The sequence below is a fragment of the Leptolyngbya sp. O-77 genome, assembly GCF_001548395.1.
Taxonomy (GTDB): Bacteria; Cyanobacteriota; Cyanobacteriia; order Elainellales; family Elainellaceae; genus Thermoleptolyngbya.
The window spans coordinates 285,001-745,093 of the sequence record NZ_AP017367.1; the positions used below are offsets into that span (position 1 = coordinate 285,001).

Annotated in this window: 395 protein-coding genes, 5 tRNA genes and 5 pseudogenes (1 of these 405 cut by a window edge); 202 read left to right on the forward strand and 203 right to left on the reverse strand. The window is 56.3% G+C overall.

Features of this window, described 5'->3' with window-relative positions; genetic code table 11:
• A protein-coding gene (gene gloB, locus O77CONTIG1_RS01265) for a hydroxyacylglutathione hydrolase (RefSeq protein WP_068507406.1) crosses the window boundary here: on the reverse strand, positions 1–594 show its 5' portion. The gene continues 180 nt to the left of window position 1, outside the view; the window shows 594 of its 774 coding nt (coding positions 1–594); it begins with the start codon at positions 592–594; its stop codon lies beyond the left edge, outside the window.
• A 301-nt stretch (positions 595–895) separates the two neighbouring features.
• Between gloB and O77CONTIG1_RS01270 the strand changes: the two genes are divergently transcribed.
• The 7 genes from O77CONTIG1_RS01270 to O77CONTIG1_RS01300 all read left to right on the forward strand — a co-directional run bounded on the left by O77CONTIG1_RS01270 (position 896) and on the right by O77CONTIG1_RS01300 (position 9,342).
• The gene (locus O77CONTIG1_RS01270; protein ID WP_068507407.1) at positions 896–2,134 is read left to right on the forward strand and encodes an FtsX-like permease family protein; all 1,239 of its coding nucleotides are present in this window, start codon (positions 896–898) and stop codon (positions 2,132–2,134) included.
• 634 nt (positions 2,135–2,768) lie between these two features.
• Complete coding sequence (locus O77CONTIG1_RS01275; RefSeq protein ID WP_068507410.1) at positions 2,769–3,527, forward strand: ABC transporter ATP-binding protein; 759 nt, start codon at positions 2,769–2,771, stop codon at positions 3,525–3,527.
• Positions 3,528–4,236: 709 nt separating this feature from the next.
• Positions 4,237–5,661 carry a PP2C family protein-serine/threonine phosphatase gene (locus tag O77CONTIG1_RS01280; RefSeq protein ID WP_068507411.1) on the forward strand — a complete coding sequence of 475 codons (1,425 nt, stop codon included), beginning with the start codon at positions 4,237–4,239 and terminating at the stop codon, positions 5,659–5,661.
• A gap of 197 nt (positions 5,662–5,858) precedes the next feature.
• Positions 5,859–6,452, forward strand: a complete 594-nt coding sequence (locus O77CONTIG1_RS25310) for a pentapeptide repeat-containing protein (RefSeq protein WP_197673290.1) — start codon at positions 5,859–5,861, stop codon at positions 6,450–6,452.
• Positions 6,453–6,653: 201 nt separating this feature from the next.
• Positions 6,654–6,923: a hypothetical protein gene (locus O77CONTIG1_RS01290; RefSeq protein ID WP_197673291.1), complete on the forward strand. Its 270-nt coding sequence runs from the start codon at positions 6,654–6,656 to the stop codon at positions 6,921–6,923.
• A 167-nt stretch (positions 6,924–7,090) separates the two neighbouring features.
• Positions 7,091–8,488: an argininosuccinate lyase gene (gene argH / locus O77CONTIG1_RS01295; RefSeq protein WP_068507413.1), complete on the forward strand. Its 1,398-nt coding sequence runs from the start codon at positions 7,091–7,093 to the stop codon at positions 8,486–8,488.
• Positions 8,489–8,508: 20 nt separating this feature from the next.
• A complete protein-coding gene (locus O77CONTIG1_RS01300) occupies positions 8,509–9,342 on the forward strand; it encodes an ABC transporter permease (RefSeq protein WP_068507415.1) in 834 nt (277 codons plus the stop codon).
• Between the two features lie 438 nt (positions 9,343–9,780).
• On the opposite strand, the gene O77CONTIG1_RS01305 is transcribed toward O77CONTIG1_RS01300, so the two are convergent.
• The 6 genes and pseudogenes from O77CONTIG1_RS01305 to cbiT form a co-directional block, all read right to left on the reverse strand.
• A complete protein-coding gene (locus tag O77CONTIG1_RS01305) occupies positions 9,781–10,428 on the reverse strand; it encodes a class I SAM-dependent methyltransferase (RefSeq protein WP_068507417.1) in 648 nt (215 codons plus the stop codon).
• Between the two features lie 182 nt (positions 10,429–10,610).
• Positions 10,611–11,321: pseudogene (locus O77CONTIG1_RS01310) on the reverse strand (2-phosphosulfolactate phosphatase family protein).
• A 246-nt stretch (positions 11,322–11,567) separates the two neighbouring features.
• On the reverse strand, positions 11,568–12,518 hold the full coding sequence (locus O77CONTIG1_RS01315) for a putative 2-dehydropantoate 2-reductase (protein ID WP_068507419.1): 951 nt from the start codon (positions 12,516–12,518) through the stop codon (positions 11,568–11,570).
• Positions 12,519–12,656: 138 nt separating this feature from the next.
• Complete coding sequence (locus O77CONTIG1_RS01320) at positions 12,657–13,460, reverse strand: phosphatidate cytidylyltransferase (protein ID WP_317134179.1); 804 nt, start codon at positions 13,458–13,460, stop codon at positions 12,657–12,659.
• Positions 13,461–13,788: 328 nt separating this feature from the next.
• Positions 13,789–14,046, reverse strand: a complete 258-nt coding sequence (locus O77CONTIG1_RS27635) for a hypothetical protein (RefSeq protein WP_317134180.1) — start codon at positions 14,044–14,046, stop codon at positions 13,789–13,791.
• A gap of 26 nt (positions 14,047–14,072) precedes the next feature.
• Entirely contained in the window at positions 14,073–14,393 is a 321-nt protein-coding gene (gene cbiT / locus O77CONTIG1_RS27640) for a precorrin-6Y C5,15-methyltransferase (decarboxylating) subunit CbiT (RefSeq protein ID WP_317134181.1), read from the reverse strand.
• 505 nt (positions 14,394–14,898) lie between these two features.
• On the opposite strand from cbiT, the gene glmM reads away from it, so the two are divergent.
• The 3 genes from glmM (at position 14,899) to O77CONTIG1_RS01340 (ending at position 18,723) form a co-directional block, all read left to right on the forward strand.
• Positions 14,899–16,356: a phosphoglucosamine mutase gene (gene glmM, locus O77CONTIG1_RS01330; protein WP_068507421.1), complete on the forward strand. Its 1,458-nt coding sequence runs from the start codon at positions 14,899–14,901 to the stop codon at positions 16,354–16,356.
• Between the two features lie 182 nt (positions 16,357–16,538).
• On the forward strand, positions 16,539–17,771 hold the full coding sequence (locus O77CONTIG1_RS01335) for a DUF445 domain-containing protein (protein WP_068507423.1): 1,233 nt from the start codon (positions 16,539–16,541) through the stop codon (positions 17,769–17,771).
• Between the two features lie 379 nt (positions 17,772–18,150).
• Positions 18,151–18,723, forward strand: a complete 573-nt coding sequence (locus O77CONTIG1_RS01340; RefSeq protein ID WP_068507425.1) for a hypothetical protein — start codon at positions 18,151–18,153, stop codon at positions 18,721–18,723.
• Between the two features lie 857 nt (positions 18,724–19,580).
• Here O77CONTIG1_RS01340 and O77CONTIG1_RS01345 read toward each other — a convergent pair.
• Positions 19,581–19,973: a hypothetical protein gene (locus tag O77CONTIG1_RS01345; protein ID WP_068507427.1), complete on the reverse strand. Its 393-nt coding sequence runs from the start codon at positions 19,971–19,973 to the stop codon at positions 19,581–19,583.
• Positions 19,974–20,231: 258 nt separating this feature from the next.
• On the opposite strand from O77CONTIG1_RS01345, the gene O77CONTIG1_RS01350 reads away from it, so the two are divergent.
• Complete coding sequence (locus O77CONTIG1_RS01350; RefSeq protein ID WP_172799620.1) at positions 20,232–21,674, forward strand: D-alanyl-D-alanine carboxypeptidase; 1,443 nt, start codon at positions 20,232–20,234, stop codon at positions 21,672–21,674.
• A gap of 87 nt (positions 21,675–21,761) precedes the next feature.
• Here O77CONTIG1_RS01350 and lptC read toward each other — a convergent pair whose 3' ends face one another.
• The 3 genes from lptC to metG all read right to left on the reverse strand — a co-directional run bounded on the left by lptC (position 21,762) and on the right by metG (position 25,643).
• Positions 21,762–22,898, reverse strand: coding sequence for an LPS export ABC transporter periplasmic protein LptC (lptC, locus tag O77CONTIG1_RS01355; RefSeq protein ID WP_068507429.1), 1,137 nt, complete (start codon positions 22,896–22,898; stop codon positions 21,762–21,764).
• Positions 22,899–23,110: 212 nt separating this feature from the next.
• The gene (locus O77CONTIG1_RS01360; protein ID WP_068507431.1) at positions 23,111–23,719 is read right to left on the reverse strand and encodes an NYN domain-containing protein; all 609 of its coding nucleotides are present in this window, start codon (positions 23,717–23,719) and stop codon (positions 23,111–23,113) included.
• Positions 23,720–24,041: 322 nt separating this feature from the next.
• Positions 24,042–25,643: a methionine--tRNA ligase gene (gene metG, locus O77CONTIG1_RS01365; protein ID WP_068507432.1), complete on the reverse strand. Its 1,602-nt coding sequence runs from the start codon at positions 25,641–25,643 to the stop codon at positions 24,042–24,044.
• Between the two features lie 405 nt (positions 25,644–26,048).
• Between metG and O77CONTIG1_RS01370 the strand changes: the two genes are divergently transcribed.
• A complete protein-coding gene (locus O77CONTIG1_RS01370) occupies positions 26,049–26,489 on the forward strand; it encodes a VOC family protein (RefSeq protein WP_068507434.1) in 441 nt (146 codons plus the stop codon).
• A 30-nt stretch (positions 26,490–26,519) separates the two neighbouring features.
• On the opposite strand, the gene O77CONTIG1_RS01375 is transcribed toward O77CONTIG1_RS01370, so the two are convergent.
• Positions 26,520–27,077 (reverse strand): glutathione S-transferase family protein, encoded by a 558-nt coding sequence (locus tag O77CONTIG1_RS01375; protein ID WP_068507435.1) that lies wholly within the window; start codon positions 27,075–27,077, stop codon positions 26,520–26,522.
• 59 nt (positions 27,078–27,136) lie between these two features.
• Positions 27,137–27,499 (reverse strand): cupin domain-containing protein, encoded by a 363-nt coding sequence (locus O77CONTIG1_RS01380; protein WP_068507437.1) that lies wholly within the window; start codon positions 27,497–27,499, stop codon positions 27,137–27,139.
• Positions 27,500–27,713: 214 nt separating this feature from the next.
• Between O77CONTIG1_RS01380 and hemL the strand changes: the two genes are divergently transcribed.
• Together hemL and O77CONTIG1_RS24080 are read left to right on the forward strand one after the other, a co-directional pair.
• Entirely contained in the window at positions 27,714–28,949 is a 1,236-nt protein-coding gene (gene hemL, locus O77CONTIG1_RS01385) for a glutamate-1-semialdehyde 2,1-aminomutase (protein ID WP_286132671.1), read from the forward strand.
• Between the two features lie 340 nt (positions 28,950–29,289).
• The gene (locus tag O77CONTIG1_RS24080; protein ID WP_156434813.1) at positions 29,290–29,682 is read left to right on the forward strand and encodes an SH3 domain-containing protein; all 393 of its coding nucleotides are present in this window, start codon (positions 29,290–29,292) and stop codon (positions 29,680–29,682) included.
• Between the two features lie 142 nt (positions 29,683–29,824).
• Here the strand turns inward: O77CONTIG1_RS24080 and O77CONTIG1_RS01390 are convergent, their stop codons facing one another.
• Together O77CONTIG1_RS01390 and O77CONTIG1_RS01395 are read right to left on the reverse strand one after the other, a co-directional pair.
• Positions 29,825–30,679, reverse strand: coding sequence for a TIGR02281 family clan AA aspartic protease (locus tag O77CONTIG1_RS01390; protein WP_068507440.1), 855 nt, complete (start codon positions 30,677–30,679; stop codon positions 29,825–29,827).
• A gap of 312 nt (positions 30,680–30,991) precedes the next feature.
• On the reverse strand, positions 30,992–32,116 hold the full coding sequence (locus O77CONTIG1_RS01395) for a site-2 protease family protein (protein WP_068507442.1): 1,125 nt from the start codon (positions 32,114–32,116) through the stop codon (positions 30,992–30,994).
• Between the two features lie 380 nt (positions 32,117–32,496).
• Here O77CONTIG1_RS01395 and O77CONTIG1_RS01400 point away from each other — a divergent pair, with 380 nt between their 5' ends.
• From O77CONTIG1_RS01400 to O77CONTIG1_RS01420, 5 genes are all read left to right on the forward strand, one after another.
• The gene (locus O77CONTIG1_RS01400) at positions 32,497–33,147 is read left to right on the forward strand and encodes an HAD-IA family hydrolase (RefSeq protein ID WP_068507444.1); all 651 of its coding nucleotides are present in this window, start codon (positions 32,497–32,499) and stop codon (positions 33,145–33,147) included.
• Between the two features lie 29 nt (positions 33,148–33,176).
• Positions 33,177–34,802: an ATP-dependent DNA ligase gene (locus tag O77CONTIG1_RS01405; RefSeq protein WP_068507445.1), complete on the forward strand. Its 1,626-nt coding sequence runs from the start codon at positions 33,177–33,179 to the stop codon at positions 34,800–34,802.
• Between the two features lie 323 nt (positions 34,803–35,125).
• Positions 35,126–37,066 (forward strand): ATP-binding protein, encoded by a 1,941-nt coding sequence (locus O77CONTIG1_RS01410; RefSeq protein ID WP_068507448.1) that lies wholly within the window; start codon positions 35,126–35,128, stop codon positions 37,064–37,066.
• Positions 37,067–37,152: 86 nt separating this feature from the next.
• A complete protein-coding gene (locus O77CONTIG1_RS01415; RefSeq protein ID WP_068507452.1) occupies positions 37,153–37,857 on the forward strand; it encodes a gamma-glutamyl-gamma-aminobutyrate hydrolase family protein in 705 nt (234 codons plus the stop codon).
• A 56-nt stretch (positions 37,858–37,913) separates the two neighbouring features.
• A complete protein-coding gene (locus tag O77CONTIG1_RS01420) occupies positions 37,914–38,687 on the forward strand; it encodes a glucose 1-dehydrogenase (protein WP_068507453.1) in 774 nt (257 codons plus the stop codon).
• A gap of 198 nt (positions 38,688–38,885) precedes the next feature.
• On the opposite strand, the gene rpsJ is transcribed toward O77CONTIG1_RS01420, so the two are convergent.
• From rpsJ to O77CONTIG1_RS01460, 8 genes are all read right to left on the reverse strand, one after another.
• Positions 38,886–39,203, reverse strand: a complete 318-nt coding sequence (gene rpsJ, locus O77CONTIG1_RS01425) for a 30S ribosomal protein S10 (RefSeq protein ID WP_068507455.1) — start codon at positions 39,201–39,203, stop codon at positions 38,886–38,888.
• 125 nt (positions 39,204–39,328) lie between these two features.
• Positions 39,329–40,558, reverse strand: coding sequence for an elongation factor Tu (gene tuf, locus O77CONTIG1_RS01430; protein ID WP_068507458.1), 1,230 nt, complete (start codon positions 40,556–40,558; stop codon positions 39,329–39,331).
• A 26-nt stretch (positions 40,559–40,584) separates the two neighbouring features.
• A complete protein-coding gene (gene fusA / locus O77CONTIG1_RS01435; RefSeq protein ID WP_068507460.1) occupies positions 40,585–42,705 on the reverse strand; it encodes an elongation factor G in 2,121 nt (706 codons plus the stop codon).
• Positions 42,706–42,890: 185 nt separating this feature from the next.
• The gene (gene rpsG, locus O77CONTIG1_RS01440) at positions 42,891–43,361 is read right to left on the reverse strand and encodes a 30S ribosomal protein S7 (protein ID WP_068507462.1); all 471 of its coding nucleotides are present in this window, start codon (positions 43,359–43,361) and stop codon (positions 42,891–42,893) included.
• Positions 43,362–43,710: 349 nt separating this feature from the next.
• The gene (gene rpsL / locus O77CONTIG1_RS01445) at positions 43,711–44,097 is read right to left on the reverse strand and encodes a 30S ribosomal protein S12 (RefSeq protein ID WP_068507464.1); all 387 of its coding nucleotides are present in this window, start codon (positions 44,095–44,097) and stop codon (positions 43,711–43,713) included.
• Between the two features lie 128 nt (positions 44,098–44,225).
• Positions 44,226–44,558, reverse strand: a complete 333-nt coding sequence (locus O77CONTIG1_RS01450) for a HesB/IscA family protein (RefSeq protein ID WP_068507466.1) — start codon at positions 44,556–44,558, stop codon at positions 44,226–44,228.
• A 263-nt stretch (positions 44,559–44,821) separates the two neighbouring features.
• Complete coding sequence (locus O77CONTIG1_RS01455) at positions 44,822–45,238, reverse strand: phosphomannose isomerase type II C-terminal cupin domain (protein ID WP_068515845.1); 417 nt, start codon at positions 45,236–45,238, stop codon at positions 44,822–44,824.
• 475 nt (positions 45,239–45,713) lie between these two features.
• Positions 45,714–47,711 (reverse strand): phosphodiester glycosidase family protein, encoded by a 1,998-nt coding sequence (locus tag O77CONTIG1_RS01460; protein WP_068507468.1) that lies wholly within the window; start codon positions 47,709–47,711, stop codon positions 45,714–45,716.
• Between the two features lie 415 nt (positions 47,712–48,126).
• On the opposite strand from O77CONTIG1_RS01460, the gene O77CONTIG1_RS25095 reads away from it, so the two are divergent.
• Positions 48,127–48,300 carry a hypothetical protein gene (locus tag O77CONTIG1_RS25095; RefSeq protein ID WP_172799621.1) on the forward strand — a complete coding sequence of 58 codons (174 nt, stop codon included), beginning with the start codon at positions 48,127–48,129 and terminating at the stop codon, positions 48,298–48,300.
• 182 nt (positions 48,301–48,482) lie between these two features.
• On the opposite strand, the gene O77CONTIG1_RS24085 is transcribed toward O77CONTIG1_RS25095, so the two are convergent.
• Positions 48,483–48,644, reverse strand: a complete 162-nt coding sequence (locus O77CONTIG1_RS24085; RefSeq protein ID WP_156434815.1) for a hypothetical protein — start codon at positions 48,642–48,644, stop codon at positions 48,483–48,485.
• Positions 48,645–48,980: 336 nt separating this feature from the next.
• On the opposite strand from O77CONTIG1_RS24085, the gene O77CONTIG1_RS01465 reads away from it, so the two are divergent.
• The 8 genes from O77CONTIG1_RS01465 to O77CONTIG1_RS01500 all read left to right on the forward strand — a co-directional run bounded on the left by O77CONTIG1_RS01465 (position 48,981) and on the right by O77CONTIG1_RS01500 (position 60,218).
• Positions 48,981–49,409, forward strand: coding sequence for a hypothetical protein (locus tag O77CONTIG1_RS01465; RefSeq protein ID WP_068507470.1), 429 nt, complete (start codon positions 48,981–48,983; stop codon positions 49,407–49,409).
• 197 nt (positions 49,410–49,606) lie between these two features.
• Positions 49,607–51,037: a hypothetical protein gene (locus O77CONTIG1_RS01470; protein WP_068507472.1), complete on the forward strand. Its 1,431-nt coding sequence runs from the start codon at positions 49,607–49,609 to the stop codon at positions 51,035–51,037.
• A 120-nt stretch (positions 51,038–51,157) separates the two neighbouring features.
• A complete protein-coding gene (locus O77CONTIG1_RS01475) occupies positions 51,158–52,849 on the forward strand; it encodes a tetratricopeptide repeat protein (protein WP_197673293.1) in 1,692 nt (563 codons plus the stop codon).
• A 37-nt stretch (positions 52,850–52,886) separates the two neighbouring features.
• Entirely contained in the window at positions 52,887–54,287 is a 1,401-nt protein-coding gene (rlmD, locus tag O77CONTIG1_RS01480; protein WP_068507476.1) for a 23S rRNA (uracil(1939)-C(5))-methyltransferase RlmD, read from the forward strand.
• Between the two features lie 143 nt (positions 54,288–54,430).
• Positions 54,431–54,640 carry a hypothetical protein gene (locus O77CONTIG1_RS01485; protein WP_068507478.1) on the forward strand — a complete coding sequence of 70 codons (210 nt, stop codon included), beginning with the start codon at positions 54,431–54,433 and terminating at the stop codon, positions 54,638–54,640.
• Between the two features lie 366 nt (positions 54,641–55,006).
• Positions 55,007–58,279: a glycoside hydrolase family 15 protein gene (locus O77CONTIG1_RS01490; RefSeq protein ID WP_068507480.1), complete on the forward strand. Its 3,273-nt coding sequence runs from the start codon at positions 55,007–55,009 to the stop codon at positions 58,277–58,279.
• A 132-nt stretch (positions 58,280–58,411) separates the two neighbouring features.
• Complete coding sequence (locus tag O77CONTIG1_RS01495) at positions 58,412–59,482, forward strand: ParA family protein (protein WP_068507482.1); 1,071 nt, start codon at positions 58,412–58,414, stop codon at positions 59,480–59,482.
• The gene (locus tag O77CONTIG1_RS01500; protein WP_068507483.1) at positions 59,466–60,218 is read left to right on the forward strand and encodes a HEPN domain-containing protein; all 753 of its coding nucleotides are present in this window, start codon (positions 59,466–59,468) and stop codon (positions 60,216–60,218) included. The genes O77CONTIG1_RS01495 and O77CONTIG1_RS01500 overlap by 17 nt, the downstream gene beginning before the upstream one ends.
• A 76-nt stretch (positions 60,219–60,294) precedes the next feature.
• On the opposite strand, the gene O77CONTIG1_RS01505 is transcribed toward O77CONTIG1_RS01500, so the two are convergent.
• Complete coding sequence (locus O77CONTIG1_RS01505; RefSeq protein ID WP_068507484.1) at positions 60,295–60,909, reverse strand: Uma2 family endonuclease; 615 nt, start codon at positions 60,907–60,909, stop codon at positions 60,295–60,297.
• Between the two features lie 249 nt (positions 60,910–61,158).
• On the opposite strand from O77CONTIG1_RS01505, the gene chlG reads away from it, so the two are divergent.
• Both chlG and trmB read left to right on the forward strand, forming a co-directional pair.
• A complete protein-coding gene (gene chlG / locus O77CONTIG1_RS01510; RefSeq protein WP_084781992.1) occupies positions 61,159–62,217 on the forward strand; it encodes a chlorophyll synthase ChlG in 1,059 nt (352 codons plus the stop codon).
• A gap of 86 nt (positions 62,218–62,303) precedes the next feature.
• Complete coding sequence (trmB, locus tag O77CONTIG1_RS01515; RefSeq protein WP_068507488.1) at positions 62,304–62,978, forward strand: tRNA (guanosine(46)-N7)-methyltransferase TrmB; 675 nt, start codon at positions 62,304–62,306, stop codon at positions 62,976–62,978.
• Positions 62,979–62,980: 2 nt separating this feature from the next.
• Here trmB and O77CONTIG1_RS01520 read toward each other — a convergent pair whose 3' ends face one another.
• A complete protein-coding gene (locus O77CONTIG1_RS01520) occupies positions 62,981–64,501 on the reverse strand; it encodes a phospholipid carrier-dependent glycosyltransferase (RefSeq protein ID WP_068507489.1) in 1,521 nt (506 codons plus the stop codon).
• 314 nt (positions 64,502–64,815) lie between these two features.
• Between O77CONTIG1_RS01520 and O77CONTIG1_RS01525 the strand changes: the two genes are divergently transcribed.
• Entirely contained in the window at positions 64,816–66,342 is a 1,527-nt protein-coding gene (locus O77CONTIG1_RS01525; RefSeq protein ID WP_068507491.1) for a YifB family Mg chelatase-like AAA ATPase, read from the forward strand.
• Between the two features lie 37 nt (positions 66,343–66,379).
• Here the strand turns inward: O77CONTIG1_RS01525 and O77CONTIG1_RS01530 are convergent, their stop codons facing one another.
• Together O77CONTIG1_RS01530 and O77CONTIG1_RS01535 are read right to left on the reverse strand one after the other, a co-directional pair.
• Complete coding sequence (locus O77CONTIG1_RS01530; protein WP_068507493.1) at positions 66,380–67,093, reverse strand: hypothetical protein; 714 nt, start codon at positions 67,091–67,093, stop codon at positions 66,380–66,382.
• A gap of 359 nt (positions 67,094–67,452) precedes the next feature.
• Positions 67,453–67,947 carry a hypothetical protein gene (locus O77CONTIG1_RS01535; protein ID WP_068507495.1) on the reverse strand — a complete coding sequence of 165 codons (495 nt, stop codon included), beginning with the start codon at positions 67,945–67,947 and terminating at the stop codon, positions 67,453–67,455.
• 149 nt (positions 67,948–68,096) lie between these two features.
• On the opposite strand from O77CONTIG1_RS01535, the gene O77CONTIG1_RS24090 reads away from it, so the two are divergent.
• Positions 68,097–68,306 carry a hypothetical protein gene (locus tag O77CONTIG1_RS24090; RefSeq protein WP_156434817.1) on the forward strand — a complete coding sequence of 70 codons (210 nt, stop codon included), beginning with the start codon at positions 68,097–68,099 and terminating at the stop codon, positions 68,304–68,306.
• Between the two features lie 78 nt (positions 68,307–68,384).
• Here the strand turns inward: O77CONTIG1_RS24090 and O77CONTIG1_RS01545 are convergent, their stop codons facing one another.
• The 3 genes from O77CONTIG1_RS01545 to puuE all read right to left on the reverse strand — a co-directional run bounded on the left by O77CONTIG1_RS01545 (position 68,385) and on the right by puuE (position 70,899).
• Complete coding sequence (locus O77CONTIG1_RS01545; RefSeq protein ID WP_068507498.1) at positions 68,385–68,867, reverse strand: Dps family protein; 483 nt, start codon at positions 68,865–68,867, stop codon at positions 68,385–68,387.
• Between the two features lie 590 nt (positions 68,868–69,457).
• Positions 69,458–69,757: a ferredoxin gene (locus O77CONTIG1_RS01550; RefSeq protein WP_068507500.1), complete on the reverse strand. Its 300-nt coding sequence runs from the start codon at positions 69,755–69,757 to the stop codon at positions 69,458–69,460.
• 227 nt (positions 69,758–69,984) lie between these two features.
• Complete coding sequence (gene puuE / locus O77CONTIG1_RS01555) at positions 69,985–70,899, reverse strand: allantoinase PuuE (protein WP_068507502.1); 915 nt, start codon at positions 70,897–70,899, stop codon at positions 69,985–69,987.
• A gap of 304 nt (positions 70,900–71,203) precedes the next feature.
• On the opposite strand from puuE, the gene hrcA reads away from it, so the two are divergent.
• Both hrcA and O77CONTIG1_RS01565 read left to right on the forward strand, forming a co-directional pair.
• Complete coding sequence (gene hrcA / locus O77CONTIG1_RS01560; protein ID WP_068507503.1) at positions 71,204–72,298, forward strand: heat-inducible transcriptional repressor HrcA; 1,095 nt, start codon at positions 71,204–71,206, stop codon at positions 72,296–72,298.
• A 27-nt stretch (positions 72,299–72,325) separates the two neighbouring features.
• Entirely contained in the window at positions 72,326–73,060 is a 735-nt protein-coding gene (locus tag O77CONTIG1_RS01565; protein ID WP_068507505.1) for a proteasome-type protease, read from the forward strand.
• A gap of 501 nt (positions 73,061–73,561) precedes the next feature.
• On the opposite strand, the gene O77CONTIG1_RS26525 is transcribed toward O77CONTIG1_RS01565, so the two are convergent.
• Positions 73,562–73,696 carry a hypothetical protein gene (locus O77CONTIG1_RS26525; protein ID WP_286132487.1) on the reverse strand — a complete coding sequence of 45 codons (135 nt, stop codon included), beginning with the start codon at positions 73,694–73,696 and terminating at the stop codon, positions 73,562–73,564.
• A gap of 285 nt (positions 73,697–73,981) precedes the next feature.
• Between O77CONTIG1_RS26525 and O77CONTIG1_RS25315 the strand changes: the two genes are divergently transcribed.
• Together O77CONTIG1_RS25315 and O77CONTIG1_RS24095 are read left to right on the forward strand one after the other, a co-directional pair.
• A complete protein-coding gene (locus O77CONTIG1_RS25315) occupies positions 73,982–74,599 on the forward strand; it encodes a serine/threonine protein kinase (RefSeq protein WP_197673294.1) in 618 nt (205 codons plus the stop codon).
• A gap of 638 nt (positions 74,600–75,237) precedes the next feature.
• Entirely contained in the window at positions 75,238–75,483 is a 246-nt protein-coding gene (locus O77CONTIG1_RS24095; protein WP_156434818.1) for a hypothetical protein, read from the forward strand.
• A gap of 23 nt (positions 75,484–75,506) precedes the next feature.
• Here the strand turns inward: O77CONTIG1_RS24095 and ispD are convergent, their stop codons facing one another.
• From ispD to O77CONTIG1_RS23180, 3 genes are read right to left on the reverse strand one after another with little or no spacing between them, the layout of a single operon-like run.
• Entirely contained in the window at positions 75,507–76,247 is a 741-nt protein-coding gene (gene ispD, locus O77CONTIG1_RS01580) for a 2-C-methyl-D-erythritol 4-phosphate cytidylyltransferase (protein WP_317134182.1), read from the reverse strand.
• Complete coding sequence (locus tag O77CONTIG1_RS01585; RefSeq protein WP_316786570.1) at positions 76,219–77,181, reverse strand: isoaspartyl peptidase/L-asparaginase; 963 nt, start codon at positions 77,179–77,181, stop codon at positions 76,219–76,221. Before O77CONTIG1_RS01585 ends, ispD begins: the two co-directional genes overlap by 29 nt.
• Positions 77,182–77,234: 53 nt before the next feature.
• Entirely contained in the window at positions 77,235–77,414 is a 180-nt protein-coding gene (locus O77CONTIG1_RS23180; protein ID WP_084781995.1) for a DUF2256 domain-containing protein, read from the reverse strand.
• Positions 77,415–77,484: 70 nt separating this feature from the next.
• Here O77CONTIG1_RS23180 and O77CONTIG1_RS23185 point away from each other — a divergent pair, with 70 nt between their 5' ends.
• Positions 77,485–77,730 carry a type II toxin-antitoxin system Phd/YefM family antitoxin gene (locus O77CONTIG1_RS23185; RefSeq protein WP_084781997.1) on the forward strand — a complete coding sequence of 82 codons (246 nt, stop codon included), beginning with the start codon at positions 77,485–77,487 and terminating at the stop codon, positions 77,728–77,730.
• 65 nt (positions 77,731–77,795) lie between these two features.
• Positions 77,796–78,131 carry a type II toxin-antitoxin system VapC family toxin gene (locus O77CONTIG1_RS01595; RefSeq protein WP_286132488.1) on the forward strand — a complete coding sequence of 112 codons (336 nt, stop codon included), beginning with the start codon at positions 77,796–77,798 and terminating at the stop codon, positions 78,129–78,131.
• Here the strand turns inward: O77CONTIG1_RS01595 and O77CONTIG1_RS01600 are convergent.
• The 3 genes from O77CONTIG1_RS01600 to O77CONTIG1_RS01610 form a co-directional block, all read right to left on the reverse strand.
• Entirely contained in the window at positions 78,128–78,739 is a 612-nt protein-coding gene (locus tag O77CONTIG1_RS01600) for an adenylate/guanylate cyclase domain-containing protein (RefSeq protein WP_068507517.1), read from the reverse strand. The genes O77CONTIG1_RS01595 and O77CONTIG1_RS01600 overlap by 4 nt on opposite strands.
• 61 nt (positions 78,740–78,800) lie before the next feature.
• Positions 78,801–79,460: a Uma2 family endonuclease gene (locus O77CONTIG1_RS01605; protein ID WP_068507519.1), complete on the reverse strand. Its 660-nt coding sequence runs from the start codon at positions 79,458–79,460 to the stop codon at positions 78,801–78,803.
• 296 nt (positions 79,461–79,756) lie between these two features.
• On the reverse strand, positions 79,757–80,380 hold the full coding sequence (locus O77CONTIG1_RS01610; protein ID WP_225894662.1) for a ComF family protein: 624 nt from the start codon (positions 80,378–80,380) through the stop codon (positions 79,757–79,759).
• Positions 80,381–80,789: 409 nt separating this feature from the next.
• On the opposite strand from O77CONTIG1_RS01610, the gene infC reads away from it, so the two are divergent.
• A complete protein-coding gene (gene infC, locus O77CONTIG1_RS01615) occupies positions 80,790–81,317 on the forward strand; it encodes a translation initiation factor IF-3 (protein ID WP_197673295.1) in 528 nt (175 codons plus the stop codon).
• Positions 81,318–81,518: 201 nt separating this feature from the next.
• Here the strand turns inward: infC and O77CONTIG1_RS01620 are convergent, their stop codons facing one another.
• The 4 genes from O77CONTIG1_RS01620 to O77CONTIG1_RS01630 form a co-directional block, all read right to left on the reverse strand.
• The gene (locus tag O77CONTIG1_RS01620) at positions 81,519–82,004 is read right to left on the reverse strand and encodes a type IV pilin-like G/H family protein (RefSeq protein WP_068507524.1); all 486 of its coding nucleotides are present in this window, start codon (positions 82,002–82,004) and stop codon (positions 81,519–81,521) included.
• Between the two features lie 287 nt (positions 82,005–82,291).
• Positions 82,292–82,459: a metallothionein gene (locus O77CONTIG1_RS23190; protein ID WP_084781999.1), complete on the reverse strand. Its 168-nt coding sequence runs from the start codon at positions 82,457–82,459 to the stop codon at positions 82,292–82,294.
• 141 nt (positions 82,460–82,600) lie between these two features.
• Positions 82,601–84,517 (reverse strand): precorrin-3B C(17)-methyltransferase, encoded by a 1,917-nt coding sequence (cobJ, locus tag O77CONTIG1_RS01625; protein WP_068507526.1) that lies wholly within the window; start codon positions 84,515–84,517, stop codon positions 82,601–82,603.
• A 140-nt stretch (positions 84,518–84,657) separates the two neighbouring features.
• Positions 84,658–84,741 (reverse strand) — tRNA-Leu (locus O77CONTIG1_RS01630).
• Between the two features lie 236 nt (positions 84,742–84,977).
• On the opposite strand from O77CONTIG1_RS01630, the gene O77CONTIG1_RS01635 reads away from it, so the two are divergent.
• From O77CONTIG1_RS01635 to O77CONTIG1_RS01645, 3 genes are all read left to right on the forward strand, one after another.
• Positions 84,978–86,216 (forward strand): acetate kinase, encoded by a 1,239-nt coding sequence (locus O77CONTIG1_RS01635; RefSeq protein ID WP_068507527.1) that lies wholly within the window; start codon positions 84,978–84,980, stop codon positions 86,214–86,216.
• A 212-nt stretch (positions 86,217–86,428) separates the two neighbouring features.
• A complete protein-coding gene (gene apcD, locus O77CONTIG1_RS01640) occupies positions 86,429–86,914 on the forward strand; it encodes an allophycocyanin subunit alpha-B (RefSeq protein WP_068507529.1) in 486 nt (161 codons plus the stop codon).
• A gap of 405 nt (positions 86,915–87,319) precedes the next feature.
• Positions 87,320–87,925 (forward strand): hypothetical protein, encoded by a 606-nt coding sequence (locus O77CONTIG1_RS01645; RefSeq protein WP_068507531.1) that lies wholly within the window; start codon positions 87,320–87,322, stop codon positions 87,923–87,925.
• Between the two features lie 466 nt (positions 87,926–88,391).
• Here O77CONTIG1_RS01645 and O77CONTIG1_RS01650 read toward each other — a convergent pair whose 3' ends face one another.
• Positions 88,392–89,153 carry a peptidoglycan-binding domain-containing protein gene (locus O77CONTIG1_RS01650; protein ID WP_068507533.1) on the reverse strand — a complete coding sequence of 254 codons (762 nt, stop codon included), beginning with the start codon at positions 89,151–89,153 and terminating at the stop codon, positions 88,392–88,394.
• Positions 89,154–89,620: 467 nt separating this feature from the next.
• Between O77CONTIG1_RS01650 and O77CONTIG1_RS01655 the strand changes: the two genes are divergently transcribed.
• The gene (locus tag O77CONTIG1_RS01655; RefSeq protein WP_084782008.1) at positions 89,621–91,651 is read left to right on the forward strand and encodes an FAD-dependent oxidoreductase; all 2,031 of its coding nucleotides are present in this window, start codon (positions 89,621–89,623) and stop codon (positions 91,649–91,651) included.
• Between the two features lie 43 nt (positions 91,652–91,694).
• On the opposite strand, the gene O77CONTIG1_RS01660 is transcribed toward O77CONTIG1_RS01655, so the two are convergent.
• The 4 genes from O77CONTIG1_RS01660 to O77CONTIG1_RS01680 form a co-directional block, all read right to left on the reverse strand.
• Positions 91,695–92,282, reverse strand: coding sequence for an Npun_F5749 family FMN-dependent PPOX-type flavoprotein (locus O77CONTIG1_RS01660; RefSeq protein WP_225894663.1), 588 nt, complete (start codon positions 92,280–92,282; stop codon positions 91,695–91,697).
• A gap of 93 nt (positions 92,283–92,375) precedes the next feature.
• Entirely contained in the window at positions 92,376–92,894 is a 519-nt protein-coding gene (locus tag O77CONTIG1_RS01665; RefSeq protein ID WP_068507536.1) for a hypothetical protein, read from the reverse strand.
• A 96-nt stretch (positions 92,895–92,990) separates the two neighbouring features.
• Positions 92,991–94,622, reverse strand: coding sequence for an ATP-binding protein (locus O77CONTIG1_RS01670; RefSeq protein ID WP_068507538.1), 1,632 nt, complete (start codon positions 94,620–94,622; stop codon positions 92,991–92,993).
• Positions 94,623–94,904: 282 nt separating this feature from the next.
• Positions 94,905–96,407, reverse strand: a complete 1,503-nt coding sequence (locus tag O77CONTIG1_RS01680) for a UDP-N-acetylmuramoyl-L-alanyl-D-glutamate--2,6-diaminopimelate ligase (protein WP_068507542.1) — start codon at positions 96,405–96,407, stop codon at positions 94,905–94,907.
• 446 nt (positions 96,408–96,853) lie between these two features.
• On the opposite strand from O77CONTIG1_RS01680, the gene O77CONTIG1_RS01685 reads away from it, so the two are divergent.
• Positions 96,854–98,443: a hypothetical protein gene (locus tag O77CONTIG1_RS01685; protein WP_068507544.1), complete on the forward strand. Its 1,590-nt coding sequence runs from the start codon at positions 96,854–96,856 to the stop codon at positions 98,441–98,443.
• A 181-nt stretch (positions 98,444–98,624) separates the two neighbouring features.
• Here O77CONTIG1_RS01685 and O77CONTIG1_RS01690 read toward each other — a convergent pair whose 3' ends face one another.
• Positions 98,625–99,176, reverse strand: coding sequence for a YbaY family lipoprotein (locus O77CONTIG1_RS01690; protein ID WP_156434820.1), 552 nt, complete (start codon positions 99,174–99,176; stop codon positions 98,625–98,627).
• Positions 99,177–99,339: 163 nt separating this feature from the next.
• Positions 99,340–99,588: a hypothetical protein gene (locus O77CONTIG1_RS01695; RefSeq protein WP_068507547.1), complete on the reverse strand. Its 249-nt coding sequence runs from the start codon at positions 99,586–99,588 to the stop codon at positions 99,340–99,342.
• A 606-nt stretch (positions 99,589–100,194) separates the two neighbouring features.
• On the opposite strand from O77CONTIG1_RS01695, the gene O77CONTIG1_RS01700 reads away from it, so the two are divergent.
• From O77CONTIG1_RS01700 to O77CONTIG1_RS01715, 4 genes are all read left to right on the forward strand, one after another.
• Positions 100,195–102,699 (forward strand): ATP-dependent Clp protease ATP-binding subunit, encoded by a 2,505-nt coding sequence (locus O77CONTIG1_RS01700; protein WP_068507548.1) that lies wholly within the window; start codon positions 100,195–100,197, stop codon positions 102,697–102,699.
• A 270-nt stretch (positions 102,700–102,969) separates the two neighbouring features.
• On the forward strand, positions 102,970–103,395 hold the full coding sequence (locus O77CONTIG1_RS01705) for a helix-turn-helix domain-containing protein (protein WP_084782010.1): 426 nt from the start codon (positions 102,970–102,972) through the stop codon (positions 103,393–103,395).
• Positions 103,392–103,937, forward strand: coding sequence for an IS630 family transposase (locus O77CONTIG1_RS01710; protein WP_068507552.1), 546 nt, complete (start codon positions 103,392–103,394; stop codon positions 103,935–103,937). Before O77CONTIG1_RS01705 ends, O77CONTIG1_RS01710 begins: the two co-directional genes overlap by 4 nt.
• Before the next feature lie 191 nt (positions 103,938–104,128).
• Positions 104,129–104,752, forward strand: coding sequence for a hypothetical protein (locus O77CONTIG1_RS01715; RefSeq protein WP_068507555.1), 624 nt, complete (start codon positions 104,129–104,131; stop codon positions 104,750–104,752).
• A gap of 125 nt (positions 104,753–104,877) precedes the next feature.
• Here the strand turns inward: O77CONTIG1_RS01715 and O77CONTIG1_RS01720 are convergent, their stop codons facing one another.
• Together O77CONTIG1_RS01720 and O77CONTIG1_RS01725 are read right to left on the reverse strand one after the other, a co-directional pair.
• Positions 104,878–105,114: a hypothetical protein gene (locus tag O77CONTIG1_RS01720; protein ID WP_068507557.1), complete on the reverse strand. Its 237-nt coding sequence runs from the start codon at positions 105,112–105,114 to the stop codon at positions 104,878–104,880.
• A 383-nt stretch (positions 105,115–105,497) separates the two neighbouring features.
• Positions 105,498–107,966: an aerolysin family beta-barrel pore-forming toxin gene (locus tag O77CONTIG1_RS01725; RefSeq protein WP_156434830.1), complete on the reverse strand. Its 2,469-nt coding sequence runs from the start codon at positions 107,964–107,966 to the stop codon at positions 105,498–105,500.
• A 1,531-nt stretch (positions 107,967–109,497) separates the two neighbouring features.
• Between O77CONTIG1_RS01725 and O77CONTIG1_RS28280 the strand changes: the two genes are divergently transcribed.
• Positions 109,498–109,857, forward strand: a complete 360-nt coding sequence (locus tag O77CONTIG1_RS28280) for a transposase (RefSeq protein ID WP_225894750.1) — start codon at positions 109,498–109,500, stop codon at positions 109,855–109,857.
• On the opposite strand, the gene O77CONTIG1_RS01735 is transcribed toward O77CONTIG1_RS28280, so the two are convergent.
• From O77CONTIG1_RS01735 to O77CONTIG1_RS01755, 3 genes are all read right to left on the reverse strand, one after another.
• A protein-coding gene (locus O77CONTIG1_RS01735) for an ISKra4 family transposase (RefSeq protein WP_156434832.1) occupies positions 109,830–110,890 on the reverse strand; the annotation gives its coding sequence in 2 pieces (ribosomal slippage) (positions 109,830–110,734 and positions 110,734–110,890; 1,062 coding nt in all). The genes O77CONTIG1_RS28280 and O77CONTIG1_RS01735 overlap by 28 nt on opposite strands.
• A gap of 517 nt (positions 110,891–111,407) precedes the next feature.
• Positions 111,408–113,996: a bifunctional aconitate hydratase 2/2-methylisocitrate dehydratase gene (acnB, locus tag O77CONTIG1_RS01750; protein ID WP_068507567.1), complete on the reverse strand. Its 2,589-nt coding sequence runs from the start codon at positions 113,994–113,996 to the stop codon at positions 111,408–111,410.
• 215 nt (positions 113,997–114,211) lie between these two features.
• Positions 114,212–114,436: an RNA-binding S4 domain-containing protein gene (locus O77CONTIG1_RS01755; RefSeq protein ID WP_068507568.1), complete on the reverse strand. Its 225-nt coding sequence runs from the start codon at positions 114,434–114,436 to the stop codon at positions 114,212–114,214.
• Between the two features lie 167 nt (positions 114,437–114,603).
• Between O77CONTIG1_RS01755 and O77CONTIG1_RS01760 the strand changes: the two genes are divergently transcribed.
• Entirely contained in the window at positions 114,604–115,026 is a 423-nt protein-coding gene (locus tag O77CONTIG1_RS01760) for a DUF2721 domain-containing protein (RefSeq protein WP_068507570.1), read from the forward strand.
• A 135-nt stretch (positions 115,027–115,161) separates the two neighbouring features.
• Here the strand turns inward: O77CONTIG1_RS01760 and O77CONTIG1_RS27645 are convergent, their stop codons facing one another.
• The 3 genes from O77CONTIG1_RS27645 to O77CONTIG1_RS01770 form a co-directional block, all read right to left on the reverse strand.
• Complete coding sequence (locus tag O77CONTIG1_RS27645; protein WP_317134183.1) at positions 115,162–115,980, reverse strand: hypothetical protein; 819 nt, start codon at positions 115,978–115,980, stop codon at positions 115,162–115,164.
• Positions 115,981–116,045: 65 nt separating this feature from the next.
• The gene (locus tag O77CONTIG1_RS01765; RefSeq protein WP_317134184.1) at positions 116,046–119,801 is read right to left on the reverse strand and encodes a glutamate synthase-related protein; all 3,756 of its coding nucleotides are present in this window, start codon (positions 119,799–119,801) and stop codon (positions 116,046–116,048) included.
• Between the two features lie 686 nt (positions 119,802–120,487).
• On the reverse strand, positions 120,488–121,099 hold the full coding sequence (locus tag O77CONTIG1_RS01770; RefSeq protein WP_286132489.1) for a hypothetical protein: 612 nt from the start codon (positions 121,097–121,099) through the stop codon (positions 120,488–120,490).
• A 646-nt stretch (positions 121,100–121,745) separates the two neighbouring features.
• Here O77CONTIG1_RS01770 and O77CONTIG1_RS01775 point away from each other — a divergent pair.
• From O77CONTIG1_RS01775 to O77CONTIG1_RS01820, 9 genes are all read left to right on the forward strand, one after another.
• Entirely contained in the window at positions 121,746–122,378 is a 633-nt protein-coding gene (locus O77CONTIG1_RS01775; RefSeq protein WP_156434834.1) for a hypothetical protein, read from the forward strand.
• A gap of 212 nt (positions 122,379–122,590) precedes the next feature.
• Positions 122,591–123,475, forward strand: a complete 885-nt coding sequence (locus O77CONTIG1_RS01780; RefSeq protein WP_156434836.1) for a hypothetical protein — start codon at positions 122,591–122,593, stop codon at positions 123,473–123,475.
• A gap of 157 nt (positions 123,476–123,632) precedes the next feature.
• Positions 123,633–124,244, forward strand: a complete 612-nt coding sequence (locus O77CONTIG1_RS01785) for a DUF6391 domain-containing protein (protein ID WP_068515855.1) — start codon at positions 123,633–123,635, stop codon at positions 124,242–124,244.
• A 65-nt stretch (positions 124,245–124,309) separates the two neighbouring features.
• Positions 124,310–125,614 carry a cysteine desulfurase-like protein gene (locus O77CONTIG1_RS01790; RefSeq protein WP_286132490.1) on the forward strand — a complete coding sequence of 435 codons (1,305 nt, stop codon included), beginning with the start codon at positions 124,310–124,312 and terminating at the stop codon, positions 125,612–125,614.
• 69 nt (positions 125,615–125,683) lie between these two features.
• Complete coding sequence (locus O77CONTIG1_RS01795) at positions 125,684–125,977, forward strand: hypothetical protein (protein WP_068507579.1); 294 nt, start codon at positions 125,684–125,686, stop codon at positions 125,975–125,977.
• Between the two features lie 440 nt (positions 125,978–126,417).
• Entirely contained in the window at positions 126,418–127,569 is a 1,152-nt protein-coding gene (locus tag O77CONTIG1_RS01805) for a DUF3747 domain-containing protein (protein WP_068507583.1), read from the forward strand.
• Positions 127,570–127,745: 176 nt separating this feature from the next.
• Positions 127,746–127,931, forward strand: a complete 186-nt coding sequence (locus tag O77CONTIG1_RS01810) for a hypothetical protein (RefSeq protein ID WP_068507584.1) — start codon at positions 127,746–127,748, stop codon at positions 127,929–127,931.
• A gap of 76 nt (positions 127,932–128,007) precedes the next feature.
• Complete coding sequence (locus O77CONTIG1_RS01815) at positions 128,008–128,199, forward strand: hypothetical protein (protein ID WP_068507586.1); 192 nt, start codon at positions 128,008–128,010, stop codon at positions 128,197–128,199.
• A gap of 109 nt (positions 128,200–128,308) precedes the next feature.
• Positions 128,309–129,106 (forward strand): hypothetical protein, encoded by a 798-nt coding sequence (locus O77CONTIG1_RS01820; protein ID WP_068507587.1) that lies wholly within the window; start codon positions 128,309–128,311, stop codon positions 129,104–129,106.
• Between the two features lie 481 nt (positions 129,107–129,587).
• Here O77CONTIG1_RS01820 and O77CONTIG1_RS01825 read toward each other — a convergent pair whose 3' ends face one another.
• The 8 genes from O77CONTIG1_RS01825 to O77CONTIG1_RS01860 all read right to left on the reverse strand — a co-directional run bounded on the left by O77CONTIG1_RS01825 (position 129,588) and on the right by O77CONTIG1_RS01860 (position 138,564).
• Positions 129,588–130,769, reverse strand: a complete 1,182-nt coding sequence (locus O77CONTIG1_RS01825) for a citrate synthase (RefSeq protein ID WP_172799624.1) — start codon at positions 130,767–130,769, stop codon at positions 129,588–129,590.
• Positions 130,770–130,946: 177 nt separating this feature from the next.
• Positions 130,947–131,741, reverse strand: a complete 795-nt coding sequence (locus O77CONTIG1_RS01830) for a DUF928 domain-containing protein (protein ID WP_068507591.1) — start codon at positions 131,739–131,741, stop codon at positions 130,947–130,949.
• Between the two features lie 593 nt (positions 131,742–132,334).
• Positions 132,335–132,970: a hypothetical protein gene (locus O77CONTIG1_RS25320; protein ID WP_197673296.1), complete on the reverse strand. Its 636-nt coding sequence runs from the start codon at positions 132,968–132,970 to the stop codon at positions 132,335–132,337.
• 203 nt (positions 132,971–133,173) lie between these two features.
• Entirely contained in the window at positions 133,174–134,382 is a 1,209-nt protein-coding gene (locus O77CONTIG1_RS01840; RefSeq protein WP_068507592.1) for a 4-hydroxy-3-methylbut-2-enyl diphosphate reductase, read from the reverse strand.
• A 158-nt stretch (positions 134,383–134,540) separates the two neighbouring features.
• Positions 134,541–134,996, reverse strand: a complete 456-nt coding sequence (locus tag O77CONTIG1_RS01845) for a hypothetical protein (protein WP_317134185.1) — start codon at positions 134,994–134,996, stop codon at positions 134,541–134,543.
• A 102-nt stretch (positions 134,997–135,098) separates the two neighbouring features.
• The gene (locus tag O77CONTIG1_RS01850) at positions 135,099–136,355 is read right to left on the reverse strand and encodes an anhydro-N-acetylmuramic acid kinase (protein ID WP_068507594.1); all 1,257 of its coding nucleotides are present in this window, start codon (positions 136,353–136,355) and stop codon (positions 135,099–135,101) included.
• A 79-nt stretch (positions 136,356–136,434) separates the two neighbouring features.
• Positions 136,435–137,130, reverse strand: coding sequence for a potassium channel family protein (locus O77CONTIG1_RS01855; protein ID WP_068507596.1), 696 nt, complete (start codon positions 137,128–137,130; stop codon positions 136,435–136,437).
• A gap of 90 nt (positions 137,131–137,220) precedes the next feature.
• Positions 137,221–138,564 carry a TrkH family potassium uptake protein gene (locus O77CONTIG1_RS01860; protein ID WP_317134186.1) on the reverse strand — a complete coding sequence of 448 codons (1,344 nt, stop codon included), beginning with the start codon at positions 138,562–138,564 and terminating at the stop codon, positions 137,221–137,223.
• Between the two features lie 134 nt (positions 138,565–138,698).
• Between O77CONTIG1_RS01860 and O77CONTIG1_RS01865 the strand changes: the two genes are divergently transcribed.
• Positions 138,699–139,544, forward strand: coding sequence for a methyltransferase domain-containing protein (locus tag O77CONTIG1_RS01865; RefSeq protein ID WP_068507600.1), 846 nt, complete (start codon positions 138,699–138,701; stop codon positions 139,542–139,544).
• A 93-nt stretch (positions 139,545–139,637) separates the two neighbouring features.
• Here O77CONTIG1_RS01865 and O77CONTIG1_RS01870 read toward each other — a convergent pair whose 3' ends face one another.
• The gene (locus O77CONTIG1_RS01870; protein WP_068507601.1) at positions 139,638–141,725 is read right to left on the reverse strand and encodes a S9 family peptidase; all 2,088 of its coding nucleotides are present in this window, start codon (positions 141,723–141,725) and stop codon (positions 139,638–139,640) included.
• 266 nt (positions 141,726–141,991) lie between these two features.
• On the opposite strand from O77CONTIG1_RS01870, the gene O77CONTIG1_RS01875 reads away from it, so the two are divergent.
• The 4 genes from O77CONTIG1_RS01875 (at position 141,992) to O77CONTIG1_RS01890 (ending at position 147,566) form a co-directional block, all read left to right on the forward strand.
• A complete protein-coding gene (locus tag O77CONTIG1_RS01875; protein WP_068507603.1) occupies positions 141,992–142,984 on the forward strand; it encodes an ATP-grasp domain-containing protein in 993 nt (330 codons plus the stop codon).
• Between the two features lie 291 nt (positions 142,985–143,275).
• Positions 143,276–146,011 carry a CHAT domain-containing protein gene (locus O77CONTIG1_RS01880; RefSeq protein ID WP_068507604.1) on the forward strand — a complete coding sequence of 912 codons (2,736 nt, stop codon included), beginning with the start codon at positions 143,276–143,278 and terminating at the stop codon, positions 146,009–146,011.
• A 352-nt stretch (positions 146,012–146,363) separates the two neighbouring features.
• A complete protein-coding gene (gene nagB, locus O77CONTIG1_RS01885; RefSeq protein ID WP_084782023.1) occupies positions 146,364–147,143 on the forward strand; it encodes a glucosamine-6-phosphate deaminase in 780 nt (259 codons plus the stop codon).
• A 78-nt stretch (positions 147,144–147,221) separates the two neighbouring features.
• Positions 147,222–147,566 carry a hypothetical protein gene (locus O77CONTIG1_RS01890; RefSeq protein ID WP_068507606.1) on the forward strand — a complete coding sequence of 115 codons (345 nt, stop codon included), beginning with the start codon at positions 147,222–147,224 and terminating at the stop codon, positions 147,564–147,566.
• Positions 147,567–147,570: 4 nt separating this feature from the next.
• Here O77CONTIG1_RS01890 and O77CONTIG1_RS01895 read toward each other — a convergent pair whose 3' ends face one another.
• The gene (locus O77CONTIG1_RS01895) at positions 147,571–148,395 is read right to left on the reverse strand and encodes a Tab2/Atab2 family RNA-binding protein (RefSeq protein ID WP_068507608.1); all 825 of its coding nucleotides are present in this window, start codon (positions 148,393–148,395) and stop codon (positions 147,571–147,573) included.
• Between the two features lie 118 nt (positions 148,396–148,513).
• Positions 148,514–149,392, reverse strand: a complete 879-nt coding sequence (locus O77CONTIG1_RS01900) for a DUF3598 family protein (RefSeq protein ID WP_068507609.1) — start codon at positions 149,390–149,392, stop codon at positions 148,514–148,516.
• A 428-nt stretch (positions 149,393–149,820) separates the two neighbouring features.
• On the opposite strand from O77CONTIG1_RS01900, the gene O77CONTIG1_RS24100 reads away from it, so the two are divergent.
• Genes O77CONTIG1_RS24100 through O77CONTIG1_RS01910 form a run of 3 tightly spaced genes read left to right on the forward strand, consistent with a single transcriptional unit; the run spans position 149,821 to position 152,555 of the window.
• Positions 149,821–150,303, forward strand: a complete 483-nt coding sequence (locus tag O77CONTIG1_RS24100; RefSeq protein ID WP_156434838.1) for a hypothetical protein — start codon at positions 149,821–149,823, stop codon at positions 150,301–150,303.
• Entirely contained in the window at positions 150,231–151,031 is an 801-nt protein-coding gene (locus O77CONTIG1_RS01905) for a septal ring lytic transglycosylase RlpA family protein (protein ID WP_068507611.1), read from the forward strand. The genes O77CONTIG1_RS24100 and O77CONTIG1_RS01905 overlap by 73 nt, the downstream gene beginning before the upstream one ends.
• 3 nt (positions 151,032–151,034) lie before the next feature.
• Positions 151,035–152,555 (forward strand): aminotransferase class I/II-fold pyridoxal phosphate-dependent enzyme, encoded by a 1,521-nt coding sequence (locus O77CONTIG1_RS01910; RefSeq protein ID WP_068507612.1) that lies wholly within the window; start codon positions 151,035–151,037, stop codon positions 152,553–152,555.
• Here O77CONTIG1_RS01910 and O77CONTIG1_RS01915 read toward each other — a convergent pair.
• Together O77CONTIG1_RS01915 and O77CONTIG1_RS01920 are read right to left on the reverse strand one after the other, a co-directional pair.
• Positions 152,511–155,603 (reverse strand): GAF domain-containing protein, encoded by a 3,093-nt coding sequence (locus tag O77CONTIG1_RS01915; RefSeq protein ID WP_068507614.1) that lies wholly within the window; start codon positions 155,601–155,603, stop codon positions 152,511–152,513. The genes O77CONTIG1_RS01910 and O77CONTIG1_RS01915 overlap by 45 nt on opposite strands.
• A 240-nt stretch (positions 155,604–155,843) precedes the next feature.
• The gene (locus tag O77CONTIG1_RS01920; RefSeq protein WP_068507617.1) at positions 155,844–157,091 is read right to left on the reverse strand and encodes a class I SAM-dependent methyltransferase; all 1,248 of its coding nucleotides are present in this window, start codon (positions 157,089–157,091) and stop codon (positions 155,844–155,846) included.
• A gap of 262 nt (positions 157,092–157,353) precedes the next feature.
• On the opposite strand from O77CONTIG1_RS01920, the gene O77CONTIG1_RS01925 reads away from it, so the two are divergent.
• Together O77CONTIG1_RS01925 and O77CONTIG1_RS01930 are read left to right on the forward strand one after the other, a co-directional pair.
• Positions 157,354–157,497, forward strand: a complete 144-nt coding sequence (locus tag O77CONTIG1_RS01925) for a chlorophyll a/b-binding protein (protein ID WP_068507618.1) — start codon at positions 157,354–157,356, stop codon at positions 157,495–157,497.
• A 215-nt stretch (positions 157,498–157,712) separates the two neighbouring features.
• Positions 157,713–158,489 (forward strand): pantothenate kinase, encoded by a 777-nt coding sequence (locus O77CONTIG1_RS01930; RefSeq protein WP_068507620.1) that lies wholly within the window; start codon positions 157,713–157,715, stop codon positions 158,487–158,489.
• A 112-nt stretch (positions 158,490–158,601) separates the two neighbouring features.
• Here O77CONTIG1_RS01930 and crtH read toward each other — a convergent pair whose 3' ends face one another.
• Complete coding sequence (gene crtH, locus O77CONTIG1_RS01935; RefSeq protein WP_068507622.1) at positions 158,602–160,149, reverse strand: carotenoid isomerase; 1,548 nt, start codon at positions 160,147–160,149, stop codon at positions 158,602–158,604.
• A gap of 352 nt (positions 160,150–160,501) precedes the next feature.
• Here crtH and O77CONTIG1_RS01940 point away from each other — a divergent pair.
• Positions 160,502–160,583: transfer RNA gene (locus tag O77CONTIG1_RS01940), tRNA-Leu, on the forward strand.
• A 58-nt stretch (positions 160,584–160,641) separates the two neighbouring features.
• Here O77CONTIG1_RS01940 and O77CONTIG1_RS01945 read toward each other — a convergent pair.
• Positions 160,642–163,266: an EAL domain-containing protein gene (locus tag O77CONTIG1_RS01945; RefSeq protein ID WP_068507624.1), complete on the reverse strand. Its 2,625-nt coding sequence runs from the start codon at positions 163,264–163,266 to the stop codon at positions 160,642–160,644.
• A gap of 826 nt (positions 163,267–164,092) precedes the next feature.
• Between O77CONTIG1_RS01945 and O77CONTIG1_RS01955 the strand changes: the two genes are divergently transcribed.
• From O77CONTIG1_RS01955 to O77CONTIG1_RS01965, 3 genes are all read left to right on the forward strand, one after another.
• Positions 164,093–165,052 (forward strand): hypothetical protein, encoded by a 960-nt coding sequence (locus O77CONTIG1_RS01955; RefSeq protein WP_068507626.1) that lies wholly within the window; start codon positions 164,093–164,095, stop codon positions 165,050–165,052.
• A 110-nt stretch (positions 165,053–165,162) separates the two neighbouring features.
• Positions 165,163–166,134, forward strand: a complete 972-nt coding sequence (locus O77CONTIG1_RS01960) for a DUF1822 family protein (protein WP_068507628.1) — start codon at positions 165,163–165,165, stop codon at positions 166,132–166,134.
• 183 nt (positions 166,135–166,317) lie between these two features.
• Positions 166,318–169,131: an ABC transporter substrate-binding protein gene (locus O77CONTIG1_RS01965; RefSeq protein WP_068507630.1), complete on the forward strand. Its 2,814-nt coding sequence runs from the start codon at positions 166,318–166,320 to the stop codon at positions 169,129–169,131.
• A 135-nt stretch (positions 169,132–169,266) separates the two neighbouring features.
• Here the strand turns inward: O77CONTIG1_RS01965 and O77CONTIG1_RS01970 are convergent, their stop codons facing one another.
• From O77CONTIG1_RS01970 to O77CONTIG1_RS01980, 3 genes are all read right to left on the reverse strand, one after another.
• Positions 169,267–169,926 carry a response regulator transcription factor gene (locus tag O77CONTIG1_RS01970; protein ID WP_068507632.1) on the reverse strand — a complete coding sequence of 220 codons (660 nt, stop codon included), beginning with the start codon at positions 169,924–169,926 and terminating at the stop codon, positions 169,267–169,269.
• 59 nt (positions 169,927–169,985) lie between these two features.
• Complete coding sequence (locus O77CONTIG1_RS01975; protein WP_172799625.1) at positions 169,986–172,079, reverse strand: CHASE2 domain-containing protein; 2,094 nt, start codon at positions 172,077–172,079, stop codon at positions 169,986–169,988.
• A gap of 97 nt (positions 172,080–172,176) precedes the next feature.
• Positions 172,177–172,503 (reverse strand): hypothetical protein, encoded by a 327-nt coding sequence (locus O77CONTIG1_RS01980; protein ID WP_156434842.1) that lies wholly within the window; start codon positions 172,501–172,503, stop codon positions 172,177–172,179.
• Between the two features lie 577 nt (positions 172,504–173,080).
• Here O77CONTIG1_RS01980 and O77CONTIG1_RS01985 point away from each other — a divergent pair.
• From O77CONTIG1_RS01985 to O77CONTIG1_RS02000, 4 genes are all read left to right on the forward strand, one after another.
• Positions 173,081–173,476 carry a hypothetical protein gene (locus O77CONTIG1_RS01985; RefSeq protein WP_068507637.1) on the forward strand — a complete coding sequence of 132 codons (396 nt, stop codon included), beginning with the start codon at positions 173,081–173,083 and terminating at the stop codon, positions 173,474–173,476.
• A gap of 323 nt (positions 173,477–173,799) precedes the next feature.
• A complete protein-coding gene (locus O77CONTIG1_RS01990; RefSeq protein ID WP_068507639.1) occupies positions 173,800–174,291 on the forward strand; it encodes a hypothetical protein in 492 nt (163 codons plus the stop codon).
• A gap of 147 nt (positions 174,292–174,438) precedes the next feature.
• On the forward strand, positions 174,439–175,896 hold the full coding sequence (locus O77CONTIG1_RS01995; RefSeq protein WP_156434847.1) for a hypothetical protein: 1,458 nt from the start codon (positions 174,439–174,441) through the stop codon (positions 175,894–175,896).
• 16 nt (positions 175,897–175,912) lie between these two features.
• Positions 175,913–176,791 (forward strand): calcium-binding protein, encoded by an 879-nt coding sequence (locus tag O77CONTIG1_RS02000; protein WP_068507644.1) that lies wholly within the window; start codon positions 175,913–175,915, stop codon positions 176,789–176,791.
• Between the two features lie 21 nt (positions 176,792–176,812).
• On the opposite strand, the gene O77CONTIG1_RS02005 is transcribed toward O77CONTIG1_RS02000, so the two are convergent.
• Together O77CONTIG1_RS02005 and O77CONTIG1_RS02010 are read right to left on the reverse strand one after the other, a co-directional pair.
• A complete protein-coding gene (locus O77CONTIG1_RS02005; protein WP_068507646.1) occupies positions 176,813–178,477 on the reverse strand; it encodes an FAD-binding domain-containing protein in 1,665 nt (554 codons plus the stop codon).
• Between the two features lie 288 nt (positions 178,478–178,765).
• Positions 178,766–179,470: a GntR family transcriptional regulator gene (locus O77CONTIG1_RS02010; protein WP_068507649.1), complete on the reverse strand. Its 705-nt coding sequence runs from the start codon at positions 179,468–179,470 to the stop codon at positions 178,766–178,768.
• Between the two features lie 290 nt (positions 179,471–179,760).
• On the opposite strand from O77CONTIG1_RS02010, the gene O77CONTIG1_RS02015 reads away from it, so the two are divergent.
• The 4 genes from O77CONTIG1_RS02015 (at position 179,761) to O77CONTIG1_RS02030 (ending at position 184,755) form a co-directional block, all read left to right on the forward strand.
• Positions 179,761–180,828 (forward strand): aromatic ring-hydroxylating oxygenase subunit alpha, encoded by a 1,068-nt coding sequence (locus O77CONTIG1_RS02015; RefSeq protein ID WP_068507651.1) that lies wholly within the window; start codon positions 179,761–179,763, stop codon positions 180,826–180,828.
• A 35-nt stretch (positions 180,829–180,863) separates the two neighbouring features.
• Positions 180,864–181,904, forward strand: coding sequence for an aromatic ring-hydroxylating oxygenase subunit alpha (locus O77CONTIG1_RS02020; RefSeq protein ID WP_068507654.1), 1,041 nt, complete (start codon positions 180,864–180,866; stop codon positions 181,902–181,904).
• A 281-nt stretch (positions 181,905–182,185) separates the two neighbouring features.
• Positions 182,186–183,034: a CAP domain-containing protein gene (locus O77CONTIG1_RS02025; protein WP_172799626.1), complete on the forward strand. Its 849-nt coding sequence runs from the start codon at positions 182,186–182,188 to the stop codon at positions 183,032–183,034.
• Between the two features lie 302 nt (positions 183,035–183,336).
• Positions 183,337–184,755, forward strand: coding sequence for an amidohydrolase (locus O77CONTIG1_RS02030; protein WP_068507657.1), 1,419 nt, complete (start codon positions 183,337–183,339; stop codon positions 184,753–184,755).
• Between the two features lie 127 nt (positions 184,756–184,882).
• Here the strand turns inward: O77CONTIG1_RS02030 and O77CONTIG1_RS02035 are convergent, their stop codons facing one another.
• The 5 genes from O77CONTIG1_RS02035 to O77CONTIG1_RS02055 all read right to left on the reverse strand — a co-directional run bounded on the left by O77CONTIG1_RS02035 (position 184,883) and on the right by O77CONTIG1_RS02055 (position 188,945).
• Positions 184,883–185,674, reverse strand: coding sequence for an energy-coupling factor ABC transporter ATP-binding protein (locus O77CONTIG1_RS02035; RefSeq protein ID WP_068507659.1), 792 nt, complete (start codon positions 185,672–185,674; stop codon positions 184,883–184,885).
• Between the two features lie 37 nt (positions 185,675–185,711).
• Positions 185,712–186,584 (reverse strand): cobalt ECF transporter T component CbiQ, encoded by an 873-nt coding sequence (gene cbiQ, locus O77CONTIG1_RS02040; RefSeq protein ID WP_068507662.1) that lies wholly within the window; start codon positions 186,582–186,584, stop codon positions 185,712–185,714.
• Positions 186,581–187,300, reverse strand: coding sequence for a cobalt transporter CbiM (cbiM, locus tag O77CONTIG1_RS02045; RefSeq protein WP_084782031.1), 720 nt, complete (start codon positions 187,298–187,300; stop codon positions 186,581–186,583). The genes cbiQ and cbiM overlap by 4 nt, the downstream gene beginning before the upstream one ends.
• On the reverse strand, positions 187,287–187,820 hold the full coding sequence (locus O77CONTIG1_RS02050; RefSeq protein WP_225894664.1) for a carboxypeptidase-like regulatory domain-containing protein: 534 nt from the start codon (positions 187,818–187,820) through the stop codon (positions 187,287–187,289). The genes cbiM and O77CONTIG1_RS02050 overlap by 14 nt, the downstream gene beginning before the upstream one ends.
• 246 nt (positions 187,821–188,066) lie before the next feature.
• Entirely contained in the window at positions 188,067–188,945 is an 879-nt protein-coding gene (locus O77CONTIG1_RS02055) for a DUF4382 domain-containing protein (RefSeq protein ID WP_172799627.1), read from the reverse strand.
• Positions 188,946–189,563: 618 nt separating this feature from the next.
• Between O77CONTIG1_RS02055 and O77CONTIG1_RS02060 the strand changes: the two genes are divergently transcribed.
• The 4 genes from O77CONTIG1_RS02060 to O77CONTIG1_RS02075 all read left to right on the forward strand — a co-directional run bounded on the left by O77CONTIG1_RS02060 (position 189,564) and on the right by O77CONTIG1_RS02075 (position 193,016).
• The gene (locus O77CONTIG1_RS02060) at positions 189,564–189,959 is read left to right on the forward strand and encodes a DUF309 domain-containing protein (RefSeq protein ID WP_068515867.1); all 396 of its coding nucleotides are present in this window, start codon (positions 189,564–189,566) and stop codon (positions 189,957–189,959) included.
• A gap of 384 nt (positions 189,960–190,343) precedes the next feature.
• Positions 190,344–190,808 carry an LptA/OstA family protein gene (locus O77CONTIG1_RS02065; protein ID WP_084782034.1) on the forward strand — a complete coding sequence of 155 codons (465 nt, stop codon included), beginning with the start codon at positions 190,344–190,346 and terminating at the stop codon, positions 190,806–190,808.
• Between the two features lie 139 nt (positions 190,809–190,947).
• The gene (lptB, locus tag O77CONTIG1_RS02070; protein ID WP_068507664.1) at positions 190,948–191,676 is read left to right on the forward strand and encodes an LPS export ABC transporter ATP-binding protein; all 729 of its coding nucleotides are present in this window, start codon (positions 190,948–190,950) and stop codon (positions 191,674–191,676) included.
• A 158-nt stretch (positions 191,677–191,834) separates the two neighbouring features.
• Positions 191,835–193,016, forward strand: coding sequence for an LptF/LptG family permease (locus tag O77CONTIG1_RS02075; protein ID WP_286132493.1), 1,182 nt, complete (start codon positions 191,835–191,837; stop codon positions 193,014–193,016).
• Here O77CONTIG1_RS02075 and O77CONTIG1_RS02080 read toward each other — a convergent pair.
• Positions 193,013–193,789, reverse strand: coding sequence for a glycerophosphodiester phosphodiesterase (locus O77CONTIG1_RS02080; RefSeq protein WP_156434849.1), 777 nt, complete (start codon positions 193,787–193,789; stop codon positions 193,013–193,015). The two genes, O77CONTIG1_RS02075 and O77CONTIG1_RS02080, sit on opposite strands and share 4 nt — an antisense overlap.
• 194 nt (positions 193,790–193,983) lie before the next feature.
• Between O77CONTIG1_RS02080 and rpsD the strand changes: the two genes are divergently transcribed.
• Positions 193,984–194,592, forward strand: a complete 609-nt coding sequence (gene rpsD / locus O77CONTIG1_RS02085) for a 30S ribosomal protein S4 (RefSeq protein ID WP_068507667.1) — start codon at positions 193,984–193,986, stop codon at positions 194,590–194,592.
• A 391-nt stretch (positions 194,593–194,983) separates the two neighbouring features.
• Here rpsD and O77CONTIG1_RS02090 read toward each other — a convergent pair whose 3' ends face one another.
• From O77CONTIG1_RS02090 to O77CONTIG1_RS23200, 5 genes are all read right to left on the reverse strand, one after another.
• Positions 194,984–197,482, reverse strand: a complete 2,499-nt coding sequence (locus O77CONTIG1_RS02090) for a glycogen/starch/alpha-glucan phosphorylase (RefSeq protein WP_410503497.1) — start codon at positions 197,480–197,482, stop codon at positions 194,984–194,986.
• A gap of 439 nt (positions 197,483–197,921) precedes the next feature.
• Entirely contained in the window at positions 197,922–198,782 is an 861-nt protein-coding gene (locus tag O77CONTIG1_RS02095) for an alpha/beta fold hydrolase (protein WP_068507671.1), read from the reverse strand.
• Positions 198,783–198,834: 52 nt separating this feature from the next.
• Positions 198,835–199,290, reverse strand: coding sequence for an NUDIX domain-containing protein (locus tag O77CONTIG1_RS02100; protein ID WP_068507673.1), 456 nt, complete (start codon positions 199,288–199,290; stop codon positions 198,835–198,837).
• Between the two features lie 43 nt (positions 199,291–199,333).
• Entirely contained in the window at positions 199,334–199,804 is a 471-nt protein-coding gene (bcp, locus tag O77CONTIG1_RS02105; protein ID WP_068507675.1) for a thioredoxin-dependent thiol peroxidase, read from the reverse strand.
• A 628-nt stretch (positions 199,805–200,432) separates the two neighbouring features.
• Positions 200,433–201,196, reverse strand: a protein-coding gene (locus O77CONTIG1_RS23200; protein ID WP_410503483.1) for an IS5 family transposase whose coding sequence is annotated in 2 segments (ribosomal slippage) — positions 200,433–200,866 and positions 200,866–201,196 — 765 coding nt in all. Because the reading frame shifts where the segments join, the coding sequence is not laid out codon by codon here.
• A 107-nt stretch (positions 201,197–201,303) separates the two neighbouring features.
• Here O77CONTIG1_RS23200 and O77CONTIG1_RS02120 point away from each other — a divergent pair.
• Positions 201,304–204,798, forward strand: a complete 3,495-nt coding sequence (locus tag O77CONTIG1_RS02120) for a PAS domain-containing protein (RefSeq protein WP_068507682.1) — start codon at positions 201,304–201,306, stop codon at positions 204,796–204,798.
• 14 nt (positions 204,799–204,812) lie between these two features.
• The gene (locus tag O77CONTIG1_RS02125) at positions 204,813–205,907 is read left to right on the forward strand and encodes an ATP-binding protein (RefSeq protein WP_068507684.1); all 1,095 of its coding nucleotides are present in this window, start codon (positions 204,813–204,815) and stop codon (positions 205,905–205,907) included.
• A 34-nt stretch (positions 205,908–205,941) separates the two neighbouring features.
• On the opposite strand, the gene O77CONTIG1_RS02130 is transcribed toward O77CONTIG1_RS02125, so the two are convergent.
• On the reverse strand, positions 205,942–208,449 hold the full coding sequence (locus O77CONTIG1_RS02130) for a right-handed parallel beta-helix repeat-containing protein (RefSeq protein ID WP_068507685.1): 2,508 nt from the start codon (positions 208,447–208,449) through the stop codon (positions 205,942–205,944).
• A 104-nt stretch (positions 208,450–208,553) separates the two neighbouring features.
• Positions 208,554–213,545 (reverse strand): cadherin-like domain-containing protein, encoded by a 4,992-nt coding sequence (locus tag O77CONTIG1_RS02135; RefSeq protein WP_172799628.1) that lies wholly within the window; start codon positions 213,543–213,545, stop codon positions 208,554–208,556.
• Between the two features lie 111 nt (positions 213,546–213,656).
• On the opposite strand from O77CONTIG1_RS02135, the gene O77CONTIG1_RS02140 reads away from it, so the two are divergent.
• Complete coding sequence (locus tag O77CONTIG1_RS02140) at positions 213,657–214,673, forward strand: IS4 family transposase (RefSeq protein WP_068507690.1); 1,017 nt, start codon at positions 213,657–213,659, stop codon at positions 214,671–214,673.
• Between the two features lie 906 nt (positions 214,674–215,579).
• Here the strand turns inward: O77CONTIG1_RS02140 and O77CONTIG1_RS02145 are convergent.
• Positions 215,580–215,978 (reverse strand): VOC family protein, encoded by a 399-nt coding sequence (locus tag O77CONTIG1_RS02145; protein WP_068507692.1) that lies wholly within the window; start codon positions 215,976–215,978, stop codon positions 215,580–215,582.
• A gap of 249 nt (positions 215,979–216,227) precedes the next feature.
• Between O77CONTIG1_RS02145 and ureC the strand changes: the two genes are divergently transcribed.
• From ureC to O77CONTIG1_RS02170, 4 genes are all read left to right on the forward strand, one after another.
• Positions 216,228–217,937 carry an urease subunit alpha gene (gene ureC, locus O77CONTIG1_RS02150; protein ID WP_068507694.1) on the forward strand — a complete coding sequence of 570 codons (1,710 nt, stop codon included), beginning with the start codon at positions 216,228–216,230 and terminating at the stop codon, positions 217,935–217,937.
• 370 nt (positions 217,938–218,307) lie between these two features.
• Positions 218,308–218,751: a hypothetical protein gene (locus O77CONTIG1_RS02155; RefSeq protein WP_068507696.1), complete on the forward strand. Its 444-nt coding sequence runs from the start codon at positions 218,308–218,310 to the stop codon at positions 218,749–218,751.
• Between the two features lie 439 nt (positions 218,752–219,190).
• The gene (locus tag O77CONTIG1_RS02165) at positions 219,191–220,360 is read left to right on the forward strand and encodes an LL-diaminopimelate aminotransferase (RefSeq protein WP_068507700.1); all 1,170 of its coding nucleotides are present in this window, start codon (positions 219,191–219,193) and stop codon (positions 220,358–220,360) included.
• 144 nt (positions 220,361–220,504) lie between these two features.
• Positions 220,505–220,837, forward strand: a complete 333-nt coding sequence (locus O77CONTIG1_RS02170) for a hypothetical protein (RefSeq protein ID WP_068507701.1) — start codon at positions 220,505–220,507, stop codon at positions 220,835–220,837.
• A gap of 28 nt (positions 220,838–220,865) precedes the next feature.
• Here O77CONTIG1_RS02170 and O77CONTIG1_RS02175 read toward each other — a convergent pair whose 3' ends face one another.
• From O77CONTIG1_RS02175 to O77CONTIG1_RS02190, 4 genes are all read right to left on the reverse strand, one after another.
• A complete protein-coding gene (locus O77CONTIG1_RS02175) occupies positions 220,866–221,261 on the reverse strand; it encodes a hypothetical protein (RefSeq protein WP_068507702.1) in 396 nt (131 codons plus the stop codon).
• A 335-nt stretch (positions 221,262–221,596) separates the two neighbouring features.
• Positions 221,597–221,905, reverse strand: coding sequence for a hypothetical protein (locus tag O77CONTIG1_RS02180; protein WP_225894666.1), 309 nt, complete (start codon positions 221,903–221,905; stop codon positions 221,597–221,599).
• Positions 221,906–222,387: 482 nt separating this feature from the next.
• Positions 222,388–222,801: a heavy metal-responsive transcriptional regulator gene (locus O77CONTIG1_RS02185; RefSeq protein ID WP_068507704.1), complete on the reverse strand. Its 414-nt coding sequence runs from the start codon at positions 222,799–222,801 to the stop codon at positions 222,388–222,390.
• A gap of 94 nt (positions 222,802–222,895) precedes the next feature.
• Positions 222,896–223,603, reverse strand: coding sequence for a glutathione binding-like protein (locus tag O77CONTIG1_RS02190; RefSeq protein WP_068507706.1), 708 nt, complete (start codon positions 223,601–223,603; stop codon positions 222,896–222,898).
• Between the two features lie 209 nt (positions 223,604–223,812).
• Here O77CONTIG1_RS02190 and O77CONTIG1_RS02195 point away from each other — a divergent pair, with 209 nt between their 5' ends.
• On the forward strand, positions 223,813–224,775 hold the full coding sequence (locus tag O77CONTIG1_RS02195) for a glycosyltransferase family 9 protein (protein ID WP_068507708.1): 963 nt from the start codon (positions 223,813–223,815) through the stop codon (positions 224,773–224,775).
• Positions 224,776–224,875: 100 nt separating this feature from the next.
• Here the strand turns inward: O77CONTIG1_RS02195 and rlmN are convergent, their stop codons facing one another.
• Positions 224,876–226,213, reverse strand: a complete 1,338-nt coding sequence (gene rlmN / locus O77CONTIG1_RS02200) for a 23S rRNA (adenine(2503)-C(2))-methyltransferase RlmN (RefSeq protein ID WP_317134187.1) — start codon at positions 226,211–226,213, stop codon at positions 224,876–224,878.
• Between the two features lie 154 nt (positions 226,214–226,367).
• On the opposite strand from rlmN, the gene mnmA reads away from it, so the two are divergent.
• Genes mnmA through O77CONTIG1_RS02215 form a run of 3 tightly spaced genes read left to right on the forward strand, consistent with a single transcriptional unit; the run spans position 226,368 to position 228,185 of the window.
• Positions 226,368–227,453, forward strand: coding sequence for a tRNA 2-thiouridine(34) synthase MnmA (gene mnmA, locus O77CONTIG1_RS02205; protein WP_068507710.1), 1,086 nt, complete (start codon positions 226,368–226,370; stop codon positions 227,451–227,453).
• 49 nt (positions 227,454–227,502) lie between these two features.
• Positions 227,503–227,841 carry a DUF433 domain-containing protein gene (locus O77CONTIG1_RS02210; RefSeq protein WP_068507711.1) on the forward strand — a complete coding sequence of 113 codons (339 nt, stop codon included), beginning with the start codon at positions 227,503–227,505 and terminating at the stop codon, positions 227,839–227,841.
• Complete coding sequence (locus O77CONTIG1_RS02215; RefSeq protein WP_068507715.1) at positions 227,835–228,185, forward strand: DUF5615 family PIN-like protein; 351 nt, start codon at positions 227,835–227,837, stop codon at positions 228,183–228,185. Before O77CONTIG1_RS02210 ends, O77CONTIG1_RS02215 begins: the two co-directional genes overlap by 7 nt.
• 55 nt (positions 228,186–228,240) lie before the next feature.
• Here O77CONTIG1_RS02215 and O77CONTIG1_RS02220 read toward each other — a convergent pair whose 3' ends face one another.
• A complete protein-coding gene (locus O77CONTIG1_RS02220; protein ID WP_068507717.1) occupies positions 228,241–229,290 on the reverse strand; it encodes a dipeptide epimerase in 1,050 nt (349 codons plus the stop codon).
• Between the two features lie 34 nt (positions 229,291–229,324).
• Positions 229,325–229,555: a hypothetical protein gene (locus O77CONTIG1_RS02225; RefSeq protein WP_068507719.1), complete on the reverse strand. Its 231-nt coding sequence runs from the start codon at positions 229,553–229,555 to the stop codon at positions 229,325–229,327.
• Between the two features lie 248 nt (positions 229,556–229,803).
• On the opposite strand from O77CONTIG1_RS02225, the gene O77CONTIG1_RS02230 reads away from it, so the two are divergent.
• Complete coding sequence (locus tag O77CONTIG1_RS02230; protein ID WP_068507720.1) at positions 229,804–230,283, forward strand: hypothetical protein; 480 nt, start codon at positions 229,804–229,806, stop codon at positions 230,281–230,283.
• A gap of 54 nt (positions 230,284–230,337) precedes the next feature.
• Here O77CONTIG1_RS02230 and O77CONTIG1_RS02235 read toward each other — a convergent pair whose 3' ends face one another.
• Positions 230,338–233,874, reverse strand: coding sequence for a response regulator (locus O77CONTIG1_RS02235; protein WP_068507723.1), 3,537 nt, complete (start codon positions 233,872–233,874; stop codon positions 230,338–230,340).
• A 233-nt stretch (positions 233,875–234,107) separates the two neighbouring features.
• On the opposite strand from O77CONTIG1_RS02235, the gene O77CONTIG1_RS02240 reads away from it, so the two are divergent.
• A complete protein-coding gene (locus O77CONTIG1_RS02240) occupies positions 234,108–234,764 on the forward strand; it encodes a GNAT family N-acetyltransferase (RefSeq protein WP_068507725.1) in 657 nt (218 codons plus the stop codon).
• Positions 234,765–235,237: 473 nt separating this feature from the next.
• On the forward strand, positions 235,238–235,879 hold the full coding sequence (locus O77CONTIG1_RS02245; RefSeq protein WP_286132495.1) for a hypothetical protein: 642 nt from the start codon (positions 235,238–235,240) through the stop codon (positions 235,877–235,879).
• Between the two features lie 24 nt (positions 235,880–235,903).
• On the opposite strand, the gene O77CONTIG1_RS02250 is transcribed toward O77CONTIG1_RS02245, so the two are convergent.
• Positions 235,904–236,194 carry a DUF2470 domain-containing protein gene (locus tag O77CONTIG1_RS02250; RefSeq protein WP_068507726.1) on the reverse strand — a complete coding sequence of 97 codons (291 nt, stop codon included), beginning with the start codon at positions 236,192–236,194 and terminating at the stop codon, positions 235,904–235,906.
• Positions 236,195–236,815: 621 nt separating this feature from the next.
• Here O77CONTIG1_RS02250 and O77CONTIG1_RS02255 point away from each other — a divergent pair.
• The 3 genes from O77CONTIG1_RS02255 to O77CONTIG1_RS02265 all read left to right on the forward strand — a co-directional run bounded on the left by O77CONTIG1_RS02255 (position 236,816) and on the right by O77CONTIG1_RS02265 (position 238,916).
• Positions 236,816–237,373 (forward strand): CYTH domain-containing protein, encoded by a 558-nt coding sequence (locus tag O77CONTIG1_RS02255; protein WP_317134188.1) that lies wholly within the window; start codon positions 236,816–236,818, stop codon positions 237,371–237,373.
• A 137-nt stretch (positions 237,374–237,510) separates the two neighbouring features.
• Positions 237,511–238,407 carry a M48 family metalloprotease gene (locus O77CONTIG1_RS02260; RefSeq protein ID WP_068507728.1) on the forward strand — a complete coding sequence of 299 codons (897 nt, stop codon included), beginning with the start codon at positions 237,511–237,513 and terminating at the stop codon, positions 238,405–238,407.
• Between the two features lie 95 nt (positions 238,408–238,502).
• On the forward strand, positions 238,503–238,916 hold the full coding sequence (locus O77CONTIG1_RS02265; RefSeq protein ID WP_068507729.1) for a hypothetical protein: 414 nt from the start codon (positions 238,503–238,505) through the stop codon (positions 238,914–238,916).
• Between the two features lie 414 nt (positions 238,917–239,330).
• Here O77CONTIG1_RS02265 and O77CONTIG1_RS02270 read toward each other — a convergent pair whose 3' ends face one another.
• From O77CONTIG1_RS02270 to O77CONTIG1_RS23205, 11 genes are all read right to left on the reverse strand, one after another.
• The gene (locus O77CONTIG1_RS02270) at positions 239,331–239,588 is read right to left on the reverse strand and encodes a GlsB/YeaQ/YmgE family stress response membrane protein (RefSeq protein WP_068507731.1); all 258 of its coding nucleotides are present in this window, start codon (positions 239,586–239,588) and stop codon (positions 239,331–239,333) included.
• A 293-nt stretch (positions 239,589–239,881) separates the two neighbouring features.
• Complete coding sequence (locus tag O77CONTIG1_RS02275) at positions 239,882–240,553, reverse strand: hypothetical protein (RefSeq protein WP_068507733.1); 672 nt, start codon at positions 240,551–240,553, stop codon at positions 239,882–239,884.
• A 176-nt stretch (positions 240,554–240,729) separates the two neighbouring features.
• Entirely contained in the window at positions 240,730–241,077 is a 348-nt protein-coding gene (locus tag O77CONTIG1_RS02280) for a DUF4230 domain-containing protein (protein WP_068507736.1), read from the reverse strand.
• Positions 241,056–241,391: a hypothetical protein gene (locus O77CONTIG1_RS02285; RefSeq protein ID WP_068507738.1), complete on the reverse strand. Its 336-nt coding sequence runs from the start codon at positions 241,389–241,391 to the stop codon at positions 241,056–241,058. The genes O77CONTIG1_RS02280 and O77CONTIG1_RS02285 overlap by 22 nt, the downstream gene beginning before the upstream one ends.
• A gap of 716 nt (positions 241,392–242,107) precedes the next feature.
• Complete coding sequence (locus O77CONTIG1_RS02290) at positions 242,108–244,075, reverse strand: chloride channel protein (RefSeq protein WP_084782037.1); 1,968 nt, start codon at positions 244,073–244,075, stop codon at positions 242,108–242,110.
• A gap of 169 nt (positions 244,076–244,244) precedes the next feature.
• Complete coding sequence (locus O77CONTIG1_RS02295) at positions 244,245–244,658, reverse strand: hypothetical protein (protein WP_068507740.1); 414 nt, start codon at positions 244,656–244,658, stop codon at positions 244,245–244,247.
• A 152-nt stretch (positions 244,659–244,810) separates the two neighbouring features.
• Complete coding sequence (locus tag O77CONTIG1_RS02300) at positions 244,811–245,983, reverse strand: 1-deoxy-D-xylulose-5-phosphate reductoisomerase (protein WP_068507742.1); 1,173 nt, start codon at positions 245,981–245,983, stop codon at positions 244,811–244,813.
• A gap of 108 nt (positions 245,984–246,091) precedes the next feature.
• A complete protein-coding gene (locus O77CONTIG1_RS02305) occupies positions 246,092–246,451 on the reverse strand; it encodes a type II toxin-antitoxin system HicB family antitoxin (protein ID WP_197673297.1) in 360 nt (119 codons plus the stop codon).
• Between the two features lie 620 nt (positions 246,452–247,071).
• Positions 247,072–249,693: a calcium-binding protein gene (locus O77CONTIG1_RS02310; protein ID WP_156434854.1), complete on the reverse strand. Its 2,622-nt coding sequence runs from the start codon at positions 249,691–249,693 to the stop codon at positions 247,072–247,074.
• A 291-nt stretch (positions 249,694–249,984) separates the two neighbouring features.
• Positions 249,985–250,128: a hypothetical protein gene (locus O77CONTIG1_RS24105; RefSeq protein ID WP_156434856.1), complete on the reverse strand. Its 144-nt coding sequence runs from the start codon at positions 250,126–250,128 to the stop codon at positions 249,985–249,987.
• A 149-nt stretch (positions 250,129–250,277) separates the two neighbouring features.
• Complete coding sequence (locus tag O77CONTIG1_RS23205; RefSeq protein WP_197673298.1) at positions 250,278–251,048, reverse strand: type II toxin-antitoxin system HicB family antitoxin; 771 nt, start codon at positions 251,046–251,048, stop codon at positions 250,278–250,280.
• Positions 251,049–251,945: 897 nt separating this feature from the next.
• On the opposite strand from O77CONTIG1_RS23205, the gene O77CONTIG1_RS02325 reads away from it, so the two are divergent.
• From O77CONTIG1_RS02325 to O77CONTIG1_RS02335, 3 genes are all read left to right on the forward strand, one after another.
• Positions 251,946–252,515 carry a hypothetical protein gene (locus O77CONTIG1_RS02325; RefSeq protein WP_156434859.1) on the forward strand — a complete coding sequence of 190 codons (570 nt, stop codon included), beginning with the start codon at positions 251,946–251,948 and terminating at the stop codon, positions 252,513–252,515.
• Between the two features lie 129 nt (positions 252,516–252,644).
• A complete protein-coding gene (locus O77CONTIG1_RS02330) occupies positions 252,645–253,262 on the forward strand; it encodes a pseudouridine synthase (RefSeq protein ID WP_068507752.1) in 618 nt (205 codons plus the stop codon).
• Between the two features lie 182 nt (positions 253,263–253,444).
• Positions 253,445–255,826: a serine/threonine phosphatase gene (locus O77CONTIG1_RS02335; RefSeq protein ID WP_084782043.1), complete on the forward strand. Its 2,382-nt coding sequence runs from the start codon at positions 253,445–253,447 to the stop codon at positions 255,824–255,826.
• 22 nt (positions 255,827–255,848) lie between these two features.
• Here O77CONTIG1_RS02335 and O77CONTIG1_RS02340 read toward each other — a convergent pair whose 3' ends face one another.
• The 8 genes from O77CONTIG1_RS02340 to O77CONTIG1_RS02370 all read right to left on the reverse strand — a co-directional run bounded on the left by O77CONTIG1_RS02340 (position 255,849) and on the right by O77CONTIG1_RS02370 (position 261,773).
• The gene (locus O77CONTIG1_RS02340; protein ID WP_156434861.1) at positions 255,849–256,079 is read right to left on the reverse strand and encodes a DUF4327 family protein; all 231 of its coding nucleotides are present in this window, start codon (positions 256,077–256,079) and stop codon (positions 255,849–255,851) included.
• 492 nt (positions 256,080–256,571) lie between these two features.
• Positions 256,572–257,195: a chromophore lyase CpcT/CpeT gene (locus O77CONTIG1_RS02345; RefSeq protein ID WP_084782046.1), complete on the reverse strand. Its 624-nt coding sequence runs from the start codon at positions 257,193–257,195 to the stop codon at positions 256,572–256,574.
• A gap of 50 nt (positions 257,196–257,245) precedes the next feature.
• Positions 257,246–258,157 carry a carbon dioxide-concentrating mechanism protein CcmK gene (locus O77CONTIG1_RS02350; protein ID WP_084782049.1) on the reverse strand — a complete coding sequence of 304 codons (912 nt, stop codon included), beginning with the start codon at positions 258,155–258,157 and terminating at the stop codon, positions 257,246–257,248.
• Between the two features lie 162 nt (positions 258,158–258,319).
• Positions 258,320–258,949, reverse strand: coding sequence for a transferase (locus tag O77CONTIG1_RS02355; RefSeq protein ID WP_156434863.1), 630 nt, complete (start codon positions 258,947–258,949; stop codon positions 258,320–258,322).
• Positions 258,950–259,116: 167 nt separating this feature from the next.
• The gene (locus O77CONTIG1_RS26530) at positions 259,117–260,145 is read right to left on the reverse strand and encodes a ribulose bisphosphate carboxylase small subunit (RefSeq protein WP_286132673.1); all 1,029 of its coding nucleotides are present in this window, start codon (positions 260,143–260,145) and stop codon (positions 259,117–259,119) included.
• Positions 260,139–260,819, reverse strand: coding sequence for a hypothetical protein (locus O77CONTIG1_RS26535; protein ID WP_286132499.1), 681 nt, complete (start codon positions 260,817–260,819; stop codon positions 260,139–260,141). Before O77CONTIG1_RS26535 ends, O77CONTIG1_RS26530 begins: the two co-directional genes overlap by 7 nt.
• Before the next feature lie 298 nt (positions 260,820–261,117).
• Positions 261,118–261,420, reverse strand: a complete 303-nt coding sequence (locus O77CONTIG1_RS02365) for a EutN/CcmL family microcompartment protein (protein ID WP_068507758.1) — start codon at positions 261,418–261,420, stop codon at positions 261,118–261,120.
• Between the two features lie 11 nt (positions 261,421–261,431).
• Positions 261,432–261,773, reverse strand: coding sequence for a carbon dioxide-concentrating mechanism protein CcmK (locus O77CONTIG1_RS02370; RefSeq protein WP_068507759.1), 342 nt, complete (start codon positions 261,771–261,773; stop codon positions 261,432–261,434).
• A gap of 1,198 nt (positions 261,774–262,971) precedes the next feature.
• Between O77CONTIG1_RS02370 and O77CONTIG1_RS02375 the strand changes: the two genes are divergently transcribed.
• The 7 genes from O77CONTIG1_RS02375 (at position 262,972) to O77CONTIG1_RS02395 (ending at position 269,194) form a co-directional block, all read left to right on the forward strand.
• Positions 262,972–263,358, forward strand: a complete 387-nt coding sequence (locus O77CONTIG1_RS02375) for an IS5 family transposase (RefSeq protein WP_068515887.1) — start codon at positions 262,972–262,974, stop codon at positions 263,356–263,358.
• Positions 263,355–263,783, forward strand: a complete 429-nt coding sequence (locus O77CONTIG1_RS02380) for a transposase (RefSeq protein ID WP_225894752.1) — start codon at positions 263,355–263,357, stop codon at positions 263,781–263,783. The genes O77CONTIG1_RS02375 and O77CONTIG1_RS02380 overlap by 4 nt, the downstream gene beginning before the upstream one ends.
• 669 nt (positions 263,784–264,452) lie before the next feature.
• Positions 264,453–266,288, forward strand: a complete 1,836-nt coding sequence (locus O77CONTIG1_RS02385; RefSeq protein ID WP_068507763.1) for an NAD(P)H-quinone oxidoreductase subunit F — start codon at positions 264,453–264,455, stop codon at positions 266,286–266,288.
• A gap of 148 nt (positions 266,289–266,436) precedes the next feature.
• A complete protein-coding gene (locus tag O77CONTIG1_RS27650; RefSeq protein WP_317134189.1) occupies positions 266,437–267,399 on the forward strand; it encodes an NADH-quinone oxidoreductase subunit M in 963 nt (320 codons plus the stop codon).
• A gap of 14 nt (positions 267,400–267,413) precedes the next feature.
• A complete protein-coding gene (locus O77CONTIG1_RS27655) occupies positions 267,414–267,524 on the forward strand; it encodes a hypothetical protein (protein ID WP_317134256.1) in 111 nt (36 codons plus the stop codon).
• A 49-nt stretch (positions 267,525–267,573) separates the two neighbouring features.
• Entirely contained in the window at positions 267,574–267,951 is a 378-nt protein-coding gene (locus tag O77CONTIG1_RS27660; protein WP_317134190.1) for a hypothetical protein, read from the forward strand.
• A gap of 115 nt (positions 267,952–268,066) precedes the next feature.
• Entirely contained in the window at positions 268,067–269,194 is a 1,128-nt protein-coding gene (locus O77CONTIG1_RS02395; protein ID WP_068507765.1) for a CO2 hydration protein, read from the forward strand.
• A gap of 180 nt (positions 269,195–269,374) precedes the next feature.
• Here the strand turns inward: O77CONTIG1_RS02395 and groL are convergent, their stop codons facing one another.
• Positions 269,375–271,012, reverse strand: a complete 1,638-nt coding sequence (gene groL / locus O77CONTIG1_RS02400) for a chaperonin GroEL (RefSeq protein WP_068507766.1) — start codon at positions 271,010–271,012, stop codon at positions 269,375–269,377.
• 126 nt (positions 271,013–271,138) lie between these two features.
• Positions 271,139–271,450 (reverse strand): co-chaperone GroES, encoded by a 312-nt coding sequence (gene groES, locus O77CONTIG1_RS02405; RefSeq protein WP_068507767.1) that lies wholly within the window; start codon positions 271,448–271,450, stop codon positions 271,139–271,141.
• A gap of 449 nt (positions 271,451–271,899) precedes the next feature.
• On the opposite strand from groES, the gene O77CONTIG1_RS02410 reads away from it, so the two are divergent.
• The 6 genes from O77CONTIG1_RS02410 to O77CONTIG1_RS02435 all read left to right on the forward strand — a co-directional run bounded on the left by O77CONTIG1_RS02410 (position 271,900) and on the right by O77CONTIG1_RS02435 (position 277,170).
• Positions 271,900–272,205 (forward strand): acylphosphatase, encoded by a 306-nt coding sequence (locus O77CONTIG1_RS02410; RefSeq protein WP_068507769.1) that lies wholly within the window; start codon positions 271,900–271,902, stop codon positions 272,203–272,205.
• Between the two features lie 214 nt (positions 272,206–272,419).
• Positions 272,420–273,796: a glycosyltransferase family 4 protein gene (locus tag O77CONTIG1_RS02415; RefSeq protein WP_084782056.1), complete on the forward strand. Its 1,377-nt coding sequence runs from the start codon at positions 272,420–272,422 to the stop codon at positions 273,794–273,796.
• Positions 273,797–273,897: 101 nt separating this feature from the next.
• Entirely contained in the window at positions 273,898–274,560 is a 663-nt protein-coding gene (gene yqeK, locus O77CONTIG1_RS02420) for a bis(5'-nucleosyl)-tetraphosphatase (symmetrical) YqeK (RefSeq protein ID WP_197673299.1), read from the forward strand.
• A gap of 149 nt (positions 274,561–274,709) precedes the next feature.
• Positions 274,710–275,174: a ribosome silencing factor gene (gene rsfS / locus O77CONTIG1_RS02425; protein WP_084782059.1), complete on the forward strand. Its 465-nt coding sequence runs from the start codon at positions 274,710–274,712 to the stop codon at positions 275,172–275,174.
• Positions 275,175–275,509: 335 nt separating this feature from the next.
• Positions 275,510–276,028, forward strand: a complete 519-nt coding sequence (locus tag O77CONTIG1_RS02430) for a CGLD27 family protein (RefSeq protein ID WP_068507771.1) — start codon at positions 275,510–275,512, stop codon at positions 276,026–276,028.
• Positions 276,029–276,216: 188 nt separating this feature from the next.
• Positions 276,217–277,170, forward strand: a complete 954-nt coding sequence (locus O77CONTIG1_RS02435; RefSeq protein WP_068507773.1) for an asparaginase — start codon at positions 276,217–276,219, stop codon at positions 277,168–277,170.
• 181 nt (positions 277,171–277,351) lie between these two features.
• Here O77CONTIG1_RS02435 and O77CONTIG1_RS02440 read toward each other — a convergent pair whose 3' ends face one another.
• Complete coding sequence (locus tag O77CONTIG1_RS02440; protein ID WP_068507774.1) at positions 277,352–278,911, reverse strand: NAD(P)H-quinone oxidoreductase subunit N; 1,560 nt, start codon at positions 278,909–278,911, stop codon at positions 277,352–277,354.
• A gap of 564 nt (positions 278,912–279,475) precedes the next feature.
• On the opposite strand from O77CONTIG1_RS02440, the gene O77CONTIG1_RS27665 reads away from it, so the two are divergent.
• Genes O77CONTIG1_RS27665 through O77CONTIG1_RS02445 form a run of 3 tightly spaced genes read left to right on the forward strand, consistent with a single transcriptional unit; the run spans position 279,476 to position 282,304 of the window.
• Positions 279,476–280,093, forward strand: coding sequence for a DNA topoisomerase (locus O77CONTIG1_RS27665; RefSeq protein WP_317134191.1), 618 nt, complete (start codon positions 279,476–279,478; stop codon positions 280,091–280,093).
• On the forward strand, positions 280,059–280,370 hold the full coding sequence (locus tag O77CONTIG1_RS27670; RefSeq protein ID WP_317134192.1) for a hypothetical protein: 312 nt from the start codon (positions 280,059–280,061) through the stop codon (positions 280,368–280,370). The genes O77CONTIG1_RS27665 and O77CONTIG1_RS27670 overlap by 35 nt, the downstream gene beginning before the upstream one ends.
• A complete protein-coding gene (locus tag O77CONTIG1_RS02445; RefSeq protein WP_317134257.1) occupies positions 280,289–282,304 on the forward strand; it encodes a DNA topoisomerase in 2,016 nt (671 codons plus the stop codon). The genes O77CONTIG1_RS27670 and O77CONTIG1_RS02445 overlap by 82 nt, the downstream gene beginning before the upstream one ends.
• A gap of 80 nt (positions 282,305–282,384) precedes the next feature.
• On the opposite strand, the gene O77CONTIG1_RS02450 is transcribed toward O77CONTIG1_RS02445, so the two are convergent.
• The 9 genes from O77CONTIG1_RS02450 to O77CONTIG1_RS02490 form a co-directional block, all read right to left on the reverse strand.
• Positions 282,385–284,070: a hypothetical protein gene (locus O77CONTIG1_RS02450; RefSeq protein ID WP_068507776.1), complete on the reverse strand. Its 1,686-nt coding sequence runs from the start codon at positions 284,068–284,070 to the stop codon at positions 282,385–282,387.
• Between the two features lie 309 nt (positions 284,071–284,379).
• The gene (locus tag O77CONTIG1_RS02455; protein ID WP_225894667.1) at positions 284,380–286,170 is read right to left on the reverse strand and encodes an ABC transporter ATP-binding protein; all 1,791 of its coding nucleotides are present in this window, start codon (positions 286,168–286,170) and stop codon (positions 284,380–284,382) included.
• Positions 286,171–286,293: 123 nt separating this feature from the next.
• The gene (locus O77CONTIG1_RS02460; RefSeq protein ID WP_068507778.1) at positions 286,294–286,851 is read right to left on the reverse strand and encodes a serine O-acetyltransferase; all 558 of its coding nucleotides are present in this window, start codon (positions 286,849–286,851) and stop codon (positions 286,294–286,296) included.
• Between the two features lie 152 nt (positions 286,852–287,003).
• Positions 287,004–288,014, reverse strand: a complete 1,011-nt coding sequence (locus O77CONTIG1_RS02465) for a glycosyltransferase family 2 protein (protein WP_068507780.1) — start codon at positions 288,012–288,014, stop codon at positions 287,004–287,006.
• A 150-nt stretch (positions 288,015–288,164) separates the two neighbouring features.
• Positions 288,165–289,166, reverse strand: a complete 1,002-nt coding sequence (locus tag O77CONTIG1_RS02470; RefSeq protein ID WP_197673300.1) for a hypothetical protein — start codon at positions 289,164–289,166, stop codon at positions 288,165–288,167.
• Positions 289,167–289,233: 67 nt separating this feature from the next.
• Positions 289,234–290,364, reverse strand: coding sequence for a glycosyltransferase family 4 protein (locus O77CONTIG1_RS02475; protein ID WP_225894668.1), 1,131 nt, complete (start codon positions 290,362–290,364; stop codon positions 289,234–289,236).
• A 238-nt stretch (positions 290,365–290,602) separates the two neighbouring features.
• Complete coding sequence (locus O77CONTIG1_RS02480; protein WP_068507783.1) at positions 290,603–291,982, reverse strand: hypothetical protein; 1,380 nt, start codon at positions 291,980–291,982, stop codon at positions 290,603–290,605.
• A 44-nt stretch (positions 291,983–292,026) separates the two neighbouring features.
• Positions 292,027–293,379 carry an oligosaccharide flippase family protein gene (locus tag O77CONTIG1_RS02485; RefSeq protein ID WP_068507785.1) on the reverse strand — a complete coding sequence of 451 codons (1,353 nt, stop codon included), beginning with the start codon at positions 293,377–293,379 and terminating at the stop codon, positions 292,027–292,029.
• Positions 293,380–293,499: 120 nt separating this feature from the next.
• Positions 293,500–294,429, reverse strand: coding sequence for a glycosyltransferase (locus tag O77CONTIG1_RS02490; protein WP_317134193.1), 930 nt, complete (start codon positions 294,427–294,429; stop codon positions 293,500–293,502).
• On the opposite strand from O77CONTIG1_RS02490, the gene O77CONTIG1_RS27675 reads away from it, so the two are divergent.
• The 5 genes from O77CONTIG1_RS27675 (at position 294,394) to O77CONTIG1_RS02515 (ending at position 301,413) form a co-directional block, all read left to right on the forward strand.
• On the forward strand, positions 294,394–294,537 hold the full coding sequence (locus O77CONTIG1_RS27675; protein ID WP_286132732.1) for a hypothetical protein: 144 nt from the start codon (positions 294,394–294,396) through the stop codon (positions 294,535–294,537). The genes O77CONTIG1_RS02490 and O77CONTIG1_RS27675 overlap by 36 nt on opposite strands.
• A 758-nt stretch (positions 294,538–295,295) precedes the next feature.
• Positions 295,296–296,576, forward strand: a complete 1,281-nt coding sequence (locus tag O77CONTIG1_RS02500) for a polysaccharide biosynthesis/export family protein (RefSeq protein ID WP_225894669.1) — start codon at positions 295,296–295,298, stop codon at positions 296,574–296,576.
• A gap of 248 nt (positions 296,577–296,824) precedes the next feature.
• Entirely contained in the window at positions 296,825–299,197 is a 2,373-nt protein-coding gene (locus O77CONTIG1_RS02505) for a GumC family protein (protein ID WP_068507790.1), read from the forward strand.
• Complete coding sequence (locus O77CONTIG1_RS02510) at positions 299,194–300,240, forward strand: glucokinase (protein ID WP_068507792.1); 1,047 nt, start codon at positions 299,194–299,196, stop codon at positions 300,238–300,240. Before O77CONTIG1_RS02505 ends, O77CONTIG1_RS02510 begins: the two co-directional genes overlap by 4 nt.
• 174 nt (positions 300,241–300,414) lie before the next feature.
• A complete protein-coding gene (locus tag O77CONTIG1_RS02515) occupies positions 300,415–301,413 on the forward strand; it encodes a DUF389 domain-containing protein (protein ID WP_068507794.1) in 999 nt (332 codons plus the stop codon).
• 18 nt (positions 301,414–301,431) lie between these two features.
• Here O77CONTIG1_RS02515 and O77CONTIG1_RS02520 read toward each other — a convergent pair whose 3' ends face one another.
• From O77CONTIG1_RS02520 to O77CONTIG1_RS02535, 3 genes are all read right to left on the reverse strand, one after another.
• Positions 301,432–301,959 (reverse strand): DUF456 domain-containing protein, encoded by a 528-nt coding sequence (locus O77CONTIG1_RS02520; protein ID WP_068507796.1) that lies wholly within the window; start codon positions 301,957–301,959, stop codon positions 301,432–301,434.
• Positions 301,960–302,026: 67 nt separating this feature from the next.
• Entirely contained in the window at positions 302,027–302,401 is a 375-nt protein-coding gene (locus tag O77CONTIG1_RS02525; RefSeq protein ID WP_068507798.1) for a hypothetical protein, read from the reverse strand.
• Between the two features lie 283 nt (positions 302,402–302,684).
• The gene (locus O77CONTIG1_RS02535) at positions 302,685–303,596 is read right to left on the reverse strand and encodes an AAA family ATPase (protein WP_068507800.1); all 912 of its coding nucleotides are present in this window, start codon (positions 303,594–303,596) and stop codon (positions 302,685–302,687) included.
• 143 nt (positions 303,597–303,739) lie between these two features.
• On the opposite strand from O77CONTIG1_RS02535, the gene O77CONTIG1_RS02540 reads away from it, so the two are divergent.
• From O77CONTIG1_RS02540 to O77CONTIG1_RS02550, 3 genes are all read left to right on the forward strand, one after another.
• Positions 303,740–304,792 (forward strand): M28 family peptidase, encoded by a 1,053-nt coding sequence (locus tag O77CONTIG1_RS02540; RefSeq protein ID WP_225894670.1) that lies wholly within the window; start codon positions 303,740–303,742, stop codon positions 304,790–304,792.
• Between the two features lie 5 nt (positions 304,793–304,797).
• A complete protein-coding gene (locus O77CONTIG1_RS02545) occupies positions 304,798–305,919 on the forward strand; it encodes an aldo/keto reductase (protein WP_068507803.1) in 1,122 nt (373 codons plus the stop codon).
• A gap of 158 nt (positions 305,920–306,077) precedes the next feature.
• A complete protein-coding gene (locus tag O77CONTIG1_RS02550) occupies positions 306,078–307,373 on the forward strand; it encodes a ferrochelatase (RefSeq protein WP_068515906.1) in 1,296 nt (431 codons plus the stop codon).
• 12 nt (positions 307,374–307,385) lie between these two features.
• On the opposite strand, the gene O77CONTIG1_RS02555 is transcribed toward O77CONTIG1_RS02550, so the two are convergent.
• Positions 307,386–307,955: a GNAT family N-acetyltransferase gene (locus O77CONTIG1_RS02555; RefSeq protein WP_068507805.1), complete on the reverse strand. Its 570-nt coding sequence runs from the start codon at positions 307,953–307,955 to the stop codon at positions 307,386–307,388.
• Positions 307,955–308,734 (reverse strand): class I SAM-dependent methyltransferase, encoded by a 780-nt coding sequence (locus tag O77CONTIG1_RS02560; RefSeq protein ID WP_068507807.1) that lies wholly within the window; start codon positions 308,732–308,734, stop codon positions 307,955–307,957. Before O77CONTIG1_RS02560 ends, O77CONTIG1_RS02555 begins: the two co-directional genes overlap by 1 nt.
• Positions 308,735–308,849: 115 nt before the next feature.
• Between O77CONTIG1_RS02560 and O77CONTIG1_RS02565 the strand changes: the two genes are divergently transcribed.
• Positions 308,850–309,818: a DUF362 domain-containing protein gene (locus O77CONTIG1_RS02565; RefSeq protein WP_068507809.1), complete on the forward strand. Its 969-nt coding sequence runs from the start codon at positions 308,850–308,852 to the stop codon at positions 309,816–309,818.
• 132 nt (positions 309,819–309,950) lie between these two features.
• Here the strand turns inward: O77CONTIG1_RS02565 and O77CONTIG1_RS02570 are convergent, their stop codons facing one another.
• Both O77CONTIG1_RS02570 and O77CONTIG1_RS02575 read right to left on the reverse strand, forming a co-directional pair.
• Complete coding sequence (locus tag O77CONTIG1_RS02570) at positions 309,951–311,402, reverse strand: ABC transporter substrate-binding protein (protein WP_068507811.1); 1,452 nt, start codon at positions 311,400–311,402, stop codon at positions 309,951–309,953.
• A gap of 554 nt (positions 311,403–311,956) precedes the next feature.
• Complete coding sequence (locus O77CONTIG1_RS02575; RefSeq protein WP_068507812.1) at positions 311,957–312,316, reverse strand: VOC family protein; 360 nt, start codon at positions 312,314–312,316, stop codon at positions 311,957–311,959.
• A gap of 219 nt (positions 312,317–312,535) precedes the next feature.
• On the opposite strand from O77CONTIG1_RS02575, the gene O77CONTIG1_RS02580 reads away from it, so the two are divergent.
• Positions 312,536–313,294 carry an OB-fold-containig protein gene (locus O77CONTIG1_RS02580; RefSeq protein ID WP_068507814.1) on the forward strand — a complete coding sequence of 253 codons (759 nt, stop codon included), beginning with the start codon at positions 312,536–312,538 and terminating at the stop codon, positions 313,292–313,294.
• Positions 313,295–313,324: 30 nt separating this feature from the next.
• A complete protein-coding gene (locus tag O77CONTIG1_RS02585; protein WP_068507816.1) occupies positions 313,325–315,256 on the forward strand; it encodes a flotillin family protein in 1,932 nt (643 codons plus the stop codon).
• Between the two features lie 116 nt (positions 315,257–315,372).
• Here O77CONTIG1_RS02585 and O77CONTIG1_RS02590 read toward each other — a convergent pair whose 3' ends face one another.
• The gene (locus O77CONTIG1_RS02590; RefSeq protein ID WP_156434867.1) at positions 315,373–316,365 is read right to left on the reverse strand and encodes a sulfotransferase domain-containing protein; all 993 of its coding nucleotides are present in this window, start codon (positions 316,363–316,365) and stop codon (positions 315,373–315,375) included.
• Here O77CONTIG1_RS02590 and O77CONTIG1_RS02595 point away from each other — a divergent pair.
• Positions 316,352–318,250, forward strand: coding sequence for a glycosyltransferase (locus O77CONTIG1_RS02595; RefSeq protein ID WP_068507819.1), 1,899 nt, complete (start codon positions 316,352–316,354; stop codon positions 318,248–318,250). The two genes, O77CONTIG1_RS02590 and O77CONTIG1_RS02595, sit on opposite strands and share 14 nt — an antisense overlap.
• Positions 318,251–318,292: 42 nt before the next feature.
• Here the strand turns inward: O77CONTIG1_RS02595 and O77CONTIG1_RS02600 are convergent, their stop codons facing one another.
• Complete coding sequence (locus tag O77CONTIG1_RS02600; RefSeq protein WP_068507821.1) at positions 318,293–319,072, reverse strand: YdcF family protein; 780 nt, start codon at positions 319,070–319,072, stop codon at positions 318,293–318,295.
• 281 nt (positions 319,073–319,353) lie between these two features.
• On the opposite strand from O77CONTIG1_RS02600, the gene O77CONTIG1_RS02605 reads away from it, so the two are divergent.
• The 7 genes from O77CONTIG1_RS02605 to O77CONTIG1_RS02635 all read left to right on the forward strand — a co-directional run bounded on the left by O77CONTIG1_RS02605 (position 319,354) and on the right by O77CONTIG1_RS02635 (position 326,718).
• Positions 319,354–320,097, forward strand: a complete 744-nt coding sequence (locus O77CONTIG1_RS02605) for a cytochrome c biogenesis protein CcdA (protein WP_068507823.1) — start codon at positions 319,354–319,356, stop codon at positions 320,095–320,097.
• 136 nt (positions 320,098–320,233) lie between these two features.
• On the forward strand, positions 320,234–322,024 hold the full coding sequence (gene sppA, locus O77CONTIG1_RS02610) for a signal peptide peptidase SppA (RefSeq protein ID WP_068507825.1): 1,791 nt from the start codon (positions 320,234–320,236) through the stop codon (positions 322,022–322,024).
• Entirely contained in the window at positions 322,024–322,482 is a 459-nt protein-coding gene (locus O77CONTIG1_RS02615) for an NUDIX domain-containing protein (protein WP_068507827.1), read from the forward strand. The genes sppA and O77CONTIG1_RS02615 overlap by 1 nt, the downstream gene beginning before the upstream one ends.
• A gap of 325 nt (positions 322,483–322,807) precedes the next feature.
• Positions 322,808–323,488: an NAD(P)H-dependent oxidoreductase gene (locus O77CONTIG1_RS02620; protein ID WP_068515910.1), complete on the forward strand. Its 681-nt coding sequence runs from the start codon at positions 322,808–322,810 to the stop codon at positions 323,486–323,488.
• 16 nt (positions 323,489–323,504) lie between these two features.
• Positions 323,505–324,656 carry a 7,8-didemethyl-8-hydroxy-5-deazariboflavin synthase subunit CofH gene (cofH, locus tag O77CONTIG1_RS02625; RefSeq protein WP_068507830.1) on the forward strand — a complete coding sequence of 384 codons (1,152 nt, stop codon included), beginning with the start codon at positions 323,505–323,507 and terminating at the stop codon, positions 324,654–324,656.
• A gap of 153 nt (positions 324,657–324,809) precedes the next feature.
• A complete protein-coding gene (locus O77CONTIG1_RS02630; RefSeq protein ID WP_068507832.1) occupies positions 324,810–325,367 on the forward strand; it encodes a PEP-CTERM sorting domain-containing protein in 558 nt (185 codons plus the stop codon).
• 271 nt (positions 325,368–325,638) lie between these two features.
• Positions 325,639–326,718: a TauD/TfdA family dioxygenase gene (locus O77CONTIG1_RS02635; RefSeq protein WP_084782073.1), complete on the forward strand. Its 1,080-nt coding sequence runs from the start codon at positions 325,639–325,641 to the stop codon at positions 326,716–326,718.
• 137 nt (positions 326,719–326,855) lie between these two features.
• Here O77CONTIG1_RS02635 and O77CONTIG1_RS02640 read toward each other — a convergent pair whose 3' ends face one another.
• Complete coding sequence (locus O77CONTIG1_RS02640) at positions 326,856–327,782, reverse strand: DNA-methyltransferase (RefSeq protein WP_068507835.1); 927 nt, start codon at positions 327,780–327,782, stop codon at positions 326,856–326,858.
• 193 nt (positions 327,783–327,975) lie between these two features.
• Positions 327,976–329,055: a class II fructose-bisphosphate aldolase gene (gene fba, locus O77CONTIG1_RS02645; protein WP_068507837.1), complete on the reverse strand. Its 1,080-nt coding sequence runs from the start codon at positions 329,053–329,055 to the stop codon at positions 327,976–327,978.
• A gap of 261 nt (positions 329,056–329,316) precedes the next feature.
• Between fba and O77CONTIG1_RS02650 the strand changes: the two genes are divergently transcribed.
• Complete coding sequence (locus tag O77CONTIG1_RS02650) at positions 329,317–329,895, forward strand: Uma2 family endonuclease (protein ID WP_068507838.1); 579 nt, start codon at positions 329,317–329,319, stop codon at positions 329,893–329,895.
• A 35-nt stretch (positions 329,896–329,930) separates the two neighbouring features.
• Here O77CONTIG1_RS02650 and O77CONTIG1_RS02655 read toward each other — a convergent pair.
• Together O77CONTIG1_RS02655 and O77CONTIG1_RS02660 are read right to left on the reverse strand one after the other, a co-directional pair.
• Positions 329,931–330,002, reverse strand: a tRNA-Lys gene (locus O77CONTIG1_RS02655).
• Between the two features lie 217 nt (positions 330,003–330,219).
• Positions 330,220–331,089, reverse strand: a complete 870-nt coding sequence (locus tag O77CONTIG1_RS02660) for an aldose epimerase (protein WP_068507840.1) — start codon at positions 331,087–331,089, stop codon at positions 330,220–330,222.
• 136 nt (positions 331,090–331,225) lie between these two features.
• On the opposite strand from O77CONTIG1_RS02660, the gene glsA reads away from it, so the two are divergent.
• The 6 genes from glsA to O77CONTIG1_RS02690 all read left to right on the forward strand — a co-directional run bounded on the left by glsA (position 331,226) and on the right by O77CONTIG1_RS02690 (position 337,074).
• A complete protein-coding gene (glsA, locus tag O77CONTIG1_RS02665) occupies positions 331,226–332,251 on the forward strand; it encodes a glutaminase A (protein WP_068507842.1) in 1,026 nt (341 codons plus the stop codon).
• Between the two features lie 243 nt (positions 332,252–332,494).
• Complete coding sequence (locus tag O77CONTIG1_RS02670; protein ID WP_225894671.1) at positions 332,495–333,196, forward strand: fasciclin domain-containing protein; 702 nt, start codon at positions 332,495–332,497, stop codon at positions 333,194–333,196.
• A gap of 518 nt (positions 333,197–333,714) precedes the next feature.
• Entirely contained in the window at positions 333,715–334,170 is a 456-nt protein-coding gene (locus O77CONTIG1_RS02675) for a hypothetical protein (protein ID WP_068507844.1), read from the forward strand.
• Between the two features lie 96 nt (positions 334,171–334,266).
• A complete protein-coding gene (locus O77CONTIG1_RS02680; protein WP_317134194.1) occupies positions 334,267–334,881 on the forward strand; it encodes a Uma2 family endonuclease in 615 nt (204 codons plus the stop codon).
• 225 nt (positions 334,882–335,106) lie between these two features.
• On the forward strand, positions 335,107–335,532 hold the full coding sequence (locus O77CONTIG1_RS02685; protein ID WP_156434869.1) for a hypothetical protein: 426 nt from the start codon (positions 335,107–335,109) through the stop codon (positions 335,530–335,532).
• A 327-nt stretch (positions 335,533–335,859) separates the two neighbouring features.
• Entirely contained in the window at positions 335,860–337,074 is a 1,215-nt protein-coding gene (locus O77CONTIG1_RS02690; RefSeq protein ID WP_068507849.1) for a DUF3747 domain-containing protein, read from the forward strand.
• A gap of 380 nt (positions 337,075–337,454) precedes the next feature.
• Here the strand turns inward: O77CONTIG1_RS02690 and O77CONTIG1_RS02695 are convergent, their stop codons facing one another.
• Positions 337,455–337,874: a DUF1622 domain-containing protein gene (locus O77CONTIG1_RS02695; RefSeq protein ID WP_197673301.1), complete on the reverse strand. Its 420-nt coding sequence runs from the start codon at positions 337,872–337,874 to the stop codon at positions 337,455–337,457.
• A 501-nt stretch (positions 337,875–338,375) separates the two neighbouring features.
• On the opposite strand from O77CONTIG1_RS02695, the gene O77CONTIG1_RS02700 reads away from it, so the two are divergent.
• Entirely contained in the window at positions 338,376–338,813 is a 438-nt protein-coding gene (locus O77CONTIG1_RS02700) for a DUF6918 family protein (RefSeq protein WP_068507851.1), read from the forward strand.
• A gap of 493 nt (positions 338,814–339,306) precedes the next feature.
• On the forward strand, positions 339,307–339,795 hold the full coding sequence (locus O77CONTIG1_RS02705) for a single-stranded DNA-binding protein (protein WP_068507853.1): 489 nt from the start codon (positions 339,307–339,309) through the stop codon (positions 339,793–339,795).
• A gap of 10 nt (positions 339,796–339,805) precedes the next feature.
• On the opposite strand, the gene O77CONTIG1_RS02710 is transcribed toward O77CONTIG1_RS02705, so the two are convergent.
• The gene (locus O77CONTIG1_RS02710) at positions 339,806–342,154 is read right to left on the reverse strand and encodes an Eco57I restriction-modification methylase domain-containing protein (RefSeq protein ID WP_068507855.1); all 2,349 of its coding nucleotides are present in this window, start codon (positions 342,152–342,154) and stop codon (positions 339,806–339,808) included.
• 171 nt (positions 342,155–342,325) lie between these two features.
• Here O77CONTIG1_RS02710 and O77CONTIG1_RS02715 point away from each other — a divergent pair, with 171 nt between their 5' ends.
• Entirely contained in the window at positions 342,326–342,802 is a 477-nt protein-coding gene (locus O77CONTIG1_RS02715; RefSeq protein WP_068507856.1) for a T3SS (YopN, CesT) and YbjN peptide-binding chaperone 1, read from the forward strand.
• Between the two features lie 188 nt (positions 342,803–342,990).
• On the opposite strand, the gene O77CONTIG1_RS23210 is transcribed toward O77CONTIG1_RS02715, so the two are convergent.
• Positions 342,991–343,116, reverse strand: a complete 126-nt coding sequence (locus O77CONTIG1_RS23210; RefSeq protein ID WP_156434871.1) for a DUF4278 domain-containing protein — start codon at positions 343,114–343,116, stop codon at positions 342,991–342,993.
• A gap of 204 nt (positions 343,117–343,320) precedes the next feature.
• On the opposite strand from O77CONTIG1_RS23210, the gene O77CONTIG1_RS02720 reads away from it, so the two are divergent.
• A tRNA-Ser gene (locus tag O77CONTIG1_RS02720) sits at positions 343,321–343,404 on the forward strand.
• Positions 343,405–343,491: 87 nt separating this feature from the next.
• Here O77CONTIG1_RS02720 and O77CONTIG1_RS02725 read toward each other — a convergent pair.
• The gene (locus tag O77CONTIG1_RS02725; RefSeq protein ID WP_068507857.1) at positions 343,492–343,752 is read right to left on the reverse strand and encodes a MoaD/ThiS family protein; all 261 of its coding nucleotides are present in this window, start codon (positions 343,750–343,752) and stop codon (positions 343,492–343,494) included.
• A gap of 619 nt (positions 343,753–344,371) precedes the next feature.
• On the opposite strand from O77CONTIG1_RS02725, the gene O77CONTIG1_RS02730 reads away from it, so the two are divergent.
• From O77CONTIG1_RS02730 to recF, 3 genes are all read left to right on the forward strand, one after another.
• Positions 344,372–345,076, forward strand: a complete 705-nt coding sequence (locus O77CONTIG1_RS02730; RefSeq protein ID WP_068507859.1) for a Crp/Fnr family transcriptional regulator — start codon at positions 344,372–344,374, stop codon at positions 345,074–345,076.
• A gap of 323 nt (positions 345,077–345,399) precedes the next feature.
• The gene (glnT, locus tag O77CONTIG1_RS02735; protein WP_068507861.1) at positions 345,400–346,722 is read left to right on the forward strand and encodes a type III glutamate--ammonia ligase; all 1,323 of its coding nucleotides are present in this window, start codon (positions 345,400–345,402) and stop codon (positions 346,720–346,722) included.
• A 177-nt stretch (positions 346,723–346,899) separates the two neighbouring features.
• Complete coding sequence (gene recF / locus O77CONTIG1_RS02740; protein ID WP_068507863.1) at positions 346,900–348,024, forward strand: DNA replication/repair protein RecF; 1,125 nt, start codon at positions 346,900–346,902, stop codon at positions 348,022–348,024.
• A gap of 247 nt (positions 348,025–348,271) precedes the next feature.
• Here recF and O77CONTIG1_RS02745 read toward each other — a convergent pair whose 3' ends face one another.
• The 4 genes from O77CONTIG1_RS02745 to O77CONTIG1_RS02760 all read right to left on the reverse strand — a co-directional run bounded on the left by O77CONTIG1_RS02745 (position 348,272) and on the right by O77CONTIG1_RS02760 (position 352,622).
• Positions 348,272–349,288 (reverse strand): aldo/keto reductase, encoded by a 1,017-nt coding sequence (locus O77CONTIG1_RS02745; protein ID WP_068507865.1) that lies wholly within the window; start codon positions 349,286–349,288, stop codon positions 348,272–348,274.
• Between the two features lie 22 nt (positions 349,289–349,310).
• Positions 349,311–350,237 (reverse strand): 15-cis-phytoene synthase CrtB, encoded by a 927-nt coding sequence (gene crtB / locus O77CONTIG1_RS02750; protein WP_068507866.1) that lies wholly within the window; start codon positions 350,235–350,237, stop codon positions 349,311–349,313.
• A 103-nt stretch (positions 350,238–350,340) separates the two neighbouring features.
• On the reverse strand, positions 350,341–351,768 hold the full coding sequence (gene pds / locus O77CONTIG1_RS02755) for a 15-cis-phytoene desaturase (protein WP_068507868.1): 1,428 nt from the start codon (positions 351,766–351,768) through the stop codon (positions 350,341–350,343).
• A 137-nt stretch (positions 351,769–351,905) separates the two neighbouring features.
• Complete coding sequence (locus tag O77CONTIG1_RS02760; protein ID WP_068507870.1) at positions 351,906–352,622, reverse strand: SDR family oxidoreductase; 717 nt, start codon at positions 352,620–352,622, stop codon at positions 351,906–351,908.
• On the opposite strand from O77CONTIG1_RS02760, the gene O77CONTIG1_RS24110 reads away from it, so the two are divergent.
• Entirely contained in the window at positions 352,617–352,829 is a 213-nt protein-coding gene (locus O77CONTIG1_RS24110; protein WP_156434873.1) for a hypothetical protein, read from the forward strand. The genes O77CONTIG1_RS02760 and O77CONTIG1_RS24110 overlap by 6 nt on opposite strands.
• Before the next feature lie 521 nt (positions 352,830–353,350).
• Here O77CONTIG1_RS24110 and O77CONTIG1_RS25100 read toward each other — a convergent pair.
• Positions 353,351–353,491 (reverse strand): hypothetical protein, encoded by a 141-nt coding sequence (locus O77CONTIG1_RS25100; RefSeq protein WP_172799630.1) that lies wholly within the window; start codon positions 353,489–353,491, stop codon positions 353,351–353,353.
• 297 nt (positions 353,492–353,788) lie between these two features.
• Here O77CONTIG1_RS25100 and O77CONTIG1_RS02765 point away from each other — a divergent pair, with 297 nt between their 5' ends.
• From O77CONTIG1_RS02765 to O77CONTIG1_RS02780, 4 genes are all read left to right on the forward strand, one after another.
• A complete protein-coding gene (locus tag O77CONTIG1_RS02765) occupies positions 353,789–354,778 on the forward strand; it encodes an SGNH/GDSL hydrolase family protein (RefSeq protein WP_225894672.1) in 990 nt (329 codons plus the stop codon).
• Positions 354,738–356,078: an FGGY-family carbohydrate kinase gene (locus O77CONTIG1_RS02770; RefSeq protein ID WP_068507872.1), complete on the forward strand. Its 1,341-nt coding sequence runs from the start codon at positions 354,738–354,740 to the stop codon at positions 356,076–356,078. Before O77CONTIG1_RS02765 ends, O77CONTIG1_RS02770 begins: the two co-directional genes overlap by 41 nt.
• Positions 356,079–356,797: 719 nt before the next feature.
• The gene (locus O77CONTIG1_RS02775; RefSeq protein WP_068507873.1) at positions 356,798–358,177 is read left to right on the forward strand and encodes a type IV pilus twitching motility protein PilT; all 1,380 of its coding nucleotides are present in this window, start codon (positions 356,798–356,800) and stop codon (positions 358,175–358,177) included.
• A gap of 107 nt (positions 358,178–358,284) precedes the next feature.
• Positions 358,285–359,085 (forward strand): circadian clock KaiB family protein, encoded by an 801-nt coding sequence (locus O77CONTIG1_RS02780; protein ID WP_068507875.1) that lies wholly within the window; start codon positions 358,285–358,287, stop codon positions 359,083–359,085.
• 54 nt (positions 359,086–359,139) lie between these two features.
• Here the strand turns inward: O77CONTIG1_RS02780 and O77CONTIG1_RS02785 are convergent, their stop codons facing one another.
• The 3 genes from O77CONTIG1_RS02785 to O77CONTIG1_RS02795 are packed head-to-tail and all read right to left on the reverse strand — an operon-like array spanning position 359,140 to position 362,568.
• Positions 359,140–360,906 (reverse strand): PhnE/PtxC family ABC transporter permease, encoded by a 1,767-nt coding sequence (locus O77CONTIG1_RS02785; protein ID WP_068507876.1) that lies wholly within the window; start codon positions 360,904–360,906, stop codon positions 359,140–359,142.
• Between the two features lie 16 nt (positions 360,907–360,922).
• A complete protein-coding gene (locus O77CONTIG1_RS02790) occupies positions 360,923–361,681 on the reverse strand; it encodes a phosphonate ABC transporter ATP-binding protein (protein ID WP_068507879.1) in 759 nt (252 codons plus the stop codon).
• Complete coding sequence (locus O77CONTIG1_RS02795; protein WP_286132676.1) at positions 361,681–362,568, reverse strand: putative selenate ABC transporter substrate-binding protein; 888 nt, start codon at positions 362,566–362,568, stop codon at positions 361,681–361,683. Before O77CONTIG1_RS02795 ends, O77CONTIG1_RS02790 begins: the two co-directional genes overlap by 1 nt.
• Positions 362,569–362,955: 387 nt before the next feature.
• Here O77CONTIG1_RS02795 and O77CONTIG1_RS02800 point away from each other — a divergent pair, with 387 nt between their 5' ends.
• From O77CONTIG1_RS02800 to O77CONTIG1_RS02810, 3 genes are all read left to right on the forward strand, one after another.
• A complete protein-coding gene (locus O77CONTIG1_RS02800) occupies positions 362,956–363,642 on the forward strand; it encodes a YqhA family protein (RefSeq protein WP_225894673.1) in 687 nt (228 codons plus the stop codon).
• Entirely contained in the window at positions 363,639–365,522 is a 1,884-nt protein-coding gene (locus O77CONTIG1_RS02805; protein ID WP_084782077.1) for a fatty acyl-AMP ligase, read from the forward strand. The genes O77CONTIG1_RS02800 and O77CONTIG1_RS02805 overlap by 4 nt, the downstream gene beginning before the upstream one ends.
• Positions 365,523–365,987: 465 nt before the next feature.
• On the forward strand, positions 365,988–367,442 hold the full coding sequence (locus O77CONTIG1_RS02810) for a S1C family serine protease (RefSeq protein ID WP_084782080.1): 1,455 nt from the start codon (positions 365,988–365,990) through the stop codon (positions 367,440–367,442).
• Between the two features lie 214 nt (positions 367,443–367,656).
• Here the strand turns inward: O77CONTIG1_RS02810 and O77CONTIG1_RS02815 are convergent, their stop codons facing one another.
• The 5 genes and pseudogenes from O77CONTIG1_RS02815 to metH all read right to left on the reverse strand — a co-directional run bounded on the left by O77CONTIG1_RS02815 (position 367,657) and on the right by metH (position 375,862).
• On the reverse strand, positions 367,657–368,232 hold the full coding sequence (locus O77CONTIG1_RS02815) for a Uma2 family endonuclease (RefSeq protein ID WP_068507885.1): 576 nt from the start codon (positions 368,230–368,232) through the stop codon (positions 367,657–367,659).
• Positions 368,233–368,339: 107 nt separating this feature from the next.
• Positions 368,340–371,144: a class I SAM-dependent DNA methyltransferase gene (locus tag O77CONTIG1_RS02820; RefSeq protein WP_068507887.1), complete on the reverse strand. Its 2,805-nt coding sequence runs from the start codon at positions 371,142–371,144 to the stop codon at positions 368,340–368,342.
• A 162-nt stretch (positions 371,145–371,306) separates the two neighbouring features.
• Positions 371,307–371,656 (reverse strand): annotated as a pseudogene (locus tag O77CONTIG1_RS02825) (DUF86 domain-containing protein).
• On the reverse strand, positions 371,646–371,936 hold the full coding sequence (locus O77CONTIG1_RS02830) for a nucleotidyltransferase family protein (RefSeq protein WP_068507889.1): 291 nt from the start codon (positions 371,934–371,936) through the stop codon (positions 371,646–371,648). The pseudogene O77CONTIG1_RS02825 and the gene O77CONTIG1_RS02830 overlap by 11 nt, the downstream one beginning before the upstream one ends.
• A gap of 254 nt (positions 371,937–372,190) precedes the next feature.
• Positions 372,191–375,862: pseudogene (gene metH, locus O77CONTIG1_RS28285) on the reverse strand (methionine synthase).
• A gap of 227 nt (positions 375,863–376,089) precedes the next feature.
• Here metH and O77CONTIG1_RS23215 point away from each other — a divergent pair.
• Genes O77CONTIG1_RS23215 through O77CONTIG1_RS02845 form a run of 3 tightly spaced genes read left to right on the forward strand, consistent with a single transcriptional unit; the run spans position 376,090 to position 377,704 of the window.
• The gene (locus tag O77CONTIG1_RS23215) at positions 376,090–376,530 is read left to right on the forward strand and encodes a response regulator (protein ID WP_084782083.1); all 441 of its coding nucleotides are present in this window, start codon (positions 376,090–376,092) and stop codon (positions 376,528–376,530) included.
• Positions 376,493–376,681 (forward strand): hypothetical protein, encoded by a 189-nt coding sequence (locus O77CONTIG1_RS25325; protein WP_084782086.1) that lies wholly within the window; start codon positions 376,493–376,495, stop codon positions 376,679–376,681. Before O77CONTIG1_RS23215 ends, O77CONTIG1_RS25325 begins: the two co-directional genes overlap by 38 nt.
• Positions 376,682–376,711: 30 nt before the next feature.
• A complete protein-coding gene (locus O77CONTIG1_RS02845) occupies positions 376,712–377,704 on the forward strand; it encodes a Gfo/Idh/MocA family protein (RefSeq protein ID WP_068507893.1) in 993 nt (330 codons plus the stop codon).
• 163 nt (positions 377,705–377,867) lie between these two features.
• On the opposite strand, the gene O77CONTIG1_RS02850 is transcribed toward O77CONTIG1_RS02845, so the two are convergent.
• Both O77CONTIG1_RS02850 and O77CONTIG1_RS02855 read right to left on the reverse strand, forming a co-directional pair.
• Positions 377,868–378,182, reverse strand: coding sequence for a hypothetical protein (locus O77CONTIG1_RS02850; RefSeq protein ID WP_068507895.1), 315 nt, complete (start codon positions 378,180–378,182; stop codon positions 377,868–377,870).
• An 87-nt stretch (positions 378,183–378,269) separates the two neighbouring features.
• On the reverse strand, positions 378,270–378,737 hold the full coding sequence (locus O77CONTIG1_RS02855) for a RusA family crossover junction endodeoxyribonuclease (RefSeq protein ID WP_197673302.1): 468 nt from the start codon (positions 378,735–378,737) through the stop codon (positions 378,270–378,272).
• A 666-nt stretch (positions 378,738–379,403) separates the two neighbouring features.
• Between O77CONTIG1_RS02855 and O77CONTIG1_RS02860 the strand changes: the two genes are divergently transcribed.
• Positions 379,404–380,132, forward strand: a complete 729-nt coding sequence (locus tag O77CONTIG1_RS02860) for a CorA family divalent cation transporter (protein ID WP_068507896.1) — start codon at positions 379,404–379,406, stop codon at positions 380,130–380,132.
• Here O77CONTIG1_RS02860 and O77CONTIG1_RS26545 read toward each other — a convergent pair.
• Positions 380,094–380,222, reverse strand: coding sequence for a hypothetical protein (locus tag O77CONTIG1_RS26545; protein WP_286132503.1), 129 nt, complete (start codon positions 380,220–380,222; stop codon positions 380,094–380,096). The two genes, O77CONTIG1_RS02860 and O77CONTIG1_RS26545, sit on opposite strands and share 39 nt — an antisense overlap.
• A gap of 34 nt (positions 380,223–380,256) precedes the next feature.
• Here O77CONTIG1_RS26545 and O77CONTIG1_RS02865 point away from each other — a divergent pair, with 34 nt between their 5' ends.
• Both O77CONTIG1_RS02865 and devC read left to right on the forward strand, forming a co-directional pair.
• Positions 380,257–381,426 carry an efflux RND transporter periplasmic adaptor subunit gene (locus tag O77CONTIG1_RS02865; protein ID WP_068515931.1) on the forward strand — a complete coding sequence of 390 codons (1,170 nt, stop codon included), beginning with the start codon at positions 380,257–380,259 and terminating at the stop codon, positions 381,424–381,426.
• A 51-nt stretch (positions 381,427–381,477) separates the two neighbouring features.
• Positions 381,478–382,620 (forward strand): ABC transporter permease DevC, encoded by a 1,143-nt coding sequence (gene devC, locus O77CONTIG1_RS02870; protein WP_068507898.1) that lies wholly within the window; start codon positions 381,478–381,480, stop codon positions 382,618–382,620.
• Positions 382,621–382,666: 46 nt separating this feature from the next.
• On the opposite strand, the gene O77CONTIG1_RS02875 is transcribed toward devC, so the two are convergent.
• The 11 genes from O77CONTIG1_RS02875 to O77CONTIG1_RS02925 all read right to left on the reverse strand — a co-directional run bounded on the left by O77CONTIG1_RS02875 (position 382,667) and on the right by O77CONTIG1_RS02925 (position 391,465).
• Positions 382,667–383,332, reverse strand: coding sequence for a sulfotransferase family 2 domain-containing protein (locus O77CONTIG1_RS02875; protein ID WP_068507900.1), 666 nt, complete (start codon positions 383,330–383,332; stop codon positions 382,667–382,669).
• A gap of 39 nt (positions 383,333–383,371) precedes the next feature.
• The gene (locus O77CONTIG1_RS02880) at positions 383,372–383,716 is read right to left on the reverse strand and encodes a DUF4870 domain-containing protein (protein ID WP_068507901.1); all 345 of its coding nucleotides are present in this window, start codon (positions 383,714–383,716) and stop codon (positions 383,372–383,374) included.
• Between the two features lie 131 nt (positions 383,717–383,847).
• The gene (gene nadC, locus O77CONTIG1_RS02885) at positions 383,848–384,765 is read right to left on the reverse strand and encodes a carboxylating nicotinate-nucleotide diphosphorylase (protein WP_068507903.1); all 918 of its coding nucleotides are present in this window, start codon (positions 384,763–384,765) and stop codon (positions 383,848–383,850) included.
• Between the two features lie 27 nt (positions 384,766–384,792).
• Positions 384,793–386,166, reverse strand: coding sequence for a cytochrome c biogenesis protein (locus O77CONTIG1_RS02890; protein ID WP_068507905.1), 1,374 nt, complete (start codon positions 386,164–386,166; stop codon positions 384,793–384,795).
• 235 nt (positions 386,167–386,401) lie between these two features.
• On the reverse strand, positions 386,402–386,791 hold the full coding sequence (locus O77CONTIG1_RS02895) for a YkvA family protein (RefSeq protein WP_068507907.1): 390 nt from the start codon (positions 386,789–386,791) through the stop codon (positions 386,402–386,404).
• A 119-nt stretch (positions 386,792–386,910) separates the two neighbouring features.
• A complete protein-coding gene (locus O77CONTIG1_RS02900) occupies positions 386,911–387,429 on the reverse strand; it encodes a methyltransferase family protein (RefSeq protein ID WP_286132504.1) in 519 nt (172 codons plus the stop codon).
• Positions 387,430–387,551: 122 nt separating this feature from the next.
• The gene (locus tag O77CONTIG1_RS02905) at positions 387,552–388,052 is read right to left on the reverse strand and encodes a KGK domain-containing protein (protein WP_172799631.1); all 501 of its coding nucleotides are present in this window, start codon (positions 388,050–388,052) and stop codon (positions 387,552–387,554) included.
• Between the two features lie 262 nt (positions 388,053–388,314).
• Positions 388,315–388,758: a lipocalin-like domain-containing protein gene (locus O77CONTIG1_RS02910; protein WP_068507912.1), complete on the reverse strand. Its 444-nt coding sequence runs from the start codon at positions 388,756–388,758 to the stop codon at positions 388,315–388,317.
• Positions 388,751–389,257 carry a MarR family winged helix-turn-helix transcriptional regulator gene (locus O77CONTIG1_RS02915; RefSeq protein ID WP_068507914.1) on the reverse strand — a complete coding sequence of 169 codons (507 nt, stop codon included), beginning with the start codon at positions 389,255–389,257 and terminating at the stop codon, positions 388,751–388,753. Before O77CONTIG1_RS02915 ends, O77CONTIG1_RS02910 begins: the two co-directional genes overlap by 8 nt.
• Positions 389,258–389,473: 216 nt before the next feature.
• On the reverse strand, positions 389,474–390,721 hold the full coding sequence (locus O77CONTIG1_RS25330) for a YbaY family lipoprotein (protein WP_197673303.1): 1,248 nt from the start codon (positions 390,719–390,721) through the stop codon (positions 389,474–389,476).
• Positions 390,722–391,024: 303 nt separating this feature from the next.
• A complete protein-coding gene (locus O77CONTIG1_RS02925; RefSeq protein WP_172799632.1) occupies positions 391,025–391,465 on the reverse strand; it encodes a signal peptidase II in 441 nt (146 codons plus the stop codon).
• 408 nt (positions 391,466–391,873) lie between these two features.
• Here O77CONTIG1_RS02925 and O77CONTIG1_RS02930 point away from each other — a divergent pair, with 408 nt between their 5' ends.
• From O77CONTIG1_RS02930 to O77CONTIG1_RS25900, 3 genes and pseudogenes are all read left to right on the forward strand, one after another.
• Positions 391,874–394,585, forward strand: coding sequence for a cation-transporting P-type ATPase (locus O77CONTIG1_RS02930; protein WP_068507918.1), 2,712 nt, complete (start codon positions 391,874–391,876; stop codon positions 394,583–394,585).
• A 402-nt stretch (positions 394,586–394,987) separates the two neighbouring features.
• Entirely contained in the window at positions 394,988–396,760 is a 1,773-nt protein-coding gene (locus tag O77CONTIG1_RS02935) for a ShlB/FhaC/HecB family hemolysin secretion/activation protein (RefSeq protein ID WP_068515937.1), read from the forward strand.
• Positions 396,761–396,791: 31 nt separating this feature from the next.
• A pseudogene (locus tag O77CONTIG1_RS25900) lies at positions 396,792–397,052 on the forward strand (IS1 family transposase); the annotation flags it as partial.
• Between the two features lie 32 nt (positions 397,053–397,084).
• On the opposite strand, the gene O77CONTIG1_RS02940 reads toward O77CONTIG1_RS25900, so the two are convergent.
• A complete protein-coding gene (locus tag O77CONTIG1_RS02940; protein ID WP_410503484.1) occupies positions 397,085–397,753 on the reverse strand; it encodes a DUF6714 family protein in 669 nt (222 codons plus the stop codon).
• Positions 397,754–398,091: 338 nt separating this feature from the next.
• Here O77CONTIG1_RS02940 and O77CONTIG1_RS24115 point away from each other — a divergent pair.
• A pseudogene (locus O77CONTIG1_RS24115) lies at positions 398,092–398,313 on the forward strand (ISKra4 family transposase); the annotation flags it as partial.
• Positions 398,314–398,320: 7 nt separating this feature from the next.
• Here O77CONTIG1_RS24115 and O77CONTIG1_RS25905 read toward each other — a convergent pair.
• A complete protein-coding gene (locus O77CONTIG1_RS25905; protein WP_156434875.1) occupies positions 398,321–398,473 on the reverse strand; it encodes a hypothetical protein in 153 nt (50 codons plus the stop codon).
• A gap of 345 nt (positions 398,474–398,818) precedes the next feature.
• Between O77CONTIG1_RS25905 and O77CONTIG1_RS02945 the strand changes: the two genes are divergently transcribed.
• A complete protein-coding gene (locus tag O77CONTIG1_RS02945; RefSeq protein WP_156434878.1) occupies positions 398,819–399,523 on the forward strand; it encodes a hypothetical protein in 705 nt (234 codons plus the stop codon).
• Between the two features lie 19 nt (positions 399,524–399,542).
• On the opposite strand, the gene O77CONTIG1_RS02950 is transcribed toward O77CONTIG1_RS02945, so the two are convergent.
• Entirely contained in the window at positions 399,543–399,977 is a 435-nt protein-coding gene (locus O77CONTIG1_RS02950; protein WP_068507923.1) for an SRPBCC domain-containing protein, read from the reverse strand.
• A gap of 146 nt (positions 399,978–400,123) precedes the next feature.
• On the opposite strand from O77CONTIG1_RS02950, the gene O77CONTIG1_RS27695 reads away from it, so the two are divergent.
• The 4 genes from O77CONTIG1_RS27695 to O77CONTIG1_RS02970 are packed head-to-tail and all read left to right on the forward strand — an operon-like array spanning position 400,124 to position 404,222.
• A complete protein-coding gene (locus O77CONTIG1_RS27695) occupies positions 400,124–400,507 on the forward strand; it encodes a hypothetical protein (RefSeq protein WP_068507925.1) in 384 nt (127 codons plus the stop codon).
• Between the two features lie 20 nt (positions 400,508–400,527).
• Positions 400,528–401,478, forward strand: a complete 951-nt coding sequence (locus O77CONTIG1_RS02960) for a glycosyltransferase family 4 protein (protein WP_068507926.1) — start codon at positions 400,528–400,530, stop codon at positions 401,476–401,478.
• A gap of 45 nt (positions 401,479–401,523) precedes the next feature.
• On the forward strand, positions 401,524–403,368 hold the full coding sequence (locus tag O77CONTIG1_RS02965; protein WP_156434882.1) for a hypothetical protein: 1,845 nt from the start codon (positions 401,524–401,526) through the stop codon (positions 403,366–403,368).
• Positions 403,347–404,222 carry a hypothetical protein gene (locus O77CONTIG1_RS02970; RefSeq protein WP_068507929.1) on the forward strand — a complete coding sequence of 292 codons (876 nt, stop codon included), beginning with the start codon at positions 403,347–403,349 and terminating at the stop codon, positions 404,220–404,222. Before O77CONTIG1_RS02965 ends, O77CONTIG1_RS02970 begins: the two co-directional genes overlap by 22 nt.
• A 114-nt stretch (positions 404,223–404,336) precedes the next feature.
• Here the strand turns inward: O77CONTIG1_RS02970 and O77CONTIG1_RS02975 are convergent, their stop codons facing one another.
• Positions 404,337–404,717: a hypothetical protein gene (locus O77CONTIG1_RS02975; protein WP_156434884.1), complete on the reverse strand. Its 381-nt coding sequence runs from the start codon at positions 404,715–404,717 to the stop codon at positions 404,337–404,339.
• Between the two features lie 248 nt (positions 404,718–404,965).
• Complete coding sequence (locus tag O77CONTIG1_RS02980; protein WP_068507933.1) at positions 404,966–406,162, reverse strand: 5-(carboxyamino)imidazole ribonucleotide synthase; 1,197 nt, start codon at positions 406,160–406,162, stop codon at positions 404,966–404,968.
• Positions 406,163–406,756: 594 nt separating this feature from the next.
• On the opposite strand from O77CONTIG1_RS02980, the gene O77CONTIG1_RS02985 reads away from it, so the two are divergent.
• The 5 genes from O77CONTIG1_RS02985 to glgA all read left to right on the forward strand — a co-directional run bounded on the left by O77CONTIG1_RS02985 (position 406,757) and on the right by glgA (position 413,340).
• Positions 406,757–408,652 (forward strand): N-acetylmuramoyl-L-alanine amidase, encoded by a 1,896-nt coding sequence (locus O77CONTIG1_RS02985; protein WP_084782959.1) that lies wholly within the window; start codon positions 406,757–406,759, stop codon positions 408,650–408,652.
• A gap of 110 nt (positions 408,653–408,762) precedes the next feature.
• Complete coding sequence (gene murI, locus O77CONTIG1_RS02990) at positions 408,763–409,620, forward strand: glutamate racemase (protein WP_068507937.1); 858 nt, start codon at positions 408,763–408,765, stop codon at positions 409,618–409,620.
• A gap of 181 nt (positions 409,621–409,801) precedes the next feature.
• Positions 409,802–410,761: a hydroxymethylbilane synthase gene (hemC, locus tag O77CONTIG1_RS02995; protein ID WP_068507939.1), complete on the forward strand. Its 960-nt coding sequence runs from the start codon at positions 409,802–409,804 to the stop codon at positions 410,759–410,761.
• 247 nt (positions 410,762–411,008) lie between these two features.
• Complete coding sequence (locus tag O77CONTIG1_RS25915) at positions 411,009–411,674, forward strand: CAP family protein (protein ID WP_225894676.1); 666 nt, start codon at positions 411,009–411,011, stop codon at positions 411,672–411,674.
• Between the two features lie 169 nt (positions 411,675–411,843).
• On the forward strand, positions 411,844–413,340 hold the full coding sequence (glgA, locus tag O77CONTIG1_RS03005) for a glycogen synthase GlgA (RefSeq protein ID WP_068507941.1): 1,497 nt from the start codon (positions 411,844–411,846) through the stop codon (positions 413,338–413,340).
• 115 nt (positions 413,341–413,455) lie between these two features.
• Here glgA and O77CONTIG1_RS03010 read toward each other — a convergent pair whose 3' ends face one another.
• Both O77CONTIG1_RS03010 and O77CONTIG1_RS03015 read right to left on the reverse strand, forming a co-directional pair.
• On the reverse strand, positions 413,456–414,520 hold the full coding sequence (locus O77CONTIG1_RS03010; protein WP_068507943.1) for a M4 family metallopeptidase: 1,065 nt from the start codon (positions 414,518–414,520) through the stop codon (positions 413,456–413,458).
• A gap of 191 nt (positions 414,521–414,711) precedes the next feature.
• Positions 414,712–416,046, reverse strand: a complete 1,335-nt coding sequence (locus O77CONTIG1_RS03015; protein WP_068507946.1) for a YcbK family protein — start codon at positions 416,044–416,046, stop codon at positions 414,712–414,714.
• A 310-nt stretch (positions 416,047–416,356) separates the two neighbouring features.
• Between O77CONTIG1_RS03015 and O77CONTIG1_RS03020 the strand changes: the two genes are divergently transcribed.
• Positions 416,357–416,428, forward strand: a tRNA-Thr gene (locus tag O77CONTIG1_RS03020).
• A 146-nt stretch (positions 416,429–416,574) separates the two neighbouring features.
• Here O77CONTIG1_RS03020 and aat read toward each other — a convergent pair.
• Positions 416,575–417,162, reverse strand: coding sequence for a leucyl/phenylalanyl-tRNA--protein transferase (gene aat, locus O77CONTIG1_RS03025; RefSeq protein WP_068507948.1), 588 nt, complete (start codon positions 417,160–417,162; stop codon positions 416,575–416,577).
• Between the two features lie 211 nt (positions 417,163–417,373).
• Between aat and O77CONTIG1_RS03030 the strand changes: the two genes are divergently transcribed.
• The 3 genes from O77CONTIG1_RS03030 to O77CONTIG1_RS03040 all read left to right on the forward strand — a co-directional run bounded on the left by O77CONTIG1_RS03030 (position 417,374) and on the right by O77CONTIG1_RS03040 (position 420,121).
• The gene (locus O77CONTIG1_RS03030) at positions 417,374–417,703 is read left to right on the forward strand and encodes a hypothetical protein (RefSeq protein ID WP_068507949.1); all 330 of its coding nucleotides are present in this window, start codon (positions 417,374–417,376) and stop codon (positions 417,701–417,703) included.
• Positions 417,704–417,817: 114 nt separating this feature from the next.
• Entirely contained in the window at positions 417,818–418,588 is a 771-nt protein-coding gene (locus tag O77CONTIG1_RS03035; protein ID WP_068507951.1) for a winged helix-turn-helix domain-containing protein, read from the forward strand.
• Positions 418,589–418,642: 54 nt separating this feature from the next.
• A complete protein-coding gene (locus O77CONTIG1_RS03040; protein ID WP_084782097.1) occupies positions 418,643–420,121 on the forward strand; it encodes a PAS domain-containing sensor histidine kinase in 1,479 nt (492 codons plus the stop codon).
• A 100-nt stretch (positions 420,122–420,221) separates the two neighbouring features.
• On the opposite strand, the gene msrB is transcribed toward O77CONTIG1_RS03040, so the two are convergent.
• Both msrB and O77CONTIG1_RS03050 read right to left on the reverse strand, forming a co-directional pair.
• On the reverse strand, positions 420,222–420,719 hold the full coding sequence (gene msrB, locus O77CONTIG1_RS03045; RefSeq protein ID WP_068507954.1) for a peptide-methionine (R)-S-oxide reductase MsrB: 498 nt from the start codon (positions 420,717–420,719) through the stop codon (positions 420,222–420,224).
• 220 nt (positions 420,720–420,939) lie between these two features.
• Positions 420,940–421,242: a hypothetical protein gene (locus O77CONTIG1_RS03050; RefSeq protein WP_068507956.1), complete on the reverse strand. Its 303-nt coding sequence runs from the start codon at positions 421,240–421,242 to the stop codon at positions 420,940–420,942.
• Positions 421,243–421,470: 228 nt separating this feature from the next.
• Between O77CONTIG1_RS03050 and trpS the strand changes: the two genes are divergently transcribed.
• Positions 421,471–422,481, forward strand: a complete 1,011-nt coding sequence (trpS, locus tag O77CONTIG1_RS03055) for a tryptophan--tRNA ligase (RefSeq protein WP_068507958.1) — start codon at positions 421,471–421,473, stop codon at positions 422,479–422,481.
• Between the two features lie 122 nt (positions 422,482–422,603).
• The gene (locus O77CONTIG1_RS03060) at positions 422,604–423,551 is read left to right on the forward strand and encodes a methylenetetrahydrofolate reductase (RefSeq protein ID WP_068507960.1); all 948 of its coding nucleotides are present in this window, start codon (positions 422,604–422,606) and stop codon (positions 423,549–423,551) included.
• A 6-nt stretch (positions 423,552–423,557) separates the two neighbouring features.
• Here the strand turns inward: O77CONTIG1_RS03060 and O77CONTIG1_RS03065 are convergent, their stop codons facing one another.
• Positions 423,558–424,949, reverse strand: a complete 1,392-nt coding sequence (locus O77CONTIG1_RS03065; protein WP_156434888.1) for a recombinase family protein — start codon at positions 424,947–424,949, stop codon at positions 423,558–423,560.
• Between the two features lie 63 nt (positions 424,950–425,012).
• Here O77CONTIG1_RS03065 and ppc point away from each other — a divergent pair, with 63 nt between their 5' ends.
• Positions 425,013–428,108, forward strand: a complete 3,096-nt coding sequence (gene ppc, locus O77CONTIG1_RS03070) for a phosphoenolpyruvate carboxylase (RefSeq protein ID WP_068507961.1) — start codon at positions 425,013–425,015, stop codon at positions 428,106–428,108.
• Between the two features lie 222 nt (positions 428,109–428,330).
• On the opposite strand, the gene O77CONTIG1_RS03075 is transcribed toward ppc, so the two are convergent.
• Both O77CONTIG1_RS03075 and O77CONTIG1_RS28290 read right to left on the reverse strand, forming a co-directional pair.
• Positions 428,331–428,867, reverse strand: coding sequence for a P-loop NTPase family protein (locus O77CONTIG1_RS03075; protein WP_068507964.1), 537 nt, complete (start codon positions 428,865–428,867; stop codon positions 428,331–428,333).
• 375 nt (positions 428,868–429,242) lie between these two features.
• Complete coding sequence (locus tag O77CONTIG1_RS28290) at positions 429,243–429,533, reverse strand: slr1659 superfamily regulator (protein ID WP_225894753.1); 291 nt, start codon at positions 429,531–429,533, stop codon at positions 429,243–429,245.
• A gap of 363 nt (positions 429,534–429,896) precedes the next feature.
• On the opposite strand from O77CONTIG1_RS28290, the gene O77CONTIG1_RS03085 reads away from it, so the two are divergent.
• A complete protein-coding gene (locus O77CONTIG1_RS03085; RefSeq protein WP_068507966.1) occupies positions 429,897–430,796 on the forward strand; it encodes a pentapeptide repeat-containing protein in 900 nt (299 codons plus the stop codon).
• A gap of 192 nt (positions 430,797–430,988) precedes the next feature.
• Here O77CONTIG1_RS03085 and O77CONTIG1_RS03090 read toward each other — a convergent pair whose 3' ends face one another.
• From O77CONTIG1_RS03090 to bioD, 9 genes are all read right to left on the reverse strand, one after another.
• Positions 430,989–431,789, reverse strand: coding sequence for an E3 ubiquitin ligase family protein (locus O77CONTIG1_RS03090; RefSeq protein ID WP_068507968.1), 801 nt, complete (start codon positions 431,787–431,789; stop codon positions 430,989–430,991).
• 132 nt (positions 431,790–431,921) lie between these two features.
• Positions 431,922–432,275: a (2Fe-2S) ferredoxin domain-containing protein gene (locus tag O77CONTIG1_RS03095; RefSeq protein WP_225894677.1), complete on the reverse strand. Its 354-nt coding sequence runs from the start codon at positions 432,273–432,275 to the stop codon at positions 431,922–431,924.
• Positions 432,276–432,380: 105 nt separating this feature from the next.
• Positions 432,381–432,638: a hypothetical protein gene (locus tag O77CONTIG1_RS27700; protein WP_286132508.1), complete on the reverse strand. Its 258-nt coding sequence runs from the start codon at positions 432,636–432,638 to the stop codon at positions 432,381–432,383.
• Entirely contained in the window at positions 432,607–433,140 is a 534-nt protein-coding gene (locus O77CONTIG1_RS03100) for an ATP-binding cassette domain-containing protein (RefSeq protein ID WP_286132509.1), read from the reverse strand. The genes O77CONTIG1_RS27700 and O77CONTIG1_RS03100 overlap by 32 nt, the downstream gene beginning before the upstream one ends.
• A gap of 264 nt (positions 433,141–433,404) precedes the next feature.
• Positions 433,405–434,718, reverse strand: coding sequence for a branched-chain amino acid ABC transporter permease (locus O77CONTIG1_RS03105; RefSeq protein WP_068507971.1), 1,314 nt, complete (start codon positions 434,716–434,718; stop codon positions 433,405–433,407).
• 226 nt (positions 434,719–434,944) lie between these two features.
• On the reverse strand, positions 434,945–435,265 hold the full coding sequence (locus O77CONTIG1_RS03110) for an MGMT family protein (protein WP_068507973.1): 321 nt from the start codon (positions 435,263–435,265) through the stop codon (positions 434,945–434,947).
• Between the two features lie 37 nt (positions 435,266–435,302).
• Positions 435,303–435,719 (reverse strand): hypothetical protein, encoded by a 417-nt coding sequence (locus O77CONTIG1_RS27705; RefSeq protein WP_286132510.1) that lies wholly within the window; start codon positions 435,717–435,719, stop codon positions 435,303–435,305.
• Between the two features lie 13 nt (positions 435,720–435,732).
• Positions 435,733–436,611 (reverse strand): aldehyde dehydrogenase family protein, encoded by an 879-nt coding sequence (locus O77CONTIG1_RS03115; protein WP_286132511.1) that lies wholly within the window; start codon positions 436,609–436,611, stop codon positions 435,733–435,735.
• An 82-nt stretch (positions 436,612–436,693) separates the two neighbouring features.
• Positions 436,694–437,380: a dethiobiotin synthase gene (gene bioD, locus O77CONTIG1_RS03120; protein ID WP_068507976.1), complete on the reverse strand. Its 687-nt coding sequence runs from the start codon at positions 437,378–437,380 to the stop codon at positions 436,694–436,696.
• Positions 437,381–437,621: 241 nt separating this feature from the next.
• On the opposite strand from bioD, the gene tatA reads away from it, so the two are divergent.
• Together tatA and O77CONTIG1_RS03130 are read left to right on the forward strand one after the other, a co-directional pair.
• Positions 437,622–437,792: a twin-arginine translocase TatA/TatE family subunit gene (gene tatA, locus O77CONTIG1_RS03125; RefSeq protein WP_068507978.1), complete on the forward strand. Its 171-nt coding sequence runs from the start codon at positions 437,622–437,624 to the stop codon at positions 437,790–437,792.
• A 763-nt stretch (positions 437,793–438,555) separates the two neighbouring features.
• Complete coding sequence (locus tag O77CONTIG1_RS03130; protein WP_068507980.1) at positions 438,556–440,481, forward strand: hypothetical protein; 1,926 nt, start codon at positions 438,556–438,558, stop codon at positions 440,479–440,481.
• A gap of 64 nt (positions 440,482–440,545) precedes the next feature.
• On the opposite strand, the gene O77CONTIG1_RS24130 is transcribed toward O77CONTIG1_RS03130, so the two are convergent.
• On the reverse strand, positions 440,546–440,683 hold the full coding sequence (locus tag O77CONTIG1_RS24130) for a hypothetical protein (protein ID WP_156434890.1): 138 nt from the start codon (positions 440,681–440,683) through the stop codon (positions 440,546–440,548).
• Positions 440,684–440,730: 47 nt separating this feature from the next.
• On the opposite strand from O77CONTIG1_RS24130, the gene O77CONTIG1_RS03135 reads away from it, so the two are divergent.
• Both O77CONTIG1_RS03135 and dmeF read left to right on the forward strand, forming a co-directional pair.
• Positions 440,731–441,216, forward strand: coding sequence for a hypothetical protein (locus O77CONTIG1_RS03135; RefSeq protein WP_068507981.1), 486 nt, complete (start codon positions 440,731–440,733; stop codon positions 441,214–441,216).
• A gap of 140 nt (positions 441,217–441,356) precedes the next feature.
• Positions 441,357–442,403, forward strand: coding sequence for a CDF family Co(II)/Ni(II) efflux transporter DmeF (dmeF, locus tag O77CONTIG1_RS03140; RefSeq protein WP_068507983.1), 1,047 nt, complete (start codon positions 441,357–441,359; stop codon positions 442,401–442,403).
• 37 nt (positions 442,404–442,440) lie between these two features.
• On the opposite strand, the gene O77CONTIG1_RS03145 is transcribed toward dmeF, so the two are convergent.
• Complete coding sequence (locus tag O77CONTIG1_RS03145; protein WP_068507984.1) at positions 442,441–443,976, reverse strand: helicase C-terminal domain-containing protein; 1,536 nt, start codon at positions 443,974–443,976, stop codon at positions 442,441–442,443.
• Positions 443,977–444,097: 121 nt separating this feature from the next.
• Here O77CONTIG1_RS03145 and O77CONTIG1_RS03150 point away from each other — a divergent pair, with 121 nt between their 5' ends.
• The 5 genes from O77CONTIG1_RS03150 to rsmG all read left to right on the forward strand — a co-directional run bounded on the left by O77CONTIG1_RS03150 (position 444,098) and on the right by rsmG (position 447,877).
• The gene (locus O77CONTIG1_RS03150; protein ID WP_068507987.1) at positions 444,098–444,937 is read left to right on the forward strand and encodes a prephenate/arogenate dehydrogenase; all 840 of its coding nucleotides are present in this window, start codon (positions 444,098–444,100) and stop codon (positions 444,935–444,937) included.
• Positions 444,938–444,978: 41 nt separating this feature from the next.
• A complete protein-coding gene (locus tag O77CONTIG1_RS23240; protein ID WP_286132512.1) occupies positions 444,979–445,359 on the forward strand; it encodes a DUF4188 domain-containing protein in 381 nt (126 codons plus the stop codon).
• Between the two features lie 46 nt (positions 445,360–445,405).
• Positions 445,406–446,299 carry a ketose-bisphosphate aldolase gene (locus O77CONTIG1_RS03160; protein WP_068507988.1) on the forward strand — a complete coding sequence of 298 codons (894 nt, stop codon included), beginning with the start codon at positions 445,406–445,408 and terminating at the stop codon, positions 446,297–446,299.
• A 73-nt stretch (positions 446,300–446,372) separates the two neighbouring features.
• Complete coding sequence (locus tag O77CONTIG1_RS03165; RefSeq protein WP_068507990.1) at positions 446,373–447,029, forward strand: ABC transporter ATP-binding protein; 657 nt, start codon at positions 446,373–446,375, stop codon at positions 447,027–447,029.
• A gap of 47 nt (positions 447,030–447,076) precedes the next feature.
• A complete protein-coding gene (gene rsmG / locus O77CONTIG1_RS03170; protein ID WP_068507992.1) occupies positions 447,077–447,877 on the forward strand; it encodes a 16S rRNA (guanine(527)-N(7))-methyltransferase RsmG in 801 nt (266 codons plus the stop codon).
• Positions 447,878–447,891: 14 nt separating this feature from the next.
• Here the strand turns inward: rsmG and O77CONTIG1_RS03175 are convergent, their stop codons facing one another.
• Complete coding sequence (locus O77CONTIG1_RS03175) at positions 447,892–448,902, reverse strand: diguanylate cyclase domain-containing protein (RefSeq protein ID WP_068507993.1); 1,011 nt, start codon at positions 448,900–448,902, stop codon at positions 447,892–447,894.
• Between the two features lie 442 nt (positions 448,903–449,344).
• Here O77CONTIG1_RS03175 and O77CONTIG1_RS03180 point away from each other — a divergent pair, with 442 nt between their 5' ends.
• A complete protein-coding gene (locus O77CONTIG1_RS03180) occupies positions 449,345–450,577 on the forward strand; it encodes an ABC transporter ATP-binding protein (RefSeq protein WP_068507995.1) in 1,233 nt (410 codons plus the stop codon).
• A gap of 68 nt (positions 450,578–450,645) precedes the next feature.
• On the opposite strand, the gene O77CONTIG1_RS03185 is transcribed toward O77CONTIG1_RS03180, so the two are convergent.
• A complete protein-coding gene (locus O77CONTIG1_RS03185) occupies positions 450,646–454,080 on the reverse strand; it encodes a PAS domain S-box protein (protein WP_068507996.1) in 3,435 nt (1,144 codons plus the stop codon).
• Between the two features lie 421 nt (positions 454,081–454,501).
• Here O77CONTIG1_RS03185 and carB point away from each other — a divergent pair, with 421 nt between their 5' ends.
• Positions 454,502–457,801, forward strand: a complete 3,300-nt coding sequence (gene carB, locus O77CONTIG1_RS03190; RefSeq protein ID WP_068507998.1) for a carbamoyl-phosphate synthase large subunit — start codon at positions 454,502–454,504, stop codon at positions 457,799–457,801.
• Between the two features lie 346 nt (positions 457,802–458,147).
• On the opposite strand, the gene O77CONTIG1_RS03195 is transcribed toward carB, so the two are convergent.
• The gene (locus O77CONTIG1_RS03195; protein ID WP_068508000.1) at positions 458,148–458,336 is read right to left on the reverse strand and encodes a hypothetical protein; all 189 of its coding nucleotides are present in this window, start codon (positions 458,334–458,336) and stop codon (positions 458,148–458,150) included.
• A 926-nt stretch (positions 458,337–459,262) separates the two neighbouring features.
• Complete coding sequence (locus O77CONTIG1_RS03200) at positions 459,263–459,895, reverse strand: response regulator transcription factor (RefSeq protein WP_317134199.1); 633 nt, start codon at positions 459,893–459,895, stop codon at positions 459,263–459,265.
• Positions 459,896–460,093: the final 198 nt, after the last annotated feature.

The following is a 460,093-nucleotide window of genomic DNA, read 5'->3' on the forward strand; positions in this document are numbered from 1 at the left end:
GCGCAGTTCTAGAGCCTGATTTTCGGGATCGACCGAGAGCGCAAACTGAAGATTCTTCAGCGTGTATTCATGAGCGCACCAGATGTTTGTGTTGTCTGGCAAGGCACGCAGTTTGGACAGCGAGTGAACCATTTGAGTGGGGGTGCCTTCAAATAAGCGTCCGCAGCCGCCTGCGAACAGGGTATCTCCGCAGAACAGGTCGCCTGGCTGCTCTGAGCTAGCGGGTGGAAAGTAGTAGGCAATATGGGCGCGGGTGTGGCCGGGGACAAAGAGGATGTTGGCTGGGCGATCGCCCAACACAATGCGATCGCCCTCCTTCAAAAATTCCTGCTGTCCTGGAATCCGTTCCCGATCTTCTGCGCCACCGTAGACCACTGCATCGGGAAACCGCTGCAACAGTGCCAGGTTGCCCCCGACATGATCTCGGTGGTGATGCGTATTCAAAATTGCCACAAGCTGAGCATCCAGGCTGAGCAAACAGTTCAAGACTGGCTCTGCTTCCGCAGGATCGACAACGGCCGCTTGATGCGTATCAGGGAAATACAACACAAAGATGTAATTGTCCGACAGGGCCGGAAGACGATGGATTTGCATGGGGAATTGAGATTGTGTGAGATAGGTTCAGCGGTGTCTAAGCTTCTTATCTGCTCCTTACCGTAGACTCATTTCACACCTGATGACCAGAGCTACGTTTATGTCTGACCAAGTGCGGGTATAAGCCACCGACTTTAATTCCAGACAGTTACGCCGAGTGGCACAACTTGGCACAGTTCCAACCACTCAGCAACGTACAGTGAAGAGGTGTATGCGTACAAATCTGCGTGCCAATTCTGCATACGGGTTTGACTTCGTTTACTGAATCTGCCCTCAGCGGCCCGCTGGGCCGGTCTACCGCATGGCTTCAGTTGCTCGCAAAAATCTGTTTGAGGATATTCCCCGGTTTCTCGTAGCCCAGGCCGGGATTATGTTTGCTGTTAGTCTGGTAACGATTCAGACAGGCATTTTGAACGGATTTAGCCGCTCGACCAGCACCTTAGTTGACGGCTCTAGCGCAGATATCTGGGTTGGGGCCCAGGAAATGGTGAATCTACAGCTTACGCTCCCAATTCCGGCGGGAATGGTGCAGCAGGCACAAGAGGTAGAAGGGGTCGCCTTGGCTGAGGCGATGATTACGCGAACCACAACGTGGCGGAGTCCCAGCGGCGACATTTCCACTGTGCAAATTATTGGGTTCGACCCGGCTAGCCATCTATTTAACTATGGCAACCTGTCAGAGGGTAGGGTAGAGGATTTGCAGCAGCCCTATACCGTGATCCCGGATCAAGCAAACCGAGCGTCGATCCACGTCAGCCAGGTGGGCGATCGCGCCAATATTGGCTCGTTGCCAACACGATTGGTTGGCTTTACACGAGGCACGCAATCGATTGCATCCAGCACCTACGTTTTTACTTCCCTCAAAAACGCAAATGCCTACCTGAATTCTGCCTATACGTCTACCACAAGCTGCCGTTTACAGGACGGTCAACTAATTTGTAGCAACCTGTTTGAGCGGACAATTAATCCCGATGCGGTGCCAGAACCCCGCGCCCTCTCTCCCACAGATGTCATTACCTACGTCTTAGTCAAAGCGGAACCCGGAACCGATCTAGAAGCGCTGAAGCGCCGATTAGAACAAGCCTTGCCCAATACCAAGGCTTATACCAAAGCAGAAATGTCTGATTTGACACAGAGGTATTGGGTGCAGCGCACGGGGATCGGCTTTGTATTAGGCTTAGGCGCTACTGTGGGTGTCATTGTGGGAATGGTAATTGTAGGACAAATTTTATACTCATCGGTCGCCGATCATATTCGAGAATTTGGCACGTTAAAAGCGATGGGCGCATCCGACTGGGTAATCTATCGCATCATCATTGAGCAAGCGCTATGGATGGCGATTCTGGGCTACATTCCCAGCGTGGCACTGTGTTTAGGGTTAGGAGCCTGGACTTTTGCAACGCAGGGCATCACGATTCTGATTACACCAGTGACCGCCATTGGCATTTTGGGCATTACGGTTGGAATGTGCGTCACTTCAGCATTGTTTGCAATTCAGAAAGTGACCCATGTTGACCCGGCCATTGTGTTCAAGGCTTAGAGGGTTGCGGTTTAGAAGGCTAGATGGGCTATTTAAGCCCAATCAAAACTTTATAAAAACGCAAATATTTTCGTGTCTAGGGTTACGGAGTGTGCGTAGAAAGGCTTATTACACTAGATAAAGATTAAGAACGGTTTATGGCAGGGGCGCTGATTTGCAACTCAAGTTGAAGTTTATCTGGGTTTAGACCTGCCCAAAGAGAGACAAATTCGGAATTTGGGGGTTTTGCATGTGAAGCATTGATTAGAAAAGGTTTGAGGTCTTCGTCTACAGAAAATAGGGGTTCCGTCAACTGGGTGAAGGCAACTTTTGGGCATTCAAACTATCGTGAAGTTATCGCGAGAAGTGAGAGACACGTCTCAAGGTATGCAACCTGTGAACTAGTTTTGCAGTCTAGATTTGCAGTCTAGTGAGATAGCTTCTTTAGGATTTCAAGTTTATTAGAACTGTAGGCTAGCTTTTGACAGTTTATTTTGACAGTTTATTTTGACATCTGGTGTTGCCTGGATTTTGAACACGCCCGAATACCCGGTGTCAGGGTTGGATTGAAGTAACTGAGTGCCTCACAGTTTCGTGGTTTATTCCTTAATCGATCTGTTGTTGTGGATCACGCTGCCGTTTACGTTCTAAGTTCATGACTGTATCGCATCTGAATCTAGCTTCATCCCTCGCAGTGCCTCTGCCGTCTCAGTATTTAGCAGAGCGAGAGCTGACACCTGTTGTGTCGGAGGCGATCGCCACTCGCGGCGTAGAAATGGTGTACGGAGAAGGAGCCGAGCAGTTTCAAGCACTCAGTAACATTAACCTGGAAATTCCCGCAGGCAGCATTCAACTCTTGATGGGGCCGTCTGGCTCTGGCAAAACGACGCTGCTCTCGATCCTGGCAGGCATCCTGACTCCTTCAGGCGGTAGCGTTCGTCTGCTAGGTCAGGAAATTACTGCAATGTCGCGATCGCAGCTTTCGCAATTTCGCCTGCAAAACATCGGTTTCATCTTTCAAGGCTTTAACCTGTTTCCAGCGCTCACAGCTCTGGAAAATATCGAACTGGCACTGGAGATGAAGGGCATTCGCGGCAAGGCAGCCCGCCACGAGGCATTGTCGCTGCTAGAAGCTGTAGGGCTGGGCAGTCGCGCCAAAAACCTGCCCAGAAACTTGTCTGGCGGACAGAAACAGCGAGTGGCGATCGCCCGCGCCCTGGCCGGAAACCCGCCGCTGATTATGGCAGACGAACCCACAGCAGCCCTCGACTCTACGAGCGGACACGCCGTGATCGATCTGCTCAGCACTCTTGCCAAAGAGCGGGGGCGCACCGTTCTCATCGTGACGCACGATCCTCGAATTATGGACGTTGCTGACCGAGTGCTGTATCTGGAAGACGGACGACTGAAATAGCCGCCAAGGAATGGCCGCGAGGTCGCCATTCCAGGTCGCCATTATCAGTCGCCATTATCAAAAGAGCTTGCCATTGAATATCGTCTGGGGGTTATGGCTGGATGGGGGGCGATCGCCCTAACTCCACTCCGTCATAAAACTCATCACCAATGGGCATTCAGCTTTTGCAAAACTTTACCTTGTGCCCAGCAAAGGTTTTCTAAAACCCCCGTAACGGCTCTGGCACTTTGCTCTAGCCCAAAACCTAATCATCTCCTTCAACAGAGCAGTATCTTCATACGGGATTGCCAGGACAGGTTCTGTAGTAACCCTGTAATCGATCCCTCATTAGTAGGAAATTAGTAGGAGAGCGGCATAGCCTTCATAAGCTTTGCCGAATCCATTGCTTTATCGAGGCTTTATCGAGTGCCAAATCTGAATCAGAGCCAGACTCAACCAGATCCGCACTCAGGCGTTCTCCCAGTCAATACAACCTATTCAGTCTTGGCTCTGTCTGGCGAAACTGGCCATAACCGCAAAATCGTCCTATACTCCGGTTAAGAAATCTTTCCCAGGTTGTTCTCCTGTCAATTCTGTGTACACTCGATAAAACCTGATCAAAGTTCATCGCCTTTCTAGTGTGACCTTACAGGCAATCTCCATAGAGCAATTTCCACAATTGCAACCCCAGTTCTAACTGGTTTCTGTCAAGCCTCGAACCAAGCCTCGCATGACCACCGTTCCCGTTCCACGACAGCCTTCACAATCGCCTGATTTGCCTGGCGGCACGCCCGCGCCAGACATCACGCCCGTGTTTGCGCTGAAGGAACTCGTGTCTCGGCTAAACCGGGAGCATAACAAGGTTCAGGATCTACTGAGTTCTCTGGGGTTTGCGCTGCGAAGCTTCACCAACCTCAATCAGTTTTTAGAGCTGACCCCGCTGATTGCCAGTCGTGTGACCGATGCCGACGGGGGGGCCCTAATCCTATTCCGCCCCAATGGGCAATTGCGCCTTGAGCGGATTCACTGCCAAGATGGGCGCAATTGTCAAACCATTCGCAAGGCGCTGGAAACGGCTACCTTGCAGCTTACGGCTTCACCCCCGACGGGGGGAACGACACTGGTTCCATCGGCTGATTTGACGGCATCCCTCGACTATCAGGTGAATCGCTACCTGGGGGCAGACGTGCAGATGTTTGGCACGGCAATTTTGTCTAAAAACGAGGAGCGGGGGCGGCTCTATGTCTTCAGCTATGACCCAAACTATGAGTGGACAGAGACGCGGCAGAAGCTAGTGAGGCTGGTGGCGGATCAGACTGCGGTGGCGATCGCCACAGATGAACTCACTGTCGAACTCCGCAAAAAAGAGCGCCTGGATCGAGAGCTAGAAATTGGCGAAGAAATCCAGCGGCAGCTTTTGCCCCGCCAGTGCCCCCAAATTGAGGGACTGGAATTGGCAGCCCGCTGCAAAAATGCCAACCGCGTCGGCGGCGACTATTACGACTTCATCCCGGTGAACTATGACCAGGTACGCGCCAAAAAAGGCACGCTGAGCCACTGCAACCGCTGGAGCATCACCATCGGCGACGTGATGGGCAAGGGCGTTCCGGCAGGGCTGATCATGACCATGCTGCGGGGAATGTTGCGGGCAGAAGTGCTAAACGGACACCAGCCCTCGCGGATTTTGCAGCACTTAAACCACGTCATGTACGCGGATTTAGAGAACTCTAACCGCTTTGTGACGCTGTTTTATTCCGAATACAACACCGAAACCCAGGTCTTGTCCTATAGCAACGCTGCCCACAACCCGCCGCTGCTGTGGCAAGCCGCGACAGGCAAAATTACCCGGCTAGACACGCTGGGAATGCTGATTGGGCTGGATGTGGATACGCAGTATTTCGACGCGCAGGTGCAGTTGGCTCCGGGTGATACAGTCATTTATTTCACCGATGGATTTACGGATGCGGCTAGCGCGAATGGCGATCGCTACGATGAAGAAAACTTGGTGAAAGATGTTGAATATGCCTGCCAAGCCTACAGCAGCCCACAGGAAATTCTGGAGTATTTATTTGGGCAAGTCCAGCAGTTTGTCGGAGAAGGGCGCAATGCCAACGACGACATGACGCTGATTGTCATGCGAGTCAGGCCCGAATAGCTGAACCAAACTAGCCACAACGAAGGTTTTTATCTTTTGACATGTCCTTTTATGAGTCTCTGTCTATGCAACTTGGACTATTTCTAAAGTTGTAAAAAACTCTGGTCGGGCTGCTAAAATTGCCAACCTTCAGCGGATGAACTGCTGTCAGTCTGTTGAATAAGGTGTGGATGTAGCTAATTGGTTTAGGTATATTCATGGCTTTCAAAAACTATGGACGGCGGGCGGGCGGGGCGATCGCCCTTGTTTCCGCAGGAATGGTGGGTTGTGCCCTCACCCCTCCAACACCGCCTACCCAGGTTGACCCAGCCCCGAATCAAGCCCCTGCGGATTCCCAAACCGCTCCTCAGGGCGTGAATCCGTCCCAGTCAGTGCCAACCCCTGCCCAGGATGGTTCCAATCCCGCTGCAAGCCAGCCCGTTGACAACCAGCCCATCGCTCAGGCAACAACGGGTAGTGACCCCATTAGCCGGTTGTTCTCTACACGCCAGTGCGTTGGCTGCAACCTGCAAGGGGTTGATCTGGAACGGGCAGATCTTCGCAGCGTAGACCTGAGCAACGCCAACCTGAGTGGGGCTGACCTCGAAAAAGCAGACCTGAGCAACGCCAACCTGAGTGGAGCTAATTTGACCAATGCGGATCTGGAAGAAGCCAACTTAACAGGTGCGAATTTGCAAAATGCGAACTTGACCCGCGCAGATCTGGAAGATGCGAACCTGACGAATGCCAATGTGACGGGTGCAAACTTTACTGGAGCCGATTTGGACGGCGTGATTGGGCTGCAACGCTAGGGGCGATCGCCCAGAAGGGGTCGGCAAACTTTCGGAACACTTTAAGGGAAGATTCTAAGCGGGGATTGAGCGCCAAGCCTTCTAGCAATTCAGCACCATAGCTAGATCAAACGCTTGCAAATTACGGTATATTCCGTAGTATTTTATGGCTGCCGCAAATCAGCGGTCGCTTCAGGATTATTTCACGAGGCTTCAATCCCCATGATGTGGATCGATTTGGCGCATCACGCCTTGACGTGGGTTTCTAGTGCCCCTAGTTTTGCCGACCCTGCAAGCTGGAGCCTGGCTCCCGACGGGCTGCTCTGGCACTGGCAGCTTGATTACCCAACGCTGGCACAACAGTTTGATACGGACGTATTTGCTGGGGTGCGGCGGGCAGCAGACAATTTTGTAAAGACTGGCCAGGTTTGGGCACTGTTGATTGGCATTATCATCGGCTATTTGCTGCGCGGCTTTACAACCTACGGCTAGATTTATCAGCAGGCGTTAAGCGATTTTGGGTAGCATGAACAACTCAAAATCGTCTCTTTCAATGCAGCCGCGTTAGGTAGAATTCGTCAAAACTGGCAGCAATGGCTAGCCCTGTAGCAAGAGCAAGAACTGAGCAATTACCTGAGCGTTTACTTTAGGACAAGATTTTGGTCAATCCTTCTCCGCAGCAAACCTGGAGCCAGCGATTTGAGTCGGCTTTGCATCCGGCGATCGCCCGCTTTAACGCCAGCATCGGCTTTGACATTGAGCTAATCGAGTATGACCTGACGGGTTCGCAAGCCCACGCCAAAATGCTGGCTCACACAGGCATTATCTCTCCCGAAGAGGGCGAACAGTTGGTGGCCGGGCTAGAGCAAATTCGCCAGGAATATCGATCGGGACAATTTAACCCCGGCATCGACGCGGAGGACGTGCATTTTGCTGTGGAACGGCGGCTGACAGAAATTGTCGGCGATGTGGGCAAAAAGCTGCACACCGCGCGATCGCGCAACGACCAGGTGGGCACCGACACGCGGCTTTATCTGCGTGACCAGATTGGGCAAATCCGCCAGCAGTTGCGCCAGTTTCAGTCGGTGCTATTCGCCCTGGCAGAACAGCATGTGGAAACGCTGATTCCTGGCTATACACACCTGCAACGGGCGCAACCGCTGAGTCTGGCACACCACCTGCTGGCTTATTTCGACATGGCGCAGCGCGACTGGGAGCGGCTGGGCGATGTCTATCGTCGGGTTGACCTGCTGCCGCTGGGGTCTGGGGCGCTGGCAGGCACGACCTTCCCGATCGATCGCCACTATTCTGCCGAGCTGCTAGGCTTTGGCGGCGTATATTCCAACAGCCTGGATGGGGTGAGCGATCGCGACTTTGCCATCGAGTTTCTCTGCGCTGCCAGCCTGATCATGGTTCACCTGTCGCGCCTGTCGGAGGAGGTGATCCTCTGGGCCTCGGAGGAGTTTAGCTTTGTGACGCTGAAAGATAGCTGTTCCACGGGTTCTAGCATCATGCCCCAAAAGAAAAATCCCGATGTGCCAGAACTGGTGCGCGGCAAAACTGGGCGTGTGTTTGGGCACTTGCAAGCCCTGCTGGTGCTGATGAAGGGACTGCCCCTGGCCTACAACAAAGACTTGCAGGAAGACAAGGAAGCCCTGTTCGACGCGGTAAAGACGGTGCGCGGCTGCCTGGAGGCGATGACCATCTTGCTGCAAGAGGGTATGGAGTTTCGCACCGAGCGGCTGAACAGCGCCGTCGCCGAAGACTTTTCCAACGCGACCGACGTGGCAGACTACCTCGCTGCCAAGGGCGTGCCCTTCCGTGAGGCGTACAATCTGGTGGGCAAGGTTGTGAAAACCTCTCTGGCAGCAGGCAAACTGCTGAAAGATCTGACGCTGGAAGAATGGCAGTCGCTACATCCCGCCTTTGAGCAGGATATCTACGAGGCGATCGCCCCTGCCCGCGTTGTCTCCGCCCGCAACAGCTACGGCGGCACAGGGTTTGACCAGGTGCGTCAGGCACTCGACCGAGCCCGCGCTCACCTCAGCGAACCTTAGAAACCGAACCTTAGAAGCCCATGACACAGCGCCCTGACAGGCTTGCAAGAAGACCTGGACTGCTGCCCTACCTCCGCCGTCATCTGCGCGTGCTGGGGCTATTTTGGGAAACGGCGATCGCCGCCGAGTTGGAATATCGGATTAACTTTGTGCTGGCCACGCTCAGCAGCCTGGGCAGTTTGGCAGGTAGCCTGTTTGGACTGTTCCTCTTTTACCGCACAGGCTACAGCTTTCAGGGGTGGAGTTGGGAAGAGGCGCTGGTCGTGCTGGCCATGTTCACGCTGCTCCAGGGCTTTTCCGCCACCTTCCTCTCGCCCAACCTCAGCCAGATCGTGAAACAGGTGCAGTTGGGCACGCTGGATTTTGTCTTGCTCAAGCCCATCAGCGCCCAGTTCTGGCTGTCTACCCGCACTGTGTCGCCCTGGGGCATCCCGGATCTGATGTTTGGGTTGATTATTCTGGGCTACGCGGGGTCGCGGCTGGGCCTGCCCGCTGGCACCTATGGTCTGGGGGCGATCGCCCTCGCCCTGGGGCTGGTCACCCTCTACAGCCTGTGGTTTATCCTGGGAGCCACCAGCATCTGGTTTGTCAAAGTGTACAACGTAACGGAAGTGCTACGAGGCTTGCTGGAGGCGGGGCGCTTTCCCACGGTTGCCTATCCCGCTGCTTATCGATTCTTCTTTACCTTCATCGTGCCCGTAGCGTTTCTCACCACAATTCCCGCCGAGGCGCTGCTGGGTCGCACTGCTTGGGGCTGGATTGGCGCATCCGCTGGGCTGGCGATCGCCCTGTTCCTCTTTGCCCAACAGTTCTGGCGCTTCGCCCTGCGATTCTACACCAGCGCCTCCAGTTAACCTGCACTGATCGGTGCAGTCCGTAAAACAACCTCTAAAACAAATTGCCAAACCTACAGATCCCTGGTCTCTATCAATTCGTGTCAATGGATTCCCAGTAAACCCATCGCTTTCAAAAGAAACCAGAGATCTGCGGAAAGTATCTGCAAGGTTGACTTAAAGGTCGGCCGGAGACCTGGCGAATCTCGTATCTACTCTCTCGTATGGCTCTGTCTTTTATGTATCGTATGTATCTTCAATCTGTGCTATCTGGGTCGGTCTCTCAAGCGTATGTAACTAAGCGTATGTAGCTAACTTGTAGGTAACTAAACAAGTGTATGTAACCCAACGATCCGTATGCTGGAGGGTCTGTAGCTCAGCCGTCCTGTTATTACTTCACATCAAGGTTCGGTTTTTACGCATACGCCAGCTAGCCCAAAATCCAAAATCCAAAATCCTCTAGCTCACTCGCTCAGCTATCACCGCATAAAACGGATCGCCCCCGCCCATACCCAGCATTTGCAGGAACGGGGGCACTGACGGCTGACGAGCAATCGTCTCAATCTGACCAAAGCCAGGAATCTGCTCAAAGTAGCCCTTTACCAGTTCTACCCGCTGCGGTTCCGATGCTTCTACCCACGCCTGGATTGCCTTCTGGAAAAACATCCGGTTAGAAAAGCTGACGATAGCAAGGCCACCTGGTTTCAGGATGCGATAGATTTCGGCAAACACAGCCTCCGGTCGCTGTAGATACTGCACCGACACTGTATTCAGCACCGCATCAAAGGACTGATCGGGCAGCGGCAAAAGCTGATTCTGGTTCAAATTTTGCACAAAATAGTGATTGAGCCGAGGATTTTTCGCCAACTCTTCTGAGTTCATGCCGTGCCCCTCGACGTGGGCAAACGTCATCTCTTCTGGCAAGTGAGACACCCAGCTACTCATCATGTCAAAGATGCGGGTATCCGGCTTCAGCCGTTCTCGGTATAGGTCGGTCAACTGCTGAATAAACCCGTCGTCTACATGGGTGACGAAGCGCGGATAGTCGTAGAACAACGCATCGTCTGTTTCGTCAAGCTTGCGCCGCTGGGCAGGTTCCAGAATCATCGGGGGGATTAATATTTAGAGACCTCATCCTCCAGTATATTGCGAAATATTAAGCAGGCGACGTGCTGCTGGAGTTGACTCGCACGCTATGCCCAACCCTCGATTATTGCGTCACGGCTATTGCGTCACGGCTGCGTCCACTACGCCACCGCTGCGCCACTGCTGCGTCACCCCACAGTGAGTTACCCCGCAACCCCAATCAAGCTTTCGTGCTTTACCAACACCCCCGGCTCCCGCTGGATAGGTAGTACATTCAGCACATCTGTCTGGGAGCAGTATTTCAAATCTTCGTAGCAGTGCAGGCGCAGCAGGCGTTTGCCGTGGGTGGCGTGGTGCAGGAGTTCTAGCAGGCGATCCTGCCACTGGCTGTAGAGACTTACTGCGCTGATCAGTTCGTCGTTGCCCGCGAGGTCTTCTAGCGGAACGTCGAGTTCGACCTGCAACCGATGGGCGATCGCCCCTGCACAGACCGTATCCTCCAGCGAAAATGACCCTTCCCAGCCAGAGCCAACCAGCCACACGGTTTCGGGGCGGCGGGCCAGCAGATAATCCACAACAGCTTGACGGTTGACCAGTGCAGCGGCGATCACCGTTTCGGCAGACTGGATCGAGGTCAGCGCACGAGTGCCGTTCGTGGTGCTGATGAACAGTCCGCCCCGTCACCACACCTCTGGCGTGCAGTCCAGCGGCGAGTTGCCAAAGTCAAACCCTTCTACCTTTGCGCCGCCGCGTTCTCCCGCCCGAATTCGCTTTTCGGGGGCCCAAGATTCGCTCACCCGCATCAGTTCGTTGAGGTCGCTAAACACCTGAACCGCTTCGGCTCCAGCGTTGAGTGCGGTGGCCATGGTGCTGGTAGCGCGAAGTACGTCGATGGCGATCGCACAGTCGGGCATCTCGCCGGAAGGAATCAGTTCCGGTGTGTGGAAAACGAACAGCTTCACAGGTTGACCTTGTTAAGAAATACTGCCGACTAACATCTTACGTTGTCTTGTGTCGGCCATCTCAGGCAAAACCATGCAAGAAAACTTGCAGATAGATTACCTAATCTTTGAGTATGACGCGGAAATACGCATCCTTCGCTCTGCCAGCAGCTTCTCAAACTGTATTAAACCACTTTCAGAGAATTCTCGATCGCCCCGCTACAAGCCCCGATTCTGCGCGTCTAGAAACCGCAGTTGTTGATATAGCGTTTGAACCTGAGGCAAATTCGCACCTGCGGCCTGAGCCGCCCGCAGCGGGTTGCCATACATCGCTTCTACTTCCAGCGGGCGCTTTTCGTCGTAGTCGATTTTCATGCTGGTGCGGTAGGGTTTCATTTTTGCTGTGTGATCCAGCATGGTCTGCACAAAGTCGGGGGCGATCGCCCGTCCCTGTGCCGCTGCCCCTTTTCTCACTTCCTCCATCAGCGACTCGGCGAGCGATCGCGCATCGGAGTTGGCCATCATTTCTTGTGTGGTCGCGTTTAGCACCACAGACAAGCCATTAAACGGAATATTCCACATCAGCTTTTGCCAGCGGGCCAGCACCAAATCTTCGGCTAGCTCAATAGGAATGCCTGCCCGCTCAAAGTCTGCCGCGATGCGCCGCAGTCGATCCGTAATGCCTACTGCCTCACCCGCCGCGCTGTATTCACCCATTGCAATTTTTTTGTAGTCCAGATGGCGAATGTGCCCTGGCCCTACCTTGTTGGAACAGAGGAAGCATAGTCCCCCCAAAACGCGCTCTGGGCCGGCGATCGCCGCTGCTTCAGCCTCGACTCCCAGCCCGTTTTGCAGCACTAGCACCACGCCATCGTCCTTGACGACGGGCGGCAGCAGGTCTGGCAGCAGATGATTTTGGGTCGTCTTTAGCGCCACGACCACTACATCGCAGCGCGGCATATCGGGCGATCGCCGATAGGCATTCACCTGCGGCAACACAAAATCTCCATCCGGCGACTCAATCACCAGCCCCTGCCGCTGCACCAGGTCGAAATCGCTCCGCAATAAGTAGTGAACCTCCAGCCCTGCTTTTTGTAAACACGCGCCATAGTACCCACCCAGCGCTCCTGTGCCCAAAATGGCGTAGGTTAATCCCGAAGCCGTATCCATGCTGCTGTCCTCATTTACCCGCAAGTACCTGCAAGTAAAGTCTATCCAAAGAACACCCCAGGACTTTTTCCCTAGGCAGGTAGCAGCGGCAGCAGCAGCGTCACGAAATAGTAGACCAGCGGCGCGGTGAATACATAGCTATCGGCGCGATCGAGATGCCGCGCCGTGGCCAGGAATGAGCTGACCCGAATCCTTTACGCCCGCGTCGCGCTTCATCATCGATTCCGTCAGGTCGCCCAGCAGGCTAGCAATGCCGATGATGAGTCCCAGCGCCATACCCGTCAGGGGAAAGCCTGGCCACCGCAGCAGCCACGATCCGATTGTCCCGACCGCGACGCTGCCCAACACCCCCAGCACTGCCCCTTCTACGGTTTTCTTGGGGCTGATAGCCGACAGGCGCGTTTTGCCAAACAGTTTGCCAAACACATAGGCTCCAATATCTGCGGCCCAGATGCAGCCAAAGGCAATCAGCATCGTCGTCAGCCCTGGCGGTAGGGCTTGCCAATCAGCCCAAGACAGGGGCAAAAAGCCATTTAGCGGTAGGTTGCTGACTTCTGCCTGGCCGAGCGATCGCAGCCTCACCCAATAGCTCGGCAGATAGCCGCCGTAAAATAGACCCAAAATGGAGGTGGAAATGTCGGCGATCGTCGCCAGCTTTGGCTGAAATAGCAGGTAAAAGCAAATGCAGGTTCCGGCCACAGGCACAACGGCATCAGCCAGCGTGGGGGAGAGCGTGGCCGTTACCAGAATGAGCTGGCTGACGGCTAGCGTCGTCTTGGCAGCCGGAGCGATGCCCTTGGCGCGGCAAAGCTGGAAATACTCTAATTGCCCCAAATACACCATCAGCGCAACGCCCAGGGTGAAATACCACCCGCCCAAACACACCATTCCCAAGGCAAGAATGATGGCGATAATAGCGCTGAGAACTCGGGGCGATGCCATAGAGAGTTAAGAGATTGGGCAACAAATTAGCAATAAAGAAGCCGTAAAGAAAGACTTAAGCAGAGGTTAAAGAAACAGAGGTTAAAGACTACTCTGGCACACTTTGGCGTGCATCCTTCACAAGGCACACCCGTCTTCGATCCTATTTACAGGTTTCGTTTACATATTGTAAGGGCGCTCTCAGCAGAGCGCGTGTCGCTAAAACGGCAGAAGGAAGAGGGAAGAGGGAAGAAGGAAGAACGAAGAGAGAAGAACGAAGAGGGAGGAAGGAAAACTTGGTAGGATGCGGGTTGCTAGAACGGCAGAAGCAACTGGGGGGAGATTCGGGTCATTCTCCTTTTTCGCCGCTGACAATAAACATGGGGTCAAGCGCTGCAAACACCTGATGAATGCCGCGATTTTCCAGGCGGTTGATCACCGACTGCACCACTTCTACATTGCGGACTTGGAGGCTGGACAGGCATTCCGAAATGGCGTAGAGCGTTTCGAGGTTGGTGGCGATCGCCACGATGCGTCCCCCCGGCAGCAAATAGCTCCACGCCGCCTGCAAAATCGCCTTCACCGATCGCCCCCCCTCCACACACACACAATCCGGCGCATCCGTTAGCTCGCTCAGGCACTCTGGGGGCGCTGCCCTCCCACCACTTCCACTGTTTTTACGCCAAAGCGATCGCAGTTTCGGCGAATCAGGCTGGCCACTTCCTCGTCGCGCTCGATGGCATAGACTTTTCCCAAAGGACACCGCAGCCCCACCTCCACCGGAATCGTGCCTGTGCCCGCGCCAATATCCCACAGCACCGCGTCTGGCCGCAGTCGCAGTTGCGACAGCAGCAGCACCCGAATTTCGCGCTTGGTCAGGGGAATTCCCGGCAATTGCTCGAAGCGGTCGTCGGGAATGCCAGAAGTGACATAGGGCCAAAGAGAAGAAGCCATGCAAACTAGAGCCTTGCGCTATACCGGGCGCGGGTGGAATCTGACCCACGGGCGATCGCCATTGGCCTTATCTTAAACAGCCCCGACAAAATCTGAAACCACGCACCGCAAAACAGCCCCAGGAAATCCCTGAGCAGAAGTTGTTGATCGAAACTTGCGAGTCTGGCTTATAACAGGGGGCAAGGAGTTGGGCGTATTGGATGACCTGATGAGGAGATGACCTGATGAGGAGAAGCGCATCTCTTCGCCTCCCAATGGCTTTATCCCAAAACTCCAACACATCATCCCCCCTCCCCTCATCCCCCCCTCCCCTCACCCCCTCATCCCAAAACCCTCCGGACACCCCAGCCCCGCCGCCGCAAAGTACTACACGCCCTTGCTCGAAAAATCTGTCTTCAGAGTCATCAACCTATCGAAACATCTGTCAATAGGTATTTAATCTTCTTAACCAACAAAGTGCTATTCTCCTCATGTGTGTGGAGTGATTTTTCTGGAGTGCTAGGTTATGGTCGTTTCTCCTGTATGGTCGGGGTTGTCTCGCCTTGCGGATCGCGTTCCAGCAAGCGGACGGGCGATTGATGAGTATTGGAGTCCGCTGGTGCTGCCCGCTGGCAAGCTGTTTGGCACAGACGGAATTCGTGGACGGGCAGGGGATTTGCTGACGGCTCCGCTGGCGTTTCAGGTGGGCTATCGGGCGGGGCAGGTGTTAAAGACGGCTGAGGCGGGCCCGATGATTTTGGGGCAAGACTCGCGCAACTCTAGCGATATGCTGTCGGCGGCGCTGTCGGCGGGGCTGGCTTCGGCGGGGCTGGAGGTGTGGAACCTGGGCCTGTGCCCGACTCCGGCAGTAGCCTATCTGGCGAGCAAGCTAGGCGCGACGGGCGGCGTGATGATTTCTGCCAGCCACAACCCGCCCGAAGACAACGGCATCAAGTTTTTTAGTAGCCAGGGGGCAAAGCTGGCTCCAGAATTGCAAGCGCAAATCGAATCGGCGCTGCGATCGCCCCTGGAAAGCACCCCTGCTCTGACGAATACGGGCCTGTGCTGCGATCGCCCAGAACTGCTGCAAGATTACGTTGCATCTCTACATCAGCCCTTCCAACCCCAAGACAGCCTCGCAGGGCTAAAAATTGTGCTGGATCTGGCCTGGGGCGCAGCAGCAAACCTGGGTGAACAGGTATTCCGCGAAATGGGCGCTGAGGTGATTTGCCTGCACGATGCCCCCAATGGCGATCGCATCAACGTCAACTGCGGCTCTACTCATCTGGCTTCTCTTAAGGCTGCGGTTGTGGAGCATCGGGCCGACATGGGCTTTGCCTTTGATGGCGATGCCGACCGGATGATGGCCGTAGACAGCCAGGGGCGCGTAATTGATGGCGACTACATTTTGTTTCTCTGGGGCAACGCGCTGCGTCAGGTAGGGCAACTGCCCAACGACATGCTGGTTTCCACCGTGATGGCGAATCTCGGCTTTGAGCGGGCGTGGCAGGCGCAGGGCGGAACCCTGGTGCGAACCGCTGTCGGCGATCAATACGTCCACGCTGAAATGATGAAGCGCGGCGCGATGCTGGGCGGCGAACAGTCGGGGCACATCCTCTGCCCACATTATTCAGTGTCGGGTGACGGAATGCTGACGGCGCTGCACCTAGCGGCATTGGTGAAGCAGTCGGGCTTGTCGCTGGCCGACCTGCGCGATCAGAGCTTCCAGACCTATCCGCAACTGCTGCGGAATGTGCGCGTGGAAGACCGCGATCGCCGCCTGAACTGGCACACCTGCGAACCGCTGCAACGGGCGATCGCCCTGGCAGAATCCGACATGGGCGATCGCGGCCGCATCCTCGTCCGCGCCTCGGGCACCGAACCCGTCATCCGCGTCATGGTAGAAGCCGCCCATCCTGACCTAGTGGAACACTGGACAGCACACCTGGTTTCTGTCGTAGAAACACACCTAGTGAGCCATTAGGTCAAAATACAGGAAAAAGCTTCCAGGGGCAGAGGTAAATTTTAGAGGCGTGGAAACCACGGCTGTCCTCCAGATCCGTACCACCTCCTCGCCTACTGCCCCCCCAAACCTGGCACCTGACCCCTAGAAAGCGGTATCGTCGAAATTGGCAGACCAGTCCTCACCCTGCCACGCGGTATCTGTTGGATCTCCAGTCTCTTGTCATCCTCGTTGCACCTCCCATTCTTGGCGGCATCATTGGCTATTTCACCAATGACATCGCCATCAAAATGCTGTTTCGTCCCTACAAGCCCATCTACATCGGTGGGCGGCGACTACCCTTCACGCCGGGGCTGATTCCGGCAAACCAGGAGCGGCTGGCGCAGCGTATTTCCAACGCCATTCTCGGATCGCTGCTAACCCCAGAAGAACTGCAAAACATTGCTCGGCGGCTGCTGCAACCAGAGCGCGTGCAAGCAGCGATTCAGTGGCTCCTGTCGCTCACCCTGACCCAGATTCAGCAGGGCAATGAGCAGCGCACGGTCAAAATTGTCTCCAACATTCTGCACGATCTGGTAGGACAGTCATTGCCCCGCACGATCAAGGTGCTGGCGCGGCGCGAAGATTTTCTAGAAGCCCAGCTCAATCAGCTATTTGACCAAGTATTGCTGGAGTTTCAGTTTTCGCAGTCGCAGGCCGAGCAGCTTTCCAAATGGATGCTGGATGCAGTACTGCCTCCAGACGTGCTGCGCCAGGGCGTAATTGACTTCCTCACCGACCGCAATATCCAGGTCATCGACGAAAGCTTTCGGTCAAAAACCAGCGGCACCTACTGGGTCGTGGCTAACCTGTTTGGCGTGCGAAATGCGCTCGTGCGGCTACGGACCCACTGCTTGGATGAACCCGATGCCAGCAATGCAGTGATTAAGGAACTCATCCGCACGCTGAATATTCAGGATCGGCTGCGGGAAGTGCTGCAAAATCTATCGCTGCAAAACCTGCCCGTGGCCACTGTGCGCCAGTTGCGCCGGACGCTGCGCGACAACTTCCGCCACTATTTGCAAACCCAGGGCGAAGAGTTGCTGATGGGGCTGAGCAATTCGGTCGATTGGGATAAGGTGGCGGGGTTACTGGTAAACCGACTGCGGGCCTCGGAAGCGGTGAACAGTTCGCTGGAACCTGTGAGCAAGGAACTGGCCCTGGTCTTGGAACGCTATCTGGAGCGGGATCTAGAGGCGATCGTAAAACAGGCGATCCCAATCTTGAACCTGGAGCAGGTGATTATGGATCGCGTCAAAGCGACCTCGCCACAAAACCTGGAAGCCGCCATCCAAGGCATCGTGAAAAGTGAACTCCAGGGCATCGTCAACCTGGGCGGCATTTTGGGTGTGGTTGTGGGGCTGATGCAGACGGTGTTTGTGCTGCTGACGCGCTAGCCAGGAACGAATCGGGAAGCTTTTCGGGAATCCGTTTGTCCGATCCAGAACAGTCTTCAGGATAGTCCTGAGGACAAAAATACACTACCAAATTACATTCCTCAGGACTGTCTGCTGGACAAACTAGTGGACAAACTAGTGGACAAACTAGTGGACAGAGTTTGGCACAGCTTTGGCCCGCTTCACGCACGACTTCAGGATCAAGTTCTAGACCTGTGGAATCCTTGCCTTACCTGAATTACGCTGATTATTTCGCCTTTTGCTCCCGGCCTTGTTCCTCTGTTCTTTGCCATAGCAGACTTTCTTTAGGACTTTTCACAGGACGGAATCATACGCGATACTGAGAGGATAGTCTTCAGGACTGTCCAGAGGAAAGCAGATGAATGGCGGCGAAATCGATCGAATCCCAGTCAATCAACTGATGCAGCGATATGGACTGGTCAAAAGCGCTGTCTACAAACGGCTGAACGATCTGGGCATTGATCCTCAAAAGGTCGGTAATAAGTCCTATGTCAATGCCGAACAATTGCGACTCCTAGACGACTTGCACCAGTTCATCAAATCTGGCGGCACGATGCCCGAATTTCTGGAAAGCCGGGGCATTCAGCCTGCACAAAACTCGTCTTCTGGAAATTCCCCAGGACTCTCTACGATACAACCCGATGTACCCGATGTAATAGATCTGGTGTCGGCGATCGCCGCTCAGTTTGCCAACCGCCTCCAGCCCCCTCCGCCAGAACCAGACCCCCTCGCCTACTACCAAAAGCTGGAAGACGCAGCGCGAAACGGCTGGCTGATGAGGACTTCCGAGATTGCCGATTTGCTGGATCTGTCGATTTCAGAAATGCAATACTATGGCGATCGCTTTTCAGAAGCCGGATTTACGTTTACCAAATCAGGATATCGGTCGGGTGGAGAAACCGCCTGGAAAGTCTCGAAAGAGCGAAGTTGAGTACAGTTAGCAAAACAGTTAGCAAATTAGACAGCTAAAACGTTATGAAAGTCATCAGGCCCCTTTGCGTCATACGTAGAAGCCTGTAAAATAAAAAAGCCAGCGGTCAGGCTGGCTCAACTCTGCATACTCGATACACTCGATTTTTTCGATTGTTCGTTCTTTCTTTTTCTTAGGTGATGTTGGTGTTCGCACTGGCATCACCTTAGTTTTTGGCACAGCTTTGAGCTGAGATTTGACCAAGGTGATGGGCTATCAGTCGCTCTGGCATCTGTCCGCCAGCGGAAGCTCGACCCACCAGTGGGGGCTGGTCTTCCTGAACCCGTTAGCCTTTCCTGTCAGTTAAAACTATAGCATGTCCTCAGGACAGTCCTCAGGACATTTTGGCTTTTAATAAAAACTTTCCTAAAGACTTTCCTCAGGATTTTTCTGCGGCAACTTGTCCTCAGAACAGTCCTCAGAAGAGTCCTCAGAATAGTCCTCAGAACAGTCCTCAGGACGAGTTCAAAACTATTAACCGTTTGCTGAAGATCTGACCACAATCTAGGTTCCAGGCTGATTCTGAGGATAGTCCTCAAGACGACAGGACTTTTTGATCGGCTTCTCGGAGGGTTTTTTAAAGCTTTCCTGCCATACTCAACACAAGGACTGTTTGCAGAACAGTCCTGAGGACAGGAAGGCTTTTCTGAAAGATTTGCCGCAATCTTTCCTACAACGTTTTTCTACATACCTAAGGAACAAAAAGTATTCAGAAAAGTCCTCAGAAAAGTCCTCAGGACTATCCTCAGGACTTTTCTGTGTTCTCTTGGTTCGGAGGTGTAGAAGCAAATCATGACCTATCGAACCGTGTCATTACGCTAACTGCCTTCTTGACGGAGCCGCTCTAGCTCTGCCCGCATCGCAGAAATTTGCTCGGTCAGGTCTTTCAAATCTGCCTGAATATCAGGCGGGGCAACGGGCACACCACTAGTCGAGGCGGTTGGGCTGCTGGAAGAGCCAGATGGGCCGCTCCAGGAAGCCCCTGCTGGACGCTGCGCCATCAGGTTATCCAAAAAGGCGCGGGCCTCTTGCTCCGTCACTTCACCTTTGGCGGCCAAATCTTCTGCCAGCCCGCTGGGGTCAGTCCGCAGCCGTGCCAGGGTTTCTTCGCGCCGCTGGCTGTCTTGAATCGTTTCAGCCAGCGTGCTGGCGGCTCCCAGGGTAACGCGAAAGCCTTTTTGTAGCCCTTGCAAAATTTCGTCGGGGTTCATGAGTTCAGTTCCCAAGTATCAGTTCCCAAATGTCAGTCCGAGTGCTAATCATTGATCCGGCGCAGGCCCGGCTTCACTCACGTTACAACACCTGCCTAAAATCGCCAAATGGGTTCCTGAGTTCTTCCCAAATGCCTGAATTAGGATGAATTCAATAACGCCTCGTAACACTCAGACGCTGATTGCTTAAGATACTAAGGAGTACCGTTCAGACGGTCTTCAAGCGCCATTCACAACTGCAATTTACAGGGGTAGGCTGTGCGAGTCAGCATTTTGCGAGAGGGTCTGCAAAATCGCCGCAACTATTGGTCAGCAATCAATTGGTCAGCAATCGGGCAATCTGACCGCCGGAACGTGCAAGGTGACACCAGATGGCTGTTGGCCCTGCTGTGTTGCTTGAGTATGGGGCTATTTCCTGCCGAGGTGCTGGCAGCAGAGCGGAACTCCGCTGAACCCATGCGGGTGGTGGACTGGGCGGGTTGGAAAGACGGCAGTTGGCTGGAGGCGCTGGTACAGCCGCAGCTCGTGCAAGATCCAACGGCGATCGCCGCCCTTCGTCAACACCTGCTGGCCCTGGAGGCGATGGGAATGCCCGCCAGCGCTCAGGGGATATGGGTGCAGTCAGGCAGCCAAATCTTGAGCGAACATAAGGGACTGGAGCCGATTCCAGCCGCTTCGCTGACCAAAATTCCGACTACGCTGGCGGCGCTTAAAACCTGGGGTACGTCGCATACGTTTAAGACCACCGTGGGCGTGACGGGGCCCATCGAAAATGGCGTGGTGCGCGGCGATCTGGTGATTCAGGGCGGCGGCGATCCGCTGTTTGTGTGGGAAGAGGCGATCGCCCTGGGAAATGCAATAGAACAGCGGGGCATCCGGCGGGTGGAAGGCAATCTGGTGATCGCGGGCAACTTTGCCATGAACTTCAAAGGCGATCCCCAAACGGCCGGGACGCTCCTGCGGCAGGGGATCAACGCTGACCTGTGGACAGGCGAAGCGCAGACCCAATACACCCAGCTTCCACCTGGCACGCCTCAGCCCCGCGTGGCGATCGCTGGCGAGGTGGTTAGTGTGGCCCAGCCGCCTGTCTTTACGCCCGTGCTGCAACGCCGCTCCCTCAGCCTGGTGCAGGTATTGAAGGCAATGAATATTTTCAGCAACAACTTCATTGCCGATTCAGTGGCGCAACAGCTTGGCGGTGGCTCGGCGGTGGCTCGAACGGCAGCAGCGGCGGCAAACGTACCCGCCAGTGAAATTCGCCTGATCAACGGTTCCGGGCTGGGCGAAGAAAACCAGATTTCTCCCCGCGCTGTGGTGGCGATGCTGACGGCAACCCAGCGATCGCTCCAGGCAGAGGGACTCAGCGTGTCTGACCTGTTTCCCGTCGTTGGGCGCGAACGGGGAACCCTGGGCGATCGCCGCATTACGCCCGGAACGCCCGTGAAAACGGGCACGCTCGATCGCGTCAGCTCTCTGGCGGGGGCCCTGCCAACGCGCGATCGCGGCGTAGTGTGGTTTGCCATTATCGACATTGGCACGGCCGACCTGGGCAGCGTCCGCGTCGAGCAAGACCGCCTGCTGCAAGCGCTCATCAGCCAGTGGGGAGAAGCGAATCCCGTTCCCGCAGAAATTCAGCCGAGCGATCGACTGCCCATCTATCAGCAGCAGTTAGGCGACCCAGCGCGAAACGTGCCGCTGTAGGCCGCGTATTAGAGGATAGAAACAAAGAAGTTTCGTTCTTCGCTTTTCGTTCTTCCTTCTTCCTTCTTTCTTGCCTTCCCCCTCACCTCAAAGCCCTTCAGGAATAATCTCTGTCACTACGCGCCCGCCACTGACCGTCACGGTCTGCCGCTCGAGCTTGCCGACAGCACGGGGCCCCCGCATGATGACAGGTGGATCGGTCTGGCGATAGTCCACATCTCCCTCGGCAACGACTTCGCGGCTGCGGATATTCCAGTCCAGTCGATTGGCATTGAGTTGAGCCTGGTTGCGCTGCCCCACAGCGCGGACGTTTCCTGTGAGCGTCGCCGTTTGCGGCCCCAGGTTAAACCGTCCCGCATTCGCCGCCAGGGTCACTTGCTCCTGCCGCTGAATCACCGTCACGGGCTGGTCGGTACTCAGCACTTCCTGAGGCACATTCCACACCAGGGAATTGCTGCTAATTTGCAGCGGCGGTTCACTGGTGACAATGCGAGCGCTATTGGTCAGGGTCAGCACGTTGGTTTGCAGATTCAGGTTACCCTGGTTGCCCTGGGCCACATCGCTCACCTGCTGGTTCAAAAACCGGGTCACTTGCAGCGGGCGATCGCTCACCACCCGTTCCTGCTGCATCAGCCACACGAGTCGCTCCGCCTTCAGTTGCAGCACGGGATCGGTCGTGGTCGCCGTGACTTGCCCGCTCATCTCCATGCGGCGCTCTTTGTTAAAAATTTGCGCCTGATCTGCGGCGATCTGGATCTGCGGATGGGTGCCTGTTAGTTCTTTGCGGAGAATCAGCAGGCTGCGACTGGGAATCCACTCCAGTTCCTGCGCCTTTAGCACCGCTTTGCTTTCCAGGTCGATTGCCTCGATGTCGCCCCGCAGGAAAATCTTCTCGCCATTTTGCAGAATTTCACCCGACTGCGCCTTTACTCGATAGGCCGCTTTTCCGTCTTGATATAGCTCACCCTCGGGCAGGGTCAACCTGGCAATTTGCTTGTCTTCGCTATAGGTCGCCTGCTTAGCCGTAATCCGCCAGACCGTGTTGCCCTGTTCGTCTGCCTGATCCAGCGTAATGTTGTTGAAGGTCAGGTTGGTATCAATTTGCTGAACCGCAGCGCTATCTCGCGCCAGCCGCTCCGAGGCGCGATTTCTAGGCTGACAAGCCGTCAACCCGACCATCAACCCTGCGGTCAGCAAAGCCCAGATAGAGATAAAACGAGGCATCAAAGTCACCCAATCTTTACCCAACTCGAAGCATCAGGGGCGATCGCCCAGCCAGGAGAACCGCTTCAGGGTTCTGAATCTGGCCCAGCCTCTACCTTAGACGACGGCCGGCCGCTGTTGCCCCTGCGGGTAGACAGATTTTGCGCGATCCGCTGGTTCAATCTCCACCACCCACCAGGGTTGCTGACAAACCCCTAGCTGCATTCAAGCGTCTATTCTGACTCTTGCTCGTCTGCCAGCCCAATGCCCGACAGCGGACGATAGGTATAGTTATGTCGAGGCGTTTTCTGAATGTCTTCTTTGATAGAGTCCAGATCAATGTAGCGGTCGGCAACGTTAATCAAGCTATCACTGGTCATCGAGCGCAGACTGACTACCTCCACCCGCACACCCCGGTAGCTCACTGCATCCACCGCATAGGCCAGGTCGCCGTCACCACTGACCAGCACCGCTGTATCATAGGCCCCCACCAGCGCCATCATGTCTACAGCAATTTCCACGTCCAGATTGGCTTTTTTGGAACCATCCGGCAGTTGCACCAAGTCTTTGGAAATCACGCGATAGCCATTGCGCCGCATCCACAGTAAAAAGCCCTGCTGCTTCTCATTTGTGCGGTCTACACCAGTGTAGAAGAACGACCGCAGCAGCCGAGAGCCAGCCGTGAGGCGGCAGAGCAACTTGGTGTAGTCAATTTCAATGCCGAGTTGCAGCGCGGCATAAAACAGATTAGACCCGTCGATAAAAATGGCCACACGGCCGCGATTTTCTAGCACCTGCTCTGGAGTAAACACTGCATCGCTTTCTGTATGGTGGCTTAGCATCACATTTAGCCTCTTAAAATTATTCTGTGTATTTTTTCCAAGGGATGTATTTTCAGAGGTTCCGAAGGGTTTATTAAACGATTGATCCTTAGAAACAAGAAGAAAAGACAGTCTTTGAACGGTCAGTTGCGAAGTAAACAGAGTGCAACGTCAATCAAAATTGCATCGGACAAGATTTGAAGTTGAATCAGGTTGAACCAGGCAGCTTAAATCGGGCAGTTTGAATCGAGTAGTTTGAGTCGGACAGACTGAAATTGGGCAGATCGAACCGGACAGATTGAACCAGGCGAATTGAATCGGGTCAACGTTCTTCAGGAAGCGGTCAGGAGGCTATCGGAAGCTCTAGACGCTGAAACACAGGCTGCGGCGCAGCAAGCGACTGTCCCGACGGCAGGGTGCCCCAGCGGGTGTGAGCCGAAAATGGGATCGAAGCCGCGATGAACGCCTCATCCAGTTGGTTAAAGTCCACCGCGTAGCCCAACTGCTGATAAATTCGGCTACTCAGGTCGGGCACAATAGGCGACAGCAAATAGGCAGAGAGTCGAACCGTTTCGAGAACGGTGTAGATGACCCGCTCAGCAGCAGCTTGATTGCCCTGTTTGAAAAGCGTCCAGGGTGCTTGCTCGTCTACGTACTTGTTGCTGGCACGCACGACAGACAGCACCGCATTGCAGGCTTGGTCAAAAGCAAGGGTTTCGTAGGCTTGGGTAACGGTTTCCCCTAGCGTGCTTCCGGTTGCCTCGAAGGATGCGTCAAGCAGCGGGCGATCGCCCGCTCTTCCTGGAACCTTCCCCTCACAGTTTTTATGGGCAAGCTTCAAAACACGGTTCAACAGGTTGCCCAGATCGTTCGCCAGGTCAGCATTCAGGATGTTAACAAACCGAGTTTCGCTAAAGTCGCCATCGCGACCAAACTCAATTTCTTTTAGAAAATAGTAGCGAATCGCATCGGAATTGTAGCGCTGAACCAAATCAAACGGATCGATAATATTACCGAGACTCTTGCTCATTTTTTGACCATCTTTGGTCAAGAAGCCGTGCCCAAAAACCTGCTGTGGCAGCGGCAGTCCTGCGGACATCAGCATCGCCGGCCAGTACACGGCATGAAACCGCAGAATATCTTTACCGATTAGGTGCAGGCTAGCAGGCCACCACACCGCGTTTGCCAGCGTCGGCTCCTGGTCTGGCTCGACCGAGGCCGTCACATAGTTCAGCAGCGCGTCAAACCAGACGTAGATGGTGTGGCTGGGATCAACGGGCAGCGGAATGCCCCATTCCAAATTGACGCGAGAAATGGAGAAATCCTGTAGTCCCTGGCTGACGAAGCTCAGCACTTCATTGCGACGGCTTTCGGGCTGAATGAAGTCGGGTTGAGACTCGTAGAGCTTCTCCAGCGCGTCCTGATACTTAGATAGGCGGAAGAAATAATTCTTTTCGTCGCGCCACTCCACCTGTTTATTGGGGTGCAGCGGGCAGCGCTTCTCCGGCAGCAGATCGCGCTCTTCTTTGAACTCTTCGCAGGAGACGCAATACCAGCCCTGCTGCTGCCCCAGGTAGATGTCGCCTGCATCCCACACCCGCTGAAAAAACTCCTTGACGATTGCCTCATGACGGGGAGCAGTGGTGCGAATGAAGCGGTCGTACTGAATGTTGAACTGTTCCCAGAGCGCGGCAAACCCAGCGGCAATTTCGTCGCAGTGAGACTGGGGCGATCGCCCCAGCGCCTCCGCCGTCCGCTGGATTTTCTGACCATGCTCATCCGTACCCGTCACCATTAGCACCGAGTCACCCTTCAGACGATGGAACCGTGCCAGAACGTCTGCGGCGATCGTGGTGTAGGCGCTCCCAATATGGGGCAGATCGTTCACGTAGTAGATCGGCGTAGTAACAACAAATTTGTTTTTTTCTTTAGAAAAAGAGGCCATGTTATAGAATCCGAATTCCCAAAAACCGCAGCACCGAGTCCACGCTTCAACTGGCTCAATGAATAGCCTGTCTGTTCGTAAGGATCACGGCTTAGGGAGAGAGTGATTGTAATAATCTAAACCGTCCTCTAACCAGGCGGCACAGAAAACCTGAATTATTGCGAAATTGATTCTTGATGAAATATGTTTAAACACATCGCATCAAAGATTCACAGATTTATACTCTACTAATAGGCTAGCATTTTGGATTCATTTCTTGCGTGATTCGTGCTGCGGTAGCCAATCGCACAGGAAGGTATTGGGAAAATTCGAAAAGCCTTAGAAAGAGATGGTTTTGATCCACGAAAAGCCCCTAGAGACGTTATTTTGAGAAGAAAGTCGTCCTGAAGACCCTGAGCAACTGCCATGTCCAAGACCCTGCCGCCCTCCGCACTCCGACGGGTTCATCACGTCGCATTAAATGTTCGCAGCATGGAGGCATCCCGACATTTCTACGGCACGATTTTAGGACTCCATGAACTGCAAGGCAGCGACATTCCGGCTACGCTGATTGAGCTGGTGGCGGCAGGCAAAGTGGCAAACTTCGTTACGCCTGATGGCACGGTAATTGACCTGTTTTATGAACCCGATTTATCGCCGCCAAGCCCTAATCCCCAGCAGCAGTTTACCCGTGCGAATCACCTAGCCTTTGACATTGTGCCAGAGCTATTTGATGAAGCGGTAGCCGTGCTGCACGACAATCAGGTGCCGATTGACCACGGCCCGGTGTCGCGCCCGACGGGTCGCGGAATTTATTGCTACGACCCAGATGGATTTATGGTGGAAATCCGCTGTGACCCGCTATAGAAACTGGCGGTGTAGAAACCAGCCGCAGCGCTAGCCCCGACCCATCATTGTGCGCTGGAATGGAGGGCGATCGCCCAAGCGCTTCAGGTAAGCGGCGATCGCCGGATAGTCGGCATAGTCTTGCTTTAGCATCAGCATGGCATAGGCCAGGATAGAACCCACCGCAATGTCGGCGGCAGAAAGGCGATCGCCCACCAGCCACTCCCGCGCGGCAAGCTGCCCCTCCAGCCCGCTCAGCAGGCGCGGCGTTTCGGCATCGCGCACCGCTTCTACAAACAGCCCCGTACTCAGAGTAGAGTTAGCAAATAGTACCCACTGCGCCACCCAGGCCCGCTGTTCTGCCGTGAGCGTGGCATCATGCCGATCGGACAAATAGAGCAAAATTGCGCCTGACTCCCACAGCGCAAAACCGTCTTCCACAATTGCGGGCACTTTGCCAAAGGGGTTAATCGCCAAATATTCGGGCTGGCGATGTTCTCCAGCTTGCAGGTCGAGCTGCACAAACTCGTAAGGCAGCCCCAGTTCTTCCAGATACCACTTAACGATGGAGGCGCGGCTGCGGGCCCCGCCGTAGAGTTTCAAAGCCATAGGATTCAGGTTGCTTCCATTTGCTAGCGTCGAGTTGCTAGCGTCGAGTGTATCAAGACTTACTCAAACACTACCTCATCTTCTATGCGCCACGCCGGATCGACAATGCAGAGAAACACCAGCGGCTCTGTACCAATATTATGAATAAACTGCCGCGCATTGGGCGGAATATAGATCGCATCTCCCGGTTCCACCCGCTGCACTTCGTCGCCAATGTGCATTTCCCCCACCCCGCTGAGGATGTAATACACCTCCGAAGTTCGCAGCGCGTGGGGCGTGGAGGTATCGCCGGGGGCTACGGTGGCGTGGGCCAGGCTATAGCGCAGGTCGATGGGCTGCTTGTCGGGATGCAGCAGTTCGCGCAGCAGCGTGCGATCGCCCGCCACAAACTCATCGCAACTCAGCAATTGTCGAATCAGCATTGGCTCACTCCTGCCCACCACCCAGCACTTTAACCCTACTCCACCACGTAGGATAATGAAATGTGCAGTGCGCCGAGCGTCCTTCCTCCTCAAGCCAGCAGGCGCAATCCTTTACAAAATCCGTCCACACGACACACAGGAGAAACCCTTGACCAGTACGACTAGCTTAAAAACAACCCGTTCAGAAGAAATCTTTGCCGCAGCCCAAAAGCTCATGCCCGGCGGAGTCAATTCGCCGGTTCGCGCCTTTAAGTCCGTCGGCGGTCAGCCCCTCGTCATCGATCGCGTCAAAGATGCCTACATGTGGGACGTAGACGGCAACCGCTATATCGACTATATCGGCACTTGGGGCCCGGCGATTTGCGGGCACGCCCATCCCGACGTCATCAAAGCCATCCAGGAAGCCGCCGAAAAGGGCACCAGCTTTGGCGCACCCTGCTATTTAGAAAACGTGTTGGCGGAAATGGTGATCGATGCCGTGCCCAGCATTGAAATGGTGCGCTTTGTGAACTCTGGCACCGAAGCCTGCATGGCCGTGCTGCGGCTGATGCGAGCCTTCACCGGCCGCGAAAAGGTGATCAAGTTTGAAGGCTGCTATCACGGCCACGCCGATATGTTTCTGGTGAAAGCGGGTTCCGGCGTGGCCACGCTGGGGCTGCCCGACTCGCCCGGCGTGCCCAAGTCCACCACCGCCAACACGCTCACCGCGCCATTTAACGATTTGGAAGCTGTGAAAGCCCTGTTTGCCGAAAACCCCGGCGAAATCGCTGGTGTGATTCTAGAGCCTGTGGTGGGCAATGCGGGCTTTATTCCGCCAGATGCGGGCTTTTTGGCAGGGCTGCGGGAGATCACCCGCGAACAGGGCGCGCTGCTGACGTTTGACGAGGTGATGACAGGCTTCCGCATTTCCTACGGCGGCGCACAGGAGAAATTTGGCATTACCCCCGACCTGACCACCCTGGGCAAAGTCATTGGCGGCGGGCTACCCGTTGGAGCCTACGGCGGACGACGAGACATTATGCAAATGGTGGCCCCGGCCGGGCCGATGTATCAGGCGGGCACGCTGTCGGGCAATCCACTGGCGATGACGGCGGGCATCAAGACCCTGGAACTGCTTCAGCGGCCGGGGACTTACGAATATCTGGAGCGCATCACCAAGAAGCTCTCCGACGGCTTGCTGCAAGTTGCTAAAGAAACCGGACACGCGGCCTGCGGCGGCTCCATCAGCGCCATGTTCGGCTTCTTCTTTACCGCTGGCCCGGTGCATAACTACGAAGATGCCAAAAAGTCTGATCTACAAAAGTTTGGTCGCTTCCACCGGGGAATGCTGGAGCAGGGCGTATACCTGGCTCCGTCGCAGTTTGAGGCCGGCTTTACGTCGCTGGCCCATTCCGACGAAGACATCGACCAAACGATTCAGGCTGCCCGCATGGTGATGAGTTCGCTCTAGCCTTTGGTCACAGCTTACGCAGCAATACAATCCTCACGCAGGGGCGATGACTTGGGGCGGGGTAGATCGGAAAGTTCCGACCGAGCCTCGACTTGAAGCATCGCCCCTGATTATTCGCAGTGGATACAATCTAGGCGACTGGTTAAGCGCCTGGCCCAATGGATAGGCCATGAAGAGTCCACCTGTTGCCCTCAAGAACTCCCCAAAACCCTAGGCGCAGACTTTTCCGTAGATTCTCGACCCCATGCTTTACCCTCCGTGATCATTTCCGTAGTCCCAACGCGGCTAGCCAGCGGGTCAGCCGCATAGGTTGGAAGGGGATGAAACATAACGTCGAGCTATGAAACACACTTTCTGGGTCGCATCCAGTCTGCTGCTGTCTGTGCTGCTTCCCTTCACTGGGTCAGCACAAACCGTTGCAAATGTTGCTCCCTTCGGGAGAACGCAGGCACAAATCTGTCGGCATGATCCTCTAGATGATTTGGGCGGTCATATCACTGGGCAAGATCCCGGTTCCCGCGTCAACGTGCGGGCTGGTGCTGGAACCCATCATTCAGTTCGGTATCAAGCAGTGGTTGGAGACGAGGTTGATAACGCCTTGGAAGGAAGAGTTGCCTCAGATGGCTACTGCTGGTTCAAAGTGCGCTTGACCCGTTCAGGGGTTGTAGGTTGGGTTAGAAGTGATTTCGTTGAATTGATGTTTCCTGATCTCCCTGAAGAAGGTGGATACTAGAGAGCGTGACGACGATCTCCATATCCTCCGTATCACATATTCTCCATATCAATGGAGCCAGAGAAGAAGATGGATTCTGGAAAGAAATCACTGCTTAGTCTTTGAATTTGATCAGCTAGGTGGCTTTTGTATTATGTCTGGATTATCGGGCGCGGAACTCGACTTCGTTTTGGCGGATGACGACATCGTAGTTGCCGAAAAAGTCATTGCCCAGGAGGCCGATGGTGAGGTCGGGGCCGGCGATCGCCACTGACAAGTTCCGCGCCACCAGACCACCTGCCTCTATTGAGTCGATGGTGCTGGTTGGGAATGTGACGTTCCGGGCATTAGCGGTATTAGCCGTAGCTGTACCCGTAGGGCGCAGATTCAGGGCAGCCGCCATGCGCTGCGTGATTAGCGTGCCGCTGGCTCCGGTGTCGAGGATCATGTCAAAGCTGGGCCCGCCGTTGAACGTCACGCGGATTACGGGCGTTCCCCCAGCGCGACGCACAATCGGCGTGCGGAAGTTGGCCGAGGCGGTCGGTGGTTCGGCGATCGCCGCACTAGTCTGAGGTTCCAGAGCTTGGTTTGCACCAGGCGAGTGGGTCGAATCGCTCACTGGATTTTGGGCTGAGGCAGGCGGAGGGCTGCTGTCACCTGCTGGGCGGGGCGACGGCGGGGCGCTGAAAATCACGCTGGCATCGGCTCCGGGGCCGCGGCTGGCCTGCTGTTGGGCGATCGCCAAATTGCGGCGATATTCTCCCAGCTTGCTCTGGGCGCTGGGGTGATTGGGGCTGGTAGTAGGCACCTTCTGCATGAGTAGAATTGCCTGCTGCCAGCGGCTCACAGCCAGTCGCCAATCGTCCTGGGACTGCGCCGCTTGGCTGATATTCGCCGCATTGGCTGCCTGCTCTAACGCCTGGGAATAGGGGTCACTGGGGGGTTGGGCGGCGGGAGCGGCGGATGTAGCAGGAACAGGGGTAGGAGGGGCGATCGCCACGGGTTCTGAGCTGGGCATCGGCTCTCCTGAGTTGCCTGCGATAGAAGCACAGCCTGTTCCCAACCCAGCTATGACCAATCCCCAGGCCACAGAGCAAAGTCGTTGCTGGAGCAATTGAGAACGGCGCTGTGGCGAGCAACGAAATTTCTGCATGGTTCTCTGACCCACGTACTGCAAAGCATTTCTGCAAAGCATGTCTTCAGAGCATGTCTTCAGAGCATTGAGAGTATTAATGGCTCTGCCGCTTCCAGTGTAGACAACCGTCTAGACTGACTGCGCTTCGGGGTTATCCCGTAATAGCCCAGATGCCTCAACTCAATAATCCCCAATCTAGGCGGGTTGAGCTTCAGATTTCTTCTGGAGCGCCATCAAAATCGACGATTTTTCCAGCAGACCCAGCACCGAGCCATCTTCCGGTTTCACCACCGCCAGGGCAGGAACCTGCTCGCTCAGCAGGTCGATAACCTCTAGCAGCGGCGTGGTAGCGGGCACGGTCTGAATCTCCTCAGCGACCTTCACCAGCGACTGCACCGATACATTCCACCAGTCGTTGGTAGGCACTTGCTTCATGTCATCGACCCAAATCTCGCCGGCCAGCTTACCTGCTTCGTCCGTGACCAGATACTTTTTCCAGTTCACGGGATTGCCAATGATGTAGTTGTTTGCGAACTCACGTAAAGAGCTTTGGGCAGGTACTACCGGACTGTTAGGGATAACTGCGTCGGCGGCGGTCAAGCCGCTCATGAGTTCCTGCACGCTGGCTGCCTGCGCCGATCGCCCTGCATTTTGCAACAAGAAAAAGCCCACCAGCAGCGTCCACACGCTGCCGATGTTGGTCAGCCCTAGCGTCGAAGCCAGCCCCAGCCCGATGCCCAGCCAGCCAAACACCTGACCGACGCGGCTAGCAAAAGCGAGACCCCGATAGGGCTTGCCGGTAATTTTCCAGACGATCGCTTTCAGCACGTTACCCCCGTCTAGCGGCAGCCCCGGAATCATATTAAAAACTGCCAGAGCCAAGTTCACATAAGACAGCAGCGCCACCATTGCCGCCAGCGGCCCAGTAATGCCGCTAAAGCTGCCGATAGCGTGCAGCACGCCAAACAGAAACAGGCTCACCAATGGCCCGGCGATCGCCACCCGAAATGACTCGCCGGGTGTTTTTGACTCTTCACCCAGGCTAGCCAGCCCGCCAAAGATAAACAGCGTGATGGATTTTACCTCCGTCCCCTGGCGCAGCGCCACCCAGCTATGCCCCAGTTCATGCGCCAGCACCGACGCAAACAGCAGCAGCGCCGTCACCAGTCCCAGCACCCACGCCAGCGCTCCCAGTTGAGGAAACTGGTAGCTTAGCCAGCTTCCGTCATTCCACGTCACCAGCGCTAGCACCAAAAACCAGGAGGGATTGATATAAAAAGGAATGCCAAAAAGATTACCGACTCGCAGGTTATTTTCCATCGTGCGTCACTGTTGTAATGAGGGCCAGGGAACTCAAGGCGGGTCAAGATTCAGGGGTGGGGTGGCTTAAACCAGATCTGGGCGACCACTCTATAAGACTATGCCACCAGGTTCTACATGCCTGAGTTCTTTATCACTGCATCGGGCGATCGCTCACCCCGCAGCGTATGATGAAGGTTCGGTTTTTGGTTTAAGTTCTGGTTTAAGTGGCTATTTCAAGGGGTTATTAAATTCAGGTAGAGTTGCGCTCAAGGTCTACCTACGGCTTCTAATCTATCTAGCCTTCTAGTCTAACTCGAACTATTTTGATCCTAACGACAAATCGCCCGGCTATTCACCCATCTCAGGCGGTAATATCCACCCCTCTCGATTTGGCTCTCGTGAAAACCATCCTGTTTGACTTTGATGGCACCATTGCAGACTCCTTTGATGCGGTGCTGCAAATCACCAACCGACTTGCCCGCGAATTTGGCTATGAACCCGCCAGCCCCAGCGAGATCAAGCGGCTGCAAAACCTGAGTTCGCGAGAGATTATTCGCCAGTCCAACATCCCCATGTTTCGGCTGCCGCTGCTGCTGCGCCGCCTGAAAGTAGAAATGAGTCAGGAAATTAACCAACTCCAGCCCATCGCCGGAATTCAGCCTGCGCTGGTGCAACTCCGGCAGCAGGGGCATCGCCTGGGCATCGTTACCTCCAACACGGCTGATAACGTCGTCGCCTTTTTGAGAAATCATCAAATGGAAGGGCTGTTTGACGATATTCAGCCTGGTGTGGCGCTGTTCGGCAAAGGGCGCAGCATCCGCCGCATCGCCCGTCAGCGTCAGCTTGACCCGGCTTCGATGGTGTACGTGGGCGACGAGACGCGGGATATTGAAGCAGCCCAGGCGATCGCCATTCCAGTCATTGCTGTTGGCTGGGGCTTCAACTCCACCGCTGCCCTGGCCGCCTGTAAACCCGACGCACTGGTGCATGAGCCACAAGAACTAGTAACGGCGATCGCCCAGATTGAAGCACGATCCCGAACGCCCTGACCCTGCCATCCTTAGCGCAGACACTCCCGATGCAGCGGTTTACCCAGCTATTTCAGGAAATTGACGCGACGACCTCGACTAACGCCAAGGTTGCTGCCCTGCGGCGATATCTGCGCGAAGAAACGGCAGCAAACTCTGTCTGGGCGCTGTACCTGCTGTTGGGCAAACCGCGCAAGCGACTCATCACCTCGCGGGTGCTGCGGGATATTTTTCTGCAAATCTCCGACATTCCCGACTGGCTCTTTGAAGACTGCTACGCGCAGGTAGGTGACTCGGCGGAGGTGATTGCTCTGCTGATGCAAAGCCACGCCAGTCTGCAATTAGCGACCCCCTCTGTCCAAACGGCTGAAAACCTGCCGCTGTACCTCTGGATGGAGGAGATGATTCCCCAGGCAAAGCAGGTCGAGTCGGAAGAAGACCTAAAAACGCTGGTGGTGTCGTGGTGGGCAGCGCTGAACCCGACAGGCGTGTTTGTGCTGAACAAGGTGCTGACGGGCGCGTTTCGCATGGGACTGTCTGAAAAGCTAGTGATTCGGGCGATCGCCCAGGAGTTCAACATTCCCGAACCCGTCATAGCGCATCGGCTGATGGGCGAGTTTGAGCCGACGGTCGAGTTTTTTGAAAGCCTGACGCAGATTGAGGCAGCGGAAGCCCTGAGTTCGCCAACACGTCCTTACCCGTTTTTTCTAGCCTCGCCGCTGGAGGAAGATCGGTTTGCCACGGAGGATTTTTCGCGCTGGTGGGCGGAGTGGAAATGGGACGGCATCCGGGCGCAAATCATTCGGCGGGCGGGGCAGGTCTTTATTTGGTCGCGCGGCGAAGACCTGGTGACGGATCAGTTTCCCGAATTGGCCGCCTACTTTCTCACGCTGCCGGATGGGCTGGTGTTTGATGGCGAAATCCTGTGCTGGGCGGACGGGCGACCCCTCAGCTTTAACCATTTGCAGAAGCGGTTGGGGCGCAAGCGCGTCACCCAAAAGATCATGCAAGAGAATCCCGTTCACTTCATCGCCTACGACCTGCTGGAACACAACGGCGAAGACATTCGCGAAAAAGAATTGGGCGATCGCCGCACGCTTCTGGAATCTGTCTTGAAAGCTGCCGACCCAAATTTTGTCACACTATCCAGCGTCTTAAAGTTCAGATCTACGGACGAGATGCGATCGCTTCGCGAAAGCTCTCGTGAACGTGGTGCAGAGGGCTTAGTGATTAAATCAGTGAACAGTCCCTACCTGGTCGGGCGCAAGCGTGGCTACTGGTGGAAATATAAAGTGGAACCCATGACGCTGGATGCAGTGCTGATTTATGCACAGGCTGGTAGCGGCAAACGGGCAAACCTGTTTACAGACTACACATTTGCCCTGTGGCACGAAGGAACCCTGGTCTCCTTTGCCAAAGCCTACTCCGGGCTAGACAATGCCGAAATCGAAGCCCTCGACAAGTGGATTCGCAAGCACACGATTGAAAAATTTGGCCCCGTGCGATCGGTCGAACCTGTGCAGGTGTTCGAGATCGGCTTTGAAGGCATCCTGCGATCGACTCGCCACAAGTCGGGCATCGCCGTCCGCTTTCCCCGCATCTTGCGCTGGCGTACCGACAAACCCGCCACCGAGGCCGACACACTAGAAGCCGCGTTTAAGCTGCTGGAACGCTAGGGGACTCACTCTGGAGATCTTCACTCTGGAGACCTGAGGCATCCGTTTATAAGACCCTTACGTTTCCTCCGAATTTTCACTTGGACAACTTGCTTAAAATTTGCCATGCTGAGAGTTTAGAACCTCAAATCAATCACACCTTGGCTTCAGAGCTTGGTTATTGAGGTGCGGGCAACATATCGAGATGAGTGGTCAAATTAGACACGATTGCTCAGTGAAAGCCATCTTACGATGAGCGTTTAGGCAGATCCACAACGAAATCGGGGCGCAACGAAGCTGAAGTAAACAATCCGACCCATCAACGCTTACAACGCTTACTTGGAATGGCTCTTCTACAACCCCCGGAGCGAACTGCGACCAGTGCTTTTCTGCGGGAATCCTCTCAAATCACCGACCAGATTGGCAATGCCTTTGTGCTGAACCTGTATGCACGGGTTCGGGAAATCGAGGCCTTGGCCCGCGCAATGTCCACCATGGCAGAAACATTACCCCCAATTGAGTCCCTGGTACAGCAGGTGATTCCGCCGCTGCTGAACTTTCAAGATGACGGGGCGATCGCCGGTGGTGGGGTCTGGTTCGAGCCGTATGCCTTCGCGGGCGATCGCGAGCGCCAGAGCTTCTTTTGGGGGCGCGATGCCGATGGGCGGCTCCAGTTTTTCGATGACTATAACCAGTGCAATGTGGGCTATCACCAGGAAGCATGGTACGTGGCGGGGAAGTATGCCAAGCCTGGGCAGTGCGTCTGGAGCAAAGCCTACATGGACCCCCACTCTAGCGAACTGATGATTACCTGCACTGCCCCGGCCTATCGCCAGGGCGCTTTTTTAGGCGTGGTGACGGTCGATCTGAAGCTAGAGGGGCTGCAAGAGACCGTCAATCTATGGCAGAAAAAAACGGGTGGCTACATTATCGTGCTGGATTACGGCAATCAGTTTATTGCCTTTCCCAAGCCAGATTGGGTGAAAAAAACGCAGACTCACGCCAGCGGAAAAGCCATCGAAACATTCATAACCTTGCAAGAACTAGTTGAGAAAAAACCACTGTTTTCGCCGCTCCTGAATGCAGCGCAGCTTGTAGACATGCAGACCTTTCAACCCCCTCAAGATCTACCTAATTCGCCAGATGCAGCGATGCCCATGCTGAGCGCCGAAAGTAAAGCAATCAGCCCCGAAGATGAGCAGCGGCTGGCGACGATTTTGACGATATCAAACAGCAGCGATCGCACGGATTATCTCCAGCAAAAGTTTGAGCTAGAGCAAGATGAACTGCTGCAAGAAATGGCGATCGCCTCACTGTTTCAAGTTCCCAAAGTCTACTGGAAGGTGTTTATCGTCAAGCCTCGCTCAGAGATCGCCGTCGCCACCCATAGCCTGATTCAGACTGATAAGATGGCCACGCTGGGTCAAATGGTGGCAGGTGTCGCCCATGAGGTCAACAATCCCCTTAATTTCGTCGTGGGGAACCTCAACCATGCTAGCGCCCAAACCGAAGACTTGCTCAGGATTCTGCGGCTTTATCAGAAGTATTATCCAGAGCCAGCAGTGGAAATTCAACAGGCGATCGCCAGCGCCGATTTAGACTTTATTGCAGAAGACCTGCCGAAGCTGATTCGCTCAATGAAAATGGGGGGCGATCGCGCTTTAGAAATTACGCAACAGCTTCGCAACTTTTCTCGAATGGATGAATCTGTTCGGCGCGTCGCAAATCTGGTTCAAGAACTAGAAAATACGCTGGTCATTCTCGGTCATCGATTCAAGCCGAAGCGCGATCGCCCGCCGATTCAATTAATCAAAGAATATCAGGCAATTCCTGAAATCGAGTGCTATCCAGGGCTACTCAATCAGGTGTTTATGAATCTGCTGGTGAACGCGATTGATGCGCTTGAAGAGGGCATCCATTCTAGACAAGTCACCTATTCTAAACAAGTCACCTACTCTAAACACAGCAGTCCAGCAAATGATTTTTGTCCCACCATTTGGATGCAGGTGAGTTTAGCTAACGACACCGACGTGCAGATTGATATTTCTGACAACGGCCCCGGCATCTCGCCCGAACGACAGGCCCGCCTGTTTGAGCCGTTTTTTACCACCAAGCCCACGGGCAAGGGCACCGGGCTGGGGCTGGCCATTTGCCGTCAAATCGTCGAGCAGCGCCACGGGGGCACTCTGACCTGTCAATCGACCCCATTTCAAAAGACAACGTTTACCGTGAGGCTGCCGCTTGCTATGATGCCCAAATCCTCCCCAGAATCCTCGTCGATCTAGCCCATGCTGATGGCTCGGCATTGACGGATAGAGTCTATCTGCCATATCTATCAAGTGTATCTACCCACTGTGCGTTTCCTGACCGAATGCGATCGCCCCTGATTGGAATCACCACCTATAGCCGCAGCGAAGCAGGCGAGTTTACCCTGCCTGCCACCTACGTCGATGCCGTGCAGCTTGCGGGCGGGTTTCCCGTGCTGCTGCCGCCCGTCCAAGCCGACCCGACCGCGCTGTTAGACACCCTGGATGGGCTAATCTTTTCTGGCGGCGGCGATATCGACCCCAGCGCTATGGCGGCGAAACCGCACCACACGATTTACCTGGTAGACGAGGAGCGCGACGAGTTCGAGCTGGCTTTGGCAAAGGCAGCTTTGACCGCGAATGTGCCGACGCTGGGTATCTGCCGGGGAATGCAGGTCATCGGTGTCGCCAGTGGAGCCACGCTAATTACCCATGTGCCGGATGTCTATGGCGAGTCGGTCACCCACCGGCTCGACCATCCCCGTCGCCCGGTGCAGCATCCCGCCCAAGTGCAGCCCGGCAGCCGCCTGGCCCAAATGCTGGGCACGACCCATCTTACGGTCGTCTCCTGGCATCACCAGGCGATTAAAACCTTGCCGGATTGCTGGCAGCCTGTAGCCCAGGCTGCTGACGGGCTGATCGAAGCACTGGAGCACAGGCACCATCCGTGGCTGTTCACTGTCCAGTGGCATCCAGAACTGTCGCCCGCCGACCCCAACCACCAGCGCTTGTTTCAGTCGCTCGTAGAAGCCGCCAGAGCTAAACCATGACCCCCGCTGCAACGCTCAGTATTGTCCTTTTAACCCTTAACCCCTAAATCCTAAACATGCGTCTATCGAATAAAGTTGCCCTGATTACTGGAGCCGGAAGCGGCATCGGGCGTGAGTCTGCGATTCTCTTCGCCAAAGAGGGCGCACAGGTGGCAGTGTGTGATGTAAACCTGGCCACAGCGACGGAAACGGTTAGCCTGATTGAGGCAGCAGGGGGAGAGGCGATCGCCATTCAGGCAGATGTGTCAAAAGCAGCAGACGCAAAGGCAATGATCGACGCGGCTGAAGCAGCCTACGGCAAGCTCAACGTGCTGTTTAACAATGCAGGCATCTTCCACGCAGCAGATGGTTCTGTCCTGGAAACCGAAGAAGACATCTGGGATTTGACCCTTGATATCAATCTCAAAGGCGTGTTTCTCGGCTGCAAGTACGGCATTCCAGCGCTGCTGCGGGCCGGCGGCGGCTCAATTATCAACACTGCATCGTTTGTGGCGTTGATGGGCGCGGCAACCGCGCAAATCGCCTACACAGCCAGCAAGGGCGGCGTGTTGTCGATGACGCGAGAAATCTCCGTCGAATTCGCCCGGCAAAACATCCGTGCCAACGCCCTCTGCCCCGGCCCAGTGGAAACGCCGCTCCTGCAAGAGCTACTGGCAGATCCCGCCCGTCGCCAGCGCCGCCTGGTGCATATTCCCCCGGGGCGCTTTGCCAAGGCAGTTGAAATGGCGCAGGCGGCTCTCTTCTTGGCCAGCGATGAATCGTCCTTCGTCAACGGCACAACCTTCACTGTGGATGGCGGCATCACAGCAGCCTACGTAACCCCCGAATAGGTATAGGTATAGGTACAGGCACAAAATACATTGCCTCACGCCCCTAAGCTTAATCCAAGGAAACGCTTCAGAAAACCCAAATGCAAAAATTTCTGGAAAGCGCTACTAAACGTCACTCTCCAGAAATATTTCACAGCTCATTCAAGAAAAAAGGCTGTTAATACGGGGAAGCCTAGTGCTGAGGCTTTGAGCCACGCTTTACAGCTTGACCTCGATATCCACGCCTGCTGGCAGATCTAGCTTCATCAGCGCGTCAATTGTCTTAGAGGAAGGCTGATAAATATCGATAATCCGGCGGTGAGTGCGTGTTTCGAAGTGTTCGCGGGAGTCTTTGTCAACGTGGGGCGATCGCAGGACGCAATAAATCCGCCGCTTCGTAGGCATTGGAATGGGGCCAATCGCTGTAGCATTCGTACGATTTGCCGTTTCCACAATTTTTTCGCAGGAGGTATCCAAAAGACGACGGTCAAACGCCTTTAGGCGAATCCGAATTTTTTGCTGCTGAAGAGTTGCCATCTAAAACTATCCAAATTTCAAGGTTCAGAGTTACGTAACCGAAGGCTAGAAATCAAAAATTGACCCTCTAAAAGCACTACTCCGGCCTTACATCCAGAAAAAGCCAGAGTAGCGCTCAAAAGGAACTACTTGATGATCTTTGAAACCACGCCTGCACCAATGGTGCGGCCGCCTTCACGGATCGCAAAACGCATTCCCTGCTCAATGGCGATCGCATTGATCAGTTCAACGTTCACCTTAATGCGGTCACCCGGCATCACCATCTCTGCATTGCTACCGTCGTCAGCCGTGAAAGACTTGATCGTGCCCGTCACGTCGGTGGTTCGCACATAGAACTGAGGCTTGTAGCCTGCAAAGAAGGGCGTTTTGCGGCCGCCTTCCTTTTCAGTCAGCACGTACACCTCACCCTCAAACTCAGTATGAGGCGTGATCGTACCTGGCTTGGCGATCACCATACCCCGCTCAATGTCTTCCTTCTTCAGACCCCGGAGCAGCAGACCTGCGTTGTCGCCAGCCAGACCTTCGTCCAAGCTCTTCTTGAACATTTCGATCCCCGTCACCGTGGTCTTCCGAGTGTCACGCAGACCCACCAACTCAACTTCCTCGTTGACCTTGATTTTGCCACGCTCAATCCGACCAGTCGCCACCGTGCCCCGACCTGTGATCGTGAACACGTCTTCCACCGCCATCAAGAAGGGCTTATCAATGTCACGCTCAGGAGTCGGGATGTACTCATCCACAGCGTCCATGAGTTCGTAGATTTTGTCTACCCACTCATTCTGCCCCCGCTGAGTCTTCGGATCTTTGATCATGGCTTCCAGCGCCATCAGACCAGAACCCCGGATAATCGGCAGGTCGTCGCCTGGGAACTCATATTCGCTGAGCAGCTCGCGCAGTTCCAGTTCCACTAGCTCCAGCAGTTCTTCGTCGTCCAGCTGGTCAACTTTGTTCAAGAACACCACGATGCTAGGAACACCCACCTGGCGAGCCAGAAGAATGTGCTCCTTGGTCTGGGGCATAGCACCATCGGTAGCAGCCACCACCAAGATAGCGCCGTCCATCTGCGCTGCACCTGTGATCATGTTCTTCACATAGTCAGCGTGGCCAGGGCAGTCCACATGAGCGTAGTGACGGCTCTCAGTCTCATACTCAACATGAGCCGTGTTGATCGTGATGCCCCGAGCTTTTTCCTCAGGAGCAGCATCAATCTCATCATACTTACGAGCCTGAGCCTGCCCAAGAGCAGCCAGTGTCATCGTGATCGCGGCAGTCAGAGTCGTTTTGCCGTGATCCACATGACCAATCGTACCAATGTTGACGTGAGGCTTGGTTCTTTCAAATTTTGCGCGTGCCATGAATTTACTTGTCCCTTTCTCCTGAGTTAAGCGTTCCCTTTGCTCTTGGCAATAATGGTTTCAGCCACGTTGCGAGGCACCTCCTCATAGTGGCTAAACTCCATCGTGAATATGCCACGACCCTGGGTTTTCGACCGGATATCGGTCGCATAACCGAACATTTCCGCTAGCGGCACCTTAGCGGTAACCTTAGCAGTACCCTGTTCGGTGTCCTGGCCCTCAATCTGGCCTCGACGAGAGTTGAGGTCGCCAATGACGCTCCCAATGAAATCTTCGGGAACCTCAACCTCAACCTTCATCATAGGTTCCAACAGGACAGGCGCTGCTTTCAGCACAGCATTCTTGACCGCCATTGATCCAGCAATCTTGAATGCCATTTCTGAAGAGTCCACCTCGTGGTATGACCCATCCACCAGCGTGACCTTTAGGTCAATCACCGGATAACCTGCCAGAATCCCAGATTCGCAGGCTTCTTTCATGCCCTGCTCAGCGGGCCCAACGTATTCCTTAGGAACCGCACCGCCGACGATCTTGGACACAAACTCAAAGCCAGTACCCGGTTCACCCGGCTCCACTTCAATCACAACGTGGCCATACTGACCCTTACCACCACTCTGGCGGACAAATTTGCCCTCTTCCCGAACTGCCTTGCGAATCGTCTCGCGGTAGGCAACCTGAGGCGCGCCAACGTTGGCTTCCACCTTGTATTCTCGCTTCATCCGATCCACCAGAATGTCGAGGTGAAGCTCACCCATGCCCGCAATCACAGTCTGGTTCGTTTCGGCATCAACGTGAACTCTGAAGGTGGGGTCTTCTTCTGCCAAAGCTTGCAGAGCCTTGGACAACTTCTCCATGTCCTGCTTGGTTTTGGGTTCCACCGCAACAGAGATCACAGGCTCAGGAATAAACAGAGATTCCAGAATAATTGGATTTGCCTCATCGCAAATCGTATCGCCTGTGAAGGTATCTTTCAGACCCAGGGCCGCACCCAAGTCGCCAGCCCGCAGTTCTTCCACTTCCTGGCGATCATCTGCCTTTAGAACGATCAGACGAGAAATCCGCTCCTTCTTACCCTTGGTTGCGTTGTAGACATAGCTGCCCTTGGTTAACACGCCGGAGTAAACCCGGATGAAGGTCAGGCGACCGTAGGGATCAGCCATAATCTTGAACGCCAGAGCAGCCAGAGGCTCGTCATCATCGGCATTACGAGACGCAACGCTGCCGTCAGGCAAAGTGCCCTGAATAGGAGGAACTTCCAGGGGAGAAGGTAGATAGTCCACCACTGCATCCAGCAGCAACTGAACACCCTTGTTCTTGAAAGCAGAACCACAGAACATAGGAACAATCTGACCCGAAATCGTGCCCTTGCGGAGGGCAGCCCGGATTTCGTCTTCGGTCAGTTCTTCGCCTTCGAGGTATTTTTCGGTCAGCGCGTCATCGGTTTCGGCGGCTGCTTCAACCAATTTGACCCGATATTCCTCAGCCAGTTCGCGAATTTCTTCGGGAATTTCCGTTTCCTGGATGTCTGTGCCTAGATCGTTGGTGTAGATATAAGCACGCATCCGAACCAGATCGACAATCCCTTTCAGATTGTCTTCACTACCGATGGGAAGCTGCGCTGGAACGGCATTCGCCCGGAGGCGATCGCGCACCTGATTATAAACCTTGAAGAAATCAGCACCCGTGCGATCCATCTTGTTAACAAAGACGATCCGGGGAACTTTGTAGCGATCGGCCTGCCGCCAAACGGTCTCGGTCTGCGGCTGTACACCTCCCACCGAACACAGAACCGTAATCACACCATCCAGGACACGCATTGAGCGTTCCACCTCAATGGTGAAGTCTACGTGACCGGGAGTGTCGATGATGTTGATGCGATGCTCTGGCTCTCCAGCAAGCGGCTGGGTGGGATCTTTCGGGTCGCGGCGCGTCCAAGCAGTGCTAATAGCCGCTGCCGTGATGGTAATCCCGCGTTCTCGCTCCTGAGCCATCCAGTCGGTAACAGCGGTTCCTTCATGAACCTCGCCCATTTTGTGGACGACACCGGAGTAGAACAGGATACGCTCGGTGGTGGTAGTTTTGCCCGCATCAATGTGGGCTGCAATACCAATGTTTCTAACTCTTTCTAGCGGGATACTTCGTACCACGGCTACCTCCTTAAGTGCTTGCCGCCAAATGTTCGCATAACTGCGTCTGTGATGCGTCTGTTAAGATTCTATACTTTATCTTTCACACCCGGTTCACACCCCCTGAAAATCACCAGGTGCGACTTCGCCTCAGAAGATAAAGTCCCTACCTACAGTGGAAAACTAGAGACGTTCTGGCAGATTGCTTAATAGCGATAATGGGCAAATGCCTTGTTCGCCTCAGCCATTTTGTGCGTTTCTTCGCGCTTGCGAATTGAACTGCCCGTCTCATTTGCAGCATCCATCAACTCGTTTGCCAACTTCCCAGCCATTGTTCGACCAGAACGAGAGCGAGAAAATTGAATTAGCCAGCGCAGGGCCAGAGCGGTACCGCGCTCCGATCGCACTTCCATCGGAACCTGATAGGTTGCACCGCCCACCCGACGAGCCTTCACCTCGACCAGAGGAGTTGCATTTTTCACTGCACGCTCAAAGGTTTCGAGCGGGTCAGATCCAGTTCGCTCTTGAATCAAATCAAAAGCGTCATAGACAATGCCGTATGCCAGGGATCGCTTGCCTGAGCGCATGATTCGACGAACGATCATGCTAACCAGGCGGCTATTGTACTTGGGGTCTGGGGGAACCGGACGCTTTTGAATGACGGTACGGCGAGACATAACTTTAGTAGCCCTTGTGTTTTGTAGACCTTTAAGAAGAGTGGACAGTAAAGATAAAAACGACTGAGAGAAACTTGGCAAAACTCGAAGAGAATCCCGATAGCAGTGCCAAACAACCAAGCACTCGGACAACCCACAACTTGAGCCTCTAGGCCCATCAAAGTACGAAGTGCTGGGAACCGGACTCGAAACTCCGAAAACCTAACACGCTCTAACGCAGCCGACGCGATGAAGAATAAAGCTAAATCTCAGACGCTATTCTAAAACCGATAGATTCAAGCTTCGAGAAGCCGCCAAGAGAAGCTTCCGCGCATCGCCCAATTCAAAATTGGATCTAACCTAAGCAGCACTACTTAGCAGCGGCGGGCTTAGGACGCTTCGCACCATATTTCGAGCGGCCCTGCTTCCGATCCTTCACACCTGCTGTGTCCAGCGTGCCGCGAATGATGTGATAGCGGACACCCGGAAGGTCCTTAACCCGACCTCCTCGAATCATCACCACCGAGTGCTCTTGCAGGTTGTGGCCAATCCCAGGGATATAGGCAGTCACCTCAAAGCCAGAGGTCAGGCGAACGCGCGCCACTTTGCGGAGGGCGGAATTGGGCTTCTTAGGAGTTGTGGTATAGACGCGAGTGCAAACGCCTCGGCGCTGGGGACAGCTCTTGAGCGCCGGGGACTTCGTTTTTGAACTTGCTTTCTGACGTTCGCTCCGAATGAGTTGTTGGATAGTAGGCATGGACTCTGGCGTATTTTGCCGATAGACGGGTCAAGTTTTCACAGTCTTCAATCTTACCGAGTTTTCCGAGGTTCTGTCAAATTTGGCTGAGAGAGCCAAGAGATTGGCTCACACTAGTCTCACATTAGCTACACATCTGCAACGACAAAGGAGTGTCCGCACTCACAGGTGGCGATCGCCTTTGGGTTTTGGAAGCGAAACGCTCCACCCATCAAGTCTTCTGAGTAGTCCAGCAAAACCCCTTCCACATAGGGAAGGCTCTGAGCATCGACGACAATTCGGATTTGCTCAGACTCGTAAATGCGATCGCCCGGTGAGGAGACTTCCGCCAAACCGATGGTGTATATCGTTCCCATGCAGCCACCCGGCTGGACTCCCAGCCGAAATAGCGCCGTGGGAGCAGACTGAGTTCTTTGAAACCGCTCAATTTCTCTGGCGGCGGCTGGACTGAGTTGCACCATCGACTTGCTGCACTGTCAAGGTTTAGACAAAACAAAACCTAAGTCACCGGGCGCACTGATGCCATATAGGCAACACTGCGTTGTCTATACTAGCGCGAATTTGAGCAGATGGTTTCAAAACAAAAACCTGGGGCGATCGCACTGACCACTCCAGGCTTTTGACAACTCCAACCTGCTTCAACGTTTTGAGCAGGTTGGCAATGATTATTGGGTATCGTTGAATGCTATTAACTGCTTAGCACAGTCACTACTTAGCACAGCAACTATTGGGTGCGGGCATAGTCGTCCTGATAGCGGACAATGTCGTCTTCACCCAGGTATTCACCGTTTTGCACCTCGATCAGCACTAGCGGGATCACGCCAGGATTTTCCAATCGGTGGGCTGTGCAGGGCGGAACATAGGTGGACTGATTGCTAAATAACAGGGTTTCTTGTTCAGCACAGGTGACGCGGGCGGTGCCAGACACCACAATCCAATGCTCGCTGCGGTGATGGTGCATCTGAAGGCTGAGGCGGTGTCCTGGCTTCACCTCAATGCGCTTAATCTTGTAGCCCCGGCCTTCTTCCAGCACCGTAAACGATCCCCAGGGGCGCAGTTCTGTTGCTGCAACGCCCTTCGTCAGCGCGGACGCAGGTGAAGAGGGAAGGGTAGAAGGCGCTACTTCTTTTGCTTGAGTCACAGTCTTTTGCTCCTTAAGAAATGACATCGCTTGAAACTATCGCTCGAAACTAAAGTTGCGTTGAAAGCTGCGTTGGTTGAAAGCTGCACTGACAGACGTGGCGTTGCAAAAGCTGGCCGCCTGAAGATTCTTCAGAACTTTGGATGCACACCAGGACGATAGGCAGGCCAGACCCGATCGCCCAAAGAGATACTTGCAGAAGATATAAAAGTCCCGAAGCCTGGAAGCCCGAACCCAAGCCAAGAGCGATCGCCCACCTGTGCAAAACCATACCAACATTCTCCGGGGGTTACCAGTGTCTATTCCACCAACCAGGCAGGATTTATCAACCCCTTGAACGACAGCGGTAAAACTTCACCCAATCTTTAAACTAAGCGCACGTCACCGCAAAATGAATCCCAAAAAATGCTGATCTGTGCAGGCAAACCATTAGACGGCGAGGCATTCTGGCTCTTTTCAACTTGCTCTTTTCAACTTATTGCGGGTTTTGCAGGAATATACCGATGGCATTGTGAACCCGACCTGCCGTGTTGGCTGGACGGTTAATCAACTGCCCACCGAGATAGAGAGAGCTAGAACTGCCGCCGTCCAAATTGAGTGCCCCTACAGAGCCGAGCCGCTGCATTACCTGCGCCATCTCACTCAGAGACGGGCCAGGGCCACCCACTCGCGGATGGACTGCTGTCAAGATTAGAGTGCCCTCTGCTCGTCTGCCAATCGCACTCCGGATCGCAAGTTCCTGAATAAATGCGTCCGAAAACCCTTCTCCTCTGGCATCTAGAACAACTTGACCATTTTGAACCAGCAGCGGCCCAGCCCCCAGAATGTTGGGAAAGCGGTCAAATTCGGCGGGCAGCGTAGCCGACTCATAGCGGACACTGCTGCCAGGGACAAAGGCATTCACCAGGGCATCGTTGCCCCGCAATACCAGCAAATAGCCATCCGTCGGGATTGGAAACGTCGGTCTGGGCAGTTCGGCAGGCGGTGGGGGATCACCCGGCAGGGGAGCGCTGGCAACCTGGCTGGCAACCACTTGACGAGCCACAACCTGATCGTTGCGGACAGTCACCACCGTCTCTCCATCGGTGATAGGCGTATAGGTGCTGCCCCACTCGCGGGTGTAGCGGCAGATGCCCGCTCCCACCAGTCCGCTGTTGAGCGAGAGGATAGGAAAGCGATCGCCCACGGCCCCCGCCACAACCGGACTCACGGCCTCTCGCAACACCAAGCGGCTCATCAACCAGTCCCCCGCCCCAGACCAGCCCACCGCGCCCCGTCCCAAGATCGGGCCAGACACCCAGCGATTTTCGGTGCGAATCGCGCCCAGTGGAAGCTGATTATTTCGGTTAAAAAATCCTGCATTAATCGCCGCTGCGACCTGCCAGCGCTGGGCCGTGCGAATCAGGGGCGCAGTGCCCACGGCAGTCTCCGGATCAGTCCAGATGGGGCGCAGGGATAGCCCCGGCTGGCGGAGATCTAGCTCCAGCAAGTAAACCGGAAACCGAGCCGCGCCTACCGCGACGTATTGCTGTCGCCACGTGATGCCCGGTGCCCAGTAGATTGTACGCTCCACCATCGCGTCCGAACGCACGTCAATCACCAGTCGTGCCGGGTTGGGCAGCATGGAAATGCGAGGGCGCAACCGCGCCGAGAGGTTGGCTCGAATCTGCGTGCGATCGCCCGCCGTGGAAATCGTCAGCCCCGTGATGACATTGCCTGGTTCGCGATTGAGCGTTTCAGCAAGCTGCTGCGCGATGGCAGGATCGATCGCCCCGTCCAGGGTCACGGTAAAACTCGTCGTGTCTTCGGCAACGCGCCAGGGAACTGGCCGGTTCAAATCTATCACCAGGCGATCGCCCCAGGTCTGCTTGCCCTGTCGCACATTACTAATCTGCCCTCGTGGGGTCACGATTTGCAGCGATGGCCCGTTGACGGAGACATTCCAGCCGAGCGATCGCGCCAGATCGGTCACATCCACATAGCGATGCTGCGGGGTCAGCCAGCTTCCTAATACGAGCGGCTGTTGCGACGGCTCTGTAAACCACTGTACGGGCTGCTGCTGAGGCGCAACATTGCTCAACAGATGAACGCCAAGCGTCTGAGCCAGATCCACATCCGCCACACCAACCCGCCGCTGCCAGACCGTCCACGCCCCCGGCAGAGTTTGGCCGTTGATCACAAGCTGCCGGCCCTGAGTGACCAGTTCCCCCACGGGTGCTGCCTGCGCCAGGTTGGGGGTCCAGGCGGCCCCAATTGCCGCAGACTGCATTCTGGCTGGCTGCCTGGACTGGGCTGCGGTGTCGCTGGCCAAGGTTCCATAGATCCCGCCTGCCAACAGCGGCAACCCCAGCCAGCCCAACAGTCTGGGCTGCCACGGGCGCGGCTGGCGCGTCCCGTGCCGACGCAATGCAGCAGACCGACGAGAAGCAGGCAGTTTGCGAGGCTGCTGACGCAGAAAGTCGAATTTCACCACGGCACCGTAACCCTATTGCTGGAAAGATTGCTGGAAAGATTGCTGAAAGGCTTGCTGGGGCGATCGCTAAACCCATTGCAAACGCAAGATTCCTGACGCGCCATTTGTGATCAGAGTTTCTGTCTGGTGGGCAGTTGCGATTTGGGGGCGATCGCTCGTGGACTCCAATCTAGAGGATGACCGCGGGCAACGGCAGCCCCTCTCAATGTTTCGCAAATTTCGCCAATAGTTCGCAAATCTCGAAAATCCTGTCTCGAAAATTCTGCAAATTTCGTTTCCCAACTTCTCATTTCCAGAACGCTAGCCAAGCCAGACTCCGCTGCCCAGACCCGATCCTTCCAAGATGCATAACTCCGTCTGGCGCTGCCGATAAATCTTCGTAGGCACAGGAAAGCCGCTTGCTGAGGATCACGCCATGAACACCCCCTGGAAACGCATCCTTCAAAAAACCGCTGGCTGGCTAGCGATCGAAGTCGTGATGAACCTGACCGGGCTGGACACGCTGGCAGACTTTGGCGAGTTTCTGTTTGACCTACGCCCGGCGGCGCTCCAGTCCCAACCCTCCGACCTGATCACCACTCTGCATTAACCCTCTGTCCCAGCTTTGATGGGCTGAGCATGAGCCAGTTCAAGGACTAAAGAATATGGCACGCTGCTCAGTTTGGAGCCATCATTCCTCTCGCCGCGCTCCAACAATCGTGATTGAAATCACACCCAATTGCGACAGCAAACACGAGCGCCATCCTGGAATCTTGGTGAATCGAACTGAATTCAAAATAGGTCAAAACGCGCCCCCAAAGACCACTTCAGGTCTTTATTCAAATCAGGAGAAGCCCCCATGAATTCCTTTTCATCTAACTCCCAGCCCGAGTTTGAGTCTGCTGAGGCGATCGCCCAATCATCGATCATTTTCGGAAAATATCGCGGCAGCATGATTGCCTTTCAAGGTCATTTATCGAAACCCCAGGAAGCACCAAATTCAGCACTTTTGTTGCGCTATCGGGGCGTATTTTACCTAAAGCCTCAATGAGCCAAAAATCAAAACCTGTCCATTCATTAACTCGTTGATTTGCTCATTCATTTGCCCATTAAATTGCAAAAAACGAATCGCAGGTGCATCCAATCCTCTGCTGTTTACTCAATTGGGTATTACGACACCCCAGCCCTGCCTGAATGAGTTGAACGGTATGCCTCAAGCGTGATAGTTTCTGGAGGTTTAGATCTGGAGATTTCAACCCGTCCAGAGACTCCGCTTGAGGCGATCGCACCATGCAGTTTGGCCCTGGTTTCACCGCCACATTTCTGTACTACTTCGCCAGCACTGCGCTTGTATTCACGCTAGTCACCGCACTATCGCTGGATACGGCGATCGCAGGGGTTCCGCAGCAGGTCGGGCTAATGGGCGGGCTTGTGGGCGGGCTGATCGGCGCATATTTCAACCGCTCGGTGTCCGTCGAGTTGCCCTTCAAAAGCAAGAAGACCTTCTGGAAACAGCTAGACCCCATCCTCTCGGACTTGGGCTATCGGCTCCGCGAGGATGCGCTAGAAACCGAGGGCACAGAAGAGATTCGGGTCTATGAGCGCGAGGGGCTGCAAAAAGCGCTATCAGGGAAAATATACGTGCAGCTTGAAGGAAATACCGCAACACTGGCAGGACGGGCCGTGCAGGTCAAAGCCATCCGCAAACGGCTGGACTGAGTCAAAGTCTGTGCGGTTCGCCGCTAGAGACACATAAACCCTACCGAAACCCTACCGAATGGGGAGGCAACTTCCAGCCCCAAGCCACCGAATCTCAACGTGCCGATCCAGACGCATCGGGATGGGGCAACCAGAGTAGGATGACAACTGTAGCCGTTTCCCAACGGTTTAGCGGTTTCCCTAGCGGTGTCCCAGCCATGACCCCCAGCCCCCGGCTTTTGCAACACACTCCCGCGCGATCGCTCTCGGAGGTCTATCGCACGCTCCAGCAAGCGCCACTGGAAACCATTGAAGAACTCAAAGCTTTCTACCGCAAAGAGCTAAACGAAGTCCGGGGTGGCGACCGAATGCAGCGGATTCAGATGCGCTTGCGGCGGGCCTATGCCGATGGGATTCCTTTCAAAGCCTGCGTCATGGGGCATCGCGGCGTGGGTAAATCGACCGAGATTTCGCGGCTGCTGGCGCACGTTCGGGATCAGTTTCGCGCCATCCGGTTTAGCGCCATGACGGCTCTTGATCCGGGCAATTTTCGGGCGCTGGATGTGCTGCTGTTGATGATGGCCGAGGTAGCGGAGCGAACGGCGCGTCCCGTAGACCAAGGCGGCGCAGGCAAGCGCCCATCAGACCAGCGGCTTCGGGAGATTTGGGACTGGTTTGCCACAGAAACCGAGATGCGATCGCAGGCCCAGGATGCCGCCATGCAACTGGAAGCGGGCGCAGGTCTTCCGGCAGACTCGCTCTGGGGAAAGGTGTTGGGGCTATTTGCCAACCTCAAGAGCGAAATCAAGTTTGCCGCCACACGCAAAGTCGAAGTGGTGGAATATCGCATCAGCCGCCTGATCAAGCTAATCGACATCGCCAACGCCTTGCTGGATGAGTGCAACCAGCACCTCCGATCGGCCAGCGGCCACGAGTGGCTGTTTGTGGGCGAAGACTTTGACCGGGCAGGCATCCCCACCGAGCGCACCGAGGAACTGTTCGTCACCTATGCCAACCTGTTCCAGGATTTGCGGACGCATCTGATTTTTACGCTGCCTATTGGGTTGTACTATTCCTCTGCTGCGCCGCGACTGCCCTTCCCAATGGATTGCAGCTTTGTGATTCCCGATACGCCCGTCTACGACCCCCACCACAAGCTGAATCGCCCTGGCTCCCTGGCTGTGGGCAAAGTCTTGCAGGCGCGGATGGATTTGAACCTGTTTGAAAAAAACCAGTGGCTGCGAGTGGCGATCGCCTCTGGCGGCAACCTGCGCGATCTGTTTGCCCTGGTCAACTATGCCGCCGACACGGCTCAGTTGCGCTCTGCCGCTCAGATCAGCGCCGCAGACCTGGATGCAGCCATCGTCAACCTCCGCAGCGACTACGAGCGGCGGCTGGGGCAAAGTCCTTACGATCGAGAAGTCGTGACCTACGACCATAAGGTAGAACGGATGAAACGGATTTATGCAGGCGAGCAGGAAGCCCAAATGACCGACCCGGTGATGTATTCCCTGTTGAACTCGCGGGCCGTGCAGGAGTTTAACGGTCAGCGCTGGTTTGGGCTACACCCAATGGTCGTGGATATTTTGGGTCGGCAGGGACACTTGACCGCCGGAAAGCAAGGTCGCTTTCCAGGAGGAACCATCTAGCCATAATTTAGTTGCAACCAGCCCTACTCAACTGTAATCAGTCCCAACCAGCCTTAATAAGCCAAAACTAGTCAAAAAAGCCAAAACCAGCCAAAACTAGCCGCAATGCCAGAACTCGTGATGCCATCCTCAGCGCAGCCTCCAGCGCCTCCCGGCAGCATTGCCGACATTGGCGCTCGGCTAGTGCTGTGGGGCGGACGAGAGATGCCCGGAATGGCGCGAGTGGAATATAGCTCAGAGTTTTCGCGGCAACAGGTGATGGCGCATCTCAGGGCATCACTGGAGCCGCGAGGCATCCTGGTGCAGGACATTGAGCTGCGTCCTAACCAGTCGCCCCACAATGCGGTGGCTGAGCTGATCGAGCGTCTGAGTCGGCAGTCGGCGGGTGTGGTGTCGATTACGGGCTTTGCCAGGGCCTTTAGTCCCCAAGTGCCGCTCGAAGAAGCGCTGCGGCTGCTCAACTATCACCGCGATCGCTACGCCAGCTTTCCCCTACGCCAGATTTGGTGGATGACTCCTAGCTTTTTTCAGACTGCCATCCACGCCATGCCAGATATGAATAGCTGGTTTAGCCCCCGGCTAGCGCTGACGGAGGTGGTGTGGAGCGATTCTGCGGATGCTGCTGACGAAGAGGATGGAGCAACCACAGCCATTCGGGATGCCCGATTCCAGGCGCTGCAACTGGTGCAGGAGTTTCGGTCAGCGCAGGCGGATGGCATGAGCGATCTGGAATTACTCAAAACTTATCTGCTGCCTGCGCTGGAGGCGCTGGCTAGTGCCGATGCTCAGAAGGACTTGCGGCATTTGACGACCGAGTTTGAGGGATTGTTGGGGCAACTGCGGCAGGCCGACTCGCTGGATCTGGCCAGCAGCCTCGATCGGCTGGCCACGATCTACCAGAAACAAGGGCGCTATGCCGAAGCAGAGCCGTTATTTCAGCGATCGCTCCAGTTGCGAGAGCAACATCTGGGGCCCACCCATCCTGAGGTGTCCACCGCGCTCAACAATCTGGCGCTGCTCTACCAGGCAGAGGGGCGCTATTGCGACGCGGAACCCTTGTTTCAGCGAGCGCTGGCCATCGATGAACAAGTCTATGGCCAGCGCCATCTGGAGGTGGCGACCGATCTCCACAATCTGGCGGGGCTATATCAAGATCAGGGCCGCTACGACGAGGCCGAGGCGTTGTATTTGCGATCGCTCGCCATTGATGAACGGTTCTATGGGGTCGAGCATCCCGATGTGGCAACCGATCTGCACAACCTGGCGGGGCTGTATCAAGATCAGGGCCGCTATGACGAAGCCGAGGCGCTTTATCTGCGATCGCTCAAGCTCCGCCAGCGACCGGGCATCAACCCCCTGGAACTCGCCCGCAGCCTGAATAACCTGGCGACGCTGTATCGGGTGCAAGGGCGCTATGACGAAGCCGAGGCGCTGTATCGGCGATCGATCGACATTCGCCAGCAGCAGCTTGGGGCCGACCATCCCGATGTGGCCACCAGTCTTAACAACCTGGCGCTGCTGTACAAGGTGCAGGGCCGCTATGATGAGGCGGAATCGCTGTATCGGCGATCGCTCTCGATCCGCAGACAGCAGCTTGGAGACGACCATCCCAAAGTCGCTTTCAGTCTCTGCAATCTGGCAAACCTGTATCAGGATCAGGGGCAAACAGAGCAGGCAGAAGCGCTCTATCGGCGATCGCTCGAAATTTTGGAGCGGCGACTGGGCAAAGCACATCCCGAAACCCTTGCCGTGCAAAAAAACCTGGATGCACTCCATCCCTCCCTCAAGTCGCCACCGCACCATTCATCGTGACCCTGGCACTTGCAACTGTCCCTTTTACCGAGCGATCATGCCTGACTCTCTGACTCAACCCAATCTCGCACCCCGCTGGCAGCAGGGCAATCTGGTCGAACTCACCATCACCGACCTCAGCAACAGCGGCGACGGCGTGGGGCGCGTAGACGGGCGGGTGGTGTTTGTGCCGGATACGGCGGTGGGCGATCGCCTGATTGCCCGCCTGGTGCGTGTCAAGCCGCAATTTGCTCAGGGCAAGCTGCATGAGCTATTGGAGCCATCGGGCGATCGCATTCGTCCCGCCTGCATCGTGGCCGACAAGTGCGGCGGCTGCCAGTGGCAACACCTCAGCTATGCCGCCCAACTCATCGCCAAGCAAAACCTCGTTGCCCAAGACCTGGAGCGCATCGGCGGCTTCCCAAATCCGCCCGTTTCCCCCATTCTCCCCTCCTCTCCCACCGCGACGTTCTCCCTCAACTACCGGAACAAAGCCACCTACCCGCTCGACCGGGGCGAGTCTGGTCAAGTCCGCGCTGGATATTACCAAAAGGGCAGCCACCAGCTCGTCAACCTGAACCAGTGCCCGATTCAGGATGCGCGGCTAAATCCCTTGCTGGCGGAGGTGAAGCAGGATATTCAAGCCCGCGGCTGGAGCATCTACGACGAAAAGTTGCATCGGGGCAAGCTGCGCCATCTGGGGCTGCGGATTGGGCGACACACTGGGGAAATGCTGCTGACGCTGGTGAGTACCGACGCGGGTCTGGTGGGACTGACAGAGCAGGCGGAAGCGTGGCTCCAGCGCTATCCCGACTTGGTAGGCGTGGCGCTGAACCTGAATCCGGCGCAAACGAACGTGATTTTTGGCCCAGAGACGCGCTGCATTGCAGGACGCAGCTATTTGCGGGAAATCTTTGCGGGGCTGGAGTTTCAGATTCAGCCGACGACGTTTTTTCAGGTGAATACGGAGCAGGCGGAGGCAATGCTGGGGGCGATCGCCGCCGAACTCAACCTCCAGGGCGACGAAATCCTCGTGGATGCCTACTGCGGCATTGGCACCTTTACACTGCCGCTGGCAAAGCAGGTCAAACGGGCGATCGGCATCGAGCTACAGCCCGAATCCATCCAGCAAGCCTGGACAAATGCCTATCAAAACAACATTGCCAACGCGATATTCCAGGCGGGCACGGTCGAGGAGTTGCTGCCGAAGCTGGATGAACAGCCCGACATCGTGCTGCTCGACCCGCCGCGCAAGGGCTGCGATGCCTCCGTGCTGGAAACGCTGCTCAGCCTTCAGCCGCGTCGCATCGCCTACGTGAGCTGCAACCCCGCGACGCTGGCCCGCGACCTGCGGCGGCTCTGTGCCGACGGAACCTATCGCCTCAACCGCGCCCAGCCCATTGATTTTTTCCCCCAAACGCCCCATGTCGAGTGTGTTGCGTTTCTAGAGAAACTGTAATAATATCTCACAAACTGTATCTTTTGATACTATTTCAGGATTCCATGACTACAATAGATACGTAGGCCGCTCTGGAGGTTTTCTGAAAACCCAGACATCGCCTCAGTCTTGACGTTCTACGCCCCTTAGCCAAGGAGGTCTTCATGGCAGACGTTGTGTGCCAGATTCCCGTTCCTCAAACGCAGCAAGAGCTTGACCAGGCCGTTCAAACCTATCTCAATGCCAACCTCAGCGGTTTAGACCTGTTCTGTCACTGGCAGGCAATTCGAGAAGCGGCGATCGCCCAGAGCGGTTCTACCAGCCCAGCGGAGTCGGACAAAACAGGGGCGATCGCCGGAGAAGACAGCTATTAAGCGTTGCTTGAAGAGATTTCTCAAGAGATTTCTCATCTCAATCTTTCAAATCAATCTCTCAAAATCGTTGTGCAGCCTGCTGTGCAGCGATTCTCTTTCTTGGCGCTGTGCTAAACCTTGCACATTGCTCAATAAGCTTAATAATGGGAGTACACAAGTCCCATGTTGATTCGGTTTTAATCTTGGCGATCGCCTTTCAATCTGTATCTTTAGCAAAATCTTTAGCAAAGTTTTTAGTAAAGCAGCGGCCTGCTCCGCCATTGCCAGCACCACAGCCTGCCATTTCTGCTAGCTGTGCTGCGATCCACATTTGACAAACGCTCAATAATAAATGCGGCAAGCAACCTGAACTCTGCCACAGCGGTTATGTCCACTCCATCTCCTTCTCTGTCGGGTCTGTCATCCTCTGATGCGTTCCGCACCCTCCAGTCCCAGCTTGACTGCTACTACGAAGAGGTAAAGCACATCATCCTGGCGCGGCAGCATCCCGTCACGGGTCTGCTTCCTGCCAGCACCGCCATTAATTCTCACGGCAACTACACCGATGCCTGGGTGCGCGACAACGTGTACAGCATCCTCTGCGTGTGGGGTCTGGCGCTGGCCTATCGCCGCATCGGCGAAGACCGGGGGCGCTGCTACGAGCTAGAGCAGAGCGTCGTCAAGCTGATGCGCGGGCTGCTGTTTGCCATGATGCGGCAGGCCCACAAGGTCGAAAAATTTAAACAAACCCAGCATCCACTGGATGCCCTCCACGCCAAATATGACCTGGCAACGACCAACACAGTGGTCGGCGACGACGGTTGGGGCCACCTGCAAATCGATGCCACCTCGATCTACCTGCTGATGCTGTCGCAGATGACGGCTTCGGGGCTGCAAATTATTTTCACGCTAGACGAGGTGAACTTTATTCAAAACCTCGTCTATTACATTGGTCGCGCCTACCGCACCCCCGACTACGGCATCTGGGAGCGCGGCAACAAGATCAACCACGGCAACCCAGAGCTAAACGCCAGTTCGGTTGGCATGGCCAAGGCGGCGCTGGAGGCGATTAGCGGCCTTGACTTGTTTGGCGTGCGGGGTAGCCAATCGTCGATTATCCACGTCCTGCCCGACGAAATCGCCCGCGCTCGCAATACGCTGGAATCGCTGCTGCCCCGCGAGTCGGCTTCCAAAGAAGTGGACGCGGCGGTGCTGAGCGTCATCGGCTACCCCGCCTTTGCGGTAGAAGACCTGAGCCTGGTAGAGCGCACCCGCAGCAACGTCGTCACCAAGCTCCAGGGCCGCTACGGCTGCAAGCGGTTTTTGCGGGATGGACACCAGACCGTGATCGAAGACCCAACGCGACTGCACTATGAACCTTGGGAACTGAAAGCCTTTGAGCATATCGAGTGCGAGTGGCCGCTGTTCTTTACCTATCTGTATCTGGATGCCCTGTTTCGCGGCGACGCAGTCCAGGCCCAAGACTATCGGCAAAAGTTGGACGCAGTGCGCGTGGAGAAGGACGGGCTAAAGCTGCTGCCAGAGCTGTACTACGTGCCAGAGGAGGCGATCGCCCCTGAGCGCGAAACCCCCGGCAGCCAGACCCGCTTACCCAACGACAACCTGCCTCTGGTCTGGGCCCAGAGCCTTTATATTCTGGGCCGCCTGCTCCAAGATGGGCTAATCGCCCCTGGCGACCTCGACCCCTTGGGGCAACACCTACGCCTGGGTCAGCACCCCCGACCGCTGGTGCAAATTTCCCTGCTGGCCGAAGATGAAGCACTCCAGGCAGAACTGGCTGCCTTTGGTGTCGCCACTCAAACGCCCAGCCAGATCGATCCCACCCAGGTGCGAACTTCGGGTCAACTTTCGGATGTCCTCACCCAGATCGGGCGCAACGACAAGCTGGGACTGAGCGGTCGCCCTATCCGTCGCCTGCGGAGCCTGACCACCTCCCGCATTTTCAAAATTAAAGGCGAAACGATGGTGTTTTTGCCGTCGTTCCTCGATCAGCAGCAGTTTTACCTGACGCTCGACTATCACATCCTGGTGTCCCAAATTCGCGCTGAGGTGGCCTACATCTGGCGACACTGGAACCGTCTCGGTCGCCCTACCATGACGCTGCTGCTGACCCACGACATGCTGCGCGACAAAGAACCACTGCTGGAGCTATTCAGCGAGCTGCGCGATGGGCACTGCGGCGGCATTCCTGTCACGCTGGGCCGCTTGCAGGAACTTATGCGGACGGCGGGAACCGAGCGGTTCGATTTTATTCACGAATTCGTGTTTGACACCTCGCCTGTCCAGGATGCCCTACCTACGCCCTATTTTCTGACGCTGCACCCCGACCGCAACCACCCGCTCAGCAGCGCCGAAGAGTTTCGCCTGGAGCGTGAGACGGACGTGCCTGCGTTGCTAGAGCGCCTGCGCCATTCCGAAAACCTCTACGAGCAGATCGAGGTGCTAGAAGCGCTGAATCGGCTAGAAGGGCTAGAGTTTGACACGGGTTTTGGTGGGCCGGGGCGATCGCTCACCGTTGCCGACCTGCTAGACGAGGTGTATGCCAAAGCCAGCCAGCTCCGGCTGTGGGGTATTATTCGTCAGGCAGCGGGCTTGCTCGACAAGGTGGACGTGAACCTGTCGGACGCGGTGACGGATATCCTCGTGCGGCAAAAGCAAATCGCCGTGGGCAAGGCCTACAGCGAACACTCGCTGATGACCAGCCCCATGTCCACCTATGAAATCATGGACAAGATCCGCGAGTTTGTGCGGCAAGACGTGCGCGATCGCCCCCTGACGCAGGAAATCCTGGTTTACCTGAGTATGCTGATCAAGACCGACCCGCACCTGTTTAAGGGCGTACTCACGCTGCGCGTCGGCTATCTAATCCTGCTGATTACTAGCGAACTGGCGCGGGAACTCGGCGTAACACAGGATGAAGCCTATGAGCATCTAATGCAGCTCAGCCCGTTTGAGGTAAAAACGCGCCTCTACAAAGTCTTGCTGGAATATGAACAACTCAACGACATTCTCTTCCAGCAGGAGTCTCTGCACATCCGCCAGCAGCAAAATATTCAGTGGGCCGCTGTGCCGGTTGCCCCCGAACTGGTGGAACCCAGCGGCGAAGAAACCGCTATTGGCGACCCTGCCAGCGGCGGTTGGGCTAAAAAACGCCGCATGGAAGGCGCACTGACCAAGGTTCCCAAAGACTTTTACCGCTGCGTGTGGCGCGTGTTGCAGCACTGCAAAGGACTGGTCATCGGCGACAAGCTGGATCGGCGCAACCGCCTGGAAAGTGAGCTGCTGCTAGAAATGACCCCCGGCGAGACAAACTTTGCGCTGCGAGTCGAACACCTGCTGAACAAAATTCAGGCTCCGGAGTATCGCCAGGTGAACGTGGAAGCGCTGATGGCCCTGGCGGCGATCGCCGAACAGAACCCCGATCTCCAGTTTGAGGAATACATCGTGCTGGATGTATTCATCGGGCACGCCGTCCGCATTGCCTGGCTAGAGCAGCACCCCGAAGATGCCAACCGCTACGACGAGCGCAAAGGTCAAGCCTGGCCAGCCTTCTACGAACTGCCGCCGACCGCCGTTGCCGATGCGATGGTGAAGGCGCTGAAGTTCCTAACGGAACTGGGGCAGTCGCAGGCGGCGTAGGGTTAGTCTAGATGCAAGCTTTTGAGTAGAAAGTCTCAAGCTATACTGAGGGCAAAAGTCTGAGCTTACTGTCCTCTTTATACTTAATTTCAAGCAACTGGCGATCGCAATCTCACAGAAAGGTTTGATGCAATGGTTCAAAAAATTGCTTTATTCAACCACAAAGGCGGAGTTAGCAAAACCACAACCACCTTCAATTTGGGTTGGATGCTTGCCTCAAAAGGGAAAAGAGTCATTCTTGTTGATAGCGATCCACAATGTAATCTCACAGGCATGGCCTTAGGAGAGGAAACTGAAGATGACGAAGCCCGGATTCAAGAAATTTACAACACGGTATCAAACATAAAGACAGGCTTAGCTCCTGCGTTTGAATCACAACCAAGAGCAATCGAGGCTGTTGATTGTATTCCAGTATCAGGTCGAGATGATTTATTTCTATTACCTGGGCATGTTGGCTTTGCTGAGTACGAAGTGACACTTGGTATTGCTCAAGAGCTAAGTGGTTCGATCCAAGCCCTTAAAAACTTGCCAGGTTCCATCAATGACTTGTTTGAGAAGACGGCAGCTAAGTTTAATGCAGATTATATTCTGATTGATATGAGTCCTAGCTTAGGCTCAATCAATCAGAACTTACTGATGATCAGCGATTTTTTTGTAGTCCCAACTACTGCTGACTTTTTCTCTGTAATGGCAATTGACTCTCTAGTTAAGGTTTTGCCCAGATGGCATGCCTGGGCTAGGTCAGCTAGTTCGCTTCAGATTCTGAAAGAAGCTAACTACCCTTTTCCTAATGTTAAGCTTCGGTTCCTAGGAACAATTGTGCAAAACTATAGAATTATACGAGGTAAAGAGACGGCTGCATTTCAAACTTGGATTGAGAAGATTGAGAAGTCTGTTGCTGAAAAACTGGTTCCGACTCTGAGACAGAGCGACATGATGTTGTCAGATTATGTGTATCGGGATCAGGGTCTTGAAGACAGCCTTTCTCTCGCAAAGATTTCTAACTTTAATAGCCTAATTGCTCTATCCCAGGAACATCGAACTCCAGTCTATGACCTAACCCCTGAGCAGTTAAGACAAACAGGTGTGGTCTTGGAGAAGAATCAGCAAAAGCAGGAAGAGTTTAGGAAAACTTTTTCAGATTTAGCAGACAGAGTTATTGCATTAAGTTCTGAAAGCTCCGCATATGCAGTCAGCGCTTGATCAGTTTCGCATCAGCATTAGTCGCGTTCGAGACCTGATTGCACTTCATAACTCTGTCAAAGCTCAAGCCACTGGCGCACTTGATGTATCAGATATGTTACGTGCTGCGCTCGTTCTTGCTGTAAGCGCGCTAGACTACTACGTGCATGAAGTTGTCACATTAGGAATGCTGGAAATTCATCGAGGCAATCGCCCTGAGCCAGCACCCTCAGCAAACACAACTCAATCAGCGTTCTCGCGCTTTCAAGTCTCGCTGGGTGGTGCGCGTCAAGATCGATTAACAGCAATTGATATTACCTCATGGCTTGAGGCTGAAATGCAGCTAGCTCAGGGATATGAATTTCTCCGGAAGTCTCACACAATTTCAGATTTGGCTCCCATAATATCGAGCAGTATTCTCAATAAGTTAAACAATACGTCTTGGCTAGAAGGTGAAATTAGAGAGCGTTTAGGATATCAAAGCTTTCAGCAGGCAGACAAAATTGCCGATGCCATTAGATACATTTCAGACAAAAAATTGTGGGACGAAGTAGCTACTCAAATGAGGAAGCCTTCAAAAGATATCAAACAAGAATTAAATTCAATCGTCGATCGAAGAAATAAAATTGCTCATGAAGCTGACATCGACCCAACTTTTAATATTGGCAGTCGATGGAATATTGATGAGGTGCTAGTTGGCGATGCAGTTGACTTTATTGAGAGGCTTGTTGAGAGTATTCATAAAGTGTTGTTATAAGTACAGTAAACAAACTGGCTCAATCTGTCTGGGTGAGTCTTCGTTAGTCGAATTAACTATTGCACTGTTCAGCCCATCACCAGACCTTGCTCAAGTCCAGCCGAAACCCTGTCAGCACCGGGTCGCCGCTGAGCGAGTCGGGGTTGTCTAGCACCTGCACCAACTCGCTAGGGCGGTAGAGATAGGCGCGGCGATCGCCCCGATCGATCAGCCAGCCGAGTTGAAAGCCTGGCTCCTGCTGATATTCGCGCATCTTGGTCTGCAAGGTTTCCAGGCTGTCGCTGGGCGATCGCAGCTCAATCACTACATCGGGACAAATCGGCGCAAATCGCTCCTGCTGTTCTGGGGTCAGCGCGTTCCACCGATCCAGCCGAATCCACGCCGCATCGGGCGATCGCTTCGCCCCCGTAGACAGCTTGAACCCCGCGCTGGAGCTAAACACGAAGCCCTGTCCAGTTTGCTCATTCCAGACATAGAGTTGACCGATGATGCCTGCTTCGCGATTGCCAGTACCAGAACCAACAGGCGACATAATCACCAAATCTCCATCTGCATTTTGTTCGATTCGCAAGTCGCGATTGACCTGGCAAAACTCAAAAAACTGTTCCTCGCTCAGGGGCAGCGAGGGCGGCAGGTGAACCGTGAGAGAACCGGGGGCGATCGCCGTGGGTGCGGGGAGTTCGGATTGCATAGTCCGGAGTGTGGGGTGATGGGGTTTTGGGGTGTTGGAATAGGCAGAATTTCGGTGGGGCGCTGGCAAAGCGACAGGGATAGCTTCACAATAGACGATGGGCAAGCTAGCGATGCCCAACAGATGAACTAAACGCAATATTATGAGGGTTCGGGTAGCCAGGGGCAGGTGTCGGGTGCCAGATGCCAGGAACCGCCTCTAACCCCAACCCCTAACCCCCAACCCCCAACCCCTAACCCACAAACCCTTATGTCCGAGTCCACTACTCCTTCTTCGATTCCCGAATCTGAAGCCCCGATGTCGCCGATAGAAGCTGCGGCGGATGAGACGTTAAACGGTGCATCAGAAGTCGCTAACGAGGCGGGTTCGGCGGCGCGCCAGCTTTTGGGCATGAAGGGCGCAAAGTCGGGCGAGACGAATATCTGGAAGATCCGCCTCCAGTTGATGAAGCCGATCACCTGGATTCCGCTGATCTGGGGTGTGGTGTGCGGCGCGGCTGCGTCGGGCAACTACACCTGGACGCTGGAAAATGTGCTGATTTCGGCAGCTTGTATGCTGCTGTCGGGGCCGCTGCTGGCGGGCTACACGCAAACCATCAACGACTACTACGACCGCGACATCGACGCGATCAACGAACCCTATCGCCCGATTCCCTCAGGCGCGATTTCGGTGCCGCAGGTGAAGGCGCAGATTTTGATTTTGCTGTTTGCGGGGCTGGCGATCGCCTACGCACTAGACCAGTGGGCCGGGCACGAGTTTCCGCAAATTACGGCGATCGCCCTCTTTGGCTCCTTCCTCAGCTATATCTACTCTGCGCCGCCGCTGAAGCTGAAGAAAAACGGCTGGCTGGGCAACTATGCCTTGGGAGCCAGCTATATCGCGCTGCCCTGGTGGGCGGGTCAGGCGCTGTTTGGCGAACTGTCGCCCACGGTGATGGTGCTGACGCTGTTTTACAGTCTGGCAGGGCTGGGCATCGCCGTGGTGAATGACTTTAAGAGCGTGGAGGGCGATCGCCAGCTTGGGCTAAAGTCACTGCCCGTGATGTTCGGCATCGGCACTGCGGCCTGGATTTGCGTCCTGATGATCGACCTGTTTCAGGGCGGCATTGCGGCATATCTTATGGGCATCGGGCAAAATCTCTACGCCGTGCTGCTGATTCTGCTGGTGATTCCGCAAATTGTGTTCCAGGATATGTACTTCCTGCGCGACCCGCTGAACAACGACGTGAAATATCAGGCTAGCGCCCAGCCGTTTTTGGTGTTGGGAATGCTGGTCGCCGCGCTGGCGATCGGTCACGCAGGCGTGTAACCCATCAGCCACGCGCCCCACCCGCCAAATTCCAAAACCCAAAATCTAAAATCCAAATCTAAAATCCCAAACCGGCATCCCCTCCCATGCCCGTCGTCCGCGTCCGCCAGCACGTCAACCCGCTCAGCCAAAAATATCAGCAGCCCGTCGCGCCGCCAGACTGGTCGCAGGTGTTTGCAAATCCGGCTCGACCGCTGCATCTGGATATTGGCTGCGGACGGGGTGTGTTTTTGCTAAAGATGGCGCAGGTCGAGCCGGAATGGAATTTTCTGGGGCTGGAGATTCGCGAGCCGCTAGTGGAGCAGGCGCTGAAGTGGCGCGATGAGGAAGCGCTGAGCAACCTGCACTACATTTTTTGCAACGCCAGCAATTCTCTAGAGCCGCTGCTGCGATCGCTCCCACCGAATATTCTCCAGCGCGTCAGCATCCAGTTCCCCGACCCCTGGTTCAAGAAGCGACACCAAAAGCGGCGTGTGGTGCAGCCCAGCATGGTAAACACGCTAGCGAACCATATGCCTGCGGGCAGCGTCGTGTTTTTGCAATCAGACGTGGAAGCGGTGGAAGCGGAGATGTGCGATCGCTTTCAGGAACATCCCGCGTTTCAGCGCCAATCTGCCGAATGGCTACCCGATAATCCGCTGCCCGTTGCCACCGAGCGCGAATCGTCCACCCTTGCTCGCCGGGAACCTGTGTTTCGCGCTCTGTTTACGAAGAAGAATGAAGAGGGAAGAACGAAGAACGAAGAGGGGCAGAGCATTTAGTTTCAAATCCATGACGGCAGCCAGCGGCGTAGCTGTAGACCGTCCGCAGAGAGGGGCAGTCCCAGAAACAATGGCATCCAGAAGATAAAGCCGAAAATGACGAGGGCGATCGCCCCCCACGCCAGCCGCCGTGACCAGGGTTTGGTGCTGTGGAGCCAGCGATCTAGGACGAGTGCTAGACCCAGCACGGTCAGCAGTTCGGCGCTCATGTAGTGATACAGAAAGGTGCAGCGGGTGACGCGCATCCACATCAGCCATTGCACGGCCCAGTTGCCCACCACAAAGGCGGCAGCGCTAAGGTATGGCTGTGTATCGGGAGAGAGGCTCAGGGTCGATTCTGCGCCAGAGCGGGCTGCCTGCACGGCGGTTGCCCAGCGCCACAGCCAGTAGCCCACCACGCCCACCAGCAGCGCGATCGCCACCGTTGAGAGCCACCACAGGGTCGGCGTGCCCATTGCGTGAACGTCGTAAATCACGTCTCCAGCCGCCGTGGGCGCATCGGGCCCGACGACGGGCACCGGATCGCCCGGAGCCGCCGTTTTGTAAAAATAGGCAACCGGACGCAGCATCAGCGGCCAGGTATACCACGGCGAACAGTAGGGGTGAGCGTCCATGCCGCCCACACGGCTGTGATAGTCGAGGATGCGGTTTTGCCAGCCTGCAAAGCTGGTGCTGGGGTCGAGTTGAATATAGGGCAGCCAGCTCAGGTAGTAGGTCAGAAAAGGAATTCCCGCCATGCTCAGCGCCCACACGCCCGCATTCAAGCGAGACAGACCCGACAGCGGCGCGGCAAAGGGCAGGCTGGGCAGTCCGCGCTGCTGCAACCGCTGCATTCCCCATGCCACTATCCACAGTAGGTACGCCCCCGCCAAAAACGCCACGCCGTTCCACTTGATCCCCACTGACGCGCCGAAGCCTATGCCTGCCAGCACTAGATTCAGCCAGACGACGGGGGTGAGTTTGTTGGCGGAATGCAGCCTGTGGAGCGATCGCAACAAAAGCCACCAGCCCAGTAGCCCAAATAAGATTAGATAGACATTATTCAACGCATAGCGCGATTCGACGAGTAAAAATCCTTCGCAGGCTGCTAGCAGTGCCGTTAGTAAGGCGATCGCCTTTCGCCCGGTCAGCAAATGGGCGATCGCCCCCAGCACCAGCGGAATCACCGCTCCCGTCACGGCATTCAGCCAGCGGTAGCTAATCGTTGAAATGTATAGCCCACTCAGCCCGTTGTAGGTTTCTGGCCCGCCCCAGCCCAGCCGCTCTGACAGCCAGATGCCGCCCGCAATCAGGTACGTGCTGAGGGGCGGATGCCCGCCAAATTCCTGCTTCCCTTGCAAAAACGCCGCCGCAAACTTGGCGTAGTATACCTCGTCAAAGACCAGCGTATTGAATCGCCCCAACCCCCACAGCCGCAGCGCCAGCGACACCCCAAAAAGACTCGCCAGCCCCAGCCCATACCACGGCAGCCGGGAAGACGAAGCAGATTTGAAACGCTTGGAAATTGGGACAGTGCGGCTCATGGGCGATTCGCGAAGCGATCCCTGTGGGAATCGTGCAGGCGTGCATTTCTCAACCATCATAAACAACCAGCCCGCTGGCAGGTCAGGGGGCTGGAGGCTGGGGGCTGGTTCCCTGCGCCCCAGGATAGGTGATATGTCTCTAGACATACAGGTTACGACAAGTCGAAATTAGCCAAGCCTGATGCAGCTAGCTTTTCAACCCTGACCCCTGACCCCTAGCACCTGATCCCCGCTATCGATCTAACCCCCTAACCCCCTGTTCCCCCCCTCTGCCCTTTCGGGCATTCTGAGGACTGGAGACAACAGGGTGGATCATGCTAGCAAGAGTTTGGAGCGCTTCGCTGATCGGCATCGACGCGATGAAGGTGGGGGTGGAGGTGGATATCGCCGGGGGGCTGCCCGCAATTGTGGTGGTGGGGCTGCCCGATACGGCTGTGCAGGAATCCAAAGAGCGCGTGAAGGCGGCACTGAAAAACGCAGGCTATGCCTTTCCGATGCGGCGGGTGGTGATCAACCTGACCCCGGCGGATTTGCGAAAAGAGGGACCCAGCTTTGATCTGCCAATTAGCATGGGCATTTTGGCGGCTTCGGAGCAGGTAAATGTGCAGCTATTGGAGCAGTTCATTTTGCTGGGTGAGGTGTCGCTGGATGGGTCGCTGCGGGCGGTGGCGGGTGTGCTGGCGATCGCCGCTACGGCCAAGCAACTGGGAATGCGCGGCATCGTGGTGCCCGCCGACAATGCCCGCGAAGCCGCCCTAGTGCAGGGCATTGACGTATACGGCTTCCAGCATTTGTCGGAGGTGGCAGATTTTCTAAACCATCCCGATCGCTATCAGCCGCTCCAGGTGAATGCGACGGAAGAACTCGCGCGATCGCCCTTTACCGGCCTCGACCTCAAAGACGTGAAAGGTCAGGCCCAGGCCCGCCGCGCCCTGGAAATTGCCGCCGCTGGGGGACATAATTTGGTATTCGTGGGCCCACCGGGCAGCGGCAAAACCATGCTGGCCCGGCGGCTTCCCGGCATTCTGCCGCCGCTCAGCTTTGAGGAAGCGCTGGAGGTGACGCAAATCCACTCCGTCGCCGGACTGCTGAAGGAACGAGGCAGCCTGGTGTGCGATCGCCCCTTCCGCAGCCCCCATCACTCCGCCTCAGGCCCGTCACTGGTCGGCGGCGGCAGTTTCCCTCGCCCCGGAGAAATCTCGTTGGCACACCGAGGAGTTTTATTTTTAGACGAGCTGACTGAATTTAAGCGGGATGTCCTGGAGTTTCTGCGGCAACCGCTCGAAGATGGCTGCGTCACCATTTCGCGCACGCGCCAGTCTGTCGCTTTTCCGGCACAGTTCACCCTGGTCGCCAGCACCAACCCCTGCCCCTGCGGCTATTTTGGCGACACGGTGCAGGCTTGCACCTGCTCCCCCCGCGGGCGCGAGCAATATTGGGCCAAGCTGTCGGGGCCGCTGATGGATCGGATTGACCTGCAAGTCGCGGTGAATCGGCTGAAGCCAGAAGAAATGATCCAGCAGCCCAAAGGCGAAGACTCGCAGACCGTGCGCCAGCGTGTGCAGCAGGCGCGGAGTCGCTCCCAGACGCGGCTTCAGAGCGAAGGGCTGCGCTGCAATGCCGAGATGCAGAGCCGCCACCTGCGGAAATGGTGTCGGTTGGACGACGCGACTCAGGCGCTGCTCGAAGGAGCCATTCGCAAGCTGGGGCTGTCGGCTCGCGCCACCGATCGCATTCTCAAAGTCGCCCGCACAATCGCTGATCTAGCAGGCGAGGAGGGGTTGCAAACCGCCCACGTTGCCGAAGCAATTCAGTACCGCACGATTGACCGAATGCAGTAGGGCAAGTCAATCCGCCTTCGTCGCTAACCTCTGGGTTCTAGTCCACCCAGCCGATTTCGTCGTTGCTGATGGATGGAGCGACAGGGCCGGGCAGCGGCGGAGGCGTTTGCAGCGTGCGTCGTAGCTCTAGCTGGGAGGTTTGCGACGGCTCGTGGCCAGGATGCACCTCTTTGCGGGGAGCCGGAGTAGCAGCAGTCGCTTTTTCAGCAGCTTGGGGAGCGGATTGGGCAGCGGGCTGGGCGACGGCTGGGGCGAGGGGCTGGGGAGCGGCGGCGGATTTGGCTTCTGCGCTAAGTTTGGCGTTTAGTTCTGTCAACTGCACAATGACGCGCTTGGTTTCATCGAGCTCAGTCTTGAACTGGGCGGCAGCGGCAGCTTCTGCCTTGAGCTGGTCAATCTGAGTCTGCTGGGCGGCTAACTCGGCCTCCAGGGCTGCAATCTTGCGCTGGAGAATGGCTTCGTTGGCCTGCGAGGTTTCCAGGGCGGCTTGCAGATCGGGCACTGCACCGGGAGCCGTATCGGAGGCGGGTTCCAGAGTAGGTTCAGGGGCAGGTTCAGGGGCAGGTTCAGGGGAACCTTCAGGGGTAGGTTCAGGGGAACCTTCAGGGGAACCTTCAGGGGCGATCGCCTCATTCTCCATCTCAGCACTCGCCGTCTCAGTCTCAGAGCCTTTTTCTGCCGCAGGGTCGGGCGCTGATGCGTCGGTTCGCTCCAGGGTGGAGGTGGTTTTCGTGTCGGTCTGGTTGTCCATATTGCTTTTCTCCCATGCCCCACTCGACGCAGTAAAACGTCTTTGCGGCTTAACTCGCTTGCGTGCCATGCTACTTGATCTAAACCGTATACCATTCTCCCCCGCCTGACTATAGCGCCGAATCTGCCACAAGTGAGGAATCCATCACGTAAATTGACGCGAGTTCATTAAATTTCAGGTTTAAAATTCCAGGTTTAATCAGGCAAGAGATTCTTCCAACTGCATAAGCTCTATAAAGAAAGCGCCGTAAAGAAAGCGCCGTCGGAGTCTGAGAGAGAAAAGACCCAACGGCGCTACCGAACTGGATGAGTTAAATCAGTTGAACTTCAGATCAAACTTTGATGGGCAGAGGCGATCGCCTACAGCGGCCCCTCAAAGTTGCTGTTGGGCTGGCCCAGATTGCTGCCGATGGGGCCCTGAGACACATAGCCGATGCGCTCGTTGTTGGCCTTGCCGGTGTAGAACACGCGAACAAACCTGCGGCCACCTTCGACGTAGCTATCCTGCGGCTCCGTCAGGAATACCGTTGCGCCACCTGCGGGGCCGTCGTTTTGGGCTTTGCCCGGCTCCCAGTAGGCTAGCAGCCCGTTGGGTGCGCTGGTCATCCGAACCCGATAGCGTGCGCCCTTGCGGATCTCGGTGGGGACTCTGAGGAAAGTCGCGTTGACCCAGCCAATCACAGGCTCTTTGATTTGGGCCCGTCCGTCGCCGACAATCCCCGTCAGCTTCACACGCTGGCTGGAGGGCAGGTTGATCGCTACGCCACTGAGGTCGGCATAGTCGTAAACCTGAACGGCACGGTTGGTTTCGCGGGTTTGGTTTACCAATTCGCGCTTTTCTTGAATAGTCACCATAAGGTGCAGACTCCTTATCCTATGTATGGGTACTTTTGTATGGGTAAGTTTGACGTTGCGTAGACAGTACGCGGCTTATGCGTAGCCCATGCGTAAGATATGCGTAAGGTATGCGTAAGGTATGCGTATCGAAAACGTAACGGCTGTGTATGCTGCGAAGCTATCGTGCCTCGCAGGGATTAACTTCACCGGGGCTTCGTAGAATTTCGGAGGCGATCGCCCTTTTTTCAAAAAAGATCCGATCGCCCTCCGTAGAAATGCGCGAAAAAAGCGCGAAAGAGTTCGCAAAAAAAGTGCGATCGCCCAGACAAACCTGCTGCTTGGCAGACCATCCGGGCGATCGCATTCACCGAAAATGAGTGGAGAAACCAGAATTAGTGAAAAATCCGTCAGATATCAAGCGTCAGGACAGTATAACCTTCCTCACTGCTTAGCTCCTAGCCATCTAGCAGTCCATCACCTTGCTTCAGGATCTCCTTCAGGAACCAGCGGTGCTTCTGGTGAACCTGTACCAGACGGGTCAGCAAGTCAGCCGTCCCGATATCGCCCGCATCGTCCGCCAGTTCAGCATCTTCATGCATTTCCGTGATGATGTGTTCGTGAGTGGCGATCGCCTCTTCCACCATCTCCCGCACCTTCAGCTTGCCCTTAGACGGCTTCACAGTGGCGGCAGGCAGATAGTCTGCGGGGTCGGCAATCGGCGTGCCATCCAGCATCAGGCTCCGCTCGGCCAGCTCGTCTAGCATGGCAAAAATCTCATTGCCATGTTCTTCAAACAGCAGATGCAGGTCACGAAACAGCGGTCCGTAGGTCATCCAGTGATACTTCTTGTAGTTCAAGTAGGCGACCAGCGTATTCGCTTGTTCGCGATTCAGCGCCTTGACCAAAGCAGTTTGACGAGCCTCTAGTGTCGTTGTCATACGAAAACCTCACTATTTAACGATTATCCAAATTCAGTCCAAACATTTAGCAACCCAAACAATTAGCCAGTCACTGATAGAGCGACACAGAACAGTTCGGCGACGGCTCAAGGCTACAGAGACACCTTCTCAATGAAGAACCCCTCCGACCACAGATCAATCACCAAGAGCCAGCACACACACAAACCAACCGCACTGCTCCAAAGTCTTCAGTTGCCTCTAGTTTCCAGCACTTTCATGAAATCTTCATCCTTCCAAAGAGACGTTTGCTGAGGGTGATGGCTCTACCTCGCGTCGGTTGACCGACCGGAAACCGCCTCATTGCGTTGCTGGCAGGCAGTCGGTGCTGGCAGAGATACCGCCCCTAGAAATACTGCCCCCAGTGATCCTGAAACATCCCGAATGCAACCTTCTCGATACAACCTTTCTAAATCATACTCGCTATGAGTTCGTTTTGGCAACTACCGATCCAAAGTTAAACTGCCAACCCAGCCCCATTAAGACTAAAAGGGCTGCCTTTTCACAGAGCTAATTGCTCGAAAAGACAGCCCGTTTTAAGTTCAAAAACCAATTCAAAACCAGTCAGCAGCTTAGTATAGCTCTTCTTCCTGATGGGTCAGAATCACCACGTCAGAGGTGGGATAGGCAACGCAGGTCAGCACGTAGCCTGCTTCGATTTGATCGTCGTCTAGGAAAGACTGGTCAGACTGGTCTACGGTGCCCTCTTTGATTTTGCCAGCGCAGGTCGAGCAAGCACCTGCACGACAGGAGTAGGGCAGGTCGATGCCTTGCTCTTCTGCCGCATCGAGAATGTACTCATCATCAGGCACTTCGATCGTGGTATTCAGTCCTTCAGCTTCGTTGATCAGCGTAACCTTGTAGGTTGCCATGCAACAGTCCTCTCAAAATACTTGAAACGGCAGTAGGGGGGTCGCCCAGTTCTAGAATCCAATAGCAATAATTGCCTATGAGCTAACCCTATTTCTGATACTACGGGAAAACTTTTGCCCTGCAACCGCGATCGCCCCTCAGGTCGAATTGGATTCGTAATGAAAAACTCAAGTTCAACCCGGAATTGCTTATACCTGAACCGCAAGCCGTCAATTCTGCAACCGTTTTATCGGGAACCTGGCGCGTGATGCTCATGCCAGTGTCGCGCAATATCAATCCGGCGACAGACCCACACCCGATCGTGCTGCATGATGTAGTCGAGAAAACGGGCCAGGGCAGCGGCGCGGCCGGGCCGGCCCACCAGCCGACAATGCAGACCAATGCTCATCATCTTCGGTGCATCGGCTCCTTCGGCATACAGCACGTCGAAGGCATCGCGCAGGTAGGCAAAAAACTGATCGCCGGAGTTGAACCCCTGAGCAGTGGCAAAGCGCATATCATTGTTATCCAGCGTGTAGGGAATCACCAGATGCGGCTTGCCGTAGTCATGCACCCAATAGGGCAGATCGTCGGAGTAGCTGTCGGCATCGTAGAGAAAGCCACCCTCCTCGACCACCAGCCGCCGCGTATTCGGACTCATGCGCCCCTGATAAAAACCGAGGGGACGACTGCCCGTAACCTGCGTCTGAATGGCGATCGCCTTTTGGATATGCTCGCGCTCTACCTCTTCGCTGACATATTGATAGTCGATCCATCGATAGCCGTGGCTGGCAATTTCCCACCCGGCTTCCACCATTGCCGCCGCCGCCTCTGGGTTGCGCTCCAGCGCCATCGCAATGCCGTAGACCGTCACGGGCAGTTGCCGCTGGGTAAACAGCCGATGCAGCCGCCAAAAACCCGCCCGACTGCCATATTCATAAATCGACTCCATATTCATGTGGCGCACCCCCAGCAGCGGCGATGCACCCACAATTTCTGATAAAAACGCTTCCGATGCCGCATCGCCATGCAGGATGCAGTTTTCACCGCCCTCTTCATAATTAATTACAAACTGCACCGCCACACGGGCCTGATTGGGCCAGCGTGGATCGGGCGTGTGGCGGCCATAGCCGACCAGATCGCGGGGGTAAGAAGTAGACATAGGTACTTAGAGAATGTTTGGAAGAAGTTTAGAAGAGGTTTGGAGTCGCAAAGGAATAGATCGGCCGACCTAGACTGCCTTAGCAACCTTGAAAGATGGATTCTAGGGCCCAATTAGACAGGTATTGTGCCACAGCGTCGAGAGGCAATTTTGTTTTTGTCAGATTTTTGGGGATTCATTCCCTCTCTGGCTTTACCCCTGCGGATCTCTGGCTTAGTATGTCTGGCTACGCATAGACAATCTCAGAGGCGCTAAATTACGATCACATTAATACGTTAAGAAATCCATAAGAAATCAGGCTGAGATGGCTACTCCAGTCAAGCTTAATAACCGCCAGCAGCAGGTACTCAGCGCTACGGTGCGTCAGTATATTGTCACGGCTCGACCCGTTGGCTCTGAGGCGCTGGTAGAAGAATTTAACCCCCGCGTCAGTTCGGCGACGATTCGCAATGTGATGGGTTATCTGGAGCGCGAGGGTCTGCTCTATCAGCCACACACCTCAGCGGGGCGCGTGCCGTCCGATTCGGGCTATCGGGTGTATGTAGATCAGCTGATGATCCCATCGGAGGAGGCCGCTCGCCGGGTTGATCGAGTGCTGGCGCAGCAGCTGGATGCCGAAGGCTGGAGCCTGGAAGCCGTGCTGCATGGTGCGGCGCAGATTCTCTCGACGCTCAGCGGCTATATTGCGCTGGTGACGATGCCCCAAAGCACAGTGGCTCAGGTGCGCCATTTGCAACTGGTGCAGATTGATCCGGGACGGCTGATGCTGATTGTGGTGCTGGATTCTTACAAAACGCAGTCGGTGGTGGTGGATCTGCCCAAAGCGCCTGCCGATTCTGCCCAATCTCCAGATGATCCTGAACTGCTAGAGCGGGAGCTACAGGTTTTGTCGAACTTTTTGAATGCTCATTTCAAGGGGCGATCGCTCGGTGACATTGCCTCTCTGGATTGGTCAGAGCTAGGGCGCGAGTTTGAGCAATATGCCAACGTGCTGCGGGTGTCGCTGGTGGATCTGGAGCGGCGCACCCAGTCGCCTGTGTCTACGCAGATCTTCATTAGTGGCGTGGCGGAGGTGCTGCGACGACATCCGGAGTTTTCCGAACTGCATCAGGTACAGACGATTTTGCATGTGCTAGAGGCAGAGCAAGACCAGCTCTGGCCGCTGATTTTTGAGGCTGATTCGGACGGGGGCGATCGCCGCGTGATGATTCGCATCGGCTCCGAAAATCCGCTGGAGCCGATGCGCGGCTGTACGCTGATTTCCACCACCTACCATCGGGGCAGTGTGCCCGTGGGCAGTCTGGGAATGCTTGGCCCAACGCGCATGATGTACGAAAATGCGATCGCCCTGCTAGAAACCACAGCGGACTACCTTTCTGATACGCTGAGTCAGTCCTAGTGTTTTAGCTTCAACATTCCTCACCCTATGACCTACTGCCTCGGCATTGTTACCCAATCTGGCTTTGTGGTGGCAGCAGATTCGCGCACAAACGCGGGCGTAGACTACATTTCCACCTATCAAAAGCTGTTTGACTTTTCAGAGCCGCATCAACGAGTCATCCTGCTTTGCACCTCTGGCAACCTGGCCATTACCCAAGCCATCGTAAATTCCCTCAACCGCGACCTGAAATTGGGTGAATGCGAGAGCTTCCACACGCTGCCCACGCTCTACGATGCCGCCTGCTATGTGGGCGAAAAAATTCGCCATATTCAGGAGCGAGAACGCCCCTGGCTGGAGCGCGACAAAATCGACTTTTCCTGCAACTGTTTGCTAGCGGGGCAGTTTCAGGGCGAGCCGCCGGAGCTTTATCTAATTTATCGTCAGGGCAACTGCATCCAAGCAACGCCTGAAACACCGTTTTTGCAAATTGGCGAAACGAAATATGGCAAGCCAATTCTGGATCGCATCCTGACCTACAACACGAGCGTTGAGGATGCAGCAAAATGCGCTCTGTTGTCCATCGACTCTACAATGAAATCTAACATCTCGGTAGGCCCGCCAATTAACCTAGTTATGTATCATGCCAATTCTTACAAAATTAGGCATCGTCTACGGCTAGAGCAAGATGATTTATACTTGACTGAAATTCGCAAACAGTGGGAAGCATCCCTCAAACAGGCCTTCGATCAAATGTCGCCAATCCAATGGTTTGAGTTGTGAGGTTTTAGCCGCAGTTGTTTAACCCGACTCTTGCATTGGATTTGGAATGACTCTAGGGGGCTATTCAGTTGGCTAATTTCGATCTTCTTTGGCAGGATTCACCATAAATTTCACGGCATTGCCTAATTCCATCGGGAACAGCACTACGGTATTAGAAGGACTGCCGGCTAGTCCGTCTATAGTCTGTAGCGTTCTTAGCTCAAGAGCAATGGGATTCTTCTGCATTAGCTCCGCGGCTTCTGCTAAGTTCTGAGCCGCGATGCGATCGCCCTCTGCTTTAGTAATAGTTGCAGTAATAGTTGCTCACTTTTCTCGCTCGGCTGAGGCTTGTCGGGACATAACTTTTTTCAGATCTTCAGGCAAATCAAAATCCTGTCGTTGAACTGAATCAATTCCCAGACCCCAGTCTCGTACTTTTCCCCACAATAAGCGCAATTTGATCTTGAACCTTCTCCCGTTCTGATAAAAGCTCATCTAGAGTCAAGGAACCTACAACGTCCCTCAAGGCAGATTGTACATGCAGTTCCACATCACGGTGGTGTTCAAACTCAGGTACAACTGGTGCTTGCTCCAGTGCATCAATGCCTCTGCCATCAGCGATTGCAGAGCGTTTTCAAATGTCGTATGTCGCGCCATTGGTACTCGGATTGACGCACAAAGTCATTGAGCGCATCATAAAGTCGGGAAGTTGGAGTCATTGGTCGTGCTGGTTTGTGTGGTAGCTTGTCAGCTTAAACCAAGCTCTACTTCCTGCCTAGTCTTAGTTCTAGCCTCTACAACTTTTGTCAATCAATCAGCTGTCAACGCATAACCGACTGGCTCGGCTCAATATAGACCAGAGTATCCTGTTCTCAAGATCAGGGGTCAACTCTGCTTCAGGATGAGCTACATAGCAACTCTCCAAAATGAAGAATTGGCGCTATGGAACGTCTAAACTTGGGCGATCGCTACGAAGTTCAACAACAACTTAGTAAAAAGCCAGGCCGACAAACCTATTTAGCTCTTGATCATCAAACTCAGCAGCAGGTTGTCATAAAGCTTTTGATTTTCAGCTATGACTTTAGTTGGGATGATTTCAATCTGTTTGAACGCGAAGCTGGAATTCTTAAAACGCTCAATCATCCTGCAATTCCCCAATATCTGGATTCCTTTGATCTTGATTTGCCCACACTCAAGGGGTTTGCCTTTGTTCAAACCTATACCCCCGCTAAGTCTCTGGAGGAGCATCTACGAGCACATCGAACCTTCAGTGAATTAGAAATTAAACAAATCGCCAGAGATATTCTAGAAGTCCTGATTTATTTGCACGAGCAAAGTCCACCTGTTATCCATCGAGATCTAAAACCTAGCAACATTTTGCTAACCGACCGTTCTGCTCACAGCGCAGGGCAAGTTTATGTTGTCGATTTTGGCTCTGTTCAAAATTTTTGGCTCTGTTCAAAATTCGGTCTTTCAAGAAGGCGGCACCTGGACGATTACCGGCACCTACGGATATGCGCCTCCAGAGCAATTTGGCGGCAGGGCAATTCCGACTTCTGACCTTTATAGCTTAGGCGCAACGCTGATTCATTTAGCAACAGGTCGGCATCCCGCAGATTTGGTTGAGCAAAGTGTGTCTAACCCGTCTGATCAGGTTAATCAAGCGAGCCATCTATCTCCAAGACTAAGGCGCTGGCTAAGACGGATGACAGAAATTAACCCAAATCGGCGGTTTGTTTCTAGTCGCGAAGCATTGCAAGAATTAGAGGCATTGCAATCAGAGAACGAGTCGGCAATCGATAAACCTACAAGTAGTAAAATAACGCTCACCAAAAGTGCAGAAGAGCTGCTTATTCAAGTCCCGCCGCTCTCGGTTCGCCAAAAACCAGATCGCCCTAAGTTGCTTGAGCAGGCACGAACCTCATCCCTTGTGCCATCTTTTGCGCGATCGCTGCCCTCTCCATTATTTATTCTGTTTCTGATCGTTTTAGGAGCTTATTATGGTGTGCTTACTGTAATCATCTTTTTTCTCCCAATTATTTTTCTCCCAATTATTCGGATGGGCGCTATTTGCCGGAGTTGGACTGCTCATCCTCGCGGCCCCTTTTGCCCTGGCTTCGAGCTATGCCACGATCCAATTACGATTAGTTAAAGCACAAGATCAAGACTCTATATTTCTGTCTAGTAAGTTTTTAGGCGTGAAACTACACAGTGTTTCTACTGTTTTTCAGCGAGATCAGGTCAAGCTTCAACGCTCTCTTTTTAGAAAAGTCGAACAGGTTAGTGAAAATCAGATTAGACAATTTCCTATCTGGCCGATGCTTGTAATTTGGATTGATAATCAAAAATATGCCCTGACCGATTTAACGCCAGCAGAGCTAGATTGGTTGGGTCAAGAAATCCAAGATTGGCTCAACTTGTCGGATGAACAGGTGATTGAGTGAGCATTAAGCTGGAACGGCTAAGCTCAGAGGTTTGCAGGCTTTTGGCGATCGCGCAGGATAAATTCGGCGATCGCCAAATCCACCGGAGTCGTCACTTTCAGATTCGTCTCTTCACCCTGCACAATCCGCACCGCAAGCCCACATTGCTCAAATAGCGCCGCATCGTCGGTCACTTCCCAGCCCATCTCGCGGCCCGTCTCGTGGCAGCGTTTCAGCGTTTCCACATCAAAGCCCTGCGGCGTTTGAGCAGCCCAGAGTTGGCTGCGATCGGGCGTAGACTGGATGATTTCGGTTCCCGGTGAAACGACTTTGATCGTGTCTTTAACGGGTACGGCAGCAATCAGCCCAGCACAGCGCAGCAGCGCCTCGCTGCATCGATCGAACAGATCTGGCGTGGCCAAACACCGCGCTCCGTCATGGATCAGCACCCGCTCTGCAACGGCAGGAAGCTCTTGCAAGCCGTTGTAGACTGACTCCTGCCGGGTTTTGCCACCGGGAATCAGGCGCACCGTCCGCCCCATGCCCAGCCCTGCGGCAATGTCCCGAAAGTCTTGCCACTCTTCGGGCTGGGCAACGATGCCGATCCAGTGAATCGACGGCGCAGCTTTAGCCGCCAGCAGCGTCCAGGCAATGATCGGTTTGCCCAACAGCGGCAGCAGCAGCTTGTTGCGAGTTGCGCCCATGCGTTTGCCAGAGCCAGCAGCAGGAATCAGCAGGTACACCAGCCACCTCCCGCTAGGCGTGGGCCGGCGACGCGATGCCACCCGTCACCATCTCTTCGGGCAGATCGAGCGTATCGCCCATGCGCGTGCCGTCGTGATAGGCCGCCAGCAGGGTAGGACAGGTCTTCCCCCAGGCGATCGCCCCCGTGCGGTCTAACCCAATGGCTCCAAAGTCGCGCCGATTTTGCTCCGCCTCGATAAACGACCGCTCAAAGGCTTGCAGCAGCGTTTGCCCATCAATCACGCGCACCACGATCCGCGCTGCCAGACACTCGTCGATAATGTCTTCGCCAATGCCCGTGCAGCTTACAGCGGCGTGGTGGGTGGCGTAGTTGCCTGCTGGCATCGCGGAATCGCTGACGCGCCCAATCCGCTCAAAGCCCTTGCCACCCGTAGACGTACCCACCGCAAGCTGACCTTCCCCATCCAGCGCCACCACGCCAATCGTGCCGCGACCCGCCTCCGACACCAGCTCTTTTTCGGCTACCACGCCTGCCATTTCTTTAGAGAAATTATGGTCGCGCTCCTGAATCCATTCCTTCAGGCGAATTTCTGTCAGCGGGTCGTAGGACGGCACGCCCAGTTCCCGCATCAGTTCCAGGGAACCATAGTCGGATAAAACGCGATCGCTCCCATCCTGCAAAAACAGCGCCAGATCGATCGGGTGCTGCACCCGCGAAGTGTTGATCACACCGCTAAACCGCTGCGCCGAGCCGTTCATCAGCGATGCGCTCATGCGAATTTGCCCATCCGATTGCAGCACCGACCCCGTACCTGCGTTGAACCGGGGATCGTCCTCTAGCATCTGGCAGCCGCGCACCACTGCCGCCTGGGCGCTCGCCCCCGCTAGCAGCATTCCATACACTTCCTCAATCACCCGGTAGAGCGACAGCCGCACGGCATCCGCCCCACCCTTACTCCGGAGCGAACTGCCCGCCCCGCCATGAATGATTAGCTTGGGTTGAACCTGACCCATCAGCATAGAAAGCCCTTCTCCAGTAGTCCACAGTGAATGAAGCCCGCAAAACGCTACTGCCGACGCTGCGGCGTTTCGTCATCGCCCGATTTCGCCTGGGCGCGACGACGACGGCAGCGTTCGGAGCAATACTTGACCTCATCCCAGCAATCTTCCCACTTTTTGCGCCATGTAAATGGCCGCTGGCATACCGGACAAAGTTTGCTGGGCAGATCAGATTTGGAGCGCGGCATTTTGAAGGATGGTTTAAGGTTAAGGCTGTGGCAAGCTAAGCTTAGTCTATAGACTTAGTTCTTTATATGCATGGAAACTGTTAATATTCATCAGGCTAAGACAAATCTTTCTCGGTTACTGGCTCGGGTAGAGCAGGGGGAAGAAATTGTGATCGCGAACCGGGGCGTTCCCGTGGCAAAGCTGGTTCCCTTTCAAACATCTTTGAATCGACGGTCTAGTTTAGGGCGAGATCGGGGGGTATTGACGGTGCCAGATGACTTTAATGCACCTTTACCAGAGGATATCTTAGCCGCTTTCGAGGGTGGGGCAGAGTGAGGCTTTTACTAGATACTCAATGCTGGTTATGGTGGTTTGCTCAACCCGAAAAACTAAGTGAAACCGTGATTGAACAAATCGCGAATGAGGACAATGAATTATGGTTCTCAGTCGCCAGTGTTTGGGAAATGGGCATTAAGGCTTCCATCGGCAAGCTGCCGCTACCAGAGCCTATTGGTGATTATGTCTCGACCCGCATGACTCAGCTTGGGGCGCGGTCATTAGAAATTACAGCCGCCCATGCGGTGCAGGCATCCATGCTGCCGCTTCATCATCGTGATCCGTTTGACCGAATGCTAATTGCCCAAGCCCAGTTAGAAGACCTGCTGCTGGTTAGTGCAGACTCGATGTTTCAACAATATGAAGTTACTTTACTCTGGGCAGCCGTGGCAATGGACTAGGGATTTGGGGTGAGGCGGTAGACCTGGATGGTGAGGTTGGAGATGGTCATGGGGGTGGGCGAAGGAGCCGGGGGCGGCGCGGTGGGGCGTTCGGCGCGGAGCTGCTGGAAGGCGGCTTCGGTGAGCAGCACTTCGTCGATTTCAGCCAGGTCTTCACCAAGTTTGGAGGCGAGGTTCATCTCTTCGCCATAGACATCGTGATAGCAGGCACCGCCGGAAATCATGATCAGGTCGCCGTAGCCAATGCCGATGCTGACGTGTTTGTCGATGGTGGCAAGCTGACGCATCATTTCGCGGGAAGCGGCGATCGCCCGCTCCACACTCGGAAACACTGCATACACATTATCCGCCTCTAGCTTAAACGGGCTGCCCTGGTGTGCTTCCACAATTGGCGCAACAATGCCACGCATCCGCTCAATTTCAGCCAGCGCGGCGATAATGCCCTGCTCCTGCGACAGGCGCGAAAATCCAGAGGAGTCCAGCACTAAAATTGCATGGGTTTCCATAAACCGGGCGCGGATTTGGGCATCGATTTCAGCCGCGCGGTCAGGGTATTGGTTGCGGGCTTGTAGCAGCCGTTCTAGTTCTACTTCAGTATCGGTGGACATAGTTGAATGAGAGGATTGGACAAGGAGAAATTCTCTCGGATTAGCGACAGTCTTGCAGCCTCTATTCGTTTGGCAGATCGCCAAACCGTTGACGATAGCGTTCCAGTTGCTCCTCTGAAGTTAGATACCGTCTTCCCTGTTCGCTATACCAATACAGCGCTTCCCGCACGACCGTTCCATCCTGGTAAGGGCTGCGGCCCATTGCCAACCCCACCTCCGGCATCCAGTAGGGTTCACCAATTTGCAACTGGTAAGCGCCGTCCTGCAATTTATACACCTCAAACGGCTGGTGCTGGTCGCGTCGCCAGTATTGGGGGTTATAGATGACGTAATACAACACGCCCAACCGGGCATAGGTCGCCATTTTCGCATCGTATTCTCCGCTCGGAGTCAGCGACACCACCTCCAGCGCCAGCATCGGGACAACTCCTGCCTCTTCCCACACCACATAGCTTTTGCGAGATTCCTTCGCTTTATGGCGTTCCACGCCGAGGCTGAGAAACCCGTCCGGCACGACGGGCACCAGCGGCGAAACCCCCGTCGTGTGGTAGATGGCCATATCTACGCCAAAGAACCAGTCGTTGCGCTCTGCCCAAATGAACTTGAGCAAAAACAGCAGGATATTGGGAATGAGATTCTGGTCTTCGTTATCCACGGGCGTATCGTCTGAGCAGGGCAGCTCAGCGCTTGAAGGTAGGTGGAGCCAGCGGTCGGTCACCATTGCGGCAGCTCGCGGGAATTCAAAGGATTCGTTTATTCTATTGCAGGGGTTAGAGGTCAGGTTCAGGAGGAAATGTGAGCCTGAATCTCGACCGATCTCATCTCTCTTACATAACAAGGCTACCCATGAAAGGATGGAAAGTCTTACATTGCGTTGAGTTGGCTGTCCAAACTCTAAAAAATTGTCAAATTGTCAAATCGCCAATATTTCCAGAATTGCTGGAAGCCTTGCAAACGCTTGACTGTCCAACCAAAATCGCAAATCCAAAATCGCAAATCCAAAATCCAAAATCGATATCAGTCGTCGCCAAATCGCGGAGAAGCCAGCGCCACCAGCCCATACACGCGAATGCCTCGTGCTTCCAGACAGGCAGCCGCGTTCCGCGCCGTGGCTCCGGTGGTGTAGATATCGTCGAGCAGCAGCACCGGGCGGCGGGGCGATCGCCCAAAGGCAGGACCCACCTGAAACGCACCGGCCACATTTTGCGATCGCTCCTCCACGCTCAGCCCAAACTGTGGGGTCGTCGCCCGCACGCGCACTAGCCCGCGACGCTCCAGCGGCAGCCGGGTGATCTGACAAAAGGATGCAGCCAGCAGTTCTGCTTGGTTAAACCCGCGCTGCTTTTGCTTGTCGGCGTGCATTGGAATCGGCACCACGATCAGCGGCGTTTTTCCATGTACGGAATGCAGCCAAGCGCGACCCATCGCATGACCGAGCGGCCGCGCCAGTTCAGGATGGTGATTATATTTCAGCGTGGCGATCGCCTGCTTGAGCGTACCCTGATACTTGCCCCAGGCGAACACCGGCAGCGGCGGCCGCCAGTGGGACGTGGGCTGAGGCATTTGGCAGTGCTTCAGGCGGCGATCGCAGTCAATACACAGAGGAGGCGCGGGCGATCGCCCATCTGTGCGGCCACACATCGGGCAACAGGGCTGAAAAACCAAATTCAGCAGAGGCTGGAGCAAATTCATCAATTCGCCTCAGGGAGAATAGCAGAAATAACTAGAAGTCAGGCTCAACCATGATTCCTCAATTCAGAATTCCCGCCGTGCTGCTCCAGAACTTTGCCCAACCTAAAAACTTTGCAAACAGAATTTGCCGAGATGGAGCGATGCGCTATGCTAGTAGTCCCTGCATAAAGAAAACGAGTCGGCAATAACGGGGCAGCAGCCACGGTCTGTAACCACTTCTTGTAATCTGTAATGGCTTACAACGATTTAGTCGGTGACGATTAATAAATTTCTGGTTCCACCTCAGTCCGACCGACTTACTATGAGGATGTCCACCTTTAGCTGATGAGTCGATAGCATCTTTAAAATTCACTTGCCCATGGCGCTGAACAAACCCACTCGCGATCTGCCCACAATTAACGAACGCATTCGTTTCCCAAAAATTCGAGTCATTGACACCGATGGCGGTCAGTTGGGGATTATGACCCCCCGCGACGCGCTCAAGCTGGCCGAAGAAAAAGAGCTTGACCTAGTAATGCTAAGCGACAAGGCCGACCCGCCCGTATGTCGGATTATGGACTATGGCAAGTTCAAGTTTGAGCAGGAAAAAAAGGCACGCGAGGCCCGCAAAAAGCAGCACACGTCTGACGTGAAAGAGCTGAAGATGCGCTACAAGATTGAAGAACACGACTATCGTGTCTGCGTCAATCGGGCAGAGCGCTTCTTGCAATCGGGCGACAAGGTCAAAGCGACGATTCGCTTTCAGGGTCGGGAGATTCAGCACAAGGATCTCGCAGAAACGCTGCTCAAGAAGCTGGCAACCGATTTACAAACCGTTGCCGAGGTGCAGCAAGAACCCAAGCAGGAAGGCCGCAACATGACCATGCTGCTGTCTCCAAAGAAGTAGCGGTCGGCATCTTTGCTGCGGTTTTGCTTTGCTGCGGTTTTGGATGATTAGCCTGAACACAACATGCCCCTCAGGCAGAAGACATCTCTTTTCGTTCTTCGTTCTTCGTTCTTCCCTCTTCCCTCTTCCTTCTTCGCTCTTCCTTCTTCCCTCTTTGGGCACAACATGCCTCCCCTGTGGGCCAACCCGTTGACCCTAGCTTTACGACCCTGCACAGGTCGGGCCGGCCAGGTCGGGCATTTCACCTGGCGGCCCTTCACAAATACTGGAGACGGTATTGGCGTTTCCGTCTAGGTCGGGCATAAGCCACACTTTACCTGCAAATCCCCGTGCCTGGCCAACGGGTAGGGCCAGGGTGATGGCTTTGGATGCCATGCCGCTACCATTGGGTGCAGAGCTATAGATATAGTTTTTGGAATTGGAAATACTCAGTTCCAATTGTGAGAGCGTGGCAAACGCGCTTTTTTCCAGGAAATAGGCTTGCTGCGCCCGATTGATCGAGCCGACGTAGGTGCGGGCCTCAGCATGGCGGGCATTGTTGACCTGGCTGACAAACGAGGGCAGGGCGATCGCCGACAAGATGCCAGCAATGACCAAAACAACCAGCAGTTCGATCAGCGTGAACCCCAAACCTTGGGGGCGATCGCCCGTCATGCCAGCGCGAAACAGCTGATAGCAGAGTTTCATATGTCGTTCAGGCTTCATAAGCGACCCTGGAGAGTTTGTCACCACGACAGTTCAATCTCCGGGAAAACTCGGTTTTTAGCCGGACGAAATTTACAGAAACCTGCTTTTCTTTATTAAAGCTTTAAAACTCTCTCCAGAGTGAATCCAGTTTTGACCAACGGCCTGTCCCTCTCGCTCTAACGCAAAGCCGCCGCACAGCAGCCTGCACGACGGTTTCCCGCAAATATTCGGATGCAGCGAGTTAGCAACCCCAAGCCTCAGAAAACTTAGCTCAGGGCAAGCTCAGCCTAGCAACCGCAGCCTGCATGGCCACAGTCGCCATGCCCGTTGGGGTGTCCATCGGCACAAGCTTCGCTGCAATAATACTTGCCGTCTTTCTGAATCGCTGCTTCCAGGCTGACAATGCACAGGCAAGATTCACAGGCACATTTCATTTGAGTCACAGTTGCAGTCATGATTTGGTTTCTCCTTTCATCAAACAAAGTTTTTGTAATTGAGCGAGGGCATTGTCCCTGCGCGTCTCCAAGAATAAGAATAACATATGAACAGGTATTCAGATATTTGCGTAAAGCTCAATGCCATTGCTTGAGGCTGTCTTATGTTCCCTGCTCAAACCCTAAATAGCCCCGTGGTGTGATCATCCAGCCTGCGTGGAAGCGGGTGCTTTGGTTGCCGATGACGACGGTGGTGAGCATGTCGATGGAGCAGTCGAGCAGTTGTCCCAGGGTGGTCAGCGTAATCTGTTCCTGGTCACGATAGGCAGCGCGAACCAGAGCTACGGGCGTATCAGCAGCCCGATGTTCCAGAAAAATGCGCTGGGCGATCGCAATCTGCTCTGTCCGCGTTTGCGATTTGGGGTTATACAGCGCGGTCACAAAGTCAGCTTCGGCTGCCGCTGCCAGTCGCTGTTCGATGATGGGCCAGGGCGTGAGCAAGTCACTGAGGCTAATGGCGCAAAAGTCGTGCATCAGCGGTGCGCCGACCCGCGATGCCGCCGCCTGCAATGCCGAGATGCCGGGAAATACCTGAACTGCGGGCGTTTTGCCGTCCCAGCCCTGGGCCTGGAGTTGCTCCAGCACCAGCCCTGCCATGCCGTAGATGCCGCAATCGCCGGAGGAAATCACCGCCACCGTTAGCCCCCATTGGGCGAGGGCGATCGCCCGTTCAGCCCGCTGCCGCTCCTGGGTAATGGGCAGTGCTTCGACAATTTGCCCCGGACGCAGCAACGCCGCCACCAAGTTGATATAGAGTGAATAGCCAATGACCACATCCGCCGAGGCGATCGCCGCCTGGGCCGCAGGCGTAATCTGCTCCAACCGTCCGGGCCCTGTGCCCACCAGCCACAGTCTTCCAGTACGCCCAGTGTATTCCTGCCCCGCCTGAGCCACGGCAATGGTCACTGCGCCAGGATGGTCGGGGAAGCGGAAGATTTGCTTGGAAACGCGAAGGGGGGCAAAGGCTTGGGGTTGACGGTCGCCCTGGCATATCCGGCTGGCTGCTAGAATCGCAGCGGCTTCGGCGACACTGGGCGTGCCCACTTCCGACTCGACGACGGCGGAGGGAGTGGGGACGGGGACGGCGCGGAGGGTTTCGGCAGAGAAAGTGAGCAGGGGGAGATGGCGATCGCTGCACAATTCCAGCAGCCCTACCTCATCAGCTTTGAGGTCGAGGGTGGCCAGACCGGCGATCGCCCCCTCTGCAAGGTGATGTCGCCGCAGCGCATCGGCAATGGCGGCTTCGATCACCACTCGCGGTGTGTTCCGTTCGCAGCCAATGCCCACCCACAGCACGCGGGGATGCCACTGCACCTTGGGAACATCGGCCAGCCCCTCTGCCCCGTCTGCAAAGCGTCGCTGAATAGGACTAATCCACACGCGAGCAGCGGGCTTGGGCAAAGCTGCCCGCGCCTCTGTTGGGTCATCCCAGCCAAAGCTAAAGGGGTGATCCGGCGGCAAATGGTCTTGCCACAGCGTTGACCCAGCTTCCTGGATGACCTGTACAGGGTCTTGACGAGCGATCGCCCCACTCACGCCCGTCCAATCGCCGCTGCCCTTGCGCCAGCCAAACGGTTCCCCCAGCACGTCGATGCCTGGCAAGCCCAAAGCATTAGCCCCGCCCGTCAAAACGGGGGTGGCATTCAGCAAGTGGGCGATCGCCCGCGTCAGCCGATCGGCCCCGCCCTGATGCCCCCCACACAGGCTGATCACCACCTTGCCTGGGCCATCCACCACCAGCACCGCCGGATCGGTCGCCTTATCTTGCAGCAGCGGGCCGATCAGCCGCACCACCGCCCCCGTCGCCAGCCCAAACACCAAGGCCCGATGCGTTTGCCAGAGCGTGTTAACCAATTCCCGCAGCGTGGTTTGGTACACCTCACAGGGCAACTCATCCGTCGCTAGGTCTGCCGGAACCCAGAGCGTCACTCCGCCGCCCTCCGCCAGCGATTGCAGCGATTTCACAGCATACGGAGTGGGGGCGATCGCCGCAATCGGCTGAAAGTCTTGAAACAGCAAAATTCTAAAACCCCAGAGAAGAGGGAAGAGGGAAGAACGAAGAGGGAAGAGGGAAGAACGAAGAACGAAGAGGGAAGAACGAAGAACGAAACCTGGATCTTCCTTTTTCATTCTTCTTTTTTCTCTTTTCTTTCTTTAAATGGGGGTAGTGGGACTTGAACCCACACGACTGTTAAGGTCAACGGATTTTAAGTCCGCAGCGTCTACCATTCCGCCATACCCCCGACTGTTGGGCCGCGCCCAATGAGTAAGCTTCGCGAGAATCCTGCGAATGCGTTCTATCTATTCTATGACGCGATGCTCCGGCAGGGTCAGAAAATCTCTGCCCCGCAATTTCCTGATTCCTGTTCCCTGCCCAAAACTTTCCAGAGATGACATCTCCCATACCTTGAGGTCTGGGCACTTTCGGGCAAACTGAGGGTGAGCGCTGTTGCCTCCTGTCCTCTCACTGCAAGTGGCTATGAAAATTTTGGTCATGAACGCTGGCTCCAGCAGCCAAAAGTCCTGCTTATACGAATTGCCGGAGGCGGCGCTGCCAGAGCATCCGCCGGAGCCGCTGTGGGAAGCGCAAATCGACCTGACCCATGCCGAAGGCGTGGCAGAAATTAAGGTAAAAACGGCGGCCGGCGTGAAAAAAACGGAGAGCTATCCCACCTCGTCGCGGGTTGAGGCCACTCATCACCTGCTGGAAACCCTATGGACAGGGGACACAAGAGTGATCGATCGCCCTAGTGAAATCGACATGGTGGGGCATCGCGTGGTGCATGGCGGCGAAGACTATCGCGCCAGTGTGTTTGTGACGGCGGACGTGAAAGCGGCGATCGCCCGTCTGGCCAAGTTTGCCCCCGTTCACAACCCAGTCAATCTGGAAGGGATTGAAACCCTAGAGCAAATTTTGGGCAGCAGTGTCCCCCAGGTTGCCGTGTTCGACACCGCCTTTCACGGCACCCTGCCGCCTGCGGCCTACGTCTATCCGGGACCCTATGCATGGCTGGAACAGGGCATCCGGCGCTACGGCTTTCACGGCACCAGTCATAGCTACTGCGCTCAGCGAGCAGCCCAACTGCTGGGGCGGCCGCTGACCGACCTGCGGCTGATGATTTGCCATTTGGGAAATGGGGCATCGCTCTCGGCAGTGTGCGGCGGGCAGTGCATAGACACCACAATGGGCTTTACGCCGCTGGAGGGGCTGATGATGGGCAGCCGCTCTGGCTCTGTCGATCCGGGCATTTTGCTGTACTTGATCCGCGATCTAGGCTATACGCCCGATCAGGTGGACACCATGCTAAACCGGGAGTCGGGGCTGGAGGGCGTGTCGGGCGTGTCGAACGATATGCGGCTGGTGCTGGAGGCGATCGCCCAAGGCAACGAGCGGGCGAAGCTAGCAATCGATGTCTACGTTCACCGCCTGCGGTCGCTCATGGGCAGTATGCTAGCGAGTCTGGGCGGGCTGGAGGCGATTGTGTTTACGGCTGGTGTCGGCGAAAACGCGCCCAATATCTGGCAAGCCGCCTGCGAACCGTTCCAATTTATGGGACTGCGGCTCGACCCTGCGAAGCTCAGCCGCAGCCCAGACGATCAGGACATCGCCGCAGCTGATTCCACGGTGCGCGTGCTAATTATCCACACCCAGGAAGATTGGGCGATCGCCCAGGACTGTTGGCATCTGTCGAAAACACTGGTCGGCGCAGAAAATTAACAATCTGGCTACATTTGCTAACCTTCATGAAGCTCTTTAAGATTGATGCAGGCAAGGCATTTCTGTGGGTGAAGCCTGTCAGGAACCATGCAAAACTTAAAAGCCTTGTTGCAAATGTATCGATCCAGTCTTTGATAGACTTTTCTTCAGTCCCCGCAACTCGTTACAATACAAACCGATATTCATCTTTGCTCTGACATCACCGCCATATTATGAGTGTAGTTAGCCAGGTCATCCTCAACGCCGACGACGAACTCCGCTACCCCAGCAGTGGAGAACTCAAGAGCATCAGCGAGTTCTTTCAAACCGGAGAACAGCGCGTGCGTATCGCCAACATCTTGGCGGAGAATGAGAAGAAAATTGTGCAAGAAGCCAGCAAACAACTCTGGCAAAAGCGCCCCGACTTTATCTCTCCGGGTGGCAATGCCTACGGCGATCGCCAGCGGGCCCTCTGCCTGCGCGACTACGGTTGGTATCTGCGCCTGATTACCTATGGCGTGCTGGCGGGCGACAAGCAGCCTATCGAAAGCATCGGTCTGATCGGCGTGCGCGAAATGTACAACTCTCTAGGCGTTCCGGTTCCCGGCATGGTAGAGTCGATCCGCTGCCTCAAGCGGGCATCCCTGGCGCTGCTGAGCGACGAAGACGCTGCCGAAGCCGCTCCCTACTTCGACTACATCATCCAGGCCATGTCCTAGCTTTGCTTTCCGGTGGCGTGCGATCGAAGGCGTGCAATCGAAAGAGTTTAATATCAGCCTTTGTTCCCTGTGGCGGGCAGAAGTGTTGCACCAAGTAGCATTCCTGCACCTGCGGGGAACAGTTTTTTGGTAGCGAGATGGGGCGATCGATCGGATAACTTTGGATTTTGGATTGGCGATTTTGGATTGCAAATCCAGGTTATGCAAGACTTTCATCTTTTCTCAGATAGCGCTTCTTGAGAGAAATTGATGCAGCGCACTCGAAAATCCCATCGCTGAAAGTTGTACAAGTGTTCACCACTTCCCGCCTTTTGGGGCATCATGATGGAGAGCGATCGCCCTCCCGGAACCCCGCGACTCGCGCCCAAAATCCAAAACCCAAAATCTAAAATCCCCTCATCCTCTATGCGTCTCGGCAAAGTCGTCAAATCCAACTCCCACTGCGACTACGTGGTTCAAGTCGATGACCGCATGGACGTGGAAAACCCGCCACAGGCCGACGACTACGGCTTTGGCAGTTTTGTGAAGCTGGAGGAACCGGGCGATCGCCACTGGGCCGTCGGGCTAATCTACAACTCGCTGCTGATGAACCCGATGTTTATGAGCAACGGGCCGCGCCTGTCGAGCGAACCCGACCCGCTGTTTACGCCAGATTTAATCACCGAAACCCGCACGCTGCTGGGCGTGGTGCTAGTGGGCTGGATGGCGCAGGACAACGGGCAGTCCTACGGCATCCACGGCATTCCCCGCGTGGTCGTCCCCGTCAACACGCCCGTATCGGTCATGACCCAGGACGAAATTTACCGCTTTCATCTCAACCAGGCGGGCTGCCCCCAGTTTTGCTACTATAGCCACCTGCTGCGCTGCGGCGGCAACTTTGCGCCCGCCTTGACCCAGCAAACGCTGCAAGAACTGGTCGATAGCCGCCTTTTTTCTGGCCCAGACCAGCGAGCGCTAGAAATTCTCTGCCGAGAGCTGTCCTGGAAAAGCACAATGGGCGCAATGCGTTAAAATTCAGCACGGCAACATTCAGCAGCCATCTCCGCTTCAATCTGAACCTGCGGCTGAACGGTCTTACGCATCAGCGTTACCCAGTAACCTCCCCACCGTGATATCGGTATTTACGGAGGAGCAGAGAATTTTATAACACCCGTAATATCACGCTCACAAAAAAATCCGACAGTCCCAAATTGAGTCTGCCGGATTATAGTGTGTTCCCTGTTGATGACTCGGCTAGAGTTGAGTCTCCTTAAGTATGCCGATGTGGCAGGAATTGGAGCGCGATCGCGATCATCTCTAGTTGTGATTTTTGTCACATGGCTTAGTGACGAGTCCGTTCGTTTTTCACCTGTAAAAATCGCTGCACAGCCGGGCTGCACAGCGATCCTTTGGTGATTTGTATGGTTTCAGCTAAGGCAACCTGCCTGGATGCACCTGCTAGAAAACATCCTGCGCTGCTAGCACAGCCACAGGCAACCTAGTCATAGACGACGCGCGCATCAAACCCTTCTCTCCGAAGCTGCTGATTCACAGCCGCAGCGGCAGAGTAATCGCGGAAAGAGCCTGCATTGATGAACGGCCCCCGCAGTGAGTCCGAGTCGCGGTAGGCATCGCGCACAAAGCGACGCACCTGGAACAGTAGCTCATCGCTGCTCCCCGGTATGGCAACCCGGTAGGGGCCACCGTAATAGCCCGGAAACCCTGGGTCGGTCGGGCCGCCGATGTTGGCAGGCACCAGATACTCAGAGGCAATCCAGCCGCCCGTGCCCGCCAGTTCAACCCAGGTCAAACCACCGGAAAATTCCTGCCGTCCAGACAGACGCACACGCACCCCATCATCGATGCCTGCAATTACCTGCCCATCAGGACGATTACGCACGTTTACGCCAATTCCGCTATTGGTGCGGACGATTGCCTCGCGCCCCAACCAGTTCCCCGGCGGAACGGGCTGCGACGGGCCGCCGATACCGCCACCCGACACGAGATAGCCCAGCCCCAGCGCCCGCAGCGTTTCGGGGCCTGCCTGTCCGTCTACCATTAACCCGTTTCGTCGTTGAAATGCGATCACTGCGTTTTCTGTTTCAAGACCGTATACGCCGTCGGCGAAGATGCCCAGCGCCGACTGAATTGCGGCAACATCTGATCCTTGGCTGCCGAAGCTGTAGACTTGGGCTAGCGCTTCGCCGCCTGTGAGCAAGACGGAGGAGGCGATCGCCATCCCGGCCACCTTCCACAGCATCGAGTGGGTTACTTGACGAACTTGGGCTTGGCGAGCTTGAATTTGTCCGGCAATATTTGAGCCTGACCTGAAAGATTTAAGAGCGGAAAGCGTCTGGAGAAAAACGTTAGGCTTCATAGGGGAGTTGCTCATTCGTGACTACAAAATTTAGCGGCTGTAGATTTTTTATCAGGAGATCCTTGCTAAAACTGACAACCGTTCAGGACACACCTCGATCTCAACGCGACCTGAGTAGAAAGTCCAACCTCTGCGGACGCAAAACTTGCACCAGAGCAGAGAAAAAAATACCAGACAATCTTGAGGGGCTAAATGTGCCGATACTTCTAGATTTAGCTACACTGTGAACCGAATGGATTTCGGAACCCTAAAAATAGGACAGGTGGGCTAAAAGTGAAGATGCCACAAACCAAGCTCCGCCGCAGTCAGAGGAGCATTATTTCTACTAGCATATCATTCGGGTTTCGAGCATGAAACGGTTTTTCTTCTCTCGTCGTTTAGCATGGATTATTCCCGTTGCAAGCCTGCTGGCCGGGGCTAGTTCTGCTGTACTAGTCAGCACAATTGAGCAATATACTCAGGCCGAAACGACCGATGGAAAACTATCCGCAGCAGAGCCTTCTTTTGCCCAAGACTCTGCGCCGGATGCTGAAACAGTCAACCCCAATGATGGAGCAGAAAATGCTCAAACCCTGAATTCTTCTAAGCAATCTGACCCCACAGAAATCGGATCGGACAACTCTTTTTTGCTGCCCAATGGTCGCCCAAGTTTGTCACCACTCCCAGCACCAGCCGAAACTTGGGAATGTGAAGTCGCAGTGGTGGGCGGGTCCTTGGGCGGGGTGGCGGCTGCTTCTCACGCCATGCGGACGGGCGCGAAGACCTGCCTGATCGAGCTAACGCCGTGGATGGGCGGACAAATTAGCTCCCAGGGGGTGTCTGCGGTAGACGAGTCCAGAAACATGCTGGAGCGGAATAACTTTTCGCCCAGCTGGCAGAGTTTCAAGGACTTTATCTTGCAGCAGCCCGTTACGCTGCCTGCCTGGACGGGGATTACCGCGCCCCTCACGGTAGCCCAGATCAATAGCTGCTGGGTCGGGCGGCTGTGTTTTCCGCCGCAGGTGGGGGCGGTGGTGTCTCAGGAGTGGCTCAAGCGGGCGGCGCAATATTCCACAGGCAGCAAGTGGAGCGCGTTTACCGCCTTCAAAGGCGCAGAGTTTGATGAAACGGGACGGTTTATCACCGCGATTTACGCAGTGCGGCGATCGCCCCGCGAATCGGGCTACGTGCCCCAGGGCCGCCCGTCGGTGGAGCTAGCCACCTGGTATGCCTGGGAAGAAGATGCCACCTTCCGCAAAACCCCGATCAAGCTCCAGCCGCCACCCGGCAAGCGGATGATCGTGATCGATGCAACAGATACGGGCGAGGTCGTTGGCTGGGCCAAAGTGCCGCTGCGCGTCGGCTCCGAATCGCAAAACACCACCGGCGAGGTCAACGCCGCCGATTTCGACAACCCAGAATGCACCCAGGCCTTTACGTTTCCCTTCGCAATGGGCATCCGCGCCGATGGTGGCCAGAGCATCAAGACGCTGGAATATGTCCAGTCATTTTATCCTCGCGCCGAGCATATGCGGGTCTACACGCTAGAAGGCGTGCCGATGTTTCACGGGCGCAGCTTTTTCAACTATCGGCGGATCGTCAGCCTGAATCGCAGCGACCCCTTCTTTGGCAGCCCCGTCCTCAACGACATTACGCTGGTCAACTGGACGCAGGGCAACGACTGGAACTGGATGAATCCGCCGCTAATCCTGACCCCCGAAAAGCTCATGCAAACCGGGCAATATCAAAACTGGATGGGCGGCGTGTCGCTGCGGTCTATGCGCCATGCAGAAAATCATGCGCTTATGTTTGCCCATTGGCTCCTGGAGCAGCCGCCCGATCCAGCACTGCCGCTGGCCTACTTGGCGGGGGCCGATTCCCCAATGGGGACGGTTTCTGGGTTAAGCATGTTGCCCTACATTCGCGAGGGGCGGCGAATCCTAGGGCGCTCGGCCTACGGACAGACGGAGTTTATGCTGCGCGAGGCTGACCTGCGGGAAGACATGGAGGGACGAGACTTTCGGGCAACTGCGGTAGGTGTGACCCATTACGATATTGACATTCACGGCTGTCGCTATCGCAACTGGGAACCGACGGGCGAGGCAGTCAAAGCTTCGGTGAAAGAATATTACATTCGCCCCGTGCAGATTCCCCTCGAAAGCCTGATTCCGCAGGGCGTGGAGAATCTGCTGGTGGGCGGAAAGGCGATCGCCGCCACGCATATCGCCACCGCCATGACCCGCATTCACCACGGCGAATGGACCATTGGCTCGGCGGCGGGGGTGACAGCCGGCTGGCTGGTCAATCAACCCGATTTGCAGCCTGCCCAGATCGTCCCCCAGGGAAAAATGCCGCAACTGCAACAATACATGATTGAGCAGGGCTTGCGGCTGGATTGGTAAACCTTGCGGCTGGATTGGTAAACACCGTTATTCAGGGGAGCGGCTAGGGGTTGACCGATTCCATCTGCCAGCCATCCCTGGTTTCAAAATAGCGATCGCGGCTTTGGGGGTCGCCACGCAGTTGCAGGTGATCCACCTCCACCGGGTCGAGCAGCAGCAGGCAAAACGTCGGCAGTGGCACGGCGGGGTCTGGGGGCGGTGGCGAAAACTCGGCCACGGGGCGGCGCGGCTTGGCGGGATGGGGCCAGGCGAATTGCAGGCGGGCTGCATCCGAGAGGGCTTGCCACTGCTGCTGGCGGGCATGTTGCAAACCCTCATCAGGATGATTTTCATCAATCAGCATCAGCCGTCCCAGCAAGCGAAATTGTTCGCGGCTTTTGGGAAAATACCAGCAGACCTCACCCCAAGCCTGGTGGGCAATTTGCTCCGGCTTGGCGCTGCGTGTATCGGTGATGAACTTGAGCTGGTCGGCAGGTTCCAGAAATCCGCGAAAGACCACCGTGCGATTGGCAGGGCGACCATCCGGCCGCACCGTGGCCAACTGCACGTAGCGGGCATAGACGAGCGAACGATTGAGATGCAGAGCGCGAGAGAGGGGCGATCGCCAAGGAGCCATTGGGTTTGGAGCCATTGGGTTTAAGGTTCAAGAACGCGATGGAGGGATAGCGCACCTAGCCTAGCTTAGCCCTCCAACACCCTAACCTCCTCCTGCTGCCCTCGAACCCTACTCCCGAATCGTCAGCGTGTAGTTAAACTGCTCCCCAGAAACATTGGAGCCGACCCACACACGGTAAGTTCCGCCGGCCCAATCTGTTCCCGACAGCGTGGCATTGGGGGCGCGGTTGTTGCCGCTGGCGCAGCGGACGACGTTGCCGGGCCCCTGCACAACCAGCGTAGAAACGGCGCGGTTGCTATTGACTTGCAGCGTCAGAGCAGAAAAGTTGCCCTGGAGCGTGATCAGGTGATCTGGAGTAGATGACCCAAAGCCAAGGCAGAGGTTGCCGTCTTTGTCGCGGTTGGCGACGATGCCCGGAAGGGAACTGCTGCCGCCCGTTTGTCCGCGCAGAGTCCCTGCATCTGCGCTAAAGCCAGGGGCCAGCGTCGCGGAGCCAAAGTTTGCGGTCTGGGCGATCGCCCCCACGCCCGTCAGCAGCGCCACACCCAGAACCAGCAGCCCAATCCAGCGGGGCGATCGCCCGCCAGATGGGAGTTTCAAGCTAGAAAATCGGAGTTTCGTCACCATGGCCGGATCTCAAAAGCTAGGGTCTGGCAGTATAGACGGACACAAAGCAGAGGGGTTCCCGATTCCTTCTCAAATTTGATTGACAGCTATTAACAGCTATCGATAAACCGAGAGCAACACATTAAAAGTAGATCCCTTACCGGGCTTACTTTTCACAGAGATCGAACCGCCGCACTTGAGCAAAAGCTGCTGCACAATAGACAGACCCAGCCCCGCACCGCCAGAGTCCTCGCCGCTGCCCGCCTGCCGCACCCGATAAAAGCGGTCAAAGATTTTGGGAATGTCGGCGGCAGCAATGCCAATGCCCGTATCGCGCACTTCAATTTGCACATAGTCGCCTTGCAACTTCGCCAGCACCCACACTCGACCGCCCTTTTGAGTAAATTTGATGCCGTTGTGCAGCAGGTTAATCAAAATTTGCCGCAGCCAGGGAACCGTACAGGACACAGCGGGTAAATCCTGCGGAACCGTGTAAGCAAGCAAAATGCCCTTTTCCTGGGCGAGGGGCTGGTACGTGCTGACGATGCCCGGAACCACATCCGACAGGCGCAGCGGTTGCGTCACCGCTGTATCGTCCATATTTTCCAGTTGCACCAGCTCTAGCACGCTGGTAATTAGCGAACTCTGGCGATCGCACTCGTGGGTCAGCATGTCCATATAGCGCTGGCGCTGCGGCGGCTTCAGGCTGGGAGAATTGAGCAAGCTCAGCGCAGTTTTCATCGTGGCCAGCGGCGTTCGCAGTTCTTGCCCGACGGTTTTCAAAAACTCGTCCTTCAGGCGAATCGCGTTTTGCAGTTCCTCATTCTCCATTTGCAGCCCGGTAGCGATTTCTGCCTGTCGCCGATAAATCGCGGTGCTGTGCCACATTTCTTCTTGAATTTGCAGTTGCTTGGCCAGCAGTTGCCCGACAATGCGCGGATTGGGCGTGATGTCGGCAGCGGACAGCACCCATTCGTCCCAGTGTGCCACTAGCGCTTCCAGATCAGCCCGCACAGATTCGGGAGCCTCGGCAGGGGCGATCGCCTGATGAATGCCCTCCAGCACCCGGCAAATCGTGTCCGATTCAAACGTATAAATCGCCAGCAGCGGATGTCGCCGCTCTATGTCTTCATCAGAGTTGGGGGATAACTCTTCGAGCCAAAGCGGCCGCTCCGGCGGGCTACTATCTGGCTTGGACAGGCGCACCGAGCGCGGCCGATGGGCCAAGATCAGTCCGCAAAACTCCTCAGTCATCACTAGCAGCAGATACTCCCGCTTAAACTGGCTCTCGGTGCCCAGCGGCAGGGCAATCCGCTGAGACTGGGCGGCTACGTTCAGCGAGGTCGGTTGCGGCTGATGCGTCAAAACTGGAGAATCCGCAGCGGGGCTGTCTACCAAGCTCGCCAGTTCGGCAGCCGTCAGATCAGACACCTGATCCAGGTGTGACAGTTGCCCAGAAGATGACGACGTTGCAGCCTCTGCTAAATCACCCTGGCTATTGCCGAGGGTATAGAGCGTGTAGGGTGCGGTCGCCGCCGTGCAATAGCGAGTAATTTCCGACTCCCAGGTGTCGCCCTTAGGAAACTTGAGCCAGAGCGTTGCGGGCAAATGCTCTTCGATCAGCAGATCGAGAATCGCCGTCAGCATCGACTTGAACGTCGTGGGGCTGACCTGGAGCGGATGCAAGGGGCGCTCAGAACTGAGGGCCAGTTCGTAGAGCGAAGCTTCGGAGGAGCGTGGCGATTTCATGGGGGTGAAATTCTATGGGGTAAGCACTAGATGCATTGGAGCATCTCCAACCAGATCGGAGCCATCTCCAACCAGAGCGGAGCAGCAGCGCCCCACAGTCTAAATTCCCTGACGTTGAATCAGTCAATGGCTCTGGCTAATTTCCAGTCTATTAAAGAAAAGGCTTATGATCAGGAGTATGGGGGTTGGGACATGGCTTGGCGACCCTCTTGCGTTAGATTTTTAGGGCTAGATTTGAGGCTGAATTTTGGGGGCTGAATTTTTCGGGCTGGATTTTCGGGGCTAGGCAGGACTGAGAGACAGTCGCTCCAGCAGCGCCGCGCGGGCCTGTTCGCGGTCGTCAAAGTGGACTTTTTCCGTACCGAGAATCTGGTAATCTTCGTGGCCTTTGCCCGCGATTAGCACGCCGTCACCGGGCTGCGCCTCCAGAATGGCCTTGCGGATGGCCGCGGCGCGATCGCCCATCACCGTTGGATTGACGCTGGCCGGAATGCCTGCCACCACGTCTTGCAAGATCCGCTCTGGGTCTTCGGTGCGGGGGTTGTCGGAAGTGACCACGACCCAATCTGCTAACTCAGCGGCGATCGCCCCCATTTTGGGACGTTTCGTGCGATCGCGATCGCCGCCGCAGCCAAACACGCAGATCATCCGCCCCTGGATAAACGGGCGCGACGCTTTTAGCAAGTTTTCTAGACTGTCGGGCGTGTGGGCATAGTCCACAATCACGCTGATATCCTGGCTGGGCGACACCTGCACCTGCTCGACGCGGCCGGGCACGCCAGGGAAAGTGGAAAGGGACTGGGCGATCGCCTCCAAACTCAAGCCCAGATGCAGCCCCGCGCCCACCGCCGCCAGCAGATTTGCCAGGTTAAACTGGCCCACCAGCGGCGACGCAAACGGCCCCTCGCCCAGCGGTGTATGCAGCACGCCCCGCACGCCCGCAGGCTCATACACCAGATCGCTCGTCCACAGATCTGCACTAGAATCTTGCGTGCTGTAGGTCCACACCGACTGACCCGCCAGCCCCGCCGCCAGCCGCCGCCCGTAGGCATCGTCCAGGTTCACCACGGCCCGCCCGTGCAGATAGCCAGGGCTAAACAGCAGCGCCTTGCTGGAGAAATAGTCCTCCATGTCTTTGTGATAGTCGAGGTGATCCTGCGTCAGGTTGGTGAACACCGCCACCTCAAAGGGGCACTCCAACACGCGCCCCTGGGCCAGCGCGTGGGAACTGACCTCCATCACGGCGTATTCTGACCCAGCGGCTCTGGCCTCGGCCAGTTGTCCCTGAAGCTCTAGGGCAAAGGGCGTGGTGTGCAGCGCGGTTTGCTGATGCCCCCGCCAGCGGGTGTAGAGCGTGCCCAGCAGCGCCACGGGCAGGTGCGCCTGCGCCAAAAAATGCTCAATCAGGTGCGTGGTGGTGGTTTTGCCGTTGGTGCCCGTCACGCCCACCAGCTTCATCGCCTGCGCCGGATAGCCGTAGAACGCCGCCGCCAGCCGCGCCGAAGCCTGCGCCACGTTGGATACCGGAATGATGCAGTCGTCGGCGGTCGGGGGTTTCTTTTGCACGGCGCTTTCGGACACCACAGCGGCGATCGCCCCTGCCGCCAGCGCACTCTGCCAAAATTCGCCCCCGTCCACCCGTGTTCCCGGCATCCCAATGAACAGATCACCGGGCTTGCAGGCGTGAGAATTCGTCGCCAGCCCTGTTACCTCAGCGTTCAGCGCTCCATGTTCCGGCAGTTGCAGGCTTTCCGGCAGCGCCCGCAGCAGTTCCACCAACTTCATTCCGCCAAGCCTCCCAAACAGCACATTTGCGATTTCGCATCTCGATTTCTGCTTATTTGAAAGTGTAAAGGCTGATCACACCTGCGGAACGCTTTTCTCAAGTTGGAGCCGAACCAGACGGCTTGAGGCAGGCTACTCCACGGCGGCTTTGGGATTCCCTTGAGGGTTCGATTCGGGATTGAGGCTGGGTGGCAATGCAGGGTTTGCTCAGGGTTCTAGCCCAGCGCTCAGCCTAAACTCAGGCTAAATTGTGAAGTCTTTGCGGGTGTGAACAGACTTTTTAAAAATTGGATGGCAGATTGATTGAAGTGCGGACATGATGCAACGGTCTAAAACCATGCTGGGAACGCTGGCAACCAGCTACAAACCAGTTAAAAACCAGTTACGAACCCGTTTTGAACCCATTTTGAACCCATTTTGAAAATCGTTCAGGCAAGCATTCGCGGATGAGTAATGACAAGCAATGGTGGGCTGCGGGAGCCAATCCGCTCAATCGCTGGCTGGCGCAAAACCAACTGCGATCGCTCGATGAGGCCTATCGCGGTGCGCTGCAAATTCAGGATCTAGAACGTCAATACTTTGGGGGCGATCGCATCGCCTTTCGCGCCGACCTCAGCAAGACCGTGTTTGATTACGTCAAAACAAAGCGCGATCGCCAACTGCTGCGCGTGCGGGCCAATCTCGCCCGATTTCGCCTGACCAGCTTTTTGCAGAATGCCGATGCTGCCTCCGAAACCTCTGTGCCAACGGCTCAGGAACAGCAAATTTTAGAAAAATTGGGCTTCATTGAACTGGTCGTCGGCAAATATCGCGATCTGGACGACGCGCTGGATCAGATGGTGGCAGAGGCAGAGAGCGCTCCGACGGCTGATGCGACCCTTGCTGCTCCAGGGTTCGACAAGCTGCCCAAAGACCTGCGAACCAACCCCAGCAAAGTCCCCAGCCCTAAGCCACTGATTCCCACGCGCTCCGGCGGAATGAACGGCTCCGACTCAATCCTGAATCGGCTGTCCTCCATTGGCAAGGAACTGGGCAAAGAGCTAAGCCCCCTGTCGGAGCAGGAAGTCGTTACCGAACTGCGACTGCGCCGCAAGCAAAACCGCATTGCTATGCGCTGGCTGGCGGTGTTGCTGCTGCTGCCGCTGCTGACGCAGGTGCTGACCAAAAATTTGGTATTTGAGCCGCTGCTGGGCAACTACAGCGATCGCCATCCCTCTGCCGTCGAACTCAGCACCGAAATCGAGGAAGAGTTCCTGGCCGAGTTCAGCGAATATCGAGAAGCACTCGAAATTCAGCGCTTGCTCAAGAACTATCAGCCGCCTGTCGCAGAACCATCGCAGGGAACCTTTTGGCGGCGAAAACGCTCCTTTTTTAACCAGGCGATCGAAAACGATACGCTGACCCGCTCCTCAATCAATCCGCTCGCAAGACAAGAAGCGCCGCCACTGGTTGATCCAGTACCGTTGCTCGATCGGCAAACGCTGGAACTCAACCGCACCAGCGGCGGACTGCGCGGCGTGATCGTTACCACCGACTTGCCCGATACCACCGACTTGCCCGAATCGCCGGAATTTCGGGCCGAAGAAGACCGCGAATATGAACTGGCGCTGCAAGAAAAAGCCGTCGAACTCTGGCGCGAAGCCCGCGAAAAACAGCTCGATGGACTCAAAAACGTGCTGGCTGACCTGACCTCAATTTTGGTGCTAGGGGCGCTGGTCTACTTTGGGCGCGATCGCCTCCGGCTATTGGGTAACTTTACCAATCGCACCTTCCTCGCCCTCAGCGACCCGGCAAAGGTGTTCCTCTTTATCCTGGTGACGGATATTTTCGTCGGGTTCCACTCCGCCGAAGGCTGGGAAGTCATTCTAGAAGGCGTGTTTCGTCACTTTGGGCTGCCCGAAAGCAAAGTCTTTATCAACGGCTTCATTGCCACCGTGCCCGTGTTTATCGATGCCTGCATCAAGTTCTGGATTTTCTCCTACCTGACGCGCTACTCGCCCTCGGCTTCGGCAATCTACGAGCGGATGAACACGTAGGGAAGTCAGGAAGAAGGAAGAAGTCAGGAAGAAGGAAGAACGAAGAGGGAAGAACGAAGAACGAAGAGGGAAGAAGGAAGAACGAAGAGGGAAGAACGAAGAGGGAAGAACGAAGAGGGAAGAATTTTCGGTTTTCGTTCTTCGATTTTCGATTTTCGTTCTTTGTTTTTCCCTTTTCCCCTCACCTTACTGGCTCTACCCGCACCTCGACTCGGCTCGGATTGCCTGTAGTAATGACAGGATAGGTCTGGGGACTGGTCAGGGCGATCGCCCCATTGACGAACACGCGAGCGCGAACGGCGTAGCGATGGTTGTCCTGAATCAGCGCTGGGTCGTAGAGAACTTCAAAATTGAGCGGCATCTGTCGCCCGTTGGTGCGAATCGTCTGCTCCGCCAGCACAATAGCAGAAGCGCTAGCCCGTGTCAGATCCAGTAGTTGCACGCTAAGAATGGCATTGGGCGGAAGGGCACTGCGCTGGAGAGAAACCACTGTGCCGCTAACGGCAGCCTGAGCCTGGGGATCGTCAGGTGCTAATTCTGGCGGCAGGTCTGGCGGCAGGTCTGGCGACGATGCCGGTGGCAATTCTGGTGATGCATCGGGTGCGACCTCTGGCGGAATTTCTGGAACCGGGGTTTGGGCGATTCGCGAAGCGATCCCTGCGGGAATCGCCCCCGTCCCGACCAGTAGGCCAAGCAGTAGAGGAGCTAGGGAAAATCCAACTTGCGGTGGCATCACAGGCATATTGCTCAACAGGCATATTGCTCACAGCACACACTTTAGGAGGCTTTGGGTTAGCACAGTCTATGAAAGATTAACCCAGAAAGGTTACCCTAGCCAGTCAAGCTTAGGTCACGCGGTAATCGCGGTCACTAGTCTCGGTCACCAGTTGCGGTCACTAGCAAGCTGGGCTAATCGCAGACGCGCTGGGCGCAGCAGGCACAGACGCAGGCAGGGGTTGCAGGCTGTAACCCACCAGGGGCACACCTTTGCAAAAGATACCCAAACGGGGCCGCATTTCAAACGCCGCTTCCGTTCCAGCATTAAATTCTGTCTCGGTGAGCAGCATCAGCCCGCTGGCGCTGGGCACGAGCTGAACGGGGGTTTTGCGAGAGCGCGAAACCAACAGATGGGTAGGTTGAAACATGATGAGAACCTCGGAGATATGAGAGAAAAGATGTCTGAGAAAAAATCAGAGTAAGTCTCAGAGTAAGTCTCAGAGTAAGTCAAAGGATGGGGTTCGGAGTTGCCGAGCGTTGGGCTAAGCCCCAGGCGATCGCAACTCGCGAGTAAATACGCGAATGAATAACAGTATCAAGCCGTAGCCCAAGGTTGACGAGGATTTTACAGGTGTGGAATGTTACCCCAATTGGATGGGTTTCCCGCAGACCGAACCAAAACCGCACTGCATCTTGGACGGTCTACCGCACCTACTTCTATCCAAAGGGAGGTTTTGCATCCCCTCCCAACTCAGTACGATTCACAAGGATGAATAGTTCCAAGAGACTCCTAAATATCCCAGCCCCCTTCGCGTAGCGTTGCAGGGCAAGCATCCCTTATCCTGCGCCTCCGGGTAGATACGGTTATCCTCCCTCCTATGGACGCGGGAATGCGGATACATTGGAACTACGGAGTACATAAAAATTCATAGGCACCAGTATTGGGACTGCATGAACCGCTGAATACTCGCGGCATGTGCTTCTGACGGGGAGCCAGTTGGCAAACCGGGCAAACCTCATTCAAGGTTCTGAGGATGTTTGAGTATTTCACTGAAAAAGCGATCGCCGTGGTGATGGCAGCCCAAGAGGAAGCCCGTCGGCTAGGACACAACTTCGTAGGAACGGAGCAAATCCTGCTGGGGCTGTTGCTAGTCAAAGACCACATTGCGGCAGAAGTGCTGACAGATCTGGGCGTGACCGTAGAAGCCGCCCGCCAAGAGGTCGAAAACATCATTGGGCGCGGGTCTGGCTTTGTACCGCCCGAAATTCCCTTTACGCCCAAGTCAAAACGGGTGTTTGAGCAAGCGTTTCAAGAGTCTCGCCGCCTCGACCAGCGCCATGTGGGCACCGAGCATCTGCTGCTGAGCCTGGCCCAGGAACATGAGAGCGTCGCTGCAAAGGTACTGGAAAACCTGGGTGTCAATTTAGATCAACTGCGGACGATGGTGATTCGGGCTGTGGGCGAAGTGGCCGAAGTGCCCGTGGGCAGCACGACCAAGCGCTCCAGCCGCAACAGCCGCAAGCCCAAAATGCTGCAAGAGTTTGGCACCAACCTGACGGAGCTGGCCGCCGAAGGCAAGCTCGACCCAGTGGTGGGTCGCCACAAAGAAGTAGAGCGCGTGGTGCAAATTCTCGGTCGCCGCACCAAAAATAACCCCGTGCTGATTGGGGAACCGGGCGTGGGCAAGACGGCGATCGCCGAAGGGCTGGCCCAGCGCATCGTGAATCAGGACGTGCCTAACCTGCTGTTAGAGCGCCAGGTGATTAGCCTAGACATGGGCACGCTGCTGGCAGGAACCCGCTTCCGGGGCGACTTTGAGGAGCGCATCAAGCAGATTATGCAGGAAGTGCGCGAGTCGGGAAATGTAATTCTCGTAATCGACGAAATCCACACGCTGGTCGGCGCAGGCTCTCTGGAGGGCGGCATGGACGCTGCCAATATGCTGAAACCCGCTCTAGCGCGGGGCGAGTTGCAGTGCATCGGAGCCACCACGCTGGATGAATACCGCAAGCACATTGAGCGGGATGCTGCCCTAGAACGCCGCTTTCAGCCCGTGGTGGTGAATCCGCCCACTGTTATTGAAACTGTGGAAATTCTTCGCGGTCTGCGCCAGCGCTATGAACAGCACCACAACTTACTCATTGCCGATGAGGCGCTAGTGGCGGCCGCCACCCTGAGCGATCGCTACATTACCGACCGCTTCCTGCCGGACAAAGCCATCGACTTGATCGACGAGGCTGGCTCTCGTGTGCGCTTCCGCCATTCGGCCCAGGCTCCTACGCGGGCGCTCAAGCAAGAACTGCGCCGCGTCCTTGCTGAGAAAAACGCCGCCGTGCAGCAGCAGGATTTCAACAAGGCTACTCAACTGCGCGATCGCCAGCGCGAACTAGAAGCGCAAATCAGGGGTCAGGGGTCAGGAGTCAGAGATCAGGCTGTGGGGATGATTGAACCGTCTTCTTCCCCGGTTTCTCCCGATCTCGCCCCTGCGCCGACGGTCACTGCCGAAGACATCGCCCAGGTCGTTGAAGCCTGGACAGGGGTTCCGGTGAACAAGCTGACAGAATCGGAATCGATCTCGCTGCTGCACCTAGAGGAGCGGCTGCATGAGCGGGTAATCGGGCAGGATGAGGCGGTAAAGGCAGCGGCGCGGGCGATCCGGCGATCGCGCGTTGGACTGAAAGACTTGGATCGACCCATCGCCAGCCTGTTCTTCTCTGGCCCGACGGGTGTCGGCAAAACGGAGCTGACCAAAGCGCTGGCGGCGGCTATCTTTGGCTCAGAAGAGGCGATGATCCGGCTGGATATGTCGGAGTTTATGGAGCCGCATACGGTGTCGAAGCTGGTCGGCTCGCCTCCGGGCTATGTCGGCTACGACGAAGGCGGGCAACTGACCGAAGCCGTTCGCCGCAAGCCCTACACGGTGGTGCTGTTCGACGAAATCGAAAAAGCCCACCCCGACGTGTTCAACATCCTGCTGCAACTGCTGGAAGACGGTCGCCTGACGGATTCCAAAGGGCGCACGGTCAGCTTCAAAAACACGCTGATCATCTTCACTTCCAATATCGGCTCTCGTGTCATTCAGAAAGGTGGCAGCGGGCTGGGCTTCGAGTTGGGTGAGGGCGACTCGCAGTATACCCGGATACGCGATCGCATCAACGACGAGCTAAAGCAGTCCTTCCGCCCTGAGCTGCTAAACCGCCTGGACGAAATCATCGTCTTCCGCCCGCTCACCCGCGACGAGGTGATGCAGGTGGCCGACCTGATGATCCGTGAGGTGAATCAGCGCCTTAGCGAACAGGGCATGGCGCTCATCGTCACCGATGCTGTGAAAGAGCGGCTGCTGGCGGAGGGGTATGACCCCGCCTACGGAGCGCGACCCATGCGCCGAGCCGTCACTCGCTTGCTAGAAGACGCGCTGGCAGAGGGAATGCTGACGGGCGAAATCCGCACAGGCGACACCGCTATCGTCGATCTGGACGATGATGGGCAGATCCACGTTCGCCGCCAGGATGTGCCGGTGCTGCAATCCGTCAATTAAGTCAATTAAAGGGCATTGCTTCCGCAGGGCTGACTCAACTTGTCGCCTCTTATGCGGTAGCAATCGTCCGGAATATTGACTGCGAGGAGCGTAATATCAAATCTCCAAAGATCTGCTACATATAAGAACCAAAGATCTGCTACATATAAGAAGACGTTAGAGCTAGCCGCCATGAGTGGAGTCCTCAAAATCGATATTGCTGAAACAGCAGAAGAACTCAAAGCCGTCTTGGAACAACAGCAACGGTCATCTCAGCGCTGTAAAGTATAGGTGTTGTGGTGGCTCAAAACAGGACAAGCGAAGCGTGTTGAGCAGTTAGCCCAACTGAGCGGTTGCCATCGCACGACCGTGTCTCGTTGGCTGAGGCAGTATCGACAGAGTGGACTCGCAGCGTTGGTGAAGGTGGCATCTCGCAGTGGACGACCGCGAGCGATTAGCGGTGAAGTCCTGGCAGCTTTGGAGCGGGAACTGCAAGATCCAGAAGGCTTTAGCAGTTATGGAGCGGTGCAGCAGTGGCTCGCAGCGGTGCATGGTCAACGGGTGCCCTACAAGACGGTGCATAAGACGGTGCGCTATCGGCTCAAAGCGAAGCTCAAAGTGCCCCGTCCGGTGTTCCAGAAGCAGACTCCTGGGGCGTGCGAGTCCTTTCAGCAAACCTTGCAGCCCAGATCAGCCAGTCGATTCCGCCAGCCTTGAGACAACGCTATGCCGGGCGAATCCGCTATTGGTGCAGTGATGAGAGCCGCGTCGGACTGCTGACGGTTCAACATCGCAAGTTGACGGGCTTTGGGGTGCAGCCGATGGGTTCAATTCAATGGGAGTTTGTGTATCGGTGGCTGTACGGTCTAGTGGAACCGCTGAGCGGTGCCTCGTGGAGAGTCGAGTGCTCTCATCTCGACAGTTCCTGTTTTGAGGCGTTTTTGCACAGCTTTGCGGCTCAGTTCCCCGATGATTTACATCTGATTCAGGTGGATAATGCCGCAGCCCATACAGCTTTGAACCTGACGATACCGGACAATGTCATTTTGGTGTTTCAGCCGCCTTATTGCCCTGAGGTCAATCCCATTGAGCGGGTCTGGCGGGAACTCAAGCGGGAGCTAGCTTGGGTTCACTTTGATGATGTTGGCCAACTCCAGCACGCCATCAGCCAGTGGGTTTGTCGCCTTTCGGCTGAGTCGCTGCGATCGCTGACTCAGTGGGATTGGATTGTCGATGCTCTATGTGTAGCGGGTATTTAGAGAATTGATATTAGGAAGGGGGGAACCGAGCTGCCGTCCGGAAGTCCCCCTTGATAAGGGGGATTTAAGGGGGATCGGTTTAGCTTTAGTCAATAATGCACATTCATTGCCAGGGGCTATCCCGCTTTTTATCAACTTTACCTTTTGATGGGCGATAAGATTGAGGTAAACCCAGGCAGGCGATACTCCCAATGGCCTACAGCGACTTCACCCTAGCCAAAGTCAAATCCGCCTTTGGGCTAACCACCCAAGAAAGCGGCAGCCTGTTCGCCAGCATTCCCGCTGTCTCGCCGTCCCCCGCCCTCTCCCAAACCCTCACCGAATTCACCACCCTCGCCACCAGCATCGGCACCGAAAAAGCCCGCTCTGAATTTCTAATCGCGCCCATCCTGGCCGAAGTCCGCCGTCAGATGCACTACCGCATCGCCCTCTTCTCCGGCGTCGAGTTTAATGTCGATGCCGCCAGAGGCCTGCAAGGCTTTTGTGATTTCATTCTGTCCGCCTCCGCAGAGCAGCTTTACATAGAGGCTCCCGTCATGACCGTCGTCGAGGCAAAGCGGGAAGATATTATCGGCGGGCTAGGGCAGTGCATCGCCACGATGGTCGCCGCCCAAATCTTTAATGCCGAAAAAGAGCAGCCGATTCCCCGCATCTATGGAGCCGTGACCAGCGGCACCAACTGGCGCTTCCTAATGCTAGAGGGAACGACCGTCTGGATTGATTCACCAGAGTATTACATCAGCCAGATTGGGCAAATTCTGGGAATCCTCATGCAGCCCTTTCAGCCGGATTTAGTCGGTAGTACAACACCCTAATATCGATTCTCGCTTTTGGATTTGCGATTTTGGATTTGCGATTTTGGATTGCCTGTCAAGCATTTGCGGGGCCTCGGCCAATCTCATGCGTGGTGCTAAAAAGGTCAAATTTTTATTGACGGGTTCTATCGCAGAACCGTACTTGCAGTAATCGTCAGCGTTGCAGTCGCGATTAGCCCAAAGGCCAGGTTCACGACTTGATTAGAAGCTTTTTGGTACGCATCCACGCGCACATTGGTCTGGCCCAGTTCTTGCTTCAGCCCGTCCACATCTACCTTGAGGCTGTCTAGTTCAACCTTGAGATTATCCAAACGCTCTAGGACTGCTTTTTGAAAACTGTCGGATGTGTCGGCGGCTTGCATAGGGCGTTGGGGTCGGTCGCAAGTTCTTGACTGGGAGTGGCTGAAAATCTTGCCAATTTGCCAATTTGCCAATTAATTTCTTACCAACCAGTCTACTTCTAAATCTAGCCATAGATAATCTAGCCGCACCATACAGCAAATCGGGAGGAGGGGCGATCGCCCTCACCTTCTCTGCCCTGATTGCCAAAGCTAGACATAAGTCGCCAATCGCCGAAAATTGAGGATTCGGTACTCTACCCAGATAGAGGAGACTGGATAGGCGATCGCCTTAGTGTTCTCTGATCATGCTCTTGTATCTGGGGCGAGTGTGTCTGGGGCAAGTTTTCCACTACTCCGTTGCAGAACAGCAGCGGCAGAACAGCAGCGGAAAACTTCAACGAAGCTCACTGCACCGAATTAACGTCATTGGGCCCAGAGACAATAACACTGATCCATCGCTCAAACCGCTCGGGATCGACATCAAATTTCACCCTTAGTCGCTCAGGGGTGCCGCGATAGTTGGCTGTAGGCAAAAACCGAACCCAGGCATTACCCGATAGAGACTGTCCAGTTTGCACAGGTAGCCAAGTTGTACCATCGTTAGAAAATTGCCATACGCCCTGGGTAGCATTGTTTGGCACAGACAAGACTGAGGCAGCATTGATGGGTCGGCTAAAGATTTGACTCAACACTGCGCCGGATGGATTTGCAGTGTTGCCTACAACAGCAGGAAGTGTAGCATCGAGAGAGCGTTCGGGACGAGCGACAATCGAAACGGATGTGCCTGCTACATTGGTAAAAGTGCCGCTGAGCGGTGTCAGGATACCTGCCTTAAAGAAACTGCGGGTGTATTCAGCGTAGGGGGTCAAGAATTTATTGGCAATGTACCGCTTTCCGTGATTGTCTGTGACGTTACTCAAATCAGCGTTATTGATACCTTCAAGCTGATCGGTGCTGAGCTTGATAGTAACCTCAGGGCGACCGGTAGGGCCATCTTCTCGGGCATTGTCACTGGATCTCAGCGTACCGCTGTAGGAGATATCAAAGCTGACTTTGGCGATCGCGCTATAGTCCACATTGGAAGAGGTTTGGATAGCCACTACATCAATGGTTCTTTCTGAGCGGGGTGAGATAGGAGCGCTGTATTCGGATGAATCTGTAATCGTGCGAGTTTCTGTCCGGCTATCTGTCCAGCCTTGCTCCGCAGCAATGCTCAGTTCGGTCTTCTGATCCACAGTGAAGGGAATCTGTAGACTCAGCGTAGTTTTTAGCCCCTGTGTGAACTTGTAAGTAGTGCTGTGGAGCACAGCTTCAGAAACACTGTAGGTCAGGTTTCTGCGGATAGTGCCAGGGGATGGGTCAGCATTGGTCGCAGTGTAGGAGGTGGCGATAATTGGCGTACCAAGACCGGATCGCGGCGTGCCATACCGAAATGATCCCGGATCAATGGCTACCTGAAAGTTGCTCAGCGTTATAGATAGCCGCTTGTCTGCGCCTAGCCCGGAAGCAAAGGAGTCTGTGCCGTTATAGCGAGCGCGTAGGACATAGCTGGGGCTGGACACAGTGCCCGTGTTGATGATTTCAAAATCATCCCCCACGTACTGGCTTCTGGAGCCTGCGGCATAGGCAAAGCCCAGAGCGTGAGCCAGGTGTGCTAATTGGCGGACAATTTCGGGATTTCTGACGACTTGATTGGCCACTTCAGTCAGATTTTGTGCCGTCAAGTTCGTTGGGGCGATCGCCGCTGTGTTGTCTCGCAACAAGAGCAGTCGCTCTGAGTCACCTTGCCCATTCTGGTAAAAAACATTCTGACCCGCCGCCTTGCCGTTGCGCGATTCAGCGCCCTCTACCGGGAACATAGGAAAGCTCGTGCCCCCTGCTACACTGTTGCCCTGGAAGGTAATTCCAAAGTCTTGGATTAGTGTCGCCCCCTCCCGGACAAAAATAGCACCCCCCAATCCAGCGCCCCCGCCGCCCCGACCGGCAACCTTACTGCCGGTGTTCCCAGCTTGACCTGCTTCACCCACCCCACCATAGGCTCCCGCTGCGCCGCCCGGGCCACCACCGCCATAGTCTGCTCTAGACAAATCATCACGGTCTTCTCCACCACCACCACCACCGCCGCCGCCGCCACCGTATCCGCCGTTTCCGCCCGAACCACCGCTGCCTGCATGGTCTTTCGCAACTCCGCGGCCGGTTGCAGCCCCGCCACCACCGCCGCCACCGCCGCCGCTGCCAAATTCACCATCTGCCCCTTTCCCGCCCGGGTTGCCGTTGCGCCCACTACGCCCGCCGCTATGGCCCCCGCCAGCGCCATTGCTGCCGTTTAATCCGCCGCCAATACCGCCTGCAATCCCGTCGGGCTGATAGTTCGGGCCACCGCCGCTATAGTGGCGATTGGTTGTGGAGCCAAGAATGATGCTGTTGCCTCCGACGGCTCTGTTGTTGATAAAGCGGCTATTATGCAGCGTGACAACGCTCCCTGTATCGAGAAATAGCGCCCCGCCTGCGCCCAGACCACCTCCGCCGCCGTTGATGCCGTTGCCGCCTTGTGCCAGTCCGTTGGCAAAGGTCAAGCCTGAAATCTTCACGTTGGCTCTGCCAATAGTCATGATTTGCACGAGGTTTTGACCATTGAGGGTTGTGTTACCGTCGTCTTGCAGATGCAGGTCGTTGCCTGCGGCTATGAGCAGAGTGCTATTCAGCGCGATCGCCCCCGACACCCCTGTCAGATCTACCAGATCCAGACCGGGAGTGGCAGCCGCATCAGCGATCGCCTGACGCAGAGAACCCGGCCCGCTGTCATTATTGTTCGTTACTCTCCAGGTATTGGGCCCGGTGGGGCTAGCCGAAAGGCGTGCAGCAAAGACCAAGGTGGCACTCCAGAGCATCGCACTAGCTAGAGCCAACTTTCTTGAAACGGCTGGAGAATTTATCGAATGGGTAAATTTGTTTGGTGTTCTCATGGCTTGGATGCTCCCTACAGGTGAATGGAAAAACTAGAATGGCGATCCGCCAAAAATTGCTTAAAGCTGCCCTTCTAAGAGGACTTAGGCTAAAACCGGAGCAATCAGCACATGACTGAACATCCTGTTTTCTGTGCAGTTGTGGCTTAATGACTCGCTAGCTGTTCAATCGACTTCTCAGTCTGCCTTCAGCGATTGATCAAGCCTGCAATTCAGATTTCTACTCTAATTTTGTTCAAGCATTTTACAAAGCTAAACCCCTGACAAAATATAGTCTTAACAGACGGAGAGGTTTCTGAGCGAACGTCTGAACGAACGACAGACAAAATAACGTTACACAAGACTAAAGCTCGAACAGTACGATGAACTAGCCTTGAACAAGATTTGGCTATGCCTAATTAGCCTGAAGCGAGCTGGAATCTTTGCTTTAGACGTTTTCTCTCGTTTTCTCTTTAGTTTATTGGCATATCAAATGAGGCAAGCCTAGAGGGCGATTGAAAAATCTACGGTGATTGGATAATACCGCGAGTCTTTAAAGATTGCCCGGCAATTTTATCAAGGTTTTAGATTAACCCAGGTTTAAGAAAATGCAAAAACCGGGGTAAGCACTGCCTGATCTACCTCTCGCAGAACTATCATCAGATACTCTTAGACTTACGCGCTGGTGATGAATTTTCCCGTTAGTGTCCCTAGTTTTTCGTCACCTCGATCTGGCAATCTCTAAAACCCTGACAGCATGGTCACTCTTGCTTTGGTCGTTTTGACGGTGGCGAATAAATCGAGACGCTAACGATCCTGCATTCCGAACCGCCCTCACCCCCAACTCATTCTCCATTTGAAAAAAGGGAAGCCGAACTCTAGGAGAGGGCTTCAAGACTTCGGCGCAACAGAAAATGGAGAGGGCGTATGTAGTGGCAACAGTTGCCGGGTTAATCACCCTCCAACTCAATCCCTTCGTGCAAATCAGCTAAACGAATCTCAAAGGGAATCGACGCTAGCAAAATACGGGCCTCTGCAGAAGTGTTGAAAGATAGATTAAGCGACGAAAAAAAGGGATAGAATGCAGTATTCTGTCCCCTAGTAAACAAAAAATGATGCCTGATGATAGCCTCATTTCCGAAGCTTGTCAAATCGATCTTGATGCAGCTTTGTCCGCATGACTATCCCGTTTTGAACTCGCGCTTGTTCTTTGAAATCTGGTTGACCTTTGTGTTGGACAAGGGCTTAACCAGCATGAGAGACTTATTTTACCGCCTAAATCGTACAGGTGTTGAGGTCGATATATCCACCTTTTCTAAAGCTTGCAAAACTCGAACGGATGGGCACTTTTGTCGAATCTATGCACAGTTAATTGAGCAAGTAAAGCGCAAACAGCCGACCGCGGCTCAGATACTTTTTCCGATTGATTCAACATCGTTACACTTACCAGCAAGCTATTTTGGCTGCAAGGATATCACCAATTAAATTACTGAATGGAATCAACTTAGAGCAAGGATATTCGAGTGAATGCTTGATTCATTTTGGGCAAGGACATGATGCAAAGTTTGCCGATTCGATTAGCACGATGATTCCCGAAAACGGCATCGGCATCATGGATAGAGGCTTCGCAAGCTGGGAATTTCTCGACCAAATGAGTCTCACTCAAACAAAGTTTGTGGTGCGAATCAAGAACAATATGAAGACTGAACTTGACCACGACCGTTACCGCGTGGTTTGGTTCTGTGATTTGGAGAGTCGGAGCGAGTTGAGTGCATCCCAATTTTGCAAGACTCATGTTGAGAATTGCCCATTGAGGTAGGCACAACGTTGCTTCAGCACCTGCGGAACGTTATCTTTGTCCCACTGCGCCCCCGATATCTTGATTCGCCGCCCAAGTTGTTTAACGGTCGATTCAATTGCCCCGGAACCAATGGAGACTCCTTCAGCTTGATAGTAGCCATAATTGACAATCCGCTGTCGATGCTTGTTAAGGTAGCTAACGAAATTCGTAACCCGCTCGTGTTGCCAATCCTCAAACTGTGCAATTGCGCCCTCGACATCGCCTTGCCACAAACAGGTTTCCACGGCATCTAAACGTTGCACAGAACCACCCACTTTGCCCAAATTCTCAACCAAGTGATACCAGTCCAAAATCTCCCGTCTTTGGGTCTGGTTGCCAATCTGGGTGTAGACATTCCAGATCCCATCATGCCCATCTCCAATACAAGTCAATGGGTCAGATAAAGACTGAACATTGACCCAGTTGACCAACTGCTCATTGTCTTGAAAGAAGGCAGCAACACAGGACTCGTGCAGATTCACTGCCTTGTAATCTCGCCATTCACTCGGTTCTCCTTCGGGTGTTCGCAATCGCACTTTACCTCCATCGATACTCATCTCCTCAACCGTTTCTTCCACTTGCGGTAACTCAAAGATTTGACGATGCACTAATCGCTGTTGAGTACTGTGAGAAACCTTTATCCCAGTCAACACTTCAATGTCTTCTGCCGCCCGCTCATACGATTCATTGGCACTCACCAACAAACAACACCGCTCCAGGTAAGGACTCCATCGTGTGTACGCTTTCACCTCCAGAATTTGAGCTTGTTTCTCACTCACTTGCAGTTGTCCAAGGATGCTCTCGATGCGACGCTTTCGTCCACTTGTCGTGCCGCTACTTGTTGCAATAAAAAATCCCCGATCTCTGGGCTGACATGTTCGAGCAGATGTCCTCGCACTGCCGCCTCAATCCCTGCCAACGTTTTCACTTGCTCTGGGTCAGTTTCCTCGTATAGCAGAGCGGCAAGGGCACGAGCATGGGCTTGGATTTGGGCTTTTTTCTCAGCGTCCATGACAGGTATCGGGTAAAAGTACAATACTCAAAGTTTATCGCTATCGCCAAAGTCTAGAACTAAGCACTTTTACTCATCGCAAAAGTGGGATGCACTCGTCCAACACAAAGGTCAACCAGATTTCAAAGAACAAGCGCGAGTTCAAAACGGGATAGTCATGCGGACAAAGCTGCATCAAGATCGATTTGACAAGCTTCGGAAATGAGGCTATCATCAGGCATCATTTTTTGTTTACTAGGGGACAGAATACTGCATTCTGTCCCTTTTTTTCGTCGCTTAATCTATCTTTCAACACTTCTGGCTCCGGGGTTCCACCCATCATAGGAACAATGACCCCGTTGATACACTCATGCCGAAGCTCGGAACTCACCTCCTGTTCCAGATACTCATCAGGCGTATAAAACCGTTTCTCTTCAGCTTGCATAATCACCAAAAAGCCAAAAGCCAGGGCAAGCCTTGCCTGCCCTAACTCTAGCTTAGAGAAATTTGCTCAAGCGAAACGCAGCCGCAATCAGCGTCAGATCGACGCAACGAGCTTTGCTTCTTCCTCTTTGGGAATCACGCGCCCCTCATCCTCAAATCCCACAATCTGGTCGAAGTTGAGATAGCGATAGAGGTCGCTGGCAAACGGGTCGATCTTCTTCGTCACGATCTCCATGTACTCCTCCACCGTGGGAATACGACCCAGCAGGGCACACACCGCCGCCAATTCTGCCGAACCCAGGTAGACCTGTGCGCCTTTGCCCATGCGGTTGTTGAAGTTGCGGGTGGAGGTAGAGAACACCGTCACGCCGTCATCGACGCGGGCCTGGTTGCCCATGCAGAGCGAGCAGCCGGGCATCTCCGTGCGGGCCCCCGCTGCGGCAAAGATGCCGTAATAGCCCTCTTCGCGAAGCTGCTGCTCATCCATGCGGGTGGGCGGCGCAATCCACAGGCGCACCTTCACCGGGCCTGCGCCCTCTAGCACCTTCGCCGCCGCGCGATAGTGCCCAATATTCGTCATGCAGGAGCCAATGAAGACCTCGTGGATCGGATCGCCCGCACATTCCGACATCAGCTTGATGTTGTCGGGGTCGTTGGGCGCAGCCACGATCGGTTCCTTGATCTGATCTAGATCCACCTCGATGATGTCGGCATACTCCGCGTCCGGGTCAGCGCTCATCAGCGACGGGTTCGCCAGCCACTCCTCCATCTTGCGGACGCGACGGAGAATCGTGCGGGCATCGCCATAGCCCCGTGCCACCATGTTCTTCAGCAGCGCCACATTCGACCGCAGGTATTCTGCTACTGTTGCTTCGCTCAGCTTGATGGTGCAGCCTGCGGCCGATCGCTCTGCGGTCGCGTCGGTCAGCTCAAAGGCTTGCTCCAGTTGCAGATCTGGCAGACCCTCCATTTCGATAATTCGGCCAGAATACACATTCTTTTTGTTTTCTTTGGCAACCGTTAGCTTGCCCTGCTGAATGGCAACGTAGGGAATTGCATTGACCACGTCGCGCAGCGTTACACCCGGTTGCAGTTTGCCCTTAAAGCGCACCAGCACCGACTCTGGCATATCCAGCGGCATCACGCCCAGGGCCGCCGCAAAGGCCACCAGCCCAGAGCCAGCCGGGAAGGAAATGCCCAGCGGGAAGCGAGTATGAGAGTCGCCGCCTGTGCCCACCGTATCCGGCAGCAGCATCCGGTTCAGCCAGGAGTGGATGATGCCGTCGCCGGGGCGCAGAGACACGCCGCCACGCGAGGTAATGAAGTCGGGCAGTTCGTGGTGGGTTTTGATATCGACGGGCTTGGGATAGGCAGCGGTGTGGCAGAAGCTCTGCATCACCAAGTCGGCGCTGAAGCCCAGGCAGGCCAGTTCCTTTAGCTCGTCGCGGGTCATGGGGCCAGTGGTGTCTTGGGAGCCAACGGTGGTCATGATCGGTTCGCAAGACATGCCGGGGCGCACGCCAGGAAGTCCGCAGGCCTTGCCCACCATCTTTTGCGCCAGGGTGAAGCCTTTGCCCGTGTCGGCAGGCATTTGGGGGCGGATGAACAGGTCGCTAGGAGGCAGCCCCAGGGCCATGCGGGTTTTGTCGGTGAGCGATCGCCCAATCAGCAAGGGAATCCGTCCGCCTGCCCGCACCTCGTCCAGAATCGTGTCGGGCTTAAGCGTAAAGGTGGAGATTACCTCGCCCGCCTCGTTGGTGATTTCGCCTTTGTAAGGGTAGATGGTGATCACGTCACCCGTTTCCATCTTCGTCACGTCGCACTCGATGGGCAATGCGCCAGAGTCTTCCATCGTGTTGAAGAAAATGGGCGCGATCTTACCCCCCAGGCAATAGCCGCCCGTGCGTTTGTTAGGCACAAAGGGAATGTCCTCGCCCATGTGCCAGAGGACGGAGTTGGTGGCGGATTTGCGAGACGATCCCGTGCCTACTACATCGCCAACATAGGCCACGGGATAGCCCTTTTTCTTGAGTTCGGCGATGGTTTCTAGGGAACCCGGCTGGCGGGTCTCCAGCATCACCGTGGCGTGCAGCGGGATGTCGGGACGGGTGGTGGCGTGGGGCGCGGGCGAGAGATCGTCGGTGTTGGTTTCACCGGGCACTTTGAACACCGTCACCGTGATGGCTTCCGGCAGCGGCGAGCGGCTAGTAAACCAGTCTGCATTGGCCCAGGCGGTCATGATTTGCTGGGCTGATTCGTTGCCGCTTTCCGCCAATTCCTGAATGTCATGAAACGCATCGTAGATTAGCAGCGTCTTGCTGAGGGCGGCGGTGGCAGTAGCAACGACCTCTGCATTGGGCGAGTGCAGCAGGTCGATGAGCGATCGCACGTTGTAGCCCCCCATCATCGTGCCCAGCAACTCTGTGGCGTATTGGGGCGAGATCAGCGGGCTGGAGGCTTCCCCTTTGGCGATCGCCGTCAGAAATCCCGCCTTCACATAGGCCGCCTGATCCACCCCTGGCGGAATGCGATCGCGCAGCAGGCTGACCAAAAACTCTTCTTCGCCTGCTGGCGGCTGCTTCAGCAATTCGCACAATTCGGACGTTTGCTCAGCAGACAGCGGCAGCGGCGGAATCCCCAGCGCCGCCCGCTCTGCCACATGGTTACGATAGGCTTCCAGCATGATTAATCCTTGCTCCCAGACACCAGCAATAGGCGTGAATGATGGTAAACCGATGTTGCACTGATTTCAAGTGAACCGATTTCAAGAGCAACATCTTATCTCTACGCTAGCGCGATGGGAGTTATTGGTGAGCAGTTTGAGCGGGGTGATGAGGTGATGGGGTGATGGGGTGATGGGGTGATGGGGTGGATGGGGCTACTCCAACACTCCATCACTCACTCCAGACTCACCAAAAACTCCTCGCCTGCGACTGAGACGCGATCGCCCTCCACGAGTTTTCGACCGCGCCGAGTTTCTACCTCGCCGTTGACGCTGACTTCACCAATCTGGATTAACACTTTAGCTTCGCCGCCAGTGGGCACGGCGTTCACCCATTTCAGGAATTGATCAAGCTTGATAGTTTTGGCGGAGGATTCATTAACGGGGGATTCATTGGGCATGGCGGAGCTGTGTGTAGCGGGGGATCAGGGGGTAAGAATCAGGTTTGAGGGGCAAAGAGCGGGAGTTTAGTGTGGGCGATACCTTTAATCGTAGGCGCTGCGAGTAAAATCGCGGTGACAGGCGAAACACAAGTTACGCCAGTTGCTGTTTGTTTTTTCCTTTCCCAATGTCTATCGACATCACCACGCCCGCGATTCTGTTTCCCACGATTTCGCTGCTGCTGCTGGCCTACACAAACCGCTTTGTGGCGCTGGCCAGCATCATCCGCAACCTGCACGCCAGCCACCAGAACAAGCCCGACCCGGTACTCCGCCAGGAAATCGCCAGCCTCCGCTACCGCATCAAGCTCATCCGCAATATGCAGGCTTGGGGAGCGGCGAGTTTGCTATTTAGCGTCATTTGTATCCTGCTGCTGTTTCTGGGGTTTATCGACGCAGGGCGCTGGATTTTTGCAGTTAGCCTGGTGATGATGCTAGTTTCGCTGGCGCTGTCGCTGCGGGAAATTCAGCTTTCGGTGGTGGCGCTGGATCTGCACCTGCGGGATGTAGAACAGGAGCGGGAACGGGGGCGATCGCCCGACTATTTTTAGGCGCTCGTAGGCGCTCGTAGGTGCTCGTAGGCGCTCGTAGGCGCTCGTAACTTTGGGCGCTTGTCTTTTCGGCACTCCCTAACCCGCTGCATCCGCAGAGGCGCGGCCCGAAACGCAGAACCCTACGGCGTGACTCTACGGCGTGGTCGTCAGCACCTTATCTTCCGCCGAAACCGCTTCCGGGCTATTGGCTTCCGACGGGGGAACCGCCTGCCAAAACTGGGGCAGATAGGTCGCCCAGTTCGCCAGAATGTGCTTGGCCTTGGCGCTGCCTGTGCGATCGGCGTGGGCTGCAATCAGGTCTTTCAACTGCTGTTCGCCGACGGGGCTGGTGACCCGCTGGATTTTGATAATCTCCGGGTTCACCTTGCTAGGGAAGCTGCCGTCTTCGTCCAGGAAGTAGGCCAGTCCGCCCGTCATGCCCGCGCCGACGTTGCGCCCGACCCTGCCCAGCACCACAATCACGCCGCCCGTCATATATTCGCAGCAGTGGTCGCCTGCGCCCTCGATCACGGCGCGACCGAGGGAGTTCCGCACCGCAAAGCGCTCGCCCGCCTGCCCGCTGGCAAACAGGGTGCCGCCCGTTGCGCCGTAGAGGCAGGTGTTGCCGACGATGACGTTGCTGGCCGCGTCGAAGGTGGCGGCTGTTGAGGGCTTGATGATGATCTCGCCGCCGTGCATCCCCTTGCCCACATAGTCGTTGGCTTCGCCTTCCAGCTTCAGCGTCATGCCGGGGAGGTTGAACGCGCCAAAGCTCTGGCCCACACTGCCCCGAAACTCCAGCGTCAGGTGTCCGGCAAAGCCCGTATCGCCATACTGCTTGGCGATCGCCCCTGCGACTCGCGCTCCCACGCTGCGGTCGGTATTGACCACGCCGACTGTCTTGGTGAGGCTGGTTTGATTCTGAATCGCCGCCTGGACTGCGGGGTCGGCCAGAATTTCGTCATCCAGCACCGGGCCGTTGCTGTGAACCGTTTCGTGAACCAGCCAACTGCGGTCTTCGCGGGTGTCAGGGCAGATTAATCAGGGCAGGACAGATCCAGCGCCTTGGTCTTGGTCAGCGATACGCCGTCACGCACCTTCAGCAGGTCGGCGCGGCCGATTAGCTCGTTCAGCGACCGATAGCCCAGCCGGGCCAGGAGCGATCGCGCTTCTTCGGCGATGAAATAGAAGAAGTTGACGACGTGTTCTGGCGTGCCGGGGAAGCGCTTCCGCAGTTCTTCCTTCTGGCTGGCCACACCCACGGGGCAGTTGTTGGTATGACAAATCCGCGCCATGATGCAGCCTTCCGCAATCATGGCGATCGAGCCAAAGCCAAACTCTTCGCCGCCCATCAGCGCCGCCATCACCACGTCCCAGCCGGTCTTGATGCCGCCATCGACGCGCAGCAGCACACGATCGCGCAGTTTGTTTTCCATCAGCACGCGATGCACCTCAGTTAGCCCCAGTTCCCACGGGCTACCCGCGTGTTTGATGGAACTCAGCGGCGATGCGCCCGTACCGCCGTCGTGGCCGGAGATTTGGATAATGTCGGCGTTTGCCTTGGCCACGCCCGCCGCCACCGTGCCGATGCCGACTTCCGACACCAGCTTCACAGAGACTTGCGCCGCTGGGTTGATCTGGTGCAGGTCAAAAATCAACTGCTCCAGGTCTTCGATGGAGTAGATGTCGTGGTGGGGCGGCGGCGAAATCAGCGTCACACCGGGTTTCGAGCGGCGCAGCATGGCGATGTAGGGGCTGACCTTGGGGCCCGGAAGCTGGCCGCCTTCACCGGGTTTTGCCCCCTGCGCCATCTTGATTTCAAGCTGCTTGGCGCTCATCAGGTATTCCGGCGTGACCCCAAAGCGGCCAGAGGCGATTTGCTTGATGGCCGACGCAGCGCGATCGCCATTTTTCAGCCCCCTCAGATGGGGCAGCGTGGGCGATAGTCCTTCGTCATCCACATCGTCCAGCACCTTGTAGCGCACAGGATCTTCGCCGCCCTCGCCAGAATTTGACTTGCCGCCGATGCGGTTCATGGCGATCGCCAGCGTTTCGTGTGCCTCCCGCGACAGCGCCCCCAGGGACATGCCGCCCGTGCAGAAGCGCTTCACGATTTCGGAGACGGGTTCGACCTCTTCGATCGGAATGGAGGGGCGATCGCTCTTAAAGTCCAGCAGGTCACGCAGCGCCGTCAGCGGACGCTCTTCCAAGTACTTTTGGTACAGATCGTAGTGGTCGTAGTTCTTGGACTCCACCGCTTTATGCAGGTGCTTCGCCATTTCGGGGCTATTCATGTGATACTCGCCGCCAGGACGATATTGCACAAAGCCCATGTTTTCAAGCTTTTTGACCGATAGCTCCGGGAAGGCGCGACTGTGGAACGACAGCACTTCGTTCGCCAGATCTGCCACGCTCAGCCCCCCCAGCCGCGAAGCCGTGCCGTAAAAGCCGAGGTGCAGCAGATCGCCGCCGATGCCGATCGCCTCGAAAATCTGCGCCCCGTGATAGCTAGAGAGCAGGGAAATCCCCATCTTAGAGAGAATCTTCAGCAGGCCCGACTCGACCGACTTGCGGTAGTTTTGCTGCGCTTTTTCCACCGAGATCGCCTCAATCTTGCCGCGCTCCATCAGGCTTTGGGTCTTGGGATCAGCGTGCCAATGGCGCACCGTTTCAAACGCCAGATAGGGACATACGGCACTGGCTCCATAGCCGATTAGACAGGCAAAATGATGGGTACTCCAGCACTGGGCCGTGTCCACAATCAGCGAGGCCCGCATCCGCAAGCCTTGGCGGATCAGGTGGTGGTGAACTGCACCCACGGCCAGCAGCGGCGGGATGTAGCTGGTGCTGGCGCTGAGAGTTGTCGGGGAACCGTCAGACGAGAGGCGATCGCTCAAAATCAGGATCGACTTGCCGGAGCGGACGGCCGCCGTCGCCTGCTGGCAGAGGTCATTCACCGCCTGCTGTAGCCCGTCGGGCCCGGCGGAAATGTTGAACAGAGTAGACAGACTGGCGGTTTCAAACTCTGAGTTGCGGATAAAGTCTAGCTCTGCGTCATTCAGGACGGGCGACTTGAGGCTGAGCAGGTGGGCATATTCCGGCTTTTCGTCCAGCAGGTTGCCGCGTGCGCCCAGTTCCATCGCCAGAGACATCACCAGCTTTTCGCGCAGCGGGTCGATGGGTGGGTTTGTCACCTGGGCAAAACGCTGCTTGAAATAATCGTAGAGCAGGTGTGGTTTTTCGGACAGCACGGCCAGGGGAATGTCGTCACCCATGCAGAAAGTCGGCTCGCTGCCTTTCTGAGCCATATCCTGGATCACCATCTCCACGTCTTCGGAGGTGTAGCCGAAGGCAGTTTGGTGGCGCAGCAGGGCAACGCTGTCCAGGTAGGATTCGGTGGTAAAGGGCTGGGGTTCTAACTCGCGGCGATTCTGCTTCAGCCACTCGCCGTAGGGCTGAGCCTGGGCCACGCGCTGCTTAATGTCCCAGTTTTTGAGGATTTCGTGAGATTGCAGGTCAACGGCGATCGCCTGTCCAGGGCCGAGTCTTCCTTTCTCGACAATTTCGGCTTCTGGCAGATCCACCACGCCCGCTTCCGACGCCACCACAATATAACCGTCGCGGGTAATGGCGTAGCGAGCCGGACGCAAGCCGTTGCGGTCGAGCGATGCACCGACCTTCTTGCCATCGCTAAACACCAGCAGCGCCGGGCCGTCCCACGGCTCTTGGATACCGCTGTAGTATTCGTAAAAGTCTATGATTTCGGGATATTCTGCCAGATCAGGCTGGTTGTTATACGCCTCTGGCACCATCATCATCAGCGCCGCCAGCGGATCGCGCCCCGATCGCACTAGCAGCTCCATCACATTGTCCAGGTTAGCGGAGTCGCTGTTTTCTGGGCGGACGGTGGGTTTCAAATCTGCCAGGCGGTTTCCCCAGATGGGATGATCGAGATCTGCCTCCCGGGCCATCATCCAGTTGATATTGCCCAGCAGGGTATTGATTTCGCCGTTGTGCGCCAGCAGTCGCATTGGCTGAGCCAAGGGCCACTTGGGCATCGTGTTGGTGCTAAAGCGGCGGTGGTAGGTAGCAAAAGCGCTAGTGTAGAGCGGGTTTTGCAAGTCCAGATAAAACTCTCCCAGCACAGCCGAGCGCACCATGCCCTTGTAGACGATTGTGCGGCTAGAGAAAGAACAGACGTAAAACTCCTTCAACGCTTCGGCATACTCGCCCTGATAATCCGCCAGCACGGACAGAATACGCTTGCGGGCCCAGTAGAGGTCGCGCTCTAGGTCGTCGCCAGAGTCAGTCGATTCCACCAGCACTTGCTCAATCTGCGGCTGGTTTTCTCGCGCCTGGATGCCCAGCACGCTTGGCTTGACGGGCACTTTGCGCCAGCCCAGGACTTTCAACCCGCCTTCTGTCCAGACCTGGGTGGCCAGGTCGCGGGCGATCGCCGCTGCGGCCTCAGATTGCGGCAAAAACACCATGCCCAGCCCAAAATTCTCCGCTGCGGGCAGGCTGATCCCTTCCGACTCACACCACTCGCGGATCAGCACCCAGGGAATTGCGGTCATTAATCCTGCGCCATCACCAGAGTCACGGTCGGCGCTACAGCCCCCCCGATGCTCCATGCAAGACAGCGCCACCAGCGCCTTTTGCACCAGGTCATGGCTAGATTTGCCCTGCGGATCGGCAATAAACCCAACGCCACAAGCATCGCGCTCTTCCACCAGCCACCGCTGTCCCGCATAGCCCGTAGTTCCCTGCCCCATCCATTCGTTTTGGTTCACGCCCATTCCACCCATAGCAACTTTCAACGAAAAGACCTGTTTTGTAATAACCCTGAAATAACCCTAGACCAACCCAATATCCCAACTGCCCTGTATTCTAGAACCGAGAACTGGTGAACGTTCTGAGCTACTCACTCAGGCACCGTGAATCCGCTCTTGGTTCCAGCAACCCCAGCTATTGTTCGCTCCTGCTGGTTCAAACCACGCCAGACTCGAACCCTGCCAGATTCAACCGCCCCAGACCCTCTGCTCCGCATTAGCCCATGCAGGCCGCAGCGCCGAAGTTCTTCATCCATGCGATCGCAACTGCTTCCCGCTACTCCACTCTAGGGTCGGATTTCTTTCTGGAGAGACGCATACGTAACACTATGCCCAGGTTTTGACCCAAGTCCCTGCAAGTCTTTGGGAGATGGGATTCTGAAAAACCAGCGCGGTGTCAAAGCAGGGGCGATCGCTAGCAACCCCCCTTGCCATTTCAGGTTGGAATATCTACCTATCAGGATAGAGTATGAATTCTAGGTGAAGCGATGCGGATTTTGCAACTGAAATCCCGCGTGCCTCTCAGAACGGCACGTCAAATTGAGATGCCTATGCACAGTACGGCACTTTTCACAGGTGCATAGATCCTTGAACTTCGGTTGCGAGCCGCCCAAAGTCTAGAAGCATGAATCTCAGAAGCACGAAGTCTAGAAGCGCAAACCAACCCCGCCCTGCACTGAAATCGCGGCGTTGTTGCCTTCGTCGTAGCCATCAAAGGCAAAAATTGCGTTGCCAAAGAGAACCAAATTGCTGTTGGGCAATGCGTGGTCGATGCCGGGTTGCAGGACAAAGCTGCTCTGGTTGCCGATGGGCGAAGTGTCGTCTCCACCGCCCAGCACGATCGACGCGCCCGCCCCAAGGTACAGATCGGTCTGCCAGTTCAGCGGAATGTCGTAGGAAACCGTGGGCACAAAAGCGCTGCGATCGCTCAGTAGCAACTGCGCCCGAATGGAGAGGGGCACTCGCAGCAGCTTGTAGCGGGCCGCAATCACCGCCCCCGAAGCCGAATCTTCGCCAAACGCATCGTCGCCTTCGGTTAATCCAAAGGAGCCGCCAATCCCCACATAGCTGCCGTAAGCCGCCTGTGCCTGCGCTGGGGCGATTCGCGAAGCGATCCCTACGGAAATCGCCATCAGCGACAGCCCACCTGACAGGGCCACCCCCCCCAGCACGGCTCCGAACCGGGCAATTGATAGTGTATCGAGCGCTGCATGAAGCTGGCGAAAACTGCGGGAAAAGAAGGCGGCGCAACGGTTCATACCAATTTCCTCACACTACAAAGCGCTGGGCAATGTTTGTTAAATCAGGTCAGGGGTTTAGAATTTGCAAACTTGGAATTTACAGCTTCAGGATTACAGGTTCAAAAATCCATAGGCAGCCCTGCAAACTAGTAAGGACACAAAAGCCCGTACACGGCAAATGGCAAGCCAAAATCATCCCCGCTTCTTGAAACTTGGCGCTTTGGATACCTTTTAGAAATGAATACTGGTCGCAAGTCCAGAACCCAAGCAAGTCGCCAGTGAAAAAGTTTTTTGAGCCTTGAGGCTGCAACTTAAAAAACTGGGGACAACTGAGCAAAAACTTGATCCGTCAGGGCTGAAACAGTTTTAAGAAAGGGGAATGACTTTCTAGGAGAAGATTCATCTAAATAAGATTTAACTACCAAACATTAGCTCATCTTTGAGCAAGAGATCCAGTTTTTTTGAAAAAATCTGCAACTTCTGCGCTAAAAGTTGGGTGTTATTCCAGCTTTCAATCTGAGCAAATTTTCCGTGCCCCCAATTCCTCACCTGATCTGCGCTAAACATTCTCCGTGCTAGCACCCCGCATTGCAATCCAGTGCAACTCTTCATAAATCAAAATGGGAACCCTAGCACCAACACCCTTGCAACTTGCCCAAAGCCCATGAAACCATTCACCTTACCTACTCCCTTCCCGACTCCGATGCCTGTCTCTGCCCAATGGCTCTTGGCGATCGCCGCTGCGGCCTCTGTTCTAGGAGTGGCCATGCCCGCTGGCCTGGCTCAGGAGCGCCAGGGTTGTTTCATGATTACCCAAGCCGGTCGGCTCATCGACCTATCTGATATTTGCCCCTCTGCTCAGCCCTTTACGCCACCGGCCCAGGCAACTTCTACGCCAACCCTCGGCACCGGCGATATTCAGGTCACGCTGCGGTGGACGACGACTGACGACCTGGATTTGGCAGTCCGCGACCCATCGGGCAACATAGTTGCGTACTACAACCGCAGTGTGCCTTCTGGCGGCCAGCTCGACGTAGACGCAAACGCAGGCTGTGGAGAGCAAAACACCAGCCCCATCGAAAATATCTTCTGGCCGTCCGGTGGGGCACCCCAGGGACAGTTTTCTATTGAAGTGAATCTGTTCACTCGCTGCCCTGGCGGGGGCGGTGGCAGCATCCCCTTTAACCTGACGCTGCTTGTCCAAGGCACAACCCGCACAATCGAAGGCTCTGTCAGCGATCAGCAGCCCGTTGCGAACTTCCCCTTCTCGCTGCCCACGCAGGCCGCACAGCGCTAGTCCTTGAAAGCAGAACCCTGCGGGTTGCTAAACCGATGAAGTTCAGCCAAATCCGAAGTTTCTGCATTATCTTTAATAGATATCAGCGGATAAGTTGTGTTAGGGCGGATTAATCAAGCCTGTCTGGTCAGGTCTATGGGTTGGTGAATCAGCATCTTGAAATTGGCATTGTGGACGGGTCGTAAAGGATTACGAGTTTTTGGGGGGCTGATATGCGCCGAACTGCTCTGGTTATGGTTTTAGGAACGCTTGCACTGTGGCTGGGAAGCTGTAGGAGTGCGCCGGAAGAGCCTGCGGCGACAGCGCCCACAGACCCAAACGCGCCTGCGGAACCCGGAGCCGTCGTAGATCCAAATGCACCCGCAGACCCTAATGCAGCAGCCGATCCAAACGCAATGCCTGCTGATCCGGCTGCGGTTCCAGCGGCTCCTGCCACCGCCCCAACCACGGCAACTGCTCCCTCTCCTGGACTGCCTGCGGGCACGCTGCCTCCCGAACTCATCGCTTCTACCAATCCCCAGGCCCGTGTTCAAGAAGTGCAGCGCAATCGCCCCGATCCCTTTGCCCAGGTTACGGTTACGCCAGTGGTGGTTGAGTCCCCCAATCGAAATGGGGCAACGACTCGTCCCTTTGTTACACCTGCGGGACAGGGTGTGCGAGTGCCGCCGCTGTCAACAGGACGTGTGCCTTCGCTACCGGGCGGGCAGGCCGGTACGGGAGTTGGGGCAGCGGGGACAGGTACGCCTTCGGGAACCGGGCAACTGGCCCCAATTCCCAACCTAACGGGGCAAGCGCTAAATGGCCCGGCCCAGCGCCCGGCCCCGCCGCCGCCGCCCCAGCCAACCATAGCCCGCGCGGTTAAGGTGATGGGGGTGATTCAGATTGGCAACACGGCTCACGCAATTGTGCAGGCTCCGAACGAGCCGACCAGTCGCTATGTCCGAGTGGGGCAGCGATTGTCGAATGGTGAGGTGTTGGTGAAGCGAATCGAGATGAATCGCGGTGCTGAGGAACCGGTGGTGGTGCTAGAGCAATTTGGTATAGAAGTGCCGATTGCTGTTGGGGAGGGTGGGCCGCCGCCTAGTCCTGGAGCGTAGCTCAATGCTGGATTGATTGCTGCACGCTCCTGGGGTCTGGGTTCTGTTTGCCTGGTGTTGCTTGCATCGCTTGTTTCGTACTGTTTGCTTGCAATTTGGCGTGTGCAGAGAGTTTAGTTCAATGCACACGCCTGCTTTTTCTCTAAAGGAGATCGTCATGACTGCAACTGCATCAACCGCAAATCATGCGCCCTTCGGCTTTGCGCCTGTGCCAACGCAGGATGCTGATTTTTTGCGGCAGCTTTCCTTTGTGCCGGGGCTAAAGGAACTGCTGACGGTGCGCCAGGTTCATGCGCTGGAACATGCGACGGTGTGGGTGCTGAGTGAGATGGCGGGTGGGTTGGTAGATGGCGGTATGGGCGATCGCCTCGGTGGCATGTCTACCGAAACGGGCTTTTACATTTATGGAGCAGTTGACACTGAGCAACTGCGGCGGGCAGCCCAGACGGCGCTGCATCGGCTAGTGGAGGGCGAGTGGAATCTGGCCGTGCATCCCCGCTGCGGCACGAATCTATCGGTGGGAATTTTGCTCACGGCGGGATTGCTGATGGGCGCTCAACTGGTGCTGCCCAAAGATCCGCTGGGGCAGATTTTGGGGCTGGGGCTGGCGGCGACTGCTGCCGCAGGCATTGCGCCAGATGCAGGGCAAATTGCCCAGCGCTACCTGACGACGGCAATTCCGTTTAACCTGGTGATTCAATCAGTAGAAAACCAGGGCGATCGCTGGGGACAGCCAACCCATTTTGTGCGTGTGGTCTGGGTAGATTAGAGCGGCAGGTTAAATGGTTGTATTGGGGATAGAAGGGCGATCGCCGGGTATTCTGGACTAGGCTCATGCGGTCTTGTTCTGAACCCAACTATCGCCCAACTATCCTAGTATTCGCCATGCTCACGACTGCTCGTCCGCTCCAGCTTGACTACGTCCGCGCCCAGTTTCCAGCTTTGGCAGGAGAGTGGGTGTTTTTTGACAATGCGGGCGGTTCCCAAACTCTGAAGCGGGTTGCGGATCGCATCAGCGATTATCTGCTGACGACCAATGTGCAGCTTGGCGCATCCTACGACGTGTCGCAGCAATCGACTGCGCGGGTTGCTGAAGCAGCCCAAGCCGCCGCAATGTTGATCAATGCTGCTGACCCCAGCGAAGTGGTGATGGGCGGCTCTACCACGTTGCTGCTGCGGATCTTGTCGTTGTGCCTGGGGCAAACCTTTTGCCCTGGTGATGAGATCATCGTCACCAATTGCGACCATGAATCTAACATTGGCTGCTGGCTGGACTGGCGGAAGCAGGGCATCATCGTCAAGTTTTGGAACCTGAATCCAGAAACGCTCCAGCTTGATCTGGACACACTGGCACAGCTAATGACCCCACGCACTCGGCTGGTGGCGCTGACCCATGTTTCCAATATCCTGGGCACGATTAACCCAATTCGCCAAATCGCCGACTTGGTGCATGAGCGCGGCGCGATGATCTGTGTGGATGGCGTGGCCTATGCGCCCCATCGCCGGGTGGATGTGCAGGCACTGGACGTGGATTTTTACGTATTCAGCTTCTACAAAGTTTATGGGCCGCACTACGCGCTGATGTATGGCAAGCGGGAACACCTGCTGACCATGCCAGGAATCAATCACTACTTCATCGGTCAGGAAACGATTCCCTACAAGTTTCAGCCTGGAAATGTGAATTTTGAACTGAGCTATGGCGCGGCGGGCATTGTGGATTATCTAAGCGATCTGGCGGTGCAGCATGGCAGCGATCGCCCCGCCAGTGACCTCTCCGGCCGCCTCAGCGAGGCCTTCGACCGCATCGCCGAGCATGAGGAGCAACTGAGCAATCGCCTCCTCAGCTATCTCCACAGCCAGCCCCGCGTGAAACTCTGGGGCGACCCCACCGCAGACCGCGATCGCCGCGTGCCCACCATTGCCTTTACGGTCGGTCAACTCAACAGCGCTACCATTCCCCCACAGATCGATCAGCATCACATCGGCATCCGCTATGGGGATTTCTATGCTCGACGGCTGATCGAAGACCTGGATCTGGCTCAGCAAAACGGCGTGGTGCGCGTCAGCATGGTGCATTACAACACCCTGGAAGAGTGCGATCGCCTGATTGCCGCCCTTGATCCGATCATTGGCAGCTAGAGAAACGTAATGGGGCAATGGAGTGATACAGTGTTGAACCGAAAGCAACCCCAACCCTCCACCCCCTGCATGTCTCCCGGAACTCGCCTGGAACAATATACCCTCAAGCGCCCCAGCGAAGTGTTGCTGGTGACTGCCCGCACGGCCGACGGTGACGATCAGGTCGCCATTTTTCGCGGCTTTTCCAGTTCGCTGATGCGCCCTACGGCATATGATCCCGACGTTCCTGTGCTGCCACCAGATGCAGAGATTCTCAGCATCGATCGCCTCCAGGGGCCCTATGACCCGGCAAATCCGGTCTATCTTCAGCAAGGGCTAAGCTGGGGCGAAATGCAGGAATTGCTGATCAATCTGGGGCTGTAGTCTGGGATTAAAACCGGGGCTATAGTCTGGGGTTAAAACGGGGGCTAGAACGGGGGCAAAAACTTTCTCTCCCTGTGGCGAAACTTCTACAGCAGGAGCCGCGTCACTAGATTCACAAGCTTTCACCCAGGGATTGCAAACCGCCTGAACCGGGCGCAGTGTGGTCAACTCAGTGGCGATCGCCTTTTCTTTGCAAGGCAAGCTGCGGAAGTTGACCCCTGGTTTTTGCGTGCGATCGCGCTAGCACGCAGACCAAACAATCTCGCTGCTCGTTAAAAATTCGAGCAAATTTCTGCGGATCTGCGGACGCGCCCAGTGGAAAAGTTTGATAATTTTGCCGAATCTTCGGCCCATCTACCGAACTTAGGATTACGCTTTTAGTCACGCTCTTATAAATCAGGGAAAACGCCACACCTTGAACATCCACATTGAGAGAGAGTATGGAACGTCCACGCTGGTTGTCCCTCACCGCCCTAACCGCCCTGAGCCTGGGCGTGGGTGGGTTAAACGAACAGGCGATCGCCACCACCTTCAGCAATACCCAGGTTGATCAGAACCGCTTTGTAGTGCTGGGCAGCGCAGGTGGCAGCCGCCTCACCATTTTGGAACAGGTTAGCAACGCCCGTGCCTGCTGGCAAGAATCGAGCAATGGCACCGTTGATGCCCTGATGACCCGGTTTGACTTTACGGGCATTTGCGCCCGCGCCACCGACCGCAACGGCTACTCGGTGCGCGTTGGCGGACAAGACCTAGGGCTACAATACACCCTCCGCACCGTAACTCAGGGCAACCAAATCATCCTCTATGCCCAGCCCAGCAGCGGCAGCGGCACGCTGGAAATTGGTCGCTCTCGCAGCGCTGCCAGCGGCTTCAACCGAATTCATCTCAACCCCGGCTGGTATCTTAGCCGCCGCGTGTTCAATGGGCAGCCTCTAGGGCACCTGTACCTGACCAATGACCTGTCGCTGGCGGCGCTGACCAGTGCCTCGCGCCCAATCGCCACGAACCCTGCACCCGTTACGCCGCGTCCCACAACACCCGCACCCTCCCCTGCGCCAATCGTGGTCACGCCCGCACCTCAGCCGTCTCGACCCGTTGGCTCTGCCCCGGTTGAGATTCCTGTGCCGCCCCCGGCCTCCGGCGTTGTGGTGACTCGCCCCACCCCCGTACCTGCGCCCAGCACCGGGTCACCGACCATTGTGAACGGCATTCCTCTGCCGCCGCCGCCGCCGTCGGTCAGCGCACCCGAATCGGTGGCAGTGCTGCCTGTGCCGTCGCTGCCGCCTGTGCCGCTGGGACAAACCCCGCCCAGTCAGGTTGGTTCTGCCCGTCCCCCTGTGTTTACCGGATCGCCTCAGCCTGCGTCGCCGTTAGCCTCTTCGCTGGGCTTTAGCTTCCGGGTGGTGGTGAATGGCAGTTCTCCCGACGTGCAAACTCGTGTGCGCTCTATTGTGCCCGATGCATTCCGCACAGTGATTAATGGGCAGGTTGTGATGCAAGCGGGTCTATTCCGCGATCGCGCCACGGCTGATCAAATGCTGCAACGGCTCAGCAGCGCAAACTTGCAGGCGGCCGTGGTGCCAGTCAATTAGCGACAACGCTAACGGTGTTTGGAGTGGTGGAGTGATAGGGTGGGAGGAAAAAAGAAAAGAGAAAAGAGAAAAAGGAAGAGGTTTTGTTTTTCGCTCTTCGTTCTTCGTTCTTCCTTTTTCGTTCTTCGTTCTTCCTTTTCCGTCTCTCCCCAACACCCCAACACTCCTAACCCCTTATGTCTCAACTGACGCCCGAAGAACTCGCCGAATGGCAGCATGTGCTGGATGCGGCGAATTACAACAATATTTTTTGCCACTGCCGCCAGTGCGATCGCGAATGGGTTGCTTCCACAGAAGAACCTTGCACCTGCGGCAGTATTCGCGTGGAATATATTGCCTGCTGGCAATTTCCTGATGACTAGCGCCTGCTGGCAATTTCCTGATGACTAGCGCCTGCTGGCAATTTCCTGATGACTAGCGCCTGCTGGCAATTTCCTGATGACTAGCGCCTGCTGGCAATTTCCTGTAGCCAGCGTTTTGCAAACACCCGAACAGGCACTCTACAATCGCCAATCCAAAATCCAAAATCGCTACAAGTGCGATCGCCCGCAGGTCTTAACCGGGCGATCGCCCTCTCAAATTTCTCTCTTCACGCCCCTTTCTCTACAAGCCTTTTTGCAAACCCTTTAGTATTCATCCGAAGTCTCTCCAAGCCAATCATTCTCTGATCATGGGACGGTCAACTCTGCGTCTGCCAGCCTCCACACTTCCAGTTCACAGGTCTTCCTCGCCGTGGCAGATGTTCTGGCGGCCGATGCTGGTGGCCTCTGTCGCGCTCCATGCGCTTGTGCTGGGGCTACCCATTGCCTCTGAACCAGAGCCAGAACCAGAAGAGACTGCCGAAGAGGTTCAAGAAGAAAATATTCAACTGTCTACTCTGGCAGCACCGCCTCGCCCGACTCCATCGCCTTCGCCCAGGCCTGCACCATCACCGACTCCCAAAGCTCGTCCCACCCCCGTTGCATCTCGTTCCAATCCGGTTCCGGCGGTTCGTCCCGAACCCCAGCCCAGCCCAGCGGCCACCCCTACCCCTACACCCGAAGCGTCACCCACGCCCGAAGCGTCGCCCACGCCTGAGGCTAGCCCAGCATCCAACGAACCAGTAGCAGCTGCCACCCCCGATCCGGCCCCAGCGGCCACTGCTGCCGGTTTCGACCCCTCTGCGCTCCAAGCAGAACTACAGGCAAGTCTTCAGGGCATTCAGGGACGTGTTGGACTTCAGCCCTTTCCAGGAGTCTTCCGGAGTCCAGCCAGTTTCTACATTTCCGAAGACCCAGAAGAGTTGATGCCTGGTATCAAAACGATGCAGTGGTTTAATGACCTGCGGGCAGAGGAAGTGTTTAGCCGCCTACAAGACACCTACGGAGCGCGTGGGTTTACGTTTGAAGAGATCGGGGAATATGGCGGCGGGCGGGTCTATGAGCTAAAAACGCCGGATGGGGAAGTCGTAGACATCGTGAACATTGTGCCAGGGAAAGGCAACATCTCGACGGTTGTCATCACTTGGGAATTTGACCCCAACACGCCCCCAACGTAATCCACGCTCCAGGGATAAAGCAACCGGAATTGAGGGCGATCGCCCTTTAGAAGGTAGAGGACTCATTCAATGATCAGTCCCGGCGCATTTCAAAGGCTGGCAGGCGAAATATCCGCCAGCCAAGTGCGCCCGACCTCAGACACCCTCAACTTCAAGCTCTTAGTGTAGAGATTGTGAAGCTAGCAGAAAGCTATCAGAAATAGATAGAGTGGTGCTGTAGTCTATAGTAAGATATCGAAATAGAGTATCTATCAAAATAAGATATCTTGAGCTGTTGCTTTACTCGCATTACGCCGTATTAGAAAATAAAAAATCAGCAAATAAAAACCTCTAGACGTAAAGCCCAGAGGTTTGGAGTTCCTGAAAATCGTCACTTGATTAAATAATCTCAAGCCTCCATAAATTCCGCAAGGGGGTTTAACCCTCTTTTGTTCCCAAGTTCATCAAAAGCTAAAGGAACTTCATAAACGCTCTCCGGAATTTACTTAGCCACTAGCTCTGGAACTGGGGAATTACTGACGAAGCCATTGCGCTCATCGATAGGAATGTAGGGCATATTGTGGCTGCCAGTGTATACCTGGGTGGGACGGAAGATGCGGTTGGCTTCGAGCTGCTCCTTCCAGTGGGCCAGCCAGCCCGCCACACGGGCGATCGCAAATACGGGCGTAAACAGGTCTGTCGGAATCCCCAGCTTGCGATAGACCAGCCCGGAGTAGAAGTCTACGTTAGGATAAATCCCTTTGTGGCCGAGCTTTTCTTCAACTGCCTTCTCCATGGCGATCGCAATGTCGTAATAGTGATCTCGCCCAAACTTCTCAAACAGTTGCTCTGCCAGGTTTTGCAGAATGATGGCGCGGGGGTCTTTCACCTTATACACCCGATGCCCAAAGCCCATAATCTTGGACTTGCGCTCTAGGCAGGTCTCTAGGTACGGCTGCACGTTTTCCACGGAGCCGATTTCCTCCAGCATTAAAATCACTTCTTCGTTCGCGCCACCGTGTAGCGGCCCGGCAAGCGTCCCCACGGCCGACGCGACCACCGCGTAGGGATCGGTCAGCGTTGAAGCCGTCACCATGGCCGAAAAGGTCGATGCGTTGATGGTGTGTTCTGCATGGAGGGTCAGGCAGACATCAAAAATCTGCGCCGCCAGCGGGTCAGGTTCCTGCTCCGTCAGCATGTAGAGAAAGTTAGCAGCATAGTCCAAATCGTCGCGGGGCTGGATGGGGTCATTCCCCTTTCGCATCAGTTGAAACGCCGCGACCATCGTGGGAATTTTGGCCAAAAGCCGCACTACTGCTGCCCGGATGTAGGCCGGGTCTTCGAGCGCCCGCCGAGAATAGAACAGCCCCAGCGCAGCGGCACAGGCCTGGAGCGCGTCCATTGGGTGTCCGCTCTCTGGGAAGCATTTCATCATGTCTCGAATGCGATATTTTAGCCGTCGATGCGTTTGCACTTCGTGCTTAAAGTCTGCTAATTCTTCACGGGTGGGCAACACGCCCCAAATCAGCAGATAGGAGGTTTCTAGAAACGTGCTGTGCTTCGCCAGTTCCTCAATGTGAATTCCCCGATATTCCAGAATGCCATTTTGACCATCGACAAAGCTAATGCTGGATTGGGTGGCGGGCACCCCGTCCAAACCAGGTCTGTATTCGCAAGCCGTCATAATTTCACCGTGCGCCCGACTATGAATGTGTTGCTTGCTATTCTACGACCCGGTTTGGGGCAGTTTTGTTTGTTCTAAGCTATGTCTTAAGTCTTTGGCGATTTCTAAGGGCAGCGGCTGGATAGGCAAGGGTGATTGGTCGGTGTCTACAAACTCAAATCTGGTGCTGCGCTGGGGCTATTGCGGCGATCGCTGCGATAGGTTTGGCGGGGCGGCGGGCAGTTCAGACGCTATATTGCTTAATCCAACGGAGTTCAGCAGATTTTGCCACTGGGCCACGATTGCCCCGTCGATGGGCTGGCGATAGGGGTCGGTGAGGCTGGCGATCGCCTCGTACCAAATGCCAGAGCGGGCATAGAGCGCGGGCAAATCGGCAGGGCTGGCAGTGGCGATCGCCGCGGCCAGTTCCGCAGAGGGCTGCACCCGCTGAATCCAGCTATCCACCACCAGGTTGCCCGACGGGTCGTTGGGGTCGCAAACCAGGGCAAAGCTCCAGCGATAGTCGCGCCCAATTTCCAGGGGAGCCATATTGGCTTCGGCCGGCAGGCTGATGCGGAGAATGCCAGACTGGCCGCCTGTGCTAAAGCTGGTGCGATAGATTTCGGTGTCCTGGTCGTCGGTCAGGATGAGTTCGGCTGCGGCAGCTTTTTCGGCATAGGCCGCCGGAACGTAGACGAAAAAGGTGGGATATTCGCTGAGGGTGTAGCCCAGGTTTTGTGCCGGAACGATGGCTGTGAGGCGGTTCTGTCTACCGGGAGCCGTGCTTGTCCAGCAGCCACGAGTGCCGCCACCTTCACGTCGTCCGGGTAGGCCGCGGTTGGGGGGAACGTAGTCCTGCGCCAGCGCTGTGATAGGGACACTGCTGAGGGTAATGCCGAGGGCGATCGCCGCTAGGAGCGCCTGGGTAGGGAGTTTGCGACCCGACTGCTGTGCAGAAGAGAGAGATGAGCGTTTGGAGGAAAGGTGAATCATGGCGAGGATGAGGTGACGATAGAAATCCAAAGCGAGAGATAGAATGCTGGGGATGGCTGGGCGCTGCTTAGGAACCTAGTAGACACTTGGCAGATATTTGGCAGATATCTGGCGGATATTTGGCGGATATCTGGCAGACACTTGGCAAATAACTTCGACGATGCCTATCGTTCTCCAGTCATTCGTTCCCAAGTCTCCCAAGTTATTGGTTCCTCAGTCATTTGTTCCTAGGTCTGTGTGTTCCCAAGTCCATTGATACACACTCAACCGCTGACCTCCAAGTGTCCTTTCAGTAGATTCAAGTGGGCGAGGTGCTAATTCGAATTGCAGGCTGGCTTTATCCAATTTTCATCTTGTTCCCCATGAAATGAACAGAGAGAATTCTAGGGGATTCCAGCTATTCGCTCTGGGGTCTGGAGGATCTAACCACGTTAAGTCCCAACCCCTACGGAGTAATCTAGGGATTTGGTCTAGGGATTTGGTAATCTAGTAAACCTTTGGGCAAAATGCGCCGCTGGGTAAAAAAGAGTCAGGGAAGGCCTGCAAAATGGGCCCTATTCGTCTTTACTAGCCCTTTAGGTTTGTTGGACTTTTTAGTTGGTCTTTGGTTGAGCAGCCTGATTGCCATTGCTCAAAAGATTCTGAAGAGATTCTGAAGATTCTGATTGCGCTGCCATTCTGTTCCCTGCAAGTCTCGCTGGCCGCTGGCTTTGTTCTGAAAGGTTGGATGGGGTCAGGAAACGGTTGGGCATGAGAGGATGAACCCAGTCCACCAGGCGATGCAGCAATCCAGAAAGGCTCTGGGGATGGGCGATCGCCCACACATTCAGCCCCAGGCACAGGCAGGCCAGCCCCGTCAGCACGAAAGTTGGAATCATCACCACGCCCACCACAAACCAGGTGAGGACATGCAGCAGCATGATCGTGGCGTAGAGGCTGGCAAAGCTGGTGATCAGGCAGATGGTGGAGCACGGGCGACCCAGCCCCACAAAGATCAGGGTTTGCAGCGTCGCCAGCAGATTTGCCGGAACCAGCACCGCGCAGATGGCGAGGCAGTGGGTACGGGAAAAGTCGCCGATTGCTCCAAAGGTAGTGAGGTGGGAAGGGGCGATCGCCGAGTGCATTGCAGCGGAATGAACCATGCCCAGAGGCATTGCGCCCAGGTCAGATGCGGGGTCAAGCAGCGAAGCACCCGATAGCACGGCTGAGAATAGGTCGATGGCAGACATTTCTAAAAACCAGGAAATCCCAAATACAAGAGGGGCGTTTGCAACGGGTTTCCGCAGAAGAATCGCCGCTAGCCGCACCTAACCTTTGAGGCCAGGTTACCCGATCTAACAAGGCGATGAGTTAATACTCACAAATTTGTAAATATCTGAGACATTTAAGTGACAATTAAGCTAAGTCATCAAGCCAGCCATCAAGCCAGCCATCAAGCCAGCGCCAGGGCCTCTTTTAGCTCAAAGATCTTTTCAATCACTTCTGCCACGATGCGATCGGGGGTGGAGGCTCCGGAGGTGATGCCGACGGTAATGGGGCCGTCGGGCAGCCAGTTTTCGGTCACGGTCAGGTCGTGGTGCAGCGGCTTGTGTTCGACGCGGTTGCCAGGGCCGATGCGATCGCCACTGTCGATGTGGTAAGACGGAATGCGGCGATCGATGGCGATTTCTTGCAGGTGCGTGGTGTTGGACGAGTTGTAGCCACCGACGACGACCATCAAGTCCAGGGGAGCGTCCACTAGGTCATACATAGCATCCTGCCGCTCCTGAGTAGCATCGCAGATGGTGTTGAAGGCGAGGAAATGCTGGTTGAGTTGGTCGGGGCCGTATTTCTGCATCATGGTGCGTTCAAACAGCTTGCCGATTTGCTCCGTTTCGCCCTTCAGCATGGTGGTTTGGTTGGCGATGCCGACGCAGTTCAGGTCGCGGTCTGGGTCGAAGCCATCGGAATGGGCGTTCTTGAACTTGGTGAGAAATTCCTGGCGATCGCCCCCTCGCAAAATATAGTCCGCCACGTACTGCGCCTGCTCCAGATTCAGCACAATCAGGTACGTCCCGGCAAAGGAACTGGTGGCGATCGTCTCCTCGTGGTTGTATTTGCCGTGGATGATGGAGGTGTAGTCATTTTTCTTGTGCTTTTCCACCGAGTTCCACACCTTCGACACCCAGGGACAGGTCGTGTCTACGATCGTGCAGCCCTTGTCGTTGAGCAATTGCATTTCCTGGACGCTCGCGCCAAAGGCCGGCAAAATTACCACGTCGCCCGACTCAATGCCGGAGAAATCCTTCTGTCCTTCCTGCACTGGGATAAATTGCACCTGCATGTCTCGCAAGCGCTGGTTTACAGACGGGTTGTGGATGATTTCGTTGGTAATCCAGATGCGTTCAGTGGGGAAGTGCTGGCGGGTTTCGTAGGCCATGGCCACCGCCCGCTCTACGCCCCAGCAAAAGCCAAACGCTTGCGCCAGTCGAATCGTCACATCGCCCCGTGTCAGCGTGTAGCCATTCTCCCGAATTTGCTGGATCAGGTCGCTCTGATATTCCGACTGCATCTGTCCGGAGACTTCTGCCTCGTGCCCAAAGCCCTTGCGGTGATAGTTTTCAGAGTTATTGAGCGATCGCTTGAATGCTTTGGTATCCATACCCGCTGGCGTGCTGCTTGCTGGTGTACTTGCTGCTGGGAAAGCTGCTGTGAAAAATGTGAAAAATTGAACGTGCGCCGAGGCGCGTACTTTTACCCTAACAGACAAGCAGCGTATTCTAGCGACGTTCTCGCCGATTCCCTTGCTGATTCCCTTACCTATTCCACCTGGCGCTCCACCGTTGCCTCCATCAGGCTAGAGAGGTAGTGACCCGACATGATGCTGCTGGAAAGGCAGTAAGTATTTTCGCCCAGGCGACGCAGCGTTTCAAAGCCTGTACGACGCTGGCGATCGCCCAGCACCCAGTAGCGCTGCACAATGGATTCTGGCGCGATCCAGCCCTCGCCCTCGACGCGGCCCAGCTCGCTGTGTTGCAGGACAAAGGTGTACTGGCGATCGCTGCCATTGAAGCGACCCCGATACTTAAACGTTACCTTGTCACGCTCGACGCTGGGAAACTCTAGCTGCGTCACCATGTCGTACCAGTTATCACGCCCCCACACGACGAGGATCTTGCCCTTGACCGGAAGCGGCATGGCATCCCGATCGAGCCAGCTTCCCTGCAACAGCCAGCGACCTGCTTCCATCAAAAACGTGTGGGACACGGCACCCATTCCTCTGTCGCGCGATCGCGCCTTGCGGTGTTGCACATGCTTCTCTGGCAGCCGTATGAACTCGCACAGGGCATCTGCATGGCGATCGATCGTAACACGCGATTATCGGCGTGCCAGGTGAATTTCGCCGAGAAGGGCGGGATCGGCAGCACCCGTCACGTCCGGGAAATTACCTGGAAAATTCTGCCAGCGCCAATGGGCTAAAACGGCGAAGGCGATCGCCTCCTTAAAGTCAGCATTGAGTCCCACTTCATCAGTGGTCAAGACGGGGATGGGATCGAGCAGGGCAGCAAGGCGCGATCGCAGGTAGCCATTGCGACTGCCACCGCCACAAAGCAGCACCTGGTCGGGCAGGTGTGGCAAAAAGGCGCGGTAGCTGTGAACGATAGAGGCAGCCGTCAGTTCCGTTAGTGTTGCCAGCGTGTCTGCATCGCTCAGCCCACGCTCAGCCGCATCCGCCAGACAGCGCCGCCCATACTCCGCCCCAAACAGTTCCCGCCCGGTTGATTTAGGTGGCGGCAGGTGAAAGTAGGGATCTTGCAGCCATTGATTGACCAATTCCAGACAGGGCTGCCCCGAGGCGGCCCAAGCTCCGTCTTGATCGTAGGTTTGCGCCCCGCCCGAAAGCTGATGCACTGCCCAGTCCAGCAGGGCATTCCCCGGTCCTGTGTCCCAGCCCAGCAGCGCCGGAACTGGCTCCGCAGTCTGGACAGGCTTGGATGCTGAACCGCACACCTCTGGCAGCACGGGCGCATGGCGCAACACCCGATCTCGCAGGGGCAAAAACGCCACATTGCCAATGCCGCCGAGATTCTGCACGCAGCGGATCAACGTGGGATGAGCCAGCAGCGCGGCATCGACGGGGGGAACCAGCGGCGCACCCTGGCCACCCAGGGCGATATCTGCTGCCCGGAAGTTACTGATCGTGTGGATGCCTGTGAGGTGGGCGATGAGGGAGCCGCGACCCAACTGGAGGCTATAGCCAAGGCCAGAGGCAGAAGGCATGAGGGAAGGCTGGGAAGACTCGATTGCGTCGGCAAGCCTGGCCCCCGGCGGCCGGTGGAATACGGTTTGTCCGTGGGAGCCGATCAGGTCGGCGGGTGGGTGGCCAGCTTGCACCTGGCGGGCAGCTTGGGCAAAGTAGTGGGCGATTGCATCATCCAGACTTGCCAACTCGTCCATCGACAGCGGTGCGCCCGCGCAGACTTCTAAAATGCGCGATCGCAGGTCTGGCGGGTAGGGAAGCGTGATGCCATTCAGCAGCGTGATGCGAAGGTTCCAGCCCGTTCCCTCTGTTTCCACGAGTGCGGCATCGATGCCATCGACCGAGGTTCCGCTGATCAGACCAATGATTCGCATTTGCGGCTCCCCTTGGGATGAGGTGGATAAAGATGGAAGTGGATAAAAGCGATAAAGAGGTTGACGTTTCCAGTCGAAATTACACAGGCAGGTGGTCAATGCCCCGGTTTGCGCCAATCACGACCATGAGTTCACCCTTGCGGAGGCGCATTGAGGGAATGGGGTTCACCTCAAATTTGCCATTTTGCGACAGCGCCAGCACACTGACCCCATAGCGCGATCGCAGATCTAGCTCTACAATGCTTTTGCCGTCAAACTCCTCCGGCACCACCAGTTCCACAATGCTGTTGTCGGGGTCGATCTCGAATCGATCCAGCACCCCCGGACGAGTGAGCGATCGCGCCAAGGTGCAGCCCATCTCATGCTCCGGGAACACGACGTGATCGGCTCCCACCCGCCGCAGCAGCTTGCCATGTACCTCCGTGGAGGCCTTGGCCACGACGTAGCGCACGCCGCCCTCCTTAACATTTAGCGTGGTGATGATGCTCTCCTGAATATAGTTACCAATAGCGATGATCACCGTATCAAAGTCGTATACCCCTGCTTCTTTAAGTGCTGAAGGTTCAGTAGAGTCCAGGGTCAGCGCGTGGGCCAGGATTTCGTCCGAAAGCGCCTGATCGACGAGCCGCTCCTCCGAGTCAATGCCCAACACCTCGTATCCCAGGTTGTGCAGCGTCATGCAGACCGCTCGCCCAAATCGCCCCAGACCAATCACAGCGTATTGGCGACTGCTCCCTCGCAGGTTGCGGAAAAAACTAAGCGAAGAAAGGTTCACAACGAATCTCCAAAAGGGTGATTTGAATCAAATTTGGATCAAAGCAGATGAGTCAGTGAAACCGCCGCCGTCTGCCTAAACGGTGAGCGGCTAGCCCACTAGCAAATTTTCCTGGGGATAGTTGATGGCGCTGGGCTTGGGGTCGCCCAGAATCGCCAGCATTAGCATGAGTACGCCTACCCGCCCCACATACATTGTCACAACTAGCACTAACTTAGAAAATGTGGATACAGCCGCAGTGATGCCCGTAGAAAGCCCCACGGTGGCGAAGGCAGACACCGACTCAAACAGCACGCGAGTAAAGTCCATGTCTGGATCGGCGAGGGTAATCAGCACCGTCGTCAGGATGACCGTCATCACGGAGCCAAACACAACGCCAATGGCTTTAATCAGCAGCGTATTGGGAATCTGGCGGCGATAGCAGAGGACTTCTTCCTTGCCCCGCAGCACTGCCCGTGTACATTCAAACAGCACTCGCAGCGTGGTCGTTTTCATGCCGCCGCCCGTGCTGCCGGGGCTAGCCCCCACAAACATGAGAGCGATGGTGATAAAAAGACCCGTGGTGGTCATTTTGCCGTAATCAATGGTGTTGAAGCCAGCGGTGCGCGGCGTGACCGACATAAACCAAGAAGCCAGCAGTTTGGTGGAGGTATCGAGCCGACCAATGGTGTCGGGGTTGCGAAACTCTGCGCCCAGAAACCCGACAAACCCTAGCAGCAGCAGGACTAGCGTTGTGCTGGTGGCAACTTTGAAGTTGAGCGAAAAGCAGGTGCGGTTGGGCTTGCCCCGGAGGCGATCGCGCCCCCAAAAGAAAGCCTCCATGAGTACTTGATAGCCGATACCCGCCAAAATGATGATTGTGGTGATAATCAAATTCATCGGCACAGAGCTGGTGTAACCCATGAGGCTGTCGGAAAACAGGCTGAACCCGGCATTGTTAAATGCGCTAATGCTGTGAAAAACTGCCAGCCAAAGACTTTGACCCACACCATAATCTGGATTTTGAGAGAAGAGAGAAAAAAGGGCGATCGCCCCCGAAATCTCAATCAGTGCCGTCAACGCGATGATTGACTTGACCAGTTGCACCGCGCCAGACAGTTCCTCGATATCCAGCGTTTGCTGGAGTGCTGCCTTATCGCGCAACCCAAAGCGTCGCCCCAGCACCAGCAGCAAAATCGTCGTCGCAGTCATATAGCCCAGCCCGCCAATCTGGATCAGCAGCAGCAGCACAAACTGCCCAAACCCAGAGAAGTAGGTGCCTGTGTCTACTACGGCCAGCCCAGTCACACAGACCGCCGAGGTGGCGGTAAACAGGGCAGTCACCCAATCACCCCATTGCCCACTTTGTAGAGAGATAGGCAAGAGCAGGAGCAGCGTGCCAACGAGAATGAGTGCCAGAAACCCCAGACAAATCGTGCGTGGAACGGTCATCATGATGAGTTGCAGTACAGGGGATACGGTGATCCCAGGAGAAATAGGGAGGTTAAAAAGGCTAGGTGGCTCGCAAAACTGTTGGCAGAATGGGCAATCCTTTTATACAGTAATACCGCCCGCGATCGCGTCAAGCTATGCCAAAAACTCTACAGCAGCAAATCCAGACTTTTTATGATGCCTCGTCGGGGCTATGGGAACAGGTGTGGGGCGAGCATATGCACCACGGGTATTATGGGCCGACGGGCACCGAGCGCAAGGAGCGACGGCAGGCGCAAATCGACCTGATTGAAGAACTGCTGCGCTGGGGCGGTGTGTCTCAAGCAACGGCGATTCTCGACGTGGGCTGTGGCATTGGCGGTAGCTCGCTCTATCTGGCAGAAAAATTTGGGGCAGCGGCAACGGGCATCACCCTCAGCCCCGTGCAGGCGCGACGAGCCACTGAACGAGCAGCAGCGGCCGGGCTGGGCGATCGCACTCAGTTTCAGGTGGCCGATGCCCTGAAGATGCCCTTTGCCGACGGCAGGTTTGACCTGGTGTGGTCGATGGAAAGCGGCGAACACATGCCCGACAAGACCCAGTTTTTGAAAGAGTGCCATCGCGTGCTGAAACCAGGTGGCACGTTTCTCATGGCGACTTGGTGCCACCGGCCGATTGACGAATCGCCGCTGACCCGCGAGGAACAGGCCCACTTGGAGAAGATTTATCGCGTCTATCGGCTGCCCTATGTCATTTCGCTGGCAGAATACGAGGCGATCGCCCACTCCCTCGGCTATTGCAACCTCCGCACTGCCGACTGGTCGCCCGCCGTCGTGCCCTTCTGGGACGAGGTGGTGCGCTCTGCCATTTCTCCTGCTGCTGTGGTGGGTCTGCTGCGGGCGGGCTGGGGCACGATGCAGGCGGCGCTGTCGATGGGGCTGATGCAGTCGGGCTATCGGCGCGGGCTGGTGCGATTTGGCGTGTTGGCAGGCGTGAAGGAATAGCCAGACGAAGAAAAGCGCCTGCATTCCGCCCATCCACAGCCATCCAAAATCCCCAATCCAAAATCCAAACTGGATCGGGACACTTGGATTGCGTCAACACGCCTCCTCCGCCAGCCCCCACTGCCAGAGCAAAAAGGCATACTCAAACGCAGCTTCTTTGATGCGCTCGTAACGGCCGGATGCGCCGCTGTGGCCTGCGCCCATGTTGGTCTTTAGCAGCAGCACATTGGAGTCGGTCTTGAGGGCGCGGAGCTTGGCTGTCCACTTGGCGGGTTCCCAATAGGAGACACGGGGGTCGTTGAGGCCGGCAGTAACCAGCATTGCGGGATAGTCCTGAGCGGTCACATTGTCGTAGGGCGAGTAGGACTTCATGTAGTGATAAAAGGCGGGGTCGTTGGGGTTGCCCCATTCTTCCCATTCCATCACCGATAGGGGTAGCGACGGGTCGAGGATCGTCGTCACCACGTCCACAAAGGGCACATCGGCGATCGCCACTCGGAACAGATCCGGCCGCAGGTTCACCACCGCACCCACCAGCAGCCCGCCCGCGCTGCCGCCCGTGATGGCGAGGTGCTGGGGCGAAGTCCAGCCGCGATCGACGAGATATTCGGCGCAGGCGATAAAGTCGGTAAAGGTATTTTTCTTGTTCAAAAACTTGCCGTCTTCGTACCACTTTCGCCCCAGTTCTGAGCCGCCCCGGATATGGGCGATCGCCATCACCACGCCCCGGTCGAGCAGGGAAAGCCGCGTGGAAGAAAACGAGTCGGGATAGCTATAGCCATAGGACCCATAGCCCGTCAGCAGCAGCGGGCGTGGCTCGGTGGGTTGGAGGTCTTTGTGATAGACCAGCGACAGGGGAATCGGCGTGCCGTCGGGGGCGATCGCCTCTAGCCGCTGGCTGACGTACTGCGTTTTGTCGAAGCCGCCCAGCACGGGGGTTTCTTTTTTCAACTCGCGATCGCGCGTATCCAGGTCATAGTCAAACACCGACCAGGGTGTGACCAGCGAGGTGTAGTTAAACCGCAACGTATTGGTGTCGTATTCCGGATTTGCGCCCTCGCCAATTTCGTAGGTCGGCTCCGGAAAGGTAATGTAATGCTCGTCGCCGCTGGGCATCTGGCGCACGCGCACCGTCTCCAGCCCGCCCTGCCGCTCGTAGATCACCAGATGTCGCGCAAAGGCGCTGACCCCGGTGATCATGACCGTCTCGCGGTGGGGAATCACAGTTTCCCAGTTCTCTCGACTGGGACGGCTGACAGGAGTCCGCAGGAGCTGGAAGTTGATCGCGTCTTGATTAGTGGTGATGTAGAAGTGTTCGCCGTGGTGTTCCACGTAGTATTCCACACCGGGCGATCGCGCTTGAATTAGCTTGAACTCGCCCGTTGGATCGTTGGCATCCAAAAAGTGAACTTCAGAAGTCACTTTGCTATTCAAACTGAGCAGCAAATAGGCTTCACTCGCCGTCTTGCCAATGCCCAAATGGTAGGCATCATCCGGTTCATGAAACACCAGCACATCCTGGTCTATGGGTGTGCCGAGCGTATGGCGAAATAGCTTGTGCGGGCGATGTGCTGCGTCTACCTGGGTGTAGAACACGGTGCGGCTGTCGTTGCCCCAGACAAACGAATAGTAGGCGGTATCGGGAATCGACTCGGCATACAGTTCGCGGGTTGCCAAATCCAGAAAATATAGCGTGAACAATTCCGCGCCGTTTGTGTCGATGGAATAGGCCAGCAGCCGATGGTCGGGGCTAACCTGCAACACGCCCAGGTCGAAATATTCGTGCCCCGCTGCCAGCAAATTCTCATCCAGCAGCACCTCTTCCGGCGCATCCAGGCTGCCCTTTTTGCGACAAAAAATAGAGTATGCTTTCCCTTCCTCGGTGCGGCTGTAGTAGTAGTAATCGCCCTTGCGATAGGGCACGGATAAGTCCGTTTCCTGAATTCGCCCCAGAATCTCGTTATACAGCTTGGTCTGCAAGTCGGCGGTGGGCTGCATGACCGCTTCGGTGTAGGCGTTCTCTGCCTCCAGGTATGCCATGACGGCCGGATCATCCCGATCGCGCATCCAGTAATAGTCATCAATCCGCTCGTCGCCGTGTGCCGTCAGCACGTAGGGGCGTTTTTCAGCAATGGGGGGCTGGAGGGTCGTAAGGGCTTCACGGGAAGAAAATCGGCTCATAGCGGTATAACGGTTGTCCCTGACTCAGAATGGGGCAGTGAAATCCATTTAGAATTCTCTTTGCTCAGTTTAGACTTTTCTAAGGGGTTACCCAAGGTTTTTGGAATAGATGAAGGCGATTTCTTGAAGGATTTAGCGTTTCGACCGATCTGCTTTATCGAGGCTTCTAAAATGCCAGCGATAGAGTCAGAAAGCTCAGAAATCTGTAGCTTGATCCTTGATTTTTTGCGATCAGTGATTTTTAGTCATAGAGTTTGCCTGTTTGAATGATTGTGCTGTTTGAAAGTCCAAGACTTGGGGTGACTGCGGAGTTGGGGCGATCGCTCGAAGCGTCGGGGGCGATCGCCGAAATTTTGGGCTTTTCCGTGTGGGCGATCGCAACGGACGGATCTTCTGCGACCGAAGCGCTGACCGCCATTCCAGCCCAGCCTCAGCCGACCCCTGCTTTCTGGCTTGCGCCGCCGACCGCCGCATTCCGCTATGGTGAACTGTTTGCCGCTGCTCAGGCCAAGAACCTGCACCTGCCCAATACGCCGGCCCAACACCACCTTGCTCAGGAATTTCACCGCGCCTATCCACTCCTCAAGGATTTGACCCCGGCCAGCATTGTGATAGAACAGCCAGGGGCAGTTGAAGGGGCGATCGCCCAACTCGGCTTGCCGCTGGTGTTTCAGCGCAGCGGGTCGGCGGCGGTGCTGCAAGACTGGCAACGGGCGTTGACGTTAGCCTTGCGGAGCAGCATCGCCAAAACGCCAGAGCAAGCGCGACGCATCGCAGCGGATTTATTAAACCAGGAACTAAACCAGGAATTAAACCAGGAACTCAGCCAGGAGCCACATCAGCCTATCCTGGCCCGCCGATGGGTTGACCTGCGCCATCACCACACCACGCCCGCCGGATTTCCCCTGGGGCGCGAGTTTCGCGTGGTGCTATGCAATCGGGAAATCCTCACCTATGGCTATGCCTGGCCCAGCGACGACCCCGGACGCTGGCTCTCGGTCGAAGAAGAAGAGGCGCTGTTTGCCGTGGCTTTTGCCGTTGCCAAACGGCTAGACGTGCCGCTGCTGGGGGTCGATATTGCTCAGACCCAGAGCGGCGAGTGGATCGCGCTAAAGACCGTTGATCCGCAGTTTGTCGGGTCGCCCCAACTTCCGCTCGTCCACTTCTGGCAGCAGTTAGGGAGTATGAATGAAAGGATTGGGCGATGGTCTAATCCGGTAAGCTCCGCAGACGCATCGGCGGATTTGAATCCTCCCTAAAAAGTCTGCTATGGTCTGGAGAAAAGTCTGCATTTTGCTTCAGGTTCCTGTTTAGAAAACGCAATGTACAGCTTCAGTTTGCCCTCCTCCCCGACCCCTTCTCCCTGCCTGGAAGGAGGGGAGCAAGCTTGGCTTAAAGTCCCTCTCCCACGGTGGAAGAAGGATTTAGGGTGAGGGAGATCAGCAAACCTGCACATCTCGTTTTAGGAATCAAGAAATTAGAAATCAAGAAATTGCTTTAGACATTTCCTTAAAACCTTAAAACGGCGAGAAAGCGGCGAGGCGGTCAGCATGAGCCAACAGAAAAAGGCAACGCGCTGGATTCAGATGGGCAGACTCCTTTCAGGAATATGGCACTGGCGGCAGAACTGGCGTCGGCTACTCTACCTGGGGCTAGGTCTGTTGACCGTGGGGCTGTGTGTGGTGCTGCCGCTACGGTCTGGCTGGGGACAGGCCATAAACCTAGCGGCACAGGTGCAGCAGGGGATTGACCGCTATCGCCAGGGGGATTATCTAGGGGCGATCGCCCTCTGGGAAGCCGTGCGCGACACCTATCGCCAGCAGCCCAACCCTGCCTACGAAGTCATCCTCACGGAAAACCTGGCCCGGGCCCGGCAGGCCATCGGGCAACAGGCCGACGCGCTAAGCCTGTGGCAAACGGCAGGAAACACCTATCGCCAGCTTGCGGCCCAGCAGCCCGATCGCGCGGTGGACTATACCGCCCGCTGGGGGCGATCGCTCACCGAGCAGGCGCAGATTTACAACCGCATAGGGCAATATCGCAAAGCCGTGGCGCTGCTGTGTGGCGAAGCAAAGCAGAGCGCCAAGGAAAGCTGTGCAGCCGAGAGCGCCGTGGCGATCGCCCAGCACACCGCAGACCGCCACGGCGAAGCCGCCGCCTGGGGCAGCCTGGGGCAATCCCATCGGCTGATGGGCAATGATGACTTGTCCAAAGCGGCATTAGACCAAGCCCTAAGCTTAGCCAGAACGCTCGACGACCGGACGCTGTTGGCAGCGACCTACAGCAACCTGGGAGCGCTGAAAGCCCGACAGGCGGTGGTGCGCTATCGGCAGGCCAACTCGGCAGATCTCCTGGGCGATGTGCAGCGAGCCGAACGACTGCGAGATGAGGGGCGATCGCTCGACCAGTCCGCACTCCAAGACTTTCAGCAAAGCCTCGACTGGGCAACTCAGCCCGCCGAGCGGCTGCGGGCGCTGCTGGATGCGATTCCCGCCTACGACCGCACAGGCAATGTCGCAGCAGCCCAAAATGCTCGTCAGTCCGTCAAAGCCCTGCTGAATCAGCTTCCAACCAGTCAGGATACGCTGCTGGCCGCCCTCGACTGGGTGCGGCTGCTGATGCCCGCCTCGCCCCAGCAGCCGATTGCCCGCAGCCAGTGTTTTACCCCTGCTGCAACTCCTGGAGCGAACCCTGCGGCGAATAATGACGCGAAGGAGACCCTGAATTCAATCGCGAATGCGGCCGAGAAGCTGGGCGATCGCCGCTCACTCTCATTTGCGCTGGGGGAACTAGGACGCTGGTACGAATGTCAGAAGGAATACGAAAAAGCACTAGAAATCACGCAAGATGCCCGTATTGCCGCAGAGGGTGAATACGACAGCCGCTACCTCTGGGAATGGCAAACGGGACGTATTTTGCAGGCGCAAGGACAAACGACGGAATCCATCGCGGCCTATGAGCGGGCGATCGCCACGTTAGAAATCATCCGCGACGACATCTTGATCGCCAGCCGTGATATTCAGTTTGATTTTCGAGACTCCATCGACCCAGTGTATCGGGAGCTAGTGGCGCTGCGGCTGAAGCAGGGCAAACCGTCGGAGTTGCTGCCACCCGCCAGCAGCGACCAGCCTGACAGCCTCAGCCGCGCCCTGGGGACGCTAGATTCTCTAAAACTTGCTGAATTGCAAAACTACTTTGGAGATGACTGCGTGCTGACCTCGCGAAACGTGGATCTGACGGTGGCGCAAAAGCTGCTGACGGAGGGCGATCGCACGGCAGTCATTAGCACGGTGGTTTTGGACGATCGGACTGCCGTTTTGCTGACGCTGCCCAATGGCGATCGCCAGTACGAGTGGATCAACACCGACCGCCAAACCCTGCGCGACGAAGTCAACGCTTACCGTCGCGGTCTAGAGGTGGACTTTCGTGCCTACAATCCACAGCCCGCCCAAAAACTGTATGACCAGCTCATCCGCCCGTTTGAACCACTCTTCCAACAACAGCAGGTGGAAACGCTGACCTTTGTGCAGGATGATATCTTGCGGAGTGTGCCCATGTCAGCCCTGCACGATGGCACGCAGTTTTTGATTCAAAAGTATGCGATCGCCTATACCCCCAGCCTGCAACTCACCAGCCCTGTCCCGCTAGATCGGGGCAACCTCCGCGCCCTCGCCGCCGGACTCACCGACACCAGCCCGTCCGACAGCGAAGCGGGTCGCTTTGACCCCCTGTTTTACGTCAGTGAAGAACTGGACGCAATTCTCACCGAACTGCCCCGCAGCCAGACGCTAACGGGCAACGCATTCCGGCTCGATAACCTGACACAAACACTGTTCTCGAACAATTTTCCGATTTTGCACATCGCCACCCACGGCATCTTTGGCACTGAGGCAGAAGACACGTTCCTAGTCACGGCGGACCCACCAGAAAACAAGCTGACCCTCAACCAGCTTGATCGGCTCTTGCGGGGGGTCGATCCAAACCGCCCGGTGCAGTTGCTCTCGCTCACAGCCTGCACCACCGCCGTCGGCGACGATCGCGCAGCGCTGGGGCTGGCCGGTGTCGCGGCCCAAGCGGGCGTTCGCAGCGTGCTGGCCTCGCTCTGGTTTGTCAACGATGCAGCCACCTCTGACTTGATTAAAGGCTTCTATGCAGATTTGAAAAACCCAGACCTGAGCAAAGCCAAAGCTCTACAGCAGGCGCAAACCCAGCTAATCGAGTCCGGCGGCAAGTTTGCCCGGCCGGCCTACTGGGCCCCGTTTATTTTGGTGGGGAACTGGCTATAGGGAACAACGGGCTAGCCGAATGCAAAAAAATGCCCAGACGAACGATCGCCTGAGCTTTGCCTGTTATCTATGAGCTGATTGCCTGTACACCTAAACGGCCGACTTAAAATAAAATCGCCGACCCGAATTGAAATCACATATAAACGAACCAGCCTAGATAAAGAGAAACTGAATTTTGTAAACTCCGTTTCGGGCAGCTGGCGGTATTGAAAACGATCTGTGATGCCAATTACAATACCAAACCTGATTTGAGTTGGGACTCAAAAGTCCTCCAATCTTTACCAATCGTTTCCTAGGTTTACTTTTCTACGTATTTTCACGGCTCCATCCTCTTCACACCCTGCGATATCTCATGCGTCTAATCCTGTGCCCAACTGCTGTTGAGGTAGCTGAGTGGGCAGCACAATATATTCTGCGGCGCATTGCTGATTTTGCTCCGACGGGCGATCGCCCGTTTGTTCTTGGATTGCCCGCAGGCAGCACCCCGCTCAAGCTATATGCCCGTCTGATTGAGCTATACCAGCAGGGAAAAATCAGCTTTCAACATGTTGTCACCTTTAATATGGACGAGTATGTTGGGCTGCCCCAAAATCACCCGCAAAGCTATTGTGTCTACATGCGTCAAAACCTCTTGAATCACATCGATATTCCTGCCCAAAATGTTCATATTCTTGATGGCAACGCACCAGATTTGGCCGCAGAATGTGCCGCCTACGAAGATAAGATTAAATCCTTTGGTGGCGTAAATTTATTCATCGGGGGCGTGGGCGAAGACGGCCATATCGCGTTCAACGAACCAGGTACCTCCCTTGCCCTCTCGAACGCACCTGCAAGCCCTGAGCGATCGCACGCGCCGGGTCAACGCCCGCTTTTTTTGACGACCCCAGCCAGGTGCCCACCCCACGCCCTCACCGTTGGCGTGGGCACGATTCTCGATGCCCAGGAAGTGATGATTCTGGCGCAAGGCGCGGCCAAAGCCCAGGCCGTTCACCACGCGGTCGAAGGCTGCATCAATCACCTGTGGACGATTTCCGCGCTGCAACTGCATCCCAACGCCCTGATCGTGTGCGACGAAGACGCAACGCTAGAACTGAAGGTGAAAACGGTGAGGGGGTTAGGGGAGCCGGGTTAAGAATTGAACTGGCAATCCAAAATTGCCAATCTAAAATCCAGAATCGATATCACGCCATCCCCTTACCCCCCTGCCCCAATGACCCCTCCCGAACCCGACTTTGAACAGGCGCTAGACGAACTAGGGCGATCGCTCCAAACGTTGCAGGCACGCTACGCCCAAGTCAAGACCGATCAGCAGCGCCAGGAGACTCTGCAACAGCGCATTGAGCAGGTGCAGCGCGACTATGCCCATACGCAAGATCCATCCCTGAAACTGGAGCTAAAGCGCTTAACGGATCAGCTTGTGGAGTTGGAAGTGGCGCTAGAAAGTCAGCTTTTTTCTTGGAACAGCCTCAAGGAACCCTTCTGGATGGCGGTGCGCTTTGGCGGGGTAGGAATTGTGCTGGGGTGGCTGCTAAAGAGCCTCGCCGGATCGGGCTGACCCCTTAGCCCAGCAGCCAAAACCCGCTATAGGTTACGCCTGTATCATCTGGCTGCACCAGCAGAAAGTGCAGACCGTTGGCATCGCGCTGCCGCTGCTGAAAGAGGCGGGCCGCCGCGGCCACGTCGGCATCGTGAAAGGTGGACAGAATCCAGCGATCGCTCAAGCCAGCCTCCAAAATCAGCCCGTCGGGGGTTCCTGGAACATAGCTCAATAGCGCAGGGCGCACCTCCTGAAGCCATCGCGCCAGCCTCATTGCCTGCCGTCCGCCGTCGATGATGACCCCCGGAACGGGCTGGGTAGAGGCCAGTCCCAGATTAATCGGCAAGAGGCGATCGGGTGTGGAGCAAATGGGAATGGGGCGATCGCCATAGAGAATTTCCAGATCACCCGCAGCGAGGGCCGCAAATCGCCAGCGATCGCCCCAAATCGCCTCCGGCACGGGAACAGGGGGCGGCGCGTCAATTGCCAGCGGGTCATAGGTTTCGCCCGTATAACCCGGCAAGTTGGGATAGTAGGCAGCGCGGCGCAGCAACAAATGTTTCAGCATCGGCGCGTGGCGCGTTGGCTCCACTGTGAAACCGACCGCTCTGGCTGCTGCTTCCATCAAGCCCAAACTCTGTGGCCGAAACACCTGAATCCGCTCTGGCGTTCCTTCTGCCTGAAGCCGCCTAAACTGGGCCGCCAGCCAGCCCACCGTCGCCTGCGACTGTGGACAATCAATACAGGCGCTAAACGCCCCCGTTGGGTCGCACACGATCAATTCCCATAGGACTTCACCCGCATCGGTTTGCAGGGGACGACGGTAAAAATCAGCTTGCCACAGCACAGGAGAATAGAAAATACAGAAAATACAGGGGTTTGATGAGAGAAGGGCAGAAACGGGGGGCAGCGTGTGTCCTGCCTTCCCTATCATCTTCGCACCTTAGCCTTGTACACTCGTCCCACTAGACTTTCTCTTCCTCCACCAGTGTCAGGCTCTCCCAGCCGCCCTGCGCGTCATAGCGGCGAATCATGCGCTGGCGCAGGGTAGGCGAGATCAACCAGCCCGCCTCCAAAAAGAAGGGCCGGCCTTTGGGAATGACAAGCGGCGTGTTGGCGGAGGCTCCGTCGGGCAGGAGCAGGAGCTGGAGCGGGGTGCTGCCCTGGGTGAAGTGGATAGCAGTTGGGGTGAGGGTGCCTGTGGTGCTGAGGGAGATGCCGGGGGCGGTGAGGTGCTGCTGGAGTTGGGTTCCGTCCAGGTTGACGGAGAGCCTGGTGGTGTAGGTTTCGGGCGATCGCCAGTCGGGATACAGCGTCACGGCGCGTCCACGCCAGGTGCCGACCAGTTGCTCGGCGGTGAGGGGCGGGCGCTCGGTGGCGGTGCTGCCCCGCCGCGTTTCGCGGATCAGCGTCAGGCTGCTGAGGCGGCTTTCCCCGCCTGCGCCGTGAAATAGCTCCACCAAGCGCATCCGGCGATTCCCAAAGGGATTGCTTCGCGAATCGCCCGCGATTAGCCCAAACTCTGCGCCAAATTCCCCAAAGGGGCTAAATTGCAGCGACCCCTGCGAAAATGCGCCTGTTTCAAAAAACAGCGTGCTGCGATTCAGGCTGCTGTATTCCAGCACCTTTGTCGTTGGCGGGTCGCCCGTGGTCGATTCGCCAAATTCTAGCGTCTGGCGAATGGTCTGGTTTTGATTTAGCCCTTCTAGCGTGACCACCGTTGGTACGCTGCTGATTTCCATGCCCGCAGGCGACAGCCGCGTAAACGAGCCTTCCCAGGCTCCAAGGTTTTTCAGTAAGCACTGCCATTGGGACAGTTCAGACGATGGAGAGTCGCTAGTCATAGGAACTGGTTTTTTGCACAGGGTTTTCGCGGGGGTTTAAGAAACGTGAACAAAAATTGTGTATAACTGATAACTTTTTGAAAATTCTCTGGAAAGATCCCTTATTCTAGGGAACCTTATAGAAAAGCTTATCCCGTATACATCACTGGTGATTTTTCACCCGAACGGGCGAGGCTCTTGGGAGGAGGTGGATTTCCTCTCAGCGGTGGATGGTTTGCCCTAGTCTATCGCTCTAAGATGACGAGGTTGGGGTTGTGGCAATGATTTTGCTGACTCTGACATTTCTAAAACTGGGCGTTGCTGAGGATAGCAGCGAACTACGACCAGAGGTTGATCCTTCTGTGTCGGGGCGCTGTTAGATGCGGTCAACCCCTGATTTTCTGTGTGTTCATTACTGGTTAAATATGAGCGTTTTAGGACTTGCCTGGATGGCAACATCCACGGTCGGTTTTTTTTCGCCTTTTTTGGGACTGCCGATGCAGCCGCTGGTGGCTGAAGTTGGCGATGTATCTACCGATTCCAGGTTTACTGCAACTCCGGTTCGGCAAGATGTCGCAAAAGCAAGCGGCGCAACCCCTAGAGAGGCAGCCCGCTGTCAGGCTGGGCGATCGATTGATGATTTGTGTCTGGTAGGGCAGGCGGGGCGATCGCCCTCTGGCTCCCTTCTGTCTTGGCGAAACGTGCAGTTCATTGCGCCGCGACTGCTGGGGGCGATCGCCCGACCCCAGAGCTTCGTAGTGTTGTCAAGACTGACCGTTCCACTCAGACCAAATCGGCGATCGCTCCCCGCCCTCCTGCGGCTCCCAGGGTCTTGGTGCGTCCGGCTGCGGCTCCTGCTATGGGAGCGCAACAGGTTTTCAAGCAATGTCTGGACATTTCCCAAACGACTCCGCAAACATCGGCAGGCGTAAAGCGCGGCTCGACTCAGCAACCCCCGAAGCCGCCCGCCCCCGCCCGTCCCGAAGCCGCCGCACTATATCAGGTGTGGGTCAAGGGAAAGGTTGTGATGGAGCTACCCAGCAGCAGCGAGGCAGCCCAAATTGCCCAACGGCTGACGGCTGCTCTGGGCAAGCCTGAATTTTCTGTAGACCAGTTGCGGCTGGTGATGGTGGATGGCAAGCCCAGCGCAGTGTTGGGCAATGAAGGCGCGACATCCGACGGGGGCGATCGCCTGCTGTTTACCGTCGATCGAGCGCTAGCCAATCGCCTGGGACGCACTGCCGATTTGGTCGCCATCGACTGGTTCAACAACCTGCGGGTGGCATTGGGTGAAGCGCCCCTGCCGCTGATGGCGGCGCAGGCAGACCTCTACAGCCTCACCCAGACCGACCGCAGCCTGGGCGGCATCACGTCCTGGTATGGGCCGGGCTTTCACAATCGCCTGACTGCAAACGGCGAGCGGTTTAACCAATATGCCCTGACGGCCGCCCATCCGAAGCTGCCATTCAATACGTATCTGCGCGTGACCAACGTCCGCAGCGGAGCCTCGGTCATCGTCCGCATCAACGATCGGGGGCCGTATATCGGCAAGCGATCGCTCGATTTATCGCGCCAGGCCGCCCGCTGCATCGGCAGTGAAAAACCTGGCGTGGTACGCTACGAGGCGGTGATTTTGGAGCCGCAGACGACGGTGCAGTAGCGCATGGGGCAGCGCGAAAACCTGGGCAATCAGCGAGAACTACCGCTGCTGGAGGCATTGCAGCAGTGTGCCCAGCGGCCCCACGCGCCGTTTTACACACCGGGGCACAAGCGCGGCCGGGGTATTCCGCAGCCGATGCGGAACTTGCTGGGCGATCGCCCCTTCCTGGCTGATCTGCCGGAACTGCCAGAGCTAGACAATCTGTTTACGCCAGAAGGCGCGATTTTGCGGGCGCAGGCACTCGCAGCCGACCTGTTTGGCGCGGCGCAGACCTGGTTTCTGGCAAATGGCTCTACCTGCGGCATCGAGGCGGCTGTGCTGGCGACCTGCGGCCCTGGCGACTTGCTGATCCTGCCGCGAAACTGCCATCAGGCGGCGATCGCCGCACTCATTCTCTCTGGTGCAACGCCCGTTTTTCTGTCTCCCGACTACGATGCCGAGTGGGGCATTGCCCACAGCGTTTCCCCCGCGGCCGTAGCAGCGGCGCTGGCGCAGCATCCGCGTGCAAAGGCGGTGATGCTGGTCTACCCGACCTACTACGGAGCCTGTGGAGACATCGGGGCGATCGCCCAACTCGCTCATCAACACAGCATTCCACTGATCGTGGACGAAGCCCACGGCGCACATTTTGCCTTTCATGCTGATTTCCCAACCGCATCGCTGGCAGCGGGGGCTGATATTGTCGTGCAGTCCACTCATAAAGTGCTGGGCGCGATGACCCAGGCCTCGATGCTGCACTGCCAGGGCGATCGCGTCGATGCCGATCGCCTCAGCCGCGCCCTGCGCCTGGTGCAGTCCACCAGCCCCAGCTATCTGCTGCTAGCCTCGCTGGATGCCGCCCGCTGGCAACTGGCGCAGCACGGATCGGAACTCATGCAGCACACGCTAGACTTGGCGGCGATCGCCCGTACAGAACTCGCGCAAATTCCCGGACTGCAACTGCTCACGGCAAATCATGCTTCTACTCCCGGCTTCGTGGCGCTCGACCCCACTCGGCTGACGGTGGATGTGCGGGCGCTGGGACTGTCGGGCTTTGCCGCTGACGAAATTTTGCACACGCAACTGGGCGTAACGGCAGAGTTGCCCGCGCTGACGCATCTCACCTTTATCCTCAGCCTGGGCAACACGCCGCAGGATATTCAGCAGCTTGTGCAGGGATTTCGGACATTGGCTCAGTCGGTTCAGCAGACCGACCGCGATGGGCCGCAAGCTGAAACACTCAGACCGGGACTGGCGGCTTTTTCCTGGAACCCCCTAGAGGCGAACCCGATAGGGGCGGAGCAATCGCTGTCGCCCCGTGCGGCGTTTTTGGCAGCGAGCGAGGTGGTGCCGCTAGAGCAGGCGGGCGATCGCCTTTCAGCAGAAACGGTGTGTCCCTATCCGCCAGGCATTCCGCTGTTGATTCCTGGAGAACGCATTTCAAGCGGCGCGTTGCAGTATCTCGATGCGGTGCTAAAGCACGGCGGAACGGTGACCGGGCTAATAGGTGGGCAGAGTCTGCGCGTCGTGCAGCATGACGGGTAGCGTCAGGACAAAGCGCACAAAATTGTCGTGACTTTCGAGGGCGATCGCCCCACCCAAATGCTCGACCAGTTTCTTGACCAGCGCCAGCCCCAGTCCCGTTCCTTCATGCTTCCACAGATCGTTACTGGGGATGCGATAAAAGCGTTCAAATATACGCTCCTGTTCTATGACAGGGATCTCTACACCCGTGTTCACAATCATGATCCTCAAGTATTCAGCAGTGTATTCACTTGCTGAAACCTGGATCGTCTCTTGGGCAGGTGTATATTTGCAGGCGTTATTGAGCAACTCACCCAAGATGCGACTGAGATAAGAGGTATCTGTCGTGATTGATGGAAGATTCGCTGGAACGTTCAGAATAAGTTGCTGATTATGATTTCGAGTGCGTTCTAAAAATGGTTCTGCAATGTGTGCAATCCAGTCGCACAGATGAATGCTTGTCAGCAGGAGTGGCTCCATCCCAGCATCGAGTCGAGATAAATCCAGCAGATCGTTAATCAGTTTTAGCTCTCGCTGACATTCATCTTTCAGAATTTGGAAATAGCGGTGAATATGACCCAGATCTGGATTGTCGAAAATGCCAATCTGACGCAGGCTCAGTTCCAGCATTTGGGATGACATCTTGACATTCGCCATCGGAGTCCGCAGTTCGTGCGAAACGCTGCTTAAAAAGTTATCTTTTAGTTCATTTAGCTGTTCCAGCTTCTCAACCTGGCTGCGTGCTGCTTGATAGAGCCTGGCTTGTCGAATGGCGATCGCACATTGATTGGCGACCTGTTGCACCAGACGAATCTCGCTATCCTCAAATGGCTCATTCCCTGCCCGATAAAGCCACAAATCCCCCAACAAACTTTGATTATCTCGAAGTACACACGCCAACACGCTAAAGGGCCGATTGATGTCTCGCAAAATTGGTTTCGCGTTGGAGTTCTCTGGTAAATTGCCTGCGGATGACTGAGGAGCAATGCGCCAACAAAAGTGGACGATTTGGCTTTGAAAGATCTGTTCATACAGTTCTTTATAGTCCCCGATTGACACGATGCTGGAATGTCGAGAAGGGATGCCCGGAGCCACATACTCGTGCTGAATGATGGAGATATTCTGCTCCAGGTCATAGAGTCCTGTATCACAAATGCTGATTTCCAACTCTGTTCCTAGCTCTTGCACCACCTTTTGCAGAATGACATCTTCATCAAGGCTGTCGCGCACTTTGTCGGTAATGCGCTTGAGCAGTTTCTCGAAGTCGAGCGCTTGTTTAATCTGAGAAGTTTGCTCTTTGACCTGAGTGGACAGGCTGGCATTGAGCAGCCGGACATGGTGGTATAACTCTGACTGTTGAATCGCAATGCCGACTTGATTGGCAAGTTGCAGCAACAAGTCACACTCCCACACTTGCCACTGGCGCGGGTGGCAACACTGATGCACCAGTAGCAGCCCCCAAAGCTGTTTTTGCACTAAAATCGGCACTACCAAATTAGCAGTGACCTGGAATTGCAGCAGAAATTCGCGATGGCAGGGAGCAATGTCTTCCGTATGAACGTTGGCGATCGCCCGCACGCGCCCTTGCTGATAGAGCTTTAGCCAGTTTTCCTGAAAGCACGGATCGTCGATGACGCGATCGCACAGAGACCAGTCTGCCTGTCCGACCGATTCCACCAACACACGCCCGCTCCAGTCAGGTTGAAACTGGTAAATTAACACGCGGTCGGCCTGCAAAAACTGGCGCACCTCGTCTACCGTCGTAGACAGCACCTCAGACGAATCGAGCGACTGGCGAATGCGCTGGGCCATCTGGGCGATTAGTCGTTCACGCTGAGTCTGCTGCTGAAGCCGCTGCTCGGCCTGCTTGCGTTCGGTAATGTCTTGCGTAGTGCCAAACAGGCGCACCGTTTTTCCGTTTTCAACAATGGCCTGACCGCGATTGTGGAGATAGCGCAGAGAGCCGTCCGGTAGAACGATCCGCATCTCGTGGTCGTAGGCAGCGCCCGTGGCGATCGCCCGCTTGACAAACTGTTCAAACGACTGCACATCGGCAGGGTGGATCAGCCGCCGCAGGGTGCGGTAGGTAGGAGGCTGCGTCGGGTCAAGCCCAAAAATGCGATACGTTTCATCTGACCAGGTGACGGTTCGTGTTTGCACGTTGTAATCCCAACTGCCCAGGCGGGCGAGGCGCTGGGCATCAGACAAATCCTTTTCGCGCTGGCGGAGGGCGATCGCCACTCGCTTATATTCCGTGATGTCGGTGTTTGCAAAGATGCAGGCATCGATCTGCCCTTGACTATCAACCAGCGGATAGAGTCGCGCCAGCGTCAGGCGTTCTGTGCCGTCCTGACAGCGGAGGGTCAGTTCTACATTGGCAAACGACTGCCCCTCAAAGACTTGCGCTATCATCGTCTGCACTGTATTCCAGAGCGTTGCGCTGGGCACAAGGTCTTGCAGCGATCGCCCCCGCATGGTTTGTCCATACTGAAACACCTGCTCACAGGCGGGGTTCCAGTTTAGAATCAGCCCTGCCCGGTTAACCCAGAGGATAGGGTTAGGCGAGCCGTCAAGCATTTGGCGATAGCAGTTTTGTGGCTCTTGGGCGGCTGCTCCAGAGGAATCGATGCGCGACCGATCCAGGCTTGCCAAGCCCAACAGGTTCCCGTCCAAGTCCAGCACCGCTACATAGCCACCCACCAGTGAAGATGATGTAGCGCCCCGTGCATCCCATTCGGTTTCCGTCATGACTGTTGGCGATCGCTGCACCAAGTCACCAATCTGCGTTGTGTTGAGGTCACTGCCCTGGGCGATCGCCCGAACCACATCTTGAGCCGTAAACAAACCCAGCAGTTGCCCCTGCTGCAAGACAGCAACACAGTCCAACTGAGCCTCGTGCATAAGGCGCACAACCTCAGTCGCCAGGGTTTGTGCCACGACGGTCATCGGCGGCAATAGAAGTGGATTGCTGGTGGGCGGCGGACACGCGGCAAGCAATGGATTAGCCTGGTGTGTGGAGGCAGCGTTTTCGGGCGAAAGCTGATTGTTAAAGGGAATGCCTTCTGTCATGGCGCATTTTGATCAGCTTAGCTGACAGATTCACAAAACTCCAACCTCAATTCCACAGAGCAGTCCCCATCCTTCCTGGTAAAAAAACAAGAATATTCCTATACATAGCCTCGCAAGAAATTTATAGAATTATGGCGCGAGACCGAAAACAACGCTGATGTTTCCCTAGGGCCTCCGCAATGCCGATATTTCCGGCAAGAGTTTGTAGAGAGTTTAATTATTTCTGATTTTAGACGGCTTCTAAACGACTCCTAAAGAACTCGGTGTTTGCAAGCCTTTGGGCAGCGCCGCCGGGTCAATGCCCTTGCCTTGCACCAGTACGCCAAAGTTGCCCAGCCGCAAAGGGTCAATCAGCGACTGGAGGCGATCGCGCTGTTGCAGCAATTCTGCCAGGTTCACCGCTACGCCCGGCTCCGGATAGGACAGGGCCGCCAGGCGATCGCCCAATCCCAGCGCCATTAAAAATAGGCCCTGCGGGACGAATCCCAGCGTGTCTAGCCCGCAGCGATCGCCCTGGCGCTCCAGCGCTGTGAAATCCACATGCGCCGTCAGGTCTTGCCGCCCAATGTGTAGATAAGGGTCAGAATGGTGCGCGTGCTGGTAATAGCACTGGAGCGTGCCCGTGGTGCGGGTGGGGCTGTAGTAGCGCTGCGCCGGATAGCCATAGTCGATGGTGATCACGTAGCCACGATGCAGCCGATCTGCCACCGTTTGCAGCCAGTTCAGCGCCGCCAGGTTGACCTCGGTGCGATAGCCGTCGGGATAGCGGTCGGACGGCAGATCCACGCCGACAAGCTGGAAATATTCAGCCAGCGCTGGCGTGGAGAGTTCGCCTAGCGCTTCGGCAAACCGCGCCCCTGGCCCATCCGACGCGGGCGCGGGTGCGAGGGTGACGTAGATTTCCTGGAGCTGCCCCTGGGCGATCGCCACCTGATGCACTGGAAACGCATCCACCAGTTCGTTTGAGAAAAAGCAGCCCGTCACAGAATCGAGCGGCATCTCTTCCCAACTGCACCAGCGCACCTGGCCAGAGTCTGCCAAAGGCTGGAGCCGACGCTGCTGCTCTGCCCGCATCGCCGCCGAAATTTCCACAATCACATAGTTCACGGCTTCAAAGCAGGCGTAATGCTCTCGATAGAGATAGCGCAGCACATCCGCCGCCAAGATCCCTTGCCCTGCGCCCATTTCCACCAGCGTAAAGGGATGCGGAGCGCCCAGCAGGTGCCACAATTCGGCAAACTGTTCTGCCAGCAGTTCCCCAAACGCTGCGTCCAGATGGGGCGAGGTATAGAAATCTCCCGCTGCGCCGATCCGTGGGCTGGGTGTGGCGTAATAGCCGTAGTCCGGGTCGTAGAGGGCGATCGCCATGAATTCGGCAAATGAGATCCGCCGCTGCGGATGGGCGGTGATGCGCTCAAAGAGGCGATCGCACAGTGGCACGCTACTCTTATCAGAACTCTTATCAGAATCAGACGAACCGGAACGCATAGAGAAAATCCAAAAGCAAGAACGAAGAACGAAAAATGAAGAGAGAAGAGGGAAGAACGAAAAACGAAGAACGAAGAACGAAAACTCGCTCTCCCTCTTCCTTCTTTTCTCTTCGTTCTTCCCTCTTTCCCCCTCTCCCTTCCTATAGATAGAGTTCTAGCCCAGCATAGATACTCAAATGTGTAGTTTTATTGCCGCTTTTTCTTAAGTTATGTTAACGTACAAGTACAACCTAAAGACAACCTAGAGAGGTCTTTGAGCTATGCAAACCCAAGAATCCAAGTTTGGCTTTACTCAGTTTGCGGAAACCTGGAACGGTCGTCTGGCAATGCTGGGCTTCGTGATTGGTCTGGCTACGGAACTGTTGACGGGTCAGGGCATCCTGTCCCAATTGGGTCTGATGTAGGTTGACCCTGCCGGGGTTTGCGAAACGCAACCTGGGTAGTTGGTCTGCTACGGTCTTTCACGTTTCATCCTTGATATCTCCTTCGCAGAGGTGCGGCTTCGGTCGCACCTTTTTTGTTGCGGCGATCGCTCCAAAATCTACAATCTAAAATCCAGAATCAAAACAAGCGCTGACTAGGCTGCCGCCCAGATCTAACTCCTAACCTCCAACCCCTCATGTCTCTTTGGTTGGCTCTTGCAATTGGCAACTCGCGGCTTCATTGGGCCGCTTTCTCGGACAGCAGACTGCTACACATCTGGGATTCGGACTATTGGACAGCGGCGGCGATCGCCCAATTTGCCGTCGATCCAGCATCCGCAAATTTGCCGCTCATCGGTGAGGGGAGTCCGCAAGCGCCGGTTCCATTGGCGATCGCCTCCGTTGTGCCCGCGCAGACAGACCTCTGGCAGCAGTATCCCGCCCAGCAGATCCTTACCCTGGCGGACGTGCCCCTGGACAAGATGTACCCCACCTTCGGCATCGATCGCGCCCTGACCCTCTGGGGCGCAATCTGTTCCCTAGGCGCACCCGTACTGGTGATCGATGCCGGAACCGCCCTTACCTTCACTGCCGCCGATCGACACAACAATCTGGTAGGCGGCGCGATTCTTCCCGGTCTGCGGCTCCAGCAGCAGGCTCTCGCCCAGGACACGGCCGTTCTGCCGCTCGTCACGCTCCAGCCAGACCTAAACCTGCCGCCGCGCTGGGCTACCGACACACCCGCCGCCATCCGCTCCGGCATTCTCTACACGCTGCTGGCCAGCATTCAAGACTTTGCTCACGATTGGCTGTTGCAGGAACCAGAAGGGGCGATCGCCCTGACAGGCGGCGACTCCGCCCTGCTCCACCAGGCGCTTTCTCAACAAAACCCAGCCCTCGCTGCCCGCATTCATCGTGATTCAGCACTCATCTTTCGCGGCATCCCCGCGCTGCGAGACCGGAGCCTGATTTGAACTTGGACAGAGGGCGATCGCCCAAGAAATGCTCCCGCAAAGACAGTCGTCAGCATTCATCTGCCCGTTGTGAACTAGCAGGGTTAGCGATAGTTTTGCGGGGACCGCCTGCTTAGCCGCGCAGCCCCAGATCTGTGGCAACGCGATGGGCGCAGGCAAAGCCCGAAAAGGCGACTGCGTTTAGCCCCTGTCCGGGAAAGGTGCTGTCGCCGACGCAGTAGAGGCCAGGAATGGCAGTGCGGTTGAAGGGCATTCCCAGCAGGCCCAGCAGCTTGCGACGAGGAATAGGGCCGTAGGAGCCGTCTACGCGACCGAGAAAGCGGCGATGGGTGCGGGGCGTGCCCGCTTCCTGAAAATCCAGCCCGGCGGCAAGGCCGGGAAAGATGGCTTCGAGGCGATCGCACAATGCTGCGGCCACATCTTCCTTTTGTGTTTCGTACTCGCTGGGCGAGAGGTTTTGCCAGTGGTCTACCCAGTCGGGCGTGAAGGTGTGGATGATGTGGTAGCCGTCGGGCGCGAGGCTGGGGTCGAGCAGTGTGGGAATCGAGACAAAAATTGTGCCCCTGGCGGCTTCGATGCGGCTCCAGTCTTCTAGCAGAATGTGGTGGCACTCCGTCCCAGCGGGCAGCACGTCGGCCCTCACCCCCAGATGCAGGCTAAAGAAGCTGGGCGACTTGCGATAGCGCTGCTGCCACTTTTGCTCTGATTTGGGCAGGGTGGCGGCGGGCAGCAGTTTTTCAAACGTGTCCCAGCGAGTGGCGTTGGAAATGACGCGGCGGGCGCGGTAGGTTTTGCCCGATGCCAGCCTCACGCCAACCGCGCGACCGTTTTCCATCAGGATCTCCGTAACGCGGGACTTGTAAAGGATTTTGCCGCCTGCCTTTTCCAGCCCTGCTGCCAGTTTTTGGGCAATCTGCCCTACGCCACCTTTGGGATAGTTGATACCGCCATAGTGGCGATCGCTAAACACCATGCCCGCGTTGATCATCGGTGTCAGATCCGCAGGCACCACCGACCAGCAATAGCACTCCATGTCGATGAAGCGCAATAAATCTGGGTCAGAAATGTAGCGGCGGGCAATGTCGCCCACGTTTTGGGGCAAATATTTCACCAATCCCAAACAGGCAAAGGGATGCTGAAAAAACACGCGAGTCAGGTAGCGTGGCTCCTCTAGCGATAGGAGTTCCATCGCGTTGAGGCAGTTAAACACCGCCCAGCACTCGTCATAAAATCGGCGGATGCCCTTCGCTTCATGGGGAAATTTGGCGATCAGTTCTTGCAAAAAATTCTCATATTCGCGATGAACCTTGAGATCTAGCCCGCCGGGTAAGTGGTAGTGAATCTGCACCGGATCAGGAATTGTCTCGATTTCCATGTCTACAGCAGCTAGTGCCCGCGTCAGCAAGTTCGTCGTACCCTGGTTGCCAAAGCCAAAGATCATCGACGCGCCCACATCAAACCGATAGCCTGCTCGCTCGAAGTAGCCCGCGCTGCCTCCCGGAATCAGGTAGCGCTCTAGCACCAGCACGGATGCTCCTTTTGCCGCAAGCTGGGTCGCCGTCACCAATCCGCCGATGCCAGAGCCAATCACAATCGCATCAAACATTGTTCCATCTGGTGGAATCGGGGATCTGGTCTGGGCGGTGGTATCGGTCTGCATAGGGGCGATCGCACTTCATTCGGTTCTCAATCTATCTCAATCTATTAGTGTATCGGACAGGCTACCGCTTCTGGACAAGTCGCCCCGTCGATAGAAACGCAAAAAAAGGGGGACTGGTCTGTTGACCAACCCCACCTGCCGATCCTTTGAGAGGAGAACACTAAAGACAATGTAGCTTTATTGAGATTTTATGTCAATACTATCGACAGTCTTTCTCAAATAAATCCCGGCAGACCTGCGCTCGTCAGTCCAGATGCACCAGTCCTACCCGCATTTGCTATGATAGTTAAGCCAAGTTCAAGCCCGACCGGAGCGATCCGGCTCCTATGTTGGGCAAAGGGCTGGGCAACGTGCGGATGTGGCGGAATTGGTAGACGCGCTAGATTTAGGTTCTAGTACCGCAAGGTGTGAAGGTTCAAGTCCTTTCATCCGCATTGGCCAACTGTTCCTAGGCCAACTGTTCTTACCGTATCTTTTCACAGGATCATCCGGTTACCCGGTCACCTGATCCGTCGCAAGCAGCGGTGCGATCGCCTCTGGCGGCAGCGGTCGGCTAAAGTAATAGCCCTGAGCAAAGTCGCACTGGATGGAGCGAAGAAACTCAACTTGTTCAGCGGTTTCTACCCCTTCGGCGAGAACTTTGAGGCCCAGCCCGCGACCGAGGGCGACGACTGTATTGGCGATCGCCACGTCGCTGGAATTATGGGGGGCATCGCGAACAAAGGACTGGTCAATCTTCAGCGTGTGCAGCGGAAAGTGCTTGATCACGCTGAGCGATGAATAGCCTGTGCCAAAGTCATCCATTGCAATCTGTACGCCCAAGTCTGCCAGGCGGCTGAGTGTGCTGCTGGTAAACTGCACATCGCGCATGGCAGCGCTTTCGGTAATTTCTAGCTCCAGATATTGGGGTTCCATGCCTGTTTCTTGGAGCGTTTGCAGGATAGAGGCGGCCAGGCTGCTCTGGTGAAACTGCTGTGCTGACAGGTTGACTGCCATCCGCATAGGCGGCAGCCCAGCGTTTTGCCAGGCCCGCTGCTGCTGGCAGGCGGTTTGCAGCACCCACTCCCCGATTGAGCAAATGATGCCCGATTCTTCTGCGAGGGGAATGAACTGAGCTGGCGAGACAAAGCCCAGCAGTGGATGTTGCCAGCGCAGCAAGGCTTCTACGCCAACGATCGCCCCCGTGTTCAGGTCAATTTGCGGCTGATAATGCAGCAAGAGTTCCTGACGAGACAGTGCTTTTCGCAGGTCGCTTTCCAGGGCCAGATGGTTCAGCGTTTGCACCGCCATGCCTTCGTGATAAATCTGGTAGTTATTTTTGCCCTGCTGCTTGGCCTGGTACATGGCCAGGTCGGCATTTTTGAGCAAGGTTTCGACATCTGTGCCGTCGTAGGGAAACAGCGCAATGCCCAGGCTGGCGGTGATGTATATCTCCTGTTCACCCAGATAAAACGAACTGGTAAGTCGGTCAAGAATGCGCTGGGCAATGTGGGTGATGTCTTCGGCAGAGTGGAGGTGCGGCAAGATTAGCGTAAACTCGTCGCCGCCCCAGCGGGCGATCGCATCGCAAGGGCGCAGACAAGTCCGCAGCCGCTGGGCTACCTCTTGCAGCAGCTCATCGCCGATCGCGTGGCCGAGCGAATCGTTGATCAGCTTGAATCGATCCAGATCAAGAAATGCCACCCCTAGCATTTCGTCGTCCTGCTGGGCGCTGGCCAGCGCCAGCGAAAGCTGGTCGTTAAACAGCAGCCGATTGGGCAGGCGAGTGAGGGCATCGTGCGACGCTTGGTAGCGCATCATGGCCTCCACCCGCCGCTGGGTCACTGCTAAGTACAGATGAATCGCCACCGAGTTGGCCAGCCGGATATCGTGGGTCGTCCACTCTGGGGCTTGGTTGAGCTTGATCTCGCGCCAGGCCGCGAAGGAGGCGCGGGGCATTATATTTCGAGTATCTTTCTGGTGCTGGCCTGCCCACAGGATTTCCTGATCGTAGCCGCTGCGAAAGAGGCCCAGATAGCCAACAAACTGATGCTGGAATTGGAGCGGAATCAGGGCGATCGCCCGAATAGAAGTCGGCTCTAGCAGCGCGGCAATAGGCTGCCAGCGCGGATCGGCTTGCAGGCTCTCGAAGGTGTAAAAGTGGCAGGTTTCTGACCTTTCGGAATCGAGGGAGTCTTCGAGGCTAGTAGCAAGCCGGGCGATCGCCTCTGGGCTGGGGGTGTGGGTGCTGGTGAGTGCGGAAAGTCCATCAGTGGGCCGACCCAGAAGCGCTTGCCACACTAGGTCTTGCTCCAAATCAGGGCTGTTGGGCTGCTCGCCTATGACATAAAGTTGGGCCGGCTCTCCGTCCGGTTCGGCTGCGATGTAGAGCCGTCCGCCCACCCCCTTCAGAGCTTCCACGATGGCTTCGAGTACCTGCTGCCGAATTTCGGGCTGGCTCAGGGGGCTATGGAGGAGCTGGCTAACCTGGTTGAGGGTCGATTCGTAAAGCACCTGCTCACGGGTTTGGGCGAGCAGATTTGCCTGGGCGATCGCAATCGAAAGCTGATCGACCGACAACTGCACCACCTGAAGCTCCCGTTCAGAAAAATGGCGTGGCTTGCTGTGGTGGGCCACCAGCAACCCCCACAGTTGGCGCTGGTGCAGCACGGGCACGACCAGTGAGGACTGCACCCCCATTGTGGTCAGGTATTGCACATGGCAGGGGTCGGCTGGCGCGTGGCGAATGTCGCGGTTAATCAGGCTTTCGCCCGTGTCGGGATGGTCGAGCCGATGCGTCATCTGGCGCTGCGCCGACACGTCGGTAATCACCCGCTGACGGGCCCGCACAAATAAGTCTCGCGAAGACTGGGGCAGATCGCTCGCTGGAAAGTGCAGATGCAGCAGCGATGGAAGCTGTTTATTGTGAATTGCCTCGGCAATCACTTCACCGCTGCCATCCGGCGCAAAGCGATAAATCTTCACACGATCGACATTGAGAAACTGCCGAATTTCGCGGGCTGCGGTGGAGAGGATTTCCGGCAGTTCCAAAGACTGGCGAATGCGATTGGTGATTTGGTGTAGGACGTGCTCTCGGTGGGATGCCTTTCGAGGCACATGCGGGCGGGTTTTAGACACAGCTTTCTAGCCTGAATTGAGAGAAAAGAGTTCCTGATTATCCAACACCCTCCATCACCAGAGAATCCCCATCAACCCTCATCGTAGGCGTGATGCTGGGGGGACAGCTTGAAGCGGACGGAACGGGGCATGAGTTGGAATTTTGAACTGCGATCGCTCGATAATATCACCTGGACAAGGTTGCCCTGCTCAGGCAGGGGAGGTAATAATACAGCATTTTCTTGCGAGGTCAGCACCCACAGCCCTGATGAGGTAAACGCTTCTTGACTATCTGCGTCCCTCACCAGCTTCAAAAATGCTATTGCCGAAGAGCTTGCGGCAGAGACAAGTTGCGATCGCAAACTCAAAGGGCTATGGATCGCAGTTTCTTAAGACCGCAGTTTCTTAGACCGCAGTTTCTTAGGAACTATAGTCTAGAGTACCCAGGCGATCGCCCTCTTGCTCATGCCTAAACTGCGGTCGTGTTGAAATTTTTTAAGGCTTAAAGAAAAACTCTCTCAATAGGCTGCAAAAAGGCTGCACAGCTTGGCTAGTGGGTCGCAGCCTGCATAAGTGCGGTGGGGCTGGCGATACATCTCAGCAATGGCTGAGAAAATTGAACTTTTTGCTGAACTTTTTGCCACAAACTGAACACCCAACTCTCTACGCTCCAGATACAGCGTCCGATCGGCGCTCAGCCGCAAAGCAAAATCGCCGCTGAGGTCTGCAATTTTTCATAACGCCTCCAGGTTAGGCTGATAGAGTTTCAGCAAGCGGTTTGGTGTTGTTTGTGCCATGAACGGTTTCGATCTGTCTTCTGTGTTTTCCCTACGCCTGTTGCCAAACCATGTGTGATGACACTCAAATTCAAGCTCTTTTAGACGAGATTCGCAGTCCCGATGCTGCGCCCCTGCTGCGTCGCAAAGCCCTGTCTCGGCTGCTGTTGTGCATTCAGCGATCGCCCAAGTTGCGCCGCTCTCGCCATCCCGACTATGGCCACGCCCTCAGCCTGACGCTGGAGCGGGTGTGTCGAGCGATCGACGAGTTTAGTCCCCGCAGCACCTCGGTTTCTACGGATTTGATGAACTGGGTGAACGGCTATCTAGACGGGCGCATCCGGGACTTGCGAAACCCTGATACAAAAATCAAGGAATTGCACCGACCGGAACGCGAAGAACGCGAGATCAAGCGAGAATTTGGCGGCGTGGTGCTGCTGGATCAGTCAATCGGGGAAGACGGCAATCAAACGCCCAAGGGCGACCTCACGCCCGACCCACGCCAAGACATGACGCTGCTGGAATCGTGGATTCAGGTCCTTCAGCAGGCGCAACAGCAGCGCATCGGGCTAGAGATTCATCGCTATCTGGCAGCAGACCCCGATGCAATATTGCAGGGCTGCCATCCCAATCGGTTTTTGGAGTGTCACTGTCAAGCGCTGATCCAGCGGCTGCACCTGAGCGAACCGCCCGAAACGAGACGGGCGATCGCCCAGGATTTTGGCATTCCGGAGCAAACGCTCTACACTCACTGGCGCGAAAAGTGCTTACCCCTGCTGCAAATCGTTGCGCTGCGGTTTGATCCTCAAGTGGTCGAATTTCTTCAGTCTGATGAGGCGCAGTGTTTGGGCGATTGTCACCCGCCCGCGCAAGAATTCTGCAACTGTCTTGATGTGGCCAAACGGCTGCTGCTGTCTCAGCCGCCAGAGTCGATGGGGGCGATCGCCCGCGACCTCAAGATCAAAGAATCTACCGTGGCCAAACACTGGCAGAGTGAATGCCTGCCCAAACTCAAAAAGCATCGCCTCTGATTTCCTGTCCGCACTGGATCGGAATCTTTTAGCGAATTGCAACATGAATCTCCTCTGAATGTTATCTGCTCAACTGCACCCTCATTTTCTGGAACGCAACAATGAACACTATGGAACTCATCGGTTTGCCTATTCCCCTCACTCAAGATGCGTTTGAATCTGCCGCCCAGTTTGCAGCCGAGCAGGCCACGCCGGGGAAAGGCAAACAGGTCTATCTCAACACGCTGGCCGTCTACGCGGTGCAAACCTATCTGAACTGGCTGGAACTGAACGCCAGCCTTGCTGAGGGTGACTGCTGGCAGCCAGGACTGAGGGCGGTGCTGGATGTAGCCGATCTGGTGCTGCCAGGTGTTGGCAGGCTGGAATGTCGCCCGGTCTTGCCTGGAGAAACCGCAATGACCATCCCCCTAGAAGCTGCACAAGCGCGATTGGGCTACGTTGCCGTGCAGTTTCATGAACAGTTGGATGCGGTCGATTTGCTGGGGTTTGTGCGGGGTGTTCCGTTTGCAGAAGACGATGCCCCCGTTGAGCCGATGACCGTAGCGCTGAGTGAGCTGCTGCCGCTCGACTCGCTGCTAGACGTGTTGCATCCTGACCTGGCGATCGTGAACCTGCGCGAGTGGCTGATGGGGCAGTTTCGGCATCCTGAATGGCGATCGCCCGAAACCTTTGTCACCAGCCATCGCAAGATGCGGTCGGGATCTCGCAACACCACAGGCGGCAGCTTTTCGGTGCCGCCCGACATTGATGCTCAGATCAACTCTGTCAGCCGCGCCAAGGCGATCGAATTTCAGTCGCTCGACAAGCGGGTAGTGCTGGTGGTGCAGGTCATTTCTATTACCACCGAAGACAACACGCTCAACGTGCGGCTGCGGCTCTATCCTGACTCTTCTGCTGACCAACTGCCGCGCAATTTGCAAATCACCGTACTGGACGAGAGCGGCGCAGCAATTCTGGATTCTCGCCCCAAAAGCGGCAGCGGCTGGACAGAGGTGGAGTTGTGCGACTGCCATCCGGGCGATCGATTTAGCGTGCGGATTGCACTCGGCGACGACAGCAAGACAGAGGAGTTTTGCATCTAGTGCGGCAACTGATGATCAGAACAAAACTGACTATCAGAAAAGCGGCATACCAGAGAGTGGCAGCAATCTGGCATATTCTGACTCAAGAGCCTCGGTGCAAGGATAAAGTCCTATCCTCAAAAAAAACTGCATAGGTTTGTCCAGGCTTGCAATATCTTCAATCAAGTGATGAACTAAGCCCCTATGGAAACGATCAAGCTGACGCTCCGCCCCCGTGACGAGGATAATCCCAATGCTGGCTATCGAGTTCGACTAGACGGCGATCTGGGTGAACTAGAAGCCGTGCTGCCGCCAATGTCTGATAGTTTGGTTGCGGCGCTCTCCGCTTGGAAAGCGGCCTATGCAGTGCAAGATGGCGTGCGATCGCACTTTCGTATTGGTCGTGTCGCGGTGACTCATCACACCGCACAAGATGTGATTCAGCTTTCGGAAAAGCTGCGAGAAGAGTTTAACGAATGGTTGAACGACGGTAATAAGCATTGGCGTGAGATGCGAGAGGCGTTGATTCCACTATTGCGGCGGAATGGATATGGAAACGGTAGTGGGAATGGGGCAGGGAATGGGGCAGGGAATGGGAATGGCGATCGCCCACGCCTGATTATCGATCTAGGTAACGACGACACGCTCAAGCGCCTGCCCTGGCAGGACTGGAAGCTGTTAAGGCAACACTATTACTACAGTGATGCCGCAATTAGAGTGCTAAATCCGCCAGGTACTTACCAGGAGAAAAGGAACTATCCGTCAGCAGCGAAGATCCGGATTCTTGTCCTGGTTGGGGAAAGTGAGGATATCAATACGGATCAGGATCTGGAAGCAATCCAGCAGATCGCCCGCGAGAATCCAGAGATGGTGGAAGTGGTATCTCGGCTCCAACCTACACCAGAAGTGCTTCAGACCATGCTTGAAGACCCTCAGGGCTTTCATATTTTGGTGTACGTTGGTCATAGCCGCAGTGACGAAGATGGCAACGTGGGCTGGCTGCTACTGAACCAAACCGATGAAATTAGCATTCGTAACTTTAAGTTTGCATTGAGCAAGCTGGTTCGCAAGGGCTTGCAACTGGCAATCTTTAATTCATGTGATGGATTGGGTTTGGCGCAGCAGCTTGCCCAGATTGGTGTGCCTCGCTGCATCGTGATGAAAGAGCCTGTGCCTGATCCAGTCGCAGTAGAGTTTTTGCAGCGATTTTTCCACGAATTTGCTACGAAAAAGCGCTCCCTGCTCACGGCGATGCGGGAGGCACGACAGGGATTAGAACACTTTAACCTGCGCTATTCTGAAGTGACCTGGCTGCCGACAGTGTGCATTAAGCAAAACACGGAGCCGCTGACCTGGCAACTGTTGCTGGATCATCTGCTGCCTACCCCCAACCTCGATGACGATCACAAACAGAACGAGCCGGGACCAGATCGGCGCAAGTGGCTTTTGGGCGCGGGCACGGCGGCAGTGCTGCTGGGGGCGATCGCCCTTGTATCGCTTCGGCAAGTCCGCTGTCTGTTTGTACAGTGTGATGCACCGGGAACCAACCCTGCTCAGGGGCTAGTCGGCACTGCGGGACAAGGCAATCCCAGTCCCACGCTGCTCCCGAATGAACGGTTGATCACCGCTGGCGGCAATGCAAACTTGCTGGGCAGCCTCAAGCTGGAACCGCCCTACGCGGCGCTAAAGCAGGCTGGCATCAATGCGTTTGCTGCGGGCGACTACAACACCGCTAAAGCAAAATTTGATGAGCTGCGGCAGCTCGCCCAAGCCCAACGGCAGCAGTTTTCCACCGATTCCAATAGCCCAGACTATAAAAACGCAACCGCAGCCTTGAGAGATCCTGAAGTGCTGATTTTCCGCAACAATGCCGAAGTGCGACTGCGGCGACAGGCAGGGCAACCCGCCTATACGATTGCAGCGGTGATTCCCCTCAGCACGCCAGAGGGAACGCCAATTAACATTGGCGAACAAATGCTATTTGGCATTGCTCAGGCACAGGATCAGGCCGTCAATCGGATTAATGCGCCCATTTATTTGGAAGTCCTGGTTGCCAATGATCTGAACGTGCCCGCGCAAAGCAGGGCGATCGCCGAAGCGCTGGTTCAACCTAACCTTCCCGCGCTTGATGGACAGCCATTATTGGCGGTCATCGGCAACTACACCAGTCGGGGCACTTGTGATTCTCTGCCTGTGTATGCCGCAGCAAACCAGGTGGTCATTTCCCCCCTCAGCACCGTGATGAATCTGCGGGCGCGGTGCAATGGCGCTGACGTGTTTTTCCGCATTACCTCTTCTACGCAAATTGAAGCGAGAACACTAGCAGAATATCTGCATCAGCAAAAGAACCAGCCCAGAGTTGCGCTATTTGCCAATTCTAAAGAGTTTTACAGTGACGACCTGCGCTATCAGTTTGAGAGCGAATTGCGGGGGACGATTGTTCGCACGTTTGACCTTTCCGATCCGCAGTTTGATGCAGAAGATGCCCTGCGCCAAGTTGAAGATGTAGATGCGCTGGTGGTGCTGCCGGACGGGCGCACGGGCAACAGCGAGTCCTTTAATCGGGCGCTGGCAGTGATCAAAGCAGACGGCGGCAGGCGGCTAATTCTGGCTTCTGCGCCAGTTTACACCGCTGACTGGAGCGATCGCGGCAGCAGTTCGGAGGAGCGTCGCGCCCTCAGCAATCGGTTAATTGTGGCGACAGACTGGTACGCAGCCTGCGCCCCAGATTTTGTGCAGTCTGCCAACCGCTATTGGCTGGGCGGCGTGAATCGAGTTACAGCGGTGTCTTACGAGGCGATCGAGGTGCTGCTGCCCAAGCTGCGCCCTGGCATTACGTCCGATGAAATTCGCCAAGGGCTAGCAACCGCACAATCCCCCAGCAGTATCTTTCCTGGCAAAACGATTAGCTTTGACGCACGGGGCGATCGCAAAGATTTAACGACTCGCGTTCTCACGACGTTAGTCGATAATCCAGCCAACCCGTTCGATCTTGTCCCTGGGACGGCTTGCCCATAGGCGATCGCACCATGCAGCGGATTGCCCAATTCACACCCAAAACTTTTTTGCAGGTGGACTCTGGCAGCATTGAGGTACTGTTAGAATTCACCTGATTTTTATGCATAATTTTTAATGCATAAAATGAACAACAGGCTATCCCAAAAAGCCCCTTTCACGGGCCATTTTGCAAATCGCAACCCGATGATTTGCCTCTTCTGTATAGATCAGATCGACATCGAGCCGTTGTTTGAGGCGCTTGACGTAATTTTGGGCAGCCCGCCGGGACACATTCAGCCGACTAGCCAGAGCGTCATCCGATAAACAATCATTGCACAGGAGATTTAGAACCTCCAAATCTTGATGATTTAGATTGGAACTTTGACGCAGTTCTCTAGGCAGGCAAAGTTCGCCGTTCAGCGCACTCTGGGCAAACTTGATATAGGTAGATCGACGATCGAGCTTATTAGCGACCGCAAATCCGCCTTTATGGCTATCGATATAAGAAATGAGCGGAGTCAATAATCGATATTCGCTGCTGTATACCAGGACATTCAGCTCTGTATGTTTCTCAAAAATATGGCGCAATAAGTTAATCCCTGGCTCGGCGGACTGTTCGCCGCTGAAGGTTCCATAGAGTAAGTCAACGACGATTAAATCCGGAGATTCCAACGACAGAATCTCTATTGCCTGGAAGGGATTATTGGCGATCGCACACCGACAGTTCGGATCAACCTGTTGAAGAAAATCGCGGTTCCTCTCAGCAACTTCCTGATGATCTTCAACAATTAAAAAAAAAGGCTGGCTGGGGGGCATCTCTGTTGCTTGGCTACGCCAAATTTCTCGCGGTACTTTTATTCTATAGCGAGAAGCTGTTAGCGTAAACCCTGCTTTAGACTCCAAAAAAGCTCAACCCGTAATATGCCCTCTGGAGATAAAGTCCTCTGCCAATGTCCATTATCCAGGCTGATTGCGATCGTTTCCATCGTTTTTGTACCTGTCCCCTTTGGCAGATCATCGGCGAGATGATTGGAGGCTTTAGATGTGTTTCCCAATACATGTACTCCATCGTTGGCGATCGCCAGTTTACATTGTTCGCCCTGCTGTTCCAGGCAAACTTCGACCCAGTTTGCTCGTCCATAGGGTTGCTGAGCGTGGCGCATCACATTGTTGATGGCTTCCTTAAAGAACCGAAAGATATCTTCTCGATCGTCTATCCAGTCTGGATTCAATTCTGGTTCCTGAAGTGGTTTAATGCGTTGCTTGACTTTTAATCTCAGATCGCCACGTTCTTCAAGCTGTTTGAGATGGGTTTGAATTCCTTGGGCTAGCCCAGCAACTAACTCTGGTGAAATATCAAGCTGCTTTCGAGCAATAATCTGTAAATCATTAAGCTGATTGCGAATATCCTGACCAATGCGAACTAACTTATCCACAATCGGCTCCGACTTGACACTGGTTTTCACGACTAGCAATTCTGGATCAATCATGGTTTCCAGTTCTTCTACCTGATCCATCACCAGCTTTAGCTCTTGCAGCGGCCCGTCGTGAATATCGGTTGCAACCCTCGCCAAAACCTTGCGCGTCCGCGACAGCGTGGCATTTCGCTGGGTCAACTCTTGTCGCTGCTTGGCGGCCTGCTCTCTTGATTTTTTGAGCAGCAGCACCAGTGTCATCGAAATGCCCGTCAGCACCCAAGTCAAAATGGGCAGCATGATTGGCAAAACCACGCGCCCAGCAAATGCAGTGGGCAGCAAGGCGGCATAGGCGAGCGGAATCCCCAGAACAATCAGCGGCCCACGAGTCAGCCACCAGAGGCGCGATTTCGACAATCCAGGGCTGAGCAACCACGCCATCAGCATAGACCCTGCCAGCGTCAATCCCAGACTCCACTCCTGGCTCAGGGGATACTGGATATTGTTGCTGAGAATGCTGGCCAGTACGTTTGCCTGCATCTCTGCCGGACTCAGCAGTTCAGGCTTAACTGAAGTCGGCAGTTCAGACCAGTTGGGATCATTTTTAGGAAAGTCGATGATAACGATTTTGTCTTTGACTTTCTCGATATGAGATGAGGAAAAATCTCTTCGAGAAGTGCGATCGCAGCCTGTCACCTGCTGAACTGGATCAATTACTTTGGTTCCGCAAAACTCTTGCCCTAAACTTTTGGAAAAGTCTGCTTCCCACATCGAAAAACTGACGTGGGGATCTGAATAAGAAGGCAAGGGGCTGTTTGAACAGACATCACTCGGATTCAACTTATTTACTGCAAGACAAACGGCCGATTGAAAGGAGTTGACAGGGCCGCCTTTTGCATCCTTAGAAGCATGGGTGTCCGAAATTCCTGAATTGAAGCTATTTTCAACTGCATAGGGATACCGGACGGGATTAATTGAATAAGCCTTGAGCAGATTGAGCAATGGTTGCCGGATGAGTTGCTGCTGGCTTGTCTTGATTTGCAAAGAGGCTGCAAGCCCATCTTTTGCAACAGGGGTTGAAAATTCTGAAAATCCCTGAATTTTCTCCGGCGGTAAGATAGGCTCTAGAGTCCGACTATTGATTGGTAGAAATTGGTTATAAACGCGGAAGAAGGGGCCCGATCGCTTCAACTCTGGAGGAGAAGATAGCACAATTCTATGACTGTAATTCTCAACCAGAGAACGAATTGAGTCTCCGGATAATCCTGACTCGATTGGGGTTAGAGGCTCTGGAGAATCAAGTACCTCTGAGGGCAGATTGATTAAAACAACTTGAGCGCCCAGATCGATGAGGTTTTTAATTAGATTTGTATAATCCTCTAGTTTTCTGAAGCGGCTAAAGCTTTTGGGACTTCCGATAACTTCCTGATTATCAATGGTGACTAAAAGAATTTTGTTGACAGCATCAGATCCTAAGCCTGTCTGACGAGGTTCTGGAACTTTAGAAAGCTGCTCTTTGCGCTGAACTTCAAACTCTTTGAGCAGGGTATCCACTGAAAGGGAGGGCAGCAGAATGAGGGTGTAGAGCAGTCCCCAGAGTGCGCCAAGTCCGAGCGATCGCAGTTTCCAGTGTTTATCGAAAGGCATGGCTTCACCGCAGAACGTAGACAATCACGCGATTGCCAGAATAGAGCGTTACCTGTCTGCGTCCCTGAGCAAATTGCCATACATTGCCGTCAGGAGTTCTCGCTACCCCATTTTGGATTTGTGCGGTTTGTCCTTGAGAGGGCCCGCTATGAAAAGTTACCTGGTTGCCATTAATCGTCAGGCTAATTTGCACTACACTGCCCTGTCCTGGGCCACTCACAATTTGTCCCCGACCCTCAAGCGTCTGGGCGATCGCCGGAAAGGCAACCCAGCCAATCGAAAACAGGCTGGTGCAACAAAGAACTGGCAGAACAATAACTGCCTTAAACAATAGGGGCTTCATAAATTACAAAACAGGCAATGAAGAACCAACTTCTGAGTAACTTCTGATCGATCAAAAGATCAATCAGAAGATCGATGCTGCGAACCGGAACATTCAGGCTGCTCAAGCTCGGTCGCTATCATACCAGGTCTACCTCAAGAGAGAGATACGCAAAAGCGCACATTTTTCAATCTGGCAAACTGACCTGCGTGAAACCGCAAATTCATTGGTGCTTCTCTGCGAAGGAGTCTACGGAGATGGGTATCGTATCGCCTGCCCGTCTGTAGTTTCATAAAGATATCAGCAGAGAGAACCTAGAAGGACTCGACAGCCGCCTAAAAAGTTTCTAGTTATTTCTGCGATTTCTCCTAAGAGATGACGCTCCTATTTGCCACTCTCATAACTCAGGTTTTTTTGCCTGATATCTCCTTGGCAAAGAGTTGAGCAATCAACCCAAAGCCCAATTCAACTTTCATAATGCTTGCCCATTGAATTGTTTTATTGTCATCAGGCTCCTAACAGCATAGATAGCCTGATTAAACCCAAAATTCTTATCACCCCCCCCTTATATATGAGGTCTAATCCCATGAAAGTTCTCTCCATCATTCAGGCTAAAAATCCTGCATTTCATCAATCGCTTCAGCCTTTGCTAACTCGGATGCAGCGCTCAACTTCTTGCTCTGTAAAAGCGATCGCCCAATACGCTGGACTCCTATTTTTGTTATCGCAAAATCCGGGACTGGTTGCAGTTCCTACGGACGCAATTGACGACGTGCTGCACCAGCACATGGAGCAGCCAGAATTTGCTCAGGACATGGCACTGCTGTTTGGCGATCGCGCTGTAGCAGAGCATCTTCCTGGTGCGGGCAGTGCATCGGGTTTTGCCCAAACCAAGGCGCTGTTTGAGCGCGAGTTTCAGGCGAGCTACGGCAACCATGCAGCCGCCTGCGAACTGTTCATCAAGGGCGATCGCCCCTCTTAGCGCTTGTGTATGGTGAGCGACTGGCGATGTGTCTCAGCCCCCGCGCATCGCCAGCGCCACCCGTCCAGGTTGAAGTTTTTGAAAGAACTGCTGAAGAATCTTACTGAATTTTAGGGTGCAAAACGAACTGAAAACACCATAGCGTTTTCATACAGGCGACTTTGTCTGAAGCTTACTAACTTTTCAACATGCACAAATCTGCAATCTGGATTGTGTTTCTATGTGAGCAGGTTTGCGCCCAGGGGTAGTTCTTTCAAAAGAGGTTCGTGGTCTGATTAAGTTAACCACTCAACACACTCACCCGCCTTCTGAGGTTGCTTATTATGAAACTCCAAACGGCTATGCCAACCAAGTCCACAAACCGCGAAAACGAGTGGTTTCCCAAAATTGACAGTGTTGCAACGGCTCGTCGAGTTGCCCGCCAGGGCGTGATTGCTGCGCTAATTTTGGCGGGTGTGACCACTGCATTTGCGATCGCCGCAACGCAAAAAACGCTGCCTTCAGAGCTGTTGGAACTGGATGAAGTCTTTAACCCGCTGCTGTTTGTGGATGCGCTGATCTATGGAGCGATCGCCTGGGGAATCCAGCGGATGTCCAGAGTTGCGGCGATCGCTGGTCTATCGATTTACCTGCTCAGTCGCGTTCTGTTGCAGATGTCGGGAATTCCCACCAACCTCTTCGGAATGGCAGTCGCAACGTTAATCAGCGTTGCGTTCATCAATGCGATTCGCAGTACGTTTGCGTACCATCGCTTTCAGCGTCAGCAGATGTCAGAAATCGATTCTGCTAACTCAGAGTTTGCTGAGTTGAACTAGGTTCTTAGAAATTCCTGAACACGTCTCCAAACTGAATCAGCCCCCAATCATTATCTAATCCTTCATCTTTGCAAACTGCATTCACGCAAGCGGCTCGCTCGTTTGTCTAGTCTGTCTTGCCAAAAATTTGCATTCAGGAGTAACGCTGTGTCTGTAAAACCCCCTTACAAGTCTCTAAATCCTGCTTATCCTTCGACAGTGGCTTGTCCGGCTTCTAGCCTGCTGCGTCCCTACTATACGCAAATTACGCTGACCAGTTCTGGCGCACGCAAGACACAGACGAGCCTACAAGCAAAAGCATTTTTGCAAGCACACTGCCTGGATGCGGCCAATCCGCTTTCGTCGCATAAGCAGATTCAGCAGCAGTTGATAACGCTGTGGCAAACAGGTGGCGAAACAGAGCGGGCGATCGCCGAAGTTTGCCTGCGCTGCTATATCTCGCATCAAATTGTGCAGGTTTGCATTGAGTTAGCCAGCCGGTTTGGACTGCGAGGCGGTTTTCAACTGAGCGATCTGCTGCCGCTGGTGCTGGATGATGCGCCGATTGAGTGGAATCCCAATGTGCCTCCTCAGCCTGCGACTAAAACAGATTCCTCTGTCTATCGGGCCTTTGCCTATGACATCTTGGGTAGCTTTGATCCTTCGCGCAACACCTGCCTAAGCACCTGGACCAAACGAAAGGTTCTCTACCATCGGGAACTCAACGCTTTTTTGCAAGAGCGTGGAATTTACCTGATTAGCGATTGGGCGCTGCTGAATAGTGCGACAACAGGCCAGATTCGGCGCACTCTGGCTTCGCGCTATGCCCTTACCGAGGCAGAGATTCAGCGGGCGTGTCAATTGCTGGAAAGCTATCATGCCGTTTATTCCGAGCAGCTTCGCAGAGTGCGATCGCAGGGCTATCGCGGCAAGTGCCCTATCCCCAGCGCACAGCAGCTCCAGGAAATCGCTCAGCAGTTGCAAAAAACGACGGGTCAGCGCTGTTTTCCGCTGCAAGTGATGGCTCAACTGAGCAATCTGGCCCAAAAACTGCGTCAGCGCCAGCCGTCTACTGAGTCGCTAGAAGCCGTTGATGTGCCGACTGCTACACCCGATGAGGCCGAGCAAAACCAGGCTGCGTTTCTTCAGCACTATCGAAAGGAGTTAGTGATGGTGCTGGATCGGGCGATCGCCCAAGTGGTTTGCGATCGCCTCCAAGATTTACAAGGGCAGCGGGGACAGCGCGATCGCCAGTTTCTCAAAGCACTGCACCTGTTCTACGCCCAAGGGCGATCGATGGGCGAAATTGCCCCGCTGGTGGGCATGGGCGGCCAGCCCCAGGTGTCTCGCCTGCTAAAGCTGCGCGAACTGCGGATTCACATTTGTCAGCAGATCAAGGAACGCCTGAAGACACAGCTTCATAACCTAGTTATGGAATACGCCCAGGAACGGAGCATAAATTTCATAAATTCTCAGCTTGACAGCATTTTGGATGCCGAGATTGATCGACTGATGACCGCAGATAGCGCTGAGGCGAGTACAGCAAATCGCAGTTCTCAGGGACTTCTAGCCCAGCGCTTTCGACGCTATCTGGAACGAACCATGACGACTGAATTGGCCGCATAACATTACGGAGGTAGACATGGCACGCATCATTGGCAGCATCCGCTCAGAACGGATTTTTGGGACAAACAGCAGCGATAGCCTGCTGGGACTGGGCGGAAATGATATTCTCACTGGCTCTGTTGGCAATGATGAAATGCTAGGAGGCGATGGGTTCGACACAGCCGACTATAGCCGCATGGGGCGAGCCATGACGCTGCTGCCGGGTGGATTTATTAACAAGGGCGGGTTGGGGGTCGATCGCCTCAACAGTGTCGAGCAGGTGATTGGCGCGGCGGGGTTTGCCAACACCATTGATGGAATAAGTGGGCGCACTGCTTCCTTTGATGTAAATCTGGGTGCAAACCGTTTGACGGTGAATAATGTGCCGTTTTTGGGGACTTTGACCTTTAGCGTGGTGAATTTCGTCAACGTGCGGGGGACGCAAAATGGCGATCGCATCACGGGCAACAACGGCACAAATTTTCTAGATGGACAGGGTGGCAATGATGTGTTGACGGGTGGCGGTGGCAGCGATCGCCTGGTGGGTGGCAGCGGCATCGACATTCTGAACGGCGCTGGCGCTGAATCACGAGGCTTCCTGGAAGTGGATATTCTGACGGGCGGACTGGGTCAGGATGGATTCATTCTGGGCGATCGCGCAGGTTCCTATTATCGTGCGGGCGGCGTTCGTGATTATGCGCTGATTACCGACTTCACGCCAGGCGATCTGATTCAGCTTGGCGCGGGCGAGGTCTACCAAACTCGACGCGACTTCGCGGGCTTTGATGTGTTTGTTTTGCGAAATGGCGGTGCGGATTTGATTGCAGATGTGCGGACGACGACGTTTGTGCCGCTGCCGAATGGGCCGTTCCGTCTGGCATCCGGTCAAACGTTTGCAGGCTTCTTTGGGGCGTGATGACTGCCGTTCTCGCTGACATCATCCCAGCAAGTTTAGCTGGATACTGTCGGCGGGTTCCGGAGCTTTCGGCTTTGTTTTCCGCTTTCGGGTGGGCACTTTGCGCGGCACGATGTCCACATGGGCAACGAACCAGGTGCGGAGTGCCTTTGCCTGTTCCAAATCCAGCGCTTCCAAGTCGAGCGGCGGCGGGAATAGTTGCAAGTTGTTCGCTTGAGACCAGGCGATTTCGCTGGCGTATAAATCTGCCCCAAACGGCGTGAGAGAATCGGGCAATCGCGCCAGATAAGGCAGCACATTATCCTGATTCAAAAACACCTGGCGCTGTCGTTCGAGCTGCTGCACACGGCGCTGGCGGGCGGCTTTGTAAGATAAGATCGGCGGTGGATAGTCTTTTTGGCGCGGCGGCAGTCCCAATTCTTCGGGCGGCAGGTGTGCCAGTTCGGGGAGCCACTGTTTGATGAATAGCCCATCTGGATCGCAGCGATCGACAGCGGTTTGCTCTGGGTTGTAGATGCGCGTCCAGGTTTTATCCACGCAGTGCGTCACGCCTGCCTGCATGGCCCACTGATAGTGATCAATCGGGCAATCGCCGTCGATCAAATGCCGCATAAAGTGCAGCGCTCCATAGCGCCAGTCCATGCCGAGTAAGTTGCTCAGAAAGCTGGAGTAGATGGCGCGGACGCGGAAGTTAAGCTGTTTCCAGCCGCCCGTTTCCTGCAAGCAGCGAGCCGCCGCGTCTACAATCGGGAAGCCCGTTTCGCCCTGCTGCCATGCCTCATACAGCGCTTCGTCAAACGCCCAGCCGTCCTGATCGAAGACCGTGTAGAGCGATCGCACTTCGAGTTGGGGCATATAGCGAAACCGCTGGGCAAATCCGCTGCCCCACCGCAGCCGCGCAATGAACTGCTGCCGACTGCGCTGCACCCGCGAATCGGGCGCGTCATTGAGTTGCGCCTGGGTTGTTTGCACACACTCGCGCACCGAAATCGCGCCGAATTTGATGTACGGACTCAGCCCCGATGTGGCTTCTGCACCCGGATAAGAAAGCTGCCAGTAGTAGCGATCGCTCTTTTCGGCAAGAAATTCTTGGAGCAGCGCCCGCGCAGGCGCGATGCCACCGGGAGGAATCGGCTTGCCATCGGCAATCAACCCCAGGTCGTTGAGGCTAGGAATGACTTCGCTGGGAATATCGTCGGGCACTGCAACGCGAGTCGGAGCGGGCACGATCTCCTGCGCCATGTGGGTATACCACAGTTCTCGATATTTGGGGTAGGAAAGCAGATCTGGTGTCGTCGCGGCGGGTTCAAACCAGCGGATCTTCATCTGCTGCTGTGTCAGCGCCCGGTTCAGCCGCGCATCGCGCACCCGTCCATAAATTCGCTCAAAGTCAATGTATGCATAAATGCCCTCAGCTTCGGTTTCGCGCACCAACTGGGGCAAAATTTCAACCGGATCGCCAGAGCGGAGGATCAGCCGCCCGCCGCGATCGCGCAAATCTTGATCTAGCGCGTGCAAACACTCCAGCATGAACGCTACCCGCGCCACGGCGGTTTCGGGATGGTGCAGCAGCGCTCGATCCAGCACAAACACCGGAATCACCGCGCCCCGCGCAGCCGCCCGATGCAGCGGGGCATGGTCAAAGACGCGCAAATCTCGACGAAACCAGACGATAGTGCGGTTCATGCCTGGGAATTCAACCTTGTGACTAGAGCGGGCTTCCTTTACACACTGTAACGCCAGTTTCTAGCTCTCTAAAAGCCCTGCTATGGGGGCGATCGCCCTTCGCTCCCGTTTCAGATCAGAGTTCAAATCAGAGTTCAAATCAGACATAGCGCTCAAATCCCCAGGCTGCGGAAGTTTTTTCTAACGCAGCTTTTTTGTATCCTCAAGTTATCTCAGGTCAGGTAATCTTTAGGTCAGGTTATTTCAGGTCAGGTTATTTCAGGTCAGGTTATTTCAGGTCAGGTTATTTCAGGTCATATAGAGTCGGGCGATCGCCTCTTTAATGACCTCCACCAACTCCTCCTGGCGCAGCGTGACGTGGGCTGCCATCCTGTGAGCCGCAGCTTCGGGATTGCGATCGCCCATCGCCTGCAAAATCAGACGATGCTCGGCACAGGTGGTGCGGCGATAGTGTTCCCGCTCCATCGAAATCAGCCGCAGATAGTGGGCGCGGGCATTCACGTTTTGGAGCGATCGCAGCAGTTCGGCATTGTGGGAAAGCTGGGCAATCTGTTCATGGAACTGCTCGTCGCAGCGGGCACATTCTACAGCCGTCAGGTCACAGAAAGAGTCTGAAATGGCGCTCCAGTGCTTCTGCAAGTCCTGAAGCTCGGCATCGGTGGCGCGTTCGGTGGCGAGTCGGGCGCTCATCATTTCCAGCCCGCAGCGGACTTCATACAGGTCGAATACGCGCTGCGTATCCAGCGGCTTGCAGGAAAAACCCTTGCGCGGCACAAAATCGAGCAAGCCTTCCGCTACTAAGCGGTTTAACACCTCTCGCAGGGGAGTCCGGCTCACGGAAAATGAGGCCGCCAGTTCCACCTCGTTCAGCGGCTCACCGGGGCGAAACTGATAGTTCATCGCCATTTGTCTGAGTTGCTCATAGATGCGATCGACGCTGCTGCCTGAGGGTTTGCGGTCTGCTTTGGCAGCCTGAGCGCTAGTTTTAGCCACAAGACGACTCCAGAAATGTAGTAGAAAAGGTCAATTCTGTAGTTCTAGATACAGATTTGGCCCGCTTGAGGACGCTACCTTCTTGTATACAAAGCTGAATACATCAAAGAATTCATCTCTGTAGAACCAATATACGAAAGTTTCTCGAATTCTGGCATTGCGCCTTGAACCTGCCCACCTGTAACAATTCATTCTGTTGTAACAATCCATTCTGTTCTACTCCCACTGTCCCTCTATCTTGAATCCCATCGTTCGCTTCATCCATTCACTCGTTTCATTTGGAGAACATCATGCTGACGACCCAACAGCCCGTGCTGCGCCGCTTCTGGTATCCCGTCATGCCGATCGACCAGTTGCTCAACGGCCCGAAATCTTTCACGCTTTTGGGACAACCGCTGGTGCTGTGGCTGGATGCCAACGGGCAACCTGCGGTGCTAGCCGATCGCTGCTGCCACCGTTCGGCCCGGCTGTCGTTGGGAATTGTGCAAAACGGCTGTGTGCGCTGCCCCTATCACGGCTGGGAATTTGACGCACAGGGAAGCTGCACCAAGGTGCCCCAGCTCGATGCCGATACTGTCATTCCCAAGACCTATCGCGTGCCTGCGTTTCAGTGTGCCGAGCGCTATGGCTATGTTTGGGTGTGTTTAGACGAAGACCCGCTGCAACCGATTCCCAGCATTCCCGAATTTACTGACCCCAGTTTTCGGTTTATCCAGGAGTTTTATGAAACGTGGAAGGTGGGCGGCCTGCGGGCGATTGAAAACTCCTTCGACAGCGCCCACGGTCACTTTGTCCACGCCAGTTCTTGGGGCGATCAGTCCAATCCCCAGCCGCCGCCAATCGACGAGGTGACGGAAACGGAATTTGGCTTTGTGATGAAGCACTGGCTGGAGGTGCTGAACCCAGATTTGCAGAAAAAAAACCTGGGCATTGGTGAAGAAAAAACGATTCGCACCAACACGCGCACTTGGTACATGCCCTTTGCTCGCACGCTGAAGATTGACTATCCAAACGGCTTGACGCATCTCATCTTTACTGCGTACACGCCGATTGACGATCAGACTTCGCAGGTGATTCAGTTTTGCTTGCGAAATGACACCGAAGCGGAGGCAAAGGCGGCAGACATTATTGCGTTCGATCGCCAGGTGACACTGGAAGATCGCGTGATTCTGGAAGGGACAGATTACGACGCGCCGCTGAGTTTAGCAGAGGAACAACACATGGCGAGCGATCGCCCCGGCATTATTATGCGCCACCGCCTGGCCCGGCTGCTGAAGGAGCATGGCGAAACGGAGCAGCGTCGCAGCGATCGAGTCGCCCCCGCCACGCCTGCAAAAGTCGAAGCAGTCCGCGTCTAGAAAAAGCTTACCTTATCTTTATTCGAGAACTGTTCATGCTTGTAACCCAAGAACCTGTGTTGCGGCGCTTTTGGTATCCCGTCATGCCGCTTGCCCAACTGATGGACGGGCCGCAATCCTTTACTCTGCTGGGGCAACCGCTGGTGCTGTGGCTAGATCGAGACGGGAAACCTGCGGCCCTGGGCGATCGCTGCTGTCACCGTTCAGCAAAACTGTCGATGGGCACTGTCAACAACGGCTGCGTGCGCTGCCCCTATCACGGCTGGTCGTTTGACGGCGCAGGAACCTGTACCAACGTACCCCAGCTTGATCCTGGCGCGGCGATTCCCAAGACCTATCGCGTCCCGGCGTTTCAATGCGCTGAGCGCTATGGCTATGCCTGGGTCTGCCTGTCGGACGAGCCGCTGCTGCCTATCCCAGAAATCCCTGAAGCCGAGGCGGCCGAACATCGCCTGATTCCGCAATTTTATGAGCCTTGGCAGTGCAGCGGGCTGCGGGTGATGGAAAACTCGTTTGACAATGCCCATTTCAGCATCGTTCACGCAGAATCCTTTGGGGTGACGGAACAGCCCAAGCCCGCCAAGTCGGAGATTGTGTCGCTGGAACTGGGTCTGAAGGTCTATGCGACGGTGCCCGTGGTGAATCCGCCAATCCAGCAGCAGCTTTTGAACATTCCCGACACGCTCACAGTGCGGCAGGTCGAATCAACCTGGTATGCCCCCTTTAGCCGCACGCTGAAAATTACTTATCCCAATGGGCTGATGCACCTGATTTTTACAGCAGCAACCCCCGTGAGCGATCGCACGTCACAAATCGTTCAATTTTGCATTCGCAATGATACTGAAGCCGATGCCAGTGCCGAATCCATCATTGCGTTTGACCGACAGGTGGTAGACGAAGATAAGCGGGTGCTGGAATCGACCGACTATGACACACCAATCGATATTGCGGCCGAACAGCACATTCCTTCCGATCAGCCGGGAATCCTCATGCGCCGCCAGCTTTCTATGTTGATCCGGAGTGAGTATCCCAATCACAAACTGGTTCCTGAAAAGCAGGGTGCAGCTCAAGTTTAGTCAGAGAATTTCCTCAGAGTTGCTGTTGACGTTTGGAGAATGAATATTCCTATGCTGGAAGTATCCACCGCTTATTCCAACGAGTGAGCTGGGGCGTTCTAAAGCAAAGTCAGTTTCATTTGGACTTCATTCGGTCAAACGTTCACAAAACCATGCCTAAGGTTTACAGTTTCTTCACCAATATCTGGTGTCGATTGTTCTTAATCCTACCCATTTTCCTGGTTTCACAGTCTCTATCTCGCCAGACAGAATCGCCCCAATTATCGAATCGGTTCAATGGATTGACTATTGGCAAACGAGCCAATGCACAGTCCCAAGATGACTGGGCACAAATCGAGCAGGATATCATTGCTGAACACAACAAAGTTCGACAAGATCCAGCTAGCTACATTCCGCTTTTAGAGGCGCGTTTAGCCAGCATGGATGCAGCAGGCAATATTCTAAACGGCTACGGCCCCAATTCCATACTGACAACCCACGAAGGACAGGCTGCGGTGCGAGAGGCGATCGCCTTTTTGCAAAATCAGGCCTCCCTTCCGCCCATCAGCCTCTCTAGCAGCGCTGCTCAGGCTGCCAAAGCCCATGCCCTTGATCAGGCCGGTGGCGCATTCGGACACATCGGCTCAGACGGTAGCACCTGGCAGCAGCGTCTAGAGCGTCAGGGCACACGGTTTACCCAGAGCGGAGAAAACATTGCCTATGGCTCTCCTACGGCGCAGGAAGTTGTCCTGGATCTAATTGTGGATGATGGCGTTTCCAACCGAGGTCATCGAACCAATATTTTCTCACCCAGATGGACTCATGCTGGTGCTGGCTGCGGCTTCCACCGTCGCTATCAGATTGTCTGCGTGATTAACTACACCGCTTCTTCTAGTCGGTTGAAGGTAGTTAATAACAGCAACGTCAATTTGCAGTCCGTAGAAATTGGCGGAGTTAATATCCTAAACTCTGTGCTGCATCCAGGACAAACTCAGGAGATTGCGCTGAATGAAAGCCAATGTGAAGCCAACAGTGTCAGGATTCAGTTGGGTGGAGGATTTAATCCTCTCGTTTGGTCAGATGTCACGCTCTGTGGCGCAACCGTAACATTTAATGCAAACAACAGCATTGGACTGAGCTACGACGACTGAGGCTGTTTATTCAGCCTTGTTGAGCTATTTGGCTAGCAAGATTCCCTGATCAAATTGGCATTAGCTAAACTGGAACTCTGAACGCTAACAGTGTTGAGGTCAGATACCAGATTTGACCTCTTTTTTATTTCCAGGACTTACGCACTTGCGGTAAGTTTTCTGAGTTTTGGGCAATTTCTCACAGCTGCGGCCCGCAAGAGATCGTCCAACTGCGTAGGTTCTAATTTCAATGAAACGAGTTGACAGCGAGCTTTCATGGTATCTAGTTTGAATCCCTAACCGTAAAAACTCAGATCCCTGCTATGAAAACTCTCATTCGTAATGTCCTTGCTTATCAGCATCTTGCTCTAAAGTCAGTTGACGTTTTACTAACTGATCAGAAAATCCAGGCTGTTGCGCCTGCTTTCAGCCTGCCAGACGATCCGGATCAGCAAGTCATTACAGGTGAGGATAAGTTATTGCTCCCTGGTTTTGTGAATGGACATACCCATTCTTCTCAGGTGTGGCAGCGGGGGCTGATTCCTCAGTTGCCGCTGGAACTGTGGCTGGCAAACGTGTTCGACTCCACGCCACGGCAGTTAGAGCAGTTCTACTGGGGCGCAGTGAGTACGGCGGTGGATACGCTGCTGTCGGGCGGCACTTGCCTGATGGATCATGCGTATCTGATTCCGGGGCAGGAGCGGGAGACGGTAGAGGCGCTGGTACGCGGCTATCGGGAGGTGGGCATTCGCGCCGTGATTGCGCCGCTGATTCAGGATTTGCCGTTTGCGTCGGGCTTTCCAAAGGGCTGCCTGTTGCCGCAGTCTGCTTCGTCCCGGTCTGCGGCGGAGTGGCTGGCGCTGATGGAGACGCTGATTGACGAATTTCACGCTCCCGACGAGGGCATTTACATCGGGCTAGGGCCGACAGGTTTCCATCGCTGCTCGGACGAACTGCTGACGGGTTGTGCTGAACTGGGCGATCGCCATCAGCTTTGTTATCATACTCACCTGCTCGAAACCCGCACACAGTATCGTCTTGCCCAGGAACGCTATGGAATTAGTGCAGTGCAGCATCTCTATAATCTAGGCTGCCTGGGGCCGCGCACGTCTCTAGCTCACGGGGTCTGGATTGACGAGGCCGATATTCCGCTGCTGGCATCCATAGGGGCGACACTGGTGCATAATCCTGTCAGCAATTTGCGCCTGGGGAGCGGTGTGGCTCCCATTCTCAAGTGTTTGCAGGCGGGGCTAAATGTATCCTTTGGCTGCGACGGAGCCGCCAGCAACGATGCCCAAAACCTGCTGGAGGCGATCAAGCTAGGCACGATTTTGCATACCGTTTCCGACAGCGATTACGAGAACTGGCTAACGCCGGAGCGGGCGCTGCACTTGGCGACCGTCGGCGGCGCAAAGGGCGTGAATTTGGGCGATCGCACGGGCAGCCTTACTCCTGGAATGGACGCGGATCTGGTGCTTTACAACCTCGACCATCCTTCGATGCTGCCGCGCACCAACCCGCTCCAGCTTTTGGTATTGGGACGACCGACGCAGGTTGTCGATGCGGTGTGGGTGCAGGGGCGGCTACGGGTGGCAGGGGGCCAGGTGCAAACGGTGGACACCCATGCGCTGTATCGAGCATTGCGACAGCAGCCGCTGAATTCAGAAACCAGGCGATCGCAGCACCACTGGGTCGAATCTCACTATCGCAGCATCATGCTCAACGCTTCTGCAGGGGAATGAGTCTTTGGAATTGGTTTTGGATTTTAGATTGGCGATTTTGGATTGCCCGTCCGCAAGGTGGCAAGGGTTTTAGCGATTTTATGTGCGATCTTGTTTCAAAATAATCTGGGAAATGGGAGATGCAAGACTAGTCGTGGTGTGGCAGGATGTGGGGGATTAAGGAGTGGGGTTTTTCGAGGCCATGCGCTTCCATGAGTTCCTGATCGCCCATGATCTGGCGCGGGTCGCCGTCGGCAATGATCCGCCCCTCGTCCAGCAAAATGACGCGATCGCACACTTCTAGCACCAGTTCTAGATCATGAGATGCGATCAGCAAGGTCTGGGGCGCACGCTGCAAAAACTGGATTAGGCGGCGACGGGTGCGGAGATCCAGGCTGGCAGAAGGTTCGTCGTATAACACGACGCGGGGACGCATGGCCAAAATTCCGGCGATCGCCACCATCTGCTTTTGCCCGCCCGACAGGTGATGCGGCGGTCGCGCTGCGAGGTCAGCCGTACCCGTCAGCATCAGCGCCTCTTGCACCCGCTGGGCCACCGCTTCGGGCGACAGGCCCATATTCTGTGGGCCAAAGGCGACATCATCCCACACCGATGCCGAGAAAAGCTGATCGTTAGGCGATTGAAACAGTAGTCCCACGCCTGGATGAAACTGTCCCGGCAGCACAGGTTCTCCAAACAGGAAAATCTCGCCTGCATCGGGGCGCAGCACCCCACACATCAGGGTGAACAGCGTCGTCTTGCCGCAGCCGTTGTGGCCGATGATGCCGACCCGCTCGCCGTCTGCGATTTGCAGCGATACGTCTTGCAGTGTGCAGGGCTGTCCGGGATAGGCAAAGGTGAGATTTGCCACGGTCAGCGCGTCAGGAATCGAGGCGCAAACAGGGTCAGAGCAGGTTGGGCGAAGATTGGTTTGGGTCATTGAGTCAGGATTAGCGCGTTGGAAATGAAGCAGCGAGCTAGCGAAACGATAGGAGATGGGTAAGTTGAGGAATGCCGGAGGAGACGGGGACGAATCCCAGCCCCAGCAGGGCGATCGCCAAACCAACTGCACCCGCCACCCCCATCACGCTAGCCAAATCGAGGGTAGAAAACGGCGTTTTTTTGTGTACTACAGGTGCAGCGCTGGATCGGGGCGTATAGCCGTAGCCGCGCAGCCGCATGGCTTTGTAGACGCGCTCAGACTGTTCATAGCTGCGGATGAGTAAGGTTCCTGCCAAAGCAGATAAGTTACCCAGATCGGTTCGCCGGGGCAGAAAAGGGATGGAGAACTTCCGATGGCGATCGCCCGATGGAACTTGCCCAAAGCCGCGCAGCCGCATGGCCAGTTTCATAGTAGCCAGGGTTTCGGCTAGGTCGAACAGGTAGCGATAGGTCAGCAGGGTCATGTCGGCCAGCACAGGCGGCAGACCGAGCGATCGCAGCGTAGCCACCAGCGTCAGAAACGGCGTTGTGCCCAGCAAAATAAAGCCCGTTGTGACGATGGCTAAAAATCGCCCCGCAATCAGCAGCATGGCAGACAGCCCTTCTTGACGCAGCGCCACGGGCCCCAGCTGCCACAGGACGGTCTGCCCCGAACAGAACGGCAGCAGCGCCACTACGCCCAGCAGAAAATAGCCCGGATAGCGCAGGCGCGATCGCAAAAACGAGAGGGGCAGCCGAGACAGCCAGTAGAGCGAGAGGGCGATCGCCAGCACCACAGGCACCAGCCACCCCCGCTCTACAAATGCAAAGGCAAACATCAGCGTTACCAGCCCCAGAAGCTTGCAACGCGGCTCCCAGCGGTGGATCGGCGAGTCGAGATGGGCAAACTCATCCATCACCAGCCTCATGCAGCCCTCCCGCCCGTCGATTTTTTTGAGGGCTGGCTGGCTGGCTGCAACGCCGACGAGTCAGATCGAGTCGGGTCTTGTAACAGCTCTGGCTTGACCCGCTGCAAAAAGCCCACCAGCATTGCTGTAAACACGCCTTCAATCATCGCCAGCGGAACATGCGACGCAACGAGTCCATAGACGGCAACCCGCTCTGCCTGAGCATCCAGTCCACCGGGAATCGTCGCCAAAATCAGCCCAAAGAAGATGATTGCCGCCAGCCCCAGCCCAATGGCTCCGGCCAAAAATGCAAACAGGAGATCTGCCAGCCGCGCCCCCAGCCGCCGCCCAAACTGATGACGGAGCCGAAACACCCAGGCGGCTATCAGTGCCGGAAAGCCCATCATCACGGTGTTAACGCCTAGCGTCGTCAGGCCGCCGTGCCCAAACATGACCGCTTGCAGAAATAGCCCAATGGCGATCGCAGGCACCGCAAAATAGCCCAACACCGCGCCCAGCAGCCCGTTCAGCACCAGATGCACACTTGCTGGCGGAATCGGAATGTGAATGGACGACGCAATGAAAAAGGCAGCTGTCAGCAGGGATGCCTTGGGGATTTGCTCCGTCACGTCTGGCATTCGGTTAATTTTCCGCAGCGCATAACCCAGCAGCGGGGCCGCCAGCGCATAGCCACCAATGCAGACGGGCGCGGGGAGGATACCATCAGGTATGTGCATTGTGAGCCTTGGGTCGTCGAGAAAAAAACAGCGCCGTTCCTACGCAACCCCAGATGACCGAAGCCGCCATGACGAATCTTTGAATTGGATTTAGCCCGCCGCCGGAGCGCAATCCCGGGGGACTGATTGCAGAGGAACTGGTTTCAGAGGAACTGGTGGCAGCGGATGCAGGTTCACCAGCGCCCGCCGCTGCACCGCCCCCTACCGGAATCACCAAAATTTCGCCATGCCCTGCCTGCCGCACTTGCACCTCCCAGTTGCCAGGTTGGGACGGGTCAGGCGCAAAGAGAAAGCGACCGGATTCATCGGCCGTGCCCCGCAGCCAGGGGGTTTGCGGATCGGCGGGCGAAAAGACTGCAACCTGGGCCCCAGACATGGGCTGTCCACCGTCGTAGCGAGCTTCCAGGGCGATCGCCTGCGTTTCCTGATAGGTAATATCAACCCCGTGGGCGTGGGCCGGTGTAGAGAGGTGGGTAATCACAAACCCGGTGGCGATCGCCAGCAAGCCGAATCGCAGCACCCCACACCGCGTAGCAACGTGCAACCTGAACCGCCAAAAGCGTTCCGAAAAGCGCCCTATCCCTTTCGCTCTCTGGTGATCCATACTCAACCCTCGCTTCAAAACGCCCAACCTTAGCTCACTCGACTAAACATGCCTATCCTGAATCAATCTGGCTAGAAATTGCCAAATCGTTCCCAAATCACTCCAAACTGTAAGACAAACGACCTGAGACTGGCGATTAAGACTGGTGACTAAAACTGGCGATTAAGACTGGCGACAGTGACCCTCGCCCACATGCCCCAGCGAGGGCAAGATGCTGTCCAACAAGTCGCGGTTTTCCTTAGACAAACTCGCGTTCAGGGTTTTCAAGTCGGCTCTGGCCTGTCCATTTTGAGCCAGCGCGGCGATCGGCTCGAAACCCAACGCTCCCATGTTGAGTTCATCCTCTGCCGGAGCATCGCCATCCCCAAACAGGTGGTCAAAGTGGAACGTGGCTTCCAGGTCGGCGTTGCTGTTCGCCTCCAGGATGCCCTTGCGTTCGTCTCCCACAAAATCCCCACAGGTAAACGTCATTTCGCGATCCAGGTTGAGCGTAAAGTTCACCGTTTGCCCATCTTTTACGCCCGTTCCCACGATCACCAGCGCATAGCCCTTGGCAGGACCGTCCTTGGCGATCGCCATCCGCCATGACAGCGCATTATAACGACCCGCCGGAGCCGCCACCTCTCCCACCAGAATCGGGTCTGCATTTTCATCGCCTGCCGCTAGGTCAACTGTTTTTTCGCCAGGCAGCGTCACCTGCTGCTGCGCCCGGATGGGGTCTGCGCCTTCGGGATTAAACGGCGGATCAGTCTGATAAGCGGTAATATCCGCTAGATTGACATACACATGGTCGAAAGACACCTCCCATCCATCCTTAGACACAAACCCCTGACGCACAAAATCCTCGCCGTTGGCCCGAATCTGCAAAGTCCCCTGACCTTGCGCCTGGGCCTGCGTTTCTCCCTGCTGGGCATTACTTTGAGGCGCATCGTCACCAGAGCAGGCAGAAAGCAGTCCAACTGCCAGCAGCGCAAACCCAGCACTTTTGACCGATGATCTAAGGGACGATTTGAATGATTGGTTTAAATAACTCTTCCACATACTTTTTTGCATGTCCTTTTGTGATGATTCAACTCGCCGTTCAAACTATGCCTGACGATGCTTGCCAAATCTTGAATTAATATTGAGTTTCTTGTCGAACACAGCAACCTCCACACAGTATCTTAGATAAGACCTGGGAGAAATAAATCTTCAGATTCACTTCAGATTCTCGACGGATTGCTGGAACTCTGTCTATGCTAAACCGGGCGATGTAATCAAGCTATACGGCCTTGAGACACAAACAGATTTAGAGCAGATTTCGCAGGTCTTTCAACAGTGCTTTTTAACACTCACAGTTAATCTGGTTGTGCCCCAGATTTCAATGCCCTCAGGGGGGATAGGACACAGATAGATATTTTGTAAATCTTTTTTATAAGAGGTAGATTAATCGACAAATAAACGCACCAGGAAAAGCTCAATTAGGGTTTTGCGGGTTCGTGCCTGATGGAAATGCTACAGGCATTCGATCGAGGTGTTTCAGGGTTTGACCGTAGAGATTTTGTATCAACAGCAACCACATTATCAATTGCCTCTTGATATCGAGAAAGCTTTACTGTTAATCCGTTGATAATTTGGTTTATCTAGTGAATTTAATCCAATGAATTGATTCAGGAAAATATGCTTGAAGCAGCATTTTGGGATGGGGTTGAGCAATTTAATCATCGCCAATTCTATGAGTGTCATGACACCCTAGAGGCAATCTGGATGGAAGCAATGGAGCCAGATCGGACGTTTTATCAGGGTGTGCTGCAAATTGCGGTGGCGCTCTATCACCTCAGCAATGGCAACGGGCGTGGGGCAACAATGCTGCTGGGTGAGGGGCTGCGGCGACTGGGGCGCTATACACCAGACTATGGCGGGGTTGATGTGGAGCAGTTGGTTCATCAAAGCGCGGCGATCTTGGAGGACTTGCAGCAGCGCGGGCCAGAACAGGCGGCGGAGCTATGGCGATCGCTCTCCACGTCTCTAGACTGCGAGGCCCCATGCCTGCCTACAATTTATCCCGTGAGATAGTGCCAAACAAGCCTGGTCGATTCGTTGCTCTGCGGATCTGTGTAGAAGGGCGATCGCCCTTGAAGAAATTCTCAGAGAATTTTTTGAGGGAACGTCTCAGAAGATCGATTTGGGAAGCTTTTTGAGGAACCTTCTGAGGCGCTCTAGCGTCTTTTTCTCTTAAAAAGCTAGGACTCTGCGGATCTCGAACTGAGGGGCACAGCGCTAGTATTGCTAATATTTTGCAGGGGCACCACGACCGTTCAGAACGCTGTCGGTTCGATTTCACTGGCTTTCGAATTCACCACCGGGCAACCCAATGATGGTTTTCTCTCGTTTTTTTAGCACTGCTACGGTAGGCGCACGTCGGGCAACGCAGGAAGCAAAACCGAAGGCGAAACAGATGTGGATCGCTGGGTTGGCGATCGCCCTGACGCTGCCCACCGCCGCCTTCCACGCTGCCACCGCGCAGGCCCCGCCCCCCGGCTGGCCAGCCCCCTCCGTCTCGAAGCAGACACTACCGAAGCCAACGCTGTCACTGGGGTCATCACGGCGCGGGGGAATGTCCGCATCACCTACCCCGCCCGACAGATCCAGGCGACCGCTGTGCAGGCACAATACTTCAGCCGCGAGCGCCGCATCGTCCTCAGCGGCAATGTCTACGTCTTGCAAGAGGGCAACAGCCTGCGTGGCGAGGTGGTCACGTACCTAGTGGACGAAGGGCGCTTTCTCGCCCTCCCCGATCGCGGGCAGCAGGTCGAAGCCATCTACATCGTGCCCGACCCCAACCCCACCACGGGCAGCAACCCCGCCGCACCGCCCGCTTTCAATCCCAAACCAGAATTCAAGCTTCCCGAAAGTCCAGAATAATTTGGATTTGCGTATTACGCATTGGGTCAGACGGATAACCCGTTTGGGTAGATTTAGGCACTTTTAGGCACTCCTGCCTTCTGAACCGCCGCTTGTTTGATAAAATCATTGGCTGATTCCATCTGCTGCGAGTACGCCGTTGAAGATTGTCTTAGAGAACATTCATAAATCTTACGGGCGGCGGCAGGTAGTCAATCGCGTCAGCCTTTCAGTTGGGCAAGGCGAAGTGGTGGGGCTGCTGGGGCCAAACGGGGCTGGCAAGACGACCACCTTTTATATTGCAACGGGAATCGAGCGCCCAGACCAAGGCCGCGTCTGGCTAGACAATCAGGAAATTACTCGTTTGCCAATTCAGGAACGCGCCAGGATGGGCGTTGGCTACTTGGCCCAAGAGCCAAGCATTTTCCGCAACCTCAGCGTGCGTGACAACATCCTGCTTGTCTTTCAACAAACAGGTGTGCCCGCTGAAGAGCATGAGGCTCGGCTCCGCGGACTACTCAAGGAATTTCGCCTGGAAACTGTTGCAGGGACACCCGGAAACCGCGTATCTGGCGGAGAGCGCCGCCGCACCGAAATCGCCCGCGCCCTGGCAGCAGGCATCCACGGGCCCCAGTTTCTTTTATTGGACGAACCCTTTGCAGGCGTTGACCCAATCGCCGTTGCCGAAATTCAGGAGATTATTGCCACCCTGCGCGATCGCCAAATTGGTATCCTAATCACCGACCACAACGTCCGCGAAACCCTCGCCATCACCGACCGCGCCTACATCATGCGCGATGGCGAAATCCTCGCCTCCGGCAGCACCGAAGAACTTTACGCCAATCCCCTGGTGCGACAGTATTACCTGGGCGATAGCTTTCAGCCTTGAGCGGGTTAGAGCATGGCGGGGTGGGGAGGGGACAGCCGGATTACTCTGATGCGAAAGCGGCTCTAAAAGCACCTCCAACCCCCCACCCTGTAACAGGCTATTCTCCCTCAGCTTCTTCCCCTGCACTTTCTTCTCCTGCACCAAACTCACCCCTTCCTATGACCACCCTCACTCGCCCCTACCAGCCCCGCCAGCCCTGGTGGCAGCGCCTTCTGCCGATTCCGGTGATGGATCGGTACATCATTTCAGAATTGCTGCCAACGTTCCTCTTTGGGGTGGGGGCGTTTACCTCAATTGGGGTATCGGTGGATAGTCTGTTCTATCTAGTGAACCAGGTGGTTGAAAAGGGACTGCCGATTGCCAAAGCCATCGAGGTGCTGCTGCTCAAGTTTCCCGAATTCATTGTGTATGGGCTGCCGATGGCGACGCTGTTGTCTACGCTGATGACCTTTGGGCGACTGTCGAGCGATAGCGAACTGGTAGCGCTGCGAGGCTGCGGCATTAGCACCCAGCGCTTGATGCTGCCTGCGCTGATTTTTTGCCTGCTGATCACGGGGCTGATGTTTGCGTTTAACGAGTCGATTGTGCCTGCGGCAAATTTGCGGGCTTCGACAACGCTGCGGGCGGCGCTGAATCAGGAGCAGGTAGAATATCGAGAGAGCAATATTCTCTATCAGGAGTTTCAACAGGTTCAACAGCCGGATGGCAGCCGCGAAAGCGCCCTAGCGCGAATTTTTTACTCGAAGGAGTTTGACGGCAAACGGATGCGGGGGCTGACGATTCTCGATTTTTCGCGGGAAGGACTCAATCAAATTGTGAGTGCCGAGTCGGCCCAGTGGAATCCGCAGCAAAGCGCCTGGGACTTTGAAAACGGCACAATTTATGTGGTGTCGCCGGATGGCTCGTTTCGGAATATTGTGCGGTTTACCGAGCAGCAGCTCGCCCTGCCGCGATCGCCCCTCGACCTGGCCCAGCGCAGCAAAGACTATGGCGAGATGAACATCGCCGAATCGCGGGAATATTTGAAGATCATCGAGCCAGCGGGCAACCTGGGCAAAATTCGCGAACTGAGGGTGCGAATTCAGCAGAAGATTTCGCTGCCGTTTGTCTGCGTCGTCTTTGGGCTGGTAGGGGCAACGCTGGGGTCACAACTGCGGCGGGCTGGGCGAGCAACTGGGTTCGCCCTTAGTATTCTGATTATTTTTGCGTACTATATCCTGTACTTCATTTTTGGGGCGATCGCCCAGGCTGGGGCCCTGCCCCCTGTGCTGGGGGCCTGGATTCCCAACCTATTTGGACTCGCTGCCGGACTTTTGCTGATGGTTCGGGCATCGCGCTAGAGTCGCCCCGCCAGCACTGCATCAGGATGCGCCGCGCGGATCTGCATTCCCACATCGGGCCGGTCGGTAATGATGCCCTGAATCCGGCGATCGCCCAGCAAATCCGTCATCAGCGGCTCATCGTTCACCGTCCACACCCAAACTGGGCGATCGCCCATCACCACCTGCGACAGCAGGCTATGGCTCAGCAGTTGCCAGTTTGGGGCGATAAAATCGGCTCGCATTTCTCGGACGCGATCGCGCACCGACTTCGCATTCAGCCGAAAGGACTTGCAAAACTTAACCGTACCATGACCAAATAAAAACCCCGCCTTAACGTCGGGGTAGTGTTGCTTGATGCGGCGGATGGCAAAGGGGTGGAACGACGTAACCACCATCGACTCAGCATCGAAGGCTGGCCTGAGGATTTCCATCACCTGCTTTTCGTAGCCGGCCTCTTTTAGCTCGACATCCAGCCGGATTTTTCCTTTGCACAAATCCACGACCTCTGTCAGGGTGGGAATATCGGGGTCGAGGGTTTGCAGTTCAGTGTAGGTCAGCTTGCGAATGGGCTTCTCGTTCACGTCGGCATCGTGGTAAATCACCAGCACCCGATCCTTGGTGCGGCGCACGTCAAACTCCACCATGTCTGCCCCAAAGGCGATCGCCCGCTCAAACGCTGACAGCGTATTTTCCTTGGCATTTGCCGATGCGCCCCGGTGGGCAATGATTAGCGGTTGCATACTCGTCCACTCCAGCGCTGAATCGTTCAGTCCATAGTCTACAGTTCCCACGGAACCTTGCTGCGTGTTCTGTATGCCAGTTGATTTTGGGTAACCGAAGAGAGACGGGTAGAGCGCCACCCCATCGAATCCCCCTCCGTTCCTCTCTCGCTTTGCTTGCAAGGTGCCTTGAAAGTTGATCTTTTCACTTCGCAGATAAAGCGATACAATGTTAGTTTTGGGAAAGCATTTCGGAGAGGAATCTAATGGCACGATATCGAGGTCCCCGCCTCAGAGTGGTGCGCCGTCTGGGAGAACTGCCCGGACTGACGCGCAAAAGCCCCAAGCGGGCATATCCCCCCGGACAGCACGGTCAGACCCGCAAAAAGCGTACTGAGTATGCCGTCCGTCTAGAAGAGAAGCAAAAGCTCCGGTACAACTACGGTCTCACCGAGCGTCAACTGCTTCGCTATGTTCGTAAAGCTCGTCGCGCCTCTGGTTCTACAGGCGAGTCGCTGCTGCAACTGCTGGAAATGCGGCTGGATAACACCGTATTTCGCATGGGCATGGCTCCGACTATTCCAGCAGCGCGTCAATTGGTGAATCATGGCCACGTCACCGTCAACGGCAGAGTGGTAGACATTCCCAGCTTCCAGTGCAAGCCCGGTATGGAAATCGGCGTGCGAGACAGCGATCGCTCTCGGAAGCTTGTAGAAGAAAATCTCCAGTTCCCCGGTTTGGCAAACCTGCCCAGCCACCTGGAGTTTGACAAAAACAAGCTGACTGGTAAGGTAAACGGCGTAATCGATCGGGAATGGGTTGCGCTGTCGATCAATGAACTGCTAGTGGTGGAATACTACTCTAGACAGGCGTAAGAATTTCTGCGGACGGGCGATCGAGCTAGTCAGACGGCTTACAGTCAAACCCGCAAATTCTACGCAAAGTTCCCAATACTTCCAGATTACTTTCCAAAAAAATTCCAGTGTTGGCACTCGTGCGGCTGCGATGCCCTCTCTGAATCCGAATTGTTTTAGCGAAATATCAGGCGACTAGCCCAAAGTTGGCACGTTTGATAGAAGGCAAGCCTCCGGTGATCCGTCAGTCATCGGAGGCTTTTAATCTCTTGGGGATTCTCGACGAATTGGCCGGGGCGTTGGTCTGCTAAGGAGTGGATTTATAAAACGATTGCAGTACTACCGGATGAGGGCCTTTCTTGTTTCGCTAAAACTTCTCAGACACCCTCCTTGCCACTCCTCACCCCAACCCCTAGATCTGTCGAAGTCCTGCCGTTTCTGAGCGATATTCGCCCAGCGTCACACTTATCGGCTGCACGTGCCAGATGTCGTTGCAGTATTCCCGAATCGTGCGATCGGATGAGAACTTACCCATCCGAGCTACGTTCAGAATCGACATTCGCGTCCATTCGTCCTGGTTTCGATAGGCCTCGGTAACGCGATCTTGGCAGTCCACATAGGCGCGGTAGTCTGCCATCAGCATATACTCGTCGCCGTGCATCAGTGCGTCTACGATCGCCCGGAATAGATCCGGCTCCTTGGGTGAGAAGTAGCCGGAGCGGATAGAATCCACGACCTGGCGCAGTTCCTCATCGCCCTGATAGAAATGCTGCGGGTTGTAGCCCTTAGCTTTTATCTCCAGCACTTCGGGCGCAGTCAGCCCAAACAGGAAGAAGTTCTCTGCACCCACCTCTTCGCGAATTTCCACGTTTGCGCCGTCCAGCGTGCCAATGGTCAGCGCCCCGTTTAGCGCAAACTTCATGTTGCCAGTGCCCGATGCCTCTTTGCCAGCGGTGGAAATCTGCTCCGACAGGTCGGCAGCGGGATAGGAGATTTCACCCAGGGCCACGCCGTAGTTAGCCAGGAAGATCACCTTGAGGCGATCGCCCACGTCGGGGTCATGGTTCACCATGTCAGCGACGGAGTTGATTAGCTTCACCACCATCTTGGCCATAAAATATCCCGGAGCCGCCTTGCCGCCAAAAATCACCGTGCGCGGCAGCATATCCATGCCAGGATTCGCCTTCATCCGGTGATACAGCGTAATCACATGCAGCACGTTCAGCAACTGCCGCTTGTATTCGTGAATTCGCTTGATCTGCACGTCAAACAGCGAATGGGGGCTAACTTCAATGCCATTGTTGCGGAGAATGTGATCTGCCAGCCGCTGCTTGTTGAACTGCTTGATGTCGCGCCAGCGCTGTTGAAAATCGGCATGATGAACAAATTCCTCCAGCCGACGCAGGTCGTCCAGGTTTGTAATCCAACGGTCGCCAATCTTTTCAGTAATTAGGCTTGACAGCGCCGGATTGCTCATCAGCAGCCAGCGCCGGGGCGTAATGCCGTTGGTCTTGTTCTGGAACTTCTCCGGGAACATCTCGTAGAAGTCATGCATGAGTTCCTGCTTCACCAGCTCGGTGTGCAGCGCCGCTACGCCGTTGACCGTGTGGCTGCCGACGCAGGCCAGATGCGCCATCCGCACCATCTGCTCATGCCCTTCCTGAATCAGCGACATGCGGGCCAGGCGCTCTGGCTCATCAGGATACTTTGATCGCACCTCATCCAGAAACTTGTAGTTAATTTCGTAGATGATTTCCAGGTGGCGCGGCAGCAGCTTGCGGAACAGGTTCACCGACCACTTCTCCAGCGCCTCCGCCAGCAGCGTGTGGTTGGTGTAAGCAAAGGTGCGGCGAGTGATGTCCCAGGCGTGGTTCCACTCGACACCATGTTCATCGATCAGCAGGCGCATCAACTCTGCCACGCCGATCGCCGGGTGGGTATCGTTGAGCTGGATCGCCACCTTGTCGGGAAAAGCGTCGAAATTGTCATGCTTCCGCAGGTATAGGCGAATGATGTCTTGTAGAGAACAAGAGACGAAGAAATATTCCTGCTTGAGCCGCAGTTCCTTACCTTGGGGCGTGTTGTCGTTAGGATAGAGAACCTTGGAAATGTTTTCCGAGAAGGTCTTTTCAGCAACTGCCTGGGTGTAGTCGCCCGCGTCGAACACCTGGAAGTTGAAATCTTCGCCAGCGCGGGCACTCCACAGCCGCAGCGTGTTCACCGTGTTGTTGTGGTAGCCTGGAACGGGTGTGTCATAGGGCGTGCCGTAGACCGTGTTGCGGGCCATCCAGTGGACGCGGTAGTTGCCCTGGTCGTCGGTAAAGGCTTCGGTGTGTCCGCCAAATTTCACCTCGACAACGTAGTCGGGGCGGGCGATCTCCCAGGGGTTGCCAAAGCGCAGCCAGTTGTCGGGGCATTCGTGCTGCCAGCCGTTGGCGATGAGCTGGCGGAAGATGCCGAACTCGTAGCGGATGCCGTAGCCCATTGCGGGAATTTCCAGCGTCGCCATCGAGTCTAGAAAACAGGCAGCCAGACGACCCAGCCCGCCGTTGCCCAGTCCGGGTTCTTCTTCGCGCTCTAGCAGGTCGTCCAGGTTTAGCCCAGATTCTTTGAGGGCTTGGCGCATTTGGTCGTACATGCCCAGATTGATCAGGTTGTTGACCAGCAGCCGCCCGATGAGAAACTCGGCGGAGAGATAGTAGACCATCTTGGCATCGCGCTCAAAATAGGTCTGGGCGGTCTTGATGCGGCGATGGGTGAGGCGATCGCGCACCGTGTAGGCCAGCGCCATGTAATAGTCGTAGGCCGTTGCAAAGTATTCATCTTTCCCCTGGATGCAGTACAGGTTATCTGCTAGGGCCCGCTTAAGCGTACCCACTTCCATTCCAGTGCGATCGTCCTCTACATGCATATATCCAGTCATTCCTACGGAGATGTCGTGAAAGAGATGCTTGAACCACGAAACCATTGCGAATCTCATGAGAATCTCAGAGCTGCTCTGGCAAAACTGGCCAGGCTGCAAACCTGATCCACTTCTGAAAACGTGCCTTATGCAGCTAAGAAATTCATCACTTCATAGCATTTCTTGATGTGTCGGATTCAATGTTTCGAGTCGTTTGAAGTTGCTTGAAGTTACTTGAAGTTGTCTGAAATATCTGAAACACACTGTTACCTAAACCAGTTCCTAAGTCTAATACTTAAATCTAAACTTACCCATCGACCTCCAGAAACCGCTAGATGCAACCTACATCGCTCAGTATGGCTGGATTAGTGCGTTAGATTACAGTTCTTCAGGCTTCAGATTAACTTCAGGATCACAGCGACAGTGGATGTTTGACGGCGGCAACTGGTCAGCCCTGGCTGCGGATAAAAGCGTGAATCGAGCGGGCGACGGCTTCTGGGGACGTTTGCAATAAATCTTGACCTGGCAGCGTTTGCACCTGAGCCAGAGGGGCATCGGTGTAGGCGCGAATCTGGGCGGCGATGAGGGAGCGTTCTGCGTCGCCTTGCAGCAGCAGCAGCGGTACTTTGAGCCAGGAGAGATGCTGTCCGTGGGTTCCGGTCGAGCTGCTGATCGGGCCGCTGGTCGAGCCACTAGACGTGCCGCCGATGTATTCTGCCTGAATTTCCACCGGGCGACGGTTGAACAAGATTTGGCTGGCTGCGGGCGATCGCCGCCATAAACGCACCCGCTCTTGCAACTTCAGCAGGCTGCGCCAACCTAGCAACCTTGCGACGGGCGCAACCAGATTCAGCAGCCAGCGAGCTAGAGGGACGCGGGAGACGAGCGATCGCCCACCGCGCCACCGCTGTTCGCTCCCCACCACCTTCACCCCCTCCGGAGCCAGCAGCACCAGTCCATCCACCTTTTCTTCGTGCTTTAGCGCAAAACTCGCCGCCACCCAAGCCCCTACGCCCACGCCCACCAGGGAGACCCGCCGCAGCCGCAGCGCCTCCAGCCACTCTGCCAGACAGTCCACCTCCAGCGCCACAGAATAATGCAGCCGCGGCCGCTCCGACTCGCCAAAACCCAGCAAATCTGGCATCAAACAGTGATACCGCTCGGCTAGTAGATCCACCACCGCTAGCCACTCGCCACCGTCGCTCCAGGTGTCGTGGAGCAGCACGATTGGCACGCCTTGCCCCACCTCACGCCAAAAGATCTGTCCCTGGGACAGGCGAATGCGTCCGTTGCGAATAGGTAGAGTCATCCTAAGGTGTCTGAAGTCGTCGGGATATGGGGAACCGACCCCAGACTACACATTACGCTAGCGTTGTCAGTCCTGCAAAATAATCCTGAAGCTGGCGATCGTGGTCGTGAGACAGATGCCCATGGGGAATTGCAGTCGGCTCAAATGCTCGCACCTCTTCCACCTCTAGCAGGTCTTGCACCATAAACGCGCCTTCGACCTCAACGGCGATCGCAATACAGATCGAGTGAAACCGGGGGTCGCGACCGGGCGACGAATACACACCCACTAACCGCCGCACGTTGATCAGCCGCAGTCCTGTCTCTTCCTCTAGTTCCCGCTTTACTGAACTGTGGATATCTTCTCCCCAATCAATCATTCCACCAGGCAAACTCCAGCGCCCGTTGTCGCGTCGCTTCACCAGCACAATTTTGCCATCGGGCAGAATGGGGATGATGCTGGTGCCCGTCAGCGGATGCCGAAACACCACGCCGAGTCCTGTTTTCAGATATCGCCAGACTTGGTTCATAACGGGTTAGGGCTGGGATAATTGCAGGCTGGTCTGGAGCTATCTATGCCCTAAGCGCCGCCAAATCTTCGAGGATTTGCGTTGCGTGATTGTCGGGCTTGACCTTGAGGTAGACTTTGGCAATCTTTCCATCCGGGTCAATCAGGAAGGTATTGCGGCTGATGCCCATATATTCCTTGCCCATAAACTTTTTCAGCCCATAGCTCTCGTAAGCCGTGCCGACTGCGCCATCGGCATCCGTCAACAGTGGGAAAGGCAGATTATACTTGGTCGTAAACTTGGTGTGCGATTTGGCATCGTCGGTGCTAACACCCAGCACCACCACGTCGCTAGCCTCGTAATCTGCATAGGCATCGCGAAACCCGCAGGCTTCGGTCGTACATCCCGGCGTATTGTCTCGCGGGTAGAAATACAGCACGACCCACTTGCCGCGAAAATCCTTGAGGTTTACAGGATTACCGTTGCCGTCGGGGAGGCTAAAGTCGGGGGCGGGGTCACCAGGTTTGAGCGGCATAGGGAGCTAGCGAATTAGAGTTTATGTCAAAAGTTTGGAGGTCAGAGCTTAGACTGTAGAGCTAAACGTTTGGGGGCACTCAGCCCGGGAATCTGAGAATCAGAAATTCCCTCATAAATTGTAAACGGTGCGTTACGTCTTGTCTGTTTTAATCCTGCATCTTGCCCCTTGGGAAGGACCAGCAGGATGAACGAAGATGCTCCTAATGCTCCATATCATGCTGTCTGTAGAGATCTAGCAGAGATTCAGCGGAGATTCAGCCAGGTTGACAAGTTTTGAAATGATTCAAAACTTAGAAAACAATTGCTGTTCTAAGTCTTGCCTGACTTGAAAGAACAAGTTGAAAGGATAAAGAGGAATATAAAAGCTTTCTCAAAGTCCTCAAGAGGACTTGATTTCTGGAACAGGCATCGCGTATGTATAAGACTCTGGTTTCATCAGAGAAATCTATGATGGAAGTTTATAAAGGCTAATTATGAAGGCTAGTAAAGAAGCTGATGAAGAAAACCGGGCAAGAAATTTGGCGAAATTTGGCGGCCGTTCAGTCGTCTAAGTTATGAGATAAGTTATGAGAATTTACGGGTTTATTTCTGTTTCTTTAGAGCTTTTGTAGAGCTAGGGCGTGTGATCAATTAAGCCAAGTCAGGGCAGCCGCCATGTAAATTGCACCCAGAAACGTTTCGGCTAACTTGTCATAGCGTGTCGCAATCGCTCGGTACTGCTTGAGTTTGGCAAAGAAGTTCTCAATTAAGTGCCGCGCTTTGTATAGCTCCTTGTCGTATTCACGCGGTGTCTTGCGGTTTCGCTTGGGCGGAATCACAGCAGCCTTGCCCTGTTGTTGGAGTCGCTCAATCACCCGTTGGTCTGCGTCATATCCTTTGTCAGCCAGGACTGTATCAGCTTGAATGTTCTCTAGCAGCACATCAGCCCCATCAAGGTCACAGGTCTGCCCGGGTGTGAGGTGAAAGCCTGTCGGATTGCCCAGTGCATCGACAGTCGCATGAATCTTGGTGCTCAATCCCCCTTTACTACGACCAATGGCTTGGGCATTGGCATCCCCCCCTTTGCCCCAGCACTATGCTGATGAGCACGCACAATCGTGGTGTCGATCATGGCGTATTCGTTGTCTGCATCTTCAGACAGCACCTGAAACACCCGTTGCCATACGCCCGTCTTTGCCCAGCGCCGAAAGCGGGTGTGAACCTTGCGAAAATGACCAAACCGCTCTGGCAAGTCTCGCCAGGGAATGCCGGCTCGATATCGATATAGCACTGCCTCGACAAACAGACGATTATCCTTTGCTGTGACTCCCACCGCCCCCGCTCGTCCAGGGAGCAAATCTTGGAGCCGTTCCCATTGGTCATCGCGCAGGGCGTAGCGTCGGGTTGTCATAATCGTCAGATAGCTGAATCACTGCTGATTACAGCTTATCTAATTGATGACACTCCCTAGTGTGCGATCGCCCTCTAGTCCGCCTCACGTTCGCCTGACAATATCCGATGGACGAGTCGCAAACGCCCAAATCTCAGGTTCACCCAGTCTCGTCTGCGGGGCAGCCGGGTCATTTGGGCTGGGTTTTAGAGGGCGAAGCCGCGCTGCGATCGCGCATTGCTGAGCTAGAAGCCCAACTTCAGCAGCAGCAGATCGCGCTCCAGCAAGCTCAAGCGGCGCAGCAGACTAGGGAACAATTGCAGGGCTTGCTAGATGGCGTAGATGCGGCGATCGCCCAAATTCGTCATTTTGCCGATGGGCGCTGGCACTATGTTTACTGCTCCGCTGGCTATGCCCACATCTTTGGCTACTCCGCTCAGGACTTCATCGCGCAACCCGACCTGTGGCAGCAACAGGTTCATCCAGACGATCGGGCGATCGCCCAGACGATCTTTGCCAGCATCCTCGCCGTTGACTCAGACACCCCCCTCAGCCAGCGCACCTTTGCGGTGGAATATCGCTTTACCCACAAAACTGAGGGTCTGCGCTGGATTAGTACCCGATTTCGAGTGCAGCCCCCCGTTCCATCTGTGGATGGGCAAACCAGTCAGGTTGTGAATGTCCTGAGCTTCGATATTACAGATCGAAAACAGGCAAATCTAGCTTTGCAAAAACAAGAAGTCGTCCTGAGGGCTGCGCTCGACCTCAACCATATTGGGCTGTGGGACTGGAACCTGGAGACGGGGCAAGTCACCTGGAACGACAACCATTTTCGACTGCTAGGGCTAACGCCCAACCATCAGCAGTCCACCTATGACCTGTGGCGGCAGTCCGTCCATCCCGACGACGTGGACTACGCTGAGCGAATGGCCGAACTCGCGCTCACTCAACACCAGGACTGCCGAGCCGAGTATCGGGTGATCTGGCCAGATGGCTCAGTCCGCTGGATGTTGGCGCTGGCTCGCGGCCGATACGATGCCCATCAAGTGCCCATCCAGATGATTGGCGTATTGATGGATATCACGTCTCGCAAGCAGGCAGAAGAAGCCGTGCGGCTGTCTGAGGCTCGGCTGGCAGGCATTCTCGACATTGCCGCAGATGCCATTATTTCGGTTGACCAGTCTCAGCGGATCATTCTGTTTAATCAGAGCGCCGAGCGCATTTTTGGCTATGGCAGCGCTGAGGTGATGGGGCAATCAATCGATTTGCTGCTGCCCCAGGGTTTCTTTGAAACAGACCGTGAAGCAATCCATGAGTCAACGTCGTTGCGATCGCCCCATCAGCGATCGCCCCTCCACTCAGAACCGCAGCGATGGAACAATCGGCTCTTGGGCGAGGTGCGGGCCCGCCGCAAAGACGGCAGCGAGTTTCCGGCCGAAGCCTCGGTGTCCAAGTTGGTGCAGGGTGGAGAGGTCGTGTTCACCACCATTCTGCGAGACATCAGCGATCGCAAGCGAATTGAGGCCGATCGTTTGCAGGCCCAGGCCTCGCTGCATCAGCAATTTGCCCGCGAACGAGCGCTCAACCGGGTCATGCAGGCGATTCGCAACTCGCTTGACCTGGAAGATATTTTTGCCACGGCTACCCGTGAATTAGCCTCTTTGCTGGCGGTGAACGGCGCTTGGGTATCGCGCTACGACGCGCAGCGACGGGTTTGGGTAGACGTAGCCAGCTACTCTCACAGCCCCAATTTTCGCGCACCAGGTCTAGAAATTCCCGATGACAATAATCCGGTTGCGGCTCGGCTAAAACGCCTGGAAATGGTGCAGCTGGATCGCACAGATGGCCTGTCGGTGGTTGACCCGGCGTATCCAGTTGAGAGCGATCCTGTATTGGGTCACTGGCTGCTGATGCCGCTGCGGGTGGAGGGCCTGGTCTGGGGGGCGCTGGGGCTGGCGTGCAATAGACACTCAAAGACGTGGCGAGAAGATGAGCTGGCGCTGGTGCGCCTGGTTGCAGATCAGATGGCGATCGCCATTCAGCAATCCCATCTGTATCAAACAGCCCAGGCAGAACTTGCCGAGCGGCAGCGGGTCGAAGCCGACCTCCAACGCCTCAACCGTGAGCTGGAACAACGAGTGCGCGAACGCACCGCCCAACTCCAGATCTCGCTATCCATCGCCCAAATGGGCATCTGGGAGCACGACATAGCGACTGGAGCGCAAACCTGGTCGCCCGAAAACTACGCCGTTCTGGGCTATTGCACCGATGCCGACGGGCGCGTCCTCGATTCCCACGGCAACGAGATCAGCCCCCGTCCGGTTCACCAGTCGTTCTATGAACGGGTTCATCCCAACGACCAAGATTTGTTAGAAACAACAGAACGCGAATCTTTGCAAACCCACACGCCCTACGACCTGGAGTATCGCGTCGTTTGGCTAGACGGCTCTACGCACTGGCTCTACGAACGGGGCACATACTTATTTGATGATGCAGGTATCGCGGTTAAGCTGATTGGCGTGACGATGGACGTAACCCATCTCAAACAAACCGAAGCCGCACTGCGCCAGAGCGAACAAATGTTTCGGCAACTGTTTGAAAATGCCCCTATCGGTATCCTGCTGCTGTCGCCAGAGACAGGACGCATCCTCCGAGCAAACCAGCGCTTCTGCCAAATGCTCGGCTACACTGTCGAAGAAATAACTCGCTTCACCCCCGCAGATATTACCCATCCTGCCGACTGGAATTTGTCTGCACCGCTGCTGGAGCAAGCCATGCGCGAAACCAGCCATCCCAAAAGCCCACAGGAAGTTCCCCATTTCCGCATTGAAAAGCGCCTAATTCACAAAGACGGGCATACCCTCTGGGTAGAACTGACGGCCTGCTTTGTCCGCAATGATCTGAGCCGATTGGGCTATGGCGTGGCGATGGTGCAGGAAATTGGCGATCGCAAACAGGCCGATGCCCAAATTCGCACCTCCCTCCAGGAAAAAGAGGTGCTGCTCAAAGAGATCCACCATCGCGTCAAGAATAACTTGCAGGTGATTTCCAGCCTGCTGCGAATGCAGGCCCGCCGCCTAGACGATCGCACCACGGCGATGCTGCTGCTAGAATCCCAAAATCGGGTGCAGTCGATGGCGATTATTCACGAGCAGCTCTATCAATCGGCCAATTTCTCGCAAATTGACCTGGATAACTATATTCGGACGCTGGTGGCCAATTTGTTTCAAACCTATGGCGTAAATCCAAAACACATCGTTCCGGCGATCGCTACCCACGGCTTCAGCCTCAACCTCAACACAGCCATTCCCTGCGGCCTGATTATCAACGAGCTAGTCTCGAATGCGCTGAAATATGCCTTCCCAGAAGGCCAATCCGGTAATATTACTATCTGTGTAGAAATTCAGCCACCTGACGACGGCACAACATCCTGCCTGGGAACGCTAACGGTGAGTGACGATGGTGTTGGAATGCCGCCCGATTTGGACTGGCAGCACACCAACTCCTTGGGACTGGTCATCGTCCGCAGCCTAGTTGCCCAATTGCAGGGCGACTTAGAGCTTCAGCGTGAATTGGGGACAGCGTTTATCATTCGTTTTCCAATCGCTAATCTGCCCGCTTAACAGCCCGTTATCCTATGCCACCCACCCGTCTGCTCATTGTTGAAGATGAACACCTGATTGCATACGACCTGCGGGAATCGCTAGAGCGGTTTGGCTACGAAATTGTGGCAGTTGCCGATACGGGCATCGACGCAGTGCGACGGGCCGAGCAACTGCGACCCGATTTGGTGCTGATGGACATCCGACTGCCTGGAGAGATAGACGGTATCGATGCTTCTGAACAAATTCAAACCCAACTCCACATTCCTGTGGTTTACCTCACAGCCAATGCTGATCAAGCGACGCTAGAGCGAGTTACAGCCTCGCACCCCTATGGATACGTCCTCAAACCCTTCAACGATCGCATTCTAGCGACCACAATTGAAATTGCCCTGGCCCGCCACCGCGCCGAAACTGCTGCCGAAGCCGCTCAACGACTGACCGAAGCCGAAATGCAGCGCCGCGCCGAACGCCTGGCCGTGGTTTCCCACGAAATTCGCACGCCGCTGATGGCGATTCGAGCTTGTATTGATTCATTACAACGCTATGGCAACCTGCTCCCTCCGGATAAACAGCAGCAGCATCTTCAGCAGATCCAAACCGCTGCCGAAAGTCTCAGCCTGTTGCTAGAAGATATTCTTTTGCTAGAGCGAATGCATTCCGACCGTCTGGAATTCCTCCCTACACCCATTGATGTGGCGAGCTTTTGCGAAGAGCAGGTAGAGGTCTGGCGCTACACCTCTGACCATCAGTGTGAATTAGCATTCTCCTCAGACGGAGCGCCTTGCATTACTCGGCTTGATCACAAGCTGCTATGGCATGTGGTAAACAATCTGCTATCCAATGCTGTGAAGTATTCCCCTGACGGAGGCTGCGTGTCTCTAACGGTGTCTTGCCAGCCAGACATGATTGGGCTTCAGGTCAAAGATGAGGGCATTGGCATTCCACCAGAAGCGATGCCGCAATTGTTTGAGCCGTTTCACCGAGCCAGCAATGTTGGTGAAATTCCGGGGACGGGTCTGGGATTGGCGATCGCCAAACGCTGCATCGACCTCCACGGCGGCCAGATTAGCGTAAAAAGCACCCTGGGGGAGGGCACTGTGTTTACCGTGCAGCTAAGCAGATTGTGAGGATTCAACAAGAACAGCAAAGGCGCAGGTTTGACTATCGGAAGCAAGATTGTGCCCCTGGCTTGTTTGTAAAGACAGGCGGCCCTGGCAGCAGTTCCACCGTCCCCGTATTGCGCGTGGCAACCGTCGGCAAATCGCCCACCTCAAACAGCCCCGATGCCGGGTTGCTCAAGCGAATTCCTGCTGCACTCGTGTTGTTATTCACCACCGCACACACATCAGCAGCATTGCTGGTCGATGTAACGTTCAAATCTGGGTTGCCTGCCGTCAGATTGTCGGCGATTCGGTTGTCCTGAATATCGGCAATCGCAGTCGCAGCACTGTTAACCGTGAGACTAATGCCTGCCTGCGAATTACCAGAAATTTCATTGTCGCTGATGCCGCGAGAGTTATTTGCCACATCCGTCACGAATTCCTGAAAGGAGCGGTTGTTTGCAACGGCCTGGATGCCCGGCCCGCCATTATTGCGGAGGATGTTGTTCCCGATGCCAAACTCCTGCGCCGCCAGGCCATTAGCCGTGATATCAATGCCTGCACCGCCATTGTTTTCGATTCGGCTGCGACGGAGGTAGACCTCCTGAGCAGAGGTCGTTAGGCTATCTAGCACGCTACCCACAACCTGCACACCCGCTCCACCGCTCCCCTGAATAACGACGTTTTCCAGGGTGACCTCTTGAGAACCTGTGTTATCTGCCTGAATCAGGACACCCTGGCTACCGCTGTTGAGAATGCGACCCCGACGGAGTTCGATTTGCTGATTGCCCACGTCGTTGGCCTGCACCAAAAGTCCCTGGTCGCGGCTGTCTGTAATCACCACGTTTTGTAGAGCGATGGTTTGTTCAGGGGTGAGGCTGGCAGGGCGATCGCCCTCCACCACCATCTCAATTCCTACCCGCTGACCGCTGGCTCGATAGCGGGCGATGGTCACTTGGGTTGTGCCGTCGGTAGTGTTGCGAATCAGCATCCCCTGCCCAGAACCCGCCCCGCCCGCAATGTTGCGAAGCTGATGGTCAAATATGACGACGCTGCCCGTTACGTTGTCCAAGAAAACGCCGCGATCGCCCGCATTCCGAATCGAGTTATCGCGCAGTTCAACATCTCGAATGCTAGTGCCGACAATCGCATTGCCCGCCGCCTCCTCTAGGCGAAATCCGGCTAAGACGGTACGGTTCCCCAATCTCACCAGATCTGCGCCGCCGCCTCGGATCACCGGAAAATTGCCATCCCCTGACAGGGGCAGCCGCACCAAAACACCATCGCGATAATTCAGCACTGGGGAAAAGGGCAGCCGCACATCTGTTCGAGGAAAGCCCGGGAAGGGCAAACCACCGAGTAGCTGGGCTGGCCCCTGGGATAGCACCTGTACCCGATCGGGAATGGTGAAGGCAGGAATATCCACCCTGCGCCCTGCATCGACGTACACCACATCGTTGCCGTCAGAGCGAGTGGCATTAAGAGCCGCTTGAACGGTTCCAAAGGGTCGCTCAAACGTCCCGTCGCCGCCTGCCCCCCGGCCCAAAATCACATGATGAAACCGATACGGCTGCTCTTCTTCCGGGTTCATCAAGGGCATCGTCACCTGCTGGGTCGAGCGCTCGACTTCTTGTTGACGATCAAGGGCAATGCCTCGCGCCCGCAGGATCGGCTCACCGAGTCGGGCCTGAACCAGCATCGGATTGCCGATCGGCCCGCGAGGGCGAATCCGGGGAAAGGTGAGCGTGGCTGAAAAGAGTAAGTGAGTGCCAAACAGATCGTCATCTTGGAGGGCGAGGCCCAGGTTCAAGCTAGGATTGACATCTGCATCTAGGCGCAACCGCCAACCCGAGGCGCTGTCGCCGCCTGCGGGGTCATAGAAATAGATGCCGCCATAGCCCCGCAAGTCTCCTCCCTGCCAGTGGGCAAGCCGAGCGCCTGCTTCCAGGTCAAACCCGCCAGCGGCCGCTTCGTAGGTTCGCAATCGCTGCTCCTCGATCAGATTTTCCAGGAGCAGAAAGTTGCCCTGAAAGCGGGCGCTGGTGTTCAGGAGGTTGCTGATTTCCTGTTCGCGATCGACCTGACGGCGATCGCCAATCGGCAGGTAAGCATTGAAATGAAAATCCCAAATCGCGCCTAAGCTTTCTACCCCCAGCCCCAACTGATGAAACGTATTACGCCGGGTCTGGCGATTGTCGTAGGCCAGATAGCCCCCCCAGATCCGGTTGTCATCCGCATCGTAGAATCGGTGCCCCAGAAGCAGACTGCCTCCGAGGTTGCTCTCTTCACCCAGGTAAAGCCTTGGCTCCAGGAAGGTAATCCGCTCCCCCGGAGATTGATGCAGCGGGATAAATCCTTCCAGGTTTACTGCCTCTTCGTAACCCGATCCACCCGTGTTATAACCTGCGCTAGCCCGCACTGGAATAACCAAGTCAATTGCAGAATTACTCGTGGGGGTATCGGGCGGGGGGGCTTCCTGGGCGCTGATGGGGCTTGGATTGAGAAAACCACTCAGCAGTACCTCTAGCAGGAGTCCACAGGAAACAAGCTTTAGGGGAAAACACTTCATCTTGGTTAGGGGTAAGCTCGACAAAACACGAGGCAAATAAGATAAGACCGCAGGAACTGCAACTAGAGGGTATCTGGAAATATCCAGAAAGATCCAGATACCTTCTAGAAAATAAAGTGACGAGCTTGCAGGGTGTTTGCATTTACGGCTTCTAGCACGCCCAGGGTCGCAAACTGACCCCCAATTTTGACATCCACTTGAGTATCTGCACCCACCTGACGGAGACGGATGTTACTCATGGAGCCACGACCTCGGAAGATGGCTCGCAGGTCGATGCGATCGCGCACGATCTCAAAGTCTGTAATAATATCGCCAAATTCAGACTTCGAGCGATAGATGAACAGGTCCTTCCCTTGTCCACCGGTGAGGCGATCGCGTCCTTCACCGCCGATGATCCGGTCGTTGCCGCGGCCCCCGTTAATCACGTCGTCGCCTTCGTCACCTACTAGCAAATCGTTGCCACCGCCGCCGTTTAGCGTATCCCGACCCGTGCCGCCAAAAATCCGATCTCGACCGCGCCCCCCGTTGAGGAGGTCATCGCCTGCTCGACCGTAGATCAGGTCGTTGCCGCCGCCGCCGTTGATGATGTCATTGCCATCTCCGCCGTCTAGGTCATCGTTTCCAGTGCCGCCGTTGAGGATATCGTCGCCTTCATCCCCTCGCAGAACATCAGGATCGCTGCCGCCGTTGATGATGTCGTTGCCGCCTCGACCGTAGATGATGTCTCGATCACTAAACCCGTTTAAGATATCATCTCCATCGGTTCCGATGACGATATCTGCTCCTGAAGAGCCATTAATCGTGTTCTGGGATGCGATTTGGATGGTTGTTGTTGCAGGTGTACTGGTGCTGATGCCATCGCTGACTACAACAGTAATAGTGCGATTGGTTTGGTTGACTGAGCGGGCAGAGTTGTTGTAAGCAATTAAGGCGATCGCCAGCTTGTAATCTGCCAAGGATGCCGCACCGCTTAAAATCAGTTGCCCTGTCGCAGGGTTATAGGCAGAGGCAGTAATCCCTGGTGGCAGAGCACCCCGAATGCTAAGGCTCTCCAACGTGCCATTCGGTCGATTGACCAACGTAATCACAGCCTGCTGAAGGATCGTGCTGTCGGGATCGCTGATTGTTAGGTCAGGATCGGCGATCGCTACTGGAAAACCCTTCACAAAGCGGGTTTGATAATCCCGCCCAGAAGCACCGCTACTATCATCTGCATCCAAATCGATCGTAGGGGGCAGGTTTCCGCTCCCTCCCGTCACTGTAATGCTCAGCGTCGAGGTATCCGTCCCACCGTTGCCATCGCTAACCACATAACTCACAGGTGGCACCGGCCCTGTGTAGCCAGCAGCCGGAGTAAACGTAAACATACCACTGGCGTTGATGGTCAACGTGCCAATCCCAGTCAGGTTAGCTGTTTGTCCAGCGGTATAAGTGGTCGTACCAATCGTGAACTGGGTGATGCTGAGCGGGTCACCATCGGCATCCGTCGCATTCGAGAGTAGGTTGCCATTCAGCGGCGTATCTTTCGCAACGCTGAGGGTTTCATTCCCATCAAGAGGGGCACTATTGGACGGAGTAACCGTGATGCTGAGCGTAGAGTCATCAGTGGTTTCTCTACTATCCATGACAGTGTAGGTCACAGTTGGCACGGGCCCCACGTAACCCGTCACTGGAATAAATGTAAATGTGCCGTCTGCCTCAATAGTTAATGTGCCTACGCCTGGCAGAGTAACCGTATCCCCAGCACTGTAGTAGATACTATTGTCAATAGTGAACTGGATAACGCTAAACGAATCACCATCAGCATCCGTCGCATTTGCCAGCAGGTTGCCGCTCAGCGGCGTATTTTTTGCAGTGCTGAAAACTTCATCTCCATCTACCGGCGGATCGTTGACCGGAGTAACAGTAATGCTCAGCGTCGAGGTATCTGTCCCCCCGTTGCCATCGCTAACCACATAACTCACAGGCGGCACGGGGCCGTTGTAGTTTGGCGCTGGGGTGAAGGTAAACGTGCCATTGGCGTTGATGATTAGTGTGCCCACGCCAGGAATGGTGGCGGTGTCTCCAGCCGTATAGGTATCTGTGCCAATGGTGAACTGAGTGATGCTGAGGGTGTCGCCATCCACATCCGTCGCGTTGCTCAGCAGGTTCCCAGTCAGCGGGTTGTCTTCTGCGACGCTGAGGGTTTCGTTTCCATCGATGGGTGGATCGTTGACTGGCGTGACCGTGATGCTCAGCGTTGAGGTATCTGTCCCCCCGTTGCCATCGCTAACCACATAACTCACAGGCGGCACGGAGCCGTTGTAGTTTGGCGCTGGGGTGAAGGTAAACGTGCCATTGGCGTTGATGATTAGTGTGCCCACGCCAGGAATGGTGGCGGTGTCTCCAGCCGTATAGGTATCTGTGCCAATGGTGAACTGAGTGATGCTGAGGGTGTCGCCATCCACATCCGTCGCGTTGCTCAGCAGGTTCCCAGTCAGCGGGTTGTCTTCTGCGACGCTGAGGGTTTCGTTTCCATCGATGGGTGGATCGTTGACTGGCGTGACCGTGATGCTCAGCGTTGAGGTATCTGTCCCCCCGTTGCCATCGCTGACCACATAGCTCACAGGCGGCACCGGCCCGTTGTAGTTCGGCGCTGGGGTGAAGGTGAACGTGCCATTGGCGTTGATAACCAGCGTGCCCACGCCAGGAATGGTGGCGGTGTCTCCAGCGGTGTAGGTGGTGCTGCCAATGGTGAAGGTGGTGATGCTGAGCGGGTCGCCATCGGCATCCGTCGCGTTGCTCAGCAGGTTGCCGCTTAGGGGGTTGTCTTCGGCAACGCTGAGGGTTTCGTTTCCGTCAATCGGTGGATCGTTGACCGGAGTAACAGTAATGCTCAGCGTCGAGGTATCTGTCCCCCCGTTGCCATCGCTGACCACATAGCTCACAGGCGGCACTGGCCCGTTGTAGTTCGGCGCTGGGGTGAAGGTGAACGTGCCATTGGCGTTGATAACCAGCGTGCCCACGCCAGGAATGGTGGCGGTGTCTCCAGCGGTGTAGGTGGTGCTGCCAATGGTGAAGGTGGTGATGCTGAGCGGGTCGCCATCGGCATCCGTCGCGTTGCTCAGCAGGTTGCCACTCAGGGGGTTGTCTTCTGCGACGCTGAGGGTTTCGTTGCCATCGATAGGTGGATTATTAACGGAAGGAACGTTGATACCGATCGTAGAGGTGACAGTGTTGCTATTTAGCGTGCCGTCGTTGGCAATGAAGGAGAAAACACGGGGTGAGGGGCTGGGGGACGAAGCCGTGTTGTTGTATTGGAGGGATTGCAGCAGGGCGCTCACTGCTGCGTTGGAAAGATCGCCGCCGCCATTCCGAGTAATTGTGAGGGTGGCCGTTGTGCCAGAAATGGAAACGCTGACTGCGAAGGTCGTGGAGCCAATTGTCACGGTTCCACTGTTGGCAGTACCTAGGATAAAAGGCGTGCCGCCAATGGAGAGGACTTCGTTGTTGCCATTGGGGGCGTTGACAGAGATGGTGAGTGTTTCGATATCTGCGCCGTTGTTATTGGGGTCGAAGCCGGAGGCATTCGGCGCTGTGATGGCGATCGCACTGCCTGTAAAAGTTGCCTGAAAGTTGAAATCATTCGGGCCACCCGTGATGTTGAAGGGGTCGAGGTTGAGCGTAGGAGCCAAATTGCTACCACTCCTCACAAAGATGCCGCCGCCTGCCACCAGATCCAGGCCCCCTTGTCCTGAGGCACTAGAACTGTTCAGGGCTGCATCCGTCAAGTTCACTAAGTCCGTACCCACATCATTGGGGAAAACGGAGTAGCCAAAGAAGGTTTGCCCTGCGCCAATACCCAGGGCCGAATAGCTCAGGAAGACTCCGCCAATATTTTGAGCACCAATATTGGAACTGAAGCGGGGGTTGCCTCCTGCGCCCATGTCATTCAACACAGCAGTGGCTAGGTTGAAGCCTGAAGCCCCCCAGGCCATTGCGGGCACAACCTGTAAGGGGCCGTAGGCAGTTGGATTGCCGCTAGCATCTACGGCTGTAATTGCGGCAATCGTCAGTGGGTCGTTGCCGCCTCGCTCTAGCAAAAGGAAGCCGATGTCGTTGAGGTTGGCGGCGGTGGGAGCCGTGAGGCCACCGCTGGCGATGAAATCGATCCGTTCGATGTTGTTGATATTGTTGTCGCCCTGATTAGCAAAAACGTTATCAACCCCTCGATTGATCACATTGCCCAGGAGCGCCTGCTCCATCGTGTTGATTCGCGATGGCCTCAGGTTGAGGACGTTGCCAGTTGAATTCAGGTTTTGTACTTCGTACCAGAAGACCTGACGCCCCTCGGGGTTGGAGACACTGGGATTGGGAATACGCCGGAGCCTGACCTGATCGACAAGCTGGGCTAGGTTGTAGGTGGATGATGCAGCGGTGAAGCCAGAAATGACGAGATTGTTGTTGGTGCCGACTGGAAAGTTGTAGGTGTAGAGTTCGTTAGCAGTGGCATCGCCGTCAGGGTTGCCGACTTCGTTGGCAGTGTAGGTGCTGGCGTTGTCCGGGAGGTCTACGTAGTTGGCGATGATGCCGCTGATACTTACAGGAGCCAGAAGACCTGGATAGCGGTGGGCAGCCGCCGCCGCAAAGGGCAGGGTGATAGGGAAAGCGCTCGTCTGGATGTCGAGATGCCAGGTGCCGCCGAGGTCTGCATTGCCCACGGGAACTGAGGATGCGGCGATGTTAGCCCCCGTGAGGTGGTGGAGGGTTTCGACAAAGGCGGTGCCCACTTCACCCGCAGCCACGTTGCAACTGTAAAGCAACAGGTCTAGAGGAGATTGGGAGATTTTTCGGCGCTGACGGATATGGCGCAGGGCTTCACGGCAGGAGTGGAGAGTGTCCTGGCTGAGTTGGGTATTTCCCAAAAAGATGCGACCGGGTGCGCCGTGGGCCAGGATATGAACCTGCTGGAGATGGGGGAACTGCTGTAGCCACTGAATGAGGGTTTCGACCCCATTTTGCGTACGGTCAACGACTGCAACTTGAATGTGTTTGCTGGTGTTTTGAAGAAGTTGCTGGACGTTTTCGACCGCTGAGTCCACCAGGAGAAGAGACATTCCTGCGATATCCATGCGACCAGAAGTGTTGAATGATAGCAAATATGTTTAAAAAAATAGCCCCTAATCGTGTAAACTAGAGGCTATAAAAAAGAAAATAATGTTAGTATCATGATATCAAACTTTCCTGAGATCGTCAAAAAGCATCTGGGCCACCTCGCCACGGATGACTATCCGGTTCTCAACAGCTTTCTATTTGTTTCTATTTGGCTCTCCTTGGTTCTCGATCAGAGTCAAAGCAGTATGAGGAGCGTCTTCAAGCGCTTAAATATTCGTGGCATCAAGGTCAAGATTTCTACTTTTTCTAAAGCCAGCAAGAACCGTGATCCCCAGATACTTTATGATCTTTTTTGGGTATTGAAGCAGGAACTCCACAAAAGGCATAAGATTGATGCTGCAAAGCTGACTTTATTTCCGCTGGATTCAACCATTGTTAGTTTGACGAGCAAGTTGCTCTGGGCGCAGGGTATTCACCAAGTAAAGCTGTTTAGTGGTTTAGATTTAATGACACATGAGCCGGGGGGTGTTTTCATCCACTTTGGTCAAGGTCATGACAGTAAACATGGGAAGGAAACGATCGATGCTGTGCCTGATAATAGTGTCGGGGTCATGGATCGGGGCTTTTTTAGCCTAGCTCGAATTCGCTATTTACTGAATCAAGAGAATCGCTACTTTATCGTCAGAATCAAGAATAATATTAGTCTCAAGATGCTAGAAAATGGCAACTTCTTGATTGGCACGGGTAAGGAGCAAGTTGAAGCACGGGTTGTCGCCTTTTGTGATTTAGAATCACAAACAGAATATCGCTTGTCAACGAATCTACCGATAGGGGGAGAAAATACCATTTCCAATGAGGAAATTAGCGAATTTTATCGTTTGCGTTGGCAGATAGAGTTATTTTGGAAATTTCTGAAGATGCATCTGAAACTAGATCGACTAATTACTAAGAATGTGAACGGGATTGAGATGCAGATTTATGCGTGTTTGGTAGCTTATGTGATTTTGCAATTGGTGACAATTCCGAAAGAATTTGGCAACAAAGTATTAGATAAGCTACGATATTTACAGGCTTTTATGTGTGAAAATATCAGTTATGCCCACTGGCTCCAAAAATTAGTGTTTTGTTGACAAAACCAGCTTGCCACAGGATTAGTGTGTCTATTTTTAGAAAAGAAAATCTTAAGATTCAACACTTTTGCCATGCGACTGCACATGACTTTGAAGAGGCTAGATTCTTGAGTTTTTGCTTGAGTTTTTGCTTGAGTTTTTTCCTTGAGCTTTTTGTTAGACTGCCCTAATAAGAACAGCTCCTAGCAGACTCACTCAAGCAGCGTTTCAGGAAATGGGAAGTTGCGACTAAAAATCGATTGAATCCAACTTAATAAAGCCGAGATATTTCTGAACCTATTTACACCAGCAAAATCTGTTCCGGATATTGAAGCCCAAGATTTGGCAGCGTAAACATGGCTTGAAAGTATTAGGCTGCGATCGCCCTTTTCTCAAATACCGATTAAATGAAACTGGAATTGTTCATCGAGCTTTCTGCGAGCTTTCTGTATAACAAGTTGCAAACGCCGCCCTACATTTAGGATACCCAGCCTGTTAGGATTTCGTATATCGCGAGATTTACGGATAAGCAGCTTTATCAAAGCTATTTGGAGTAGTGAAAATACGTGTTGTTACGGGTGACTTGAGGTTGAGTGTCGAGGGGGCGATGGTGATTCGAGATTTACCTGGGTTTTTACAGAAGTAGTTTCTATTAATTGGAGAGATGAACCTTCTGCTAGGCGGTAAGGCATTCGTAATTTCGCTGAAGCAGCAGCATAAAAATCAACGAATGCACAGCAAAATCTTTAGGGAAAATCTCGATTGCTGGTTTGAGCAACGTTTCCCTGAATTCTTTTGAACGGAGTAAATCCATAAAGCCACGCAGTAAACGGTAGAACCGCATGGCCCCTAAACTGGCTAAAAACTGGCTAAAAAGTCCGTAAAGCCAGCAGGTTTATCACCTCAAAGATCAGTAAATTGCCGCTTTTACTCCAACGCGGCATCCCAAAACGTCGCTTCAATCTTGTGCCCGTCCAAATCGCGGACAAAGCAGCCATAGTAGGCAGGGCTGTAGTGTGGGCGGGGGCCGGGTTCTCCGTCGGACGTGCCCCCTGCGGCGATCGCCGCCTCATAGAAAGCATGAACTGCCTCCTTGCTTGCCGCGATGAAGGCGACATGCACCCCGTTGCCTGTAGACGCGGGCTGCTCGTTAAACGGGGTCTGAATCCAAAATTCGGGAAACAGCTTGCCATAGGCCGCAGCGCCAGGAAATTCCTCAATCTTGCGGCAGCCCAGCGTTGGTAGCACCTGGTCATAGAAAGCGACAGCCTGCTCGAACTGGTTCGTGCCTAGGGAAACGTGAGAGAGGATGCTGGGAGTGTCCATGATGGGGAGCGATAAGGGCGCGTTGGGGGGTGGAGGGATTGTTCGTACCGCCAAAGACTGACTCAATAGTACGGGGGTACGGACTCCTGGGGCGATCGCCGTTAAAAAGCTTAACTTTTGCCGCCAATTGGTCTGTTTGGCTACGCCCTGTGCTACATTCTGCGAGTTAAAAGAAGAGGGTTGATTTTGCTGCCTTTCATCCTCAAGTAGCAACGCCACCCCTTGACCCCTGACCCCCAAACTCCAGCTATGAGCTATCGCATGGATCGCCGCGCCTATGCGGAAACCTTTGGCCCAACCGTGGGCGATCGCGTCCGTCTGGCCGATACCGAACTGATTATCGAAGTCGAGCAAGACTTTACCACCTACGGCGACGAGGTGAAATTTGGCGGCGGCAAGGTGATCCGCGACGGCATGGGGCAATCGCCCATTTCCCGCGAAGGCGGCGCAGTGGATGCGGTGATTACCAACGCGCTGATTTTGGACTGGTGGGGCATTGTCAAAGCCGATGTAGGCATCAAGGACGGACGCATCGTCGGCATTGGCAAGGCGGGCAACCCCTATATTCAGGACAATGTGACAATTGTCATTGGCCCGTCTACGGAGGCGATCGCCGGGGAGGGCATGATCCTGACGGCAGGCGGCATTGATGCACATATTCACTTCATTTGTCCGCAGCAGATCGACGTGGCGATCGCCTCTGGCATTACCACCATGATTGGCGGCGGCACGGGCCCTGCATCGGGCACCAATGCCACGACCTGCACGCCCGGCCCGTGGAACATTTATCGGATGCTGGAAGCGGCGGAAGCCTTTCCGATGAACCTGGGCTTTTTGGGCAAGGGCAACTCGGCAAAGCCGGAAGGCCTGCGGGAGCAGGTAGAAGCGGGGGCGATCGGGCTAAAGCTGCACGAAGACTGGGGCACGACCCCAGCGGCGATCGACACCTGCCTCAGCGTGGCTGAAGAATATGACGTGCAGGTGGCCATCCACACCGACACGCTGAATGAAGCGGGCTTTGTGGAAGACACCCTGGCCGCCTTTAAGGGGCGCTGCATCCACACCTACCACACCGAAGGCGCAGGCGGTGGCCACGCGCCGGACATTATTAGGGTCTGCGGCGAACTAAACGTGCTGCCCTCCTCCACCAACCCCACCCGCCCCTACACCGTGAACACGCTGGAGGAACACCTCGATATGCTAATGGTGTGCCACCACCTGGATCGCGGCATTCCCGAAGACGTGGCCTTTGCCGAGTCGCGCATTCGCCGAGAGACGATCGCCGCTGAGGACATCCTGCACGACCTGGGAGCCTTCAGCATTATTTCCTCCGACTCGCAGGCGATGGGCCGCATCGGCGAAGTGATCACCCGCACCTGGCAAACGGGCCACAAAATGAAGGTGCAGCGCGGCCCGCTGTCGCAAGATTCCGAGCGCAACGACAACTTCCGCGCCAAGCGCTACGTGGCGAAATACACCATCAATCCGGCGATCGTCCACGGCATCTCGGATTACGTCGGCTCGGTAGAAGTGGGCAAAATCGCCGATCTCTGCCTATGGCGACCCGCCTTCTTTGGTGTGAAGCCGGAACTGGTGATCAAGGGCGGACTGATCGCCTGGGCGCAGATGGGCGATGCCAATGCCAGCATCCCCACGCCGCAGCCCGTCCACATGCGGCCGATGTTTGCTAGCTTTGGTGGGGCGATCGCCAACACGTCCTTTACCTTTCTGTCCAAGGCAGGCGTGCAAAACGGCATCCCCGAAAGGCTAAAGCTCCAGCGCGAAGTGCTACCCGTGACGAATATTCGCCAGGTGACCAAAAAAGATCTGAAGCTGAATGACTATACGCCGCGTATTGAGGTCGATCCCGAAACCTACGAAGTCCGCGCCGATGGAGAACTGCTGACTTGCGAGCCTGCCACCGTGTTGCCGATGGCCCAGCGCTATTTTCTATTTTGAGCCAGTCGAGCCATTCAGCTTCATATTCCCGATTGCCAGAACACTTCCGATTGCCAGATCAGTCATTTGCATAGGTCAGTTGAAGAAGTGGCCTATCCTACCGGGCACTTGAGGAACTGTCATAGGATTTGGCTAGTCCTCAAAGATACATGACACGATCAGATCATCGGATGGGTTGGGATCGCGCTGGTTACGGGTATCGCCGAAACTCGGATTGTTATCAACTCTTAGAGTGAGCTTTTGGCGGAGGACAAAGGATTTCGGACGGGTTTGGAAGAAAGCCCGGAAGCAGGGTGGCCCGAAATCAATCCCGAACTCAGTTCAGTGGCGATCGCCCCTCTCGCTGAGTGTATGGGGAGTAAATCGGAACATGGCACGTAAAACAGCTTTTCAAAAGAGTGGATTTCATATCAACTGGCAAATTGTGCCCACGGCCGCGCTGGGCGTGCTGGCGATGTCGCTGGCGGCAATGGCCCAGGTCACCACACCGCTGCAAGGAGAGCAGGTGATTAGCGGCACCTCTGGCGGGTCGCAGGCGAGCAGTTGCGGCTTTGTGGGCGATCGCCCCGTGCAGACCGTGCGCGTCACCGAAGCCTTTACCTCACTGCGGTTTCGCGTTGAGGGCGGCGGCCGACCCACGCTGCTGATTCTGGGAGCCGATGGCAGCGTCAAGGGCTGCGCCCGCGCCACCAACTTTTCTAACGGCGTAATCGAGGCATCAGGAGCCTGGGAGCGCGGCAACTACTCGGTATTCGTCGGCGATCTGGATCAGGGCAGCCGCCATCCCTTCCGCCTGACGATTGTACAAAACTAGGTGGACATCTCGAAGTTTCCCTTGAAGGAGGCTTTCTAGAGAGCGGTTCGGAGCGGCTTTTTAACTGAGAAGAATTGCCATACAGCATTTTCTTGCCTCGTGAGGCACATGCTGCCCTCACGAGGCAAGGGCTTATTGACCATCCGTGTGCCTCACTAGCTTCAAAAACGCTGTAGCGGGAACCGCAGGCTATCGTGCTGCGTCAGGGTTAGAAACCTGGAGGTTTTCCTGAGAATCGTTGCCTGAAAAGTTGCCTGAAAACGGGTGTGAAAATTTAGCGCTTGAAGTTGCGTTTGAGGTTGCGCTCGGTGCGTTAGGGTGGGGATAGGGTTGCTGTCCTCACCCAATTTTTTGAGAGCGGGATGGCAATGTGGCATGATGTCAAATCTCAGCATCCGCTACTGCAACACCCCAAACCCCTTTTTCCCTCAGGCCCAAAATGCAATTCGCCAATCGCCTCCAGCCGCTGCGTAGCAATGTCTTTGCCGATATGGATCGGGCCAAGGCGCGGGCCCGGGCGCTGGGGCGTGAGGTCATTGACCTGTCGCTGGGATCGTCAGATTTGCCTACGCCGCCCCATGTGCTGGAGGCGATCGCCCAATCGTTACCCGACCCTAGCACCCACGGCTATCTGCTGTTTCACGGCACGCGGGCGTTTCGAGAAGCCGCCGCCCAGTGGTACACGCAAAAGTTTGGCGTGGCGGTTGATCCTGAAACAGAGGTGCTGCCGCTGGTCGGTTCTCAGGAAGGCACGGCGCATTTGCCGCTGGCGGTGTTGAATCCGGGCGATTTTGCGCTGCTGCTCGATCCGGGCTATCCCTCCCATGCGGGCGGCGTGTATCTGGCGGGCGGGCAGATTTATCCCATGCCGCTGCGGGCAGAAAATGGATTCCTGCCCGTGTTTGACGATGTGCCTCCGCCCGTGCTGGCGCAGGCGCGGATGATGGTGCTGAGCTATCCGCATAACCCCACAGCGGCGATCGCTCCGTTTTCTTTCTTTCAGCAGGCGGTCGAGTTTTGCCAGCAGCATGACCTGGTGCTGGTTCACGACTTTCCCTATGCAGATTTGCACTTTAGCGCCACGCCGCCGCCCTCGGTGCTGCAAGCCGACCCGCAAAAGCACTGCTCTATCGAGTTTTTCACGATGTCTAAGTCTTACAATATGGGCGGCTTTCGCGTGGGCTATGCGATTGGCAATGCGGAGCTGATTCTGGCGCTGCGGCAGGTAAAAGCAGCGGTGGATTTCAACCAATATCGCGGCATCTTGAACGGGGCGATCGCCGCGCTGACGGGCCCGCAAGACACCGTGCAAACTGTGGTAGACACCTTCCGGCAGCGGCGCGATGTGTTCCTTCACGCCCTGCACCGCATCGGCTGGGCCGTGCCCATTCCCAATACGGCGATGTATGTCTGGGCAAAGCTGCCAGAACCCTGGGGCGATCGCTCTATCGACTTTTGCGCTCAGTTGGTCGAAGCCACAGGCGTTGCCGTTTCCCCCGGTGCAGGCTTTGGCAAATCCGGCGAGGGCTATGTCCGCTTTGCCCTGGTTCACGATCCCGCTATTTTGGAAACCGCCGTAGACCGCATCGCAAGTTTCCTGACGCAATAGGAGAAACTTTTGCAGATTGAATTTCGTCTGCTAGAGAGGCAATGGTTTAGCACGAAGTAGGATAAGATGCGGCAAAGGAGCAGGTCAGAAGCAAGTGGCGATCGCCCTGATCATTGCCAAAGTTACTTTTTTTATCTTACCTGGTTGGGCCCACTGGCGCTGCTGTTGGGAGCGCTCTACGTTTTTTTCAATCTGTTTGCAGTGGGCTGGGCGGGCTTTTTTGCCTGGTTTCTCAGCCTGGAGTTGGTGCTGATCGTTCATTTGGCGGCGGCGGCGCTGCTGGTGGGAATGTCGCTGCTGTTGCGCGTTCAGGGGCGATCGCTCGACCGCTGGTTTTGGCGCGGACTGACCTATTATGCGCTGCTGCCGCTGCTGGGATTTGCGATTGCCCTTTGGCTCCAGGGCGCAGGCCCAGCATGGCAGTCGGTGGTCAATCTGTTTCAGTTTCCAGTTTTATCTGACTGGCTAGGCCGATAGTTCCAGACTTTTCATTCCAGACTTTCCACTAATATTTACGACCCAAAATCCAGGGCATGAGCGCAAACAAAAGCAGCATTCCATAATAAACTGTTCCAGAAACCGCATCGCGTGACGTGATTACTTCTAACGGCTGCATTCCTCGCAAAAACACGCCAACTCCAAAGTCGGCAATTAGCATAAACAACAGCGCAATAAACCCGACTCCTAATCTTTGAAATGGCTCTGCGCTGCTGAGGTATTGCTGATTTATCCACCAGGCTGCGATTAGAATTGCAACCAGCATAAAGGGCATCTCTAATAGCTCTGCGGTGCGCTCTCCAAGGCGCGGCACGATTAATAAAACCCGGATTGTTCCTAACAAAAACCCGGTGGCGAATAGACAGGCAAAATAGGCGATCGCCGGTTTAAGTAGGTTCATCATTCGTCAACCTCTGCGGCTGATAGTTCCTCCAGCGTAAAGCCCAACAAGTCGCAGCGTGCTTTCATCTGGGTCGTGTAAAGCTTCGGTTTGTTCTGTCTAAGATCCCAAATCGGGGAATTAGGCTGACAATTGTCCGCATAATACCCCTGTTTCAGGGAGTTAGGCAGACGGCTTCACAAAGGTTTCAGATAAGTGGGGCTGATGAATTAGGCGCGATGCAGCGTTAGGCGCAGTTGCCCTGTTTGAAATTTTCGATTGGGGAGTTTGGATTTTGGATTGACAGACTAGTCCGCCAAAATCCAAAATCCAAAATCCAAAACCGCCCTTATCTGTTCTTACTCGTCTTGCTGATTCGCGCCAGGGTTGCGCCTGACCTCGCGGTGCAGGCAGCGCAGCACCTCGCCGGGTTGCTCGGCGTTGAGGACGATGCCGTTGGGCGGGAATTCTAGGGCGCGGGTCCACTCGAAGCGTTCGGCATAGCGGAGCAGGTGCAGCCGGTCGATGGCCAGTTGCGCGTCTTCGGGTAGGCCGATGATGTAGTGGCGCAGGCGGCGACGGTGGGGCAGTTCGCAGGTGAGCGGCGGCAGCGAAAACTGGGTCGCCTCCAAGCGTGGGGACGACCAGGTGTATTGAACTGTCAGCATTTGGGGTTTCCTCCTTGGAAACGAGGTAGGGAAACCCCGAAATGTTGGCCGCCCCCGGAGGTGAAGCACTGGGACAGGGCGGCCTACAATGGACGCAGCCCTGAGACAGGTACGCGCTGTCGAGGGGTCAGGCGTTGGTGGGTGTTGGCTGCACCTGCCAATGCCGTGGATGACTAAACGACCAAAATTTCGGGGGAAAGGTAAGCCGCGTCGAAGGGAATCAACGAGCAGCTTGATGGACGATTGTACTGGATGCGATCGCCCCCGTCAATTGCCCGATCAAAAGAGGGCGACTCAACCCGAGATTTGAACTCGAGCAGTAAGTTCGAGTCGTAACCCGCCACCAAGGCGCTCAAAAAAGGGCGACTCAACTCGAGATTGGAACATCGGTGGACAATGGCGCGACCAGCGCAATGGGCGATTACGGGAGAAGGTTGGGTGGCGCAATCTGAATAAACCTTAATCCGTTAATCTCCAGAATCCTAACTCTGCTGGATAATCGGACAGATTGTTTCCGCTGAAGCGGTTGGCGCTACCTGCCAGCCGGACAGCAACCCGCCTAGTTCTTGCTTGAGAATTTGAAGCTGTTGAATCTGCTGCTCGATTGCAATTAACTTATCTTCTAGCTTTTCACGAATATGATCACAAGGTAAGTTCCCTTGATCATAGACTGCCAGGAATTCCTTGATTTCCATCAGGCTCAACCCCAGGCTTTGGGCGCGTTTGATGAAGCGCAGCCGAGCCAATACGTCTGGGGCAAATAGCCGATAACCGCCTTCTGTTCTGCCAGAGATTTTCAGCAAGCCCAACTCGTCGTAGTAGCGAATCGTCTTGATTGGCAGACCACTTGCTCTAGCAACTTCACCAATTCGCATTGTTTTTTCGCACGTTAGCATACTCGATTCCGCCAGATTCGTACTCCCATGATAAACCCTCCAGTTGGCTGGAGAGATGAGGCAGGATGGAGTCTTGGAGAGCGAGTGAAGCTGTCTATTCTCCGGGTTGCGAGATCGAGGCGGCGGTTTGCCCGAAGAGGATTTTGCGGCTGTCGTCGTTGACGGTGGGGGTGTTGCTGAAGGGCTGCCCCTGCTCGTAGGCGCGGATCACGGCGGGGCGATCGCGCATCGTTTCAAACCAGCGTTTCAGATTGGGGAAGTCCTCCAGGTTTTGCTGCTGCCGCTCGTAGGGCACAATCCACGGATAGCAGGCCATGTCTGCGATGGAGTATTCACCCGCAATATACTCGCGTCCCTGGAGCTGCCGATCGAGTACGCCGTAGAGCCGATTGGTTTCGTTCACATAGCGGGCGATCGCATAGGGGATTTTTTCTGGCGCATATTGCGAAAAGTGATGGTTTTGCCCAGCCATCGGCCCCAGCCCGCCCATCTGCCAAAACAGCCACTCGGTGACGGTCTTGCGCCCGCGCACAGTGTTCGGCAGAAACTGCCCCGTCTTTTCCGCCAGATACAGCAGAATCGCGCCTGACTCAAAGACGGAAATCGGCTCGCCACCATCGGCCGGAGCGTGGTCGATGATGGCAGGCATCCGGTTATTGGGTGCAATTTTGAGAAAGTCGGGCTTGAACTGGTCGCCCGCGCCAATGTTGACAGGCACGATGCGATAGTCGAGTCCGGCTTCTTCTAGAAAAATCGTGATCTTGTGTCCGTTTGGGGTGGGCCAGTAATAAAGTTCGATCATGGCAATTGCACCAGTGTTAAGGGGGGTGAAATCACGCAGTCAGGCAGCAATCTGGAGGTGAAAGGTCTGTGGAATCCCGCTTTATTCTAGTAGACAGGGTGCTGGCTCAGGTTCATGAAAACTCCACTCGACTCCGCTGTTCTGGATACGATCGCCCCTGACCGTCTTGCTGTAAGCTTTTGGGGGAGATGTATGAGTAAACGAGTGGTATGAGAGTTGTGGCCCTTGTTCCGGGAGGGATTGGTGACCAAATCCTGTTCTTCCCCACCCTGGATGATCTAAAGCAAGCCTATCCCAATGCGGAGATTGATGTGGTGGTGGAACCCAGAGCCACAAGCGCCTACCGGGTCAGCAAGTCGGTCAGCGATGTGCTGTCGTTTGACTTTAAAGACAACAACAGCCCGGCGGATTGGGCAAACCTGCTGGGCGTATTGCGCGATCGCTACTACGACGTGGCGATTTCGCTGGGGCAGCGCTGGGGTGTGGGGCTGCTGCTGTGGCTAACGGGCACGCCCAAGCGCATCGGCTATCAGAGTGGTTCGAGCAGCCTGTTTCTCACCGATGCAGTGCCGCTTAACACCGACCAGTATGCGGCTGCGATGTATCACGACCTGCTGAAGGGGCTGGGCATCGACACGCCCTGTCCCGACCCGTCTATCAGCATTCCCAAAAAAGATCTGGACTGGGCCGAGGCCGAGCGGGCGCGGCTGGGGCTGGGCAGCAGCGGCTATGTGCTGATCCACGGCGGCTCTAGCCAGCTTGCCAAAACCAAGGGCATCGACAAGATTTATCCGGTTGAAAGCTGGCAGGCGATTATTCAAGACTTTCAAACCAAGCAGCCCGACCTGCCCATCGTGGTGGTGCAGGGTCCCGAAGACGAGGCGTTTGTGGCGACGCTGGCGCAAGCTGCCCCTGGCTTCAAAGTCACCTCGCCGCCCGACATCGGCAAACTCGCCGCCATGATTGCCGGAGCAAACCTGATGCTCTGCACCGACAGCGCCCCCATGCACCTGGCCGTGGCGCTGAAGGTCTTCACCCTGGCTCTGTTCGGCCCCACCGATCCAGAAAAGCTTCTGCCCAAGCGCGATCGCTTTGCAGGCATCAAGTCTCCCACAGGCAAGATGGCAGATATTGATCCGAAGACGGTGCTGGCTAAGGTGTGGGGAGGTTGAGGGAAAAACGAAAAAACGAAGAACGAAAAACGAAAAACGAAGAACAAAACCTCTTCTCTTTTCGTTCTTCTTTCTTCCCTCTTCCTTCTTCCCTCTTCCCTCACCCCTTCCTCGCCCGCAACTGCCCACAGGCCGCATCTGCCTCTAGCCCGCGCGAATAGCGGACGCTGACGGCGATGTGATGCTCCTGGAGCGATCGCACGAATGCTTTAATCCGCCGCTCGTCGGGGCGCTGATAATCGACTTCGCTGATGGGGTTGTAGGGAATCAGGTTGACGTGGCTCTGGAAGCCGCGCAGATGGTGCGCCAGTTCTGCGGCGTGTTCGGGTTCGTCGTTGAGTCCCGCCAGCAGGATGTATTCAAACGTGACGCGCCGCCCAGTGTGCTGGACGTATTCGCGGCACTCGTCGAGCAATGCTTCCAGAGGATAATGCTTGGCGCTGGGGATGAGGGCTTCGCGGGTGGGCTGGTTGGAGGCGTGCAAGCTGACGGCCAGCGTCACCTGGAGCTTGTGCTGGGCCAGGCGGCGGATGTGGCCGGGAATGCCCACGGTGGAAATCGTCATCGTGCGCTGACCAATGCCCACGTCCGTATTGAGCGATCGCACGGCTGCCAGCACGTTGTCCGTATTCAGCAGCGGCTCGCCCATGCCCATAAACACGATATTGCTGACCCGCTGCCCAAAGTCTTCTTGCACCGTTAGCACCTGGTCGATAATTTCGTGCGCCGCCAGGTTTCGCAAAAAGCCGCCCTTGCCCGTGGCGCAAAAGTCGCAGGCCATCGGGCAGCCGACCTGGGAGGAGACGCAGACCGTGAGGCGGGTCAGGTCTGAGGAAGTGTAGGCATAGGTGGGCATTCCGACAGTTTCGATGATGTGGCCGTCGGCCAGGCGCAGCAAAAATTTCACCGTGCCGTCGGGGGCAGTGGCGCGATAGTGGATCTGCGATCGCCCGATGGGATAATCTGCCAGCGCCGCTCGCCACGCCTTGGGAAACACGGTCACGTCCGAGAGCGATCGCGCACCCTGTTGATAGAGCCATTGATAAAGCTGCTTGCCGCGATAGGCGGGCTGTCCCTGCTGTTGCACCCACGCGGTCAACTGGTCGAGCGACTGGCCCAGCAGCGGTGCCTGGAGCGAGTCGGCCGCTGTTTCCGCTAGGAATTCGGCAGATTCAGCGGATTCAGCGGATTCGGCAGCTTCAGCCGATGACAGATCGGCGGGCAGCGTGGAAGAGTCGGAGTGGATGGATGGCATCAGGGCGGCAGAGGGCAGAAAGTTGGCACGCTTTCCATTATCGCTTGCATTATCGCTTGCGATTTGAAGGACGGGGCGATCGCCCCCACCATACGCCCCCACCATACGCCCCCACCATACGCCCCCACCATACGCTCCCACCATACGTCCCCACCATACGTCCCCAAGATATGCCTCCACCATGCGCCCCCAGCACGCGCCTCACCCCAAACCTGCCACCCAGCGTTTTGGACTAGAATTTAAAAGCTCTTAGCCTAAAAGCTCTTAGACGCTTAGAAAAGCAATTGAGCAAGCTGTCAAGCCCAGAACTTGTACTTCCCCTCACCCGCAAATCAAAATGACCAAAATTGTTGTCGGCCTCTCCGGCGGCGTAGACAGTTCCACCGCTGCTGCCATCTTGCACCACCAGGGCTATGAGGTGGTGGGCGTGACGCTGTGGCTGATGAAGGGCAAGGGGCAGTGCTGCTCGGAGGGCATGGTGGACGCGGCGCGGCTGTGCGAGGAACTGGAAATCCCGCATCACATTGTCGATAGCCGCGATCTGTTTCAGGAAAATATTGTGGACTATCTGGTGGAGGGCTATGGCGCGGGCATTACGCCGCTGCCCTGTTCGCAGTGCAACCGGGCGGTGAAGTTTGGCCCGATGCTGCGCTATGCAAAAGAGGAGCTGGGCATCGATGCGATCGCCACGGGTCACTATGCCCGCATCAGCCACAACCCCGAAACCGGGCGCTACGAGCTGCGCCGCGCCGTAGACCTGAGCAAAGATCAGTCCTACTTCCTCTACGACCTGCCGCAAGACGTGTTGGCCCACGTCCATTTTCCCCTCGGCGACCAGACCAAGACCGAAACGCGCCGGGTGGCCGCTGAGTTTAATCTGCACACCGCCGAAAAGCCCGAAAGCCAGGACTTGTGCCTGATCGAGGCGCACGGCTCCATGCGTGATTTTTTGGATAAATATCTAGCTCCCAAGCAGGGCGATATTGTCGATCAGTCGGGGCGCGTGCTGGGGCAACACGACGGCATCCACCATTACACCATCGGTCAGCGCCGGGGGATCGGGGTTGCGGCGGCGGAACCGCTGTATGTCGTGGGCATCGACGTGGGGCGCAATCAGGTGATTGTGGGCGATCGCGCTAGTGTTCATCAGGCAGAATGCACCGTGCAGCGGGTGAACTGGGTGTCGATTGCCGCGCCCAGCGGCCCGATTCGCGCCTTTGTGCAGCCCCGCTATCGCGCCACGCCCGTCCTTGCGACGCTGGTTCCACTCAACGACGACGCGACTCGCCTGAAGATTACCTTCGATGAGCCACAGTTTGGCATTACCCCAGGGCAAGCCGCCGTGTGGTATGACGGCGATGGGCAAGACTCTGCGAAGGGCGATCGCGTCTTGGGTGGCGGCATCATCGAAGTGCAGCCCTAAGTGCAAGCTTTTATCTGCAAGCTTTTATCAAAGTTTGGGAGAACTGTGAATGACGCTGAAGATTGCCACTAGCCCAATCCCATTAACACTGGATGCAAACGGAGTTGTCAGAGTCGGCGGCACTCGTGTAACCCTGGATACCGTTGTGGCAGTTTTTCAGCAGGGAAGTACGGCTGAAGAAATTGTTTATCGGTATCCATCCCTCAAGTTGGCAGATGTGTATGCCACGATTGCCTTCTACCTCAACAATACAGAGGCAGTCGAGCGTTACTTGCAACAGCGACAGCAGCAGGCTCAACTGATCCGACAGACAAATCAATCCCGGTTTGATCCTCAAGGCTTGCGAGATAGACTCCTTGCCCGTAGAGCAGAGCAATTTCCATGTTGAAGTTGCTTGCAGATGAAAACTTTGACAACACGATTGTCAGAGGACTGATTCGCAAAAACCCTAAAGTTGACATCGTACGTGTACAGGACTGCAATTTATCTGGCAAAGATGATCCAACCGTTTTGGCATGGGCCGCTCAGCAAGAGCGCATCTTGCTGACCCACGATGTTTCAACTATCACGCGCTACGCCTACGAGCGAGTAAGAGATGGACAGCCCATGCCAGGAGTGCTTGAAATCAGCGTCTTTGCACCGATCGGTCCAGTGATTGACGATATTCTGCTGATTGTGGAATGCGGTTTGCAAGAGGACTTGGAAGGACAGATTCACTACCTTCCTTTTTAGAGACTTCCTCTTTAGAGAAACAGAGACAGGCTCAAGACAGCAGAAATTGCAACTGTTAGTTCTGGCTGCGAACCACGCCCAGTCCAGGGCGATCGCCCGGAATCAGCCGCCCGTCTTGCATTTCCGCACCGCGAAATGGGTCGTCTAGCAAGTTTAGGTGGCTATCCAGATCGACGTGGGTGGCAAAGGGCGTGAGGTGGGCGGCGGCGGTGTTGGCCAGCGTGCTGTCGGAATAGCAGCCAAACATCAGTTGCAATCCGTAAGCCTGGGCCGTGTGAACCATTGCTAGCGCCTCGCTCAGCCCGCCGGACTTCATCAGCTTGATGTTGATGCCGTGGATGCGATCGCCCAGTTTGGGAATATCGGCGCGGTCAAAACAGCTTTCGTCGGCAAACAGCGGCAGCGGCGACTCGCGGTAGAGCTTTGGCAAATCGGCTTCCTGACCGGGTGCAAGCGGTTGCTCTAGATACGTAACGTCGCGCTCTGCCAGCCAATGGCTCATGGCGATCGCCCCTGGCAAATCCCAGCCGCCATTGGCATCCACACTCACCTTTGCGCCCGCTGGTACATCTTGCAGCACCGCTGAGAACATAGCGCGATCGGCCTCCAGCCCTGCCGGACTGCCCAGCTTGATTTTCACGGCGTGAACCTGGGTCAGCTCCAGCCAGCCCCGGAGCCGCTGCTGGGCGGCCTCTGGTGTGTTAATGCCGATGGTGACGGAGGTCGGCACGATGCGATCGCGCTCCAGCCCCCACAGTTTCCACAGGGGCAGCCCCGCCTTTTTGCCCAGCCAGTCGTGCAGCGCCAGATCGAGTGCAGTCCGGGCAGCCGAGGGCAGTTGCAGTTCCCTCAGACGAGCGGCGATCGCCTGCTGGTCGTAGGGCGTATAGTCTGCCAGGTGCGGTGCAGCAGCTTCTAGCGCAGCGGCGATCGCGTCGGTGGTTTGGGGCGATCGCCCAGCCGCAAAGGGCGACGCTTCGCCCCAGCCTTCGATTCCGTCATGCTCTAGTCGGAGCCACAGGTTTGTGCTTTCGGCCGTGGTTCCCCGGCTGATGGTCAGCGGCACTCGCTTGTGGACTGTAAACGGCTGAACCCGGATCTGCATGAAGAATTCTGAGTAATCTGTCTCAAAAATTGCGTCAGGATTGGGTCGAGCCGACTTCCTCCTCTGCCCTTTCTAGCATATTGTTTTGAAGCTGCTGCTCATGCAACCGCTGCTCGGTCAAGGCTTCTCGCGCTTGTTCAGCAATGCAAGACTCGCCAGCCGCAGCCAGTTCTTCTTCAGCACGCTCCAGCATGTTGTCTTGCAGGTTTTCGGCGTGCTGGCGCTGTTGTGCGAGACGTTCGCGGGCCTGATGGTCAATGCTCATGGGAAAATCCTCCAGGTGTACTCTAACCAGATGTACTCTGAGATGTAGCGGAGGTGTAGCGTTCGAGTCCAAACACGGAAATGAGTTCAGCCGCCTACTTTCCTTGTACTTTGATTTAGGGGCTGAAACCTCAAAACGTAACTAAAGTTACGACTGTGGCGATCGCCCGCGTTGAGACACCGAACATCCTGCCATCTCTTTCGCCCTCACGTCAGCCCGTTCACAGCCTCTCCAGTTAATCTCCAGTAATGAGCAGCTTTCCTCCTCCCCCCTCCCAGACCCGTCTCGAAATTTTGCAGCGCTTCCGGGTTTCCTACCTGTGGTGGACCCTGCTCTTTGCGGCACTGGCGATCGCCGCCGTTGCCTGGCGCTGGAGCCGGGGCACAGACTTTGCCAATGGGGCGCCCTTTCGCCAATCGGTGCCCATTCTTCTGGCGGCCGCCGGTCTGGTCAACGGCATCTCGTTCTATTTCCAGAATCGCTATGTGCGCCACTTGCTAAAACAGCCAGAGATTGCCCAAAGGTTTCAGGTTGGCCGCTTCGCGCTGCGGTTTTACGCGATTAATCTAGCAGTTGCGCTGGCACTGTCGATTCTTGGGTTTTACCCGCTGCTGCTGCTGCTGTTCTTTTACTGGATCTACCCGATGATGGTCTGGCTGATTCCCTATCACCTGATCACAGGCGCAATTTTGGGACGAGAACTCCGGCAAGGTCTGGGGCGATTTTAGATTTTGGATTGGCGATTTTGGATTGGCGATTTTGGCTGGCCAGCTTGGATTGTCTTATCCTTCTGCCTTGGCGATCGCCTCGTCTAGGTGATCGATACGAATGGCGAAGGTCAGCACAGTCTCGTCTACGCCCTTGAGTTCTAGCGGGCTGAACTTGGTAATCGTGTGCTGATCCAGGTAATCAGCCACGGCGGCAGACACCAGAATCGTGTCGGGTTCGGCGGCTTCCTGGATGCGGGCGGCAATGTTGACGCTGGGGCCAATGGCGGTGTAGTCGGTGCGTTCGGAACCACCAAACATCCCGACGACGGCCGTACCCTGGTGGATGCCACAGCGAAACTGGACGCGGCTGATGCCCTGGGCTTGCCAGCGCTCGTTGAGCTTGTCGAGGGTGCGATACATCTGCTGGGCAGCGGCGATCGCCCGTTTGACCTGCTCGTTGGGGCTGATTTCTTCGGGCGCACCAAAGATGGCCAAAATTGCGTCGCCCATGAATTTATCGACCGTGCCGCCATGCTCAAAAATGGCGTGGGTCATTTCGGTGAGGTACTCGTTCAGCAGTTCGGCCACCCGGCGCGATCGCAGCGTGTTGGACAACTGCGTAAAGCCGATAATGTCGCTAAACAGGACAGTAATCATGCGCGGCTCTGGCCGCAGATCTAGCGCCAGGTTGCCCCGCGCTGCCTTTTCCACCAGCGATGGCGGCAAAAATCGCTTCAGCACCGATTCCGTCAGGTAAGTGTTTAGCTCCGCTACGCGCCGCTCGCTTTCTTTCAGGGCCAGCAGGTTTCGCACTTCGGCCACGAGTTCTCGTGCATTAAACGGCTTGGAAAGATAGCCGTCGGCTCCTTTTTCAGTCCCCTCAATGCGGGTTTCTTCGTCTGCCTTAGCCGTTACCAGCACAATGGGCGTGCCCCTCAGGTCGTCGTCCTGGCGCACCATTTGAATCAATTCCAGCCCTGACACCAGCGGCATCATCAGGTCAGTCAGGATGAGCTGCGGACGATGCACCTGCGCTGTCATAAAGCCTTCGGCTCCATTGCGGGCAGTGATCACCTGGTAGCCGGCCTGCTGCAAGACGCTAGACACATAGCCGCGCATGTCGGCGTTGTCGTCTACCACCAAGACCGTGCTTTGTGAAGTGGACGCAGTTTGGGCGAGGGGCAGCGACTCCAAGGCCGGTGCGCCCGTAATCTGGGTCGGGGGAGCGCTGGGGGAAGGGGCGATCGCCACGGGCAACGGCTCCACTCCCTGAGCAAGGGCTGGATCTCCCTCAATATCCGCCAGTTCCACCGTAGAGCGGCTCTGCTCCAACTCGGTCGGAATCTCAATTACCTGCTCAGATGGCAGATGCGTCAGCCCGGTTTGCAGCCAGACGATAAAAGACGTACCCTCGCCATAGACCGATTCCACCGTCACCTGGCCGCCGTGCATTTCCACCAGTTCCTTCACTAGCGCCAGCCCCAGACCGCTGCCCTCATAGCTGCGGCTGGCAGAACCGTCGGCCTGGCGGAACCGCTCAAACAGATGAGGAATCTGGTCAGCCCGGATGCCGATGCCCGTGTCCTGCACGCGGATCTGGCAGTGATCCCCCGCTGGAGCCACGGTGACAGTGATGGTGCCGCCCGATGGGGTGAACTTCATCGCGTTTGACAGCAGGTTATACAGCACCTTGTCGAACTTTTCGACATCCAGATATACCGGGGGACACGGCTCCAGATGGGTAATCAGATGAATCTGCTTTTTCTCGCAGTAGGGGCGGAAGCTGTCGATGATCTGGCTGGCAAAGTCGCGCAGGTCGCAGGGTCGGAAGCTGGGCTGCATCCGGCCAGCATCCAGCCGCTGGAGGTCGAGCAGTTGATTCACCAGTCGCAGCAGGCGACGCGAGTTTCGCAGGGCGATTTGCGACTGCTCGAAGCTGAGGCCCTGCTGCTGAGACACAGCCGACTCTAGCGGGCCGATGGTGAGGGTCAGCGGGGTGCGAAATTCGTGGGATACGTTCTGGAAAAACTCGGTCTTTTGGCGATCAAGTTCCAAAAGCTGTTCTGCTTGCTGGCGCGTTTTTTGATAGAGGCGCGACTGCTGTACAGCAATCGCCGCTTGGACGGCCACGGCCTGGGCTAGCTCGATCTCGTCTGCCGACCACTGGCGCGGCTGGTGCATCTGGCGCAGCGAAATGCTGCCGATAATCTGGCCATCACTGAGCAGTGGCACCACCAGCAGGGCACGGGCGGGCGATCGCAGCGGCAGATCGGGCACGTTTAGCTCTGGGTGCTGGCTGAGGTCGTTGATTACCACCGGAGCCTGGGTAGACAGCAGCCGTTGCAGCACGGGATTACCCGAGATAGGCACCAGGGACAGCGGCAACTGGTGACGTGAACTGGGATCACTCCGTCCCCATTCATCCAGCGGTAACCCGGAGGACACCTCTTTGCCGTCGTGGGTCAGCTCGTGCAAGCCAACGCACTGTACAAACTCGTTGCCCTCTGTCCACAGCGACAGGGCGCAGCCATCGGCATGAATTGCCTGCCCCAGCTTTTGAGTAATGGCAGAGAAAATATCCTGGGGATCGAGGCTAGAGCGGATCGCGGTGGTGATGGTGTTCACCAAAGCTTCTCGACGAGCGAGCGATCGCACCTGTTCATAAGCCTTGGCCTGAGACAGCGCCAGCCCCGCCTGGTCTGCCACCATGATCACCAGTTGCACCTCATCGTCTTGCCAGGTGCGCGGCGTTTCGCACTGGTGCAGCGCCAACACTGCCATTAGCTCCTGCTGACAGATCAGCGGCACGACCAGGCTGGAGGCAATGTTAGCGGCGCGATAGGCCTGCTGGCCTGCTTCGGTGGGGCAGGTGGCGACCAGCTCCGCTTCGGCACGAGCATCGTAAATCACCTGCACGTCTCGCGTTTCCCAGACCGTGTGGGCAAGGCTGCTGACGTTATCCAGGCGATGGGCGAGGTCGGTGTGTTCTTCGGCTTCGGTGACGCGGCGAGAGCGATAGACAAACACCTCATTGCCCAGGCGATTGTCGTGAACTGGGCGCAGCAGGCAACAGTCCACTTCAAACATGTGGCCGACGGTTTCCACGATGGTTTGCAGGATTTGCCGATAGTTCAGCGCGCCGCGAATTGTGTTGGTGACGGCGTTGAGCAGAGATTCCTGGCGGAGCGATCGCTGCAACTCTTGAGTACGAGTTTTTAGCACGTTGTGCGTGTCCACAGCTTGCCGCACCACGCCCTTCAGCTCCTCGTCGTCCCACGGCTTAGTGACATACTTAAAGACTTTGCCAGAGTTAATCGCGTCTACTAGATCTTCAACATCTGTATAGCCCGTGAGAATGATCCGAATAATGTCGGGATATTGAGTTGCCGTCAGGCTGAGAAACTCCGTCCCGCTCATGGACGGCATCCGCTGATCAGAGATAATTACTGCCACGTCGCCTTCGCTGGCCAGAATGTTAAGCGCTTCTGGCCCGCTCTCTGCTCGCAGCACCTTGTACTCGCGATGAAAGGTGCGATAAAGCAGGTCTAAGTTATCGGGTTCGTCATCGACGACCAGAATCTTGGGCTTTTTGGGATCTATTGCCGCCATGCATCGTACTCCTGCTGGGAGTCCATCGCTGTCAAGTGACGGCTAGAAATGATGTGCCGCATAGAATTCAATGTGCTGCCAAACTGTGAACACCAGATGCACCACGGACTTACCTGACTCTTAGCGTTCCCAATCTAGCAATAGATGTAACTGTAAATGCCAGACTCACAATAGTGGGGGAATACTGAGAAAGGGGAGGACTTATGCGACTCGTTTTAGAATGAGGAGATGCAGTGATTGCGGGCGTGGCCGTGGGTCGAGATGTGTTTTTATCGGCGTTTCTGGCTGGGTTGATGGGTAATCCTCGCGGGATGCCCCAAGTAGATGAACCTGGAACGATCTTAATCCGGACTGCGCGATCGCGCGACCTGCCAGAGCTGTCCGATGTGCTGGCGAGCAGTTTTCACAATCCAGACGGGCTGCTGGCCTGGGCTTATCCGCTGTTTCGAGCAGGCATTTTAGACGACTTGCGCGGTCGGCTGCATCGCAAAATGCCGCATTACACTTGCCTGGTTGCGGTTGAACAGCACGGCAGCGACGACACCCTGACTGAGCGTGTTGTAGGAACCCTAGAGATGAATTTACATCGTCCTGCATTTTGGAATGTAGCAGGTGATCGCTATCTTTACATTTCCAATCTGGCGGTGCGGTCGAGCTGTCGCCGTCGAGGTATTGCGCTGCAACTGCTGCAAGCGTGCGATCGCATTGCGGCAGAGTGGGGCTTTTCAGAAATCTATCTGCACACGCTGGAAAACAACACAGCGGCGCGGCTGCTGTATGAAAAAGCGGGCTACCGCGTCAACAAATCTGAGTGGAATCCGTTCACTTGGGCAATGGGGCGACCCCAGCAGTTGTTCTTGCAAAAACGTCTGTCCCCGCCACAGGGATAGGTCACAGCTACAGAGATAGCACTTACAGAGATAGCACTTATAGAATGCATTGAGCAAATGCATCGTATCAGTTCTACCATCGGTTCTACATTCAGTTCTATGCCAGTGGAGAGGTGCCGATCGCAACGGTGGAACAATCTGCACTTCTTGACATCTTTAAAGTTTATCGGCTGATCTGCGATCGCCCGGCCAATCCGGCGCGATTAAGGATATGAGGACTTTTCAGGGGAGTTGGCTGGACAGCGCTAACGCAACTTTACGGCAGGTTTAAATTGTCGCATCCAACTTTTACGGGGGCTTTATAAAGCTACTGCGGGTTCCAGTGCGTTCTGGATTTGCTGCCCTTAGAATTAAGGCTAGAAGTGGACTGCTGTCTGTCCTCCGAGCTTTGTGGGAATATGCTAGATACCGCTAAAGGGAACCGTCAAGATTCTGCTGTTAATGATCGTGATTTGCCCCGTTCATCGACTCGTTTGGCGACTCAGCAGAATGGACGACCAGACGCAGGGATTTCCCAGACCTTTGCGAAGGGCGATCGCACAAATCCCACAGGTTCAGACTATCCTTCTAAAGAGAGCCTCCAATCGTCCTCTGGCTCGGCCTCGGCTGAGCGCTCTCTTAGCGAATCTGCTGCGAACACCCCCGTGCAAATTATTGACTGCACAAATCCAGACGAGCTTTTGCGCTACATCCAAGAAGGGCGAGTGCTTGCGGTCAATAAGCGCAGGCGTAACGGACTCGTTCTCTACAAACAGTTCCACGCTGAGTTTGCTGGGCCTGGCGCAGCGGTCGGCGGCGTGTTTGATGCAGACTGCAAGAAGGTCATCCCGGTGGGCAATCTATCGCTGGTCGCTCCAGAAACCCACGAAGAACGTCAGGAAGCGTACCTAATTCGGCGGCAGTGGATTCGCCTGACGCAGCAGTTTACCGACACCTCCGAGGCGATTCAGCGGGCCAAAAAGATTTTGAACCAGTTTGAAACCTACTTCGACGCGCCCACCATTGCCCGCATTCCCGATGAGTGCTTTGCGCTGATGGTTGGCGTGATGCCTAGCACTGTTCGCTTGGCCCGCCGTCCGCTAGCAGGCAAGGTCAGCGTTAAGGTGAGGGGCTAGCAGGAGCAACACACCCCCAAGCCCTTATTCGCTTTGCGCCTGCGACCGCGCTTGGCGCACCATTGCAATCAGCGTTTGATGGGCATCTTCCGAGTCTTGCAGCGTATGGTCAAAGGTGACGCGCACAGGAGTCGCGGTTCCCGCTTGTTCCGCTTCTAGCATCATGCCTTCTGGGTCAATCGACACCATTTTGGCTGCTGTGGCCGCCTCTGCCCCGCCGTAGACCTTGGCGTAGAGCAACACCGCGTCGGCGTGGTCTTCGTTCATGTGCTTGCAAATGCGATCACTGATTGCGGGAGAAAGTACGTCGGCCATAAGGGGTTTGGGGGTTTAGAGACTGAAGTTGAGGGTAAAGGATTGAGAGAACGAAAAAAATGGCTTAGAGTCTCGCCTTAGCGGATATCAAGAGCGGATATCAAGACGCAGCTTAGGACGCAGACAGCCCGCCACTCAAAAAGAATACACCCAGCCGAAGTAAGCTGCTGGCAATAAATGCCAAAAGCAAAAACAGAATCACTACATTCACGACGTTGCGAACAGACTGCATAAGGTTTCAGACCCTCAGATAGAGCTAATAAAGCGTTTTTGAAGCTAGTGAGGCACACGGATGGTCAATAAGCCCTTGCCTCGTGAGGGCAGCATGTGCCTCACGAGGCAAGAAAATGCTGTAGAGCCAACAGACATTAGGCTGCATAAGTCAGGTTTTAGGGTGCGATCGCAGGACTTGAGTGGTTTTTCAGATCCATTTCACCCAACCTCTAGCGCTAGCCTTTTCTCTATAACCCTATCAAGTTTGCGTCCCCGTCGTAATCTGAATGACCTAAAGCCAATCTCTGGTTGTGATAGAACCTGTGCAGGCATTTCATGGGCTGCTTTCGAGTCCTGCGTTCTGAGTTCCAACATGACTACCCAGTAGTTTAGTAATCACCGCTACCTATGAAGTCGCTGAGAAGCCAAGCAGAACCCTGGATTGGCGATCCAAAAATCAGCAATCTAAAACCCAAAATCGATATGGCGCAGGAAATCGAGCGAAAATTTCTCGTGGTGGGCGATCGCTGGCGTGGGCTGGCGGAGGGAACGATCTATCGCCAGGGCTATCTGCTGTCGGGGGCAGGGCGGACGGTGCGGGTGCGGGTTGCAGGAACGCGGGGCTTTTTGACGATTAAGGGCGCAACGGCAGGACTGTCGCGCAGCGAGTTTGAGTATGAGATTCCTCTGGCGGATGCGGAGGAATTGTTGGATACCCTATGCGATCGCCCGCTGATCGAAAAAACCCGCTACAAAATTCCCTACGAAGGGCTAGTTTGGGAAGTGGACGAGTTTTGGGGCGACAACGACGGGCTAATTGTTGCCGAAGTGGAACTCTCTAGCCCCGACCAAACGGTGCAACTTCCCGACTGGATTGGCGAAGAAGTCTCCCACGATCCGCGCTATTTCAACGCGGCGCTGGTGAAGCATCCCTACCGCCAGTGGCACCCCGCTCCAGGATCGTGATCCTTTTTCTGCTAGATCTAACACTGCCCAATACGGAAAACCGCCCCAACTTTAACGGTTTTTTCCTCACGATCAGCGATCCCCGACTCGTACAATTTGGGTGCAAAATAGCGGGTGAGTTGCGATAGGAGCCGGATATGAACCAAGTAAAAACCCTGGCGCTGTTGAGCCTGTTGAGCGGGCTGCTGGTTGGCATTGGTTGGATGCTGGGTGGTTCCAGTGGGGCGCTGATTGGATTGGCGATCGCCGCCTTTACAAACCTGATGTCCTGGTATTCGTCGGATAAGATTGCGCTGGCTGCCTATCAGGCCCAGCCGATTACCGAAGCCGAAGCACCGGGGCTGTATGCAATGGTGCGGCGGCTGTGTGAGCGGGCAGACCTGCCGATGCCTCGGATCTTTGTCATTCCCTCGCCAGGAGCCAACGCCTTTGCCACTGGGCGCGACCCAGAACATGCGGCGATCGCCGTTACTCAGGGCATCGTGCAAATGCTGACTGAGCCAGAGCTAGAAGCCGTCATTGCCCACGAACTCAGCCATGTCCGCAACCGCGACACGCTGACCCAAGCTGTAGCGGCAACGGTTGCTGGGGCGATTTCCTGGCTGGCGCAGATGATGCAGTACAGCTTGATGTTTGGCGGCATGGGCAGTCGCGACGAGCGCGAGGGCGGCGGCAATCCCCTGGGGCTGCTGTTCACCGTTCTTCTAGCGCCGCTGGCCGCCAGCGTAATTCAGATGGCGATTTCCCGCACCCGCGAGTTTGAAGCCGACGCTGGCTCTGCCCGGATGACGGGCAATCCCCGTGCCTTGGTGAGCGCGCTGCAAAAGCTGGAGGCAAGCGCCCGACAAATACCGCTGCGGGCCAATCCTGCGTTTGAGCCGCTGCTGATTATGAACGCCATTCCTCAACAATTTCTCTCTAGCCTCTTTTCGACCCATCCAACCACCGAAGCCCGCATCGAAAATCTGCTGCGGGTCGAGCAGGAGCTTTTGGCAACTGGAGACTCGGCAACGCTGAAGTCGTCTGGATTCTAACGTTTTGCTGAGGCTGTTATTTCCTAAGGCTGTCATTTGAGCCTGCCGCAATCCGAACTCATCCACTATTTTTTAGGTTTTTAGGAGGCAATGCGATGACCTTTGATCCAAATTCACCGAACGGGTCTGACCAAGAGCCAATCGTCCTGGAAGCGCGACCCGCTACGGGCGACCACGGTTCTGCCCTGGAAGGGCTGGATGAAATTCAGCGAGAAACCAAGGCGCTGATTGATGCCATTACGCACCGCGCCCAACAGGAAGCCCATTCCGCAGGGGAGTTTACCCGCGAAACCTATCTCAAGGTGGTGCGCCGGGCCCGCGAGGCCGTTGAGCAAAACCAGCTTTTCAAGCCTGATGAATTGGAGCAATCGATCGACTTGATTCAAAAAGAAGCGGAGAAAAACTGGAATGCGCTGGTGAGCGAGGTCAATGAACTGGGCGATCGCCTCTCAGAAGCGGCCAAGGCCGCATGGGAAAAGCTGATGCAAGACCAAACCCCGAAGTCGTAAATCCTGTTCGCAGCCCTCAATGGTTACTTCATAGACTTCATAGAACTGATGAGACTGTCCGTCAGAAAGCTCTAGATAGACGAACGCTGAGGTTGCATGATCCCGATTCTAATCGGCACGCATTCAGCCTCTCTTCGTAAGTCGTGATCAACCAATCTGTGGGAACCTCAATTCATTGGAATCTCAATTCATTGAATGCTATTGAGTAGCATTCAATATTGCCCCAGTAGAATGTTGCCCCAGTAGAATGTTGCCCCAGTAGAATGTTGCCCCAGTAGAATGTTGCCCCAGTAGAATGTTGCCCCAGTATAGTCTTGAACAAGACAAAAGTAAGGCACAAGTAAAGTACAGGAGCCATCTCCAGGAGCCATATCAAATCAATTCTTCGAGGTTCCCATCGCGGTCTCAAGCGACCTAAGCAGCGCGAGTGAATGCGCCCCACAAGAAGATTAACAGCATTGCACCGATCACGGCCAAGATAATGCTGGTCAGATTTAGCCCTGTAACGGCTCCACCCAGCAGCACCGTGCCCAGCCATCCGCCCAGCATTGCGCCCAAGATGCCCAACAGCGTTGTTGCCAGGATGCCGCCACCCTGCCGTCCTGGATAAATTAGCTTCGCTAACGCACCTGCGATGAATCCCAACACCAGCCAAGTCAACAGATTTGCCATGCTCTTTCTCCCAAAATTAAAGAACCAGATGATCTCAAAAATGAATAACCAGGAATTAGTAACCAGGCTCCGCCGAGCAGCAGCGTTTAGCCAAACACAAAGCGAGTGCGCTTGCTAAACCTCTTAGAAAAACGCACTGCCCATTCTGCAAGCCAAACAGCTTTCTACGAGGCGATCGCCCTACATCCCTTGCTAGTTTTGCAAACTTGCTTGATATGTTGAATGTTAGGAGATCACATGTCAGCAAACTTCATTCCGCAGAGATATTAAGCTGCAATCGCCCATCGTTGAGCCTATCCCTCTAGGGAGACTTCTGGGGCGGCTTCTGAGGTGGCAAATTCGGTGGCACGGGCAAGGGGCGGACGAGCGGATAGGTAGATCAGCGGCCCCAGCAGGGGAATCAGCGCGATCGCCCAAAACCAGCGATCGCCCATGCCGCGTCGCGCCAGATCGTCGCGCAGCAGCACCGGAAACAGCGCCGACAGCGCCACAAAATCCAGACTCATGACGTGGATAAACTTGCTGGTTTGCCACTGCTGCACAAAATCAGTCCAGTCGCCCTGCGTAAAGCCGTAGAGCAAGAGGGCGATCGCCCCCAGCAGCAGCACGCGCCCCGTCCACACCGAATCCATCACCCGAATCAGCCAGGACGGTTTGCCGATAAAAGTGGGATTTGGCTTTCGCAGTGCCAGATAGGGCAACAGAGCAAACGCACCGACGGCAAAGCTACCCGCCGCGAAGGGAAACGCCCGCACCTTTTGCCCACGCCCGTCGGCATACAGCACTGCGCTGTAGACGAGCGGCCAGATGCCCATCAGGTTAAACAGCGCAATTACTAGCGGGTTAATTCCGTCCCACTTGCCCGATGCGAGATTTTGAATCAGGGTCAGCGTTTCGGGGCGATCGGGCGGTGCAAGGAAGGTTGCGTAGGCGATGAAGCCGAGCCAGAGGAGCCAGTAGAGCATTTTAGGGTGATGGGGTGATGGAATATTGAGGTGGTGGAGAGACTTCTGTTCTTGTGCCACAGGCGACAGGAAGAAAGCAAGCGGCGCAGGGGAGAAATAAACAAGCTGGAGAGAGCGATCGCCCTTTCCAGCCTGCCCGGTTTATTCACGAATTATTCACGAAGGCGATTACCACGTTAGGCAGCGCAGGTTCCAGGCTCCACTTCAACTGTCACCGTGTTGAACCCCGCTTTGGTCAAAATCGTCCTGATCTGCTCTTTGGCGCTGCTATTGGCAGCTTTGAACAGGTTGCCGCTGCACGCTTTTTCGCGGATGATGGCGAGTGCTTCGTGCTGCGCTTCTTCGTATAGCTCGGCGGTCGCCGCAGGGCCAAACAATGAGCGGTAGTCATCGATTTTGGAACTCCGCGCAATGTCGAGATTGATGTTCAAAATTCGAGGAGGGGGCAATTCTGCGGTGATGACCCGATTTTTGAAGTCGAGGTTCGACACCACCAATTCTTTCAGGTTAAACCCGGCTTGCACCCGTGCCCCACGCCTTCATAAATCAGGCTGGTTTTGCCAATGGGAATGCCCAACTTTTTGGCCACTTCCTCGACCTTGACTGTGGCATAGCCGTCCGTTGTGGCAGCCACAAACTCGCTAGCATTTTCGACCCCGCTAAAGATCAGGTTTCGCACGCTTTCAGTTGTCACGATTTGGGCTGGCCGAAACAGCGAAAACAGCAGCATTGCCAATACTGCAACGCCCACCAACCCTGCACCAATATAGACCTTAGCGCGATCGCCCAGTCGCTCTACTAAACCTTGAGTTGCTTTCAAAAAATCAGACGAATTCATGACTACTCCTTTGCATGCTGTCACTTCGGTTCTAATAACTAAACCAACTCAGAATCGCAACTCGTACTGAAACCTAGTTTCTCTATTCCTGCCTGGCTTTGACATCAGTAAAAATTACCAACCCCAGCTCCAGCGACTCTTCCGAGGATGGGAAAGCGCTGCTATTTCTTCAGTCCACAGGAGATATGCAACGAGAACTGCAACTACAGTGAGGATGATAAGCAAGCAAAGCTTAACGGACAGAATTGTACTAAGTGAAGCAACAAGACTTTGCCAAATAGACTGAACCAATTGCAGAATTGACGAGGGGTCTAAAATCAGAAGCAAATAATCAAAGGATTTTCCTTCAAGATAGCTGGCGATCTTTGAAAACATCCGCCCTAAGAATTCTTGGACTAGATTTCTCAGGGAACTGGGTCTCTTTGTTCTGCTCTGCCAGTCCTTCATTTTGACCTCTAGGTGAATGAGCTACATTTTTGACATCAACGCGATCAGTGTTTTTCACTGCGACCGATTCTACTTTTGCAGAACTCAGAACAATAGGAGGTTTTCAGAACAGCGATCAGAAGGGAAAACCGAACTTTTAGTAAATGAGTTTTGTATAAAAAATAACTAACAAGAAAAAATTGCGAGTTTACACGTAGGCAAAGTCGTGGTTTAGTACATTCGCGCTAAAGAAAAACTGAAATACTCAATAAATTCACCAGGATCATGCACTAGTCCGTAAGAGAACTCGCTTTTCCGTTTCGCTCTGCCAGGTCGGGAGCCGCTGCGTCTGAAGGTTCCTCGCTGTTGCCCAGGGCTTTGGTGATGCGGGCCAGGCGGGCAGCGGTGGTGATGCTCTCTTCGGTGAGCAGACCGATGACATGGGTGGGGTGGTCGCGCTCGACGATGGGGATCTGGTGCAGGCCGCGAGTGCCCATACGGGCGATCGCCTCTTTCACCGTTTCGTCGTGATAGGCAAACAGGACGTGGGTTGTGCAAAGGCTGCGGATGGGTCGGTGGAGCAGGTCGGGGTCTTCTTCAGACTTGAGAATCAGTCGATTCACATCGCGCAGGGTCAAGATGCCCACCAGTTCCTCGTCGCCGCTGAGATAGTCCAGATTGTTGAGGTGATCGACGTTATCCAGCCCTGCCAAATTGTCCATTACCAGAGCGCAGGTGGCCCGCTGGTCGATGAGGGTGCGGGCGGCCTGCGCCAGCGACAGATCGGCCGACAGCTTGAGGGCGATCGGCTGCAACGCATCGGCCACCCGCAGCGATGGGGGAACGGAAATTCCGGCGATTGTCTCCTCTAGGGCTTCTTGCTGTTCGCCGTCAGAGTCCATCAGCCGGGTGGGTTGCAGGGTTTCCACCAGCCAGATGCTCAGCCCTACCGCCGACATCAGCGGCAGAATGATTCGGTAATCTTGCGTCAGCTCAAACAGTAGCAGGATCGCCGTGAGCGGAGCGCGGACGCTGCCCGCCAGGACGGCCGCCATACCCACCATTGCATAGGCGGGCGGCGATGCCATGTAGGGATGCAGCACGGGCAGGGCGATCGCCAATATTTTGCCATACACCAGCCCCAGCGACGCACCCAGAAACAGCGCCGGCGCAAACACGCCGCCCACAAAGCCGCTGCCAAAGCTGATAGCCGTCATCACCAGCTTTAGCCCCAGCAGCGCAATCACCATCCGCAGCGGAAACTGCACGTCTTGCAAAATAGACTCGACCGTTTCGTAGCCCACGCCCAGGATTTGCGGAAACCACAGCGCCACCGCCCCGACCGCAATTCCCCCCAGCACCGGATGCAGCGGATGGGGAATTTTCGCCAGCCATTGAGTTCCCGGCAGTTGCCCTTGAAAGGCTTGTTGGGCGATCGCCATTGCCTGTCGATAAAAAATCGACACCAGGCTAGCCAGCGCCCCCAATCCTACATATAGCGGCAGTTCCAGCAAGCTCCGCACTTCATAAGCAGGCAGCGCAAAGGCCGGCTTTGCCCCCAGCCCGATCTGCGCGATCCACGCCGCCACCACCGCCGCCAGCAGCACCACACTCGCCGATGACGGGGCAAACAGGCTACCCAGCACCACTTCCAGCGCAAAGAACACCCCGGCAATCGGCGCATTAAACCCCGCCGCCAACCCCGCCGCCGCGCCCGCGCCCAGCAGCAACATTTGCCGCTCTTGCGATACCTTTAGCGCTTGCCCCAGCAGCAGGCTAAAATTTGCGCCAATTTCTACACTGGGCCCTTCTGGCCCTAGAGAAGCACCGCTGCCCAGCGATATCGCTGCCGCCACCATCTTGCTCACGGGCTTCAGCGGGACAAGCTCTTTGCCACCCTGCACCGTTTCCATCAGCGCCGACAGGCCCGGCCCAAAGCCCTGCACGCCCCAGCGCAGCCCACCCACCAATAGCCCGCCCAAAATCGGCAGCAGCGCCAGCGTCCAGTGTCCCCAAACGGACAGCACCCCCGCCACGCGACCCAGCATGAGCTGGTTGACCAGGTGAATCAAATAGCGGAACGTGACTACGCCCAGCCCTGCGCCCGTGCCAATCAGCAGCGCCAGCCCTAGCAGTCGGGAATCGGGGGTTGGCTGAAACCGGGTCAACACAGCGCTGAGGCGGCGGGGCTTGGCAGGAGCCGCGCCATCGGTTGCGCTTGGCAAAATCGGCCCCACAGTTTGAGGAGAAGCGGGCATGGCGGCGAGTTGGGGGCGAGAAACGGCAGACCTATCTCTATTCTGTGGGATTCTGAGCCAAAGGCGATCGCCCTCGACTCCCCAATTTGCCTAAATCCTCAGCGAAGCAGAACGAATAGATTTGCCCTAATTTGCTTCTGTCAAGTTTTGTCAAGCTGGCTAAACTGGCTCACCAGCGCCAGTGATTTTTGCCGCGCCAAAACACGCCGATGATCAGGCCCATTAGCGCAACTTGGCTGGGCGGCAGCAGTGAAGGAATGCCAGAGAGCGATCGCACCCACACCATCACCACCAAGCAAGCAATCAGTCCCCAAAGCACACCCAGATTAATAAAAATCTGGCGCTGAAATTGATCCAGCAAATGCACTGCCAGCGCTCCTACGCCAATCGCAATCGACAGCACAATCAGCAAATCTAGCGGTGGCGAAAAGATCAGGGCATTGGCCCGCGCCACAAACGGCAGTCGAGAATCGCCCCACCATAGCAAAAGTTCTAGCGCAAACAGCCCAATAACAGCATAGCCCGCCGTCTGAAACAGCGGCAGCCAGGGCAGTTGCTTGATTCTGCGGAGGGGGTTGGACATTGCGAGGGAGCTTTGGGCTGTGAGAGCTTCAGACGGACAGGAGCGAGAGACGGACAGGAGCGATGTTGCAGGTTTTGCGTATTGCAGACGACAACGGCGCTTCCCATCATTCATTCCATCATCTCCTAATCTCCGTTACCTTGCATCCCCCATTACGCTACCAAGCGCTGACTCGCCGACAGCACCGCCTGCCGCGCCCACTGATCGGCTGCAAGGATGTCGTTGAGAGTGGGTTGGGGCAGATTGTGCGGATGATGGCGATCGCACGTTTGCTCAATCAGCCGGGGAATGTCGAGAAACTGGATTTTTTCCCGCAGGAACAGATCCACCGCCTGCTCATTGGCGGCATTCAGCACCGCGGGCATAGAACCTCCTGCCCGTCCCGCCGCATAGGCTAGCCCCATGCAGGGATATTTCTGGTGGTCGGGGGCACGGAAGGTAAGATCGCCACATTTCACCAGGTCGAGCCGTTCCCACTGGGTCGGCAGCCGGTCGGGATAGGACAGGGCATAGAGCAGCGGCAGACGCATATCGGGCAGCCCCAACTGTGCCAACACGGAAGTATCCTCTAGCTCAATTAGCGAGTGGATAATGCTCTGGGGGTGGATGACGATTTCGATATGGTCATAGTCCAGCCCAAATAGGAAATGCGCCTCGATTACTTCCAACCCTTTGTTCATGAGGGTGGCAGAGTCGATGGTGATTTTACGCCCCATCGTCCAGTTGGGGTGCTTGAGCGCGTCGGCCACCTTCACCGTGGCTAGCTTTTCGACCGGCAAATCGCGGAACGCGCCGCCCGATGCCGTTAGCAGGATGCGCCGCAAACCGCCCGCTGGGACACCCTGGAGGCACTGGAAAATGGCGGAATGCTCGGAATCGGCGGGCAATAGCTTCACGCCATGTTTTTGCACCAGCGGCAGCACGACCGGGCCGCCCGCAATCAGGGTTTCCTTGTTTGCCAGCGCAATGTCTTTGCCCGCTTCGATGGCAGCAATGGTGGGCAGCAGCCCCGCACATCCCACAATCCCCGTTACCACGGCCTCGGCATCGCCATAGCGGGCGACTTCGACTACGCCATTTTCGCCCGCGAGCAGGATGGGTTGCGGCGTGAGGTCGGCGATCGCCTCTTTCACCTGGGGCAACAGCGCCGGATCACAAATTGCAGCAATTTGGGGGCGAAACTGGCGAATCTGCTGAGCCAAGAGGTCTACGTTTCGCCCCGCCGCCAGCCCCACAATCCGAAACTGGTCGGGATATTGGCTTACAATGTCCAGGGTTTGGGTGCCGATGGAGCCAGTGGAGCCAAGCAGAGTAATCGCTTTCACAATTGCTTAAGGAATGAGCAGCAACTCCACTATAAAACGCAGCGTTACCGTAAAACGTGGCGTTACTCAGAATTCCCTAAATTCTGGTGCAGCCTTTAGATGCGCCCACTAGGCAAAGGGTTCCAAGCTGCGACGAGCAGCTTCAGAGAGGACATCCTGTGCCCAAGAATCTATGCTTTTGCCAGCGTAGTCGGCAGCACGGCACAGATCGGGCGTGGCTTTTAAGGCGATAGTCTTGGAATCAGGCTGAAGACCGGGGCGATCGGGTTCTTGCTGAGTGTCCTGGCAGAATTTCAGATACACGTCGATACAGCGGTGAAATTTGCGCTCTAGCTCGGCCGCAGTCTCGGCTTCAAAGGTCACGACATCCTGAATGTCGCGGACGCGACCATGCAGCACGCCGGCCTGAATGTCTACCTCGATCTCCGCTGTATAGCCTTTGTATTCCAACCTGTTGTGTTCCAACATTTTGCATTCCAGCATAGCGATCTCTACCCCAACCCATAACCCGCGCGATCTGTACAACCGATGCTAAACCGAGACTTCAACCTTAGTTGAGAAGTGACAGCTCTGGCACTCCTCATAGGAGGGAGACTCGAACCTGTCTTGAGAAGGTTCCTAAACCAGGGCGATCGCCACAATGCAGAGACGTAGCATCGAGTAGACAGCAGCCCCGCAAGCAAACTTAACAGAAGAACTTTTGGAAACGAATCTATCCCAGACCTGATGAACTTTTGAAAAAGCCTATCAGATTCTGCAATAAGATACCAAAAAGTTCGATTGCAAGATGTGCTAGCACTCGCTTCTAGTCTGTTTCACCCGCAAGATACCTATACCCGGACAGAGTCTAGACCCAGATACGGCGTTTTCTCGTGTGGTGAAGTACGCGCCGCTCTCAAGAGACACACAAGAGACAAAGGTTTGATAACCCTTTTGACGACCATCTGCATCCCTCACGAGCCTCAAAAACGCCGGAGCAAAATCCTTCGCTGTTGCACCCTGTCAGCGCTTGCGGAATCGGAAATTCCTAGCTTTGGGCGATTTCGATCTTAGCGTAGGCAGTTGGCAGTTGTGAGCAGGGCGATGGGTTAGCTTGCCGTTGTGTGGCTGGTTGGATCAAACAGGTTGTTGAAGTCTAGACTGTTGGGCTGCACATTCTGCAAGATTGCGAGCGTTCTGTCTCCATAGCGGATCAGGGTATGGCTGCCGCTGGCGCTAAAGGTTAGCTGATCGGGGGATAGGCTGCCCGTTAGTCGCAGCTTGTCTAGCCCCACTTCAAAGTCGGCGATCGCATCCACGCCCGGCCGTGCGCCCAGCACGAAGGTATCGCGCCCAGCACCGCCCACCAGCGTATCGTTGCCGATGCCGCCATCCAGCAAATCATCGCCATCGCCGCCGCGCAGCAGGTCGTCGCCGCTCAGCCCCAGCAGCACATCATTGCCGCCTAGACCGTTGATAGTGTCGTTTGAGTTGTCGCGCCCGGTAACGTGATTGTCATAGTCATTAAGGAAGGTGACGACGTTATCCCGGAAAACAGTCAGGTTTTCACGCCAGTGGATGACATCGAAGTCATCGGCGATCGCCGTTTGCCCGTCAAACAGCAGGTTGCCATCTGCTACCAGGTTGTCGAGGTCTTTCAGCGCAAAATCCTTCAGGCGAATCGTGAAATCAGACACGCCATCAAAGGTAATCAGCAGGTCAGCCCCTACCTGATTGAGCAGCATGTTTCTTGCAGTGAACGGCGCACCCACAAGCTGGATCGTATCAATCTCACCCGAATGAGCCGCCGCAACGCTGCCCGTACCCACGCCAGTAAAGTTCTGAATCACCACTTCGCGGCCGATGGATACCGAAACTGTCTCCTCCCCGAGGCGCACCAGGGCTTCAGGATGCCCCAGTTGCAACACAAAGATCCTGTTGCCTCCGGTGCCGTCTAGCGTAGTTGTGGGTGGGGTCGGCGACACGGGCGCATCTGGCGAGTTTGGCGACTCGCCCCCTCCTGGCTGACCATTCTCTCCGCCATCTGACGGGCCAGATCCATCCGTTGGAGCCGGTTCAGCGGGCGGGGCACCGCCTGCGCCTCCAGAATTGGGCGGTGGTGTCCCAACCGGCGGCCCCGGCAGATTGGGAGGGTTGATAGGCAGGCCAGCAGGGTCATCGTCGCCATTCCCTGACCCTGGCTGTTGGGGCAATCCACTATTGCCACCGCCACTGTCGTTGCCACCGCCACTGTCGTTGCCGCCGCCACTGTCGTTGCCGCCGCCACTATCGTTGCCACCGCCACTGTCGTTGCCGCCGCCACTGTCGTTGCCACCGCCATTGTTGCTCCCTGGCGCATTGCCCCCTGGGTGACCAGGATTGGGCGGTAGTTGGGGCTGTCCTGGTAGAGGAGCCGGAGGTTCTGGATCGTTGGGAGAATTTGGGTCAGACGGGCCATCGACGGGCAACAGAGGATTGTGTGGAATTTGGGGTGGCTTTGGCCGTCCGCCGCCCCCGCCGCCTCCATCAGGGCTGCCCGGATCAGTGCCATCCGAATCGCCGCCGGGGGGAGCGCCCCCTGCCCCACTATCTCCCGGTTCAAGGATGTCTGAGGTTGGGTCGTCAAAGATGGGTGGAACAATGGGGCGAGTGGGATTTCCATCGTTCCCATTGTCTGGATCGGATGCGGGCGGATCTTCGGCTCCGTCATTGGGCCAGGTTTTGCCGTTAGGAGCCGGAAACTGCGATCGCTTACCGCCAGTTTTCGGCAGGCTGGGACTACTGTCTTTGTCTAGTTCTTTGGGAGTTGCAGGTTCGAGTGGGAAAGTCTCCTGAGAACGCAGCGCATCGGGGGCGATCGCCCCATCTACAGGGGGCCCACTTATTTGCCCGACCACGTGCAGCGCTACAAGGTCTCCAAACTGTCCGCCAGCGCCGGGCATTCCCGCTGCACCACCCCCGTTCACAGATGTTGCCCAGCGGCGGAGCCAGTCGAGGCTTTCCGCCAGTTCCACGGGCTTAGCAGGGTTCCAGTGATGCGCGTGGATAGACAGCAGATGATATAACAGCAGTGCTACAAGCGCCTCGCTCTGCCCTGGTCTGTCCGAGTGAAAGCGCAAGAAGCGGGCCGACAGTCCTGCAACGCTCAGCCCGACCCAAGGCAAGACCGACTTTGGAGTAGCAGCATCCGTTTCTGGCGTTGGGCTGCCCTCTTCAGCAACCGGCGTTTCGCTGGGCGCATCGACGGGGTGGGGAATTTTCTTCAACCACTGGAGGAAGTCGCTAGCTGTGTGGATCTGGATGCTGCCATTAAAATTGTGGTAGATTCCGGGGACGATGACGACGATTCCCAACCGCTCACGCTGGGCGATCGCCAACTCGTGCAGTTTAGAATCGTGATCATCCCCCCATTCGTGCCCCTCTGGTAGCGGCAGAAGGCAGATATTGACTTGTTGGATCAAATCCTCAACCCGCTGTGCCAGTTCTGGCTGGCGATGCTCTCTGCGAATCACATCCAGAACGTGATTCAGCCCTGGTTCCAAAACCACAACGGGAATGCGAGTTCGGATGAGTTCCTGAATAATGTCGTGAGCCTGCTTTTGCAGATCGCTGATAAAGGAGCCAATCTCAGCGCCTGGGTATAGAAACGTAAAAAACTCGCTAGCCAAAATTGCAGCGGGCAAGCTAGCAGAGGAAACCAGCGAAGCGTGAGGGGGGCGGGCAGGACTCACGAGAAATTTCCTGAGAGGAGCTAAAACCAGTAGTAGTTTATAGTTTCATCTATTTCAGGGATGCGACTACCTATGCCAGTAGCTTAACCGGACTAGTTCCACTCTAAAAAGTGGTACAGCTTGGATTGGGAGGGCTTAGAGGTTTTCAGCCTAGCAGAAAATTCCACGCAGCAGGCTTAAAAGCGCTACCTCTCAGAACGCACTCTTCTGAAAAAGGCTTCTGAAAAAGGCCTGACAGTCGTTGCCAGACGTGAGACCGACATCAAAAAAACTTAATCCAGTCCAAAAAGATTAAAACACTCCAAACGGCTTTTTGCATAGCTGGATAAACAGTTGGAAAATTGCCAAAGCCGTCAGGATGATACTGCCCTGCCCAAATAGTGTAGAGCGAGGATGGCGATCGCCCCCGATTCGGTCAAGGTTCGATTCAGTCAAGGTTGAGAATTACTGCCTGCGGTCGGCAAGTGGGTTGGACTGTCAACAGAGAAACAAACCAACAGAGAAATAAACTAGAGAAATAAGCTAAGGGATTGCCCAAACTGTCAGGCGGCTTCCAAGCCCATACAACGGCTCAGGTGTTAATTTCAGGTGTTAATTACAGAGGTATTTTCAGGATGCAGCGAAAAGTTAACATTCTTTGGTGCAGCCGGGTCTAGATTAATCGTTCTCAACATCTGATCTGAAATTGCTCTCAGCACAAAGGGCGGCACCTCAGCCGCGTCATCCGATTTGGCCAGGCTCAAGAGCTTCGACATGCCCTCTTGAACTTGAGCGCGATCAATGGCGATGCCTCGCAGAATCAGATCCAGAGACTTCATAATCTCTAGGCTGGCGTGGGGGTCTTTGCGGCTAGCGTAGGGGTTGAAGGCGCTGACCAACTGAGGGGCGATCGCCCCATCCTGGCGCAGAACCTCAGTCAACAAAACCGCAGAGGATGTCGCAACTGCCTGCTCTAATGGCACAGCCACAAGCTGATTGGCATTTCCAGCATTGCCCCGCTCGTAGCGATAGCCCTTTAACTCGGCATCAGCCGCTTCGCTCAGCACTTGATCCATCCACGCATTGATGCTCATATCAGCGCGAGCAGCGGCCAGGGAAATCTTCTTATGGGTTGCCGATGAGGTACGAAACGCAATGTTGCCTTTGAACGGTTTTTCGGGTTCCTGCCCCGTTCGCTCCATTAAACTCAAATATTGATCAACCGCGTCGTGAAAATTGCGCTTAACGTCCTTTAGCTCCTTTGCCTGAAAAACGATAGCATCTCGCAAATCTAAAACCGTTCCATGCAGGACTTCAGCTTCAGGGTCGTAATCTACTTTTGCGGTATAGCCTCGGTAATTCAGCAAAGTACTCATAACATTACTCGTTCGTGCGGGGAGGGTGTATGCCTGACGCGATCAGGAATCGACGGACCTCGATCACCATCAATGGGGCGAGGCAGGGCTGATGGTCTAGCCGATGGAAGATCGCGTTGGCTCGGCGCGTTTCACACCAGACTTGAATCCATTGACCGTCATTGCCGCCGTTTTGAAACAGCTTCGCTCCGCATACACGAAGCAAATCCAAAACCTTCTCCCAAGAAATATCAGGCCGAGGGGGGTTCTCAAAAATTGCCTGATATGTCTGCTGATGGTCGTCACTGGCCGTCATGAAGATGCACTCTGGAACCGCAAACCCAGTCCTATTGGCCGGAGCGAAACCTCTGGCGGATGGATTTCAGAATTTTCCATATCCTACCCTGGATATCCAATGGGAGCCTAGAGAAATTAGCCCCATTTCAAACCCAGGATAGCGGAAACCATCGACCCGACAAGATCTGCTCAGATATTCAGCCAGCCAAGCTGCTGCTCCGACATAGAAGCAAAAAATAGACGGCTGAACCCTTATGCTAAACCGTTCAGAAGTTTTCTGAGCGAGCGGTTACCAGAGCCTGTTTTACGCTATCAAGATAAGCTATCAATGTCAAGGCTCACCCGTCTTTTGCTGGATCTTAAGCAGGGCGGGCGATCGCCCCCTTTACCGTCTTGTTTTCATGAAGATTTCTAGTGAGATTTTAAAAAACTTTGCTCAAAATTTTTCTCGCAATTCTTTTGATATTGAATTATACTATCAAAAAAAGTCGGTATCAAAAATTGATATCTAGACCTGATCTCTCTCCGGAATAGGCCGTTTCCAACGCCTGACACGATGTAGAACAACGCTCTACATCGCACTGAGCCTGCTACCAGCTAACCAACCCCCCCCACAACGCCATGACCTGCCCAATGCTGAATTACGAAAACCATATGGAAGTCCGGCTGGTCAAAGACAAAGAGCCGCCGCCCCCCTCCAATGACGCTGGAAAGGCCGTGGTGACCATCACCACGATTTCGATTGCCGTAAGTCTGGCGCTGAAAGTGATGCTGCCGGATATCAACCTCAACCCGGCGATCGCCTCTCCAAATACGACCCCGCCCGTAGAAGATTTCCCCACCGAATGGCCCAACAATCCGCCGCCTTCTGTAAATGCCCCCTCAACCCCTGTGCCGGGGCCAGACGCGACCGATAGATATGGCCGTGGCTTCTTTCAAATTGTCGAGTGCGGCACAATCTACCCGGCAGCAGCAAACTTTCGGGCCTATCCGGGGCTGGCAAACCACGGCATTCGAGGCGTAGTGCCTCATGGGGAATGGGTGCTGTTGACAGGATTGGTAAGCTATGCCGACGGTATTCTCTGGCATCAAGTGGTGAATCAGTCTCGCCTCTGGCCATCCTTTGAGCTAGGAGCCTTCAACCAGCTTGATAGAAATCAGTTGGGCTGGGTAGCGGGCTGCTTTGTTTAGCTGTTCTGCCTAGCTGATTTGTCTAGCTGCTCCGCCTGGCTAGTCGATCGAGCTACATTCCAGGAGCCGAAGTTCGCTAGGATCGGCTTGTCTCGCCTCCGCCTGATTACACCCCCTTAGATCGATCGTGTGCCTCATCGCCATCTATTGTTTTACAAGCCCTACGATGTGCTGACCCAGTTTGGGCAGCCTAGCGAACTGCCCGACCCCGCACCAGCCTATCGCACGCTCAAAGACTACATCCCGGTTCCAGGGGTGTATCCGGTGGGTCGGCTAGATCGAGACAGCGAAGGACTGCTGTTGCTCACCAGCGACGGGCGCTTGCAGCATGTTTTAACAAACCCCAAGTTTCAGCATCCTCGCACCTATTGGGTACAAGTCGAGCGATCGCCCGATGAAGCGGCCCTGCAAAAGCTGCGTCAGGGGGTGGTGATTCAAAACTACCGGACGCGCCCAGCTAAAGCTCGGATCTTGCCCCAGGAGCCAGCGTTGCCGCCGCGCAATCCGCCGATTCGCTTCCGCAAAACCGTGCCGACGGCGTGGCTAGAGCTAACGCTGACGGAGGGGCGCAATCGCCAGGTGCGTCGAATGACGGCGGCAGTGGGGTTTCCGACGCTGCGGTTGGTGCGAGTGGCGATCGCCCATCTGCGGTTGGAGGGGTTGCAGCCGGGCCAGTGGCGCGATCTCACGCCTGATGAATTGGCTGAATTGGCAAGATTGTCTCCAAGATCGCGCCCACGCCCGTAGAGTTGGGGGTGCGGGTCGAGAATGGATCGTGTAACCTTTTAGTCAAGCGGCTGATCAAGCGGTCGATTCGTCAGGTCACGAACGCCGAGTCAGGTCGCCGAAGCCAGCTTCAACGGCAGCAGAGTTATTCAGTAGAGTTACCAGTCCGACTTGCCGCCTACGGGAGTGAAGGAAGTTCCCCCATGCTTGTTTGTCCTCAGTGCGAATTCGAGAATCCCGACAGTAACAAGTTTTGTCAGCAGTGTGGGGCTTCCCTCCAGGAAATCGCCTGCCCTGCCTGCGGGTCGTCGGTGCCCTTTGATGTGGAGCTTTGCCCGACCTGCGGCGCAACAGCGGGAACGTCCTGGCGAGCCATTATTGCCGCCGTTGATGCAGCCGTGGGCTGGCCGCTCGTGTTGCCCGCCCTGCCCTACCTGGATCTGCAACATCGCTATCGGCTGCTGGAGGCGCTGTCTGCAACTTCGCTCTCTTTGGTGGGGGCTGAGGTGCGGGTGCTGGACTGCCAGCCGTTTCGCCTGTCGCCGCTGGAGATGCTCTATAGCCAGAACCCCGATGCACCTGATGCGGGGCTAGCACGGAGTGATGAAGCGATCGCCCAGGGGAGCAAAAACGTTATTCCGGCGATCGCCCGGGCCTATCTAGACTTGCAGCAGCAGCTTTATCCGTCCCTACCCCATATTCATGATGCCTGGGAAAAAGACGGACAAATCGTTGTGCTGCTGGAAGATCGGAGCGGGCTGCCTTCATTAGCAGACCTAGGCGCGTCGGAGGTGCTGCCACCGTTCCAGCTTCTTCATCTGCTCCACCAGATGACGGAACTGTGGGCTGCTCTGCAACCCGTGGGCTATGCCCAGAGCTTGCTGGAACTCAATAACCTCAAAGTTGATGAAGACCAGTTGCTCTATCTTCAGCGGCTCTATCGGGATAAGCCCGATGCAGAACCCCAACTTCGCGATTTGGGCCGCGTTTGGAAGCTGCTTTTGCAGCAGCAGCCCAGCCACGAAAATCTGAATCCCCTGGTGCAGGTCTGCCAGGATTTGGAACTGGGCACGATTGCGACGATCGATGTGTTGCAGCACTGCCTCACTATGATTGCCGCTCTGTTGCAGGGAGGTGATGGAGCATCTGCTCCAGGGGCGATCGCCCTCGATAAGCCTGAAGCGGCTGACGAAACGGCCCCTGATTTGCAAGCAGACGATATACAGGCAGAAGATACGATCGTGCTTCCCCCTGCGCTTTCCGCAAAGGACACCGCGCCGGCCGACGCTGCATCTGCGAATCATCCCAATCGCCTCCTCGATCCAACAGCGGTATCGCTCGGTGGGGTTACCGCCAGCCTCCTCAACACAGCCCCTCCGAAGTCAGCCACAGACGAACCCATTACCAGTGAGCTAGTTCCGTCCGAACTGATGACGGGCGAACCAGTTACAGACGAACCCATCACCGCAGAACTCGTTGCGTCGGAACCCGCCGCAGAACCTGCCGCAATGGAAGCGGAACCCATCACCGCAGAATCTGCTGCTGCCAACCCTGCGCCGGCCCCGGCTACTAACCCAGAAGCCTTGCCGATGTCTGATTCGGCGGAATCGGAAACAACGGAGATTATGTTCCCCACCGTATCGCGGATGGCGGATATCAGCGTGTCGTCCAGCCCCACCCGCCTAGAGTTGGGCAGTCCCGACGAAGACAGCGAGACCGAAGGGGACGATCTGCCAACGGTGGTGCTGCCAATGAAGCTGATTGGGCTGGAAGATGCAGGACGGAGCGACATTGGCCGCCAGCGAGAACACAACGAAGATTATTACGCTATCCAGGTAGAGGTGAAAAAGCTGGAAAGCCAGAACGGGCGATCGCTCAAGGCGAAAGGGCTATACATTCTCTGCGATGGCATGGGTGGCCACGCCAGCGGCGAGGTGGCCAGTGCCCTGGCGGCCAGTACGCTTCAGCAGTATTTTCAGGATCACTGGAAAGATGGACTGCCCAATGAGGCAACCATTCGAGAGGGCATTTTGCTGGCAAACAAGGCAATTTATACGCTGAACCAGGAAAACGCCAGTTCGGGCAGCGGTCGCATGGGCACAACTTTGGTACTGGCGCTCATCCAGGACACCGAAGCAGCGATCGCCCATGTGGGAGACAGCCGCCTCTATCGCTACAGTCGCCGTCGCGGTCTGGAGCAACTGACGGTGGATCATGAGGTGGGGCAGCGAGAAATTCAGCGGGGCGTAGAGCCTGCGATCGCCTATGGTCGCCCCGATGCCTACCAGCTAACCCAGGCCCTCGGCCCGCGAGACGAGCACTTCGTCAATCCCGATGTGCAGTTTGTCGAGCTAACTGAAGATTTGCTGCTGCTGCTGTGTTCCGACGGGTTGACAGACAATGACTTGCTGGAAACCCATGTCGAGAGCCACCTCGACCCGATGCTGGATGGGCAGGTGAGCCTAGACAACGGGGTGAATATGCTCATCGACCTGGCAAATCAGCACAACGGCCACGACAACATTACGGCGATCGCCATCCACGCCCGCGTGCGTCCAAATCTAGACCTGATGAAGCGCGGATAGGCGATCGCAAGATAGCTGCAATTCAATCTTCGTCCCAGGACTCTACAGCAAGCAAGTCGGCTACGGGATCTTGCATGGAAAAGTCGAAGTCCTCCAGTTCGCGCTTCCAGTAGGCCCACTCGTCACCATAGAGCAGCGCAATCTTCCAGAGGCGATCGCTCGGCTCTAGCACATCTGAGTCCACGAGCGATTTCACCTGCCGTTGAAATTTCACCATCGGATGCAAATCCGGGCTAACAACACGGTTCACCATAATTAACTTGTTAAATTTCCTCTAGGGTAAAAGTTGTCCTGACCTCGCAGAGCGCTCCCTCAGCAGCGTGGAGTCTAGTGTCGCAGGGTTTAATAGCACAGAGCCACAGCCGCACCCAGCGGTTCAATTCAATCAGCCGATGCTCAATCATCAGCCGCACTTGGGTAACAGATTCAACTCAAACTCAGCCAGCAACTTATCTGTCGAAACACATCCTAGCTCATCCCTTCACTCTTGCATCCCAAAATCCCGGATGCAGGCGGCAATATTCATTTCTTCTATAGGTCTGTACAGAACCAATTAGAAACCCTTGTTTTCAAACGCTCCACAATCCTCTGATTGGGTGAAGTCATCGCTTGGCTGCAAAAGTCGAAAGCCCCCAGCAATTGCATTGGGAAGTTTGGCGATGTTTCTTTGTCAGGTCTTTGTCAGGTCTTTGTCAGGGTTCTGAGGGCATCTTTTGTAAGCGGTCTTGACGCTGCGGGCGGTGTTTCAGATGGGATAGTCCACCTGTTTGATGAATTCGTAGGGGCCCATCAGCGCTCCCCAAAGCGCCTGGCCGGTGTCTGGGTCAACGCCTTTGTCGTAGCTGCGAAAGCGGCCCGGGCTGGCTTCAAACCCCAGCACAACCTGGCGCGTCTCGCCGTTGTATTGAAAACAGCAGCGATCGCCCTCCTTGGGTTCTGCGGCTACTCCGTCCTTGTGAGTCCGCAACCGCAGCCGACAGCCCGGTAGGAGTTGCAAGTCGTCTAGCGTTAGATTGGAGAGCAACTCCGGTCGTGCGCCCGCGCCCCGAAACCGATCCGGCTGGCGAAAGGCCCAGTATTGCACGGTATATTGCACAGTAGGCTTGCCGTCGTCCCCACCGCCCGCATCGGTGTTCCCGTCGTCATTCTCCTGCAATACCAGCACCCGCTGTCGGTAGGGGTTTTGCAAATACAGCGCGTTGGACTGTTCCGCAAACAGCGCAAGGCATCCATGTATCCGAATGGGCAGGGGACGGTGCCACAGCCGCAGATGAACAAACCAGGTCGGCTGATCGAGCGACTGGGCGCGATTGTCAAACTCGCCCGCAAGCCACTGGGCCAGGGTGAGTAAATCCAGAACTGGAGGCATGTTGAAAGGTGAGAGCGGGTGTAGAACTGGGGAACATCAGATGATTCTGATTATTCTTCGAGGTTTTCTAAGGGCTTAGGACGCTGAACAGCCAGTGGGTCTAGCTCTGGCAGGGGAATCGGCTCCGCCGTAGGGTTCGCAGCCTGGGGCGATCGCGCTTCGGGTTCCAGCGGCTCCGCCGACTCGATTGTCTTTTGTACGGTTATCTGTTGTACGGTCTTTTGCACTTCGACTTCAGGCTGTTCTGGTGCAGCCAACTCCTTCTGCGGCGCTTTTAGATCCAGCGGCAGGGCAATCGGCTGCGGCTTCTCGATCCAGTAGCTGGCAAGCGGGAGGGTTTCTTCTAGGTCATCCAGCGGACGCGGAATCACCATCACGGCGTGCAGTTCGCCAATCCGCTCGGCTTCGTGCATCCCGGCTTCTACGGCCATTGCCACATCCGCCACGCGCCCGCGAATGATCGCAGTACACAGCCCGTCGCCAATCGTTTCGCACGCCGCAAGCTGCACCTCGGCTGCCTTGAGCATGGCATCGGCTGCACCCACCATCGCCGGATAGCCGCGTGTTTCCAGAAGCCCTACGGCCTGCTTGCTGAGACGGCTATAGCCCCGGTCAGACAAAAACTTGGCTAGCCGACTGCCGATGGGTAGCACGGCTTCGAGGTTTGGCGAGGGGCGGGCAATAATGGTTTTAGAAATGAACTGGTCAAACCGTCGCGCCGTTTCTTCGCCCACATCTACGGCAATGCGGACATCGGAAATGCCGCCCCGCACGACGGCAGTGCAATAGCCGCTGCCTGTTTTTTCATAGCCAATTAGCGTTACGCCGGAGGACTTCAGCATCATGTCGGCTGTGCCCACAATGGCGGGAAAGCTGCGCGTGCAAACTAGCCCCAGGGCGCTGTCTCCAAAGTCTCGCCGGGGCGGGGTCGTTCCAACCTGAAGTTTGCCGGATGCGTCCATAGGGTTTGATGCTCAGATTGGCGATCGCCCTCTCAGCTTAACACTACGCCCTCGGCTTAGCGGTCTTTTGGCTTGCACTGCCCAACTGCGTTAGATACTGGCGCAAGTTCTGTATGATCTCTGCACAATTGAAATAATCTGCACAAGATTGAACTAAATGATTCAGCCAGTATCAGGCGGCGAAGCGCCATCTGTCTCCGCCTGCCGATAGGGAAACATGGTTGCTAGAAGCTGCTGAAGTGCCTCCCGTCCGTAGACTGGGGGTGTGGACAGACTAATCGGCGCAGTGGTCGAGAGTCCGCCCACAGAGCGTCGGTCACTCAACGCATTGGGCCCAAGCCCAGCGCCAGACGTGGAAGGTTGAGCAGGCAACGGCGGGGATGGAATCGCACCGCTAGAGTCTGGTATGGCAGAGGCAAGTGGGGTATCCAGGTCAACTCGGCGGCTCGTGTCTCCCAGTAGCGCCTTGGGCGGCACAATTTCACCAGGGGCGATCGCTGGATTTAGAATTGTCGCTTCGGCCCCGATGCAAGCCGTCGCGCCGATATGCCCTGCACCAATGATTAGTACCCGCGAACCGATCGTCACGCCTGCCTCGATCGTCAGCGGGCCGCCGTGGGCGTGCAAGATAGCCCCCGCCGCAACGCTAACCCCTGCCCGAATCGTAATCCGACTGCCAGGGTTAGCCTGGAGCAAAACCCCAGGGGCGATCGCCGCCCCTGGCTCAATCACCACATCGCCATTCGTCAACCCTGGGGTGGTCTCAACTGACGATAGCGGTGACCTCTGCATTGCTCTAAGGGGATGTAAACCAACCTGTCGTTAAACCCGACTCCAACCGATCAGTGAGCCGCGAGGTTGCTAAGTCAACGCTGCAACTGCTGAAACTGCTGATTGCAACTTGTAACCAGCCGTTGCAACCGATGACTGCAACCAATGACTGCACCTCCATGCAGCGCCTATGGACGCTGAATAATCGTCTCCGCAACCCGTCGCTTGGACTGAGTATCGACTCCATAAACCCGGACATACTGCCCCTGGTTATCTCCCAAGCAGCGCTCCAAAGCTGCCAGCACATCCGATTCACGACCAGACTCGATCGGCGAGCAGCTTTCCCAAGAGCTAGTCTGGAAACGACGTTTGTCGGCATGTTCTACGGCAACTTTGTAGCCCTGAGACAGCAGGTGGCGAACCTGATCGACGACTTCGGGGCTGAGGCGCTGGCTCGAAGCAGCAGAGCTATGGCCTGCGTTGAAGCTGCTGGCGGCGGGCTGCTGATATGATGAGCCACTGCTGCTGTAGCTGGGGGCAGGAGCGCTGCCGTTTTGCCCATTGCCAGGACGCTGCACGATCAGTTCTCCAACCCGCTGCTTTAGCTTGGGATCAATGCCAAATAGCCGGACATACTCACCCGAATGCTCTGCCAGACAGGCTTGCAGTGCCGAAATCGCTTCAGAGTCGCGGGTTGCTAGGATGGGAGCGCAGGTATGCCAGGAACTCGTTTGAAAGCGGCGTTTGTCGGCGTGTTCTGTGCCGATTTGCAGCCCGCGAGACAGCAGCCCGCGAACGTGTTCTACCACTTCGGGCGATAGACCAGACGAACTGACACCGCTCCCTCCATAGGAGGCAGCAGGCTTGCTGTAGCTGTGGCTAGCGTAGCTCTGGCTAGAATAGCTGGCAGCACTGGTTGATGCGCCGTTTCCGTTGGTGCGATCGCCTGGCCGCTGCACGATCAGTTCCCCAACACGCCGCTTGGAGTGGGTATCGATGCCAAACAGCCGCACGTATTCGCCGCTATGTTCAGTCAGGCAGGCTTGTAACGCCGCCAGCACATCTGCCTCGCGGGAAGACTGGATGGGCGCACAGCTATGCCAGGAACTGGTTTGGAATCGGCGAGTATCCGCATGTTCGGTGCCAATTCGATAGCCCTGGGCTAGCAAATGGCGCACCTGTTCGACAACTTCTGGAGTTAATTGAGTATTCAGCATCTCAGGATTTTGGCTGGAACGATAGGACGACTCGGCAGCGCGATCGCTCGGCTGCTGAAGGCGGGCTGATTCGGAGCGGGTCGGAGAACCAGCGCCCCCATCACCAGACCGCATTGCGTCGTTGAAACCAACGACTTGGGAAGCAAACTCGATATCAACCGACTGAACCTCTGGCAAGCGGTCGGCTTGCTGCTGGGTAGTGATGACCGACCCAGAGGGAACATACCGACCTGGCGGGAATTTTCCACATCCTGGATGAGCGCGTGCATCATGACAATGCAGCCCTCGCCGATGCGGGCGTTGAACACCGTAGACCGGAAGCCAATAAAGCAGCGATCGCCCACATAGGCCGGCCCGTGAATCAGCGCCATGTGGGTAATAGAAACGTCTTGACCAATCCAGACTGAGTAGGGCTGCTGATCATCCCCCAGCACGCGCCCTTGCGGCAACCCGTGAACGATCGCCCCCTCCTGAACGCTGCTGCCTGAACCGACATAAAAGGGTGCGCCCTCCTCTGCTCGGATGGAAGCGCCCGGTGAGATTAGCACGTTTGCACCAATCTGCACATCTCCCATCACGGTCGAAAAGGAGTGAACGTATGCAGTCTCATGAATCTTGGGCTGCGTTACCCCTTTTGCCCAGGGTGTAGCAGCAACGGAGCTTTGAGCAACCATGACCACAGCTCTCCTGACCCAGCAACAAAACTCGAACCGTGACCGGCAAAATTAACAGGCCGAATCAACCCGCAAAACCGGCCGACACAGATCGAGCAAGGTCAACCCAAACCTTTCACCACCCTCACAGCCCGATCGACCCCGATCAGCCGTAAACCGAGAGCCTGAAACACAATGGTCAGGCTCCCGGTTTCCCACAGCACTCAACGGGCGATCGCCCTCACCACTCTAGAATCGGAACGCTAGAACTCAGAACTCTAGGATCGGAACCACTGTTTGGACAGCCCTCGCTAGACAATCATCGATCTTGATCCCGCTTGCGATAAAGCATGAGATTTTCCACGCTTACGGTATCAATGATGCCAATCACTAGGGCATCTAGGGGACGAGACTCTCCGCCAGGGGTCTGACGCGCAGCACTGCCTCGACTAACCAAGACCCATTCATCTAGCCCAGCCCCTACGCTGTCTGCCGCCACTTCATAGTCTGCCAAGAGGTTTCCCTCCACATCGACAAACTGCAACAGCAGAAACTTGACCCCCTGCAAGCTAGGCTCTTTTTGAGTGCTAACGACCGTACCGCAAACCTTGGCAATCTGCATCTAGTGGCTACTTACGGACGGTTGACGGGGCGAATCCCGCTGACGCTTTCCCGGAAGGCTTCAACGGCTTCGGTATAGCGAATCGGCAGCACGTACTCCAGGTTTTCATGAGGACGAGCAATAATGTGAGTGGAGAGCACTTGTCCGCCGTTGACTCGCTTCACGTTTTCAATCCCAGCCGCCACGGAAGCTTGCACTTCGGACACGTCGCCCCGGACAATCACGGTCACCCGCCCACTGCCGATTTTCTCATAGCCAACCAGCGTCACCCGTGCTGCTTTCACCATCGCGTCCGCCGCTTCGACCACGGCAGGAAAGCCCAGAGTTTCTACCATTCCAACTGCAATTGCCATCGTTTTCTCCCTTCCAAAAAACGGTACTCGAACAAAACTAAAACCTGCGATCGCCATTCATCGCTACTCGCAGCTTGGGCCAGCAAACCAGTCCAAAACCTTATTCACCAGCCCAACACCGTCAGTCTGTCTGCAACTGTTAATTATGACAAGTTATGTGCAACTAAGTAACAGCCAGCAGCGACTTAGATATAAGAACTCTGCTTCAACCTTCCATTCAGTCTTGCAGATATAGACTTAAGCGACCCTAGGTGTGGGAAATGACGCAAGCGATAACGCTTTGTCTCAGCTATACAAGCTGTGGCTAACCAACCCAGCAGCCATCCCCTTCAGCGTGCTTCAAACCGGAACAACCGTGCAACGTGGGCATAGAGCAAACACTCTAGAGCTTCCGATAGGAACCTCCGAATAGAGCTAGCCACAGTCAACAACCTGTGTGGCTTCAAATCCTTAGACAAAGGACTGAAATGTAGCTTCAGCGAATACCACAAGGTGTCCAAAAAATCTCTAGATGAGCAAACAAACTCGGCATTTGCATCACAAGAAATAGATTGGAAAAGCACGACGGAATTCCCATTGTCAGAATACAAGGGGGTTGACCGCTTTGGCAATATAAACCAAAGTAATTGTTTTTATGGTCTATATAACTCAGCGTTATATCCGTTGGCAATCTGAATCTTTAACAGAACCAGTTCAAGACCAGAGCGCAGGGGCTTATAGTGTAATGCGTCGTGTGAGCAAAGCTGCACATAGAACTGCACACATAGAACCGCACATTCCGTGCATTGTGGCAATACCTACAAAACCTACAAATGACTGACAAACTATCTGACAAATACTTGCAAACAATACCAAGGACAGGCATGTGTACCAAAAATGCTGGTTCGGAAGCTGCCAGCCCCTTGAACCTTTCACTCCTTATTCCGTAATGGCCCTTGTATTTTATGAGGAAAGCAACAGCCAGTGTCTTATTCTTGGAAAACAGTTCGTAAACCTTGAGAGGATTTAATATTTCGTGTTTTTTGATTGAGGATCGACACAATAATTTACATTTCAACGTTGTCAATCCTGTGAAGCCAGAGGGTCAACAAATTGTTTGCTTTTTATAAGAGTGTGTTTGTAAACAAATATTGCAAAGGAATTGAAGCATCCTAGCCAAAAGATGTATCAGGAAATCAGAGTTGTAAGAGGTAGGAGTATGGAACAGTTCAAAACTTACAGCAGTGATTTGACGGATGAGGAATGGCAAATAATCGAACCTTTACTGCCTGAGGATAAACCGGTTGGGCGACTGCGGGAGGTTGATTTACGGAAAGTCCTTGATGCCATTTTTTACCGGGTAGACAATGGAGTGAAATGGCGCAATCTCCCAGCAGACTTTCCAGCGTGGCAGACCGTGTATGGGTATTTTCGTCTTTGGGTGCGTTTGGGAGTATGGGAAAGGATTAACAGCACCTTGGTGAGAAGCGTCCGAGAATCGGAGGGACGCGAAGCCGAACCCAGTTTAGGGATTCTAGATAGCCAGTCGGTGAGACTGGGGGAAAAAGGGGGGAGCAAATCGGGGTTGATGGCTTCAAAAAGATAAAAGGGCGGAAGCGGACGGCCCTTGTCGACGTTTTAGGACTGATACTCAAATGCCATGTGGGAGCGGCCAATCAAGCCGAAGTCAAAGCGGCCCCTTGGGTTTTATTTGAGGTTTTAGAGACGCACCAACGGATGGCTAAAATTCTTGCTGACCAGGGTTACCAGGGGGATTTGGAGGAGGATATAGAAGCAGTGTATGGGGTCGAGTTTGAGGTGGTGGAGCATAAGGGAAAAGGATTTTCGGTGCAAGCGAAGCGATGGATTGTGGAACGGACCTGGGCTTGGCTAGAGAACAATCGGGGATTAGTGCGAGACTATGAACGATTGCCTGAGAATCATGAGGGCATGGTTTATGCCGCGATGATTCGGTTGATGCTGCGACGATTAGGAAATAACCGCAGGACAAGAAAAACGAAGGAAGCTTAACAACTGTTTACAAACACTCTCTAAGCGTTTGCGGCAGTAATGCTACAGTCCTTATTACAAAAAACCTTGTGTAGCGGCGATCGCACTCTTTGTCTAGAACGTGCGATCGCCTTTTTAGCAACCTAAGTTTGGCATCAAGTCGATCCCATATCGGGATACATCAGCAGCCAGTAAAATCCTCAGTCCGCTTGATCTGCTATTGGCAGCAATGCGAGAATCGCTCAAGTCGTGCCACAGGCTGCACGCAGTGGCTTAGATTCAAGGGCGGATCAGACTTAGGGGGGTAGGCCAAGCAGTTTAGTCCTACGAATGTAGACTCAGAAATGCGTATCTGTTCAAGCAACAGTTCAAACCATGTTCAGACTACATTTGTTCAGACGACATTCAGGTCAGATAGTTCAGTCAGGATGACATGAGTTCGGGCATGGCTGGTTAGCCTAGCTCATGAAGTGTTTGCGATACAGTAGCTCCAACTGCAACTAACTCCAGTAGAGTAGGCCTCCAGGCGAGCAAGCCTCCAGTAGATGGAAGTGGGTTCGAGCAGCCATAGAGAATCAGTGAATGATAAAGCGTGATGAAAGGCAGCCCGACAATCTTGGCACCTGTTTTAGCACCTGTTTTAGCACCTGTTTTATTTAGCACCCGTTAAAGCGCGTAAGGGATGAATCGATGGTTCAGTTTTTAATTGAAACCAGTTGGTGGGTTCCAGGCTATGGATTGATTGGAGCGCTGTTGACGTTGCCTTGGTCTGTAGGGGTGGTGCGGCGAACGGGGCCCCGGCCAGCGGCCTATTTCAATATTTTGATGACACTGCTGGCCCTGGTTCACTGTGGGCTGCTGCTGTGGGTAGTCTGGGATATGCCACCCCAGTATGAGCCGCTACCCTGGCTGTCGGTGCTAGACTTGGACATTACCCTATCGCTAGAGCTATCCCGAATCAGCGTTGGCGCAGCACTGATTATTACGGTCTTGAGCCTGATTGCCCAGGTGTTTGCCTTGGGATACCTAGAGAAAGACTGGGCGCTGGCCCGGTTCTACGCGCTGATGGGCTTTTTTGAAGGAGCCATGAGCGGACTGGTGCTGAGCAACTCGCTGTTCCTCAGCTATGCCCTGCTGGAGATGCTGACGCTTTCGACCTATCTGCTGGTGGGATTTTGGTATGCCCAACCGCTAGTGGTCACGGCGGCTCGCGATGCTTTCTTGACCAAGCGCGTAGGCGATGTGCTGCTGCTAATGGGCGTGGTTGCGGTGGGTCTACTGGCAGGCGATTTAGACTTTCCCTATCTGGAGGCCTGGGCTGAAACGGCGAATTTGTCGCCGCTGGTGGCAAATCTGGTGGGTCTGGCCCTGATTGCGGGCCCGGTCGGCAAGTGTGCCCAGTTTCCTTTGAACCTTTGGTTGGATGAGGCAATGGAAGGGCCAAACCCGGCCTCGATCCTGCGGAACTCGGTGGTGGTGGCCTGCGGAGCCTATGTGCTGATTCGGATGCAGCCGATCGTGGCGCTGTCGCCTGTGGCGCTGACGACCTTGATGGTGTTGGGGACGGTGACGGCGGTCGGGGCTTCGCTGGTGGCGATCGCCCAAATCGACATCAAACGTGCCCTCTCCCACACGACGAGCGCCTATCTGGGTCTGGTGTTTTTGGCAGTAGGGCTACAGCAGCACGATACGGCGCTGCTCCTGCTGTTCACCCACGGAATTGCCAAAGCGCTGCTGTTTATGTGTACTGGCTCGGTGATTCTGACCACCAGCACTCAAGATTTGCGAGAAATGGGGGCGCTGGGGTCGCGGATGCCCGCCACGGCTAGCGCTTTTGTGATTGGGGCGCTGGGGTCTGTGGGGCTGGTGCCGCTGGGATGCTTTTGGGCGATGTATCAGTGGGCGCTGCCGGTGTGGCGGTCTTCGCCGGGTTTGCTGGCGGTGCTGCTGATCGTCAACGGCCTAACGGCTTTTGGGCTAACGCGAGTGTTTGGTCTAGTTTTTTGTGGTGAGGTGAAGCCCAAAACGCGACGCGCTCCTGAAGCACCCTGGCCGATTGCAGTGCCGATGGTATCGGTGGCGATCGCCACGCTGCTGGTGCCCGTTATGCTCCACAACTGGGGGCTGCTGCCCGACTGGAGAGACCTGAATCTGGCGATCGCCGGGGCGCTATTTGCCTCCAGCATCACGGGTTGCGGGCTGGGTGTTTTCTTTTACATCGGATCTCGCCCCCTGCCGCAGCCGGGCGGACTGGGCTGGAAATCGCTCCAGGATTTCCTGGCCCACGATTTTCGGATTGAGCAGCTTTACAAGCTGACGGTGGTGTTTGCTGTGTCCCAAGGTTCGAGGCTTACGGCCTGGTTTGACCGATACGTGGTAGACGGCATGGTGAATCTCCTCGGTGTTGCGTCGCTGATCGGCGGCGAGAGCCTGAAATATACTGTTTCGGGACGTGCTAGACACTATCTGCTAACCGTGTTTGTCGGGGTCATTTTGGGAATTGCCTGGCTGGGCTGGATGTTTTAGAACCCTATCGCTTGATTCGGAACGCCTGTTGCTAAAACACCTAAAAAACTGCTGGCTAAAGTTCTTCCCCCAGAACGCTGCACCCAGACTTACTCCCACGCTCTCACCCACGCTCTTACACAAGCATCCCCAACCATTCTGATTTGCCATGCTGAGTGTTCTAATCTGGTTTCCGGTTCTTGGTGCGCTGATCATCAGCCTCTTGCCCCAAGCGCAAGCAGCGGCGAGGGCCCGCCAGGTGGCGCTGGGGTTTGCAACGCTGGTTCTGGTGTGGACTGGGGTGCTGGTCAGCCGGTTTGACACCAGCGCGGCTGCGTTTCAGCTTCAGGAAGCGCTAACGTGGATTGAGCAGCTTGGGCTGAGCTACAAACTGGGGGTGGATGGACTGTCGCTGCCGCTAATTGTGCTAAACAGCCTGCTGGTGTGGTTGGCAATCTACAGCACTGATGTCAATTTGAATCGTCCTCGACTCTGGTATTGCCTGATGCTGCTGCTAGAAGCGGGCGTGGCGGGGGCGTTTTTGTCAGAGAACCTGCTGCTGTTCTTTCTGTTCTATGAGGTGGAACTGATTCCGCTTTATTTGATGGTGGCAATTTGGGGCGGCGCACGACGGGGCTACGCGGCCACCAAGTTTTTGATTTACACGGCGCTGTCGGGAATTCTGATTTTGGCTGCTTTCTTTGGGCTGGCGCTGCTGAGCGGGACGGGCAGCTTTGACTATGCGGTGCTGCAAAACCCGGCGCTACCGATTGCCACGCAGTTGGTGCTGCTGATTACGCTGCTGATTGGCTTTGGCATCAAGATTCCAATTGTGCCGCTGCATACCTGGCTGCCAGATACTCACGTCGAAGCGCCAACGCCAGCCTCGGTGCTGCTAGCGGGGGTGCTGCTGAAGTTGGGAACTTACGGAATTGTGCGGTTTGGGCTGGGGCTATTTCCTGAAACCTGGCAGCTTGTGGCACCGTGGCTGGCTTGGTTGGCGGTGGTGAATGTGCTGTATGGCTCCTTTGTGGCGATCGCCCAGACCGACATGAAGAAAATCGTCGCCTACAGTTCCCGTCGGGCACATGGGGGTATATCCTGCTGGCTGCCGCTGCCGCCACACCGCTGAGCATCGCCGGGGCGATCGCCCAAATGGTCAGCCACGGGCTAATTTCCGCGCTGCTGTTTTTCCTGGTAGGCGTGGTCTATGCCAAGACCGGCACACGGGATGTGACGGTGCTGCGGGCCTGCTGACTCCGGAGCGAGGACTACCGCTGGTGGGGTTCCCTGATGATTGCGGGGGGTGATGGCCAGCGCGGGCATTCCCGGCATGGTGGGCTTTATTGCTGAGTACATCATCTACCGCAGCAGCCTGCTGGTCTTCCCCATCCAGACTCTGCTGTGTATGCTCGGCGTTGGGCTAACAGCCGTGTACTTCTTGAATTTGATTAACCGCGTCTTCTTTGGACGGTTGCCCGACGCCCTAGCGAACCTGCCGGCCATCTACTGGAAAGACCGCATTCCTTCGATTGTGGTCGTTGTTTTGGTCATCTTCCTGGGGCTTCAGCCCAACTGGATGACCCGCTGGAGCGAACTCACCTCCCTATCGCTGGGCACGCTAGACGACCGGGCGATCGCCGCTGCGCTGGCCCCCCGCCCCCTCCGCCGAAGCGTTGAGTAATTTTTGAGTCATTTGCTTGAACGTCCTTAAAGATTCAGGGATCACGCAGCTTACGCAACCATCCCACCACCCCACACCCAAGCCCCTTGCTCTATAAGATCCTGAAGCTCCTGCTATGCTAACCGCACCCTCTCCCACCGCCCATCCCCTTTCCTACATCGTGGACCGGATTGAGTCTGGCGGTGCGCTACTGCCCGACACCCCGGAAAACGTTGTGGAAGTGGTAGGCATTCTCAAGAGCTATGGCGTGGTGCTGGATGCCTACTGGCGCAACCTGATTTACATTTCAGAGCATCAGTTTTTGGTGCTGTTTCCGTTTTTCAAATATTTCAACGGCGAAATCACGCTAGCCAAGCTGCTGCGCCACTGGTGGCACGACCGGATTAACTACGAATTTGCCGAATATTGCATGAAAGGCATGTTCTGGCACGGCGGCGGCGGTCTGGATGCATTTCTTGACACGCCGGAGTTTGTGAACCTGGCAAAAACGGCGATTCGCGCCAAGGTCAAGTCCAATCCGCTAATGGGTGGCCTTAATCATCTGTTTCCCGACTTCTTGGTAGAACAGGTGCGGCTGCTTTGCTATTACAGCGGGCTAGGGCAGTTTTGGCGAGTTATGAGTCCGATGTTCCTGACACTTTCAGATCGATACGACCGGGGAGAAATCAGGGCGATCGCCGATGTGGTCGCCCACGTCAAGCAAGGTCTGGTCGATGCAGCAGCTTTGCCCATTACTTATGCCGTGTCTATCGGCGGAAAAACCTACGACATCTTGCCCGCTTCAGCGGGGCTGACCTTCTTGCCCGATACGGCACTGCCCTATGTGGAAGCGGTGTTTCTTCGGTCGTTTCCCTTCTTTGGCACAGTGTCTTACAACGCCCAGGCGCACCAAATTTCGCATGAGCAGGCAGATTTTAACTATGGGGCGCTGTTTGCCGATCCGCTGCCGATTGGCGGTGGGGGCATTCCGCCCACGCTGCTGATGCAGGATATGCGCCATTTTCTGCCTGATTACCTGCACAATATTTATCGGCAGGGGTTGCGGGGCGAAGATGACCTGCGGGTGAAAATCTGCCTGAGCTTCCAAAAATCTATGTTTTGCGTGACGACGGCAGCAATTTTAGGGACGCTGCCGCACCCGCTCGATACGACCGATCCAGCTCAGCGGCAAGCCAACCGAGCGTATCTTGAAGCCTGGGTGGAGCGCCTGTCGCCCTCGCGTTTGCCGTGTGTGCAGGAATAGGGCGTGACAGGAGAACTAAAAGAGAACTAAAAAAGAGCGATCGCCCGCTTGGAACGATCGCTCTTTTCGTTGAATGTTCTTGACCTTCGACTCTGAGTCCGACTCCCAGGAGCCACACCAGCAGTGTAGCGACTGGGAGTTCCAACCGAGTCGTCGAACTGAGTCGTCGAACGGTCGAACTTAGTAGTCGAAGTCGCCGCCCATGCCGCCGCCAGCGCCAGCGCCAGCCGCTTCTTTGGGTTCGGGCTTGTCAACAACGATGCACTCGGTCGTCAGCACCATGCCCGCGATCGATGCCGCATTTTGCAGGGCAGAACGAGTCACCTTTGCCGGGTCAACAATACCCGCGTCAAACATATCGACGAACTCATCGGTGGCGGCGTTGTAGCCCACGTTGAAGTCCTTCTCCTTGACGCGCTCAGCAATCACCGCGCCGTTCTGACCTGCGTTTTCGGCAATCCGCTTCAGCGGCGCAGACAAGGCACGGGCGACAATCAGCGCACCCGTCAGTTCTTCCGCCGTCAGGTTGCTCTTAGCCCACTCTTCAAGCTGCGGAGCCAGGTGAGCCAGCGTGGTGCCACCACCAGGAACGATGCCTTCCTCTACCGCAGCCTTGGTCGCGTTGATGGCATCTTCCAGGCGCAGCTTGCGATCCTTCATTTCGGTTTCGGTCGCAGCACCGACCTTGACCACAGCCACACCGCCAGAGAGCTTGGCCAGACGCTCTTGCAGCTTCTCTTTGTCGTAGGAAGAATCGGTTTCTTCAATCTGACGGCGAATTTGCTCGCAGCGAGCCTTGACCTGAGCCTCGTTCCCTTCTGCAACAATTGTGGTGGTGTCCTTAGTAATCGTGACACGGCGAGCCTTACCCAAGCTTTCCAACTTCACGTTGTCGAGCTTCAGACCCGCATCTTCGGTAATCACCTGACCGCCCGTCAGCACGGCAATGTCTTCCAGCATGGCCTTGCGGCGATCGCCAAAGCCAGGAGCCTTGACCGCAGCCACGTTCAGCACACCCCGCAGACGGTTCACCACCAGAGTCGCCAAGGCTTCTTTCTCAATGTCCTCAGCAATGATCAGCAGCGGACGACCAGCGCGGGCCACTTGCTCCAGCACGGGCACTAGGTCTTGCACCAGGGTAATCTTCTTGTCGGTCAGCAGAATAAACGGCTCATCTAGGATGGCCTCCATGCGCTCGGTGTCGGTGGCAAAGTAGGGCGAGATATAGCCCTTGTCGAAGCGCATCCCTTCGGTGACTTCCAGTTCGGTCGTCATGGACTTGCCTTCTTCCAGCGAGATCACGCCTTCGCGACCCACTTTGTCCATCGCTTCGGCAATCATCGCGCCGACTTCTTCATCATTGCCCGCAGAGATAGAGCCAACCTGGGCGATCGCCTTGGAATCTTCCACCGGACGAGCGTGTTCCGCGATCTTCTCCACCAGGAAGTTAGACGCTTTATCGATGCCACGCTTCAGGGAAATGGCGTTAGCCCCTGCGGCAACGTTCCGCAGACCTTCTTTCACCATTGCATGAGCCAGCACGGTCGCCGTCGTCGTCCCGTCGCCAGCGGCATCGTTGGTTTTAGACGCAGCCTGACGGATGAGAGCGACACCCGTGTTTTCGATGTGATCTTCTAGCTCGATTTCCTTAGCAATGGTCACACCGTCATTCACGATCTGGGGTGCGCCAAACTTCTTCTCTAGCACCACGTTGCGGCCTTTGGGACCCAGGGTGACTGCAACGGCTTCTGCCAGGATATCGATGCCCTTTTCCAGAGCGCGACGTGCGTTTTCGTTGTAAATGATGCGCTTAGCCATAGTTTCCGATTTTGGATTTGCGATTGAGGATTTCGATTGAAAGTCTACGAGTTTCGGTTTGGCATCTTGGACTTAGTGCAGCAAAGGGTGCCGCAGCTTGAAGATCCAAAACCCAAAATCCAAAATTTAGCCAACGATCGCCAGAATGTCTTTCTCGGACAGCAGCACGTACTCTTCGCCGCCCAGCTTGATGTCGGTGCCGGCGTACTTGGAGTACAGCACTTTGTCACCCACCTTCACTTCCAGTTCTTGACGGGTGCCGTCGTCATTGCGCCGACCGGGGCCCACCTGCGCCACTTCGCCCACTTGAGGTTTTTCCTTAGCGGTGTCGGGCAGGAAAATGCCGCCTGCGGTCTTTTCTTCGGAAGCGCTGACCTTCACAAACACGCGATCGCCTAATGGCTTAACGGTTGAAACACTCAAGGACACAGCAGCCATACGTATAGTCTCTCCAGACGATAAAGTTGCAGTTGGGTTGAAGAATCTTGCTCAATCACTGAACTTTGTTGACTAGATCGCGCACTGGGAGAACTTGCACCCTTGACGCACTCCAAGTTCCCGTTCATATTGAGAAGCTGAACCGGGCATTCAGTAGAGCGATCGCCCTCCGGGAAACAAGCTCTATAAACCCAGCAGAGCCACCTGCAACGTGTCAGTGTGCTGATTGAGCCATTGCTATCGAGTCAAGATTTAGCACTCTCAACTCCTGAGTGCTAATTTACCTGGCGCAGGGGGCCGTCAGCAACTTTGTCGGGGGTACGGGTTCCCGAACTCAGGGGTTAAGGGTTTAGAGGTTGGGGTTAGGGATTGGGGAGTGGCGGGTTGAAGTGGTCCTTATAGAATCAGCGCTGAGTTCAATGGTTTTTGAGTAGGGAGCCATCGACCAAATGACGCAAGCACAACCACCACAGACTGCGGGCGACTGGGTGCGGGCTCATGTCTGGATTTCGGGCAAGGTGCAGGGGGTAGGCTATCGCTTTTCGACCTGCGACACAGCGACACTCTTAAAGATCAACGGCTGGGTGCGAAACCTACGAGATGGGCGCGTCGAGGCCGTGTTTGAAGGGCCGGGCGATCGCGTTCAAGAAATCATCCGCTGGTGTCATCAGGGGCCGCCCACTGCGGTTGTGAAAGACGTTTCAGTGCAATACGAGCCGCCAGAGCATCTGCAGAGTTTTGAGGTCAAGCGATAAGCTGGAGTGCAAATTGGCAGATAGCGCGAAGTTTCGACATTTCATCCAAACGCGCACCAGGCAGAAAGCACGCTGAATCAGAAAGCACGCCGAATATCGATGGGTGGGCAGCCTTGATTCAACCTCGACAGTGGGTTCTCCGTTCTCTCGGCTTCTGTGCCAGCCCTGGCTTCTGCGCTAAGATGCTCATTCCGCTGGCGATTCCTCTGGCTGCATGAAGATCCTGATCTATTCCTACAACTATTTTCCAGAGCCAATTGGGATTGCGCCGCTGATGACGGAGCTAGCCGAAGGATTGGCCCAACGGGGACACCAGGTGCGCGTGGTGACGGGGATGCCCAACTATCCGCAGCGGCGCATCTATCCGGGCTATCGTGGGCGGCTGTATCAAACGCGAGTGGAAAACGGCGTGTGCGTGCAGCGCTGCTATGTCTGGATTCGGCCGCGGCCAGGGCTGCTGGGGCGGGTGCTGCTAGACGGCAGCTTTGTGATTACGAGCGTCGTGCAGGCGCTATGGGGCTTTCGACCCGACGTGATTCTGCTGACCACGCCGCCGCTGCCCGTCAGTGTGCCTGCGGCACTGCTGGGGAAGATTTACCGCTGTCCGGTGGTGCTAAACGTGCAGGATATCCTGCCGGAAGCGGCGGTGCGGCTGGGCATTGTGAAAAATCGGCTGGCCATTCGTGCGTTCGAGGCGCTGGAACGGTTTGCCTATCGCACCGCAACGGCGATCGCCGTAATTGCCGACGGCTTTGCCCAAAACCTGCAACACAAAGGCGTATCGCCTCAAAAGCTAATCTGCATTCCCAACTGGGTAGATGTAAACTTTATTCGCCCGATTCCACCCGCAGAAAACCAATTTCGCCAGCAGCACAGCTTGCAGGACAAATTTATCGTGCTGTATGCAGGCAATATCGCGCTAACGCAGGGCATGGAAACCGTGATCGAGGCAGCAGCACGGCTACACGACCTGCCCGATCTGGTGTTTGCCATCGTGGGCGAGCGCGAGGCCTGTCAGCAGTTGCAGGACTATGCGCGGCAGTGCCAGGCAGACAACGTGCAGTTTTTTGACTTTCAGCCGAGGGAGCGATTGCCCGACCTGATGTCGGCGGCAGACGTGGGGCTGGTGGTGCAGCGCAAAAATGTGGTGAGTTTTAACATGCCGTCAAAGTTTCAACTGCTGCTGGCGAGCGGCTGCCCGGTGGTGGCCTCGGCTCCGATGGAGGGCGAGTTGGCAAAACTGGTGCTGCACAGCGAAGCGGGAACGGTCGTGCAGCCGGAGCAGCCGGAGCAACTGGCGGAAGCGCTGCGCTCGGTCTATGACGATGCGCCGCAGCGGGCCGCGTGGGCCCACCAAGGGCGACAGTATGCCCTCCAGCACTATCGCTTTGAGCAGGCGATCGCCGCCTATGAACAGCTATTCTACTCGCTGGTCGGTTCGGCAACGCCAGAAACGTCCGCCCCGTCCCCCGCGCCCGCTGCCACTCGACCTACTGGGACGCTGCCAAACGGTTCCACGCCCAGCGATTCAAAAGCCAGCAGCCCAACGAGTGCCACCGAGCCAGCCCGTCGTCCCCAATCCCAGCGGTAAGCAAGCCATCCCGTAACCTGCGCTACAATTGACTCACTTGGCAGGAGACGGTGAGCAGATCTACGCATTCCTAATGCATCCTCAAGCAACATGAATCCAGCATGGTTGATTTAGACGATGACGCGCTGCGGAGCCGCATTCTGAACTGGCTAGAGGTTCAGGTTCCAGCCTCGCGGGTGCAGCATGTGCTGGGGGTCGAGCAGATGGCGATCGCCCTGGCCCAGGTTCATAACCTTGAGCCTCAGCGGGCGGCCCTGGCGGCGCTGCTGCATGATCTGGCGAAATACTTCAAGCCCCAAACGCTGCTGAGCATCGCGGACGAGGCGGGGCTGCCGCTCGATCCGGTAGACGAAGCCAATCCGCATCTGCTCCATGCCGATGTAGGAGCGATCGTGGCGCAGCGAGAATTTGGTGTCACGGATGCAGAGGTGCTAGCGGCGATCGCCAACCATACGCTTGGCAGTCCGGGCATGAGTGCCCTGAGCTGCGTCGTGTTTTTGGCAGACACGCTAGAGCCGGGGCGCGGCGACACCGCCGAACTCAACCATTTACGAATGGTTAGTCAACAAAATTTAACGCAAGCAGTTTGGATGACCTGCGACTATACCTTCAAATATCTGCTGGACGCTGGACATTTAATTCATCCCCGCGCCCTGCAAACCCGCAACTGGTTTCTCCAGGCAGATTCAGGGCGATGGCGCAGCCCCGCCGCCGAGGCATATCGCGCTGCAACTTGGTCGGCCCCAAGATTTACCGCAACTTGATTTTATTTTTTGCCCGCTGCTTCGTTGTTCATCACACAATGCAAAACTTTGTTTTTTTGCTATTCTGCCTGCAATCTCGATTCAGCCAGTCCTGAATCTGTTTTCCTATCAAGCCCTGTCCTATCAAACCTAGAGGTACTGAACATTTGATGACCCATGAATCTCCGCTAGAGGCCCTGCTTTCTACCCGGTTGGCTGCTGATGCATCCGCCCCTCGCCTCGCCGTCGAAACCGACTCCAGCAGCGATGACCTGGCGCTGGCGATCGCCCAAGCCGCCGACGACCGCAAAGGGGATGACATTGTGCTCCTGAAAGTGGCGGATGTGTCCTACCTGGCAGATTATTTTGTGCTGGTGACGGGCTTTTCGCACGTGCAGGTGAGGGCGATCGCCAACAGCATTGAGCAAACGGTGAAGGAAAAACTTCAGCGGGTGCCCGTGCGAATCGAGGGGCAAGCCGAGGGCAACTGGGTCCTCATCGACTACGGCGATGTCATTGCCCACATCTTCCTCGAAAAAGACCGCGAGTTCTACAACCTGGAAGCATTTTGGGGACACGCCGAGCGGCTGTCTTTTGCGGCACTTCAAGGCGCAAGCACCTCTGCAAAAGGCTAGGGCCACGTTTGACGGACTTGAGAAGGGGCATTTAACCGGGATCTTTTAACTAGACTCTCACTGGGTCGAGTGTCCTTTATCCGGTACGGCTGGGGTTAAACAAGGTAGCGAGGAGCCTGGAAATCACAAAAGCCTTGTGCAGCGCGACTTTCGGCTCCGCCTTCCGCCGTCTGTCTGCCCCTAGCTACACCAGATTCGTGGATTACAGTAGACTGCATTCAGGATTGTTTTCAGAATCCGATTTGAAACCAGACTCAGTGCGGATGACGCGAGAAGTCAGCACATTTCGTTCACTGTTTCCCACCTCGCGCTAGGATGCAGCCCACTCGTTGCCCATGAAATCCTCTCTGCCCGTCTGCCCGGTTCCCTCCGAGCAACAACCCATCAATGAGTTTCAAGACTTGCAAGAGTCCTGGTTTTTTCGCTGGGCGACGCTCGACCTCTGGTCCTACATCAAGCCGATTCTGATTCTCTGGGGCTTGAGTTGGGCGGTGTCTGGGCCTGTGGCGGCGGTCAGCTTTCCGCCCGCGAAATATCCAGCGCTGTTTGCCCTGAGCGCGGCGGTAGGGGCTTGCGTGATTCCGCTGCTGGCGCTGGTGCGGCTGACGCTGGGCTGGTGGTATGTGCGCGATCGCCTCTCCAAAGAAACCGTGTTCTATGAAGAATCGGGCTGGTATGACGGCCAGACCTGGACGAAGCCCGAAGAGGTGTTGCAGCGCGATCGCCTAATCGTGAGCTACCAGATCCAGCCCATCATGAAGCGGCTCTGGCGCACGTTTGCCATCTTTGGGCTACTGTTGGTTCTCAGTGGCATTATCTGGGTCATTCTCTCTCAGCGTAGCTCGTTGACCTGACTTCCTCGCGTACACGGTTGACTCGCAGCGTACACGGTTGACTCGCATCGCCTTGCTCCCAAACACCTGCCGTCAAACCGTCTTATGACACATCATGGCGTTTCTATTGCGCTAGTGGACGCAGTGTGTCACAGTCCTAGAGGCGGAAGACGCTGGACTTTATCTACCGGAAATAGCTAAGGCCAGGAATGACTAGGGGAAAACGAGTACAGACCGCAGAGCTAGAAGTTCGGCTACTGCGAGAGGGCATTATCGAGTCGCGACACTTGGTGCAGGCAGCAGTCGCAGACAACCGTGGTCGCGTGCTATCAGTTGCGGGCAGTGCGGAAACAGCGTCCTTTGTGCGCTCGTCGCTCAAGCCGTTTCAGGCGATGGCCGTCACCAGCACGGGCACACTGGAGCGCTTTGGGTTGAGCGATCGCGATTTGGCAATCATGTGCAGTTCCCACCGGGGCACCATCGAACAGGTGCGCCAGGTGTTCAACATTCTCTGGCGCTGCGACGTGGACCCGTCGATGCTGCAATGCCCGATTCCCGAAGGCAAGCGTAGCCCCTTAGAATATAACTGTTCTGGCAAGCACGCAGGAATGCTAGCGGTCTGCCGCCAGCTTGGCTATCCCACCTCCGATTATTTGCAGCGCAACCACCCGGTGCAGACGCTCATCCTGTCCAAGGTATCAGAACTGCTGCGGATGCCTGCGGCAGAATTTATCTCCGCTCACGACGATTGCGGCGCACCGACCTACTTTATGCAACTGGGGCAGATGGCCACGCTGTTTGCCCAGCTTGCATCGGGCAGCAGCCTGGATCTGGAACGCATTGTGCGAGCGATGACCCATCACCCCATGCTGGTGGCAGGCGAGGGCGAGTTTGATACAGAAGTGATGCGCCTCTCAGAAGGTGCGCTGGTGAGCAAGTCTGGTGCAGAGGGGATTCAGTGCATTGGCCGCGTGGGCGAAGGCATGGGGCTGGCGATCAAGGTGATGGACGGAGCCAAGCGGGCCAAGTATGCCGTCGCGGTTCACCTGCTCAAGCAGCTAGGCTGGGTCACCCCAGCGATCGCCGAAACCTTGACCGAACGCTACCTGACGCTGGGCAACTTTAAGCGGCTGGATGTGCAGGGCGACCTGACCGTCGTGTGATTTTTGTGTTTTGTAGTTTTCGTACCGCGATCGCAAAACTGCGATCGCAAAATCGCGATTAAAAAGCGGGTGGCTGATCGCTTGGCGATGGGTCACCCACTTTTCATTCCTCGTTTTTCGCTCTTCGTTCTTCCTTATTCCTTCTTCGCGCTTCCCCTTCCATTGGAGTGCGGCCGCAGCCCTACTCCACGGGATTTTGACGGGCGATCGCCATCAGGGCCCGCTCCACTCGCAGCGCCGGTTGCAGCATGGGGGTATTGTCAACCGAGTCATTCGCCAGCGTGAACAGCGGATTGGACAGAATGCCCGCCAGCGAGGTGAAGATTAGCGCCGTGATGATGCCTACCTGGAGCGGTCGCATTCCCGGCAGCGTCCAGCGGATCGGCGGATAGTTCTTCACCGACTCAGACATCTCATCTGGCTCCTTTACCACCATCATCTTCACCACGCGAATGTAGTAGTAGATGGAGATAACACTCGTTACCAGACCCACCAGCACCAGCGCATAGGCCCCAGCCTGCCAGCCCGCCCAGAACAGATAAATCTTGCCAAAGAAGCCTGCCAGCGGCGGGATGCCTCCCAAAGATAGCAGGCAAATACTCAGGGCCAGCGTCAGCAGCGGGTCTTTTTGGTATAGACCGCTATATTCGGCAATTTCGTCTGTGCCCGTCCGCAGCGCAAACAGAATGATGCAGGCAAACGCACCCAAGTTCATGAACAGGTACACCAGCAGATAAAACACCATGCTGGAATAGCCAGCCTCGGTACCCACAATCAGCCCGATCATCACAAAACCCGCCTGACCAATCGAGGAATAGGCCAGAAGCCGCTTCATGCTGGTTTGCGCCAGCGCCACCACGTTGCCCAGCACCATGCTGAGAATCGCCAGCGCCGTCAGCACAAACTGCCACTGCTCAGACACCGCAGGAAACGCCGTCACCAGCAGGCGAACTGCCAGGGCAAACCCCGCCGCCTTGGAACCCACCGACAGAAACGCCACCACGGGCGTTGGCGAACCCTCGTACACGTCCGGGGTCCACTGGTGAAAGGGCACAGCGGCAATCTTGAAGGCAATGCCCGCAATCACAAACACCAGGGCAATCACGATGCCGATGGAGTCTTCCAGTCCGGCGATCGCAATGTTTGTGGCGATCGCCCCCAGTCGCGTTTCACCCCCCGACAGCCCGTACAGCAGCGACGAGCCGTAGAGGAAAATGGCGGAACTGGCTGCGCCAATTAGCAAATACTTGAGCGCCGCCTCGTTCGAGCGGGGGTCGCGCTTCATGTAGCCCGTCAGCAAGTAGGACGAGATACTGAGTGTTTCCAGCGACACAAACACCATCACCAGCTCGTCGGCCCCGGAGAGGAACATGCCGCCCAGCGTCGCCGTGAGCAAAATGACGATGAACTCGGCCAGCGATGTGCCCGATTGCTCCACGTAGCGCACCGACATCAGGATCGTCAGCGCCGCCGACAGGGCAATGATGCCGCGAAACACAACGCTCAGGGTATCCCCACTAAAACTTCCCAAAAATGAAATGGGTTCGGCGATATCCCACTGCGGCACCAGCGCCACAACCGCCGCCAACAGTCCGGCGATCGCCACGTAGGGAGTCCATCGAGCCGACGAGCGCCCCACAATCAAGTCTCCGATCAGCACCACCATCAGCGTGGCAATCACAATCCCTTCCGGCAGAATGGTTCCGGCATTGAGCTGGCCGGCAAGCGTGGAAAAGTCCATAGGGGGTCTAGCGTAAACGGCGCAAAGTTGAAGATGTGACAGAACAAAATGACCTTATCAGAATCATGGGCAGTTAGACCAAAGCGTTCAAACAAAACGTTCGACAAAGCGTTCAAACGTGGTTTCCGATCGGCTTTCTGTGGGCAAACTGCTTTCTAATCGCCTGCATTCAGGTCAGACTCGCTCCATTTCTAATGGATCATACCGCGCAAATCTGTGCGCTACGTGCGGCTCGGCCGATAATCCCCGTTGTTTCTCCTAATAGCCCCCAAAAGATTTCCTTCTTGTAAAATCCTTACGATTTGAGATTCCCTACTTTTCAAGGCTATGGTCTATAAGTAGAGAACAGGCATCAGTCGAACTGACTGTTTTACAACACTGCCTATCTGTCTCGTCCTCGCCCGGCCCCCACCAGATCGAAGCGTTACCGATACGTTCTCCATCTGCGTCCTTTTTCTTAGCACGACTGAGATCCATGTCAACTCTCGTCATTGTCGAATCCCCCACCAAAGCGAAAAACCATCCGCAACTACCTGCCGCCGGGCTATCGGGGTCGAGGCATCGATGGGACATGTGCGAGATTTGCCCCAGTCGGCGAGCGACATTCCCGCTTCGGTCAAGGGCGAAGAGTGGGCAAAACTCGGGGTCAATGTGGAGGCTGACTTTGAGCCGCTCTACATCGTTCCGCAGGATAAGAAGAAAGTCGTCAAGGCACTGAAGGAGGCGCTGAAAGAGGCCGATGAGCTAATTCTGGCAACGGACGAAGACCGCGAAGGGGAGAGCATTAGCTGGCATTTGCTGCAACTGCTCCAGCCCAAGGTGCCTACGAAGCGCATGGTGTTCCACGAAATCACCGAGGAAGCCATCCGCGAAGCCCTGCAAAACTGCCGCGATGTGGATGAGCAACTGGTTCATGCCCAGGAAACTCGGCGCATTCTGGATCGGCTGGTGGGCTACACGCTGTCGCCGCTGCTCTGGAAAAAAATTGCCTGGGGTCTATCGGCAGGGCGGGTGCAGTCGGTTGCGGTACGGCTCTTGGTCAACCGCGAACGGCAGCGCCGCGCTTTTCGCAAGGGGTCTTACTGGGATCTGAAGGCGACGCTGGAGAAAGACGGCAGCAGCTTTGAGTCGAAACTGGTGACCCTGGGTGTGGCCGCCGCATCGCTACGGGGCAGATTTTGACGAATCGACCGGACAAATCATCGCCGGACGCGATGTGCTGCTGCTGGGCGAAGCAGAGGCCCAGGCGCTGCACGATCGCCTCCAGTCGGCAACCTGGACGGTCACGGGGCTAGAGGAGCGGTCTTCGACGCGCAAGCCCCTCGCCGCCCCTTCACCACCTCGACGCTGCAACAGGAAGCAAACCGCAAGCTGCGCCTGTCAGCCCGCGACACGATGCGCGTCGCCCAGAGCCTCTATGAACAGGGCTACATCACCTACATGCGAACCGACTCGGTGAATCTGTCGCAGCAGGCGATCGCCGCTGCCCGAAGCTGCGTCCAGCAAATGTATGGCAGCGAATACCTCAGCCCCGAACCGCGCCGCTATGCTACTAAGAGCAAGGGCGCACAGGAAGCCCACGAAGCCATCCGTCCCGCCGGTAGCACCTTCCGCACGCCCCAAGAAACGGGCCTGAGCGGGCGCGAGTTTCAGCTTTATGACCTGATCTGGAAGCGCACGGTGGCCACCCAGATGGCGGAAGTGCGCCAGACCAATATCACCGTGCAGATTCAGGCAGAAGACGCGGGATTTCGCGCCACGGGCAAACGTATCGACTTTCCTGGTTTTTTCCGCGCCTATGTGGAAGGGTCGGACGATCCTGATGCTGCAATTGAAAACCAGGAAGTGATTCTGCCGGTGCTGCGGGAGGGCGACCATCTGAATTGTCAAGAGCTAGAGGCGATCGCCCACGAAACCCAGCCGCCCGCCCGCTATACCGAAGCATCGCTGGTGAAAACGCTGGAAAGCGAAGGCATTGGTCGTCCCAGCACCTACGCCAGCATCATCGGCACGATTATCGACCGGGGCTACGCCCAAATGGTGAACAACAGTCTCGTGCCCACTTTCACGGCCTTCGCCGTCACCAGCCTGCTCGAAAAGCACTTTCCCGACCTGGTAGACACCAGCTTCACCGCCCGCATGGAGCGCACGCTGGACGACATCTCGATGGGCGAAGCCGACTGGCTACCCTACCTCCAGCAGTTCTATCTGGGTGAAACCGGGCTAGACGGTCAGGTAAAGCAGCGCGAGAGCCAGATCGACCCAGCCGAGGCCCGCAGCGTAGAGCTAGAGGGGCTGGATGCAAAAGTCCGCATCGGGCGCTACGGAGCCTACATTGAAACCGAAACCGAGGAGGGGCTGGTCAAAGCCACCATTCCTCAAGATTTCACACCGTCTGATCTGGATGCGGAGCGGGTCGAAGTGCTGCTGCGCCAAAAGACGGAAGGGCCAGATAAGCTTGGTTTCCATCCTGAAACCGGCGAACCCATCTATGTGCTGATCGGAGCCTACGGCCCCTACGTGCAGTTGGGCGACGCGACGGATGAGAATCCCAAGCCCAAGCGAGCCTCATTGCCCAAGGGGGTACAACCCCAAAATGTCACGTTAGAGCAGGCAGTGAACCTGCTGGCGCTGCCGCGTCTGCTGGGAATGCATCCGGAGACGGGCTGCAAGATCCAGGCAAACCTGGGTCGCTTTGGCCCCTATATCGTCCACGATCAGGGCAAAAATGGCAAAGACTATCGCTCAATCAAGGGCGACGACGATGTTCTGACGATTACGCTAGAGCGGGCGCTGGAACTGCTGGCAGAGCCGAAGGCAGGGCGTGGACGCGGACGGGCCGCGGCTCCGATCCGAGAGTTGGGCCCCCACCCGGAAGACGGCGAACCCGTGAACCTCTATAACGGCCCTTACGGCGTTTACATCAAGCATGGAAAGCTCAACGCCTCTTTGCCCGAAGGCGAGGCGGCCGAGTCCATTACGATGGAAACGGCTCTGAAGGCGTTGGCCGAAAAAGCCGCCACCAAGAAAACCTCGCGCCGTTCCAGCAAAACTGGCGACGCAGGTACGAAGACTTCGGGCACCAAGACGGCGACCAAAACCACCAAAACAACCCGCGCAAAGGCTGGTACGGCTAAATCCAGTACAGCTAAATCCAGTACAGCTAAATCCAGCACAACTAAATCCAGCACGGCTAAATCCAGCACAACTAAGGCGGCCGCTGCGAAGAAGACGACCAAATCTGCTAAATCGACGGCTGAGGCTGAGGCTGAGGCAGCGCCAACCGAGCCAGCGCCCGCCAAGCAAGCAACAGCAAAATCCACGACTGCCAAGTCCACCGCCCAAAAAGCGGCATCTACAACGCGCAGCACCAAGTCCACCAAAGCCTCCTGAGCGTCTTATTGACTGGTACTGTTGACTGAAACTGCCTGACGCTGAGCGGTCAGAAACGCCTAATTTTGAAACGCTTGGTTTTAGTAAACCCAGCGAACCCGGTGATCTGGCTCGGTGCTGGCGATCGCACTGCCGCCGTCCAGGTAAACCAGCGCGGGATATTGAGTGAAGCGCCCCAATCCGCCCGACCACGCCGGATCGAGCGTCCAGTAAACCTGCTGTGCTGTCAGTCCGTCACAGTAGAAGAGTAGCGCACTGCCCAGCGTGTGTCGGTCTGGCTCTGGACTCGGCAGCGCCCTGGCCGCCTCTGGAGAACAATGCCACGCGACGATGTGGAGCGATCGCCCTAATCGCGTCGCCACCTGTTCTACCGCTGTGGCCAAGCGCACAATCGCCTGCATTGCCGCCAGATTCTTCGGCAGATATAGCCCGCCTTGGGTCGCCTCTGCCCAGGTCAGCCGTCCACCAGGGGCGATCGCCCCATGCAGTTGGATCGTGTCCAGCGTCCACTCGGTTTGCAGCACGGGCAGCAGGTCAGGCGTGGGGGCGGGCATGGCATCTGGTGAACCAGGACGCGCCGATTGCAGGCGGCGCAGATCCTCCACGAGCGATCGCACGGTTGCTTCGCCGGTCTCCAGCCCCCGCCAGGTCTGCACCAGATGCAGCAGGGCCGCCCGCTGAGCGTCGGTTTGGCGATAGGCAGCGGGAATCCGCTGGACAAACCGCAGAAGCTGCTGATCAAGCTGGCGAGCAGCATCCAGCAGCGCGGCGGGGCTGGCGCTCATCAAGGATTCTGGATCTACGCCCAGCGTCCGCACGGCTGTCGTGCGCGAATCCAGACCTTGCCATAGGCGAAAGGTTTCCGTCAGGGCATTGCGCTGTTCCCCTTTGCCCAGGTAATGCGCCGGAAGCCGCTGGACAAACGCCATCAGCGCCGGATCGAGGATTTCCAGATCAGGGGAAACTGGCTCTTTTTTCTCCAGAGAGGCGATCGCCGCTTCTCGGCTGGGCAACTGTCGCCAGTGCTGCACCAGCCGCAGCAGCGCTTCCCGCTGATGGGGATAGCCCGCGTAGTTGAGCGGCAGGCGGCGGCTCAGGTCTTGCAAGGCGATGTCCAAGCGGTCAGTAGCAGGCAGCGCGTCTGGCTCAGAGGTTGACCCACGGGGCAGGAGCGAGTGAATGGCGGCCGATTGGCTGTCCAACTTCCGCCAGAGTCGCACTGCCTCCAGCAGTCCGTCCCGCTCATGGCTCAGCCCGCGATAGGTTGCAGGCACTTGTTCCAGGAAATTCAGCAGCGCCCCATCCACAAACGCCAGGTTAGACGGCAAACCTGCCGCCAGATGGTCTGCTTCCACCCTTTGGACATAGGCTCGCAGCAGCGCCCCGCCGTCGCAGGGTTCGATCTGGGCGGCGTGGGTGTCGTTGGGCGGCGGCAGATAGCCCTCTGCCAGGGCGGTCACAAAGCGATCGCCATAGCGCCCCCGATCCACGTCCCACAGGTCTGCACTTTGCCAGCCCTGAGCAATCAGGCGATCGGTGATGCTGCGAATCGTGCTGGCGGCGACCTGCACCTGTCCAGGTAGCGTTTCCACCTCTGTCAGCGCCACCTGGTTGGCAGGCGAGATGCCGAGGCCGACTTCACCATCGCTAAGGGTTGGAGCCTGATGCACCGCGTGGAGGGCTGCCAGCAACGGCGCGTGAACCCCAGCGCGATCGCCCGCCTGTTGAAAACATGCCCTGCGCTGTGCGGCGTTGAGTGGTTCCATCGCTCCCTGTCCTCCCAGTCTTGCCAGTCTTGCAATTCGGCTTCGCGATTGTCCGTCGCGGCTCCAAACGACTATCTGCCCTCCCAATTTACCCGCTGATGCCCGTTTGGAGACAGGTTGTAGATTTTGGATTGGGGATTTTGGATTGGGGATTTTGGATTGCCAGACTAGGCGTTGATGAAGTCTCCAGGCATTGGCGCTTGTGAGAAGCGCTTGTAAGACTTGTAAGAATCGATCTGGGTATTGATCTGGGTGTCAGGACAGGGGGAGAGGGCAGAAGCATTGGACGAGATAGTTGAGATTGGCAGTTTAGGCGGAGGCTGCGACGGATTTCTTCATCTGGGATTCCAAAATCACGCCGTAGAGCGGACTGGTTTTCAGCAGTTCCTCGTGGGTGCCCTGGGCCACCAGTCGCCCCTTGTCCATTACCAGAATGCGATCGGCAGTGCGGACGGTGCTGATGCGCTGGGCCACCACGAAGGAGGTGCAGGTGCGGCGGCGCATCAGGTCGTCGAGGGCGGCTTGAATCTCGGCGCTGGTTTTGGCATCCACTGCCGAAGTGCTGTCGTCCAGGATCAGAATGTTGTAGTCGGTGAGCAGTGTGCGGGCGATCGCCAATCGCTGCTTTTGCCCACCCGAAAGCCCCACGCCCCGCTCCCCAACGAGGGTGTGATATCCTTCCGGCAAACTGGCGATAAAGTCGTGAATTTGCGCCGTTTTCGCCACGGCGATCGCCTCTTCTAGGGTGGCGTGGGGCTTGGCGTAGGTGATGTTGGACAAAATCGTGCCGGAAAACAGCGTCGTTTCCTGAAACACGATGCCAATGCGCGATCGCAGGCTTTGCAATGTGAAATCGCGCACATCGCGCCCGTCAATCCGCACGGCTCCATCCGTCACGTCGTAAAACCGAGGAATCAGGTTGACCACCGTGCTTTTGCCCGATCCGGTCATGCCGAGGATGGCGATTAGCTCGTTGGGCCGGGTCTCGAAAGACACATGGCGGAGGGCGGGCGTGGTGGAGCCAGGATAACGAAAAGACACATTCTCAAACGTGATGCGGCCGCCACAGGTGAGAAATGGAACCGCTCTGGGGCGATCGCGAATCTCGACTTCCGCATCCACCACTTCGTAGACGCGCTCTGCCGAAGCCGCTGCCTGGGCGATCGCTGGGGCCGCAAAGCCAATCAGCAAAATCGGCTGCAAGATCAGCAGCAGGTACGAGTTAAACGCCACCAGTTCGCCTACCGAAAAGCGGCCGCCAATCACCGCCGCGCCGCCATAGCCAATCACCGCCACCGTTACCAGATTGCTCAGCAAAAAGATAAACGGAAATGTATTGCGAATCGAGCGCACCGTTTTCAGGTTCGCCGTCACCAAGTCTTGATTCAGGCTGGAATAACGCGCCGTTTCCACGTCCTCCCGCACAAACGCCTTGACCACGCGCACGCCGATCAGGTTCTCTTGCAGCACGGCGTTTAGATTGCTCAACTGTTCCTGCACTTGGCGAAATAGGCTGCTGTTTTGCCGCAAAAACCGCGCCATCAGCCAGCTACTTGCAGGCACGACCGTCAGCGTGATCAGCGCCAGTTCCCAGTTCATAACAAACAGGATGATGGCGATCGCCACCAGCGTCACCACGCCGCTGATCACCTGAATCAGGCTGGTGCTGAGAAACGTCCGCACCTGCTCGATGTCGCTGGTGACTCGCGTCAGCAGTTGCGAAGTCTGCGCCTGGTCATGATAGCTAAAGCTGAGATTCTGAATTTTCCGAAAAATGCGGTTCCGCAGGTCATAGGCTACGCCCTGCGACAGCGCCTCGGCACAAAAACTTTGCCCAAAGTTGAACACACCCCGGGCGATCGCCGCCGCCACCAGCCCGCCCGCTCCGTACAGCACTACGCGCAGATTTCGCTGCGCCACCCCTTGGTCAATCGCCCAGCGAAAGAGTTGTGGGGTCGCCGCGTAGGCTGCAATCAGCAACAGCGCACTCAGCAACCCGCCCAGCGTCAGCCAGGGATAGTGCTGCAAGCTACCCAAGACTCGCTGGAGCGGCAGCAGCGAAGACTTTTCTTCCAGATTGTTCAGATTAGACGATGGCACAGATCAGCCGCCCCGAAGCCCCAAACAATTCCCTCCAGCCTATCAGACCCAGGGCGATCGCCGTTGCTCTAGCCAGTCCGTTGGCTCAGCTAGGTGATCTGGTGATCTCGGTAACCTGGTCATCTAGTCAATAATCCTGGCAGGAATGCCCACTGCCGTTTTGCCTGCGGGCACATCCTTCAACACGACAGCGTTTGCACCCACATTTGCATCGTCGCCCAGCGTCACTGCACCCAGAATCTTCGCCCCCGCGCCTACATTCACCCGCTTGCCGAGGCGGGGTGCTTCGGTCGGGCGATCGAGATAGCGGTTGCCCATCGTCACGCCCTGACGAATCACGCTGTCGTCGCCGATCACCGTTTGTCCATGAATCACGATCGCCCCTTGGTGTTCAATAATCACGCGCCGCCCAAGCTGCACCGTGTAAGGCAGTTCGATCCCGTAAACATTGCGAACATGGCGAAACATGGCCCGGTAGAGAATGCTGAAGGGGGCCCTCAGCAGCTTCGGCTCAATGCCCATGCGCCACACGCCAAAGCGATGCACCGCCACGGCACGAAACCCAGGCTTCGTCCAATCGCGGCCGTGGGCGATCCAGTCTTCTTTGATCTGCTGCCACAGCGACAACGGCGCATCCTCTGAAGCGGCAGACATCATGGAGGGGTCAGTATGAGCAACCATAGGTCGGGGTTTGAAGTTTGGGACTGGGGATGTGGTGAGATATCGGTTTAAGCCACTTAAGCCACGAGGGGTTGGGGGGATTAAAGCCCTGGATCTGACTCCAAAACCTCGCCAGACTTTTTGCTAATGCCAGACTTTTTGCTAGCGCCAGATCACGAGCAGCGGGCAGGCTTAATTTCGGCTCCCTTTAGAAACACGCTGTTGGCGATGAAATCGGACAGGAAATTGGGCGGGTCGGCATCGGGCTTTTGCTGGAGGACGCGCCGCAACCGCCATAGGGCAAAGGTGCTAGCCCACACAGCATCGGTCGCCGCGGCATAGAGCCAGCCGTGGTTTTTGACAAAATAGCGGCGGCGCGAGTCAAACCAATATTGTGGGCGACGCTTGGGCGCTTGCTTTTGGTTAGTGACACCGGAGCTTTGCCCCACCAGATGCACGACGCGGCTCTCTGGCACATACCAGCAGGGCCAACCAGCGCGATGGGCTTGCAGGCAAAAGTCCATCTCTTCGTAATACATGAAGTATTCTTCGTCCATCAGCCCGACGGCATCGAACACGTCCCGGCGGATGATCATGCTAGCTCCGGCCACCCAGTCGGTCTGAAAGGTGTCATCAGACACAGGCGGTGCAACCGTCCAGCGGTTTAGCAGCTTGCTGACGATGCCTAGCCGCAGCCCGTCGTCAATTTCGCTGAATAGCGTGTGAAACCGGAAGGCTGAGCGCTGGGGCGTGCCGTCGGGATCTTCTAGCCGACTGCCCGCAATGCCGACGGTGGGATGCTCGTCCATAAACTGAACCAGCACTTGCAGCGCTCGCGGACGGACAATCGTGTCCGGATTCAGCAGCAACACGTAGTCTGGCGGGTGTGCGGATTGTAGCGCTGGCCGAATCGCCGCATTGTTGCCATAGGCAAAGCCGCCGTTTTTCGGTAAGGGCATAAAGGTACACCAGGATTCCCAGCCCTCAGCGGCGATCGCCCCACTAATTCGTTCCACCGAATCATCCGGCGATAGGTTATCGGTCACCACCACGCGGGTATCGGGCATGGCCTGAATTTCGGGGACGAGCGATCGCAGCGTGTCAATCGTCAGGTCGGGCGTTCGATAGTTCACAATCACCACCAGCAGGCGGGTTGCCGGGGTCAGCGGTAAAGATTGAGTCATAGAGGTTGATCAAAAACGCGCACAACTGGGTTGCTTTGGGCTAGCGATGGGTCGATCAATGCACCGGAACCCGTCCTTTTCGATCCACTGAGATTAAATCACACGGCGGCTAAAATCACGGTATCAATCCACTCATCCGTGAGATCACGACTAGATCACGACACAGAGCTTTTGATACGCGGCGGCCTTTTGCTGGCGTAGCTGATTTAGCCCCTTGCTCAGTATTTTCCACTGGGGCGGAGCGCTGTTGACCAGGGGACCCTGGGCCGCCAGCCAGGTCGCTACATCAGGATGCGTGTCTTTCAGGCATTGCAGAAACGTGTCCCAAAACGGCATCCACATCGCGTCGTGATAGTGCAAAATTTTGGCTTGCCGCAGCTTTTCGGGGTCATACCACTGGGCGTGGGTTTTCGTGCCCATGCCGTAGTTGTGAGAATGGGGCAAAGCCCGCCAGCGCAGACCCGTTTTCACCATCGCCATGCCCAGCGTGTGCTGCGTGAAATACACGCCCGCTTTGGCAGAAGCAATATGGGCATCCAGCAGCTTTAGCGTGGTGTCGAGGTGGACTTTGGAAAAGCCCGTGGCGCAGCGATAGACAAACACGCCGCTGTTCCAATACAGGCGGATTTTGATGCCTTCGCGCTCGGTGACGATCCACGGCAGATCGGATAGCTCCAGCCCCGCCACTTTGCAGGCTTCTCGCCAGTAAGGTTCAAACGGATCGTCAGGGCCCGACGTGCCAATGTTCTTGTCGGGGGCACAGGCGGCAAAGTCTTCGTCGGCAGATAGGCGGAGTTGGCTGGGTTCGCCCAAGATCAGCAGATCGCTATCCAGCCAGCCCAGAAACTCCGTCGTGCAGCGTTCTTCGACCGCCGCCATCGCGTAGTGCTTGTTGAGAAAGCTTTTCCAGGCGTAGGGGTTTTGGGCCCGAAAGCGCAGATATTCCACGCCCAGACGGTCAAACGCCCGCAGGGTTTTGGCAGAGAGTGGCGGGCCAAAGCGCGGCGTGACGGCGACCACGGGCGCGTCAGCAAAGGCTCCGCCCCAGCGCCGCAGACTATCGACCATGCGGACGGTCTGGGTTTCTAGCCAGCCCGACTCGACGCAGCAAACAAAGGTTGTGTCGGGCGAAGAATTGGATATAGATGACATAAGTTCGCTCCGTAATTCGCTCCAGTTCAGGGTTTGTTCGATTCAGGTTGTGCTTCCAAACCTGAGTTCAGGTTTCGCGGTATTCGGGTTGCAACGCGCTTGCGCCGTAGTTTTGCGATTTGCAGGTCAGCAGCAGCGTTTTTAGGCGGGCGGCCCAGCCGCGCTTGGGGTCATAGAATCGGTCTTGCAGTTTGAGGCAGGCTTGCTGCTTTTGCTGGTATAGAGCGCGATCGCCCATCAGCGTGACCAGCGCTCCGGCATAGGCGGCTGTATCGTCTGGAGGAACCTCAACGACCGCCTCGCGAACAGCAGAAAGCGCCGGGCAGGCGGCAGACGTGACCACCGGACGACCCGCCAGCACGCCCTCCACCACCACTTTGTTGAACCCTTCCACAAAATCGGTGCGAGTCGGCACGATAACCGCGTGGGCCGCTTCGTAGCGCTGTCGCATCGCCGCCTGGTCGCAGTGGCCGTGGCAGATGAAAGAATCCGCCAGTCCTGCCGCTGCGGCCGCCTGCTGGAGCGCCTCCAGGGCAGACCCATCGCCGCACAGGTCAAACACGATGTTTTGGCTGAGCGCACGGGCTTGTTTGGCGATTTCCAGCAGGTCAAACACGCCTTTTTCGGGTTCGATGCGCCCTGCAAACAGCACGCGGAAGGGCGATCGCCCGTTATCCGGAGGAGCCAGCAGAGCAAACTGCTCCCGCCGATAGACTGGCGTAAAAATTGAAATCGTGGGGTGCTGCTGGTGGGTGAGCAGCGCAACTTGCTCCGCAATATCGTCAGAAATCGCCAAAATCGCGCGACAATCTCGGCTAAACAGCCGCCTACCCCAGTTTAGAGCCATTTTCTCGACCCGGCGCATGGGCAGAAACTTGCGCCATAGCACGCAGTGCAGCGACGGAATCACCTGCACCCCCAGCCGGGGCAGCAGCGACAGCATGAACCAGTGGGTCGTGCCATCGGCCACCACTGCTACATCGGCGCGAAACCGCATGGCCGTCATCGCCAGCCTCAGCCCGTACCAGATTTGTCCTACGTGATAGAGCAGCCCGCTGGCATTGCGAAAAGGAATCGGTCGATGTTCCAGCGTAAAGGTTCCATCCTGAATCTTTTGCGAATCTTGGTGAGAGGAAATCACATAAGCATCCGCATTGAGTTCACGACAGACTTCAAAAAACTGTCCGGAGTAGGTCACTGAAACTTGCGACGGATCATCTTTTTGCTGTCTCCAGTGCTGGTATGTTCCAATTACATTTCCAGGGCCAGCCGCGTACAAAACGCGCAGAGACGATGGCATCACCTTTTGCATGAAAACGACCTCAGATCAGCGGAAGAAGCAGTTGCAGCAATCTCGATGTGGGCGTATGGAAGACACTCTGGAGGCGTTAAGTCGTGCAGAGGGCGATCGCACTTTTCACTTAGCGTTCCCGAACTTAGGGCGAAGCTAGCGGCAGGCTCGGCCTTCGACGCGGGAGCGATCGCGGCGCAGGTTTTCGCTTCGGGACTCGTTTTCGCAGCGACTCCGGCTTTAGCACCAGCCCCGCAATACCGCCGCTGGAGAGCGTGAAAATAGGATTGGGCATGGCGTTTAGCACACAATCCAGCGCAAAGAGAACCGTGACCACCGCAACGCAGACGGCAGGCGCAGCCAGCGGATGGGCCCACACCTTAGGCGGGTAGCGAATCGCGCACAGCAGAAACGACGGCACAATCATCGTGCTAAACAGCGTGATCAGCCCAAACGCACCCTGATTGCCAAAGGCGATGATCCACAGGCTATCGGTGACAGAAATATCCTTGCCGTAGTCGTCGTAGACGCGGGCGCGACCCCACCCACCCCAGCCAAAAACGGGACGCTGGCGGGCTTTTTCGCTCAGCAGTTCCTCGTTTTCTAGTCGAAAGATCAGCGATTGAGCGCGTTCCGCATTCAGCGTTTTGGTGACAAATTCTTCGATGCTGTCGCGGCGATCGGGCGTAATGTAGCCCGTTGCGCCCATATAAAGGTACGTGCTGATGAATATCACCAGGAGGATAAGTGGAATGTAGGTTTTCAGCTTGCTGCCCAAAAATAAGATAAGCAGACCAAATACCAGCAGCAGGTAAGCCCCCGTCGAGCGGCAGTTGAGAAAACTGATCACCAGCACAGGAACCAGCGTTTTCATCGGCTTGTCCCAGAACTTTTTCAGCACGCCGCTTTTCCAGAGCCAGATGCCCACCAGCGCTGCCGCCATCATCCAGGCCCCCACCGCCAGCCCGTGAGCCATAAACACCGTGGGACGATAGCCGCCCATCCGCATGGTTTGCGAAAAGTCGGCGCGGGCGTGATAGCCGTAGACCATCCGGTGAAGCTGGGGGCTGAAGCGCGATTCGTAGATCGTGAAGGGAATGTAGACGAGTCCTCCGGCAAAGATGGCGATCGCCAAGTGCTTCATGCCCGCCAGATTACTCAAGTACAATCGCCCAAACAGATAAGGCAATCCCCAACTCACGACCTGCTCCAGGCTGCTGGAAACGCCGTCATAAGCGCCCAGCCCATTTGCCATTGAGGAGATAAACGGACTGATGCAATACAACACCATCAGCCCGTCAATCCAGCCAGGTTTGAAGGTGCTAAATCGTCCTGAGTCGAACACGAACACAGCCAGCAAAATGCCATAGCACGTCGCCGACATTTTGGTGTAGTCAGGAATGCTGGGCAGCACGATGGCCGCCTGCGGCAGGAACAGCCACGCGACCACAAAACTGATGATGACGGCCCGCGGGGGGGAATAGCGCGTGAACAGGTACAGCACGATGGGAATCCAGCCGTACATCACGAGGGCAACTGTCGGGACTCATGGCGATCGCTCCTCAGGGGTTACACCGATCCGCCAAAGGCGGGCAGCCCCCAGCCCAGCGCCAGCCGCAGCCCCAACACCGCCGCCAGCAGTCCCAAAAACACGGCCGTCGCCTGCACATCCTGTCGCCAGCAGCCCAGCCGCTCTTTTTCCAGCCCGTATAGCACCACGCCATACATCGGCAAGTCGCTAAAGGTGATGGCCAGCACGCCACCCCACAGCCCCGCCATATCGAACCCCAGCGGAATGCCAAGGGCGATCGCCCCAAACCGCAGCAGGTTTCCCCAAGCGCCGTAGACCGACTTACCCACACTCAGCAGACAGGGGTTCATCGTGCTATACAGCAGCGTGTGCCATAGCCCAAAAGACATCACAGGCACCATCCACGCGGCATCCCGATAGCGGTTGTCGTACAGCATCAGGATGAATAAATCGCCAAAGCCGACCACGCCCGACAGCAGCAGCGCCGACCCCATCAGCAATAGCCAGCGCTTTTTCAAAATCTTGGCCCGCAATTCAGGCCGGGGCAGATCTGCCGTGCGCGACACCACCGGAAAAATCACCTTGGTTCCCAATGCGCCAATCACCTGCCGGGGAATGTCCGACAGCGTGAAGGCGATGGTGTAAATCCCCAGCATCGTGATGGAGATGTATTTGCCGAGAATCAAGCGGTCGGCCTGGGTCGCCAAAAACGTCAGCGCGGTAGAGATAAAGATCCAGCGGCCAAAGCTGAATAAATCTCGCAGCGATTCTTTTTCCCAGCACAACTGGTTGCGATAGCCCGGAATCAGCCAAAAGCTGCGGGCTGTTCGCAGGGCTGCTGCTACCAGGTTGCCGCCCACCAGCGCCCAAATCGTTGGGCTAAAGCTGGCCCAGATGATCATAAAAATCAGCGAGGCCGCCTGCATGATGGCATCGAACTTGATGGTCTTGGCCAGGTCAACGTGGCGGCGCAGGGTCGCAACAGCGGTAGACTCAAACCCATTGAGAATGGTGGTCAGCCCGACGATGGGAATCAGCCAGAGCAGGCGTGGCTCGTTGTAAAACTGGGCGGTGGGATAGGCGATCGCCAGACAAAACAGCCACAGTCCAAAGCCCCGCACGATTTGCAGCGTCCAGGCCGTGTTGTAAAAGGCTGGCTCGTCGCCGCGCTTGTTTTGCACAATGCTGGGAATGATGCCCACATCGGAAAACAGTTGCAGCCCGATGATGGGAATATTTACCAGTGCCATCAGTCCGAAATATTCTGGCAGCAGCAGCCGCGTCAGAATCAGGTTGCCGCCGAAGCGCATGATCTGGCTGGCTCCGTAGCCTGCAATAGTCCAGATCACGCCGCTGAGGGCCAGTCGGTTGAGAGAGGCAGAAGAGTCCATGCGAATTCCGTGGGAAGGGGCAGAGAGACGTTCGGTCGCGTTCCAAGCAGGCTAGATGCTGTTGAGCGAAGGCAGCAGATGAGGTTGGGGCAGACAGCCAGCAGCAACCGTAGGCAACTCCTAGCCTTCGGGAATCGGTTGAGACAGGTCGGGTTGGGCGATCGCCTCGGACAATCGCGCTTCGGTTTCAATCTGCTGAAACAGGGTCGCTAGCTTGCGGGCTTCGGTGGCAGCGTTGTGCTGCTGAAACACGCGCGATCGCCCCCGTTCTCCCATCGCACTTAGCGTTTCCGAGTCGGCTAGCAGCACCTCTCGCAGCGCCGCCGTCAGGTCTTCGACCGCGCCCGGCGGCACCAGCCAGCCCGATCGCCCTGACTCCACCAGTTCGGGAATGCCTGCCACATAGGTACTCACCACCGGACGCGCCAGCGCCAGCGCCTCCATCAGCACGACGGGCAGGCCCTCGGCAAAGCTGGGCAACACCAGGGCGCGAGAATTTACGATATGCTGCCGCACCTCAGCGCTGCTGGCCCAGCCCGTAATTTCAACCTGAGACTGTAGACCGTACTGAGCGATGGCCGCCTCTACCTGGGGACGCAGTTCGCCGTCGCCCACTAGCACCAGCTTGAAGGGAATACCCTCCGCCGCTAGGGGGGCGATCGCCTCCAGCAGCAGCAAGTGCCCCTTTTGCTCACTCAGTCGCCCCACGCAGACCAATTGCTGCGTTTCGGGAACCGGGGTCGCCGCCTGGGTCAAAAATTCTTCATCCACGCCGCAGTGAACCACCTGAATCTTGCGCCAATCGGCAGCCTCGCACCAGCGCATCAGTTGACTTCTGCCAAAGGCACTGATCGCCACGACCCCTGCCGCCCGCCGGATTTTTTCGGGCAGCAGCAGCGCCTCTGGTCGGTCAAATTCTTCGGGGCCATGCACCGTAAAGCTGTAGGTCGGCCCGCCCAGCGCGTGGCACAACATGGCTACGGTCGTGGAGTTCGTACCAAAATGAGCATGGACATGCGTAATTCCCTGGAGATGCAACTCGCGCCGCAAAATGCAGGCTTCCGCAAGGTAAGCCAGATGATGAGCCAGTCCGCGCTGACCCCGACGACTGATTTTCAGCGTAAAGGCAAGTGCTTTTTAGAAACTGTCCGGGGATGAGCCAACGCGGTTTGAATCAATCCCTTTGCTAAGCCAGAGATACCCCGCGACAGAATCACCTGAGTTTTGTGCAGTTCTGCCTGGTCGCCAGGGTCTACCAGCTCGCCACCGCAGGAGCGCACCGAAAAGCGAGCAACAGGCGTGCCGCCCGCCTCCAGCGCCAGAATTTCTCGCCGGATAAAGCTGTGGCTGACCTTGGGGATATTGGTTCACCAAATACGCAATCGTCATGGCTGCTTTTGCAGGGGGGGGGATGTGCTAAGGGGCGGGCTGAGGCTGCGCCCCAATCCAGTGTGCCCATGCGGGATGGGGTGGTAACATTTGCCACGCCAAGTATGCGTCACAGAAAATTCCAACGGCTGGACTGAAACCGGATTGAGGGGCAATATCGGCCCGACTTTTAAGCACGCCAAGATGCATCAAAGCCGAAGCAAATTCTGGCAATCTCCGCAATTTTGACTAGACTTGCGGGCGTTACTGAGAGCCAGCAGTTGGGCATTCTAAAGCCAGAGTTTATGAATCAACGCAGCGTGCGATTCGCGAAGCGATCCCTACGGGAATCGCCCGCTCTGCCTTTATCCAGCACCGAACAGCACCAAGCAGCACCAAGCAGCACCGAAATTGAAAACCCGCTCATTCACCTAAGCCCAATTCAAACTGCACCGATCGCAAAGATGCGTCTCACTTAAAAATCAGCGTCTATGACACCCCCAATCCAGACTGTTGCGCCTCATCTTCCCGACGCTCTCTGCCCTCCTGTGCCGCAGCGTGTCCGTCCAATCGCCCACCGCAACAATATCCGTGTTAATACGGCATTAACGGTTTTCATTAGCACTATTGCCCTGCCCGTCATTAGCGCCATCGCCCTCCCCGTCGCCGCGCAAACGTCTTCGACAGGCACGTCTTCGACAGGATGGACAGCAACCCCGACCTCTCCTGCTGCGCCGATGACAAACGTCCCAGCGCAGGTACAACCCTCGCCCCAACCGGGGTTGCAGCCCCTCATGCCGCTGTTGCCCGCCGCCCCGCAGACTGACTCGCCCTTTACCCTCCAGCAGCCCCTTCCTGCCGCCCAAAGCCGCGATACCTACATCCTGGGTGCAGGCGATGCCATTCGCATTGATATTTTCGACGTGCCAGAATTCAGCGGGCAGAATGGGCAATACACGATCCTGTCGGATGGCTCTCTGAACCTGCCCTGGATTGGCAATGTGTCGGTTCAAAACATGACGCTGGAGCAGGCCGCCAACACGCTGGCTCAGCGCTACGCCCGCTATATCGACAATCCGCTGATTACCGTGACGCTGCTGGCTCCTCGCCCGATGCGGATCGGCATCATCGGTCAGGTGAATCGCCCTGGAATTTATACGGTCAACCCAGCGACAGGCGCAACCTCCCAAAAGCAAACCGTTAGCACTGCTATCCAGGCGGCAGGGGGTATTACCCAACTGGCAAACGTGCGGGCGATCGAGGTGCGCCGCCCCACGCCCAGCGGAGAGCATAGCATCACGGTCGATCTGTGGCGATTCTTGCAGGCTGGCGACATTTCTCAGGACATTGCGCTGCAAGATGGCGATACGGTGGTGATTCCCCAGGCCGATTCCATTGACCCCACAGAGTCGGCTCAGATCGCCGCCGCTAGCTTTTCTCCGGCCACCATCAACGTCAACATCGTGGGTGAAGTAATGCGGCCAGGCACCCTTGCGCTGCCGCCGAATGTCTCGCTGAATCAGGCCATCATGGCAGCGGGCGGGTTTAATCGGCAGCGGGCGCGGCAGAGCGAAGTCAGCCTGATCCGGCTCAATCCTGACGGCACGGTGACGAAGCGAGAGGTAGATATTGATTTTGCGGCCAGCCTGAACGATGCCACCAATCCGCCGCTTCGCAGTAACGACATTATCGTGGTCGGGCGATCGTCCCTCGCGTCTACCTCGGATTTTTTGAATACGCTGCTCAGCCCGCTCAACGGCGTGTTTTCCATTTTTCGCGTGTTTGATGGGCTGGGTACTCTGCTGGCCCCGTCGCCCCGAAACCCCTAGAGCAGAGCAAGCAACCCAAGGAGTTCATCTTTGGGCCATGTTGGATAACGGCGAACGCATGGTTGGTTAAAGCAGGGTGCATTCTAGAAACGCCTTTCAAAGTAGGGCGTTCAACCTGAAATTTAAGCGCAGATTCTCAAGGTTCTAAGCAAAAAATTCAGGGGTTCCTATCAGCCTTTCAGCCCTGGCGGTCTCAATAGGCAATATAGATGACCCCGCACTGCGAGAGACATCACAGCGAGAAAATTATGGATCAGGATTTGGACCTGCAAGCTCTCGATGAGCCAGGGGAAGCCAGTGCTCCGAAAAAGGGCGGACTGCCGATTGGCGGACTGATCCGCATGGTGAAGCGGAAGATCTTGATCATTGGTGGAATGACCGGGGCGCTGTCGATTGCCGCCTGGTTATCGACCGCTTCTGATTTGCCCACCTATCGCGGCAACTTTCAACTGCTGGTGGAGCCTGTGACCTCGGAGGCGCGAATTGCCGAGCCAACGGCGCTGACTCGTTCTGCTGGCGGTGTGCCCAGCCGCGATATTTTTAGCCTGGACTATCCGACGCAACTGCAAATTTTGCGGAGTCCCAAGGTGTTGGAAGAGGTGTATGAAAAGGTGCGAGCTAAGTACCCAGCATTTACCTACTTTCAGCTAATTCAGGGGCTAGAGTTGGGGCGGATTGGCAATACTCGCACAACGGAGACAAAGATTTTACAGGTGGGCTATTCTGGCTCCGATGCCGATCTTGTGCAACTGGTGCTGAACGAGCTGGCGAATAAGTATCTGCGATATAGCTTAGAGGATCGCAAGTCTCGCATTAGTGAGGGGGTAAAGTTTATTGAAGATCAGCTTCCGGGTTTGCAAAGGCGGGTAGCTGAGCTGGAAAAGCAGCTTCAGGAGTTGCAGCAAGCCCATGAGCTTATCGATCCGGCTTCGCAGGGGGGGCAAATTTTTTCGCAGCTCCAGACGGTGACGGAGCAGCAAGTCGCAACCCAGCAGCAGATTCAAGAACAGCGTGTGCTTTACAATACGCTGCAACGGCAGTTGGGTCTGTCGCCCAATGAGGCGATCGCTGCTTCGGCCCTCAGCCAAGATCCCCGCTATCAGCAGTTGCTCAGCAGCATCAATGAAATCGACAGTCAGATTGCGCTGGAGTCGAGTCGCTTTACCGATGAAAGCCCGATTATTCAGCGATTGCGACAGCGGCAGGCCAATTTGACGGCCGTGCTGGGGCAGCAGGCCAATCGCATCCTGGGGCCGCAACTGGCTCGTAAAGCAGATTCGCTGACTTATCAAGACTCGCTGCGGTTGGGGCTGATTCAGCAATTGATCAGTACTGCCAATGAGATGCAGGTGTTGCAGATGCGGGATCAATTTCTGGCACGGCGACAGGCGGAGGTTTCGCGCCAGGTGCAGCAGTTTCCGGCGATCGCCCGTCGCTATGCCGAAATTCAGCGTGAACTTGGCGTGGCCACCCGCACGCTGGATCAACTGCTGGGTCAACGGGAGACGCTGCGGGTAGAGGCCGCCCAGACACAAGTGCCGTGGGAACTGATCTCAGAACCCATGCTGCCTCGTGATGCGAACGGCGAGGCCATTCCCGACCCCAATAGCTCTCGCAAGAAGCTAATGATGGGCATGGTGGCCGGGCTGGTGCTGGGCCTGGGAACGGCAGTGCTGATTGAAAAGCGGCAAAACATCTTTTTCGGTGCAGAAGACGTGAAAGATGCCGTGCCTGTGCCGCTGCTGGGGGTGCTGCCGGCCTGCGCCACGGACGACCCCTGCGGCAGCTTGCTCAGCATTGCGCCCAGCAGTGGGGAACTGAGCGAGGATGCCTTCCCGTTTCTGGACGCAGTGAACAATTTCTACGCCAGCCTGCGATTTCTCAACCCCAACAACCTGGTGCGATCGCTCGTTGTTTGCTCTCCGGCAGCGGGCGACGGCAAAACCACCATCGCTCTGCACCTGGCGCAAACGGCGGCTGGGGCTGGACAGCGCGTGCTGCTGGTGGATGCCAATCTGCGATCGCCCAAACTGCACAGCATTCTAAACCTGCCAAATGATTGCGGACTGAGCGAACTGCTGGCCCAGAAGGTCTATCCCGAAGATGCTATCCAAGTCTGCCCCAGCCTGGAACATCTGTGCATCCTCACTGCCGGGCAAACGCCCCCCGGCACAACCAAAATGCTGGCCTCGCCCCAGATGAAAGACCTGATGGCGGCGTTTGATGCCCAGTTTGACCTGATCCTGTACGACACGCCCAACCTGAGCAGCACCGTCGATGCCAACTTTTTGGCAGCGCAGGCAGACGGCATTTTGCTGGTGCTAGCAGTGCGCCAGACGGCCTACTCCAAAACCAAGGAAGTGCTGAAAAAGCTGGAGGAATTTCATCTGCCGATTATTGGCACTGTGGCCAATCGAGCGATCGCCCCTGTTCAGGTATCTGAAGAAGACGACGAATACGATGAAGATTCTGAAGGAATTTGGGCAGCAACGGTAGCCGAGTTGGAACCGGACTACAATCCTGCCTACAATGTCGATGTCGAGGACGTTGAGGACGACGACGCAGACGACCCCCCCCAGCCCGTTCTAGATCCCCTATTTGTGGATGACATCGCATCATGACTCGACTTTTAGCAGGCGACATCGGCGGCACCAAAACGATTCTGCGGCTGGCAGAAGTCCACAGCGACGAGGGCCCGATTAGGCTGCAAACGCTCCACGAGCGGCGCTACGTCAGCGCCGAATATCTGGATCTGGTGCCGATGGTGCGGGCGTTTTTGGCAGATGCCGAAACCTGCATGGGCTGTTCGCCTGACATTGAGAAAGCCTGCTTTGCGATCGCCGGGCCCGTGGTCAACAATACCTCCGTGCTGACCAATCTCTCCTGGACCCTGGAGGGCGATCGCCTCAGTCGGGAACTCTGCATCCCCAATATTGGGCTGATCAATGACTTTGAAGCCGTTGGCTATGGTGTACTGGGGCTAAGCAGCGACGACTATGACACGCTCCAGATCGGTAAGCCCCAGCCCAACGCCCCCATTGCTGTGATTGGCGCGGGCACCGGCCTGGGGCAGGGCTTCTTGATTCCTCAGGGAGGTGTCTACTATGTCTATCCATCTGAGGGTGGCCATGCCGACTTTGCGCCCCGCTCAGAATTAGAATTTCAACTGCTGAAGTATTTGCTGGATAAGCTGAATATCAATCGCCTGTCGGCCGAGCGGGTGGTGTCGGGGCAGGGGATTGTGTCGATTTACCAGTTTTTGCGCGATCGCCAGCTTGCCGAAGAGTCGCCCGACATCGGCGCGAAAATCCTCACCTGGGAGCGCGAGGCGGGCAAGGCAGAAAAATCCGTCGATCCGGGCGCGGTAATTTCCCTTGGCGCTCAGGCGGGCGATCGCCTCTGCCAGCAAACCATGACCCTGTTTGCCTCTGCCTACGGAGCCGAAGCAGGCAACCTAGCGCTGAAGCTGCTGCCCTTTGGCGGCCTCTACATCGCAGGCGGCATCGCCGCCAAAAACCTGGACGTGCTGAAGGCGGGCGGCTTTATGGAGGCGTTTCTCGACAAGGGGCGCATGAGTCCGCTGCTGGAGCAAATCCCGGTTCACGTCGTGCTGAATTCTCAGGTGGGGCTGATTGGGGCAGCCGTGAGAGCTGCCCGCCTTTAGCACAATTGGCTCCATCATCTGGAATGATAGTCCCTGTAGGCGTAGCGGCAGGCATCATGTCTGCAATGCAGTGGGCCATGTCTGAAGGGCTTGCGTTTCCTGCATCGAAGGACGAGTCGCCTGCATCGCTCAGCAGGGAGGCAAGCGATGGTGCAGAGACGCATAGCAATATTTATGGCGAATTTTTGGGAGAGCGTGAAGGCCTTCCAGCGGGGGCGGGTCGATCTGGAGCAGCTTGAGCGCCTGCATCGCGAGATGCTGAGCGAGTCAGTGCCCGACACGCCTTATTTAGTGATGGTGATTACTTCTTGTGCGATCGCCACCTTTGGGCTGCTGTCCAACAGCGCGGCGGTGATCATCGGCGCGATGATTATCGCGCCCCTGATGTCGCCGATTCGGGCGCTGGCGTTTGGGGCGCTGGAGGGCAACATTCTGCTGGTGCGGCGATCGGCGACATCAGTCTTGCTGGGAACGCTGCTCGCCCTGGCGATCGCCTGGCTATTGGGGCGCGTCGTGGGCATTGCCAGCTTTGGCGGCGAGGTGCTGGCCCGCTCCAGTCCCAACCTGCTGGATCTGGGTGTGGCGGTAGCGGCTGGCGGGGTGAGCGGCTACGCCAAGATTAATCCCAAAGTTTCGGCCTCGCTGCCGGGAACGGCGATCGCCGTGGCGCTCATGCCGCCCGTCTGCGTCATCGGGCTGGGTTTGTCGCAAGGGGACTGGGGCCTCAGCCTGGGGGCAACGCTGCTGTATGTCACCAACCTGCTGGGCATCACGCTGTCCTGTATGTTGACCTTTTTGCTGGCGGGCTATACGCCTATCGAGCAAGCGCAAAAAGCCCTGCTGTGGGCCTTCACCTTTACTGGGCTACTGCTGGTTCCGCTGGGCTTGAGCTTTGTGCAAATGGTGCAGCAAAACCAGCTTGAGGCCACTCTAAAACGAGCGCTGCTCACGCGCACGGCGACCTTTCAGCGCGTGCAACTGGTCGATAGCGACATCAACTGGTTTACCCAGCCCCCCGAAGTGCGGCTTACAGTGCGGAGCCAGGAACCCATCACCCCGCGCCAGGTAGAACTGCTAGAAGAATTTGTGAGTCGGGAGTTGAGACGGCCGATGACGCTGATTTTTGCCGTCAGTCAGGTTGAAGAAGTCCGGCGTAAACCCTATAAACCCTAGATGCTAAGCCTGCGTCACTTAGGCGACACCCGGAGCCGCCGTTATGGTGGGTAGCGTCGTCCACAGGAAAACCGCAAAGGTGGCGATCGCCAGAATGAACTGCACCAGTCGCCCAATCAGCGACCCGACTACAATTCCTAAACCTGCCTTAATCGCCAGCCACAAATCCTTGCGAAATAGAAACTCACCCAAAATCGCCCCAGCGATCGGCCCAATTAGCAGTCCCAAAAACGGGCCGCCAAAGGGCAACGCGGGCAGCAGCCCAAACACGCCCAGCAGCAGCCCCACAACTGCGCCAAGCTGCCCCCACTTGCTGGCACCGGCCTTTTTTGCGCCCAGGTAGGTGGCCAGAAAATCGACCCCCGTGCCCACCACTAGACACACCACTGCCACCGACAGGGGAATGCCCAGTCCAGTAAATCCATTGACGAGTCCCCAAACGGCGATCGCCAGCGCAATCAGCCCAATTCCCGGAATCGCAGGCGCAACAGAGCCAATCACGCCCACCAGCATTACCGCAACAAGAATCCAGTAGAGGTAGACCATGTTTAGGGGTTAAGGATTAGAGGAGTTGGCGCAGAGTCGAGATGCGGTCTTTTGCCACTTCTTCACTTTAGCCAAAAGAGTCCAGATCGAGCGCTTTGGAGCCGCCACGCTCCAGTTGCTCTAGCAGCCGTGCCAGTTGCGTCCACACCAGCAGCCCAGTGAGAACCGTCAGCGGAATAGCGACCGCGTAGGCCAGCTTAGTGGGAAACCCAAAGATTTCCAGCCCAGCGGCGAGGAAAAAGCACACGCCGCCAGCAATTCCCAAAAATGGCACCAAAAGCTGCGGCCCCTGCATATTCGCCAGTGTGCGGGTCGAGCGGTTTTTGTCCCATTCGTTGACTTGCTGCTTGAGGGTTGCCGAAAAGGCCGCACCCGATGCTAGCCCCGCCAACAGCCCCGCCACAAACAGAAAATACGGAGCGCTTGAGTAGTAGTACGGCACAACGGACTCCTTCAGTGCAGATTCAGAGGATGAAACGGAAAAACCAAAAAGAAAATATTCCTTAACATCAATCTAGCCGGAATCGGCACCCTTGGGCGCACTGGTGGGGAGATTTGGGTGATGGGGTAATTTAGGTAACAGGCGAAAGGGACGGAAAAATCGAAAAACGAAAACCGGAACCCCTTCCCTCTTCCCTCTTCGTTCTTCGTTCTTCTCTCTTCCCTCTTCCCTCTTCCCTCTTCATCTTCCTCCCTCCACCATTCCAACCCTCCCCTCATCGCTGCTACGGAATCGCCACGCTGTGCAGCAAGCGATCGACAATCAGCCGGGCTTTGCGGCCGCCTGCGGGAATCAGGCGATGGGCTAGCACGAAAGGGGCCAGATACTTCACGTCGTCGGGAATAGCATAGTCGCGTCCTTCTAAAAAGGCGATCGCCTGCACGGCCCGATGCAGCGCCACGGTCCCCCGTGGACTAACGCCCAGCAAAATCTCCTCATCCTGCCGCGTCGCCCGCACCAGACTCAGCATATATTGCTGCAAATGCGGCTCTACATGCACCGCCGCGCACTTCTGTCGTAGCGCCTGCACCTCCTCCAGCGACAGGCAGGGGCGCAACGCTTCGGTGGGCACACTGCCGCCATCGAGCCGCTGCAACATCTGCAATTCTTCTAGCTCCGTCGGATAACCCAGGCTCAGCGAGAGGGCAAAGCGATCCATCTGGGCTTCGGGCAGCGGGAACGTGCCCTGATATTCCACCGGGTTTTGCGTGGCGATCACAAAAAAGGGCGTGGGCACGCGGCGCGACACGCCATCTACAGTCACCTGCTGTTCTTCCATTACTTCTAGCAGAGCCGACTGGGTGCGAGGCGTGGCGCGGTTGATTTCATCTGCCAGCACCACATTGGCAAAGACCGGGCCGGGCATAAACACAAACTCGCCGCTGCGGGGATTCCAGATATTCGTCCCGGTGACATCCGACGGCAGCAGATCGGGCGTGCATTGCAGCCGCTGAAACTGGCCGTCAATCGAGCGGGCCAGGGACTTGGCCAGCAGCGTCTTGCCGACCCCTGGCACGTCCTCTAACAGCGCGTGCCCCCCTGAAAACAGCGCCACTAGCACCAGCCGAATCGCCTCCGACTTGCCAACGATGGCGCGTCCCAAATTTTCTACAAGCTGTTCGATGCGGTCTCTCATAATAGGCTGGCGCAGGGTTGCGAAACGCTCTGCTCCATCATGGCAGCGATCGCCCGCAATCGGGCCAGGAATTCTGCGGGTTTTGCCCAGGACTGCCGCGATTTCCCAAGGCCGGACAATGGCGCTAGGATGATCGGGGATTCATGTTGCAAAACGCTGAACCGTTTACCATGCGAATTCGACGGCGTTGGGTGGGGCTGTGGCTGGCGATCGCGCTGCTGGTGGGGCTGGCGGCGGGGCTGCTGCCGACGGAATTTCTAGAGGAATCGCACTCTCGCCCACAGCCCATCGCTTTGGGGTCAGCGCTGACTACGCCTGACATCGACCCTGCTCGGCTGCGCGGGGATGTGGATGCGCTCAGCTTTGTGCGATATGAAGGGGGCGATCGCCAGCGGGCGGCAGAATATATCGAGCGATCGCTGACCGCAGCGGGCTGGCAGGTAGCGCGTCAGCCCTTCGGCACCGGCGAAACCGCCGGAGAAAATCTGATCGCCACTCGCCCCGACGCGCCGCCAGATCGTCCCAAACTGCTGCTGGCCGCGCACTACGACACAGTGAAGGATTCTCCCGGAGCCGACGACAACGCGACGGCCGTGGCAACGGTTCTGGAAGCGGCTCGGCTGCTCGATTCTCAAGACACCCCCTGCGCCCTGGAACTGGTGCTGTTTGATCGCGAAGAGGCAGGACTAGAGGGCAGCGAGGCCTTTGTGGCCGATGCGGCTCGGCGGCAAGGGGTGCGGGGCGCAGTGGTAATGGATATGATCGGCTACGGCTGCGACCTGGCCGGCTGCCAGTCCTATCCGGCGATGCTGCCGATTGCCCCACCGACGGATCGGGGCAATTTTCTGGCGGTGATTGGCGATTTGCAACGCAATCCCTACGGGAATCGCCCTCATCCTGACCTCATCCAGGCGTTTCACCAGATTGCCGATGCCTCGTCGGCCGATGTCACTCCCGTCCTCAGCCTGGCCGTGCCGCTGCTGGGCGACCTCACGCCCGACCTCCTCCGCAGCGACCACACCCCCTTCTGGAAAGCGGGCATCGGCGCAGTGCTGCTGACCGACACCGCCAACTTCCGCAATCCCCACTATCACCAGCCCAGCGACACCCCCGACACGCTCAATGTACCGTTTTTCCTGGGTTCAGCGCGGCTGGTGGTGAAGGCAGTGGACTTACTCCTGCACCGTGCTTATTAGCAACCATGCACTACCGCCGCTTTGGGAAAACCAATCTGCAACTGTCTGTCTTCTCGCTGGGGACGATGCGCTATCTAGCTTCGGCAGAGACGGCGCGGCAAACCGTAGAGCGGGCGATCGCCCTCGGCGTGAACCACCTCGAAACGGCGCGGGGCTATGGCAACAGCGAGATTTTTCTAGGCAAGGCGCTGACGGGACTGCGGCGGGAAGATCTGATCATCACCACAAAGCTGCCACCCACCGCCGATGCCGAGGCAATGGCGCGGGGCATTGACGAATCGCTGGCGCGGCTGGGGCTAGATTATGTGGACTGCTTAGCGATTCACGGGGTGAATACGGCAGAGCATTTGGCCCTAGTGACGGCAGAAACGGGCTGCATGGCGGCAGTGCGGGCGGCGATCGCCGATGGGCGCGTGCGGTGGGTGGGCTTTTCCACGCACGGGCCGCTGGAGGTGATTTTGGGGGCGATCGCCACCGACCAGTTCCAGTTTGTGAACCTACACTACACCCTGTTTTTTCAGCGCAACGCAGCCGCCGTCGAACTGGCGCACCAACAGGACATGGGCGTGTTCATTATTTCTCCCGCCGACAAGGGCGGCCTGCTCTACACACCGCCAGAACGCTTGGAAGCGCTATGCTACCCCCGATCGCCGCTGCATTTGGGCTATCGCTGGCTGCTCAGCGACCCGCGCATTACCACCCTCAGCTTTGGCGCAGCTCGGCCCGAGGAAGTGGACTGGCCCCTGGACATGGCAGACCAGACACATCCGCTAACACACGAGGAGCTAGAGATTTTAGAGCGGCTGCGATCGCACCAATCCATTACCTTGGGAACTGACCAATGCCGCCAGTGCTACGCCTGCCTGCCCTGTCCAGAAGACATCCACATTCCCGAAGTGCTGCGGCTGCGAAACCTGGCGGTGGCTTATGACATGACGGCCTACGGAACCTACCGCTACGGCATGTTTGAAAACGCAGGGCACTGGTTCCCCGGTCGTCGGGGCGATCGCTGCACCGACTGTGGCGACTGCCTGCCGCGCTGCCCCGAAGCGCTCGATATTCCTGCCCTGCTGCGCGATGCCCACCGCCGCCTGGGGGGATCGCCGCGCCGCCGCCTCTGGGGTTAAGGCGATCGCCCCCAGGGTGAATAGTCGAGAAATACAAGGGAAAGATGCCCATACCCGGTAGGGGGATGCTAGGCTATGGAGGATGCAGGGAACCGCTTCAATGTATCCCTGTATTCCTTGTCACATTGCCCCCATACGTTAACTGGTAGGTGTATCGCGTGGTTGCTACTCCCGAACGACTTGAGCAAACTCCCGCCGAGCTTTCTCCCAGCGCGGCCCCGTCCAGCCGAGTGGCGGTGTTGCTGATGGGCTATGGCGAGGTCGAGAGCTACGAAGATTTTGCCAACTACAACGAGCAGGCGCTGAACCTGCTGACGGCAAAATTTGCCCCCGTGCCCACCTGGATCTATCCGCCGCTGGCCAAGCTGCTGGCGGTGTTTGACCTGCACGAATGGCAGCATCAGCACGACCACTTCATTTCGCCGCACAACGCCATTTTTGAGCAGCAGCGGGCGGGCATTGAGGCGCGGCTGAAGGAGAAATGGGGCGATCGCGTCAAAGTGTTCAAAGCTTTCAACTTCTGCGCCCCGTTTTTGCCGGAGCAAGTGCTGGCGCAAATCCAGGCAGAGGGCTTCGACAAGCTGCTAATTTATCCACTGCTGGTGGTGGACTCAATCTTTACCAGCGGCATTGCGGTAGAGCAGGTCAATAAAGCCCTGACGAAGACCGCTGTTGGCTCCGAGCATTGGCTCAAAGGTACGCGCTATATTCCCTCCTTCTACAATGAGCCGGAATACATCGACCTGATGGCGCGATTGGTCGAAGACAAAATTCGCGCGGATCTGGCGGTGGCGCACCTGCCGTCGCAGACGGGCATTGTGCTGATGAATCACGGCTGCCCCCACAAAGCCAAGGGCTTTACCTCCGGTATTGACGAAAGTCAGGCGCTCTATGAGCGGGTGCGCGAAAAGCTGACTCACCGCTATCCGCTGATTTCCGTCGGCTGGCTGAATCATCAAACGCCGCTGATCGAGTGGACGCAGCCCAATGCCGAACTGGCCGCCAAAAACCTGATCGATCTGGGCGCGACGGCGCTGGTGTTTATGCCTATTGGCTTTGCGACTGAAAACCACGAAACCCTGCTGGATGTTGATCACATCATTCACGGACTGCGTCGTCGCCATCCTGAGGTGACCTATGTGCAGATGTCCTGCGTCAATGACCATCCCGACTTTTTGCAAATGGCAGCCAACTGGGCCGATGGGCAGATTGCTGCGCTACTGGAAGAAGAGGCGCTGGCAGTGACCCCATCCTTGGCGATCGCCCTGGCCCAGTCCTATGCAGATCACCATCACCACGAACATTCCCACGGGCATTCCCACGGACATTCTCAGGGACATTCCCACTCGCATGATTCTGGATATGCTCACCCATCTGAGCATCGCCATGCCCACGGACATACGCATAACCATTCCCACCAGCCTTCCCACGGTGAGCATTCTCACAGGCATTGAGCTAATACAACATTAGCTCAGGAACCCCTGCACTAGCCGTTTTGCCATGAGGATGTCGGGCTTGCCGGGCCCATTGACATCGGGAAGCACACCGACAATCTGAAAGCCCATCTTTTGATAGAACTTGTAGGGGTGGTTGCCAGGATTGCGAATTTGGGCGATGTGCTGAAATGGATCGCAGTAGAGGTCAACCCCAAACAGACTGGTTTGACCCAGTTCGTCGTCTGTGCCTAGATAGAGCGTGTGGCCGCCCTTTGCCGCAGCTTGTTGTTCTAGGTCTTGTACGAGCGATCGCCCCACACCCCGTCTGCGCCAGTTGCGCTGCACCACCAGTGGATGTAGCTCCCAGGCAGAGCCGCGATATTGGGCGATCGCCCCGATCCAGCCAATCACCTCGCCAGACGGCAAAACGGCAACGCGGCTGAGGCGATCGCCCGCCAGCGATTCCTCCACTTCTGCCAGCGCAGAAGGCAGAGTTCGCCAGCCATGCTCCATCCGCCCAAAGGCATCTACCAGCATGGCTGCCAACTGCTGAATGAGGGCAGTGTCATCGGGCTGCAAATCGCGAACTTGCCAGTGCATTAGACAGGTTTTTCAAAAATCATGAGGTGCTGCTGTGGCAAAAAGCTCTTGGTTTCTCGCCAGATCAGTCCCACCGCCTGCATTTCCTTCTTCACCTGGCGCTGGGTCATTTTGTGTAGCCCCTTGATGGAGATAAAAGGATTTTCGCCGCGATATTCCACCAGCGCCACGCGGCCGCCGGGTTTCAGCGCCTTAAAAATGGCTTCCATCATCTCGCGGGGATATTCAAACTCATGGTAAGCATCGACCATGAGCGCCAGGTCGATGCTTTCTGGCGCGAGCTGGGGGTTGTCTGGTTCACCCAGCACCGGGACTACGTTGTCGGCGGGCATACCTGCTGCTGCGGCTTCCTGCTTAAAAAACTCAAGAATGTCAATCATTTCTGGCTGAATGTCTACCGCCAGCACTTTGCCCTGGGGCACCAGCCCACTCAGGCGAAAGCTGAAGTAGCCCGTGCCTGCGCCGATGTCGGCGACCACATCGGTCGGCTTCAAGTTGAGCGCGGGCAGCACTTTATCGGGCTGCTCTTGGAGCGATCGCCCCGGACGCTCCAACCAGGCTGCTCCCTGATGCCCCATTACCTGCGCGATTTCTCGCCCCATGTAAAATTTGCCAATGCCGTCAGGATTGTGCAGCACGCGATATTCGTAAAACTCGGTGTTGGGCGGCGGCGGGTCGAGCGTCAGCACAGGTGCGAGATCCTGGGCGCGGGTGGGGGAAATTCCGTAGAGCCAGAGCAGAAGGGCAAGGGCGATCGCCAGCAGGCGGCAGAGGGGCATAGAGGCGACAAGGGGGATAGGGTGAGTCTTTTCTATTATTTCGGGTGGGGCGGGTGGGCGGCTACTCGTTTGGGTGGAATAGGGCAAAATTAAGATGGTTTCTTAAGGTTGTGTTATGTCTACAGTCAGCCTGCTGCGGGCCACCAGCTACGAACATGAATCGCTACGCCAAGCCCTGCGAACCCTGCTGGAACCGCTGGGCGGCATGGGGGCGTTCGTGAAACCGGGCGATCGCGTCTTGCTCAAGCCAAACCTGCTGACAGGGGCACGACCGAGAAAAGAATGCGTGACGCGCTGGGAACTGGTTTACGTCGTCGCGCAACTGGTGCAGGCGGCAGGCGGCAAGCCGTTTTTGGGCGACAGTCCCGCCTTTGGCAGTGCGCGGGGGGTGGCGATCGCTAATGGCTATCAGCCGTTAATCGACGAGCTAAATCTGCCGATTGTGGAATGGAACGGTCGCCGCTACGAAACCGTAAGCGAGAATTTCAACCACCTGCTGCTGTGCAAAGAGGCAATGGAGGCAGATGTGGTGATCAATTTGCCCAAGGTCAAATCACACATGCAACTAACGCTGACGCTGGGTGTGAAGAATTTATTTGGCTGCGTCCCCGGCAAGATGAAAGCCTGGTGGCACATGGAAGCAGGCAAAGACAGTCGCCGTTTTGGAGAAATGTTGGTCGAAACGGCGCGGGCGATCGCCCCCAACCTCACCATTGCCGACGGCATCCTTGGCCACGAGGGCAACGGCCCCAGCGGCGGCGAACCGAGGATGCTGGGCGTGCTGGCTGCGTCGGCAGATGTCTTTGCGTGCGATCGCGCTCTGGTGGATATCCTCCAGATCAATCCAGACCAGGTGCCTACGGTTGCTGCCTCCCAGCGTATGGGGCTATGTCCGCCGCTGCATCAAATCAGTTTCCCGCTCTGCCAGCCCGCCGACCTGCGAATCGAAAACTGGAAACTCTCCGATCGCCTCATGCCGATTGACTTTGGAATGCCCCGCGTGATCAAGTCCACCTTCCGCCATCTCTACATCCGCTTCATCAAAGAGCCGATGACAGCCTACGCGCGACGGCAGGAAACCTGAGTGTGGGATGCGTCTGGTTGCTCGCCTTTCATCTCGCCGCATCCGCGCCTTCGGGCGATCGCCCCTCGAGATCGCTCGAAACCTCGAATTGCTGCCCCAAACCGATCACTCATCCATCACCAGACCGGTGCTCTAATCAATGGCTCTGAATCGGTAGCTACCTGACTCGATTCGTTGAACTTGCACCAGGACAGGCGTGAGGCGGCGATCGCCCGTGTCGAGAAACCGCACTGCGCCCTGGCCGGCGCTGGTGGCGGCAAAGTCCGGAGCGGCCAGGGCTTGCTGCAAGGCGCTGCGGCTATTGCCCGCACGCAGTAATCCTTCGGCGATCGCCCGCGTCGCGTCGTAGGCGGTGGCGGTGCGCCAGTTTACGATGGCTCCCCAAAGTTGCTGGGCGTTGCGGGCAAAACCTGGATAGGCATCGGGACTCCAGGGCGTTGGCAAGATCATCCCTGCGACGGCCTGTTGCCCGTCCTGCAAGATTTTGTGGGTGTAGAGCGACGGGCTGCTGTATAGCGACAGCCGTCCGTTATTCGCCCGCGCTACCCCAATTGCCGGGTCGAGATAGTTGATGCTGGGGCCGAGGTAAATCCCCGTTGCTTGCTGCTGAAGCGCCTGGGCGATCGCCGCCTCCGGATCAGACCCCTCAGACGCAAAATCGCACAGGTCTTCGCCCTGCTCGTTCATCACTTTCACAATCTCGCCGCCACGCCCCGTCAACACATCCACAAACGCATTCCGAAATTGGTTATTGTCGGGCGCTGTGGAGTCGTAGCAGACCAGGATCTTTGCAGATTGGGGCGATCGCGCCAGAATGTAGTCCACCAGCGGTGTCACCATCGACTGCGGCGTGGGCACCGCTCGAAAAATGAAGTTACCCACCTTTGCCACATCGGCATCAAAGGTGGTTGGCGAAATCATCACCAGCCCGTTTTGCTGATAAGTCGGCGCGGCCGCCATCGACGCATCCGAGGTGTTGTGCCCCACCACCGCCAGCAGCTTGCGGTCGGCTACCAGCAGCTTCGCCAGTTCTCGCGTGATGGCGGGCTGATTGTCATCGTTGACAATGGTGACCTCTAGCCCCCGCAATCGTGGGTCGGCTTGCCGATTGACCTCACTTTGCGCCTGCGCCACACCCCGCAAAATTTCCTGGGCGACGTTGAGGTTCGTGCCGATGGGAACGCTGACGGCGATCGCCAGCATTTTGTCTTCCTGCGATCGCAGCCGCGCATTATTTAGATAAATTCGCGTTTCTGGGTCGTTGGGCAGCGCCTTCAGCGACAGCTCAAACCACTCCACCGCCTTGTCGTAGTCTTGCGCGTCAAACGCGGCAATGCCCTCTTGCTTGGCAGGCGTGGTGACTGACGTGATTAACTGCCGATTGCCAAGGCTGATTCGGTCTGGCAGGCTGCTTAGGTCTGGCGGCACCTCACCTACGGTTGGGGATGAAGACGTGCCTACAACCGTCGGCGACATTCGTCCTGGCTGAAGGCGAGGAAAAATCCAGGCAGACAGCAGACCGATTGAGCCAACGGTAACCAGCAGCGAAATGATCAAAACCGTCAGATCTTTGCTTTTTGTCATGGCGACAGGCTCCAGGGAAAATCGACAGAGATTAAGGCGCAGTCAGCCAAGCTTTGCGCTTACTCAGGAAGCTATTGCGCTCGCCTGCTCGCCTATGTCGCCAGACTAGTGCAGCATAAACATTTCAGAATCCACAGAAATTGGGGTTCGTAGTGAGTGCTTTAGCGCTAAAGCGCCGACTACGAACTGAGGGGTTGACTAGGATTGCCGGAATCTCAGCGTAGCTGTGTGGGAAATCCGTAAGCGCTAAAGCGCCGACTACGAACTGAGGGGTTGACTAGGATTGCCGGAATCTCAGCGTAGCTGTGTGGGAAATTCGTGAGCGCTAAAGCGCCGACTACGAACTGAGGGGTTGACCAGGATTGCCGGAATCTCAGCGTAGCTGTGTGGGAAATCCGTAAGCGCTAAAGCGCCGACTACGAACTGAGGGGTTGACCAGGATTGCCGGAATCTCAGCGTAGCTGTGTGAGAAATCCGTAAGCGCTAAAGCGCTCACTACAAACTGAGGGGTTAACCCTAAAACTAAAGTTGACAAAACGAAAGTTGACAAACCACTAGGCGGGCACGGCAACTGGCTCGTAAAGGTACTCAAACCAGTTGCCGTCGGGGTCGCGGCCATAGAACGAAGCCGTGCCGTCGCGGTGTTCGTGGACGGGCGTGACTTGAACCCCTTCGGATTTCAACTGCTCGTAGGCGGCATCCACCTCAGCGCGATCGCCAAACACAAAGCCAAAGTGGGGCCCCGCCTGCTCGTAGGCGGCACTCAGCAGCGCCAGTCCGTCGTCCCCCGCTTTCAGATATGCCCAGTCTGGGTCTTTCCAAACCAGATCCATGCCCAAGTTCTGATAGAACTGCGCCGCCCGATCCAGATCCTCGACGCGGATCGCCACATGCCCAATGCGCTTTAGTTTCATAGCCTTTAGACGTTAAGAAACAGTCACGTTTGCCTTACTTCTATTCTAGGGCCGCTAGGATGGGCGCATAGAACTCCGGTTTCAGGAATGTTGGCTAACTTTGCTGTAGTGGATTCTGAGTAGACGATTTTTTCGCTGGCACATTTGCCCCTACTGCCAAGTCAGCACGACGGGGCGATCGCAACAAGTTTCAGCCCTCTTCTTAAGTCTGCCGTCATCATGCCGGTCTTTGCTGCTGCTAACTTACCTTACTGGGTGCTGCTGGGAATTGGAGTGGCGCTGTTTCTGGTGGTCATTTTTTCTGGCGGCGGCGATGATGCAGATTTAGACGCTGATCTGGATTTGGATGCCGATCTGGATATGGATCTGGATGCAGAGTTGGACGCAGACTTCGAGGTTTCTGCGCCGCTCGATCTAGATACCGATGTAGATTCTGGCAGCGAATTCAGTCCGCTAGACGTGCTGCGGTGGTTTGGGTTGGGTCGTGCGCCGCTAATGCTGTTGCTGGCGACAGACTTCAGCCTTTGGGGGCTGCTGGGCTGGATGGGCAATGTGTTTCTGGGGGGAACCCTGGAAACGCTGCTGGGGAGTCTGGCAAATGGCTCTGTGCTGCTGGGGTCGTTTGGGCTGGCGCTGGTGCTAGGTGGGCAAATTGCGCGGCCGCTGGGGCGAATGTTTGCCTCGTTTGGAGAAGATGCCAGTGGCGATCGCCTCGTGGGTTGTCTGGGGATTGTCAGCACGGGGCACATTCCCAGCGTGGCAGAAGGGCGCATTGGCCAGGTAGACGTGCTGGATGCAGCCCGCAATCGGGTGACGGTGAACGCTATGCTGCCAGACTGGGCCAGCGTGTTGCCCCAGCGGGGAGACGCGGTGCTGGTAATTGAGCGATCGGGAGCGGGCTATCTGGTCATTGTGAAAGACAGCCCTGACCAAGAGCGCTGGCTAAACGGTTCTCATGCTCTCAAAGATTCTCGTTGAGCTACTTTAGTTTATCTCAGGGATATTCCAATGCTGTTCTGGCTAACGTTCATTCAGTCTTTGCCTACGGTTCCGGTTTATGAACTGGACGAGTTTCAGGCGCGTGATGCTGAGTATTCCGAAATTGTGGCGATCGCCCCGCTCGACACTGCGCCTGCTCCCTCTACGCTGGCCCAGCTTCCCGTAAGCGGACTGCTCGTATTCCCAGCGCTAATCGGCAGTCTGGTTCTATTGCTCCTGGTAGCAGTTTTTGCGTACACCCGTGTTTACAAAATTACGCCCAACAACGAGGCATTTGTGCGAACGGGCGGGGTCTTTTTTAAGCGCAAAACCGTGATTTTGAATGGGGGCTGTGTTGTTCTTCCCGGCTTTCATGAACTGACTCGCGTCCCCTTGCGCGAAATTTCCATCGACGTGGAGCGGGCCGGTAAACTTGCCGTTCGCACCAAAGATTACCTGCGGGCTGATATGCGGGCTACTTTCTATGTCTGCATCACGGCCTCTGAGGAGGATGTGCTAACGGCTGCTGCACGGCTATCGCAGGGCAACAAGATTACGCCGGAAGACATCAAAAACGCGCTGGAAAAGCGGGCAGATGACGCGATTCGGGCCGCTGCAAAAACAAAGAGTCTGGCGGAAATCGACTCCGACAAGCTGGGCTTTGCCCAAGAGGTGCTGAACCTGATGCAGCCTGACCTGGCGAAAGTTGGGCTGACGCTGAACAACATTGCCGTGTCGGAAATTCAGGAAAGCGACACCTACGACACCAACAACTTCTTTGACGCGCAGGGTGTGCGGCTGCGGACGGAGACGATTCAAAAATCCATTCAGCAAAAGCGGGAAGTGGAACTGGCTACGCAGGTCGCCATCGAGCAAAAAGAACTGGATGCTGAGAAGCGATCGCTCCAAATTTTGCAAGAAAAAGAAACCGCTCGGCTGGAGCAGCAGTTGCAGGTAGAAAGCCTGAAGGCACAGCGGGAGCGAGAAATTGAAGAATCCAAAGTGAAGGAACTGGCTGCCACGCAGCGGGCTAAGATTCTCCAGGAAAAAACGGTGGAAGAGGAGCAAATCCGCAAGCAATTGAGCGTGCAGCAGAGCCAAATTCAGGCGGACATTGCTCTAGAGGAACAGCAGAAAAAGCTGAAAGTAGCTCAGGCGTTGCAGCAGCAGGAGGCAGACCTGGCAGAAATCACCCGCCAAAAAACGGTGGAATCGCAGCGGCTAGAGGCACAGGTGCAGGTGGCAGAGTCCGAGCGGCTGGCGCGAATTGCCCAGGAGGATGCGGCGATCGCCATTGCCACCAAGCGCAAGGAAAGCCTGGAGGCCGACGCAGAGCGGGCCCGCGCCGAAGCGGGCGTAACTACCGCGACCGAATTGGAAATCGCCGAACGGCAGCGCCAGCTTGCGGTGATCGCCGCCGAACGCGCCGCCCAGGAAAAGCGCATTTCAGAACAAAACGTGGTGGAAATCGACGTGTTCCGCCGTCGTCGTCAGGCAGAAATCGCCCGTCAGGCGGCAGAGCTAGAGGCCGAGTCCATCCGCACCCTGGCCGCCGCCCAGCGCGACAAGCTGCTGGCCGAAGCCGAGGGTTTACAAGCAGAGCTTACTGCCCGCAACCTGATCAGCACCCCCAACCTGACGGCGCAAACGCTGATCACGCTCTGGCCAGAACTCTCCGAAAAACTGCCGGAAATCGTCAAAGCGCTGGCTCCGCAGCCAGGTGTACTGGGCGATGCCCGCATCTACGCCTTCCCTGGCGCAGGCAGCAACGGCAACGGCAAAAGCCCCGACGTGAGCCAACTCTTGCTGTCTACCAGCGGGCTGTCGCTGATTAACACGCTGCTAGACGAAGGCAAGCTGAGTCAACTCATCGGGGCGATCGCCCAACTCCTGCGCGACCCCAACAGCCCGACCCAGCCCGCCGATTCCGCAGCCCCGCCTGTGTCGGTAGAGTTGGAATAGTTCCAGGACTGATGCACTGCGTCGGTTTTCTGGGTTGTGGACAATTTCTCACGGGCTGCGTCCGCGAGAAATCGTCCCACTGCGTTAGTCCTAAGTCCGTAGCTGCTACGGCGCTCCTAACGGATTCGTGAATTCGCAACTGGTTCGTATCCCAAGGCGTTTAGAATCTCTGCGAATTTCTCGTTTAGAACCGCAATCGTTTCCGGTTGCAGCTTGCGCGTGTGATCTCCGGGAAGCACCTGTCGCTTGTGGCGATAAACGTCTTCATCTTCCACCTGGAAATCGGTTTTGTGAGCCTCAAAAAGCTCCTGATAGAGTGTGGAGAAAGTGGGACTGGGCGATCGCTCTTTCCGCTGAACCAGCGGCAGCTTTTCTAGCAGCGATAGCAGTCCTTTGGGCTGAATTTCAGTTGGGATATTTGGCTCTGGTGCAATAAAAACTGACAGGAACTTTGCCAGCCATTCCTGATAGTTGAGTACCATATCCTCATACTTCAAAAAGAGGACATTCTCTCGTCCCAGCAGGTTGGCAATCACGTAGTTATAGCGATCGATCACAACGGGCGATCGCTCGATTACAAACGCATCAATACCCCGCTCAATCCATTCCTGTCGGGCGGCTTCATCCGGATTGAAAATCGCCGGATTGACCGGATGACTAAAGGCATTGGAAAAGAACGAAGAAACCAGCACGTCTCGCGGATCTCGTAGATGCAGAACTACCGAGAAATCTTCTATTCCTTCGGGAATAGAAGGCATCGCTTCGAGCGAGCGAATCGGGCCGAAGCAAGCTCGCTTTTCTGCCTGACTCAGATATTTTTGGATGAACCCATTCCAGGACAATTCCTTCACTTCTTGATAGCCCGCCGCCTTGTTGTTAATGGTGAAATACTCCATTTCCAACTCCCGCGCAATCTGCCGCGTCAGCCGATGCAAAAACATCGAAGCTGCTTTGTGGACGGTGTAGATCAAAATGGGACGGTCTGCCGAAGAAGTCATAGCAAATCTAGAGGGGTTAGCGGGATGCCCTAAGATAAACTCTAGCGCTTTGCGTCCCCCATACTTGGTTTTTGCCTGCTGTCTGCGATCGCCCTCCATGAAAATTGCCATCCAAAATCCCTTTTTCGACAAGCCTTACATTGCCGAAGTCGAAATGTCTCGGCGGCTGGTGCTGGCCGCAGAAAACATTGGCTGGCAGGCGGTCGAAGTGCAAACCGGCGGCGAAATTCGCGCCGCCCAGCCCGATTGCGTCATCGTACTGCACCACTGGACTCCAAAAGTGGCTCCGGTGCCCACCTACCTCTGCATGTGGAGTCCGCCCGAATTTTTTGAAGGCACCGATCGCCTGATTGCCAACACCCTGTCCTACGATGGCTACCTGATCGGCTCCCGCATCGTCGATCGCTGGCTGCACCACCTGCTCTGTCACACCCCCAAGCGCTACTTCAAAACGCCCTTCTACACCAGCGCCCCCAAAACGGCCTATCGCCCACCCGACCTGAGCCAGCCGCGCTTGGTCTATCTGGGGTCAAACTGGGACGGGCCCCGCTTCCAGCAACTCTTTGAAGGGCTAGACCAGCAGCCCTACATGGACGTATACGGCAACCCCGACGGCTGGAAGTATCTAAACCAAGCTCATCGCGGCGCACTGCCCTACGACGGCAGCAGCGTGTTTGAGGCGATTCACAGCGCTGGCGTGGGGCTGTGTCTGCACCGCGAAGAACACCGCCAAGCCGAAATGCCCTCCATGCGGATCTTTGAAATCGCCGCAGCGGGAGCCGTCGCCATTTGCAGCGAACACGCCTTCATTCGCGAAGCCTTTGGCGACACAGTGCTGTATATCGATGCCGATGCAGACCCCGCAGAACAGGTCGAGCAAATTTCGCAGCATATGGGCTGGATTGCCCAGCACCCGCAGCAGGCTGAAGCCATGGCCGCCGCCGCTCACGAAATTTTTATCCAGCACTACACGCTAGAAAAGCATTTGCTCGATCTGTTGCCACACCACGAAGCGCTGTTGTCAGAAAAGGGCTTTGTGCCTGCGTCTATCAGTGCCCAACCGCCTGCCCCGGTGCAGGTGATTGTGCGCGTAGGCGGTCGCCCCCTGTCTTATATTCGCCGCGCCCTAGACAGCCTCGCCGCCCAGACCTATCCAAATATCGGCGTGATTTTGGTGGAATATCAGCCTGTACCGGGGCTGGATGAGGCGTTTTTGGGGCAATATGGCGATCGCCTCCAGTTTCGCCGCCTCGCCAGCCCCGCCCCCCTGCCGCAGCACCCACCCCTCTGGACAGGGCTCCGCGCCGTCGATGCGCCCTACTTTGCCATTCTGGACGACGACGACGCGATCCATCCCAACCATTTGCAAACTCTGGTAAAGATCCTCGAACAGCAGCCCAACATTGGGGTTGCCTACTCTGGCACGCTCAAGGTTCTAGAATCCGGCAGCCCTGAAACATTGCACCACATTGACACCATCACGCTGCCCTACTTCCAACCCTTTCGACTGCAAGATTTGCTAGAGCTAAGAAACTTCATGCCGCCCAATTCCTACGTCGTTCGCCGTCAGTTGCTTCAAGACATTCTCGACCGCGACCCGCTGCTGGATCTGGGCGAAGACTTTTGCCTGGTGCTAATGCTCTGCCAGCGGGCCGAATTTTGCTTTAGCTACGAGGCCACCGCCGAAGTCTACTGGCGCAGCGACACCCAAGACAACGCCAGCTACAGCGGCAAACCTGCCTGGCGCGATGCGATGCGCCGCCTCCGTCTGATGTTTTGGAAGCAGGAGTTTGCGCCCGGACAAACCCTCCCCAGCCTGCAAGAGTTGCGCGATCGCGAACGGCAAGCCAGCCGGCCCGAAGCGATCCAGCGCCTTGAGGCAGAACTCGGCCGCGCCCGTGGCCGTATCGCCGCAATGGAAACCAGCAAATTCTGGCAATTGCGCGATCGCTGGTTTCGGCTGAAGCGGCGGCTGGGGCTGCCAGTAGAAGAGTGATGAATCGTCAGTCTCGCCCAGTCTCGCCAATTAAGCCTGTCATTAAGCCTGTTCCATCGTTCCACCCACCAAACACTGCTGCTTGCTTAGCCGCTTTTCTACATAAGCAGGCGTGTCGAGAGTGGTGCGATCGCCCAGCCTGCCCTGTAGCCCATAGGCAATCAGTCCCAGGGATTCGCGGGTCATCAGCGAGAGACGGCGCTTGCGAGAGAGGGTGTCGCGCAGAGGGCTGGGGTGGGTGATAACGGAAAAACCCACGCTTTCGTAGGTCATTTGCGATCGCCACAAGTGCGGCCAATCCGTGACCAACAAGATCCGTCGAACACCCTGAGGAAACAGAACAGCGCGAGAAAACCAGGCATTTTCCTCAGTCGTGCGAGAACATTCTTCGCCACCCAGCGCCTCAACGGGAATGCCAGCCTCCCGCAGCGATTCTACAATCAGGGGCGCATCACTCGCGCCGCTGGCAAAAACCTTGGGCGATCGCCCCGCATTCCACAATTCAGCCACCGTAGCCACCCGCGACGGATTCAGCCGCCGCCCGCGCCCCAGCACCACAATGGCATCCACCGATTCCCCTGTATCTGGAGCGGCAAACACCGCCATACCCCGCTCCAGGGCAGAGACCCCGGTCGGAGAAACCACCACCAGCCCAAAGCAGACCAGGAACAGGATGATATTTCGGGCAACGCGGCGGGTAGACTGGGGCATCAGCCGCAGCCCGATCGCCAGGGTCGCGGCGAGCATCAGGGCCATTGGGATAGCGAGTTGCCGCATCCCGTTTTCAACATCGTGCCAGGTTAAAGAATCGAGTCCGGGCATGGTAGTTGCAATCCTTTACACTTGCTTACCAGGATGGATCGGATTTTTCGGAACTGGATCGATGTTTTGATTAAGCGCCTGTGAAAATTCCGTAATCTTTCAGAAAACCGGATTCACATCATCAGGGTCGGCACTGAAAATTGCCAACTCCAGCTTCACCATACCAATACTCTGAACCAATACTCTGAGAATCTATGACCTTTCCGGGCACACTCTACAATTGAGTGGGAGAAATAAACGGCTCCGTTCCTCATAACGCTTAGCGACTTTGCCTGCTGCCCATGCTTGAGACTCTAAAAACCTCGCTCTATCACCTCCAGCACGCGGCTGATAGGCTGGTGTCGGGACAACTGACCCACCTCTCGCCTGCTAGCGTGGGCATTATTTTTGTTGCCGGTCTGTTGACCAGTCTCACACCCTGTATGCTGTCTATGCTGCCCATCACCATCGGCTATATCGGCGGCTACGAAGCCAAGAGCCGCTGGCAGGCCGCGGCCCAATCGACCTGGTTTGCGCTGGGGCTGGCAACCACGCTGGCGGCGCTGGGAATTTTGGCGGCGATCGCCGGTCGTATCTACGGCCAGGTCGGCATTGGGCTGCCGATTATTGTCAGCCTGATCGCTATCCTCATGGGGCTGAACCTGCTGGAAGCACTGCCGCTACGTCTGCCGTCGTTCACAGGCATGGAGTGGATTTCCAAAGACTGGCCCGAAGGCGTGCGCTCCTACCTGCTGGGGCTGACCTTTGGGCTGGTCGCCTCGCCGTGCAGCACACCCGTTTTGGCAACGCTGCTGGCGTGGGTGTCTACGACCCGCGACCCGCTGCTGGGCAGTGTGCTGCTGCTGGCCTACACGCTGGGCTACGTTGCGCCGCTGATTCTGGCGGGCACCTTCACCGCCTCGATTAAAAAAATTTTGGAACTGCGCCGTTGGTCGGGCTGGATTACGCCTGCGAGTGGGGTGCTGCTGATTAGTTTCGGCGTGTTCACCCTGCTATCTCGCGTCGTCGGCTCAGGTGCAATCTAGCGCCTTGAATTTAGCGCCTTGAATTTAGCGCACTAATGAAATCGCTGGAAGCCTGACAGACTCTTGAAACTGGCAATAAGCTGGCACTCTAAAATCGCCAATCTAAAATCCAAAATCGATATAGCTCCTCACTCCTATGCGCGATTTTCTTAAAAATGTATTGGCAACGCTGACCGGGTTGGCGCTATTTGGTGTGCTGAGCGCGGGCGGGATGGTGATGCTGCTGGTGGCGATCGCCCTCTCCAGTCGCGACGCAGGCCCCAGAGTCGAAGATAAGTCTGTGCTGACGCTGAATCTGGATCGGGGCATTAGCGATGCGCCCGTCACGGTGAACCCTGGCCAGGTCTTTCAAGAGGCGCTCTCTGGTAGTGCCACCCGGCCGCCCGTTTCGCTGCGAACCACGATAGAGGCGATCGAAGCGGCGGCAGCAGACAAAAAAATTGTGGGGCTGTTGCTGGAGGGAAATCTGCCCGCAACCACCGGCTACGCCACGCTGCGCGAGGTGCGACAGGCGATCGACACCTTCCGCGACAGCGGCAAGCCTATCTACGCCTATGACGTGAACTGGAGCGAACGGGACTATTACCTGGCTTCGGCAGCAACCAACCTGTCGATGAACCCGGCGGGCGTTCTGGAGATGAACGGCTTGCGCTCGGAGATGGCGTTTTTTGCAGGGGCGCTGGAGCGGTTTGGCGTGGGCGTGCAGGTGCTTCAGGTGGGGCGCTACAAGTCGGCGGTAGAACCCTTTACCCGCCAGAACAACAGCCCCGAAGCGCGTCAGCAAACCGAAGCGCTGCTGCGAGATCTGTGGACTGAAGTGATTACAACCGCCAGCCAGCACCGCGACCTGTCGCCGCAGCAAATTCAGGCGATCGCCGACAGTGGCGGTCTGCTCATGGCTACCGAGGCAAAGACCACAGGACTGATCGATCGGGTCGCCTATCCCGATGAGGTACTCGCTGACCTAAAAAAGCTGACCGATCGCAAGGAAGACGACAAGACCTTTCGCAGTGTTGGTTTGGGCACCTATGCTGAGGCGGTGGCGGCGGAGAAAAAGCGGGGCGATCGCATTGCGCTGGTCTATCTCAACGGCGACATCGTGGGCGGCACGGGCAGCACGGGGCAGATCGGGAGCGATCGCTTTGTAAAGCTGCTGCGAGATCTGCGGCTAGATAAGGATATCAAAGCCGTGGTGTTGCGGATCAACAGTCCCGGCGGCGGTGCAGTCGCCTCTGACCTGATTGCCCGCGAGGTCACACTAATGCGAAAGGAAAAGCCCGTGATCGCCTCGATGGGCAATATTGCGGCTTCCGGCGGCTACTACATTGCCGCCCAGGGAAGCAAGGTCTTTGCCTCGCCCAACACCGTCACAGGCTCCATCGGCGTGTTTGGACTCGTGCCCAATTTTCAAACCCTTGCAAACCGCAACGGAGTCACCTGGGAGATCGTCAAAACAGGACGCTATGCCGACATCGAAACCACCTCCCGCCCCCGCACCGAAGCAGAAATGGCGCTGCTGCAACGGATGGCCGAGCAAGCCTACAGCACGTTTCTAGACACGGTGGCGGCGGCGCGTCCCCTCTCGCGGGAACAGGTTAACCAGGTGGGGCAGGGGCGCATCTGGTCGGGGGTGGCGGCCAAAAGGGTCGGATTGGTGGACGAACTGGGCGGACTGCAAGCTGCACTCAAAGCAGCCGCAGCCGAGGCAAAGCTCGAAAACTGGTCAGTCGAGGAATATCCCAAGCGCCTCAGCTTCGGCGAACAGTTTTTGTCTGATTTGCAGAGCCGTCTGCCGGAAGATTCTCGGAGCCGCACCCTGCTGGGCGATCGCCTCGATGCGTTGCAATCTGACCTGGAAATCTTTAAACTACTGGACGACCCCGCCAACCTCTACATGCGCCTGCTCTATAATCTGAGGGTTGAATAGTGTCGGACACTCTGCCGATATCCAGCATCCCAGGGCCCCCGCTGCGTGTTACCGTCGTTGCGCTGTTTGTGGATGGAGACGAGGTGCTGATGCTGCATCAGGTAGCGCCACCAGAACCCGACTGCTGGGACTTGCCGGGGGGTGGGCTAGAGCCGATGGAACCGATCCTGACGGGGCTACGCCGCGAGGTGTGGGAAGAGACGGGGATTCAAGACTTCCAGTGCGATCGCCTGTTGACTGTGTTCGAGCAGTTTTTCCCCAACGCCGACGCGCCCATCTCGCACACCATTCACCTGATTCACCAATGCACGCTGCCCGCACGTCCCGCAATGCTCCAAGGCGACCCGACCGAGGTGGGTCCAAAGGGCATTCAGTGGCGGGCGATCGCCAGTCTGCGCCAGGAGGACTGCTCTGCTCGGGCCTGGGCAGCCCTACGGGCGATCGGCCAGGTTGCCTGATGAGTTTGGCGCGTAACAGTTTGCAAGCTTAGCAAATACTTTGCAGAATGTTTTCGCACTAAACCTTTACACGGTTGAACTATTAAGCAAATATTAACTTAGCCTTCTAGTGGGAATGCCCTCTCCAGCAAGTCTCCCTACTTTTAAGAGAGGTTCAGGAAAGCTAACTGCGCCAGTCCTGACCCTATTACAGCATTTTTGAAGCTAGTGAGGCACACGGATGTTCAATAAGCCCTTGCCTCGTGAGGGCAGCATGTGCCTCACCCCGCAAGAAAATGCTGTAGATGCGTTTCTGCTACAAGCCACTTCACACCAGGCCATTTCTATGACACTTTCTGCTGATCCGATTGCTCCGAATCCGGTTGCTGCCGACACAGTGCTTCAGCAGCTTCAATGGCGCTATGCCACCAAAAAATTTGACCCGAACAAAATTATTCCCGAACCCACCTGGCAGGTTTTAGAGCAGAGCCTCGTGCTTGCTCCGTCTTCCTTTGGACTCCAGCCGTGGAAATTTTTGGTCGTTCGCAATCCAGACCTACGCCGCCAAATCGTAGATCTGTCCTGGGGACAAACGCAGGTGGTGGATGCGTCGCATCTGGTCGTGTTTGCCGCCAAGGTCAAGACCGACGCAGCCGATGTCGATCGCTACATTGCTCGCATGGCGGAAGTGCAGCAAACCAGCGTTGAGAATTTGCAGGGCTTTGCCAACATGGTCAAAGGCTTTATAGACAAGCCGCCCTATCCGCTAGATCTGCACGAGTGGGCTAAGCGTCAAACCTACATTGCCCTCGGTCAGTTTATGACAGCGGCGGCCCTGCTGGGCGTGGACACCTGCCCAATGGAAGGCTTTGCGCCTGCCAAGGTAGATGAACTGCTAGGGCTGGCAGGCGGCGAGTATGCGTCGGTGGTGATGTGTCCGGCGGGCTATCGCGCCGAGGATGACAAGTCGGCCACCCGCCCCAAGGTTCGCTATCCTCTAGAGGAAGTCATCCGCTACATCGACTAAGCAAGCTAGGATACCCATGACAGCGACCCATCCAGGAACCGTGAGCCACATCCTAGAGCGGGCGCTGGCCGGGGCAGACCTGAGCGAGGCGGAGGGCGTGGTGCTGCTGCGGCAAACCGACCCAGGGGCGATCGCCGCTCTCCGCCAGGCCGCCGACGAACTGCGGCAGCGCCAGGTGGGCGATGTTGTCACCTATGTAATCAACCGCAACATCAACTACACCAACATTTGCGAGCAGCATTGCAGCTTTTGCGCCTTCCGCCGCGATGCCGACGAAGCCGGAGCCTACTGGCTCAATGAGGGCGCAATTTTGGAAAAAGCTGCCGAAGCCGTGCAGCAGGGCGCGACGGAAATCTGTATGCAGGGCGGGCTGAACCCAGACGCGCAGATTGAGGGGCGATCGCTCCCCTATTACGTCCGACTGGTGCAGTTGATCAAGAGCGAGTTCCCGCATCTGCACCTGCACGCTTTTTCGCCGCAGGAAGTACAGTTTATCGCTCGCCAGGACGGGCTGAGCTATGCTGAGGTGATTGCTGCACTCCAGGAGGCGGGCGTTGGCTCCATGCCGGGAACGGCGGCCGAGGTGCTAGACGACGAGGTGCGAAAAATCCTCTGTCCTGAAAAAATCTCTTCCGCCGAGTGGCTGGAAATTGTCGCCACTGCCCACCGCCTGGGGATGCCCAGCACCAGCACCATGCTCTCTGGGCACATCGAAACGCCGGAACAGCAGATGCGGCATCTGGGCAAAGTGCGATCGCTCCAGCAAGCCTCTCTTTCTCAAGGCGCGACGGGCATTACCGAATTCATTCTGTTGCCGTTTGTGGGACAAGACGCGCCCAAACCCCTGCGCCGTCGGGTGGGACGCGACCAGCCCGTGCTGGCAGATGCGCTAAAACTGACGGCAGTGGCTCGCCTTTTTCTGGGAAACTGGATCGCCAACCATCAGCCGAGCTGGGTCAAGCTGGGGCTGGCCGGTGCAACGGAAGCGCTGACTTGGGGCTGCAACGACCTCGGCGGCACACTGATGGAAGAACACATCACTAGCATGGCCGGGGCCCAGGGCGGCACCTGCAAAACGGTGGAGGAATTACGGGCGGCAATTCACCAGTGCGATCGCCCTGCTCAGCAGCGAGATACGCTGTATCAGCCTGTTTTCCCAGAGCCATAGTCTCAAGTTCCAACTCATCTGATTCAACTGCCCCGCTCAAGAGCGCAGCAATCCTGTATTTAGCGATTCAGTATCATCGCAATAAATGATATTACTTTTTATACAATCAGCCTTAGCTTCTCGGCCTCCGATGGCACCCGCAGCAGCACTCCAGTGAACGTCGATATCTTCGCAAAAGACGTAGAAGACGGCGTTGAAGTCACACTCAAGGTCAACGATTCCAACAACATTGGCGATCTGTTGGCGGTCTACTTCAATTTTGGTGGCACGTTCAACCACAACACGCTGAAGGCCAGCAACGTTACTGGGCAAGACGTGACGAAGGTTGCTCTGAACACCAACAACATCGTCGGTGGCAATATTGGTCAACGGTTTGAAATGGCGGTTCAGTTTGGCACTGTGGGGGCCTCAGGCGGACTGCTGACCTCCACCACCTTCAAAATTGCCCAGGCGGGTCTGACGGTGCAAGAATTTCTGAACCAGACCTTTGCAGTTCGTCTTCAGGCGGTCGGCCCTGGCCCTAGCGGCGGCGGCGGTAGCGCGAAGCAGTATGGTACAGCCCCGACGGCATTTGACCCTGAGAATCCGCCCGAAGTGGTTCCTCCTACGGGTACTGCGGTTCCTGAGCCGATGACGATTCTGGGTAGCCTGGCAGCACTGGGTGCAGGCTATTCGGTAAAGCGCAAGCAAGCCAAGCGAACCGAAGTGTAAGCATACGCTTTGAAAAGTCCCAGAAAAGTCCCGGAAAAGTTCTGACAACTGGGCGTACCTGAACATCGGGTGCGCCTTTTTGGTGCTTTTTTTGGCGCTTTTTTTAGTGCTTTTTTGGCGCTTTTTGGGCGCTCTTTTACAGTCTGGAAACTTGGCAATCGCAAAGGCTAAGCTGGAGGCACAGGGCCGATTAGAGCAGAACTGTTGCGGCTGAACCGCTATCGCCACAATCTGGCAGCTATAGTCTTCCCAGGGATGAGGAGGAATCGAGATGTTGACTCAGGCATCTTCACAGCAGGCATCTTCACAGCAGGCATCTTCACAGCAGGCATCTCTGCACGCCCTTTTGCCAAGCCCGGCCGCGCCGCTGTCAACCTTGCAAATTGTAGACTGCGGCGAGTTTGACGAGGTGACTATGAACCTGTTTCTGGCACCGGGGCCCAATCCATACCAGGACACCGAGGAATTTTTGTTTGATTGCGAGATGCGGGCAGACGAGATGCCGCGCTTTGTGCGGCGATCGCTCCTGGAGTTTCAGGTGCGCTCGAACAGCGACGGTATTTTGCTGATTCGCGGGCTGCCGATCGATCCAGGGCTATACCGCATTCCCACGCCGCCCAATGCAGAGCGATCGCCCCAAAAAACCACCTTTGTCAGCGAGCGCTGTCTGGCAATGATCGGCAGCCGCCTGGGGCATCTGGTGTCTTATATCCAGGAAAAAAACGGCGATCTATTTCAAAACCTGGCTCCCGTCAAGGGAACGGAGCATGTGCAGGTGTCTACGGGTTCCCAAACGCGGCTCCAGTTTCACCGGGAAACCGTGTTTCATCCCTACCCGCCGGAGTTTTTGCTGCTGTTTTGCCTGCGGCCCGACCATGACCACATGGCCGAAACCACCTATGCCAGCGTCGCCCACGCCCTGCCGCTGCTGTCGGAGGCGCATCAAGACCTCCTGTTCCAGCCGCTCTATCGCACCGGGATTGACTATTCCTTTGGAAACCGCGATCGCACGCAGCAGAGCGACCGCATTTTGCCTGTCCTTTATGGTCGCCGCAATGACCCATTTTTGAACTATGACGAAGACCTGATGACCGCCACCACGCCAGAGGCAGAAGCAGCGCTGGCGGCCTTGCGAGAGGCGATCGCCCAGGTCTATCGCGGCATCAAGCTCGACACGGGCGACCTGCTCTGCATCGACAATCGCCGCACGGTTCACGGCCGCTCGTCCTTTGTGCCCCGCTACGACGGGCGCGATCGCTGGCTGCAACGGTCTTTCGTCGTGCGCGATTTGGGACTTTCCGCCGTCGATCGGCTCCCCGGCGAACGCATCATCCGCACCACATTCGAGTAGTTTCTGTCTGCTTTCCAACCCGCGAGCTGGATTTTAGATTGGCGATTTTGGATTTTGGATTGGCGGTTTTGGCACGGATATTCTGATTTTGCCTAATCCCCAACCCCCCTCGCGTTAGCGTTGCGGAGCAATAACCCCTAACCCCTACTATTCCGTTCCCAAAATACGCCGTCGGCATAGCCCTGGATGCGGCGATCGCCCTCTGCTAGCGCCAGCCGCTTTTCTGCCAAGCAGGCGTAGGTTTCGTCTAGCTCGATGCCGACAAACTGCCGATCCAGCTTTTTGGCGACGACTGAAGTCGTGCCGGAACCCAAAAACGGATCAAACACGATGGCTCCGGGCGGAGAACTGGCGAGAATAATTTTTGCCAGCAGCTTTTCGGGCTTTTGGGTCGGGTGGTCGGTGTTTTCGGGCATCGACCAGAAGGGAACGGTCAAATCTGTCCACAGGTTGGAGGCGGCCGTCAGGCGGAAGTTGCCATCGGGCTGGCGCTGCCAGTCTTTGGGGCTGCCGTTTTGGGTGTAGGGTGCGAGGACTCGCCGCTTCAGCCGCACGGCTTCGGCGTTGAAGTAATAGTCGGGCGACACGGTGCAAAACCAGATGTCTTCTGAGCAGTTTTTCCAGTTGGCGCGGGCGGCGCGGCCCTTCTCGCGCTCCCAGGTGATGCGATTGCGGATGATGAGGTGCTGAGAAGCGACGTCGTAGAGGGCGGGGGATGATTGCCAATCGCCACAGAGATAGACCGAGGCGGTCGGCTTGAGCGTGGGCAGCAGCAGCACCAGCCACGACTGCACCCAGGCGGCATAGTCCGAGAGCGATCGCCGCCGGACGGTTTGCCCGTTGAACTGCTTGCTCAGGTTATAGGGCGGGTCGAGTACCAGCAGATCGACGAATTCGCGAGGCAACCACATCGCCGCCTCAAATACATCCTGGCAGATCGTCCGGTTCAGCAGTTCATCCACCCCAGCGGGGCGATCTAGATGCAGCAGGCGGGTGCGAAAGTGCGATCGCTCGGCATCCGTCAGCCGCAGCGTGCGATTTTGGGGGGCAGGATTGCGAATCATTCCCTTCTTATAGCGAAATTCCCCCAAAGCGGGTCAGTGGGGCAGGTCGGAATGTTTTCTCGAAATGCCTTCGCAGATATCAAAAAGCCGCCCCCTGCAATGCGAAGGAGCGGCTGAGTAGAGAGCGATGCCCGATTGGTTGAGTTCCAAAAGGGGCGATCGCCTTTGATTTCCAGTTAAAAACTAGTAAAAACTAAACAGAAACAGCCTTCTTAGCCACTTGGGTCAGTTCACCCTTGGCATACTTGGCGGCATATTCTTCCAGCGAAACCTGCTTGATCTTGCTGGCGTTGCCCGCTGCCCAGAACTGCTGATAGCGGTCGGCGCAGACTTTCTGCATATACTTGATTGACGGCTTCAGGAAGTGGCGGGGGTCAAACTCCTTGGGATTGGCAGCCAGCGCTTCGCGCACCGCAGCAGTGATCGCCAGACGGTTGTCGGTGTCGATGTTCACCTTACGCACGCCGCTCTTGATACCCTTCTGGATTTCTTCCACGGGCACGCCGTAGGTTTCGGGGATTGCGCCGCCATACTGGTTAATCAGGGCGATCAGATCTTCAGGCACCGAGGAAGAACCGTGCATCACCAGGTGGGTGTTGGGCAGGCGGCTGTGGATTTCTTCAATGCGGCTGATGGCGAGGATTTCGCCCGTCGGCTTGCGGGTAAACTTGTAGGCTCCGTGGCTGGTGCCGATGGCAACGGCCAGCGCGTCTACCTGAGTCCGCTCCACAAAGTCTACGGCTTCGTCAGGATCGGTCAGCAGCATCGAGTGATCCAACTCGCCTTCAAAGCCATGTCCGTCTTCGGCTTCGCCTTTGCCCGTTTCCAGAGAGCCGAGGCAGCCCAGCTCACCTTCCACCGAAACACCGATGGCATGGGCCACTTTCACCACTTCGCTGGTGACGGAAACGTTGTAGTCGTAGCTGGCGGGCGTTTTGGCATCAGCCTCCAGCGAACCGTCCATCATCACGCTGGTAAAGCCGTTCTTGATGGCGGAATAGCAGGTCGCAGGCTCGTTGCCGTGATCCTGGTGCATCACGATGGGGATGTGGGGGTAGGTTTCCACCGCCGCCAAGATCAGGTGACGCAGGAAGTTTTCGCCTGCATATTTGCGAGCGCCACGAGAAGCTTGCAGAATCACCGGGCTATCGGTCTCGTGAGCAGCCTGCATGATGGCCTGGATCTGCTCCATGTTGTTGACGTTGAACGCAGGGATACCGTAGCCATTTTCGGCCGCGTGATCCAGCAGCAGTCGCATAGGCACGAGCGCCATAGAAGTTCCTCCTAGTCGGTGTGTTCAGCTAATTTCGGCGTTGAACAAGAAAAGCTTACGATAATCTTAAGACACTTTCATCACCGGACGCGAGATCGTCCGGCAAGTCGGCTGCGAAACGTCCGATTGCAACCCGTCTCAATATTCTTAAGTATAAATGCTTATTCTATCTTTTGTATAGAGAGACATGGGCTACGGATTAGTCTGGCTGCGGATTAATCTGGCTGCCGATTTACCGCGTTTACAAGGAGCGTGAAACCGATGACGATCGCCCCTGAATTGCGATCGCTCAGTGTGCAGGACTATCGCCGCATGGTGGAAGCGGGCATCCTGGCTGCCGACGAGCGGGTGGAACTGATTGAAGGACAGCTTTATACAATGGCAGCCAAGGGAACGGCCCACAGCGCAGCGGTGACTCGAATTGATCGCGTATTGTCACAACGGCTGGCGGGTCGAGCGCTGCTGCGGTTCCAAGACCCGGTGCAGTTGAGCGATTTTTCTCAGCCAGAGCCAGATGTGGCGGTGGTTCACCCCGACCCGCTGGACTATGAAGATCACCACCCCACACCGCAGGAAATCTTCTGGCTGATTGAAGTGGCAGACAGCACGCTGCGCCGCGATCGCGACCTGAAGGTTCCGGTATATGGGCGATCGGGCATTCAGGAATATTGGATTCTGGACGTGCAGGAGCGTCGCCTGTACGTATTTCGAGACCCTGGTGAGGCGGGCTATGGTGCAGAACAAATTCTGTCGGAACAGGAGGCGATCGCCCCGCTGTCTTTCCCCGACTGCGTGATTCAGGTCAGCGAACTCCTGCGATCGCCCTCTACACCAGCTTGACAGCGGCAGACGCGCAGCAAGAGCCTTGAAAAAAATGGGTCGCCTGGGATTCGAACCCAGGACCAATCGGTTAAAAGCCGAGTGCTCTACCGCTGAGCTAGCGACCCATCCAGTGCTAACGGCACTGATCAATCAATATATCACCTCAGTCATTAGAAATGGAGGTTCTTCCCAAAAATATGGCCCGCTTTTTGGCGCAGGTTAGCACGAGGGCGATCGCCCCTTTGTACGTCCTGCGAGTTCGCGACTACCTTATAGCAAAGCCACGCCATATAGCAAAGCCACGCCATAGCAAAGCCACGCCACCCCAGGCTAGGCTTTGCTTTACGACAACTGCACCGTGATTCGGAAACTCGTCCGCACTGTGCCGCCCGGAGCTAGCTCGATCAGGTGATCGCCCGTGTTCAGCGCATTGCGCGGCCCCGTCCAGGGTTCCAGACAGTAAAAGTCCTTGCCCTTTAGCGTCCAAAACACCAGCATCGTGTAAGGATCGTCAAAATCTAGCCGTAGCTTCAGGTTCTCTCGAAAATCTTCCACCGTGGCAGATTGAAACGCCAGCTTGCGAAACAGCACGTCGATTTCATCCTGGCTAAAATCGAACCCATCCATATAGGCGTGGGTTTCCTGCGTGCGCTGGTCTACATATTGCGTCGCAGGAATGTCAAAATCCAGCCGCGCCTTGTCCGACACCGCAAAATAGGGATGTAGCCCCAGCGAAAAGGGCATGATGGTATTTCCCGAATTGGTGACCTGCTGCTGCAACACCAGGCGATTGCCCTCCAGGATGTAGGTAAAATCCAGCGAAAACTCGAAGGGATACAGGGCACGGGTGTAGTCGCTGCTGCTGAGGTTGAGCGTGATGCTGGCTCGATCCAGCGCTTCGGTGTGGGTGACTTGCCAAGGCAGATCGCGGGCAAAGCCGTGCTGCTTTAGCAAGTAGGTCTGGCCGTTGCAGGTGTAAGCATTGTTGGGCAGGTTGCCGCAGATGGGAAACAAGATGGGAATGCCGCCGCGCACGCTGAGGCTGGGGTCTGCAAAGCGGGCTTCGTCGAGATAGAGAATGTCGCGCCCCTGCACGCTCCAGCGAGTGATGATGCCGCCGCGCTCCGGCACAATCTCCAGGCGAGCATCGGTGGCCGAGTCGGTCAGCGTGTAGGTGAGATATTGGGCTTGGTGCTGGGAAACCTCAAACACGGCTTTGGGGAATTAACGACACCTTTATAATGAACTGCTCTGGCGAAGACTCCAGAATTTATTAGAATTTTCTGGGTTTTTCAGATTTGGCAAGTCCTGATTTTTTCTGTTGTTTATCCAATTTTCCCCGATTGCTATGTCTGACCATGCTGGCGCTTGCCACTCTGCTGCTGCGGTGCAGTCTTTTTTGGAGTCTTTGCACCAGTCTTGTCGCGAACTGCGCGGGGGCAAAGTGGCTGACTACATTCCCGAACTGGCGAAAGTAGATCCGCATTTATTTGGCATTTGCCTGGTGACGGCGGATGGGCAGGTGTTTGAGGTGGGCGATGCAGCGCATCTGTTTACGATTCAGTCGATTTCTAAAGTGTTTGTGCAGGGGTTGGCGCTGGAAGACCACGGGCGCGACTATGTGCTGGCGCGGGTGGGGGTAGAGCCGACGGGTGATGCGTTCAATTCGATCGTGCTAGATGAGGCCTCGAAGCGTCCCTACAACCCGATGGTGAATGCGGGGGCGATCGCCACCACCAGCCTCATTGCTGGCGACGGCCCGACGGAACGGCTCAATCGCCTGCTGGATATGTTTCGCCGCTACGTGGGTCACGACATTGTGGTGGATGTGGCAACCTATGTGTCGGAGCGGGCCACGGGCGATCGCAATCGGGCGATGGCTTACCTCATGCGCCATTTCAAAATGGTGGACTGGAACATTGAAGAAGCGCTGGATCTGTACTTCCAGCAGTGTTCGGTGATGGTGTCCTGCCGCGATCTGGCGGTGATGGCGGCGACGCTGGCCAACCAGGGCGTGAACCCGATGACGGGCGATCGCGCGGTTGAGGCGGGCTATGTGCGCGATATGCTCAGCGTCATGTATACCTGCGGTATGTACAATTTTGCGGGCGAGTGGGCCTACCGCGTGGGGCTGCCCGCCAAGAGCGGCGTGTGCGGCGGCATTATCGCTGTCGTGCCCGACCAGCTTGGCATCGCCGTCTTTTCGCCACCGCTAGACGAACGGGGCAACAGCGTGCGCGGCGTGCGCGTATGCGAAGCCATTTCTCAAGAATTTGGGCTGCACCTGTTTGACTCGTCTCGCGGCTGTCATCACTTTTTGGAGCAGCTAGGAGGAAAAGAGCGTCTTATCCCACTAGCCGAAGAGAATTCATAATTCACGTCCCTGTTAAGCCGTGAAGCTCATATTTCCCGCTGAATCCCGTCTGTTTGAATTTTTCTTCCTTCTTGAGGCGGATCTTGCGGTTTTGCGAAATCTCCCACCTCTGGCTGACGGTTTCTGAGGTCTGCTGCTTTTAGACTGCTACGAGTCTGCAAGTCTTCGCAACATTTCGCAATAAGCGGCGTTGTCGATTGACTGCTCAGCAAGGCGTTTAGTCGCAAAGAGGTAACCATGAACATGAAGCAAACGAGCACTCGCAATCAGTGGATCAAGCTGCTGGGTTTGGGCGTTGTAACGGCGACTGTAGCCTACACTTACCCCAGCATGGCCTCGATGATGGCCTCGATGAATGAAGTCATGCCCTCTGCCGCCACGACCGATGCTGTCTCTGAAACCGTGGCTGGCGAGACGACGATGGGCGAAACGGTCATTGATGCGACGGTCACGGGTGCAGAAGCGCCTGCTGATATACCGATGGCGGATGTTGCTCCAGGAACCGACAGGGCAACTGCGATGGCAGCGGGCACGTTGACCCAGATTGTGTCCGAAGGGGAATCTTTTAGCACGTTAGAAGCTGCCCTCAAAGCAGCAGGTCTGGACAGTGCGCTAAACGAAGCTGGCCCGTTTACGGTGTTTGCTCCGACGAATGAAGCCTTTGCGGCGCTGCCCGAAGAAACCCTGCAAGCACTGCTACAGCCCGAAAACCAGCGTGTGTTGCAGCAAATTCTGGCGTATCATGTGGTTTCCGGTAGCGTCACCTCGGATGCGATTCAGCCCGGTGAAGTGGCAACGGTCGAGGGCAACTCAGTGGCGATCGCCCAGGATGGCGAAACCGTCACTGTCTCCGGCGCTCGCGTCATCCAGGCCGACATCGTAGCCAGCAACGGCGTGATCCACGTAATCGATCAGGTGCTGATTCCCCCCGGACTCGACCTGTAATAGTGGGATAAAGGCGTTCTGTTCTCTATTTCTACTCTCTCTAAGGGGGGTCATTGCATCGCCTCTGCGCTGAGCAGCGACCCCGCTCCACACCAAAGCATGGCACCAGTGCCCAGCGTCCTGGCAGATCAGTCAGGCGGTTGGGCACTTTCTTGTGTCCTAGGCACTTTTCTATCTTTGGTGCAGCGAGCCTTTGTAAGACTGGAGAATTCTGAGAAATAGTGTTGATCGTGACTGCGGTTAGCGGGGTCGTATCGCACTATAGATTCACTATAGATTGCAGTTGCACCTGCGGGCTGGTGGTCGCGTCGAGGGACATTGCCAGAACGCTGCTCTTTCGTCAGTTCACGTTGATTCATGCTGAACCGTCAGATCTACAATCAAGTCATCCCTCAAGTCATCCGCCAAAGCATTCTCTGTCACGCTCAACCGAGTTCATAAACCCAAATCCAAAACCCAAAATCCAAAATCTAAAATTCCAAAACCCCAAATGGGGATTCATCGCAGGAGCAAGCAGCGTGAATGCAGCAGAACAGGCAAAGGGGCTGGAGCTAGCCGCCAAGATTGCCGCCGCTGTTAATTTATTCAAGTCTTACTTTCCCGACGCGCAGGCAGACCTGAAGCCCTGGGCCAATGACCCCAGCACCCGCGAACTGGTAGACCCCGACTCTATCGACATTGGCTTTCACTTGCCGGGTTGGAGTCCTCGGTTTCAGGCCCGCAGTATTTTGGTGCAGATCCGCTTGTTTGAGGATGAAGCAGCGGCAGAATCGGGCGAGGGGGCGATCGCCCAGACCCAGCGTGTGATTGGTCTTGAAGCCGTCGGGCTGACGCATCAGGGTGAGCAGTGGCGCTTGTCCACAGTCGGCGAGTGGCGGGTTTTGGGAACGCAGCAGCCAGCCGAAGAAATCCAAATGCGGCTGCGGTCGTTTTGCACGCAGGTTTACGAGCTGTTTAACGGCAGCGCCAGCTAGGGGGTTAAAGTGTGCTGCTGGTTGGCCCTGGGAGGGCGATCGCGCTCCGACTCGATAGAATAAATCTGATTCTCTAGATAGCTGTTTCAGCAGAGCATGGCCGCGATGGTTGCAGTTCCCGTTGCTCAATATGTCTCCCCAGAAGCCTATCTGGCAGCAGAAGCCACCCGCCCCATCAAACACGAGTATCGCGAGGGCTATGTCTACGCGATGGCAGGGGGCACTGATGCTCATAACCAGATTGCGGGTAATGTCTACACCCTTCTGAGAACCCACCTCAGGGGAGGCTCCTGCCGCACCTACTTTGCAGATGTAAAGGTTCGCGTTGAGGAGGTGAACTGCTACTACTATCCGGATGTGATGGTGACTTGCGATGAGCGCGATCGCACGACGAATACTTTCAAGCGCTATCCTTGCCTGATTGTCGAAGTCCTGTCCGAAGCGACAGAAGCTTTTGACCGGGGCGACAAATTTGCAGACTATCGCCAGATCGAGAGCTTGCAAGAATATGTCCTGATTTCTCAAACCCGGCTTCAGGTAGACGTGTTTCGTCGCAACGAGGAGGGGCTATGGGTGCTGCATCCCTACAGTGAGGGCGATCGCGTGTCGCTGGCTAGCGTGGGCTGGGAAGGGGCGATCGCCGAATTTTATGAAGCCGTTGACCTCCCAAGCCCCAAAGAACGCCCACCCGTGGCGGATCAACACCGCTAGGGAAACGCCCTAGTCTAACGATTCATTACAGAAAAGCGGTTTCAGGGCTGTGAACCGTATGGGCCCCTTGAAGGATGGAAATAGGATTGGATGTAAAACATCGAGTTCCGATTTCCTTTCTCCGGGTTCTTGCTAAAGTTCTTTTCTAAGGCTGGGCACAAATTTAATGTCGCTACAGTCATGGGATGTGGAATCGGTGCTCGAATCTACCCCACGGAATTCGTTATGAAATCAGCGTTGTTTCTGTCTGTCCTTGTTCCTGCTGTAATGCTGGGCGGCGTTGCCCTCCCCCAGGCGCAGGCGCAGACCCTTCCAGAAGCCCATCAAGTTTCGCAGGTTTCCCTAACGGCGATCGCCGAAAGCTTTATCACACGCCTTGGAGAGCAGCAGTTCGAGTCGGCCGTTGCAGACTACGAAGCAAGTCTTCAAGATGTAAACGATATCAGCGCCCGCTCAATCCAGACCTATTGGAATGATATTGTGGCTGAGAGTGGGCCATTTCGGCGAATTATTCGCTCTACGGTTCTTTCTGACGGCAGGCCCAATGGCGAGTCTGTAGTCAGCGTCTTGTGCGAATTTGGGCGCACCAATCGCGAACTATTTGTAGTGTTGTCTGGTACTGATGTCGTTAGTTTTAGCCCGGTGGAATAGGCCGTTTGCGAAGATTGGGATTAGCCGGAACGTCCAGCTAACCCAGCCTCAAGCCACACCAGCCTATTCTACTCAACCTGCTCCTCGGCTTCGCTTGATTGGCAGGTTGTCTCTGGGAACACTAGCAGATGTCAGGTGCAGACCGACTGCAAATGGTTGGATGCCCCGAACGGTCAATCCACAAGCTTGGAAAGCTTCTGATGCCTATGCTTTGGGCAACAGTTGGCGATCGCGCTGGGAAATTCGTTCTCAGCTTCGAGCTGCTGCCGTGCCCAGTGCGGCTATGGCACTCAATTTTGCAGTCCTACTTCATTTCACATCTCAGCTATGAAACGTTTGCGTCATCGTCTCGTAGCCCTTAGCGCGATCGCGCTGGGTGCGCTGTCCATGTCCGCTCCGACCGCTGCCACCACCTTTGGGCAGCAAGAGGTAGATCAGGGGCGATTCATTGCCGTGTCGTCTTCTGGCGTTACTACCCGTCGGCTTCTAATCCTAGAACAAGTGTCTGATGCCCGCCCCTGCTGGAGCGAATCTGGAGCAAATCCGACCATCGTCACGCCACTGCTGCTCCAGTTTGATTTCACAGGTATCTGCAACCGCGCTACTGACCGCAACGGCTACTCAATCCGGGTTAATGGGCAAGATCTAGGTCTGGACTACAGTATTCGGATTTTGCCGCAAAACGGCGACCTGGTGATGCTCGGTGTGCCGAACGATCGCTCTCGCCCCCAGTTGCTGATTGGTCGCGCCAATGGGCAAACCAACGACTTTGCCAAGATCACGCTGCAACCGGGCTGGCGGTTTACCAAGCGCACCTTTGGCGATCGCACGCTGGGCCACGTCTACCTCACCTATGAAGGGGTCTTCCCGCCGGGAGATGTCGCCACACAGCCCACGCCGACCCCTACGCCCACCCCGACTCCGACTCCCACGCCCGCCCCAGTCACGTTTACCGACATTTCCAGAGACATCTACGCCACAGAAATCCGCAATGCGGTCGCCGTTGGATTTATCTCTGGCTTCCCCGACAATACCTTCCGCCCGCTCGATACGCTGACTCGCGAGCAGTTGGTGTCGATGGTGCTGGATGCGCTGACCAAAGCGCCCAACGTCAACCTGCGGATTCCCACCGCTGCCAGTGGTGACCCCTATCGGGATGTCAATGCCTCCCGCTGGAGCGCCGCCAAGATTCAGTTTGCCCGCGACAACAATATCGTGCGTGGCTACGAAGACGGCACCTTCCGACCAGCGCAGCCTGTGACCCGTGCTGAACTGGTGTCGGTGCTGAAGCGAGCTGCTGAGTTTGCCCTGACGGCTCGCGGCTCATCGCCAACCCTACGGCCCAACCTGCCCACCAAGACTTTTGCCGACACTACCAACCACTGGGCCGCGGCAACCATCACCGAGCTATCGGGCTTCTGTGGCATTGCCTCTCCGCTCAACGAGCAGGGCAACAACTTTGCGCCCAATGCGGCCTCCCAGCGCAACTACGCGGCTGCGGCCACGCTGCGGATGCTCGACTGTTTGCAACTGCCCCAGTAACTGCTCCGGTAACTGTCCTAGTCATCCTAGTCAATAGATCTCTTGGGTGAATCGTTGGGCGGCGGTGCTGCCCAACGATTCGTGCTTTCAGAAAAGCACTCATGCAAGAGGTCTAATGAAGCGGTCTAGTCATAGCAGTCGATCGGATGGTTAGGTCAAGGCGGTGAGGACAACTGCAAGGGTTGAATGTCTTGCCTGAGATGGCTTAATGTCTTTCAATCCTGCCCCCTAATATCAATTCTCGATTTTAGATTTGCGATTTTGGATTGCCAGCTAAGCGTCTGCCGGGCTTCCAGCGATCTCATTCGTAGCTCTGCTAAGGAGAATTGATATAACTCCTGTTCCCTAACTTCTGGCTCAGGGGGTGTTTTTGTTTGGCATCAATCGGTTTGCGGGGCTTGAGCCACATTGGGCGATTCCTGTAGCTCTCGCACTTCGCGGTGTAAAAAGTAGTTGAGGAAGGTACGAATGCCTGTGATGGCAGCGAGTTTAGCGATTTCGTTCCAGCGGGGAGATACGGCCGTCCCCACGATATCTGCCGCCAGCAAAAACTCCAGCGCCAGCGCCAGCGAAAGCCCCAAATCCAGCCGAATCGACGGCTGGGCAATGTAGCCCCGATAGCGAAAAGAGCGGACGTATTTGCGGATGGTTTGGACAAGGGCGATCGCCACGATCAAAATCGCAATGAACTCCAGAATAATCTTTAGCAGCATCGCCATCTCCTGGAGCAAAAACTCCGCCCGGTGGATGAACGAACTGTTAGCAGCAAGCGGATCGGCTGCCAAGAGATGCACCAGCATGGTTAGGTTTTTTATTGGGCTAATCAGACTTTCTATAGAGTTCAGCACAAACTTATGCCAGATGACTTACCAATTTTTCTCATGAGTGCTGGACTAGTGATTTTATATCTCGTGATCTCAGCCCTGACCGAAATGGGAACAAAGCTGCCCTGGAAAAAGTAGCCCAGCCATGCCAGAGCTTCAAGTCTGAAATTTTAGAGTCTGAAATTCTGCTGTATGTAACTGCGAACCAGGGTTTGAGTTTGATATCTGTGCCAATAGGAGGCTCATTTCTTGAGCGTCCTAGTGTGAAAGCGTGATGCTGTAAAATAAGCTCCAGCCAAAAAAAGATTTACATATTTGTTAAGACTGTCGAAAGATTGCTGTAAGAATCTTAAGATTCCAGATGATCCGGCTTAAATCAGGAAGAAGTAGAAGACAGCAGTAGCCGAGAGAAGTAGCCAGCAAGCTACCCAACGCATTCACCAAATCCTTGAGGCATAACCAAAGAGGCACAGCATCATGGCGCTTAGCGACACACTCAGCGATCCAACAACCACTCAGAACCTTGTCGCAGATTGCGTCAAGCTGATTGATGAACAGGTTGCTGCAAAAGGGGGGATTTCGGGACTGGCGCTGAAAGCCGCTTACGGAGTTGTGAAAGGCGTGGAGCCGAGCTATATTTCGGGCGCGATTCAGCGGCTGTTGCCAGAAGCGCTGGCAGCACTAGATCCCATGTGGAACGAGGGGATTCAGTCGGGCGACCCAGTGCAGCACCTAATCCAAAACCGCGATCGCACGGCAGACACGCTGCTCAGCGTCACCGACCACAAGATTGAAAAAGCCAAAAACAGCGTAGTGCGGGCTTCCTACGGCAAGCTGCGAACCTCGGTCAAGGGCGACGTAGAAGCGGCCGTGCCTGGACTGGCGCAAATTTTGGGAACGCACGTCCAGAGTTAGCCCTACCCTGGGATTGAGGCAATTTAGCGACATACTAAACGTCATACTAACGTCATACTAAGGCTGCCGACGCTGACTACAATTTCCTGGCGGCGATTTCATCCAAAATTTCCATCACGCCAAGGAGAACTCAGCGCGTTTTGCCTGGGTTCTTTTTGCAATTCTTTTGGCAATTCGTTTCGTGGCTAGCGGAGTCTTCACCGAGTGTATCCCACTTTTATAGCCCTCACCCTCAATCCCTCTCCCAAAGCAGGAGAGGGACTTCCAATCTGCTCTCCTTCTCCCAAAAAGGGAGAAGGGGCTGGGGGATGAGGGCAAACTTGCAGAACTGGGATGCGCCCTGTTCACCGCTATTTTTCGTCAGACAGCTTTTTTGGGGCCATCACCGTATAATCAACCCGGATCGTCTGCCTGGGCCAGATGCTAGAATATGAATTTAAGAAATACACCTGTACTCTGCTTGGTTTAGCCAACCACACCGCTGGGAGCATTTATGAACAACTGCATTTTGATGGCTGAGGTAATTCAAGAGCCGCAGCTTCGCTATACCTCCGATAATCAAACGCCGATTGCTGAGTTTAGGGTGCAGTTTGCGGCGCTGCGCGACAATGATCCGCCGGGGCAAATCAAGGTGGTGGGCTGGGGCAACTTGGCGCAAGAGATCCAGGCAGAGTTTCATGTGGGCGATCGCGTGATCATCGAAGGTCGGCTAGGCATGAATATGGTCGATCGCCCAGAAGGTTTTAAGGAAAAGCGGGCAGAGCTAACGGTGTCTCGGATTCATCGGATTGAAGCGGATGCCAGCCTGAAATCCTCCACAGCCGACTTGCCAGGCACAGCGGCATCCCGTCCCGCAGCACCCACGCCGGCCGCAACGACTGTTCCCGCTGCTCCGCCGGCCTATGCAGCCTCCTCTGTTAAGGCAGCTCCTGCCGCCAAAGCCCCAGTAGAAACCGCCGACTATGACGATATCCCGTTCTAGGCTGGGCGATTCAATCTGCTAGACTGCTTGTTTTCACGCGAGTTTCTGCGCGAATTTCTGCAATTTCGGCTGCGCTCAGGTTGTAGAGTGCGTAGACGGTTGTGTCTATTTGAGCATCAAGCTGGGCGATCGCCCTCAGGTCTTGACTCGCTCCGCACTGCTGCCGCTGTTTTGCCAGGTCAACAAGGGTGTGGCAGGGCGTGAGGCGATCGCCCTGTTCACCCAGCGCTATCGGAATCTGGCGCAACTGGGGCGGGCCAACTCGCAAATAGCCGCCCTGGAGCGCATTGCCGCCATGCCGCTGCACAAAGAACCAGTGGATCAGCGAACTGTTCAGAATTGCCAGCAGCAGCCACAGCAGGTCAGCGCAGTTGCCCAGATGGGAGGACGAGTTGGGCGCTTGAATAATCGAGGTCGATTTTCCTGCCAGTACGCCCCCTGACTCATCCAGCGCACACTCCAGCCGTCGGGTCATGCCCGCGACGATTAGCTTGGGTTGGGTAGCCTGTCGCTGGCGCTGGGGCGAAAGTTGGCACAAATGTTGTGCAGGCAGGATGGGGTGCAGGTAGCGATCGCCCAAATAGCGCAACGGGCGATCGCCCCACCACAAGCGATAGGGATCGATCGTGCCGCTGTTGACCAGGCGCAGGTCGCCAGGGGCAGGCGTGGGATGATTGCAAATCCAGCGCTGGAGTTCGTAGGCTTCGGCGACCGTCGCTGCCCCCTGCACGCTGGCAACTTGCCCCAACATAGGAAGTTGCTGCAATCGTGCCATCAGGCTGTCCCCCTGCTGCGAATCGCCCAGCCACCACTCTGCACCCTTGGTATACAGCCATCGCCGCCGCCCCACCGTTGTCAGGGTTTCCATCACCTCATAGGGCACTGGCGCACGCGCTCCAGACTGCTCTTTTCTCAGAGCATCCGGTCTGCACTTTCCTTCCGCTTGCCGCCGCGCCACATACACTAGCGGATAGACCGCCGCCTGAAACACCGCCACCTGAGCATAATCCCGCAGCGCCACAAGCTGAGTGTTCTCTGTCAAGAGCGATCGCGCTGCGGCAGCATACCCAGCCGAGCGCAGCTTGTTAGGCACGACCAGACTCGTCATGCCGCCCGGACGACACAACTCCAGCGATCGCTCAATAAATACGCAAAATAGATCCCAATTCCCCCTGGCACAGCCATAGCGCTCGGCGCAGGCGCGTCGCCAGACGGCCGCTGTCGCGCTCATTTGCTCAGCGTCGATATAGGGCGGGTTGCCCAGCACCCCGTCAAACCCGCCTGCCTGCGCGGCCGCCGGAAAGGTTGCAGCCCAGTCCAGTCCCAGCAGCGCATCAGCACAGACCAAGTTTTGCGCCAGGTTGGGTAGCACAAACCCTGGCGGCGGCTGACCCTCCAACAGCTTGAGATGGAGCGAGAGACGGGTGAGGGCGATCGCCGTTTCGTCCACATCCACCCCATAAATGCAGTCGAGCAGCACTTGCTGACGCGTGTGCCAATCCACTGGGCTATCTATTGGGGCGATTGGGGACCGCTGGGTACAGGGGGGGACAGTTGCCCCATCCACACCTGCCGAATTCGCAGACCAACCCGCCACCCATCGCAGCAGTACCTCATAGGTCGCCAGCAAAAATGCCCCTCCCCCCGCCGCCGGATCGAGGATGCGCGGAACTTCTGACAGTTTTTGGATAGGGGCGCTCAACAGTTGCCCCAGGGTTTGCGAGACACAGTAGTTCACCAGCGGCTCTGGCGTGTAGTAAATTCCTCTTGCCTTACGGCCATCTACTTTTAGGGCAGCCCTCAGCGCACATTGTCCGGGTGACGGGGCCCAGGCGAGGCACTGCTCATACAGTTGCCCCAGCCGCGCCACAGGGTAGGGAGCGCAGAGAAAGAGCGATCGCAGCAAGGCGAAGAGGACGGTATTCATCTCAACTGACAACGGCGGCAAGGCTGTCACCGGAAACGCCAGCCCGTGCTGATGATTGGCAGCGGTCAAAAGTTGATCCAGCGCAAACTCATCGGGTTTGAGGGATTGCCCCTGCACCGGTAGCAGTCTGCGCTGCTGATAGAGCGGGATGCACAGCAGCGCCAGCAGCAGCATCCGGGCGTGGGCGTGGTCGGCGGGCTGAGTGGGTTGGCGATTCGCAAAGCGATCCCTACGGGAATCGCCCAGGATGACCAGCAGCCGCCGATAGCTCCGCGCCGCCCAGGTTTCCAGGTCGCTCGTGCCTTGCGGGGAATGAGGAGCGATTTGCGAAGCGCTCCCGACGGGAATCGCCCCACTGGGCAAATCATCTACCCCATAGGCTCCACGGGCATCCGACTGGCGCAATTCATCCGACTGGCGCGATTGAAGCATAGCAAGATGACCGCAGAAAAACAGCGAGAAGACTCCACTAAAAGACACATGAAGACAGCTAGAAGACAGCCGCTAGAAGACAGCCATCCAGTCATCCGAAAGCTTACTATGGCATTGGATCGATGGCACAGAATCGATCGCGTCTCGCTCCTACGTTTTTTATCGCACGCTATGCCTTTGACGTTTACCAACGCAGTTCAAGAACTGACCTATCGCAAGGTGTCGGACTACCTCACGACCTCTGCGCTATTCAAGGACTCGCTGCAAGTTTTGTCCTATGCTCCCCGGTTTAACCTGTCCTACGGTTCGGCCAAGGTTGAGGTAGAGGTGCTGGATTGGGAGGTGCATCCCTGGGACGAGCGAGAACTGGCAATTGTCAAGGCGAGTAGCTGCGTTACCCTAGGCAGCCGAACGGATGAGCCGCTGATGCGATATCTGCTGATGGAAAACCACCGGATGCGGTTTGGCGCGTTTCATCTGGCAGAGACGGGCGGCGTAATTTTTTCGCACAGCGTCTTGGGCGGGGAGAATATGGACTTGATGGAACTACAAACCTGCATTTTGTCTGTGGTGACCATTGCCGATACCTACGACGACTTGATTATCCAAAAGTTTGGCGGGCAGCGGGCGTGCGATCGCCTACCCTGACCGCCCAAACCCCAACGCCCAAACCCTAACAAAGGCAGGACTTACACACTTGCGATCAGGATTCTATCGTTCAACTGCGTAAGTCTCAAAAGAAAAACACCCAGCAGCCCCCTGCCAGGTGTTATGTCGCTTCGGAAATCCGATTTTTTACTACCAAAAACTACCAAAAACGTCGCACAGCGGATGAACTACTGCTCTTTCTTAACCTGAGCGTGTAGCTCAACCCCACGGTACTTACCAATCACTTTCCCCGAAACTGTGGCGACGGCGGGAACGTTGGCTTCGTATTTGATACCGCGATAGGAGAGGTTCATAGCTGGTTTCCTTTTGAATTCCATGTTTTTAGAATAGGGCAGCAGACCCGGCCCAGACCTCATCCGAGCGTCTCACCTGAGCGGGTGAACTTCTGCCCAAGGGCATTCCCGTCGGGATTGCTTCGCGAATCGCCGCCGCCAACCCCGCCAATCGTCCATCCAAAATCTCGAAAATCTCGAATCGGTATAAGATTGAAAAAGCCTGGAGAGGTGGCAGAGTGGTCGAATGCGCTCGACTTGAAATCGAGTGTCCCAAAAGGACCGTGGGTTCGAATCCCACCCTCTCCGTTTCGGAGCCTGATGAATCGCTGCACAATCCTGATGAATCGCTGCACAATGAGGATGTAGTGGATTAGTGGATCATGGCTCAGTGCGTTAGCCACCGCTGACGGGGGGAATCAGAACCACTTCGTCGCCGTCTTGCAGCACCCAGTCCGGCGCTACGAACTGATAGTTCACGCCAAAGCGAGTGAGCGAGCGCCACTGATCCAGTTCGGGATGCTCCTGCAACAGGCGATCGCATACCTCAGCGACAGTTGCCCCCTGCGGCAGCGCCAGCACTAGCTCTGGCATACCGTAGGCTTCTTGGTAGGCGGCAAATAGCTTGATGGTCACGGTCACTGTTGGGTCAGACACACTCGACAGGCTCCAAAAACCAGGTTGAACCAGAGCCAGATCGCAGACCGGTGCGCTGCAAGCTGCTCAGGGGCGATCAGGAGCGAACAGCAGCAAACGGGCGATCGCCCCCACCCTCATTCTGGCCCAATCCTCATTCTGGGGGGCTAATCCTTAAACAGTCAAAGCTTTTGTAAAAGTATAGTAAAAAACTGCGGGAGTTTACGGCGGTGCTATCCACTCTCCCGCACACTTTCAAAGGAGATTTACGTATTGTGAGTAACCTAGACTCCGTAAAATTCCCTACTATGATTGAGAAAGTGTGAAGCTATTCTGAAAGCGTGCGCTAGAATCACAAGAATAACCAATTTCTTATTCTTAAGATTGCTCAGTTCACTGCTGTCGGTTCCCCCTGTTGACGGTCTAGAGTTAGTAGTCCTGAATGCGGAAAGGCTGAACGAGGTCGGTACGCTAGATTACGTAAGTGGAAATATCTAAACCATCTACGGCTTAAGGTTTCTGCCTGAGTGCCGCCCTGCGGGTCGGGCTGAGCCGTCACATGATCTACTTCGGGGTTTGCACTTGGTTTAACGCAACAGCACACTTCAGCACGACTTACTGAATTTCCAGGACTTGCCTCATGTATTCTGTGTCTTCTCAGGCTGACTCTTCTAGACCGTTTTTGACATGGCAGCGGATTTTAGACTGGGCCCAAGAGCATTACCGCACCCGTACCTTTGCGAAGGATGAAAAGATTCCGGCACGTCCTGGGCTGCTGTATCTGGTACAGCGAGGCGCGGTGCGGCTGGTGGGTGAGGCGCAGGTGAGCGCCAACGGCAATTCCTCTCGCCTGCCGCGGATTAATTCCGAAGAGGCGTTTTTGGGCTTTGTCGGGGCAGGGCAGCCGTTTGAAATCGTAGCCCAGTCCCCGTTTACGCTCCAGGCATTTGCCCATGTCGAGCAGACCTCGGTGATCTGGCTCTATTGGCATGATCTCGACAACTGGCCGCACTTCCGTCGGGAAGTTTTAGACGCATTTCGCTTGCAACATCAGCGCAAGCTGCTGTGGCTGAGTACGCTGGGGCAGCGCCGCACGATCGACCGGCTGCTGGGGTTCATCACCCTGCTGGTAGAAGAGTTTGGTGAACCCAGCGACGATACCTACTATTTGCCCTGGTCGTTGACCCATGCCCAAATCGGCAGCGCCATCGGCTCGACTCGCGTCACGGTGACGCGCCTGATGGGCAAGCTGCGACAGCGCGGGCTGATTCGCACCTATGGCGACAACCTGATTGCGATCCCCGCCGAATCGACCATGCTGCAAAAGCGCAACAGCGCTTCCTAGATTTTGGGTTAGGCGGTGCTGCTGTATCGATTCTCGATTTTGGATTTGCGATTTTGGATTGCCCGTCAAGCGTCTGCGGGGCTTTCAGAATTTCATTCGTAGCTCCGCTGAGGAGAATGGATATTAGACGTAGCTGCCACGCGCCGTCCTGCAAGGCTTTGATGGGTTTCGATGGCGCAAACGCATCGTATGGGAGAGCGATCGCACGATAAATTTGCGGCTGCCTCAGAAGCGCCACCTGCGGCGGTGTCAGCCATGTACCGACTGGAGGGACGGAGTTGGTGTATAAATTCCAGGTCTGTTGTTTCGGTGCCTGATCCGCCATGTCCAATTCTTTGCCCAACTCCCTGTCTGCGATCGCCCGTGCGCGAGATATTCGTTATTTCATGATTTCCTTCACCGACCTGTTTGGCGTGCAGCGGGCCAAGCTGGTGCCTGCCGAGAGCATTGATGCGATCGCCGCGAATGGGGCAGGCTTTGCTGGGTTTGCGGCCTGGCTGGATCAGTCGCCGGCCGACCCGGACATTCTGGCATTTCCTGACGTAGATCGGCTGTTTCAGCTTTCCTGGCGGCCAGACGTGGCGTGGCTGCCCGCCGACCTGCACCAGGTTGATGGCCAGCCGCTAGAGCAAGCGCCGCGCCTGGTGCTAAAGCGGGTGATTCAGCAGGCGGCGGAGATGGGGCTGCGGGTAAAAACGGGCGTGGAGTGCGAATATTTTCTGCTGTCGCCCAGCGGGGAGGAGATTTCCGATGCGGGCGATCGCCAGAGCAAGCCCTGCTATGACCAGCAGGCTCTGATGCGCCGCTATGACGTAATTCGCGAAATCTGCGACAGCATGATTGCCCTCGGCTGGGGGCCCTATCAAAACGACCACGAAGATGCCAACGGTCAGTTTGAAATGAACTGGACTTACGACGATGCGCTCGTCACCGCCGACCGTCAGGCGTTTTTCAAATACATGGTCAAGTCCATTGCCGAAAAACACGGGCTGCGGGCTACCTTCATGCCCAAGCCCTTTGCCCACCTGACGGGCAACGGCTGCCACGTCCATGTTTCAGTCTGGAACAGTGCTGGAGACACCAACCTGTTTGCCGACCCAGAGGGCGAACTGGGGCTATCGCCGCTGGCCTACCAGTTTCTCGGCGGCGTGCTGCATTCTGCTGAGGCACTATGTGCGATCGCCAATCCCACGGTCAACTCCTACAAGCGCATCAACGCGCCCGTCACCAACTCTGGGGCCACCTGGTCGCCCAACACCGTCAGCTACAGCGGCAACAACCGCACCCACATGATCCGCATTCCCGAACCCGGTCGGTTTGAGCTGCGGCTGGCCGATGGCGCAGCAAATCCCTACCTGCTGCCCGCCGCCCTGATCGCCGCCGGACTCGACGGCATCGCCCAAAAGCGCGACCCCGGCCCCCGCTACGACAACAACAGCTACACCGAGCCGCTGCCCCCTGGCACTGTGCCCCAACTGCCGCTGTATCTGCTAGAAGCCTTGCGCCGATTTGAAGCCAGCCCCGTGCTGCCCCAGGCGCTAGGCTCCGCCTTTACCCAGGCGTATCTCAAGCTCCAGCGACAAGCCTGGAACGAATACAGCGCCCACATTTCCACCTGGGAACGAGAGACGACGCTGGACTGCTAGGCTAGGGGTTGGGGAATGGGGGTTGGGGGTTAGGGGTTGGGGGCTAGGGAGGAAGAACTGTCTATCGACTGGTTAATCTGTCCCGGCGGCCTGCCCAGTAACGCAAACTGTAGCAGCGTTAAAGACTTTCAGGAACTCCTGCTTTCCTAACCCCTAACCCCCAACCCCTAACCCCTAATGTTTCTCCGATCGCTGCATCTGCGCCAGTTTCGCAACTACCGGGATCAGGCGGTAAGTTTTGCTGCGCCGAAGACGATTTTGGTGGGTGACAATGCTCAGGGCAAGTCGAACCTGCTGGAGGCGGTGGAACTGCTGGCCACGCTGCGATCGCACCGCAGTAGCCGCGATCGCGATCTGGTGCAGCAGGGAGCCGAAGAAGGCAGCATTGCCGCACGGCTGGATCGAGACAGCGGCTCTGTGGATTTGGGGTTGGTGTTGCGGAGCAGCGGGCGACGCACCGTGTCGCTAAACGGGCAAACCCTAAAGCGTCAGGTAGACTTTCTGGGCACGATGAGCGCCGTGGAATTTTCCAGCCTGGATCTGGAACTGGTGCGCGGCGGGCCGGGGCATCGCCGCCAGTGGATTGACACGCTGCTGACCCAACTCGAACCCGTCTACGCGCACCTGTTGCAGCAATACAATCTGGCGCTGCGCCAGCGCAATGCCCTGCTGAAGCAGTCCGCCAGCCGCGCTGAATCCGCCGTGCCGCTGGATCAGGCGCAGCTTGCGGTGTGGGACGCGCAACTGGCAGCGCTGGGAACGCGGGTCATCCGCCGTCGGGCCCGGGCGATCGCCCGCATTGCGCCCCTGGCGGAATTCTGGCATCGAGACATTAGCGGCAGCCGCGAAACGCTGGAAATTCACTATGCGCCTAGCGTACCGATAGAAAAAGACGACCCGGCGCAGATTCAACAGGCGTTTTTGGACAAGATTCAGCAGCGGGCGATCGCCGAACAGGTGCAGCACACCAGCCTCGTCGGCCCCCACCGCGATGAGGTCGAGTTCACCATTAACGACACGCCTGCGCGTCAATATGGCTCGCAGGGGCAGCAGCGGACTCTAGTGCTGGCGCTGAAGCTGGCGGAACTGAAGCTGATCGAATCCGTCGTGGGGGAACCGCCGCTGCTGCTGCTAGACGACGTGCTGGCCGAACTCGACCCCAAGCGCCAGCACAAGCTGCTCGACACGATTCAAGATCGGTTCCAAACCCTAATCACCACCACCCATCTCGATTCCTTTGATTCGCAGTGGCTCCGGTCGTCGCAGGTGCTAACGGTCGTTGCAGGGCAGATTAGGGGTTAGGGGTTGGGGGTTGGGGGTTAGGTCTGAGCGGCTTGATCTCCCCTTGCTTAAGGGGGGCTAGGGGAGATCTCAGACTGCCTTGTATCCGAAACTGATCCCCCTAAATCCCCCTTAGTAAGGGGGACTTCTGGAGGGCGGCTCGGTTCTCCCCTTTTCTTCTAGCGCAGCGGCGCGTCAGCGCGGGGGCTAAGGGGGAATCAAAGGGTTTTAAAACACGCCCTAACCCCCAACCCCTAACCCCCAAACCCTACCTATACTCGTCGCCGCAGTCGCCAATTTGGTTCAGCAAGTTGCGCGATCGCCCCGAAACCTGCTCGATCCGCTGCCAGTCATCGGCATCAAGCTGGAAGTCGAATACGCGGGCGTTGTCGGCGCGGTGTTCGGCGATGCTGAGGCGCGTGCCGACGATCACGCCTGCTACGGCAGGGCGATCGAGAATGGCCCGCACCGCCACATTTGACAGGCTGGCGTGATGTTTGTGGGCGATCGCCTCCAGGGTTTTTAGCAAGTCCTGAAACAAGTCCCAGCCGCCCCAGGCATCAATCATGCGCTTGTATTTCTGCTGAGACACGGTGGACAGTTCCCCCCGACGCGGCTCTGGCTTGCCGAGGTAGCGCTCGGACAGGAAGCCGCCGCAGAGTGTGCCGTAGGTCAGCAAATGCACGCCCCGCTCCTGGCAGAGCTTCGCCATGTAGGCCTCTGGGCGGCGATCGACGAGGGAATACTGCACCTGGTTCGACACGATCGGGATGCCGCTGTCGAGGATGATTTGCAGATGCTCGGTGTCAAAGTTGGTGAGCGCCAGATGGCGGAGTTTGCCGTCGCGCTGCAAGTCGGTCATGTGTTTTAGCGCGTCCAGGTAAGCCGGATCGCCATAGTCCCACCAGTGAAACTGGAGCAAATCGAGACAAGGTGTGTCCATGCGCTGACGCGACACGTCGATGCTGCGTTCTACGACAGCACGGGGCATCGGGCCCGGCCGGGGCACCCATTTGGTAAACGCCTGCACCTGGGATAGCGCTGCCTCGCCCCGCGCTGCCGCAAGCTGCCGCCGAAACGCGCCGATAAAGTCTTCTGCCGGGCCGTAGTGATCGGCTAGATCCCAGGTGGTGTAGCCCGCGTCGAGATAGTCCACCATGCTGGCGATCGCCCCGTTCGGGTCAATCCGTCCGTGCGCTCCCGATACCTGCCACATCCCATTCAGCAGGCGGCAAATGGTTAAATCTGGGGTGAACTGGAAACGGCTAGAGTCGGGTAGCAGCATAGAACAGGGGTTCGTTTGTGGACTACAGAACCTCGGCCCGCAGCCGTGCCAGCGGCAAACTCAGTAGCTTGCGTGGCCCCGATACGTAGGCCCGCTTGCGAAACACGTCGTAGCGGTTGCGCTCGATCGCGTCCAAAATTTGCCGATACAGCATCAGCGCCGACCACACGGGAAATCTCGCATCGCGGCTCAGCAGACTGACACCGCTTTCCGCCTGCACAAAGAACTTTCGCGCCCGCTGAATTTCAAACTTCATCAGCTCTCGCCAGCGATCATCTACCACGCCGTTAAACAAATCGGCTTCGGTATAGTTGAACAGCGCCAGGTCTTCGAGCGGCAGATAAATGCGGCCGCGCCGCGCATCTTCACCCACGTCGCGGAGAATGTTGGTGAGCTGGTTAGCAATGCCAAGGGCGATCGCCTCCTGCGTTGGATCGACCAACCCGCCCTTGCTCCACGGGGCCGTGCGGCGGCTGTCGTCCACACCCATCACCGCCGCCGACATCAGCCCCACCGTGCCCGCTACGCGATAACAATAGAGCTTTAGCTCCTCAAAGGTTTCATAGCGGTTGCGATAGAGATCCATCCGCTGTCCTTCAATCATGTCTCTGAAGGGCTGGATGTCGAGCGGGAAGCGCTCTAGCGTGTCCACCAGCGCCACGTCCACATCTTCCAACGGATGACCTGCAAAGAGGGTTTCTAGGTTTTCTTCCCACTGATCCAGCGTTTCATCTGTTGTATAGGCTGCGTCTGCCCCGTCCACCAATTCATCCGTGCGCCGACACCAGACATAAATCGCCCAAATCGCCCGCCGCTTTTCTTCCGGCATCAGCAACGTCCCAAGATAAAACGTCTTGGCATATTCCTGAGTGATCTGGCGACAGCGCTCATAGGAATCGTCCAGAGATATCAGGACGGTTTTGCAGGAAGGCTTCGGCAGTTGCAGCATTACATCGCAGGGCTGGAGGAATACAGTTAAACCTATCAGTAATCCGTCACTTGCGGTTCATTTGGAACGATTAGCATTCCAGAAATGAAACCGCTGGAGTGATTTATCGGGCTGAAGTGGCCACTAGGTCGGGCGGCGCTGAATCTACAGGAGATGCAGGAAATCGCTGGGCGATCGCCTCGGCGGCTTGTTTACCCGATAGAACTGCACCCTCCATGCTGCCCAGATAGCGCTGCATGGTGTAGCTCCCGGCAAGGAAGAAATTGTCGATTGGGGTTGCCTGGTCGGGGCGGCAGGCTTGCATTCCTGGCGCGGCCGTGTAGACTGAGCGCGGCGTTTTCACGATCTTGTGTTTCAGCAGCGTAGCCGGGTTTTCGCCCGCCAGGTCATCCGGGAAGAGTTTCTTTAGCTCCTCCATGGTCGCCGCCAGGATGTCGTCTTCAGACTTATCGATCCAGTCTTTTGCCGGAGCCAAGACCAGCTCTAGCATTGAGCGATCTGGATTGGCATATTCGCGGCAAGTGTTGCTCATGTCAGCATAGACGCTGAGCAGGGGCGATCGCGAAAACAGGAGCTGATCCACATCCGTCAGCTTGCGATCAAACCACAAGTGAATGTTGATCACGGGCACGCCTTCCAGGGATTGCATCTTTTGGAAGAACTCGATCTTCGTCCACGGCTCTGGCATTAGCGCTTTGATCACGTCTACCGGCATTGCCGAAACGTACACATCTGCCGTCACCACTTCATCCGGCGCACCGTCCAGCCCGCGCACTGCAAACCCGCGTACCGTGCCGTCTTCGTTCAGCAAAATCTGCTTTAGCGGCTTCTTCAGCAGCACCTTGCCGCCGCGCTCGGTCACATAGTCCACAATCGGCTGACACAGACGCTCGGTGGGCGACCCGTCGAGAAAGGCCACCTTCGAGCCGTAGCGCTCTTGCAAAAAGCGATTCAGCGCCGTCAGCGGAACCGTCGCCGACACATCTTCGGGGTTGATAAAGGTGAGCGCCTTGGAGGCCGCCACAAAAATGTCGCTGTTGACCCGCTCATCCACGCCTTGCAGCCGCAGCCACTCCAGCAGCGAGTACCGATCCATGTTTTCCACATACTGCTGACCACGCACCACCGCAGGCAGTAGCCCGATAGCAAAGCGAATTTTCTGATTCCAGGTCAGCATGTCGTTGTTACGGAGGATCGACATGATGACATTGAAAGGGGCGGGAATGTCGGGCACATCGAAGCGCGACAGAACGCCCGGTTTCTCTGGCTGGTTGAAGATCAGCGTGTGTTCTTTCCACTGGAGCCGATCTTCAATGTCCAGTTCCTTAAACAACTGGAGCATATTGGGATAGGCCCCAAAAAAGACGTGCAGACCCGTTTCGTACCAGTCGCCGTCGGCATCCTTCCAGGCGGCTACCAGCCCGCCCAGCACGTCCCGACTTTCCAGCACGATGGGCGTGTGCCCTGCGTCTACTAAATATTTGGCGCAGGCTAGCCCGGCCAATCCTCCCCCTGCGATCGCCACCCGCATGTGCGCGCTGTCCTCTGAAATACCTGTTTACACTAGCTCTCATTATATGTTGCAAACTGTAACAAAACGGGCCGTCAACGGGCATTTTTCTGAGATCTGCCGCTTGAAACTGCCCGCTTGGCCAGAGATGCTGAGCGCTAACCAAAAAACAGGTGGCTTTCGGGCTGGATGTTGATCTCCAGCGGCACGGCCTGCGGCTCTGCCATCAGAGCAAACAAGATCGCGTCGGCCGCCGTTTCGGGACGGAGCATCTTGGTGCGATCGACCTTGAGGCTGACGTGATCCCAAAAGGGCGTATCCACGCCGCCAAAGTAAAATAGCGTGAACTTGACTCCAAAGCGCTTTAGCTCGTCGGCCATGCACTTGCTGAAGCCCACCACGCCAAACTTAGAGGCGCAGTAGGCCGCCGCCATCGCCATTGGGTGCTGTCCCAAAATCCCTATCACGTTGCAGATGTGTCCTGACTTGTGTTCCTTCATGACGTTGGCGGCGGCCTGACAGGTGTAGAAGCTGCCCTTCAAGTTGAGATCTAGCATGGCATCCAGGTCGGCGGGTTCAATCTTGTTGTATTGCTTGAGGATGCCTGCGCCCGCCGCGTTCACCAGCACGTCGATTTTGCCGAATTGGGCGATCGCCTTTTGCATCAGCGCTTCGGCCTGCTGCGGGTCGGTGATGTCTGTTGGCACGGCCAGCACGCCACCGGGCGCACCAGCCAGCGAATGGGCCAACGGGTTCAGCGTCGCTGTATCTCGCGCCGCCAGCACCAGCGCTGCGCCCAATGGAGCCAGCTTTTGCGCCAGCGCCGACCCAATGCCCCCCGTTGCGCCCACAATGACAACCACCTTGCCTTGCATAACCCGTTCCGCTTCTTTACATTTCTTAATTTCACTCCTCATCATATCGCCTTGCTCGGCACGGTGCATCTGCCCAATGCCAGCCCTAATTCCAGCACTGGTACGGATGGGAAACCGAGCAAGCATGGCGATCGCCCGTCTGCGGGGATCACGGACGACAGCCGCTTTGCCGAGTTCCGTCCGGTTTGGCAGCGGGTAAGAAATTAAGTTTGGTCACAGGGCGATCGCCCCTTTTGTGGCGGATGGTAGCCTAAATCACAGGCACATATTTCAATAATTCTTCCCGGACGGGGCCTGTGCCTCCTGCCTCGCTACCGGACGCGGCGATCGCTTACGGCTTGTAACGCTGCTTTGATTGGGGCATATCAGCCTAGCAATGGTCTAGAACCTTCTGTTTCGTCTAGATGCTCGGCTGCATCGCCCAAGCTCCTCTGCCTCCGAAAGAGGCATCGGCGTGCAGGCTCAAGAGCGAGTGCTGCGGGTTGTTCAGCCTACACTGAGTTAAAATTCAGCAATTAAACGCCCCAAGCCTTCAAGATTGAGACTTGAGACAGGCGATTTGAACTAAATACTAAACGTTTGAAAGGTCTGCTCCAGGGCAGACCTTTTGGTTTAATGGTTGCGCCAAATTATGGTGTGCGCCAAATTTTCGCCAGGTTCTGTCCCAAAAGCTGGACTTGCTGTGTCCGTCGCACACGAATGCGCCGCACATGAAAAATTTCACTTTTCTAGGGCAGCGCGTAGGCAGACTGAAGCGCCCACAGGATTAGCGCGGCAATGCTGCCCAAAATTAGCACTGAAGAAAGAGTCAGCGCGATGGGGCTATCGGCACCGGGAAATTTCATAATGCCTCGATTCCAATCCGTCATAGGTTTATGTCCTTTGATTGATGAAGGGTTGTAGAAACGTTGCAGAATTGATCAACTGTTGAAGCGAATCTAAAACGCGAGTGAGCAGCAAGCTGAGCAGTCTGGCTGGTAAAGGTCGAGCCTTACCAAGCGGCATTAGCTAAAACGAACAGCACAATACCAGATATCCTGCTAACTTGCCAGCACAAATTGCGCCAGGCCGACTTGATTGTAACCACACTTTTTTGCCTTGAGGGTTATGTGGCTCACCTCTACAGCGTTTTTAAGATTTAGAACAGAATCTGGGAGGAATGGCGGGTGGTGTGGATAGGGGCGACATTGCTTCGCAATGCTAGCGCGATCGCCCAGTGGGGGCCGGCTGGGCTGTTGCTGATTGGGCTGATCCTGCTGGAATTGGGGCTGCGGGCGCTGGGGCTGGGCAACCCGCCGCTCTATGTGGCCGACCCAGAAGCAGGCTATCGGCTGCGTCCTCATCAGCGGCTGCGGCGCTGGGGCAAACGCATGGTCATCAATCGCCACAGCCTGCGAAATTCTGACCCGATGGGCGAGGTTTCTGCCCAAAGCTGGCGCGTGCTGCTGCTGGGCGACTCCATCGTTCACGGCGGCATCTGGACAGACCAGGCGCACACGATTTCCGAACAGATGCGGCAATTTCTCGTGTCCCGACTGGGCGAAACGGGCATGGTGCTGAATGCGGCTGCGCCCTCCTGGGGACCGCAAAACCAGTGGGGCTATTTGCGACAGTTTGGCACCTTTGGGGCGCAGGTGGTGGTGCTGCTGCTGAACACAGACGACCTGTTTGCGCCGCCGCCGACCGACTGGCCCGTGGGGCGCGATCGCCAATATCCCCACCACCGTCCGCCGCTGGCCCTGTGGGAAGCTCTGTTGCTCCTGATGTCCCGCCCAGCCCAGCGCCCAGCGACCCGCCCACCCAGCGGCGACCCCGTAGCCGACAACCTGCTGACGATTGAACAAATGCGCCAGTTTGTGCAGCCCCAAGCGCAGTTTCTCGTGGCGCTGTCGCCGCTGCGGCGAGAATTAAAACAGCCCGGCCCACGGGATTACGAGCGCGTTGCCCGCCAGCGGCTTGCTGACCTATTGCAGCAGGGTGGTGTGCCGTTTCTCGATCTGCTGCCCCGCTGGAACGCGCTGCACAATCCCGAAGCCCTTTATCGCGACGGCATCCACCCCAGCCCCGCCGGAAACGTGCAAATCAGTCAGGCGATCGCCGAATTCATTCTCCACCATGCCCACCGCCACCTCTCCCAGCACCTATCTCGGCATTGACTTTGGCACCTCCGGCGCACGGGCGATCGCCATCGACAACAGCGGCGAAATCCTGGCCCAAACCAGCATTCCGTTTCCCAATAGCCCAGCCGAGTCGCTCACCGATCTCTGGAAAGACACGCTCTTTGCCCTGATCACCAACCTTCCTGCCAAGATTCGCCAAACCCTGGCGGCGATCGCCCTCGACGGCACCTCCTCCACCGTCCTGCTCTGCGACCAACACGGCACGCCCATCACCGAACCGCTGCTTTACAATGACTCGCGCGGCGCAGCCATGCTAGACCAAGTGAGGGCGATCGCCCCACCCCACCACCCCGTCCTCAGCGCCACCTCCAGCCTCACCAAACTCCTCTGGCTCCTCAACACTCTCTCCCTTCTCCCCGCTCCCTCCTTCCCCAACACCCCAACACCCCAACACCCCAACACCCCGACACTCCACCTCCTCCACCAAGCCGACTGGCTCACCTTCCTGCTCCACGGCCGCCTCGGCCTCAGCGACTATCACAACGCGCTGAAACTGGGCTATGACGTAGGCGAGTTGCGCTACCCCGACTGGCTGCTGGCGGCCAACCTGCCCGTGCAACTGCCCCAGGTAAAAGCGCCCGGTGAGGCGATCGCCCCGATTTTGCCTAACCTGGGCGATCGCCTGGGCATTCCCGCTACCTGCCAGATCTGCGCGGGCACGACAGACAGCATCGCCGCCTTCCTCGCCAGCGGAGCCAGCACGCCGGGGCAAGCCGTCACCTCGCTGGGGTCTACGCTGGTACTCAAGCTGCTCAGCACGGTGCGGGTAGACGACGCAGCCAGCGGCATCTACAGCCATCGGCTGGGCAATCTGTGGCTGGTGGGTGGCGCGTCGAATACAGGCGGCGCGGTGCTGCGGCAGTTTTTCAGCGATGCCGAACTGGCCGCCCTCAGCGCCCAGATCGACCCGTCGCGCCCCAGCCCGCTGGACTATTACCCCTTGCCAAAGCCGGGCGATCGCTTCCCCATCAATGACCCCACCCTGCCGCCCCGCCTAGAGCCGCGCCCCGAAAATCCGGTCGAGTTTCTCCACGGCTTGCTAGAAGGCATCGCCCGCATCGAAGCCCTGGGCTATCGGCGGCTGGCAGAGCTGGGCGCAACGCCCTTACAAGAAGTGCTGACTGCGGGCGGTGGGGCGCAGAATGAGGCTTGGACAAACGTGCGATCGCGCCTGTTGCAGGTTCCCGTAATCCCTTCTCCCCACACCGAAGCCGCCTACGGAGCCGCCCGCCTTGCCCGCGCCGCTCTCCAGCCCGATGTTGATTTTGGATTTTAGATTGGCGATTTTATCCCGCTTCTATCACTCTGTCCAGAAGAAAACCGAATCCCTTATTTACTCGTTCTATGAAACCTATGACATCATCATGACATCATCATGACATCATCATTTTAAGAACGGGATTTGGGCATCACAGATTTCATCCAGTGAAAGTGACAAAAGAGGGGTATAGCAATACGCAGGTTAGTTAGGACGTTTGTAATGAGGACTTAAGTCCTCACTACGAGCCTCAACTACGAGCCTCAACAGAAACTATGTCCGTAACTATGTCCGTAACTATGTCCGTCCTACATGTCCTAACCAACCAGTTAGCTGCTATAGATTGCCAGACTGAGCGCACGTCGGCTTCCAATCGCTCCATTGGTTGTGCAGTTTCTATGCAGTTTCAGAGAACTGGGCTACGCCCAAAATCCAAACCCCAAAATCCCGGTTTCGCTCATCCGAGTCACTGACTAACAGGAATTTACTAACAATCACTGAGCTAAATCACTCACTTCATGATGTTTTGTGTCCCCATGTTGGGAATTCTCAAGGGGTATCCTACGGGATTCGCAATTTCTTGAGTATGCTGTTAGCCATAATCAATGTAGATTATGTAAATTGACTTGATGACGCTAATCCCTCTACTGGTTCGGGATTGAAATCTGGACTAGCAGCGCCCGCTCAGAAACGCCGCCAGTAAGAACGCTTCCCCATCGTTTGCGAGACGTGGACTTATGACAGACGCACAACGCCCAAGCATCCCGCCCAACTCCGTTCCCCGCACACCGCCACCGCCGGGTCGTCCACCTGCCAGCGCTCCGCCGAGAGGCGACCTGGGGCAAACTAGCCAGCAAATGCCCTCGCAAACCTTGGCATCGACCCAGGCCAACACAGCACCGGGCACTCGCGTCAGTCCTGCTCCGGGGGGCGCAAAGCCCGGCATGGGCGCTCCCGCCGTGAAGCCGCCGCCCACGCCCGCCCCGCCGCCGATGATGGGGCACCGTCCTGCTGCGCCGCCGCCGATGCAGGCCTCCCGCAGCAAGGCTTCGCCGGGTCAGCCGACGCTGGCGCAAATTGTCCGCGAAGCCTACGACAAAGGGTTCTCAGATATTCACCTGGGCGTAGGCGAAGCGCCCCGCTTCCGCAACCGGGGTGAGATCGATATGACCGAGTATCCGGTGACGGATCTCGACACCTTCTTTAGCTGGCTACAAGAAATTCTATCGGACGAAGAAATTCAGCGGTTTAAGGACACCCTTGACTTTGACGGCGCGACGCAATACGACTTTGCCCGCGTCCGGATCAATATCTTTGACTCGCTGCGCGGCCCGGCGATGGTGATGCGTCTGATTCCGCTGAAGATCTCGACCATTGAGCAACTGGGGTTGCCGCCTGTCTTCAAGGAAATCTGCCACTATCACAAGGGGCTGATCCTGGTGACAGGGCCCACCGGGTCGGGTAAATCGACCACGATGGCGGCGATGGTGGACTATATGAACAGTGAAATGCCCAAGCATATCGTCACCATTGAAGACCCGATTGAATTTGTCCATACCAGCCGCAAGTGTTTGATCCGCCAGCGCGAAGTGGGCATTCACACGATGAAATTTGATGCGGCCCTGAAGGCCTCGCTGCGGGAAGACCCGGATGTGATTCTGGTGGGGGAAATGCGGGACATTGAAACCGTGAACACAGCCCTGAAAGCCGCGCAAACGGGGCACTTGGTGATGGGAACGCTGCACACTAACAGCGCTGTGAAGACGATCGAGCGGATTTTGGGCTTGTATCCGCCAGATCAGCAGGAACCCATGCGAGTGGCGATCGCCGAATCGTTGGTGGCCGTTATCGCGCAGGGACTCTGCCGCACCACCGACGGCAAGCGGGCCGCCTTCCACGACATCCTGATTAACACCGACGCAATTCGCGACTATATCCGCAAGGGCGATCTAGACGAAGTGGAAGCGCTGATTCCGCGATGCAACTTTGACGGCATGTGTACGATGAACCAGTCCCTCTACAAGCTGTATGAGGCAGGACGCATTACGGAGGAAACGGCGCTAGAGATGTCGCCCAAGCCCAACGAGATGGCGCAGATTTTGCGCGGGCGCGTCTAGGTTGCAAAGCTCAACGGTTCCTGGGGTGGATTTTTCGGACTGGATCAGGTGCGAAAAGCCCACCCTTCTCGCTTTGTTGCACCCCTGCGCTTGGCAATTGATTTTCCATGAAAGCCCCGCCGCCAGAACTATACAAGGGAATTGCCCTGTTTACCCCAGGGGGCGACCTGGTGTACTGTATCGACCCAGACAAGCAGAGTCATTGGCATTTGCACCTGTGTGCGGCGCTCCAGGAGTGGCTCGATCTATCGGAACCGCCGCTGTTTCTGGTGCCGTGGTACACCGCGTCGATCGACCGCTGGCGATCGCCCGAAAACCAGTCCATCATTACGTCTGCTGAGGTATATCCGCTGGTGGCACGGCATCAGGCCGTGCTGAATGCCGTCTTTGGCACTGGCGATTTGCTCTGGCAAACCGTGCAGCCGCCCGACAACCTGGACGAGTCGCTGATGCTGCTGACCTATCAGAGCCGCTTTCCCGAACTGTGGCGATCGCACGATCTGGTCATTCGCTACGAGTCTCCGGCCATTCAGCAAGCAGCCCCATCAGCACAACCGCCGTCGTCCTGGAGTCGGCTATCGTGGCAAGCCCAATCGCCCAACGTTTCCAAACAGGGCTATGTGCTGCGTCTTTATGTGTCGAGCAACAGCGATGTAACCGAGGCAATTTTGACCAACCTGCACCGCCTCCTCGAAGACCTGATTCAGCAGCCCTACACGCTGAAAATCATTGACGTATACAAGTATCCTGACCTGGCCGAGCAAGACCAGATCACAGCCACGCCGACGCTGGTCAGAGTTTGGCCAGAGCCAGTCCGCCGCGTCACTGGGCGGCTCGAAGATGCCAGCCGCGTCATGCAACTGCTGATTGCCTCGAAGGGCGAGATCAGGGACGGGAGAGCGGAGTAATGGGGCACGGGGAAGCAAGATTTTGCCGCCTCTCTCGCTCTCCCCTTTCGCACTTCATCCATCAACCCTCCCCCCAACGACCGCCCGCATCTGCTGGCTGACCAGATCGACCAAAAAGGTGAGGGCAACAAAGCACCCCAGCGTTAGCAATAGCCCGCCATAGTCAAAGCTGCTGAGTTGTTCGGTCAGGCGGCGACCCAGCCCCCCTGCGCCCACCAGCCCGACAATTACCGTTTCGCGCATACAGACCTCCCAGCGGTAGAGGGTGTAGGCCAGAAATCGCCCCAAGTTTTGAGGCAAAACGCCATAGAGAATTGCCTGCCCGCCGGATGCGCCCAGGGCGTGGAGCGATCGCACGGGGCGGTCGTCCAGGTTTTCGTTGACCTCGGCCATGAGGCGGCCCAGAATGCCCAGGTTATGTAGACCGAGGGCGATCGCCCCTGGCAAGATGCCTGGAAACAGCACAAACAGACACACCAGTGCCCAGATGGGGGCGGGCACGGCGCGGCTGAGCAATAGCCCCAGTCGGGTTGCCAGCAGCAGCAGCCAGGCGAGGGGGGCTTGGGTCGTTGCGGGGTCGTCTAGCGGGCGCAGCCAGCCGCCGGGCAACAGGAAGGTTTGGGCTGCGGGAAAGGAGAGCAGGACACCGCCCAATCCGGCTAGGGCGATCGCCAAAATCGACATCACCAGCGTCAAGCCAGAGAGGTGGAGCAGCGTCGCCCATTCGTCTGGGCTGGGCCACGGGGGCACAGCGGCGGCTGCGATGTCGCCCAGCAGTCGCCGCGTGCGGGCCGACCAGAGCCGCGTCCAGTCGATGCCCAAGCCCCAAAAGCAGAGCGGAATCGACAGGGCGATCGCCCCCCAGGATAGCCGTAGCGGCCAGGGGTTGGCAGTGTGCGGATCGGGTTTCGCAGCCTGGGAATTCTGTGAGCTTTGGAACCTGGTTTGAGCCAAATTGAGATCCAGCCGACTGGTGAATCCTAGCCTGCGCCGCACCCAGCCGCTCCACCAATCGACCCCGCCATTCAGCAGCACCAGCGCATAAAACCCCGTCCAGAGTTGCCCATAGCGGAGCGATTGCAGGCTCAGCAAAATTTCATAGCCCAGCCCGCCCGCGCCGATCACCCCCAGCACCGCCGCCGACCGCAGGGAACACTCGAACCGATAGGTCGTGTAGGACAGCAAATCTGGAAACGCCTGGGGCAACAGGCCGTAGAGCCACGCCGCCAGCGGCGACACCCCGCTCCCCAGAAGGGCATTCAGCGGTTCCTGGGGCGTTTCGTCAAAAATTTCGGCAAACACCTTGGACACGATCGCCCCAAAGGGCAGGGCGATCGCCAGCACCGCCACCAGCGGGTTCAGCCCCAGAATGTTCAAAAAAAATAGACCCCAGAGGAGTTCGTGAATTGCCCTGGGAACCGCCAGCAGCCCGCGAATCAGCAGCCACGCGGGAGCGGCCCAAGCGCCACCCGCCGCCGCCCTTGGCAGCATCGTTTGCCACCAAGTTTGGGAAGACAGCACCCCGCCCACCAGCCCCAGCCCCACACTCAGGGTCGTGCCGCAGACCGCATAGGCAAAAGTGACCAACGTGGCCCTAGCAATCACCCCCAGGAAGTCGCGGCTGAGGTCGGGCCGCAGGCTGCTGGCCCAAAACTCTGCAAACTGGCCCCAGCCGCCGGGGTTGACCAGGGTCGCGTCCGGTCGTCCAATGCCTGTGGCGTACAGCGAAAGGGCGATCGCCCCCAGCATCACCAATCCCCACCCGCTGCGACGGTTTAGCCAGGGGGGAGGGGGTGGCAGGGCAATCGGTGCAGCGGGCATCGGGTTGCAAAAACGGTTAAGGGACAGGCTGCTCTAAACGATACAAGCTGTGGATCATCGCGTCTGTCACCTGGGCGGGCGGCGCGTCAAACTGAATCTGCCCCTGCCGCAGCCCCACCAGCCGCGTGCAGTATTGAAACGCATATTCGATATCGTGCAGGCTGATGACCAGCGTTTTGCCGCTCTGCTCCGTCAGGCGGCACAGCAACGCCATCAGGTCGTGGGCGCGGGCCGGGTCGAGGCTGGCGATCGGCTCGTCTGCCAGAATTGCTACTGGGTCTTGCACCAGCACCCGGGCGATCGCCACTCGCTGTTGTTCGCCGCCCGATAGCCGATCCGTGCGAGCATACAGCTTTTCGGCAATGCCGACCTGAGCCAGTGCTTGGGCAGCCACATCCACCGACTGCGGCCACAGCAGCGACCAGGCGGCCTTCGCTAGCGACCAGCGCCCCAGGTGTCCGGCATTGACGTTGTGAATCACCGACAGATTGGTGACTAGGTGATGCTGCTGATAGATCGTCCCAATTTGCCGCTGCACCCGCCGCCGCTGTCGAGGAGACAGTCGCCGCAGGTCTTGTCCCAGCACGGTCACCTGCCCCGCCGACGGCAGCAGCGTCCCATTCAGCAGGCTCAGTAGGGTGCTTTTGCCTGCGCCGCTGGGGCCAATCAGCGCGACCCGCTCCCCAGCGGCAATGCTCAGGTTTACCCCGGCCAGAGCTGTGAGCGCGTGAAACTGGCGTGTCACTTGGCTGAGCTGAAAAATGGGTATGCCCATCACTGGATCTTGCCAATCTGGCGACCGACGGACTCAATTTGCGAGTAGTTCTCGTTTTTCGTGGGAATAAACTTCGCCGCGCCAAACAGATCCAGCACTTCTTTTTGGTCTGGGTTGGCCGGGTCTAGCTCCGTAAACGCCGCCTGCACCTTTTGGATAAAGCCCTGGCCGTAGCGCTCTTCCACCTCCGGGCTAATCACCCAGTGATAGTCGTAGTAGGGCGGCGTGGTCCAGATCACCTGCACCTTACTGGTGTCCACTGCGCCCTCTGCCACTCGCGATTCCCAGACTTGAGAATTCAGTGCGCCGACTTCGTAGGTTCCTGCTTCCACCAGCTTGATCGTGGCATCGTGATTGCCCGAAAAGCCCACTTCCCCTTTGAAATCCGACAGCGCCATGCCTGCTTGCTGAATGAAATATTGCGGCATCAGCCGACCGGAGGTAGAAGATTCGCTGCCAAAGGTGAGGGTGCGTCCCTTGAGCGTGTTGAGGTCTTTGAGGTCAGTGAAGGAGGCAATGCCGCTCTGGGTGTTGGCAATGAAGACGCTGGTGAATTGTTCGTCGATGTCGCGCTGGGCGATCGCCTGGGCCCCTGGCACTTGCAGCCGCGCCTGCACACCCGTCAGCCCGCCAAACCACACCAGATCCAAATCACCCACCTTAAAAGCAGTCACCGCAGCGGCGTAGTCCGTTACGGGTTGATACTTTACGGGCACACCCAGTTTCGATTCCAGATAAGCAGCCAGTTTCTCAGCCTGTCGCTGCACCTTTTCGGGGTCTTGGTCGGGAATCGAGCCAACCACTAGGGGGGCAGCGGTTTCGGCAGGCGAGCCAATTCCAGGGTTCTGGGCGGTCGGGCTACCCGCGCAGGCCTTCACTAGGAGCACTGCCAAGGTGCCCAGCAACAATGAGCGGCGTTTGAAGGAGGTCATCATCAGGTCAATGGCCTATGTAAAACTTTGTCTTGTTTGTCTTGATGAACGAAATCCAGCTACAGCGTTTCTAGGGCAAGTGAGGAATGCGATTGGTCTGGAACCCTTGTGCATCAGGGCTGCCCACCCTCATCATGCCCTCACCACGCTACGAAATGCGTCGGCTCTCGACATTAGGATGCCTAGTCCGCAACTCAATGCTCCGTTTTGCATTCAGTTTCACATTCCAGTTTTGGATTCTATCAGGTCTGCCCGCAGAACTTGAGTATTTGGCCCAGTCAGATTAATCTTCAGGAGATACCCAGATGCGGCGGGTCAGGGTAAAGTCAGCCCTGTTTCCATTTGTCCTCAGTTGCGCCCACTTTTGCCTTTTTTGCTTATCCTGCTGCTTGCTCAGTCAGGTTTGCTGCTTCCACAGGCCTGCTTTTGTTCGTGCTTGAGTTGATGAATTCAACGGCATTAATCATGATTAACACCCATAAAGTAGAGCAGATCTTTGAAGCAATTCTTTGGAAATTTCGGTTATTTACACTGCTGCCAGTGATTTTCGGTTTGATTAGCAGCTTGATGTTTTTTGTGTTGGGTAGTTTTGAAGTCATTGAAGGGATTTCCCATAACTTTGTATTTGGGGAATCTGGGAGCCACGATGCTGCCCTGATTGCCTCCAAGGTGATTGGCGGCATTGACAACTATTTGATTGGAGTTGTGTTACTGATTTTTAGCTTTGGCATTTATGAGCTGTTTGTGTCGCCCCTCGATATTCGCGATCAATATGCAGATATTCGGATTCTCAGAATTACAACGCTGAATCAGCTAAAGGCAAAACTGCTACAAGTGATTGTCATGGCGCTGGTGGTGAGTTTCTTCAAAAAGGTGGTTACTGTAAATATTCAAATCTCCTTGGATATGATCTATTTAGCGGTATCCATTTTGATCATTTCCTTTAGCGGTTATCTGCTACACTTGCAGTCTCATTCGCCGTACTCAGAACACGCTTTGGAACATAGCCCAGAACCCGATCTGGAATGAGCGATTTCATCCATTTGACACCGGAACCGTCTAACCTGGTCGAGTTGCTGGAGCAGCGATCGCACGGTCATCCAGACCGCAAGGCGTTTATCTTCTTAAAGGAGGGCGAAGCCGAAGCGGGACACCTGACCTACGCCGAGTTATGCCAGCGAGCGACCGAAATGGCCGCCCACCTCCAACAGCAGTTCGCACCGGGCAATCGCCTGACACTGGTCTATTCCTACGAAGCAGCGCTGGAGTTTGTGGTGGCGTTTTTGGGCTGTTTGGCGGCGCAGGTGGTGCCTGTGCCCTGCCATCCGCCGCGCAATCAGCAGGGGGTGGCCGACGTGGCGGCGCGGCTGCTGGGGTCGGGGTCGGTGGGCGTGCTGACGGGGCGATCGCTCTTGCCCAAGCTCCAGCGCCAGCTTGCCCCAGCGTTGCCCCCAGCACACCCGCTGCGCTGGCTAGCTCATGAAGACTGTTACGCATCGGCAGCGAGCTGGGTCAGCCCCGACCTGTCGCCCGATAGCCTGGCCTTTTTGCAATATACCTCTGGCTCTACGGGCACACCCAAGGGCGTAATGGTGACCCACGGCTGCCTCTGGGCCAATCAGCAGATGCTCCACGCTGCGTTTCAGCATACCGAAGCGTCGGTGGGCGTGGGCTGGCTACCCCTGTTTCACGATATGGGGCTGATTGGCAATATTTTGTATTCCCTCTATGCTGGGTCGCTGTGCGTGCTGATGTCGCCGATTGCCTTTGTGCAAAAGCCTGTGCGCTGGCTGGAGGCGATCGCCCGCTACGGCGCAACTACCAGCGGCGGCCCCAATTTTGCCTATGATTTGCTGAGTCGGTATGTCACCGATGAGCAGCGCGATCGCCTCGATCTGTCCACCTGGGAGATTGCCTTTTGCGGCGCAGAACCCGTGCGGAAAGCCACGCTCGACCAATTTGCCGAAAAATTTCGCCCCTGTGGATTTCGCCCGGAGGCGTTTTATCCGTGCTATGGCATGGCCGAGGCGACGCTGTTCATCACGGGCGGTGCTAAGCATTTGCCCCCCAAAACGCTGCATGTGGACACGCAAAGCCTAGAGCAAAACCGCGTGGAGATTTGCGAACCGTCCCGTCCCGGCCTTGCCCGCCCCAGCGTACGGCGGATGCAGACGCTGACCAGTTGCGGACATCCCTGGCTAGACACGCGGGTAGAAATCGTCAATCGGGACACGCAGATGCCCTGTGCCGAAGGGGAAATTGGCGAAATCTGGGTGACGGGAAGCGGCGTGGGCAAAGGCTATTGGCAGCATCCGCCGGAGCTAGAGAATCCCTTTGAGGCGACCTTGGCCAGCGGCGAGGGCGGCTTTTTGCGAACAGGCGACCTGGGCTTTGTGCAAGCGGGAGAACTGTTTATTTCTGGGCGACTGCACGATGTGCTGGTGTTGTGGGGCTTCAACCACTATCCGCAGCACATTGAGCAGACGGTGGAATCGTGCTATCCGGCGTTTCGTGCGGGCGGCTGTGCGGTTTTTGCCGCGCCAATTGATGAAGAGGCGGAGGGCGAAGAGCGGTTGGTCATTGCTCAAGAAGTGGAACGCAGCGCCCGCCAGCACCTATGGCTGCCAGACGTGGTGGAAACGGTGCGCTGGGTAGCATTTCGGGAGCATTTCGTAGATGTGGGGGCGATCGCCCTGGTGAAACCCGGCGGCTTGCCCCGCACCTCCAGCGGCAAGATTCAGCGGAGTCGCTGTCGGCAACAGTTTTTGGAGGGCAGCCTGGCGGTGATCGACGTGTGGCGATCGCCCGATTGTCTAGACGTTTCCAGCCTAGTGCGGCGCTACCTCAATCCGCGCACTCACCTAATCCGCTTGGTGGCGCATCTGCAGGCCAAGCTTAGCCGACCTTAGAGCAGAGGGGACAAACGCCAGAGGACAAGCGCAACACCCCCTTCTCGTCCTCTTTGCACTTTTATGCAACTCGCTTTTCCTGTGAGCGCAATGAAATTTGCGGGAAAGGGGAGTGCCCTAGCTGGGCGATCGCCCTATTGTACTTACAACAGCTTCAAGCCGTGCCTGCTCCCAAGCAGTCGCAGCGCAAAGCAGCAGACTGCATAAGCTTACTTATTCCAGAAATACATCTCCTTGGAACTCATTTAGCGATCCAAAGAGAACATTGGCAAACCGCCGTAGTTTCTTTTCTCAATCGTCTGACCAGAATCAGACCAAGAATCGAAGCTGCAAGGAATAACGCATACTAAGTCTCACTTACTGGTTCATAAATTCGCACACTATTACACCTTGCTGCGATCGCTCTTTGACTGCGCTCCAACCATTGCACTGAACTACCTAATACCCCTACGGAGGTCATGCTCTATGGTACGCTCCTTCACACGTCCCCAGCCCGCTCGCGTGGTTCGTTTTGCGGCTTCTGGATTGCTGCTGCTGCAAACGGCGATCGCCACCACGCTTGTCAGCGAATTTGCCCTGACCACCCCCGGAACTGCCCTCACCCAATCAGCCGCCGCCCAATCGCGGGGCAATGTTCAAGATGCCGAAGCCGCTGTGGTTCACATCCGCACCAACAGCCGCAATGGCAGCGGCACCGGTAGCGGGGTAATCATCGACCCCAGCGGATTAATCGTCACCAATGCCCATGTCGTTGCGGGGGCGCGGGAAGTAATCGTGACCGTGCAAGGGCGCGAAGTGCAGGCAGAAGTTGTGGCAATGGGTGCTGCGGACTGCCTGGATCTGGCCTTGCTGCAACTGCCCAACCAGCGCAACCTGCCCACTTTGCGCCTTGCCGATGCCAGTTCCATCACAAAAACGCAAGATATCTGGGCGCTGGGCTTTCCCGTCGGCAGTACCCCACACTCTCCATCCATCGTGGAGGGCACCGTGAATAACATTCATGTTCCTCAGGGTGTGGTGGTGTTTAATGCGCCAGTCAATCCGGGCAACTCTGGCGGGCCGGTGATTGATAGCCAGTCGCGGATTATTGGCATCACCAAGTCAGGCGCTCGCAATGCCCAAAACGTGAATTATGCCGTGTCGGTGGAGCAGGTGCGGCTGTTTGTGGAGTCCTATCGGCAGGGGCTGCGGTTCCCGATTGGGCAGTACGTGATTCCCGCTGTCGCCTCGTCTAACCAGCCCATCAGCCAGTCCATCTCGTTGACCCGTAGCAATGTGCAGGGCAACTTGCAGCCTGCTGACAGCCGCTTTTGCGCCGACGGCAACCCCCCGACGGATATCTACACCTTTGAGGCAGAGGCGGGGCAGGCGGTGATGCTCAGAATGTCTACTCGTCAGGCTGGATCGCATCTGGTGCTGGTCAGGCCCGATGGACGGGCGATCGCCTTTGACCGCAGTAATGGGGCGAATCGAGATGCGCTGGTAGTGCAAAAGCTGACCCAGAGCGGGCAATATACCGTGCTGGCCATAGCCGCAGGCGAAACCCAATCTGGACAGTATGACCTGCAAATTTCGCAGCCAATTTTGGTGGAGCAGGGAATGTTGGATGCCAGCACTGCACCCTGTTTCGATGATGGCTCCCTCTGCCGCGCTTACAACTTCCAGGGACGCGCCGGACAGACCGTCGCGCTGATTGTAACCTCGGCGTTTAATCCGTACCTGATTGTGCGCGACCCCAATGGCGATCGCGTGGTGGAAGGCAGGGCAGAGCGCCAGGGCAGCCTGCGGTTTGAACTGCCCGCCGACGGCTGGTATCGGCTGGTTGTGGGCGGCATGGAACCGGGCGATCGCGGCGAGTTCTTTGTCTCCATCATCGACACGCAGGATTTGCCCGGTGCAAACCGAGTGTCGCAGCGCTGAGGTGGTGCTTGCTGAGGCGTGAATCTGAAGCGTGAATCTGAACGCGAACTAATGCACCTGCGGCGGGAGGTCTGACAGCTAGTCCAGCACCCCGCCGCAGAGGCATTATGGCTCTGCGCCGGAACCCGCGGGCGATCGCCCCCACTCCTCCCACCCTTTGAGATGCGATCGTTGAGATGCGATCGCCCCCCATTCATCCCTCATCCTTCATCCTTCATCCCTCTAAGATTCCTGGCACTTTTTGGTAGATAGTGGCGATCGCACACTCCAGCCCCACGCTCTCAAAGCGCACCGGATCGCCCACGCCGTAGCGCTGCCCAACCCAGCCCTCTGCCGTCAGCCGATAGCATTCCAGCGCCATTTCAGACTGATTCACCAGCATGTACTCGCGCAGGGTCGGCACGGTCTGATAGTCGGCAAACTTGTCGCCTCGGTCAAACGCAGCGGTGGAGTCTGACAGAATCTCGATGACCAGCGTTGGAAAGCGGATGAAATCTTCGGTTGTGGACAGATCGCGCTCGTCGCAAGTGACAACGACATCGGGATAGTAGTAGCAGTCGGCAGCCTCCAGCCGCACCTTCATATCCGACGACATCACCAAGCAGGGCGAATCTTGCAAATGGACATTCAGCAGCGTGGTGAGATTACTCGCCAGAATGACGTGGAATTTCTTCGCCCCCACCATCGCATAAACATGCCCCTGCCGATATTCATGCTTAATCGGGCTGACGCGCTCGCCTGCCAAATAGTCTTCTGGAGAGATGTAAAACTTGCGATAGGGCGCTTTCATGAGTTAGACTGCAAGCCAAGATTCCCTTCAGTATGACATCACTCCAAAGGGAACAAGGGTAAGCTGCGATCGCCCCTTTTTCATCCCTCATCCTTCATCTCTCCTCCTTACTCCGGTGCCCACGGCCCCACCACTGCCTCGCCCCACTGCTCTTTGGCAGCAAGCTCCAGATTCAACATCAACAGCCGCTCTAGCAGGTCGTCATCTTTGCTAAATCCATAAGCCTTTAGCACCAGCCCATCAAGCTTGGCGTGAAGCTTAGCAAGCTGGCTGCTGGGTTCATGAAAGTATTCATTATAAAGCTGGGTGATGCCCCACTGCTTGCGCTCCATCAGGCTGCTACGGAATTCGTGTAGCTCGATTGCAGCATCGCGGATTTGTTGAATGAGCTTTTGACCCTCATCCCCAACCCTTCTCCCACCAGGAGAAGGGAGCCGACCCAACTCCCCCTCTCCTGCGGGAGAGGGCCTAGGGGTGAGGGCAAACTGCGGAAACGGAAACGTCTCAAAACAGGTGTTGTGGGTGTAGCGAGTATCGCCCTTCAACGTCGAACTTTGAGCCTTCACCCAGGCGCGATGAACGCTGGAAGTCAAAATTCCCAAAACATAAAAATCATCCGATGCCACAACAGTAGTTGAATCAGCCGGGAGCCAATGTGCAGATGCGGACAGGAAGACAAACCATTTAGAATGCCTTGGAACAATAAAATAAGTTTCAAGTTGACTTATAGCTTTTCTTAAAGCTTCATTTGTTCGCTTAAATCTCCACCATTTCTCTCGAAGTACAGCTTCTCTATTTTGCTCTCTCTCTGGCTTTACTTTTGATTTAATGTGTTCAAACGGCTCCCTATAATCACTAATTTCTTCAATTGCCATGTCTAAAAAGTCAATTATCCATCTGCTGGGTTTCCCATTAGGGCTATCTGTAAGATCTGTAGCCGATGCAGAAGGTTTCAAAACAGCTTGGTTTTTAGGATCAGAAGAAATCCAGGCTTTTGCTTGAGACTCACTGATGTAAAAACCCTTGCCATTGGGCTGCATACCCACAAAACCCATATTTAGATTAGCTTTGAGTCGATTTGCGAATACAACATCAGTAGTCGATTTCAATGATGAATTAATTCGGCTTACTTCCCGTTGATCTAAACGATAAGTGTGAGGTTCTTTCTTGCTCCAATTCACTAAGGAAACATGAACCTTTGCCTCTCCAGACCACGGCTGTGTAGAAATTGCCTCATGGATATATCCGCCGTTTTGAGTAATGTAATCTAGCGAAACAGAGCGGCTCTTTCCCTGGCTAATCGAATTCGTTGCAACGAGTCCAGCACGCCCATTTTCTCCAAGGTGATCATGCGTTAGTCGAAACCAATAACTTGCAAAATCTACCTGAGCGCGAATATTTGAGAATCTGGAAAATACTCGTTCTGCGTAGTCATCGCCCAGTTCTAACCGAATTCTAGAGCCTCCCAAAAACGGCGGATTGCCAATCACCGCATCGGCTTTGGGCCAATTAGCAAACAGCGCATCCTGACACACAATATTGCCATCTAGCGTGTCCAGCGGCAGCGACGGCTCATCCAGCCCATGTTTGTCGATCGCGATCTTGCGGGCGATCATCATCGTCACGCGGGCAAGCTGCACCGCAAACGGGTTTGTGTCCATGCCAAAAAACTGCGTCGGCGTAACGAAGCCCATCGCCAGTTGCCCGGTGTCGCTGCGGCGGCGTTCGGCAATGCGGCTCAGCAGCAGCGCCTCCAGTCGCTTCATCTCTTGATACGCCACATACAGGAAGTTGCCCGATCCGCAGGCGGGGTCTAGCACGCGATAGGACTGCATTTCCAGTTGCAGCGCGTTGAGTTCGGCGATGCTGCTGGCGCTGTTGATGCGCTCTTCCCAATAGTCGCTAATGGTGGGGCGCACGATCTGGCGAATGTCTACCTCGCTGGTGAAGTGGATACCGTGGGCGTGGCGTTTCACCGGGTCGATCGCCCCTTCAAAGATGTTGCCAAAGATCGACGGACGCACGTTGCTCCAGTTGTCGCGGGCGCATACGTCTAGATAGCGCAGTTCCTCCGGCGTTAGCTCAATCGGGTCTACCTGGGCAAACAGGCCGCCGTTAAAATAATCCACGCCTTTGTAGCGTCCAGCGGGCGTGGTGCCCTTGCGGTTCATTTCTTGAAACAGTCCGCCGATCAGGTCGTAGGTGCTACCCTGCCCGTCCAGGCAGTCTTGAATCAGCGCGACGAACAGATCGGACGGCAGCAACCCCCGATCTTCGGCAAACATCGCCATCACGCATTGCAGCAAAAACCGTTGCAGTGTTTCTTCGCTAAATTCGGCAAAGTTGCGCCGCTTTCCCCGTTCGTAGATCAGTTGATAGAGTTCACCCATGCGGCGGGCGCTGCGCTCTGTCACCTCCACCTGGTTGTTGTTAAACACGGGCTTGCGGCCGCCTGCCTGCATAAAGGTGAATGCGCCGACCCGCTGCGGCAGTTGGTCTAGCGAAATGCGATCGACGGGTTCATCCACTTGGTTTTCAAAGTCGAAAATCCAGAACTCGTCAAAGTTGCAAAGCAGCGCATAGCGCGGACGATTGGGTGTGATCCGCATCCAGTAGCGCTCTAGCTGCGAGTAGTGCTTGTTCAGGTCTTCGCCGCGAGACTTCATCTCGATCACTACGCCGGGATAGCCAGAGCGCGATCGCCATACCAAGTCGGCAAACCCCATCTTGCCCGCCTTGCTGCCCTTGCTCAACCGCGCCTCAAACTCTGCCCCCGCTTCCTTGATGCCCGAATGACCAAACGCCTGAAAAAAGCGCGTCAGGAACATCTGTGCCTCACTCTTCTCGTCGCCACGAATGTGCTGCTGGCAATAGTCAACGAACGCTTGCAGGTCTTGAGCCGAAGAAGTCATAGTTCAGTGGAAAGCGTGAGGGAATCGCTTGCGGAAATTTTTCCAGAATTGCTTTCAGTATTCCCACGTATTCTATTTCAGACTCAATTCAGCGAAACCAAGACAAAACTGAAATTTGCAGAAGACAAGACCCCATCACCCCATCACTCCATCACTTTCCCTCTAACCTGTCATTTCCTGCTCCAGCAGCGCTTGGAGCTGCGGCACCAGCGGCGGCAAGCTTCGCTCCAGCGTTCGCCAGGTAAGCGATAAATTAACCCGAAAGAATTCATGAGCCATGACGTTTCGCATGTCTTGCATAGTCGCCAGGGAATCTCTGGATACTTTTGCTGCAATTCAAGTGGGACATTCGCTGATGCTTCTCCGATAATCACAAAGTCATACAGCACGGTTTTGTAAACCGTGTCGCTGGCTTCAAACGCTTCTGGCGACATTCCTGCCGTGCGGGCTTGAATGCTGGCGATCGCCCCCAAAATATCCTGAATTCTCAAATCCCCCGGTCTAGATGACATGCTGCAAATCCTTCATCACGGGTTCGCGAACATGCTCTCGCAGCGCCTTTGCAGTGCCCAAATCTACTTTGCGGCCCAGCAGATCTTCTAAATAGTGGCGCACCCGAAACAGTTGAAACAAACCACCTGGGCGATCAAACTCCACCAGGAAATCGACATCACTATCGTCCCGCGCCTCATCCCGCGCCACGGAGCCAAACAGATCAAGCGACTTCACACCCAACGCTTGAAGCTGAGCGCGATGAGCTTGCACCAATGCGATCACCTGCTCTCGGTTCATAAGGCAAAGCTTCCTCAGAGTAGATTTCGCTATCTGCTAATCTATTCTGCTATCTGCTAATTTATTTCGCTATCTGCTAATCTAGTTTGCTACAACATAAACTGATTTGCGTCCAACCCTGTAGGAGTCAGGCATCAGGAGTCAGGAGTCAAGAACCGAAACCCCACCTTCTCCATCTCTCCCTCTCCCCCTCTCTCCCTTTCCCTCTCTCCAACCCCCCAACCCCCAACACCCCAACACCCCATCACTCTCCACTAGGCGCTGAAATACTTCGCCACCGGGTGATACACCACAATCGCCGTCGTCGATTGCTCTGGATAAAGCTGCTCGCTTTCGTCCATGTGCAGCCCGATGCGCTCCGCCCCCAGCAGGTCTAGCTGCGTGTACTGATCCTGAATATTCGGACAAGCGGGATAGCCAAAGCTATAGCGCGACCCCTGATAGCGCTGCGCCAACACGTCGCGGATGTTGTCCGGTTCCGCTGCGCCAAAGCCCAGTTCGCGCCGGATGCGGGCGTGCGTCCACTCCGCCAGCGCTTCCGCCACCTGCACGGCCAGCCCGTGGAAGTAGAGATAGTCGGTGTATTGGTCGGCGGCGAATAGCTTTTGGGCAAACTCGGTGGCGATGTCGCCCACCGTTACTGCCTGCATGGGAAATACGTCAAACTGAGTGGCGTGGTCTTTGGGCAAAAAGAAGTCGGCGATGCAGAGGCGGCGGAGGGACTTCTGACGCGGGAAGTTGAACGTGGCAACGGGCTGCAAATCTTGTGGGCCCATGCCGTTTTTCACAGCGGCAGGGTCGTAGATATACAGCGAGTTTCCTTCAGATAAGCAGGGGAAATAGCCGTAGACGACCTGCGGCCGCAGCAGATTTTCTGCCAACACGCGCTGCTTCCACTGCGCCAGGATGGGGTACGCCTTTTCCTGCAAGAAAGCATCGTACTCCTCGCGGGTTTGCTCCTTGGGCTTGCGGAACTGCCACTGCCCTGCAATCAGCGCCTGCAAGTCCAGATACCAGAACACTTCCTCCAGGGAAATGTCTTCTGGGTTCAAAATCTGCGTGCCCCAGAACGGCGGTGTCGGGCGAGGAATGTCGATGGCAACGGCTTCCGACCTCACCGTATCCTCAACCGTTGGTGCTACAGCAGTCGTTGACTGCTCCAATTCTTGAACCTCAGATACAGGCTCCGTACCTAACCCTTGCCCCCTGAGCGCTGATTCCTCTTCGCGCTCATCCAAAAAGCCTTGCAGGTCATCCCACTGGCCTGCCGCCTTCGCAGGCATCAGCTTGTCCATAAAGTGCAGATCAGAGAAAGCGTCTTTGCCATAAATCACCTTGCCTTTATAGGTGTTTTGGCAATCTTCGTAGACAAACTTGGGCGTAAGCGCTGCACCACCCAGGATAACGGGCACAGTGATGCCGCGCTCATTAAATACCTCCAGGTTCTCTTTCATAAAGGCGGTGGACTTCACCAGCAGTCCGCTCATGGCGATGCAGTCGGCCTGGTGTTCAAAGTAGGCGTCGATGATGTTGTCTACGGGCTGCTTAATGCCCAGGTTAATCACGCGGTAGCCGTTGTTGGTGAGGATGATGTCCACCAGGTTTTTGCCGATGTCATGCACGTCGCCCTTCACCGTGGCAATTAGAAAAGTGCCTTTGGCATTGCCGCCGGATTCTTCCTTGTCCATAAACGGCTCTAGGTGCGCGACGGCGGCTTTCATGGTTTCCGCCGATTGCAGCACAAAGGGAAGCTGCATCTGCCCAGAGCCGAACAAATCGCCAACGACCTTCATGCCATCCAGCAAGAAGGTGTTGATGATGTCCAGCGGTTTGTAGGTCTTCAGCGCTTCGGTGAGGGCTTCTTCCAGCCCAATGCGTTCGCCGTCGATAATGTGCTGCTTTAGCCGCTCCTCAATGGGCAGATCGGCGAGGGAACCGCCGGAGCGGGTGTCTTTGGCCGAAACCCCCTCGAACAGTTTGGTGAGTTCTGTCAGCGGATCGTAGACGCAGACCTCGCCGTCAAACCGCCGCTGGTCGTAGATGAGCTGGCGGCAGACTTCCTGATGCTGCGGGTCAATTTTTGCCAGGGGCAAAATTTTGGGCGGCGCTGACGATCGCCCCCATCCATGCCCGCCGCCGTCGCCTCATGCAAAAACATCGAGTTCAGCACGATCCGCGCTGCGGGGCTGAGGCCGAAGGAAATATTCGACACGCCCAGCAGAATGTGAACGCCAGGTAGATGTTGGCGAATCATCCGAATCGATTCGATGGTGGCTTTGCCATTTTCGCGGTCTTCCTCAATACCCGTCGAAATGGGCAACGCCAGCGGGTCATAGAAGATTTCGTAGGGAGGAATGCCATATTCCAGCGCGTCGCGGTAGGCCCGTTGGGCGATCGCAAACTTCTTTTCCGCTGTCCGCGCCATGCCCTCTTCGTCGATCGTGCCCACCACAATCCCCGCGCCGTAGGTCTTGGCCAGCTCCAGCACCTTAAAGAAGCGCTCGTCTCCGTCTTCATAGTTTGTCGAGTTGAGGATGCACTTGCCGCCTGCGACTTTTAGGCCCGCCTCCATCTTTTGCCACTCGGTGGAGTCGAGCATCAGCGGCAGGTTCACGTTTGTCACCAAGCGCGACACCAGTTCCCGCATATCGCGCTCACCGTCACGGCCCACATAGTCCACGTTCACATCTAGGACATGGGCCCCTTCTTTGACCTGCGATCGCGCTACGGCTACCAGCCCGTCCCAGTCCTCCGCATTCAGCAGCTCCCGCACTTTTTTGGACCCCGCTGGCATTTCAGGCGTTCGCCGCCAATGATCAGGAACGAGTTGTCCTGGTCGTAGGGCTGGGCGCTGTAGATGGAGGCGGCGGGCGGGGGATGTAGGAGAGGGCAGGACGGGGGGAGGGGTTTTGGATTTTGGATTTTGGATTTTGGGGGGGCTGGTTTGTGGCGACTCGCCCTTGACCCCTAACCATGCGCTCGCGGGGCTTCAGCGTGGGGGCGATTTCGGCTAGCTGCTGGATATGCTCTGGGCGCGTGCCGCAGCAGCCGCCGATCACCTGCACGCCCAGGTCTTCGACGAAGTGCATCAGCGCCATGCGGAGCTCCATCGGCGTGAGCTTGTAGTGGGCGTGGCCGCCGACGTTTTCGGGGATGCCTGCGTTGGGGATGCAGGAGATGACGAAGGGCGAATGCTGCGACAGGTAGCGGATATGGTCGGCCATGCGGTCGGGGCCGGTGGCGCAGTTTAGCCCCAGGATGTCGATGGGGTAGGGTTCCAGAATGGTGAGCATGGCGGCTACGTCGGAGCCGACCAGCATCGTGCCCTGGATTTCCATCGTCACGGACACCATCAGCGGCCGGCGATTCCCTTTCCGCGCAAACACCGCCTCGACCGCGTTCAGCGCTGCTTTAATTTGCAGCACGTCCTGGCAGGTTTCCACAATAAACAGATCCACGCCGCCGTCGTAGAGTCCCTCTGCCTGCTCCTCAAAGGCCGCCTTCATCGTGTCGTAGTCGATATGGCCGAGAGTGGGCAGTTTGGTGGTGGGGCCCATCGACCCGGCCACAAAGCGGGGTTTTTCGGGGGTGGAAAATTCTTCAGCGCAGCGTTTTGCCAGTTCTGCCGCCCGCTTGTTTAGCTCGTAGGCGCGATCGCCCAGATTATATTCCGCCAGCACGATGGAGGCCGCACCGAAGGTGTCGGTTTCGATCACGTCGGCCCCAGCGGACAGAAAGTCGCGATGCACCTTGGCGACGGCTTCCGGCTTGGTGACAACCAGATACTCGTTGCAGCCTTCATACTCTGCGCCGCCAAAATCCTCCGCCGTCAGGTTTTGCACCTGGAGGTTTGTCCCCATTGCGCCGTCGAAGACAATCACCGGGCGATCGGGGCTGTGGAGGCGATTCAGAAAAGCGCTGTTCATAAAGGCAGGGCTGAGGGTAATGGCACAGTCTATTTTGTCGGTATTTCCTAGCGTATCGTAAGGCGAAAGGCGAAAGGTGAACGAGACGGCATGAGGGGCGAAATGAGACGTAACCGTGAGGGAATCCTTCACTTATGCATACACTTTGAAGTAAGGCGATCGCCCCAAGCGCGATCGCCCTGCATCTTCCCCCTCACCGCACGACGGCGTGCGACGCGACAACCCCTATGGCGAGCCTCAAAATTCTGATTGTGGACGACAGCAAGACGATTCGGATGCAGGTGCGAGACATGCTGCCACGCGGCAGCTACGAAGTAATCGAGGCGCGAGACGGGGTGGAAGGGCTGCACGTCATTCGTCAGGAGCGTCCGAATCTGGTGCTGCTCGATTTCTTCATGCCGCGGATGAATGGCTGGGAAGTGGTGCAGACGATCCAAGCAGATCCCCCGGCTGAAGTCGATTCCGATTGTGATGATGTCGGGTCGGCGCGAAGATGTGGAAAAAAACCGTGCCCGGAACTGTTCGACTATTTTGAGTTTGTCGGGCAAGCCGTTTGGACAGTCGCACCTGTTCAACGCAATTCGCTCGGCTACGGCAAAGGCCAAAGATCGGCAGGAAGTCTCGATTCCGATGCGTTCTCCTGCCGAAGTCGAAGAAGCTCCGGCTGACTCAACCACGATTCCCAACGCCGAACTCCAGCAGCTCAAAGCCGAGGTGCAACAGCTCCGCAATCAAAACGCCCGTCTGCGAACCGAAGTGGAAACCCTGAAAAAGCAGATGGTGCAGGTCGTTGCGCTAGTGCGCCAGAAATTGGGATAGGATGGCACTCGTCCAAATGTCTCGAATGTGATGAACCCGCAGACGCAACCGATTCGGGTAGGAATTGTTGGTACAGGTTATGCTGCCAAAACCCGCGCTGAGCTGGTGCAGGCAGATGCCCGGACGCAGCTTGTGGCGATCGCCAGCCGTGACCTCGCCCGCGCCCAGGCTCTAGCAGAACCACTCGATACGGAGGCAACGGATGACTGGAGCGCTCTGGTGCAGCGAGCTGACATCGACCTGGCAATCGTGTCTACTAGCAACGCGCAACATGCCGCAGTCGTGAGAGCTGCTCTGGAAGCGGGTAAGCATGTCGTGGTGGAATATCCGCTGGCGCTGGATTTGGCAACCGCCAAGGACCTCGCTGCGCTGGCCGCTGCCCAAAACTGCCTGCTGCATGTGGAACATATCGAGCTGCTGAGCGGCATTCACGAAGCCATCCAAGCCGCACTGCCCGCCATCGGTACGCCCTTTTACCTGCGCTACAGCGACCTCACGCCCAAGCATCCCGCTCTCGACAAGTGGACCTATGACATGGCGGAATTCGGCTTTCCGCTGGTGGGCGCGCTGTCGCGGGTGCATCGGCTGACGAACCTGTTTGGCCCGGTGAAAACGGTCAGTTGCCAGACCCGCTACTGGCAAGCCGATGCAGCCAATCCCCGCTTTACGACCTGCGTCTGCACGGCGCAACTGCGGTTTGCCAGCGGGCTGATTGGCGAAGTGATCTACGGCAAAGGCGAGGCGCTGTGGGCCGCAGAGCGCACCCTGACGATTCAGGGCGAAACCGGGGCGATCGCCCTCAATGGCGACAGCGGCGAACTGATCCTACCCGACCAGACCCAACCCCTCGACCTGGGCAGCCGCCGCGGCCTGTTTGCCCGCGACACCGCCGCCGTGCTGGACTTTCTCACCGAAGGCAAGCCGCTGTATGTGTCGGTGGCGGACAGCCTCTACGCCCTGGCGGTCGCAGAGGCGGCGAAGATTTCGGCGGAGAAAGGGGAGGTTGTTGGGGTAGTAGGATAGCGGAATTTTGAAGGGTAATTAATTGCTATCCCTCCTCAGGCAATGGCTTGTCGGGCTGACTTCGGTTAGCCCGCTCAAATCAGAACCACAAGCTTAAAGGCTCTAGACTGACGACTGACGCAAGAGAAGGTGAGTCCTGTCCACTCCATCATCCTATCCTTGCTCATTCTGCTGTTTTCTTCCGGGGATTGGTGATGACTAGCTCAAACTCCCAGCCGGGAATTTTCTGGACAGACTCGCTGAGCTTGCGGAGATCGTCGGGGCCGTTCAGCGTTAGGCTTTCGCGGGTGCGGACTTCGGCAGCGATCGCCTTTTCATCCCGCTTGGCCACCAGATCCAGCGAACAATGGGCCAGCGGAGAGGGTAAATCTTCTGGAGCAGGATAAAGAGTCACCTGATATCCCTGCTTGCGGTATTCCCGCGCAAGCTTCAGCAGGCGCTGATGCTCTAACGGACTCCGATTCGGTGGACGGGTCATATACGGCAACTCTGAAATAACGCAGAAAGAATAACGCAAAAACGGTAGCGCGAAAACGCCACTGCAAATAAATCCTAACCTAGTCTTCTAGCTTAGCTCAGATGGATCGGGAGCCGCCTCTATCCGGATATGCAAAAACTCCTCGCCCTGGCAAAATCCTTCTGCCAGCGCTGTAGACATCCCCTTGACGCGAAAAGAAGCGTTCAGGTTGCGGCGGCGGCTGATGAAGTCTGTGATCTGATAGTCGTCTACGTAAATCACCCCGTTTAGTGCATCTCGCACTGGTTTCACTATATTATCACTATCGGGAACGCCAGACTCGTCGCCTAGGGGCGCATCGTAGTAGTGCGTGATGATCACCTTGAGGTAATCACCCAGCGGTGCTTTGCCGTTCCAGCAGGCGATCGCCCGCTGCCGCACTTTTTCTCTCCAGTCGCGTAGACGAGCCTTGTCTTTAGTTTGGTGCGAAATCGGCTTGCCGATTACGATAAATTCAATGGGTAGCACCATGTATGTCCCACGGGTTAGGCTGGTTGGCTGAATGGTGTCGCCCATGCGGGGGGATGAGCTTGGGCTAAGCGCTGGGCCGATGGCTATCAAAGATGCTTGGCGAAATCTTTGAAACCCATCGCTTAAACAAGTGAATTGCCTGAAGCGAAGCGGTCAAAGTCGGGGTACTGCAACCCCTGCATTAAAGTCAAAAACTGGAGCCAACGAACAGGGCCGAAACCTTGAGCGAAGACCGAGTGAAGACTGAGGAATCCTGGAAGCAGAGGTTCAAAGCAAAACGGGCTACGATGTTTTTTTTGCGGCTCAAAAAATGCCCGTTGAAATAGACCGTGCAAGACACCTGCTGCTGGTAAATGCTGACCGTATGGATTGATACAGGTGGCGGGGGAGGGGTTTTCCTGGCAGACACGCAGGTTACTTATATAGTAAGTCTGTTTTTTGGAATGTGTGTTGGGACATGAGTCACCTGCTCTCCTTCTACGCTCTTTCCATTCGTTTCGCAGTTCTTCGCGCAGGCTCTCTACAGTGGGCGATCGCCCAACCTATCGCTGGGCTGGCAAGCAGAGGACTGGCGCGAGTTGCGATCAATGGCAGTTTGTTTGATACCAGTGACTCTGATAACACAGGACTCCTCCGGAGTGATGACGTGCATTGCTGGCTAAAAGGTTGCCGCAATCAGGCAAAAAACTAGAAAAAAGCTGAGCAAGCCCTATGAAAATTCCTCCTGGGTGGAAATTACCTCCCTCTATTCAAAATCGATTTGGCGAACGCAGCGTCGGCAAACAGCGGGCGATGGTGGCAGACGGGCACCTGCTGCTGATTTTGCACAAAGCGCCTGAACCAGGTGAGCAAACCCGCGTCGGGGTGCTGTTTTGGCGGCAACCCAGCGGCATCTGGGAACACAGCGGCGGCGGCATTGGGCTACAACCACTGCTGAAACATCTAGAAAATTACAACACTGCCGAGGAAAAATTGCAAACCGCTTATCGGCAGGCAGAGAGCGCCGAAGACTACTTTCACCTGCTGGAGGCGATCGCCCCATTGCGCCTGGCTGCTAAAAATATGCACGCCACGCTGCAAGCTGCCCGCGAAGGCATTCCCGATGACCGCGACCTGATTGACCTGCGCGACTGGGCCTACGAAATCGATCGCAGCCTGGATCTGCTCTACGAAAACACAAAAAACGCGCTGGATTATCAAATCGCCCAGCGGGCAGAGGAGCAAAATCGCCTGTCCACGGAGGCGCTGATCGCAGGGCATCGGCTGAATATTCTGGCGGCGGTGTTTTTGCCGCTGACGGCGATCGCTGCACTGTTTGGCATGAATTTGAACAGCGGCGTAGATGGCTCCTCCATCTTCACGTTCTGGCTGGTGTCGGTTGGGGCGATCGCGCTCGGTTCTCTAGTCCGCCGCTGGGTGGTGCTGGGGCGCTGGCTCTAGCGCTGGGTGCTGGGTACTGGAAAACTGGCGATCGCCAAATTCACCCGACCGGATCTGCTGTTGCCTGAGCAAATACGTTAGGATGCCCAATGGGTCGGGATTTGCGCCCAGACTGGAAAAGTTTATGGTGAGTGAAAAGCGCAATATAGGACAGCGCGGCTGGGGTTGGGCGATCGCCGCTGGCGTTGCGGCTTTGGGGCTGCTGGGGTTGGGCGTGGCTCAGATTGTCGCTTCCCGTCGCGCTGCGTCTGAAGCAGCGCTAACCGAAGTGCCTGCCCCTACGCGAGTCGAAGTGGTAGCGCTGGGACGGCTGGAGCCGCGTGGCGAAGTGGTGCGCGTGGGTGGGCCCACGGGTGAGCGGATTCAGCGGCTAGAGGTGCGCCAGGGGGATATGGTGCAAACGGGCGCGGTGCTGGCCTATCTGGAAAGCTATGACGAGCGGCGGGCCCAGCGGGATGTAGCCGCTGCTCAGCTTGCCGAAGCTGAACAACGCCTGCGGGCGACGACTGCCTTCGCCCAGGCCAAGGTGCGCGAGGCTCAATCCCAGGCGGAGCGGATTCAAAGCCCGGCCCAATTTGAGCTACAGGCACAGCAGGCACTTGTGCGGGAGCTAGAGGCAGACCTGGTTCAGAAAACCCAGGATTTGCGCCGATTTGAGGATCTATACGCGCAGGGGGCAATTTCTCAGCAAGAGCGCGATCGCCAGCGCAGCGCCACCCGCCAAGCTCAGGAAAAACTCAACAATGCCAGAGCCAACCTGGTGCGCTTGGAGGCCGACCTGCAAGCCTCGCTGCGGAGCGCCCAGGCCACTGTGCAGGCGCAGGAAGCGAATCTGCCCCTGAGTCAGGTGCAAGTTGCCGTCGAATCTGCCCGCCAAAACCTGAACCTAGCCGAAGCCCAGCTAGAGCGCACCCTCATCCGCGCTCCCCAGCCTGGTCGCATCCTGAGAATTCTCACCCTGGCCGGTGAGGCAATCGGGCAAGACGGCAGCGTGCTGGATATGGGGGACACGAGCCAGATGTTTGTTGTGGCAGAGGTCTATGAAACCGATGTGGGGTTAGTGAGAGTGGGGCAACCTGCCATCATTACCAGCCGCAATGGAGCCTTTGACGAAACGCTGTCGGGCAGGGTGGCAGAAATCGGCTGGCAGGTCTTCAAAAATAACGTGCTAGATGATGACCCCGCCGCCAATGCCGATGCCCGCGTGGTCGAGGTGAAGGTGCAACTCGACGACGGTCGCCCCGTGGAGGCGCTGACGAATTTGCAAGTCGATGTGCGGATTGATGTGAGATGAGCGGATGTTGTAGTGTCGCGATGCCACGCCAGAACTTGCAACCGAAAAATCATGCGTACCCCCCTCGCTCTGCTAAATCTGACCGCTGAAAAAACACGATTTGTGGTGGCGATCGCCGGAGTTGCGTTTGCGGTCATTTTGGTGTTCATGAACCTGGGTTTTTTGGGTTCGCTGGCAGAGACGGCGGCAATGATCTACAGCCGCATCAATGCCGACATTTTTCTGATATCGCCCCAGGCGCTCGAAATTACCTCGACCAAGCCGTTTCCGATTGAGCGGATTTACCAGGCGGCGGGGGTGCCGGGGGTGCGGCGCGTGATGCCGCTGTACGTCGGCTATTTGCAGTGGCGCAACGTGGAAACGCGCCAGAGTCGCGCCATGTTTGTCTACGGCATCAATCCAAACGATCCGGTGTTCACAATGCCGGAGATGCAAACGCCGGAAAACCAAGCGGCGCTGCGGCGGTTCGACACGGTGCTGATTGACACGCTTTCGCGACCAGAGTATGGCCCGCAAACCGTCGGCACAGTCACCGAGGCAGACGGCCGCAAGGCGGTGATTGGCGGACAGTTTACGCTGGGTGGTGGCTTTGCGGCAGATGGGACGCTGATCATGAGCGACCAAAACTTTCGCCGCTATTTTGACCCGTTTCCACTCAACCGAATTAACCTGGGCTTGATTCAGGTCGAGGAGGGCATTGATCCGCTGCAAGTGTGCGATCGCCTCCGGGAAATTCTGCCTAAGGACGTGATCGTGTTTACTCAGCAGCAAATTATCGAGCGCGATCGCGACTATTGGATTGGCGCAACCTCGACGGGCTTTATCTTTGGCATGGGCGTGGCGGTGTCCTGCATCGTCGGCACAGTGATTGTGTATCAGATCCTCTACACAGAAATTTCCGATCATCTGAAGCAGTACGCCACGCTCAAGGCGATGGGCTACAGCAATCGCTTTTTGTTTATTACGGTCATTCAAGAATCGGTGATTCTGGCCGTGCTGGGCTACATTCCAGGATTCATCATTTCTCTGATGCTGTATGAGCTAACCATCCGGGCAACGGCTGGGGGATTGCCCGTTCGCATGGATCTAGAGCGGGCGGTGTTGGTGCTGGGACTGGCGGTGATGATGTGTGTGCTGTCGGGGCTGGTGTCGGTAAATAAGGCAATTACCGCTGACCCGGCGGATGTATTTTAGCCAACGGGTTTTCAGGGAAGACTTTAGCGAGGGTCTTAGCCAGCGCTCAAGCGTCTGGAAACTGGTAGCCGAAGTAATCTAGCTCAAATGCGTAGGCGGCTTCGACCAGTTGCCGGGATGTATCGGTATAAAGAGATCGGGCGATCGCCGTTTTGGGTCGAGTTCCCGTTTTGAGATGAGGCAGCGCCTCCGGATTCCACGGCACTCCCAGCTTGGCGCAGATGCGCTCCAGATCTGCCGCCAGAGACTCGTGGCGGATTACGTCATCCAGACAAAACTGCCCGTCGATCAAATACTTGTTGCGGTCGATGGGCGGGCCGTGCGTAATCAGCCAATGCTCAAAGGCGACGGCATCGCTGCTGGGCGAATCGGGTGTGGACGGAGTGTGCGATCGCCCAAAGTAAAAGGCTGAAATCGCCTTTTCGTAAGGATTGCGAATGACGCAAAACTTGAAATAGCGTGTCCAGAGGTCTTCACCCAACTGTTCCCGAATCTGAGCAGCGGGCATGTGGTTCCACCAGCGGCAGCCCTCCGGCTTGCCGGGCCCGCGATAGCCCACAATCCCCGCCGCCGACACGGATTCCTCACGCACGCGGGCCAGGTTCGCCGCGCCCTCTTCTACACAAAACGGCTCAAAGTAAGCCTCCACAGAGGTACTCGCCGTCTTCAGGGTTTTCGTGTAGATAAATTGGTGACCGTGGCTGACCAGCATTCCGCATCCTGGAAGTCTGCAAACTTGGACTGGCCAAGCTTACACTAGGCGGAGGATGAACGGGTAGCGATAGCGCGTTTCGGGATTGCTGAGGCAGGCTAAGATTGCCAGGATGGGCAGAATCAGGTTGACCAGCCCCAGGATCGGGAACAGAAGAAAGCCGACCAAAATGAAGGAAAGCGCCCCCACAACCAGCCACCATACCCACATATTGATATGGAAGTTAATGGCCTCTTTGGCATTTTCCTTGACTACTGGATCGTCTGAAACAAGCAGGATGGCAATGGGAATGCCGATAGAAACAACCAGGGTGTTGATAAAAATCGACCCATGACACAGGGCTGAAAGAATTCTTCGCTTATCTGAATTATCTGAGCTTTGCATGTCGTTTCACCTTGCAACAGCTACATCCTACCGTTTTTGCTGGCTGGAATCACCGGGGCGCGGGGGAGGTTTTCCGTAACCAGGAGGGTGTATTTTACGGGCAGATGGGTTTGCGGAAACGGCAAGAACGCTCAGCCCATCTGAATCCGCATACTGAGATCGAGCCAGGTCGAGCGGGTGATGGGGGCGCTGCTGGAAAGGTAGTCTACGCCGGTTTCGGCGATCGCCCGAATCGTGTCCAGCGTGATGTTTCCCGACGCTTCAATTTTGATTCGTGGATTCGTATCGCGAATCATCCGCACGGCATCCCTCATGCGTTCCACCGACATATTATCCAGCATGATAATGTCTGCACCGTGATCGAGCGCTTCGGCGACCTGCTCCAGGGTTTCAGTTTCCACTTCCACCGTCAGCGGATAAGGAATGCGGGCCCGCACGAGAGCGATCGCCGCTGCAATGCTGCCTGCCGCTGCAATGTGGTTGTCTTTGATCATCACGCCATCGTCCAGCCCCAGGCGATGGTTCACTGCGCCGCCGACCTGAACAGCATATTTCTCTAAAATTCGCAGTCCGGGGGTGGTTTTGCGCGTGTCCACCAGTTGGGCAGGCAAGTCGGCAATTTGCGCGACGTACTGACTCGTCAGCGTGGCAATGCCGCTCAGCCGCATGGCCAGGTTCAGCGCCACCCGCTCCCCCGTCAGCAGCGCATCCAGTGGGCCCGTGATTTGGGCAATGACGCGACCGCGATCGCACGCTTCGCCTTCCTGCGCCAGCGCCTTGAACTGCACTGCCGGATTGAGTAAGTAAAATACTCGCGCTGCAATCGGCAACCCCGCAATCACCCCTGCTTCCTTAACCACCCACTGCGCCTGCCCGCTGGGAACGTCGCCAGAAAACAGCGATTGCGTCGTGCGATCGCCCCGCCCAATGTCTTCCAGAAGCCACTCTTGCAGCAGCCGATCGAGCAGCAGCGTGGGTGGTAAAAGGGCGATCGCGCTGGTTGGTTTTGGGGTCTCTGGTTTTGAGGTCACAGGCTCAGGGTTCTGCATAAGGGTTTGGGCAAAGCCTCATGGGAGCTAAGCCTGAACTGGGGCGGGCTGAAGATCCGCGCTGAGGCAATCCAGCACCTCCAGCACTTCCCGCTCAAAGGCAACCTGGGCGCGGTTTGTGCGTCCGCCGACGTAGAGCGTTTTGCCCTGCTGCAACGCCCACACCTGCGAGTGTGATACGTAGCTCATCAGGACGCTGATCATCAGCAGCCCAAAGCCCGTGTAGACAATAGGAATGCCCGGATCGGCTTTGATTTGCAGCCCCGTGCTGCCCACCAGTTCAGCCACGGTCAGCCGCACGCCGTTGACTTCGGTCGCCATGCCCGCCCGCACGGTGGAAATGAGTTGCCCGTCTTGGTCATATACCAGCACCGTTCCCTTCAGGTCTTTAGCGATTAGCGACACGCCCTCGCTGAGGTCAGGCTTGGTAGGCAGCCAAGTGCCCCAGAGCCGCCCTGCGCCACCTGTGTCAAGCTGCCCCATCGGGATTTGCAAAATCGGGCTATTGTTGAGCTGCACGCGCACGGCGGCGATCGCCCAGTCCGCCTGATACAGCGTCACGCCTTTATAGCGCAGCGGCTCGTTCACATGAATCGTCTTGCGCTTGACTTCCTGCCCAGACGCATCCAGCACCGACAGGTCAGAATAAAACTGGTCGATGTTGCCCTCTGGCGTGTAGTCGATCCAGAAGCGATTGACGCGCACAGACCAATCTTTGGGAATTTGCCGCTCTGCCCAGGGCCCTGCGTCAAAGATATTTTGAACGGTGAAGGTTTCGCCGCTGGGAATCATCTCCTGAGCAAAAAAGCCCGTCATCGCGCCCCAAATCGACCCCAGCAGCACCAGGATCATGCTGGCGTGGACGATGATCGGCCCGATGCGTCCAACAATGCCCTTGCGCGCATAGAGGCGATCGCCCTCGCGAAACAGCCGATAGCCCTTGCGTTGCAGCAGCGGCTCCAGCCCGTCGAGCGTGGCAGCATCCACTTCCGCGCTCATGGCCAGCTTTTCAAACTGGCGCGGCTGGGTGTAATAGCTCCACTTTTGCGCCGCCTTGAGCGTGGGAAACTGGCGGGTAAAAGTGCAGGCGATCAGGCTAGAGCCGAACAGAATCAGCAGCGCCAAAAACCACCACGTCCGATAGACGTGATCCAGCCCCACCGTCAGGATTACCTTCCAAGTCAAAAAGCCAAACAGCGCCGGACTTTCGGGATAGTTTTCTTGATAAAACGCCAGCGATTGCCCCTGCTCGATCACCGTGCCAGAAACGCTGAAGAGGGCGATCGCCAGCAGCAGCACAATCGCCAGCCGCAAGTCCGCCAGCAGCGGCAGCAGTTCCCGCTGAAAGTATTGGCGGGGCAGGTCTTTCCAGGGAGTCGAGGGGGTAGAGTTTAGAGACATGAATCCAAAAGCGCGACGGGCAAGATTCTGAGTAGTGTGGGCAGCGAGTTGCCCAACCCCAATTGCCCAGTACGTTGCCCGATATTTACTCAATATAATGAGTGTAAACTAAACGTTTTCCAGATCTGCCCCATGAGCGCACCCGTTAACCTGCTTACCCGCATTACTCAAACGCTAGGTCAATAGTGCTGGAGCTGGGTAATTATTGCTACCTCAAAACCAGAGTCTCAAAGCATCACTCAATCACAATTTCGCGGATTGCGTTCGCTTCTGAAACGGAGTCGCTGGGCGCTTCAGTGCCATCGCCAAACCAGTCGATCACTTTCTGCTTTGCGGCTGCTTTGACTTCGGGCGTGATGGCCATAGCCACTGCACCCAGGGCGGCGGCTAGTGTACTCAGGTCATCTGCGTAGCCTGTGAACAGGACAAAATCAGGAATCGCATCGGTCGGCAGAATAAAATAAGCCAGCGCGGAGTAAATCACCGTTTTGGCCCAGAGAGGGGTTTCGGGCTGCTGGGCGGCAAAGTAGAGCGTCAGCGCTTTTTCGACGACTTCGCGCCCTGCGTATGCTGCTGCCCGCTGGAGCGATCGCCAAAATCCCTGTTCCGAAAACCCACGCGCCATTTCTAAAACCTCACTCTTAAATCTTGACTCTCAGGTAAACCTTGACTCTCAGGCACTGATTTTGAGTATAGCGCTGGCGCTGAGGTCGTGTGTGGAGCCGTGGGACGGATGCTGGAGGGTCAATACACCCAGGGAATCAGGCGCTTGACGCGGGTTTTATATTCGGCATAGTTAGGATACTTTTCCTGGAGCCAAGCTTCCTCCTTTGCGGCTTTGGCGTTGAAAAAAGTAAAAAACACCACTGCTGCCAGCAGATGCGTGATGCTCAGCCGATAGAGGGCGATCGCCAGCACTGCAAACACTACGCCACTGTAAATCGGATGGCGCACGATGGCATACACGCCCGTTTGCACCAGTTGCCCATCCTCTCGCGGATAAGGCAAGGGGGTCAGGCTTTGCCCCAAGTCCAGCAGCCCTTTGCCCAAAAAGACGGCTGCCGTGAGCGCACAGGCAGTGGCGATCGCCCACAGCCCGTAGCGCAACGGCGGCTCAATCACCAACCCTGGCACAGGCATCGTTGGCAACACCAGCAGCCCCAACAGCAGCACCGCCTGCACGATCACCCAATACTCGCCCTTTGCGCCCCGCCACCAGTCCTCGCGGCTAAATCCCCAGTCGGTGAGTGGTTTCATATTCATTAAACATGGGTAAGAATCACGGCTTGGGTCAATGAATCGCTGAGAAACATTAATCCTTTAGCCGATCCTACAGCGAAACCAATGACAGGAGATTGAAAGAGCAGAGAGCGACAGGGGTTGGGTTAGTGACCTGCTCCATTCGTATAGGCGTTGCCATTCTGATGGCCATTGCCGTTCGAGCGGCCGTTCCTGTAGTCGTTTCGATGGGCGTGACGATAGATATTCTCAACGCTGGTCTGAGTATCGTCGGGCAGCAGGGGCAGGTCAATGAATTCGGGCGTTTCGGCGTAGTCGGTGTAGACAGGCTGGGCTGTGAGTTCGTCGGGCACAAATTCGACCGTCACCCGCAGCCGCAGCTTGCCCTGCTGCCAGCCAGCGGAGCCAAGCTGCAAGACTTCGCAATCGATGCCGTCTTGAAACCAGTTGCGATCCTGACGCATCCAGGCTTTGCTATTGCGAAACTGGCGATCGCCCCCAAATAAGGCTTTTTGCGTCGTCAGCGAGTCTGCCAGCGCATCCGGCAGCTTAGAGCTGAGTGCGACATCTAGAACGTGGCGTAGCGTAGCGACTCGAACCGTTCCGTCTCGAAATGACAACACATCATCGTCATTGAATGCTGTCATATCAAGATTATTTTGTACTGGCATGATTGCCCCCCTTTGGCGATCGCGCATTTCCATGTCAGCTTTTACACTGCGCGACTGAGCAGATCAGGCAAATTCTGAGGCAATCTGTCAAGACTTGGAGACAGCTTTGTATCTGGTTTTCACGGATTATTTAAATTCGTGGTAGAGTAATCGCATACGGAGATTTGGCGCACAGAAATTGGCGTACAGAAACTGGCGCACAGAGATTAGCGCACAGAGATTGGCGCACGGGGGCGGGCTATGCCGACTTCTGCCACACCAGCTCAAAGCAGTTAAGGCTGTCGCGCCCAGGAGGCGTTTTCAGCGTCAGGCGATCGCCCTCCAGCGCCACGATTCGCACCAGATCGGTGCCGACGCGATTGGGAATGGAGGCGATCGCCACATGATGCGTCACGCTGTCGCCCGCCAGAGTGTAGGTTCCGGCATAGGCGCTGAAGCTAGAAAACGCCTGGGCACGTTCCGTCGCGGGCACGTCCGCCAGATCAAACGGAGAAACGGGGTTGCCGCTGAGCGGGGGGCGATCGCCCTGGGCAAAGCTCACCGTCATGTGGCCGTCGGCGGTGTAGGTCAGGATGCCGACGGGCGCGGGGCCGTAGGCTTCGGGGTCAACGCTGCCGTCCGCAGCAATGGCCCGAATCGCCACGAGCGTCCAGGTGCCAACTAGCGGATTTTCGCTATTCATTGAGCGATCGCTCCAGGGATAAAAGAAACTGTCGCAAGAGCCGAACCAACGTCTCGCACTCTTGCTCTGTGGCAAACTGCACCAGTATTGCCTGCTCTTTTTCAAACAGCACGGGCATCACCTGATCGGAAAGCTGGATGCCCTTGTCGGTGAGCTGGACAATCACACCCCGGCGATCGCCCGGATCGCGCAGCCGCGTCACGATGCCGTCTTGCTCTAGCCGATCGATGCGGTTGGTAACTGCGCCAGACGACAGCATCAGCAAGCTGTATAAATCCGTCGGCTTGAGCTGGTAGGGCGGCCCCTGTCGGCGCAGCGTCGCCAGCACGTCAAAAGACCATACGTTTAGCCCATAGTCTGCCAGCACCGTTTCTCGGTGTTTTTCCAGCAGGCGGGCAATTCGCAGCATGCGCCCTACCACGGCCAGCGGCGCGGCATTAAGCTGGGGCGCTTCTCGCTGCCACTGCCTCAGAATGTGATCAAGACGGTCTTGCTCCATCCTGCAACTTTATCTCGACATTGAGAATCTTAACCCGCAATCCTGCATGAAAAAATCGACGGACTGAAATCCTGCAACCCGGCCTGGCGCAGCGCGATAAATGAGATTGCCGGAAGCCCCGCAGACGCTGGACTGGCAACCCCAAATCACCAATCCAAAATCGCCAATCCAAAATCAACAGCACAGCGCCCCTGATTGTAAATGATTGTCAATGCGCTAACGCTGGACTGGATCGACCACGATTTCAACGCCTTGCGTGGGGCTGCCGTTGGTGATAACGCTGGTGCGCGTAGTGTTGATAAACCGCAACTGCCCGTCTACTGTGATTCGCGCCTGCACCGCGTAGGTGTAGCGGCTGTCGATCTGCGCTGGGTCGTAGGGTAGCTCGAAGGCAAAAGGCACCTGGCGGCCGCCAGCTTCAATCGTTTGCGTGGCCAGGATGCGGGCAGGCGCGTCAGCACGGCTGACATCCGCCAGCGATACTTCGATCAGCGCGTTGGGTGGCAGGGCGATTCGCGGCAGATAAGTAACCGTACCCGTGACGAGCGATGACGTTTGCAACATACCGTTTACCGTGAGCGATTGAGTTCCTAAGTGGCCGCGATAGACCTGCACCGAGGGCGTGCCTTCATAGGCATAAGTTGTACCGTTTGCATCAGGCGTAGCAGTTGTGGGAACGCCATTTAGCGTCAATTGTCCTGTTTGCCGGTTGAACAGATTCATTAGCATCGCGCCATTGCGACTAAACAAGCGCACGGCGTAGCCCGGCGTTTGGAAGAAGGAAAGCGTGGAGCCGTCGGGGAGCGTGGATGCACTTGGCGGGGCGGGCAGCGTTGCGCCAGGGGGCGATACCTCCACTACTGAACCCTCACTAACGCGATAAAACTGCGTTACTTCTTGCGTGGGGCAGCATTGCGGATCGTTTGGCCCTTGAATAATCATGTTGACGCTGATTAGCCCGTCGTCCAGAATGCGGACACGGTTGACCTGGATGCGATCGCCCAGTCCCGCCAGCATCGGCGACTCGATCGCCCCGTCCAGGTTCAGCAGCGGCGCAAGGTAAACGAAAATACCAGAGCCGCCCGTATTCACTGCCATGATCATCACGGCATCTTGCTGGCCGTTGCCATCCAGGTCACCAAATGCGATTTGTCCCTGCTGCCGAGACAGCACCGCATTCAGCCGCCGATTGGGATCTTCAAACTGCCCATCTTTAAAAGTAATCACGCCGATCTGGGGCTGTTCGCCCAGGGTGGGGACGCTGTAGCTGGCGTTGAGGGCGATATTGAGGCGATCGCACCAGGCCCGTTTTTCTGGCGTAAACACCTCGCGGGTCAGGCAGTTATACCACGCTTCGCCCGCCTGGGCCAGCGTCGCCCTCGGCAGCGCCCCCGCAACGCCCTGACCAAGCAGCATCACGCCCAACCCCACACCCGCCCATCGGGAAAACACAGTCTTCTTCATCGTTAAATCCATACATTAAGTAACCCAGCATTCATCAACAGGTCAACCTGAGGTCAAACCAAGATTGACTCACTTTTGAACGATAACAGGGAATTTTCTGCGGATAACCAGAAGTTTCCGTTTTTGCAACGCCTAGCGATGTCAATTTTCGAGTTTGGATTGGCGAGTTTGGATTGCCAATCAAGCTTCTGCGGGGCTTCCAGTCCTTTCATTCAAAGCGTCCTTCAGGAGAATTGGAGACGAGAAGGCATCGGGAAAGGCTGCTTTTCGAGCTTGACCTCGAATCTTTTTTCAGAAATTACTCTAGCGAAAGCGTCGGATGAGGTCTGAAAGCAGCCAATACAGGATGGAAATGTTTGTAACAAAACTTCCTAGCCTGACGGCTATATCTGCTAAGTTGAAAATAGAAAGCGGGGGCGATCGCCAATCTAAGTAGATCGCAATGTCGCCGTATAAAATTTGCTCGACGGTGTTGCTGATTCCCCCGGCTAGTAGTAGTCCCAATCCCACTTGCAGGGGCAGAATCATTTCTTTCCTAAATCTGCTGAATAGCAGTGTTGCGACAGCAATGATTCCCATTAACATTAGTCGCAACCAGAGTGTCCAGGAAGTCAAGTTTGAATCAAAAAATGAGAAGGCAGCACCAGGATTTTTCAGATAAGTGAGGTGAAAGATTCTCGGTATGAGCGGCAGGGTTTTGGATGGAAGCTGTTCCTCAAAAGCTTTGCGTATGAGGACTTGCATTAGAAACCCCAGCACGCTGCCAGCCAGCCCAATGATCCAGACCCAGCAATTTCTAGTCCTAGTTTCTGTCATAAACGTTTTTGCCCGCAGTCTCCGCCAGGGTCGATTGATGCATAAGTTTTAATTCATGGTTTTAATACATGGCTTTAATACATGAGTTGTTTTAATACATGGCTTTAATACATGAGTTCGAGGTTGCGGATTGATGCACTGATTTTAGTTTCCGTGCTGCCCAGTCTTTTTGCCCCAGTCTTTTTGTTAGATCCAGACGAGTTTGGGGTTTGAAATTTCTGGCTGACGATAGATTGTTTTTTCCTGTTTCAGGTGTAAGTTTTGGTGGGAGTAGTTGCCTCGATTTAACTCAAGATTTCGATTTGGTTAACTCAAGATTTTGATTTGAAACTGCCTATGACTCGCACTCTAGAAAAGTCGCAAGCTCAATCCTGGCACGCGCAACCCGCCGACATCGTAGCGCGATCGCTCCGGGTTGATCCGCGCCTTGGACTCTCGTCCGCCGAGGTGGTTCAGCGCCAGGAACAATACGGCCGCAACGAGCTGAAGGCAGTGCCAGGGAAAAGTCCCCTGGTGCGCTTTTTGCTGCAATTTCATCAGCCATTGCTCTACATTTTGCTGGTTGCAGGCAGCGTCAAGGCGTTTTTGGGGTCGTGGGTGAATGCCTGGGTGATTTGGGGCGTAACGCTAATCAACGCCATCATCGGCTACGTGCAGGAGGCTAAGGCGGAAAGTGCGATCGCCGCGCTGGCTGCGACCGTGCAAACCGAGGCGACCGTGGTGCGCGATGGGCAGACGATACATATCTCATCCGTAGAACTGGTGCCGGGGGACGTGGTAAAGCTGGTGTCGGGCGACAAGGTTCCGGCGGATTTGCGGCTGGTGACGGCGCGAAATTTGCAGATCAGCGAGTCGGCGCTGACGGGTGAATCGGTAGCCGTGGAAAAGTGGGTTGACCCGGTGGCAGAAGACGTGCCGCTGGCCGATCGGCGAAACATGGCCTACGCAGGCAGCTTTGTGACATCGGGACGCGGGCGCGGCGTGGTGGTGGCGATCGCCAACAACACCGAAACCGGGCGCATTTCTCAACTGATGCAGCGGCAGACTAACTTATCTACGCCGCTCACCCGCAAGTTTGAAAAATTCAGCAAAACGTTGCTTTATTTTATCCTGGCGGTGGCGGCACTGACCTTTGCTGTGGGGCTGGGGTACGGCAATCCCTGGCCGGATATGTTTGAGGCGGCGGTGGCGCTGGCGGTGAGCGCGATTCCTGAAGGGCTGCCTGCGGTGGTGACGATTACGCTGGCGATCGGCGTGTCGCGCATGGCCCGCCGCCATGCCATCATCCGCAAGCTGCCTGCGGTGGAGGCGTTGGGCAGCGCCACCGTCATCTGTTCCGACAAAACGGGCACGCTGACGGAAAACCAGATGACCGTGCAGGAAATCTACGCGGGCGGACAGGCATTCTTTGTGACGGGAACGGGCTACAGTCCAGTGGGCGCGATTCAGCCCGTGGAGTCTGGTCAGCTTACGAATCCGGCGCTGACAGAATGCCTGAAAGCAGGGCTGCTGTGCAATGAGTCTTATCTGGAGCAGGACGATGGCCAGTGGCAGGTGATTGGCGATCCGACGGAGGGGGCGCTGATTGTGTCGGCGCAAAAGGCGGGCTTTGGGATGGCAACGCTGAAGGCGGAACTGCCTCGCATCGATTTTATTCCGTTTGAGTCGGAACATCAGTATATGGCGACGCTGCATTCAACAGGCGAAGGGGGCAATCGCCTGGTGTATGCGAAGGGATCGGTAGAGGCGATTCTCTCGCGCTGCGATCGCGCTTTGTCTGCCAGTGGGACACTCCAGCCGCTTGATGCCGATGCGATTTACCGCCAGGTCGAATCGATGACGGAGGCAGGAATGCGGGTGCTGGCCTTTGCCACAACATCTCTAGCCCAAGACACGCTTGACCCGCCGGATATTGACACTGGCCTGACGTTTCTGGGCTTGCAGGGAATGATCGATCCGCCGCGCCAGGAGGCCGTGCGAGCGGTGCGGGCCTGCCAGTCTGCGGGCATTCAGGTGAAGATGATCACGGGCGACCACATTGGCACGGCAACGGCGATCGCCCGCCAGATTGGGCTACAGCGGGATGGGCAGGTGCAGGCCTTTACGGGGCAAGCCCTGGCAGAAATGGACGATCAGCAGTTGGCCAACGCAGTAGAAAATGGCTCGGTGTTTGCCCGCGTTGCGCCAGAGCAAAAGCTGCGGCTGGTGGAGGCACTGCAAGCAAAGGGCGAAGTGGTGGCGATGACGGGCGACGGCGTGAACGATGCCCCGGCGCTGCGGCAGGCAGATATCGGCACGGCGATGGGTCGGGCTGGAACGGAGGTGGCGAAGGAAGCCGCTGACATGATCCTGACAGACGACAACTTTGCCTCCATCGAAGCGGCGGTGGAGGAAGGGCGGACGGTCTATCGGAATTTGCTAAAGGCGATCGCCTTTTTGCTGCCGGTGAATGGCGGTGAGTCGATGTCGATTTTGATCAGCGTGCTGCTGAATCGGGCGCTACCGATCCTGTCGCTGCAAGTGCTGTGGATGAACATGATCAACTCCATCGCCATGACCGTGCCGCTCTCGTTTGAACCCAAGTCGGAGCGCGTGATGCAGCGCCCACCGCGCAACCCCCGTGAGCCGCTGCTCAACCGCAAGCTGTTGAAGCGCGTTTTGCTGGTGTCGCTGTTTAACTGGATTGTGATTTTTGGCGTGTTTGAATGGATTAATCAAACGACCGACAACATCGCGCTGGCCCGAACGATGGCGATCCAGGCGCTGGTGGCGGGGCGGATTTTTTACCTGCTGAGCATTAGCGAGTTGGGGCTGGGCCTGGTGAATAAGCTGCGCGGCCGGGTGCAGCAGATTCCGTCCGCTCCGGCTGTGTTGTGGGGCATTGCGGGGGCGATCGCCCTGCAAGTGCTATTCAGCCAGTGGAGCGTGATGAATCGCCTGTTTGCCACCGCGCCGCTGAGCCTAGAGCAGTGGGGCATTTGTCTGCTAATCGGCGTGCCGATGATTGGCGTAGCGGCGATCGCCAATCGACTGCATCCGCCAGAGTAGCGAACCGAAATCCTTCGCCCGTCTGCCCAGATATCTGTCCAGATATCTGCCTGTTCCACGTAGCCATCAATTACCCCATCACCTGCGCCGTACCCGTTGATGCGCTGGGTCCCCAGCGTTTCCCGCTATCCTTTGCAGGCATTGCCCAGTTGACTTGGGAAATCATTGCAAAAGTTCATAAAATTCATCAGCTCTGAGTCAGCGTGATTGCAGATGCATGACGAAACCGCCTGAAGTGGTAGATTTTATAGGCAAGGTTTTTACTATTTTGGCAGTATTTAATCGGGCTAGGATAGGGCGGGCATCGGGCGATTCGTCTCAGGGGTTTCTGTGAGCCAGGGGATGAATGGCTGGCGTTGAGTCAAGCGTGTGATGAATGAAGCAGGCAATGAGAAGCAGGCAATGAAAATATTCCAAAGCATAGGCAGCGCGATTTCTGACGGGAGCGCTCTGCGAATTGCGCTGGGGACATCCGTAGGGCTGGTGGCTCTGGTTCCAGCGCCGCAAAGGGTGATCGCCCAAGCAATCCCCGGTGGGTCAAATCCACCCGTTGTGTTGCCGCCAGATGCCGAATCGCGCCCTTTCCCCATCGAGCGGCCGCGAGACACGCCGCCGCTGCCTATTGAAGTGCCTGCTGAGCCGTCGCCGCCCGTGCTAGACCCTGCTTCGGGCACGCCAAACCCTGATCCGGCGGTGCCTGTGGTGCGCTTTCGGGTGAATGAGATCAACGTTACAGGGAATTCTATCCTGCACGACGAGATTGCCGAAGCCATTCAGTGCTGCGTGAATCGAGACGTGACGTTTGAAGAACTGATTGCATTACGCAGTGCCATCACTCAACTGTACATTGACCGGGGCTATGTGACATCAGGCGCATTCCTGCTAAATAACCAGGACGTTCGCAGCGGCGTGGTAGAAATTCGAGTAGTAGAGGGCGAACTAGAAGACGACATTCAAATCACAGGCTTGCAGCGGTTGAATCCGAGCTACGTGCGATCGCGCTTGCGGTTAGCCGGAAAAAAGCCGTTGAACCAGCGGGATCTGGAGCGGGCCTTGCAATTGCTGCAAATTGATCCGCAGATTGAATCGGTGGATGCCGAACTGACGGCGGGCAGCGTTCCCGGCCGCAGTCTGCTGGCGGTAAATTTACAAGAAGCATCGCCGTTTTCTGCAAATATTGGCGCGGACAACTATCAGTCTTCCAGCATTGGCTCGGCGCAGTTCAGCCTCTCTGCCAGCTATAGCAATCTGCTGGGGGTGGGCGATCGCCTCTTCGCCAGCTACGGCCGCACCGACGGGCTAAATCTGTATAACATGGGCGTCAGCCTGCCTGTTAATCCCCGCGACGGCACCGTCACCCTTAGTTTCAACACCAACGATAGCCGCATTATCGAAGATGCCTTCGAGGAGTTTGACATCCGCAGCGAGGCCGAAACTTGGTCGCTCCAGTTTCGCCAACCCCTCTCGCGCAGCGTGAATCAGGAATTTGCCATTGGCGTGGGGCTGGATTTGCGCCGCAGCCAGACGTTCATTTTGGGCGATCGCCCCTTTAGCTTTTCACGCGGCGCAGAAAACGGCGAATCCAGGGTGACGGCGCTGCGCTTTTTTCAAGACTGGGTCGAGCGCGATCGCCTCAGCGTGCTGGTTGCTCGTTCAGAATTTAGCCTTGGGCTGGATGCCTTTGATGCCACAGTGAACGACAGCGGCACCGACGGGTTGTTTGTAAAATGGCTGGGACAGTTTCAGTGGGTGCGGCGCTTTTCGGGGCGATCGATCTTTCTGGCGCGGGTGAATGCCCAACTCACACCCGACTCGCTGCTGTCGATCGAGCGAATCGGGCTGGGCGGCTTCGATACGGTGCGCGGCTATGCCCAAAACCAAATCGTTGCTGACAACGCCATCTGGGGTTCTCTAGAAGCCCGCTTTCCCCTGCTGCGAAACTCCGACCGCCTGACGCTGATTTCATTTTTGGACGCGGGCCATGCGTGGAACATTGACTTGGACAATCCAGAAGACGACTTTCTGCTGGGCATTGGCGCAGGATTGCGCTGGGAGGCGTTGCCCAATCTAGTGGTGGGGCTAGACTACGGACTGCCGCTGATTGATGCTCAGTCTCAAGGCGACTCCCTGCAAGATAACGGATTCTACCTGTCGGTGCGCTACTTCCCGTTTTAGCCTGTAGCGCCAGGACACGCGAATATGCTGCTGGAGGGTAGTGGATTATTCTAAAGGGAACCAACAATGGGTTTGGCTGACCATTGATGCCGAGACCCGAGAAGTGATTGGCTGTTATATCGGCGACCGTTCTCGGGACTCGGCAAGGGCACTCTGGGAATCTCTGCCAGCGGTTTATCGCCAATGTGCCAAAGTCTATACGGACTTCTGGGACGCCTACATTACGGTGATTCCGAGCAAACGCCATGAGGCGGTGGGCAAAGACAATGGCTTGACCAGTTACATCGAGCGTTGCCCGTTGCAGTACTTCTTCCAGCCAATCTCTCAGGTGGAAAATTGCCCCCAATAGGCATCGAGCGCTTTCTGAGCTGCCCATTCATCCGACTCCCCATAGGCTGCATTGAACTGCAGAAATTGACAAACTGCCCTTGACTGCTCCAGGTTCAGCACACCGAATCGAGACAACATAGACTCTCTAAGCTCAGGTTTGTCTGGCAAGAGACAACTGTAGATAACTGAAGCACCAGCACTTGTAGTATGTGGACACCGGAGCGCATGGAGCATCCAAACAGGTAGGTAATACCGCCATCCCTTGCCATCCAGCAAGCTAAAGGCATCCCACAGTTGCTTAATCCACTCGATTGGTACATCTTGCCAGCGCTGGTCTGTATCCAGTGCTCGAGCCGCAGCACGTTCCTCTTCGCCGCCCCAATCGTCAATCGCCCTTACTTCGTGAAGCGTAACTCCGTCTTCACGACTAACTCCATCAAATGCCTGCGTAATTTGTTCGATGAGTCTTAGTCTGTCTTGCTCTGCAAGCATATCGAGGGGAGTCCAGTTTGGTATTCGCTCATCTTCCATGGTTGGACGACGAACCTGGCTACTCCACTGAGGGTCGCACGCACCACATTCAAGAAAACTATGTTGGGCTGCCCGCAGGCATGACTTTAGTACCGAATCAATATCTTCCCAAAAACAAATGGGACAAATCAAATAAGTACCTGGAGGTAGTGCAGACAAGACCCGATACCCACAGCAGGGGCAGGGATATAGCAGACTTGCGTTGCTCCTATTCACAATCTAAGAGGATGTTTGGGAAGTAGCAGTGGACGCCAGTATTAGGAAAGATCCCTAGAGTTTAGGCTGAAGTTTATCAGATGCGCAACAGCCTTCCAGGAAGCCATGACCTTAGCCTACGCTAGCGAACTGACACTTGAACAGTACCCATGGTTTGCTGCACTACTCAGCCTCGCTCATGCAACAGGTAGACCGCGCAGTGTGAACTTGATGCTGGTGGTGCAAGCGATCTTGTATGTGCTAATGAACTGCATCAAGCCCAGTGCTTTTGTCAGTCTTTACAGAAGCACCGGCACCGAATTGTCAACTACGAGTATTACCAGAGGGAGGGCCTCTGCTCGATTGGTTCCGGTGCGGTGGAATCAGCCGTCAAACAAATTGACCGTCGCTTACAGATTTCGGGGGCACGGTGGAAACCAGAGCATGTGCCGAACGTCTTAGCCCACCGCTGTGCTTACCTCGACAACTTGCTCTAATTTCCTCTCAAGAAGGTGACACACACCCCAGGCTAAGGTTCACAGCATCGACCGGAATTTGTTCTGCAACAATGGTTAACCCATCTGGGAGACGATGAACCGTTGGCGCATTGAGACGAGGCGTTTTGCTCGCCTCCAGCACAGTTGGGATTGGAGTCATTGGGCAACAGACAGGCAGTTCTTAATCTATCTTAATCGTCTGAACCATTGAAAACAGCATTGCCGCTCTAGTTTTCCTAGTTTCATCCTACCCATCCCCCTCTCAATTACGCTCAATCGCTGACCTCAATCCCTGAGCAGGCTTCACTTTCCGGAGCGCTCCAGGGAATGCTGGTAGGAAAGAATGATTGGGATGATTGGCGCTGGGTTTGGGAATGGCAGACAGGGCAGGGGGCTGAAGGTCTAGGGTTTCAGGCGGTCAGGGCGACGCAGTTGAGAAAGGTCTGACAGACTTTGCCCGCGATCCAGCGAGATGGAGATGTTTAGGAAAGTTTTGGAGGCAGGAATGCGGCAGATAACGGATACGTCTGGCAATCGGGTAACGCTTGGGGCAAGGCTGGGAATGGTGCTGGGGGCGATCGCCCTGGGGGCTTGCTCATCTAGTGTTTCCCGCGTTCCTGTAGAACCGTCCCCCGTTGCGAAGGGACAGGCTCCAGAAGCCTCTCTCGCGTTCGCCGCAACCGTTTCCGGCGCAGCAGCCCTCGAATCGACCACCGCAGAAATCTCAGCAGACGATCGGGCCGCGATTCGGCAGTTGGGCGTGCCGCTGGTGGTGCCTACGGTTCTGCCGCCGGAGACGTATTTATCCGATGTCGTGGTCACGTCTGATCCAGACTGGGGCAAGGAATATACACTCTACTACCGCTCGTTTTCAGCCGATAGTGCGATCGCCACTTGTTTTCAGATTGAATACAGCGACGGCGGCTTTGGTGGCCCAGTGCCGCCCAATAGCCGGCCCATCGAAACGCCTGCGATCGCCCGCTCCAACGACCCCTACTTCATCTATTGGGCAGACAACGAGCCGTCCAGCGATGATTCTCCCTTTCCGGCCAACGCTGTGTTTTCTGACTGGTTTGAGGTTCCGGGTGTACCCGGCGGCTATCGACTCAGCAGCGGCCTGATCGATTCGGAACTGGTGCGGGCCTGCAACTTTCTCGACCCAGATTCCGCCGTGGCGATCGCTTCGTCGCTAAACCGTCTGGAGCCTTGATTCTTCAAACCCTTGCTTTCTACCCTTGCTCGGCGTAGCGCTTTAGCTCCTGCGCCATGCGTCGCAGTCCGCTCTGTTCGTCCCGACGGATAAACGGCAGCAGCAGAGTGGTCAGCGTGCCGGAGAGGGTTTCGCGGTGGAGATATTGCGTGCGATCGCCCCCCAAGTCTTGCAGTTCAAACCAGTGTTCGCTGCGAAATCCGGGCGCAGTGTAGCGCAGGCTCAGACAAACCGATGGCTGCACCAGCGTCACCAGCGGCTCGATCTGGGTTTCCTCTTCGCCTATGACTCGCTTAATGGACAGGCGCACGGTTTTGCCCTGGCGAAAGGGGCGATCGGGCGACAGGTCGTAGAAAAAGGTGTTCCAGCGAAACCACTGGTGTTTGTCCATCAGCACTTGCCAGACGTGCGATCGGGGCGCGTTGATTTCCGTTTTGGCATAGAGCGTGGGCATTTTAGGGGAGCGGTTTGGAGGGTGCAGTAGGGTTTCAATAAAAGGCTATAGGATTTACGCATTTTCTTGCCGTATTTTCAACGTTAGACTGTGTTCCCGAATTCCCCAAATTCCCTAAATTCTCGCCTCCAAACCCCCGGCATCCCATGCGGATCTTGATGCTGTCTTCGACCTTTCCCTATCCGCCGACGCGCGGCGGGACGGAGGTGCGAACCTTTCACCTGCTGCGATGGCTGGCGCAACGGCACGAGGTGACCCTGCTGACACAGCGGATGAATGCGACCGGTTCGGAAGTGTTGGCTGAAGGCGCAGAAACCCGGACGAGCGCGGATGCCGATCTGGCGGCGCTGGAGGCTTTGGGTGCAAGGGTGTTGTGTTTCCCACTGGGGCGATTCGCGAAGCAATCCCTACGGGAATGGCCTCAGGGCAATTTCCCTGGCGGCTCATTTCGCAATTCTCTGGGCAAACTGATGCAACTAGGGCGATCGCACCTCTGGGGCATTTCCGCCGAACGTGGACTTTCGCCATAGCCCTGCGCTGCAAGCCCTGGGTGGATGACGCAGTGCAGCAGCGCCGATTTGATGTGCTGACCTGCGAGCATGGTGCAAATGCGGTGTACGTGCGTCCGGAGTTTCAGCGGCGGGTGCGGACGGTGCTAAATGCCCACAGCTTTGCCGTCGGCTGGACGCGGGCCGAACTGGCGCTGGGCGTGTCGGCCAATCCCTGGCGCGATCGCCTTTATCTGCCTACGCTGGAGCGCTACGAACGACGGTTTCGGCAACAGTTTTCCCGCGTGGTGGTGACGACGACGGAAGATCGGCAGCAGTTTTTGGATTTTTTGTCGGGGCCCGATTTTGCCGCTCCCAATGCCGACCCCGACTGGGTACAGGTGGTGCCAAACGGGATTGATTTGGCAGCCTTTTCGCCCCGCACGACTGATCCGGGGGGCTATCGGCTGGTGTTTGCAGGCGCGATGGATGCGCCACACAATATCGACGCAGTGTGTTTTTTTGCTGAAGCGGTATTACCATTAGTGCGATCGCGCTATCCTGAAGTCACTTTTTGCATTGCAGGGGCGCGTCCGGTGACCACCGTGCGAGCGCTGGCGCAACATCCCGGCGTTCAGGTCATGGGCACGGTCGCAGAAATGGGTGCGGTGTTGCGCGAGGCGACCGTGTGCGTGCTGCCGCTGCGGCTGGGGTTTGGCATTAAAAACAAAACCCTGGAGGCGATGGCGGCGGGTGTTCCGATTGTGGGGAGCGATCGCGCTCTGGAAGGGCTGCCCATCGAGGGGGCAGAACCGCTGGCGCTGCGGGCGAACACGCCGACGGAATACGCAGGGGCGATCGCCCGTCTGTTTGACAGCCCTACGCTGCGGCAGCAAGTGTCTCAGCGGGCCCGTACCCTAGTGGAGACCCACTACACCTGGGAAAAGATCGGCCAGCAATATGAGCGGGCGCTGATGGAACCGTCGCCTGTTGCGAAATCCTGGCATCCTTGAGCGCCGCCCCGCTCGCAAACGTCATCTGGGAAGAGTGATGCAGCGGTGATGAAAAAACCGGCCCGTCGAACCCGTCCAGCCCAAAAGCGGAGCGCGTCTTCGTCGTCTATGGCGGCCCGTCACCTCCGCATCACGCCGCCCAGGGTCAAGGTGTTTGTGTCGCCAGAGCCGCTTTCTCCGGAAGCTGCCGCGGCTCCGCGTCCCAAGGTAAACGTGTGGGTGGGGCAATTTGCGAAGCGATCGGCTCCGGCATTGCGCTCAGGGATTGATCTGCCGCTAGAGGACTGGGAAGACGAATTTCGTGAAGAACCTCCCCCGCTCGAATCCAACGGTGTAAAGCTGCTGGTATCACCGCCCTCCCCCAAGCAGCGGCCCTGGCTAGGGAACCTGCTGGCAACGATCCTGTGGTTGGGTAGTGGCAGCCTGGTGGCAATGGCGGGCTGTACAGCGTTTTGGCTGATTGTGAATCCGGGGCGGGTGAGTTGGCTGGGCTGGGCGCTGCCGGAGTGGAACCGGGAAGCCTTTATCCGCGACGATACGCCGCGAAGCTGGGGCGCAATCCAGGCAGAAGCCGCCCAGCAAAACCGGACGCTGGGCACACCGCTGATGCGGTCGGTTGGTCGGGGTCAATCGGCCGGAGAGGCAACCGTGGTGCTGGTGCCTGTGCTAGCCGCCCAACCCCGCTGCGCTGCTAGTGCAGACGCTTGCCTGCATCTGGTGGAACTGCGGGCCTATCACCTGGAAACGCCGCTGGGCAGTGCAGAAGGGCTGAGCAGTGACACCCGGCTGCAACTGGGCGATCGCCTTCCGGTGGCGGGCCCAAGAGAATTTGGCGTGGTGTCGCTGCTGCCGGGGGGCGCTCCGGCGGGGCAAGGCTCGACCCGCCGCCTGCCCCTGCAACAGGTCGAGCCGATTGCAGGGGATGCGCCCAAACCCGACGGCTGGTTTTCCCTCAGCGGACAGCAGCGGCGCGGCAGTCAGGCGATCGCCTATGGGCAAATTGGCTATTACGATGCGGCTCAGCGACGGCTGCGGCTGCTGATTTCCTGGAGTAGCCTGGTTCGCCGACCTCGCTGGCAGGCGGTCACAGGCGACGATCCGCCAGAACTGGTAGTTGACCAGACCGTGGGGCTGGAGCCTCAATTTACGGTTTATCAGGTGAAACCGGTCGAGGGCGGCATCGTGCGGCTAGAGGCGATCGCCCTAGAACAGCCCCCCTTCGCCAGTCAGAGCTTGGAAAACGCGCTGTTTCTCGCCCGCAACGGCCTGTGGAGCCACGCCCGCGCCTGGATGGAGGGCTATAAAAAACGCAATCCCAAAACCTGGACTGCGGCCGCCCAGGCCCAGCTTGACCTGATTGCGCTGCACGCCGCCGCCACCCGCGCCCAGGCCGAGCGCGATCGCGCCAGCCCCAGTCAGCGCCTCGCCACGTTGATCATCGACAGCCGATGGGAAGCGGCGATCGCCCTGCTGCAAACCGCCCTGCGCGACGGGGCCGATTTGCGGACGCTGATTGGCGGCGATGCAAACCGCTGGCGGCAGCGGGCCGAGGCGATGCTGCGGGTGGATGCCGACCACACCGATGCCCAGTTTATCGGCGGGCTGGTGGTGATGCTGCGGCAGGGACGCGACGAGGCGATCGCCTGGCTCCAGCAGCAAAATCGCGCCCCTATTCCCAAAACGCCAGCTTCGCCGCTGCACCCGCGCACCCAAGCTGTTCTGCGCCGCCTCGACCAGTTGCCCCTGCACGGTCAGGCCCTCTACCCCAGCCGCCTGATCGGCACTGCCACGCCCCCTGGCCAGCCCCCGCCCCCGGCGACTGGGACACGCCCGATGGCTCTGCCCTGCCAACGCTGCCTGATGGTGAGGTGTGGTATCGCATCTCGCTGACCCGCTATCACGACGGCACGACCTGGCAGCACGCCCCATTTTCTCAGTTGTCCAGCCGCCTGACTCCGGGTTTTCTGTGGAACCAACTCGGACTGGGAGATTCGCAAAGCGCTGCCCACGGGAATCGCCCCACGCTCCAGTACACCACCTGGAACCCGCAGGCCCAGATGCAGTCCCATCCGCTCACCGTGCAAGCGCTGCGGCTCCAGGGCAGCGCTATTCAACTGCTGGCCAGCGGCCAACCCCTGGGAGACTCCCTAGCCAATCGCCCCCATCTCGTCCTGTCGGATGCCGCGCTCAACTGGGAACTGCCCACCGACAGCACTTCCCTGGCTGCCCTCCAACTCCAGCAGCCGCAGCAGGGTAGTGCTATCTTGCGAACCCTTGCCACCGAGCTACGCCGCGCCCGACCGAACCTGCCGCTGCCGCCTGCCGACGACCCAGAGGCGCTGGCCCAAGCCTTCGGCTCCTGGAGCGTGCAGCTTGCCGACCTGACGGGCGATTCCCGCAGGGATCACTCGAATCGCCAGCCGGAGGTGATTCTGGTGCTGCATCCCGACCTGCTCGATCCGCCCCCTGGCGAACCCGCACCGGAGTCGGACGATCTGGAATTGCTTGGCGCATCGCCCAGCCCCCCTGCCCCATCCAGTGCCCCACCGGATGCCCCGCTTCGCACACTGATCTTTTCTGCCAGCGGCAGCCTGATCTACAACGAACTGACGACGAATACGCAACTGGTGGCGATCGCCCGCATGGAAGGGGAGACAGCGCCCGTCCTAGTAATCACGCAGGGCGATCGCGTTACACTGCGGCGGTGGCTTGCGTCTCCACAGCGCTTCGAGCCAATCGACTAAGCCAAAACGACTAAATCGACTAAGCCAATCGACTAAGTAAAAACGACTAAGCAGAGGCGATCTGACAAGCTATCCAAAAATCACCAATCCAAAATCCAAAATCCAAAATCAATACTACCGAGCGTCTTCATTGATCGGCGCAATATATTGCCGATTGGCACGGACGTAGCACGTTCCCAGGGTTTGCCCCGGCTGGGCAAAGGTGAGCGCATCCGTACCGCGCACCCGCAGCCAGGGAGCGCCATTCTGGAAGACGATCGCTTCATTTCGCACAAACTCGGCCGTTAGGATTGCCCCTGGCGCGATGCGCGATCGCACGGCTCCATTGGGACTGACGCGACAGTTCAGATAGGTCGGGTCTGGATCGACCACCAGCCAGCGACGGTTGTAGTAATTGCCCCGGTTTCCCTGCATAATGGCAGTTGTGTAATCGCCGCTACGGTTTGGCGTGGGAACTTCGGCCATTTGGGCGATCGCAGGCATCGAAAAACCCATAGACAGACCCATTACCAGCCCTGTTCCCAAGACCAATCGTAATTTATTCAGTTTCAGGTTCATCATAGCGTTCAAAATTTGACTCAAAGTGACTCAACAGGATATGTGCAAACCATTCAGCAGCGTGTGTTAATCAGTGTGTGCTGAAGTCTGCGCTTTGAGTAGCTTCATTCCCGCTCGAAAAGATTCCTGAGAGTCAGGCGATCGCTGTGCCAGAACCCAGATCGGCTGGCGCTGGAGGGATGGCGTTAGTCTGACTCGCCGTACCAAATGGCTTCTACCTGGTGGGCGATCGCCTCTGCCTCTGCCCGTCCCTGCCCTGGCTGCAAGCGCACGGTGACATGGCCCAGCTTGCGCCCCGGCCGCGATTCAGATTTGCCATACCAGTACACCTGAGCCTGGGGAATTGCGGCAAGCTGCTGGCGCAGAGCGGCGTAGTCAGACTCAGCGGTTTCAAAGCCCAGCAGGTTGACCATCACCGCGCCCGCGCAGGTAAGCGCCGTGGACCCCAGCGGCAGCCCTGCCACAGCCCGCAGATGTTGTTCAAACTGGGAGGTGGCGCAGGCATCGAGGGTGTAGTGCCCGGAATTGTGAACCCGGGGCGCAATTTCGTTGACCAGCACGTGCCCGTCGGTCGTCAGAAATAGCTCAATACCCAGCACACCGACATAATCTAGGGCAGTGAGGATTTGGCGGGCGATCGCCCCCACCTGCTCCGTCACGCTCTCAGAAAATTCGTTCAGCGCATACACCCGGCGGCAGACCTGCTGTTCCTGCTGCGACTCTACCACCGGATACAGCGCGATTTCGTGGGATTCATGAAGCGTTCGCGCAAGCGGTGCGGCGCACTTTCCCTGGGGGAATCGCCCCCGCGCCGCCATCACCGCCAGCTCTCGCTCAAACGGCACAAACGCTTCCACAAGCCACGACTGTCCCGGCTTTTGCAAGACTGCTTCCAGTTCTGCCTGGGTTTTGCAAACAAACGTGCCGTAGCCATCATAGCCATGTCGCCGCGCCTTCAGCACCACCGGAAACCCAAAGCTCGCATCCAACTCGGACACGCTGGTGATTGCCTGAAAGCGGGGCGTAGGAACGTGGATGGACTGATAAAAAGAACGCTGATCGAACTTGTCAAGGATAGGGGCGATCGCCCTTAACGACGGCGCAAAGACTACACCTTGAGAGGCGATCGCCCCCAGCCCTGCCAGATCCACAAACTCATTCTCAAACGTAATCACGTCACACTGCTGGGCCAGTTGCGCCGTTGCCGACGCATCTTCCACCTGCGCCAAAACAACATCGTCCGCAATGCCAACAGCCGGATCATCCCGATAGGGGGTTTGCACAATAAGATGCAGCCCCAGTTTCTTGGCCGCCGCGCCCATCATCCAGGCAAGCTGCCCGCCGCCAATCACTCCCACCCGTTTCACATCGCTCCCTGTCATTCCTGTCTATCGCCACCACAGCATTCTGTCTGCATCAGTATAGCGATTGCCCAAAACCCTCGAAAAACCTAAAGCACGATTCCCGAAAGGATTGCTTCGCGAATCGCCCCTGCCGCCCCTGCAATGCGAAGCGACCTCTCAGAACAAGCCAGAAAGTCCTTAGGAGGGGGTGTGGGGGACGCTTCGTCCCCTGCAAAGGGGGGTTTGGGGGGATATCCCCCCAAGGCTTGCTGGCTCGGCGATCAAATTCCTCAAAACTGTCCTGAATCGCATCAACTCTGTGCGTAGGCCTCTGACGGGGCTAGTACTTCACCTGCGCTTTTTGAATTTCCGCAAACCTAGAAACTTATGTGAAGCCCAGTACGTCCGATAGACAAGTTTCGTCGATGCTGCCCTGAGCCATCCAGAGATCGGTATGATGGATGGTTTCTTCAGGAGGCGGTTCGATTCTCAATTCTTTGAGATTTTCCTAGCTAAATCTGATCGCATTGCGCCAAACCTGATTAATATCGGTTTTGGTCGATTGCGATGGAGGTTTGTGCGACTAAGCTGCATCTGCCCCAACTCCCCAATCGGTGTTTTAAGAGGTTGATTGTGAGATTTTCTTGGTTATTGTCTGGTGTGCTGGGCGTTGCAGGGTCTCTCCTGATTGCCGTTTCTGCTGAAGCGGGCACGCTGCAATCCTGGCAGTTTAACTCGGCGGAAAACCGACTGGTCTTTACCACCGATGACGGCGTGCAGCCCAGGGCCCAGCTCATTTCCGACCCGGTTCGCCTGGTCATTGATCTGCCAGGAATTACCCTCGGCCGCTCGACAACCCGCCAGAGTGGAACTGGCGGCATTCGGGAAATTCGCCTGGGGCAAGTAGACGCTCAAACCACTCGCATTGTGATTGAGCTAATGCCCGGTTATACCCTTGATCCGCAGCGGGTCTTGGTGCGCGGGGCCACGCCGACCGACTGGTCTGTGCAGATTCCCACGCCGCAGTTTGTTGGCGGGCCTGTGGCAGGCAGCCCTTCACCCACGCCCGGAAGGCCGCTGCCCGCACCCAATCCTCCCGCGCCTGCACCTGCGCCTCCAGCAGCGGGCCCTGCTCAGATTGACGAGGTGCAAATTACCCAAGACGGCTTTTTTATTCGCACCAGCGGGGGTGTGCCTCGCCTGACGCTGCGCCGCAACAGCGATCCGCGAGATGTGCAGTTCGACATTGCCAATGCCCAGGTTTCGCCTCAGTTGACCAATCGCGATCTGCGACCGAACCATCGCGGCGTGGAGCGGCTGCGGCTGGAACCCCAGCGGAATGGCGTTGTGCGGCTATCGCTGCGCCTAGAGGGTCGCCGCAACGACCGCAACCGTCGCGGCTGGCAGGCCAGCGTGAGTGATTTTGGTGGGATTGTGCTGCTGCCCAGCCTCAATGCCAACAGCGGCGTGGTGGCGACCCGTCCATCCCAGCCTGCGCCGACCCCGCTTCCCCCTACAACTCCGCCGATCGCCCCTCCCACCTCGCCCAGCCAGCCGCCGCGCCCTGGTCAGCCGCCTGCTAATCGTCTTTCGACAGTGCAATCGGTGGAGTTGTCGAGCAATGGTCAACAGCTACTCATCCGGGCGGATCAGCCAATTACCTACACCAGCGATTGGGATCGGGGGCGGATTTTCTATCGAATTACGATTCCCGATGCGCGGCTGGCAGAGCGGGTGATTGGCCCACAAATTACGGCGAACAGTACGATTCAACAGGTGCGGTTGCTGCAAGAGGACGAGCGGACGGTGGCGATTTTGGTGCAGCCTGCTGCGGGTGTCGTGATTCGGGACGTGATTCAGCCGAGCGATCGCCTCCTGGCCCTGGAATTGCGCGGTGCGGCCCAGCCCCCTATGACTCCTGCGCCCACCCCCCCGCCTCCAATTGTGACACCCCCTACCACGACGCTGCCCCGCGTCCCTACCGGCCGCGTTGTGGTGGTACTAGATGCGGGACATGGCGGTCGAGATCCGGGCGCAGTGGGCATTGGCGGTATCCGAGAAAAAGATATCGTTTTGTCCATTACAACCCAGGTGGCTCGCTTGCTAGAACAGCAGGGCGTACAGGTGGTCATGACCCGCACAGACGATCGAGAAATTGACCTGGAGCCACGGGTGCAAATTGCCGAGCGGGCGCGGGCGAATATTTTCGTCAGCATTCACGCCAACGCGATCAGCATGGATCGCCCCGATGTCAACGGGATTGAAACCTACTATGCCTCGGAAGCGGGGGCACGGCTGGGCCGCGTGATTCACGACAGCATGGTTCGCAATACGGGCTTGAACGATCGCGGCTTGCGGAGCGCCCGGTTCTATGTGATTCGTAACACCTCAATGCCCGCAGTATTGCTGGAAACGGGGTTTGTAACCGGAGCGCAGGATGCAGCGTTTTTGGGCAGCGCTCAGGGACAACAACGCATGGCATTTGCGATCGCACAGGGTATCCTGCAATATATTCAGCAAAACTTCTAAACATTTCGTTTGCGCCTGTGTCTAACTCTGCCTCGTTCTCAGACTCGGTTAATCGCGCCTCAGACCCGCTTTCCCCTGAACCAAACGGGACATTTTGCGAATCCGGCCTCTTGACAACAGGCGATGCCCAGGCCCCCATCGGGGTGTTTGATAGCGGCGTGGGCGGGCTGACGGTGCTGCGGGAGATTCAGCGCCAGCTTCCGAATGAATCGGTGCTGTATTTTGGTGACACGGCGCGGCTGCCCTATGGAACCCGCTCGGAGGGGGAGCTGCTGCAATTTGTGCGGGAGATCTTGACCTGGATGACGCAGCAGCGGGTGAAGATGGTGGTGGTAGCCTGCAACACCAGTTCTGCCAAGGCGCTGGACGTGGTGCGAGCCGAGTTTCCGATGCCAATTTTGGGCGTGATTTTGCCGGGGGCGCGGGCGGCCGTGCGGCGGGGACGGCGGATTGGGGTGATTGCCACGCCGTTTACGGCGGCTAGTGATGCCTATCGACGGGCGATTCATGAAATTGACGAGGCGATCGCCGTTTGGCAGGTAGGCTGCCCAGAGTTTGTGCCGCTGATCGAGCAAAACCGGATTCAGGACCCCTACACCCGACAGGTGGCTCAGCGCTATTTGGAGCCGCTGATTCGGGCGCAGATCGATACGCTGGTGTTTGGCTGTACGCACTATCCCCATTTAAAGCCGGTGCTGCGATCGCTCTTGCCGCCGACGGTGCAGTTTGTCGATCCGGCAGTGCATGTGGTGCGGGCGGCAGCGCGAGAGCTAGACCTGCTGGGGCTGCGAAATCTGTCTGCCAATCGCACGGCTCGGTTTTGCGTCAGCGGCTGCCCAGAGAGTTTTGCTCAACTTTCGCAGCAGTGGCTCGGCTACCTGCCCAGCACCGAGCGGGTGGACTTAACCGCTGTGACCCCTACAATCTCGACAGCCAGGGCGATTGCCCCTCTGGAAACCTTGGAGTGAGCGCCTAGCCGGGACTGGGGTGGGGCGATCGCCCCAGAATCCTTCTGCCAATTCTTCAACGAATTCTCCGGCATTCGCCGTTGGGGTGGGCCACCCTACGGTAAGCTGATAGTTGGCTCAAAACGCCTCAAATCTAAGGCTTGCTTAACATTTCGCTGTTTTTGTACACACTTCTTTGCACATGATCGCCAGTCCTCCCCGCACCATCCGCATCGGTTCCCGCAAAAGTCAACTTGCCCTGGTGCAAACCCACTGGGTGCAGTCCGAACTACAAAAAGCCTTTCCGGGGCACACCTTTGAGGTTCACACCATGAGTACCCAAGGCGACAAGATCCTGGACGTGGCGCTGGCCAAGATTGGCGACAAGGGGCTGTTTACCAAAGAGCTAGAAGTGGGGATGCTGAACGGCGACATCGACTTTGCCGTGCATTCGCTCAAGGACTTGCCGACCCGGCTGCCAGAAGGGCTGATGCTGGGCTGCGTGACGGAGCGCGAAGACCCGGCCGATGCGCTGGTGGTGCATGAAAACCACAAGGACAAACAGCTTGACACCTTGCCAGAGGGTGCGGTGATTGGCACGTCGTCGCTGCGGCGGCTGGCGCAACTGCGGCATCACTACCCCCACCTGGCGTTCAAAGACGTGCGTGGCAACCTGAACACGCGGCTGGCCAAGCTGGATGCGGGCGAATATGACGCGCTGATTTTGGCGGTGGCGGGGCTAAAGCGACTGGGCATGGGCGATCGCATTCACCAGACCATTCCCAGCGATGTGTCGCTTCATGCGGTGGGGCAGGGCGCTCTGGGCATCGAATGCCGCACCGAAGATCCCGAAATTCTCGCGGTGCTGAAGGTGCTGGAGCATACCCCCACCGCCCAGCGCTGCTATGCCGAACGCGCTTTTCTGCGAGAGCTAGAGGGCGGCTGTCAGGTTCCCATCGGGGTTCATACCGTCATCGAGGGCGACACGCTGGCGCTGACCGGACTGGTGGCCAGCCTGGATGGACAAACGCTAATCAAAGATACGGTTTCGGGCGCACCCGACACCGCCGAGCAGTTGGGCATCGACCTGGCCCATCGGCTCAAGGAACAGGGCGCACAGGCCGTGCTGGACGAAATCTTTGCCACGATTCAGCGGGGTTAGAGGTTGAGTGACCGCATCGGTTAGGTGACCGCATTGGTTAGGTGACCGCATCGTTTGAACTTTCACTCCAAATCAGGAACTTCTCCAATCGGCGATGCATCTTGGAAACTAGCGCGATCGCCCAGTTGTTCATGCCTGCTTCTGTGCATAATTTCTGTACATAATCGTGCATAATTTCTGTGCATGAATTGAGGAGCGATCGCCCAATCTCCTCAAAACGAGTCTAGAAACAATCCCAGAGGCCATTATGGATAAAGGGCTGAGAACGGGTTTCGCTGGGTTGGCCGGTCTGCTGCTGCTGGGCATGGGCTGGCTCCACCAACAGGCGATCGCCACAGAGCGAGCCTTGATCTGGTTTGAGCGATCATCTGAGCAATCATCTGAGCAATCATCTGAGCCATCTCTGGAATGGCATACTTTAGGGCGACGGGCATCGAGATGGCGCGAAGTGTCTCAGCGCCGAGCCGACCGCTCAGACGAAGCGTTTGTAGACACGATGCTGGCTTCTCACAACCGCTATCGCACCGAGCTAAACCTGCCGCCGCTGCGATGGTCCGACCAACTGGCGCAGAATGCTCAGGGCTGGGCAGATGAACTGGCTGCGCGAGGCGGTCGCCGTCTAGAACATAGCCAGGGTACGGGCGAGGGCGAAAACCTGTGGATGGGCACGTCGGGCTATTTTTCCTATGACGACATGGTGACGGGCTGGGGCGATGAAAAGCGGTATTTTCGCCCCGGCACCTTTCCCAACGTCAGCACCACGGGCAACTGGGCGGATGTTGGCCACTACACCCAAATCATCTGGCGCGACACGACCCATGTCGGCTGTGGCCTGTCCACGGCGGGCGGCAACGATATCCTGGTTTGCCGCTATAGCCCGCCCGGAAATTACTCCGGTCGCCGTGTTTATTAGTCTTCTCCAAGGCTGCGATCGCCAAAAAACATCCCGCTGAGTAAGTCCTGGAGTAAGTCCTAAAATAATTACGAAAACGTTACCGAAACTTGCTAGGGTTTAGGTGTTGTGCGTCGCGCTAGAGGATGAACGCACAATCGAGACGTTCGGGAGACTCAGGGGGGTCACGATGCGAATTTTGTTTGTGGCGGCCGAAGCGGCCCCGGTGGCAAAAGCAGGCGGCATGGGCGATGTGGTGGGCGCACTGCCCAAAGTGCTGCGGCAAATGGGGCACGATGTTCGCATCTTTATGCCCTACTACGGTTTTTTGCCAGACAAGATGGAAATTCCCAAAAAGCCCGTCTGGTCTGGCACGGCAATGTTTCAGAATTTCAAAATTTTTGAGAGCAGGCTGCCCAAAACCGACGTTCCGGTTTACCTGTTTGGGCATCCCTCCTTTATGCCCCGCCGCATCTACTACGGTGAAGATGAAGACTGGCGGTTCACCCTGTTTGCCAACGCAGCGTCCGAGTTTGCCTGGAATTTCTGGCGACCGGACGTGATTCACTGCCACGACTGGCACGCGGGCATGATTCCCGTGTGGATGCACGAGACGGAAGACATCAAGACCGTTTTCACGATTCACAACCTGGCGTATCAGGGCCCGTGGCGCTGGCGACTGGAGCAGATGACCTGGTGCCCGTGGTATATGCAGGGGCACAACACGATGGCGGCGGCGGTGCAGTTTGCCGACATGGTGACGACGGTTTCGCCCACCTATGCTGAGCAAATCAAAACGCCGGAGTATGGCGAACAGCTAGAAGGGCTGCTGTCCTATATCAGCGGCAAGCTCGTGGGGATTCTCAACGGCATTGACCAAGCGCTGTTTGACCCGGAGCGCGATCGCCAGATTCCGCAAAACTTCACCGCCGATACGCTGGACAATCGCCGCGAAAACAAAATCGCGCTGCAAGAAGAACTGGGGCTAGAGGTGAATTCCAAGGCCTTTTTGCTGGGCATGGTGACGCGCCTGGTAGAGCAAAAGGGTCTAGATCTGGTGATTCAAATGCTAGATCGGTTTATTTCCTACACCGATGGGCAACTGGTGGTGCTGGGGACGGGCGATCGCTACTACGAAACCGAGCTATGGCATATTGCTTCGCGCCATCCGGGTCGCGTCGCTGTGTACCTGCTGCACAACGACACGCTGGCTCGCCGGATTTATGCGGGTACAGATGCCTTCCTGATGCCGTCTCGGTTTGAACCCTGCGGCATCAGCCAGATGATCGCCATGCGCTATGGCTCAATTCCTATCGTGCGGCGCACGGGTGGACTGGTGGATACTGTGCAGCACCACGCCCCGTCAGAGAACGAGGGCACGGGCTACTGCTTTGACCGCTACGAACCGCTGGATCTGTACACCTGCATGATCCGCGCCTGGGAAGGGTTCCAATATAAGGACAAGTGGCGATCGCTCCAGCAGCGGGCAATGCACCAGGACTTTGCCTGGGATCACTCCGCCCGCGAGTACGAGAAGATCTATCGCCGCATCAAAGGCCTGCCCGAATCGGGTGACGAGCTGGATAGCAAGGCAGAAGAAGCCGCAGCCAACCCAGAGGTTGCTGCAACCGACGCAGCCGCACCAGACGCATCTTCTGACGAGTCTGCCAAAGAAAAGGTGGCTTAGGCGACGTTGTGGATGGTCTCGTTGTGGATGGTCTCTCTGCGGCGGCAGGTGTCTGATCTACAAGGGTTGATTTTTCGTGCCCGTCGCGCCCCAAAATCAACCCTTGAGTCGGAACCTAAGCCGTCAGTCCAGCCCCAGTCGGCAGCCCAACCGCCTTAAACGCGGCCCGAACGACTTGCGTAGAACCCAAAGGCACTTTGCCATCGCGGGTCAGTTCGCGGGCAGCCGTCACGATCACCGCTACGGCATCGTCAAACTGGGCCGTCGGCCAGAGTTTTTGCAGCGCACTAAACCAGATTAGGGCGGCATTGTCGGTGCCGATTTCTATCGCAGTCAGATAAAACGCCTTGTTGGGAATGCCGCTGTTGATATGTACGCCGAAGTTATCTTCGGGCCTGCTGAAATAGTCGCGCATGTGACCCGGCTGCGGATCTTTGCCCAGCAGGTCGTTGTCGTAGGCGGTTCCTGGCTCCTTCATCGAGCGCAGCGCCTCGCCATAGAGCGTTGGCCCCATGATCTCGTCGCCAATCAGCCAGTCTGCCGTCTGTGCTGTTTGCCCCTGAGCATATTGCGTAATCGCTGTGCCAAATACATCGGCAAAGTGTTCGTTCAATGCGCCGGACTGTCCCTTGTATTCCAGATTGGCGGTGAACTGAATTACGCCGTGGGTGAGTTCGTGGGCGACCACATCCAGAGAGTTGGCAAAGCTGGTGAAAATTTTGCCGTCGCCATCGCCAAAGGTCATCTCATCGCCATCCCAAAAGGCGTTGAGATAGCGAACGCCAAAGTGGACATTCAGGATCAAATCCATGCCCAGGTTGTCGATGGAGTTGCGCCCCATGACATTTTGGAAATAATCGCGGACGATGCCTGCATAGTTATGAATGATAGTCACGTCGGCATCGGCGGTTTCTGGATCGGATTCGCCGCGTGCTAGTTTGAGCCGCTGCTGCCAGGTTTGCTCGCAGTCATAAACGAGGCGATCGCTCTTGCCCACAGGAGCCGCGCCAGTAAAGGTCGCCATGCTGACGGCGGCGGCGGTGGCTTGCCGCTTTTCTCGCATCTTGCGGCTCTGCTGATAGCTGACGCGGGCATCGTCAACCCCTTTGCGGGCAAGATGCTCTGCAATCACCGGGGGAATAAAGGAACACCGACAGCCTGGACGACAAAGATGACGCATAAAGACTCGCTCCTAATCCTAAATAATGAGCAGGACTTACCCAAAGACACATTGAAACGGCGCTGAAGCAACGACAGCAAAACGGGGGTCTGATTTGCTACAGCTTATCTTTTTGGACTAGAGACACGCCTGCGTAGGCCCTGGGCAGGCGTGTGACGGGTCGCTCGTACCTCAGTGGGAGATCGGTGTTCCTAAAACCCCCAGGTGCGCTTTGGCCCGATATCCAGGTGAATCACGTTCGGCATGTTGCTATAGATGCCAATACCGCCATTCCAGGACAGCATCACTGCATTGGCCACCTGACGGCCGCTCAGGCCCTGCACCTGCACATCGACTGCTTTGCCATAGAGGTGCTGGCTGTTGGTTGCCCCGCCCACTGCCGAGTTGACATCTGGCGGACGATACCAGGAATTGACCTGGAAGGGGCGGCCAATCTGGTTTCGCACCCGTTGCAGCTCCCGCGCCAGGGCCAGGATATTGTCGGCGATCGCCTTGGTAGCGGGAATTCGCGTTGCGTTCTTGGTTGCCTCGCCCCAGGTAAAGTTGCCGTTGGGAATAATCGGCTGGTCGGTATAAAACGTGGAGGAATAGCCCGGCAGTCGAAATGGCCGACCCGTGTATTGGGGGGGGGGCGGCGGCGGTGGGGGCGGCGGTGGGGGGGGGGGCGGCGGCGGTGGGGGCGGTTGCGGTCTGGGATAAACCACTCTGCCCGCCTGCTCGACTCGCGCATGTTGGTCAAATACATACCAGGTGTTAAACCCGTAGATATTGTCTTTGACGTATTTGAGTGCAAACTTGATGTGTGAGTTGAATGATCCCTGGGCATCGGCAAAGGCATAGTTGTCGATCACGAGCAGCGTCCCTGGAATGGCAGGGGCCTGTTCGTTGGGCGCAAGCTGCGACGACTGCACCGGGCGACGTTTGAACAGCGTGTTTTGCGTAATTCGCAAGATAAACGCATTGGGGTCTTCAGGCGGGTACACCACGTCTCCATCAAAGGTGACAAAGGCGTGCTGATTGAACACAAACCAGGTGCTTAGCCCGTTGATAAAATCAGCGCGATCGCGAATGGCTAACTTAATGTGGTTGTTAAATTCGCCCTGCGCGTCGGCGAAGGCGTAGGAATGCAGGTTGAGCGTCCGTCCCCGCTGGATCGAGACTCGTTCTGAAGGAGACAACAGAGACGAATCGACCGGGCGGCGCTTCAGGATCGTATTTTGATTAATCCAGAGGATCGGTATGCTCTCTTGATCTTCGTGCGGGTAGACCACGACCCCGTTGGCTTCGACTTGGGCATCCAGACTCGACACAAACCAGGTGTTGAATCCATTGATGGTTCGGTTTTGCAACGCGAACTTTATATGTCCGTTGAAGGAGCCGTTGATATTGGCGTAGGCGTAGGAATGCAGTGGGTAGGTGTTGCCAGAGGTGATCGCCACCATTTCATTGGGCTGCAACAGAGAAGTCGGCTCGGGCCGCAGCTTAAACACGGTTGCTGTTTTCACACGCAGAATCAGTTGTACCATCGGCAACACCCAAATCTAGTTCGCTCAAAGCGCTCCAAAGCAAGCGCTGAAAATAGACCTACTCATGATAGGTGCTTTTGTAGCTTTTGCAGCTTTGGGCATCGCCCCGCTGTTTTAGAGCAACTGGCTATCAACTACATGGCGCAACCCTGAGCGATCCCAGACAGGCTTGTCTAAATCGATTTTTGGAAGCGTAGAAGACCCGCGCAGCCCACCTCTGGACGTAGAAACCCATTCCATAAATTAATCAGGGCTGCTATAATTCATGATTGTCTGTAAAAATTGACTTTGCAGCGCTCGATGCAGCCTTGCCGGTGTAGCTCAGTGGTAGAGCACTCGATTCGTAATCGAGCGGCCGTGAGTTCAAATCTCATCACCGGCTTTCACGCCAAAGCCATTAAAGATCGGTAACTCTAGGATTCCTGCTTCCCAGAGACGGCTTCTGGAAAGATAGACCAGTTCTAAAGAGAAAACTCCAGTTCTCATATGGACGGGGTTTATGTGCTGTGTTGATACGCCATTCGTCCACTAAAGCAGCAAGGGATGGATCTCAGCGGCCCGCTGCAACAGCTTGCGATACTCGCGGTTGCTGACGATGTAGGCTCCAAAGCGGGCCAGGTGGGGGTTCATCATTTGCGCGTCGAAGAGAACAAACTGGCGATCGCGCAATCGCTCCACTAGCTTCACCATCGCTACCTTCGACCCGTCGGGAATTCGATAAAACATCGACTCGCCAATAAACGCACCGCCGACAATAATCCCCAAAATGCCGCCCGCCAGCTCATCGCCCCGCCAGGTTTCAAAGCTGTGGGCATAGCCCGCGCGATGGAGTTCCTGATAAATCACCTTTAGCTCATCAGAAATCCAGGTGGTGTCGCGGTCGGCGCAGCCCTCTACAACTTCTGAAAAGGCGCGATCGATCGCCACCGAAAAGCGGTTTTGGTTCAGCACCCGCTGGAGCGATCGCGGATAGCGAAACCGATCATCCAGCGGGATTAGCGTCCGCTGCTGGCTAGAATACCAACCCAGCGAGTCACCTGTGTCTTCTGCCATCAAGAAATATCCCTGGGCATAGCGCTGGACGATCGCCTCAATGTCATACTGATACCAGGTCATACCTCCATCCTACGGAACAGACTGCGAAATCGCTGAGTCAGGCGCGAAGTTGTTGCAAACGCGACTTTCAAACGCGAATCTCAAACAGGAATTTCAAACGCGACGTTATTTCAAGCTTGTCTCAAATTCGTCTCAAAAACTTGTCTCAAAAACTTGTCTCAAAAATTTGTCTCAAAGTTGCCTCAAACTCGAAGTTGCCTCAGAATTGCTTATGGCTGAACCGATCCCAGCAATTACCCTGCCCGTGGCGACCCATCCCCAGCAGGAGGGCGAATGGCTCCAGGCGGCGCTGCACCGATGGCTTGACGAAGAGTTTATCCCCGAAGCAGTGAATGCAGAGATTGCCCGACGGGCGGCGCAGGTGTTTGTGAGACATCGCATGGAAGGAGAAACAGATTTGGGGTCGCTGGTAATTGCCCTAGTGACGGAAATGCAGGCGTTTGACTTTTCCCGCAGTTTTTTTAGCGAGTTTGCCGTGGCCAATGCGGTCAGCGATTTGCTGCTAGACAGCCTGGGGGTTGATCGCTGCTGCGGCGGTTGAGTAGGGCGCAGGTTTTCCTGGTTTTAAGGATTCCTTAAAATTGTGCGGGCGATCGCCCCCTATCTGTTTCTACCAATTTGGTAATATTGACCTGATGCTCACCGTGAAAAATTCATGGGATCCACGATTCAGGACACTCCAGCGCTAGATAGCAAGCTGCTTCAGACCGATGTCAAGCTCGGTCGCGTTCTGCTGGTGGAAGACGAAGAACTCATTCGTGAGACAATTAAGCTCGCCCTCAGCGACGAAGGCTACGACGTACTCGTGGCAGAGGACGGGCGGGCCGCGCTGGATATCATGACTCGCGCCGACGACAGCGAGTATGCCGAGTTTGAGATTGACCTGATTATTTTGGACTTAATGTTGCCCTACGTGAACGGATTGGATCTGTGCCGTCTGATCCGCCACAACGGCAGCACTGTACCGATTCTCATCCTTAGCGCCAAAGGCAGCGAAACCGATCGCGTGGTTGGGCTAGAAGTGGGCGCAGACGACTATCTCACCAAGCCCTTTGGAATGCGGGAACTGATTGCTCGCTGTCGAGCGCTGCTGCGTCGCCATCGCCAGGCCCAGCCCCAGATTGGGGATGCAAACCTGAGGTTTCAAGACATTACCTTGTTTCCGCAGGAGTGTCGCGTGACGGTGCGGGGTGAAGCCATCAACCTCTCGCCCAAAGAGTTCCGCATCCTGGAACTGTTTATGACCCATCCCCGACGGGTATGGTCGCGAGAGCAGCTCATCGAAAAGGTGTGGGGCCCTGATTTCATGGGCGACAGCAAGACGGTGGATGTCCACATTCGCTGGCTGCGCGAAAAGCTAGAGCTAGACCCCAGCCACCCCGAATATCTGACCACGGTGCGCGGGTTTGGCTATCGCTTTGGCTAAGCGCCCTCGGGCGGCTGATTGGGGACTTCAAGAGGTACTCTCAAAGGATCTGCGGTGGGTATTCTCGATTTCTTGCTGGGGCTGCTCATTGGTTTGGGGCTACTGTGCTGGCAGCAGGTTCGCCAGCGTCAGCGCCTCACCCGACTGCTCCGGGAGCTGCGGGCCGCAGATGTAGAAACTTCTCCCTTTTCGGCTACGTCTCAGCTTGCCCTGACGGTAGCCCGCCAGCAGCGGATTCAGCAGCAGTTGGAGGCGGAGGTGTCTACCTACCGCTCTATCTTGGAGGCTGCGCCCGTTGGCTATCTGCATCTCGATGATGAAAACCGCTTGGTCTGGTGCAACCCCGAAGCGCGATCGCTCTTAGACCTCACCCCCGCGCCGCCGAACCAGTCCGAAGGTCCTCGCTTGCTGCTGGAACTGGTGCGCTCCTACGAGCTAGACGACCTCGTGGAGCAAGCCCGCAATTCCAAAACGCTATGCCAGAAAGACTGGGTGTTCTACCCCGTTAGTCCAGACGTGTTGCAGCTGACTCGCCAGCGCTCTTACGTGCTGCGGGGCTATGCAGTTCCCATGCCCAAGCAGCATGTCGGCGTGTTTTTGGAAAGCCGTCAAGAAGCGGTGCAGCTCAGGCAGCAGCTTGATCGCTGGGCTTCCGACGTCGCCCACGAGCTAAAAACCCCCCTCACCTCTATCCGACTGATTGCCGAAACACTGCAAACTCGACTCGATCCAGCGCTGCGGGGCTGGGTCAATCGGCTAATTGGGGAATCTATTCGTCTCAGTGACCTGGTGCAAGACTTGCTAGACCTGGCGCTGATCGACCGCGAATCGTCTCAATGCCTGCATCTGAGACAGGTCAATCTGCCCGACCTGGTGCAGGCGGCCTGGCTCAATCTGGAGCCGTTGTCTCGCAAAAAGCAGGTGCAGTTGAGCTATCAGGGGCCCGAGTCTTTGCCAGTGCAGATCGATGAGGCCCGAATTTATCGCGTGCTGATGAACCTGCTAGACAACAGCATTAAATACAGTCCGCCCTGGGAAACGGTCACGGTGCGAATCAGCACAGGACTTGCAGAGGAATCTACTCACAGCAGTTCTGCAACCGGCGTTTGGCTGGAAGTGTTTGACGCAGGAACCGGATTTGCAGAGCAAGACTTGCCCCATGTGTTTGAGCGGTTCTATCGGGCCGACCCAGCGCGATCGCGCTTGCCGCCCAACCGCTCTGGCAGTCCCGGAGCGTCGAATGCATCTCATTCAAATCCATCTCATTCAAATTCATCTCATTCGAGTGAAGCCGAGCCATACCACCGCACCAGCAGTGGTCTGGGTCTGGCAATTGTTCGGCAAATTGTGGAAGCCCATCACGGTGTGGTGCTGGCCAGCAACCATCCAGAAACAGGTGGCGCGTGGTTGCGGATTTGGCTACCGCAGGACGGGCTAGAACCGGAGCCTCACAAGCAGCCACCGGCCGGGCTGGAAAGCAAGCTCTATGAAGAGCCAAAGGCTGATGTGGGTTCTGCAAGCCTATTGGAATAGAGCAGATTGGAATAGAGCAGAATAGAGCCGTGCTGGGATCACGCTGGCAAGCCACTGAGCTTTAAGCCACTGAGCTTTAAGCCACTAAACCCTGATTCCACTAAGCTGGAACAAACCTCAGCGCAACGCCATTCATGCAATAGCGAAGACCTGTGGGTGCTGGGCCATCGTCAAACACATGCCCCAGGTGTCCCCCGCAGCGGCGACAGTGAACCTCTGTGCGGGTCATCAGAAAAGAATTGTCGATGCTTGTGCCGATCGCCCCTTGAATGGGTGCAGAGAAGCTGGGCCAGCCTGTGCCACTGTCATACTTTGTTTCGGAGCTAAACAGCGGCAGGTCGCAAGCCGCGCAAACATAGGTGCCGTTGCCATATTCCTTATCTAGCGGGCTGCTGCCGGGATACTCGGTGCCGTGCTGCCGCAGCACGCGAAACTGTTCCGGTGTCAGAATGGCTCGCCACTCTGCCTCTGTTTTGGTGATCTCGAACGTCGTACTGGCGATCGCCTCGCTTGCCCCCTGCTGTCCGGGCAAGTAGCGAGAAAGCCACGCTACCCCCAACACTGCCGTACTGATGCCTAAAAAGTATCGCTTCTTCATCGCTGCTTTATCGCTGTTCGGTAGTGGTTGTCAGGGTTTACCCAAAAGCGCTCATATAAGCCCTTTCCCGCAGGTTGATAAAACCGACGGGTAGAGCGCCTGAGACTGATGAGAACTATGATGAGGGATCGCCTGAACGCACCTTGAACACCCGGTGAGAAGCGTCTGAAAAGCTGCTGAGAATCTTCTCAAATGCCAGATCTCATTCGAGCGCCCCAGGCTATTGCTCTTGCATCAGGCGCAGATAGTTTTGCTGAAGCTGGAAGTGGTTTGCCGACAGGTTTTCGGTTAGGTCGCGCTCTACGTCACAAATCTGCTGCCAAAACGCGGCCGATCGCCGCCCTGCCACTGCCTCTCGCCACAACATTTCCAGCAGATTAGCCATTGCCGGGTTTACCTGGGCAATTTGGACTTTCAGTTGGTCAAACGCATCATTGGCCGCTGCATGAGTTTGTAGATCTTGCAGCAGGGCAATGCATTCCGCCAAGGCTTGCGTCATCGAGTCGGAAGAAGCATGAGTCATGGGGGCTGTGAATTATTGCTTACGAGTTTTACAATTTCGTAACATTTACTTCATTATGGGGGTGGGCAATCGGGATTCGCAACCCGCAGATTTTTCAGGTTTGCCCATCCGCACGACAGCTACATCCCAAAACGCTATTTGGGTTATGGTTGAAAACACGCGGGTATAACGCTTTCTTAGGCTTCCGCCGTCCTTATTGTCAAGATACTTTCATCAGCAAACAGCTTCATGGGCAAGCAGCGCGTTCTCTCTGGCATTCAGCCAACTGGTGAGTTGCACTTGGGCAACTACCTCGGTGCCATTCGCAACTGGGTCGAAATTCAGGAAGACTACGACAGCTATCTATTTATGGCGGATTTGCACGCCATTACTGTGCCCCACGATCCTACACGACTGGCCGAAAGCACCTACAAAGTCGCCGCCTCTTACCTCGCCAGCGGCATTAGCCTGGAACACGCCACCATCTTTGTGCAGTCTCATGTGCCCGCCCACGCAGAGTTGGCCTGGCTGTTGATGTGCATTACGCCGCTGAACTGGCTGGAAGACATGATCCAGTTCAAGGAAAAGGCCGTGAAACAGGGCGAAAACGTCGGCGCAGGCCTGCTCAGCTATCCCGTGCTGCAAGCGGCAGACATTCTGCTGTACGAACCCGACAAAGTACCCGTCGGCGAAGACCAAAAGCAGCATCTGGAACTTACCCGCGACATTGCCGCCCGACTCAACTACCAGTTTGGCAGCGAAGACGCGCCAGTCCTGAAGTTGCCCACGCCGATGATTCGCGCTGAGGGCGCACGGGTGATGAGCCTGACCGACGGCACGAAAAAGATGTCAAAATCTGACCCGTCAGAGTTGAGCCGAATTAACCTGCTGGATTCGCCCGAGGAGATTCAGCGCAAGATCAAGCGCTGCAAAACTGACCCAATTCGCGGACTGGAGTTTGACAATCCTGAACGCCCGGAATGCACAAACCTGCTGACGCTTTACATGATCCTCTCGGGTAAGACGAAGGACGAAGTGGCGAAGGAATGTGCCGAGATGGGCTGGGGGCAGTTCAAACCGCTGCTGACGGAGGTCATGATTTCTGCGCTGAAGCCGATTCAGGATCGCTATCACGAGATTATGGGCGAACCGGGCTATTTGCAGCAGGTTTTGCATGAGGGCAAAGAAAAGGCAGAGGCGATCGCCAACATCACGCTAACTAAAGTGAAAAAGGCGCTGGGATACGCTTTGCCCGTTTGAAGGGGTCAGGGAGATTGCTCCGCAGCGCTTGCGCGAACAGGGGTCGGGCTATGAATCTTGATCATCCTTAGCTAAATTGCCCCTGAAATCTCGATGCCCCAAGTTATTAGAATCTGCTGATTATGGTTACCTCTTCATCCCTGCCTGCTGAACCCCGATCTCTGGCTCCTTCAACCCGCCTGCAAGCGGCTGCCGGGTCTGGCGAATTTTTGATCACTGCTGAGGTGATGCCGCCGAAAGGCTGCGACCCAACACACATGCTGCAAATGGCGCATTTGCTCAAGGACTGGGTGCATGGGGTCAACATTACCGATGGCAGTCGGGCGGTGCTGCGGATGTCGTCGCTGGTGGCGGCGGCGCTGCTGCTGCGGGAGGGCATCGAGCCGATTTATCAGGTGGCCTGCCGCGATCGCAATCGAATTGGGCTACAGGCAGACCTGATGGGGGCGCAGGCGCTGGGCATTCGCAATGTGCTGGCGCTGACAGGCGACCCGATCAAGGCGGGCGATCATCCCGATGCCAAGCCCGTGTTTGACCTGGAATCGGTGCGGCTGCTGCGATTGATCGGCAACCTGAATGCGGGGCTGGATATTAATGAGAAGCAGCTGACGGATGGGGCGACCAGCTTTTTTGCTGGGGCAGCGGTCGATCCGCAGTGCCCAAGCTGGTCGGGACTCCAGCGCCGATTTGAGCGGAAGGTCGAGGCGGGGGCACAGTTTTTCCAGAGTCAGTTGATTACTGATTTTGACCGTCTGGACAAGTTCATGCACCAGATTGCGGCCAACTGCAACCGACCGATTCTGGCAGGCATTTTTTTGCTGAAGTCTGCCAAAAACGCCCAGTTTATTAACAAAAACGTGCCCGGTGCCCAGATTCCCCAACACATTATCGATCGCCTGGAAAAAGCACCCCATCCGCTAGAAGAAGGCGTGGCGATCGCCGCTGAGCAGGTGCAGATGGCGCGGCAACTCTGCCAAGGCGTTCACATGATGGCGGTGAAGCGGGAAGACCTAATTCCAGAGATTTTGGCGCGGGCGGGATTGGGAAAAGTATCAGCGGTCAAAAGTTAGGCCGCTCTAGCAAAAAATACCAGCCTTACCTGCCATGCTTCTCCCCTCGCGCTCCAGCACGATTTGCCGCAGAAATTCGCGGAAATAGGCACGGCGCTCAGACTCCGATAGGTCGAGCCAGAACTGCGGCAGGGAGATGACCTGGGCGATCGCCCTCAGGTTTGCCGGGGGCAATTGGTCAATTTGGGTTTGCAGGCGGGCAATTTCAGTTCGCAGCGTATAGGCGCGGAGGTCAGCCGTTTGCTGATCTAGAATACCCTGCTGCACCAGATCGGGCAGTTGAACCAGCCAGGTTTGGCGCGTGTGGATCTGGGCGGCGATCGCCCGCTGCATCTGCTCCACATCGGGCAGGGGGGTGCTTGAAACTAAGCGCGGCAGGTCGGCGCAAATGCGCTCGAAGGTGGCGTGCAGCACAGACTCGTAGGCGATCGCCCCACATTTTTTAGCGCGGGGACAGGCCGCAGGGCGCAGGTAGAGATAACTCCGCGACTGGCGGGGGCGCGTCACGCTGCACACCCGCAAAGCCGACTGGCACTCGCCGCAAGTGACCAGCCCAGAGAGCGATCGCGGCGCACTGGCAGCGCGGGGCGGCAGCTTCCGGTTTCGCCGCAAAATACGATCGACTTGGGCGGCTTCGGCGCGGGGCAAAATGGCGGGATGCGTGTCGGGCACGATATCGCCCGTGTGGTATTCCAGATCGCCGCGATAGACCGGGCTGGTGAGCCATCGTTTGCCGGTCGAGCTAGAGATTTTCTTATTGTATTTTTGCTGCAAATAGCGAATGCTACCCCGCAGCGAACCATAGAGCAAAAAATGGTCAAAGAAATCCTTGACGACCGGAGCCGTGGTTCGATCCAGCACGTAGCGATCTTTGCCGCGCCGATAGCCGTAGGGCGCTTTTCCTGGCGGCGGCTGGGCGCGGATACGGTTGCGGGCGTGTCCCTGCTGAATGCGCTGGCGATGCTGAGCAGACTGGAGCGTCTGAAACTGTTGCAAAAGCTCCGCAGGTGAAGGGGCTGGAGTCTGGGGATCAGCGCCCGCAATTCGCAGCGGAATATGCAGTGCCTCTAGCTCAGCTAGGCGATCGCCCACCTCTGCTACAGAATCGCCCAGATCGGCCAATTGGCGAACCAATACTGCTGCTGGCAGTTCCTGCTGACAATCCTGCAAAAGCTGCTGCCACTGCGGTCGATGGGCAATGCCAGGAGGCTGTCTGGTTTCACGGCTATTCGCCGCCGCACCTGTTGCAGCATCTAATTCTGCATAATCCTGGTAGACTCTATCTGCGATCGCCCACCACGCAGCCTCCTCAGCCGAACCCTTAAAGGAACCCTGAAGTGATGCATTCGGTACAGTCTCACACCGCAGATCAACGTAAGAATAAGCGATGATTTTCATGGTGTTTTTCCTAGCACCATTAAAAACCTCTAAAATTATCGAATAATCCAGCCAGGACACGCCATGAGTTCCATCCTCCACTCGTCGGATGATGCCTTCAGCACCGGCACCGCCACAGAAGATCGAGACGATCAGCCTCTTTCAGCTACGGATCTGTTTCTTCGCCATCGGCTGAAGCTAGTTGAAGAACTGTGGGAGTCAGTGCTTCAGCAAGAGTGTGGGCAGCAGTTGGTAGACCTATTGCAGCAACTGCGCTTGGTCTGCTCCCCTGAAGGACAAGCCCCCGAAGAGGGGGAGGCGATCGCCTTAGCGGTCATCGAGAAGCTTGATTTAAACGACGCAATTCGTGCCGCCCGTGCTTTTGCCCTTTATTTTCAGCTGATCAATATCGTCGAACAGCACTACGAACAGCGTGGACAGCAGCAGCAATATCGCGCCTCCTACGACGTAGCCACAGCCTCCGACGACAAGCAAAACGGCTCCGACACCCAAACTGCCGGACTCAGTGCTGATATGCTAGAGCGCAGCCTGCGAGAAGAAACCGCACTGCGCCGAGAAATGAGTACGTTTCGGGGTCTGTTTCCCAAGCTGGCCAACCTTAACGTGCCGCCACGCCAAATCCAAAACCTGATCGACAACCTTGACATTCGCCTCGTCTTCACTGCCCACCCCACAGAAATCGTCCGCCACACCATCCGCGACAAACAGCGCCGCATCGCCAAAATCCTGCGCCAGCTCGACACTGCCGAAGACAGTATGCGGATGCTGGGGCTGACTTCTTCCTGGGAAACGGAAACCCTGCGAGAACAGTTGACCGAAGAAATTCGCCTGTGGTGGCGCACCGACGAGTTGCACCAGTTCAAACCAACGGTGCTAGATGAAGTAGACTACGCGCTGCACTACTTCCAAGAAGTCCTGTTTGATGTGATTCCGCACCTTTACTACCGCTTCCGTTCGGCGCTAAAGGCCACCTTTCCAGGGTTGCATCCGCCCCGCTACAACTTCTGCAAGTTTGGCTCCTGGGTCGGGTCTGACCGCGACGGCAACCCGTCCGTCACCCCGGAAATCACCTGGAAAACCGCCTGCTATCAGCGCAATCTGGTGCTGGCGAAATACATCCAGTCGGTGAAGCACTTGATCAACCTGCTGAGCCTGTCGCTGCACTGGAGCGATGTCTTGCCCGACCTGCTAGAGTCGCTAGAGCAAGACCAGGCGCAAATGCCTGAAGTCTATGAGCAGCTTGCCATCCGCTATCGACAGGAACCCTATCGCCTGAAGCTGAGCTACATCCAAAAGCGGCTGGAAAACACCTGCGAACGCAGCCGCAAGCTCTACAACGGCGACTATTTCAACGACGAGTCTCCGGACTACAACCCGGCGACGCTCTATCGCTCCGGTGACGAGTTTCTGGCAGATCTACAGTTGATTCGCAGGAATCTTGAGGAAACGGGGCTAACCTGCCGTGATTTAGAGAATTTGATTTGTCAGGTGGAAATTTACGGCTTTAACCTGGCGCATCTGGACATTCGCCAGGAGAGCGGTCGCCACTCGGATGCGATCGCCGAAATCGCGGAATACCTGCAAATTCTGCCCAAGTCTTACCACGAGATGACGGAGGAGGAGCGATCGCACTGGCTGGCCACCGAGCTAAAAACCCGTCGCCCGCTAATCCCGTCGGAACTGCCTTTCTCCGAAAAAACCTGCGAAACCATCCAAACCTTCCGCATGGTTCGCAAGCTGCATCAAGAGTTTGGCCCCGCGATTTGCCAGACCTACGTCATCAGCATGAGCCACCACGCCAGCGACCTGCTGGAAGTGCTGCTCCTGGCAAAAGAGGCAGGCATCTACGACCCCGCCACGGGCAGCGGCGCAATCAACGTAGTGCCGCTGTTTGAAACGGTAGAAGACCTGCTCCGCGCTCCGGCAGTGATGAAGGAGCTATTTGAGCTGCCGCTCTATCGGGCATATCTGTCGGGCGGCTATGCCGAGCGCCAGCAAGAAGAGACAGGGCAAAAGGTGGATATTGCAGGCTCCAGGAGTACGCTGCCGCAGCGAGCCTCACTCCAGGAAATCATGCTGGGCTATTCCGACAGTAATAAAGACTCCGGCTTCCTCAGCAGCAATTGGGAAATCCACAAGGCCCAGCAGTCGTTGCAAGCGATGGCCGAAACCTACGGTATCTCCCTCCGGATCTTCCACGGGCGCGGCGGTTCCGTGGGGCGCGGCGGTGGGCCGGCCTATGAAGCGATTCTGGCTCAGCCGGGTCGCAGCATCGACGGCCGCATCAAAATTACAGAACAAGGCGAGGTGTTGGCCTCGAAATATAACCTGCCGGAACTGGCGCTGTATAACCTAGAAACCATCACGGCGGCGGTGGTGCAGGCGAGCCTGCTGCGAAACGGGTTCGACGATATCCAGCCGTGGCACGAAATTATGGAGGAACTGGCGACGCGATCGCGCTCCCACTACCGCTCCTTGATCTACGAACAGCCGGATTTTGTTGATTTCTTCCACCAGGTCACGCCGATTGAAGAAATCAGCCAGCTTCAAATTAGCTCCCGGCCCGCTCGGCGCGGCGGAAAAAAAGACCTGGGCAGCCTGCGGGCCATTCCCTGGGTGTTTAGCTGGACGCAGACGCGCTTCCTGCTGCCCTCCTGGTATGGCGTGGGCACGGCGATTAACGAATTCCTGCAAGAGGAGCCAGAGGAAAACCTGAAGCTGTTGCGCTACTTCTATTACAAGTGGCCCTTCTTTAAGATGGTGATTTCCAAATGCGAAATGACCCTTTCAAAGGTAGACTTGCAGATTGCTAACCATTACGTTCAGCAGTTGTCGCAGCCCGAAGATCGGGAGCGCTTCGAGCGGCTATTTGAGCAAATCCGCGACGAATATCATCTGACGAAGGGGCTAGTGCTGGCGATCGCCGGCCATGAGCGCCTGCTCGATGGCGACCCCGACCTCCAGCGCTCGGTGCAACTCCGCAACAGCACAATCGTGCCCCTTGGCTTCCTGCAAGTCTCCCTGCTGAAGCGCTTGCGCCAGCACAAGACCAGCGCCGCCTCTGGCGTAATCCGTTCGCGCTATAGCCGGGGCGAACTGCTGCGCGGCGCACTGCTCACCATCAACGGCATCGCCGCCGGAATGCGAAACACAGGCTGAAGAAACATCGGCAAGCTGAATTGTTGACGTTTCGTGCGCGGCTGACCCGAAACGTCAACGATTGGTGGGTAGACACGAATGGTGCAGAGTGCTGTTAGGCGTACCCATAACTCACCGTGCCGAAAACTCACGGAGCCGAAAAGTATTGATGCGTTACGCTGGCGCTGACGGGCTCTACCAAGCTGCAAACTAAAACGCAAACTAAAACCAGGGACTACCGGACTACGGGCGATGGCTGCGGCGCAGTTCTGTAATCTGATCCGCCCGATCCAGAATTGACTCCGGCATCTCTGGCCCCGTCAGGATCAAGTCCACCTGGCGGGGTCGATTTTTCAGAAGTTCCAGCACCTCGGATTCTGGAATCAGCCCAAACTTAATTGCCAGACTGAGTTCATCCAGCACCACCAGCGCATACTTGCCCGACCGCACCACGTCCTGGGTATGCTGCCACAATTCCTGCAATGCTTCCGCTTCGCCATCCTCAAGTTGGGGTGTATCGATGCAGCGGGGCAGATCGCAGCGCAGCCAGTCGAGGTGCTGTCCCAGTCGCACTGGGTGTGCCTGCCCCTGCCCAATGCCGCCTTTGAGAAACTGTACCACTAGAACAGGCGTTCCCTGCCCTGCAATGCGGAGCGCCTGCGCCATCACGCTGGTAAAAAAGCTGCGGTGGGGACAGGTAAACACCTGCACCAACCCTTCCACCGTATGAGAGAGGGGGCGGGTGAAATCTGAAACCGAGGTCTCAACTTGAGAAACCATGAACACTGACCAATAGGGGGAAATGGGGGCGCAAAACGTGCGATCGCAGCGTGTTTATACCAGCTTTTCAGGAGCGCTTCAGTCGGGCGATCGCCCAATAAGGCATTAAGTTAAGGCATTGACCAAGGACGCTATATGGCGCTACGTAGCGCTATGTAGCGCTGTGTGGCGCTGCAAAAAACTGCCCAAAAACAGATACGCCCGCAGAACAATACGCTAGTATTAACGCAATTTGCTGACAAGATGCACCCAAACGAGCCTTATGAAGCAGTTGGCACAGAGGTTCACAAAACAAAATGTAGCGTGATCGACTGCACTTTGCCTCTATAAAACACTACATCTGCGATCGCGTCAAGCGTTGTCCCCTAATCCTGCCTAAGCCCACTCCACTTGCATGGTCGGCATTAGGCGCTGTAGGTTTTTGAGCGATTGCCCCTGCCAGATAATTTCTTCGCTGCCCAGGATCACCAGCGCGATCTGAGGCTTCTGCCGCATCATGATGACAAACCGAGACAGCATATTGATGCCAGAGCTATTTAGAAACTCCAGGTTTCGTAAGTCCAGCCGCAGCGTGGGCGGAGATCCAGACTCAGGCGGAACTAAGGCGATCGCCGACTCCAGCAGTTCTACAATCGGCGTATAGTCTGCGGTGCTGCCCAGGCTCAGAGAGCCTTAAAATACCACGGTTGAATTTTGTGGACTCAGCCGAACGCTATAGTCAGCGCCATTAATCTCAGTCATACCTAATTGAGCCGTCATGGAATCTTCTCTCTAATCAATGATTATTCGGTGCTTTGCGAGCGACCTGCTTTTTGGGCAATCGGAGGGCGATCGATCGCCCGGTTTCATCCGGGTCGGGGCAGCAAACGCCAGAAAGGTTTTGTACAGCAGTGAAAGGGGCCAACAATTGAGGCTATAGAAATGGTTAGGACAAGCCTTCATCTGCACGCTTATGAGAAGAACAGCTTTTAACTGAACCTCGTAATCCCTGCCCAAATCCTTTACCCCCTGCCCCCTCGCGCTCTCCTCATGGCAGATTTTGACCTACTGGCGCTACTGAAAACAGGTGTCAGCATTTGGAACCAATGGTGTTTGACCCATCCCGAAGCGGGGCGGCTGGACTTGTCTGATGCGCGGTTGCCAGAGCTTGACCTAAGCCGGGTGCTGCTGCGGGGCTGCCTCTTGCAGCGAGCCGATCTGCGCCAGACCAATCTTAGCTTCGCCAACCTGAGCCAGGCTGATTTCAGCCATGCGATTCTGGAGAGCGCCAATCTTTATCGCGCCGACCTGTATCAAGCCAACCTCGCTGGGGCAAACTTGCAAGACGCAAACTTGCAAGATGCCAGCCTGATCCGCTGTGTGCTTGTCCGGGCAGCGCTGGGGCTGGCAAACCTGCATCGCGCCAAGCTGACGGGAGCCGTATTAGAACATGCAGACTTGCAAGGGGCAGACCTGACCCAGGCAACCCTGCGTCGAGCCAAGCTTCAGGGGGCAGACCTGCGCGGAGCCGACCTCAGTGGGGCCGACCTCAGCGAAGCCGACCTGCGAGACGCAAACCTGGCGCTGACCGACCTAAAGGGGACTCAATTGCAAGGGGCAAACCTGGAAAACGCCAGCTTGCTGGGAGCCGACCTGAGCCGGGCCGTGCTGCACGATGCCAACTTGAGCGGGGCAAACCTGCGCCATGCCTATTTGCAGGACAGCAATCTGCAACGGGCGAGGCTCATCTGGGCAGACCTGCGAGAGGCTGAGCTGTGGCACGTTACGCTCGATCAGGTGAACCTGACGGCGGCCCAGCTCGATGGCGCAATGCTGAACGGCACGATCGCCCTGGAAAGCTACTCGCCGACGCAGCCCGGTGAGGAGTTGGAAGTGACGGCTAACCTGGAAACAACCGAAGACCTGATGCCGTTTGTCAGAGATGTCTGACGAGAAGCGGGAGGGGGAAAGGGGAAGAACGAAGAGGGAAGAACGAAGAGGGAAGAGGGAAAACTACCTGTGATTGAAGTTTGTGACTGCAACTCGTTGCTGTTCAAATATCGCGGCTAAGAAATCCTAGAAATCATGGTTAAAGCGTGGCGGCTAAGAAATCGCAGTTTGAGAAATCGCGATCTGAAGATGCTAAAAGCCTGTCACCAGTCCGGCGATCGCCAGCACAGCCCCACCCACCAGACAATACTTCATCGCCAGGTCGCTGGCTTTGGCGTTGCGCTCGGCCGATTTCGTCAGTTCTTCGGCATTGCGGAGCGAGATGATGAACTGTTTCCCCGATTCGGTTGGGCGCTGCAAGGTCAGTCCATTGCCCGCATCGCTCACCGTCGCCACCACCGTCACCCGCCGCTCCACTGGCACGATTACCTCCTGGTAGCGGTAGCCCAGCGTGCGGCGATCGCCCCCCAGCGGACTCAGCGCCCGCGAAAAGCCGCCAAAGGAAATAAAGTTGCCGGGCGATTCAGGCCGAAATTCATCCAGCACGGTGATCGTCTCAAAGTCGGCCTGGTTGGGGTCAACGGCGATCGCCCCGGTATCATCCTTCAGCACAAAGGGCGTGGACTGCTCGTGGCTGGCCACGGTTTCCGAGCCGCGCTCGGTGCTGCGCTCTTCGTTGCCGTCCTTGTCGCGGCGAACCACGGTTTCCTCATACTCGCGCCGCACGGTCATGTGGTAATAGACGCAGGGCTGCTGCGCCAGTTGGGAGGTGAGAGGGCGATCGCACTGCACCACGCCCGACAGCCGTACATACTCACGCCAGTTGCCGCCGCCAATTTCCTGAGCAATCTCTGCCGACATTTTCTCCAGTTCTGCCACCGTTGCCGGACGCGATACCTTGAGGCAATAGGCGCGGCCGCTGTGGTGGCGTTTCACAAAAATCAGCACGACTCCCGCAATCAGCAAAATTGCGCCAACCGTTAGCAGCACCATAGCCCGACTCCAGAACCAGCCTTTGAAAGGACTTGCTTAGGATGCCCGAAACCGTTTGCCCAGCCTCACAGGCTCAAGACATCTACACACTTCCTCTCCAATGCGATATCACCACAGGATGAGATTCGCAGCCTAATCCGCAAAATCAAACCGGGGATGAAACCGGGGATGCAGCAGCCGCTCCACAGGTTCGTCGTGCTGCAAATGCTGAGTGGCGATCGCCTCCACATCTTCCGGCTTCACGCGGCAGTACCACACGTTGTCTGGCGTGACCCGCACCGTCGGCCCAGAAGCACACTGCCCCATACAGTCGCTCGCGCTAACCAGTACTCCCGGCAGGTTCGCCTCTCGAAAGGCCGCCAGCACCGCCGCCGACCCGCTCCGTTCGCAGGAGCGATACTGACAGACCGAAACGCATCGCCGTTTTAGCGACGGGGCTTGCTGATTTTGTGAACTAGACAAACGATTCTCAGAAGGGGATTCCACAGTCAGCAGGGTGATGGGTAAAGATTTCTACTCACAGCTTATTCATTAATAAGCAGAGCTGCCACCTGCTGAGGAGAAGCGCAACGGCTGTGGTCTTGCACCATGCTAATTGCCCAAATACGCCTCTAGCACCTGGGGATTTTGCTGCACCTCTTCGGGGGTGCCCGATGCCAGGTTGCGCCCTTCTGCCATCACCCAGACGCGATCGCACAGCGACATCACCACGTCCATGTTGTGTTCAATCACCAGAAACGTGATGCCCTGACGGTTCCAGGCTTCGATATGTTCACAAATCTGGTTGATCAGCGTCGGGTTTACGCCCGCAGCGGGTTCATCCAGCAAAATCAGCCGGGGCTTCACCATCAGCGCCGTCCCAGTTCCAATAGCTTGCGCTGACCGCCCGACAGGGGAACCCCGCGTAGTCGTGCGCTTTGTGCGCCAGTCCGATGGATTCCAGAATATTCCAGGCATACTCCCGCTGGGTTTCTTCTTCTTGGGGCAATCCGGGGGCGATCGCCACCACACATTCCAAAACCGCTCGCCCCGTCTGCTCCTGCGCCGCCAGCAGCATATTCTCCAGCACCGACAGCCGCGACAACACCCGCGCCACCTGAAACGTCCGCACCAGCCCCCGCTGCGCCACCTGATGCGGCTGCAACGTCTGAATCGGCTCTCCAGCAAACTGCACTTCACCGCTGTCTGGCCGCAAAAACATCGACAGCAGGTTAAACAGCGTCGTCTTGCCCGCCCCATTCGGCCCGATCAGCCCAGTAATGCTGCCCTCTGGCACTTCGATCGAGGCCGAATCCACCGCTCGGATACCGCCGAAGGTTTTAGTAAGTTGGGTTGCCGTCAGGAGAGCCATGAGTGGGGTGGGATGTTGGAGAGATAGGAGAGGGGGAGAGGGGGAGAGGGGGAAAGAGAGAAGAGAGAAGAGAGAAGAGAGAAGAAGTTCCGTTCTTCGTTCTTCGTTTTTCGTTCTTCGTTTTTCGTTCTTCGTTTTTCGTTCTTCGTTCTTCGTTCTTCGTTCTTCGTTCTTCGTTCTTCGTTCTTCGTTCTTCGTTCTTCGTTCTTCGTTCTTCGTTCTTCGTTCTTCGTTCTTCGTTCTTCGTTCTTCTCTCTTTCCTCCCTACTTCCCAAGGGTCAGCTCGTCCTTGTTGCCCAGAATGCCCTGCGGTCGCCACACCATGAGGATCATCAGCAGCAGACCAATGAGCATGACGCGGAATGCACCGAGGCGGGCATCGTCGAGGGGAATCACGTCGCGCAAAAAGAAGCGAGTGACGGTTTGGTAGCCCCAGAAAATCGCGGCTCCCAGAATCGTGCCGACGTTATTGCCTGCGCCGCCCAACACCACAATCGTCCAGGCGTTGAAGGTGACGAGGGGCTGGAAGTTGTCGGGATAGACAGTGGTGAGCTGCCAGGCGTAAAGGGAACCCGCGATGCCCGCCAAAAAGCCGCCGATCGCCAGAGATTGCAGCTTGTAGGCGAAGACGTTTTTGCCCAGAGCGCGGGCAACGGCTTCGTCTTCGCGGATGGCTTTGAGGACGCGGCCCCAGGGCGATCGCACCAACCGCTCCAATCCCCAAAAGATCAGCGCCAACAGCACCACCGACACCAGCATCAGCCCGGCTTTGCTGGGGTTGCGGTCGTAGTGATACAGCGCCGAGGCGGAATAGCCATAGACCCAGAGGCCCAGCGCCGCGCAGACCAGCGCCGCCACCGTTCCCAAGCTGTTAGACCAGGCAGGAATTCTGGCATCTGCCAGCTTGCCCAGCCACACATAAAGCCAGACCAGCGCCACCATCGCCACTAGCAGCATTGCGCCCAGCAGCCAATAAGGAACCGTGCCCAGTTGCTTGAGCGTGCTAGAGACATAACCCAACCCAATCACCAGCAGCGTCAGAGACAGCAGGTAGCCCAGCGACAGGGCCACGCCGTTGGTCAAGTGCGCTGGAGGAATGGACTTCACCGTTTGCCGCAGCCAGCGCCAGAACCGCCAGTAGGCCAACCCGGCGATCGCCGTTAGGATCACCACCATGAGCGATCGCCCCAGCCAGTTGGGGTTCCAAGTCGCCAGCGGTAGCGGAAAGCCCTGAAGTCCAAAGGTTCCCCGTGTCAGCCAATCCTCATTTTCGGCAATCAGGCGCACCATCTCCGCCACGCCAATCGTGACGATCGCCAGATAATCTTCTCGCAGCCGCAGCGTCGCAAAGCCAATGCCCAGCCCCAGCAGCGCCGCCAGCCCCGCCCCAACCAGCGCCCCCAGCCACAGCGGCACGCCCTGCAAGCTCAGCAGCACCGTCGCATAGGCTCCGATCGTCATAAACGCGACCTGCCCAAAGTTGATCAGCCCCGTGAACCCCCATTGCAGATTCAGCCCCAGGGCAAAAATGGCAAAGATAGCCGCAAAGATCACTAGCGAGACAACAAACCCTTCCATGAGCAGTCGGGAATTAGCTTTCTTGAAGAATAGCAGGTTGGGGAAGAGGAGGGAGAGATGGAAAAAACGAAAAACGAAGAGTGAAAAATGAAACGTTCCTCCCTCTTCCTTCTTCGTTCTTCCTTCTTCGTTCTTCCTTCTTCGTTCTTCCTTCTTCGTTCTTCCTTCTTCGTTCTTCCTTCTTCGTTCTTCCTTCTTCGTTCTTCCTTCTTCGTTCTTCCTTCCTTCACTCTCCCCCCGGCCGCCACAGATATCTCCGCAAATCCACCTTTCCCTCTGGGCTAAACTCGATACCCTCTGCTTCTAAGAGCGATCGCTGCAAATAATCCGTACCGTAGCGCAGCGGCGATTCAGACACTTCGCCTCTGGCGTTGATGACGCGATGCCAGGGAATGTCGGAATTTTGCATATCGACCCGATAGAGCGCGTAGCCCACCAGCCGCGCCTTACCATACAGTTGCGCCAGATCCGCCACTTGCCCATAGGTCGCCACTTGTCCGTGGGGAATCTGCCGCACGATGTCGTAGATCACCTGATACGTGTTCATCAGTTTCAGGGTTCAGCGCAGAAGCGTGGGTGACGGCTCAGGCCAGGTCGCGATGGGTAAAGGGGCGGGCGTTTTCGCCGCTGTAGGTGTTGACGATGTGCCCATCGCCCACTAACTGATACTTATAGGTCACCAGACCTTCTAGCCCCACAGGGCCGCGGGGCGGCATTTTCTGGGTGCTGATGCCGACTTCTGCGCCAAAGCCATAGCGGAAGCCGTCGGCAAAGCGGGTAGAGCAGTTGTGAAACACGCCTGCTGCGTCCACTTGAGAAATGAAAGTCGCAGCGGCTGCGTCATCTTGTGTAGCGATCGCCTCGGTGTGGCGGGAGCCGTAGGTGTTGATGTGGGCGATCGCCGCCTCCAGCGAATCCACCACGCGAATCGCCAAAATCAGGTCACTGTATTCCGTTGCCCAGTCTGTTTCCGTGGCAGGCTTGATGGCAGCGCCACCCAAAGCCTGTGTGCGGTCATCGCCGCGCAGTTCTACGCCCGCCTGTTTGAAAAACTGGAACCATTGCGGCTAAGAATTCAGAAGCGATCGCCCTCATGCACCAGCAGGGTTTCAATGGCATTGCAGGCGGAGGGATAGTTGGTTTTTGGCATCGAGGGCGATCGCCCACCGCCTGGGCCACGTCGGCCGCCCGATCGACGTATAGGTGGCAGATGCCGTCGGCATGGCCCAGCACCGGAATCCGCGTATTCTCCTGCACAAACCGCACAAAGGCATTGGAGCCACGCGGAATAATGAGATCCACTTCTTGATCCAGCCCCAACAGCGCCACCGTTTCCTCCCGCGTCGTCAGCAGGCGCACCACCGCCGGGTCTAGGTCTACCGAACTCAGCCCCCGGTGAATCGCCCTCGTCAGCGCCTCGCAGGAGCGCACCGCTTCCCGCCCGCCTTTGAGAATCACGCCGTTGCCCGATTTGATCGCCAGCGACGCAATTTGCACCAGCGCATCGGGCCGCGACTCGAAAATTACGCCCAGCACACCCAGGGGACAGGTAATGCGCTTTAGCACCAGCCCGGTGTCCAGTTCTCGATGAAGCTGCACCTGCCCCACCGGATCAGCCAGCCGCGCCACATCGCGCACGCCCGCTATCACGCCGCGCAGCTTGGTTTCATCCAGCTTCAGCCGCCCGTAGAGCGGTTTCGCCAGCCCCTCCTCTAGCGCTGCCGCACAGTCTGCTGCATTGGCTGCCAGAATCTCTGGGGCTGCGGCTTCCAGGGCAAGGGCGATCGCCTCCACCGCCCGATTTCGCGCCTCGCCCGATAGCGCCGCCAGCCGCCGCGCCGCCGATCGAGTCTGCTGGGCCAGGGTTTTCAGGTCAGGGGTAGAGGTGAGCATAGAGGATTAGGGTTTAGATTTTAGATTTCGGATTTTGGATTTGGGAGCCAGGTCTTAGGCGACTTCCTGCCCTTCTCACCCACTATCCCCGCATTGGCATCAACCGTTCAAGCGCCAAGTCAGAGGCGGCTTGGGTGAGGCGGCTGAGGTCGGTGGGGTCGGGCAGATGGGGGATGAGGCCGAGGATGGGAACCTGGGTGAGGGACTGGATCAGGTCGGCAGGGGCCCAGTCGTCAATCTCCTGCTGGGTGCAGGGCGCAACGCAGTTTAAGACAATGCCCTTGATGTGGACGCGGGACTGGCGGGCCAGGGCGACGTTTGCCACGGCTTGCCCGATCGCCCCCAGTTTTACCGGCACGACAAGGACGGTGGGAATGCGCCAGTCCCAGGCGAGGTCGGCGACAGTCGTTTCGTGGGTAATGGGCGACCCCAGGCTGCCCAGCGCCTCAACTAGCACCCAGTCCTTTTGTTTGGAGAGGGTTTCAAAGGTGTGCCAGGCGCTATCGAGGCTGATGTGGCGACCTTCTTTGTTGGCGGCAATGGGCGGCGCTAGCGGCGAGTCAAAGTGGATGGGGTTGATCTCGCTGATGGACTGGTTGAGCGGGAAAAGGCGCTGATAGAGTTCCCGATCGCCCTTGCCAGACTGCACTGGTTTCATAATGCCGAGCGATCGCCCGCCGCTGTGGGCCTGCCAGTAGGCCGCCAGTGCCGAAATCAACACTGTTTTTCCCGTATCTGAATCCGTCGCTGCGATCAAAAGCGCACTCAAGACCAACTCCTAGTGACAATTTCTAGCTACTGATAAAAAAACTGGGGCAGAATGCTTCCCAGCAAAAACCTACATTATATCGCAGGGGTCAAGACAGTCCGAGAATGAATTTCAGATGCCCTTTGGGATACTCCTATCTGCATATCTGCAACGCAAGGCGCGTTGAATGGCTGACAGATTGGCGACGCGATGCCCGACAATTCCCGTATAGTGAAAACAGAATGACTGGCAGGAAAGCGTCATGTTTGGTTTGGGCTGGCCCGAGGTTGCCATTATTGCAGTCGTTGCAATTCTTATTTTTGGGCCCAAAAAGATCCCTGAGTTGGGTGGCGCTTTGGGCAAGACGCTGCGGGGCTTCAAGGAAGAGATGAGCAAGGTAAACGAAGAGGGCGATCGCGAACTGGAAGAATAGCCCCCAAAGTCCAGATTTGGCCGATCAAAGTGGCATTACCTCAGAGGCAATCCGAGAACGGATTGAGCGATCGCCGGATGCACTCGATATGGCAATTAGCAAATTGCTCTGCCAAGCGCGGGTAAAAGCCCTAAAAAGCCCCTGAAAAAAGCTCCTGAAAAAAGCCCCTGAAAAAAGCCATAGAAACTGTAAAGCTGCTGAACCCTGCCGCAGAGTCAGGGGTAATCTCGCTGGGAATGTTGCAAGTGCTTTTGGCAGTGCGACAGGTCAGTTCCGTTCGAGAAGGCATCATCGTGCAGCGGGCAGTCTTGCGTTTATCGCATCGAATAACTGGTTTTGTACTGATTTCGGACTGATTACGATCAGCAATCACTCATTGGGAACGTCGCCCATCTGCTCCAACAGACTTTTCCAACAGAAACCCTGGTGCATTGAGGAGCGAACGGGAACCTGCGATCGCCCAAATCCATCATATGTTCCGTCCTCTAGCGCTTTCGCTGGAAAAATCGAGGCTCCTCCAAGACATTACAGGTAATCAATCCTGCAATCGGGCAGTTTTCGGAAATCATGCTGTCAGGGGATAGAGCAAACTGACCCACACGCGCTAAAACATGAGGCGGCGAGGTTAACTGCCTCCTCTGCCCGTTTCTCTATTAGCTTTTACACTTCTTTATTTTTGGCGCTTCTTTCTCTGCCCTTCTGATTTCCTGATCTCAAAGCGCACGTCCCTTCAATCACTTTTCACCCAAACTTTCCTTTCAGTATGTCAACTCCCGGAAAACTCGATACCACCTTCAATGGCAACGGCCGCATCACCTTTGGGCTAGATGGCCTCGACCAGGCTCGCAGAGTGCTGGTTCAAGCCGATGGCAAAATTCTGGCGCTGGGCGACAGCAGTGGCAGCTTTTCGGCGGCCCGACTGACAGCGAATGGCTCCCTAGACAATAGCTTTGCGGGCAACGGCAGAACCGTGCTGAACTTCAGCGGCACGCAGGTTTTGCGCGATGCAGTGCTGCAATCCGACGGCAAGCTCATCATGGTGGGCGACAGCGATGGCGATTTTGGCATTGTCCGCTTCAATCTCAACGGTTCGCTTGACAGTTCCTTTGCCGGAAATGGCCGCCAGTCTACCAACTTTGGGGCTACAGAAACGGTTCAAAAAGTGTTGCTGCAAAACGACGGTCGCATTCTGGTGATTGGCCAAAGCAGCAGCACCTTTAGCGGCAACAGCTTTGCCGTGGCCCGCTATCGCACGGACGGTTCCCGCGACACGAGCTTTGACAGCAATGGGCGCAATTCGACCAACCTGGGAGCCACCGCGCAGGTCAGCGATGGGCTATTGCAAAATGACGGCAAGATTGTGGTGGCGGGCACCGACGGCTCGGCGTTTGCGCTGGTGCGCTATCGCACGGATGGGTCGATTGATCGAGACTTTGGCAGTCGGGGCATTGTGCGGACGCGCATCGGCAGTGGCACAACGTTTTCGATCGCCCAAAAGGTGCTGCTGCAAAACGACGGCAAGCTGATCGCCGTGGGGACGAGTAGCGATGATTTTGCGATCGCCCGCTATAACTCCGACGGGTCGCTCGACCGCAGCTTTGGGCGATCGGGCGTGCGAACTACTGATTTTGGCGGCTTCTTTACGACCGTCGATGCGGTGACAGATGCCGTGCTGCTGTCGGATGGCAAGATTTTGGTAGCAGGGACGAGCAGCGGACGGGTCGCCCTGGCGCGATACAACCGAGACGGCAGCCTCGACTCTAGCTTTGATGGCAATGGGCGCGTCACGACTAGCTTGGGCAACAACAGCACGGCAAAGAAGGTGTTGGTGCAACCCAACGGCAAGATTCTGGTGCTGGCGGTGAGCGATGGCAGGGCGGCCTTGCTGCGCTATAACAGCAACGGTTCCCTAGACAACAGCTTCGACGGCAACGGGCGCGTTACAACGGATCTGGATGCGGCAGACAATAATGCTGATATTGCGCTCCAGCCCGATGGCAACGTGGTATTGGTGGGAACCAATGTGGGCTTCTTTGACCGAGATTTTTCGGTGCGGCGCTATGTGGGCGATCGCATCGACGTGAGCCTGGGCACCCCCATCGAACCCATCGACTTTAACAACGGCCCAGCGGGCATCACCCGCAACGGCACCGCAGGCAACGACCGCATTGCGGGCACACCGGGCAACGACATCCTGCGCGGCAAACGGGGCAACGACGTGGTAGATGGCAAGCGGGGCAACGATCGCCTGTTTGGCAGTGAAGGCAATGACAGCCTGATCGGGCGAGACGGGCGCGATGAGCTGGTGGGCGGCAACGGCGACGACACGCTGAAGGGCGGCAAGCGCGGCGATATCCTGATTGGCGGGCGCGGAGCCGATGTGCTGTCGGGCGGGCAGGGCATCGATATGTTTGTCTATAACAACCTGAACGACGCAGGCGATATCATTACTGACTTTGAAGCGGTCGATCGCATTGACCTGCGCGGCATCTTCCGCAGCCCCACCTTCGCTGCGCCCAGCCCCACAGCTCAATACAACCAGTTCATTCGGCTGGTGCAAAATGGCGCGAATACGGAGGTGAAAATCGACCGCGACGGCAACGGGCTGCGGCTGGATTTCATAACGCTAGTGACGCTGCGAAACGTGTCGCTGGATGCGGTGCAGCCCAAAAATTTCGTGATCGCCTGATTCCCGTCTGGGAAAGCGCTGTTCTGTTCTAAGAATTTTGCGCTACGCTCTGAAGCGATCGCCCTTACATTCCTGCTTGTTGGGTGTGTAGGTGGGGCGATCGCTTTGCTATGTGGGTTTGCGGCTGGACTGTGGGTTCTCTGAGAAGGGCGATCGCCCAGCAGACCAGCCCTGGCGCAAACCCAACGTGCGAACCATTCATCGAGTAAAATTAGTACATTAGTACTTTACTCACTTCCCCCAAGCCCTATGGTGCAATATACGCTTGCCCAAAGCCCCGACATCATCCTGACCGTTCCCGGCAAGGACTCAGCCAAAGCCCGCGACAAAGCAATGGATCAGCTCATCGAGCTAATGGAATCCGGCAACTTGCCCACCGATCTATCCGACGGCTTCGGGCCGCACCAGTTTATCGAAGTCAAGGAGCCTGTGTTGACAAACACCGAAGACGAAGACGCAATTACTCAGGCCGTGCAGGTTCTCAGCAACCTGGCCACCCTGAAGCTGCGGGTGCAGGCCTCTCGTGCCGAAGCCCTGAAAATTCGCACCCAGATCGACACGCTGTTTACCGATGAGGTCGTCAGCGAAGAAGAAATCGCCAGCCTCAAAGAAGGCTTCAAAGTGCTAAAAACCTACGCCCAGGCAAACCTGCGCTATCGCGAAGCCCGCGCCCAGGCAGAGCAGGCGAGGACAGTGCTGGATCGAGCGCTGAAATCGGAAGCAGAGAAACCATAGCCGATGGGCTGGATCGGGGGCGGCTCCGCTACCGTAGGCTGAATAGTGGGATCTGTGAGCAATAGGAAATTGGTAGGCTGGAATCAGGCTCAGCCCTTCAGCCCTGAGCGATCAAGACCCCGTTTAACCTGGTTAGCGCTATGCACATTCACACCCTGGAACCCTGGCAACACCCGCACGACTTTTTGCTCCGTCAGGATCGGGCAGAACGCAAGACCCAAATTGTGCTGGTTCTGACTGCTGTCACGATGATTGCTGAGATTGCAGCGGGAACCCTGTTTGGCTCCATGTCGCTGCTGGCCGATGGATGGCACATGGCCACCCACGTTGCAGCGTTTGGGATTACGGTTTTTGCATACCAATACGCCCGGAAACAGGCCAACAATCCCCAATACACCTTTGGCACGGGGAAGGTTAGCGTGCTGGGTGGGTTTACGAGTGCGATCGCCCTGGCGGTGGTGGCACTGCTGATGGCGATCGAGTCGGGATATCGGCTGTTTCAGCCCCAGGAGATTCAATTTAATGAAGCCCTCTGGGTGGCGCTGCTGGGGCTGGGGGTGAACTTGGTCAGCGCTGTTCTGTTGCAAGATTCCCACGACCATTCCCACGATTATTCCCACGATCACTCCCACGATTATTCCCACGATTATTCTCATCGTCATTCCCACGACCCTGCTGCCCATTCTCACCAGCCGCATCTTCCGCAAGAGAGGGCGCACTCGTTCCATACCGACCACAACTTGCGGGCCGCCTATGTTCACGTTTTGGCAGATGCGCTGACCTCGACGCTGGCGATCGCCGCTCTGTTAGCGGGCAAATTTGGCGGGTGGACCTGGCTCGATCCAATCATGGGAGTCGTCGGCGCAGGAGTGATCGCCAGATGGGCCTATGGTCTGATCCAAGAAACAGGAGCCATTTTGCTAGACGGCGCAACCGATCGAACCGTTCGGCTAGACCTGATCAGCGCCATCGAAGCCGATGCGGACAATCGGGTGGTCGATTTGCATGTGTGGAACGTCAGCCCGGTGCATCTGGCCGCCACCGTTGCGCTGGTTACCCACGAGCCGCAGCCGCCGGAGCATTACAAAAACCTGCTGAAACATATCCCTGCGCTCTCTCACGTCATCGTCGAAGTGAACCCCTGCCAGGGAGAGGCCTGTATGAGTCTGCCGTCTAAAGCGCTGTGAGGCTGCATCCTCAGCCCAAACGCCTTTTAGGACGTTGCTATTCCAAAATGCCCATGCCTTCGAGGTGTCGAAAAAGGCTGGCATCGAGGTAATTAATCCGTGCTAAGGGAGCCAGGGCAGCGAGGACTTGCTGACCGTAGCTGCGGTAGTTGACGCGGGTATCGAGCAGGGCGACTACACCTTGAGACTCGCGGGCGGGGGCGATCGCCCGTTGCAGTTCGCTCAGGGCTTCGGGCAGCAGATACAGACGAAACCAGTCCTGGCGCTGCTGTTTGTAGTAGGCAACGCGGCCAGACACCAGCGGCTCCTCCAACGAGGGAATCGGGAGCGTGGTAATCACCAGCAGGCTGGGCGCGGGCAACACGGCCTGCTGCTCTCGCCAAAACTCCCAGCCGCAGACCAAAATGCCGCGCTCATCCAGACAGGTTTTTTCCACCTGCACGCGGGAGCCGTACTCTGCTGCCAGTTGCGACCCGAGCTGCGATCGCAGCGGCACGTCGCCCACCAGCACCACCGTCAGCCCCTGCTGCGCCACGCTGGCCGCCAGCATCGCCCGCAGTTCGCTCATCAGCGCGGGCTGAAACTGGGGCGTGTTGGGCAGCGGAAAGCGATCGGGCAGGTAGAGGTGAATCAGCTCATGCTGGCGATCGGGCGAAAACTTGAGACAGGTCACGTCCTCCAGCCCAATTCGCTGTCGATAGATCTCCGCATCGGTTTCCTGATCTACTGCGCCGCCTACCAAGACGACGGGCTGCTGCGTCCATACTGGGTGCAGGAATTCTGCTAGGTCTGCGGGCGCACAGGCGATCGCAAACTGACCCAGCCGACGGTTTACATCTGCCCAAAGCATCTGTGCTGGCTGTTGATAGTGCTGCCAAAACTGTCGCCAGACATCGGGCAGTGCTGTGGTTTCCTCCGCAAGCCGCTGCGCCAGTTCGGTCAGCACCTCTAGCTCAGTTGCATCCAGCAGATAGCACTCGTAGGGATTCGCTGGATGCTGAAACAACTGACGGGTCAGCCGCACCCGCGCATCTCGAATTGGCTCTGTTTGGCTGGGACAGGCCAGCATCAGCGCGTCCCAGTCGGCAGGACGGAGCGTAATGGTTAACTCTTGCCGGGCCCAGCGCTCTAGATCGTCTGCTCCGTCAAAAATGGTTGGCACTGCTGCGGGAAAGCGTTCCTCATTTCGCAGCCGATCTGCCAGCCAAGACTGGGGCGTGGTCAGCAGCAAACCCTGAAACCCGTCCTGTGGGAGGCGATCGCCCGCGCGAATGGCCTTGGTCGCCGGAATCCACTGGCGCAACCGGGGAATCTCCACCATCAGCAGGCGCTGCTGCACTGCCTCCGGAGCCACCAGCACCGTCGCTTCGGGCCACAGCAGCGCGGGCATCAAATAGCTCAGTCGATAGCGCCCGTGATAGCCCGACGGCGCACCCGCCTGCACCAGCGCACTGCGCCCCAGTCGCAGGGCCCGCGCCACCAGCCGCGCCATCGTCAAATGATGGGGCCAGTAGGGTTCGCCCTGCGCCCGCAAAAACGCCCGTAGCTGTTGATGAACCTCGACCTCGATCACGCGCTGGTCTCATTCTCCGGTGAACTGTCCTTCATTGTGACATACTCACCCATCCCGTCACCCCATCCCGCTGACCCGCTAGAATAACGGGGCTGTTCCCTTACCGAACGGAGCGCGGGCTGTGAAGATTGGCATTATTGGGCTGGGGCTGATTGGTGGGTCGCTGGCGTTGGACTGGCGATCGCTCGGCCACACGATTTTGGGCATCAGCCGTCGGGCGGAAACCTGTGAGCGGGCGATCGCCCTGGGGGTGGTGGATCGGGCGAGTCCTGACCTAGCGCTGATGGCAGAAGCAGCGGTGGTGGTGCTGTGTACGCCGCTGGGGGCAATGACGGCAACGGTGGAGGCGCTGCTGCCCCACTTGCAGCCCGATGCCATCTTGACGGATGTGGGATCAGTGAAGCAGCCGATTGTAGAGGCGATCGCCCCCCGCTGGCCCCACTTTGTCGGTGGACACCCAATGGCGGGCACGGCCGAAAGCGGGCTGGAGGCCGCCCAGCGCCATTTATTTGTCGATCGCCCCTACGTGCTGACCCCCATCGACAGCACCCCACCCGCCGATTTGGAAACAGTTGCGGAATTGGTGCGATCGCTCCAGGCGCGGTTGTATCAGTGCCCGCCCGTCGCCCACGATCGCGCCGTTGCCCTGATTTCCCATCTGCCTGTCATGGTCAGCGCGGGGCTGATTGCGGCTTGCCTCGCGGAACCCGATGCAGCGGTGCTGCAACTGGCACAATGCCTTGCCAGCTCTGGCTTTGCCGATACCAGTCGGGTGGGCGGCGGCAACCCCGAACTGGGCGTGATGATGGCGAAATATAACCAGACGGCGCTGCTGCACGGGCTGCATCAATACCGCGATCGCCTCGACCAAATGATTCACCACGTCGAAACCCAAAACTGGCCAGCCCTGGAAGCGCTCCTCCAGCAAACGCAGCAGGCCCGCCCCCAGTTTCTTCGCTAGCCTGCTGGTCAGTCTTCGCTATCCAGATTGCAGCCTCAAGATTGCAGCAGGGCGATCGCCGCTTCGCACCAGGCGAAAAGGGCTTTTTGGGCGCAGAGAGCTTCTTTCGGCTATTTCCACTGGGCGTGATGATGATGTCCTATTGGCGATCGTTTGAAGACCTGGAACGGTTTGCTCGCAGCCCCGCCGAGCCACACCTCCCTGCATGGCAATCGTTTAACAAAGCCGTCGGCAGCGATGGCAGCGTCGGCATCTGGCACGAAACCTATCTGATTCAGCCGGGGCAATACGAAGCGATCTATGTCAATATGCCTGTCTTTGGGCTGGGGACGGCGACGGAGCATATGCCCGTGGGTCAGCGGGGAGAGCGGGCGCGGGAGCGGGTAAAGTCAGCGGGATCATGGGAGGATGAGATGAGGTAAAAAACACAATCCCTCTCCCGCTCCTCATCGCCTTATCCCAAAAACCATGCTCACCTCGACCCAAGAACTCCTGGAGACAGCGCGGCGCAATGCTTACGCCATTGGTGCGTTTAATGTCTATAACCTGGAGGGCGTAAAGGCGGTGGTGGAGGCGGCGGAGGCGTTGCAAAGTCCGGCGATGCTGCAACTGCATCCGAGTGCGCTGAAGTATGGGCGATCGCCCCTCGTTGCGCTCTGTCTCGAAGCAGCACGAGCCGCATCGGTTCCAATTTCAGTCCATCTCGACCACAGCACCTCAGCTACCGACATTCAGGACGCACTGACGGCGGGGATGCGCTCGGTTATGGCGGACGGGTCGCCCCTGCCCTACGCCGAGAACCTTGCCTTTACCCGCGACATGACGGCCTTGGCGCACCGCTATGGCGCGGTGGTCGAGGCGGAAATCGGGCGGATCAGCGGCACCGAAGACGGGCTGACCATTGCCGAAAAGGAAGCCAAAATGACTGACCCGGATCAGGCGGTGGAATTTGTGGCGGCGACGGGGGTAGACGCGCTGGCGGTGACGATTGGCAACGTCCACGGGGAATATAAAAGCCCGCCCCGGCTAGACTTTGATCGGCTGGCGCGAATCCGGCAGCGGCTCTCGATTCCGCTGGTGCTGCACGGCGCATCGGGCTTGCCCGCAGAGATGATCAGCCGCTCGATTCAATTGGGGGTGTGCAAGTTTAACGTCAATACTGAGGTGCGGCAGGCGTATATGGCGACGCTGGCGGGGCAGGTCTGCGGCGACTATGAGCGAGACTTGCTGGATGTCACGCGAGAGGCGATCGCCGCCATGCGATCGGTCATCATGGAAAAGATCCGTCTGTTTGGCTCCGACGGCAAAGCCCATCAGCATCAAACTCCCTACGCCGCCATGCTCCTCCAGGCTCAGTCCTAGTGTGTGTTTTAAAAGCGTCCGAAAAATCAACTTTTAAGACAGAACCTAACCCCTAACCCCTGCCCCCTCCCAAATGCTTCATCTGCGCGACGTTAGCTATCATCCCGCCACCACGCCCAGCCCGATTCTGAATAACATCAGCCTGGATATGGCTCCGCAGCAGTTGGGCCTGATCGTGGGGCCGAGCGGCTCTGGTAAAAGCACGCTGCTGGAAATCCTCAGCGGGCTGGCCAAGAAAACGTCGGGCACGATCCGCTGGCGCGACCAGGACTTGAACCCGGAGTATCTGCGGGAACTGGCGGGGCTGGTGTTTCAGTTTCCAGAGCGGCACTTTTGCGGCAGCACGATTTTGGAAGAACTGCGGCTGGGCCATCCCGAACTGAGCCGCGATCGCCTCCATCACGCGCTCCAGGAAGTAGGGCTGGATCACCTGTCTTTGGGCACGTCGCCCCGCGACCTCAGCGGGGGCCAGCAGCGGCGACTGGCCCTTGCTGTGCAATTGATTCGCCAGCCCTTTTTGCTGCTGCTCGACGAACCCACCGCTGGGCTGGACTGGTCGATGCGGCAGCAGTTGGTGAGCGTGCTGGCGCGGCTCAAGCAAGACTGGTGTCTGCTGGTGGTGTCTCACGATGCCAGCGAACTGGCGGCGATCGCCGACCGCTGCTGGACGCTGCACCACGGCCAACTCCAGCCCGTCGAACCGTCCCTTTTCATCACTGCCAGCGCCTAACTGCCAACGCCTAGCCGCCGACTGCGATTCCTTTAGCATGAGCTAGCATGAGCCACGCTGCGTCATTCCCTACGCTCCCCACCCTGCCCGAACTGTGGCAGACAACCCTCGGCTGGCAGCCCACTCCCGCCCAGCAAGACCAATTCCAGCAGCTTTATAGCCACATCCTCGACGGCAACCAGCGCCTCAACCTGACCCGCATCACCGACCCCGAAGAGTTTTGGGAAAAGCATCTGTGGGACTCGATGAGTGGACTGGTGGGGGTTCGGGAGTGGGGGCTGGGAGTCCGGGCTTGTGAGAGGCGCAGCACATTTGAGACTCCTCCAGCACTCCCATCCTCCCAGCAGCTGATCGACATCGGCACCGGCGCAGGCTTCCCCGGTATTCCTGTCGCGCTGACCTTGCCCCAGGCTCAGGTAACGCTGCTGGATTCGACGCGCAAGAAGCTGGCGTTTTTGGAAACGGTGCTGGTGCAGGTGGGGGTGCAAAATGCCCAGACCCTTTGCGATCGCGCTGAATCGGTGGGGCAAGCTCCGCAACACCGCGAACAGTATGACGGGGCGCTGCTGCGGGCAGTGGCTCCGGCGGCGGTGTGTGCCGAATATGCGCTGCCGCTGCTGAAGCTAGGCGGGGTGGCGGTGCTGTATCGCGGGCAGTGGAGTGAGGCGGAAACTGCTGCGCTGAGGCCGGTGCTGAGGATATTGGGCGGGGAACTGGAGGCGATCGCCCCCTTCACCACGCCGATCAGCCGTGCCGCCCGCCACTGTTTGTATTTGCGAAAAACTGCGCCTACCCCGGCGGAGTTTCCCCGTCCGGTTGGGGTTCCCAGCCAGAAGCCCCTGGAATAGCGCTGGATCGGCGGTTAGGAATCTGGAGTCGCCACCATAATGCGATCGCGCCCAGACTGCTTGGCTCGATAGAGCGCCTGATCAGCAGCGGCAATCAGTTGGTCGGGTTCTCCGTCGAGTTGGGGAATCAGCGTGGCAATGCCCTGGCTCAGCGTGACAATGGGCGCAGCCGAAGACGCGGCGTGGGGCAGGGCCAGAGCTTTGATATTTGCTTGAATATCTTTTGCGACCTGCTGCGCTCCTTCGCTGGCGGTGTTGGGCAAGATGATTGCAAACTCTTCGCCGCCATAGCGGGCTACCAAATCTACAGCGCGTTTTGCAGCCGCGCTAATTACACTGGCAACTTGTCGGAGGCACTGGTCGCCTTCCTGGTGGCCATAGATATCGTTGTAGGCTTTGAAACAATCGACATCGCAGAGAATCAAAGAGAGGGGCTGCTGTTCGCGCAGCATGTGCTGCCATTCTTGCGCCAGATATTCGTCAAAGCGGCGACGATTGGCGACCTGAGTTAGTCCATCGGAGTGAGCGAGTCGTTTTAGCTCCAGGTTTGCAGCCTGGAGGGCGGCTTCGGCGGCCAGGCGATCGCGCATTTCCTGTTGCAGCCGCTCGTTTTGCGCCTGGAGCTGCTGCTGGAGTCGGCGCAGGGTGAGGTGCGTTTCGACTCGCGCCACCACTTCCTGTACATGAAAGGGTTTGGTGATGTAGTCCACCCCGCCTACTGCAAAGGCTTTTACTTTGTCTACGACCTCGCTGAGGGCGCTGACAAAGATGACAGAAATATCTCGCGTGCGCTGATCCGACTTGAGCTGTTCGCAAACCGTAAAGCCGTCCATTTCGGGCATTGAAATGTCGAGCAGCACCACTTCGGTTCGCGTAGCGCGGGCGATCGCCAATCCCAAAGCCCCGCTGTTTGCAGCTCTCACTTCATACCCTCTGCGCCGCAGCAAGCTGGTTAACAACTGTAGATTGGCGGGTGTATCGTCCACAATCAGAATATTAATCACATCGACATCGGGTGCTTCCATGACAGACCCGCCAAGCTTATTGCTAAAAGACGCTGCGTTAGATTTTTTCAAATGCCCTCTGATAAACTACTAGAGCTTTCAGACAAGATTTAGCCTCTTGAGCGCAGGATACCGGAGAAATAAACCATTTTGCTGTCTGACGGGGAGCGATTCAGCATGGGTCTGTTGCAGTCGTAGGGGGTTTAATCTGCTACAGCACTTTCTTGCGGGATGAGGCACACGCTGCCCTCACGAGGCAAGGGCTGATTGACCATCCATGTGCCTCACTAGCTTCAAAAATGCTGTATCGAGACCGTGATGTATATTCCCTCATTACCATAGAGTTCCCGATACTCTGTATGAGTTTGCAATAGACTGTTTAAGTTCCTCATATCTGTTCCGCTTCGTTCCTCAAATTTAGTTCATCTCAATCGCACACGCTCTAGGAGTCGATAGAACTACGGTGTCTCAGGTTGTCTTAGAAAATCTCTACAAAAGCTTTCAGAAGGGCAAAGCTGAGGGCGAATCCCAAGCGGGTTCGTCGGCGGTGCTGCGACGCATCAACCTGACTGTGCGCGATGGGGAATTTATGGTGCTGGTGGGGCCAAGCGGCTGCGGCAAAAGCACGCTGCTCCGGCTGATTGCAGGGCTAGAAACGGCGACGGCTGGAAATATTTTTGTGGGCGATCGCCTCGTCAACGACCTGCCGCCCAACCAGCGCGACATTGCGATGGTGTTCCAGAGCTACGCGCTGTATCCCCACATGACCGTGTATGACAATCTGGCCTTTGGGCTGCGGCGGTCGGCAAGCTCCCTGGCCAATGCCGAAACGTCCGATCAGCCTTCTTTGTGGCAAAACTGGCTGGTGGCGGCGACTCGTCCGCTGCCCAAGGGCTTGCGCTATCTGACCGAGCGAGAACGGGCGATCGCCCAGCGGGTGCAGACGGTGGCCCAGATGCTCCAGATCGAACCCTTGCTCAACCGCTTGCCCAAGCAGCTTTCGGGTGGGCAAAAGCAGCGGGTGGCGCTGGGGCGGGCGATGGCGCGAAATCCGCAGGTGTTTCTGATGGACGAGCCGCTGAGCAATCTGGATGCCAAGCTGCGAACGGAGACCCGCGCCCAGATTGTGAATCTCCAGCGCAAGCTGGGTACGACGACGATCTACGTGACGCATGATCAAACAGAGGCGATGACGATGGGCGATCGCATTGCTGTACTGAATGCGGGTCAGATCCAGCAAATCGCCACGCCGCTGGAACTGTATAATCGTCCAGCGAATCGATTTGTAGCAGAGTTTATCGGGTCGCCGCCGATGAATTTTCTGCCCGTGCAGGTGCAGCCGCCGCTGGTCATTGCCCATCCCCAGTTCCGCATGACGCTGCCCGAAAGCTGGGAACTGCTGCTGCGGCCTTATGCAGGGCGATCGCTCGTCCTGGGCATTCGGCCCGAACACCTCAACCTCAGCCTACCTGCTCCGAAAAACCTGCCCGGCCGCGTCCGCCGTATCGAGGCGCTGGGAGCCGACACCTTTCTCAGCATCAGTATTCACGAACCGGGCAGCGAGGAACCCTGGCTGCAAGTCCGCATTGAACCCGATCGCGCCGTTGCGCCTGGGGATGAGGTGTGGCTGTCGCTGATGCCTGATAAGCTGCACCTGTTTGACCCCGATACGGGCGAAGCGCTACGGCCAGGATAGCGGCTCCGCAGGCAGCCCAGAAGCCTGCGTTCCAGAAGGGCGCGATGGGGGGGCAACGGATGGGGCGGCTAGCTGCTGGACTGTTCGCTGCTGGGGCGATTCCCGTGGAGATCGCTTCGCGAATCGCCCGACTCAACTGCCTTGATTTGTTTCAATGGAATCTTAATCACAAACTCTGCCCCGTTGCCCGGTTCCGAGTGGCACTCTAGCGTTCCGCTGTGGCGTTCGGTCACAATCTGGTAGCTGATCGACAGCCCCATGCCCGTGCCCTTGCCAACGGCCTTGGTGGTGAAAAACGGGTCGAATAGCCGCTGCCGAACGGCTGCGGGAATGCCAGGGCCGTTATCGGAGATGCGGATAAACACCCACTGTCCGTTCAGCAAATCGGTGCGGATCTGGATGCTGGGTTTGCGAGTTTTGTCCTGAAATGGGCTATTGGGCTGGGCGATCGCCTCTTCCAGCGCGTCGATGGCATTGCTGAGGATGTTCATAAACACCTGGTTGAGCTGGCCCGCGTAGCACTCGACATGGGGCAATTTGCCATATTCCTTGAGGACAAGAATTTCGGGGCGATCGCTCTTGCCTTTGATCCGATTTTGCAGAATCATCAGCGTGCTGTCGATGCCGTCGTGGATATCGACTGACTTGAACTCGGCTTCGTCCATGCGGGAAAACGTCCGCAGCGACGCGACAATTTTCTGAATGCGTTCTGCTCCAACGCGCATCGAAGAAATTAGCTTGGGCAAATCTTCTAGCACGAAGGGCAGGTCGATGGCATCGGCTTCCGCCTGAATTTCGGGATGGGGCGTGGGATAGTGCTTCTGATAGAGGTCTAGCAGCCCCAGCAAGTCCTGGGTGTAGCCGCTGGCGTGAGACAGGTTGCCGTAGATGAAGTTCACGGGGTTGTTAATCTCATGCGCCACGCCAGCCACAAGCTGCCCCAGGCTCGACATTTTTTCGGCTTGAATCATCTGCGCCTGGGTGCGCTGAAGTTGCTGTAGCGCATTCTGGAGTTCTTCGCTGCGCTGGCGGAGGGTGGCTTCGGAGCGTTCTAGCTCTAGCTGAGCCTGCTTGCGCTGGGTGATGTTGTTCATTACACCCAAAATGCGATAGGTTTTACCCTCGACATCTTTTAGGGGAATGCTGTGATCTTCTGCAAAAATATAGCTGCCATCCGCACGAGCGAACCGGTATTCAGCATGGTAAGGTGTATGCCTCTGGACTGCCTGCTCGATTAGCATGGCAACTCGGGTTCGGTCATCTGGATGTACCCTTTCCAAACACCTATGCAGATTGACTTGCTGAAATTCCTCTGGTGTGTTGCCGGTCATCTGGGCGATCGCCCCCGCCCAGCGGATTTTTCCGCTTGCCAAATCATAGTCATAGATCAACTGCCCGGTTTGCTCAGCCACCAGGCGGAATCGCTCCTCGCTCTCTCGCAGCGCCGCCTCGGCCTGACGAAACTCACGGATGTCGCGCATTACCGTAGATAGGTAATCAACCTGCCCTTCGGCGTTTTTGTGGGCAATAATCAGTTGCGAAACGGGAATCTCTTCACCAGTTCTGTCAAGCACAGCCGTTTCGCCCAACCAGGTGCCGTCTCGCAGTGCTGCGGGAATGCCCTCGGTCATGATCTTGCGATTGGCCCAGTCAGGATGCCAATTTGCGATCTGTTGCTTGCCTATCACGGCATCTTCTGTCAGCCCTGCAACTTGCCGAAACGCACGGTTGAGGTACAGGGAAGTGCCATCGGGAGCAGCGGTGCCGATCAGGTCGGGACTGGCTTCTAGCAGGTCGATCAAGCGCGATCGCTCTTGCTGCATCTGCTTTTCGCGGGTGATGTCGCGAGCGGTGCCTGTGCTGCCCAAGATGTTCCCTTGGTCGTCGCGCAACACTGCCGCGCTAAACAGCAGCGTCACCCGCTGACCGTCCTTCGTAAGATACACCGACTCGTGGTTCAGCACCGATGTTCCAGAAACCACCCGTCGAAAGATTTCCCGATCTCGCTCTAGCTGGCCCGGTGCCAAAAAGTCGCTAAAGGGACGACCGAGCATTTCTTGAGGCTCGTAGCCCAGAATGGTGCGGGCGGCAGCATTTACAAAGCTAAAGCAGCCCTCGCGATCGCACGACCAGATTAAATCCTGCGACGTTTCTACCAGCAGTCGATAGCGGTTTTCACTGGCCGTCAGCGCATCTTCGGCGTTGCGGCGGTCGGTGATATTGATCGTGGTGCCAATGATGCGATAAATCTGCCCTTCCGCATTCCGAATTGGCGACAGGGTAGTGTCAAACCACTGGATATCGCCATCGGGATAGCGAATCCGCTCTTCGTAGGAAATTGAGATGCCCGCTCGAACACAGCGCTCATAATTTTTCTGAAAGCCTTCGGCTTGAACCGGGTCAAAAATTTCTGCCAGCGTCTTATTTCTAAAGGCTTGCTGGGGAATGCCCGTGATACGAGTCAGTGTGGCGTTGCAGTCTACGACTCGAAACGCTCCCTCTGGGCTGACATCTATGACAAAAATACCCTGCTCAGTGCCGTTGTAGATGCTGCGGAGGAATTGCTCTTGCTCCCTGAGTTCGGCTGTGCGAGCTTCGACCCGTTCTTCGAGTTCTGCCTTGGCCTGCTCTAGGGCAAGTTCTGCCCGTCGCCGATCGGTAATGTCACGGGCTGTCACAATGATGAAGCGCCGGCCCTTGGCATCTTGAAAGCACGTTTTTCGATCGAGGATGTAGCGGACTTCCCCATTAGGCAGCGTGGCAGTGTGTTCAGCTAGATATTCTTCTCCAGCTACTAATATGTGTTGATCGACCTGTCGCAGGCAATCGGCTTCTGCGGATGGAAACAGGTCATAGTCCGTTTTGCCAATGATTTCGCTGCGATCGCGCCCAAGCTGCCGACACAGCGCATCGTTGACCAAGACAAACCGAAACTGCTCATCTTTGACCACCATTAGGTCGGGGTTGCCGTTGATCACGCTGTCGAGAAATTTTTCTGAATCTCGTAGACGCTCCTCAGTTTGGCGGCGATCGCTCACATCGCTCACCATTGAAATAATGCCAATTACCTCATCGTTAGAATTTACCAGTGGTGTGTTGAACCATTCGCAGGTAATGGTGCGGCCATCTTTGGTCTGGTTTTCGTTAATGCTGTGAGTCCCGCTCTTTTGATTTAAGATCTGCCTCACGATTTCGTTGACCAGATCAAGCTGGGACTCTGGCAGGATGAATTCGTTGGCGTTGCGTCCCAGGATTTCCTCAGCGCTGAACCCAAAAATTCGCTCTGCGCTGGCATTCCAGCTTATGACTTTGAGATCGGTGTTCCACTCAATCACGGCCATCGGGCTGCGGTCGATCAGCAACGAAAGCTTTAGCTCCAGATCGAGTGATGCCTTGCAGGGGTCAGATTGGGCTGGTTTGGGTGGTTTACTAAAATCTTGAACGGAGGGATAGGCTGGCTGGCTCGGCTGAAACCCCTGAGATTCGGAAGGCTGGGAGGTCATAACTGGCTGCAAAAGTTAGGCGAACAAAGCGTGAGAGATTTAGGAAGATTCAGGGCTAGGTTGACTAGGGGCGCTGGAGAGGGCGCTGGGGGCGATCGCCTTAAGGTACGAAGTAAATGATCCTAAAGTTAAGAAAACTTGCTACTCAGAATTCCCAAATCGATTGACCAATTTACCTTGAGCCTTACGGAACAATTGAAATCTGTCTATAGGCATAAAGCTGGCAAAAATTTGGACTGACGGCGTGATTTGGGCTGCGGGGTGCTGCCGGAATCTCCACAGCCTATGCCCAACTGCTCAGCGTTCGAGGCGGGCTAGGTGACCCGCTGACAAATCTGGAGATGATGATAAAAGCACAGTCTGTTTTGCGAGAAACCCTCTACAATGTTCTGGATTTCCGCTAGTTCCCCAGGCTGCCGCTATGCCCCGCCGTACTGATATCCGCAAAATTCTTCTAATTGGCTCTGGCCCCATCGTCATTGGGCAAGCCTGCGAGTTTGACTATTCTGGCACCCAGGCCTGCAAAGCGCTGCGCGACGAAGGCTACGAAGTGGTGCTGATCAACTCCAATCCGGCAACCATCATGACCGACCCAGAGACAGCCGATCGCACCTATATTGAGCCGCTGACACCGGAGATAGTGGAAAAGGTGATCGAAAAAGAGCGTCCTGATGCGCTGCTGCCGACGATGGGTGGGCAGACGGCGCTGAACCTGGCGGTGGCGCTGGCTAAAACCGACGTGCTGGAACGCTACAACGTAGAGCTAATCGGTGCAAAGCTGCCTGCTATTGAAATGGCGGAAGACCGCAAGCTCTTTAAAGAGGCGATGGCGCGGATTGGCGTGCCCGTGTGTCCGTCGGGGTTGGCGCAAACCATGAACGAGGCGCGGGCGATCGCCCAGGAAATCGGCTCCTATCCGCTGATTATCCGCCCCGCCTTTACCCTCGGCGGCACGGGCGGCGGCATTGCCTACAACCAGGAAGAGTTTGAGGAAATTGCTCAGTCGGGTCTAGATGCCAGCCCGGTGTCGCAGATTCTCATCGAAAAGTCACTCTTGGGCTGGAAGGAATACGAACTGGAGGTGATGCGCGACCTAGCAGATAACGTTGTGATTATTTGCTCGATTGAAAACTTCGACCCGATGGGCGTTCACACGGGCGACTCGATCACCGTTGCTCCGGCGCAAACCCTGACGGATAAGGAATATCAGCGGTTGAGGGATGCATCGATCAAAATCATCCGCGAAATCGGAGTGGAAACGGGTGGGTCGAATATTCAGTTTTCGGTGAACCCAGAAACAGGCGAGTTTATCGTGATTGAGATGAACCCTCGCGTGTCGCGCAGTTCGGCGCTGGCCTCCAAGGCGACGGGCTTCCCGATCGCCAAAATGGCGGCGAAGCTAGCCGTCGGCTACACGCTGGACGAAATTCCCAACGACATTACCAAGAAAACGCCCGCCAGTTTTGAACCCACGATTGACTACGTGGTGACGAAGATTCCTCGCTTTGCCTTCGAGAAATTTCCCGGCTCCCAGCCCGTGCTGACAACGCAGATGAAGTCCGTGGGCGAAGCAATGGCGATCGGGCGGACGTTCCAGGAGTCGTTCCAAAAAGCGCTGCGATCGCTCGAAACAGGCCGTGCGGGCTGGGGCTGCGACAAAAACGAAAAACTGCCCAGCTTGGAGCAAATTCGTGCGGGTTTGCGGACTCCGAACCCGGATCGGGTGTTCACATTGCGCCACGCCATGCTGATGGGCATGACGGTGGAGGAAATCTACGAACTCACTGCGATTGACCCGTGGTTTCTCGACAAGCTGGCAGAACTGCTGGAAACCGAGAAATTCCTCAAGCGCACGCCGCTGCTGCAAATCACCCAGCCGCAAATGCTGGCGATCAAGCAGCAGGGCTTTAGCGATCGCCAAATTGCCTTTGCCACCAAAACCACCGAAGACGAGGTTCGCGCTTTCCGCAAGTCTCTGGGCATTGTTCCCGTCTACAAAACTGTAGACACCTGCGCCGCCGAGTTTGAAGCGCTAACGCCCTACTATTACTCGGCCTACGAAACACCTGTCGAAGTGGTCAATGGAGACGCAGGTTCGGAACAAGCCGCCGCAACCGAGTCGGAGGTCTTGCCCTCAACCCGGCGCAAGGTGATGATCTTGGGCGGCGGGCCCAACCGCATCGGGCAGGGCATCGAGTTTGACTATTGTTGCTGCCATGCTTCCTTTGCGCTGCGGGCAGAAGGGTTTGAGACGATCATGGTCAACTCCAACCCGGAGACGGTCTCCACAGACTATGACACGAGCGATCGCCTCTATTTTGAGCCGCTGACGAAAGAGGACGTGCTAAATATCATTGAGGCAGAGCAGCCCGCTGGCATCATCAACCAGTTTGGCGGTCAGACCCCGCTCAAGCTGGCCCTGCCGCTCAAAACGGCGCTGCCCCTCTGCGATTCGCCCGAAACCAAAATCTGGGGCACTTCTCCTGACTCCATTGATACGGCCGAAGACCGGGAAAAATTCGAGAAAATCCTGCGCGATCTAGACATCCGCCAACCCGCCAACGGCATTGCCCGCAGCACCGCCGAAGCGCTAGATGTGGCGAAAAAAATTGGCTATCCCGTGGTGGTACGCCCCAGCTACGTGCTGGGCGGACGGGCGATGGAAATCGTCTATTCCGACCAGGATCTAGAGCGCTACATGACCTACGCGGTGCTGGTGGAGCCGGATCACCCGATCCTGGTCGATCAGTACCTGGAAAATGCGATCGAGGTGGATGTGGATGCGATCGCCGATGCCACTGGCCAGGTCGTTATCGGCGGCATCATGGAACACATCGAGCAAGCGGGCATTCACTCTGGCGACTCTGCCTGCTCGATTCCCACCGTCACCCTCGGACCCGACACGCTGGAAACCATCCGCACCTGGACGACGAAACTCGCCAAAGCGCTAAACGTTGTCGGCCTGATGAACGTGCAGTACGCCATCCAGGGCACGGTCGAGGGCGATGTGGTCTACATTTTGGAAGCCAACCCCCGCGCCTCGCGCACCGTGCCTTTCGTTTCTAAGGCGATCGGCAAGCCCCTGGCCAAGCTGGCCTCGCTGGTGATGTCGGGCAAGACCCTGGCGGAGCTAAACTTCACGCAGGAAATCATTCCCCAGCACATTGCGGTGAAAGAGGCCGTGCTGCCCTTTTCCAAGTTCCCCGGCACGGATATTATTCTTGGCCCCGAAATGCGCTCCACGGGCGAAGTGATGGGCATCGACACCGACTTTGGCAAAGCCTTTGCCAAGGCAGAGCTAGCGGCTTCGCAGGTGTTGCCATTGGGAGGCACGGTCTTCGTTTCGATGAACGACCGCGACAAGCAGGCTGCTGTGCCTGTGGTGAAGGATTTGCAGGCCTTAGGGCTGCACGTTGTGGCGACGGAGGGGACTCGCCGCGTCCTCAAAGAAAATGGACTGGATGTGGATCTGGTGCTGAAGGTGCATGAAGGTCGTCCCAACGTGATGGATTCCATCAAAAACCAGCAGATTCAGCTTGTGGTCAACACGCCCTTGGGCGAAACGGCTCAGGTGGACGATCGCGCGATTCGCCGCACTGCCCTGTCTTATAAAATTCCAGTTGTCACCACAATTGCCGGAGCTAAGGCCAGCACGGCTGCGATTCGCTCCCTCCAGTCTGAGCCGCTAGAGGTCAAGGCGCTGCAAGATTATATGAGCTAGCTGCCACGCCGAAACCGTTACTCTAGCAAGCCGCTCTAACTGAAAGCTGAAAGAGGTCTTGAACCGGGATTCCAATTCAAGACCTCTCGTTTTTATATCTGTCTATGTCCTGCGCTTCTGGAGAAGCTGCCCAGACGCTTGCAATTTTCTGGAACACAGGAGAACCGAGTGAGCCATCTACAAACTCGCATTACAATTTGCAGGAATTTGTAAAAGTAGTGTGAACTCTGGCAGGAACGGCTTTTCTAGAGGGCGATGAGACTTGTATGATTCAAGCTCAGCGTAGATATTAAAGTGAAATTAAAACAAACACTACTGCGGAGTGCCATCCCTTAGCCTCAGTTCTCTACTTTTCGACCGTCTCTTGGTGAAGAGTTTCCGCCTGGTCTTCTTCGGGGAAATAGGTGTCTACATCCCACGGATCGTCTGCCACAATGTCTTGACGAATCCACAATTTCAGGCGATGCCACAGGCTTGGCTTTCGACCTGCCTTTTGATTTGGAAAGAGGGTGTTGCTAGGGGTGTTTGAGTTCATGGTTAAACGTGAGAGTGTCTGAACTTAGAGCGGGACTTCTCGAAACTGTCTTAGAAAGTTCAGCTTAGAGAGTTCAAAGAGCGGTCATCGAATCTTCTGAGTCTTAAATTCTGAGTCTCAAATGTTGGATGCTCGACCAGCGCACCGTGCGAGAACTCGCCCTTCAGAGGAGCTGTGAGCGCCTTAGCGAGATAAATCCATCTGCGGCGGCTGAAATGTGCCTTCAGCTTCTCGCAAGCTTAGCTAGCCAAACCAGGGACTAAACCGCTGATCTGACTGCACCCATACGTTAGACCTCTTTAGACTTATTCTATCCTTGCTAGGTTTGACCGGACAAAACCAGTCTGTCCAAGCAAAATTGTCAGAACGCAGCCTGTAGACGCAGCGTTTAGCCAGTTTCGATGCGTTTCAAAAACAGCGCTCAGCACTGACCACTGAAAAGAATCAGCGGCAAGGTGCTGATTCTGTCGTGCAAAGTGCCAAAGCAACCGCACGACCTGTGAATGAGTGACCCAGACAAAATAGCGAAATCAGCCTGCTGTTGAACGGTCACCAAGCTGGACAAGCTTGGCGGGCGATCGCCAGCGGCTTCAGTCATCATAACCAAGACCAGTAGCAACACTGAAGGAAGGCGTAGTGATCGAAACTTTTAGTATTAAGCAGAGTTTATTTTGGGATGTCAAGCAAAACTCGTACTTCTACGGTTGAGATTCGTCGTCTTCATCTGTTCTTTATACTAAGCCCACTGCATCAGTCCTTCTGCTGCATGGCTTTCAGAAGCAGCACTGGTTTTCCATAAAAAACATTAAGAAAATTTCACTTCGGTCATGAAATCCGCAAAAAGCAAGTACGGCCGCCTTCCGATGGCGACCGTACTCGAAATTGAAGGCTTATAAGTTAAAGACCTACAAATACCAACCTAAAAGCTACGCCATGCTGTTTTCGATCGCCCAGCGAGCCAGTTCAGTGCGATTGTGGAGTCCTGTTTTGCCCAGCATGTTGCTGACGTGGCTTTCAATCGTTCTCTGGCTTACGTTCAGCTTCTCGGCAATTTCTCGGTTTGCCATGCCCTGGGCGACAAACTGCACCACCCGCAGCTCGGTCGGCGTTAGCTCAACGTCGAAGGGCACCTGAATTTTGGGGGCGCTGTCCAGCCCTTTGTCTTGCCGCTGAATCAATCGAGAGGCTTGCTTGAGAGAAGACTCTACCTGGGCCACCAGTTCTTCTGGCTCGAAGGGCTTCACCATATACACGTCAGCGCCAGTGTTCAAGCCCTTGATTTTGTCCTGGCTCTGCCCTTTCGCAGAAAGAAACAGCACTGGAATCCAGCTCGTGCGTGGATCTTTTCTGACTTGCTCTACCAGCGAGTAGCCATCCATCTGCGGCATCATCACATCGCAGATGATCATGTCTGGTGTCTCTCTTTGCAGCACTTCTAGCGCTTCTTGACCATTTTCTGATGTGATGACCTCATACCCCCGAAACTCTAGATAATCCTTCACGAGCAAAATGAGGTTTGGGTCGTCGTCAATTAGTAAAAGTCGCTTGTGCTCTCCCACACTGGCTTCCTTTGTCATGCTACATCACTCGCCATGCCTGAGTTGAGATGAATCGTGCTAATAAATAATACCCAGTAGATCCACAGAGCGCACAATTTAGCCCAAGAACCTGAAGAAACTTTGCACTGCCTGACTTTGCGCTGAAGTCAAGGCTTTTTGAAGACATTTAGCCCTTCAGTAGACCTGTCTACATCATAC

Coding starts and splice junctions, on each gene's coding strand:
- crtB (WP_068507866.1), bottom strand. CDS start 350,237: ATGCTGCAACTGCCGAAGCCTTCCTGCAAAACCGTCCTGATATCTCTG.
- O77CONTIG1_RS01645 (WP_068507531.1), top strand. CDS start 87,320: ATGCGTCTCGGCAAAGTCGTCAAATCCAACTCCCACTGCGACTACGTG.
- O77CONTIG1_RS03075 (WP_068507964.1), bottom strand. CDS start 428,867: ATGGTTTCTCAAGTTGAGACCTCGGTTTCAGATTTCACCCGCCCCCTC.
- O77CONTIG1_RS02910 (WP_068507912.1), bottom strand. CDS start 388,758: ATGAATAGCGAAAATCCGCTAGTTGGCACCTGGACGCTCGTGGCGATT.
- O77CONTIG1_RS02860 (WP_068507896.1), top strand. CDS start 379,404: ATGAAAATTCCTCCTGGGTGGAAATTACCTCCCTCTATTCAAAATCGA.
- O77CONTIG1_RS01485 (WP_068507478.1), top strand. CDS start 54,431: ATGGCAGACGTTGTGTGCCAGATTCCCGTTCCTCAAACGCAGCAAGAG.
- O77CONTIG1_RS02690 (WP_068507849.1), top strand. CDS start 335,860: ATGAAACGTTTGCGTCATCGTCTCGTAGCCCTTAGCGCGATCGCGCTG.
- O77CONTIG1_RS02555 (WP_068507805.1), bottom strand. CDS start 307,955: ATGCACTGGCAAGTTCGCGATTTGCAGCCCGATGACACTGCCCTCATT.
- hemL (WP_286132671.1), top strand. CDS start 27,714: ATGCCCGGCGGAGTCAATTCGCCGGTTCGCGCCTTTAAGTCCGTCGGC.
- tatA (WP_068507978.1), top strand. CDS start 437,622: ATGTTTGGTTTGGGCTGGCCCGAGGTTGCCATTATTGCAGTCGTTGCA.
- apcD (WP_068507529.1), top strand. CDS start 86,429: ATGAGTGTAGTTAGCCAGGTCATCCTCAACGCCGACGACGAACTCCGC.
- O77CONTIG1_RS02185 (WP_068507704.1), bottom strand. CDS start 222,801: ATGCTAACGTGCGAAAAAACAATGCGAATTGGTGAAGTTGCTAGAGCA.
- O77CONTIG1_RS02895 (WP_068507907.1), bottom strand. CDS start 386,791: ATGGCGCGTGGGTTTTCGGAACAGGGATTTTGGCGATCGCTCCAGCGG.
- O77CONTIG1_RS02485 (WP_068507785.1), bottom strand. CDS start 293,379: ATGGACTCTTCTGCCTCTCTCAACCGACTGGCCCTCAGCGGCGTGATC.
- O77CONTIG1_RS02210 (WP_068507711.1), top strand. CDS start 227,503: ATGACGCTGAAGATTGCCACTAGCCCAATCCCATTAACACTGGATGCA.
- O77CONTIG1_RS02680 (WP_317134194.1), top strand. CDS start 334,267: ATGGCCGCGATGGTTGCAGTTCCCGTTGCTCAATATGTCTCCCCAGAA.
- hrcA (WP_068507503.1), top strand. CDS start 71,204: ATGGCTACTCCAGTCAAGCTTAATAACCGCCAGCAGCAGGTACTCAGC.
- O77CONTIG1_RS02195 (WP_068507708.1), top strand. CDS start 223,813: ATGAGAGTTGTGGCCCTTGTTCCGGGAGGGATTGGTGACCAAATCCTG.
- O77CONTIG1_RS02515 (WP_068507794.1), top strand. CDS start 300,415: ATGGCGAATTTTTGGGAGAGCGTGAAGGCCTTCCAGCGGGGGCGGGTC.
- O77CONTIG1_RS02470 (WP_197673300.1), bottom strand. CDS start 289,166: ATGTCATCTATATCCAATTCTTCGCCCGACACAACCTTTGTTTGCTGC.
- O77CONTIG1_RS02340 (WP_156434861.1), bottom strand. CDS start 256,079: ATGGTGAACCGTGTTGTTAGCCCGGATTTGCATCCGATGGTGAAATTT.
- O77CONTIG1_RS03165 (WP_068507990.1), top strand. CDS start 446,373: ATGCTTCATCTGCGCGACGTTAGCTATCATCCCGCCACCACGCCCAGC.
- rpsL (WP_068507464.1), bottom strand. CDS start 44,097: ATGCCTACTATCCAACAACTCATTCGGAGCGAACGTCAGAAAGCAAGT.
- O77CONTIG1_RS02865 (WP_068515931.1), top strand. CDS start 380,257: ATGGTGAGTGAAAAGCGCAATATAGGACAGCGCGGCTGGGGTTGGGCG.
- glsA (WP_068507842.1), top strand. CDS start 331,226: ATGTCTGACCATGCTGGCGCTTGCCACTCTGCTGCTGCGGTGCAGTCT.
- O77CONTIG1_RS27675 (WP_286132732.1), top strand. CDS start 294,394: ATGCGTAATTCCCTGGAGATGCAACTCGCGCCGCAAAATGCAGGCTTC.
- O77CONTIG1_RS25320 (WP_197673296.1), bottom strand. CDS start 132,970: ATGTCTGCCATCGACCTATTCTCAGCCGTGCTATCGGGTGCTTCGCTG.
- O77CONTIG1_RS01465 (WP_068507470.1), top strand. CDS start 48,981: ATGCAGTTTGGCCCTGGTTTCACCGCCACATTTCTGTACTACTTCGCC.
- O77CONTIG1_RS02355 (WP_156434863.1), bottom strand. CDS start 258,949: ATGCAGAGGTCACCGCTATCGTCAGTTGAGACCACCCCAGGGTTGACG.
- cbiQ (WP_068507662.1), bottom strand. CDS start 186,584: ATGAGGCTGGTGATGGATGAGTTTGCCCATCTCGACTCGCCGATCCAC.
- O77CONTIG1_RS26535 (WP_286132499.1), bottom strand. CDS start 260,819: ATGGTTGCTCAAAGCTCCGTTGCTGCTACACCCTGGGCAAAAGGGGTA.
- O77CONTIG1_RS02435 (WP_068507773.1), top strand. CDS start 276,217: ATGACTAGGGGAAAACGAGTACAGACCGCAGAGCTAGAAGTTCGGCTA.
- rsmG (WP_068507992.1), top strand. CDS start 447,077: ATGAGCCACGCTGCGTCATTCCCTACGCTCCCCACCCTGCCCGAACTG.
- O77CONTIG1_RS01770 (WP_286132489.1), bottom strand. CDS start 121,099: ATGAACCGTTGCGCCGCCTTCTTTTCCCGCAGTTTTCGCCAGCTTCAT.
- O77CONTIG1_RS25330 (WP_197673303.1), bottom strand. CDS start 390,721: ATGAAGAAGACTGTGTTTTCCCGATGGGCGGGTGTGGGGTTGGGCGTG.
- tuf (WP_068507458.1), bottom strand. CDS start 40,558: ATGGCACGCGCAAAATTTGAAAGAACCAAGCCTCACGTCAACATTGGT.
- O77CONTIG1_RS25315 (WP_197673294.1), top strand. CDS start 73,982: ATGGAACGTCTAAACTTGGGCGATCGCTACGAAGTTCAACAACAACTT.
- O77CONTIG1_RS02135 (WP_172799628.1), bottom strand. CDS start 213,545: ATGTCTCTTCTCCTGGTGGACTCAGCGGTCGAAAACGTCCAGCAACTT.
- O77CONTIG1_RS01920 (WP_068507617.1), bottom strand. CDS start 157,091: ATGCGTTCCGGTTCGTCTGATTCTGATAAGAGTTCTGATAAGAGTAGC.
- O77CONTIG1_RS01670 (WP_068507538.1), bottom strand. CDS start 94,622: ATGAAATCGCCACGCTCCTCCGAAGCTTCGCTCTACGAACTGGCCCTC.
- trpS (WP_068507958.1), top strand. CDS start 421,471: ATGGGCAAGCAGCGCGTTCTCTCTGGCATTCAGCCAACTGGTGAGTTG.
- O77CONTIG1_RS02375 (WP_068515887.1), top strand. CDS start 262,972: ATGGAACAGTTCAAAACTTACAGCAGTGATTTGACGGATGAGGAATGG.
- O77CONTIG1_RS03130 (WP_068507980.1), top strand. CDS start 438,556: ATGTCAACTCCCGGAAAACTCGATACCACCTTCAATGGCAACGGCCGC.
- recF (WP_068507863.1), top strand. CDS start 346,900: ATGTTTCTCCGATCGCTGCATCTGCGCCAGTTTCGCAACTACCGGGAT.
- O77CONTIG1_RS01965 (WP_068507630.1), top strand. CDS start 166,318: ATGGAAACGATCAAGCTGACGCTCCGCCCCCGTGACGAGGATAATCCC.
- O77CONTIG1_RS01990 (WP_068507639.1), top strand. CDS start 173,800: ATGAAACTCCAAACGGCTATGCCAACCAAGTCCACAAACCGCGAAAAC.
- O77CONTIG1_RS23190 (WP_084781999.1), bottom strand. CDS start 82,459: ATGACTGCAACTGTGACTCAAATGAAATGTGCCTGTGAATCTTGCCTG.
- O77CONTIG1_RS01715 (WP_068507555.1), top strand. CDS start 104,129: ATGGCCTACAGCGACTTCACCCTAGCCAAAGTCAAATCCGCCTTTGGG.
- trmB (WP_068507488.1), top strand. CDS start 62,304: ATGCCCGTCGTCCGCGTCCGCCAGCACGTCAACCCGCTCAGCCAAAAA.
- O77CONTIG1_RS01805 (WP_068507583.1), top strand. CDS start 126,418: ATGGAACGTCCACGCTGGTTGTCCCTCACCGCCCTAACCGCCCTGAGC.
- O77CONTIG1_RS01495 (WP_068507482.1), top strand. CDS start 58,412: ATGGTTCAAAAAATTGCTTTATTCAACCACAAAGGCGGAGTTAGCAAA.
- O77CONTIG1_RS02270 (WP_068507731.1), bottom strand. CDS start 239,588: ATGGCAAATCTGTTGACTTGGCTGGTGTTGGGATTCATCGCAGGTGCG.
- acnB (WP_068507567.1), bottom strand. CDS start 113,996: ATGCTGGAAGCCTATCGTAACCATGTGGCAGAGCGGGCGGCGCTGGGG.
- O77CONTIG1_RS02830 (WP_068507889.1), bottom strand. CDS start 371,936: ATGAACCGAGAGCAGGTGATCGCATTGGTGCAAGCTCATCGCGCTCAG.
- O77CONTIG1_RS02015 (WP_068507651.1), top strand. CDS start 179,761: ATGCTGACGACCCAACAGCCCGTGCTGCGCCGCTTCTGGTATCCCGTC.
- O77CONTIG1_RS25915 (WP_225894676.1), top strand. CDS start 411,009: ATGGATAAAGGGCTGAGAACGGGTTTCGCTGGGTTGGCCGGTCTGCTG.
- O77CONTIG1_RS27665 (WP_317134191.1), top strand. CDS start 279,476: ATGGGACATGTGCGAGATTTGCCCCAGTCGGCGAGCGACATTCCCGCT.
- O77CONTIG1_RS01600 (WP_068507517.1), bottom strand. CDS start 78,739: ATGTCCACCGATACTGAAGTAGAACTAGAACGGCTGCTACAAGCCCGC.
- O77CONTIG1_RS02415 (WP_084782056.1), top strand. CDS start 272,420: ATGAAGATCCTGATCTATTCCTACAACTATTTTCCAGAGCCAATTGGG.
- rpsJ (WP_068507455.1), bottom strand. CDS start 39,203: ATGGCAACTCTTCAGCAGCAAAAAATTCGGATTCGCCTAAAGGCGTTT.
- O77CONTIG1_RS03135 (WP_068507981.1), top strand. CDS start 440,731: ATGGTGCAATATACGCTTGCCCAAAGCCCCGACATCATCCTGACCGTT.
- O77CONTIG1_RS01450 (WP_068507466.1), bottom strand. CDS start 44,558: ATGGTGCAACTCAGTCCAGCCGCCGCCAGAGAAATTGAGCGGTTTCAA.
- O77CONTIG1_RS02850 (WP_068507895.1), bottom strand. CDS start 378,182: ATGACCCGTCCACCGAATCGGAGTCCGTTAGAGCATCAGCGCCTGCTG.
- O77CONTIG1_RS03185 (WP_068507996.1), bottom strand. CDS start 454,080: ATGACCTCCCAGCCTTCCGAATCTCAGGGGTTTCAGCCGAGCCAGCCA.
- puuE (WP_068507502.1), bottom strand. CDS start 70,899: ATGTCTACTTCTTACCCCCGCGATCTGGTCGGCTATGGCCGCCACACG.
- O77CONTIG1_RS02820 (WP_068507887.1), bottom strand. CDS start 371,144: ATGACTTCTTCGGCTCAAGACCTGCAAGCGTTCGTTGACTATTGCCAG.
- O77CONTIG1_RS01755 (WP_068507568.1), bottom strand. CDS start 114,436: ATGCCCAATGAATCCCCCGTTAATGAATCCTCCGCCAAAACTATCAAG.
- O77CONTIG1_RS02030 (WP_068507657.1), top strand. CDS start 183,337: ATGAAAACTCTCATTCGTAATGTCCTTGCTTATCAGCATCTTGCTCTA.
- nadC (WP_068507903.1), bottom strand. CDS start 384,765: ATGCAGAACCCTGAGCCTGTGACCTCAAAACCAGAGACCCCAAAACCA.
- O77CONTIG1_RS01345 (WP_068507427.1), bottom strand. CDS start 19,973: ATGAACCCCGACGAAATTTTGCAAGGGCTACAAAAAGGCTTTCGCGTT.
- O77CONTIG1_RS01525 (WP_068507491.1), top strand. CDS start 64,816: ATGCTAGCAAGAGTTTGGAGCGCTTCGCTGATCGGCATCGACGCGATG.
- O77CONTIG1_RS01610 (WP_225894662.1), bottom strand. CDS start 80,380: ATGTGTGGCCGCACAGATGGGCGATCGCCCGCGCCTCCTCTGTGTATT.
- O77CONTIG1_RS02715 (WP_068507856.1), top strand. CDS start 342,326: ATGCCTTTGACGTTTACCAACGCAGTTCAAGAACTGACCTATCGCAAG.
- O77CONTIG1_RS01900 (WP_068507609.1), bottom strand. CDS start 149,392: ATGACTAGCGACTCTCCATCGTCTGAACTGTCCCAATGGCAGTGCTTA.
- O77CONTIG1_RS02775 (WP_068507873.1), top strand. CDS start 356,798: ATGACAGACGCACAACGCCCAAGCATCCCGCCCAACTCCGTTCCCCGC.
- O77CONTIG1_RS25310 (WP_197673290.1), top strand. CDS start 5,859: ATGGCTTTCAAAAACTATGGACGGCGGGCGGGCGGGGCGATCGCCCTT.
- O77CONTIG1_RS02635 (WP_084782073.1), top strand. CDS start 325,639: ATGTTGACTCAGGCATCTTCACAGCAGGCATCTTCACAGCAGGCATCT.
- O77CONTIG1_RS02760 (WP_068507870.1), bottom strand. CDS start 352,622: ATGCAAGGCAAGGTGGTTGTCATTGTGGGCGCAACGGGGGGCATTGGG.
- O77CONTIG1_RS01410 (WP_068507448.1), top strand. CDS start 35,126: ATGGCTCTTCTACAACCCCCGGAGCGAACTGCGACCAGTGCTTTTCTG.
- O77CONTIG1_RS02980 (WP_068507933.1), bottom strand. CDS start 406,162: ATGACAGGGAGCGATGTGAAACGGGTGGGAGTGATTGGCGGCGGGCAG.
- O77CONTIG1_RS02710 (WP_068507855.1), bottom strand. CDS start 342,154: ATGCTTCAATCGCGCCAGTCGGATGAATTGCGCCAGTCGGATGCCCGT.
- O77CONTIG1_RS03035 (WP_068507951.1), top strand. CDS start 417,818: ATGGGATCCACGATTCAGGACACTCCAGCGCTAGATAGCAAGCTGCTT.
- O77CONTIG1_RS01840 (WP_068507592.1), bottom strand. CDS start 134,382: ATGGATACCAAAGCATTCAAGCGATCGCTCAATAACTCTGAAAACTAT.
- O77CONTIG1_RS02805 (WP_084782077.1), top strand. CDS start 363,639: ATGAGCGATTTCATCCATTTGACACCGGAACCGTCTAACCTGGTCGAG.
- O77CONTIG1_RS01785 (WP_068515855.1), top strand. CDS start 123,633: ATGACTGCAACTGCATCAACCGCAAATCATGCGCCCTTCGGCTTTGCG.
- O77CONTIG1_RS01320 (WP_317134179.1), bottom strand. CDS start 13,460: ATGGCATCGCCCCGAGTTCTCAGCGCTATTATCGCCATCATTCTTGCC.
- O77CONTIG1_RS25100 (WP_172799630.1), bottom strand. CDS start 353,491: ATGACGGATTGGAATCGAGGCATTATGAAATTTCCCGGTGCCGATAGC.
- metG (WP_068507432.1), bottom strand. CDS start 25,643: ATGGCCTCTTTTTCTAAAGAAAAAAACAAATTTGTTGTTACTACGCCG.
- O77CONTIG1_RS01500 (WP_068507483.1), top strand. CDS start 59,466: ATGCAGTCAGCGCTTGATCAGTTTCGCATCAGCATTAGTCGCGTTCGA.
- O77CONTIG1_RS03015 (WP_068507946.1), bottom strand. CDS start 416,046: ATGGTACAACTGATTCTGCGTGTGAAAACAGCAACCGTGTTTAAGCTG.
- O77CONTIG1_RS02350 (WP_084782049.1), bottom strand. CDS start 258,157: ATGGACGCATCCGGCAAACTTCAGGTTGGAACGACCCCGCCCCGGCGA.
- glnT (WP_068507861.1), top strand. CDS start 345,400: ATGTCCAATTCTTTGCCCAACTCCCTGTCTGCGATCGCCCGTGCGCGA.
- O77CONTIG1_RS02700 (WP_068507851.1), top strand. CDS start 338,376: ATGGCGCTTAGCGACACACTCAGCGATCCAACAACCACTCAGAACCTT.
- hemC (WP_068507939.1), top strand. CDS start 409,802: ATGATCGCCAGTCCTCCCCGCACCATCCGCATCGGTTCCCGCAAAAGT.
- O77CONTIG1_RS01370 (WP_068507434.1), top strand. CDS start 26,049: ATGTCCAAGACCCTGCCGCCCTCCGCACTCCGACGGGTTCATCACGTC.
- O77CONTIG1_RS02975 (WP_156434884.1), bottom strand. CDS start 404,717: ATGGGTTTTTCGATGCCTGCGATCGCCCAAATGGCCGAAGTTCCCACG.
- O77CONTIG1_RS02075 (WP_286132493.1), top strand. CDS start 191,835: ATGACCACCCTCACTCGCCCCTACCAGCCCCGCCAGCCCTGGTGGCAG.
- O77CONTIG1_RS27695 (WP_068507925.1), top strand. CDS start 400,124: ATGCGGATCTTGATGCTGTCTTCGACCTTTCCCTATCCGCCGACGCGC.
- O77CONTIG1_RS02880 (WP_068507901.1), bottom strand. CDS start 383,716: ATGCAAAGCTCAGATAATTCAGATAAGCGAAGAATTCTTTCAGCCCTG.
- O77CONTIG1_RS02220 (WP_068507717.1), bottom strand. CDS start 229,290: ATGCAGATCCGGGTTCAGCCGTTTACAGTCCACAAGCGAGTGCCGCTG.
- groL (WP_068507766.1), bottom strand. CDS start 271,012: ATGGCTAAGCGCATCATTTACAACGAAAACGCACGTCGCGCTCTGGAA.
- carB (WP_068507998.1), top strand. CDS start 454,502: ATGCCCCGCCGTACTGATATCCGCAAAATTCTTCTAATTGGCTCTGGC.
- O77CONTIG1_RS02450 (WP_068507776.1), bottom strand. CDS start 284,070: ATGGAACCACTCAACGCCGCACAGCGCAGGGCATGTTTTCAACAGGCG.
- O77CONTIG1_RS01870 (WP_068507601.1), bottom strand. CDS start 141,725: ATGAGCCGATTTTCTTCCCGTGAAGCCCTTACGACCCTCCAGCCCCCC.
- O77CONTIG1_RS02140 (WP_068507690.1), top strand. CDS start 213,657: ATGATATCAAACTTTCCTGAGATCGTCAAAAAGCATCTGGGCCACCTC.
- O77CONTIG1_RS02855 (WP_197673302.1), bottom strand. CDS start 378,737: ATGGGCGACACCATTCAGCCAACCAGCCTAACCCGTGGGACATACATG.
- O77CONTIG1_RS01565 (WP_068507505.1), top strand. CDS start 72,326: ATGACCTACTGCCTCGGCATTGTTACCCAATCTGGCTTTGTGGTGGCA.
- O77CONTIG1_RS01300 (WP_068507415.1), top strand. CDS start 8,509: ATGACACAGCGCCCTGACAGGCTTGCAAGAAGACCTGGACTGCTGCCC.
- O77CONTIG1_RS02785 (WP_068507876.1), bottom strand. CDS start 360,906: ATGCCCGCTGCACCGATTGCCCTGCCACCCCCTCCCCCCTGGCTAAAC.
- O77CONTIG1_RS02095 (WP_068507671.1), bottom strand. CDS start 198,782: ATGACTCTACCTATTCGCAACGGACGCATTCGCCTGTCCCAGGGACAG.
- O77CONTIG1_RS24085 (WP_156434815.1), bottom strand. CDS start 48,644: ATGCTGCCGCGATATTTTCCGAAAATGATCGATGATTGGGCGATCGCC.
- O77CONTIG1_RS02100 (WP_068507673.1), bottom strand. CDS start 199,290: ATGAACCAAGTCTGGCGATATCTGAAAACAGGACTCGGCGTGGTGTTT.
- O77CONTIG1_RS01315 (WP_068507419.1), bottom strand. CDS start 12,518: ATGGATACGGCTTCGGGATTAACCTACGCCATTTTGGGCACAGGAGCG.
- O77CONTIG1_RS01790 (WP_286132490.1), top strand. CDS start 124,310: ATGCGGTCTTGTTCTGAACCCAACTATCGCCCAACTATCCTAGTATTC.
- O77CONTIG1_RS03160 (WP_068507988.1), top strand. CDS start 445,406: ATGCTCACCTCGACCCAAGAACTCCTGGAGACAGCGCGGCGCAATGCT.
- O77CONTIG1_RS02575 (WP_068507812.1), bottom strand. CDS start 312,316: ATGAAACTAAAGCGCATTGGGCATGTGGCGATCCGCGTCGAGGATCTG.
- O77CONTIG1_RS01380 (WP_068507437.1), bottom strand. CDS start 27,499: ATGCTGATTCGACAATTGCTGAGTTGCGATGAGTTTGTGGCGGGCGAT.
- O77CONTIG1_RS02670 (WP_225894671.1), top strand. CDS start 332,495: ATGAAGCAAACGAGCACTCGCAATCAGTGGATCAAGCTGCTGGGTTTG.
- O77CONTIG1_RS02120 (WP_068507682.1), top strand. CDS start 201,304: ATGGACGAGTCGCAAACGCCCAAATCTCAGGTTCACCCAGTCTCGTCT.
- O77CONTIG1_RS01690 (WP_156434820.1), bottom strand. CDS start 99,176: ATGCCACCGCAAGTTGGATTTTCCCTAGCTCCTCTACTGCTTGGCCTA.
- yqeK (WP_197673299.1), top strand. CDS start 273,898: ATGGTTGATTTAGACGATGACGCGCTGCGGAGCCGCATTCTGAACTGG.
- O77CONTIG1_RS02580 (WP_068507814.1), top strand. CDS start 312,536: ATGCCGGTCTTTGCTGCTGCTAACTTACCTTACTGGGTGCTGCTGGGA.
- O77CONTIG1_RS02480 (WP_068507783.1), bottom strand. CDS start 291,982: ATGTACGGCTGGATTCCCATCGTGCTGTACCTGTTCACGCGCTATTCC.
- O77CONTIG1_RS03060 (WP_068507960.1), top strand. CDS start 422,604: ATGGTTACCTCTTCATCCCTGCCTGCTGAACCCCGATCTCTGGCTCCT.
- O77CONTIG1_RS01695 (WP_068507547.1), bottom strand. CDS start 99,588: ATGTTTCAACCTACCCATCTGTTGGTTTCGCGCTCTCGCAAAACCCCC.
- O77CONTIG1_RS03030 (WP_068507949.1), top strand. CDS start 417,374: ATGGCTGAACCGATCCCAGCAATTACCCTGCCCGTGGCGACCCATCCC.
- O77CONTIG1_RS03110 (WP_068507973.1), bottom strand. CDS start 435,265: ATGAACACGTATCAGGTGATCTACGACATCGTGCGGCAGATTCCCCAC.
- O77CONTIG1_RS02295 (WP_068507740.1), bottom strand. CDS start 244,658: ATGTCCAACCCCCTCCGCAGAATCAAGCAACTGCCCTGGCTGCCGCTG.
- O77CONTIG1_RS27700 (WP_286132508.1), bottom strand. CDS start 432,638: ATGGTGAAGCCCCGGCTGATTTTGCTGGATGAACCCGCTGCGGGCGTA.
- O77CONTIG1_RS26530 (WP_286132673.1), bottom strand. CDS start 260,145: ATGCTGAATACTCAATTAACTCCAGAAGTTGTCGAACAGGTGCGCCAT.
- lptC (WP_068507429.1), bottom strand. CDS start 22,898: ATGCCTCGTTTTATCTCTATCTGGGCTTTGCTGACCGCAGGGTTGATG.
- O77CONTIG1_RS01795 (WP_068507579.1), top strand. CDS start 125,684: ATGTCTCCCGGAACTCGCCTGGAACAATATACCCTCAAGCGCCCCAGC.
- O77CONTIG1_RS02255 (WP_317134188.1), top strand. CDS start 236,816: ATGAAGTCGCTGAGAAGCCAAGCAGAACCCTGGATTGGCGATCCAAAA.
- O77CONTIG1_RS01915 (WP_068507614.1), bottom strand. CDS start 155,603: ATGACAGAAGGCATTCCCTTTAACAATCAGCTTTCGCCCGAAAACGCT.
- O77CONTIG1_RS02265 (WP_068507729.1), top strand. CDS start 238,503: ATGACCTTTGATCCAAATTCACCGAACGGGTCTGACCAAGAGCCAATC.
- O77CONTIG1_RS02605 (WP_068507823.1), top strand. CDS start 319,354: ATGCTTGAGACTCTAAAAACCTCGCTCTATCACCTCCAGCACGCGGCT.
- O77CONTIG1_RS01390 (WP_068507440.1), bottom strand. CDS start 30,679: ATGCCCAGCTCAGAACCCGTGGCGATCGCCCCTCCTACCCCTGTTCCT.
- O77CONTIG1_RS27650 (WP_317134189.1), top strand. CDS start 266,437: ATGCTGAGTGTTCTAATCTGGTTTCCGGTTCTTGGTGCGCTGATCATC.
- O77CONTIG1_RS02000 (WP_068507644.1), top strand. CDS start 175,913: ATGGCACGCATCATTGGCAGCATCCGCTCAGAACGGATTTTTGGGACA.
- fba (WP_068507837.1), bottom strand. CDS start 329,055: ATGGCGCTCGTGCCTATGCGACTGCTGCTGGATCACGCGGCCGAAAAT.
- O77CONTIG1_RS01415 (WP_068507452.1), top strand. CDS start 37,153: ATGCGATCGCCCCTGATTGGAATCACCACCTATAGCCGCAGCGAAGCA.
- O77CONTIG1_RS01550 (WP_068507500.1), bottom strand. CDS start 69,757: ATGGCAACCTACAAGGTTACGCTGATCAACGAAGCTGAAGGACTGAAT.
- O77CONTIG1_RS02180 (WP_225894666.1), bottom strand. CDS start 221,905: ATGCTGACAGTTCAATACACCTGGTCGTCCCCACGCTTGGAGGCGACC.
- O77CONTIG1_RS01925 (WP_068507618.1), top strand. CDS start 157,354: ATGCAAACCCAAGAATCCAAGTTTGGCTTTACTCAGTTTGCGGAAACC.
- O77CONTIG1_RS01470 (WP_068507472.1), top strand. CDS start 49,607: ATGACCCCCAGCCCCCGGCTTTTGCAACACACTCCCGCGCGATCGCTC.
- O77CONTIG1_RS01830 (WP_068507591.1), bottom strand. CDS start 131,741: ATGATTCACCTTTCCTCCAAACGCTCATCTCTCTCTTCTGCACAGCAG.
- O77CONTIG1_RS02685 (WP_156434869.1), top strand. CDS start 335,107: ATGAAATCAGCGTTGTTTCTGTCTGTCCTTGTTCCTGCTGTAATGCTG.
- O77CONTIG1_RS02285 (WP_068507738.1), bottom strand. CDS start 241,391: ATGAATTCGTCTGATTTTTTGAAAGCAACTCAAGGTTTAGTAGAGCGA.
- O77CONTIG1_RS02230 (WP_068507720.1), top strand. CDS start 229,804: ATGAGCAGCTTTCCTCCTCCCCCCTCCCAGACCCGTCTCGAAATTTTG.
- O77CONTIG1_RS02325 (WP_156434859.1), top strand. CDS start 251,946: ATGACCTGCCCAATGCTGAATTACGAAAACCATATGGAAGTCCGGCTG.
- O77CONTIG1_RS02770 (WP_068507872.1), top strand. CDS start 354,738: ATGCCCACCGCCACCTCTCCCAGCACCTATCTCGGCATTGACTTTGGC.
- chlG (WP_084781992.1), top strand. CDS start 61,159: ATGTCCGAGTCCACTACTCCTTCTTCGATTCCCGAATCTGAAGCCCCG.
- O77CONTIG1_RS01650 (WP_068507533.1), bottom strand. CDS start 89,153: ATGCTGTGGAAGGTGGCCGGGATGGCGATCGCCTCCTCCGTCTTGCTC.
- O77CONTIG1_RS01620 (WP_068507524.1), bottom strand. CDS start 82,004: ATGAAACTCTGCTATCAGCTGTTTCGCGCTGGCATGACGGGCGATCGC.
- O77CONTIG1_RS01340 (WP_068507425.1), top strand. CDS start 18,151: ATGAATGGCGGCGAAATCGATCGAATCCCAGTCAATCAACTGATGCAG.
- aat (WP_068507948.1), bottom strand. CDS start 417,162: ATGACCTGGTATCAGTATGACATTGAGGCGATCGTCCAGCGCTATGCC.
- rlmD (WP_068507476.1), top strand. CDS start 52,887: ATGCCTGACTCTCTGACTCAACCCAATCTCGCACCCCGCTGGCAGCAG.
- O77CONTIG1_RS02905 (WP_172799631.1), bottom strand. CDS start 388,052: ATGACAGCATTCAATGACGATGATGTGTTGTCATTTCGAGACGGAACG.
- glgA (WP_068507941.1), top strand. CDS start 411,844: ATGCGAATTTTGTTTGTGGCGGCCGAAGCGGCCCCGGTGGCAAAAGCA.
- cofH (WP_068507830.1), top strand. CDS start 323,505: ATGACAGCGACCCATCCAGGAACCGTGAGCCACATCCTAGAGCGGGCG.
- O77CONTIG1_RS25905 (WP_156434875.1), bottom strand. CDS start 398,473: ATGACTCCAATCCCAACTGTGCTGGAGGCGAGCAAAACGCCTCGTCTC.
- O77CONTIG1_RS02590 (WP_156434867.1), bottom strand. CDS start 316,365: ATGGCAATTTTCATGGAGGGCGATCGCAGACAGCAGGCAAAAACCAAG.
- O77CONTIG1_RS03115 (WP_286132511.1), bottom strand. CDS start 436,611: ATGCTCACCTCTACCCCTGACCTGAAAACCCTGGCCCAGCAGACTCGA.
- O77CONTIG1_RS01825 (WP_172799624.1), bottom strand. CDS start 130,769: ATGACGGCTTGCGAATACAGACCTGGTTTGGACGGGGTGCCCGCCACC.
- O77CONTIG1_RS01960 (WP_068507628.1), top strand. CDS start 165,163: ATGGAACTCATCGGTTTGCCTATTCCCCTCACTCAAGATGCGTTTGAA.
- O77CONTIG1_RS01535 (WP_068507495.1), bottom strand. CDS start 67,947: ATGGTGACTATTCAAGAAAAGCGCGAATTGGTAAACCAAACCCGCGAA.
- O77CONTIG1_RS03090 (WP_068507968.1), bottom strand. CDS start 431,789: ATGGTGCTGCTAACGGTTGGCGCAATTTTGCTGATTGCGGGAGTCGTG.
- O77CONTIG1_RS02395 (WP_068507765.1), top strand. CDS start 268,067: ATGCTAACCGCACCCTCTCCCACCGCCCATCCCCTTTCCTACATCGTG.
- O77CONTIG1_RS01860 (WP_317134186.1), bottom strand. CDS start 138,564: ATGATGACCGTTCCACGCACGATTTGTCTGGGGTTTCTGGCACTCATT.
- O77CONTIG1_RS02745 (WP_068507865.1), bottom strand. CDS start 349,288: ATGCTGCTACCCGACTCTAGCCGTTTCCAGTTCACCCCAGATTTAACC.
- O77CONTIG1_RS23180 (WP_084781995.1), bottom strand. CDS start 77,414: ATGCCGCGCTCCAAATCTGATCTGCCCAGCAAACTTTGTCCGGTATGC.
- O77CONTIG1_RS02035 (WP_068507659.1), bottom strand. CDS start 185,674: ATGACCCAAACCAATCTTCGCCCAACCTGCTCTGACCCTGTTTGCGCC.
- O77CONTIG1_RS01930 (WP_068507620.1), top strand. CDS start 157,713: ATGTCTCTTTGGTTGGCTCTTGCAATTGGCAACTCGCGGCTTCATTGG.
- O77CONTIG1_RS01700 (WP_068507548.1), top strand. CDS start 100,195: ATGTTTGAGTATTTCACTGAAAAAGCGATCGCCGTGGTGATGGCAGCC.
- O77CONTIG1_RS02090 (WP_410503497.1), bottom strand. CDS start 197,482: ATGCATGTAGAGGACGATCGCACTGGAATGGAAGTGGGTACGCTTAAG.
- O77CONTIG1_RS02595 (WP_068507819.1), top strand. CDS start 316,352: ATGAAAATTGCCATCCAAAATCCCTTTTTCGACAAGCCTTACATTGCC.
- O77CONTIG1_RS01780 (WP_156434836.1), top strand. CDS start 122,591: ATGCGCCGAACTGCTCTGGTTATGGTTTTAGGAACGCTTGCACTGTGG.
- O77CONTIG1_RS02925 (WP_172799632.1), bottom strand. CDS start 391,465: ATGCAAGTCCTCATACGCAAAGCTTTTGAGGAACAGCTTCCATCCAAA.
- O77CONTIG1_RS02560 (WP_068507807.1), bottom strand. CDS start 308,734: ATGCCCCTCTGCCGCCTGCTGGCGATCGCCCTTGCCCTTCTGCTCTGG.
- O77CONTIG1_RS02620 (WP_068515910.1), top strand. CDS start 322,808: ATGACACTTTCTGCTGATCCGATTGCTCCGAATCCGGTTGCTGCCGAC.
- O77CONTIG1_RS02540 (WP_225894670.1), top strand. CDS start 303,740: ATGTTGCAAAACGCTGAACCGTTTACCATGCGAATTCGACGGCGTTGG.
- O77CONTIG1_RS02945 (WP_156434878.1), top strand. CDS start 398,819: ATGCGGCAGATAACGGATACGTCTGGCAATCGGGTAACGCTTGGGGCA.
- O77CONTIG1_RS01865 (WP_068507600.1), top strand. CDS start 138,699: ATGCCAAAAACTCTACAGCAGCAAATCCAGACTTTTTATGATGCCTCG.
- O77CONTIG1_RS03085 (WP_068507966.1), top strand. CDS start 429,897: ATGGCAGATTTTGACCTACTGGCGCTACTGAAAACAGGTGTCAGCATT.
- glmM (WP_068507421.1), top strand. CDS start 14,899: ATGGTCGTTTCTCCTGTATGGTCGGGGTTGTCTCGCCTTGCGGATCGC.
- O77CONTIG1_RS02145 (WP_068507692.1), bottom strand. CDS start 215,978: ATGGACACTCCCAGCATCCTCTCTCACGTTTCCCTAGGCACGAACCAG.
- O77CONTIG1_RS01815 (WP_068507586.1), top strand. CDS start 128,008: ATGACTAGCGCCTGCTGGCAATTTCCTGTAGCCAGCGTTTTGCAAACA.
- O77CONTIG1_RS02565 (WP_068507809.1), top strand. CDS start 308,850: ATGTCTACAGTCAGCCTGCTGCGGGCCACCAGCTACGAACATGAATCG.
- O77CONTIG1_RS01810 (WP_068507584.1), top strand. CDS start 127,746: ATGTCTCAACTGACGCCCGAAGAACTCGCCGAATGGCAGCATGTGCTG.
- O77CONTIG1_RS01280 (WP_068507411.1), top strand. CDS start 4,237: ATGACCACCGTTCCCGTTCCACGACAGCCTTCACAATCGCCTGATTTG.
- O77CONTIG1_RS01850 (WP_068507594.1), bottom strand. CDS start 136,355: ATGCGAATCATTGGTCTGATCAGCGGAACCTCGGTCGATGGCATCGAT.
- O77CONTIG1_RS01420 (WP_068507453.1), top strand. CDS start 37,914: ATGCGTCTATCGAATAAAGTTGCCCTGATTACTGGAGCCGGAAGCGGC.
- groES (WP_068507767.1), bottom strand. CDS start 271,450: ATGGCTGCTGTGTCCTTGAGTGTTTCAACCGTTAAGCCATTAGGCGAT.
- O77CONTIG1_RS02060 (WP_068515867.1), top strand. CDS start 189,564: ATGCTTGAAGCAGCATTTTGGGATGGGGTTGAGCAATTTAATCATCGC.
- O77CONTIG1_RS02460 (WP_068507778.1), bottom strand. CDS start 286,851: ATGGTTGCTCATACTGACCCCTCCATGATGTCTGCCGCTTCAGAGGAT.
- O77CONTIG1_RS02585 (WP_068507816.1), top strand. CDS start 313,325: ATGCTGTTCTGGCTAACGTTCATTCAGTCTTTGCCTACGGTTCCGGTT.
- O77CONTIG1_RS02790 (WP_068507879.1), bottom strand. CDS start 361,681: ATGGGCATACCCATTTTTCAGCTCAGCCAAGTGACACGCCAGTTTCAC.
- O77CONTIG1_RS01405 (WP_068507445.1), top strand. CDS start 33,177: ATGCAGCGGTTTACCCAGCTATTTCAGGAAATTGACGCGACGACCTCG.
- O77CONTIG1_RS02125 (WP_068507684.1), top strand. CDS start 204,813: ATGCCACCCACCCGTCTGCTCATTGTTGAAGATGAACACCTGATTGCA.
- O77CONTIG1_RS02570 (WP_068507811.1), bottom strand. CDS start 311,402: ATGACAAAAAGCAAAGATCTGACGGTTTTGATCATTTCGCTGCTGGTT.
- O77CONTIG1_RS24130 (WP_156434890.1), bottom strand. CDS start 440,683: ATGAATGGTTCGCACGTTGGGTTTGCGCCAGGGCTGGTCTGCTGGGCG.
- rsfS (WP_084782059.1), top strand. CDS start 274,710: ATGACCCATGAATCTCCGCTAGAGGCCCTGCTTTCTACCCGGTTGGCT.
- O77CONTIG1_RS01655 (WP_084782008.1), top strand. CDS start 89,621: ATGAAACGGTTTTTCTTCTCTCGTCGTTTAGCATGGATTATTCCCGTT.
- O77CONTIG1_RS02640 (WP_068507835.1), bottom strand. CDS start 327,782: ATGATTCGCAATCCTGCCCCCCAAAATCGCACGCTGCGGCTGACGGAT.
- O77CONTIG1_RS02335 (WP_084782043.1), top strand. CDS start 253,445: ATGCTTGTTTGTCCTCAGTGCGAATTCGAGAATCCCGACAGTAACAAG.
- O77CONTIG1_RS02305 (WP_197673297.1), bottom strand. CDS start 246,451: ATGTTGGAACACAACAGGTTGGAATACAAAGGCTATACAGCGGAGATC.
- O77CONTIG1_RS02190 (WP_068507706.1), bottom strand. CDS start 223,603: ATGATCGAACTTTATTACTGGCCCACCCCAAACGGACACAAGATCACG.
- O77CONTIG1_RS02005 (WP_068507646.1), bottom strand. CDS start 178,477: ATGAACCGCACTATCGTCTGGTTTCGTCGAGATTTGCGCGTCTTTGAC.
- O77CONTIG1_RS02545 (WP_068507803.1), top strand. CDS start 304,798: ATGCACTACCGCCGCTTTGGGAAAACCAATCTGCAACTGTCTGTCTTC.
- O77CONTIG1_RS01720 (WP_068507557.1), bottom strand. CDS start 105,114: ATGCAAGCCGCCGACACATCCGACAGTTTTCAAAAAGCAGTCCTAGAG.
- msrB (WP_068507954.1), bottom strand. CDS start 420,719: ATGAAGAAGCGATACTTTTTAGGCATCAGTACGGCAGTGTTGGGGGTA.
- O77CONTIG1_RS02235 (WP_068507723.1), bottom strand. CDS start 233,874: ATGGCGGCAATAGATCCCAAAAAGCCCAAGATTCTGGTCGTCGATGAC.
- O77CONTIG1_RS02950 (WP_068507923.1), bottom strand. CDS start 399,977: ATGCCCACGCTCTATGCCAAAACGGAAATCAACGCGCCCCGATCGCAC.
- O77CONTIG1_RS02250 (WP_068507726.1), bottom strand. CDS start 236,194: ATGGCCGACGTACTTTCTCCCGCAATCAGTGATCGCATTTGCAAGCAC.
- O77CONTIG1_RS03050 (WP_068507956.1), bottom strand. CDS start 421,242: ATGACTCATGCTTCTTCCGACTCGATGACGCAAGCCTTGGCGGAATGC.
- O77CONTIG1_RS26525 (WP_286132487.1), bottom strand. CDS start 73,696: ATGGCGCGACATACGACATTTGAAAACGCTCTGCAATCGCTGATGGCA.
- O77CONTIG1_RS02915 (WP_068507914.1), bottom strand. CDS start 389,257: ATGGAGCAAGACCGTCTTGATCACATTCTGAGGCAGTGGCAGCGAGAA.
- O77CONTIG1_RS02510 (WP_068507792.1), top strand. CDS start 299,194: ATGACTCGACTTTTAGCAGGCGACATCGGCGGCACCAAAACGATTCTG.
- O77CONTIG1_RS02900 (WP_286132504.1), bottom strand. CDS start 387,429: ATGAATATGAAACCACTCACCGACTGGGGATTTAGCCGCGAGGACTGG.
- O77CONTIG1_RS02130 (WP_068507685.1), bottom strand. CDS start 208,449: ATGAAGTGTTTTCCCCTAAAGCTTGTTTCCTGTGGACTCCTGCTAGAG.
- ureC (WP_068507694.1), top strand. CDS start 216,228: ATGAGCTATCGCATGGATCGCCGCGCCTATGCGGAAACCTTTGGCCCA.
- O77CONTIG1_RS01845 (WP_317134185.1), bottom strand. CDS start 134,996: ATGGGTGCCGTGTCCCACACGTTTTTGATGGAAGCAGGTCGCTGGCTG.
- O77CONTIG1_RS01530 (WP_068507493.1), bottom strand. CDS start 67,093: ATGGACAACCAGACCGACACGAAAACCACCTCCACCCTGGAGCGAACC.
- O77CONTIG1_RS01520 (WP_068507489.1), bottom strand. CDS start 64,501: ATGAGCCGCACTGTCCCAATTTCCAAGCGTTTCAAATCTGCTTCGTCT.
- O77CONTIG1_RS01970 (WP_068507632.1), bottom strand. CDS start 169,926: ATGCCCCCCAGCCAGCCTTTTTTTTTAATTGTTGAAGATCATCAGGAA.
- O77CONTIG1_RS01905 (WP_068507611.1), top strand. CDS start 150,231: ATGGGAGCGCAACAGGTTTTCAAGCAATGTCTGGACATTTCCCAAACG.
- O77CONTIG1_RS02430 (WP_068507771.1), top strand. CDS start 275,510: ATGAAATCCTCTCTGCCCGTCTGCCCGGTTCCCTCCGAGCAACAACCC.
- O77CONTIG1_RS02730 (WP_068507859.1), top strand. CDS start 344,372: ATGTATTCTGTGTCTTCTCAGGCTGACTCTTCTAGACCGTTTTTGACA.
- O77CONTIG1_RS23210 (WP_156434871.1), bottom strand. CDS start 343,116: ATGAACCTCTCCTATCGCGGTATCAAATACGAAGCCAACGTTCCCGCC.
- O77CONTIG1_RS01910 (WP_068507612.1), top strand. CDS start 151,035: ATGGGGCAGCGCGAAAACCTGGGCAATCAGCGAGAACTACCGCTGCTG.
- devC (WP_068507898.1), top strand. CDS start 381,478: ATGCGTACCCCCCTCGCTCTGCTAAATCTGACCGCTGAAAAAACACGA.
- O77CONTIG1_RS02020 (WP_068507654.1), top strand. CDS start 180,864: ATGCTTGTAACCCAAGAACCTGTGTTGCGGCGCTTTTGGTATCCCGTC.
- O77CONTIG1_RS01890 (WP_068507606.1), top strand. CDS start 147,222: ATGACCCCTCCCGAACCCGACTTTGAACAGGCGCTAGACGAACTAGGG.
- O77CONTIG1_RS02890 (WP_068507905.1), bottom strand. CDS start 386,166: ATGTCTCTAAACTCTACCCCCTCGACTCCCTGGAAAGACCTGCCCCGC.
- bcp (WP_068507675.1), bottom strand. CDS start 199,804: ATGCCGCTCAAACCTGGTGACCCCGCCCCCGACTTTAGCCTCCCCGAC.
- O77CONTIG1_RS01680 (WP_068507542.1), bottom strand. CDS start 96,407: ATGAAGTTGGTGGAACTGCTGCGGGCGCTGCCGGAAAGCCTGCAACTG.
- O77CONTIG1_RS02935 (WP_068515937.1), top strand. CDS start 394,988: ATGAAAATATTCCAAAGCATAGGCAGCGCGATTTCTGACGGGAGCGCT.
- O77CONTIG1_RS25095 (WP_172799621.1), top strand. CDS start 48,127: ATGAACACCCCCTGGAAACGCATCCTTCAAAAAACCGCTGGCTGGCTA.
- O77CONTIG1_RS01820 (WP_068507587.1), top strand. CDS start 128,309: ATGTTCTGGCGGCCGATGCTGGTGGCCTCTGTCGCGCTCCATGCGCTT.
- O77CONTIG1_RS02155 (WP_068507696.1), top strand. CDS start 218,308: ATGGCACGTAAAACAGCTTTTCAAAAGAGTGGATTTCATATCAACTGG.
- O77CONTIG1_RS02225 (WP_068507719.1), bottom strand. CDS start 229,555: ATGAGCATTGACCATCAGGCCCGCGAACGTCTCGCACAACAGCGCCAG.
- rpsD (WP_068507667.1), top strand. CDS start 193,984: ATGGCACGATATCGAGGTCCCCGCCTCAGAGTGGTGCGCCGTCTGGGA.
- O77CONTIG1_RS01585 (WP_316786570.1), bottom strand. CDS start 77,181: ATGGGTCAGGTTCAACCCAAGCTAATCATTCATGGCGGGGCGGGCAGT.
- cbiM (WP_084782031.1), bottom strand. CDS start 187,300: ATGCACATACCTGATGGTATCCTCCCCGCGCCCGTCTGCATTGGTGGC.
- O77CONTIG1_RS02410 (WP_068507769.1), top strand. CDS start 271,900: ATGACGCAAGCACAACCACCACAGACTGCGGGCGACTGGGTGCGGGCT.
- O77CONTIG1_RS01875 (WP_068507603.1), top strand. CDS start 141,992: ATGATTGTGCTGTTTGAAAGTCCAAGACTTGGGGTGACTGCGGAGTTG.
- O77CONTIG1_RS01760 (WP_068507570.1), top strand. CDS start 114,604: ATGTCTATCGACATCACCACGCCCGCGATTCTGTTTCCCACGATTTCG.
- O77CONTIG1_RS02440 (WP_068507774.1), bottom strand. CDS start 278,911: ATGGACTTTTCCACGCTTGCCGGCCAGCTCAATGCCGGAACCATTCTG.
- O77CONTIG1_RS23215 (WP_084782083.1), top strand. CDS start 376,090: ATGGCGAGCCTCAAAATTCTGATTGTGGACGACAGCAAGACGATTCGG.
- O77CONTIG1_RS01775 (WP_156434834.1), top strand. CDS start 121,746: ATGAAACCATTCACCTTACCTACTCCCTTCCCGACTCCGATGCCTGTC.
- O77CONTIG1_RS02385 (WP_068507763.1), top strand. CDS start 264,453: ATGGTTCAGTTTTTAATTGAAACCAGTTGGTGGGTTCCAGGCTATGGA.
- O77CONTIG1_RS24090 (WP_156434817.1), top strand. CDS start 68,097: ATGCTGCGAAGCTATCGTGCCTCGCAGGGATTAACTTCACCGGGGCTT.
- O77CONTIG1_RS02810 (WP_084782080.1), top strand. CDS start 365,988: ATGGTACGCTCCTTCACACGTCCCCAGCCCGCTCGCGTGGTTCGTTTT.
- O77CONTIG1_RS02165 (WP_068507700.1), top strand. CDS start 219,191: ATGCAATTCGCCAATCGCCTCCAGCCGCTGCGTAGCAATGTCTTTGCC.
- nagB (WP_084782023.1), top strand. CDS start 146,364: ATGCGTCTAATCCTGTGCCCAACTGCTGTTGAGGTAGCTGAGTGGGCA.
- O77CONTIG1_RS02365 (WP_068507758.1), bottom strand. CDS start 261,420: ATGCAGATTGCCAAGGTTTGCGGTACGGTCGTTAGCACTCAAAAAGAG.
- O77CONTIG1_RS01665 (WP_068507536.1), bottom strand. CDS start 92,894: ATGGTGACGAAACTCCGATTTTCTAGCTTGAAACTCCCATCTGGCGGG.
- O77CONTIG1_RS01270 (WP_068507407.1), top strand. CDS start 896: ATGGCTTCAGTTGCTCGCAAAAATCTGTTTGAGGATATTCCCCGGTTT.
- O77CONTIG1_RS24080 (WP_156434813.1), top strand. CDS start 29,290: ATGAAACACACTTTCTGGGTCGCATCCAGTCTGCTGCTGTCTGTGCTG.
- O77CONTIG1_RS02275 (WP_068507733.1), bottom strand. CDS start 240,553: ATGCTCTACTGGCTCCTCTGGCTCGGCTTCATCGCCTACGCAACCTTC.
- sppA (WP_068507825.1), top strand. CDS start 320,234: ATGCGCGATTTTCTTAAAAATGTATTGGCAACGCTGACCGGGTTGGCG.
- O77CONTIG1_RS02465 (WP_068507780.1), bottom strand. CDS start 288,014: ATGACTCAATCTTTACCGCTGACCCCGGCAACCCGCCTGCTGGTGGTG.
- ppc (WP_068507961.1), top strand. CDS start 425,013: ATGAGTTCCATCCTCCACTCGTCGGATGATGCCTTCAGCACCGGCACC.
- O77CONTIG1_RS02705 (WP_068507853.1), top strand. CDS start 339,307: ATGAACAACTGCATTTTGATGGCTGAGGTAATTCAAGAGCCGCAGCTT.
- O77CONTIG1_RS02505 (WP_068507790.1), top strand. CDS start 296,825: ATGGATCAGGATTTGGACCTGCAAGCTCTCGATGAGCCAGGGGAAGCC.
- O77CONTIG1_RS23205 (WP_197673298.1), bottom strand. CDS start 251,048: ATGAGTACTTTGCTGAATTACCGAGGCTATACCGCAAAAGTAGATTAC.
- rpsG (WP_068507462.1), bottom strand. CDS start 43,361: ATGTCTCGCCGTACCGTCATTCAAAAGCGTCCGGTTCCCCCAGACCCC.
- infC (WP_197673295.1), top strand. CDS start 80,790: ATGGCGCTGAACAAACCCACTCGCGATCTGCCCACAATTAACGAACGC.
- O77CONTIG1_RS02175 (WP_068507702.1), bottom strand. CDS start 221,261: ATGATGAACCTACTTAAACCGGCGATCGCCTATTTTGCCTGTCTATTC.
- O77CONTIG1_RS02055 (WP_172799627.1), bottom strand. CDS start 188,945: ATGTGGAAGAGTTATTTAAACCAATCATTCAAATCGTCCCTTAGATCA.
- O77CONTIG1_RS02695 (WP_197673301.1), bottom strand. CDS start 337,874: ATGCTGGTGCATCTCTTGGCAGCCGATCCGCTTGCTGCTAACAGTTCG.
- O77CONTIG1_RS02260 (WP_068507728.1), top strand. CDS start 237,511: ATGAACCAAGTAAAAACCCTGGCGCTGTTGAGCCTGTTGAGCGGGCTG.
- O77CONTIG1_RS02875 (WP_068507900.1), bottom strand. CDS start 383,332: ATGCTGGTCAGCCACGGTCACCAATTTATCTACACGAAAACCCTGAAG.
- O77CONTIG1_RS01490 (WP_068507480.1), top strand. CDS start 55,007: ATGTCCACTCCATCTCCTTCTCTGTCGGGTCTGTCATCCTCTGATGCG.
- O77CONTIG1_RS01275 (WP_068507410.1), top strand. CDS start 2,769: ATGACTGTATCGCATCTGAATCTAGCTTCATCCCTCGCAGTGCCTCTG.
- dmeF (WP_068507983.1), top strand. CDS start 441,357: ATGCACATTCACACCCTGGAACCCTGGCAACACCCGCACGACTTTTTG.
- O77CONTIG1_RS01290 (WP_197673291.1), top strand. CDS start 6,654: ATGATGTGGATCGATTTGGCGCATCACGCCTTGACGTGGGTTTCTAGT.
- O77CONTIG1_RS02520 (WP_068507796.1), bottom strand. CDS start 301,959: ATGGTCTACCTCTACTGGATTCTTGTTGCGGTAATGCTGGTGGGCGTG.
- mnmA (WP_068507710.1), top strand. CDS start 226,368: ATGACCAAAATTGTTGTCGGCCTCTCCGGCGGCGTAGACAGTTCCACC.
- O77CONTIG1_RS02215 (WP_068507715.1), top strand. CDS start 227,835: ATGTTGAAGTTGCTTGCAGATGAAAACTTTGACAACACGATTGTCAGA.
- O77CONTIG1_RS23185 (WP_084781997.1), top strand. CDS start 77,485: ATGGAAACTGTTAATATTCATCAGGCTAAGACAAATCTTTCTCGGTTA.
- pds (WP_068507868.1), bottom strand. CDS start 351,768: ATGCGGGTGGCGATCGCAGGGGGAGGATTGGCCGGGCTAGCCTGCGCC.
- O77CONTIG1_RS02345 (WP_084782046.1), bottom strand. CDS start 257,195: ATGCCTCCAGTTCTGGATTTACTCACCCTGGCCCAGTGGCTTGCGGGC.
- O77CONTIG1_RS02600 (WP_068507821.1), bottom strand. CDS start 319,072: ATGCCCGGACTCGATTCTTTAACCTGGCACGATGTTGAAAACGGGATG.
- O77CONTIG1_RS02650 (WP_068507838.1), top strand. CDS start 329,317: ATGACGATCGCCCCTGAATTGCGATCGCTCAGTGTGCAGGACTATCGC.
- O77CONTIG1_RS03175 (WP_068507993.1), bottom strand. CDS start 448,902: ATGGAAGCACCCGATGTCGATGTGATTAATATTCTGATTGTGGACGAT.
- O77CONTIG1_RS02930 (WP_068507918.1), top strand. CDS start 391,874: ATGACTCGCACTCTAGAAAAGTCGCAAGCTCAATCCTGGCACGCGCAA.
- O77CONTIG1_RS01660 (WP_225894663.1), bottom strand. CDS start 92,282: ATGGCTCCAAACCCAATGGCTCCTTGGCGATCGCCCCTCTCTCGCGCT.
- O77CONTIG1_RS02290 (WP_084782037.1), bottom strand. CDS start 244,075: ATGCCCGCTTCTCCTCAAACTGTGGGGCCGATTTTGCCAAGCGCAACC.
- O77CONTIG1_RS03065 (WP_156434888.1), bottom strand. CDS start 424,949: ATGAAAATCATCGCTTATTCTTACGTTGATCTGCGGTGTGAGACTGTA.
- O77CONTIG1_RS01505 (WP_068507484.1), bottom strand. CDS start 60,909: ATGCAATCCGAACTCCCCGCACCCACGGCGATCGCCCCCGGTTCTCTC.
- O77CONTIG1_RS03195 (WP_068508000.1), bottom strand. CDS start 458,336: ATGAACTCAAACACCCCTAGCAACACCCTCTTTCCAAATCAAAAGGCA.
- cbiT (WP_317134181.1), bottom strand. CDS start 14,393: ATGGCTTCTTCTCTTTGGCCCTATGTCACTTCTGGCATTCCCGACGAC.
- O77CONTIG1_RS02845 (WP_068507893.1), top strand. CDS start 376,712: ATGAACCCGCAGACGCAACCGATTCGGGTAGGAATTGTTGGTACAGGT.
- rlmN (WP_317134187.1), bottom strand. CDS start 226,213: ATGGTGGAGGCATATCTTGGGGACGTATGGTGGGGACGTATGGTGGGA.
- O77CONTIG1_RS02370 (WP_068507759.1), bottom strand. CDS start 261,773: ATGGCAATTGCAGTTGGAATGGTAGAAACTCTGGGCTTTCCTGCCGTG.
- O77CONTIG1_RS02535 (WP_068507800.1), bottom strand. CDS start 303,596: ATGAGAGACCGCATCGAACAGCTTGTAGAAAATTTGGGACGCGCCATC.
- O77CONTIG1_RS01955 (WP_068507626.1), top strand. CDS start 164,093: ATGTGTGATGACACTCAAATTCAAGCTCTTTTAGACGAGATTCGCAGT.
- O77CONTIG1_RS25325 (WP_084782086.1), top strand. CDS start 376,493: ATGCGTTCTCCTGCCGAAGTCGAAGAAGCTCCGGCTGACTCAACCACG.
- O77CONTIG1_RS01305 (WP_068507417.1), bottom strand. CDS start 10,428: ATGATTCTGGAACCTGCCCAGCGGCGCAAGCTTGACGAAACAGACGAT.
- O77CONTIG1_RS03100 (WP_286132509.1), bottom strand. CDS start 433,140: ATGGCTCTCCTGACGGCAACCCAACTTACTAAAACCTTCGGCGGTATC.
- O77CONTIG1_RS01635 (WP_068507527.1), top strand. CDS start 84,978: ATGAAAATTTTGGTCATGAACGCTGGCTCCAGCAGCCAAAAGTCCTGC.
- O77CONTIG1_RS01605 (WP_068507519.1), bottom strand. CDS start 79,460: ATGGTGACCGACCGCTGGCTCCACCTACCTTCAAGCGCTGAGCTGCCC.
- O77CONTIG1_RS01685 (WP_068507544.1), top strand. CDS start 96,854: ATGAGTAATGACAAGCAATGGTGGGCTGCGGGAGCCAATCCGCTCAAT.
- O77CONTIG1_RS01395 (WP_068507442.1), bottom strand. CDS start 32,116: ATGGAAAATAACCTGCGAGTCGGTAATCTTTTTGGCATTCCTTTTTAT.
- O77CONTIG1_RS01360 (WP_068507431.1), bottom strand. CDS start 23,719: ATGCTAAGCCACCATACAGAAAGCGATGCAGTGTTTACTCCAGAGCAG.
- O77CONTIG1_RS01880 (WP_068507604.1), top strand. CDS start 143,276: ATGAGCCAACAGAAAAAGGCAACGCGCTGGATTCAGATGGGCAGACTC.
- O77CONTIG1_RS01545 (WP_068507498.1), bottom strand. CDS start 68,867: ATGACAACGACACTAGAGGCTCGTCAAACTGCTTTGGTCAAGGCGCTG.
- O77CONTIG1_RS01375 (WP_068507435.1), bottom strand. CDS start 27,077: ATGGCTTTGAAACTCTACGGCGGGGCCCGCAGCCGCGCCTCCATCGTT.
- O77CONTIG1_RS01475 (WP_197673293.1), top strand. CDS start 51,158: ATGCCATCCTCAGCGCAGCCTCCAGCGCCTCCCGGCAGCATTGCCGAC.
- O77CONTIG1_RS02815 (WP_068507885.1), bottom strand. CDS start 368,232: ATGAAAGCGCCCTATCGCAAGTTTTACATCTCTCCAGAAGACTATTTG.
- O77CONTIG1_RS01985 (WP_068507637.1), top strand. CDS start 173,081: ATGAAAGTTCTCTCCATCATTCAGGCTAAAAATCCTGCATTTCATCAA.
- O77CONTIG1_RS02780 (WP_068507875.1), top strand. CDS start 358,285: ATGAAAGCCCCGCCGCCAGAACTATACAAGGGAATTGCCCTGTTTACC.
- crtH (WP_068507622.1), bottom strand. CDS start 160,149: ATGCAGACCGATACCACCGCCCAGACCAGATCCCCGATTCCACCAGAT.
- O77CONTIG1_RS03105 (WP_068507971.1), bottom strand. CDS start 434,718: ATGGAAGGGTTTGTTGTCTCGCTAGTGATCTTTGCGGCTATCTTTGCC.
- O77CONTIG1_RS24100 (WP_156434838.1), top strand. CDS start 149,821: ATGGCAACATCCACGGTCGGTTTTTTTTCGCCTTTTTTGGGACTGCCG.
- O77CONTIG1_RS03010 (WP_068507943.1), bottom strand. CDS start 414,520: ATGCGTCATCTTTGTCGTCCAGGCTGTCGGTGTTCCTTTATTCCCCCG.